Genomic DNA, 460,434 nt, shown 5'->3' on the forward strand with positions numbered 1-460,434 from the left:
GCAGGCGCGCACAAACTTCAACGACTATCAAACACACTGTTGAGTTCTCAAACATCAGACGCACACCTCAGCTCGGCGCACGGCCAAGCTGTCGGGACTGGTCCGACTCCCACCCGGAGAACTCCGCACCCCGCGCGAACGCGACGGTGCCGGGAACTCCGAGAGGGGATCTGCGCTGGGGGCCGAGAACCCGTCCTGACCGGACTTGCCCTCCGCCGCTCCCTGGCGACGAGGTGAAACACTAGGTGAGTACGCGGCCCCTTGCAAATCGACTCCTTGTGACGCGGGGCACAATCTCGTCGTCGCAGGTCAGAGGGCCTTTGGGGGCAGCACGACGGCGACGTCCCGCGTGTCGGCGACGTCGCTGCAGCCGGCCAGGCGGAACGCCTCGGTCGTCTCGTCGCGCAGGCGACGCAGGTACGACGCCACACCGGCCTCCCCCTGCTCGAGCGCCAGGATCGGCTGCCGACCGAGGAAGGCGGCGTCGGCCCCCAGCGCCACTGCGGCCAGCACGTCCAGCCCGCAGCGGACTCCCCCGTCGACGTAGACGGGCACGGCGCCCCCGACCTCCCGCGCGACGGCGGGAAGCGCGTGCGCAGTGCGCAACGCCCGGTCGAGCTGGCGACCACCATGGTTGGAGACCCAGACGGCGGAGACCCCCGCGTCAACAGCGCGGCGCGCGTCGTCATCGCGCAGCACCCCCTTGACCACGACAGGCAGCCCGGTCCGTGCCGCCAGCCAGCCGATGTCGTCGGGTCCGAGGTCCGTCGCCTTCTGGGAGCCGGGCAGGTCGTCGTAACCGGGGTCGAAGTTGACCCGGACCAGCGAAGGATCGACCGAGTCCCACACCGAAGGCCCCCGCTTGCTGCCCACGACCGGGGTGTCGACGGTGAGGACGACAGCCCCGGCCCCCGCGGCGACGGCGCGCTCGAGGAGCGGGATCGCAAGAGCACGGTCGGCAGGCAAGTACACCTGCAGCCACCACGCGACCCCGGTCGCGGAGATCCCGGCGAAAGGTGTCCCCGTGTTGCTGGACACCACCAGCAGCACGCCCTCAGCGGCGCAGGCGCGCGCCATGGCGAGGTCGCCCTCTGGATGCACGGCCCGCTGCAGGCTCGTCGGCGCGATCGCGAAGGGAGCGCGCACCGACGTACCCAGCAGGTCCGCCTCCAGATCGACCTTGGTGACGTCGCGGAGCACGTGGGGGGCGAAGCGGACGTCGGACCAGCCCGCCTCGACCGCCGAGGTGCCCTCCCCGGCGCCGTCGACCAGGTAGTCGCGCAGGACCTGGTCGAAGCCGGTCACGGTCTCAGCCCAGCTCGACGCCGGCCAGCTTGCGCTTGCCGCGCCGGAGCACCAGCCACGACCCCGCCACCAGGTCCGCGTCGCCCGGCACGAAGTCGGGGTCCTCGACACGCACGTTGTTCAGGTAGGCGCCACCCTCGGCGACCGTGCGGCGGGCCTCGCCCTTGCTCTTGGCCAGCCCGGCGGCCACGAAGAGGTCGACGATGCCGGTGCCCTTGTCGGCATGCACGGCCCCCGCCTCGCGGAGCGCTGCCGCGAGGGTCGCGGGACTGAGCTCGCCCAGGTCGCCCGAGCCGAAGAGCGCAGCCGACGCGGCCTTGATGCGCTCGGTCTCGGCCGCGCCGTGGACGTAGGTCGTCACCGCCTCCGCGAGAGCCTTCTGTCCTGCGCGCAGGAACGGCTTCTCCTCGGTCTGGCGCTCCAGGTCCTCGATCTCCTGCACCGACAAGAACGTGAAGACACGGAGCAGGTGCCCGACCTGGTCGTCCTCGACGTTGAGCCAGAACTGGTAGAAGGCGTACGGCGACAGCATCTCCGGGTCGAGCCAGAGAGCTCCGCCCTCCGTCTTGCCGTACTTGGTGCCGTCGGCCTTGGTGATCAGAGGCGTCGCGAAGGCGTGCGCCTTGCCACCGTCGGACCTGCGGATCAGCTCCACCCCACCAGTGAGGTTGCCCCACTGGTCGGAGCCGCCGAACTGCAGGGTCACCCCGTGCTCGCGGTAGAGGTTGAGGTAGTCCATCGACTGCAGGAGGACGTAGCTGAACTCGGTGTAGCTGATGCCGTCCTCGAGCCGGCTGCGCACGACGTCGCGGGCCAGCATCCGGTTCACCGGGAAGTGCTTGCCGATGTCACGGAGGAAGTCGAGGACCGACAGGTGCTCGGTCCAGTCGTAGTTGTTGACCAGGGTCGCGGCGTGCGGGCCCTCCAGGGACACGAACGGAGCGACCTGGCGGCGTACGCGCTCGGTCCAGTCCTTCACCGTCTCGACCGTGTTGAGCACCCGCTCCCCGGAGTCTCTCGGGTCACCGATCATCCCGGTGGCTCCGCCGACCAGGATGTACGGCGAGTGGCCGGCGTCCTGGAGACGGCGCGCGGTGGTCAGCTGGACCAGGTTGCCCATGTGCAGGCTCGGCGCGGTCGGGTCGAAACCGACGTAGAACCGGACGCCGCCCTCGCCGAGCGCCGCGCGCAGCGCGTCGCGGTCGGTGGAGTGCGCGACGAGGCCGCGCCACTCGAGGTCGTCGAGGACGTTCGTCCCACTGTCGTCGGTCACCCGGCCAAGTCTGCCCCACTCCCCCGCGGCGCCTCGACGCGATATCAGGTGCGCATGCTCAGGCGCGGACAACGCCGCAGGATCGAGAGTGGGGTCATGAGCTCTACGCCGCTCGTCCGCCCTGCCCGCAAGGCACGCGGGTCCCGCCTCGGCGAACTCGCGGACGCGACCCCCGACTCCCGCAACCGCGTCGTCGACTTCCTCCGGGCCGCCGCGATCCTGGTCGTGGTGCTGGGCCACTGGACGGTCGCGGCCGTCTACGTCGACGAAGGTGGCGACCTCCCCGTGCTGCACAGGGCGGACCTGCTCGAGCTGGCCACCTGGACGCACCCGCTCACCTGGGTCGTCCAGGTGATGCCGGTCTTCTTCCTCGTCGGCGGCTACTCCAACGCCCTCTCCTGGCGCTCGGCCGCCGCCCGCGGCACGACGTACGGTGGCTGGCTGCGCGGTCGGTTGCGCCGCCTCACCATCCCGGTGCTGCCGCTCATGGTCTTCTGGGCCGTCGTCGCCCCGGTCGCCCACGCCCTCGGCGCCAGCGGCGAGACGTTGCGTATCGCCAGCCGCGCGTCGCTGGTGCCGACCTGGTTCCTGGCGGCGTACGTCGTCGTCGTGTCCGTCGCACCACTCACGCTGCGTCTGTGGGAGCGGTGGGGCTGGGCCACCGTCGGCGCAGGTCTCGCGCTGGGCGGCCTGGTCGACTTCGTGAGCATCGGCAACGACCTCTTCCTGCTGGGCTTCGTCAACTACCTCGTGGTGTGGGCTGCCGTGCACCAGCTCGGCTACGCCTGGCTCGACGGCGATCTCGCCAGCACCGGACGCCGCCTCCTGCTCGCCCTGGTCGGACTGGTCGGGCTGCTGCTCCTGGTGCGCGTGGGTCCCTACGGGGTCTCGATGGTCGGCGTCGGCGGGCACGGCGTGAACAACGCGTACCCGACCCGGGTCACCCTCGGGTTCCTCGGGATCCTGCAAGCCGGCGCCGTGCTCGCGCTCGAGCCGGCGCTGGCCAGGCTGACCGCCCGGCGACGTGTGTGGATGGCGACGATCCTGGTCAACAGCCGGATCATGACGGTCTACCTCTGGCACCTGACCGCGCTGGGCATCGTGGTCGCGGTGTCCCTGGCCCTCGACGGCGCCGGCCTCCGCGAGGAGCCGCTGACCTCGACGTGGTGGCTCACCCGCCCGGTGTGGTTCGCGGTGCTGGGCTCGGTCACGGCCGTGTTCGTGCTCCTGCTCGGCCGCTTCGAGCGGGTGCCCGGTGACGACCGGCCGGCTCCCCCCGCCCTGCTCCCGCTGCTCTCCATGGCCGCGACCTGCGCGGCGCTCGGCCTGCTCGCGGACTGGGGCATCGCGGCGGACGACGGCACCGTGCGGTGGTACCTGCCGCTCGTGCCCGTGCTGGGCGCGATGGTCTTCGGCGTGCTGCGCCCACCCCTGCGCAGGTAGGGCCACCAGGACCACCCACCTAAGATGTCGAGACGTGATCGCCGGCCGCTACTCGCTCGACCGCGAGATAGGTCGAGGTGGGATGGGCGCGGTCTGGGTCGGTCGCGACGAGCTGCTCGGCCGCGAGGTCGCCCTGAAGAAGATCGGCATGTCACCGGGCGCCGACCTCCCCGACCTGGCGCGAGCCGAGCGCGAGGCCAAGCTGGCCGCGCGGGTGAACCACCCGCACGTGGTGGCGGTCTACGACCTGGTCGACGAGGCGGACGAGCAGTGGCTGGTGATGGAGCTCGTCGAGGGACTCAACCTCGCCGCGCTCGTCCGACGAGACGGCCCCATGCCACCCGACCGCGCCGCCGCCCTGCTGGGCCAGGCCGCCGAGGCGCTGGCCGAGGCGCACGCGGCGGGCATCATCCACCGCGACGTGAAGCCGTCCAACATCCTGGTGACCGAGACGGGCCAGGTGAAGCTCACCGACTTCGGCATCGCACGAGCGGAGGCGGACGCGTCGTTGACCCAGACCGGCCTGGTGACCGGCTCGCCGGCGTACCTCGCTCCCGAGGTGGCGTCCGGACAGACGGCCACGGACGCCGCCGACGTCTGGTCACTGGGGGCGACGCTCTATCACGCCTTGGAGGGCCAACCGCCCTACCACGTGGCCGACAACGTGATGGGCACGATGTTCCGCATCGTCAACGAGGACCCGCCGCGGCCCGGCCATCCCGGGTGGCTGGCGCCGCTGATGGTCGCGACGATGGCCAAGAACCCCGACGACCGCTGGACGATGCGCGACGTGCAGCGGTTCCTGCAGAGCGGCCCGCCGAAGAGCGAACCGACTCGGGTCGCCGCCGCGGCGCCGCTCCCCGGCGTCGAGCAGACGGCCGTCCTCACCTCTCCCCCGACGCCCCAGCCCGTCGCCGCACCGAGGCCGGCCGGGCCGGCGTACTCCCGGCGCCGACGCAGCCCGCTGCTGCCGGTCCTGGGCGTCGTCGCGCTCGTGGTGATCGCCGTCATCGTCACCGCGCTCGTCGTCGGTGGCCCGGACGGAGACGGTGGCCAGACGCCCCCTTCGGGAGCCGACGGCACGAGCCAGACGCCGGAGGAGACGCCCTCGCAGTCCGAGCCCACGGAGAGTCCCAGCGACGACGGCGTGCGTGCCCAGGCGATGACCGACTTCGTGCAGACTTATCTGCAGACCGTCGTCGACGACCCTGCAGCAGCGTGGGGCATGCTCACGCCGGACTTCCAGAAGGCCAGCGGCGGCTTCGGCAAGTACAAGAAGTTCTGGGACCCCGTCGACGGAGCGGACGTGACCGACATCGGGGCCGATCCGCAGTCCGGCACCGTGCAGTACAGCGTCAGCTACTCACGTGACGGAGGGGACGGCTTCGACGACGAGGTCGAGCTGCGGCTCCAGGACGACGGTGAGTCGTTCCTCATCGCCGGAGAGACACCGGGTTGATCCTGGAGCTGGTGGCCGGTGACCTGCTCGGCAAGCTGGGCCTGGTCTCCGCAGGTCTCGAGGTGGGGGGGCTCAGGCCGCGTCGGTGGTCGAGTCGGTGGTCGAGTCGATGGCAGCGCCAGGGGCGAAGGAGAGGTACGCCGAGCGGGCCGCGTCGGCGGCCGAGCGCGACTCCCCGATGGCGGTGACCGCGGCGAGGAACTCGTCGGCGGAGATGGCGTAGAGGTCGACCGGTTCGGCAGCGCGGACGGTCATCGTGCGCGTGGTCCCGCCCAGCAGCGCGATCTCGCCGAAGCCCTCGCCGTGACCCATCGTGCGGACCAGCTCGGCGTCGTCGAGCACCTCGACGGTGCCGCTCGCCACCACGTAGAAGCAGTCGCCGGCGTCGCCGGCCGCGAACACGTTGGCTCCCTCGGCCACCACCGCGTGGTCGACCGCGATGGCGAGCCGCTCGATGACCGGCACCGGGAGGGGGCGGAGCATCGGCACCTGCCGCAGCAGCTCGATCGCGTCGGTCCTGACGGCCACGCTCGCGTCGATCGACGTGAGGCGACGCCACCACAGCAGGCCGACGACCGGCGCCAGCGCGCCGAAGGCCACGAGTGCGGCGCGCGGGCCGAGGAGGGCGATCAGCACGGGCGCGCCCAGCGAACCCACAGCGACCGCGAGCGCGCCGAAGCTCTCGAGCAGGCCGAAGACCCGCGCCATCACGGAGTCCGGGACCATCCGGGCCAGCAAGGTGAACGCCGTCACGTCGACCAGCGCGTTGCCCACCCCGATGACGCAGGCGATGGAGAGCGCGACGACGTACTGCGGGACCAGGCCCATGACGGCCAAGGGCAGTCCCCACAGGGAGACACCCACCGCGAGCCACCTGGTCATCCGGCGGCTGCCGACCAGCTTGGAGCAGACGACACTGCCGACGATCGCGCCCACGCCGACGGCTCCTTGAAGCACGCCGACGGCTGCGTCGTTGCCGTTGAGCAGGTCGATGGCGAGCACCACCACGAAGACGCTGAACGCGCCGCGGATCACGCACTGCAAGGCCACGAAGCCGACCACGGTCGCGACGCCGTCGTACGCCTTGATCGCGTGCAGCCCCTCCCGGATCTCGCCGACGAGGTGCCGCTGCGGGTGCTCCTTCACCGCGAGCCGCTCGTAGCTCAGCCCCAGCAGGAGGACCGCTGACAACAGTCCGCACACGCCGGCGAAGACGAACACAGACGACACGTCCCCGACAGCCACGAGGACCGCGGCCACCAAGGGGCCGAGGACCACGCTCACGGAGTCCAGCGCTCCACGGACCACGTTGACCGACGTGAGCTCGTCCGGGGTGCGGCACAGCGACGGCATCAGCGCGGAGTGGCTGGCCCGGAACGGAGTGAACGCCACGGTCGAGACGATCGCGAGGACGTAGACGACAGCCGTCGACCATCCCCAGATGAGCGCCGGTCCGCAGGCCAGGGTCGCCAACCCCCGCACCAGGCTGGACGCCATCAGCACCCGCTCGCGGGGCAGCCGGTCGGCGTACACCGAGATGACCGGCGCCAGCACCGCCGACGGCAGCAACCGGAGCATGCCCACCAGGCCCGCGGCGAACGCGCCGCCGTCCGCGAAGGCGACGAGGGTCAGCGCCACGGTGAACGCCCACTCGGCGGTGTACGCCGCTCCGAAGGACAGCAACGCGCGGACGAGCGCTCCGTTGCGGAGCAGGCGCAGGTTCACCGATGCATCGTCACGCATCCGGACCGGTAGCGCGAGACCCTCGGCATCCGCTATCCGGGCGGACGGCTGGTCCCTGGCTCGACATCCCCGCCCTGACGCTGGTGAGGCGTAGGCTGAAAACCCTCCAAGGCCGACGGAGGGATCGTCATGGGCTGGGTGTTGCTGATCGTGGCCGTGTTGTTCGTCGCGTGGGCGGCTTACCGCTACCGGGGCCGCAACGACAGACGCGCCGGCCCCGACGCCACCGAGGGACGTCACGGCAACCGAGGCGCCTACTGGACCAGCGGCGGGGGCGGCTGACCGCTCGACGACGTTCGGTGGGCGGTTCGGGCAACCGCGCCCGCCGAATCGTCGGACCCTGCCGTCCCGGTCAGGCCGCGTCCACCTGGAGCTGCATGACGCAGTTGAACTGGCCCTTCGGCCGGACGTAGGTGAAGCCGACCCGTTCATACATGCGGCGGGTGCCGTTGTAGATGAAGGACGCCGAGACCTTCTTGAAGTCCTTCAGGGCCATGTCGTGCGGGTACCCCTCGACCAGTCCGCCCCCGGCTGCCGCTATCAGGTCGAGCGCGCCACGCAGGGCCGTCTCGGCGAGCCCCTGGCGACGATGGGTCTTCGCCACCTGGATGCAGGTCACCCGCCAGTCGGCGTCGCGCTCCTTCTCGGCGTCGTACTGCTTGCGATGGTGGATGTTGGGCAGCTCGGCCGGCGATCCGTACTCGGCCCAGGCCAGCGCCCGGCCGTCCTCCACGACCAGCGCAGCGTGCGCGACGCCCTCGCGCACCCAGTGCTCCTTGGCGTTGCGGTTGCCGTCCTTGGTCCCGTCGCGCAGCTCGCTCTCGGGGTGGAACCACACGCACCAGCAGCCGCCGAAGAGACCGCCCTGCCGCTCGACGAGGTCGGCGAACAGGGGCCAGGTCTCGGGTGTCAGCGCGACGATCGACCGGTCAGCCATGAGGACAAGGTACGTCGGACGCGCGCTGCACCCCGGACGCGCGCGGGCCCCCGGCCGGCGACCGGGGGCTCCGCTCCAGTGCTCCGTGCTGCGGCGCCTCAGGCCTCGATGGCGGTGCGCTCCGCTCCGGACGCGATTTCGATCTTGCGCGGCTTCGCCTTCTCCGCGACCGGGACGGTCAGACGCAGCACGCCGGCGTCGTACGACGCCTCGATGCGCTCGAGGTCGAGGTTGTCGCCGAGCACCAGCTGGCGGCTGAACATGCCCCGCGGGCGCTCGGAGGCCAACATCTCCCAGTCGCCGTTGCGGCCGACACGCTCAGCGCGGACGGTCAGCACGTTGCGCTCGACGTCGAGGTCGATGGACTCGGCGCTCACACCGGGCAGGTCGAACTCCAGGACGAAGGTGTCTCCCTCGCGCCAGGCATCGACCGGCATGACGGCCGGGCGGTTGGTCGTCCCCGTCGAGCCCAGCAGCTGCGCGGCCAGACGGTCGAAGTCGCGGAAGGGGTCAGCGGTTCGGAGCAACATCTCGGTTTCCTCCTTGCATGTCGTCTAGGGTGATGAACTGATGCAGGTAACCTGTATCGCTGGTTACATATTCTTTGTAACTCTTCCCGCAGAAAAATGCAAGGAGTGACATGGACAACCAGTCGCGCGGCGTCTACGCCATCTCGGTCGCCGCCGAGATGACCTCCCTGCAGATCCAGAACCTGCGCGTCTACGAGCGGCGCGGGCTGGTCGAGCCCGACCGCACACCGGGCGGGACCCGCCTCTACAGCAACGACGACGTGGCGCGGCTGCACCGGATTCGCGATCTGCTGGCTGATGGTCTCAACCTCGCCGGCATCGCCCGGGTGCTGAGGCTGGAGGAGGAGGTACGCCGGCTGCGGACCGAGCGGGACCGGTTGCGGCGGCGGCTCACCACCGCGTGAGAGGGAGCCAACGCTCGATGAGGCCGGCCAGCTCTCCGGGGTGGCTGTAGTTCAGCGCGTGCGCCGCCCTCTCGACGAGGGCCACGCGCCACTCACCACCCCCGTCCCCGGAGACCGACCGAACCGGGTGATGGAGCACCCCGACCACTTGCTCGAGGCTCTTCAGCGAGGTCGCAAGGTCATCTGGACCCAGGGAGCGCCTTGAGGTGCCGGCGATAGATGAGCCTGCTCCGCACGCCGTCGTTGTCCACCAGGACCCCGGCCTTGGGGTCGTTCAGTGCCGGGTCGAACACGTAGCCGCTCGGCGCCTCGAAGGTGAGCGTGTAGACGTAGTTCAGGTTCTTCTTCGCCTTCGACCCGAAGTTGCCACCCGCGAGCTTCCAGTCGGCGAAGAGGAAGCCCGACCACGGGCTGGTGGTCAGGATCGCCGTTCGCGGCTGCTCGACGACGTCGCCGACGACCGGGATCTCCGGGAAGCTGATGATCGGCTCGATCTCGGTGATCGTCTGCGTGGCTGGGACGTCCGGCCCGTTCACCCAGATGGGGTTGGTGATGGCACGTCGGTTGCCGGTGGCGGTGACAGCGGCGAGGGCGAACCACTGCTTGCCTTGGACCCCGTCCACCTTGAGGGTGAAGTCCTTGGACGTGGCCAGGTCGGCACCCGTGTAGGTGGTGCGGGAGATCAGGTTGTTGAGTCCGTTGAACCCGCCCGTCGAGGTCCCCGTCCCGGTGCTGCCGAAGACGTAGATGTCGGTGATGTTGTTCAGCGCCTTCACGTTGAAGTCGGCCGTGAAGGATCCGGTCTGGTCCGCCCTGTAGGTGTTGCCGAACACCTTGCCACTGGTCGGCGTGATGAGGGCTCCGTTGGAGACGAAGCTGTGACCGGCCGCCTGGCTCCTGCTGAACTCGAGCGAGAAGGCGTCGAAGTCCGCTGCACTCTTGGCCTTGCCATCGGCCACGTGGACGTACGACCGCTGGCCACCGCTGCCCGTTCCCTGGCCGGAGTCGTGGATGTCGGTGGACCCGTGGATGTAATGGGGCCTGTTCACCTCCACCCCGCGACGGGTTGCGCCGGACAGGAACGCGCTCCAGAAACCGAAGGCCTCGTTGATGGTCCTCACGCCGAAGCCTTGGATCTCGATGCCGTCGAAGTCCCCGCTCATGCCACCCGGCACCGTGCGGTCGTCGTCGGCGAGGAAGAGTCCGTAGGAGCTGTTCGGGTGATTGACGCCGATGGCAATGCCGTGCTCGTGGGCGTCGTCGAGGATGCCCTGGTGGTTGGTGTTCGTGTTGATGATGGGGTTGACCTGGTCGCAGTCGCGGAAGCGGTCGTAGGCGTAAGCGGTCAGCGGCATCATGTTGTGGTGGGCCCAGCTCGGCGTGATCTCCTCGTTGGGCATGTAGCCGATGGCCCCGAACTTGCGGGACAGGTTGTAGACGGGACAGTTGTCCAGGACGAACTGGTGGTCAGCCAGGGACAGCACCTCCAGTCCGGCGGTCATCTGCGCATTCGCTGACACCTCCGGCGGCGAGAACGCATCCATGCGCCCGCCGTGGTGGTGGTTGTCGACACCGAACCAGTCCGTGGGAGCACTCAGCGGCTTGTTGATGACGACGGTCTGGGTCGGATCGGTCGCCGTGTTGCCGGTGACGGTCCGCGAGAACGTCTGGGGGTTCGTGGTGTAGGAGTAGAAGCCGTAGCCCTCACCCCACGCAGTGGCCGAGTAGTTGCCCGGCGCGACCATCGCGGTGACCACGCCCTTCTTGGCCGTTCCGTCCGCGTTGCGGTCCGAGAAGTAGTAGTTCTCCCCGGTGTAGATCATCTGCGGGAGGGCACCCACGGAGATCCGTCCCCAGACGGGATCGCCGTTCTGGTCCTTGAAGGTGAACGTCACCGGCACCTTCTGGGCACCCGTCTGCAGGTCGAGACCTCCCGAGGGGACGGTCTCACTGGTGAAGTTGGCGCTGGGCGTCGAGGGAACAGTGCCCTTCTTCTCGACGCGCAGGGTGTAGGTCTGCGTCGTGCTCTCCTCGGGCAGGTCGATGCTGTAGTGCCCGTCAGCGTCGCCGACCACCGAGCCGTACAGCGCGCCCCCGCGATTGACGATGACGGTGGGATATGCCGCCGGAGCTCCGGAGGCATCGGTCACGGTCCCGGAGACGTTGAAGGTGTCCAGGCCCTTGTAGTCCGCCCAGAAGTCGTAGACCTTCTGCCAAGATGCGCGGTCGTCGATCATCAGGTAGGACTCGTAGAGCCGCGTCTCGCCCGCGACGTAGGGACGGTTCGCGGGCGAGAACATGAGCTCGCGATAGCCCCGTGCCCCGGTGAACCCGCTGAAGGGGTGCGACCTTCCGTCCGAGCCGAGGTTCTCTCCCGGAGAGATCATGGTCGTGGAGAACTGCTTCGTGGGCTGTCCATTCTCGTCCGTCACGAAGTTGAAGGTGTTGGCGGCGCTGAGAGCGCCCACCGTCTTCGTGTCGATGCCCACGCTGCCCTTGTTGGAGATCACCACCTCGTTGAGCGCCTCCGTGGAGAAGGCGTCCCCGTTGTTGTGGACGGTGTCGAACCAGTAGGCGTAGTCCTTGTCGGGCGCGATGCTGTAGTACGAGACCACGTCGAGGTCGCGCGGAGTGGAGACGCCGTTGAGGTTGTAGGGGACGGTGAACTTGCGAGTCGCCTGCACCGCCGGCATTCCGTTGACGTCGTCGATCGCCTTGGTCTCGAAGTTGTAGTTGACCAGGTCGAAGGAGACCATGCCGGCGTTGGACGGGGCCCAGGCATCCCAGGTGTTGAAGAGGAACTGAGCCGTCAGCACGGTGTCGTCGCCAAAGGTGGCGTTCCTCAGGTCAGGACTGCCCTCGGGCACCGTGACCCGACCGGCGTCCAGGATCGAGCCGCCGGGATAGCCCCAGGGGTCATCGGTCCCCGCAGCCAAGACGATGCCGACCCGGTCGTTCATGATGAGGATGTCGTAGGGGTGGACTCCGAAACCCTCCCCGAAGACGGGCGTCTTCCCGTCCGCCTTCTCCCCGAGGTAAGACTTCACGGTGCCGATGTAGAGGTCCTGTGTCGAGACGCTCCCGTTGGCGATGGCCTCGTCGATGGAGAACTTGATGGGGTTGTCGGGGTCGTCCTGGACGACCCTGTCGCCGGCGGCCGTCGGAAGAGCTGCCTGGAGGACAATCCCGTCCTTCGCCAGGGCTGGTGCGGTCGCGACCCCGAGGCTCAACAGCAGCGCCATGACGACGAGGACGCGTGAACGGGCATGGCTTGCAAACTTCAACGTCGGCTCACTTCCGGGAGGGTGCCACTGTCCGTGTCCCGGCTCGTCTCAGCCCGAAACCCGTCGTTGCGTATGGGGCAACAGAGGTGCGTCGCGCGCAACGTAATGCACAATGCTCGAACTTGCGCATGGTCGTCAAGAGGGAGCCGATGACTCGCCCACGTTCGATAAGTGAACACGCAGTAGTGGCAGGCGGACTCGAGCCCGCTCGCCGCGTGCTCGCCCCACCACCGTGCACGGTCTTGCGGTGCACCGAACCGAGATGCACCCCATCAGCCGAAGTAGGTGTCACCAGGCGAAGTCGTACGAGCGGGGAGTAGGGCGGGTGGGGCTCGAACCCACGACCCAAGGATTATGAGTCCTCTGCTCTGACCGACTGAGCTACCGCCCTGAGGGCGCCGAGCCTAGGGCACACCCGTGAGGACACGCGCGCCGCGCGCGGCGTGGATGGGTGCCGTCGAAGCGGGCGGTGGCATGCGATGGTGGGTCACCGGGTACATAGGTCCTGGATCAGCCGACCGGGAGGCCGAATGGACGTCAAGACTCCTTGTGCGGAGCACGTGTGGGTGCTGCGCGAGATGCTCTACGACGACTTCGGCGTGGGCCGGGACGAGGAGTGCGCCACCTGCGGTCAGACCCAGGTGCGTGCGGACGGCCGCTACGCCAGCTAGGGCCTGCTAGATCTTTCGCTGCATCTCGTGCATCCGCTCCACGACGCGGAAGCCGAAGCGCTCGTTGGTGCGGATCATCGCCGCGTTGCCCGGGGCGGTCCACGTGTGCAGGAGCTTGCGCTCAGGGTGGTCGCGGTGGAGCAGGGCGAGGTTCGCCTGCTTGAGACGTAGCCCCAGCCGGCTTCCCCGGTGGTCCGGCATCACCAGGGTGTCGTCCTGCTGGGCGTAGGTCTCGCCGTGCGGCAGGAACAGCTCGGAGTAGCCCACCATCGCGCCGCCCGCATCGTGGAGAGCGGCGGCGACGAGCCGCTGGTACGACCGCGCCGTCCGCGCCTCCGAGACCCGCACCCGCTCCTCGTCGAGCAGCACCGGCTCGAGCTCGAGGTCCCCGATCGGGACGTCGGTCTCCATCTGGTTGCGCATGGCGACGTACGCCGCCACGTGCTCGTCGGGGCAGCGCTCGGCCCACGTGACCACGGTGTAGGCGGCGTCCGGCGGGAGCTCCTCGACGTCGGCCGGGAGCGCCAGCACCAGGTGGTGCTCCAGGTGCGACGACGCGTAGCCGAGCGCGGTCGCGAAGGGCACGGCCGGGCCGTCCCCGTCCGGGCTCTCGCAGGCCTCGCCGATCACCGTGGTCCGTGACTGCGCGCGCAGCCGTCCGATCGCCGTCTCGTGGAGCAGGCGGCCGATCCCCTGCCGCCACCGGTCCGGACGCACGTTGACCTCGATCTCGCCGAGGTGGGTGTTGTCCTGGAGTGGCCACGAGACGTCCACCCCACCGATGAGCTCGTCCCCGTCCACGGCCGCCAGCAGCACCCGCCCGTAGTAGGGCGACGGGTCACGCATGGTCGCCGTCAGTGCGTCGTAGGTCCGCAGCACGGGATCCCGGCGCTCGGCCCGCTGGGCGACTTGCTCGTTGTCCCAGAACGCCCGCAGCAGGTGGTCGTCGTGAGGATCGACCTCGACGATGTGGAGCGTTGTCGTGGCCATGCGTCCAGCCAAGCCGAGCCGGACGCCCGCGCCAACCGCTTATCGGGCATGCTGCGCTCATGGCTGACGCACCCGAACCCCTCGAGGCCCTGCCCGAAGACTGGTCGCGCATGCTCTGCGTCGTCGCTCACCCCGACGACCTCGAGTTCGGCGCCGCCGCAGCGATCGCTCGCTGGTCCGGACAGGGCAAGGACATCGTCTACTGCATGGTGACCTCCGGCGAGGCCGGGATCGACGGCATGCACCCGGACGAGGCGAGAGCCGTGCGTGAAGCCGAGCAGGTCGAGTCGGCGCGGGTCGTGGGCGTGTCCATCGTGGAGTTCCTGGGCCTGCAGGACGGCGTCATCGAGTACGGCGTGCCGCTGCGGCGGGTCATCGCCGAGATGGTGCGCAAGCATCGCCCCGACATCGTCGTCACCGGCAACTTCCGCGACACGTGGGGCGGGCGCAACCTCAACCAGGCCGACCACATCGCGGTCGGGAAGGCCGTCCTCGATGCGGTGCGCGACGCCGGCAACCGCTGGATCTTCACCGACCAGCTCACCGACGGGCTGGAGCCCTGGGGCGGGGTCCGGGCGGTCTGGGCCGCCAACTCCCCCGACTCCACCCACGGCGTCGACACCACCGACACCTTCGATGCCGGCGTGGACTCGCTGGTGGCCCACGCGGCGTACATCGAGGGACTCGGCTGGGAGGACTGGGACCCGCGCGAGTTCCTGGAGGGCTTCGGCCGACAGACCGGTCAGCGCCTGGGCGTCGCCTTCGGCGCTGCCTTCGAGGTGTTCCCGATGGGCTGGGGCGAGTAGTCCAGGAGGTCGTTCCCCTCCCGTTGCTCGAACAGGTGTTCTAACCTGAGCCCATGGCGCGAGGCGGGTACGGCAGCGGGTCCGGGATTCCGCTTCGCGACCGCGTCCGCGCCGGTGGCTCGCCGGCCGCGCCGGTCGACCGCCCGTCGTACGAGCCGGAGGGGTTCTCGGTCGACTCCCCCGCCCGGCACTGCTGGGTGGCCGTGCCGGTGGATGGCAGCCGCCCCTCGCCCGGTCTGCTGCTGGAGTGGCGCAAGGTCGAGCGCGGCCGCTTCGAGGGACTGGTGGTGTACGCCGCGCAGCTGCGCCCGGGCCGCTGGAGCACGGTGACCGAGTGGGTGCCCGCCGAGCTGCTGACCCAGGCCGGACCGTGATGCCGACGGGGTGACCGGCGGGGTGACCGGCGGGGTGACCGAGGAGCCTCGCGGGCGATCTCCGGCGAAACCACACACGCACCAACAGCCTCATCTATGGTGGAAACACCCCCTAGTCAAGACGACACGCCGCCCCCCATCGGCAGGAATCCTCCATGTATCGACCCCTGCGCGCCTTCGTCGCGGCAGCCGCCGTGCTGACCGCGCTCACCCCGCTCACCTCCGCGGTCGCCACCCCCACCCGGGACGCCCCCACCCCGAACGCCCCCACCCCGAACGCCGCTGCCTCGACCGCCGCTGCCTCGACCGCTCAGGCGGCCGACGAGCTCAACCCGCTGGCCGGGCGCCCGTGGGGCGTCTACCAGGGGCGTCTCGACCAGGCCTGGCAGCCGTGGGCCAGCGCGACGGGCACCGACAAGGCGCTGCTCGGACGGATCGCCCTCACGCCGAAGGGCAAGTGGTTCGGGGGCTGGATCCCCAACGCCCAGATCGGCCGCAAGGTCCGCGACTACGTCAAGAGCGCGCAGGCCGGCAACCCCGAGGCGCTGGTCCAGATGACGGTGTTCCGGGTGAACCCGTGGGAAGAGCGAGCCTGCAGCCGTCTGCCCACGCGGGCCGAGAAGAGGTCCTACCGCGACTGGACCAACCGCTTCGCGGCCGCCATCGGCACCGCCCACACGGCGATCGTGCTGCAGCCCGACGGCCCCTTCGCGCTCTGCACGCCCGGAGGCTCGACGATCCCGTCCAAGCTGATCGCCTACTCCGCCCGGGTGCTCAGCGCCCTGCCCAACACCAGCGTCTACATCGACGTCGGCGCCGCCGACTGGCCGCACCCGACCAAGGGCGGCGTCGACGCGGTGCTCAAGTTCCTGCTGCCGGCCGGGATCCAGTACGCCCGGGGCATCGCGCTGAACAGCACGCACTACTCCTCCACCACCAACGAGGTGGCCCGCGGCGCTGCCGTCGTGCAGGCGCTCGAGACGCTCGGCATGCCCGGCAAGAAGGTCGTGATCAACACGTCCTCGAACGGCAAGCCGTTCGACTTCGGGACCTACGACGGCGTCGACGCCGAGAACGCCCGCGTCTGCAGCTCGCCGCTCGACCCCCGCATCTGCGTGACGCTCGGCATCCCGCCGACCACCGACGTGGCCAACCCCGCGTGGGGACTCTCCCCGGAGACCAACGCGCTCGCGACGGCGTACGTCGATGCGTACCTCTGGTTCGGCCGCCCGTGGCTCTACAAGCAGGCGGACCCGTTCGTGCGGACCCGGGCCCTGGGCCTCGTGACGTCGTGGCCGTACGCCGGCGTGCCGGTCAGCTACGCGGGCTGACCCAGCCGCCGAACAGCCGCTCGCCAACCACCACCTGGGAGCGCGAAACGGCCCGCCCGGCGACAGGTCGCCTGGCGGGCCGCTTCGATCGTTGGCTCCCCCGGTTGGACTCGAACCAACAACCCTCCGGTTAACAGCCGAATGCTCTGCCAGTTGAGCTACAGGGGACCGCTGCGTGCAGCCCGCACAGGCTAGCAAGCAGTCGACGCCTCCCTGAAATCAGGCAAGGCCAACCTCTTCGCGCGCCTGGGCCAGGGCGGCCCGAGCGGTCTCGCGGACCTCGGGGTCGTCGGGATCGACGCCGGCGTCGTACTCGTAGATCCAGGTGACCCGGCGGTCGCCGCCGGGGGCGCGGCGGGCGATGACACGCAGGCCGCGCCGGCCGTAGACGGGGATGTGCCGCTGGAGGACGACGGTCGCGGTGACCCGCTCGCGGACCAGCTCGAGGAGCCGCCCTGGATCGTCGAGCGTGAGCACGTGCTCCGGACGGGCCTCTCCCCACGAGCCGACCTCGCTCACGCGGAGCACCGACGTGTCGGCGTCCCAGTCGGCGGCCTCGACCTGCTCCCACGGCACCCGGACGGTCCCGGCGTCCGAGTGGACGTAGAACGCGTCGCGGGTGCCGGCGGCGACGCGGCCGTCGGTCGCGCCGGCCGAGGCGAGCACCTTCTCCCCCGCTGCCACGGGTACGCCGGGGCGCCGGCCTCCGCGGAGCGGGCTCACGGCGTCCTCACGGGGTGCCGACCACCTTGTTGCGCAGCGTCCGGCGGTGCTGCTCGAGAGCGACGAGCTCGCCGAACATGCGGTTGTAGTCGATCGGGTGCTCCACAGGGTTGGTGCGCTGCAGCCTGGACTTCACCTCGGCGATCCGGCGGTTGACCGTCAGCTCTTGGAGTCGGTAGACGTGCATGGCGACGTAGGCTTCGTCGGGCTGGCGGGCCGTCGGCAGCGGCTCGACGGTGAGCGCCGCGATGGCGCCGGAGACCGCAGGGTCGGGGGCGGCGTCGCGCAGCCGGGAGGACCAGTCCGCCGTCGCCGACGACGGCCCACCGGCCTTGGTGATCAGCTCCCACACGGCGCGGTACGTGGGGTGCAGGAAGTCGTTGGGACCGACCTCGGCCGCCGTGCGCCCCACCAACGCCGGCACCTGGATGACGAGCTTGAGGGTGTCGCGCTCGAGCGAGAACCGCGGGTCGCGCAGGTCGGGCAGCTGCTGCCGAGGCGGCGGCTGCGGGGGCGGAGCGTCGGCGGCGGGGCGACCGGTCTGCCTGTGCTGGTCGGGACGGGCCGCACGGTTCTGGGCGCGCTTGACCTCGGAGCGCGCCTCCTCGACGTCGACGCCGATCATGCCGGCCACCTCGCGGGAGAAGGCGTCGACCTTCGACCGGTCGCGGATGCTCGACACCAGGCGCGCCGCCTCCCGCAGGGCGTCCACGCGCCCGTCGGCGCGGTCGAGGTCGTACTTGCTGACGACGTTGCCGAGCACGAAGCGATAGAGCGGTACCCGGCGCGCGATCAGCTCGCGCACGGCCGCATCCCCCTGCTGCAGCCGCAGGTCGCACGGGTCGAGACCGGTGGGCTCGACCGCGACGTAGGTCTGCGACACGAAGTTCTGGTCGCCCTCGAAGGCCCGGATCGCTGCCTTCTGTCCCGCGGCGTCGCCGTCGAAGGTGAAGATCACCTCGCCGCGGAGCTGCTCGTGGTCGAGCAGGAACCGCCGCAGCACCCGCGCGTGCTCGTCACCGAAGGCGGTGCCGCAGGTGGCGACCGCGGTCGGCACGCCGGAGAGGTGGCACGCCATCACGTCGGTGTACCCCTCGACGACGACAGCCTGCATCGACTTCGCGATCTCGCGCCGGGCGAGGTCGAGGCCGTAGAGCACCTGGCTCTTCTTGTAGAGGGACGTCTCCGGGGTGTTGAGGTACTTCGCCTCGTTGCGGTCGTCGTCGTAGAGCCGGCGGGCTCCGAACCCGATGGTGTCGCCGTTGGCCTCGCGGATGGGCCAGAGCAGGCGCCCTCGGAACCGGTCGTACGCCGACCTCCCGACCGCGACCAGCCCGGCGGCGACGAGCTCCTCCTCGCGGAAGCCCTTCTGCTGCAGGTGACGCAGCAGCACCTCACCGCCGCGCGGGGCGAAGCCCACCCCGAACTGCGCGGCCGCGGCCTGGTCGAAGCCGCGCTCCCCGAGGAACTGCCGGCCCACCAACGCGTCAGGGGTCGCGAGCTGCTCGGCGTAGAACTCCTGGGCGAGCCTGTTGGCCTCGACCAGCCGCGCGCGGGCTGGGCCGCGCGGTCGCTCCGGGGCGCCGCTGCGACCGCCACCTCCACCGCCAGGGTCCTCCTCACGCCGCAGCTGCACGCCGTACTTGTCCGCGAGGCTCTCCACCGCCTCGCCGAAGGAGAGGCCGTCGTGCTTCATCAGGAAGGAGATGACGTCGCCGCCCTCCTGGCAGCCGAAGCAGTTGCCGGTGAGGATGTTGTCCTCGAGGGTGAACGCGTGGCCGTCTTCGACCTCGGCGCAGTAGACCTCCTCCACGCGGTCTGTCTCCTCGACGGACTGGACCATCCACCCTCGGCGAGCGAACGCCTTGGACGGGGCCAAGAAGCGCTCCCGATGGGTGTCGATCAGGAAGAAGTCCTCTCGCAGGTCCTCCGAGACGAAGTCGATCCGGTGCAGCTCCGAAGGCCCCCGGCCGGGAAGACCTTCTCTCACCTGCGTCGTGATCCCGTAGGTGCCGATTCCGAGCCGAGTGCACACGTCGCGGACGAACTCGAGGTCCCTGCGATCTGCGGAGCTGAGGATCACCGCGCCCTCCGCCGACACGCAGCCGTCGGCAGCGAAGAATCCAGCGAGCCAGCCGTAGAGATAGGACACCGACTCGTCCAGCGGTGGGAGCGACTTGAAGAAGCCCGGCAAGTGGTGCACCAAGAGGTTCGGCCCGAAGGCTGTCGTCTTGTTGTTGGGGAACCACTTGAGCATCGCCATGTCCTTGGGCGGACACAGCAGCGCCATGCTCCCCGTGCCGCTCCGGGTTCCGTCGCCGTAGGTGAAACCGTGCGCTATCCCGAAGGGCGAGGGAGTCGACTCGGCGATGCGGGTTCCAGGGAACGTCGACGTCAGTCGATGGCCACGCACGAGACCGGTAGTGACTACCTCGCGACGCTTGGTCTGGTCCGTGCCCGATCGAACGAACCAGCGGTGCCCGCTGGTGGCGTAGAGCTCCTTGACCTCACGGTTGCGAGAGACCGTGATCCTGAGCAGTGGCTGGACGCCGTACGCCTTGAACGGAGCGTCGATCCATCGCCCGTGCGCGCCCAGGACGCGGTGTGTCCCGCCTGCCAGGTCGCGGATCTCGCGGACGCCCTCCCAGGTCAGGACCCGGGTCTCCCCCGCCAGGCAGTGGAAGAAGCCGCGCGAGGGGGTGACGTGGAACGACGGGGACTTCTCGTCGTGGAAGGGGCACAGACCCTTGAGCGACCCCCCGCCGGCGTTGCGGAGGGCGACGTATTGGGACACCACGTCGTCGATCCGGGCCTTCTCGCGCACCTCTGCGATGTCGTCCTCGCGGATGCGTCCTGCCACGTCGCGGAGTCTACGGGCCGGAGCCGACCACGAGACCCGGTGTGCACAGGAGTGACCCACCGGGTACCGGGACCTGAGGGGTGGATCGACCACTCCCAGGGAGGGTGTCTCCCCCGACTAGATTGGGAAGGGTGGAAGCCATGAGCGACCAGCGCATCTCGGGCGCGGCCCACGCGTCGACGGAGTCGACGCTGGGCGGGCTCGTCCACGACCTCTCACAGCAGCTGCCGGAGCTGATCCGGTCCGAGCTCCGGCTCGCGCAGGCCGAGGTGGCCGAGAAGGGCAAGCGAGCGGGCCTGGGGATCGGCTTGTTCAGCGGCGCGGGACTCCTGGCGTTCTTCGGGTTCGGCACGCTCGTCGCCACCGCGGTGATCGCCTTGTCGAACGCGCTGCCCGCCTGGCTGAGCGGCGTCATCGTGGCCGTCGTGCTCTTCGCCGCCGCCGGGATCGTCGCGGTGCTCGGCAAGGGCCAGGTCCAACAGGCCACGCCGCCGAAGCCCGAACGCGCGATCGAGGGCCTCAAGGAAGACGTCGCGACCGTGAAGTCCTTCAAGGAGAGCCACCACTGATGAGCACCACCGAACAGCAACGGCTCGAGGCCGAGATCGAGGCCCAGCGCGCGCAGCTCGCCGACACCGTCGACGCGCTCGCCGCCAAGCTCGACGTGAAGGCCCAGGTGGCCGCCCACAAGAGCCAGCTCGTCACCTGGGGGGCCGCCGCGGCCGTCCTGGTAGTCGGCTGGGTCGTCTGGAAGCGGGTGCGGTCGTGACCACTGAGCCGACAGCCGGCATCGACCGCAAGGAGGGCCAGGTCCCCGAGCCGGACGACCCGCGCAAGCCGGAGAGCCCCACCGACCTCACCAAGAGATCGTGGCTCTACGTCCTGCGCAAGACCTTCCGTGAGTTCCTGGACGACCAGTGCACCGACCAGGCGGCGGCACTGACCTATTACTCCGTCCTCTCGATCTTCCCCGGCGCCATCGCCCTGGTGTCGCTGCTGGGGCTCGTCGGCGACGCTCAGGACGCCGTCAACACGGTCGTCGATGTCCTCCGCCCGGTCGTGAGCGCCGAGGTCCTCGGCAACGTGCAACCCGTGCTGGAGGACGTCGCTGCCAACCAGGGAGCCGGACTGCTCTTCGTGGTCGGCCTGCTCGGCGCGATCTGGACGGCGTCGGGCTACATAGGAGCGTTCGGGCGCGCGATGAACCGCGTCTACGAGATCGCCGAAGGGCGTCCGGTGTGGAAGCTGCGCCCGCAACAGCTGCTGATCACCTTGTCCGCCATCCTGCTGCTCGCCGTGGCCCTCGTGCTGCTGGCCGTCTCCGGCCCGCTCGCCGAGAGCATCGGGGACAAGCTCGGCCTGAGCGACACGATCGTCACGGTGTGGAGCTTCGCCAAGTGGCCGGTGCTGGCGCTCGTCGCCATGCTCGTCGTCGCTCTCCTCTACTACTCCACTCCCAACGTGAAGCAGCCGAAGTTCCGCTGGCTGTCGATGGGGGCGTTCGCCGCCCTGGTGACCGGGGGCCTGGCGTCGGCGGCGTTCACCTTCTACGCCAGCCAGTTCGGCAGCTACAACAAGACGTACGGCTCGCTGGCCGGCGTGGTCCTGGGCCTGCTGTTCCTGTGGATCATCAACCTCGCGCTGCTGTTCGGCGCCGAGCTGGACGCCGAGCTCGAGCGCGGGCGTCAGCTCCAGGCCGGCATCGCGGCCGAGGAGGAGCTCCAGCTCCCGGCGCGCGACACCCGGGGCATCGAGAAGGCCGAGAAGCGGCAGGCCAAGGACGCCGCCCGAGGACGCCGGATCCGCGAGGAGGCGTCGACCACCTGGCCGCCGCCTGCCGGGTCCGGGTCCGACCGCCCCGACGATCCCGACAGCCCGAACAGCGCCGACAGCGCCCGTGAAGCAGATGGGGACGACGACGTGCACGACAAGAGGGCCGCTATGACGGCCAAGGGACGACACAAGGAGAACTCATGAAGAAGCTGTTGCTGCTGGCGGTCGCCGGCGCCGGATACGTGCTCGGGGCCAAGGCCGGACGCCAACGCTACGAGCAGATCAAGTCGGGGTTCGTGAAGGTGAAGGACAACCCGACCGTCCAGCAGAAGGCCCACCAGGTCGCCGACGTCGCCAAGGAGCAGGCGCCTGTGGTCAAGGACAAGATCGTCGAGGCGGCCGGGGTGGCCGCCGCGAAGGTCAAGCCAGGCGGCGGGTCCGACGACCTCGCCGACCAGCTCAACCCGGACTCGACGGTCCACCAGGGCGACAAGGCCTACCCGCAGGGCGACCTGCCCTAGTAGGGCTGCCGGGGTTTCGCGACGGTCGTTGCACGACCTCCTCAACCGCCGGTGGTGCCGACCAGGTTGACCAGCGGTTCGCCGGCGGCGTACCGCTCCAGCTGCGCGCGCACCAGCTGGTGCGCGCGCGGCCAGAAGGCGGACGTCGAGCCGCCGGTGTGGTGCGAGACCAGCAAGTGGGGCGCGTCCCAGAGCGGGTGCTCGGGAGGCAGCGGCTCGGGGTCGGTGACGTCGAGGGCAGCGTGCACGCGACCTGCGTGCAGGGCGTCGATCAGCGCGCTGGTGTCGACGACCGACCCGCGGCCGACGTTGACCAGCAGCGAGCCTGGCTTCATCGCCGCCAGGAACCCCGCGTCGACGAGCTGTCTCGTCTCGGCCGTCGCGGGCACCACCAGGATCACCACGTCGGCGTCTGGCAACAGGCGCGCGAGCTCGTGCACGGCGTGCACCGGCGGCGAGCCGTCGCGGGCCCGGCGGGCCACCCGGACGACCTCGCACTCGAAGGGCAGCAACCTGGCCTCGATGGCCGCGCCGATGCTGCCGTAGCCCACGATCAGCACGCACTTGTCGGCGAGCGCCGGCCGCCACCCCCACGCCCACCGGTGCTCGGCCCGCGCCCGCTCGAACTCAGGGATCCCGCGCAGCGAAGCGAGGGTCAAGGTCACCGCCAGCTCAGCGGTGGACGCGTCGTGGATGCCGCGGCCGCTGCAGAGCAGCACCCCCTCGGGCAGGTGCGGCACGACGTGCTCGGTCCCCGCCGTGAGCATCTGGACCACGCGCAACGAGGGCAGCCGACCGAAGAGGCTCACGTCGACGTCGTGGAAGAGGTACGGCGGCACCCACAGCTCGACCTCGTCGAGCCCGTCAGGCAACGGCGCACCCGGGGCGGCGACGGCGTAGCGCAGCCCTGACGGCGGGTCGGCGAGGTCGGACGCGTCGAAGGGCAGCAGGACGATCGGCTCGCTCATCGTGGACCGCTCGCTTTCAACAGCTGGTGACGGGCTCGTGCGCTGGCGTCGGTCAACGACGCGACCTGGTCGATCACCACCCGGAGCCGGCCGGCGTCGTCCGCGGCATCCGCCCAGTCGTCGGCGAACGGCCGGTCCAGCGAGTCGGGTCCTCGCTCGAGGAGCATCGCCACCAGCTCGGCCAGCAGCTCGCGCTGCTCGACCATCAGGGTCACCCGGTCGTCGGTGCGCATGACGTAGTGGGCGGCGATCGCCTTGAGCACGGCGATCTCGAGCAGCGTGCGCTCAGGCGCGACCACCGACGCTGCGTAGCGGACGAACGGCCCGCTCCCCGTGGCGAAGGTCGCCTCCTGCACCTCCCAGCAGAACCGCCCGATCAGGTCGCTGGTGAGGTTCTTCAGCGCCGCCAGCGCGGCTCGGCTGCCGTCGTACGGCGTGTGCGGCCAGCTGGCGATCTCGCCCAAGCCGGCCAGCACCTCCTTGACCACAGCACTGTCGGCGCCCGGGACGTACCACTCGTGCAGCGTCTGCGCGAGCGCGTCGACGTCCAGCCGTGTCAGGTCGACCCCGCCCGCGACGATGCCGTCCTCGACGTCGTGCACGGAGTAGGCGATGTCGTCGGCGAGGTCCATCACCTGCGCCTCGAGGCAGGTGCCCGGCCCGGTCCGCCCGTCTCGGACCCACCGGAAGACCGGCTGGTCGTCGTCGTAGACGCCGAACTTGACCACCACCCGCGGCGAGCCGTCGGCATGCACGCCCGCGGGCACACCCGCGTCGGCGAGCGACCAGGGGTACTTGGTGCAGGCGTCGAGCGTGGCCCGGGTGAGGTTGAGCCCGACGGAGCGACCGTCGGAGTCGTGGGTCTTGGCCTCCAGCCGGGTGAGGATCCGCAGGGTCTGGGCGTTCCCCTCGAAGCCGCCGCAATCCGCGCTCAGCTCGGCGAGCACCCGCTCGCCGTTGTGGCCGAACGGTGGGTGACCGAGGTCGTGGGCCAGCGCGGCCGTCTCGACGATGTCGGGGTGACAGCCGAGCGCCCGCGCCAGGTCGCGGGCGACCTGGGCGACCTCGAGGGAGTGGGTCAACCGGTTGCGGACGAAGTCGTCGGTCTGCGGTCCGACGACCTGCGTCTTCGCGGCCAGCCGGCGCGTCGAGGCGGCGTGGACGACGCGGGCCCGGTCGCGCTCGAAGGCGCGACGGATGGGGGCCGGCACGCGCTTGGGCGGCTCGGCGACGAGGCGCTCGCGCGCTGCGTCGTCGTACCGCTCCTCCACGTCCACTCCGCGCTCCATCGCCGGCGAGCCTAGTGGGCGGCGGGGACGCCCCTCTGGGTGAGGCGATCTGAGCAGTTCTGGCAAAGACTTGACTCCAGAGCCCTCGGCAGCCGCCGTAGGGCTTCACTCGGGACACGTCGCGGGGTTACCGTCGCGGCTCTACGCCTTTGGAAGGGGAACCATGACTCTCAGCTCCACTCTCGTACGCCGTGCCGGCGTCGTGACGGTGGCGCTCGGCCTCGCGATGGGTGCGACGGCCGCGCCCACGCTGGCCAAGCCGGCCAAGGACAAGACCGTCGACTGCATCGACTACGGGTCCGTCGCGAAGGCGCCCAAGGGTGCCGTCCCCCGCGACGACCAGCACGTCGTCAAGCACGACCCGCTGAAGATCGAGGCAGCCAAGGCGGCGCGTGCGAGCAACGGCAAGGTGTCGGCCGCCGCTGTCATCCCGACGGAGCCCGACCCCGCCTTCGACGTCGAAGTGCCCGTGCGCTTCCACGAGATCATCAAGACCCAGGGCAACGGAGGCGGCGACCTCTCCGACGCCCGGCTCCAGGCGCAGGTCGACGCCCTGAACCTCGGCTACGGCGGCACCGGCTTCACGTTCGTCTACGACAAGGCCGGCAGCACAGAGACCGTGCAGCCCGAGTGGTTCAACCTGGTCAGCAACGGCGCCGAGGTCAGCTACTTCCGTGGCGGCGGCAAGGAGGTCGCCATGAAGAAGACGCTCTCCAGCCAGGACTCGAGCGTGCTGGACGTCTACACCGCCTCGCTCGGGCAGTCCCTGCTCGGCTGGGCGTGGTTCCCGTCCGACTTCACCGACGCGACCTCGTCGGAGTACGGACCGTTGCACCGCTACTTCGACGGCGTGGTGATCGACTTCCGCACCGTCCCGGCGGTGCAGGAGGACCCCTCCGCCGGCGACCAGCGCGTCTACCCCGAGGGCACCTACGAGCGGGGCGACACCCTCACGCACGAGGTCGGCCACTGGCTGGAGCTCTACCACACGTTCCAGGGCGGCTGCGCCGGTGTGGGCGGCGACAAGGGCGACATGATCGCGGACACGCCTGCCGAGGCGTCGCCCAACTTCCTGTGCCCCGAGCCCGGTGACGAGCCTCGCGACACCTGCCTGGACGACCCCGGCTTCGACCCCGTCAACAACTACATGGACTACTCGTTCGACTCCTGCCTGACGGAGTTCACCCCGGAGCAGGCCGCACGCATGCAGTTCGCCTGGGACACCTACCGAGGCTGATCCCCACTCAGCAAGACGACACGAGCCCGGCATCCCCGAGGGGGTGCCGGGCTCGTGCGTCTGATCCTGGGACGAGTCTCGGTGGGCTTCAGCGGTCCCGCCGAGAGGAGACGTCAGAAGGTGGAGACGTGGACGTGGTCGTAGTGGTTGGCCGTCGACGAGCCGCGGTCCGACATCGGCCGCCAGCCCTCGCCGCCCCGCTCCACCGACCAGATGTGCTGGGAGTAGATGACGTAGGAGACGCCGAGCTCGGCGTAGTGGGCTCGCACGAAGTTGGCGACGTCCCAGCCCATCGAACCGCTGACCATGATGTCGACGGCGCGGCCGAGCGGGTGGTCGCCGCCTCCGCCGCGCAGCGTGCCGTAGGTCGTGATCGACGGGAACGCGGCGCAGACGGCGTCGTGGACGGCCACGACGTTGCTCGAGACACCGCTGGAGACGGCCGAGCCGTTGGCGCACACGCCGCCGATGCCGGCGATCGGCTCCTCGTCGGAGAGGTAGCCCTCGGTCACCCAGCGCGACTTCTGCTCCCAGACGATCTCGACCCGGTCGAGCGCGCGGCGTCCGGTGACCAGGACCTTCTCGCCGGCCTTCACCTCGCCGACCTTGTCGGCCTTGGTGGAGGGGTCGCTCCACAGGTTGAGCGGCGCAGTGGTCCACAGCTTGGTGTCGGCCTTGGCGATGGCCTTGCGGGTGACGGCCTGAGCCTGGCGGCGGTCGAAGGCGCTCTGCTCGGCGAGGATGTACTCGGCGCCGCGCAGCACCGAGTCCTCCTCGACGGCGGCACGCGAGCCGGAGCGGGAGAGCGGCGCCCTGCGGTCGAGGTCCCTCAGCTCGAGGCTGGTCTGGCTCGACAAGGTGGCGGCGGTGAGGCTGCTCTCGGGTCGCACGAAGTCACCCGTTGCCGGGTCTGCGGCCATGACTCCGAGGGCGACGGCGGGAACCGTCACCAGGACGGCGAGGGGGCCGGCCACGTGGGCGGCCTTGGGCATTCTGCGGGCATTGGTGTCCCGCTTGTGGCGATGGTGAGCCACAGCGCTGATCCTTTGCTGCTTGAAGACAGGGGACGCGCCCGCTTCATAACGAAACGGACACGACGAGCGAGTCAAGCACAGTGGTTGAAGCTTGTCACAACGTCACGTCCATTTCCGGCGTGTTCCGGGTCACCCCTCTCACTATCCGGACGCCGCCGCACGGACTCACGCTCAGCCGCCCCCTCAGCCGCCCCCTCAGCCGCCCCCTCAGCCGCCCTTTCAGCCGCCCGTGGTCTCGTTGGCGTCCTCCCGGACGCGCCAGTCACTGCCGTCGGTGTCGTCGAGCCAGCCCTCGGGCAGCACCACCCTGCTGCGCGGCGAGCCCTGCCGACCGCGAGGAGTGCCCAGCTCGGCGACCGGGAACGGCTCGTCCGGGTCGAGCTCGGCGAGCAGCCCGTCGAGCGCGGCCAGCGAGTCGACCAGAGCCAGCGAGTGCCGCAGCGTGCCGCCGGCCCGGAAGCCCTTGAGGTACCACGACACGTGCTTGCGGAACTCCTTGCAGCCACGCTGCTCCCCCATGTGCTCGCACAGCAGCTCGGCGTGCCGCCGCATGACCGCCCGCACCTCACCGAGCGACGGCAGGGTCGCGACCCGCTCACCGGCGAACGCCGCAGCGAGGTCGCGGAAGAGCCAGGGGCGGCCCAGGCAGCCGCGCCCGACGACCACTCCGGCGGCGCCGGTCTGCTCGACCATCCGGATCGCGTCGCCCGCCTCCCAGATGTCGCCGTTGCCGAGGACGGGGATGTCGACGTGCGCGACCAGCTCGGCGATCGCGTCCCAGTCGGCCTGTCCCGAGTAGGACTGCGCCACCGTCCGGCCGTGCAGGGCGATCGCCGCGGTACCGGTCTCCTGGGCGATCCGGCCGGCGTCGAGGAAGGTGAGGTGGTCGTCGTCGAGCCCCTTGCGGGTCTTCATCGTCACGGGCACGTCGTAGGGCGTCGCGGCCGCCACCGCGGCGGTCAGGATCTCGCCGAGGAGCCCGCGCTTCCACGGCAACGCTCCCCCGCCGCCCTTGCGGGTGACCTTGGGCACCGGGCAGCCGAAGTTGAGGTCGATGTGGGCGACGCCGTAGTCGGCGCAGAGGATCTCGGCGGCTCGGCCGACGTACGCGGGGTCCGTGCCGTAGAGCTGCACCGACCGCACCGACTCGAGCTCGTCGAAGACCAGCATCGCCTTGGTGGTCTCGTCGCCCTCCACGAGTCCGCGGCTGGTGATCATCTCGCAGACGTAGAGGCCGGCACCCTGCTCGGCACAGAGGCGCCGGTACGCCGCGTTGGTGATGCCTGCCATCGGCGCCAGCACCACTGGGGTGTCCACGTGCACGGACCCGAGGGTCAGCCCCTGGGGCAGCGTGGCCGTCGACATGCCTCCATTGTCCGAGAGGCGGGCGTGGTCTCCAAAGTCCGGAGGCCTCGTGACAGGCGCTAGCGCGCCTTCCTCGACCACCGGACGACGTCCCCCGTCCAGGTGATGGGGTCGAAGTCCTGGGTCGGGCGGAAGCTCACCGCATCGAGGCCGCCATGGTCGGGGACGAGGTAGAGCAGGCAGAAGGACACCCGCTCGCCGGTCGGGAACGGCGAGGGCAGGGGCGTACTGGCGCACGGCCCGAAGGTGGCGCCGACCGGGGTGGCCTCGACCAGCCGGTCGCGGTCGTCGAGGACGTAGAGCGGGACGTCGGCGCCCGCGAGGTCGGTCTCGCCGAGGTTCTCGACCTTTCCGTGCACGTAGTAGAGCGACGACCGGCGTTGCGACCGGTCCAGGCCGAAGGCGGCCAGGGCCCTGATCGGGGCGCGCTCGAGACGGGTGACCCGCACGTCGAGGACGCCGACGACGTCGGCGCGCGGCTGCCACGAGACGCTGGCGTGGTCACCGACCGCCAGGTCGCTCCCCTGGGTGGTGAGCTCGACGCCTCCCGGTGCCGTGGCCGCCGGCTCGCTGGGGATCGAGGGCGTCGTGGCCGCCGATGTGGTCGCCCCCGGCGGGGGCGACGCGTCCGGCTCGTCCGCAGCGCTGCAGGCGGCCGTCAGCAGCGCGAGCGCCACTGCCCCCGAGAGCCGCCACATGGGATCAGGGCAGGCGCTCGACCAGGTAGGCGGTGACCCCGTCGAGGGGGACCCGCTCCTGGGCCATCGAGTCACGCTCCCGCACCGTGACCGCGTGGTCCTCGAGGGTGTCGAAGTCGACGGTCAGGCAGAACGGCGTACCGATCTCGTCCTGGCGGCGGTAGCGGCGGCCGATCGCACCGGCGTCGTCGAAGTCGACGTTCCACCGGCGGCGCAGCTCCGCAGCCAGGTCCTTCGCCTTGGGCGAGAGGTCGGCGTTGCGCGACAGCGGCAGCACCGCCGCCTTGACCGGCGCCAGCCGCGGGTCGAGCCGCAGCACCGTGCGCTTGTCGACGCCGCCCTTGGTGTTGGGCGCCTCGTCCTCGGTGTAGGCGTCGACGAGGAAGGTCATCAGGCTGCGCGAGAGCCCGGCCGCCGGCTCGATGACGTAGGGCAGGTAGCGCTCGTCGTTGGCCTGGTCGAAGTAGGTGAGGTCGTGGCCGGAGTGCTCCTGGTGCGTGCCGAGGTCGAAGTCGGTGCGGTTGGCGATGCCCTCGAGCTCGCCCCACTCCGAGCCGGCGAACCGGAAGCGGTACTCGATGTCGACGGTCCGCTTGGAGTAGTGGCTCAGCTTGTCCTTCGGGTGCTCGTAGTGGCGCAGGTTGTCAGCGTCTATGCCGAGGTCGACGTACCACCGCGTGCGCTCGTCGATCCAGTACTGGTGCCACTCCTCGTCCTCGCCCGGCTTGACGAAGAACTCCATCTCCATCTGCTCGAACTCACGGGTCCGGAAGATGAAGTTGCCCGGCGTGATCTCGTTGCGGAACGACTTGCCGGTCTGGGCGATGCCGAAGGGCGGCTTCATCCGCTGGCTGGTCACCACGTTGGCGAAGTTGAGGAAGATGCCCTGCGCGGTCTCGGGCCGCAGGTAGTGGAGCCCGGACTCGTCCTCGACCACGCCGAGGAAGGTCTTGAGCAGGCCGGAGAACAGGCGCGGCTCGGTCCAGGCGCCGCGGGTGCCGCAGTTGGGGCAGGCGAGCGTCGAGAGCTCGACGGAGTCGGGGTCGTCGATGCCCTTCTTCTCGGCGTACTCCTCCTGGAGGTGGTCGGCGCGGAACCGCTTGTGGCACGACTGGCACTCGGTGAGGGGGTCGGAGAACGTCGCGATGTGGCCCGACGCCTCCCACGTCTTGGTCGGCAGGATCACGCTCGAGTCGAGGCCGACGACGTCGTCGCGCATCTGCACCGTCGAGCGCCACCACTCGCGCTTGATGTTCTCCTTCAGCTCCACGCCGAGCGGGCCGTAGTCCCACGCGGAGCGGGTACCGCCGTAGATCTCGCCGCACGGGTACACGAAACCCCGGCGCTTGGCCAGGGCGACGACGTGGTCGACGGCGGACGGAGGCGGCTTGGCCACGAGTGGTGCTCCTGCTGTGTGGTGGTCTCGGGAACGTCCAGCCTATGGGGGCGTGGCTATCCGGTTTCCGTGGGGCCGAATCTTCTGGGGACCGCCTCGTTGAGACCGGCGCCCGGCTCGACGAGCTCGTAAGCGCTGGGCTCATCCAGGGCGCGGCTCAGGATCGGGACGGCGGTCAGCTTGGCGTCGTAGGTCGACAGGGCTCGTCGATACGCGCCCACGTGCTCCCATCGGGTGGCCAGCGTCCACAGCTCGGGGTCGTCGACGTTGCGGCCCACCACCCCGGCGACGTAGCCCTTCTGCGCAGCGAGCACCTCGTGGGCCCGCACCAGGTCCTCGCGGAAGACCGCGGCTTCCGGCTCGGGCACGCGGAACCTGTTGACCACCAGCACGCGAGCAGCCTAGGGCCCGTTCGAGAGTCGGCCTGTCGCCTTGGGGGGTCGAGCTCGTCGAGACCGACTTTGACAACCATTCTCAATTAGGGTGAGAATCGTTCTCATGATCAGGGTCGCGACCGCCGTTGCCGCCGCGCTGGCGCTGTCCGGATGCGGCGCGCTCGGCGTCGGCGACCCGGGTGGGCCCGGCTCCGGGGTCACGGTGGTCACCGCCTTCTATCCCCTGGAGTACGTCGTGGAGCGGGTCGGCGGCGACCTCGTCGACGTCGAGAACCTCACCGCGCCGGGCGGTGAGCCCCACGACCTGTCGCTGTCGGTGCGGCAGACCGCCGAGGTGGCCGGGGCGGACCTCGTCGTCTACCTCGCCGACTTCCAGACGGCCGTCGACGACGCGGTCGAGCAGACAGCCGAGGGCGAGGCCCTCGAAGCAGGGGCCGTCGTCGACCTGGAGCCCGCCGCCGAGGGCCACGATCACGCCGAGGAAGAGACCGGGGAAGAGTCCGGGGAAGACGAGAGCCACGACCACGGACCCCTTGACCCGCACTTCTGGCTGGATCCGCTGCGGATGGCAGAGCTCGGCGACGCGGTCGCCGCGAGCCTCGGCCGGGTCGACGGCGACCACGCCGACGCCTACTCCGCCAACGCCGCCGAGCTCCGGGCCGACCTCGAGAGCCTCGACACGGCGTACGCCGATGGTCTGTCCGCGTGCGACCGGACCACGACCGTGGTGTCGCACGACGCGTTCGGCTACCTCGCCAAGTACGGTCTCGACATGGAGCCGATCGCCGGGCTCTCCCCCGACGCCGAGCCGACTCCGAGCGACCTCGCGCACCTCCAGGAGGTGGTCGAGGAGGACGGCATCACCACCGTGTTCTCGGAGCGCCTGGCCAGCCCGAGGCTGACCGAGACGCTGGCGGACGACATGGGCATCGAGACGGCCGTGCTCGACCCGATCGAGGGGTTGACCGACGAGACCGCCGACGAGGACTACCTCTCCTTGATGGAGTCCAACCTGGCTGCGCTCGAGACGGCGAACGGGTGCGCGACGTGAGCCATCCGGTGGAGCTGGTGTCGGGGGCGGTCGCGATCGGCGGGCGGCCGGTCCTGCGCGGTGTCGACCTGACCGTCGCCGCGGGCGAGTTCGTGGCGCTGATGGGCGCCAACGGGTCGGGCAAGTCGACCCTCGTCAAGGCGCTCGTGGGACTGCGGCCCCTCGTGACCGGCGAGCTGCGCCTCTTCGGCACCCCACTGGACTCCTTCGCCTCGTGGGAGCGGGTCGGCTTCGTCCCGCAGCGGCAGGGCGCCACGTCCGGTGTGCCGGCGTCCGTCTGGGAGGTCGTGGCCTCCGGCCGGCTGTCGCGCCGGCGGCTCTTCCGCCTGCTGTCGAGCGCGGACCGCGCGGCGATCGACGACGCGCTCGCCGTCGTCGGGCTCACCCACCGGGCCCGCGACGGGATCTCCCAGCTCTCCGGCGGCCAGCAGCAACGAGCGCTCATCGCGCGTGCCCTCGCCGCGGAACCCGAGCTGTTCTTCCTCGACGAGCCCACCGCCGGGGTCGACCTGCCGCACCAGCAAGGCCTGGCCGACGCGTTGACCGAGCTCAAGGCCCGCGGCGCCACGATCGTGCTCGTCGCCCACGAGCTCGGGCCCCTGGCGCCCCTGGTCGAGCGCTCGGTGGTGATGCGCGACGGCCGCGTGGTGTACGACGGCGCCCCGCTCGGGGACGTCGCCGTGCACGACCCGCACCTGGGCGACGCGCTCGAGCGCGGGCACCACCACAGGTCGGGCGAGGTCCACGACCACGCGCCCCACATCGGCTCTCCCCTGGACCGCGGCTGATGGAGATCTTCGGACTGGCCTTCATGCAGCGGGCGCTCCTCGCCGCGGTGCTCTGTGGCCTGGCCGCTCCTGCGGTCGGCACCTACCTCGTCCAGCGCCGACTCGCCCTGATGGGCGACGGGATCGGCCACGTCGCCGTCACCGGCGTCGCGTTGGGCCTGCTGACCGGCGCCTCTCCCACGTGGACCGCCGTCGTGGTCGCGGTCCTCGGGGCGACCCTGATGGAGCTGATCCGCGAGCGCGGGCACACCAACGGTGATGTGGCGCTCGCGCTCCTCTTCTACGGGGGCCTCGCCGGCGGCATCCTGCTCACCGGTCTGGGCGGCCAGAGCACCTCGCGGCTGCAACAGTTCCTCTTCGGTTCGATCACCACGATCTCGGCCTCCGACGTCTGGGTCACCCTCGTCCTCGCCCTGGTGGTCGTCGCTGTGTGCGTGGGGCTCGCTCCGCAGCTGTTCGCCGTGGCACAGGACCAGGAGTTCGCCCAGGTCGCCGGGCTCCGGGTGCGCGGCTACAACCTGCTCGTCGCGGTCCTCGCCGCCGTCAGCGTGACCGTCGCGATGCGGACCGTGGGGCTGTTGCTGGTCTCCGCGCTGATGGTGGTGCCGGTGGCGACCGCCCAACAGCTGACGCGGTCCTTCCGCACCACGCTGGCAGCCGCGATGGTCATCGGCATGCTCGCCTCGGTCGGCGGCCTGTCCCTCTCCGCCCTCGCACCGGCCGGCACCACGGTCGCCCCCGGCCCGACGATCGTCCTGCTCGCGCTCGCCGGCTTCGTGGTCACCTGGCCGGTGGGCGCCTGGCTGCGCCACCGCCAGCGGCTGGTCGCGCCGTTCGAACCCGTCGTACCCACCGGGCACGAGACGACCGGGCCACACACCGACCACCAGCACGGGCCCGACTGCGGCCACGTGGCAGTCGAGCACGGCGACCACCTCGACTACGTGCACGGCGGCCACCGGCACGCGCCGCACGGAGAGCACTATGACGAGCACTGACCGCGGCCACGACGCCATTCCTGACCCGGCCCGGCCGCCCTTGCGGCCCACCAAGCAGCGGCTCGCCGTCCTCGACGTGCTGGAGTCCTTCGACGACTTCCGCTCCGCCCAGGAGATCCACGAGCTGCTCGGCGACCGCGGCGCCGGCGTCGGGCTCGCGACCGTCTACCGCACCCTCCAGCTGCTCGCCGACCACGGCGAGGTCGACACGATGCGCTCCGAGGACGGCGAGTCGATCTACCGCCGCTGCTCCGACACCCATCACCACCACCTCGTCTGCCGCTCCTGCGGAGCCACCGTCGAGGTCGAGGGCCCCGCCGTCGAGCGCTGGACCTCCGCCATCGCCGCCGAGCACGGCTTCTCCCAGATCTCCCACAACCTGGAGATCTTCGGCACCTGCCCCCGCTGCGCGTAGGCGCTGTCGGTTCATCAGGCGGAACCGCCTACGACGAGTTGGGGATCGCCCCGCCATAGCGGCGATCGCGGGAGGCGTAGGTCTCGATGGCGGACCAGAGGTCGCGACGGTCGACGTCGGGCCACAGCACGTCGGTGAAGACCATCTCGGCGTACGCCGCCTGCCAGAGCATGAAGTTGGAGAGCCGCTGCTCCCCCGACGTGCGCCACACCATGTCGGCGTCGGCGACCTCGGGGACGTAGAGGTGGCGCGCGAAGGTCTTCTCCGACACCTTGTCCGCGTCGAGCCGGCCAGCTGCGACCTCGCGGGCGATCGAGCGGGCGGCGTCCGCGAGCTCGGCCCGACCGCCGTAGTTGACGCACATCGTCAACGTGAGCACGTCGTTGCGCCGGGTGAGCTCCTCGGCGACCTTCAGCTCGTCGATGACCGACTTCCACAGCCGCGGCGCCCGGCCCGCCCAGCGCACCCGCACGCCCAGCTCGTTCATCTCGTCGCGGCGCCGCCGGATCACGTCACGGTTGAAGCCCATCAAGAACTTCACCTCGTCGGGGCTGCGGGTCCAGTTCTCGGTCGAGAAGGCGTACGCCGAGATCGCCTTCACGCCGATCTCGATGGCGCCCTCGACGACGTCGAAGAGCGCGGGCTCGCCGCGTTCGTGCCCGGCGGTGCGGGGCAGGCCGCGCTGCTTGGCCCAGCGACCGTTGCCGTCCATGACGATCGCGACGTGCTTGGGCACCAACGAGCGCGGGAGCTGGGGCGGCCGCGCTCCCGAGGGGTGCGGGGTCGGCTGGCGGACGGCGCGTCTCACGGTCAGCGCTCGACGTAGGCCAGTGAGCGCAGCCCGCGCTCGAGGTGCCAGGCGAGGTAGGCCGCCACGATGCCGCTGGCCTCCTTGAGGTGACGCGGCTCGGCGGCGTGGACGATCGGCCAGTCGCCGGTGAGCAGCGCGCCGAGCAGGACGATCGCGCCGGTGGACGGTGCGGCCGAGCCAGGCAGCCGGCAGTCCGCGCACATCACGCCGCCCGCGGAGGGGTTGAACCACTTGTGCGGACCCTCGTCACCGCAGCGCACGCAGTGGTCGAACGACGGCGCGTAGCCGGCCACCGCCAGCGAGCGCAGGAGGTAGGAGTCGAGCACCTGCGACGCGGCGTGCTCCCCCGCCGCCATCGCACGCAGCCCACCGACCAGCAGCAGGAACTGCTGGAGCATCGGCTGCTTGTCCTCCGACGCCAGCCGCTCGGCGGTCTCGAGCATCGCCGTCCCGGCGGTGTAGCGCTCGTAGTCGGCGCCGAGGCCAGAGCCGTACGGCGCCCGCGTGTCCGCCTGCGTGATCACGTCGAGCGTGCGGCCCTCCGCGATCTGCAGGTCGACGTGGGTGAACGGCTCCAGCCGCGATCCCCACCGCGACGACGTCTTGCGCACCCCGCGCGCGACCGCACGCACCCGCCCGTGCTCACGGGTCAGGAGCGTGATGATGCGGTCGGCCTCGCCCAGCTTCTGGGTGCGAAGCACGATCGCCTCGTCGTGGTACAGCGGCACCGCACCATTGTCCTCCCTAGGGGGAGGTACGCCGCTTCGCCGCGCCAGCCCGGCCCCCAGTACGCCCCGCAGGACGCCCGGCCCCACGTCCGGCCCCGCGTCCGGCCCCGCGTCCGGCCCCGCGTCCAGCGCCGTGCCACGCCCTGAGGCAGAAGTCGGCCGCCAGGGCGTTCAGCCGATCGGGTCGCAGCCGCCACTCGAGGATGTCCTTGGCCTTCACGAAGGTGGCGTTGGGCATCTCGGCGGCGAGCATCGCCGCGTCGGCCGCCGGGTGGATCGGGTCGGCCGGGTGACCGACGACCAGCGCGGGCGCCTGGATCGCGCGGCGCTGCCGCGAGGGTGGCGCGATGCGGCCGAAGAACAGCCCGTGCACCACGGCGCCCATCGAGGCCGGGCGCTGGTCGAGCGTGTCGAGCACGATGCCGACCCAGAAGGGCACGAGTCCGCGCGGGATCGGCCGGGTCGTCCAGCGGACGGCGTCGACGGTGAACGGCAGGAAGCGGGCGGCGAACATCAGCGGCGAGAAGGCGATGATCCCGGCCTCGACGGCGTTGTCGAGCACGGGCATCTCGACCAGCAGCCCGCGGACCCGGTCGGAGGCGATCACGGCCACCTCGAGCGACACGTTGGCGCCCAGCGACGTACCGCCCACCACAGCCTGGTCGGCGCCGAGGTGGTCGAGCAGCAGGACCACCTGCTCGGCGAAGGCGGTGACGGAGTAGATCAGGGGGTCGGCGGGCCGGTCGGAGCGACCGTGGCCGAGCAGGTCGAGCGTGACGACGTGCAGGCCCTCGCCGGCGAGCGCCCGGGCCAGGGGCTGCTGCATCCGGCGTGGCATCAGCTGCCCGTGGAGCAGCACGACCCATCGGTCGCCGCTGCCGTACTCGGTGTACTCCAAGCGGTCGCGGCCGGCGTCGCTCTCGACGAAGAACTGTCCGATGCGCTCGGAGACGAGGGTCGCCATGACGAGGAAATCTACTCGCAAGTAACGGTCGGCGCTGGCAGGCTGACCGGGTGACCGAGCGTTTCGACCGGGCCGAGCTCCTCCAGCGACTCGAGCGCTACTACGACACGGTGCCCCGCGCTGCCGCCGAGCCCGAGGACGTCGGACCCTTCACCAGCTTCCGCCCGGGCCCGGTCACGAAGTGGCAGTTCTACGCCCGGCCGCGCCTGGGGTACGACGGTGACTTCACCGCCGACGACGTCCGTCGGGTGCTCGCGCGCCGGGCCGAGCAGGGTCTCGCCCGCAACGTGGAGTGGGTCGAGGAGGTGACGCCCACGCTCTGGGCGGCCGTGGCCGAGGCCGTGGGCGACAAGGCGCATCGCTATCCCCTGCTCGTCCGCCGGGACCTCCCGCCGTCTGCCGAGCCCGAGCGGGTCTCCGTGATGACTCCCGACCACCCCGACCTGGCCGCCTCGGTGGGAGCCGTGCACGCCTCCTTCGGCGAGACGGACGACCTCGAGCCCGCCGAGCTCACCGGACAGCCTGACCTGATCGCCTCCGGCGAGCTCATCATGGTCGCCGCCTACGACGACGAGGGCGTCGTCGTCGGGGGCGGCTCCGCCTCGCCACGCGGTGAGGTCTGCGAGCTGATGGGCATCGGCGTGATCCCCCGGGCGAGGGGGCGGGGTCTCGGCACCGCCACCACGGAAGCGCTCACCAGGGCGACCCTCCGGTCGGGGGCGACCACGGTCTTCCTCTCGGCGGGGTCCGACGGCGCGGCCTCGATCTATCGCCGCGTCGGCTTCGAGGACGTCGGGACCGCCTGCATCCTCGAGCTCGATGACTGAGCGCCGCCACCGCGAGCTCCGCCGCGTCCACCAGGACGATTGGGAGCTGTGGCGCGACGTCCGGCTGCGCTCGCTCGCCGACGCCCCTGACGCGTTCGGGTCGACCTACGAGCGCGAGGCCGCCTTCACCGAGGACGAGTGGCGCGACCGGCTCAAGCACGGCCCGCGGGTGCTGGTGCTCGTAGAAGGCGAACCGGTGGCGCTCGGCGGCGGCGTTTCCCACGAGGGCGAGCTCTTCGTCTTCGGCATGTGGACAGACGAGGCGCACCGGCGCCGGGGCCACGCCGACGCCGTGCTCGACGTCGTCGTGGCCTGGGCCCGTGAGCGCGACCTACCGGTGGTGCTGCACGTCAACACCGCCAACCCGGGCGCCCGGGCGGCGTACGAGCGCTACGGATTCGTCGCGACCGGCCACCTCGAGGAGCTGCGCCCCGGCTCCGACCAGCGCATCGAGCTCATGCGACTCCCCGAGCCGTTCACCGACCCGGCGGCGCCTCCACGTTGACCGTCGGGATGCCGCCGCCCGCACGGGCGATGACGGCGACCGACGGCTCGTCGCCGGGGTTGCTCTCGCGATGGACGGTGCGCGCGGGCACGTGCACGAAGTCGCCGGGGTGCGCCTCGACGTACCCCTCCAGGCCGTCGCACTCGAGCCGGAGCACACCGGAGACGACGTAGAGGCTCGACTCGTTGACATCGTGGTGGTGCCAGCCGGAGACCGCTCCGGGAGCCGTGACGACGCGGCCCGCCCAGAGCAGCGGTTCCTCGAACGCCAGCGCCCGCGCCATCCCGGACGTCGGGTCGGCCTCGACGAGGTCCTCCGGCGGGATGACCCGGACGACGCGGATCGCGGTCACATCTCCCCCGCCATGCGGGCACGGCCGCCGGGGTCCCGTCGTGCACGACGAAAGACTTGAGCACCGCGGCCGGTGACGTGGGCGGCAGCGGTGCCGCCGAGCACGGTGCGGAGGTTGAGAGTGGCGTCCGAGAACGACATGTGGTGACTCAAGCACTCGGGGTGCTCTGCTGTCACCGGTCGAGGCTGAACGCCTTGTGAACCACCGGGGGTTTCGCTGGCAGTCTCAGAACTCGTCCTTCTTCTTCAACGGTCCTGGCCTCCCGTCGGGGTCGTGCACCACGAGGTACGCCGGCAGCGCGAGCGCCCGGGTCAAGGGGTTCATCTCCGGCGGGCTGAGTCGGCGCAACCGGCCCGGCGGACGCGGCCCGACCCGCCCGCCGGCGTACCACTCGTCGAGGCGGGCGGCGGTGCGCTCGAAGACGTCGTACATGTCGTGCGGGTCGAGGCAGTCGTCCATCTCACCGTTGTCGAGGGCGTCCTCGTCGCGGCCGAGGTGCTCGGCGGCGAGCGTCAGCCGCAAGCGACGGGCGTAGGCGTCCTCGGTGTCGACGACGGCGGCGGTCAGCTCGGAGTCATGGGTCCACGAACGACGGTTGAAGTTGTCGGAGCCGATCGTGGCCCAGGTGTCGTCGACCATGCAGACCTTGGCGTGGACGTAGATCGGCGTGCCTGCGTCGTTCTCGAGCCCGAAGACCGCGACCCGGTCCGCGGCGGCGCCCGTCAGCTCCAGCATCGCGCGGCGACGGCCGAGGTCCTCGGGGACGCCGCTGAGGCCGGGCAGGTCTGGGTAGATCGGCACGACGGCGAGGACCCGCAGGTCGGGGTTGGCCCTCAGCGAGCGGGTGAACACGTCGGCGACGTGGTGCCCCCACAGGTACTGGTCCTCGACGTACACCAGGCGCCGGGCCTGCTCCACCGCCTTGGTGTAGCCGCGGGCCACGCTCCGCTCACCTCCGCGAGCGAACGGGTAGTCGCGCCCGTAGCGCAGGTTGGGATAGGTGCGGAGCAGCTGGACGGCGTGGGTGCCGCCGTCGGGCGCGGGCGGGGGCGGCCACTGGTCGGGCAGCGGGTCGGGGTCCATGTCCATCCCGAGCCACTTGTCCTTGGCGAAGAGCACGGGGTTGCGAGTCAGCCGGGTCGGGTCCTCCCAGCGCTCCCGGAAGACGGTCTCGACATCATGGACGGCCGGGCCGCTGATCCGGGCCATGATGTCGTGCCACGGCGGGGTGTCGCCGTACACCTTGCTCATGTTGTCGACCGCCTGCTTGGCTCCCCCGTGCGCACGGGTGTCGCGACGGGAGTAGCAGAGGTCGATGCCGCCGACGTACGCCACGTCACGCTCGGGCTCGCCCTGGTAGCGGATCACGACGAACTTCTGATGGTGCGAGCCGCCCATCCGGATCCGCATGTCGACCAGCACCTCGGCTCCGCGCTTCTGCAACGCCTTGCTGAGGCGCCGGTTCTCGGCCGCGGTGACTGCGCGGTGGGAGCGCCAGACGAGGCCGCGGACGTCGACACCGCGTTCATCGGCCCTGCCGAGGACGTCGACGACCTTGCTGTCCTCGTCGTCGGTCAGCCGCTGGTCGGCGTCGCCCTGCCAGTCGGTGAAGAACACCAGGTCACCGGGACGGGTGGCCTCCAGGTGCTCGTGGAGATCCTGGAAGTACGTGGCCCCGTGGATCAACGGCACGACGAGGTTGCCCTCCGACCAGGCCTGGTCGCCGGGGTGCTGGTCGTCGAGCGTGGTCCGCGGGTTGCCGCGGTCGGACTTGGTGAGGAACCAGTCGGCGGGATCGGTCACCCGGTGTCAGGCCCCCTGCACAGCGGCGGCGACGAACGGCTCGCCGTCGCGGGGACCGACCGTCAGCGTCTCGCCCGGGCCGACGTCGGCACCGGCGACCCGGGCCACCGTGATGACGTAGGGACCCGCCTCGACGACGGTGGTCGCGCCCTCGTCGCGCGGGCACGGCGTACCGGTCTCCGCGACGGGGGCTCCGGCAGTCCCGCTGCCCTTGGCCGACGTCCGCGACGGGAACTCCTTCGTCTCGCCGTCGCTCGAGACCTCCAGCGACGCCTCGCTCCCACCGGTCAGCACCACGGCAGCAGTGACGCTCGCCCAGACCGGGTCGCCGCACCCGTCGTAGATCCAGCGCCGGCCCAGCACGGTGTGCTCCATCGTCGTGATCAGGTGCTCGTCGGCGCCCTCGAGCGGCGCGCCACGGTAGGTCAGTGGCGCCTGCACGATGTCGCCGCCGGCACGCACCAGGATCGTCTCGACGCCGACTTCTCCGTCGGGGTCGTCGAAGCGGAACGAGCCTGCTGTCTCGACCTCGGCTCCGGGATCACCGCCGGGCCACCACGGGCGCGTCGGCAACCACGCTGCGAGCAGCTCCTGCTTGCTGGGGGTGATGTCCGCGTCGGGGTGCACGATGGCCATGACGCCGACTCTAGGGTGCTCGACCCTAGGGTGTGGGTGTGAAGGCGACTCTGCTCCATGCCCCAGGTGACATCCGCGTCGAGGACGTTCCCGACCCGTCGATCGTGACGCCGAACGACGCGCTGGTGCGGGTCACGGCCGCGTGCGTCTGCGGCAGCGACCTGTGGCCCTATCGCGGCATCAACAAGGTCAGCGGCCCGCGCCGGATCGGGCACGAGTTCGTCGGCATCGTCGAGGAGGTCGGGTCCGACGTCAGCACGGTCCGGCCAGGTGACTTCGTGATCGCCCCGTTCCTCTACTCCGACGGCACCTGCGCCCACTGCCAGGCGGGCGTGCACACCTCGTGCGTCAACGGCGGCGGCTACGGGCACCCCGACGTTGACGGCGCCCTGGTGGACGCCGGCCAGGGCGAGCACGTCCGGCTGCCGTACGCCGACGGCACCCTCGTGTCCACGCCCGAGGTCCCCGACGAATCCCAGGTGCCAGCCCTGCTCACGCTGTCGGACGTGATGGGCACCGGCTGGCACGCCGCCCTCTCGGCGGGCGTCGAGGAGGGTCACACCGTCGTCGTGGTCGGCGACGGGGCCGTCGGACTCTGCGGCGTGCTGGCCGCATCGCGCATGGGCGCCGAGCGGGTCATCGCGATGTCGCGGCACGAGCCGCGCCAGGCGATCGCACGGCAGTTCGGGGCGACCGACGTGGTCGAGGTGCGCGGCGACGACGCCGTCGCCGCGGTCAAGGAGCTCACGGACGGGATCGGCGCCGACGCCGTGCTCGAGTGCGTCGGCACCGGCGAGTCGATGGCGACCGCCTTCGGCTGCGCCCGCCCGGGGGCGACGGTCGGCTTCGTCGGCGTCCCCCACGACGTGGACCTCCCGATGGGCACCATGTTCGGCGAGAACGTCGGGCTGCGCGGTGGGGTCGCTCCGGTCCGCGCCTACCTGCCGATGCTGCGCGACCTCGTGCTCGCGGGCGAGATCGACCCCGGTGTCGTCTTCGACCTGGAGCTGCCCCTCGCAGAAGCCGCCGAGGCGTACGCCGCCATGGACGAGCGTCGCGCGATCAAGTCCCTGCTGCGCCCCTGAGTCGAGGCTAAGCCAGGCCGAGCTCGTCGGCCCTGACGACGACCTGACGCCGGTTGCCGAGACCGAGCTTCATGAGCACCGCGGAGACGTGGTGGTCGGTGGTCTTCGGTGAGATGTACAGCCGCTCGGCGATCTCGGCGTTGGTGAAGCCGCGGGCGACGAGCCTGGCGACGTCGAGCTGCCGGTTGGTCAGCCCGCCGGGGTTGGCGCGGGTGCTGGCCCGCGGCTTGGCGGGCGCGGTGGCGATGCCGTCGCGGCGCAGCTCGGCCCGGCGGCGGTCGGCGGTGCCGACGGCGCCCAGCCGGTCCAACAGCTCGACGCCGCGGGAGCGGTGCGCCGGGTCCTCCGAGTCGCCCCACGCCATGGCCTCGGCGAAGGGGTCGCCCGTGCGGTGCCACCAGGCCGCGGCCTCGTCATGGCGGCCCGACAGGCTGAGCCGATAGGGCTCGGGCAGCCGCTCCGGGTCTGGCACGGGTGTCGGCAACCCCAGCCGGCGCAGCCACACCACGAGGTCACCGACCGCCCACGACAGGGCCGGGTCGCCGTCGTACGACGCCAGCACGTCGGGCGTCCCCTCCCCCACGTGCGGGTCGGGATCTCCGGTCGTCCAAGCGCTCTCGACACGGGCCGTGTGCACCGGGATCCGCATCATCGGCTCGCCGATCCGCGCAGCCAGGTCCGCCGCCTCGTCCAGGGCGAGCTCGGGACCGGCCTCGCCGCGCCGAAGTGGCACGAGAGCCGACACGAGGAGCGGCCACACCATCGCGAGCGGCATCCCGTCGTCGATGAGCACGGCCCCGGCGTCCTCGAGCGCGGCGCTCCAGTGACCTTGGGAGAAGTGCAACCGGGAGCGGACACCGGTCTGCCAGTGCCGGCAGATCGGGATGTCCTTCTCGACCGTGAAGGGCAGCGACTCCCCCAGGACGTTCTCCGCCGCCCGGAACCGGCGCTGCTCGACGTCGAGGCTGACGAGGTTGGAGTAGCCGGTGGACGCCAGCTCGTCGAGGTCGAGCGAGCGGGCCGCCTCGATCCAGTCGGCCAGCTGCGCTCGGGCGTCGCCGCTCCCCTTGGCGAGGTCGGACGCGGCGTGCAGGAAGCGGCTGCGCAGGGTGAGCTGGTCGTCGCCCATGCGGACGGCGACCCGGCTGGCGTCGTCGTTCCACTGGAGGGCCCGGTCGTACTCGCCGCGTCGGTAGGCGAGGTAGCCACGCGTGGCCTGCGCCGAGCCGAACACCAGGTCCTCCGGGGCCGCGGATCGCGCCAGGTCGGAGGCGTGGTCCGCGTGGGAGCGGGCCTGCTCGGCACGCGCGTTGTAGTACTCGAAGACGGCCACCATCTCGTGCGCGGCCGCGAGCCCGGCGGCGTCGTCGGCCGACTCCCAGAGCGTCATCGTCGACTCGACGTGGTCGATCGCCTCACGCAGCCGGCTGGTCATGTAGAGCTGGAAGGCGAGCTCCAGCGTCAGCTCCGCCCGCTCGCGGGGATCGTCCGTGACGAGGTGGTCCAGCGCGGTCTCGAGGAAGGCGGCGGCCTCGGTGTGCGCGGCGGCGCGCACGGCGTCGTCGGCGGCCGCACGGGCGTAGCGGAACGCGCGCTCGCGGTCGTGCGCCGCCACGGCGTGGTGGGTGAGCACCGCGGGCTCGTCCATCCCGACTCGCTCCATCGCTGCCAGGAGCCGGGCGTGGAGGTCGGCCGACCCTCCTGCAGGGACCGTCGTCTCGACCGCCTGACGGGCCAGCTCGTGTCGGAAGACCAGTCCCCCACGCGCCCGGTCGAGCAGGCCGGTCTCCTGGAGCCGGCGCAGGGTCGGGAGGTCGACTCCCAGCGCGGGAAGGACCCGGTCGACCAGTCGGTCCGGCGCGGCGGCCACGAGCTGGAGGACGTCGAGGTCGGCGTCGTCGAGGTCCGCCGCCCGGGCCAGCACTGCGTCACGGACTGACGCCGGCAGTGGCCGGTCCGGGTCCTTGACGACCTCGGCGACGAAGAAGGGGTTGCCACCCGTGACCTGGTGGACCTGGTCGGCAGCGAGGGCGGTGCCGGCGACCAGCTGCTCGACCGCGCCGATCGAGAGCGGGTCGAGCGCGAGGGTGGTGAAGCCGTCGTCCCTGGCCAGGTCGCCCAAGAGGGCACGGGCCGGGTGCCGGGGACCGATCTCGTGGTCGCGATAGCTGACCACCAGGGCCAAGGGCAGCGACCCGCTGCGATGGGTGAGGAACCGCAAGACCTCCACCGAGGCGGCATCGACCCAGTGCAGGTCCTCGACGACCAGCAGGGTCGGCGTCGCACGCAGGGCGTCGTACACCTTCTCGCAGACGGTGGTGAGCGCCTCGTCGCCCGCGAGGAGCTCGATGTCGAGCTCGCTGGCGGTGTCGAGGAAGGGACCCAACGGCCGCGGCGTGCGCAGCGGGTCGCAGCCGCCGCGGACCACGCGGAGCCCGACCGGGTCGGTGGCCGCGGCCCCGATGAGCGTGGACTTGCCGGCCCCCGGCTCACCCGAGACGGCGACACCGCCGCCCTCCCCCCGGGAGGCGGCGGCCAGGGCGGACCGGATCACGCCGAGCTCGTGGTCGCGTTCGAGCAGACGCACGAGCCCAGCGTAGATCGTCGGTCGGGTGGCCGTGAGGGTCACGCGACCTGCGACTCGGTGGCGGTGTGCGGGCCGAACTCGGCCACGACCACCTCGACGACGTCGGCCGGAAAGCCGCCGCGTCGCGCGTGCTCGACGATCGTCTCGGCGTCCTCGGCTTCGTGGACGCAGTAGATCTTGTCGCCGGCCACGTAGCTGTTGACCCAGACGTACGGAACGCCCAGCGAGGCCACGGCCGCGCAGGAGGTCCGGGCGATCTGGACCAGGTCCTCGTGGGTCAGGTCCTTCGCGCCCTCGATGTTCCGCTCGATGATGAAACGCTTCATTGCACTTGCCTTTCTGTGTGGACCAGCAGCCCTCGCTGCCGGTGACCACAACTCTCGGCCAGCGCGAGGGCGACGCCATCGGGAGCGGCTCCCTATGTTGCGAGGACGTCCGACGGGGCGTGGATCCCTAGGTGCCGACCCGCGCCGGCGGGCCAGCGCGCCCAGCAGGCCGTCGACCTCCGCAGGAGTGGCGCTGAACGGCGCGACCGGCGGTCCTTGGAGTCTCGTCTCGCCCCGAGCCTAAGGTGGGTTGCGGACGCTTCTCTTCCGGAGACATCGCACCATTCAGCGCGCAGGGGGTGGCCAGCATGACGACGCCGAGGGACGAGACCAGTCCCTTGTCACGGGCCCTCCTGACCCTGGAGCTGATCCAGAACGAGCCGGGCATCGGTGCCGACCGGATCGCCGAGCGGCTCGGCGTCTCCGACCGGGCGGCCCGCCGCTACGTCGCCCTGCTGCGCGAGGCCGAGGTGCCGATCGAGTCGTCGCGCGGCCCGTACGGCGGCTACCGCGTCGGTCGCGGGCTGCGGCTCCCACCGCTGATGTTCACCGCACCCGAGGCGCTCGGGCTGGTGATGGCGCTCGTCGAAGGCCCGCACGCCACGACCGACACCGACACCGCGATCGGCAGCGCCCTCGGCAAGATCATCCGCGTGCTGCCCGAGCGGGTGGGAGCCGCGGCCGACACCGTCCTCCGCGGCAGCGCCCGGGCGCGTCACCGGGTGGCGGTCCCCGACCCGGACACGACCGCCACCCTCATCCGCGCCGCCGAGCAGAACCAGCGCGTCCGGATCTGGTACTCGCGTCCCGCCAGCGGCGACGGCGGCGCCGGCTCCCCGACCCGCGACCGCGAGATGGAGCTCGATCCGTGGGCGGTCGTGGTCCGGCACGGTCTCTGGTACCTCCTCTGCTGGTCCCACACCGTCGACGCGCAGCGGGTGCTCCGCGTCGACCGCGTCCGCACCGTGCGCGTCACCTCGCAGACCTTCGACCTACCCGGTGACCTCGACCCCCTCGACGCCGTCGAGCAACACCTCTCCGAGGGCTGGAAGCACGCCGTCGACGTCACCTTCGACGCTCCGCTGGTCGAGGTCGCACCTTGGTTCCGCCGGTCCCGGGGCGAGCTGACCCCGCTGGGTGACGACCGCACCCGCCTCACCGCCACGACAGGCGACCCGGCCTGGTTCGCCGCGATGCTCGCCGAGACGGGCCTTTCCTTCCGCCTCCACGGCGGCCCGGAGCTGCGTGCCGCGGCTGCCGAGGCGGGGCGGCGCCTGCTGGACGCGGTCGAGCCCGCCTGACAGCCCTGATGCGTCGTGTGACAGGTGCCACATGAGCCTCCGGGAAAGAGTGCCATCTGTCGCGTCATGGACGCCGATCTCGTGTGTATAGTCATACGTACGGATTAATACTCAATGATCTTGCCTTAGCGTCGCGAGGGGGGCCTGGCGACGCCGATCTCGGGAAGGCGACCTCTTTCTCTCTCAGGGGGACCTTCGATGACCCACCAGATGCTCCACGCCGCCACCTCCGTGGGCGCCCGCCCCGGCAGGGCCAACGCGACCCGGCGCAGCGTCGTACGCGCCGCGGCGTGGGCCGCCCCGGCGGTGATCGTGGCCGCGACCGCGCCTCCCGCCGCAGCCTCGGTCGTCACCACCGAGTGCCAGCTCAGCCTGGCGCTCGGCGCCACGTACGTGGCGGCGAACGCGGACTCGTGGTCGCTCTACTTCAGTGGTGCGAGCGTCCTCAACATCGATGGTCCGGTGATTCCCGCAACCAAGCTGCAGCTGAGCATCTTCTTCTTGCCCAACGGCGGCGGCCCCGCGCCGTCGTTGACAACCAGGACCACGGCTTCCCAACCGACCTTCCTCCTCGCCAACCCCGGAGTCGTGCCTTTTCCGCGATACCAATGCAACCTGGCGGTGACAGCCGACCAGCCCGTGGGTCTGACAGACGGCGTCTGGCTGACGACACCCGCCACCGGTCGCCCACCGGGCCGTTTCGAACTCGTGCTGTCCGTCCTGGACGCGTCCGTGAGGTGGAAGTCGATCGGTTGGCGGGTCGCCACGCCCTGACCTGGATCGACACCGCCGCCACCGACTACGCCGCCACCGATATCGACATACCGGAGACAGCCGATGACAGAGCAGCACCTACAGGAGCCTGATGGCGTCGTGCCGATCCCCACGACCCGACGAGCTCTGGTTCGTGCCGGGGCCTGGAGCGCCCCGGCAGTCATGGTCGCCGCCACCGCACCCGCGGCGGCCGCCGCGTCGCCGCCACCCGCTTACCTGTCCGTGTCCGGCGCGATCGGCGCCCTCCAGGCGCGGCCGAACTTCCAGTGGACCTGGTCCTTCACCCTCGACTCGATCACCATCGCCAACAACGGCCCGGCAATCGATCCAGGTCGGCTGTACCTGCGGATCCGCTTCCAGGGCAACGAGATGAAGGCGCCGAACCTCCAGGTGAACGAGCTGCGTCACCCTGCCTCCGACTCCTGGGACGGCCTGACGCTCGCGACCAGCGGCGCCGGTCCACACGCCGAGCTCGTCTACTACAACGCGGCACAGATACCGGCCGACACGACGGTCACCTTCTCCTCACTGAGTCTCCAGACACCCGAGACCTCGTTCCCGCAGCCCGGCACGCTCATCGTCGCGGTCAGCTCGACGGGACGCACCGTGACGGCGCCGTTGACGCTCGAGGTGCCCACCGACCGCAGGGTCGACTTCCATCCAGGCACGTCCCGGCTGGGCACGGTGAACGGCCGGAGCGCCATCGGGTTCGAGGGAGCATCGATCTCCGTCGTCGGACCTGACCCGCTCGTCGGAGCAGACTTCCTCCGGTTGCGCATCCGGTTCATCCCCGACCAGTCGACCAGCTCGGAGCTCCTCGATCTCTATCCGGCCCGAGCTCAGGGCGGTGCCGTCCCGAACGGCGCGCTCACCTGGACACCCGAGTTCGGGTCGTTGCCGGACGCCATCCTCGAGTGGTCCGCGGAGCTGACCCGTCGCGACGGCACCACCGCGACGATCCCCCTCGCCGATGGGGACTGGGTGGGCGTCGGCCAGAGCGTCACGAACCTCCCCGGACAGTTCTGGGTGGAGGTCTGGGCCGACCAACGCAACGACTTCTGGTGGGATCGCTGGGTGCTGATCTCGCCCTAGACCTCGGAGGACCTAGGCGCGCGGACGCTTCTTCTGCGGGTCGTAGACCGGCAACCCGTCGACTGTTGCCGAGACGTTCTCGTCGCCGACAGCCACGTCCAGGGTGCTTCCCGGCGCCGCGTGGGCTGTCTCGACCACCGCCAGCCCGATCTTGCCGAACCTCGGGCTGTCGGTCGGGCTGGTGAGGACGCCGACCTCCTGGCCGTCCTTGGTGACGGCGGCGCCGTACTCCGGGAGCTCGTCGGCGTCGTAGCGCAGCGTGACGAAGCGATGGGGCGGGTGAGCGGCGACGTCGCGCAACGCGTCCTGGCCCGCGAACCCGAGCCCGAGGTCGGGCCGCACCATCTTGTCGAGATTGAAGTCGTACGGCGACCGCTCGTGCGGCTCGTAGTCGTAGCCGGTGACGATCAGCCCCGCTTCGATCCGGGCGATCTCGATGGCGTCGGTGCCGATCGGCGTCACGCCGGCGCCGACCACGGCGTTCCAGAGGGTCTCGGCATCGGCGGGGTCGGTCAGGAACAGCTCGTAGCCGAGCTCGCCGCCGTACCCGGTCCGCGACAGGTGGACCTCCACGCCCGCGACCTCGACCGGCCGCGGGATGAAGCGGAAGTAGCGCAGCGACCCGAGGTCCTCGTCGGTGAGCGTTTGGACGACCTCACGCGAGCGCGGCCCGGTGACGCCGAGGTGCGGCATCGACAGCGTGACCCACTCGAACTCGACGTCGAGCCCCTGCAGGGCCTCTGCGAAGCGCTCATCATGGTCCCGGCCGTTGGTCATCACCCAGCAGTGGTCGTCGAGCCCGGTGTTGAAGACCGTCCCGTCGTCCACCATCAGCCCGTCGGCGTCGAGGAAGGCGCCGTAGCGGACCTGCCCCACCTCGAGCCCGAGCGCGTCGTTGCTGAACAGCCGCTGGGCACCCTTCAGGGCGTCGGGTCCGCGGAAGTCCCACTTGTTGAGCGGGGAGACGTCCCACACCGCCACGTCGTCGCGGAGCGCGGCGTACTCCTTCGCAGGGTCGCCGAACCCCTCGAGCCACATCCAGCCGCTGTCCTCGAGGAACGAGCCGCCCTGCGCGGCGGTCACGCCGTAGAACGCGGACCTGATCGTCTTGCTCTCGTTCATGCGGGCCTCCCAGCCGACGGGTGCCGCATCCTCCCACGCGTTTGACTGAGTGTTCAAGTAGGAGAGTTCACGCGCGGTTGACCGCGCTGATGACCGCCTTGAGCGAGGCGGTCACGATGTTGGCGTCGAGCCCGATACCCCAGAGGACCTGGTCGCGGACCAGGCACTCGACGTACGCCGCAGCGATGGCGTCCCCGCCCGCGGAGAGCGCGTGCTCGTGGTAGTCGAGCACCCGCACGTCGAAGCCACCATCGGGGCGCTCGACCTCGTTGATGGCGTTGACGAACGCCGCGATCGGGCCGTTGCCGGTGCCCTCGAGGCTGGTGAGCTCGCCGTCGACGTACACCTGGGTCTGGAGCTGGTCCTTCTCGCCGGCGGTTGACGAGGTGTGCACCGAGTCCAGCCGCAGCGGGGTCTCGCGGGCGAGGTACTCGGCCGTGAAGACCTCCCAGATCCGCTCCGGACTGATCTCGCCGCCCTCGGCGTCGGTGTGCTCCTGGATGACGCGGGAGAACTCGATCTGCGCGCGGCGCGGGAGGTCGAGCTTGTGCTCGGCCTTGAGGACGTAGGCGACGCCGCCCTTGCCGGACTGGCTGTTCACCCGGATCACGGCCTCGTAGGAGCGGCCGACGTCCTTCGGGTCGATGGGCAGGTACGGCGCCTCCCAGGCCAGCTCCCCCACCGGTACGCCGGCCTGCTTGGCCTTCTCCTCGAGGTCCTCCAGCCCCTTCTTGATCGCGTCCTGGTGCGACCCGGAGAACGCCGTGTAGACGAGGTCGCCGGCGTAGGGGTGCCGCGGGTGGACCGGCAGCTGGGTGCACCACTCGACCGTGCGACGGATCTCGTCGATGTCGCTGAAGTCGATCTGCGGGTCGATGCCCTGGCTGAAGAGGTTCATGCCCAGCGTCACCAGGCAGACGTTGCCGGTGCGCTCGCCGTGGCCGAAGAGGCAACCTTCGACGCGGTCGGCCCCGGCCATCATCGCCAGCTCGGTGGCGGCGACGGCGGTGCCGCGGTCGTTGTGCGGGTGCAGGGAGATGGTCGTGAACTCTCGGCGGGTCAGCTGCCGGGAGAACCACTCGATCTGGTCGGCGTACACGTTTGGCGTGGCCATCTCGATGGTGGCCGGCAGGTTGAGGATGATCTCGCGGCCGTCGTCGGGCTGCCAGACGTCGGAGACCGCCTCGCAGACGTCGACGGAGAAGGGCAGCTCGGTGCCGGTGAAGATCTCGGGGCTGTACTCGTAGCCGATGACGGTCTTGTCGAGCCACGACTCGGCGTACTTCATCACCATCTCGGTGCCGCGCACCGCGATGTTGCGCACCTCGTCCTTGCCGGCGTGGAAGACCACGCGGCGGAAGAGCGGGGCGAGCGCGTTGTACATGTGGATGTTGGCGTGGTGGACGCCGACGAGCGACTGCACGGTGCGCTCGATCAGGTCCTCGCGCGCCTGGGTGAGCACGGAGATGGTGACGTCCTCCGGCACGCGGTCCTGCTCGACGAGCTGGCGCACGAAGTCGAAGTCGGTCTGGCTCGCGCTCGGGAACCCGACCTCGATCTCCTTGTAGCCCATCGACACGAGCAGCTCGAACATGCGCATCTTGCGGGCCGGGCTCATCGGGTCGATGAGCGCCTGGTTGCCGTCGCGCAGGTCGGTGGAGAGCCAACGCGGCGCCTGGGTGATCCGGTTGGCCGGCCAGGTGCGGTCGGGCAGGTCGATCGGCTCGAAGGCGCGATAGCGGTCGAACGGCATGGGGCTCGGCCGCTGGGTGTTGGCGAAGCCTGAGTTCTGCAGAGTCATGAGGTCGCTGTCCTTGATGAGGTGGTGGGCGCCGGCGCGCAACCCGCTCTCCGCAGCGAGGAGGTCCGGCGTTCAGGCCCCGCTGCGGCAGCGAAGGAGGAGAGTGCGACCGCTCATGAGGCTGTCAGCCTAGCCCCGTGCGCGTGGCCCCGGCCACGACGCGTCCAGCACGCGGTCGCCCGGGATGGCGAAGGTTCACCTGACGGACCCGGAAACTTCGTCGAAGGTCACCTCGTCAACGCGTGCGGACGCTGCTTAGAGTGCAGCGCACGTCCCCTTCTCGGGCCCACCTCGGGCACCACACCTTGACTCGGAGCAATCGCATGCGTCGACGCGCCACCGCCGTCCTGTCCTTCCTGGCGGTCGCCGCCAGTCCGCTCGCGGTGCTCGCCACCGCTCCCGCCGCCGAGGCCGCACCGACCGAGCTCTTCTTCTCGGAGTACATCGAGGGCAGCGGCGTCAACAAGGCGCTGGAGATCTACAACGGCACCGCCACGCCGGTGACGCTGAACGCCGCCACCCCCGCCGATGCCTACAGCGTGCAGATGTTCTTCAACGGCTCGGCCACGGCCGGGCTGACGATCAACCTCACCGGCACCGTCGCCGCGGGCGACGTCTTCGTGCTCGGCCAGACCGCAGCCACGCTGCCGGAGATCCTCGCAGCCGACCAGCTCAGCAGCGCCGGCTGGTACAACGGCGACGACGCCGTCGTGCTGCGCAAGGGCTCGACGGTGCTTGACGTGATCGGCCAGATCGGCAACGACCCCGGGACCGAGTGGGGCACCGGAGCCACGAGCACGCAGGACAACACCCTCCGCCGACTGTCGTCCATTCAGGCCGGCGACACGGACGGCTCCAACACGTTCGACCCGAGCGTCGAGTGGGAGGGCTTCGCGCTGGACACCGTCAGCGACCTCGGGATCCCGCCCGGTGGCGACGAGGAGCCGGCGACGCCGGTCATCAACGAGTTCAGCGCCTCGACGACGGGAACCGATGTCGAGTACGTCGAGGTCCACGACGCCCCGTCGACCGACCTGTCGGCGTACAAGGTCCTGGAGATCGAGGGTGACACCGGTGGGACCGCGACCGGCGTCGTCGACGAGGTGATCAGCCTCGGCGCGACCGACGCCGACGGCCTCTACCTCGCCAGTCTCCCGGCCAACGCCCTCGAGAACGGCACGCTCACGCTGCTCCTCGTCAAGGGCTTCACCGGCGCGCCGACCAACGACCTCGACACCGACGACGACGGCACCCTCGACTCGACGCCGTGGACCGCTCTCGTCGACGCGGTCGCCGTCAACGACGGCGGCGCGGGCGACCGCACCTACGGCACGCCGAGCCTCGGAGTGGCGTACGACGGTCTGGCGTTCGCCCCCGGCGGCGCCTCCCGGATCCCCGACGGCACCGACACCGACGCGGCCGCTGACTGGATGCGCAACGACTACGACCTCGCTGGCATCCCCGGCTTCACCGGCACCCCGACCGAGGGCGAGGCCCTCAACACACCGGGCGACCCGAACGCGGCCTACGAGCCTCCCGTCGTCGTCGACACCTGCGAGTCCGCCATCACCCCGATCCACGACGTCCAGGGCAACGGCGCGGCCAGCCCGCTCGACGGACAGTCGGTGCTGACCGAGGGCGTGGTGGTGGGCCGCTTCCAGAGCGGGACGCGCGACGCGATCTACATCCAGACACCGGTCGTCGACGCAGACCCGAACACCTCCGAGGGCGTCTACGTCTTCGCCGACGCAGCCGGGTTCGCGAACGGCCAGACGGTCCGCGTGCGCGGCACCGTCGACGAGTTCGACGGGCTCACCGAGATCACGGCGGTCTCGAACATCTTCCGCTGTGGCGAGGGCACCACGACCATCGAGCCCACGACGCTGTCGTTGCCGATCGACGCACCGGGCGACCTCGAGAAGTACGAAGGCATGCTGGTCACCTTCCCGCAGGACCTGGTGATCGCCGAGTACTTCAACTACGCGCAGTTCGGTGAGGTCTCGCTGACCGCGAACCGGCAGGACACCCCGACGGCGGTCGTCGAGCCCGGCCAGTCCGCCATCGACCTCGCGGCCGAGCAGGCCCTCGCCCGCGTGCTGCTCGACGACGGACGCAGCGCCTCCAACCCGAGCCCGCCGCGGCACCCGGACGGCGCGCAGTTCACCCTTCAGCACTCGTTCCGCGGTGGTGACCTCCTCAGTGGCGTCACCGGCGTCATGGACTACCAGTTCGACGAGTACCGCATCCAGCCGACCACAGGGGCGACGTACACCTCGGCGAACGAGCGCCCGTCGGTGCCCGACGTGGGCGGCAGCCTGACCGTGTCGTCGTTCAACGTCCTGAACTACTTCTCCACCCTCAACAGCCGCGGCGCCAACACCGAGGCGGAGCTGGTGCGGCAGGAGGACAAGATCGTGGCCGCCCTCGCGGAGATCGACGCAGACGTGTTCGGACTCCTCGAGATCGAGAACAACGAGGCCGCTCCCGAGCGGCTCGTCGGCGCGCTCAACGAGAAGGTCGGCGCGGGCACCTACGACTACATCAGCACGGGCACGATCGGCACCGACGTCATCAAGGTGGCGCTGATCTACAAGCCCGGCACAGTCACTCCCGTGGGCGCCCACAAGATCCTCGACGAGACGGTGGACGGGCGCTTCGACACCTCGCGCAACCGGCCCGCCGTGGCCCAGACGTTCCGAGAGAACGGCACCGACGAGGTGGTCACGGTGGCTGTCAACCACCTGAAGTCGAAGGGCTCGGCCTGCACTGGCGACCCGGACACCGGCGACGGCTCCGGCAACTGCGACGAGACCCGCACGCAGGCCGCCGCTGCGCTGGTCGACTGGATGGCCTCGGACCCGACGGGCTCGGGCTCTCCGAAGAACCTCATCATCGGCGACCTGAACTCCTACGACCACGAGGACCCGATCGACACGTTCGTGGCCGGCGGCTACACCGACCTGGTGAAGAAGTTCGGTGGCGAGTCGGCGTACTCCTACGTCTTCGACGGCAAGATCGGCTACCTCGACCACGGTCTGGCCAGCGCGCCGCTCGTCGACGAGGTCACCGGCACGAAGGCCTGGCACATCAACGCCGACGAGCCGTCGATCCTCGACTACGACATGACGTACAAGGCTCCGGCCGAGGACGCGCTCTACGCGCCCGACCCCTTCAGGTCCTCCGACCACGACCCGGTCATCATCGGCCTGGCGCTGGACTCGGTGGCGCCGGAGTTCGACATCACGTTGAGCAAGGACGTGCTGTTCCCGCCGAACCACAAGTACGTCACGGTGACCGCCGACGTCGAGGTGACCGACCCGAGCGGCGTCGCGTCATGGGATCTCGTCTCGGTGACCTCGAACGAGCCTGACGAAGCTCCCGGAAAGGCTGACGGCAACACCGTGAACGACATCGTGATCGTGAACGACACGACGTTCAAGCTCCGCGCGGAGCGCAACGAGCTGGGCTCTGGCCGCGTCTACACGATCACCTACGAGGCGACCGACAACGCGGGCAACACCGGTACGGCGACAGCGACCGTGCGGGTGCCGATCTCACGGTGACCTCTTGACAGCTGGGCTCCAGGTCGAGCGCGTCGATCCCGGCGCGCTCGACCTCGGCCTGGCCACCGAGCTGGCAGCCCTGATCTCGGCGGGGCGTGAGCAGGTGCCCACCGAGCGGCCCACCGGTGAGTCGTTCCTGCTCGACGTGACGCTGACCGACGAGCCTGCGAAGGCCTGGTGGCTCGCCCGCATCGGGGGCAGTGTGGTCGGGATGGTCGAGCTCAACGAGCCGGAGCACGAATACACCGACGCGGCCTTCCTCGGGGGCGTCGTGCACCCGGACCACCAGAGGTCCGGCATCGGCAACGCCTTGCTGGACCAGGTCGTGGCGGCGACGCAACGGCCGGTGCTGCGCACGGGAGCCTGGCGAGGGACGGCGGGAGCCAGGGCCCTGCCGGCGATGGGCTTCCGCCGGATCATGACGCACGGCATCAGGCGGCTCGACCTGACCGACGCCGCGGTCGCTGCCCCGGCCCTGCGAGATGAGGTGGTCGCTGCATCGGAGCACTTCGACCTGGAGAGGCGGGTCGGGCCCACACCCGACGCGGATCTCGCGGAGATGCAGGTCTTGCGGGAGGCGATCAACGACGCGCCCGACGCCCACGAGTGGGAGTCCTACCCGCCGGAGCGCATCGCGGCGTACGAGCAGTCCTTGGTGCGCCGCCGGCAGACCCAGCACACGATCGTGGCCCGCGACCGCGCGACGGGCGCACCTGCGGGCCTGACCATGGTCTGCGTCAAGGAGCTGATCCCGGGGTTCGCCGCGCAGGAGGACACGTCGGTGCTGCCGGCGTACCGCGGCCACGGGCTGGGCCTGCTGCTCAAGCTCGAGATGGCGGCGTGGCTGCGCGCGGAGCGGCCCGACGTGCGCGTGATCGACACCTGGAACGACACCACCAACGCGCCGATGCTGGCGGTCAACCAGCGGCTCGGTACCAGGATCGTCGCGGAGAACAGCGCGTACCGTCGCGCCCGCTGACGAAGGAGCTCGGTCCGAGAACTCCTGTGGAACAAGGGCCTCGACCCTGGGGCGTTGTCGGTGGTCGCTGCTTGGATTGGTGACATGACAGCAGCACGTGACGAGCAGCCGGGTCTCGATGACCTCGGCCCCAGCGCGCTGCTCGACGCGCTCGCCGTCGTGGACCGGCGCGCCCGCCAGGCCGAGGCCGACAAGCTCCAGATCGCCTACCAGTGGGCGATCATGCACCCCGCCACCGCCGAGACCGGCACCAGCACCTGGGGCGGCGACTCGTTCCTGCTCACCGATGAGTCGTTGGGCGGGGACGGGTGCCCCGGCGTCGAGGCTTTCGTCGCCGAGCCCCTTGCTGTGACGTTGGAGATCTCCCCGGCGTCGGCGCGGCAGCTGATTGCGGACGCGCTGGACCTGCGCCACCGGCTCCCGTTGTGCCACGGCATGGTCGAGTCGCTCAAGGTCCCCGCATGGAAGGCCCGCAGGGTCGCCACCGCGACGCATCACCTTTCCCGGGAGGCCGCGTTGGAGGTCGACCGCAGGCTCGCACCCAGGCTCAAGCACGCCGGCCCTCGTGTCATCGACAAGGCCATCGCGATGGTGATCGCGAAGCACCAGCCCGACCAGCAGGCCGAAGCCGAGCAGGCCGCGACCGCCGGGTGGGAGGTCACCCTGTTCACCCCCGAAGCGCCTGTGTTCGCCGGGTCCAGCGAGCTCCACATCACCGGGGACACGGTGGGGCTGACCCGGCTCTACAAGTACGCCTGCCGCCAGGCCAAGGAGGCGGGGAAGGCCGGCGACGACCGTCCCCTCGGCGCCCGCAAGGCCGACGCGCTCTGCGGACTCGTCGGTGGCCACCCACCGGTGGTTGAGGAGGAGCCGCTAGGCGACGTCACGAAACCCCCGCACCCGACCACCGCGATGACGCTCTACGTGCACGCCGACCTCACCGACCTCCTCGACGAACCCGTTGCGGTCGGCGAGGTCGAGCGCCTCGGGCCGATCACCACCACCAAGCTCCACGAGTGGATCGCGCACACGAGAGTGAAGATCCAGCCCGTGATCTGGATGGACACCGGCCAGACAGCCCGCCCCGAACCCTCGGTGGACCGGCACGACCCACCCGAACGCATCCGCGAACAAGTGATCCTCAGAGACAAGACCTGCGTGTTCCCCGGCTGCCAAGTCGACGCGAGACGTTGCGACGTCGACCACATCGAGGCGTACAACCCGAACGGCCCTCCAGGACAAACCGCACCTTCGAAACTCGCATGCCTCTGCCGACGACACCACCGTGCCAAGACCGCAGGCCTCTGGCGCTACTGGAGGCTGCCCGCACACCTCCCCGATCACTACGTCTGGACAGGACCCTGTGGCATCACCGCACGCGCCTGACGGCCCACCGTCAAGGGTGTAGACGTCAGGGTGCGCCTCACCTACCTTGAGCGGGCCGCTGGTCAGCGGCACTGACTCTCGGGGGTCCCCATGCGACGTACGACCATCCTCGCTTCGGTGCTGCTGACCGGCGCACTCGTCCTCAGCGCGTGCGGCGAGGACGAACCCGAGCCCGCCGCGTCCGACAGCTCGTCGGAGGAGACGGCCTCCGCGGAGGAGTCGACGGGCGAGGAGTCCGCCGACGAGGAGCTCTCCGACGAAGGGGACCGCGAGGACAAGGCCGCCAACGCTCTGACAGCCGACTTCGCCAGCGGGTCCGACGCCGACTTCCCCCTCACAGCAGAGCAGGCGTCTTGCTTCGGTGAGGACCTGGTCGACACGCTCGGCGTCGACGCGCTGGTCGAGGCCGGCGCCTTGACCGAGGACCTCGAGGTCCGTGACAGCGACGACACCGCGTTCCCGCCTGACCAGGCGGCGCAGGCGGCGGAGGTCATGGTCGGCTGCACCGGTGCCGAGCCGTTCGTCCAGGCCGTGTTCTCCGAGGCGAAGGACGCCCCTGCTTCTGCCCGCAGGTGTGTCGAGCGCGAGATGGACGAGGCGGCGCTGACCCAGGTCTTCACCCCCTACTTCGAGGGCGACCAGGACAAGGCCGAGAGCCTCCTGACCGCCGTGGTCGGCAAGTGCGCCCCCAAGTGACGTGGCGCACGCCCGCGGCCGGACAGTCCCTGTCGGACGCGTTCTACGACGAGATGGGCGACGACGAGGACTTCCCGATCACCGCCACCCAGGCCACGTGCATGGGCGTCGACATCGTCGAGAGGATCGGGGTCGACGACGGCCTAGAGGCAGGCACCTAGGCTGTGCGGCATGGTGCGCCCCGCTGCCGCGGTCTGGAGCGCGACGGCAGGTCTCGTCGCGCTCCTGCTCGTCGCGCTCCTGTCCTCGTGCGCTGCCGACGCCGAGCCCGACGGCGACAAACCAACGGAGACCATGCCGGAGCTCGGCGCGTGCCGGGTGCTCACCCCGGACGACGTCAGCCGGCCGAGCAACAGCACCGAGCCCGTCGACTGCGCCGAGGACCACACGGCTGAGACGATCGCGGTCGGGGCGCTGCCCGACGAGTTCGCTGAGGCGGAGTACGACGACCAGGAGGTCGGCGCGTTCGCCTACCGCACCTGCTCGAAGGCGTTCGCCGAGTTCGTCGGGGCTGACGAGAGCCTCATGATGCGCACCGTGCTCAACTGGGCGTGGTTCCGCCCGTCCGAGGCGGACTGGTCCGACGGAGCCCGGTGGTACCGCTGCGACGTCGTCGGCGGCGGCGAGCAGAGCGCGGCGTACGTCAACCTGCCGGAGAGCGCCGAGGGCATCCTCCTCGGCAAGCCGGACGATCGCTGGCTGGTGTGCGCCGACGGGGAGTCGGTCAGCGGAGCGCCCAAGGTGCCGTGCTCGGAGAAGCACAACTGGCGCGCGGTGACGACGATCAAGCTCGGGCAGCCGGGCGACGAGTACCCCGGCGACCGGGTCGTCGAGGTGCGCACCCGCGACTTCTGCTCCCGCTCCGTCGGTGCCTGGCTCAACTACCCGGTGACCTACGACTTCGGCTACACGTGGTTCCACGAGGCGGAGTGGCAGGCGGGGAACCGGCGGTCTGTGTGCTGGGCCGCCACGGAACAGTGACCGCGCGCAGACGGGTGGCCGGGTGGCTGCTCTTCCCGATGCTGCTGGCCTCCGCCTGCTCGCCGTCTGGGAGCAGCGACGGCCCCGCGGCGGCTCCGACCGCGTCCTCGAGCCCGCCGTCGTCCTCAGCCGCACCCACGTCGGACCCGTCCGCCCTGGAGCCGCCTCCGAAGCCGCCCGAGGTACGCGCCTGCTACCGGCTCGACTTCGACCAGGCGCTCGAGGCGGTGACCCACGTGCCGGCGAGCTCCTGCGAGCGGCCGCACACCGCGCGCACGTACGCCGTCGGCCGCATCGGCGGGCTGGTCGATGGTGCCGCCGGGGCCGTCGACTCGCGCCCGGTGCAGGACGCGGTCGCGACCGAGTGCCCACGCCGGCTGGCGGCCTTCCTCGGCGGCCCCGAACAGGCGATCAGGCTCAGCATGTTCCGGCCGGTGTGGTTCACGCCCAGCCTCGAGCAAGCCGACCGCGGCGCGGACTGGTACCGCTGCGACGTCATCGCGCTCGCGTCCGAAGGCTCCCTGGCCCGGCTCGAGGGTCGGCTGGAGGGCCTGCTCGGTCGCAACCCGGCCTGGAAGGCGACGTACGGACTGTGTGCGACCGCCGAGCCGGGGAACCCCCGCTTCGAACGGGTCGCCTGCGGCTCCCCGCACTCGTGGGTGGCGTTGAGCACGGTGCCGATCGAGCCCGGACAGGGCGGCCGCTACCCCGGCGTCGACGCGGTCCGCAACCTCGGCACCACCCCGTGCACCGACGCCGCCCGCCAGGTCGCCGAGGACACCCTGGACTTCCGGTGGGGCTACGAGTGGCCGACCCTGGAGCAGTGGCGGCAAGGCCGCCGGTACGGCGTCTGCTGGGCCCCGACCCCCTGAGCTCGGGAAACGACCAACCCGCTAAGCCCTCTTCCGCGAGGCGCTAGATGCGGGCCAGGCCTCAGAAGCCGAGCTTGCGCAGCTGCTTGGGGTCGCGCTGCCAGTCCTTGGCGATCTTGACGTGCAGGTCGAGGTAGACCGGCGTGCCGAGCAGGGCCTCGATCTGCGCCCGGGCGGTGGTGCCGACGGCGCGCAGACGGGCGCCCTTGTGGCCGATCACGATGCCCTTCTGCGAGGAGCGCTCGACGTAGAGGTTCGCGTGGATGTCGAGCAGCGGCTTGTCGGGCGGCCGGTCCTCGCGCAGGCCCATCTCCTCGACCACGACGGCGATGGAGTGCGGCAGCTCGTCGCGTACGCCGTCGAGCGCGGCCTCACGGATCAGCTCGGCGACCAGCGTCTCCTCCGGGGCGTCGGTGAGGTCGCCGTCGGGGTAGAGCGGCGGCCCTTCCGGCATCAGCCCCACGAGCAGGTCGGCCAGCAGGCCCACCTGGTCACCGGCGACAGCCGACACCGGCACGATCTCGGCCCACTCGGTGCCGGTCTCCTCCCCGAGCCGCTGGATGTCGAGCAGGTGCTCGCCGATCCGCTCCGGCGAGGCCAGGTCGGTCTTGGTGGCGACCGCGATCCGCGTCGTGCCCCGCACCTTCGCCAGCTCGGTCACCAGGAACCGGTCACCAGGCCCGATCTTCTCGTTCGACGGGAAGCACACGGCGACCACGTCGACCTCCGACCACGTGGCGTGCACGAGGTCGTTGAGGCGCTCCCCCAGCAACGTGCGCGGCCGGTGCAGTCCGGGGGTGTCGACCAGCACGAGCTGGCCGTCCTCGCGGTGCACGATCCCGCGCACGACGGTGCGCGTGGTCTGCGGCTTCTCGGAGGTGATCACGATCTTGGTGCCGACCAACGCGTTGGTCAGCGTCGACTTGCCGGCGTTGGGGCGGCCGACGAAGCAGGCGAAGCCGCTGCGGAACCCCTCGGGCCAGCCCCCTGAGAAGTCCGTCATCGGTTGCTCTCTCTCGCTGCGTCGTACTCGGACCAGATCTCTTCGTCGGACTTGCCGGCGGCCTTGCCGGCGCGCCAGATCGGCCCCGGGTCGACGGCGCGTGGCTGCCGCTTCGCGACACCGCGCCAGTAGCCCATCACGTCGTACGCCGAGTTGGGCAGGCCACGGTCGCGCTTGAGGTAGGCGCGGATCTGCCGCATCTGCGCGGACTCCCCCGCCATCCAGAAGTAGCCCGGCTCGGTCGGCCAGTCCAGGCCGGCGACCACCTCGGCCAGGGCGCTCGACTCCAGGGCGGGTGGGCGCAGCCAGGTGACGGGAGCGTCGGCCGGGAGGTAGTCGGAGAGCCCCGGCTCGTCGGGGACCTCGGCCCAGATCCGGAGGGTCGGACGGCTGTCCCCGACGGTCTCGACGATCCGCGCGATCGCCGGCATGGCGGTCATGTCGCCCACCAGCCACAGCCACTGCGCGTCCGGAGGCGGGTCGAACGACCCGGCGGGAGCAGTGAGGACCACGCGCTCCCCCACGCAGTCGCGCGAGGCCCACTCGGTGACCAGGCCGACCTCGTGCACGACCACGTCGAGGACCAGCTCCCCCGACCCGTCGGCGTCCCACGACCGGACCGTGTAGTAGCGGCTCTGGAACTGCCCCGGCACCACCAGGCCCACCCACTCGTCGGGCACCCCGGTCGAGCGGAAGCCCGCCAGGCCGTCGCCGCCGAGCACCAGCCGCACCAGGTGGTCGGAGAGCGGCTCGCGACGCAGGACGACGGCGTCGTGCTGCTGGGCCCGGGTGCTCACCCCAGCAACGCTAGCGCCGGAGGTCTCGTGACGGCCTTAGCGGGCTCCTCGCCACTGAGGCGGTCACCAGGTCGGGCGCAGTGGGAATCCGTCGTTGCCCTGGTCACCGGTCTTGGTGGCGAGCACCTGGTGCAGCTGGATCTCGTTGCGCTCGAAGGCGAGCCGAGAGCCGGCCATGTAGAGGCCCCAGACGCGCGCGGTGCCCTCACCGACCTCGGCGACGCACTCGTCCCAGTGGTCGACCAGGTTGCGGCACCAGCCGGCGAGGGTCAGGGCATAGTGCTTGCGGAGGTTCTCCTCGTGCATGACCTCGAGGTGGGCGTTCTGGATCTCGGTGATGATCCGGCCCGACCCGGTGAGCTCGCCGTCGGGGAAGACGTAGCGGTCGAGGAACTGACCGATCTCCTGGCGGTGGTTGTGCGGCCGCGTGATGCAGTGGTTGAGCAGCCGACCCTCGGGGCGCAACCGGTCGCGCAGGAAGGCGAAGTAGGCCGGGTAGTTGCGCACGCCGATGTGCTCGGTGAGGCCGATCGACGACACCGCGTCGAAGCCCGACTCCGCGACGTCGCGGTAGTCGAGGTGCCGCACCTCGGCGAGATCGCCGAGGCCCTCCTCGTCGATCCGCTGCTTGGCCCACTCGGCCTGCTGGAGCGACAGGGTGACGCCCAGTGCCTTCACGCCGTACTCCCGCGCGGCGTGGCGGACCATGCCGCCCCAGCCGCAACCGACGTCGAGCAGACGCTGGCCGGGCTGCAGGTCGAGCTTGCGCGCGACCAGGTCGTACTTGGCGAACTGCGCCTCCTCCAGCGTCGCCTCGGCGGTCGGGAACACCGCACAGGTGTAGGTCATCGAGGGCCCGAGGACGAGCTCGTAGAACCGGTTGGAGACGTCGTAGTGGTGGCTGATCATCTCGGCGTCGCGGCCCATCGAGTGACGGACGCCGTCGAGCATCCGGCGCCACTTGGCCGGCGCCTCCTGCTGGGGCGGTGGCGGCGGCTTCAGCTTGTCGAGACCGACGCTGCGCACGATGGCGAGGGCCTCGCTGGGGCTGGGCGCCTTGAACTTCAGGTGGTTCATCAGCAGCTTCAGCAGGTCGTGGGGATCACCGGGGTGCACGCCCTCGACGGCCAGGTCGCCGGTCACGTAGGCCCGCGCGAAGCCGAGGTCGCCCGGCGCGGTGAGGAGGTAAGCCAGGCCGCGCTCGGTGCGCAGGTCGATCCGGTACGGCGCGTCGGCCGGTCCGGCCGCGCTGCCGTCGTACGCCGTCAACCGCAGCGGCAGGCCGTCGCGGAGGAGGCTCGCCAGGGCATCAGCCACCGCCAGCTGCCCACCTCCGTGACCCGAGCGGGTCGCGTTCGTGCTCACTTGCGCTTCACCACCTTGTCGTAGAGCGATGTCAATCGGTCGTCGGGGTCGTAACGGCGCTTGACGGCCGCGAGGTTGTCGCCGTCATAGAGGTCGTCGAACGTCTCCCGGTCGTAGAACGCCTCGGAATAGAGGGACTTGTGCCCCCCGAGCTCGTGGACCTTGGCCTCGATCGCACGGTTCAGGGGCGCCTCGGACGCTTCGTCCCCGACGCGCACACCACCCCAGAAGCCCACGTTGATGTAGGTGCGGTGCGGCTCCAAGGGGTAGGTGGGCCAGTCGCGGAACGCCACCACGGGACACAGCCAGACCGGGCGCATGCCGATCTTGCGGTCGAACCACTCGAGGAACTCGGGCAGCTGCTCCACGGGGATCTCGACGTCCTGGATCACCCGCTCGCGCACGGGGTTGCCGAGGCGGCGGTCGATGCGGTCGGCCACGTCGTAGCGCCGGTCGAGCGCGATCAGCTTGTGGTAGAAGTCCGAGCGGCGATAGCGCTTCGGCCACAACCTCCGCACGGTGGGGTTGCCGAGCCCGAAGGCGCCCGAGCACCAGAACCAGTCGGTGTCCCAGCGCCACAGGTAGTCATAGGTCGTGAGCAGGTCGGTCTCCCGGGTCTGCAGCGACCGGTAGTAGATCAGGTCGCCGGTGTAGTCGGAGGCGACCTCCGAATGGTCGGGCGCGGTCGAGACCCAACGCGCGATCGTGAGGTAGTGCTCGCCCGGCTGGAAGCTCGCGCCGTCGAGGCCGTCGACGCGCCTGCCTTCGTGCTCACCGGTCTCGACGATCTCCGAGACCGTCTTGGCCAGCAGAGCGGGGTCGTCGAAGCGCAGGTGCCGCAGCGCCACGTGGCTGCCGACGCGCTCCAGCCTGATCCGCAGCCGCGTCGCGTAGCCCAGCGAGCCGAAGGAGTTGGGGAAGGTCGCGAAGAGCTGCGCGTGCTCGTTGTCCGGGGTCGCGGTGACGATCTCGCCGGAGCCGGTGAGCACGTCCATCTCGATGACGGACTCGTGCGGCAGCCCGCTGCGAAAGCTGGTCGACTCGATCCCGAGGCCCGTCACCGCTCCCCCGAGGGTGATCGAGCGCAGCTGGGGCACGACGTAGGGGATCAGCCCGTGCGGCAGCGTCGCGTCGACTAGGTCCTCGTAGGTGCACATGCCCTGCACGTCGGCGGTGCTGGCCACGCGGTCGATCGAGATGACCCCGTCGAGCGCGGCGACGTCGAGACCCGGCCCGGACGAGGCTGCGCGGGGCCGGAAGAGGTTGGAGGTGCGCTTGGCCAGTCGCACCGGGCTCCCGCTCGGGATGGCGGCGTACGACGCGCGCAACCGCTCGACGGCTCGCGCGTGCTGGGCACTCCCCCGCACCTGGAACACGGCGCCAAACTACTACTGGATCCCCTCCTCAGGGGTGTGAGGTGGCCTCAGGTGGTCTCGGTGCCGTCGAGGACACCGGTCGGAGCGCCGTGGTGGACGGGTACGCCGCCCCCCGCGAGGTCACGGAGCGCGTCGAGGTCTTCCGTGCGGACCGCCGGCGCGTCCCCGAGGACCACGCCGGCCTCCAGACCCCTCGCCCCGGACGCCACCGCCATCGCCACGCAGGCCTGGAGCGCAGAGACGGCCAGCGACGGCAGAGCGACCGTGGCGGCGGCGTACGTGCGACCGTCGAGGTCGCGTAGGGCGGCGCCCTCGGCCGCACCCGTCCGGGCCCGCGTCGCACGCGCGAGCGTCACCAGCTTAGCGTCCTCGGCGCTGAGCCCTTCTCGGAGCTGATCGCTCGACGCCCCGTCACTCATGGGCGTCAGCGTAGTGAGGCTGCGCGGGCGCAGCCGCCTCGTGCGCGACCCTGCTGACCAGGACGGTGCCGATCTTGTTGCGGCGGCCGGTGACGCCCTCGGCCTCGAACCGCAGACCGTGCGCCTCGACGTGCGAGCCAGGGATCGGGACCCTGCCGAGGTGCTTGGCGAGCAGGCCGCCGACGCTGTCGACGTCGTCGTCGACCACCTTGATCCCGAAGAGCTCGTCGAGGTCGTCGACGGGGTAGCGCGTGGAGACCCGGGTGACGCCCGAGGGCAGCACCTCGACCTCGACCTCGTCGGCGTCGTACTCGTCGGTGATCTCGCCGACGATCTCCTCGAGGATGTCCTCGATCGTGATGATGCCGGCGGTGCCGCCGTACTCGTCGACCACGACGGCGATGTGCTGGCGCATCGTCTGCAGCTCGGAGAGGAGTGAGTCGACCGGCTTGGAGTCGGGGACGAAGTGGGCGGGGCGCATCACCTCCTCGACGTGCTCGGTGAGCTCGGCGTCCGGGTCGTCGAAGTCACGGCGGACGACGTCCTTGAGGTAGACGAAGCCGAGGACGTCGTCGAGGTTGTCTCCGATGACCGGCAGCCGGGAGTAGCCGCTCTTCAGGAAGAGCGACCGGGTCTGGCGGAGGTTCTTGAAACGCTCGATGTAGATCACGTCGTTGCGCGGCACCATCACCTCGCGGGCGATGGTGTCACCGAGCTCGAAGACGGAGTGGATCATCTTGCGCTCGTTGTCCTCGATGAGGCTGGACGCCTCGGCGATGTCGACCATCTCGCGCAGCTCGGTCTCGGTGGAGAACGGGCCCTCGCGGAAGCCACGCCCCGGCGTGATCGCGTTGCCGATCGCGATGAGCAGCCGCGGCAGCGGACCCAGGATCGACGTGATGGCCGTGACGGGGCCGGCGGTGAGCAACGCGACCCGGTCGGAGTGCTGGCGGCCGAGGGTGCGCGGAGCGACCCCGATGGCCACGAAGGACACCACCAGCATCACCGCGATGGAGGTGAGCAGCGAGCGCCAGAAGGCACCGTCGTAGGCGTCCCGCAGGAGCTGGGTGACGATGACGATCGCGCCGATCTCGCAGGCGAGCCGGAGCAGGATCAGCGTGTTGAGGTAGCGCGGAGCGTCGGCGAGCAGGTGGACCAGCCGCTTGGCGCCGGCGCGGCCCTCGTCGGCCAGCTCCTCGGCCCGCGCGCGGGAGTACGACCCCAGCGCTGCGTCAGCGGCGGAGAAGACCCCGGCCAGCGCGACCAGGACCACGGCGGTGATGACCAGCCATATGTCCGCGCCGCTCACGACGCGGCCCTCCATTCGCTCAGCAGGTCGTCCTGCAGCCCGAACATCTCCTTGTGCTCCTCCGGTTCGGCGTGGTCGTAGCCGAGCAGGTGCAGGATGCCGTGCACCGTGAGGAGCTCGATCTCGGCGAGCGTGCCGTGTCCGGCGCTCTCACCCTGTCGCTCAGCGACCGCGGGGCAGAGCACCAGGTCACCGAGCACGCCCTCCTCGGGATCCTCGTTGACCAGGCCGGGACGCAGCTCGTCCATCGGGAAGGCGAGCACGTCCGTCGGCCCCTCCTTCTCCATCCACTGCTCGTTCAGCGCGGCGATGGTGGCCTCGTCGACGGCCTTGATGCAGAGCTCGGCCAGCGGGTGCACGCGCATCCGGTCCATCACGAACCGGCTGAGCGCGGCCAGGCCTTGCACGTCCAGCTCGTGGCCGGACTCGTTGAGCACCTCGATGGTCACGGCGTCACGAACGTTTCTCACGCGCCTCGGCGTTGAAGCCACCGCGCGCGTCGAAGTCGTCGTACGCCGCCACGATCTTGCCGACCAGGCGGTGCCGGACGACGTCGTGGCTGGTGAGCCTGTTGAACGACAGGTCCTCGATGCCCTCGAGGATGCCCTGGATCACCCGCAGCCCCGAGCGGGTGCCGCCCGGCAGGTCGACCTGCGTGACGTCGCCGGTGACCACGATCTTGGAGCCGAAGCCCAGCCGGGTCAGGAACATCTTCATCTGCTCCGGCGTGGTGTTCTGCGCCTCGTCGAGGATGATGAAGGAGTCGTTCAGGGTGCGGCCCCGCATGTAGGCCAGGGGTGCGACCTCGATGGTGCCGGCGGCCAGCAGCTTGGGGATCGTCTCGGGGTCGATCATGTCGTGCAGGGCGTCGTACAGCGGCCGGAGGTAGGGGTCGATCTTCTCCGACAGGGTGCCGGGCAGGTAGCCGAGCCGCTCGCCTGCCTCGACCGCCGGCCGGGTGAGGATGATCCGGTTGACCTGCTTGGCCTGGAGCGACTGCACGGCCTTGGCCATCGCCAGGTAGGTCTTGCCGGTGCCGGCGGGGCCGATGCCGAACGTGATCGTGTGCTTGTCGATGGAGTCGACGTAACGCTTCTGGTTGAGCGTCTTGGGACGGATCGTCCGGCCGCGGTTGCTCAGGATGTTGAGCGACAGCACGTCGGCGGGGCGCTCGGTGGTGTCCGCGCGCAGCATGCCGATGATCCGCTCGACGGTCTCGGTGGTGACGCCCTGGCCGGTGCGGATGATGGTGACCAGCTCGTCGATGAGCCGCTCGGCGAGGGCCACCTCGCCGGGCTCCCCGTGCAGGGTGACCCTGTTGCCGCGCACGTGGACGTCGGCGGCGAACGCCTTCTCGATCAGTCCGAGGTGCTCGTCACCCGGTCCCAGGACGCTGACCATGTTGACGCTGTTGGGCACGACCACGACGTGACGAGTGCGCGTGCTCCCGTGATGGACCCCGTGAGGGACCCCGTCGTTGCCCCCGTCGTTGCCCCCGTCGTTGCCTCCGTGATCCGGCGCGGGGGCCGGGGGGGTGCCCGTGGTGGATCCCGTGGTGGATTCGGTCATGTGAGCCCGCGAGGGCTGCCTTTCTACGGCGTGCTGGGACCGCTCCATGCTACGGGGAACCACCCACAGGTCCCACCTGATTGCCGGGTGGGCGCCGTACGCTGGTCCTATGGGGGACGAACGTCGTCTCGAGTCGTCCGGGGATCCTGGGCACAGCGAGGACGCGCCGGCACCGTGGGCGCCCGCGCCGATGCCGGACGACGCCGCACGGATGGGCCTGGACCGCAACGTCCCCGATGGTGCCTGGATCCACTTCGTCGCCTCCCTCGACGGGAGCCGGCTGTCCCACAAGCTCGTCGCGTGGGCCCTGCTGCTGCTCTTCGCCTGGGGGCTGCTGCACCAGCTCGGAGACGTGTTGCGGTTCGGATGACCGCTTTTCGGACGGAGTGGCCCCCGCGCGATTAGGGTCGACCACATGTTGCGCGCCCCGGCGTGCGCGGCGATCTCGGCTCTCGCCCTGCTCGGCGCGCTCGTCTCACCTACGCCGTCCTCAGCCGTCCCCGCGGCGTCGTCCCCGATCGCCGTGGCGCCGGCGCACACGCTGGCCGTCACCGGTCCCGGCGTGAGCCTCGCGCCGGCGTACGACCCCGCGATCGGCCGGTACGCCGTGCGCACCACCGGCGCGTTCACCGGGAGCCTGACCGTGAGCGCCGGGACGGACGACCCGTCCGGCCGCGTCCGGGTGGATGGCCGTCCGGTGAGCGGCGGGTCGACGACCCTGACCGGCGTCGAGCCGGGTGACGAGGTCTCGGTGATCTTCGACGACGCGGGCGGGCGCGCCGTGCACTCGCTGATCGTGCTGCCGGCCGCGTTCCCGGCGTTGAACGGCACCGGTCCGGCCAGCGGCGTCGCCGAGGGCTCGTTGATGCTGACGATGAACAGCTGGAACGCCGACCCTGACCGCTTTCACGCGCTGGTGGACGACTGGGGTGTGCCGCGGTGGTTCCGGCGGATGGCGATGTCGTCGCACGACTTCCGCGTCCAGCCCAGCGGCTCGATGACCTGGTCGGAGCCCGCGCCCACCCGAGAAGCCGCCAACGTCATCGTGGAGGTGGACGGCCGGTTCCGCGAGGTCGCCCGCCACAAGACGATCGGTCTGGTCAACACCGACTTCCACGACTCCCTTCTGAAGTCCGACGGCAGCATGCTGCTCACGGCCTACGAGTACGACGTCCCGCGGATCGTCACCGACTCGGTCTTCCAGGAGATCAATCCCGACGGCAGCGTCTTCCACACCTGGAGCACGGAGGACCACGTCGACCGGCACGCCGAGACCGTCGTCGACACCGACGATCCCTTCGCGCGCATGGACTACTCGCACCTCAACGCGGTGACCATCACCCCTGACGGCGACTACCTCGCGTCCTTCCGGCACCTCAGCTCCGTCTTCAAGATCGCGCGCACGGCCCACGACGGCTACGCGCAGGGAGAGATCATCTGGCGGCTCGGCGGCCGCCTGAGCGACTTCGAGTTCGTCGACGACCCGTACGACGGCCCGTGCGCCCAGCACACGGCGACGATGCTGCCGAACGGCAACGTGATGGTCTTCGACAACGGGTCCATGGGGTCCACACAGCACCCCGGCTTCTGCGTCGACAGCGCGGACCCCTCTGGTCCGACCCACGCCCGTCAGGTGAGCCGCTACGTCGAGTGGGAGCTCGACTGGGATCCCGAGCTGGGAGCCGGCACCGCGACGATGGTCCGGCAGTACACCGGGGAGGACCCCGGCGAGACGGACGGCGCCATCTTCGCCCCCTTCACCGGCTCGGCCTTCCCTCTCGACAACGGCAACACGCTCGTCGGGTGGGGCGCCACGGGCTGGGCGAAGCCGCCCGGGCCCGCGCCGAGCCCCATCGCCACCGAGCTCGACGGGGCGGGAGCCAAGGTCTGGGAGCTGACCACGCCGACGCGACAGGGCAGCTACCGCGTCTACCGCGAGCAGGTGCCGGACGCCTTCGAGCCGACCGTCGACCTCCAGGTGCCGGCCCCGGGAGCGACCTACGGGTACGGCGAGCAGGTGCGCGCCGACTACGGCTGCACCGACGTGGGGGGCTCGTCCCTCCAGTCCTGCGACGGGCCGACGACGTCGGGCGCCTTGCTGCCCACGACCACACCCGGCACGCACACCTTCGAGGTCGTCGCCCTCGACGGCGACGGCAACCGGACGACGCAGCAGCGCAGCTACACCGTGCTGAGCGCGCCAGCACCGCCCGCCCCGCCGGCCCCGGAGCCGCGCGCCGACCTCGCCATCAAGATCGGCAAGGACGACTGGGTCGGTGTCGGGCGCTATGCCCCGCCCTCGCAGGCTGCGCGAGCGCTCCTGGAGCTCCGCGGAGAGGTCCGAGGGCGACTGCGGCTGGAGAACACCGGCACCGCATCCCAGGAGTTCCGGATCCGGGCCCGCAAGGGCCGCTTCGTCCACTCGAGCTGGTACCTCCAGGGCAAGAGCCAGACCCCGATGATCCACCGAGGCCGCGTGCACGTGCGGCTCGAGCCCGGCGAGCGGGTCCGGCTCAGGTTCCTGATCGAGGCCACCCGGCGTACCGAGCCGGGTCAGCGCGTCCCGATCCGGATCGTCGCCAAACCCCGGGTCGGCACCGAGACGCTGGACCGGGTGCGGCTCAAGCTGCGCGTCCCCGGGGCCTGAGGGTCACTGCTGACCCCGTGGGAGGCTGTCGCGGCTGTGGTGCAGAATCGGCGGGTGGACATCGCCCTACGCCTGGACGGCAAGCACGTCCTCCTGACCGGGGTGACCGGCTTCGTGGGCGAGGCCCTGCTGCAGCTGGTGCTGGACGAGGTGCCGGGCCTGCGCCTCACGCTGCTGGTCAGGCCCAAGGGGACGACCAGCGCCGAGGCGCGCATCGCGGCCCTCCTCAAGAAGCCGATCTTCAGCGAGCTGGTCGAGAGGGCCGGCGGCGTCGAGGCGCTGATGGCGTCGCGGGTGACCGCGCTCGAGGGCGACCTGGCTGACGTCCCGCCCCTGCCCGACGACCTCGACGCCCTCGTGCACTGCGCCGGCGACGTGTCCTTCGACCCACCGGTGGACGAGGGCTTCCGCACCAACGTGGTCGGCACCCGTGACCTCCTCGGCCGGATGGCCGAGGCCGGAGGCGCCACCGCGACGGCCCACTACGTGCACATCTCGACGGCCTACGTCGCCGGACGGCGGCGCGGCGTCGTCGAGGAGGGCCCGGTCACCCACGGCGCCGACCTCGAGGCCGAGCTCGCGTGGGGGCTCGCGCAGCGCCAGTCCGTCGAGCACCGCTCGCGCACGGCCGCCGTGCTCGAGAAGGAGCGCCGCAAGGCCGAGAAGGCGCACAGCCGCGCCGGCCTGCTCACGGCCGCCCGGGCGACCGAGGAAGCCCGCAAGGAGTGGGTCAAGCGCGAGCTCGTCCGGCTCGGCACCGAGCGCGCCCGCTCGCTCGGGTGGACCGACTGCTACACCTTCACCAAGGCTCTCGGCGAGCGCGTCGTCGAGGAGCACGCGAAGCGGCGGCCGTGCTCGATCGTGCGGCCGAGCATCATCGAGTCCGCGCTGGTCCGGCCGCATCCCGGATGGATCGAGGGCTTCAAGATGGCCGAGCCGCTCATCCTGGCGTACGGCCGGGGCGAGCTGCCCGAGTTCCCGGCCGCCGCCGACACCATCGTCGACATCGTCCCGGTCGACCACGTGGTCGCCGCGATCGTCGCGGTGCTGGCGCACCCGCCCGAGATCGGCGCGCCGGCGTACTTCCACGTGTCGTCGGGCTACCGCAACCCGTTGACCTTCCGCAACCTCTACAACAACGTCCGCCAGTACTTCGACAAGCACCCCTTCATCGCCAGCGAGCGAGGCGCGGTCCGGCTGCCGGACTGGCGGTTCCCGGGTGCGCAGACCGTCGAGCGACTGCTCAGCACGAGCGAGCGCGCCCACAAGGTCGCCGACTACGTCATCGGCCACGCGCCCCGCGGCGACCGCACCCGCGACCTCGCGCGCAAGCTCGACCAGCAAGGTCGGCGGCTGGAGTTCCTGCGCCGCTACCTCGACCTCTACCGGGAGTACGCCCAGGCCGAGCTCCGCTACGACGACGGTCACACCCTCGCGCTGTTCCAGGCGCTCTCGGCCGAAGACCAGGTGCGGTTCGCCTTCGACACCGCCGTCGTCGACTGGGCGGTCTACCTCCAGGACATCCACTGCCCCGCCGTCACCGCGCCGATCCGCAAGCTCGACGAGCGCAGGCTCGCGAGCAAGCGACCCGACCGCAGCAAGCTGAAGGCCCTGGTCCCGACCACTGGAGAGGGCGCCTCGACCGAGCCCGGCCGGCGGAGCAACATCGCGGCGTACTTCGACATGGACGGGACGCTGCTGTCCTCCAACGTCATCGAGGGCTTCCTGTGGCTGCGGCTGCAAGAGCTGTCGGGCCTCGACCGGCTGGCCCAGCTGGGCCGGGTCGCGTCGAAGGTGCCGTCGATGGTGCAGGCCGAGCGGCGCGACCGCAGCGACTTCCTGCGCACCGTCTACCGCGAGTACGCCGGTGCGCGCCTCGACGAGCTCGAGGCGATCGTCGACGGGCACCTCACCACCCACGTGCTCACCCGCCTCTCGCCCGACGCCGTACGCCGCATCCGCGAGCACCGCAAGGCCGGCCACCGGACGGTGCTGATCACCGGTGCGGTGAGCCCGCTGACCCGGCCGCTCGCCCCGCTCTTCGACGACATCGAGGCGGCCGAGCTGGCCGTCGACGACCGTGGCCGCTGCACCGGCCACCTCGCCCGGTCGCCGCTGGTCGGCGAGTCCCGCGCGGCGTGGATCGAGGACCACGCCCGCGAGCACGGCATCGACCTCGCGGCGTCGTTCGCGTACGCCGACTCCCACTCCGACCTGCCGCTGCTCGCGACGGTCGGCAACCCGGTCGCCGTCCGCCCCGACGTGTCGCTGTTCCGGCACGCCCGGCGCTCGCACTGGACGATCGTCGACTGGGCCTCCCCCGACACCGCCGCACGCCCCCTGAACCCGGCCCTGGAGACACTCGCATGAGGGGGTTCTCGGCATGATGCTCGCGCTGGAGATGTTCCGGTCGCTGCCGCGGACCGTGGCGGGCCGGACCCTCGGCGGCCGGGTCCCGATGGTCGGTGCGATGGCGCAGCCGATCCGCATGGTCACCATCGACCCGCCGAAGGCCGACAGGCCAGGTTGGGCCCGGCTCAAGACCCGGCTGTCCGGCATCTGCGGCTCCGACCTCGGCGCGATCTCCGGCAAGACCAGCCTCTACTTCTCGGCCGTGGTGTCCTTCCCCTTCGTGCCCGGCCACGAGGTCGTCGCCGACCTCATGGACGACGCGGAGGCCGAGGGGCACGACACCCTCACCAAGGGCACCCGGGTCGTCCTCGACTCGATCCTCACCTGTGCGGCTCGCGGGGTCGACCCGTGCGACAACTGCGCGGCCGGCCGCACCAACGTCTGCAGCCACATCACCGTCGGTCACCTCGCGCCGGGGTTGCAGACCGGCTTCTGCTCCACGACCGGGGGCGGCTGGGGCCAGCAGCTGTCGGCGCACCGCTCACAGATGCACGTCGTGCCCGAGGGCTACTCCGACGAGCAGGCCGTGCTGATCGAGCCGATGGCGTGCGCCGTCCACACCGCTCTGCGCGCCGCGCCCACGCGGGGCGCGCGGGTGCTCGTGAGCGGCGCCGGCTCGGTCGGCCTGCTCACCACGCTGGCCCTTCGTGAGCTCACCGACGCCGGCGAGATCACCGTGGTCGCCAAGCACGGCCACCAGAAGGAGCTCGCCATCGAGCTCGGCGCGACCGAGGTCGTCACGCCCAAGGAGGTGCTGCGTCGCGTACGCCGCAGCACCGGCGCCTTCCAGCTCGAACCCGACTACTCGAGGGGCTACCTCCTCGGCGGCGTCGACCTCGCCTTCGACGCGGTCGGCAGCAAGGAGTCGCTGGAGACCGCGCTGCACGCGACGAGGGCCGGCGGCAAGGTCGTGCTCAGCGGCATGCCCTCAGCCGCGGACCTGTCTGCCGCCTGGTTCCGCGAGCTCGAGGTGGTCGGCACGTACGCCTCCACCCGGTCCGACTTCGAGAAGGCCATCGAGCTGGTCGGCCACGACGCCGTCGCCCGGATGGCCAAGGGCGTGGCGCCCTACCCCCTCCATCGTTGGCGCGAGGCACTCGACCACGCGCAGTCGGCCGGACGGCTCGGCACCGTCAAGGTCGCGTTCGACCCCAGGAAGCGAGGCTGACCTCCATGTCACGACCAGGATTCGTGCTCGAGGTGGACGACCGGACCCCTCCTCTGCTCGTCCACGAAGGACTGGGCTTCCGGATGGAGGACTTCCCGCTCGGCACGCGGGTGGTCTACCCGCCCGAGTCCCTGCCCACAGTGCCCGACGTCGACGAGGCGATCCGGGAGGCGCTGCTCAACCCCACCGACTCCGACCCCTTGCCCGCGCTGCTCAAGGCCGGCATGAAGCTCACGATCGCCTTCGACGACGTGTCGCTGACGCTGCCGACGATGCGCGCGCCCGACGTGCGCCAGCGGATCATCGAGCAGGTCCTCACGATGGCCGCGGCGGCAGGCGTCGACGACGTCGAGCTGATCTCGGCGAACGCCTTCCACAGGCGGCTGACCACCACCGAGCTCGAGCACATCGTCGGCGAGCGGGTCTTCCGGTCCTTCTACGGCCAGGGCCTGCTCACCAACCACGACGCCGAGGACCACGACAACCTCGCGTTCATGGGCAAGACCGAGAAGGACGAGCACGTCGTGATGAACAAACGGGCGGCCGAGTCCGACCTGCTCGTCTACGTCAACATCACGCTGGTCCCGATGGAGGGCGGCCACAAGTCCGTCGGCGTCGGGCTGTCGGCCTACAACTCGCTGCGCCACCACCACAACAACGACACGATGGTGCACTCGACGTCGTTCATGGACCCGCCCAACTCCGAGCTGCACGCCTCGGCCTGGCGGATGGGCCGGCTGATCGGCGAGCACGTCAAGGTCTTTCAGATCGAGACCAGCGTCGACAACAACGTCTTCCCCAAGCCCTACGACTTCTTCATGAAGCGCGAGTGGGAGTGGTCGGTGCGCGACCAGGCGTCGATGCTCGCCGTACGCCGCGGTCTGTCCGTCGCCCCGCAGCGGCTGCGCCACAAGATCTTCCACGACCTGCGTGCGCCCTACGGCATCACCGGCGTCAACGCCGGCGCCGTCGAGCCCGTGCACGAGAAGACGATCGCGAAGGTCTACGAGCAGCAGGCCGTCGAGGTGCAGGGCCAGTCCGACGTGCTCGTCATGGGCGTCCCCTACCTCGGCCCCTACAACGTCAACTCGTCGATGAACCCCGTGCTCGCCACCTGCATGGGACTGGGCTACTACTTCAACTCCTACCGCGGCGCTCCCGTCGTCCGCCGTGGCGGAGCGGTGATCCTCTACCACCCGCTCGACGAGGGTTTCAACCAGCTGCACCACCCGTCGTACGTCGACTTCTACGAAGAGGTCCTCGCCGAGACGACCGACCCGGCGGTGATCGGGCAGAAGTACGAGCAGCAGTTCGCCGACGACCCGTGGTACATCCACCTCTACCGCACCTCGAACGCCTACCACGGCGTGCACCCGTTCTACATGTGGTACTGGGCGGCCCACGCCATGGACCACGTCGACGACGTGATCTGGGTCGGTGGCAACCGCCGCGCCGCCGCACGGATGGGCTTCCGGGCCGCGTCCACCCTGCTCGACGCGCTCGAGATGGCGTCCGACACGGTCGGTCCGTCGCCGTCGATCACCTACCTGCACAACCCTCCGCACCTGATCGCGGACGTCACGCCGTGAGCGGCCGTGGCAACCGGTCTCCCCTGATCCGCGGTGGCGTCGCCGACGTCAAGCAGGCCGCGCGCGGCTTCCGCTGGGGGCGGCGCTCGCAGGTGCCCCGGTCGGCCGAGCCGTTCGTGCCCGAGGCGACCTCCACGGTGTTCCGCTCGGACTGGTCGCGGCGCAAGCCCGCCATCGTGGCCCGCGAGGCGGTGCAGAAGGCCGGCCTCGAGCCCCTCTTCCGCTCGCAGGTGCGCACCTCGGTGCGCGGGCTCGACGTGTTCGACGGCTTGAAGGGCCCGGTGATCTTCGCGGCCAACCACGCCTCCCACCTCGACACGCCGCTCGTGCTGCTCTCGCTGCCGGACGCGTGGCGACGCAGGACTGCGGTCGCCGCCGCGGCCGACTACTTCTTCGACACGTGGTGGCGGGCCGTCGGTTCCTCGGTGCTCTTCAACACCTTCCCGATCGACCGGCGCGGCGGCGCGATGGCGCAGACGCCCGGCGAGGTGCTCGACGAGGGTTGGTCGCTGCTGATCTTCCCTGAGGGCACCCGCTCCCCCGACGGCTGGATGCACAACTTCCGGATGGGCGCGGCGATGCTCGCGCACACCCATGGCGTCCCTGTCGTGCCGATCGCGCACCAGGGCACGTTCGCGGCGATGCCGCGCGGCCGCAACTGGCCTGCGCCGGGCCGTCGGCTCCTGACGATCCGCTTCGGCGCCCCGATCAGCCCGCGCCGCGACGAGACGGTCCGCGAGTTCGCCGCCCGCGTCAAGGACGCGATCGCCGCCCTCCTCGACGAGGAGACCTCCACCTGGTGGGAGTCACAGCGCCGCGTGGCATCGGGCTCGACCCCCGACCCCGAGGGCCCTCAGGTGGCCCAGTGGCGCCGCCTCTGGGACCAGACCGAGCCCCTCGCCGACGAGCCTGAGGACCGCGTCTTCGCCTGGTCTCGGCGCAAGTAGGTCTCGACCTCTTCCCGCCCCGACAACTCCCGCGCAATTGCGTAGTTGTTGCCGCCGCAAGTGCCCCCACCCGACAATTTCCGCGCAATTGCGTAGTTGTTGCCGCCCCGGGGGCGCCGGACCGACCACAACCGCGCAATTGCGCACTTACGGTCGCGTGATGGTCAGGATCCCCAGGCACATCTCGTCGGTGGTGCCCTCGCCCCAGACGACGTAGCGGTCCTCACGCTGGGTCTCGAAGGCCGGGTCGGCGTCGCGCAGCCACTGGGCGTGGCGGCAGGTGACCTTCACGGTGTCGAACGGCTGCAGGTGGATCGGGTCGACGGGCCGGGCGCCCTGGTCGTCGAAGTTCCAGGGCTTGATGTCGAGGATCGTGCGCGCGGACGGCGTACCGGGGTTGACCTCGATCTTGATCGCGCGGCCGAGCAGGTGCATGTGTCCGGCGACGGCGCGGATGGTCGTCGGCTCGTTCATGGTGCGCACGCAGGACGAGACGGGACCGGACTTCTTCCGCTCGCCGCAGAGGAAGTAGAGGAGGTCGTTGGTCGAGCCTGGGCCCTGCCCGAAGCGCGCCTTGACGTCGGCGACCGCCGCCGCACGGTCGCACAGCTCGCCGTCCGCGTGCTCGGGCCGGCACGGCAGCTCGACCGGCGCAGGGATCAGGAAGGTCTGCAGCTCGGTGAGGTCCGCCGAGCGTGGCACCAGGCGCAGCTGCATGCCGGAGATGTCCGGCTCGGTGCCGGCGAGCAGGTTGTAGTGCACCTGCATGACGATGCGGGTGCCCTTGGTGAGGCGGGTGCCGAAGCCGGCCGTCGCCACGGCCTCCTCGCCTCCAGGCGCCCAGGCACCGAGCCACTGCGCGTTGTCGAGCTGCTCGCCGGGCGCGCGACCGAAACCCATGTTGCCGAAGCAGGTCCAGCCCAGCCCGGGGTCGGCGGCGTCGGACTGCTCGGCGGCTGCCCCTGCCTCCGGCGGCAGCTTGAACATGATCACGTGGTGCACGACCGCAGGGTTGCCGGGCAGCACGTTGGTGCCGGTGAGGTAGGCGTCCTTGCCCAGCTGCGGATCGAGGATGAAGCACCGGTAGTCGTCGGTGCCGACGCCGTTGGGCGCCGAGGGGGTGTACGCCTCGGGCATGGCCAGGGTGACCCGACGCTCGCCCGCGCGCAGCGGCTTCGGCTTCACCGAGGGCGACGGCGTGGCCGGCAGCTCGTGTCCCTCGTGCTCGGCGTCGGTGGCCTTGTCGCTCGGCGCCTGCGTGTCGGACGTCGACGAGGCACCGGGAGCGCTCGCGGACCGCTCGTCCTGGTCGCCCGGACCGCACGCGGTCAGCACGAGGAGGCCCGAGACCACCAGCGCGAGCAGGCGGGGAATCGAGGCGGCCGTCATCCCGGCGGCCAGGTCATCGGGCGACCGCCGAGCAGGTGCAGGTGGGTGTGGAAGACGCTCTGGCCGGACCCGGCGCCGGTGTTGAGCACGAGCCGGTAGTCGCCTCCGAGTCCCTCGGCGTCGGCGACCTGAGCGGCGACCGAGACGAGCCGGCCGACCAACGCGGGGTCGGCAGCCGCCGTGGCAGCGGCGTTCTCGGCGTGGTCGACGGGAACGACCAGGACATGCGTGGGTGCGGCGGGGTTCAGGTCGCGGAAGGCCACGGCGTCGTCACTGCGCTGCACGACCTCGCCGGGGATCTCGCCCGCCACGATCTTGCAGAAGATGCAGTCCGGATCGGCCGCCATTTCTCGATGGTAGTCGCGCCCCGAGCGCGCAGAGCTGAGATGCGCGTATCAACTTGCGACCTCGGTGGACCTGCCCGCGAAAGTCCGCGCCACCGGCGTGTAAACCCCCGGGGCAGGTGTGGCGTGGAACTACCGTGTTGACCCATGCTTCCCCAGCCGCGCAGGCCCCTGCCCGGATGCGTGCTGTGCGGCCGGTGCGCACGCGGCGTGTGCGGCCGGTGATGGCCACGGAGCAGCCCGGCCGCGTGAGCGCCGAGGTCGCGCTGGAGGAGCTGTACGCCGCCCACTGGCGCTCCCTCGTGCGGTTGTCGGTGCTGCTGGTGCGCGACCAGGGCACGGCCGAGGAGGTCGTGCAGGACGCGTACGTCGCGCTGTACCGACGTTGGGACCGGCTGCGCGACCACGGCCAAGCCCTGGCCTACCTCCGGCAGAGCGTCGTGAACGGCTCGCGGTCGGTGCTGCGTCGGCGCGGCACCGCCCAGCGCTGGCTGGCCCGCGAGGCCGGGTCCGTGCCCCGTCTCGAGGTCGCCACGGACCCCGCCGACGCGAACGCACGACGCTCGGCCGTGCTCGACGCGATGGCCGGGCTCCCGGAGCGGCAGCGCGAGGTGCTGGCGCTGCGCTACTACCTCGATCTCTCCGAGGCGGAGATCGCCGAGGCCCTCGGCATCGCCGCGGGCACCGTGAAGAGCCATGCGTCGCGCGGCGCCGAGGCCCTGCGCGCGGCGCTGGGCCCCCAGCTGGAGGAGCTCTCGTGACCGACGACCCCACCGCCGACGCCCGGCTGAGGCGACTCCTCAACGACGCCGTGTCCGACGTCGAGCCCCGGGACGCCTTGCAGGAGATCCGGGCCGACATCCGCGATACCTCCGGAACCCAGCGTTCTTCCCACCTCATCCCCCTCACGAAGGAGACCACGATGGCCAGCGCACGTCAGTCGAACGGCTCGTGGACCTATGCCCTCTCCGGCGCCCTCCTTGCGGCCGCCGTGATCGCCGCGGTGTTCCTGCTGGTGGGCAACCCGCTGAGCGACCCCGACGACACGGACACCCCCGTGGCCGGCGACACCGGGAACGGGCGGGACAAGCCCGACAAGCCGGGCAAGAACGACCCGTCACCGGCTCCCACCCAGGACCCCAGCACCGAAGCCGGCTCGGAAGAGGTCGGCGCGGTCTACTACGTCGGCATCACGCCGGGGGGCCCGAAGCTCTACCGCGAGTTCCAGTCGGCCAATGGCGCCGACGACCTGGCCCGGGCATTGACCCTGCTCCAGCGCAACCCCCTCGACCCCGACTACATGCCGACCTGGCCCGAGGGCAGCCTGGCCGACGCGTCGTACGACGGCGACGTGATCCGCGTGTCGATCACCGACCCGGAGTACCGCTCGATCCCGCAGGGGCTGGACCAACCGATCGCCCAGGCCGCGGTGGAGTCGGTGATCTACACCCTCCAGGGCGCCGTGCAGGACCGTGCCCCGGTGCAGTTCATGCTCGACGGCAACCCCGTCGACCAGGTCTTCGGCGTGCCGACGTCCGAGCCGCTGGCCAACGGCGGCGTGCTCGAGACCCTCAACCACGTGAGCATCACCGAGCCCGTGCAGGCCTCGACCCACAGCGGCGAGCTGACGATCTCCGGGGTCGGCAACTCGTTCGAGGCCAACCTCACGTGGAAGCTGGTCTCGTCGGACGGCGAGACCGTCCGCGACGGCTTCGCGACGGCCGAGGGCTGGATGGAGGAGAAGCTCTTCCCCTGGGAGGCCACCGTGGACCTGTCCGGGCTGGAGCCGGGCTCCTACACGCTCCTCGTCCAGACCGACGACCCGTCCGGCGGTGCCGAGGGCAACGGTCCCGACGTCGACACCAAGGACTTCAGGGTCGAGTGAGCGCCCGGCTGGCTACCCTCGGCCCGTGCGACTGAGCAAGCGGGCGCTGAACCGGACGCTTCTCGAGCGTCAGCACCTGCTGCGGCGCACGAACCTGGCGGTCCCGGCGATGGTGAAGCACCTGGTCGGCCTGCAGGCCCAGGCGCCCATGCCGCCGTACCTCTCCCTCGCCGCGCGGCTCGAGAGCTTCGACCCGCTCGACGTCACCCGGGGCCTCGAGGAGCGGACGCTGGTGCGCTACCTCTCGATGCGCAGCACCGTGCACCTGCTTGTCGCCGACGACGCGCTGTCGATGCGCTCCTTCACCGCGCCGGTGCACGCCAAGGAGCGCAAGATCAGCCAGAACACCGCACCGGCGCTGCATCTGGACCCCGCCGAGGTCGAGGCGGCGGTCCGAGAGGTGCTCGCCGGCGGGTCGCTCCCGCTGGCCAGGCTCGGGGAACGGCTCACCGAGCGCTGGCCGGAGCTCCCGCCCAACGCCCTCAACGCGCTCGCGAGGCTGGACGCCCCGGTCGTGCAGGTGCCTCCTCGTGGCGCGTGGAAGCAGTCCGGCGGGGTCGCCTACGCCTGCGTCGACGACTGGCTCGGAAGACCGCAGACGGCGATGGACGTCGAGGACCTCGCCCGCCGCTACCTCTGCGCCTACGGACCGGCCAGTGCCGCCGACATGGTCGCCTGGAGCTCGATCACGGGACTGGCGCCGATGCTCAAGGCGATGCCGGACCTGGAGGTCGTCGAGGACGAGGACGGGAAGAAGCTCTACGACGTCCCCGACGCGCCGTACGCCGACGAGGACGCGCCCGCGCCGGTGCGCCTGCTCGGCCTCTACGACAACGTGTGGCTCTCGCACGCCGGCCGCGACCGGGTCACGGCGCCGGACAAGCGGAAGCTCTGGATGGGCGCCAACGGCGGAAACGACGCGACGATCTTCGTCGACGGGATGATGGAGGGCCTGTGGCGCGTCGTCGAAGGCCGCCCGCAGGTGGTCACGACGTTCCGGACCCTGACCAAGGCGGAGCAGTCGGACCTCGACGACGAGCTCGACCGCGTCGCAGCCCTCCTGGCGGTGACCTAGGCCGGAGCTGCGCCGCCACGAAACCCTGTCCAGCTCACCGCCAGCGGGGGGTGCGCGAGAGCAGGGCGGAGACGGCGGCGACCCCGGCCGTCGACGTCCGCAGCACCTCGGCGCCGAGCCGGACGTCGTGCGCGCCGGCAGCGGTGAGCGCGCCGACCTCGTCGTCGGTGAGCCCGCCCTCCGGGCCGACCACGACGAGCAGCGACCCGGCCGTAGGAACGTCGAGCGCGGCCAGGGGTGCCGCGGCTCCCTCGTGCAGGACGACCGCCAGGTCGGCGGCCGCGACGAGACCGGCCACGTCGATCGTCGTGGCGAGGTCGGTCACCTCCGGGAACCAGGTGCGCCTGGCCTGCTTGGCGGCCTCGCGGGCCGTCGCCCGCCACTTCACGACCGACTTCGCCGCGCGCTCGCCCTTCCACACGGCGACGCAGCGCGCAGCCGCCCACGGCACGACCCGCGCGACCCCGACCTCGGTGAGCACCTCGACGGCCAGCTCGCCCCGCTCGCCCTTGGGCAGCGCCTGGACCACCGTGACGGCAGGCACCGGCTCAGGCTCGACGCGCAGCTCGCCCAGCTCGACGGAGAAGGTCCGCTTGCCGGTCTCGGTGACGGTCCCGACCGCGGCCCGCCCGCGCCCGTCGGTGAGCACGAGCGGCTCACCCACACGCAGCCGGCGTACGACGACCGCGTGGTGCGCCTCCGCGCCGGTCACCTCGACGACGCCGCCGGCCACGAGACCGTCCAGCGACGGCACCAGGTGGACCGGCAGGCTCACGAGACGGCTCAGTGCTGGTTGAACGCGTCGCGGAACCGGCTGAAGACCGACTTCTGCGAGGGACGCATGGACCCGTCGTGCGACTCCTCGCCCCGGATCTCGGCCAGCTCGCGCAAGAGCTCCGCCTGGCGGGCGTCGAGGCGCGTCGGCGTGTCGACGAGGACCGTGACCACCAGGTCGCCGCGGCCACCGCGCAGCCCGGGGACGCCGCGACCGCGCAGGACCTTCTCGCTGCCCGACTGGGTGCCGGCCTTCACCTCGAGCTCGAACGTGGTCTCCAGCCCCGATCCGGCCCCTTGGTCGAGGTCGGCCTCGAGCGTGGGCAGGGTGAGGGTCGTGCCGAGCGCGGCGGCGGTCATCGGCAGGCTGACCGAGCAGTGCAGGTCGCTGCCGTGCCTGGTGAACACGTCGTGCTGCGCCACGTGGATCTCGACGTAGATGTCACCGGCGGGGCCGCCGCCCGGGCCGACCTCCCCCTCGCCGCTGAGCTGCACGCGGGTGCCGTTGTCGACACCGGCGGGAATCTTGACGTTGAGGTTGCGGCGCGAGCGCACCCGGCCGTCGCCCGAGCACTCACGACACGGCTCGGGGATGATCGCGCCGAACCCGCGGCACGCGGCGCAGGGCCGCAGCGTGCGGATCTCGCCCAGGAACGACCGTTGGACGTGGGCGACCTCGCCGGCGCCGCGGCAGGTCTCGCAGGGGACGGGATGCGTCCCGGGCGCGGTGCCCTCGCCACGACAGGTCGTGCAGACCACCGCGGTGTCGACCTTGAGCTCCCTGGTGACCCCGAAGGCCGCCTCGGCGAGGGTCACCTCGATGCGGACCAGCGCGTCCTGACCTCGACGGACGCGAGGACGGGGCCCTCGGCCCGCGCCCGTGCCGCCCGCGGCCGCGCCGCCGAAGAAGGCGTCCATGATGTCGGTGAAGGAGAAGCCGGCGCCCTGACCCCCGAAGCCCCCCATGAAGGCGTCGCCGCCACGATCGAACGCTGCACGCTTCTGCGGGTCGGACAGCACTTCGTACGCCGCTGTGACGTCCTTGAAGCGCTCCTGCGTCGCAGGGTCGGGGTTCACGTCGGGGTGGAGCTGCCGGGCCAGCTTGCGGTAGGCCTTCTTGATGGCGTCGGCGTCGGCGTCACGCGGCACGCCGAGCAGCTCGTACGGGTCCTGGCTCACCTGTGTCCTTCGGTGTCTGTGTCCTTGGTGGTCAAACTGGTGTCTTCGGTGATCGAGCTCGTCGAGCTCCGCTCACGCCTCGTCGAGGATCCGCGAGACGTAGCGCGCGACGGCACGCACCGCCGCCATCGTCCCGGGGTAGTCCATGCGGGTCGGGCCCACGATGCCCAGCGTCGCCAGCGCATGCTCGCTCGGCCCGTAGCCGGTCGCCACCACGCTGGTGGAGGCGAGCTCCTGGTAGGGCCCCTCGTGGCCGATGCGGACCGTCACGGTGCCGCCGCCCGTCGCTTCCCCGAGCAGCTTGAGCAGCACGACGTGCTCCTCGAGCGCCTCGAGGAGGGGGCGTACGGCGGTGTCGAAGCTGTCGCCGTACCTGGCCAGGTTGGCCGTGCCGCCCACGACGACCCGCTCCTCGGAGCGGTGGTCGCTCATCGCCTCCACGAGCGCAATCACCACGGCGGCCGTCGTCGCCGACGCGGGCCCGTCCGGGCCGGGGTCGAGGGCGTGCAGCGCGTTGGCCGCGTCGGGCAACCGCGCACCGACGGCGGCGTGCAGGAGACCCGAGCGCAGCCGGGCCAGGTCCTCGTCCCCGACGGGGGTCTCGACCTCCACCAGGCGCTGCTCGACGCGACCGGTGCTGAGGATCAGCACCACCAGCAGCCGGGTCGGCGTGAGCGCCACCAGCTCCACGTGGCGCACCGTGGACGCCGACAGCGTGGGGTACTGCATCACCGCCACCTGACGGGTCAGCTGCGAGAGCAGCCGCACCGAGCGCTGCACCACGTCGTCGAGGTCGACGGCGCCGTCGAGCAGCGTCGCGATCGCGCGCTTCTCCGCGACCGACATGGGCTTGACGGTGGTCAGTCGGTCGACGAAGAGGCGGTAGCCCTTGTCGGTCGGCACCCGCCCCGCCGAGGTGTGCGGCTGGGTGATGAAGCCCTCTTCCTCGAGGGCGGCCATGTCGTTGCGGACGGTGGCCGGCGAGACTCCGAGCCCGTGCCGCTCCACGAGCGCCTTGGAGCCCACCGGCTCCTCGGTCGCGACGTAGTCCTCGACGATCGCGCGCAGGACGGCGAGCTTGCGGTCCTCGACCACGCGCCCACCCCCTCTCACGTCTCTGGTCAGACGTCTCTGGCACTCCGGACTGACGAGTGCCAGCGTACTAGGACGCGGAGGCGAGCCACCCCTTCGTGAGGCGGGCCACGTCGGCGGGTCGCTCGAGCGCCGGCAGGTGCGCGACGTCGTCCCAGTGCTCGTGACGCGCCCCGCGGACGCCCGCCAGCACCGCGGCGGCGGCCTCCCCCACCGCGGTGAGGTCGTGCCCGCCGGTCAGCACGAGAGTCGGTACGTCGAGCTCGTGCAGCCGGTCGAGCGGCTCCGGGTCCGGCTCGGCCTCCTCGATCTCGTCCCAGTCCCCCGTCAGCTCGAAGGCGCGCTTCTGCATCGCGTGCACGAGCGCGCGCACGTCAGCGGGGACAGCGTCGGCCGAACGGCCGGGTCCGACGAGCCAGTGGTCGACGTTGGCCTGAGCAGCGGCATCGAGGTCTCCGGCCTCCAGAGCGTCGTTCTCGGCGACGGCGAAGGCCCGCAGGTCGTCGGTCATCCGCGGGATGAGCGACCCTCCGGGGGCCTGGAGGAGCAGGGACGCCACCATGCCAGGGTGCTCGAGCGCCACCTCGACGGCGACGCCCGCCCCCATCGAGGCACCCACGAGGTGCGCACGCGCGATGCCGAGGGCGTCCAGCGTGGTCAGCAGATCGGCCGTGATCGACCAGCCGTCCGAGGGCCGTGTCGTGGACTCGCCGAAGCCGCGCAGGTCGACGCGGACGACGTCGTGCTCGTCGGCGAGGAGGGGCACCAACCCGTCCCACATGCGCCGATCGGCCACCCCTGCGTGGATCAGGACGACGGGTACGCCGGTCGTGGGGCCGGAGCGGTCGTGGGCGAGGAGCTCGTCGGTGGTCATCGCCTCGACCCAACCGCGACCGTCCTGGCGCTGCAAGCCAATATGGAGCGCATGCCCGACTTCCTGGAGGTGGGCGACCGTGTGTGGGTCGCCCGCTACGACTGGTTCGACGTCAACGTCACGCTGATCGGGTCCGACCGCGGGCTGGTCGTCGTCGACACCCACGGCTCGACCCGGATGGGGCACGAGGTCGTCGGCGACGTCCGTCGCCTCGGCCAGGGCGACGTGACGGTCGTCGTCAACACGCACTGGCACTTCGACCACACCTTCGGCAACGCGGCGTTCCGGGCGGCGTACGGCGCCATCCCGATCCACGCCCACGAGCACGCCGCCACCGAGCTGGCCGAAGGAGCGGAGAGCCGCAAACAGCGCTACCGCGACAGCGACGACCCGCACCGCGACGAGGTGATGGAGTCCGAGATCGTGCTGCCCGACCACACGTTCTCGTCCGTCCGGGTGCTCGACCTCGGTGACAGGCAGGTCGAGCTGTTGCACCCTGGCCGCGGCCACACCTCGGGCGACATCGTGGTGCGGGTCCCCGACGCCGACGTGGTGCTGGGCGGCGACCTGGTCGAGGAGTCGGCGCCGCCGTCCTTCGGGCTGGACTCGTGGCCGATGGACTGGCCGCTGAGCCTCGACACCGTGCTCGGGGTCATCACCTCGGGCACGGTGGTGGTGCCCGGTCACGGGGCGCCGGTGGATCGCGACTTCGTCGAGGCCCAGCGCAACGACATCGGCATCCTCGCGGAGACCATCCGCGACCTCGCCGGCCGCGGCGTGCCGCTCGACCAGGCGCTGGCCGCCGCCGACTGGCCCTTCCCCGAGGCCCACCTGGAGGCAGCGGTGCAGCGCGGCTACGAGCAGCTCCCGCGCAGCCAGAAGCGCCTGCCTCTGATCTGAGCCGCGAGTGGGTACGCCAACACCATGACCACCACGCCGCAGGAACCGCTTCCGCAGCCCGACGTCGTGCCCTCGGGCGACCCGCCGCCGATCGAGACCCCGGACCCTCACGAGGACCCGCAGACCCAGCCGGCCCCGCCGGCGGGTGACGACCCGCGCCCATGAGTGAGCAGACGGGCGAGCAGGACAGCCCCGAGTCGCAGACGCCGGGGATCGACGACCAGGACCTGCCCGAGGACCTGCAACCGGGCGAGGACAACCCGCTCGCCGAGCCGCTGGAGCCGGGAGAGGCACCCGAGGTCGACCTGAACGAGAAGAGCCCGTCCTACGAGCGACAGCTCGAGGACGAGGGCGACCAGCAAGACGACGGCGCGTCGGACGACGCCTGATCCGTTCGCCCGCCTAGCGTGGGCCGGTGACTCCTTCCCCGGACCGTTACGGCACCGACGTCCTGGCGACCGACTGGCGCGCCCCCAAGAACGGCCGTGCCGTCGAGGCCGCGGCGACGCTGGGCGACGTCGTGGAGGAGGTCGAGACCGACTTCTGCGGTGAGATCGTCGCCGTCGACCGCGACCTCTACACGCTGACCTTGGAGGACCGCCGCTCCCGGCGGCGTACGTTCCCGCTCGGTCCGGGATTCCTGCTGGAGGGGCGGCCGGTGATCCTGGTGCCGCCGGTCACCCGCCCGGCGCCCGCGAAGCCGACCCGGACGGCCTCGGGGTCCGTCGCCGTGCACGGAGCCAAGGCGCGGGTGGCGCGCGCCAGCCGCATCTTCGTCGAGGGGCGACACGACGCCGAGCTGGTCGAGAAGGTGTGGGGCGACGACCTGCGCATCGAGGGGGTCGTGGTGGAGTACCTCGGCGGCGTCGACGACCTCGCCGAGCACCTGCGCGACCACCGCCCAGGACCGGACCGCAAGGTGGGGGTGCTGGTCGACCACCTGGTGCCGGGCTCGAAGGAGAGCCGGATCGCCGCCTCCATCGCGCGCTCCGAGGTCGGCAAGCACGTGCTGATCGTCGGGCACCCCTTCATCGACATCTGGCAGGCGGTCAAGCCGTCGCGCCTCGGGATCGCCGCCTGGCCCGACGTCCCCCGCTCCATGGACTGGAAGCACGGCACCTGCCAGCTGCTCGGCTGGCCGCACCGCGACCAGGCCGACATCGCGCGCGCGTGGAAGCACGTCCTCGGCGGCGTCCGCGGCTTCCAGGACCTCGACCCGACGCTGCTGGGCCGCGTCGAGGAGCTCATCGACTTCGTGACCGCCTGACGTCAGGCGGGCGCGCTGGCGAGCTCGCGCAGCCAGCGGGTCGCCCCCAGCTCCTCGAGCAATCGCTACGGCGCGTCGCGGCGAGGAACCGCCTTCGAGGTGGCTGGAGCTGCGGCCGAAATGAGGAGTGGCCGCCCGACGTGGCCGGGCGGCCGGTGTTCCCCCGTGGTTCCCCATGCTCGTTTGCTATCCGTGTCTCCACGGACTTCCGTCAGGAGCTCCCCCGTGGGCCCCTGATGGAAGCGGACCGCTGACGAGGTCGATCAGTGCTTGATCACGTACCCCTCGACGTCGTCCCCGCCGTCGACCTGGAAGCGGATGTGCGCCTCGGTGTCCTCGTCGGGGCCGTCGAGCTTGGCGCGCAGGTGGCCCTCGGTGTCGTCGTCGGGACCGTCGACCTTGGCGCGCAGGTGGCCCTCGGTGTCGTCGTCGGGGCCGTCGAGCTTGGCGCGCAGGTGGCCCTCGGTGTCGTCGTCGGGGCCGTCGACCTTGGCGCGCAGGTGGCCCTCGGTGTCGTCGTCGGGACCTTCGACCTTGGCACGCAGGTGGCCCTCGGTGTCGTCGTCGGGACCGTCGACCTTGGCGCGCAGGTGGCCCTCGGTGTCGTCGTCGGGGCCGTCGAGCTTGGCGCGCAGGTGGCCCTCGGCGTCGTCGTCCTCGGTGACGCGGGGCGGGCGGAGGTGACCCTCGGCGTCGTCGTCCTCGGTGATGCGCGGCGGGCGGACGTGGGCCTCGGTGTCTTCGAAGTCGTCAGGAGAAGGCTGGAAGCGGTCTGCGTTGGTTCCGTTCTTGTTCATCGATCTGCTCCTTCGATGTGGGGACCTCGTCGGTCCGATGAGTGGATCCTGCTCCTGCCTGGGGATCCGTACTGTTCGGCCGCCGACACAACGGCGGTCGAGCTCATGACGCGTCCACGCCCGGCCGGGCTCATGCCGGCTGCTCCGCGTTCACGCTGACGGCCTGGAGGACCGCCTTGACCTGGAAGGGCGTGAGCCCCGGGTGCTTGCCGAGCAGCGCGGCGACCATCCCCGCGACGTGCGGCGCGGCGAAGCTGTTGCCGGTGGCGACCATCGAGCTGCCGTTGCTCCACGCGACGTCGACGTCGATCCCGCGCGCCCCGAACTCCACGGGCGGCCGGGGGTTGTAGGCCAGGGACCAGGGGTCGTCACCCGGCATCGCCGCGACGGACACCACGGAGGAGTACTGCGACGGGTACGTCGGCCCCGGTTGGTTGTTGGCGGCCGACACCAGCAGCGTGCCGCCGAAGTACGCCTGGTCGGCGACGTCGTGCAGGGTGGCGAACAACGCCTCGCTCTTGCTCGACAGCGACAGGTTGGCCACCTGGAGTCCCTGACGGACCGCCCACTCGACCCCGCCGGCGAAGAGCAGCCCGCGACCCTTCAGGTTGCTGCCGAGCACGCGGATGCTGTGCAGCTCCACGTCCGGGGCCAGCGACCGGATGATCGCCGCGCACGCTGTGCCGTGACCGACGAGGTCCTCGTGGGGCACCTCGACCGCGCGGTAGCCGTCGGGCTCGTCCGGCGCGGCCTCGATGGCCACCGAGCGCCTGACCTCGCCGACCCTCGGGTGTCCGGCCTCGACGCCGCTGTCGACGACCGCGACGGCCACGCCCCTCCCGGTCGAGCCGCCGAAGGCCCACTCACGGGCGTCCGGCAGCGGCAACGCGCGCACGCGAGCGAGCGCATCGTCGACGAAGGCGGCCGACCAGGCGGGGAGGCTCACCCGAGGTCGCCCTCCCGATAGCCCAAGGTCAGCTCGAGGACGCGGCGACCGAGCTCCTCCAGACGCGGCTCGTCGGCCCGGGGACCGCTCGCCACCAGGAGAGCGACCTGGCTGGCCAGGGTGCCGAGCACCGCCAGCACCCAGTCCGAGGCCTGGTCGATGCGCGGGTCGAGCACCGAGAGGACTCCGAGGGTCTCACCCTCGTGGTCGAACATCGGCGCGGCCAGGATCGTCGTCGGCAGATAGCTGGTCGCCTCCGCCACGTCCCGGGCGAAGCGCGCGTCCGTGCCGACGTCGCGCACCGCGATCGGCTGGCCCGAGATCACCGCCCAGCCCGCGATGCCGCGGGAGACCGGCATCTCGACGCCGATGATGCCCTCGGCCCCGGCTCCGTCGGACGCCGCGAAGCGCAGCGTCTCCCCGTCGGCGTCGACCAGGGCGCACGAGCACGCCGCCGCGTCGAAGAGGGTGCGCACGGCCGCGACCGAGCTCGTCAGGTCAGGTCTGACATGAATTGTGCCTGTCATCGTCGCTCCTCTGCTGACACACTGCGCCCATGGAGTGGCCGTTGCTTGCCTCGCTCGCCGAGGACGACCGGCGGGCCGTGCTCGCCGCCACCCGACTGCGCCGTTTCGCTCGCAGCGAGGTCGTCGTCCACGAGGGCGACCCCGCCGACAGTTTGCACCTGGTGGAGTCCGGCCGCCTGGCGGTGCGGGTCTCGACCTCTGGCGGCGAGCGCGCGACCCTGAACATCCTCGGTCCCGGCGACTACTTCGGCGAGCTGTCCCTGCTGGACGGGAGACCGCCGGTGCGCTCGGCCAGCATCGTGGCGCTGGAGGCCGCGCAGACCCGGAGCCTGCCCGCGTCGACGTTCCGGGAGCTGCGTGACCGCAGCCGCGGAGCCCAGCAGCTGCTGCTCGCGTTGCTGGCCCGACGCGTGGAGGAGCTGTCGGCCCGCGTGGTCGAGGTGATGTACGAGGGGCTCGACCGCCGTGTCCACCGTCGGCTCCACGAGCTCGCCGAGCTGTACGCCGACGGCGCGCCCGGCCCCGTCGTCGTACCCCTGACCCAGGAGCTGCTCGCCGAGCTCGTCGGCGGCACCCGACCCAGCGTCAACCAGGTGCTGCAGCGCCTGGTCGCCCAGGGCGTGGTCGATCTCGGCCGGGGCAGGATCACCGTCGTGGACCGCGCGACGCTGGCGCGCAAGGCCGGCTGAGTCCAGAGCACGTGTCATGGCCGGGCTCACACCCCCAGCCTGCGCGACACGATGTCCTCGGCTGCGGCGCGGGCAGCACCCACGCCGGTGATGGCATCGAGGAAGTCCTGGCGGCTCAGCGCGAGGAGCCTGGTCTCGGTGACCGCGGTGACGGTCGCGGTGCGGGGCACGTCGCGCAGCAGCCCGATCTCCCCGAAGTAGTCGCCGGCGCTCTCTCGGCGCAGCACCTCGGCACCGCGGGTCACCTCCACCTCGCCGGACTCGATGACGTAGAACCGGTCCGCGGTGTCGCCCTCGCGCACGACGATCTGGCTGGGCGCCGCCGTCACGGGCACGAGCCGGTGGGCCAGCTCCTCGAGCACCGACGGCGCGACCGGCTCCATCATCGGCACGCCCCGGAGCAGCGGGAGCCCCTCCGGCTCACCGAGGCGGTGGTCGAGGCCACGGAGCCGGGGCAGGCAGGAGAGCGTGTAGAGGCCGACCAGCGTCCCCGCCGCGGCGAGAGCGCCGCGCAGGCCGATCAGGTCCAGGGCCAGGGGTGCGAGCAGCGCACCGATCGCGACCGACGCGACGGCGGTGCTCTCCGCGGCGGCGTACACCCGGGAGATCACGCGCTCGGGGGCGAGCCGTTGCGGGATGGTCTCGAAACCGAGGTTGACCCAGGGGTCGCTGGTGCCGATGACCGCGAGCGCGAGCAGCGCGACGACGGGGGTCGGGGCGATCGCCATCGCCAGCAGCGGAAGCGCCCATCCGAGCACACCGACGGCCATGTCCTGCGCGAGGCGGCCCTTCGCCACGCGGCCCAGCACCAGGATCCCGCCCAGCACCGTGCCGACGCCCAGGATGGCGTTGAAGTAGCCGACGCCCTCGGGCCCGGTGCCGAGCTCGCGCGCGGCGATGACGACGAGGTAGACCGACAGGAAGCCCCACAGCAGCGACTGCGCCGCGACCAGCAGCGTGATCGTGCGCAGGTCGCCGTCACGTGCGACCAGCGAGAAGCCCGCCGTGATCTCGCGCAGCACCCCTTCCTCGTCCTCGTCGTCGCCGCCGGTCGAGGCGGACTCGGGACGCGGCGGCACCTTGATCAGGGCGACCAGCACGAACGACCACAGGAAGGTCGCCGCGTTGAGCCAGATGACGGGCCCGACGTCGGTCGCCGCGATCAGCAGGCCGCCGATCGCGGGGCCGGCGAAGCTCATGACGTTCTCGACGTTGGCGGTAACGGCGTTCGAGGCGGTCAGCTGGCCCGGCGACTCGACCAGCCGCGGGACCAACCCGGCCTGAGCGGACCGGAAGGCCGCGCCGACCACGGCCGTGACCACCGCCAGCGCGTAGACCGGCAGGGCCGGGCCGTCGAGCATGACGAGCACTGCAGTGACGGACACGATCGCGGCACGCGCGAGGTCGACGACCATCATGTAGGTGCGCCGGGACATCCGGTCGGCGATGGTCGCGCCCAGCGGACCGGCGACGGCGGAGGCGGTCATCCGGACGGCCGTGAAGACGCCGACCGCGGTCGCGCCGCCCTCCTGGAACGCCCAGACGGTGATGGCGACGGCGTAGGCCCAGTCGCCGGCCGCGGAGCCGGCGAAGGCCAGCTGCATCCGGCGGAGGTCCTTGTTGCGCAAGACGGCGCGCAGCGACTCCTTGGCGCTGTCGGGCGCCGTCGTGGACCCTGTCGCGCCGCTCACGCCGCTCCCATCCCCATCCCCCGATCGTGAGGTCACTTTAGGGACGGCAGCCGGATTCCGGACGTCTCGAGGACGACAGATCCCGTCGTGGTCTAGATGGGTCCAGCGGCCTGGCCGTGTCAGGGCAGCAGGCGGCGGACGACTGCGTCGGCGAGCAGCCGTCCACGCAACGTCAACCGGACACTGTCGCCGTCGCTCGAGACCAGGCCCTCGGCGGAGAGACCGGGCACGGCCGCACGCCCCTGGTCGTCGAGCACGTCGAGAGCGACACCCTCGGCCAGTCGGCTCTCCAGCAGCACCCGCTCGACGCGGCGGGTCTCCTCGTCGAGCACCTCCCGGGCCTGCCCGGGACTCTCGCCGGCGGCCAGGCGGGCGGCGTACGCCGCGGGGTGACGGACGTTCCACCACCTGACCCCGCCGACATGGCTGTGCGCGCCCGGTCCGATCCCCCACCAGTCGGCGCCGGTCCAGTAGAGCTCGTTGTGACGGCACCGGCTGGACGGCCGTCGCGTCCAGTTGGAGAGCTCGTACCACTCCAACCCGGCGGTGGTGAGCCGCTCGTCGGCGAGGAGGTACTTGTCGGCCATGTCGTCGTCGTCGGGAGCGGCGACCTCGCCCCGCTTGACCGCCCTGGCCAGCGCGGTGCCGTCCTCGACGATGAGCGCGTACGCCGACACGTGGTCGGGCTCGCTCGCCAGGGCGGCGTCGAGACTGGTGGCCCAGTCGTCGAGCGACTCCCCCGGCGTCCCGTAGATGAGGTCGAGGCTGATCTCGTCGAAGCCGGCCGCCCGCGCCCAGGCGACCGCTTGGGGCACCCGCTCGGGGTCGTGCGTGCGGTCGAGCGTGCGCAGCACGTGCGGGACCGCCGACTGCATGCCGAAGGAGACGCGGGTGAAGCCGCCGGCCCGGAGCCGTCGCAGCGAATCTGCGGTGACGCTGTCGGGATTGGCCTCGGTGGTCACCTCCACGTCGCCGGCCAGCCCGAGCTCGTCCTCGATCGTGAGCAGCAGGGTGACCAGGTCGTCGGCGGGCAGCAGCGTCGGCGTCCCACCGCCGACGAAGACGGTCTGCACCGGTCCTGCGTCGCCGCCCAGCACGCGTGCGGCCAGCCGGATCTCCTGGGCCGCCACCTCGGCGTACGTCGCCTGGCTCACCGGCGCGCTCGGCCCCCCGAGCTCGAGGGCGGTGTAGGTGTTGAAGTCGCAGTAGCCGCAGCGCACCGAGCAGAACGGCACGTGGAGGTAGACCCCGAACGGCCGCTCCCCGAGCTCGGCCAGCGCACTCTCAGGCAGGGACCCGTCCGTGGGGACGGGGTCGCCTGGCGGCGCGGTCGAAGGCACCGGTCGATCCTGTCAGGCAATCGGTCTCGTGACGTCGGCAGAGCCTCCGGACGTCGTGGGACGGGCCAGAGACCGGCGCTCAGGCGTAGAACGCGTCGATCTTGTCCTTGTAGTTGTCCTCGACGACGTTGCGCTTGACCTTCATCGACGGGGTCAGCTCGCCGGACTCGACGGTGAGGTCGTGGTCGAGCAGCTCCCACTTCTTGATGGTCTCCCAGCGGTTGAGCACCGCGTTGAGCTGGTCGACGTACCCCTGCACCATCGCCTGGCACCTGTCGGAGGCGACGATCGCGGCGTAGTCGCCGGACACGTCGTTCTCCTGCGCCCAGCCGGCGATCGCGTCGGGGTCCAGCGTGACCAGCGCGACGACGAAGTTGCGCTCGTTGCCGAAGACGATGAACTGGCTCGCGTAGGGGCACAGCGCCTTGAACTTCGACTCGATCGCCGGCGGGGCGATGTACTTGCCGCCGGAGGTCTTGAAGAGCTCCTTGATGCGACCCGTGATCGAGAGGTAGCCGTCGGCGTCGAGCGAGCCCTTGTCGCCGGTGCGGAGCCAACCGTCGTCGGTCAGCGTCTTGGCCGTCTCCTCGGGCAGGTTGTGGTAGCCGTCCATGACGCCCGGACCCTTGATCATGATCTCGTCGCCCTCGCCGAGCTTGACCTCGGAGCCCACGAAGACCGGGCCGACGGTGCCGAAGCGGTAGTCGCTGGGCAGGTTGACGAACGACCCGGCCGAGGTCTCGGTCAGTCCGTAGCCCTCGAGGATGACGATGCCGGCGGCGTGGAACCACTCCGCGATGTCGCGGTTGAGCGCCGCGGCACCCGAGATGAAGAACCGGACCCGGCCACCGAAGCGGTCACGGATCTTGTGGAAGACCAGCTTGTCGAAGACCTTGTGCTGCACAGCGAGCAGGGTCGGGACCGGCTTGCCCTCGCGCTTGAGCTTGTCGACGGCGAGCCCGACCTGGAAGGCCTTGTTGAAGATCTTCTCCTTGGCCCCGCCCTCGGCGGCCTGCATGGTGACGATCCGCCCGTGCGCCTTCTCGAAGATGCGAGGAGCCGCGCCCATGAAGGTCGGCTTCACGATGCCGAGGTTCTCCACGATCTTGTCGACCCGGCCGTCGATCGCCGCGGCGAAGCCGCACGCCATCTGCGTCGACATCAGCACCTTGCCGAACGAGTGAGCCATCGGCAGCCAGCGGAACTCGAGGTCGGTCTCGTCGAGGATGTTCTGCGCGCGGATCGCCTCGCCCTCGTAGACCCACGAGCTGTGCCGCAGCCGCACACCCTTCGGGCGGCCGGTGGTGCCTGAGGTGTAGATCAGGGTGGCGAGCTGGTCGCCCTTGATCGCCTGGGCCGTCTCCTCGATGACGCCCGGGTTGGCGGCCAGGTGAGCCTCGCCGAGGGCCTCGAGCTCCTTCACGCCGATGATCCAGTCACCGTCCGGCGTGCCGTCGAAGGTGACGACCTTCTTCAGGTGCGGCAGCTCGCCCTTGCGGGTCTTGAGCTTGGCGAGCTGCTCGTCGTCCTCGGCGAAGACCACCTGGCACTCGGAGTCGGCGAGGATGTACGCCGTGTCGTCCTCGTTGGTGCTCGGGTAGACCGTCGTCGTGGCCGCGCCCGCGCACATGATGCCCAGGTCGGCCAGGATCCACTCGTAGCGGGTGCCGGACGCGATGCCCACACGCTGCTCGGGCTGCACGCCCAGGGCCAGCAGGCCGGCTGCCATCTTGGCGACCTCGTCGCCGGCTGCCTTCCAGGTGACGGACTCCCAGGACTCGCCGACGGGGTAGCGGAACGCCTCGCGCTGTGGCGTCTTGCGCACCCGGTCGAGGAACTGGACGGCGACGTTCGGCGGCAAGCTCTGCATCCAACTGGTGTCGGTGTTCTTGGCCATAGGTCCCCTGCGCTCCTCGTCACCGCGAAATCGGTTGCTGAGTAACCTAGATCACCCGGTTACGGGAGGGTAGCCAAACCCCCTGCGGATGAGAGTTCTCTCATGTCCGAGCGCGTGGGTTCCGCGACGAAGGAGCGGAAACCCACGATCAGCGAGGAGGCGAGAGCGGGGAGGTTGAGGAGGGCTCGGCTCGACCGGAGCGACGGGCGAGCGACCCGTCTCGAAACCCGGCACCCCTCACGACGGGTCGACCGCCTTCATGATCGTGATGCAGCGGGTGATCCAGTCACTCTCGTCGCCGGTCAGCGGACGGTCCTGCCGTGCGGCCTCCTCGATCGAGGAGTACGCCCCCAGCACCAGCCGGAGCACCACCCATGCTCGGGCGCGGTCCTCGTCGAGCCCCGCCGCGTCGACGACGGTGAGGAAGCGTTCGTGGACGTCGGCACGGATCCGTCCCCTCGCGACGACCTCGTCCCAACGGCTCCACAGCAGCGCTGCGGGCTCCCAGTGCGGGTCACCGGACATCGGCTGCGGGTCGATGGCCAGCCAGGAGTCGCTCTCGCCAGGGTGCGACCGGAGCAGGTGGTGGTCGTGGAGGTCGCCGTGGACGAGCCGCCCGGTGCTGGCGGGGCCCGTCGCGGGGCCCGTCGCGAGGTCGCGAGCGTGCGACAGGGCCTGCTCGACAAGGCGGCGCGGGATCGGTGCGTCGCGAGGCAGTGCCGCCAGGGCGTCGGTCGAGCGGCCGACGTACGCCGTGATCGTGCGCAGCTGCGGCAGCGCCGGCACGTGCAGGCGCGCGTACGCCGCCGCCGCGACCTCGGCCGCCTCCAGGTAACCGAGGGAGGTCAGGTCGGTCGTGCTCGCGCGCTCGAGGAGCAGCGCACGGCGGTGCGGGTCGGCCCTGAGCAGCCGGACGGCGCCATCGCCGCCCCAACGCTGCAGCGCCAGGTGCTCGTGCTCGTTCTCCGGGCTCGGCGAGGAGATCTTGAGGACGGCCGCAGCACCGTCGCGGGTGCGGACCGGCACCACCACCGATGCGCGGCGATCGAGCACGTCGCCATCGAGGACCAGCGTCCACTCCTCGACGACGTCGTCGAGGAGGCGTGGTCGCCGCACGCGCTACTTCTTGCCGGTCTTCTCGGCGGGCCCCGACGTGGAGAGCGCGGCGATGAAGGCCTCCTGGGGCACCTCGACCCGGCCGACCATCTTCATCCGCTTCTTGCCCTCCTTCTGCTTCTCGAGCAGCTTGCGCTTGCGGGTGATGTCACCGCCGTAGCACTTGGCGAGCACGTCCTTGCGCATCGCGCGGATGTTCTCGCGCGCGATCACCCGGGCACCGATGGCCGCCTGGATCGGCACCTCGAACTGCTGGCGCGGGATCAGCTCCTTCAGCTTGCCCGCCAGCATCACGCCGTAGGAGTACGCCGCGTCGCGGTGCACGATCGCGGAGAACGCGTCGACCGGCTCGCCCTGCAGCAGGATGTCGACCTTGACGAGGTCGGCGGCCTGGTCGCCCTCCCGCTCGTAGTCGAGCGACGCGTAGCCCTTGGTGCGCGACTTCAGCTGGTCGAAGAAGTCGAAGACGATCTCGCCCATCGGCAGCGTGTAGCGCATCTCGACCCGGTCGGCCGAGAGGTAGTCCATGCCGAGGAGGTTGCCGCGCTTGGACTGGCAGAGCTCCATGATCGTGCCGATGTAGTCGCTGGGGCTCAGGATCGTGGCCCGCACGACGGGCTCGCGGACCTCCGCGATCTTGCCGCCGTCGGGGTACTCGCTGGGATTGGTCACCTCGACGACCTTGCCGTCCTCCATGTGCACGTCGTAGACGACGTTGGGGGCGGTCGAGATGAGGTCGAGGTTGAACTCCCGCTCCAGCCGCTCGCGCACGATCTCCATGTGCAGCAGGCCGAGGAACCCGCACCGGAAGCCGAAGCCCAGCGCTCCGGACGTCTCGGGCTCGTAGGCCAGCGCCGCGTCGTTGAGCTGCAGCCGCTCGAGCGCGTCGCGCAGGGTCGGGTAGTCGTCGCCGTCGATCGGGTAGAGCCCGGAGTAGACCATCGGGTTGGGGTGCTTGTAGCCACCGAGCGCCTCGGTCGCGCCGTGGTGCTGGCTGGTGACGGTGTCACCGACCCGGGACTGGCGGACGTCCTTCACGCCGGTGATGAGGTAGCCCACCTCGCCGACGCCGATGCGAGTGGCCTTCACCGGCTCGGGGCTGATGACGCCGACCTCGAGCATCTCGTGCACCGCGTTGGTCGACATCATCTTGATCCGGTCGCGGTGGGTGAGGTGCCCGTCGATGACGCGCACGTAGGTCACCACGCCGCGGTAGGTGTCGTAGACCGAGTCGAAGATCAGCGCCCGCGGCGGCTTGTCGGCCTCACCCACCGGCGGCGGGGTCTGGTTGACGATCTCGTTGAGCAACGCCTCGACCCCGAGGCCGGTCTTGGCCGACGTGCGGAGCACCTCGGAGGGGTCGCAGCCGATGATGCCGGCGAGCTCGGCGGCGTACTTCTCGGGGTTCGCCGACGGCAGGTCGATCTTGTTGAGCACCGGGATGACGTGCAGGTCGGCGGCCAGCGCGAGGTAGAGGTTGGCCAGCGTCTGCGCCTCGATCCCCTGCGCGGCGTCCACGAGCAGGACCGCCGCCTCGCAGGCCTCGAGCGAGCGGGACACCTCGTAGGTGAAGTCGACGTGGCCCGGCGTGTCGATCATGTTGAGGATGTAGGTGCCCGGCTCGGCGCCCTGCTTGTTGCCCACCGGCACGGTCCACGGCATCCGGACGGCCTGGCTCTTGATCGTGATGCCGCGCTCGCGCTCGATGTCCATCCGGTCGAGGTACTGCGCCCGGGCGGCCCGCTCGTCGACGACACCGGTGAGCTGCAGCATCCGGTCGGCCAGCGTCGACTTGCCGTGGTCGATGTGCGCGATGATGCAGAAGTTGCGGATCACCGCGGGATCGGTGTGGCCGGGCTGTGGCACGGCCGGACTGGACTGGCTGGGCACGGGGCGCTTTCGTCGACGAGATGGGGAGGCGGGAGTGCCCGACTCATTCTTCCACGCACGACCCGGGCGGCCCGAAACGTCGCGTCGCCGCGAGAGCACCGACGCCGACCCGCGGCACGCGAGACACCGACCTCCCGGGCCGCGGCGGCGATGCTCCAGCCACGCTCACGCAGCTCCGCGAAGCGCTGGCGTTTGGCCGACTGCGGACGCCGCCCCGGCCCTTCTTCACACGACGAGACGACAACACGACTCCCAGATACCAGAGGGAGTGTTGCGACGAGCGCTAGAAACCGCCTTGCCGTCTGGGGGTCAGCTTTCACGTGCCGTCGACATACTTGACTAGTCATCATCCACAGGACGGAGCCGACGAGATTGCGTGCTGCTCAGGTGTGCGTCTACACATGAACGTAGACGGCCCCACCGAGTGCTGGAACACGACGGCGGGGCCTTGATCCGACACCTTGCAACGAAGGGATCGAACCCATGCGCGACCGTACAGGCGACCTCAGATCCGCACCCCTGCGGGAGGCAGCCCGCTCCCTCTATCCCAGGGAGAACTGATGGCTCCGCACGGCGGTTGGGACTACTGCCCGTGGCAGCATCTCGGAGACCTGGACGGCGTCGAACTCGAATACCACAGAGACGGTGACATTGGCGTCACGGACTTGAGCGCCGGACCATCAGCCTCCGACGAGGGATGACGGGTGCACTGCGCAGAGTGACACTGGCGCATGAACTCATCCACCTGGAGCGAGGTCCGGTGAGTGAAGGGGCCGCGGCACGGGTCGAGGAGGTGCTGGTCGAAACATCTACTGCGCTTCGACTCATCCCCGCGGCGCTGCTCGCCGACCTGCCCGAACTAGTCTCCCGGCACGGGATCGATGCCGCCGCAGCCTTCTTGGCCATAGACCATCAACTGCTCCAAGTTGCCTTGCATGCCGTTCGGTCAACCTAGCAACGAGTCCTGGCGGCAGCGGAGCCACCGACTTCCCGAGCTTGCAACAGCCTCACCTCGGGCGGCTGGGCTCCAGGACCACTGATCACGATCGAATGCGCAACCGAACTGGCGCCTCGTCGTGATGTCAGGATGATTTACCAAATCTGCAAGGGTTCCTGTTCAGTTGCAGTCCGTCCATGCGGGCGTCGGGCCGCCTCGAACATTCCGCCCCGCCGATGAGCCAACGAAGCGGGCGACCGCTGTGCAAGGTCTGCGGTGGCTACAGCCTCGTTGTATCAGTAATACGCAAGCAGCTGAATGTAATCGACCCACATCTCAGAACGCGTGCCGCCACACGAAGAGCAGACAGCGTACTTGTTCGAGATAGTGACGAAATGGTCAGTGTTTGCTTGGACTCGCAGAAGCTTGTTGGAGGGCTTGGTCGTCTGGTACCTCTGAGCATACGAGTAGTCGTAGGCAGACATGATGAGGTTGTTGGTGCTGGCTACAGTCCACTCAGCCTGATATCTGTGGTAGCTATCCCATGGCTTGTTGCCAAGGGCGAAGAATCCGGGGATTTTGAAGTCTTCCCAGTCATTGTTGGCGCTCGTGACGTCCGGCTGGCAAGGATACGGCACGTTGGGAGCACTCTTTTCGCATTGATGCGTGGCAACCTGCGCCTTCTTTCCAGCCAGATCGTTAGGACCCCAACTCTCCACGACATCAATCTCGCCCCAGTTGGTGCTGCCGTGGTGACGCATGAAGACGCCAGCGAGGTTGCCGCTCGTGCTCGGCATCATGACGCCAGCCTGGAGTGCAAGGCGCGTGCCACTCGGGTAGTTGACCGGTGCGCTTCGGAAGATATTGGTTCCGACTGGAACATTGATGGCGCCCCACCCGGAATAGTTTGCGTTTCCCCAGCCGGCGGCACTGATTTGCCACCCCGCCGGTGCCGCCCCTGCGGGACCGTCGAAGTCTTCGGACCACACGAGGTGCTTGCAATAGCGTGAACGGCGTATTGATGAGTGATCGCTCTGACGAGGCGCTCCACTGCACTTGAGCGACGTCTCGCTGACCCTCCAAACGCCAACGGCAGCAGGCGATCAGATACTGCCGTAGAGGAAGTGCCAATGCGCCGACCCCTGCACGCGTGCCCGTAGCCTGAGTGGGCGCGATGGCTTCAAGCCCCCGCCGGGAACCGAAACCCGAAACCCGCACCCAAGTGGGGCTTGGGAGTGCACCGCCCGCACGTCGGGGCGGTCCTCACGCAAACAGGTGAACGGCTGCTCGTCACCCGCCGAATCAATGACCGAGAACTCGAGCTGTCTGGCCTCGGATCTGCCGACGAAGGCCCAGCCACGGGCGCGCCATAGATCGCCGACGTTGCGCACGTCATCGATATGCCACTCCAATCGAGTGTTCCAACCCGGATAGGCCTTGTCCAGGCGTGGCTCGCTTATTCCCTGAAGAGGGCCAGCAAGCGTTTCCATGATCATCGGCTCATTAAGCGCGCGCTCAATCAGCAGTTCTCTCCTCTGTAGGGCAGATTGCTGGCTCTCGGCAATGAGCTTCCCGGGATTCACGGCTTCGTTGAACTGCAGTTGATGCGTCCCATACCTAGCGAGCGCGTCTGGCGGCACGTCGAATGTCACGACGGGGCCAGCGGACGGCGTGTAACCGCGGCGGTTGACTTTGAACACCGTCTCGTGACCGTTTTGGCGGAGACCCTGCGCAAGAGACGCCAAGTATTCGGCCTCCGAGCGATGCATCGCGTGGAGGATGAACGCTTCAGGCAGACGATCGCGGTGGCTCTGGAAGTATTCAGCTGCGATAATGCTTCCCCATTGCTGACTTACGTCATCCTCCAGCGGGAAGGTCTCGTCGACGAGGAGTCGCCTACCGGCCTTAGTTCTGGCCGTGTGGGACCGGATCTGCCGGATGCGATCATCCATTCGGATGATCGACTTAACATGCGGGTCCGCTTGCAGGGGCGTAGATTCGCGCACTGGCGGTTGCCACGGCGATCGCCCAGCTTGAGGTAAATCCACAAACCATGGAAACGAGACGACATTGACGTCCTCAGCACTGGGTACGAATGCTGCAATGCTCGAGGTAAAGTCTCTTGGAACCCAGTATTCGTCCAAGTCCATGAACGCGACGTGCGTGTATCCCTGCGCGTTCGCTCGGCGCGCCATGCGCCAGTATGCTCTGTATTGGAAGTTCCTCCTTTGCGCGAGCGAATCAGCGAGGAGGTCGTCGACCACCTTGAAGTTTACGCTTGGGTAGGCGCGCCGTATTCTTCGCATCAACGGGACCGATCTATCGGTCGTGCCGTTAATGAATACTTCAATGCCATCGAACCCAAAGTAGAGGTGGTGCCCTACCCACTCTAAGAGGTATGCGCCCTCATCTTTCGCGATAGCGCAGAGCTTAATTCGCAGAACCACACAGCGAGGTTACATGCTGCTGACACCCAAGTTGGCGGCCATCCGGTTGCCCCTCGGAGTCAGGTCGTATGCCTACAGCAGCACGATCTTGATAGAAGTCGGTCAGACGACGAGCTAGCGTCGCCACGAGTCTGATCGTTGGCGATCACGGCGAGCGGTGGGGTGATCGAGACCTCCGAGCCGTGTGCGTGGCAGACCTGGACGATCGGGTCAGCCTGATCCACCGAGAACTAGTCCGCACCGGCCTGGCGAGTTGCGGCTAACGCGGGTACGTTCGTTGAGGACGAACTCGACCGCTCCGCCTCATGTCCCTGGACTGGAACGGACCTTCTGAAGTGCTGACAGGTCCTCGTGCGCTGTATCTCTTCACCGTTCCTTCCGCGATCCCGAGCTCGTCCGCGGGCTCCTTCACCAAAGGCCGAGCCGATGGCGCAGGATGACCACCTTGCGTGGCGTCGTGGGCGGCCCTGCAGCCAAGTTGGCGCGAGAGACCGAGGTTTCGACAGGCGAGTACCAAGGGGCAAGCACGAGGAGCAAGCGGCTCGGCCTCGGAGTGGCGTCTCGACGGCACCGGAGATATCGAATCAGCAAGCCGCGGGCTGGGAGTCAGATCCGCTCCCCAGAGTTCGCTGGGCGGACGGGACAGTGTTGCGTCTCCCACACTTCGCCGGGCCAAACACGAGGCGAGAGCGGCACGCCATAGAGCGCTTCGCTACAGAATCGAGGAGCCGGGTATGGCGGACGCACCGTAGCGCTTTGGGCGTTCCCAGTATTGAGCAGCCTCGAAGCAGAGCGCTTGTCGCCTGAACTCGACAAACCAATTCCTACCGCCGTCCAATCAACGACTCTGCTCGACAACGCTGGCGGTGCCTGGGGCGCCGCGCGGTTCAACGAATGAACTTCGCAAGCTCGAATCGAACGGCGGAAAGGTCTGGCGTCAACTTGCCGTGCACTTCCTGCCAGCTCACGAAACGCCCGCCTGCGGAGATGTCGTACAACCCGACCATGTTCCCCAATTCGTATACAGACGGCGAATCAGCGGTGAATGCAATATTCGCCCACGGCGGACGCGCCACCACTAATTTCGGCCCACACGACGAGTTCGTCGCCGACTCGCGGATACCCGAACGATTGTCCTTTGAGTCCGTCGATTGTCCACTCGTTCGTCTGGGTCTTGATGACGATTGCGTTCGCCGCCGGTCGGGCTCGAACGTCCAACTCCGGATCGTGTCGTTGGCGGCAAACCCAGCCAACCTAACTCCCGCGCGGGTCTCCGCGTGATCGATGATTTCAGGCTGAGCCGACGCGTGTCCGCGGAAGAGAATGTTCGTCGAGGCCTTGTCTCCCTTGACGTCAGTCTTTAGGGCTGCACCGTAGACCCCACTTGCCCGTGATCTGCGGGAAGGTCGCGTTGGCGGGAAGGCCGCGTTGGCAAGGAAGACCTCCGGCTCACAAGTAGCGATGTGAACCGCCCCGGGATGTCCGGAGACTTCATTAGTTGGAGGATGAGGTCATGGCACGTCCCTCGAAGTACCCGCGTGAGATGAGGGAGCGCGCGGTCCGGATGGTGTCCAAGGACGACTACCCCAGTGAGTTCGAGGCGATCCGCACGATCTCGGCGAAGTTGGGGATCGGGTCGAGCGAGACGCTGCGTAAGTGGGTCCGCCGGGCTGAGGTCGACGGCGGGACGCGTCCGGGGAAGACCACCAGCGAGCTGGCTGAGATCCGTGAGCTCAAGAAGGAGGTCGCTGAGCTGCGTCGGGCCAACGAGATATTGAAGGCGGCCTCGGCTTTCTTCGCGGCGGAGCTCGACCGCCTACCCAGGTACTAGTCGCGTTCATCGACGACCACAAGCAGGTCTTCGGGGTCGAGCCGATCTGCCGCGTGCTCACCGAGCACGGGATCCAGATCGCCCCGTCGACCTGCTACGAGGCAAGGTCGCGACAACCCTCGACGCTCAACATTGCCCAGAATGGCAAGCACACGGCGGACGCTGAAAGTGGCCGCCCCGCCTCGGTCATGGGCCCGAAGCGGGGCGGCATCAGTTGGCAGGTCTGCGAAGCGCTTCACGCCCCCCGACGTCGAGCTTCGAACAGATCCCCCCTACCTGAGAGCGAGTCTGCAGGAAGGCGGTGCTCAGCGCGGCAAAGTAGTCGGGCCGCCGTCGGCAGCGCAGCCGCGCTGCTGGTGTGGGCCTTCGCGGGCTGGGAGGCGGTCACCTCCCTCTCGGGGGACTACCGCGACCCCGGCCGCGACATCCCTCGTGCCACCGCCGTGGCCGTCGCGGTGATCGCGGTGCTCTACCTCGGCATCGCCTTCACCACCGTGACGGCACTGGCCGACCCGGGCCCGGCCCCGCTCTCGGACCTGCTGGCACTCGGCTTCGGCGAGTGGGCCAGACCCGTCACCACGGTCATCGCCGTGCTGCTGTCCGTGGGGGCGATGAACGCCTACTTCGCCGGCTCCGCGAGGCTCGGCGCGGCGCTGGCGCGCGACGGCTCCCTGCCGGGCTGGCTGGCCGAGGGATCCGCCCCCGGCGCGGTCCCCAGGCGTTCCCTCCTGGTGGTCACCGGTGGCGCGCTGACCACGCTGACGGTGATCGGGATCAGCGGCGCCCGTCTGGAGAGCACGCTCCTGGTGGTGACCGGTGCGTTCACGCTGGTCTACGTCGTGGGCACGGCCGCCGCGCTCCGGTTGCTGCCCCGCCGCTCGGCCGCCTGGCGTTGCGCGGCGGTCTCTTTTGTCGCCACCCTCGGGCTGCTGGTGCTGACCGGTCGCCATCTCCTGGTCTCGCTGGCCATCGCCGCGGGCGCGCTCGTGTGGACCCGGCTGGCGCAACGCCGGGATGCCTCGGGATCGCTGCTGCCCGTCACCGCGACCGAGCCCGATCCCGCTGGTGCCGGTGCTGATCCTGGTCCAGAACCTGTCCCAGCGCGCCGGAAGCCCGGCCGAACCGACTCCCTAAGCGTCGCCCGGTCCCCGCGCTCGGAGAGGTCGACGCTCAGGTCCATGGGCCCAGCCTGCCGCAGAGGGCGGACACCGTGGAGTGCGGACGAAACGGCTGCGGACGCAGAAGACCCGCCCGGTGGGACCGGGCGGGTCGTCAGTGCTGAGCGTGGATCAGAGAGCGGCGGAGCGCTTGGCGATCGACGACTTGCGGTTGGCCGCCTGGTTCTTGTGGATGACGCCCTTGGACGCGGCCTTGTCGAGCTTGCGGGCGGCGGTGCGGCCGGCCTCGATGGCCACGTCCTTGTCACCGGCCTCGGCGGCCTCGCGGAACTTGCGCACGGCGGTCTTGAGCTCGGACTTGACCGCCTTGTTGCGCTCGTGCCGCTTCTCGTTCTGCTTGTTGCGCTTGATCTGGGACTTGATGTTCGCCACGGATGGAACCCCTGTGTAGACGGACGGGTGAGAAAGACTGTTGCCAAAGACTGATGTGTCGTGATCGATCGGCTGCCGACAGCCCAGGTGAGTGGGCGGGCGCCGGGCACGCGAGGGACAACGCTACCAGCGGGTCACGGAGCGGCCCAAATCCTCTGGTGGGACCACGAGCCCCCCGCCGCACGCTTGTTCGGGTGGCTCTGCCAGCTGAGCGTGGCGCCGTTGGGGAGACCTGCCGATGAGGCGCAAGCAGCTGCTCACCCTGAAGAGGTACGCCGAGCGTGGCTGAGGCCGATCGGGAGCGTCAGGCCGACCAGCCGCGGCGCTCGCTGAGCCAGTCCCAGCACACCTCGGCGTACCAGCCCTGGTGCGCGCGAAGGTGCGGCGACGTGGGCGGCACGGGCTGGCCTGCCTGGCGCAGGAAGTAGCCCGTCACGAGCGCCAGCGCGACGTCGATGGACTCGGCGGGCACGTCGCGGGTCAGCGGGAGCTCAGCGAGGAGGGCGTCGACGTCGTGCCCGTCGCCGCGCGGGGCGACCAGGAAGAACACGGTGTCCAGCCAGGCCGCGCCGGTGACCGGCCAGTTCCAGTCGCAGAGCCAGGTCCGGCCGTCGTCCCCGAGCAGGATGTTGTCGTCGCGGACGTCGGTGTGCACCAGCGTGTCGCCGGCGGTCACCTCGGCGAACCGGACGGCCAACGCCTGCGCCTCGTCGATGTGCTGCAGGTCGGGCCGCTCGGCGCGAAGCTTGTCCCACATGCCTGCGAAGGCGGCGTACTCGTCCGCGAACGTGTCCAGCGCGAGGCCCTCTGGCGGCGGCGTGAGCGCCGCAGCGGTCTGCGCCAAGGTGGCCAGGACCCGGTCGAGATCGGCTCGCGACCACGGGCGGCGCGGCAGGCGGGCGTCGACGTGCTCGATGCCGAGCACCACCCAGTCGTCGTCGAGGGACCACAGGAGCCGCGGGGCTGGGACGGCGTCGGAAAGCCCACCCAGCTTGCGGGCCTCCTCGCGGTAGGAGTCGGCGAAGACGGGCTGGGCGACTGCCGAGGCGGCCTTGACGAAGTGGCGGGTGCCGTCGACGCAGGTGAGCACCGAAGCGAAGCCGGGCGTGAAGCCGCCGCCCTGGGACTCGGCGTCGACCACGGGTGACCCGCACCTGCGCTCGACGAGGGAGCGCACGTTCGGCGGCAGGAACGGCCAGGTCAGCCGCTGGGCGGTGCGGCCGAGCGGGACCGGGTTGGGACGCGGCTCGCGCACGCTCAGATGTCCTTCACGATCGCGGCCCGGCGCTCGGCGTACTCCGCTTCGCTGAGCACGCCCGCGTCGCGCAGCGCCGTCAGCTCGCGCAGCTTGTCGGCGGCCTCCTGGGTGCGCTCCTGACGCGTGAGGAGCGGCTCGGGCTCCTCGTCGGCCTCACGGCTGGTCCGCAGCCGCGCGAGACCCACGACGACGAGGACCAGGACGGCCACGACCGCCATCGCGAGGAGCGGAGTGCCGAAGCCACCCGGGTCGGGGAGCACCGGATCGAGCTCGGTGCCGTCACCAGTGCCCCAGCTCATGCGCCCCACAGCACCATCAGCATCCCCGCCGAGACCAGCTGGGTGGTGCGCCCGCCGCCCGTGGCATCGGCGACGTAGGCGCCGGCGAACCCGGCGGCCGGAGGCGCACCGACCGGGACGGCGAAGAAGAACGACCACCCGACCACGGTGGCGGCGCGAGCACCGAAGGCGCGGCGCGCATAGGTCGACACCCCACCGCCGTCGGGGTGCCGGGCTCCCAAGGCCGCGAACGTCGCCGCCAAGGGCACCGACAGCACCACCAGCACGGCCCACGACACCAGCGACGCGGGGCCGGCCACCTCCGCGGCCAAGCCAGGGAGGGAAAGGACGCCGGTGCCCAGCACCGCGCCCAGCATGAGGGCCACCCCCTGGGTGACCGTGAGTCCGCCTCGTTCCACGGCTCCAGCCTAGAAACTCATTGGAACGGCCAGTTGGCCAATTGCCGCCTGATCGAACTGACCAATCCAGGCTCAGCGCGTGTCACGCAGGCCAGCAATCGTGAGAACTAGGCGCTCCAGCGTGTAGGAGGCGTCGCTGGCCGCGCCCTTGATGTCGGCGTCGGCCTTGGCGACCGCGACGACGGCGTCGGCGATGGCGTCGTCGCTCCACCCCCGGGACTGGTCGCGCAGGGTGCGCAGCTTCCACGGAGGGACCCCGACCTCGCGCGCCAGGTCGTACTCCTTCATCCCGCGAGGGGCCGCCTTGTAGCGCGCCACTCCGCGGGCGCTGCCGGCGAAGGCCGAGGTCACCAGGACCGGGGCAGTGCCGCCGTCGAGGGCCCAGCGCAGCTCCTCCAGCGCTGCCGCCCGCCGCCCGAAGAAGGCGGCGTCGGCGACCGCGAACGACTTCGCCTCGGCCCGGCCTCCGAAGTAGCGCTTGATCTTGTCGGTCGTCAGCGCCTCACCCCGGAAGTCGCTCGAGAGCTGGTGCGCCGCGGCCGCGAGGGACCGCAGGTCCTGGCCCACCGCCTGCACGAGGAACCCGGCGGCCTCGTCCTCGATCGAACCCCCGTGCGCACGCACCTCCTGGGCGACGAACCTCGGGAACTCCGACGCCTTCAGCTCGGTGGACTTGACCTCGGTCACCGTGGCCAGCTTGCGCAGCTTGGCCAGCGTGCCCGAGCCCTTCTGGCCACCGCCGTGCACCAGCACCAGGGCGACGTCCTCGGCGGGCTCCTCGCAGTAGCCCAGCAGGCCCTCGACCGACTCGTCGGGAAATCCCTCGAACGCGCGCACGACCACGCACCGCGTGCTCGAGAAGAGCGAGGGCGCTGCCAGCTCGCCGAGCGTCGCCAGGGTCAGCTCGGCCGCGGCGGTCTCGGAGAGCTCGGCCTCCACATCGTGGGCACGCACGGCTGTGCGCACGGCCGCGACGGTGCGCTCGTTGAAGAACTCTTCCTTGCCGGTCACCAGGGTGACCCGGCCGAGCACGTCGGACGCCTGCGGACCTCTCACCGTGCGCAGCCTGCCACAAGGCATCGACACTCGAGCTGCCCGCCGGGCCCGCTCACCGGCCAGCTCACCGGCTGGTCAGCGGCTGGTCAGCGGCTGGTCAGGGTCGCGAGTCGTCCGTGGTCGAGGACGACCGCGAGATCGCCGTCCTGGTCGGTGCGCAGCACCGGTGTCCGGATCCGCTCGAAGGGCATCAACGCCTCGGGCGCAGGGTGCCCGTAGTCGTTGTCCGCCCCGACCGACACCAGCACCACGCTCGGCCGGAGGCCGGTCAGGAAGCCCATCTCCTGGGCGGCGCTGCCGTGGTGCGGCAGCTTCAGGACGTCGACCTGCAGCCCGGCGAGCACGCGAGCGAGCCCGCGTTGCGCCGCCGGCTCCACGTCGCCGGTGAGCAGCAGGGCGAGGCCGCCCACGCGGACCAGCAGCACCAGGCTCGCGTTGTTGGCCGGGCTGCCTTCGCCGCTTGGCGGCGCCCGATCGGGCGGCCAGACCACCTGGAAGCGCGCCGCCCCCACGTCGAAGGTCTCGGCGTACGCCGGCACCCGCACGGGCACCTGCGCCGCTGTCAGCGCCTCGACGGCCTCTGCGGTGCCGGACGGTGGCTCGGCGAGGGGGGAGACGAGCGCGGTTCCGACCTCACGTCCCTCGAGAACGCCGGCGAGCCCGTCGACGTGATCGGCGTGGAAGTGCGTGAGCACGAGGACCGGCACCCGGTCGACCTCGAGCCGGTGCAGGCAGGTCGTCACCGCCGCTGGATCCGGGCCAGCATCGACGACGACCGCCTCGCCCGCGCCGGTGTTGACCACGAGCGCATCGCCCTGTCCGACATCGCAGGCCGCGACGATCCACCCCGGCGGTGGCCACCCGGGACGCACAGGTCCGACCAGCACCGAGACGACGAGCACGGCTGAGAGGAGCAACGCGCCGGTCGGTCGTCCCAGCAGCCGGGGCATCACGAGGGCCAGGAGCACGCACCCGGTGCTCAGCAGCGCCAGCGACCAGACCGACGTGGCCCAGTCGACGGCAGCGCCCGGCAGTCGCGCGCCCACGGTGGCGACCACGACGATCCAGCCGACGCACCACGAGGCCAGCGTGCCGAGCACCGCGCCGGCCGGAGCCCAGACGAGACCGGTCACGCCGGCCGCCAGGCCGAGCACGGTCGCCGGTCCGACCACCGGCGCGACGAGGAGGTTGGCCGCGACCGCGACCAGGCTGACCTGTCCCGAGATCGCCGCGACCAGCGGGGTGCAGGCGAGTTGCGCCGCGAGCGGGACCGCCACCGCCTCGGCCACCCACGTCGGCACCCGCTTCGGCAGCCACCCGGCGATGGCGTCGCGCCATGGCGGCGCGAGCAGCAGGATGCCAGCGGTCGCCAGGGCGGAGAGCGCGAACCCGACGCTGGTGGCCAGCCACGGGTCCAGCACCAGCAGGCCGGTCACCGCCACGGCGAGGGCCCGGGCCCCGCGCCGGGCACCGCCGGATCCCAGGCCGACCAGCGCGACCACGCCCATCGCCGCGGCCCGCACCACGCTCGGCTCAGCGCGGGCGAGGACCAGGAAGCCCGCGATCCCGACCAGGGCCACGAGGGGTCGGCCCCGGCCGCGCACGCCGACCCAGCGCGACAGCAGCAGCAAGAAGCCCACCAGCAGCGTCAGGTTGGTGCCGGAGACGGCAGTCAGGTGGGTGAGCCCCGTGGTCTGGACGTCGGCCACCAACCCGGGATCCATGCCGTGGTCGTCGCCCACGACCAGGGCGGGGACCAGCGCGCGTTGGTCGGCGGGCCGGTGCGCCACGGCCTGTCGCAGCGACGCCCGCACCCGCTCGGCGGCGCGCCACCAGAGGTCGGGCGGGACTTGTGCGGACGGAGCCGGCGGCGGCCCTCGTACCGCCAGCAGGCCTGTCACGGCCGGATCGGGCGACGGGGCGAGACGACCCGCGACGCTGAGCCCGGAGCCGAGCCGGACCTCGCGCCAGTCGAGGCCGGCGGTGACCAGGACCGGCGCGCGCACGTCCACCACGCGACCACGACCGGTCGCCCACTCGACTCGGCCGCGGAAGACGACGTAGTCCTCGAAGCGGCCCTCCCTGACGCGCGGGTCCGAGGTGACGACCAGCTGGACGGTCACGGCGGCTCCTCCGGCGGCGAGGGTCGCGACCGGGTCGTGCGCCACGACAGCTGCACGCACGGCAGCAGAGACGGCGACAGCCACGAGGATCGTCACCAGCGCGAGCGCTGCCGGCGCCTGGCTGGCCCGGCGCCCTGCGCGTGCTCGGCCGGCCCAGGCAGCCGTCGCGAGGATCAGCCCAGACCCCCCGAGCACCCCCAGCGGCCCTCGGAGACCGGGGAGGTCGAGCCCCAGGAGACCGCCGGCCCAGGCGGCGGCAGCCACGACGAACATGCGCAGGTCAGCGCCCGTCGGCCGGTCGTCCGCCACGAGGCCAGGCGCCTCCACCGGGTGGCCGGTCAGAGCGTCACCAGTGCGGCCAGCCGGGCAAGCGTGGCCTCCCCGATCCCCTCGACCTCCAAGAGCTCGTCGACGGAGGTGAAGGCGCCGTGCTCGTCTCGCCAGGCGAGGATCGCCTGCGCCGTCACCGGCCCGACATCAGGCAGCGTCTCGAGCAGGGCCTGGTCGGCGGTGTTGAGGGCAACCAGGGCACCAGAGGGCGCCGGGCCTGGAGACCCAGGGCCAGACAGCGCACTGGCCGCCACTCCTCCGGCCGGTTGGACTCCGACCAGGATCTGCTCGCCGTCCACCAGCGGCCGAGCCAGGTTGAGGGCGGTCAGGTCGACTCCTGGCCGGGCTCCTCCGGCGGCTTCCAGCGCGTCCACGACCCGGCTGCCGGTCGCCAGGACGGCGATCCCGGGGCTCCGCACCTTGCCTGCCACGTCCACCACGACCTGGGCGGTGGACTGCTGAGCAGACGAGCCGGACGGAGCGGGGGGCTGGGACGGGAGGACGGCGGTGGCGGGCACGAGAGCGCTCAGCAGTGGTGAGGGGGCCTCGATGCCGCTCTGGGGCGGAGCGGCCACCTCGTGCGGACGGGAGCGGAACAACCACCACGCCGTGACCACGAGCGCCAGGACCGCCAGGACCGCGACGACGGCGACCTGGCCCGCTCCCAGCGCCACCCGGCTGCGCAGCGCGTCGAGAGGTGGCACCAGCCCCGGCGCGGGGACCCGCCGGCGGGCGTGCCGCCCGGGGACGGGCACCGGCGGCGCAACCTTGCCCCGTCCAGGTCCGGGTCGAGAACCGGGTCCGAACCTAGGTTCGGGCCCGGCTCCGAGCCCGGGTCCGGCCCCCGGCAGGGGCCGGACCCGGGTGGGCGGCGCGGGATCGCGCCACGCCTGCGCAGCGAGCCGATCGGGCCGGACCCGGGTGTGGGTCGCCGGGGCGGCCCACGGGTTCTCGGGCACCCCCTCCGCCCCGGCTCCCTCACCATCTTCCGGCCCCTCTTCCGGCCCCTCGTCCGGCCCCTCGTCCGGCCCCTCGTCCGGCCCCTCTTCCGGCCAGGACGCCACCAGCGGCCCCTCCCCCACAGCCGCCAGCTCGGCGCTCAGCTGCGCCAGGCGACGGGAGACCGCCGCCTGGTGCTCGGAGGACCGGTTGCTGCGCATGACGGGGACGCTAGGTCGCTGTGGGGACCGGTACGCGCCATCGCGGCAACGCCTGTGGACGAACGGGCGGCATCGCTGCCTGTGGACGTCAAGTGGGCCGGCCGGCTGGCCGGGTTCCGGCGCTCAGTCCGGCAGCGGTGACACGCAGACCGCGAGCATCCCCGGTCCCACGTGGGCGCCCAGCACCGCACCGAGCTCGCCGCACCAGAGCTCACGGCCGTCGAGGTTGCCGGCCAGCCGGATCCGCAGCCGGTCAGCCAGCTGTCCGGCTCGCTCGGCGTCGGCGAGATGGGAGACCGAGACGTCGACCTGCCGCTCCCCCGCTCGCTCGACGGCGAGGTCCTCCAACCGGGCGAGCGCGCGACCCGACGTCCGCACCTTCTCCAGCGTCGACACCCGGCCGTCGGCGATCGTGAGCAGCGGCTTGACCGCGAGGGCCCCGCCGAAGAGCGCCGCCGCGGCCCCGATGCGCCCGCCCCGCCGGAGGTACTCCAGCGTGTCGACGTAGAACAAGGAGGACGACTCCGCGGCGCGCTCGAGCGCAGCGCGGGCAGCCTCGCCGGCGGTGCCCCCGGCAGCGACGACCTGCGCCGCGGTCACGGCTGCGAAGCCGGTCGCGACACCGACCTGCCTGCTGTCGACCGCCGTCACGGGCACGGTCGCGTCGCGTGCGGCCAGCTGGGCCGACTCGAAGGTGCCGCTCATGTCTCCGGAGAGGTGGAGGGAGATGATCTCCTCGGCGCCCTCGGTGGCCAGCCGGTCGTAGGTCTCCGCGAACACCGCCGGAGCAGGGCGGGACGTGCTCACCGGCAGGAACTCGCGCAGCGCCGCCGCCACGCGCGCGGGGCTGGCCTCCGGGGTGCCCTCTTCGTGCACGGCCGCGCCGATGACCACCTGGAGAGGGACGACGACGATCCCGTGCTCGGCCACCACCTCGGGCGGCAGCGACGCGGTCGAATCGGTCACGACCCGGATTCGAGACCCAGCTCGCGACTCCATCTGGGGCATGCCGAGACCCTAAGGCACGTTTCTACAGCCCCACAGCCGTCACAGCCGTCACTGCCCACACAGCCCTCACAGCCCTCACAGCCCTCACAGCTTGGACGGACGATGGAACCGCCGCGGCTTGCCGATCCGCGCCCGGTCGAGCTCCCAGAGGCGGTCCAGCGCCTGGTAGTGCACCTGCTCCGCGCCGGCGCTCACCTGCTCCAGCACGGTCTGGAGCTGGTCCGGCGGCGTGTGGATCTCGACGATCTCGCGGACCACGACGGTCTGCTCACGCAGCAGGTAGTGCATCGACCGCGCCTTGTCGAGCACCTGGCCGACCAGCTCGAGGACCTTGCGGTCGTGCTCGTCGGGCTCGACGGCCCCGAGGTCCTCGAGCTCGCCGAGCGCCCACGCGGCTCCGCTCGCCTCCAGGACGAGCAGCTCGACCGTGTGCGCCAGCATGCGGCCGTCGCGGCGGAACCGCAGGAACGGGTTCTCCCGGGCCCTTCGTCGCTTCGCCTCGATCATCACGGGCTCGGGCTGGCTGAGCTTGAAGCGCTTCCTCGTCTCCCGGTCGTCGGCGATCTCCCGGTCCGTGCGCTCCTGCACGCGGTCGGACATCCGCGCGTGCAGCGCGGTCAGCTGCGGGTCCACGAGATCGGCGGCGAGGCGCTCGACCATGATCGCTGCGAGCCGCAGCCGCTCCCAGTCGCCCGGACGGGTCTCGATGCGGGCGCGCCGGCCCGACGCCCAGTCGAGCGGCTCCGCGCGGCTGCGCAGGCCGATCGACGCGGCGATCGACATCGACTGGTCGCGCGCGATCTCCAGAGGTCCGTCCGCCGACCGGCGCAGCTGGGCGACGTAGGCCTCTGCCTCCGGCGTGCCGATCTCGCGCAGCAGCGCGGGAGGCCGACCGAGGTCGGCCCGCAGTGCCTCCGACGAGACCCGGTCCATGGGCTGGAGGATCGGCCGCACCAGCCGGTAGGTCTCGTCGGCGACGTTGGCCAGCCTCTCGCGGAGGGTGGTGTGCAGGTCGAGCGTGGCCAGCGCGGTCGTGGTGACCCACTCACGGTCGGTGCGCTTGACCTGGCGGGCGTTCCAGAGGCTGACCGCGAGGGTGCCCACCACGATCGCCGACTGCGCGCCCACGAGCGCGCTGACGATGTTGGCGACCACCGTCCAGCCCGGCCCCTCCTGGCGGTCCGCCAGGACCAGCAGCGGGAGGAACATCACCCAGACAGAGAGGCTGAGCCAGAAGAGCGGAAGGCGCACGTAGAGACGGCCCGTGTCGGTGCCGCGTCGTGCCATGAGTCGCTCACTCCCGAGACCCGGGGGGTCCTCGGGTGCGACCGATCAGGGGGGTGAGGCTGTGGTCGCACGCGGTGTTGGGTCTTGCGCCAAGGGTACGGCGCAGCGCCCGTCGCCGTATCCAGCTTCGACCAATTTCGCGGGGCCTCACTTGGGGCAGCGGCAGGTCGCTCAGACGACCACGTTGACCAGCTTCGGCGCCCGCACGATGACGGTGCGCGGCTCGCGCCCGTCCAGCGCACGTACGACGGCCGGGTCGGCCAGCGCCGCGGCCCGCAGGTCCTCCTCGGACACCCCAGGCGACACCTCCAGACGCCCGCGGACCTTGCCCTGCACCTGGATCACCGCGGTGACCGTCTCCTCGACCAGCAGCGCCGCGTCGACGACCGGCCAGCCGGCTCGGGCGACCGACGGCTGGTGGCCCAGCCGCTCCCACATCTCCTCTGCGGTGTAGGGCGCGACCAGCGACAACAGGACGGCGACCGCCTCGGCAGCCTCGCGCACGGCGGGGTCGCTCGGTCCCGCCCCCGCGTCGATCGTCTTGCGGGTGGCGTTCACCAGCTCCATGGTCCGGGCCACCATCACGTTGAAGCGGTGCCGCTCGACCAGCTGGCCGGCCTCGTGCACGGTCTTGTGGGTGACCCTGCGCAGTGCGACGTCACCCGTCGAGGGGTCCGCACCCGGCTCGGAGGTGACGTCACCGGCCAGCCGCCAGGCCCGCTGCAGGAAACGCAGCGAGCCGCTCGGCGACATGTCGGCCCAGTCGATGTCGTCCTCGGGAGGACCCGCGAACACCAAGGTCAGCCGCACCGCGTCCACGCCGTAGGCCGATAGTTGCTCCCCCAGACTGACGCCGTTGCCCAGCGACTTGCTCATCTTCTTGCCCTGGTTGATGACGAAGCCCTGGTTCAGCTGCGCCGAGAACGGCTCGCGGAAGTCCACCATCCCCATGTCGTTCAGCACCATGGTGAAGAAGCGGGCGTACAGCAGGTGCAGCACCGCGTGCTCCACGCCGCCGATGTAGATGTCGCACGGACCCCAGGCGTTGGCCTTGGCCGGGTCGAACGGCTGGTGCGTGTCGTGCGGCGAGCAGTAGCGCAGGAAGTACCACGACGAGTCGACGAACGTGTCCATCGTGTCGGTGTCCCGCTCGGCGGGGCCGCCACACCGGGGGCAGGCAACCTCGACCCAGTCCCGGGCTGCGGCCAGCGGCGAGACGCCCTTGGGCTTCAGGTCGGCGCCGCGCAGCTCGGGCAGCACGACCGGCAGCTGGTCGTCCGGCACCGGCACCTCGCCGCACGTGGAGCAGTGCACGATCGGGATCGGCGCCCCCCAGTAGCGCTGTCGGCTCAGCAGCCAGTCGCGCAGCCGGAAGTTGACAGTGCCGCGACCCAGGGCCTTCTTGTCCAGCCAGTCGATGATGGTGCGCTTGGCCTCGGCGACCCCCATCCCGTCCAGGCTGATCTCGGCGTTCGAGGAGTTGGTGGCCGGGCCGTCACCCGTGAACGCCTCGCCGTCGAAGTCGGCGGGTGGCTGCACGGTGCGCACGATCGGCAGACCGAACTTCTCGGCGAAGTCCCAGTCGCGCTGGTCCTGGCCGGGCACGGCCATGATCGCGCCGGTGCCGTAGTCGGCCAGCACGTAGTCGGCGGCGTACACCGGGATCTGCTGGCCGGTGACCGGGTTCAGGGCCTTGCGGCCCAGGTCGACTCCCGTCTTCGGTCGGTCGGTCGCCAGACGGTCGATGTCGGAGGCCTTGCGGACCTCTTCGCGGTACGCCTCGAAAGCCGGCCGCTGCTCGTCGCTGACCAGTTCGTCGGCCAAGGGGGCGTCGGCGGCGACCACCATGAACGTCGCGCCGAACAGCGTGTCGGGACGCGTCGTGTAGACCTGGATCCCCTGGTCTGGTGACGCCTCGCTGCTCGACTCCTCGACCAGGGGGAACGTCACGTGCGCACCCTCCGATCGGCCGATCCAGTTGCGCTGCGCGTTGACCACCCGGTCGCCCCAGGTGGGGGCCAGGTCGTCCAGGTTGTCCAGCAGCTCCTGGGCGTACTCGGTGATCTTGAAGTACCACTGCGTCAGGTCGCGCTTGGTGACCTCGGCGCCGCAGCGCTCGCAGTGGCCGTCCACGACCTGCTCGTTGGCCAGCACGGTCTGGTCGTTGGGGCACCAGTTGACCGGGCTCTGCTTGCGGTAGGCCAGGCCCCGCTCGTAGAAGCGCAGGAACAGCCACTGGGTCCAGCGGTAGTACTCCGGGTCGGACGTGTTCAGCGTCCGGCTCCAGTCGAAGCTCGCGGCCAGCCGCTTGCAGGAGTCGATCGAGCGCCCGATGTTGCGGTAGGTGTACGTCGACGGGTGCTCGTCGTTGCGGATCGCGGCGTTCTCAGCGGGCAGCCCGAAGGAGTCGAAGCCCATCGGGTTCAGCACCTCGTAGCCGCGCTGCCACCAGTACCGCGCGACCACGTCGTGCAGCGAGAAGACCTCGGCGTGACCCATGTGCAGGTCGCCCGAGGGGTAGGGGAACATCGTCAGCGCGTAGCGCTTCTCGCGGGGGCTCTCGTCGTCGGCCCGGAACGGCTGCAGGTCCTCCCAGACCGGCAGCCACTTCGACTCGACCTCGTGGACGTCGTACCCCTCGCGGGCGTCGATCTCACTCATGGTGCGTCTCTCTCACGTCGTCGGGATCAGATCCAGCGCACAAAAAAACCCCTCGGGTGCGAGGGGCGGCCGCGTCGGGTGTGCTCACCGACGCGGCTAGCTAAGAAGCAGGATCGACCTCATGGAGCCATGGTAACGGCAAGCCACCGCGCGAGGGGAACCGAGTTCCTCTCGAGTTCCTCTCGCGCGGCAGCGAGGGACGTGGCGTCAGCGCACGAAGCGCGGGGTCATCGGCGGGTTCCACCACTCACCGTTGTTGGCCTTGATGGCGCCGAGCAGGTGCAGCACGAACGCCACGACGAGCGCGAGGCCGAAGGTCACGAAGCCGACCAGCACGAACATCAGCGGGATCGAGATCAGCAGGATGATGCCCGTGACGATCTGGATGTTCAGCGAGTTGGCGGCGTGCGCCCTCACGAACGGGCCCTTGTCCTTGTAGATCAGGAAGATCACGAGCGAGCCCACGAAGCCGAGGGTGCCGGCGCTGAGCACCATGGCCACCAGGGGGACGACGTGGCTGATCATGCCCCAGGTGCGCTCCTGGCCCGGGGAGATGGGTTGGGGCTGCGGCGCGTAGCCGTAGGACGGATCGGTCATGCTGCTTTCTCCTTTGGTGCGGTGGTCCTGTGCCGGAGGTCGGGCTCAGTCGAGACCACTCACCCCATTCAACGGCAAGCGGAGCCGCCGGTGTTCCGGGTTCGGGGACGGCTCAGGGGCGTGTCGGGGCCGAGTAGGGTCCGGCCATGACCGAGCCCAGTCCCGGCGCCAGTCCCGGCGCCAGTCCCGGCATCCTCGACCTGTTCCGGCTCGAGGGCCGCGTCGCGATCGTGACCGGCGCCTCCAGCGGTCTCGGCGTCGCGTTCGCGGAGGCGCTCGCCCAGGCCGGCGCCGACGTGGTGCTCGGGGCGCGTCGCGCGGACCGGCTCGACGAGACCGCGGAGCTGGTACGCGCGGCCGGGCGCCAGGCGCTCGCAGTCCAGACCGACGTCGCCGACCCGGCCCAGTGCCAGGCGCTCGTGGACGCCGCGATGGCGGCGTTCGGGCGCGTCGACGTCCTCGTCAACAACGCCGGCGTCGGAACGGCCGTTCCGGCGACGCACGAGACGCCCGAGCAGTTCCGGCAGGTCATCGACGTCAACCTCAACGGCTGCTACTGGATGGCTCAGGCATGCGGTCGCGTGATGCAGCCGGGGTCCAGCATCGTCAACGTCTCCTCGGTCCTGGGCATCACGACCGCCGGGCTGCCGCAAGCGGCGTACGCCGCCTCGAAGGCCGGCCTGAACGGGCTCACCCGCGACCTGGCCCAGCAGTGGACCGGCCGCAAGGGCATCAGGGTCAACTCTGTCGCCCCCGGTTTCTTCGTCTCCGAGATGACCGACCAGTACCCGCCGGGCTACCTCGAGTCCCAGCAGGCGCGCATCCCGGCCGCCCGCAAGGGAGAGCTCTCCGAGCTCGCCGCCACCGTCGTCTTCCTGGCCTCCCCTGCTGCCGGCTACGTCACCGGGCAGGTGCTCCCGGTCGACGGCGGGATGACCATCACCTGACGCGAGCAGCGTCCTCGGCGACGGGTCGGTGGCGTAGCAGCCACCAGAGCCCGGCGATCGGCAGGACCAGCGGCACGAAGCCGTAGCCGACCCCGTAGGCCGACCACACCGTCTGGTCGGGGAAGAGCTCGCCGTCGACGACCGTGAGGGTTCCGACCACCAGCACCCCGACGAGCTCGATCACCACCGCCGTCAGGGCGATGCGGTGCGCCCGGACCGAGGTCCGGCGGAGCGCGAGGGTCGCGACGAGGTAGACGAGCGCCGCGACCAGCGACAGCGTGTAGGCGAGCGGCGCCTCGTCGCCCTTCGTCGCCAGCTGGACCGCCGACCGGGACCCTGCGGCGATCGCGAACACGGCGTACACCGCGACCAGCACCTGACGGCCGGTCGTCGTCTGGCCAGGTGTCGTGGGCTCGCTCGTCATCGGGTCGCGGCCATCCGCCACACGACGACGGCGACGGCTGCCACGGCGATGACCAGGACCCAGAGCGACGACGGCTCGGGCTCGGTGCCGTCCTCCCCCTTGGGCCTCATGATCACCAGCGGGATGAGGGCGACGGCCGCGACGCAGTAGCCCACGTGGACCACGGGCTCCTCGGGGCTGCCACCGGCGGCCCACGCCAAGAGGTCCGCGCCGACCAGCACGAACATCAGGCCCTGCGCCAGCTCGACGCCGATGCGCACACCTCTCTCCAAGCCGGGGGCGACCGTCGCCGCGAGGCCGCACGACATGGCCAGCACGGCCAGGACGGCAGCGGCGATCCAGAGCACGACGTCCACGGCCGCGAGGGTATCCAGACCACCGTTGCCACCGACCATCGGCAGGGCCACGATGGAGTCGGCCCGGAGGGACCCACATGGCCGACCAGACAACCGCACGCTCCTCGACAGCTGGTGACTCGGGAGGAGTGGACCGCGCTCTGGCGGGGACCCGCGACCTTGCCGTCGCGACAGAGGAGATCCTCGCGGCGCTTGGGCGAGCCGGTGCCAACTCAGGCGAGATCCTCGACATCGTCATCGAGCGGGCCGTGCGCCTGTGCCGGGCGCACGCGGGTCAGCTCCACCTCAACGAGGGCGACGTCTATCGCCTGTCACGGGGCTCGAGCCTGGTGCCCGACGCGTTCCGCCGCTACTCGCTGGACCACCCCATCGCTCGCGACCGCCGCTCCCTGATGGGCCGCGTCGTGGCCGACCGCACGACCCAGCAGATCGGCGACGTCCTCGCGGACCCGGAGTACGGGCGCCAGGACCTGCAGAGGCTGTCCGGCTTCCGCACCCTGATGTGCGCTCCGATGATCCTGCACGACGAGGTGGTCGGGGCACTCTCCGTCTGGCGCCTGGAGGTCGAACCGTTCGACGACCAGCACGTGGAGCTGCTGAGCGCGTTCGCCGCGCAGGCGGCGATCGTCCTGCGCCAGGTGGATCTCACGACCGAGCTGGAGAGCAAGGTCGACCAGCTCGAGACCCTGCGCATGGTCGGGCAGGCCGTCACCGAGACGTTGGACCCGGACGAGGTACTCAGCCGGATCCTCCGTGGCGCGGTCGAGATCGCCGACGCCGATGGTGGCTTCGTGGCCGCGTACGACGACGCGGACGGCTCGATGGAGGTGCGAGTCCTGACCGGCGATCAGGACGACCTGCTGGCCCGGCTCGAGGCCGCCATCGACGACCCCGAGACCCCCAACGTCTTCGGCAGGTTCGGCACGGCCGCGATCCAAGGCGAGCTGCTGGCGATCCCCGACCTCGCACAGGAGACAACCGACCCCGTGGTCGATGTCCTGCTTGCTGACGGCTGGCGATCGCTGGTGGGCATCCCCCTCCAGCGCGAAGGGGCCCTGCTCGGTCACCTCGTCGTCGAGCGGTCGACGCCGGGGGGCTTCGCCGCCGACACGCACGACGCGCTGCTCACCCTGGCCGCCCAGTCGACCGCCGCGCTCGTGAATGCGCGGCTCTTCCGTGAGCTGCAGACCAAGTCCGCCGAGCTCGAGGTCGCGAGCCGGCACAAGTCGGAGTTCCTGGCGAGCATGTCCCATGAGCTGCGGACCCCGCTCAACGCGGTGATCGGCTTCTCCGAGGTGCTCCTCGACCGACTCTTCGGCGAGCTCAACGAGCGGCAGGACGAGTACGTGCGCGACATCCACAACTCCGGTCGACATCTTCTGGAGCTGCTCAACGAGATCCTCGACCTGTCCAAGGTGGAGGCTGGGCAGATGACGCTGGAGCCCACGGTCTTCAGGGTCACCGATGCTCTCGAGTACGCCGCGTCGCTGGTGCGCGAGCGGGCCGCCCGGCACGGGATCCGACTCAGCGTCGAGACAGCACCGGACGTGGGCACCGTCAGCGCCGACGAGCTCCGGTTCAAGCAGGTGGTGCTCAACCTCGCGTCCAACGCGGTGAAGTTCACGCCCGACGGCGGCGCCGTCGACATCCGAGCGGAGGTCCTTGCCGGGGAACTGCTGGTCACCGTCACGGACACAGGCGTGGGAATCCCGCCCGAGGACCGCGAACGCATCTTCGAGTCCTTCCAACAAGGAGGACGCGGCGTCGCCAGGGAGGAAGGCACCGGGCTCGGACTCACCCTGTCCCGGCGGATCGTCGACCTGTTCGGGGGTCGGCTCTGGCTCGAGTCCCAAGTGGATGTCGGGAGCACGTTCGGGTTCTCCATCCCGATGGGGACGCCCAGTGACGCGGGCGACGGGAAGGGGCAACACCCGTTGCTGCTGCTGGTGGACGACGACCGTGCCTCGCTCGACCTCGTGACGGCCTACCTCGAGGGCGCCCCTGTCCGTCTGGTGCGCGCCCACGACGGCGAGGCCGCGCTCCGTTGCCTCGCAACCGATCGCCCGGCCGGCGTCGTCCTCGACATCCGTCTGCCGAAGATCGACGGCTGGGAGGTGCTCAGCCACCTGCGCGCAGATCCGAGCACCGCGCACGTGCCCGTCGTCATCGTGTCGGTCGTCGACGAACGCACTCGCGGCCTCGAGGAGGGCGCGAACGAGTACCTCACCAAGCCGGTGAGCCGTGACGAGCTCGTCGGCGCTCTCGTGCGCGCAGGCCTGCCCATGACCCCGCTGACCGGGGCAGGGGTGGAGGGGGCGCCATGACCGGGGAACGCATCCTGGTGGTGGAGGACAACCCGCTGAACCTCAAGCTCGTGAGGGACGTGCTCGACGCCGCTGGGTACGACGTCGTCTCGGCCACCTCGGGTGAGGAGGGGCTGCGAGTGGCCGCGGAGCGCACACCGGACCTGGTGCTGATGGACCTGCAGCTTCCCGGCATCGACGGCACCGAGACCTTGCACCGGTTGCGTCGGGACGGGATGGCACCCGACGTCCCGGTGGTCGCGGTCACCGCCTTCGCCATGGCTGAGGACCACGCCAGGGCCGAGCGTGCCGGCTTCGACGCCTACGTCGAGAAGCCGATCAGCGTGCGGTCACTGGTGCACCAGGTGCGTCAGCTCCTCGACGGACGTGTGTCGTGAACGACAGACCCGTGACGATCCTGGCCGTGGACGACGAGCCGGCCAACCTGCGCCTGCTCGACGCTGTGCTCACACCGCGCGGGTACCAGCTCGTGACGGCGTCCGACGGGCGCGATGCGCTCGACCTCCTCGTCGACCTCGACGTCGATCTGGTGCTGCTCGACCTGAAGATGCCGGGGCTGAACGGCCACGAGGTCTGCCGACGGATCCGCTCGGACGACCGGACGGCGTTCCTGCCGGTCGTGATGATCACCGCGAGTGGACCTGAGGAGAAGCTCACTGCCGTCGAGTCCGGAGCCGACGACTTCGTCACCAAGCCGTTCGACCGCGCCGAGCTGCTGGCCCGGGTCGCCTCGTTGGCGCGGCTCAAGCGCTACCACGACACGATCGAGAGGCAGGCCGCCGAGCTGGCCCGGTGGAACACCGAGCTGGAGAAGCGCGTCGCGGCAGGTGTCGACGAGCTCGAACGGACCAACCGGCTGCGGCACTTCCTCGGTGCTCAGCTCGCGGACGTGGTCGTCGCGGACGACGCCCTCCTCGACAGCCACCGGCGCGAGATCGTGGTGGTCTTCTTCGACTTCCATGGCTTCACGTCCTTCGCGGAGACCAGCGAGCCCGAAGAGGTGATGGGCGTGCTGCGGGAGTACCACCAGGTCGTCGGCGAGCACGTCGTGGCCCTGGGAGGCACCCTCGAGCGGTTCACCGGCGACGGCGTCATGGTCTTCTTCAACGACCCCGTGCCGTGCGACGACCCCGCTCGCAGGGCCGTCCAGCTCGCGCTCGACGTCGACCGCGACGTGTCGCGACTGGCGAACGGCTGGCGACGAATGGGGCACGCACTGACGCACCGCGCAGGCATCTCGATGGGATACGCGACCCTGGGTCGCATCGGTTTCCCGGGTCGGTTCGACTACGCCGCGATCGGCAGCGTGACCAACTTGGCCGCGCGGCTCTGCACGGACGCAGGCGACTGGGAGATCCGCGTCAGCGACCGGGTGTTGGCCGCCCTCGGCGACGCTGTCGAGGCGGAGCTCGTCGGCGACGTCCAGCCTCGTGGCTTCGCCCGCACGGTGCGGGTCCACACGATCCGCTCGCTGGACGACGAGGTGACGACATGACGACGTACACGGTCGGCAGGGGAACCGGGGCGCGGACGTTGTCCGAGCTCCAGGACGACGAGCGCTACGCCGCTTTCGACACTCTGCAGGAGCGGCTGCCGCACGTGTGGGAGGGGATCCAGCGCGACCTCGACGACGAGAGCGTGGTCGTCGTCCCGTCCATCACCACCGCGAGCAGTGGCACGCTCACCCAGGCGATGGAGGAGCGGTCGCTCTTCCTCTTGCTGCTGCTGCGCCAGCCGCACCTGCGGATGATCTACGTGACATCGAGCCCCGTGAGCGAGGCGGTCGTCGAGTACTACCTGAGCTTGTTGCCCGGTGTCATCCCTCGGCACGCCCGCGCGCGCCTCACGATGATCGCCCTCAACGACGCGACCCCCGGGTCGTTGAGTGCCAAGCTGCTGGCGAGACCTCGGATCCTTCGCGACATCCGCCGGATGATCCCCAACCGAGCCGCGTGCCACTTGATCCCCTACAACGCCACACCCCTCGAGCGCGACGTCGCCCTGACCTTGGGGATCCCGATGTACGCCGCCGACCCCCGGCTGCTGCCCCTCGGGACCAAGACGGGCTGCCGCCGGATCTTCGAGGACGTGGGGATCCTGTATCCCCTCGGTGTCGAGGGTCTGCACACGGTCGACGACCTCGTGGAGGCGCTGGCTGGGATGCGCCGCAGCCGTCCACGCCTGTCACAGGCGATCGTGAAGCTCAACGACGGCGTCTCCGGTCGCGGCAACGCCGTGGTCGACCTCGGCGAGCTTCCGGAGCCGGGCTCCGCCGACGAGCGCGGCCGCCTGAGAGACCGCGTCCTGGGGCTGGCCCTTGAGGATCCCACCGTCGGGGTCGACGCATACTTCGCGGACTTCGCTGCAGGCGGAGGCATCGTCGAGGAGCGCATCACGGGCAAGCGGATGACCAGTCCCAGCGTGCAGATGCGCGTGCTGCCCGACGGGCAGGTCGAGCTGTTGTCGACCCATGACCAGCTGCTCGGCGGGCCGAGCGGCCAGGCCTACCTCGGCTGCATCTTCCCGGCTGCGTCGGAGTACGCCACCCTCATCGCCCAGCCCGCCCTGGAGGTCGGCCGGCACCTCGCCGAGCAGGGCGTCCGGGGCCGCTTCGCCGTCGACTTCGTCGCGGTCCAGGACGACGCCGGCGACTGGACGGCGTACGCCATCGAGCTGAACCTCCGCAAAGGCGGCACCACACACCCGTTCCTGACCCTGCAGTTCCTGACCGACGGCTCCTACGACGCCGCGACCGGTCTGTTCCGCACCCCCGACGGCCGGGCCAAGCACCTCGTCGCCACCGACCACCTCGAGGACGAGCGTCTCACCGCTCTCACCGTCGACGACGTCTTCGATGTCGTCGCCAGGCGCCGGCTGCACTTCGACGCGGCCCGGCAGACCGGCACGGTGCTGCACATGATCAGCTGCGTCACCGAGTGCGGCCGACTCGGCCTGACCGCTGTCGGCGACTCCGCGGACCACGCATGGGAGCTCTACGAGTCCGCCGGACGGGTGATCCTCGAGGAGGCGGAGTCGGCGCGCACCGAGGCCAGACTGTTCCAGTGACGGCGACCCACAACCCGGTCTGGTACGTCGCCTACGCGTCCAACCTGAGCCTCGACAGGCTCACCTGCTATCTCGCAGGCGGACGCCCACCAGGTTCACGACGCGTCTACGCCGGCGGCCGTGACCGAACTCCTCCAACTGGGTCGGTGCGGGTCGACCTCCCTGGGACGTTGGTCTTCGCCGGAAGGTCTCGGGTCTGGGGCGGGGCCATGGCGTTCCACGACCTCGGCGGCGCAGGTGAGGTCGTCGCCCGCGCCTACCGGCTGACATTCGGTCAGGTCAGCGACCTGGTCGCGCAGGAGTCACGGCACCCCGTCGGCCATGACCTCGTGCAGGTCGATCCGCAGGGCGGCTGGCAGACGCCGTCACAGGTCTACGAGACCCTGGTCCCCGTCGGGGACCTGGACGGTCTGCCCATGCTCACGCTCACCACTCGTCGCACGTTGGAGGAGTCGGCCCCGTCGGCGGCCTACCTGCGCACGATCCTGCGGGGCTTGCACGAGGTCACCGGGTGGTCGTCTGAGCGTCGCGCGGCATATCTGACGTCGGCGCGGGGGGTGTCCCCGACTTGGACTCCCGAGGCGCTCGTGCAGCTCTGCGACGAGGTCACCGGCGCCTGATCCGCAGCACCGCCGAGTCCACGCTCGGCGGGGGCGAGAAGGCCGACCGCGGCACGGCTCTGCCCACGTCGAGTCGATAGCGCCGGAGGTGCCTGGCTCCTGGCGGCGACGCGGCGAGCCTCCGCGCGGTCGCGCGCTGGAGCACGTGCTCCTCAACACCTGCACCCGGCCCGGGTGGAGCTCGACCGCGACGACCCGGGCGCCGGCGTCGAGGAGCGGGCCCGTGAGCGCGCCGGTCCCGGCGCCGAGGTCGACGACGAGGTCGCCGGGGCGCAGCGGTGAGTCGGCGACGAGGGTGCGTGCCCAGTCAGGCCGGAGTGGGTGCCAGCCCCACTGGCGACGTGTCCCCCTCGGGGGTCCGAAGGGCCCGGGCACGGCGCACCATCACGAAGCTCATCGGCATGGGACGACGGTAGGGACCGGGCCGGTCACGGTGCGACGGGTTTACGCCGTCGCACTGCTCGCTACGACGTGAGCCGGTAGGTCGAGACGTGCGAACGCGAGTCGCCGGTGAACTCGGCACCGGTCCAGTCGGCGTACCTGCTCTCGAGCTCGAACCCCGCCAGCCGCCCCATGAGGTCGAGCTCAGCGGGCCAGATGTAGCGGTGCGGGCTCAATCCGATGGTCGTCCGGCCGGGACCGTCGAAACGCACGTGGTGGGAGACCGCGCGCTGGTGCAGGACGTCGTAGGTGTCGACGCCCAGGTAGCCCTCCTCGACCGACCACACCATCGCGTCCGAGCCGGGCGGCAGCCTGCGCAGCTCGGGGACCCACAGCTCCACGACGAAGCGTCCACCCGGGACCAGATGACGAGCGGCGTTGCGGAAGCACTCGACCTGCTCGTCCTGGGTCTGCAGGTTGGAGATGGTGTTGTAGACGACGTAGACCAGCCTGAAGTCTCCGGCTGCCCGGACCGTGGCCATGTCGCCCATGACCACGGGGATCTCGTCCTCGCCGACCTTGGTGCGCAGCACGTCTACCATCGCGGCTGACAGCTCGATCCCGACGACAGGGACGCCGCGTTCGGCCAGCGGGACCGCCACCCGGCCGGTGCCGATCGCCAGCTCGAGTGCGCGGCCGTCTCCCGCCAGGTGCGCGAGCCGGTCCACCGTGGGTCCGAGGACCTCGGGCGCGAACATCCCGGCGCCCGGGGTGTCGTAGCGCCCGGCCACCTCGGCATCCCAGATGTGCTCCTGCCGAAGATCCTCCGCGCGCATCCCCCGACCCTGCCAACCGACATCGTTCCCAGTCCACCGAGTTGCGTGCCCGCCTCGCCGAGCTGCGCGCGGCGTCGTAGTCGAGCAGCCGGAGCGGCGAGCGGCTGGCCGAGACCGCTCGCGCGGTTGACTGCTCGCAGCAGGTGCTGGCAATCAAACCGCGCAGAGCCGCCGGCATGCGGAAGCCTCTCGTCCGCAACCCGTCCTAGCGTTCTGATCATGAGCGATCCGATTCCTGACGACCCGTCGACCCCGTGGGAGCCGCCCCTGGCGGGCCCGGAGGCGCCCCAGCTCTTCGGCGCGCTGGAGCGTCTGCGGGCGACGTTCCGGTGGAAGGCCGACGACCTCGACTCCGCCGGTCTGCAGACGACCATCGGTGCGTCCAGCCTGACGCTCGGCGGCCTTCTCAAGCACCTGGCAGCCAACGAGGACTACATCTCGACGGTCAAGCTGACCGGCGACCCCGTCGGCGACCCGTGGGCGGCCACCGCCTGGGACGGCGACGACGACTGGGAGTTCAGCTCCGCCGGCGAGGACGCCCCCGAGGAGCTGTACGCCCTCTACGACGGCGCCGTGGCGCGCAGCCGGGCGCGGATCGCAGCAGCGCTGGCCGACGGTGGTCTCGACAGGCCCGTGCACGCCCACCTGGAGGACGGCACCCATGCCAGCCTGAGGCGGTTGGTGTGCGACCAGATCGAGGAGTACGGCCGCCACACCGGCCACGCCGACCTGCTGCGCGAGGCCGTCGACGGTCGGGTCGGCGAGGACCCACCCCCGGGTTGGCTGCCCGCGACCGGCTCGTTCACGTTCGCCTGAGGCGGAGGCCTACCTCATCTAGGGCTGGACACCCTCCGGCACCGGCATCGGACGCACGCCGCCGAGCCGGCGGCGGAACCGCACAGACACGGCGAACGCGTCCAGGACCTGCCAGAGAGCCTTGTGCGCCTGCCACGGAAGCGGCTCGTCGCCGAACCGCCAGCTCGGCCCGAAGCCGATCCACACCGGCACCCACTCGGCCGCGAGGTCCCACTCGCCTCGGTGGGACTCGATCATCCGGCGGCGCAGCTGGAACTCCATGCGCGGGCCGTCGACGCAGATCGGGGCCGTGCGGACCGGCCACAACCGAAGGTCGCGCACCATCAGCGCCAGCTCGAGGTCGCCGAGCACGCCGGGATCCACCAGGACGGTGGCGACGTTCTCGTGCGGCTCCCGCTTCACTCGCAGCACGCTAACCCCGCGCACCGACGCTCGTCAGCCCCCGACCGGCTGCTGTGGACAACTACTGTCGTTCCATGACCGGCGTCGGTGACCGCGTGCGCAGCATCTGCCTGGCCTTGCCGGGCGCAGCGGAGAAGACCAGCCACGGCTCGCCGGCCTTCTTCGCCGGCAAGCAGTTCGTGATGCTGCGGCACCAGGGCCACCACGACCACGACTTCCCGCACCTGTGGTGCGCGGCGCCGGCGGGGGCCCAGGAGGAGCTGATCGCCTCGGACCCCGAGCGGTACTTCCGGCCGCCGTACGACGGCCACCGGGGCTGGATCGGCGTCCGGCTGGACGGCCTCCAGGAGGACGACTGGACCGAGCTCACCGAGACGATCGAGGAGGCTTACCGCGCGATCGCACCGGCAAAGCTCCTAGCGGAGCTCGACGCGCGGGGCTGATCTGCCTCAGCCGCGTTGGCGTGCCAGGGTGACCGCCAGAACGTGCTTGCACGGACCCCGACCGCCCTGGTGCTGGGCAAACCACGGGCAGGTGCATCGGTCGCCGTCGGGGGTGTGGCGGACCACGTGCTCCGCCTGGCCGCTGCGGACGTACGCCGTGTCGCCGTCGAGCCGGACCGCATCGGTCTCGAGCAGGGCGTTGGCGTCACGCAGCCGCGGGTGCATCGCGGCCAGCCGCTCGGCGTCGTAGGGCAGCTCGCGATGGAAGTAGGCACCCTCGGCGACGTCGTAGCCCACGCACCCGGCGGCCCCGAGCCGGTCGAGCGCCCGCAGGACACGGCCCTCCGTCAGGTCCGCCTCCGCTGCCAACCGGGCCACATCGATGCGAGGTTCGAACGCCAACAGCGCTGAGACCAGGTCGGCGTCGTCCGCCGACTCGGCGTCGGCGAGACCTGCCAGGACCCCACCCTCGCCCGAGAAGCCGCGGCTCGACTCGGGGCTGAGCGTCAGCACCAAGCGGGCGTCATCCAGCGTCAGCTCCCACACGGCTGCCGCCCCCCTGGGGTCATACGGCGCGGCGTACACCTTCAGCGACCGCGCGAAGCGCAGCAACGGGTCGAGCGGCTTCAACCGCTCGAAGCCCGAGAGCGAGACCCCGTCGGGGGTGGCCCTGGACGTGAGCCTGAGCCCTCGACCTGCGGCGACCACCCAGACCGGCTTCCGGCTGCTGGACGAGGCGAGTCCGCGCACGAACCGCCTGGCTTCGGCCGCCGACACCTCCAGCGTCGGGGTGACCCGCCCCGAGACCTGCTGGACCTCGGCGAACCCCTTCAGCCAGCGTCCCGGCAGCGGAACCTTGCGCTCGACGACCTGCCTGTCGAGCGTGCTCACGACCACGTCCTCGCCGACCTGGAGGTGTAGCGGCTCCTGACCGCCGATCCGGGACAGGGCCTCGCGCATCGGGGTGTTGAAGTCGACGTTGGTGGTTCCCGAGTCGCGCACGGTCCCGTCCAGACTGCCGGGAAGCGCGTCGTACCGGAGGTAGACGCCGCAGCAGGCCGAGAACCCCTCGAAGCGCAACCGGTCCCGGTTGCTGGTGACGACCGGGTCCGCCGCGCGCAGGATGGCCGCGAGCATGCCGGGCGGGGTGTAGAAGCGGGTCCGTGCGACCTTCGCGACCGCCAGCATCGCGCCCGCGGCCTGCTCGGGATGTCCGAGGAATCCCTCGAAGAAGACGGGGTGCGTGGTGGAGCCGGTGGCCACGCGACCGCCGCTCGTGGAGAGCGTCAGGTCGGCTCGGCCGTCCGCGAGCTCCAACGTCGACGGACGCAGATAGCGGTAGGACTGCTCCTCGAGCGTGGCCGTCATCCGCGCAACCTACTGCTCGTCCAGGAGCCGCCGCGCCGTGCGAGCGGCCGCCGAGCTGCCGCGCAGGCGGCCGAGCCAGTCCACGAGCTTGGGGTCGGCGACGGGCGTCGACAGGTGGATCGTCTGGTCGCGCAGGACGTCCAGGAGCTTGTTGAGCCCGCGCTGGTCGGATGGGAGCTGCGGCAGCAGGGCGGTCAGCAGACTGACGACAGCAGCCGCACCGCCCGGGGCGTGGGCAACGGACGCCAGCGACTCCGCCCAGCGCCCCGCCTGCCAGGCCGGGGCGTACTTCGCCAGCGCGGCCGCGACGGCCGTCGACTCCAGCCGTCCCGTCGGCACCAGGTCGACGAACGCGTCGACGGCGTGCAGCCGGTGGTGACGATGCGTGGCGGAGAGCCCGGCAGCGAGCGTGAGCGCGGCCAGGCCGCCGAGGCGTCCCGGGCTCTGGGCCAGAGCGTCGAGCACCCGCGGCACGTCGTGGTTGAGCTCCCAGTCCCACGCGTCCAGGACGCCGCTGCAAGTCAGCGCCAGGGCGTGCTCGGCGTCGTGCGGCCAGATGGCGGCGAGCGTCGGGACCCAGTCCGCGAGAGCGCTGTACGCCGAGAGCTGGCCCTTCAGCTCGGTCGGCTGGTCGTCCAGCCCTCCCCCGGAGCCAGCGGCGACGTGCCCCGGGGAGACGATCGTGAAGCGGATCGTCCAGTAGTGGAAGGGTTTGCCGTTGTCGACTGCCTCGGTGCGGACGGGCTCGCCGGCCACCTGCGGCAGCTCGTCGGCGGCGTACGGCGCCCGCGACCGGCGGGCGGCCACCCACCACGCCTCGGGTCCTTCCCGCCGCTCCGTTGGCTGCCCGCCGAGCGCGAAGCGCACGGCAGGCGGGAGCACCGCTGCGCCGCGAGCGGCGTGCTCGCGACCGTCAGGATGGAGGCGAAGCAGGGCGGCGACCAGGTCGTGGTGACGAGGTGCGTGCCGTCCTTCGAGCCGGCGGACCAGTGCGTCGGGACTCACCCATCCGCCGGGGAGGTCGGGCGTGGCCAGCAGCGGTCCCGGGTGCTCGCGCAGCTCGCCGAGGCGTCGTACGACGAAGCGCTGGGCGGCCAGGAGGACGCGCGCAGGCTCGGCGGGCTGACCGAGGAGGTCCAGCACCAGCCGGGCCACCTGCCCCGGCAACCAGCTGTCGCGCATGTCCGTCCTGGGACCGCGCGCGACGACGGCGAGCGCCCGCTTGCGCAACGGCGCCAGCGCCCGCTCCGACCCTGGCTCGACCAGCGCCGCCAGCACGGCTTCGAGACCGGCCACGTCGGAGGCGTCCTCGAGCAGTGCTGCCGTCCTCTCGGCGAGGTCGTCCGTCGTCACCGGTTCCGGCGCCGGCATCAGCCGTTGGGCCACCGGCGTCTCGTCGCTCGCGGTGGCGTCTGAGGCCAGGCCCAGCTCGACCCGCACGCTGGGGGCCAGCTCGTCGGCAGCTTCAGCCAGACCGTCCGCGGCTCCTGCGGCTTCGAGCAACGCCACGGCCACCCGCTGCACGTCCGCGTGCGGATGACCGAGCGCGGTCCGCGCGACGTCGGCGGCGGCCCCGGCGCTCGTGCGGACATGGACCCGGGCGAGGCGCAGCGCGTCCAGCGCAGTGCCCTTGGCCTTGACCAGGGTCGCCGGCGGGAGGGCGGCCAGGGTCTCCTCGACCTCGAGCCGCTCGGCCTTCTGCAGCGGCAGGAGCTGCTTCAGGGCGAAGCCGACCGTCGCCGGCACCGAAGCGGCCAGCAGTCGCCGCAGCTCCGGTTGGAGCGACTCGAGCTCGTCGAGGCTCGGCTCGAACGCGAGGAAGGTCGCGGAGAACCACTGAGCCCGGTACGCCGCGAAGTCCCGAGCCAGCGTCCGCAAGCACTCGCGCAGGACACGGGCACGGTCGAGGGTGCCGTCGGCAGACAGCTCCACGAAGGTCGTGCGCCACTCGTCGCCGCCGAAGCGATCGACGTTCGCGAGACTGACTTCTCCCCCGCCCTCGACCTCGAAGAGCCGCCACAAGGTGGACTCGACGAGCTCGAGGTCGGCACGCAGCTTGTCAGGCTTGCGCTCACCGAAGCCGCTGACCATGGCCAGCACGTAGTTGTCGTCGTGCTCGAGCTCGATGGCGCCGAGCCGCTCCAGCAGCCGCGCCCGCACGAAGGCCTCCCCCGACCAGTAGCTTGCGGCCGCACTCCTCAGGTCGCGGACGACCAGACCCTGGAGCCAGGGCGGCTTTGCCTGCTCGGTCGCCTTCCCGCGCTTCGCAGCAGCGTGCAGAGCAGCGTCGACCGCGGCCCGGAGCGCCTGGTCGCGCTGCCACGCGAACTCGTGCTTCGCCTCTACCGCCTCCCGGGCGAGCGTCGCGAGAAAGCCGTACATCTCACTCGCCGACCGCTCGGCGACGGCGTCGTACGTCGGCAGCTGGCGCATCGGCCCATCATTGGCCGAAATCAGCCCACTGGGGCGGAAATGGAGCGAGCCGCACCGACGCGGCGCGGCTCGATCTGAGTGCAGATCCTCGAGTGGAGCTGAGGGGACTCGAACCCCTGACCCTCTGCATGCCATGCAGATGCGCTACCAGCTGCGCCACAGCCCCAGGCTTCCCGACAGCTGCCGGGCAACTCGCGGAATACTAGCCAACGCCCTCGTGCGTGGCGAAATCGGTGGTCCGGTTGTAGGCCATCAGGCGCAGCCGCCCCTCCTCACCGCTGTCGTCGAGGACGACCCAGCCGCAGTTGTCGAGCCCGCGGACGCCGGCGGCGAGGTCGAGGGGCCAGCCGAGAAGCTCCAGGAGGGCCACCTTGAGGGCAGCCCCGTGCGAGACGACGACGGCGCACTCCCCCGCTTGGAGGGCGTCATAGGCATCCCGGACGGCGGCGCAGACGCGGGCGACGACCGCGGCCGTGGACTCCGTCCCGGGGATGGCGTCGTACAGACCCAGCCGGATCGGCGTCGCGTGCTCGGGGTGTGCGGCGACGTACTCCGCCAGGGTCTGGCCGGTGCGCGGGCCGAGGTCGTACTCACGCAACCGCGCGTCCACGACCGCCTCCAGGCCGGTGGCGCGTCCGACGTACGCCGCGGTCTCGCGCGCCCGGGCCAGGTCGGAGGTCCACAGCGCCGCCGGGTCCAGGCGAGCCAGCTCCGGCGCCACGGCCGCCGCCTGCGCGCGGCCGACGTCGTCCAGCGGCACGTCTGCCTGCCCCTGGGCGCGCATCTCGTGGTTCCAGGCCGTGCGCCCGTGCCGCAGCAGCACCAGCCGCCGGGGCGGAATCGCGCGATCAGCCACCGGGGCGGGTGACGTCCGCCGGCAGCGGGAGCGCCGGGCAGTCGCGCCACAGGCGCTCGAGCGCGTAGAACGCCCGCTCCTCCTCGTGCTGCACGTGCACGACGATCTCGCCGTAGTCGAGCAGCACCCAGCGACCCTCACGCTGGCCCTCGCGGCGGATCGGCTTCGCGCCGACCTCGCGGAGCTTGTCCTCGATCTCGTCGACGATCGCCTTGACCTGGCGGTCGTTGGACGCCGACGCCAGCAGGAACGCGTCGGTGATCGCGAGCTGGTCGCTGACGTCGAAGGCCAGGATGTTGGTGGCCAGCTTGTCGGAGGCCGCCCGGGCGGCCACCTCGACGAGGGTGACGGCGTGGTCGTCGGCGGTCATTCGCTCGCTTCCGTGCGGGTGGGGTTCTGTTCGGGGTCGTGACGGGGATAGAGGTCGTGCTTCGCGATGTACTGCACCACACCGTCGGGGACGAGGTACCACACGGGTTCACCTCGGCGCTTGCGTGCACGGCAGTCGGTCGAGGAGATCGCCAGTGCCGGGATCTCCACCATCGTCACCCGGTCGCTCGGGATCGCCTCCAGCGTCGCCCGGTCCATCTCGTACCCAGGGCGCGTGCAACCCACGAACCTCGCCAGCGCGAAGAGCTCGTCGGGGTTGCGCCACGTGAAGATCTCGGCCAGCGCATCGGCACCCGTGATGAAGTACAGCTCGGCGTCGGGGTGGAGGGTCTTGAGGTCACGCAGCGTGTCAGCGGTGTACGTCGGCCCCTCCCGGTCGATGTCGACGCGCGAGACGGTGAAGCGAGGGTTGGCAGCGGTGGCGATCACCGTCATCAGGTAGCGGTGCTCGGCCTCGGTGACGTCACGGTCGGCCTTCTGCCAGGGCGCGCCGGTCGGCGCGAAGATGACCTCGTCGAGGTCGAACCACGCCTGCACCTCCGACGCGGCGACGAGGTGCCCGTGGTGGATCGGGTCGAAGGTGCCGCCCATGACGCCGATACGTCGCGAGCCGGACCTGGGTTGCGCCACCTGGGGCTCAGCTGTGGTCGCGACCGCCTCCGAAGGCGACCAGGACCAGCAACAGGGACAGCAGCAGGCCGAGCGCGATCGCGCCCACGGCGTAGGGGTGGATCGCGGGCTCGGAGGCTTCTTCCGCGGCCCGCAGCACAACGGCGCTCAACGACATGGCCGGAACCCTACCGTCTGAGGCTCCCGACATCGGACCTGCACCATCGGACACGTACGTCGCGAGCTCATCGAACGTGGCCGTCGCCGGTCACGACGTACTTCGTCGTGGTCATCTCGGGCAGGCCCATCGGTCCGCGGGCGTGCAGCTTCTGGGTGCTGATGCCGATCTCGGCGCCGAACCCGAACTCGGCCCCGTCGGTGAAGCGCGTGGACGCGTTGACGAGGACGGCGGCCGAGTCGACCTCGGCGACGAACCGCCGCGCCGCAGCGAGGTCCTCGGTGACGATGGCGTCGGAGTGCTGCGAGGACCAGCGCCGGACGTGCGCGAGCGCGGCGTCGAGGTCGGGCACCACACGAGCGGAGATGTCGAGCGAGAGGTACTCCTCGGCCCAGTCGTCGTCGGTCGCGAGTACGACGCCGGGCCGGGCACCGAACGTCTCGTCACCGTGCACCGTGACGCCCTCCGCGTGGAGCGCGTCGACGACCCGGGGCACGAAGACGTCCGCCACATCTGCGTGCACGAGCAGCGACTCCGCGGCGTTGCAGACCGAGGTGCGGTGGGTCTTGGCGTTGACGACGATGGCGAGCGCCTTGTCGAGGTCGGCCCCGCGGTCGACGTACACGTGGCAGTTGCCGACACCGGTCTCGATGACCGGGACGGACGACTCCTCCACGACGCTGCGGATCAGCCCCGCGCCGCCGCGCGGGATCAGCACGTCGACGAGGCCGCGGGCCCGCATCAGGGCCTTCACGGACTCGTGGGAGTCTCCCGGCACCAGCTGCACCACGTCGGGGTGGAGGCCGCTCGTCCCGACCGCGGTGCGCAGCACGTCGACGATGGCAGCGTTGCTCGACCTGGCGCTCGAGCTGCCACGCAAGAGCACCGCGTTGCCGGACTTCAAGCAGATGCCCGCTGCGTCGGCGGTGACGTTGGGGCGCGCTTCGTAGACCATCGCGACCACGCCGAAGGGCACCCGCACCTGCCGCAGCTCGAGGCCGTTGGCGAGGGTGCTTCCGCGGACGACATCGCCCACCGGGTCGGGCAGCCCGGCCACGTCGCGCAGCCCCGCGGTCATGCCGTCGAGGCGGTCGTCGGTGAGCCGCAGACGGTCGACGATGTTGGCGGGCGTGCCACCGTCCTCGGCGCGCGCCACGTCCTCGGCGTTGGCCGTCAGGACCGCGTCGCGACCACGATCCAGCGCGTCGGCCATGGCCAGCAGCGCCTCGTCCTTCTGGGCGCGGGTCGCCACCGCCAGCGACAGGGACGCCGTGCGGGCGCGCTCGGCGGCGTCACGGACGTCGGACTCGACGGTCATGAGGTCAGTATTCCTCGGTGGTCGAGCAGCGAGCGAAGCGAACGACCAGATCCACCGGTGGTCGAGCAGCGAGCGAAGCCAGCGACCAGATCCACCGGTGGTCGAGCAGCGAGCGAAGCCAGCGACCAGATCCACCGGTGGTCGAGCAGCGAGCGAAGCCAGCGACCAGATCCACCGGTGGTCGAGCAGCGAGCGAAGCGAGCGACCAGATCCACCGGTGGTCGAGCAGCGAGCGAAGCGAGCGATCAGTCGAGACCACCACTGGAGGTGTCCCCACTGTCGGCGGTCGTCTCACCGGGTCTCGACACGCCGCGAACGCGACCTCGTTCCTCGGTCGCTGCGGCTGCTCGACCTGGCCGCGTGAACGCCGACTCCTCGTTCCTCGGAGTCGGCTGCGCGTCTCACTTGCGCTGGGTGACCTGCTCGGTGAGGGCGGGGAGCACCGTGTGGAGGTCACCGACGACGCCGAAGTCGACGAGCTCGAAGATCGGCGCCTCCTCGTCCTTGTTGACCGCGACGATGGTCTTGGAGGTCTGCATGCCGGCCCGGTGCTGGATCGCACCGGAGATGCCGTTGGCCATGTAGAGCTGCGGCGAGACGGTCTTGCCGGTCTGGCCGATCTGGTAGGAGTGCGGCCGCCAACCGGCGTCCACCGCAGCCCGCGAGGCGCCCACGGCCGCGCCGAGGGAGTCCGCGAGGGCCTCGATGACCGCGAAGCTCTCCTCCGAGCCGACCCCCCGCCCCCCGGAGACCACGATCGCGGCCTCGGTGAGCTCGGGACGACCGGTGGCCTGACGCGGCTGCGAGGCGACGATCTGGGCGGTCTTGGCGCCCTCGGACACGGTCGCGCCGAACTCCTCCACGACGCCGGCGCCCGGGGCCTCCTGCGGAGCCGCGGAGTTGGGCTTCACCGTGATGATCGGCGTGCCCTTGGTGACCTTCGCCTGCACGGTGTAGTTGCCCGCGAACACCGACTGCGTGGTGGTCGCGTCGTCGGCGACGTCGACGGCATCGGTGATCAGCCCGGACTCGAGCTTGATCGCGAGCCGGGCCGCGACCTCCTTGCCCTCGGCCCCCGAGGTGATCAGGATCGCCGCGGGTGAGACCTGCTGCGCCAGCTGCTGCAGCGCCTCGGCCTTCGGCGCGACCAGGTAGCCCTTGATCGAGGCGTCGTCGACGACGTAGACCTTCTCCGCGCCGTAGGCCTTCACCTTCTCCGCGACCTCGGCGCCCTGCGCCGCGGCGCCGATGAACACCGCGGACGGCTCGCCGAGCCGCTTGGCGATCGTGAGCAGCTCGTACGTCGGCTTCTTGACCGCACCGTCGACGTGGTCGACCAGAACCAGGACCTCAGACATGACTGCGTCTCTCTCTCGGCTGCTCAGATGAACTTCTTGGCGGCGAGGAACTCGGCCAGCGCGGTGGCGCCCGACCCGTTCTCGTCCTTCACGATCTCCCCCGCCGACCGCGGCGGACGGGCGGTGGTGTCCACGACCTCGGTCCACGCCGCACCCAGTCCCACCTCACCGGCCTCGACACCGAGGTCTGCCAACGTCAGGGTCTCCAGGGGCTTCTTCTTCGCCGCCATGATCCCCTTGAACGACGGGTAGCGCGCCTCGCCGGACTGGTCGGTCACCGACAGCACCAACGGCAGCGTCGCGCCGATCACCTCGGTCGCGGTGTCCCCGTCACGCTTGATCCGCACCTGGTCGCCCTGCGTCTCCACCACCGACGCCAAGGTGACCTGCGGCCACCCCAGCCGCTCGGCCAGCATCGCGGGCACCACACCCATCGACCCGTCGGTCGACGCCAGACCACACACCACGATGTCGACCGCCCGATCGGCGTTCAGCTTCTCCACCGCCTTGGCCAGCACCAGCGACGTCGCGACCGCGTCGGAACCCGCGATCGCCTCGTCGGAGACGTGGACACCCTGGTCGACGCCCATCTGCAGCGCCTTGCGCACCGCGTCGACCGCCTTCTCCGGGCCCACGGTCAGCGCCGTGACGGTGTGCTCCTCGCCCTCGCGCTTCTCGGTCAGCTGCAACGCCTGCTCCACCGCGTACTCGTCGAGCTCGGACAACAACCCGTCCACGCCCACCCGGTCGACCGTGCCGTCGGACTCGAAGTGCCGGTCCGCGGTGGCGTCGGGGACGTGCTTGACCAGGACGAGGATGTTCATGAACTGCCTCTCGAACGAAGACTGGCGTGTGACTGCGTCGCTCTCGGAGGTTACCCACGAGCAACCCCACCGCGGAACCGAGGTCCGCGGTGGGGTTCCCCACACTGTGGACCGGGTCTCACCCGGACGCTCAGGTGTTCGAGGTCCTGTCAGCCGACGGTGAAGGCGTCGACGTCACGCGAGCCCTTCCAGCTCTCGCGGCCGACGTACTTCACCTTGACCTTGTAGTTGCCCTTCGCGTGGATGCGCTGGAGCGTGACCTGCTTGTGGCCGCCGCGCAGCGCGACGATCTTGGTCTGCCAGACCTTGCCGTTGCGGACGAGCTTGACCTTGATCTTGCCCTTGGCGGTGGTGCCGTGCTCGCTGACGACCGCCACGTCGGCCGTGGCCTTGGCACCCTTCGCGATGTCAGGGGCGTCGACCGTGGTCGTCGTCTTGTCGCGCACCACCTTGATGGTGTCGACGGCGGCGTTCTGGCCCGGGTTGAGCACGCACGGGATGGTCTGCGGCGATCCGGCGATGGGGGTCCCGTTCGCCTCGGTCAGGTTCAGCACCGTCGTGAAGTTGCCGACGGCGATGTCGTAGACGTTCCCGACCTTCGTGCCTGCGAAGGGCCCCGCGGGGCCGGACGCCTCCAGCACCAGCGGCCCGTTGGGCGGGATGTTCGTCGAGGGCACCGTCAGCGTGAGCGGGCGGGCGGTGTCGTCCACCGTGGCTGCGACGTCGGCCTTCCCGTCGGCCTTCTTGGCGCCGGCGAGGCGTACCTGGTCGGCGACGTCCGCCGGGATGGTGAGGATGCCGCTGGCGGCCGGCGTGATGGTCTCGCCGTAGGCGATCCTCCTCGGTGCGTCGGTGTCGGCGACGACGGTGACGGTCTTGGGCTGCCCCAGGATCGTGCAGGTGTAGTTGAGGGTGCCGGTGACGGCCTCGGCGGGAGAGGTGGCCACGACCAGGCCGGCCGTGAGGCCGGCGGTCAGCGTGGCGGCGCCGGTCGCGGCCACGAGTCGCGTGCGGGTTCTGGATGTCATGTTGTGCCGTCCTCCAGTGTGTTCGCGTACGGATACGTGAACTACGACGTCACCACTGAGACGTGAGTTCGCGCAAGTCGTCGTCAGCGGACCTTGACCTTGTCCGAGCCGTGGCTGCCCCGCATCTTGCTGCTGCCGAGGTACTTGGCGGTCACCGACCAGCCGCGCTCGTCCAACCTCCGCGTGCGCACCTTGGCCTTGCCCTTCTCCAGCTCGACGACCCGGTCGGAGACCAGCTCGCCGCGGTGGAAGACCTTGACCCGCACCTCCCCCTTGGGATTGCGCCCGTGCGTGGACACGACGGTGATCTTCGCCTTGCCGCGCGACCCCTTGGTCGTGTCCTTGCCCCGCACCGTCGTGGTCGTGGTGTCCTTCACGGTCGTGATCTTCTGCACCCGCGCACGCTCGCGGTCGGTCAGCGTGCAGGCGATCGTCACGTTCGGCACGGGCGAGGCAGGACTGCCGTCGGCGCGGTAGAGCGCCAGCGTGCCGGAGAGCTCGGCACCGATCCGCACCCGCCACTTCTGGTCGATGCGCTTGCCCTCGAAGGTGCCGACGGGGACGGCCGAGGTCAGGACCAACGACGACCCGGCGGGGGGCAGAGCCGTCCGCGCGATCGGGAGGGTCCAGGCGGCCATCGCCTTGTTGACGCCGCCCGGCAGGGCGAGCTGGCCGTCGACCGACGCGGCGCGCAGGTCGTCGCGGAACGTGGTGGTCACGTCCTCAGGCACGGTGATGGTCGCGGTCGCCGTCGCGGCGACGGTCTCGCCGAAGGCGAGTCGGGTCGGCGCGTCGGTGCTGACCTGGACGAGGAACGTCCGCGTCTGACCCAGCACCTGGCAGGTGTAGGGCAGCGGCGCGGTGGCGGCGGACGCCTGGATGCCCTCCCCCACGTGCGCTCCCGGTTGCGCCGACGACGCAGCCGCCGGCAGGAGCGCGGCCACCATCGCCGCGCCTAGGTACGTCGCCACTCTCACTTGCAGGACCTCCTCGTCCGAGGAGTCGAGCCTCGCGCCCGACACCCGTCGGACGCGTCAGGACGCGCCGAGGTTCGCGACTCTGTGGATGTGGGCGGCTACGCGCGCGCCTACTTGCGGACGACGCCGCCGACGATCTTGCCGATGACCAGCCAGACGACAGCCGCCAGACCCCAGTTGACCACGGCGTTCTTGGTGCCGGCGTTCTTGCCCTCGAAACTGAAGACGCCGTTGCGCCGGTCGAAGACGCCGAAGTCGATCTGGGTGGCAGCGTCCTTCACCCAGCCGACGAGCGCGTTGGCGTCGTTGCCGCCCAGGGCCACCAGCAGGGCACCGGCGACGAGCACGAGCGCGCACAGCCCGGTCACGATCGTCACGGCCCTCGCCAGAAGCTCGCGCGCCCGCGTCACCTGTTGGGTGACCCGCAGCCTCTCCCTCAACGGCGTCCGCGGCGCCTTCGCACCTTCGGAGCCGTCCTTCGTGGTCTCGTCCGCCACAGCAGTCATCGTCTCAACCTCCCGCGCGTCCAACGACGCAGGCGCGCTGAGGGTACGGGGGTCTCGTGACGCTGGTTGCACGACCTCCTCGACCACCGGTCGTGCTACCTCCCTGAGAAGGTGGCCTTGCCCGGTCCGTTCTCGAGGAACGACTCGATGCCGGTCGTGCGGTCCTCGGTGTCGAAGAGCGCGGCGAACGCCTTCGCCTCGAGATCGAGGCCACGGTCCAGGTCGCCGTCGAGGCCGTCGTCGATGGTCTGCTTGGCGAGCCGAAGGGCCACCGTGGCCGCGCCGGCGAACTGCGCGGCCCACGCCAGCGCCTCGTCGTACACGCCTCCCCCGCTCACGACCCGGTCGACCATCCCGAGCGCCAGCGCCTCGTCGGCCTTGACGAAGCGGCCGGTGAAGATCAGGTCCTTGGCCCGGCTGGGGCCGATCAGCCGGCTGAGCCGCTGGGTGCCGCCCATGCCGGGGATCAGGCCGAGCAGTGACTCCGGCTGGCCGAGGGTGGCGTCGTCAGCGGCGAACCGTACGTCGGCGGTGAGGGCGAGCTCGCAGCCGCCGCCGAGCGCGTAGCCGGTCACCGCGGCGACCACTGGCTTGGGGATCCGGGCGACCTTGCGCATCTCCGCCTGGAGCCCGGCGGACGCCGCGACCATGTCGGCGTGAGACATGCCGGCCATCTCCTTGACGTCCGCGCCGGCGGCGAAGGTCCGCTCGCCGCCGTAGAGCACGACCGCCTTCACGTCGTCGCGCCCGGAGGCCTCGGTCGCCGCGGCGCCGATCTCCTGCTGCACCTGGATGGACAGCGCGTTCATCTTGGGGCGGTCGACCCGGATGGTCCCGACGCCGTCGGCCACCTCGAGCCGCACGAACTCACCAGTCACACGGCTCACCCTAACGACCACCTCCGAGAGGGTGGCCCTAGGGCGTCGTGCTCGAGAGGCCTCCGCCAGAATGGCGCGCGTGAGCCTGAACCGATCCCGGACCTGGAGCTGGTCGCACCGTGAGGAGCGGACGTCGGTCTGGCCGGGGAGGCACCAGTTCCTGGGGGCGCGCTGGAGCGAGGAGGCCACCAACTTCGCGGTGTGGTCGCCCGAGGCGACGGCGCTGTGGGTCTGCCTCTTCGACGAGGACGGCGTGGAGACACAGCACCAGCTCACCGAGCACACCCTCGGCGTCTGGCACGGCGCCATCCCCGGTCTCCCGGTCGGGCAGCTCTACGGGCTGCGGGCGGAAGGTCCCTGGGACCCGGTGCACGGCCGGCGCTTCAACCGTCACAAGCTGCTGCTCGACCCCTACGCCCGCGCCGTCACCGGCACCGTCACCCAGGGTCCGGAGGTGCTCGCCCACGACGCCGCCCGGCCGCACGCGGCCAGCACGCTCGACTCGGCGCCGGCGATGCCCCGCTGCGTGGTCACCCACGACGAGTTCGACTGGGACGGCGACACCCAGCTGCGCACCCGATGGCGCGACACCGTCATCTACGAGCTGCACGTCAAGGGCTTCACCAAGCTGCACAACGAGATCCCCGAGGACCTGCGCGGCACGTACGCCGGACTGGGGAGCCACACCGTCACCCGCTACCTGCAGGACCTCGGGGTCACCGCCGTCGAGCTGCTGCCCGTGCAGCACTACATCACCGAGCCCGGCGTGGCCGACCTCGGCCTGGTCAACTACTGGGGCTACAACACGATCGCCTTCCTGGCCCCCGAGGCGTCGTACGCGGCGGGCGGCGAGCGCGGCCAGCAGATCACCGAGTTCAAGCAGATGGTGAAGAACTTCCACGCCGCCGGCATCGAGGTGATCCTCGACGTGGTCTACAACCACACTGCCGAGGGCGGGCCGGACGGACCGACGTACTCGTTCCGCGGGCTCGACGACATCGGCATGTACAAGCGGGCCAGCAGCGTCGGCGACGCCTATTGGGACGTCACCGGCTGCGGCAACACGGTCGACACCACCAACCTCGGCGCGCTCCGCCTGATCATGGACTCGCTGCGCTACTGGGTGACCGAGATGCACGTCGACGGGTTCCGCTTCGACCTGACCTCGGCGCTCGCCCGCACCGGCCACGAGGTCGACATGCACAGCGCGTTCCTCACCACGATCAACCAGGACCCGGTGCTGCGGCACGTGAAGCTCATCGCGGAGCCGTGGGACGCGTCGATGGACGGCTACCAGGTCGGGTCGTTCCCGCCACCGTGGGTGGAGTGGAACGACCGTTACCGCGACAACCTGCGCGACTTCTGGCGTGGCCAAGGGTCGGTGCGCGAGATCGCCTCACGGCTGGCCGGCTCAGGGGACCTCTACGCCGACGACGGCCGGTCGCCCTACACGTCGGTCAACTTCGTGACCGCCCACGACGGCTTCACCCTGCGCGACCTCGTCTCCTACGACAGCAAGCACAACGAGGCGAACGGCGAGGACAACCGCGACGGCTCCAACGACAACCGGTCGTGGAACCACGGCGTCGAGGGCGAGACCGACGACCCCGAGATCAAAGCCCTGCGCCAGCGGCAGGCGGCCAACCTGATGGCGACGCTGTGCCTCTCCTCAGGCTCACCCATGCTGACCGCCGGCGACGAGCGCGGGCGCACGCAGAGGGGCAACAACAACGCCTACTGTCAGGACAACGAGATCTCGTGGGTGGACTGGCGTCCCGACGACGCGTGGCTCGACCTCTACGACCTGACCAAGACCGCACTGCGGCTGCGCCGCGAGCACCCAGCCCTGCGCCAGCGTCACCACTTCGTGGGCGCCCCCACCATCGAGGGCGGACCCAAGGACCTCGCGTGGATCCACCCCGAGGGACGCGAGATGACCGAGCAGGACTGGTACGACACCGACCTGCGCGTGCTGGGCATGTTCGTGTCGGGCGACCCGCTGCGCTCCCCCGGACCTCATGGCGAGCAGCAGTGGGACGCGTCGTTCCTCATCTGGTTCAACAACGGCCCGGACGACGCGGCCATCAGGCTGCCCGAGAACCAATGGGTCAACCACGGCGAGGTCGTGCTGTCCACCGACACCGGCAACCCCACCGGCTCCCCCGTCGGCGCCGGCGATGAGCTCACCCTGCAGGGACGATCGGTCCTGGTGCTGCGCCAGAGTCGTTGACTTGGCCCTGAAGGCCCCTTGACTTGGCCCTCCGGGCCCCTGGCATGACGCCCAAGGCCCTCTCGAGGGGCCCTGAGAGCCAAGTCAAGGGGCCTTCAGGGCCAAGTCAACGGCTAGGCGGGGAGGGCGACCAGGCCGAGCTCGGCGTCGGACACCAGGCGCTCGTTGTGGGGCACCACCCGGACGGTGTAGCCGAACGCCCCCGAGCGGTCGAGGGCGACGGTGCCGTCGAAGCGGTAACGGCCCCCCTCGTAGGTCTCGGCCAGCGTCAGCGTGTCCACGACGGTGTCCTTCAGCTGGTCGTCGCTGTCGAGCGAGCCGTGCACCAGCTGGACGGCGACGTCGTCGGTATCCAGGTCCCCGAGCGAGACGAACGCACGGACGTGGAGCTCCGCCCCGATCTCGGGGGTCTCGCTGACCCCGTCGCTCTCGACGTGCTCGACCCGGACCGCGTCCCAGGCGCCCATGACCCGCTGCTTCCACTCGGACAGCGCCTTCGCGCCGGCGTAGTCGCTGTTGAGCGCCCGGGCGTTCTGGGCGGCGGGCGCGTAGAGCTGGCGCACGTAGTCGCGGACCTGACGGGTCGCGAGCACCTTGGGGCCGAGCGACTTCAGGGTGTGCCGGACCATCTCGAGCCAGGCCTCGGGAACGCCGTCGGAGTCCACGTCGTAGAAGCGCGGCGCGACCTCGTTCTCGATGAGGTCGTAGAGGGCGCGCGCCTCGATGTCGTCGCGCTTGTCCTGGTCGTCGACGCCGTCGGCGGACGGGATCGCCCAGCCGTTGCCGCCGTCGTACCACTCGTCCCACCAGCCGTCGAGGATCGACAGGTTGAGGCCGCCGTTGAGCGCGGCCTTCATGCCGGAGGTGCCACAGGCCTCGTAGGGGCGCAGCGGGTTGTTGAGCCACACGTCACAGCCGGGGTAGAGCGGCTGCGCCATGGCGATGTCGTAGTTGGGCAGGAAGACGATGCGGTGACGGACCTCCGGGTCGTCGGCGAAGCGCACCATCTCCTGGATGAGCTTCTTGCCGCCGTCGTCGGCCGGGTGCGCCTTGCCCGCGATGACCAGCTGGACCGGGCGCTCGGGATGCAGCAGGAGCGCCTTCAGGCGGGCGGGGTCACGCAGCATCAGGGTGAGCCGCTTGTACGACGGCACCCGGCGGGCGAAGCCGATGGTCAGCACGTCGGCGTCGAGCGCCGAGTCGATCCAGGACAGCTCGGCCGAGGCGGCGCCACGGTGCTTCCAGGACTTCCGGACCCGCTTGCGGGCGTCGTCGACCAGTCGCTGGCGCAGCACCCGCTTGAGGGCCCACAGCTCGGAGCCGGGGATCTGGTCGACCAGCGGCCACAGCGCGTCGGTGTCGTCACCGTCGACGTCGGCACCCTGCTTGGCGGCCAGCCCGAAGATCTCGCGGGCCACCCAGGTGGGGCCATGCACGCCGTTGGTGACCGAGCCGATCGGCACCTCGGCCTCGTCGAAGGCCGGCCAGAGACCGTTGAACATCCCGCGGCTGACGTGACCGTGCAGCTCCGAGACGCCGTTGGCGCGCTGGGCGAGCCGGAAGCCCATGACCGCCATGTTGAAGACCCCGGCGTCGCCGCCCTCGTAGTCCTCCGCCCCGAGGGCGAGGATCCGGTCGAGCGGGACGCCCGGGACCACGCCGGCGGAGCCGAAGTACTGCTCGACCAGGTCGCGGGCGAAGCGGTCGATGCCGGCCGGCACCGGGGTGTGGGTGGTGAAGACCGTGCCGGCCCGCGAGACCTCCAGAGCGGTGTCGAAGTCCAGTCCGGGACCGCCCTCGGCGACCGTGAGCTCACGGATCCGCTCCAGGCCGAGGAAGCCCGCGTGGCCCTCGTTGGTGTGGAAGACCTCGGGCTCGGGGGCACCGCAGATGCGGCTGTAGACGCGCAGCGCGCGCACGCCGCCCACGCCGAGCAGGATCTCCTGGCGCAGCCGGTGCTCGCTCGTGCCGCCGTACAGACGGTCGGTCACCTCGCGGTAGTGGCCGGGGTTCTCCTCGAGGTCGGTGTCCATGAGCAGCAGCGGGACGCGGCCCACGTGAGCGATCCACAGGGTGGCGACGAGGTCAGGCCCTCCGGGCAGCTGGACGGTGACCTTGGCGCGCGAGCCGTCCTCCTCACGCAGCGGCGTGAGGGGCAGCTCGTCGGGGTCGAGGACCGGGTAGGTCTCCTGCTGCCAGCCGTCGGCCGACAGCGCCTGCTTGAAGTAGCCGTGCTTGTAGAGGAGGCCGACGCCGATGACCGGGATGCCGAGGTCACTGGAGGACTTGAGGTGGTCACCGGCCAGGATGCCGAGACCACCGGAGTACTGCGGCAGCACGGCCGTGATGCCGAACTCCGGGCTGAAGTAGGCGATGCTCCGCGGCGCGTCGGCGCCGCCCTTGCGCTGGTACCAGCGGTCCTCGGTGAGGTAGGCGTCCAGGTCGGCCTGGGCCTGCCCCAGCCTGGCGAGGTACGTCGCGTCGCCGGCCAGCTCCCTCAGGCGGGCCTGGCCCAGGCTGCCGAGCAGCTTGACCGGGTCCTTGCCGACGGACTCCCACAGGGCGGGGTCCGCGGTCTCGAAGACGTCCTGCGTCTCGGGGTGCCACGACCAGCGCAGGTTGCCAGCCAGGGTGCCGAGTGAGGCCAGCGCCTCGGGGAGGACAGGACGGACGGTGAATCGACGGATCGCGCGCACGAGAGGGGACGCTACTCCCCCGGGTTGGATCGATCCAAGACTTCGTCGAACCAGACTTGCCGATGCATTGGTACCGGGGCGCTCAACCCCTCAGGATGAGCTCCTGCGAACCCCGCCACCACGCCAGCCCGACGACGACCACGAGGCACACCAAGGCGAACCTCCACGCGAGGCCGACCGTAGGGCTGCGACCGAGCGGCCTCGGGCACGCTTCCCGACCAACCAGCAGACCCCGCCCGGATCCACCGTCCCACTCCACCCCTGAGGACACGGCTTGCATCGTGTCGGCGGGTCCGAAAGTGTGGTGGGCATGGTCGGACGCATCCCCGTCATGAACGTCACGCCCGTCATCGATCCCTCCACCAACCTTCTCGGGCAGCCCACCACCCTCGCAGCCAAGGGCACCGTCGGCGAGCCCTTTCCCGTCACCGCCAACGTGTTCCGCGAGGGTCACGACAAGCTCGGGGCCGAGGTCGTCCTGATCGACCCCAAGGGCAAGCGGCACCCACCAGTCGCGATGCTGAAGGACGCCCACGTGCCCGACAAGTACTCCGCGTGGGTCACCCCTGACGCGCCAGGCCTGTGGCACTTCGAGATCCAGTCGTGGTCCGACACGGTCGGCACCTGGCAGCACGCGGCCGGTCTGAAGATCCCGGCAGGGGTCGACGTCGACCTCATGTTCACCGAGGGGCGGCTGGTCCTCGAGCGAGTCCTGAAGGGCCTCCCGCGCGGCCACAAGAAGGGCCCGGACGCCGACGTCCTCAAGGCCGCGATCGCCACCACCAAGGACCAGAAGCGCCCCGTCGGGGCCAAGCTCGCCGCGCTTCAGGCGCCCGAGCTGGCGGCGGTGCTGACGAAGTACCCGCTGCGCGACCTGATGTCGACCGTGGGGCCCTACCCCGTCTACGCCGACCGCCAGCGTGCGCTCTACGGCAGCTGGTACGAGTTCTTCCCACGCTCGGAGGGCGCGACGCTCGACGAGGCGACGGGCAAGGTCACCAGCGGCTCCTTCCGGACCGCGATGAAGCGCCTGGACGCGGTGGCGGAGATGGGCTTCGACATCATCTACATGCCGCCGATCCACCCGATCGGCGAGGTCAACCGCAAGGGGCCCAACAACACGCTCACCCCCGGCCCCGACGACCCCGGCTCGCCCTGGGCCATCGGCTCGAAGCACGGCGGGCACGACGCCATCCATCCCGACCTCGGCACCTTCGACGACTTCGACGCGTTCGTGGCCCGCGCGGGCGAGCTCGGCCTCGAGGTCGCGCTCGACCTCGCGCTCCAGGCCGCCCCGGACCACCCGTGGGCGACCGAGCACCCGGAGTTCTTCACCACGCGGGCCGACGGCACGATCGCCTACGCGGAGAACCCGCCGAAGAAGTACCAGGACATCTACCCCATCAACTTCGACAACGACTACCCCGCCTTCTACGCCGAGGTCCTCCGCGTGGTGAGGCTCTGGATGAGCCACGGCGTCCGGGTGTTCCGCGTCGACAACCCGCACACCAAGACCCTCGGGTTCTGGGAGGAGCTCCTGCGGGAGATCCGCCGGACCGACCCGGACGTGATCTTCCTCTCCGAGGCGTTCACGCGGCCGTCGATGATGCACGGGCTGGGCGCCATCGGCTACCACCAGTCCTACACGTACTTCACCTGGCGCACGCACAAGTGGGAGATCGAGCAGTACCTCAACGAGGTCTCCCACGTGTCGAGCCACCTGATGCGGCCCAACTTCTTCGTCAACACCCCCGACATCCTGCACGCGTTCCTGCAGTACGGCGGCCCGCCTGCCTTCAAGATCCGGGCGGTGCTGGCCGCGATGGGCTCGCCGAGCTGGGGCGTGTACGCCGGCTACGAGCTCTTCGAGCACGTGGCGGTCAAGCCCGGCAGCGAGGAGTACCTCGACACGGAGAAGTTCCAGATCCGGGTCCGCGACTGGGACGCCGCCACGGCCAGCGGTCGCACGCTGGCGCCGTACCTCACCGAGCTGAACCGGATCCGTCGGGAGCACCCGGCCCTCCAGCTGCTGCGCAACGTGACCATCCACCAGAGCGACGACGACCACGTGCTGGTCTTCTCCAAGACCGCGCACGACCCGGCCTTCGGAGACCCGGGCGACACCGTGCTGGTGGTGCTCAACCTCGATCCGCACGGCACCCGCGAGACCACCATCCACCTCGACATGCCGGCCCTGGGCCTGGCGTGGGATGCGTCCTTCGTCGCGGAGGACGAGATCACCGGCCAGAAGTTCACCTGGTGGGAGCACGACTACGTGCGGCTCGACCCCCACCACGAGCCCGCCCACATCCTGACGGTGAGGAGGGCCGGATGACTGCCTCGACAGACCCGACCCCCGGTGACGACCACGAGGCGATCACGACCGGCCCCGAGGACGAGGCCTTCACCGACGACCAGACGGCCCAGCCGGAGTGGTTCAAGACCGCCGTCTTCTACGAGGTGCTGGTGCGGTCGTTCCGCGACGCGGACGGCAACGGCACGGGCGACTTCAAGGGACTGATCGAGAAGCTCGACTACCTCAAGTGGCTCGGCGTCGACTGCCTGTGGGTGCCGCCGTTCTTCACCTCGCCGCTGCGCGACGGCGGCTACGACGTCGCCGACTACAACAACATCCTCCCCGAGATCGGCACCACCGAGGACTTCCACGAGTTCCTCGACGAGGCGCACAAGCGCGACATCAGGGTGATCATCGACTTCGTCATGAACCACACGAGCGACGCTCACCCGTGGTTCCAGGCCAGCCGTTCGGACCCGGACGGACCCTACGGCGACTTCTACGTCTGGTCGGACACCGACGAGCTCTACGAAGAGGCCCGGGTGATCTTCGTCGACACCGAGCCCTCCAACTGGACCTGGGACCCGGTGCGCCAGCAGTACTTCTGGCACCGCTTCTTCTCCCACCAGCCCGACCTCAACTTCGACAACCCGAAGGTCATGGAGGCGATGAAGGACGCCATGGCCTTCTGGCTCGACATGGGCCTGGACGGGTTCCGGCTCGACGCCGTGCCCTACCTCTTCGAGCGGCCGGGCACCAACGGCGAGAACCTCCCCGAGACCCACGCAGCGCTTCGTGAAGTGCGCAAGTTCGTCGACACCAACTACCCCGGGCGGGTGCTGCTGGCCGAGGCCAACCAGTGGCCGGCCGACGTCATCGAGTACTTCGGGGACTACGACAAGGGTGGCGACGAGTGCCACATGTGCTTCCACTTCCCCGTGATGCCGCGCATCTTCATGGCGGTGCGCCGGGAGTCGCGGTTCCCGATCTCGGAGATCCTCGAGCAGACGCCGGCGATCCCCGACGGCACCCAGTGGGGCATCTTCCTGCGCAACCACGACGAGCTGACCCTCGAGATGGTCACCGACGAGGACCGCGACTACATGTGGGCGGAGTACGCCAAGGACCCGCGCATGAAGGCCAACATCGGCATCCGCCGCCGACTCGCGCCGCTGCTCGACAACGACATCAACCAGATCGAGCTCTTCAACGCGCTGCTGCTCAGCCTGCCCGGGTCGCCGGTCCTCTATTACGGCGACGAGATCGGGATGGGCGACAACATCTGGCTCGGTGACCGCGACGGCGTGCGCACTCCGATGCAGTGGACGCCCGACCGCAACGCCGGGTTCTCCGCCGCCACGCCCGGCAAGCTGCACCTGCCGCTGGTCCAGGACCCGGTCTACGGCTACCAGAGCGTCAACGTCGAGTCCCAGCTCGAGAACTCCTCGTCACTGCTCCACTGGACGCGCCGAATGATCCACGCCCGCCGGCAGCACCCCGCCTTCGGGCTCGGCGCCTTCACCGACCTGGGCGGCTCCAACCCCGCGATCTTGTCCTACGCCCGAGAGCACACCAGCAAGAACGAGGACGGCGAGGAAGAGACCGACGTCATCGTCTGCGTCAACAACCTCTCGCGGTTCCCGCAGCCGGTCGAGCTGGACCTGCGCCCCTGGGAGGGCCACACGCCCATCGAGCTACTCGGCGGCGTGCCCTTCCCCCCGATCGGCGAGCTCCCGTATCTGCTGACCCTCGGCGGGTACGGCTTCTACTGGTTCCGCCTGTCGGCCCCGAGCGAGGAGGCTCCCCCTCAGTGACTGACAACCCCGCAGCCCAGACGCTCCACGACCAGCTCGCGACCTTCGTCGGCGAGGCCCGTTGGTTCGGAGGCAAGGGACGAGAGTTCGAGGTCACCGACGTGCGCCGACTGGGCGTCCTCGGGGCGTCCGACGGCGGACCCGTCGTGCTCCTGAGCCTCGTGGAGCTCGGCTTCTCCGGGGGCGACCGGGAGCTCTACCAGCTGCCGCTCGCGCTTTACTCCGAGCGGCAGGAACGGCTCGGCCACGCGCTGGTCGCCGTGGACGACGTCGAGGGCTTCGGGCCGTCGTACGTCTACGACGCCGTGCACGACCGGGAGGCGATGGACCACCTGCTGCGTGCCTTCGCCGAGGCCACCCCCCATGACGCCGGGGGTGTCGAGACAGGCGCTGGCGCGCCTTCCTCGACCACCGGCAGATCGGACGGTCTGACCTTCCACCGGCTGCCCGGCCACGACCTGGACACGACCGCACACTCGACGCTCTTCTCCGGGGAGCAGTCGAACTCGACGGTGATGTTCGGTGAGGACTCGTTGCTCAAGGTCTTCCGCAAGGTGACGCCCGGCGTGAACCCCGACATCGGCGTGCACGAGGTCCTCACCCGCGCCGGATCCGACAAGGTGGCCGCGCTCTACGGCTGGCTGGAGGCGCGCGAGAAGTCCGGTGACGGCGAGCCGTTGCAGCTGGCCATGCTGCAGCAGTTCCTGCGCACGGCCAGCGACGGGTGGGACCTCGCGCTGACCAGCGTGCGCAACCTCTTCGCCGAGGCCGACCTGCACGCCGACGAGGTGGGCGGCGACTTCGCCGCGGAGGCGGCCCGGCTGGGTGAGGCCCTCTCGGAGGTTCACGCCCTGCTCGCGGAGCACTTCCCCACGGCCGATCGCTCCACCGACGAGATGGGTGCGCTCGGCGCCACGATGGCGCAGCGTCTCGATGCCGCGGTCGCGATCGTGCCCGAGCTGGCGGCGTACGCTCCCGCGCTGCGTGGGGTCTTCACGGCCGTGGGCCGCCTGGACGGGGTCACCGTCCAGCAGATCCACGGTGACCTGCACCTCGGCCAGACGCTGCGCACGGTCAAGGGCTGGAAGATCGTCGACTTCGAGGGCGAGCCGGCCAAGCCGCTGGCCGAGCGGGTCCGCCCTGACTCACCTTGGCGCGACGTGGCCGGCATGCTGCGTTCCTTCGACTACGCGCCGCGGGTCTCGGCCCACCAGTGGGGCGACACCGACGGGGGCGCGGCGCAGCGGGAGTACCGCGCCGCCGAGTGGTCGGCACGCAACTGCACCGCGTTCCTCGAGGCGTACGCCGGCCGCGCGTTGACCGGTGCCGAGCAGGTGCTCCTCGACGCGTACGTTGTGGACAAGGCCGTCTACGAGGTCGTCTACGAGGCGCGCAACCGCCCCAAGTGGGTTCCGATCCCGATGTCAGCCATTCAGCGTCTCGTCGAGAGGAGCCCAGAATGAGCAAGCAGACGACACCCGAGGTCCTTCCCGTCGACACCCATGAGCTCGACCTGATCGTCGAGGGGCGGCACGGCGGCTCGCACAGCATCCTCGGCGCGCACCCCTACGACGGTGGTGTGACGGTGCGGACGCTCAAGCCTCTGGCCTCCTCCGTCGCCGTCGTCGTCGGCGACGACCACTACCCGCTCACGCACGAGCACGCGGGCATCTGGGTCGGCGCCCTGCCTCGCCAAGGGGTGGGCACAGCGGAAGGCGACGTGCCCGACTACCGGCTGGCGGTCGCCTACGAAGGTGATCCGCACGTGGTCGACGACCCCTACCGCTTCCTGCCGTCCCTCGGCGAGACCGACCTGCACCTGGTCAACGAGGGCCGCCACGAGAACCTCTGGCAGGTCCTCGGCGCGCGCGTGCACCACTACGACTCCGTGCTGGGCGGCACCGTCAGCGGGACTGCGTTCGCCGTGTGGGCGCCCGCCGCGAAGGGCATCCGGGTGAAGGCCGACTTCAACAACTGGGACGGGCGCGAGCACCCGATGCGCCAGCTCGGCTCCTCGGGCGTCTGGGAGCTGTTCGTGCCTGGCGTCGGCTCGGGCACGCACTACAAGTACGCCGTTCTCGGGGCCGACGACCGTTGGACCGAGCGGGCCGACCCGATGGCCAACTACGCCGAGGTGCCGCCGCTGACCGCGTCGGTCGTCTACGAGTCGTCGTACCAGTGGGGCGACGACGAGTGGATGGCCGCGCGCGCCGGGAGGCAGGCGCACGCGGAGCCGATGTCGGTCTACGAGGTGCACCTCGGCTCGTGGCGCAAGCCCTACGGCGGCACGCTCAACTACGGCCAGCTCGCCGACGAGCTCACCGGCTACGTCAAGGACCTCGGCTTCACCCACGTCGAGCTGATGCCGGTGATGCAGCACCCGTTCGGTGGCTCGTGGGGCTACCACGTGACGTCGTACTTCGCTCCCGACTCGCGGTTCGGGGACCCGGACGGCTTCCGCTACCTCGTCGACCGGCTGCATCAAGCGGGCATCGGCGTGATCCTCGACTGGGTGCCGGGCCACTTCGCCACGGACGAGTGGGCGCTGGCCCGGTTCGACGGCACGCCGCTGTACGAGGACCCCAATCCGCAGCGCGGCTGGCACAAGGGCTGGGGCTCCCACATCTTCAACTTCGGCCGCCACGAGGTGCGCAACTTCCTCTACGCCAACGCCCTGTACTGGCTGGAGGAGTTCCACGCCGACGGTCTGCGCGTCGACGCGGTCGCGTCGATGCTCTACCTCGACTACGACCGCTCCGACGGGGAGTGGACACCCAACAAGTTCGGCGGCAACGAGAACCTCGAGGCGGTGCAGTTCCTCCAGGAGATGAACGCCACCGTCTACAAGCGCGTCCCAGGGGCGGTGACCATCGCCGAGGAGTCGACTTCCTTCCCGGGAGTCACCCGCCCCACGTCCGACAACGGCCTCGGTTTCGGTCTGAAGTGGAACATGGGGTGGATGAACGACACCTTGCGCTACATGGCCAAGGACCCGATCTACCGTTCGCACCACCACGGGGAGATGACCTTCTCCCTCGTCTACGCGTTCTCCGAGAACTTCGTGCTGCCCATCAGCCACGACGAGGTCGTGCACGGCAAGGGCTCGCTGCTGCGCAAGATGCCGGGCGACCGCTGGCAGCAGCTGGCCGGCCTGCGCGCCTTCCTCGCCTACATGTGGGCGCACCCGGGCAAGCAGCTGCTCTTCATGGGCGCGGAGTTCGGGCAGGAGTCCGAGTGGGCCGAGGCCCGCGAGCTCGACTGGTGGTTGATGGAGCACCCGGAGCACCGAGGCGTCCACCAGCTCGTCAAGGACCTCAACCGGGTCTACGGCGAGTCCTCCGCGCTCTGGGCCGCCGACGTGCGCCCTGAGGGCTTCGCGTGGATCGACGCCGACGACGCGGCCCGCAACACGTTCTCCTTCATCCGCCGTGCCCCGGGGACGGGCTCGGGGACCGAACCTGCCGAGCTCGTGTGCGTGGCCAACTTCTCCGCGACGCCGCACCACGACTACCGGCTCGGGCTCCCGGCAGCCGGCACGTGGGAGGAGGTCGTCAACACCGACGCCGAGCTCTACACCGGCTCCGGCGTGGGCAACCTCGGCGCAGTCGAGGCCGTCTCCGACCCTCATCACGGGCAACCCGCCAGCGCCACCATCGTGGTCCCCCCGTTGGCGACGATCTACCTGCGCAAGAGCTGAGCGGCACCCAACCATCACCCGAGGCGCCACTCCACCGGGATGTGAGCGGCACCCAGCCACCTCACGGGAAGCCTGTCGGCCGGCGCAGGCCGTGGATGTCCTGGACGGCTGGTCACCGGGTCCCCGGCTAGGCTTGCCCGGGTGAGCGATCCCGGGCAGGACACCCCACCGCCCCCGCAGCCCACGCTCACCGACGGGGTGGTGACGCTCCGCCCGTGGACCGACGCCGACATCGACGAGGCCGTCGCGGGCCACGACGAGGAGATCCGCTACTGGTTCGGCTTTCCGGTGGTGACGCCGTCGTACGACGTCCACAAGCAGGCGGTCGACAACTGGCACACGTGGTACGCCGAGGGCCGCCGGAGGGTCAACTTCCTCGTCGAGGCCGATGGCGCGGTCGTCGGCAACGTCGAGGTCCAGGACCGCGGCGACAAGCGCGGCAGCCTCTCCTGGGCGCTGTACGCCGGACGCCGCGGTCGCGGCTACGCCACCCGAGCGGTGCGCCTGCTCGTCGACTACGCGTTCGAGGAACTCGGCTACGAACGCGTCGAGGCCGAGGTGGACCCACGCAACGTGAAGTCGCTGCGCGTCGCCCAGCGCGCAGGACTGCGTCGCGAGGGGGTTCGCCGAGTCACCCCCGGCATGGCCGACGTGCACGACGGCACCGGTGTGGTCGTCCTGGGCAGGCTGGCGAGCGATCCACCGATCACGGAGCCTGAGGGCTTCCGCTCGATCCTCAACTCCGCACTCCCCCGCAAGCGCGGGATCAGCCAGGTCCTGGTGCGCGACACCGCCGGCCGGGTGCTGATGTGCCAGCTCACCTACAAGCGCGACTGGGACCTCCCGGGCGGCGTCGTCGAGGTCGGCGAGTCACCGCAGCTGGCCGGCGTTCGCGAGATCGAGGAGGAGCTCGCGCTCACCATCGACCCGGGCCGCCTGCTCCTGACCGACTGGCTGCCCCCGTGGGGCGGCTGGGACGACGCCATCTGCCTGGTCTTCGACGGCGGCGTCCACGACCCCTCGATCCTCGCCACGATGGTGACCGAGCCGCGCGAGATCCGCACCGCCGAGTTCTGCACCCCTGACCAGGTCGCCGAGCGCGCAGCCGACTACACCGCTCGGCGGGTGGCCGCGGCCCTGCACGCCGCCGAGACGGGGACGACGGCCTACACCGAGTCCGGCATCTCCGGTGGTTGAGGAGGTCGCGCGGCGACCGTCTCGAACCCCCGTCAGCCCGAGGTGACCGCGAGCACCCCCGCCGGGCTGAACACCTCGACGACCGGCCCGTCCACCACGACCTGAACGCCACCCGTCCGACGCGTCTGCGCCTCGAAGGCCGGGTGCGGCCGGGCGACCAGGAGGTCGCCCTCCCGCGAGAGCAGGTGCGGAAGGCTGTGCGCGCCGGCCCAACCGTCGCCTGCGACGTCGCGGATCCAGTGCACCAGCCCCACGCGGCCATCGGCGTCCACGAAGGGCGACGCGGCGTAGTAGGCGCCGTACGACAAGCGGCGCCACGGGCCCGGCACCAGCTGGTCGCCGTCCTCGTCGACCCAGGCGTACGACGCGTGCGAACCCCGGCCGAGCTCGCCGTCGGCCACTACCAGCACCGACCGGCCGCCCACGCGCAGCAGCATCGGGCACTCCCAGACCGACCCGCTCTCCCCGGACCCGTCCAGCCGGCCGGCGTACTCCCACGTCAGCAGGTCCGGCGAGGTGAACATCCACACCGCAGGCCGGCCGTCAGAGAGCCCTCCGCCGAGCAGCATCCGCCAGCCCTCGCCGTTGGCGGAGCGGTAGACGAACGGGTCCCGGAACGCCACCGCCGGCTCGCCGTCGGGCAGCCGCACGACCACGTCCCGCTTCTCCCACGCCCGCCAGTCGGGATCGAGCGCGACCGCGCGGCGTACCCGTCCGATCTCCGGGTCGTCGGCGTCGACCGCGGTGTAGAAGATCGTCGGCGTATCGGCGTCGAGGACCAGGCTCCCCGACCAGACCCCGTCCTCGTCACCGTCCGGCGACAGTGCCACCGGCTCGGCCGTCCACGCCACGAGATCCGGACTCGTCGCGTGGCCCCAGTGACAGCCGACGTCCCACGTCGTGCGGCCGGGCACGTATTGGAAGAACAGGTGGTAACGGCCTTCGTGCTCGTGCCGGTGGAAGGTGAGCCCGAGCGGGTCGTTCACCCACCCGGACGCCACGGTGTGGTGCAGGGCAGGTCTCGACACGAGACCAGTATCGGTCGCAGGCGAACAATGCTTGGATCGGGCCATGGGGACCTACGTGTTCGACTTCGCAGAGGGTGACCGGGACCAGAAGGACCTGCTCGGCGGCAAGGGCGCCAACCTTGCCGAGATGACCAACCTCGGGCTGCCCGTGCCTCCCGGCTTCACCATCTCAACCGAAGCGTGTCGCGCCTACCTCAAGGAGGGCGACAACCCGGCCGGCCTCGCCGAGGAGGTCAGCGCACACCTGGCCAGCCTCGAGGAGAAGATGGGCCGGCGCCTCGGCGACCCGGCGGATCCCTTGCTGGTCAGCGTCCGCAGCGGCGCCAAGTTCTCCATGCCGGGGATGATGGAGACGGTCCTCAACATCGGTCTCAACGACGAGTCGATCCAGGGCCTCGCGCAGCAGAGCGACGACGAGCGCTTCGCCCTGGACTCCTACCGTCGCCTGTTGTCGATGTTCGGCGGCACGGTGCTCGGCATCCACGGCGAGCACTTCTCCGAAGCCCTCGACGACCTCAAGGAGCAGAAGGGCACCGTCGAGGACCTCGACCTCGACGTCGAGGACCTGCGCGGCCTCGTCGAGACCTTCAAGGGCATCATCCGCGAGCACGCCGGCCGGGAGTTCCCCCAGGACCCGCGTGAGCAGATGGACCTCGCGGTCAAGGCCGTCTTCGACTCGTGGAACACCGACCGCGCCGTGCTCTACCGCCGCCAGGAGCGCATCCCCGAGGACCTCGGCACGGCCGTCAACATCCAGGCGATGGTCTTCGGCAACCGCGGCATGACGTCGGGCTCGGGCGTCTGCTTCACCCGCGACCCCGCGAGCGGCAACCAGGGTGAGTACGGCGACTACCTCCAGAACGCCCAGGGTGAGGACGTCGTCGCGGGCATCCGCAACACCGTGTCATTGGCCGACATGGAGAAGATCGACAAGAAGTCGCACGACGAGCTGCTGGCGATCATGACCAAGCTCGAGGCGCATTACCACGACATGTGCGACATCGAGTTCACCGTCGAGCAGGGCAAGCTCTGGATGCTCCAGACCCGGGTCGGCAAGCGCACCCCCGAGGCGGCGTTCCGCATCGCCGTGCACATGGCCGACGAGGGCCTGATCGACATGGACGAGGCGCTGCGCCGGGTCACCGGTGAGCAGCTGGCCAACCTGATGTTCCCCCGGTTCGACACGCACGCCGAGCGCACGCTCCTGGCCAAGGGCATGAACGCGTCCCCGGGCGCCGCTGTCGGCAAGGCCGTCTTCGACTGGGCGACCGCGGTGGAGTGGGCCGAGAACGGCGAGGACGTCATCCTGGTCCGCAAGGAGACCACCCCCGAGGACCTCCACGGGATGATGGTCGCCCGCGGCGTCCTCACCAGCCGCGGCGGCAAGACGTCGCACGCCGCGGTCGTCGCCCGCGGCATGGGCCGCACGTGCGTGTGCGGCGCGGAGGCGCTCGACGTGGACACCCGCGAGGGCGAGTTCACGGTCCGTGGCGGCAAGACCATCCGCGAGGGCGACGTGATCTCCATCGACGGGTCGACCGGCGAGGTCTTCGACGGCGCCGTCCCTGTCGTCGACTCGTTCGTGGTCCGCTACTTCGAGGGCGAGACCTTGGACGAGCCGATCGTCGAGGCGGTGTCCCGGCTGATGGCGCACGCCGACGCCGCCCGTCGGCTCAAGGTGCGCACCAACGCCGACACCGCCGAGGACGCCGGCCGGGCCCGCAAGTTCGGTGCCCAGGGCATCGGCCTGTGCCGCACGGAGCACATGTTCCTCGGCGACCGGCGCGGCTTGGTGGAGAACCTCATCGTCGCCGAGAGCGAGGAGGAGCAGGAGAAGGCGCTCGACGAGCTGCTGCCGCTCCAGCGCGCCGACTTCGGCGAGATCTTCGAGGCGATGGACGGCCTGCCGGTCACGATCCGGATGATCGACCCGCCCCTGCACGAGTTCCTCCCCGACATCACCGAGCTGTCGGTGGCGATGGCGGTCGCCGACGTACGCGGCCACCGCAAGAAGCGGCAGCGCAAGCTGCTCGCCGCCGTGCAGCGTCTGCACGAGTCCAACCCGATGCTGGGCCTGCGCGGCGTCCGCCTCGGCATCGTGATCCCCGGGCTCTTCGTCATGCAGGCCCGCGCGATCCTGGAGGCCGCCGCGGCGCGGATCAGGGCCGGCGGCCGCGCCGAGCCCGAGATCATGATCCCGCTGGTCGCGTCGGTGCGTGAGCTGGACCTGGTCAGGGACAAGATCATGAAGGTCGCCCGCGAGGTGCAGGACGCCGAAGGCGTCGAGGTGCCGTTCCTGGTCGGCACGATGATCGAGCTCCCCCGGGCCGCGCTCACCGCCGACCAGATCGCCGGCTCCGCGCAGTTCTTCTCGTTCGGGACCAACGACCTGACCCAGATGACGTGGGGCTTCTCGCGCGACGACGTGGAGGCGTCGTTCTTCTCGAACTACCTCGAGCAGGGCGTGTTCCCGGTCTCGCCGTTCGAGTCGCTCGACGTCGAGGGGGTCGGCGCGCTGGTGAGGAAGGCCGTCGAGCTCGGTCGAGGCGCCCGCCCCGATCTCAAGCTCGGCGTCTGCGGCGAGCATGGCGGCGACCCGCGCTCGGTGCACTTCTTCGACGAGGTGGGGCTCGACTACGTCTCGTGCTCGCCCTTCCGCGTCCCCGTCGCCCGCCTGGAGGCAGGCCGGTCGGCGATCGACGCGCGCGACTAGCTCGTTGGTCGAGCAGCGAGCGCAGCGAGCGGACGGTCGAGACCACCCTCCGCGCCCCAGCCGATCAAGCCGCCTCGCAGATGCAGACCTGAGTCTGAGAGTCCCCGCCGAAGGGTCGACCGGACCAGTCCCCGTAGCGCGCGACGAGCCGCAGTCCCCCGAGCGAGAGGAGGAGGGGCAGCTCCTGCGGGAAGATGCTTCTCATCTCGAGCGGCGCCACCACGAAGTCGGGCTCGTCGTCCGTCGACAAGTACCACGTCGCGCGCGTGACCTGCGCGGGCGCGTCGTACGTCTCCGCGACATCGACGCTCACACGGCCGCGGTCCGGGTCCACGAAGCTCAACGAGTCCCGGGTGCGCCGTAGGCCGTCGGCCCCCGCGAGGACGCGCACGCTCGGGTTGAAGACGTCGAGGACCAGCCGAGCCCCAGGCGCCAGGTGTCGACGGACCGCGCGCAGGCAGCTCAGCAGGTCGTCGGCGTGGTGCAGGTGCAGGAGCGAGTTGGCCGCGATGAACACGAAGTCGAAGGTGCGGTCCAGGTCGAGCTCGCGCATGTCGCCCTGCGTCCACTCCACGGCCACGCCGCGCTCGTCCGCCTTGCGCCGAGCCTCGGTGAGCATGTCCGACGAGAGGTCCAGACCGACGCACGCAAGCCCGTCCGACGCGATGGGGATCAGCTTCTGCCCCGTTCCGCACCCCAGCTCCAGCACGCGCCCGCCTTGCCGGCCGGCCTCGCCCCGATAGAACTCGATGGCGGCGTCGACACCGGGGAACATCAGGTCGTACAGCCTCGCGTGCGAGTAGAGCTCCTGGCTCATCGGACGGACTAGAACAGCGCCGAAGCCAGCTTCTGGCGGCCCTTGAGCACCCGCGGGTCGGCGTTGCCGACGGCGGCGAACAGCGCGAGCAGGTGCTCACGCGCCCTGTCGCGCTCCTTGTCGGTGGTGCGACGTACCAGCTCGACGAGCCGGTCGAACGCGTCGTCGACGTGGCCGCCCAGCAGGTCCAGGTCGGCGACCAAGGTCTGGGCGTCGACGTCGTCGGGGTTCGCGGCGGCGGCCTCCCGGGCGGCGTTCAGGTCGACGCCGGCCGTGCGCTGCAGCACCTTGGCCATCGCGAGGCCCGCGGCCGCTTCGGTGTCGGCAGGGTTGGCGTCGACGAGCTTCTGGTACGCCGCCACGGCACCGTCGATGTCGCCGGCCTCCAGCGCGGCCTGGGCGGGCCGGTAGCGCGGGTCGAGCGCGGGCTCGCCATCCTCGTCGGCGGCGGGCCCGGCCGCGACGCGCGGCTGGTGCCGGCCCGCGACGCCCTGCGCGGTCAGCTGCTGGCCCATCTGGTTGAACAGCGCCCGCAGCTCGTCGATCTGGATGAGCCCCTGCAGCGGCTGCGAGGCCGGCCGGCCGTCGAGCAGCACGAGGATCAGCGGCACGGTCGGGATCTGCATCATCTGCGCGATCTGCGGCGCCTGGTCGATGTCGACCAGCGCGGCGAGGAAGCGGCCGTCGTACTCCCCCGCGACCGTCGCCACGTCGTTGGCCATCGCGACGCTCTCGGGCACCCGGGACGTGGAGTAGAAGACCAGCATGACCGGCGCGGTCATCGACGCCTGGACGACGTCGTTGATGTTCTGCTCGTTGACCTGGACGCTGTACGCCGAGCCGCCCGGCGCTGCTCCCCCGCCCCCGGCGGGCGCCGCGGGGGCACCGCCGGCGGGACGGTTGAGGCCGGAGAGGTCGATCGCGCCAGGACGGCTGAACGGCTGCTGCGTCATGCCGTTCATCCTAGGGAGCGACCACAGCCCGGCGGTCGAGGAGGTCGCGCAGCGACCGAGTCACGAGACCTCTGCGGCTCAGAATCGAGCCGGCTCCCTGTACACGCCCCACTCGTCGCGCAGCGCGTCGCAGATCTCGCCGAGCGTGGCCTCGACGCGGACGGCCTCCAGCATCGACTCGATCATGTTGCCGTCGGTGCGCCCGACCTCCACCATCCTCTGGATCGCCGCGGAGACGGCTGCGTCGTCGCGGGCGCTCTTGCGCTCCGCCAGGTGGCGCACCTGGTCGACCTCGACCTCGTGGGAGACCCGGAGGATCTCCAGCTCGTGGGTCACCGACTCCTCGTGGCAGTTCACGCCGACGATCCTCTTGTCCTTCTTCTCCAGGGCGACCTGGTACTGGAAGGCCGCCTCGGCGATCTCGGACATGAACCAGCCCTCCTCGATGCCGCGCAGCAGGCCCTTGGTGACGGGGGTCTCGCCGTCGCGGGTCGCCGCGGCCAGCCCCTCCACGTCGGCGGAGGTCAGCGTGCTGCCGCCCATCGAGAGGATCTTGTCGAAGATGGCGTTCGCCTCGGCCTCGAGCTTGTCGGTGAGCGCCTCGACGTACCAGCTGCCACCCAGGGGGTCCGCGACGTTGACGACGCCGGTCTCCTCCATGATCACCTGCTGGGTGCGCAGGGCGATCTCGGCGGCCTGCTCGCTCGGCAGGGCCAGCGTCTCGTCGAGGGCGTTGGTGTGCAGGGAGTTGGTGCCGCCGAGCACCGCGGCAAGCGCCTCGATGCCGGTGCGGACGACGTTGTTGTAGGGCTGCTGCGCGGTGAGCGAGACGCCCGCGGTCTGGGTGTGGAACCGCAGCCACTGCGCCTTCTCGGACTTCGCGCCGTAGACGTCGCGCAGCCACCGGGCCCAGATGCGGCGGGCGGCACGGAACTTGGCGATCTCCTCGAAGAAGTCGACGTGGGCGTCGAAGAAGAACGACAGCCCGGGCGCGAAGACGTCGACGTCGAGGCCGCGGCTGAGACCCAGCTCGACGTACCCGAAGCCGTCGGCCAGGGTGTAGGCCAGCTCCTGCGCAGCCGTCGAGCCGGCCTCGCGGATGTGGTAACCGGAGACCGAGAGCGGCTTGTACGCCGGGATCTTCTCCGCGCAGTACTCCATCAGGTCGCCGATCAGGCGCAGGTGCGGCTCGGGTCCGAAGAGCCACTCCTTCTGGGCGATGTACTCCTTGAAGATGTCGGTCTGCAAGGTGCCGTTGAGAGACCCCGTGTCGACGCCGGCCCGCTCCGCGGCGACGATCATCATGCAGAAGACCGGGACGGCGGGACCGCTGATCGTCATCGAGGTCGTCACCTGACCGAGGTCGATGCCGTCGAAGAGGCGCTCCATGTCGGCGGCCGAGTCGATGGCGACCCCGCAGTGGCCGACCTCGCCGAGGCTCATCGGGTCGTCGGAGTCACGCCCCATGAGGGTCGGCATGTCGAAGGCCACCGACAGCCCGCCACCGCCGCGCCCGAGGATCATCCGGTAGCGCTCGTTGGTCTGCTCGGCGTTGCCGAAGCCCGCGAACTGCCGGATCGTCCACGTCCGCCCGCGGTAGCCCGTGGGGTAGAGGCCGCGGGTGAAGGGGAACTGGCCGGGCCACTCCGACTCGTCGGTGCCGTACGCCGGCGCGACCTCCATCCCGCTCAGTGTCGTGAAGTCGGTGTCTCGGACGCCGCCCTTGTCGAGCGCGGCGTCGTACCGCTCCTGCCAACGGGAACGAGCGGTCTCGGACGTGCGCGGGTCCGTCATGGCGAAATACTAGGACGTCCTACTAATTTGTCCAAACCATCAGCGTCGTACCCATCGACAGACCTGACCGTCGCGCACGTCGACCGACGTCGGCGGCCGCGGGGTCGGGTGCTCGCGGAGGTGGGCCAGCACCTGGTTGCGCCCCCGCAGGTGCACGCCGGTCGGATCGTCGGCGAAGTGCACGTAGGGATGCAGGAGCTGACGCACCTCGCCCCACTCCTGTTGCTCGACCAGCGCCCACGTGCGCGCCGCAGGCGCTGGGAGCTCCGGGAGCTCGTGGAGCATCTTGGGCGTGCACATCCGCCACGCATCGACGACCAGCTCGCGCATCTCCCCGTCGGACAGCCGCGGCAGGTGTGCGCAGACCCACTGGTAGCGCAGGTCGGCCGCGCCGGGCAGGAAGAACGTCTCGGGGTCCGAGGCGATCAACCCGTCACGCTCGGCCTTGGGGAAGCCGAACCCCATCTCCAGCTCGTCCTTGCTGAACGCGACGTAGACGATCTGACCCACGCGGAGCTTCCACCGGCCGCGGACCTGGACCTCATAGCTGCGCGGCAGGTCCTGCGCCACACGGCGCACGGCGTCCGCGGTGGTCATGCCGGGGTCCTGGGGGTCATGCCGGGGTCACGGGGGTCATGCCGGGGTCACGGCGGGGTCACGGTCCGTAGTCGCCCGCGGCCCGGCGCACCGGCCGCAACAGCTCCGACAGCGCCCTGAGCTCGTCGTCGGCCAGGTCGCCGAGCGCGAAGTCGGCGCCGACCAGCCGCTCGGTGGCCTCCTCGACCAACGCCCGCCCGGCCTCGGTGATCTCGGCGAGCACGATGCGGCCGTCGACGGCGTCGCGGTGCCGGGTCACCAGCCCCGCCGCTTCGAGCCGCTGCACGATGGAGGTGACCGACGTCGGATGCACCTGCAGCCGCTCCCCCATCTTGCCGAGCGGCAACGCCCCCCTCGACGAGAACACCAGCAGGACCAGCGCCTCGTAGCGCGCGAAGGAGAGTCCCAACGGCTTGAGCAGCGCGTCGAGATTGGCCAGCACGAGCTGCTGCACGCGCATCAGCGACGTGACCGCGTGCATCGCCGGGACGGCCGCCCAGCGCTGCTCCCACTGCCGGGCCGCCTCGTCGATCGGGTCGAAGGGCAGGCTCATCGCGAACGAGCCTAGGGGTCGGTGGTCGCGCAGCGAGGTCTCGACTCGGCTCGACCCCCCGAATGAGCGGAAGGTCGAGACCATCCGCACCCGGTCAGTCGGCGTACGCGTCCAGAAGCTCGTCTGCGGCGGTGTAGGGATCGGTCTCGCCTGCGGCGACGGCAGCGGCGAGGTCGTCGAGCTCGGAGCGCCCGTGCACGTCGCCCCACCGCTCGCGCAGCGCGGTGACCGCGATGGCCTCGACCTCGTCGCGGGCCCGGCGCGTCCGACGCGCCGCCAGCTCGCCGGACGACTCGAGCCAGTCGTGGTGCCGCGCGATCTCGGCGGCGAGCTCGTCGATGCCCTCGCTCTTGGCGGCCACGGTCTTCACGATCGGAGGTTTCCAGGAACCCTCGGCCAGGTCCGAGAGCGCCAGCATCGAGCGCAGGTCCTTGCGGACCTGGTCGGCGCCGTCGCGGTCGGCCTTGTTGACGACGTAGAGGTCGCCGATCTCGAGGATGCCCGCTTTGGCGGCCTGGATCCCGTCGCCCATGCCCGGTGCCATGAGGACCAGCGTGGTGTCGGCGAGCCCAGCGATCTCGACCTCGCTCTGACCCACGCCCACGGTCTCCACCAGGACCACGTCACAGCCGGCGGCGTCGAGCACGCGCAGTGCCTGCGGAGTCGTCCATGCCAGGCCGCCGAGGTGACCGCGCGACGCCATCGAGCGGATGTAGACGTCACGGTCGAGGGCGTGGTCCTGCATCCGCACCCGGTCACCGAGCAGCGCACCGCCGGAGAACGGCGAGGAGGGGTCGACGGCGAGCACGCCGACGCGCTTGCCCTCGCGACGCAGCTCGGTCACCAGAGCGCTGGTGCAGGTCGACTTGCCGACGCCCGGTGAGCCCGTGATGCCGATGACGTGCGCGTGACCTGTGTGCGGCGCCAGCGCCGCCATCACCTCGCGCAGGAGCGGTGAGGCGTCCTCGACCAGGGAGATGAGCCGCGCGACAGCCCGCGGGTCGCCGGCGCGGGCGCGCTCGACCAGGTCGGGGACGGATCCCTGGCTGCGACGACTCACGCTGCTGCTCAAGCGGGGGGCACGCGCACGATCAGGGCATCGCCCTGACCGCCGCCGCCGCACAGCGCGGCCGCACCGACGCCGCCGCCGCGACGCTGGAGCTCGAGGGCGAGGTGCAGCACGATCCGCGCACCGGACATGCCGACCGGGTGACCCAGCGCGATCGCCCCGCCGTTGACGTTGACCTTGTCGGGGTCGAGACCGAGATCGCGGGTGGAGGCGATGCCGACGGCCGCGAACGCCTCGTTGAACTCGACGAGGTCGAGGTCGGTGGGGGCGATGCCGTCCTTCGCACAGGCCTTCGCGGTCGCTCGTGCGGGCTGGAGCTGCAGCGTGGAGTCCGGACCGGCGACCTGCGCGTGCGCACCGATCTCCGCGAGCCAGGCCAGCCCGAGCGACTCGGCCTTCTCCTTGCTCATCACGACCACGGCGCAGGCACCGTCGGAGATCTGGGACGCCGAGCCGGCCGTGATCGTGCCGTCCTTGGCGAAGGCCGGTCGCAGCTTGCCGAGCGACTCGGCGGTCGTGTCGCCGCGCACACCCTCGTCCTGCGAGACGACCACGGGCTCGCCCCGGCGCTGCGGGATCTCGACCGGAACGACCTCGTCGTCGAAGACGCCGTTCTTCCAGGCAGCGGCGGCCCGCTGGTGCGACGCGGCCGCGAACTCGTCCTGCTCCTCGCGAGTCAGCCCGTCGGACGCCTTGTTGCAGTCCTCGGTGAGCATGCCCATGGCCTGCGAGGTGACCTGGTCCCAGAGGGCGTCGTAGGCCATCGAGTCCACGAGGGCGGTGTCGCCGTACTTGAAGCCCTCACGCGACTTGGGGAGCAGGTGCGGCGCCTGGGTCATCGACTCCATGCCGCCCGCCACCACGATCTCGACCTCGCCCGCGCGGATCAGCTGGTCGGCCATCGCGATCGCGTTGACGCCGGAGAGGCACACCTTGTTGATGGTGATCGAGGGGACGGTCATCGGCACGCCACCCGCGACGGCGGCGGTTCGCGCGGGGTTCTGGCCGGCACCGGCCTGGATGACCTGGCCCATGATCACGTAGTCGACCTGGTCGCCGCTGACACCGGCCTTGTCGAGCGCGCCCTTGATGGCGACGCCGCCGAGCGCCGCCGCGCTCTGGTCCTTCAGGCCGCCGAGCAGCCGACCGATGGGGGTGCGGGCACCCGCGACGATCACCGACACAGAGTTGGGCGTGGTCATGTGCTGTGCCTCCAGAAGAGTCAGGAATCCTGCTTCGGACAGTACCCGTCCCAGCGCATCGGGCGGCAGGCCGAGAGACCTCCGCGCGGTGAGGAACAGGTCACAGGAACCCGGGCGAGCGGCCGAGAACCGATGAGTAACCGGTCACACCTGTGGCCACACGAGGACCTGGCACGCCACCATGACGCGCATGCAGCCCCACCCCGACGACGAGCCCGACGACCGGCCCGACGACCGGCCCGACGACCGGCCCGACGACCGGCCCGACGACCGGCCGGAAGACTCGGCGAGCATCCTGCCGGCCCACCTGCTGATCGGCATCGACCACGTCGGCATCGCCGTGCCCGACCTCGACGAGGCGCTCGCCTTCTACCGCGACACCTACGGCATGACCGTGCTCCACGAGGAGACCAACACCGAGCAGGGCGTGCGCGAGGCGATGGTCGGCTTCGACGCGACGCCCGGCGGCCCCTGCCTCCAGCTGCTCGCACCGCTCGACGAGAGCTCGACGATCGCGAAGTTCCTCGATCGCAGCGGTCCCGGTCTCCAGCAGCTCGCCTTCCGGGTCCACGACGTCGAGGAGGCGTCCGCGACGCTCCGGGACCGCGGCCTGCGCCTGCTCTACGACGAGCCACGTCGCGGCACGGCCGGCTCCCGCATCAACTTCGTCCACCCCAAGGACGCGGGGGGCGTGCTCGTCGAGCTCGTCGAGCCCGCGATCACCGGTGGTTGAGCAGGTCGCGCAGCGACCGTCACGAAACCGATCCACTCCACCTGTTGAGGAGACACCGTGCAGCACATCCTCGAGGCCATCCAGGCCGAGACCACCTCGGCCGAGGACTACGCCGCACTCCCCCTGCCCGAGTCCTACCGCGCCGTGACGGTGCACAAGGACGAGGTCGACATGTTCGAGGGCCAGGAGAGCAAGGAAAAGGACCCACGCAAGTCGCTGCACGTCGAGGAGGTGCCGCTGCCCGAGCTCGGCCCCGGCGAGGCGTTGGTGGCGGTGATGGCCAGCGCGATCAACTACAACACCGTCTGGACCTCGATCTTCGAGCCGGTGTCCACCTTCGGCTTCCTCGAGCGCTACGGCCGGCTCTCCGAGCTCACCAAGCGCCACGACCTGCCCTACCACGTCGTCGGCTCCGACCTGTCCGGCGTCGTCCTCGCGACCGGTGCCGGCGTCACCAAGTGGCGTCCAGGAGACCGCGTCGTCGCCCACTGTCTGTCCGTCGAGCTGGAGTCGCCTGACGGGCACAACGACACGATGCTCGACAACGAGCAGCGCATCTGGGGCTTCGAGACCAACTTCGGCGGGCTCGCCGAGGTGGCCCTGGTCAAGGCCAACCAGCTGATGCCCAAGGCCGAGCACCTCACCTGGGAGGAGGCCGCCTCCCCCGGCCTGGTGAACTGCACGGCGTACCGCCAGCTCGTCTCCAAGAACGGCGGCGACATGAAGCAGGGCGACAACGTGCTGGTCTGGGGCGCGTCCGGAGGCCTGGGCGGCTTCGCCACGCAGTACGCCCTCAACGGCGGCGCGATCCCGGTCTGCGTGGTGTCGAACGACGAGAAGGCGGCGATCTGCCGGTCGATGGGCGCCGAGCTCATCATCAACAGGTCCGAGGAGGACTACCACTTCTGGAACGACGAGGGCACCGAGCAGGATCCTCGCGAGTGGAAGCGCTTCGGCGCCAAGATCCGCGAGCTCACCGGCGGCGAGGACATCGACATCGTCTTCGAGCACCCCGGCCGGGAGACCTTCGGGGCCTCGGTCTACGTCACCCGCAAGGGCGGCACGATCACCACCTGCGCGTCGACGACGGGCTTCATGCACGAGTACGACAACCGCTACCTCTGGATGAACCTCAAGCGGATCATCTCCAGCCACTTCGCCAACTACCGCGAGTCGTGGGAGGCGAACCGGCTCATCGCGAAGGGCCGGATCCACCCGACGCTCTCCCGGACCTACCGCCTCGACGAGACCGGCCAGGCCGCGCTCGACGTCCACAAGAACCTCCACCAGGGGAAGGTCGGCGTGCTGTGCCTGTCCCCCGAGGAGGGCCTGGGCGTGCGCGACCACGAGCTGCGCGCTCAGCACCTCGACGCCATCAACCGCTTCCGCGGGGTGTGACGGGCCCCTGCAGGGCCATGCCAGACTGAGGACCCACACGGCGAACGGGACCCGCCCCCAGGGGTCTCGAGGTGGAGGGTGCAACTCATGGCGCGTGACGACCGCGACGACACTGGTCTGTCGATCTTCGACGAGACGGCCGAGGTTCCTGCTCAGGACTCCCGACCCGTCGAGCGGGAGGACCGCACCCGGGTCCTGCCACCGGTCCCTGCGCAGTCTCCGCGGCCCGCCGCGCCACAGGGCGCTCCCGCCCGCCCGCCCGCAGGCGGAGCGCCGGCGTTCCCGGCCGTCCGTCGCGGTGGTTACGACCGGGAGGCCGTCGACGCACACTTCCGCAGCGCCGACCAGGCCGTGGCTGCCGCGCGACAGGACGCCGAGCGCGCGCACCGGCGGATGGGTGAGCTGGAGGCCGAGCTGGCCACCCTGCGCGAGCAGCTGGCCGAGCACGAGGAGCCGTCGTACGCCGGTCTGGGCGGCCGGGCCACCACGATGCTGCGGCTCGCCGAGGAAGAGGCCAACGAGGTCCGCGACGACGCCGCGCGGGAGGCGGCCGAGATCAGGTCGCAGGCGACCAAGGACGCCGACGCGATCCGCGCCGACGCGGCCCGCGAGGCCGATGACATGCGCGTGGTCCAGCTCAAGGAGCTCGACGAGATGCGGGCCCGGGCGAAGGCCGACGCCGACCAGGAGCGCAGCCTCGCTGAGGGTGAGGCCGGCGACATCCTCGCCTCGGCCAAGCGCGAGGCCGACCAGCTGCGGCTGGCGGCCCAGCAGGAGGCCAACGAGCTGCGGGTGACGGCCAAGCGGGACGCCGAGCAGGCGCGGGCCGCCGCAGACCGCGAGGTCCAGGAAGCGCGGCGCACGCTGGCGGTGGAGAAGGAGCGGCTGGCCAAGGAGGCCACCGACCACCACGCCACCGCGACCGCCGAGACCCAGCGCCTGGTGACCGAGGCCGAGCAGCGGGCGAGCGCGGCCGAGGAACGGGCCCGCGAGGCGACCAGCCACGCGAGCAGCCAGCGTCAACAGGCCAAGACCGAGGCGGAGGCGCTGCTGCAGCGGGCCCGCCGCGAGGCCGAGCAGATCGTCAGCTCGGCGCAGAAGCAGGCCGACTCGATCACCGCGACCGGCACCGCCCAGGCAGACCGGGAGCTCGCGGCCGTCAAGGCCGAGATCAGCCGCGTCTCCCGGCGCCGCGACACGATCGTGGCCCAGCTCGCGTCGCTGCGCGACGTCGTGGAGGGCTTCACCGAGGACGAGCCCGCGGACGTCAAGGACGAGTCCTGATCGGCCGCAAGGCGGCGAAGGTTGCCGATGAGGCAGCCGAGACCGCCCGAGAGGCCGCCTTCCGCGCCGAGGAGGCGGCGGAGCGGGCTGAGGACGCAGCCCCCGCCGACGCCCGGCCGGAGGAGGACCGCCCCGACCTCGACGAGATGGTCGACGCCGGCGCTGACGACTCAGACGAGTCCGAGGACCTGGGCGAGCCCGGGCGCCCCCTGTCGCGCCACTCGCCGTTCTACATCGGCTTCTTCGGCGCTGCGGGCGCGCTGCTGGCGATCTTCCTCGGCCAGCAGGTCCAGCGGATCTCCAGCGTCCTGATCCTGATCGTCGTCGCCCTGTTCCTGGCCGCGGGGCTCAACCCGGTCGTGGAGGCGATCGTCCGGCGCGGCCTGCGCCGCTCCTACGCCGTGCTCATGGTGATCGTGTGGGTGCTGATCGGCCTCACCCTCTTCGTGATGGCGATCGGCCCTGTCATCAGCGACCAGGTCGCCGGCATCTCTGACAACGCGCCCCAGTGGCTGGACCAGCTGCAGGGCAACCACTACGTCCAAGAGCTCGACGACAAGTACGACGTCATCGACCGCGTGCGCGACTACGTCTCGCAGGGCAACTGGGCCTCCGGTCTCTTCGGCGGCGTGCTCGGCTTCGGCCTGCGGGTGCTGTCGGCCTTCGCCAACGCGTTCGTCATCATCGTGCTGACGCTCTACTTCCTCGCCGGCCTGGAGACGACCAAGAACGCGCTCTACCGGCTGGCTCCCGCGTCGCGGCGCGACCGGGTCAGCAAGCTCGGCGACCGGGTGATCGAGTCGGTCGGCGGCTATGTCTCGGGCGCCTTCATCGTCGCCGTCTGCGCGGGCGTGTCGTCGCTGATCTTCCTGTTCATCGTCGGCCTGGGCGAGTACGCCGTCGCGCTGGCCTTCGTGGTCGCGCTGCTCGACGTCATCCCCATGATCGGCGCCACGATCGGCGCCGTGCTCGTGAGCGCCATCGCCTTCGCGGAGGACCCGAAGATCGGCCTGGCCTGCGTGATCTTCTACGTGATCTACCAGCAGGTCGAGAACTACCTGATCTACCCCCGCGTGATGTCCCGCTCGGTCGACATCCCCGGGGCGGTCACGGTCATCGCGGCCCTCGTCGGCGCCGCCCTCCTAGGTGTCGTCGGCGCGCTCCTGGCCATCCCCACCGCCGCCGCGATCCTGATGCTCACCCGCGAGATCGTCATCAAGAAGCAGGACGCCAGATAGCGGTCCTCGGTGGTCGGAGGTCGCGCAGCGACCGTCACGAGACCACCGGCGGCCCGAGGCCGACCCTCAGACCGGCAACGGGTCGACTGTCCGGATCGAGCGCTCGCCGAGCTTGACCGCGACGACCCCCGTCAGGATCAGCACGCCCCCCAGCACCTGCACCGGGCGCGGCACCTCGCCGAGCAGCACGATCGCCCACAGGACACCGGCGACGACCTCGCTGAGCGCGACGAAGGACGCCAGTCGCGAGCCGAGGTGGCGCGCGGCGGCGATGCCGAGGGTGTAGGGCAGGGCGGCGGTGACCAGCCCGAGGGTGACCAGCACGACCCAGGGCGAGACCGACGTGCCGGCGTACGTCACCTGCTCCGACGCGGTGGCCATCGGCAGCAGCCCGGTCAGGCCCAGGGTCGCGAGCGCGACGGTCGCGACCACGAAGCCCCCCGCGGCCAGGGTGAGCGGCGGCAGCCCGTTGGTGGTGTCGCCGGAGACCACGAAGTGGGTGGTGCACCCGACCATCGCGGCCAGGGCCCACAGCACGCCGGCTGTGCTGAGGTCGGCGCCTGAGAGCAGGTCGAGGACCAGGACCAGTCCGAGCACGGCGATCGCAGCCCCGAGGAAGGTGACCCGCCCGGGGCGCTGGCCGTGCCGCAGCCACATCCAGGCCACCACCGTCGCGGGAGCGGTGAACTCGATCAGCAGCGCCGGAGCCACCTCCATGTGCCGCACCGCGGAGAAGTAGCAGAACTGCGCGACGGTCACCGCGACCAGGCCGTAGAGCAGCAGCGTCCCGGCGTTGGCGCGCAGCAGCGACCAGCGACCGCGCAGCGCCGACAACCCGAAGGGCAGGACGGCCAGGCCGGCGATGGCGATGCGGAACATGGAGACGGTGCCGGCGCTCCACCCGCTCTCCAGGAGCGGGCGGGCCAGGGCTCCCGAGAGACCGAACGACACGGCGGACCCGAGCGCCAGGGCCAGCCCCGCGCGCGGGTGCGACATCGGCACGGTCTGGTCGATGTCATGAGTCAACGCCGTCATGGCACATGACGCTAGATGGTCGTGAGGTAACCTGTCAACATGCGTTTCGCCCATGACACCGAGGTGAACCTCCAGGCGGCCGTGCAGCTGGTCAACACCGCCGAGGATCCGGAGACCCTGGAGACCGTCGCCGACCTCGACGCGCTCCTCGCGCAGTACGAGTACACCGGTCGTCGCGACCGTGACCTCGACGAGCTGCGCTCGATCCACGAGCTGCGCCCGGTGCTGCGCGAGCTCTTCCTCGCCGAGCGTGACCACGCCGTCGAGATCGTCAACGAGATGCTCGCCAAGGCGCAGGCACTCCCCCAGCTCGCCCGCCACGACAACTGGGACTGGCACCTCCACGCCGTCGACCAGTCGGCCCCCCTGGCCACACGGATCACCGTCGAGACCGCGATGGCCATGATCGACGTGATCCGTGCCGACGAGATGTCGCGCCTCGGCATCTGCGCCGACGAGGGCTGCGAGGGCATCGTGCTCGACCTGTCCCGCAACCGCTCACGACGCTTCTGCTCGACCACCTGCGGCAACCGCAACGCCGTCGCGGCCTACCGGGCCCGCCAGGCCTCTCCGTAGGCCGCCCTCCACGGAGCCCCACAGCACGGAGCCACAGCACGGAGCCACAGCACGGAGCTCAGGATCGACGGGCGGCCAGGAACCTCCGCAGCACCTCGATGAAGACCGCAGGCTGCTCCGAGTGCACCCAGTGGCCGGCGCCCTTGACGCTCACCCGCCGGACCTTCGGGAAGTGCCGCTCCATGGTCTCGGCGTGCTCGTCGCGGACGTACGCCGACTCCGAACCGGCGATCCACAGCACTGGCCCGTCGTACGGCGGCAGGTCGGCCGCGGCCTCCTCGGGCCAGCCGCGCAGGAGGTCGAGGTTGTCGCCCAGCACGTCGAGGTTCATCTGCCAGCGCCATCCGACAGCCTGGCCATCTCCCTCACGCCGCAGGTTCTGCAGCAGGAACGAACGGACGGTCGGGTCGGGGACCGCCTCGGCCAGCCCCGCGTCGGCGTCGTCGCGACCCTGGAGGCTCTCGAGGTCGAGCGCCCGCATCGCGGCGACGTACCTCTCGAACTCGCTGGCCGAGGCGTACGTCGTCGGCGCCACGTCGACCACGCACAGCCGCTCGACCAGCTCCGGGTGGGCCAGCGTCGCGAGCATCGCGACCTTGCCCCCCATCGAGTGGCCGACCAGGGCCACGGGGTCGCCGTCCTCGAGCAACGGCACGAGCTCCTCGGCCATCGCCGGGTAGTCGAACCGGTCGGTCCACGGAGACCGGCCGTGGTCGGGCAGGTCGACGAGGGTCACCCGGTGGTCGTCGGCGAAGGCCTTCGCCACCTGGGTCCAGTTGCGCCCCTGCCCGAACAGCCCGTGGCAGAAGACCAACCGGGGCCCGCGCTCGCCGAGCGTCCTGGTGAACAAGGGTCCTGGTGGCACCAGAGAAGGCTACGCGGCGGGGGGAGGGAGCAGGGCCGAGGGAGAATGTGCGGATGCCGGAGTCAGCGCAGGAGTGGTACGACCGGGTCAGTGCACGCATCGCCGAGGACGGGTACGGGCCGCCCGAGTGGCGGTCGGCGCCTTCGTTCCCGCTCGACGAGTCGGGCGCCGTCCGCGCCCTGGAGCGTCCCGGCGAGGAGCCGCTCCGCGGGGGTCTGACGGTCGAGGACTGCCCGATCTGCGAGCGCAGTCAGGCCGACGACGCGCACGAGTACATCTACTGGCGCGACGACCTCTTCATGCTCGGGGTCCCCTTCCAGCCGTTCGCGCTGCCGCTCGTCACCTACCTGATGCCGCGCCGGCACGCCGACCTCGCTGCCCTGACGGCACAGGAGGCACGCCGTCAGGGCGAGCTCCTGGTAGCCCTCGAACGCGCGGCGGTCGACGTGCTGAACGTTCCGCGCGTCCAGGTCGCGAGGAACGGCGAGGGGCTGGAGCACCTGCACTGGGGGGTCTTCGCCCGCCCGACCGGCGCCGGCCAGCTGCGCGGCAGCTTCCTGGTCCAGTGGAGCTCCGTGCTGCCGTCCGGTGACCCCGTCGCCCAGCGCGCCGACCTGGACCTCGTCGCCGCCCGCCTGATGGAGCTGACCGGCGGCCTCGCGCTGTCCGGTGGTTGAGGAGGGCAGCTGAGCGAGGTCACGAAGCCCGGTGAGGTGCGTAGGGCCGTCCCCACGGTCACCTGTCGTCTCATCGGGTTTCGACGCGCACGGTCAGCCTGGCCGTCTCAGAACATGTCCCCGATGCCGTCGAACATCCCGCCGAGGCCGTCACCGATGCCTTCGGCCATCGCTCCGATGCCCTCGCCGAGCCCGTCGAAGGCCCCGAACATCAGGCCCATGAACATCCAGTCCATCGGCCCGAAGGCGCCGAAGTAGCCCATCGCGTAGGGGCGGTACGCCGGGCCGCCCTGCCAGTAGGGCACCCGCCGGGAGCCCACCATCACCTGGCGCACGTCGGGCTCGGCACCGACCCGGACCCGCTCGGCGTCCAGCGCGCACGCCGGGACGGCTCGGGGCGCGCCGCCAGGAGGCGCGTAGGTCACGTCGGTGACCGACAGACCGTGTCGCGGGTCGAAGAAGCACGGGGGTCGCCGGGTCGGCAGCGGCCGGCCTTCCACCCGCGCCGACACGCAGGCCATCGCGTAGCGCGCGTCCTCGAGGATCCCGGTGATGTGCCGGATGTCGTCGGGGGCGGTGATCCGGTCGCCGGCCGTCTTCGCGGCGTCGTACGCGTCGAGCGCCCGCTGGTAGTCCGCCCGCGCGCCCGCGTCGAGCTCCCGCCCGGCAAGCTCGAGGTCGAAGTCCTGCAGCTCCACCCCGAGGGCGGTGATGTCCTCGAAGGCGAGCTGCTTCACCGGGTCGAGCTCGGCGGCCTTGCGTTCGGCAGCGCGCCGCTGGTGAGCACGAAGGACGGCCACGACCACGAGGGCGCCGAGGACGAGAAGCCCCAGGAACACCAGAATCCTCATGACGGCATCCTCATGCGGGCAGCGTACGGCCGTCCGCCAAGGCCGCTCACGCCAGAGACGGCCTCGGCGGACGGACCTCCGGGGTGGCGTAGGAACCCCGGAGCTCGCGTGCTCGACGGCACGCGGAGTCCGCGTCGACGGAGCAGACGGAGTGGCCGCGGGCTCCCCTGAGACCCGCGGCCACGTCTCGCACTGTGCGCCGTCCTCGTCGCCCGGCCCGTCCCCCGATCGGTCCGGCGCTGCGAGGACGAGCACTACCTTGGCCCGGACGCCGCTGTCCGGGCATCGGTAGTCCTACGTAATCCCACTCGGGCTCACCGGACACCCGCGATAGGTTGTGCCCGTGCTGACCCCGTGCCTGGGGCGCGAGCGCGTCCACCTCCAGCTCGACGATGCGCTGTCGAGCGCGCGCTGGGTCAGCGTGGTCGGCCCGCCCGGGAGCGGCAAGACGCTCCTGGTGCGGCATCTCGCCGCCCGTCGGGAGCCGTCGACCTGGGTGAACGCGCAGGGGTTGCGCACCTCGGAGTCGATCCTGGCTGCCTGCCTCGACGGCATGCACGTCGAGGCGGCTCCCGGCGACAGCACCCGCGGCGCGCTCAGCCGGGCGCTCGACGGCACCGACACGCTGCTGGTGGTCGACGGCGTCGACGTCGACGCCGACGGGCTCGGTCCCGCGCTCCAGGAGCTCGTCGAGACCACCAGCGGAGCCCGGATCGCGCTCACCGCGCGCACCATGGCGGGCCAGCCGGGCGAGCGGGTGGTGCGGGTCGGCCCACTGCCGGTCCCCGGCGCGCACGAGCCGCTCGCCGGACCGGCGGTCGACCTGTTCCTGGCGCGCATCGAGGCAGCCGGGGGGTACCCCGTCGACCTGGCCGAGCACGGCCCCGACGTACGCCGCCTGCTGACCGCGACCGGCGGGCTCCCCCTGCTCATCGAGCAGCTGGCCGTGCAGATCGCACTGGTCGGGCTGACCAACGTGGCGCCGACGGCGTCGCTCACCGAGGCCGTGCACGCGTCCTTCGAGCTGCTCGACGAGGAGCAGCGGCGCTGCTTCCGGCGGTTGGCTCAGATGACGGTGCCGGTGAGCATCGACGTCCTGGCCGACATCGTCGGTGTGTCCCGTGACCACGCGGCGGGACTGGCGGCCGGCCTGGCCCGTCGCAGCCTCATCGAGGTGCGCCCCGACGGGCGCCTCGACATGCTGACGCCGATCCGCCGGCACGGCGCGATCCTCGCCGGTTCCACCGATGATGCCGCGCAGGCAGCCCAGGGCCTGATCCGCTGGGCGGACCGGGTGGCGCCGGTCGACCTCAACTCCGGCGCCGCCGACGCGCCGTGGCTCGCCGACCTGAAGGTCATGCGAGCGGCGATCACCGCCGCGGTGGCGGACCCGGCGACCCGCGACCTGGGCTACGGCCTCGCCAACCGCGTCTTCTCCTCGCTCTACACCGCGATGCGGGCGCGCGAGGCGGTCGAGATCCTCGAGGAGGTCATCGTCAGCGGCGACGGCCCGGCGGCGATCGGCGCCCAGGTCGCGCGGCGAGCCGGCATCGCCGCCTCCGAGGTGCGCGGCACCTACGAGGGCCTGTGGCTCCTCGAACGCTCCGACCAGCACGCGGAGGCGGCGCCGGACCCGGCGCTCGAGCTCTCCCGCAACGCCGCCATCCGTGCGGAGATGCATCTCGACGCGGGCGTCCTGACCGACGCCGAGACCGAGGCGCGACGGGCGATCGCGCTCGACCCGACCGGCCAGGTCGAGGCCGCGGCGATGCGCACCATCGTCGACGTGCAGGTCTCGCGCGGCGAGTTCCCCGAGGCGACCGAGAGCGCGCAGCGCATCCACTCGCTCACGTCGGCCAACGTCGAGCGCTTCGTGACGCTGTCCGTCCGCACGCTGATGGCGCGGATCGCGCTCGAGCAGGGCCGTTCGGTCGAGGCCGCCTCTGCTGCGCGTGGCGCCCTGCGCGAGGCCGAGAAGCTCGCCGAGGACAGGATGGCGCTCCTCGCGGAGGTCGTGCTCCGCCAGATCGAGCCCGAGACCCCTGCCAACACCGTCGACCGGGAGAGCCTCCCCTGGGCGGTGCGGCTGCCCGTGCTCGCCCAGGACGCCCGCGACCACTTCCTGGCCGGCGACTTCGCCCGGGCGGCCGGACTCGCCGCCGACGTCGTCGTGCTGGCCGACAGCTGCCGGCTCGGGCGCGACGCGGTCGACGGACGACTCACCCTGGCGCACGCCCTGCTGGCCCAGGACGAGCCCGAGCAGGCGGCGACGACGTTCCTCTACGCCCTTGAGCAGGCCGCGGCGATGCCGATGCCGCTGCGCGTCGCTGACGCGTTCGACGGGCTGGCCCTGGCCGCCGATCGACGGGGCGGCAGCCGCCAGGCACGCCAGCTGGCCGCTGTCGCCCGGGCCCTGCGAGCACCGCGGCTCGCCGTCCCCTGGGGGTACGCCGCGCTCAAGCGAATCGATCCGGCGCGCACCGTCCCCGACGGCTGGATCGAGGACGGTCAGGCCACCTCGGCCGCCATCGAAGCAGCCGCCGCCGTCTTCGCCGACCACCACGAGGAGACCGTCTCCGCGCTGGACTCGCTCACCAAGGCCGAACGCCAGGTCGCCGAGCGGGTCGCCGACGGCAAGACCAGCCGGCAGATCGCCGGCGAGCTCTTCTTGTCACCGAGGACCGTCGACGCGCACCTGTCGCACATCTATCGCAAGCTCGACATCAGCTCGCGGGCCAAGCTGGCGGTCATGGTGGCTGACCTCCGCAGCTGAGACCGAGGGTCGGCTCACCGGTGTCTCGATACGCCCTGGCGCGACCTCGCGAGCTCGGTCGCGGGGCTACTCGACCTCGTCGAGCGACGCCGGCCGTTCGTTCCTCACGGCCGACTGCTCGACGAATAGTCCCGGAAGCCGCGCTGGGTCTTGCGACCCAGGTAGCCCGCCGTGACGAGGTGCTCCAACAGCGGCGCGGGCGCGAACCCCGGCTCGCGGAACTCGAGGTAGAGCTCCCGCTGGATCGCCAGGCTCACGTCGTTGCCGACCACGTCGAGCAGCTCGAAGGGTCCCATCGGGAGGGCACAGCCCTGCTTCATGGCGGTGTCGATGTCGTCGGCCGTGGCGTAGTGGGCCTGGAGCATCTTCACCGCGTCGTTGAGGTAGGGGAACAGCAGCGCGTTGACGATGAACCCCGCCCGGTCGCCACACGAGACAGGCACCTTGCCGAGAGAGGCGCACAGGGCGCGGGCGGTCTCGGCCACGTCGTCGGACGTGGCGACGGTCGAGACGATCTCCACCAGCTTCATCACCGGCGCGGGGTTGAAGAAGTGCATCCCCACCACGTCCTGCGGGCGCTTGGTCGCGGTGGCCAGCGAGATGACGGGCAACGAGGAGGTGGTGGTCGCCAGGATGGCGCCCTCCTTGCAGATCTCGTCGAGGTTCTCGAAGAGCGTGGTCTTGACGTTGAGGTCCTCGGCGATCGCCTCGACCACGAGGTCCACCCCGGCGAGGTCGTCGAGCGACGTGCTGCCGGTGAGGTGGCCGAGGATCTCCGCCTTGCTGTCCTCGGGGAGCTTGCCCCTCTGGATCGCCTTGTCGAGCGAACGCTCGACGGTCGCGCTCACGGTGGCGACCTTGTCGGCGGTCCGGCCGACGAAGAGGACGTCGTACCCGGCCTTGGCGAAGACCTCGACGATCCCGCTGGCCATGGTGCCGGTGCCGACGACCCCGACGGTGCGGATGTCGTGGCGCAGCTGCGGCTGGTCGGACTCCTTCGGGGTCCGGAAGTCGGGGACGACCTGGTGGCTGTCGGGCTCGGCGTAGGTGTAGAAGCCGTGGCCGGACTTGCGGCCGAGCTGGCCCGCGATGACCATCTGCTTCAGGATCGGCGCGGGCGCGTGCAGCCGGTCGCGGCCCTCCTTGTACATCGTGTCGAGGATCTCGTACGCCGTGTCGAGGCCGATCAGGTCGAGCAGCGCGAGCGGTCCCATCGGGTAGCCGCAGCCGAAGCGCATCGCCGCGTCGATGTCCTCGCGGGTGGCGTACTTGTTCTCGAACATCGACACCGCGTGGTTGAGGTAGCCGAAGAGCAGGGTGTTGGCGATGAACCCGGCCTTGTCGCCGCAGATGACGGGGTTCTTGCCCACCCGGCCCATGAGGGCCTCGACGTCGGCGAGCACGCTCGGCTCGGTGACGACCGTCCGGACGATCTCGACGAGGTTCTGCACCGGGGCGGGGTTGAAGAAGTGCACGCCGATGACGCGCCCCGGGCTCCGGTTGGCGGTGCCGATCTCGGTGACCGAGAGGGACGAGGTGTTGGTCGCCAGGATCGCGTCGGGCCGGACGACGTCGTCGAGCCGGCGGAAGATGTCCTTCTTGATGGCCAGGGACTCGATGACCGCCTCGACGACCAGGTCTGCGTGGGCGAGCGCCTTGAGGTCGGTGGCGAAGGTGATCCGGTCCAGGATCTCGTGCTGCTCTGCCTCGGTGATCTTGCCGCGGGCGACGGCTCGCCCGGTGGAGTGCTCGAGGTGCTCGCGGCCCCGTTGGACCGCTGCGTCGTTCTGCTCGACGCCGACCACGGCGAACCCGTTGCGGGCGAAGACCTCGGCGATGCCGGCGCCCATGGTCCCGAGGCCGATCACCCCGATGGTCTCGAAGGTGCGCCCCCCAGATGTCGCCGCTGACGCGTCTGCCTGGCCGTTGTCGCTGGTCATGGCGGGCATCATGTCACGGGGTCGGACGCCTCCCGACCGCTCGTGAGGTACCTCACGAGCGGACGCCGTCGGTGTCAGGACGTCGCGGCGAGAGGGGGTGCAGGCCCCCCGAGGGACCGGCTCATGACCACGCGGGGACCGTGCCGGTCCAGACCCATCGCCTGCTCGTGGGCGCGCAGCGCCTGGTGGCGGGGAGAGAGGTCCTCGACCACGGCGAACCCGCGGGCGGCGTAGAAGGGCGCGTTCCACGGGACGTCGGCGAAGGTGGTCAGCGAGATCTCGGTGAACCCCGCTTCCCGGGCGGCGAGGCAGGCGGCCTCGAGCAGGGCGGTGCCGATGCCCTGCCCCATCGAGCTGGGGTGCACGGCGATCTGCTCGAGGTGCGCCTCGCCGTCGAGGAAGAGCACGTGGGCGAAGCCGACGACCGGGTCTCCGGCCACCAGCAGGATGCCGGGCTCCGCGGCGCGCTCGGCGCCGTCGGAAGGCGGATCCCAGTCGACGTCGCCGAAGACGGACGTGAAGAGCTGGTCGGCGGCGTCCTCGATGTCGGCGAGCAGGGGCAGGTCGGCCGGCTCAGCCGGACGGACGGCGTGGGCTTGGGTTGATGGCGATCCCCCGGTCTGCATGGGCACGAGCCTGCCCGTGCCCACGGACAACAGCAACCCACTTCGACACCTTCGGTGGTCGAGCAGCGAGCTTGCGAGCGGTCAGTCGAGAGCCGAGCGGTCAGTCGAGACCCAGCAACCTCTGCATCGCGCCCAGCTCCTCGCCCCAGGCGTCCCGCGGCTGGCGTGCGCCGCACGAGCGCAGCAGCCGTGAGAAGTCCGAGGCCGCTCGGTCGATGCGTCGGCTGAGTGCTCCCTCGGAGTCGACGCTGCCGAAGTCCTCGGTGGCGGCGTACACCGCCGTCGGCGAGACGACCGCCTCCAGGTAGGAGAACATCGGCCGCAGCGCGTGCTCGAGCACGAGCGAGTGCCGCTCGGTGCCACCGGTCGCGGCGATGAGCACCGGCATGCCGCTCAGCGTCTCCTCGGGCAGCACGTCGAAGAACGACTTGAAGAGTCCGCTGTAGGACGCGTTGAACGACGGCGTCACCGCGACGAGCCCATCGGCGCCGCGCAGGAGCCCGATGACCCCGTCGAGCGCGTCACCGGCGAAGCCGGTGAGCATCGCGTCCATGATCGCGTGCCCCAGCGGGCGCAGCTCGATCGTCTCGACCGTGGTGTCCACGCCCTCCCGCCTCAGGTCGGCGACCACGGCTGTGGACAAGCGGTCGGCCAGCAGGCGGGTCGACGACGGCTCGCGCAGGCCTCCGCTGACCACCACCAGGCTCGTCACGACAGCGCCTCGGCCGGCTCGGTCGCCCGGCTGGTCCGGCTGGTCCCGCTGGCCCGGCCCGCCTGGGCCGCGACGAGCGAGGCGTGGGTCGGCGCGTCCGGGACGTCGGCGGGGCGGCCCTCGGCGAAGCCCGCGCGCAGGTCGGGCAGGATCTCGCCGAGCAGGTCGAGCTGCTCCAGCACCGTCTTGAGCGGCAGGCCGGCGTGGTCGACCAGGAACAGCTGGCGCTGGTAGTCGCCGACGTACTCACGGAAGCCGAGCGTGCGCTCCAGCACCTCCTGCGGGGAGCCGACGGTCAGTGGCGTCTGCGCGCTGAAGTCCTCCAGGGACGGGCCGTGACCGTAGACGGGGGCCACGTCGAAGTAGGGGCGGAAGTCGCGCACCGCGTCCTGGCTGTTGCGGCGCATGAAGATCTGCCCGCCCAGCCCGACGATCGCCTGGTGGGCGGCGCCGTGGCCGTAGTGCTCGAAGCGCTGGCGGTAGAAGGCGATCATCCGCTCGGTGTGGGAGGCCGGCCAGAAGATGTGGTTCGCGAAGAACCCGTCACCGTGGTACGCCGCGAGCTCGGCGATCTCGGGCGTGCGGATCGATCCGTGCCACACGAACGGCGCTACGCCGTCCAGCGGGCGCGGCGCGAGGGTGAAGCCCTGGAGCGGCGTGCGGAACTGGCCCTCCCAGTCGACGACCTCCTCGCGCCAGAGCCGGCGGAGCAGGTCGTACTTCTCGACGGTGAGCGGGATGGCCTGACGGATGTCCTCGCCGAACCACGGGTAGACCGGGCCGGTGTTGCCGCGCCCGAGCATCAGGTCGACGCGTCCGTCACTGAGGTGCTGGAGGACCGAGAAGTCCTCGGCGATCTTGACCGGGTCGTTGGTCGTGATCAGCGTCGTGGAGGTGGAGAGGATGAGCCGCTCGGTGCGGGCGGCGATGTAACCGAGCAGGGTCGTCGGCGACGACGGCACGAACGGCGGGTTGTGGTGCTCGCCGGTCGCGAAGACGTCGAGGCCGATCTCCTCGGCCTTCTCGGCGATCGCGACGGTGTTCTTGATCCGCTCGTGCTCGGTCGGTGCCCGGCCGGTCGTCGGGTCGGGGGTGACGTCGCCGACGGTGAAGATGCCGAACTGCATCGCGCTCATGCCTCCAAGGTAGTGGTCCTGCCACTATGAACAAGATAGTGCTCGGGGTATTCCCAGGTGCTCAGGCGCTCTCGGCTACTCTGAACTACATAGTGACCGAGACGACCACTCCCACCATCGGCCGCCGCGCGGCCGGCTCAGGCGACCTCGCCGTCTGCGAGCCGTTCGAGGCGGCGATGCTGCTGCTCGGCCGCCGCTGGGCCGGCGGCGTCGTACGCGCACTGCTCGGCGGAGCCGAGCGGTACGGCGAGGTGCGCGACGAGCTGCCCGGCGTCACCGATGCCGTGCTGACGGCACGGCTCCGCGAGCTGTGCGCGTGGGGCCTCGCACGGCGTACCGAGGACAAGGGCACCGTCCGCTACGAGCTCACCGCGGCAGGGCGCGATCTCGCACCGGTCCTCGACGCCGTGGAGGACTACGGCCGCCGGCACCACGCGCTCCTGCGGCGGCTCCGCCCCTAGTCCGTCGTCGCCGGGCGGCCGGCGGACCACGGGTGTGGGCCCCTACGTGCGCAGCGCGATCCGGCGGCTCGCCGCCTCGGGAGGCTCGACGGTCACCTCGCTCAGCCGCGCCAGCACGTCGGCGGGGAACGGCGTGGAGGCACCTGCGCTCACGTGGACGCCGAGGACCTCCTCGGTCGCACGCAGCCGACCATCGGCCCACAGCTCGTGCCAGAACCACGCCAGCTTGCCGGCGTACCCGATCACCGACGACCGCACCTCGAGCTCGAGGCCGGAGCGGATCTCCGCGAGGTACCGCACGTGCGCCTCGACGGTGTAGAAGGACGAGTCGTGCGCGGCCTGGTAGTCGGGGCCCATCCCGAGCGCGTCCATCACGGCGTCGGTCGCGTGCCCCATCACCAGGACGTAGTAGGGCTCCGAGACGTGCCCGTTGTAGTCGATCCAGGCCTCCTGGACGGGCTCGCGCCAGACCGTCAGGCTCACGCCCGGCCCAGCGCTCGCAGCACCGCGATGACCCCGCGGTCGCGCTCGGCGACGAGGTCGTCGATGGTGCGGCCCTCGGCCTCCCGCTCGCAGCCCTCGACCACCGCGTCGCGCAGCCCGGTGGTCAGCTCCGGTGCGGTCAGCCTCGTCCAGGGCGCGAGGAGGGACGGGCCGAAGTGGTCGAGCATGTGTGCCATCCCGCCCTGCCCGCCGGCCAGGTGGAAGGTCATCATCGGCCCGTGGATCGGCCAGCGCAGACCGGGGCCGTCGGTGATCGACAAGTCGATCTGCTCGACGGTGGCCTCCCCCGACGCCACCATGTGCAGGGCCTCGCGCCACAGCGCCTCCTGCAGCCGGTTCGCGATGAAGCCGGGCACCTCGTGCTCCATGGTGATCACCGACTTCCCGGCCAGCCGGAAGAAGTCCGACGCCCAGGCCACCACGTCGTCGTCGGTCAGCTTGCCGCCCACCACCTCCACCAACGGGATGAGGTACGGCGGGTTGAAGGGGTGGCCCACCACCGTGCGGCCGGGTGTCGCGCACTCGGTCTGCATGTCGGTCATCGGGTAGCCCGACGTCGAGGACGAGACCACCACCCCGGCCGGGGTCGCGGCATCGATGTCGGCGAGCAGCCGGCGCTTCAGGTCGAGGTCCTCCGGTGCGCTCTCCTGGACGAAGTCGGCCCGCGCGCAGGCCCTCGCCAGGTCGGGCTCGAAGGTGAGCCGGGAGCGGTCGGCCCCCTCGGCGAGCCCGAGCTCGGTGAGCGCGGGCCACGCCGCGTCGACCAGGTGCCGCAGCCGTTCCTCCGCGCCCGCCGCCGGGTCCCAGGCCACGACGTCGTACCCGCGGGCCAGGAAGTAGGCCACCCAGCCACCGCCGATGACGCCGGTGCCGGCGCACACGACGGTGCGGACCGCGGAGGGGTCAGGGCGCATCAGCGTGCCTTCAGCTTGAGGATCTCACGGGCCTCGTCAGGTGTGGCGACCTTGGCACCCATGCCCTCGACGATCGTGCGCGCCTGCTCGACCAGCTGCGCGTTGGTCGCCTTGACTCCCTTGCGGAGGTAGAGGTTGTCCTCGAGCCCCACCCGCACGTGCCCCCCGAGCAGGATCGACTGAGCGACCCACGGCATCTGCATCGGACCGAGCGCGAACGACGCCCACACCGCCCCCTCGGGCAGCTGGGCCACCATGGACTGCAGCGTCAACGGGTCCGCCGGGGCGCCGTACGGGATCCCCATGCAGAGCTGGAACATCGCCGGCGAGTCGATGAGCCCCTCGGCCACGAGCTCCTTGGCGAACCACAGGTGACCGGTGTCGAAGATCTCCATCTCGACCCGGACACCGAGCTCCTGGATCCTCTTCGCCCCCTCGCGCAGCATGTCCGGGGTGCTCACGTAGACCAGGCTGCCCTCCCCGAAGTTGAGGCTGCCGCAGTCGAGGGTGCAGATGTCGGGCAGCAGCTCCTCGACGTGCGCGAGCCGCTCGACGCCGCTGACCAGGTCCGTGCCCTCCACGAAGGACGTCGGGTGCTGCGGGTCGAGCACGAGATCGCCGCCCATCCCCGCCGTCGTGTTCACGATGACGTCCACGTCGGAGGCGCGGATGATCTCCACGGCCTCGCGGTAGTACGCCACCTCGCGCGAACCCTTGCCCGTCTCGGGATCACGCACGTGCACGTGCACGATCGCCGCACCAGCACGAGCGGCCGCGATACCGGCCTCGGCGATCTGCTCAGGTGTCACCGGCACGTGCTCCGACCTGCCGACGGTGTCGCCGGCCCCGGTCAGAGCGCAGGTGATGATGACGTTGCGGTTCACGGGCGGTGCCTCTCTTCGTGTGGTGGATCGAGCGCGTCGAGCAGGGTGTGCAGACCGAGATAGCTCAGGTCACGGAAGTGCCGGTCGGCCCAGGCGTCGTCGTACGGCCACAGCGACGTCTTGACCACGACGGCGCCGGTCTCGCGGTCGACCGCGGTGAACTGGCCGCGGCTGCCGTCGGCGACGACCCGGCGGCCGGCGGTGTCGAGCGGCCACCAGTGGTAGCCGAAGCCGGCGTGGGCCGTGAGCGAGCTGGGCAGCCGACCCGGCGCCAGGAAGGGGTGGGCCGGCCGCGCGGCCGCGTCGGCCCACTCGGACCTCTCGGCCGCCAGCATGCCGAGCCGCGCCCAGTCACGGGCCGTCGCGGTCACGGCACCGCCGGCCAGAGCCACGCCGGCGCCGTCGACGCCGACGTACGCGTCGGAGGTGCAACCCAGCTCCGCCCACAAGGTGGTCAGCTCGTCCGCGAAGGCACGTCCTGTCGCGCGCTCGCGCACCCAGTCGAGCACCTGCGAGTCGGCGGTGCAGTAGGCGTAGTGCGTGCCGGGGGCCGTGCCCGCACCGACCAGGGACAGCAGTCCACGAGAGTCGCCACCGTCGAGGAAGGAGCCGAGCAGCCGGGAGGCCAGGCTCTCGGGATCGCGGTGGTCCTCCACCCAGTCGACGCCGGAGGTCATGGTGAGAAGGTCGCGGACCCGGACGCCGGCGTACCCCGACCCGGCCAGCTCGGGGACGTGGGCCGTGACCTCGTCGTCGACGTCCAGGGCGCCGGAGCGCACCGCACGACCGACGAGGTGCGCGAGCGCGGACTTGCTCATCGACGCACCGAGGAACGTCGTGCTCGCGTCGAGCCCGTCGGCGTACCACTCGTGCACGACGGTCCCGTCCTGGACGAGCACCAGGGCGAGCGTGTGGGTCTCCGCCCGCCAGGCCTCGAGGTCCCACGTGGTGCCGGCGCCCGCGACCTGCACGTCGACGGAGCGGAGGCTCGTCGGGAGCTCCGCGGCGGCGCGCGCGGGCACGACCGACCGCTCCCACGCGGGGTCGGCCTGTGGGTCGGTGAAGACCAGGCCCGAGAGTCGGGACTCTGGCGCTCGCGTCGGCATCGAGCCCCGGTCAGTCGATCCGGGGACTGTTGGCGAGCAGGTTGCGGGTGTACTCCTGCTTCGGGTGGTCCATGACCTCGACCACCGGCCCCGCCTCCACCACCCGGCCGGCCTGGAGGATCTCCACGCGAGCCGCGATCGAGCGCACCAGCGCGAGGTTGTGGGTCACGAACACCATGCTGATGCCGCGCGAGAGCCGCAGCCCCTCGAGCAGCTCGACGATCGAGCCCTGCACCGACACGTCGAGCGCCGAGGTGATCTCGTCGCAGATCATCACGTCGGGCTCGGCCGCGAGCGCGCGAGCGATGGCGACGCGCTGGCGTTCGCCTCCCGAGAGCCGGCTCGCCTGGTAGCGCAGCATCCGCGGGCCGAGGGCGACCTGGTCGAGCAGGTCGACCGCACGGTCGGTGGCCTCCTTGCCCGAGGCGATGCCGAAGAGCTCCATCGGCCGCTTGACGATCTGCTCGATCGTCAGCCGTGGGTTCAACGACAGGTAGGGGTTCTGGAAGATGTACTGCAGGCGCTTGCGGTTGAGCGCGCTGCGCTGGCGAGCCCCCTTCGCGAGCTCGTCGCCCTCGAAGTTGATGACGCCGGTCCAGTCCTTGTGCAGGCCGCCGATCGACCGCGAGATCGTGGTCTTGCCGGAGCCCGACTCGCCGACGAGCGCGACGACCTCCGCCTTGGCGAGGTCGAAGCTGACGTCGTGGACGACGTGCTTGCGGCCATAGAACACGTTGAGGCCCTCCACCGAGAGGATGACCTCGCGCTTCTTGTCCGGGTCCGCGTCGGGGACCGCGCCGCGGGAGATGTCCCACGTGCCGATCTGCTCCGCGCGGATGCAGCGGACGTCGTGCTCGGGCGCGATCGTGCGCAGCTCGGGCACGCCGGAGCGGCACTCGTCGATGGCGAAGGAGCAGCGGTCGTTGAAACGGCAGCCGGAGGGGCGCGCACCAGGAGCGGGCGTGCGCCCGGGGATCCCGGTCAGCGCCCGCGCCTGGCTCAGGTGCGGGATCGAGTCGAGCAGCGCCCGCGTGTAGGGGTGCGACGGGTTGCGGAACAACGCGTCGCGAGGCCCCAGCTCGACGATCTGGCCGGCGTACATCACCGCGACCCGGTCGGCGATGTTGGCGACCACCGCGAGGTCGTGGGTGACGTAGAGGGCGCTGACCCCATGGGACTTGCACAGCGCCGCCATCGTCTTGAGGACCATCGCCTGCGTCGTGACGTCGAGGCCGGTCGTGGGCTCGTCGAGCACCAGCACCTTCGGCTTGGGCAGGAACGCCATGGCCAGTGCCACGCGCTGCACCTGGCCACCCGAGAGCTGGTGGGCGTAGCGGGAGAGGAACTCGTCGTCGCTCGGGAGCCCGACCTCTTCGAGCCCGTCACGAGCCCCCTGGAGCCGCGACTCCTTGGTGCCGATACCGCGCAGCTCGAGCAGCTCCACGATCTGGCGGCCGATGCGGATGCTGGGGTTGAGCGCCGAGGCCGGGTCCTGCGGGACGTAGGCGATCTCCTCGCCGCGCACCTGGCGCATCTCGCGCCAGTGCATCGTCAGCACGTCGCGCTCCTCGAGGAGCACCTTGCCCGACGAGATGAACGCACCGGCGCGCGAGTAGCCGAGCAGGGACGTCCCGACCGTGGTCTTGCCGGAGCCGGACTCACCGACCAGGCCGACCACCTCACCCGGCTTGAGCACCAGGTCGATGTCGTCCACGACGTCGACCGGCTTGCCGGTGAGCATCACGCCGAGGTCCTGGACGACGAGACCCGCGCCCTGCTTCTCCTCGCTCACGAGGCTCCCGCTGGTGGCCGTCATCAGTTCTCTCCTCGCTGGGCGACCTGCGCGATGCCGTCGGCCATCAGGTTCGTCCCGATGCAGAAGATCGCGATGATCAGCACCGGCGCCACCACCGCCCACGGCTGGGTCGCCAGCCCCAGGCGGTTCTCCTGGATCATCTGGCCCCAGTTGGCCGCTCCCGGGTCGGCGGAGAACCCCAGGAAGCCGAGCGAGCCGACCAGGCCGATCGAGAAGGTGAGCCGCAGCCCGCCCTCGGCCAGGAGCGGCGCGTTCATGTTGGGCAGCACCTCGGCCAGGATCACCCGGGTGCGCTTCTCACCGAGGGCCTCGGCCGCGATGACGAAGTCGCGCGACACGATGCCGAGCGCGACGCCGCGCGCGAGACGCGCCACACGCGGAGCGTGCGAGATGCCGACCAACAAGATGAGGATCCAGGCCGTCGGCTGCTCGATCGCGGTGAGCACGAGCAGCGCGAGCAGGATCTGCGGGAACGACAGGATGACGTCGTTGAAGCGCATCAGCACCTCGTCCCACCAGCCGCCGCCGTACGCCGCCACGACCCCGATCGCGATGCCGAGCGCCATGCCGAGCAACGTGCCGAAGACCGCGATGATCAGGATCGACCGGCCGCCGTACATGACCCGGCTGAGCACGTCGGAGCCGAGGTAGTCGGTGCCGAGCAGCCCGTCCTTGCTGAAGGGCGGGCCGGCCACCTCGTTCTCCCCGAACGGCGCCAGGTAGGGCGCGATGATCACGAACGCCACGAGCAGCAACGTGATCGCAGCGCCGACGACGAAGCGCTTCTGCTTCATCGCCTTCTGGAAGGTCGACGGCTCGGCCGGTGCGATGGCCGGCGGCTCCGCGGCCGGCGGAGGAGTGACTGCTTCAGCGGTCATGACGAGATCGCCGTCCTCGCTCGGGGGGTCAACAGGATGGACAGGAGGTCTGCGATCAGGTTCACCACCACGTAGACACCCGCGATGATCATGCTGAGCGCCTGGACGGTCGCGACGTCGTGGTTGCGCACGGCGTCCACGAGCTGCCGGCCGATGCCGGGGTAGGAGAACAGCGTCTCGACGACCACGACACCACCGGCCAGGAAGGCCAGCTGGAGGGCGATCACCTGGATGCCGGGCACGATCGCGTTGAGCAGCGCGTGCTTGCGCATCACGACCTTCTCGGGGATGCCCTTGAGGCGGGCCAGCTCGACGTAGTCGCTGTCGATGACCTCCAGCAGGGAGGCACGCACGATGCGGGAGACGTACGGCGCCACCCACAGCACGAGGGTCAGGGTCGGCAGCACCATGCTCTTGGGCTCGTCCCAGGGAGCGCCGCCCATCGGGACGAGCGTGACCGCCGGGAAGATGGTGAGCACCGTCGTCGCGAAGAGCGCGATCAGCAGCACGCCGATCACGAACTCGGGCAGTCCGGCCATGGCCAGCAGGATCGTCTGGATCACGGTGTCCGGACGCCTGCGACGGTACGACACCGAGATCATCGCGATGCCGAACGCCAGCGGGATCATCACGGCCGCCGAGAGGAACACCAGCACGGCGGAGTTGACCACGCTGCCCGAGATCAGGTCGCTGACCGGACCGCCGCTGGCCAGCGACGTGCCGAGGTCGCCCGTGAGCAGGCCGCCCAGCCAGTCGAAGTACCGCGACACCAGCGACTGGTCGGTGCCCAGCAGGGCCTCCAGCTCGGCCACGCGACCGGGGTTGGAGTTGTAGTCGCGGCCCAGGATCGCCCGGACGGGGTCGCCGAGGGCGGCCGTCGCCAGGAACGTCAGGACCGAGACCAGCCACAGGGTCAGGACGGCCAGGCCGAGGCGTCTGGCGAGCCAGACCACCCACGCCATGGCGCCGTGCTGGCGCCCTGGCGGGGCGACCTCGTCGAGCGGATCTTGGAGAGCGGTCGCGATGTCGGTCATCGTGCGGTTCCCTCCCGTAGGGCCCGAAGCCCTACTGGACCGAGACGTGCTGGAACTTGTAGGACCCGAGCGGGAGGTACTTGCTCGGCTCCAGGCCCTGGACGTTCGGGCCGTAGCCGTCGACCTGCTGACGGAAGCCCCAGATGATGAGACCGCCCTCGTTGTACTCGATCTCCTGCGCCTGCAGGAGCAGGTCCCTGCGCTTGGCCTCGTCGAGCTCCTTGGCAGCGGCGTTCACCAGGTCGCGGTGCTCGGCGTTGTCCCAGTGGGTCTCGTTGTACGTGCCGCCCTGGTCGGGCGGGAACGTGCCGACGACCGCCTGCGGGATGTAGTTGCGGGTGTTCCAGAAGTCCTGGGCGAACGGGTAGGACAGGTAGTCGTCGTCGTAGAACGGCGTCTTCTTCGTGACCTTGACCGTGACACCGGCCTCCTTCGCCTGCTCGGCGAAGAGGTTGGCGGCGGCTGGGGCGACCGACCCGATGTCGTCACCGGTGAAGAGCTCGACCTCGAGGCCCTCGGCACCGGCCTCGGCCAGCAGCGACTTCGCCTGCTCGATGTCCTGCTCGCGCTGCGGGAGGTCGCTGGCGTAGTTGACGTCGAGCGGCGCGTACATGTCGTTGCCGAGCGAGCCGTAGCCACTCAGCGTCTGGTCGATCATCTGCTGCCGGTCGACGATCAGGCGCATGGCCTGACGGACCCGGACGTCGTCGAAGGGTGCCACGTCGACGCGCATCGTGAACGGCACCCAGGCGCCCGTGTCGGAGACCAGCACGCCGCCGCCGGCGCCCTTGATGGTGTCGACGAGGTTGTACGGCAGGTTGTCGACCGTCTGGATCTGTCCGGCCTGCAGGGCGTTGACCTTGGAGCTGTCGTCGGCGAAGTCCTGGATGACCAGCTCGTCGACGAACGCCGGGTCGCCCCAGTAGTCGGCGTACTTCTTGAAGGTGCTGGTCTTGCCCGGCTCGAAGGAGTCGAACATGAACGCGCCGGTGCCAACCGGGTTCTTGATGTCGAAGTCGGTGGGGATGATCCCGAGGGTGTACTCGGCCAGCAGCGTGTCGAGGATCGCGTAGGGCGTGTTGAGGGCCAGCTCGAGGGTGGTCTCGTCGATGACCTTGGTCGACTCGAAGTCGATGATCTGCGAGAGCTGACCGCCCGCCGACAGCGGCGCCTTCGGGTCGGCGACCCGCTTGATGCTGAACCACGCGTCCTCGGCCGTCACGGTCTTGCCGTTGTGGAAGGTGACACCGGAGCGGATCTTGATCGTCCACTTGGTCGCGTCGCTGGAGCCCTCGATCGACTCGGCCACGGCCGGCTCGAGCTCGTAGTTGTTGTTCCAGAAGAACAGCGGCTCGTAGAGGTTGCTCACCCGTGCGATGTCGGGGTTGGTGACCGGCGCGTGCGGGTCGATCGTGTCCTTGCTGCCGCCGCCGGTGGCGCCGTGGATCAGCTGGCCGCCCGATCCCTGCTGGCCGCCGCCGCCACCACCACCGCCTCCCCCTCCGCCGTCGTCGCCGCCGCAGGCCGCCAGCAGGCTGCTGCCCAGCGTGGCGCCGGCTGCGACGCCGGAGAACTTGAGGAGCTGCCGCCGAGAGAGCTCACGAGAGACGAGGATGCGTGGGCGCTGGTTCACTTAGTGACTCCTCTGTTGCACAATCCGAACGAGGCTCTGGTGTGAAGGAACCTAGAGCGGGTACGTTCCGAGGTCAATGACCACGACCGAACGGCTAGACAATTGTTACGGCAGGAGTCGGGGCACGGATCGCGGCTGCAGTCCGTGGAGCGAGCGGCCAAGCTGCTGCGCGCGGTCGCCGCTGCCACCGGCCCCGCCGGCTCCGCCACCGCGCTCGCCGAGACGGTCGGGCTGAACCGCACCACCACCTGGCGGATCCTCACCACGCTCGAGCACGAGCACCTGGTGCGGCTGGACCGGGAGACCGGCTGGTACTCCCTCGGCTTCGGGTTGCTCGACCTGGCCGGGCAGGCCGCGGGCACGTCCCTGGCGCAGGCGTCGAGGCGGGTGCTGCAGCAAGTGGCCGCACAGACCGGAGAGACCGCGTCGCTGGCGGTGATGCGCGACGGGGCATTGACGTACGTCGCCGAGGCGGGCGCAGGATCGGTCGTGTCGGCCGGCTGGCACGGCCGGTCGGTCGCCCTGCACGCGACGTCCACCGGCAAGGCCTACCTCGCCTTCTGCTCCGACGACGAGGTGCGCAAGCTCTTGACCGTCACGTCGCGCGGTCGCCTGCCCCGCTACACCGACACGACCATCACGACCTTGGCCGAGCTCACCGGGGCGCTGTCCACCACGCGTACCCAGGGGTACGGCACCTGCCGCGGTGAGTTCGAGTCGTCGGCGTGGGGGGTCTCGGCTCCTGTGCTCAACGGCTCGGGCGTACCCCTTGCCGTCGTGAGCATCTGGGGACCGAGCGAGCGCATCACCGACGAGCGGTTCGTAGCGCTCGGCGAGGTGGCCGTGGACGCGGCGGGCGAGATCGGCAGGTAGGTCGGGCACGTCGGGGCAGGTAGGTTCTCTCCTCGTGCGACTGGTCGTGGCGAGGTGTCAGATCGACTACGCGGGACGCCTGACGGCGCACCTGCCGATGGCCACCCGGGTGCTGATGATCAAGGCCGACGGCTCGGTCCTCGTGCACTCCGACGGCGGCTCCTACAAGCCGCTCAACTGGATGTCGCCCCCGTGCAAACTGCGCGAGGGCGTCTCCGACGAGGGTGTCGTCGAGTGGACGGTCACCTCGCCCAAGACCGACGACACGCTGCGCATCGTGCTCGAGGAGGTCCTCCACGACACCTTTCACGACCTCGGCGTGGACCCCGGCCTGCAGAAGGACGGCGTCGAGAAGCACCTCCAGGAGCTGCTCGCCGACCATCCCGCCACCCTCGCCGACGGCCTCACCCTCGTCCGCCGCGAGTACCCCACCGCCATCGGTCCCGTCGACCTCCTCTGCCGCGACGCGGACGGCCTCTCGGTCGCCGTCGAGGTCAAGCGCCGCGGCGACATCGACGGCGTCGAGCAGCTCACCCGCTACCTCGAGCTCCTCAACCGCGATCCCCTGCTGTCCTCGAAGGGGCAGGTCCGCGGCATCTTCGCCGCCCAGGAGATCAAGCCGCAGGCCCGAGTCCTCGCGACCGACCGGGGCATCGCCTGCGCCGTCGTCGACTACGACGCCCTGCGGGGTCTGGACGACCCGAGCCATCGCTTGTTCTGACCCCCATCGGCAGCCGGGTCCTCGTCGCGTGCTAGCGCAACCTCCTTCGACCACCGAGGCGGCCGCGCGACCTCCTCTACCATCGGCAGGGCAGGATGTCCGGGTGCGGATCTACCACGTCGCGACGGCGAGTGACTGGACGGCGGCGCTGGAGTCGGGCGCCTACTCGACGAGCACGCGCGGCGTGACCCTCGAGCAAGAGGGGTTCATCCACGCGGCGCGCGACGACCAGGTCGAGGGAGTGCGCAGCCGCTACTACGCCGACGCCGAGGAGCCGCTCGTCCTCCTCTCGATCGATACCGACCTGCTCGACGTGCCGTGGCGGGAGGACCCGGTGGGCGACGACACCTACCCGCACCTCTACGGCGCCCTGAACCCGGTCGCGGTCGTGGAGGTGACCCCGCTCTGAGCTCGGCAATCGACGGGGTCCTCGACTGGGTCGTGTCGCTGATGCGCACCATCGGCGCGCCGGGCGTGGGGGTGGCGACAGCGCTCGAGACCGTCTTCCCACCGGTGCCATCGGAGGTCGTGCTGCCGCTGGCGGGCTACACGGCGAGCCAGGGACACTACGGGCTGGTCGCGGCCATCGTGTGCGCGACGGTCGGCTCGGTCGTCGGTGCGCTGCTGCTCTACTACCTCGGCGTCGCCTGGGGCAAGGAACGCCTCTGCGCCACCGCGGAGCGGATCCCGCTCCTGCACGCACGCGACGTGGAGCGCGCCATCGGCTGGTTCGGCAGCCACGGCCGGCGGGCGATCTTCCTGGGCCGGCTCGTCCCGGGGGTCCGCAGCTTCATCTCGATCCCCGCCGGCATCGACCGGATGCCGCTGCCGCAGTTCACGGGCTACACCGCCGCCGGCAGCCTGGTCTGGAACACCGCGCTGATCGGCGCCGGCTACGGGCTCGGCGAGCAGTGGCACCGCGTCGAGAAGTACGTCGGTGATGTGGCCAGCGTGGTCTACGTCCTGCTCGGCCTGGCTGTCGCGTGGTTCGTGGTTCGCCGCCTGAGGCAGCGCCCGGGCCGGCGGGCGGCCGAGAACTAGACGCCGGCGATGCGGGGCGCGGTCGGGTCGGCGTTCTCGCTGCCCTGCTCGCGGGCGACGTACTCCTCGATGTCCTCGATGTCGTCGCGGTTGCGGGTGACCACGGCGAGCAGGTCGCTCATCGTGGCGACTTCCTCGACCTGCTCCTTGATGAACCACTGCATGAACTGCTCGGAGGCGAAGTCGCCCTCCTCGCGCGCGGTGCGCAGCAGCGCGTTGATCTGCTCGGTGACCCGCTTCTCCTGCGCCAGGGCCAGCGAGACCGGCGCGACGACGTCGTCGAAAGCCGGCACGGGCGCCTCGACTCCGGGGATCAGCACGTCGGCGTCGGTGTCGAGGAGGTACTGGACCATCATCAGCGCGTGGTCGCGCTCCTCGAGCGCCTGGCCGTAGAAGAAGGCGGCCATCTGCGGCATCGTCAGCGCGTCGTAGTAGACCGCGCACGAGAGGTACTGGTTGTGAGCGGCGAGCTCGTGGCCGATCTGGGTGTTGAGCTGCTCGGCGAAACGGGCGGCGACCACGGCTGCTCCTGGGACCTCAGGCAGCCAGCGGCTGCTTCTTCTTCAGCTTCTTGACCTTCACGAGCTTGCGCTTCTTGACCGTATACCCGAGAGGCAGGGTGCCCTCCTTGAGCATCCGGATCGGACAGCGGCTGCAGCGGTCCTTCGACACGCAGCACTTCGCCTTCGGCTTCGCCACCTTCTTCGCAGCCTTCGCCTTGCCGTGTCCCTTGCCCACGCCCGAAGGCTATCAGTGTCGTTAAGGGTTGCCTAACCTAAGCCACGTGGGAGACGCGCCGGCCGTCCGCGTCGATCTCCACCAGCACCACGTCGCTCCCCCGGTCCACGTGCGGGCCGAGGTCGCAGACCACGAGGACCGTCTCCCCGCGATGCAGGTCGGCCAGCGCGTCCAGGTCGACGGCGGTGTCCGAGGTGATCGTCCGGGCCACGTTCTCGTGAGCCACCAGTGTGGCCAGCTCGGCGGCCGCGAAGCCGCTGCGCGCGAGCAGGATCCGTGCCGGGCACTGCAGGTCGCTCACATGGTCCAGGCTAATCGGCTTGAGCTGATTTGCGTGCCCCGCAAAGGTGGACGCATGGACTCCCCTCGGTACGTCGTCGACCACGCGCCCGACGACGCGGTCTTCTCCCACACCGACGACACCGTGTGGTTCCACGAGCCGTCGAGCGAGGCGGTCGCCGACAAGATCGCCTCGCTCGCGTGGGGCCGGTTCGCCGCACTGGAGCAGGGAGCCCGCGCGGTCGGGCCCGAGGACGCGAGCACGGCGACGTACGCCGGGGTGTACGGCGTCCGGGCGATGACCCTCTCGGTGCCCGGCGTCGATGCGGAGGTACGCCGCCTGGCGACCGCCGGCCTCACATGGGTCGGCGTGCATCCCGACCACCGAAGGCGCGGCGTGCTGAAGTCGATGATGCGCCACCACCTCGAGCAGGTGCGCGCCATGCCCGGCGTGCACCTCTCAGCGCTGCACGCGAGCGAACCCAGCATCTACGGACGTTTCGGCTACGGCCTGGCCTGCCTCGAGCTGTCCGTCGCGCTTGGACGCGGCACCACGCTGACCGCACCCCACCTCGACGCGGAGGCAGCGCTGCTGCGCACCGAGCTGGCGACCGCGGCCGACCCCGGCATGCCCGCGCGGGCACAACAAGTCTGGGAGCGTGCGGCGGCACGTGAGGTCGGCATCATCACCGGCGACGACGACTTCTACGTCCGCATCTCGACCGAGCCCCCGGAGGAGCTGCGCGGCAAGGAGCAGATGCGCCTGCTCTTCGCCCGGCGCGAGGGCCCCGACGGTGCAGACGTCGCCCTCGCGGCCTTCCGGCGCGAGCACAAGTGGGAGAAGTCGCGGCCAGGTGGGGAGCTCACGGTCTTCGCCGTCGTCGGCGAGCCGGCCGCGCGGCTGGTGCTGCTGCGCCGGCTGCTCGACTTCGACCTGATCGGCACGGTCAAGGTGTGGGGGCTCGGGGTCGACGACCCGCTGCAGCACTGGGTCGCCGGCCCGCGCGGGCTCGCCGACACCGCGCTCTTCGACAGCACCTGGGTGCGCCTGGTCGACCTGCCCGAGGCCCTGATGGCGCGCGGCTACGCGGCGCCCTGCGACCTGGTGCTCGACGTCCTGGACGACACCGCACCCTGGAACGCCGGCCGCTGGCGGCTGCGGGTGGGCGAGGCCGGCGAGGCCGACGTCACCCGCACCGACGACGAGGCCGATCTACGGCTTCCGGTCCAGGCCCTGGGCGCGGCGTACCTCGGCGGGGTCTCCCCCGCGCTCCTCGCCCTCTCGGGGGTCATCGAGGAGCTCCGCCCCGCTGCTGCGACCCGGCTGTGGCGAAGCCTGCGCAGCGACACCCGCCCCACGGCCTCGATCGGCTTCTGATGGCGACGCCGGCAGCCGTCGAGTCGGTCTGGGACTACCCGCGCCCGCCGCGACTCGAGTCGACCGAGGAGCTGGTCGAGATCGTGCTCGGCGGTGTCGTCGTCGCGACCACGAAGGCGGCGTACCGGGTGCTCGAGACCAGTCACCCACCGACCTACTACGTGCCAGCGGACGCGTTCGCGGAGGGAGTGCTCCGGCCGGCGGAGGGGTCGAGCTTCTGCGAGTGGAAGGGCCGAGCGGCGTACCTCGACCTGGTCACGCCCGATCGGACCGCAGCGCGGGCCGGTTGGACCTATCCGAGTCCGAGCTCGGCGTTCGCGGCGCTCATCGACCACGTCGCGGTCTACCCGGGACGTGTCGACGAGTGCCGGGTGGACGGCGAGGTGGTCCGCCCCCAGGCCGGCGGTTTCTACGGCGGCTGGATCACCAGCGGGGTGACCGGCCCGTTCAAGGGCGAGCCGGGCACCTCGGGCTGGTGAGGATGTCGATCAGGCTCGATGGTCAATGGGGTTGACCAATTGGGGAGAAGGAGCGATAGTCAACCCAACTGACCATCTCGCCCATCTCGACCGTCTCGCCCATCTCGACCAGCTCCGGAGGCTCTGATGCCCGTCCTCACCGCGCCACCCGCACCCACCCACTCCGTGCCCGGGACCGAGTTCACCTCGCTGGCCACGCCGAGCCGCGGCAGCACCGACACCTCGGTGTGGCGCGTGGAGATCGCCCCCGGCACCGAGCCGACACCCCACTCGCTGACCCGCGAGGAGGTGTTCGTCGTCCTGGCCGGATCCGCATCCGTGCGCCTCGACGGCGAGCCCGGCACAGCCGCGGCAGGCGACGTCATCGTCGTGCCGCCGGGCGTGCGCTTCGAGCTGTCGAACGCCGGCCGGGAGCCGCTCAGCCTGCTCTGCTGCATGCCGGCAGGCGGCCAGGCCCGGCTGGACGACGGGACGCTCCTGTCGCCGCCCTGGGCCAGATGAGCCACGAGCCGCCGCTCACCCGCCTCTTCGCGATCGGCTACCGCACCAACGTCGAGGACCTGCACGAGGAGCTGGCCCGGCGCGGGTGGGACGACGTGCGCCCGGCGTACGGCTTCGCCCTGCTGGCCGTGCGCGAGTCCCCGGCCACCGTGACCGACCTGGCGCGGTGGCTGGGCATGACCAAGCAGGCCGCGTCAGTCCTGGTCGACCAGATGGCGACGGCGGACCTGGTCCGACGCACCCAGGACCCGGGCGACCGCCGCGCTTGGCAGGTGTCGCTGACCAGGCGCGGCCGGCGGCTGCTCACCACCGTCGAGGAGATCTACGCCGCGCAGGAACGCCGGTGGGCGGACCTCATCGGCGCCGAGCGACTGGCCCGGCTCCGCTCGGACCTGGTCACCTTGCTGGTCGACGAGTCCGGGGAGCTGCCCCCGCTGCGCCCGACCTGGTGAGGGGCCTCCTGCCGGCTCAGTAGCCCTGCTTCAACAGCTGCGTCTCGATCTCGGTGCCGTCGAAGCCCACGGACCGGTAGATCCGGATCGCGAGGTACTCGGGGTCGGCGACCATGACCAGCGTCCGCAGCCCCCGCTCCTCGAGGCCGTACGTCGCCACCCGGTGCACCAGCGTCCCGGCCAGGCCACGTCCGCGGAAGTCCGGGTGCGTCTCGACGCTCTGGTACCGGCCGAGCGCCCCCGAGTCGGAAGTCTCCACCTCGACCAGCCCCATCACGCTGGCCAGGTCGTCGCCGACGAACGCGCCCCACCAGGTGCCGTGGCCCGCGGCGCACAGCGCACGGTCGTGCTCCGCCTTGCGTGTCAGGAAGACACGATGCTTCACCGGGTCGTACTCGGTGTCGACGGCCATGCCGAGCTCGATGCGCTGCGCCCAGTCGTGGTCGGTCTCGAGCTGCCGGTACGTCGCGTCGCGGTTGGGCCGCGGCGGCGGGTGCACCGACGACGCCGTCATCACGGTCGCGATCTCGAGCGTCAGCCCGGCCGCGACGAGCGGCCCCAGCGCCGAGGTCTGGTCCTCGACGCCGTCGACGCCGATCGCCTTGTGCTCCGACCCCGGGAAGTCGGCGTCGAACCTGGCGAGCACGTCCGCGACCTCAGCCTGCGTGGGCGGGGACTCGAGCAGGTGGAAGTTGCCCCAGTAGTACGTCGGGTTCGCCGGCGTCCGCACCACGATGTGGTCGCCTCGGTCCTCGACCTCGCTCCCTGCCAGCCTCGCGATCGCGAGGTCGGTCTGCCAGGCCAGCGAGCGCACGTCCATGCGCGGAGGCTACGGGTGCTCCGTCGAACCCGTCACCGGGTTTCGTGGCGCCCGAGAACGTCCGGTGCTAGGAGAGCCCGTGGGCCTCGCGGATCACGTCGACGATGCCGTCCATGATCTCGGTCAGCCCGAAGTCCTTGGGGGTGTAGACGGCCGCCACGCCGAGCTCGCGCAGCAGGCCCGCGTCACGCTCGGGGATGATCCCGCCGACGACGACCGCCACGTCGTCGAGACCGGCATGGCGCAGGCCGTCGAGGACCGCCGGCACCAGCTCCATGTGCGAGCCGGACAGGATCGACAGGCCGACGCAGTGCACGTCCTCGGCGACAGCGGCCGCCACGATCTGCTCCGGAGTGAGCCGGATGCCTTGGTAGACCACCTCGAAGCCGGCGTCGCGCGCCCGCACCGCGACCTGCTCGGCGCCGTTGGAGTGGCCGTCCAGGCCGGGCTTGCCGACCAGCAGACGCAGTCGGGTCCCGAGCTCCTCGCCCGTCGCCCGCACCCGCTCGCGCACGGCAGACAGCCCGGCGCCCGCGTCGCCCACCCCGACGGCCCCGGAGACGCCCGTCGGCGCGCGGAACTCGCCGAAGACCGCCCGCAGCGCGGCGGCCCACTCCCCCGTCGTCGCCCCGGCTCGCGCCGCCGCGAGCGTGGCGGGCATCAGGTTGGCTTCAGTCTTCGCGTCGGCGGAGAGCCGGGCCAGCGCCTGGTCGACGGCATCCTGGTCGCGAGTGGCCTTCCACGCCTCGACGCCGGCCACGGCGGACCGCTCGGCCTCGGGGTCGGGGGCCTGGATCGCGGCGTCGAGGTCGGCCGTCAGGGGCGAGGGGGCGGTCGTCTCGAAGATGTTGACGCCGACGACCTTCTCGGCCCCCGACTCGATGCGAGCCCGTCGCGCCGCGTGCGCCGACACCAGCTGCTGCTTCATGTAGCCCGACTCGACCGCTGCGACAGCGCCACCCATCGCCTGCACCCGGTCCATCTCGGCCCTGGCGGCCTCGACCAGCTCGGCCACCTTGGCCTCGATCACGTGCGAGCCGTCGAAGATGTCGTCGTACTCCAGGAGATCGGACTCGTAGGCCAGCACCTGCTGCAGCCGCAGCGACCACTGCTGGTCCCAAGGCCGAGGCAGCCCCAGCGCCTCGTTCCACGCGGGCAGCTGCACGGCGCGGGCCCTGGCCTTCTTCGACAAGGTGACACCGAGCATCTCCAGCACGATGCGCTGCACGTTGTTCTCGGGCTGCGCCTCGGTCAGGCCGAGCGAGTTGACCTGCACGCCGTAGCGGAACCGGCGCATCTTCTCGTCGGTCACGCCGTAGCGCTCGCGAGTGAGCTCGTCCCACAGCTCCACGAACGCCCGCATCTTGCAGGTCTCCTCGATGAAGCGGACGCCGGCGTTGACGAAGAACGAGATGCGACCCACCACTGCCGGGAAGTCCTCGTCGGACACCTGGCCGGACGCCTTCACCTGGTCGAGCACGGCGATCGCGGTGCACAGCGCATAGGCCAGCTCCTGGGTCGGCGTGGCCCCGGCCTCCTGGAGGTGATAGCTGCAGATGTTGACCGGGTTCCAGGTCGGCACCTCGCGGACCGTGTAGGCGATCACGTCGGCGATCAGGCGCAAGGAGTGCTCGGGCGGGAAGACGTAGGTGCCCCGCGAGAGGTACTCCTTGATGATGTCGTTCTGCGTCGTGCCGGCGAGCTGGTGCGCGACCGCGGACCGCTCCTCGGTCGTGGCGTCAGGTCTGAGGCCCGCCTGCTCCTCCGCGACGACCTGGTACAGCGCGAGCAGCCACATGGCGGTGGCGTTGATCGTCATCGACGTGTTCATCTCGGTGAGCGGGATGCCGTCGAAGAGCGCGCGCATCTCGCCGAGATGGGGCACGGGTACGCCGACCTTGCCGACCTCGCCGCGGCTCAGCGGGTCGTCGGGGTCGTAGCCGGTCTGGGTGGGCAGGTCGAAGGCGACGGAGAGGCCGGTCTGGCCCTTCGCGAGGTTGCCGCGGTAGAGCGCGTTGGACGCGACGGCGGTCGAGTGGCCGGCGTAGGTGCGCATCACCCAGGGGCGATCCTTGGCTGCCATGCCAGGAGAGTAGGTCGGCGGTTACTCCCCAGTCACCGACCTGTGGGACATCCGACACGACCGGTGGTCGAGCGCAGAGACCGGTGGTCGAGCGCAGAGACCGGTGATCGAGGGCAGAGACCGGTGGTCGAGCGCAGAGACCGGTGGTCGAGCGCAGTCGAGACTCACATGGAGTCGCTGATCACGCTGACCACGTTCCCCGCCGGGTCGGCGAACCAGGCGATGGTCGGGCCGAAGTCGCGGGCGACGCCCTTCTCGTCCTGGCCGGTGCCTTCGTAGCGCAGGAACCGCACGCCCCGGGCCGTCAGCTCGTCGACGACGGAGTCGACGTCCGCGGTCTGGAAGTTCAGCACGGTGTACGTCGCCGGGGCATGGTCGCGGCCCTTGTCGTAGACGAAGATCGTCTGGCTCGCGGTGACGAGCCCGAACCCGAAGTCGGACTCGTCGGTCAGGGTCAGGCCGAGCACGCCGGTGTAGAACGCCTTGGCCCGCTCCAGGTCGTCGACGCTGAAGCCGCTGAAGCTCTCGAGTCCTGCTAGTCCGCTCATGTGGGCACAGACCGGCCGAGGTGGCCGGAATCATCGCCCAAGGTTGAACGCTCAGGCAGTCGCGGCGCTGCGCTCGACGTCGACAGCGTGGGCGAGTCGCGAGATGTGCAGCAGCCGACGTACGGCGGGACCGCAGCCGCGCAGGGTCAGGTGGTGGCCGGTGCGGATCGCTCTGCGGGTCGCCACGGCGAGCACGCGGAGGGCGGTGACGTCGACGCTCGTGACGTCGGTCAGGTCGACGACGACATCGGCGTCGCGACCCTCGAGGTGCTCGTACAGGGCGTTGCGGACCTCCCACGTGCTACGCACGTCGAAGTCTCCGTTGAGGACGAGCGTGTCCCCGTCGGTGTAGATCTCCACCCGTCTGCCCCGTCCTGTCCTCCGAAGCCCAGAGAAGCCCCGGAGAGACACCGAAATCCTGTCCCCCCTGTCACCACTATGACGCGCGTCACGGCCGTTCGGTTGCCTCCGGGACGGAACGAGTTTCGGCGTGTCGCGAGTGACGGGTGTGACAGGAGGTGCCGGCTCCACGCTCAACAGCTTCCGAACCCTGCCAAGGTAATCCTGACGCGATGGTCTGGACAAGTGAGTCGACGCCCTAGCCTGGGCGCATGGTCAACCTCACCCGCATCTACACGCGCACCGGAGACGGCGGCCGCACCCGCCTCGGCGACATGAGCGAGACCACCAAGACCGACCCGCGCCTCGTGGCCTACGCCGACGTCGACGAGGCCAACGCGCACCTCGGGCTGGCGGTCGCCGAGGGTGATCTCGACACCGACGTCGTCGCAGTGCTGACCCGCGTCCAGAACGACCTCTTCGACGTCGGAGCGGACTTCTGCACGCCCGTCGTGCCCGACCCGGACTTCCCGCCGCTGCGAGTCGAGCAGGACTACATCGACCGGCTCGAGGGCTGGTGCGACCACTACAACGCCGACCTGCCGAAGCTGCGCTCGTTCATCCTCAGCGGCGGTACCCGCGGGGCCGCGCACCTCCACGTCGCGCGCACCGTCGTACGGCGGGCCGAACGCTCGGCGTGGGCGTCCTGGGATGTGCACGAGTCGTCGATGAACGTCCTGGCGATCACCTACCTCAACCGGCTCTCCGACCTGGTCTTCATCCTCGCCCGTCACGCCAACCGCGAGCGGGGCGACGTCCTGTGGGTTCCGGGTGGCGAGCGCGGCAAGGACGGCCCATCCGCTAGCGGCTGAGCGCCGAAGAATCATTGTGCATTCAAGTGGACCACTAGAGTTCTGCGCATGACCGCGACCGCGGCCGAGCGACGGCTGATCGAGCACGTCGACCGCATCGAGGCCGAGCAGCCCCCGATCCCGCTGGACACCGTCGACTTCACGGTGCTCCGGCCCGACGTCCTGCGTGAGCGTTTCGGCGCGACCCTCGACTATCTCGCCCGCGTCGAGCTCGAGGTCGACCGCAACGTGCTCGAGCTCAACGCGATGCTGCCCGACCCGCCCGAGATCGACGTGCGCTTCTATCGCGAGGTCTGGCACGCCCAGGAGATCCAGCACGGCTTGATCCTCGACAAGCTGCAGACGATCGTCGGGCGGCCCCCGACCTCGCCCGACACCGAGTCCGTCTCGGCCAAGATGCGCATCCTTGGCGCGATCTCGCACTTCTCGCCGATCCAGGACATCACCCGGATGCTCTACTACCTGACCGGCATGTCGACGGAGCGCTCCGCGGTCCTGGCCTACAACAAGCTCCACGCCGGCATGGCCGACATCGGCGAGAAGGCCATCGCGGACACGGTCGTCGCGCCCATCCGCCGTCAGGAACCGCCGCACTACGCCTTCTACAAGCTTTCTGCCGTCGGGCTGGCCTCGCGCCTCTCGCCGTGGCAGGCCTGGCTGGTCCGCCGCCTGCGGATGCTCTCGTGGGGCCCGGTCGGCGCCAACAACACCGAGCAGAAGGCAGACTTCGGGGGCGTGCTGACGACCTTGGGCATGCGCGACAACCTCGCCGACTTCGGCGAGGAGATCAGCCGGGTCGAGCGCGACCTGCTCTTCGAGAAGAAGCGCGGCCTCGCCGTCCCCTCCTACGTCACCGACGCGCTGCGCGAGGCGATCGTGCTGCACGACGCGCGATCCAACCGTCTCCACGGCAGCTGACTGCGCGCCGGGCTGGCCGGCCCCGGTCTCACGAGGGCCAGTCAGCACCGTCGAATGCTCGAGCTAGCGGCCCGGCTCGCGCGCCGCCGGAACGACGAGGGCGGAGGGCACCAGCAGGACCGCCACGACGAGCAGCGCCTCGAGGGTGCCGACCCGGTCGGCGACGAAGCCGAGCAGCGGCGGACCGCCGAGGAAGGCGCCGTAGCCGATCGTGGAGACCACGCTGACCCGCGCGGCCGCGCGGATCGGGTCGTCAGCGGCCGCACTCATGCCGACCGGGAACCCGAGCGAGGCCCCGACCCCCCAGAGCGCGATCCCGGCGACCGCGCCGACCGCGCCGCCGTACACGATGAGGACGACGCCACCTGCCGCGGCCGCCATCGTCGACCAGAGCACTGCCAGCCTGCCGAAGCGATCCAGGAGCTGGGTGCCCAGGAGCCGGCCGAGCGTCATCGCGGTGACGAAGAGGGCGAACCCGGTCACGCCCACCCAGTGTGCGACGTCGTAGCCGTCCACGAGGGCGAGCGCGAGCCAGTCGTTCGCGGTGCCCTCGGTCAGCGCGAGCGCGAAGACCATCAGGCCGATGAGCAGGGTGCGCGGCTCACGCCAGGCCGTCCACGCCGACGAGTGGCCACCCTCGGGCTCGGGCTCCACCGGGAGGAAGGACCGGGCCCTGGTCCAGACGACGCCGAAGGCGAGGACGGCGACGCCTCCGAGGTGCGCGAGCATCGGCAGGCCCAGCCAGATCACCAGCGCCCCGACGCCGGCCCCCAGCACCGTGCCGAGGCTGAAGCCCGCGTGGAACCGAGGCATGATCGTGCGCCCCAGACCACGCTCGACGGCGGCTCCCTCGACGTTCATGGCGACGTCCCAGACGCCCGTGCCGACGCCGTAGGCGAAGAGCCCCAGCGCTGTGAGAGGTACGATGCCCTCGCTGGCCCCCATCGCCGCCGTCACCAACCCGAGCACCGCCGACGAAAGGCCGAATCGCGTCACGGCGATGGTGCCGAACCGGTTGATCAGGGCACCTGTCGTCGGCATCGCGAGCACCGACCCCGCCGCGATCGCGAGCAGCAGCAGGCCGAGCCGGCCGTTGGTCAGCCCAAGGTCGTCACGCACCTCGGGGATCCGCGAGACCCACGTCGCGAAGCAGAGCCCGTTGAGGGCGAAGACCACCGCGACCGCGTTGCGGGCGACGAGGACCTGAGACGAGGTGGTGCCCGCGCCCGTCGTAGGCCCCGTCACAAGATCATCTGGGTGCCAGGCGGGGCGGCCTCGAGCCACGCTTGGAAGCCGGTGAGCGACGACGGGCTCATCGCGAGCTCGACCTCCCCTTCGGGCGAGGTGCAGGTGACCACGACGTGGTCACCGAAGAGCGACATCCGCTCGACTCCTTCGGGTTCGCGCTGGTTGGCGTAGGACAGCTCGACGCGCGGCCACGACCGCTTGGGCCGCGGCCACAAGGAGAAGATCCGGAACCACTCGAGCTGGTCGCCGGAGTAGCGACCGATCCCGAGCAGCCAGCCGCGCCCGCTGCCTGCGGATCGGACGCGATAGCTGAGCTCGAAGGTCCCGCCGTTGCGCGAGAGGAGCCGGCGGCGGACGACCAGCGCGATGCCGTACAGCAGCACCAGGACCAGGACAGCGGCGACCGCGTCCAGGATCCACTGCCACAGCGGCATCCGGCCACCTCCCAGTGATTCGGGTCATCCCACACGCGACGAAGGTGGGCACACCCTAGAGGGCGGGGTGGTTGAAGACCGAATCGTCGGGCCCAGGGTTCGGACAGTGGTCGGAACGGGACCGAACGACCGGCTACCGCGCCATCTCCGCAGCGCGGATCCGGGCCTCGGCCAGCCGCACTGCCTCCTGCGCCTCCTCGGAGTCCTCGCCCGCGGCCTTGGCCCGCTCGAGGTCCTGCCGCGCCTTCTCCAGGTCGATGTCGTGGGACGCCTCGGCGTACTCGGCGAGGACCGACACCCGGTTGTTGGCGACGGACAGGAACCCTGCGCTGACCGCCGCGACCCACGTCTCGCCCTCGGCCGTCTGCACGTCGACGACGCCGTCGATGAGCAGTGAGAGGAGCGGGGCGTGGTGGGGCAGGATGCCGACGTCTCCCTCGGTGGTGCGGGCGATGACCATCGTGGCCTCGCCCGACCAGACGAGGCGGTCGGCAGCGACCACCTCGACCTGGAGGGTCTTCGCGGGCTCAGCCATGTCAGAGGTTCTTCTGGATGTCAGCCCACCGGGCCTCGACGTCGTCGAGGCCGCCGCACATGAAGAACGCCTGCTCCGCCACGTGGTCGTACTCGCCGTCGGCGATCTTGTTGAAGGCCTCGATGGTGTCGGCGATCGGCACGGTCGAGCCCTCGATGCCGGTGAACTGCTTGGCGACGTAGGTGTTCTGCGACAGGAACCGCTGGATGCGACGGGCCCGGTGGACGATGATCTTGTCCTCCTCCGAGAGCTCGTCGACACCGAGGATCGCGATGATGTCCTGGAGCTCCTTGTTGCGCTGGAGGATCTGCTTGGTCCGCACCGCGCAGTCGTAGTGCTCCTTGCCGATGTATTGAGCGTCAAGGATCCGCGAGGTCGACGTCAGCGGGTCCACCGCGGGGTAGATGCCGAGCGAGGCGATGTCACGCGAGAGCTCGGTGGTCGCGTCGAGGTGGGCGAACGTCGTGGCCGGCGCCGGGTCGGTGTAGTCGTCGGCGGGCACGTAGATCGCCTGCATCGAGGTGATCGAGTGACCGCGCGTCGAGGTGATCCGCTCCTGGAGCTGGCCCATCTCGTCGGCGAGGTTGGGCTGGTAGCCCACCGCGGACGGCATCCGGCCGAGCAGGGTCGAGACCTCCGACCCGGCCTGGGTGAACCGGAAGATGTTGTCGATGAAGAGCAGCACGTCCTGCTGCTGCACGTCGCGGAAGTACTCCGCCATCGTCAGCGCGGACAGCGCGACCCGCAGGCGGGTGCCCGGCGGCTCGTCCATCTGGCCGAAGACGAGGGCGGTCTGGCCGATGACGCCGGCCTCCTCCATCTCGACGATGAGGTCGTTGCCCTCGCGGGTGCGCTCGCCGACACCGGCGAACACCGACACACCACCGTGGTCCTTGGCGACGCGCGCGATCATCTCCTGGATCAGCACGGTCTTGCCCACACCGGCGCCGCCGAACAGGCCGATCTTGCCGCCCTGGACGTACGGCGTCAGCAGGTCGATGACCTTGATGCCGGTCTCGAACATCTGGGTCTTCGACTCGAGCTGGTCGAAGGCCGGCGCCTTGCGGTGGATGCCCCAGCGCTCCTGGATGTCGAGGGTCTCGCCCTCCGCCAGGTTGAGGCAGTCGCCGGTGGTGTTGAACACCCTGCCGAGGGTCACGTTGCCGACGGGCACGGTGATGGACGCACCGGTGTCGACCACCTGGGCGCCGCGGACCAGGCCGTCGGTCGGCTTCATCGAGATCGCGCGGACCATGCCGTCACCGATGTGCTGGGACACCTCGAGGGTGATCTCGTGGGTCTCGCCGGTGAGCTCGAACTTCACCTTGAGCGCGTTGTAGATCTCCGGCATCGCGTCGATGGGGAACTCGATGTCGACGACCGGGCCGATGACCCGGGCGATGCGCCCGGTGGACCCGCCTCGGGTCTCCTTGGTCTCTTCAACGGTGGCAGTCATGTCTCACTCACTCCCTGCGGTGGCGTCGGCGAGCGCGTTGACGCCACCGACGATCTCGCTGATCTCTTGGGTGATCCCGGCCTGGCGGGCCTGGTTCGCGATGCGCTTGTACTTCTTGATGAGCTCCTCGGCGTTGTCCGTCGCGGACTTCATCGCCTTCTGCCGGGCGGCCAGCTCGGAGGCAGCGGCCTGCAGCAGGGCGAAGAAGATCCGGCTCTGGACGTAGCGCGGGAGCAGGGAGTCCAGCACGTCGGACGGCGACGGCTCGAACTCGTAGAGTGGCAGCAGGTCCTCCTCGGCGGGCTTCTCCTCGCCCTCGACGACCTCGAGCGGCAGCAGCCGCACGGCCGTCGGCTCCTGCAGGAGCATCGAGCGGAACCGCGTGTAGACCACGTGGACCTCGTCGACCGGGTCGGGCGCGTCCTCGACCGGCTCCTCCTCGCTGTTGCGGAAGGCCGAGATGAGGGTGTCGCCGATGTCGCGGGCGACGTCGTACGTCGGCTGGTCGGAGAATCCCGTCCACGCCTGCTTCACCTTGCGCTGGCGGAAGCGGAAGTACGCCTCGCCCTTGCGGCCGGTGAGGTAGATGTCGACGTCCTTGCCCTCGGAACGCAGCTTCTCGACGAGACGCTCCGCCTCCTTGAGCACGTTGGAGGAGTAGGCACCGGCCAGGCCGCGGTCGCTGGTGACGACGAGCAGCGCGGCCCGCTTCGGGTCCTCGGGCTCGGTGGTCAGCGGGTGGTCGACGTTGGAGAAGGTGGCCACCGCCGACACCGCGCGGGTCAGCTCACGGGCGTACGGCGCAGCCGCCTGGGCCCGTTGCTGGGCCTTGACGATCCGGGACGCGGCGATCAGCTCCATGGCGCGGGTGATCTTCTTGGTCGACTCGACCGACTTGATCCGCGCGCGGTACTCACGCAGTGACACGGCCATGCTGCTCACCTCCTCCCATCAGGACTCGATCGACGGACACGCTCGTCAGCCTCGCTTCTGCTTGACGATCTGCTCCTGCTCGAGCTCGTCGTCAGGGAGCGCCTCGTGCTCCTCCTTGCCGGCCTTGATGGCCTGGCCCGACGAGGTCTCGAACTGGTCGAGGAACTTGTCGTACGCCGCGGCCAGCTCGGTCTCGGTCGACTCCTCGAACTTCTGCGACTCCCGGATGCCGGCGAGCAGGCCGTCGTGGCCGCGGCGCAGGTAGTCGAGGAACTCGCTCTCGAACCGCAGGATGTCCTCGGTCGGGACCCGGTCGAGGCGACCCGACGTGCCGGTCCACAGCGAGACGGTCATCTCCTCGACGGGGTACGGCGAGTACTGCGGCTGCTTGAGCAGCGCCATCAGGCGCTGGCCGCGGTCGAGCTGCTGGCGCGAGGCGGCGTCGAGGTCGGAGGCGAACATCGCGAACGCCTCCATCGCGCGGAACTGCGCGAGGTCGACCTTGAGCGAACCGGTGACGGCCCTCATCGCCTTGGTCATCGCCGCGCTACCCACGCGCGACACCGAGACGCCCACGTCGATCGCCGGGCGCTGGTTGGCCGCGAAGAGGTCGGACTGCAAGAAGATCTGGCCGTCGGTGATGGAGATGACGTTGGTCGGGATGAACGCCGACACGTCGTTGGCCTTGGTCTCCACGATCGGCAGGCCGGTCATCGAGCCATGACCCAGGTCGTCGGACAGCTTCGCGCAGCGCTCCAGCAAGCGGGAGTGCAGGTAGAAGACGTCGCCGGGGTAGGCCTCGCGGCCCGGCGGGCGGCGCAGCAGGAGCGACACGGCGCGGTAGGCCTCGGCCTGCTTGGTCAGGTCGTCGAAGACGATCAGCACGTGCTTGCCGTCGTACATCCAGTGCTGGCCGATGGCCGATCCGGTGTAGGGCGCGAGGTACTTGAAGCCGGCCGAGTCGGACGCGGGCGAGGCGACGATGGTGGTGTATTCGAGCGCGCCGGCCTCCTCGAGGGCGCCGCGCACCGCGGCGATGGTCGAGCCCTTCTGGCCGATGGCGACGTAGATGCAGCGCACCTGCTTGTCGGGGTCGCCGGACTCCCAGTTCTGCCGCTGGTTGATGATCGTGTCGATCGCGACCGTGGTCTTGCCGGTCGACCGGTCACCGATGATCAGCTGACGCTGGCCGCGGCCGATCGGCGTGAGCGCGTCGATGGCCTTGATGCCGGTGGCCAGCGGCTCGTGCACCGACTTGCGGTCCATCACGCCGGCGGCCTGCAGCTCGAGCGCCCGGCGCTCGGTGGTCTCGATGGCGCCGAGACCGTCGATGGGGTTGCCGAGCGGGTTGACCACGCGGCCGAGGTAGGCGTCGCCGACGGGCACCGAGAGGATCTCGCCGGTGCGACGCACCGCCTGCCCCTCCTCGATCTTCTCGAAGTCACCGAGCACCACGACACCGATCTCGCGGGTGTCGAGGTTGAGGGCGAGGCCGAGCGTGCCGTCCTCGAACTCGAGCAGCTCGTTGGCCATGCATGAGGGCAGGCCGCTGACGCGGGCGATGCCGTCGGCGGTCTCCGCGACCGTGCCGACCTCCTCGCGGCTCGCGGTCTCCGGCTTGTAGTCGGCCACGAAGCGCTGGAGCGCGTCCCGGATCTCGTCCGGACGGATGGACAGCTCCGTCATAATCTGTTCCTAACTCTCGTCTGCTCGTGAAGTTCGTAGGGCGGGTGGGCGGGCTTGCAAGGGAGATCAGCCCGCGAGGGCCCGGCGGGCCTCGGCCAGCCTGTTGAGGACCGAGCCGTCGATCACGTCGTCGCCGATCTCGACCCGGAGGCCGCCGATCAGCTCCGGATCGACCTGCACGTTGAGGTGGATCTGCCGGCCGTACTGCCGCGACAGGGCCGCACCGAGCCTGGTGCGGTCGTCCTCGGACAGCGGCCGCGCGGACAGCACAGTGGCCACCCGCTGCTGCTGCACCCGAGCGGCTACCCGCTGGTACGTCGCCAGGGCGACCGGCACGGTCCGATAGGTCCCGGCCAGCGCCTGCTTGACCAAGGTGACCGTCGCCGCCAGCGCCTTGCCGGACAGCAGGCCGTCGACCAGCGCGACCTTGTCGTCGACCGAACGCGCTGGGTCGGACAGCGCGTCGCGCAGCTCGGGGTTGGCCGAGACCACCTGCGCGACGGCGAAGAGCTCGTCGACCACGCGGCCGACGTTGTCGCCGGCGGAGCGGGCGACGGCGATCTCGCTGAGCGCCTCGAGCGCGTCGGCGAGGTCACGCCCCGCCGTCCACCGGCGGCCGACCGCCGTGCCGATCAGGACCATCGAGATCGCGTCGACCTTGCCGTCGAAGAGCTGACGGACCAGCTCCTGCTTCGCGGGCCCCTCGATCGAGGCGTCGGTCAGCACGCGGCGCAGGCTCGGCGTGGAGCGCAGCACCTGCGAGACCGCGAAGAGGTCGTCACCGACCTCCGCCGCCTTGCGGGTGCCGACCTCGCCGATGGACTGGTCGAGCTGGGTCTCCAGCGTCGCCAGGGCCTCGGCCGACGGTCCGCGCATGGTCATCGGCCGGTCCCGTCACCGTTCGCGGGACCCGATGATGCGGTGTCGAGGGTCTCGAGGTCGGCCAGGAAGCGCTCGACGACGCGGTTGGACCTCTCGTCGTCGTCCAGGCTCTCGCCCACGATGCGACCCGCCAGAGAGGCGGCGAGGGTGCCCACCTCGGCCCGCAGCGAGGTGACCGCCTGCTGGCGCTCGGCCTCGATCTGCGTCTTGCCGTTCTCGACGATGCGCGACGCCTCGGTCTGCGCCTGCTCGCGCATCTCTGCGACGATCGCGGCACCCTGCTCGCGTGCCTCCTCGCGGATGCGAGCAGCCTCGTGCCGCGCCTCGGAGAGGCGCTGCTCGAGCTCGGCCAGCTTGGCGTCGGCCTCGGCCTGCTTGGTCTCGGCCGCGGCCAGCCCACCCTCGATCGCTTGCGTGCGCTCGGCGTACGCCTTCTCGAAGTTGGGGACCACGAACCGCCGGACGACGAGGAACACGATCGCGAAGACGATCAGGGCGAGGATGACCTCGGACCAGATCGGCAGGATCGGGTTGTGTGTCTCCTCCTCCGCGGCGGCGAGGACGATCCACGAAGAAGCGGGGTAGTCCATGAGTGGTTCTCCCTAGCTGGGATCAGATCGGCAGGACGAAGGCGAGCGCGACGGAGATGATGAACAGCGCCTCGGCGAGAACGAAGCCGAGGATCGCGATCGACTGGAGCCGGCCCTGAGCCTCGGGCTGGCGGGCCACACCGCTGATGAAGGCGGCGAAGATCAGGCCGATGCCGATGCCAGGGCCGACGGCAGCAAGGCCGAGACCGACCATGTTGATGGAGCCTTCCACGGCTTTTCCTTTCGTTGTCGGCACCTCTGGTGGGTGCCGGTTGTGATGCATTTCTTGGGTGCTGCTGGAGTGGATCGGGTGGTGCAGGTGAGCCGGTGGGTCAGTGCTCCTCGGCGATCGCCTCGCCGATGTACATCGCGGACAGGAGCGTGAACACGTAGGCCTGGAGGAACATCACCAGCATCTCGAGGAAGCTGACCGCGATGCCCAGGCCGAAGGAGAGGACCCCGACGGCGCCGTAGAGGACGTTGCCGCTCGCGAGGAGCGCAGCGCCGCCGGTGGCGAACAGGATGAGCAGCAGGTGCCCGGCGAACATGTTGCCGAAGAGACGCAGCGTCAGCGTCACCGGCCGGACCAGGATGTTGGAGAAGAACTCGAGAGGGACCAGCAGGATCAGGATCGGGCCCTTGACGCCGGTCGGCACCGTCGCGTGCTTGAAGTAGCCGAGGACGCCGTGCGCCCACATGCCGGCGCCGATGAAGACGAGCCAGGAAATGACCGAGAGCGGGAAGACGAAGCCGATCCGCGAGAAGCTGGGGAACTGGAAGAACGGGAAGATCCCGTAATAGTTGTTCACCAGGATGAACATGAAGAGCGAGAACAAGTACGGCACGAACTTCATGTAGTGCTCGCTGCCGATGTTGTCGCGAGCGAGGTCGTTGCGGACGAAGCCGTAGACCAGCTCGCCGGCGAACTGCAGCCGGCCGGGGACGATCGCCGCCTTGCGCGAGGCGAGGTAGGTGAAGCCGACCACGATCACCGACGAGAGGACCAACAGCACCCACGGCTTGGTGACGCCGACGTCACCGAAGTGGAAGATCGGCGGCAGCTCGAAGCTGCCGGGGCCCGGGGCGTGGAAGCCACTGCCCTCTGCGCGGATGCCCACCATCGAGCTCACCGTGTCTCCTGCCTCACGTCTGCCTTTGGTGCGTCTGTCGTGTCGAAGCGCTTGAACGTCATGTAGATGCCGAGGCCCGCACCCCCGAGGATGCCGAGCACCACGAGGAAGCTCGTGCCGAGCCAGCGGTCCAGTCCGTAGCCGACCGCCCCGTAGAACAGCACGCCGGCGACGATGTAGCCGAAGGCCTGCCAGGGGTCACCATGCGGGCGGTGGTCGGCGGGCCGAGCACCGCCGGAGCCGGGCGGGGGAAGCGGTCGAGCCATGGCGCTCCGGACACTAGCAGTGGACGAGTTCATCACTCACCCCCGCCCTTGCCGGGCTGGACAGGCGGTTGGGCGGGCGGTTGGGCGGGCAGATCGTAGATCGGGATGCGCGCCCGGGTGGCGGTGACCAGGTGACCGACGAGCCAGGTGACGGCGGCGGTGATCACGGCGGCGCCGAGCCACCCGCGCGAGGTGGCGTCCGCACCGAGGGACGACCGCGAGAGGGCCAGGAAGACCGCGACCATGACGACGAGCTGGAGCGTGTAGGTCATCAGCGCGACCAGGAGCGACAACGACGGCACCAGGCCCGCGACGAGGTTGACCATCGCCGTCCCGGTGAAGATGACGACGGAGGTGACCAGACCGCCCACGAGGGCGGCGACGGCCGCGTCACCGTCGGCGAGCAGGGCGGCCAGACCGGCGACCGCCAGCACCGCGAGGTCCACCGCGACCATCGTCACGACGAGTGGACGCATCCCGCTGAGGCGGGGTTCCTGCTTCGTCGTGGTCGTCATGGCGGCGGCCCGATCTGTGGAGGTCGATGCGTGCGAAGGAGGTGTTCCGCAGCCCTCAGGACTGCTCGTGAAAACTATCACAAGCACCGTCTTCCTCGTCAAACCGAGGGTCAGAGGCCCGGAATCCCCAGGCTCAGAGTCCCGGCAGCGGCTCCTCCTGCTGCTGCTCCACGGTCCCCTCGGGGTCGTCACGGGCAACCAGGGACGGCTTGTGCACGCGGGGCAGCAGGAAGGTGAGGAACGCCGCGATCACGCACATGGCGCCGAATCCGATCCACACCGTGCGACCCGAGAAGAGGCTGAGCAGCACGATGCTCCACGCGATCAGTCCGGCCCAGAGCCACATCACCAGCACCGCGCGCCGGTGGGAGTGCCCGAACTCCAGCATCCGGTGGTGGAGGTGCTGCTTGTCAGGAGCGAAGGGCGAGCGGCCCTCGCGGGTGCGCCGGAAGATGGCCAGGCCCATGTCGGCAAGCGGGATCATCAGGATGGAGAGCGGCAGCAGGATCGGCAGCAGCACCAGGTTTCCGTTGACCCCGGTCAGCTCGTCGGCGTTCAGCTGCCCGGTCAGCGCGATGGTGGAGGCAGCCAGCACCAGACCCAGCAGCATCGAGCCGGAGTCGCCCATGAAGAGGCGCGCCGGGTGGAAGTTGTGGACCAGGAAGCCGGCGCAGACCCCGGCGAGCGCGGCACCGAGCAACGCACCGGAGGTCGCGAGGCTCAAGTCGTTGCGCGAGGTCAGCACGTAGCAGAACGCGAACCACGCCAGGGCCCCCATGCCGACCACGCCGGCGGCCAGGCCGTCGAGCCCGTCGACGAAGTTCACGGCGTTCACGGTGGAGACCACGACGAGCACGGTCAGGAGTCCGCCCTGCGTCAGGTCGAGCGACAGCGTGCCGCCGCTCGGCTGCGGGAAGAAGGTGTACTGCACGCCCTGCCAGACCAGGATGCCGGCAGCCAGGCACTGGCCGCCGAACTTGGTGAGGGCGTCGAGGTCGAAGATGTCGTCGAGCACGCCCACTGCGCAGATGACCGCACCTGCGAGGATCACCGCGCGGGCCTGGACGAACACGTAGGGGTCCTCAGAGAGGAACGGCAGCTCCCGGGCCACGAGGTACGCCGCCACCAGCCCGCCCATCATGGCGATCCCGCCGAGGTAGGGGATGGGCTCGTCGTGCACGTCGCGGTCGCGCACCTGCGCGACCGCCCGGGTCCGCAGCGCGAACTCGCGGGCGATCACCGTCAGCAGATAGGTCGCCGCGGCCGCGACGAGGAAGACGAGGAGGTACTCGCGCATGAGCCGAGAGGTCAGCCTTCGTCGACGATGACGGTCCCGGTCGGCTCGAGCACCTCGTTGAGCTGCTCGAGGCTCAGCGCGCCGATGCGCAGCACCCGGCCCTGCGTACCGGTGACGTCGATGATCGTCGAGGGTGCACTGTCGGCGCCTTGCGGCGACGGGCCGGCGTCGATGATGACCTCGACGGACTCCCCCAGCATCGCCTCCGCCTGCGCGGCGTCCGTGGCCGCCGGTTGGCCGGTGAGGTTGGCCGAGGACACCGCGAGCGGTCCGGTGCGCTCGAGGAGGTCGAGGGCCACCGGGTGGTCAGGCATGCGGATGGCGACCGTGCCACGGGTGTCCCCGAGGTCCCACTGCAGCGACGGCTGCTGCTTGCCGACGATCGTGAGCGGTCCCGGCCAGAAGTGCTCCATCAGGGTGCGCGCGTAGCCAGGAAGGGCCAGCGCCAGGGCGTCCGCCGTCGCCGCCTGGCTGATCAGCACGGGAGGCGGCATCTCGCGTCCGCGGCCCTTGGCGTCCAGCAGGCCGGCGACCGCGTCGGGCTCGAACGCGTCGGCACCGATGCCGTACACCGTGTCAGTGGGCAGCACCACGAGCTGGCCACGGCGTACGGCGAGCGACGCGGCCTCGAGAGCCGCCTCCCGCTCGTCGTCGGTGGTGGTGGGTAGGCGGCGCGAACTCATAGTGCGCTCATAGTGCCAGCCGGGCCGTGGTGAAGCGCGCGCGACCGGCCAGGTCGCGGTGGTCGCGCACGTCGCGCCACCGTCCGCTGGCGGAGAGCACCGCGGGCGCCGACTCGCCCTGGACGTCTGCGTGCTCGAAGCCGAGCACTCCCCCGGGCTTGAGCAGCGCGGCGGCCCGCACCTCCAGAGCGCGGATCGCGTCGAGACCGTCCTGCCCGGAGAAGAGCGCCAGGTGGGGGTCGTGGTCACGCGCCTCCACGGCGACGGACTCCCAGGCCTCGAGCGGGACGTACGGCGGGTTGCAGACCACGACGTCGACCTGGCCGAGCAGGTCGTCGAAGGCCGTCGCGAGGTCGCCGTGACGGAGGTCGACGCCCGCACCGTCGAGGTTGCGCCGCGCCCAGACGAGAGCGGGCTCGTCCAGCTCCACGGCGTGCACGCGCGCGAGCGGCACCTCGTCGGCGACCGCCCGGGCGATCGCGCCCGACCCGGTGCACAGGTCGACCACGACAGCCCCCTCGCCGATGCGTGCGGCCTCCTCGATCGCCCAGCCTGCGAGCAGCTCGGTCTCGGGCCGCGGGACGAAGACGCCAGGTCCGACCTGCAGCTCGACGTGCCGGAACGCGGCGGTGCCGGTCAGGTGCTGGAGCGGCTCGCGCGCCGCCCGTCGTCGCACCAGGGCGTCGTACGCCGTCGCCTGCTCGTCGCTCAGCTCGTCGATCAGCGCGAGACGACCTCTGGTGGTGCCGAGCACGTGCGCGAGCAGCTCGTCCGCGTCGTGCTCGGGTGACGCGACCCCTGCTGCCTCGAGCCGTGCGACAGCAGCGCTGCGGATCGCGCGCCGCGCCAGCGAGCGACCCACCGTCACTCCAGGGAGTCCAGGGACGCGGCCATGTCGGCATCGACCGCGGACTCGAGCACGGGCTGCAGGTCGCCGTCGAGCACCTGGTCGAGGTTGTAGGCCTTGTAGCCGGTGCGGTGGTCGGAGATGCGGTTCTCGGGGTAGTTGTAGGTGCGGATCCGCTCGGAGCGGTCGACGGTGCGCACCTGGCTCCGGCGCTGGGCGCTCGCCTCGGCGTCGGCCGCGTCCTGGGCGGCGGTCAGCAGGCGGGCGCGCAGGATGCGCAACGCCTGCTCCTTGTTCTGGAGCTGCGACTTCTCGTTCTGGCAGCTGACGACGATGCCGGTCGGCAGGTGGGTGATCCGCACGGCGGAGTCGGTGGTGTTCACGCTCTGCCCGCCAGGCCCCGAGGACCGGAAGACGTCGATGCGCAGGTCGTTGTCGTCGACCGTCACGTCGACCGCCTCGGCCTCGGGCATCACGAGCACCCCGGCAGCCGAGGTGTGCACCCGGCCCTGGGACTCGGTGATCGGCACCCGCTGCACGCGGTGCACGCCGCCCTCGAACTTGAGCAGCGCGTAGGGCGACTCCCCCGGCGCGGGCGTCCCCTTCGACTTCACGGCCATGGTCACGGACTTGTAGCCGCCGAGGTCGGACTCGTTGGCGTCGAGGATCTCGGTCTTCCAACCGCGCCGCTCGGCGTACCGGCTGTACATCCTCAGGAGGTCACCTGCGAAGAGGGCCGACTCCTCGCCGCCCTCACCGGACTTGACCTCGAGCAGCGCGTCCTTCGCGTCGTTGGGGTCGCGCGGCACCAGCAGCCGCTGCAGCCGCTCGGCCACCTCGGCGCGGCGGGCAGCGAGCTCGTCGGCCTCCGCCGCGAAGGCGGCGTCGTCGGCACCGAGCTCACGAGCCGCCTCGATGTCGTCGCCCAGCTGCAACCAGTCGCGGTACGCCGAGACGACCGACGTCAGCTCGGCGTACCGCTGGTTGAGCCTCTTGGCGAGCCGCTGGTCCGCGTGCGTCTCGGGCGCGCCCAGCTGCGTCTCGAGCCGAGCATGCTCCTCGACGAGCGCGTCAACAGATTCGAACACGCTCGCCTCCCTTCCTCAGTTCCATCGATCGTGGAGCGAGGCGGGCGCTACTTCTTCTCGGCGGCAGCCTTCTTGGCGTAGCGGGCCTCGAAGCGGGCCACACGGCCACCGGTGTCGAGGATCTTCTGCTTGCCCGTGTAGAACGGGTGGCACTGCGAGCACACGTCCGAGTGGATGACGCCCGAGGCGACGGTGCTCCGCGTGGTGAACTGGGCGCCGCAGGTGCAGGTCACCTGGGTCGACACGTAGTCCGGGTGGATGTCCTTCTTCATGCGATGTCCTCTCTCATGGCCGCCGGGTCGCCTCCCCGCTGGGAGACGTGAACCGGAGCCGACAGGCAATCTTGCCACTGGTGAGAACACCGGGGCGAATCCCGGTGTTCCCGGGAGACCCGGTGGTCGAGCAGCGAGCCAAGACGGTGGTCGAGCAGTGAGCCAAGACGGTGGTCGAGCAGCGAGCTTGCGAGCGATCAGTCGAGACCCGATCAGGCGAGACCCGATCAGTGGAGACCTCAGAGCCTCGTCAGCAGCTCGATGTTGGTCTGGGTCTTCGCCAGCCGGTCGAGCAGCAGCTCGAGCGCGGCCTGAGGCTGTTCGGCGGCCAGCTTGCGACGCAGCTTGGAGAGGAGCGCGAGCTCCTCCTCGCTCAGCATCCGGTCCTCGTTGCGGGTGCCGGACCGGACCGCGTCGATGGCCGGGTGGAGCCGCTTGTCGGCGAGCTCGCCCCGCAGGCGGATCTCCATGTTGGCGGTGTCCTGGAGCTCGTCGAAGATCGCCTCGTCGATGGACGACCCGCTGTCGACCCGGACGGTCGCGAGGATGGTGAGCGAGCCGCCGTCCTCGACGTTGCGCGCGGCGCCGAAGAGCTTCTTCGGCGGGTAGAGCGCGGCCGCGTCCACGCCGCCGGGGAGGACCCGTCCCGACACGGGAACGGAGGAGTTGTACGCCCGTCCCAGGCGGGTCAGGCCGTCGATCAGCACGACGACGTCGTGACCAAGCTCGCTCAGCCGCTTGGCCCGCTCGATGGCCAGCTCGGCGACGGTGGTGTGGTCGCTGGCCGGGCGGTCGAACGTGGAGGAGATGACCTCGCCCTTGACCGACCGCTCGAAGTCGGTGACTTCCTCCGGACGCTCGTCGATCAGCACGACCATCAGGTGGCACTCGGGGTTGTTGGCGGTGACGGAGCTCGCGATCGACTGGAGCATCGCGGTCTTGCCGGCCTTGGACGGCGAGACGATCAGGCCGCGCTGTCCCTTGCCGATCGGAGCGACCAGGTCGATGATCCGGCCGACGAGGTTGTCCGGACCCGTCTCGAGGCGCAGCCGCTCGTGCGGGTGGAGCGGGGTGAGGGCCTCGAAGTCGGTCCTGTTCTTCGTCGTCTCCGGGTCGGCGCCGTTGACCGCGTCCACGCGGACCATCGGGTTGAACTTCTCCTTGCGCTCGCCCTCGCGCGGCTGACGCACCATGCCGACGATCGCGTCGCCGCGGCGCAGACCGAACCTGCGGACCAGCGACAGCGAGAGGTAGACGTCGTCGACTCCTGGGAGGTAGCCGCTCGTGCGCACGAACGCGTAGTTGTCGAGGACGTCGAGGATGCCGGCCGCCGGGACCAGGACGTCGTCCTCGAGGATCTGGGTGTCGGGCTCACTGCGCTGCCGGGTGTTTCCGCTCCCACCGGCCGGCGCGACGCGGTCGCGCTCTCCGCGCCCGCGGCGGCGCCGGTTGCGGCGACTGCCGCCGGCCTGGTCGTCGTCACCCATGCGCTGGTCGTGCTGGTCCTGCCTGGCCTGGTCCTGCCTGGCCTGGTCCTGCCTGGCCTGGTCCTGCCTGGCCTGGTCCTGCCTGGTCTGGTCCTGCCTGCCCTGGTCTTGCCTGCCCTGGTCCTGCTTGCCCTGGTTCGACGATCGCTGACCGTCGGCCTTCGACTCCTGCTTGGCGTTCTTCTTGTCGACCTGCCGGCCGTCGCGGTCCTCGGGACGCCGCTCCGAGACGTCGTCCCTGACAGGACGCTCGTCCCGATTCGGACGCTCGTCGCGGACTGGGCGGTCGTCCCTCGCAGGACGCTCGTCCTTCGCGGGACGCTCGTCCTTCGCCGGACGCTCGTCCTTCGCAGGACGGTCGCCCCCGCGATCGGCCGTCTGTCCGCCGGACTTGCTGGAGGGCTGCCCCGCAGCCTTGATCGCCGCGACCAGCTGCGGCTTCTTCATCGCCGTGGCTCCGGGGATGCCGATGCCGGCCGCCATCGCCTTGAGATCGGCGACGAGCATCCCGTTGAGGCCACCGGCGCGCTTCTTGGCGCCGGAGGTTGCCCCATCGGGGGTCGAGTCGGGGGTGTCGGTCACGTGAGGTCCTTCCCACGTTCAGCGCCGTTCGGGCCGATCCGCCCACGGCGTCCAGTGAAATCTGCAGCACCCCCGCACCGGCATGAGCACGACGCGACGCAGGCACGTCGGGCGCGACATCGAAGTGGTGGTGACACCGGTGGGCGGCGTTTCCCTCGAACGGGGAGGAGGGCCGCACCGAGCGGTGCGCGAACCACGGTAGCACCAGGTCTGACCCGGCGCGGCATCACCGGTCCCGACAGTGATCCGTCGTCGATCGCCTCACTGGTCCCCTCACTCGTCGAGGACCAGCGCGCCCTGTCGCTCGACCTGGAGGTGCCGCGCCACCCAGCCGGCCGGGGTCCGGTCCAGGAGGGCGCCAACCGAGCCCGACACCGAGCCCGACGCCGAGCCGGACACAGAGCCGGACACAGAGCCGGACACAGAGCTGGACACAGAGCCGGACACAGAGCCGGACACGGGGCCGGACACGGGGCGGCCCGACGCCGAGTCCGCGCCGTCGCAGAAGGCGAGCACCGTCGGCCCGGCACCGGAGATGATCGCGGGCACGCCGTCGGACCTCAGCGCGGCGACGAGCGCCGCTGAGTCCGGCATCGCCGGGGCGCGGTAGTCCTGGTGCAACAGGTCCCGGGTGGCGAGGAAGAGGTGCTCGGGCCGACCGGCGAGGGCGGCGACCAAGAGGGCGGCACGCCCCGCGTTGGCGGCGGCGTCGCGGTGCGGGACGTGGGCCGGGAGCAGACCTCGGGCGGCGCTCGTGGGCACGGCCACCGGCGGCACGAACACGACGACGCTGACCCGCGGGTCGACGTCCGCAGGCACCGCGAACCACTCGTCGCCCTCCTGACCGCTGATCACCAGCCCGCCGTAGAAGGCGGGGGCGACGTTGTCGGGGTGCCCCTCGAGCTCGGCGGCCAGCGCGAAGACGCGGTCGTCGTCGACGAGGAGGGTCCCCCCGGCGACCAGCGCCCGCGCCAGCACGATGCCACCGACGATGGCGGCCGACGACGAGCCGAGGCCGCGGCCGTGCGGGATGGCGTTGCGGCAGCTCACCCTGAGCCCGTCCGGCCGACCGCCCATCAGGTCGAACGCGGCGTACATCGACCGCACCACGAGATGGCTCTCGTCCAGGGGGACCGAGTCGGCGCCCTCGCCGATGACGCGGACCTCGACGCCGTTCCCGACCTCTCGCGCGAGGACCTCGCGCTCGGCAGCCCCCCGCTGCACGACTTCGGCGCTCACCTCGTCGCGCAGGGCCAGCGCGAGCCCCAGCGAGTCGAACCCCGGCCCGAGGTTGGCCGAGGTGGCGGGCACTGTGACCCGCACCCGCCTCTCGACGAACGACACCGCGATGCCTAGCGGAGCCCGGCCGCGGCGGCGGCCTGGTCCACGTCGGGGTCGACGACCTGGTCGACGAGCTCCCCGGCGCCCGAGAGCGCGGTCGCCGTGTCCTTCAGCCCGTGCCCGGTGACCGTGATGACGACGGTCGCACCGGCGTACGCCGCCGGGTCGGCCGCCACGTCGGCGAGCAGCCCCGCCACCCCCGCGGCAGAGGCTGGCTCGACGAACACGCCGTCCCGCCTGGCCAGCTGGGACTGCGCGTCGAGGATCTGCGCGTCGGACAGCGCGGCGAAACCACCGCCGGACTCGTCGGCCGCGGCCTCGGCGAGCTTCCACGACGCGGGGTTGCCGACCCGGATGGCGGTCGCGACCGTCTCGGGGTCGGGGAAGGGCTCGCGGGTGACCAAGGGGGCCGCACCCTCGGCCTGGAAGCCGCGCATCCGTGGCCTCTTGGTCGCCCGGCCGAGGTCGAAGTACTGCTGGTAGCCCATCCAGTAGGCCGAGATGTTGCCGGCGTTGCCGACCGGGAGGAGGTGCACGTCAGGAGCGTCGCCGAGCGCGTCCACGACCTCGAAGGACGCGGTCTTCTGACCTTGCAGCCGCACCGGGTTGACGGAGTTGACCAGCGAGACGGGGTAGTCCCACGCCAGCTGGCGAGCGAGCTGCAAGCAGTGGTCGAAGTTGCCGCGCACCATGATGATCCTTGCGCCGTGGACGACGGCCTGGGCCATCTTTCCGGCGGCGATCTTGCCCTCGGGGATCAGCACGATCGGTGTGAGGCCGGCGCGCGCGGCATAGGCCGCCATGGACGCCGACGTGTTGCCCGTCGACGCACAGACCACCGCCTGAGCGCCCTCGTGCCTGGCGACGCTGATCGCCGCCGTCATGCCACGGTCCTTGAACGAGCCGGTCGGGTTGTCGCCCTCGACCTTGAGGTGCACCTGGCCACTCGTGACCCCGGACAGCCACGCCGACGGGACCAGCGGCGTCCCGCCCTCCCGGAGCGTCACGGGCTCGAGGTCGTCCGGGATCAGGTCGAGCAGGTCGCGGTACTCGGCAATCACTCCCCGCCACGGAACGGTCGACATCTGGTTGGTGGACATCGGGCTGGTCGACTTCGGGCTGGTCGACTTCGGGTCGGTCACTCGTCGTCCCCGCCCTCGACGCGCATCACGGAGGTGACCTCGCGCACGATCTCCATGCCGCGCAGCTGCTCGACGGTCGCCGAGAGCTGCGCGTCGGTGGCGCTGTGCGAGACGACGACCAGCTGGGCGTCGTCCCCGCGACCCTCCTGCCGGACCGTCTGGATCGAGACGTCGTGGTCGGCGAAGGCGTTGGCGACCGCGGCGAGCACGCCCGCGCGGTCGTCGACGTCGATGGCCACGTGGTACTTCGTCCGGGTCTGGCCCATCGGCAGCACCTCGCGGGCGGCGTACGCCGACTCCCCCGCGCCCGTGGTGCCGGACAGGAGGTGTCGGGCGACGGTGACCAGGTCGCCGAGCACCGCACTCGCAGTGGGGGCGCCGCCGGCACCGCGGCCGTAGAACATCAGCTGGTCGGCCGCGTCGCACTCGACGAAGACGGCGTTGAACGGGCCGCGCACGCTGGCGAGCGGGTGGCTCCTCGGGATCATCGCGGGATGCACGCGCACGCTCACCGCATCCTTGTCGTGCGAGCCGGTGGAGACCAGCTCGGCGATGCCGAGCAGCTTGACCACCGACCCGATCTCGGCCGCCGACCGGACGTCGGAGGAGGTGACCTCGGTGATGCCCTCCCGGTGCACGTCGGCCGCGGTGACGCGGGTGTGGAAGGCGATGCTCGCCAGGATCGCGATCTTGGCCGCGGCGTCGAAGCCCTCGACGTCGGCGGTGGGGTCCGCTTCGGCGTACCCCAGCTCCTGGGCCTCCTCGAGCGTCTCGGCGAACCCGCTGCCAAGGGTGTCCATCTTGTCGAGGATGAAGTTGGTCGTGCCGTTGACGATGCCCATCACGCGGGTGACACGGTCGCCGGCCAGCGACTCGCGCAGTGGGCGCAGGATCGGGATGGCAGCGGCGACCGCCGCCTCGAAGTAGAAGTCACGGCCGGCCTTCTCGGCAGCCTCGAAGAGGGTCGCGCCGTCCTCGGCGATCAGCGCCTTGTTGGCGCTGACGACGGACTTGCCGCTCTCGAGCGCGGTCAGGATCAACGACCGGGCGGGCTCGATGCCGCCGATCGTCTCGATCACCAGGTCGACGTCGGGGCGCGACACCAGCTCCAGCGCGTCGGTCGTCAGCAACCCGTCGGGCACCTCGACCTCCCGGGGCGCGTCGAGTCGGCGCACGGCCACGCCCGCCAGCTCGATGGGCACACCGATACGTGCCGCGAGGTCGACGGCGCTCTCGTCGAGCAGTCGCACGACCTGCGAGCCGACCGACCCGCAGCCGAGGACGGCGACGCGCAACGGCCCCCGGTTGCTGCGAAGTTCCGTCATGGGTTCACTCCCAGGTCGGTGGCCAACAGGTCGGCCTCAGTCTCCCTGCGCAGCAGCACCGTCGCGACCCCGTCCCGCACCGCGATCACGGGCGGCCGCAGCGCGTGGTTGTAGTTGGAGGCCATCGAGCGGCAGTAGGCGCCGGTGCCGGGCACCGCCACCAGGTCCCCGGCGCGGACGTCGGACGCGAGGAACTCGTCCTTCACCAGGATGTCGCCGGCCTCGCAGTGCTTGCCGACGACGCGGGTCAGCATCGGCGGCGCGTCGCTGTGCCGCGACGCCAGGGTGCAGGAGTAGTCGGCGTCGTAGAGGGCGGTGCGGATGTTGTCGCTCATGCCGCCGTCGACGGAGACGTAGGTGCGCCGGGCGCCACCGTCCAGTGCCACCTCCTTGACCGTGCCGACCGTGTAGAGGGTGCACATGGACGGGCCGACGATCGCGCGGCCGGGCTCGATCGAGAGCCTCGGCTGGTCGATGCCGAGCGCCCGACACTCGTGCTCGACGATCTTGGTGAGCTCGGTCGCGAGCTGCGCAGGGTCGGACGGGTCGTCCTGCGTGGTGTAGGCAATGCCGAAGCCGCCGCCGAGGTCGAGCTCGGGCAGGGTGATGCCGAGCTCCTCGCTCACCTCGTGGTGCAGCGCGAGCACGCGCCGCGCCGCCACCTCGAAGCCGGAGGAGTCGAAGATCTGGCTGCCGATGTGCGAGTGCAGGCCGAGGAGGGTCAGTCCGGGGGCGGCGACGACCCGGCGTACCGCCTCGGCGGCGTCACCGGAGGTGATCGAGAAGCCGAACTTCTGGTCCTCGTGGGCGGTGGCGATGTATTCGTGCGTGTGCGCCTCGACGCCGGCGGTCACCCGCACCATCACGCGCACCTGGGTGATCGAGGAGGGGGCGCCGGCGCCCGTCACGAGATCCCGGGCGATCTGCGTCAGCCGCTCGATCTCCTCGAAGGAGTCGACGATGATGCGGCCGACGCCCTCGTGCACGGCCCGGCGCAGCTCGGGGTAGCCCTTGTTGTTGCCGTGGTAGCCGATCCGCGCGGGGTCGAAGCCGGCCGTCAGCGCCACCGTGAGCTCGCCCGGTGAGCAGACGTCGAGGTTGAGGCCTTCCTCGGCGATCCAACGCGCCACGGTCGTGCAGAGGAACGCCTTGCCGGCGTAGAACACGTCGTAGTCGGAGAAGGCCTCGCGGAACGCCCGCGCGCGGGAGCGGAAGTCGGCCTCGTCGAGGACGTACGCCGGTGTCATGTGCTCGGCTGCCAGGTCGGGCAGCCGCACGCCTCCGACGACGAGATCGCCGGCGTCCTTGTGGGCGGTCTGCGACCAGAGCGACGGCACGAGTGCGTTGGGGTCGTGGGGCTCGCGCAGCCACGACGGACCCTTGAGGGCGCCGTCTGCGTGCGCCCAGCCGGCTTCGTGGGAGGGCACGGCGCTACATGCGCTCGGGGGCGGTGACCCCGAGCAGGGCCAGGCCGTTGGCCAGCACGACCCGGGTGGCGTCGACCAGCAGCAGCCGGGCCCGGTGGAGGTCGGTCGGCTCCTCGTCGCCCATGGGCAGCACACGGCAGGAGTCGTAGAACTTGTGGTACGCCGACGCCGTGTCCTCGAGGTAGCGCGCGATCCGGTGCGGCTCGCGCAGCTGCGCGGCGTTGGCCACCACGCGGGGGTAGTCGGCGAGCGCCCGGAGCAGGTCGCCCTCCCGCTCGTGCGTCAGCATGCCGGCCGCTGCCGGCTCGGCCTGCAGACCGAGCTCCGCGCCGTTGCGCAGGATCGACGAGATCCGGGCGTGGGCGTACTGCACGTAGAAGACGGGGTTGTCGCTGGTGGCCTTGGCCCACAGGTCGATGTCGATGTCGAGGTTGACGTCCATCGAGTTGCGGACCAGGGCGTAGCGGGCGGCGTCGACACCGATCGACTCGACCAGGTCGTCCAGCGTGATGATGTTGCCCATCCGCTTGCCCATCCGGACCACGGAGCCGTGGCTCAGCAGGTTGACCATCTGGCCGATGATGATCTCGAGGTTCTTGCCGGGCACGTCGCCGAAGGCGGCGCACATCGCCATCATCCGGCCGACGTAGCCGTGGTGATCGGCGCCGAGCAGGATCACACAGCGGTCGAAGCCGCGCTCGCGCTTGTTCAGGTAGTAGGCCAGGTCGCCCGACAGGTACGCCGGCTGGCCGCTGGACCGGACGATCACCCTGTCCTTGTCGTCGCCGAACTTCTCGGTGGCCAGCCAGAGCGCCCCGTCGGACTCGTAGGTGTTGCCCAGCTCGGTGAGCCGCTTGATCGCCTTCTCGACGGCCCCGCTCTTGTGCAGGTCGTTCTCGTGGAACCAGACGTCGAACTCGACGCGGAAGTCGGCGAGGGTCTGCTTGATCTCGTCGAAGAGCAACGCGACGCCGTGCTCGCGGAACGCCTCCTGGGCGGCCTCGTCGTCCAGGTCGCGGACCTCCGGGTGCTCGGCGAGCACCTGCTCGGCCAGGTCGGTGACGTAGCTGCCGGGATAGCCGTCCTCGGGGACCTCCCGCCCCCGCCCCCGCGCCAGCAGGGACCGGGCCAACCGGTCGATCTGCGCACCGTGGTCGTTGAAGTAGTACTCCCGGGCGACCTCGCTGCCGGTCGCCTCGATCAGCCGGGCGACGGCGTCGCCCACGGCGGCCCAGCGGGCGCTGGCCAGCGTCACGGGTCCGGTCGGGTTCGCCGAGACGAACTCGACGTTGACCTTCTCACCGGCTCCGGTGGTCGTGGTGCCGTACGCCGCTCCGGCGGCCACGATGTCGGCGGCCACCTGCCCTTGGGCGCCGCTCTCGACGGTGATGTTGAGGAAGCCGGGTCCGGCGATGTCGACCTTCGCGATGCCCGCGGTCGCCTCGAGCCGCTTGGCCACCAGCTCGGCCAGCGCGCGAGGACCGGTCCCGGCCTGCTTGGCGAGCTGGAGCGCGACGTTGGTCGCGTAGTCGCCGTGCTCCCGCTGCCGAGGACGCTCGACCACCACCGTGTCCGGCACGCCGCCCGCCCCGTTCTCTGTGGGAGACAGGGTGACGGCACCGTCGTCCACCAGGTCGTTCAACGCCGCCACGATCGCCGCGGACAGCTGCTCAGGAGTCACCGCTCAAGCCTATCGGCGTGTCGTCCCACGCCTCTCATCGGTTTCACTCCACGGAGAACGGGCGGGTATGGTCGTCCAGACCCGGGCCCCCGTAGCTCAGGGGATAGAGCACCGCCCTCCGGAGGCGGGAGCGTAGGTTCGAATCCTACCGGGGGTACTCACTTCGCAGCCGCCCAGCGAGCGTCCCGCCCGGAGGCGGCCAGCAGCATCGACCAGGGGTCGTCGCCGGCCGCCTTCGCCCGCGGTCCGATGATGCCCGCCGACCGATACATCTCCTCCCGCCCGGCGAACCACGCCGCCACGGTCGCGGTGAGATCGGCGTCGAACTCGGTGCTGCTGCCGGTCGCGGCGGCCAGGTCCCAGGCGTGCACGACGTGGTCGGCGGTCAGCTGGGCGACGTACTCGTCCGCCTGCTCGTCGCCGTACGACAGGTGCACCACGCCGTGCGAGGGCAGCGTCTCGGCCACCGCGGCGACGGCCTCGCGGGCGGCCTCCAACGCCGTCTCCCGTGGTTGGTCCCCGAGCAGGTCGCCGTCGAAGCGGTCCCCCACCTCCGCGATCGTGGCCCCCCTCATCAGCGGTCCCGTCCAGAGGTCCTCACCGACCACGTGGTTGACCAGCGCCCGCACGTCCCACTCGGTGCAGGGCGTCGGCGCCGCCCACTGCTCCGGGCCGACCTGCAGCACTCGCGCCGTCCACGCCTCGACCGCTGCCTCGTATGCCGCTCGCGCCTCCATGACACCACGGTGGCACTCGGGGGGCGCCGACGCCATGGCCGGTCTAGCCTTGATCCAGGGAAGGACCCGGCCACGAGGAGGGCCCATGTCGACCGGATACCACGACGGCAGCCGCACTCTGCAGGACCGGCACGACATCCGGGCCCTGGCCGACCGGATCGACGAGCTGCTCGTCAGCGACACGATCAACGAGGGCGACAAGGCATTCATCGAGGCGCGGGACATGTTCTTCCTCGCCACCGCCGATGCCGAGGGCCGTCCGAGCTGCTCCTACAAGGGCGGCGATCCGGGGTTCGTGCGCGTGCTCGACGAGACGACGCTCGCCTTCCCGAGCTACGACGGCAACGGGATGTACCGCTCCGCCGGCAACGTCCTGGTCAACCCGCACGTCGGCATGCTCTTCGTCGACCTCGAGCGCGGCCACCGGATGCGGTTCGAGGGCATCGCCAGCATCGACCTCGACGACCCGCTGCGGGAGGAGTACCTCGAGGCGCAGTTCGTGGTCCGGGTCAAGGCCCGCGCGGTCTACCCGAACTGCCCGCGTTACCTCCACCGCTACGAGTTGAAGCAGCGCTCGCGCTTCGTCCCCGCCGCCGGCTGCGCCACCCCGGTCCCCGAGTGGAAGCGCTCCGACTGGGCGTACGACGCCCTCCCCGCGGCCGACCCGGCGCGTGATCCTGGCGAGCGCGAGGTCCTCGGGCGCTGAGGCGCCCGTTCTAGGGACGGGAGTCCTTGACGTCGGTTGCCGTGCCCGCTCGAGGCGAGGACGGGGACGGGGACGGCATGGGCAGGTCAGGCGGATCGGTGAGCACGGGCTCGGCGACGCGCCTGGTGTATGTCATCGGTTTGGTGAAGTGGGTCGCGCTGGGCCTGATCGCGCTCGCTGTGTCCGTGTCGATCGGTGCCAGCACTCGGCTGGCGGGGTCGCTGGACGAGCCTGCGATCGGCACATTCGGTGCATTCGGGCTCTTGATCGGCGCCGTCGTAGGCCTCTTGGTCTACATCGTCTTCAGCTGGCTCCAGCAGACCCTGATGATGCTTCGGGATCGCCAAGAACACGGGCATGAAGGACTACGACGTCCTCAGCCGTCTCTGACCGTCGCGGGTCGCCGGCTGACCTTCTGGCGGAAGCAGGCAGCTCACGTGCGCCGGTGCAGGGTGATGGTGCCGTTGGGGTGGTAGGTGGTCTGGTATCGGGGGTCGTGGATCTTGTGGTGGTGCCAGGCGCAGGCGAAGTAGTGGTCTTGGTGGTTGGTCTTTCCGCCGTTTGCCCATGGGTCTCGGTGGTGGCTCTCGCACCAGGCGGCGGGGACGGTGCAGCCGTCGATCTGGCACTCGGTCGTGGTGAGGAGGCGGGCTTTGCGTTGGGCGGGCGTGTGGAGTCTGGCGGTGCGGCCGAGGTCGAGGACCTCGGACTGGGTGCCGAGCACGGCGGGGATCAGCCCGGCATTGCAGGCGAGGCGGCGGGCGTGGCCGGCGGTGATGGTCTCCCCGGTGGACAGCTGGGCGGTGCCGAGCCCGGTGGTGAGCTCTCGGTGGGTCATGGTCACGAACACCGACACGGGCATGCCGCCGTGCTGGCCGAGGTCTTGGGGGTCGAGGTTGGCGATGAGGTCTCGGAACGCCTCGCCGCGGACTTGGTCGGCGGTGAGGCGTTGCCCGGTGGCTGGGTCGGTCCATCCGCCGGCTTGGTCGCGGCGTCGGGGTGAGGACTTGGCGTCGATGACGGTCTTGAGGATCGCGCCCTCGACGGGGGGAGGACCCCGGAGTACTCCAGGGACCCGTCGGGTCTGGTCTTGTAGGTCAACCGCGTCCTGGTTTCGGCTCTGCGTTCGGCCGCTTCCAACGCCTTCAGCTCCTGGGCGTCGGCGACCTCGGGTGCGACGTAGGCGAGGATCCGGTCACCCAGCTTGACCAGGTCACGCGGCCCGAAGGAGTCAGCGAACTCGAGCAGTCGTTCCTCGGCGAGACGGCGGACCTCGGGGCCGATCTGGGGTGGGAGCTGGTCGAGCGCCCGGACGATCACTCGGGCCTGGTCGAGGTGCACCCGCCCCGAGGTCACGCCGCCGCCGATGCGTGTCCACCGTGCGTCGAGGGCTTCGGCGAGACTCTGTTGGGCGTGGGCGGCGCGTTTGTCGCACCTGGTCTGACGGGCGACCCAGTCCGCGACACGTTTGTCGGCGTGCTCGGCGGCCACGTCCTCGGAGGCTGCGACGACGCGGAGGCGTACGCCTTCGGCTTGTGAGACGAGCGGGGTGAGCCGGCGCAGCAGATCTGACTTCTGCTCAGTGGACAGGTAGGCCGGGTCGACATCGACGACTTCCGCGAGCGCCTTCTCCAAGACGTCGGCGAACTCCACCAACGGGTGGCGCGGAGTGGGCGTCGAGTAGCTCATCACCGACTACGGTAGAGGTGACCACCGACAACCGAGAGTCACAGGAACCCCTTGTTCACAGGGCCTTCGAGGTCTTGTTGTGTGACGCTCACCTCACAGATGGCTGCACGGGCCGGCGCGTAGTCACCGCTCGGTGGTCGAGGACGTCGCTAGCAACCAACGCCGCTTGCGGCGTGGGGTGTCTGTCGACCGAAGTGTCCATGGGGGTTCAGGTCCGGGTCGGCCGGTGTGACTTGATAGGAACGTGTGGCGCTCTGCTCGACTGAGGCGTGTCCACCCGCCAACCCGCCCGGATGATGTCCCCTCGATCACGGTCCCGGCCACCGCGGCCGGGCAGCTCAAACTGACCCGCTGCGCCGCGACCAGGTACCCGCGGCTGCGTTGGGCCGTCGAGGACGACCGGCACGTGTCCGGGCGGCTGTTACGCGCCTTGATCGCTGCCACCCGCACTTCTGCCCACGGGACGGGCTTTCGTCACCCACGTCGACCAGGTCGTGGACGTGCTTGCCAGCGTCGGAGGCGAATGAGGTTCGGGGTCGTTCTCCCTTCGTCTGCTGCGCCTAGAGTCCTGGCATGACACGCCCCTGCAAGATCGGCGTCCAGCTACCCGAGGTCGAGCGGTTCGTGCCGTGGCCGGAGTACCTCGACCTGGCCCGGCTGGCGGAGGACGTCGGGCTCGACTCGGTCTGGGTGGGCGACCACCTGATCTACGACCTGCCCGACGGCAGCACGCGCGGGCCCTACGAGGCGTGGACGACGCTGGCGGCGATCGCCGCCGTCACGAGCCGGGTCGAGATCGGACCGCTGGTCGCCGCCACCAGCTTCCACGCGCCGGCCATGCTGGCCAAGCAAGCAGCGACGGTCGACGCGATCTCCGGCGGCCGGCTGATCGTGGGGCTGGGTGCCGGCTGGAACCAGCGCGAGTACGCGGCGTACGGCTTCCCCTACGACCGCCGCGTCTCCCGCTTCGAGGAGGCGCTGGCGATCATCGTGCCGCTGCTGCGCGAGGGCCGCACGACGTTCCACGGACGGTTCTACGACGTCGACGACTGCGTGCTCGACCCGCTGCCGGTGCGGCCGGGCGGTCCGCCGATCATGCTCGGCTCCAACTCACCCCGGATGCTGGGCATCGGGCTGCCCGTCGTCGACTCCTGGAACGTCTGGTGGAGCATCTATGGCAACTCGGCCGAGCGCTTCGCCGAGGTCAAGGCGGGCGTCGACGACGTCATGCCGGTCGATCGGGTGGTCGAGGCCACGGCGGCGGTGATGGTCACGCTGAACGACGGATCCGGACGGCTCATGGGCGACAAGTACGACGGCAAGGTGCGCACCGTGACCCCCGCCGACCTGGTCGGGCACGTACGCGCCCTGGCCGCTGCCGGCGCCACCCATCTCCAGCTGGTCCTCGACCCGATCACGGCGGACTCGATCCGGACCGTCGGTCAGGTGCTGTCCGAGCTCGACGGCTGACTCGCAGCAGCGCGAGAGACTCGACGACCGTGACGCGTCGGACCGCGCCCAGTCGACCGTCTCCGGGTCGATCACGACGACGGAAGGCTCGCGACGACCTCCGCCGCCGTGTCGGTGAGCGAGGCCCACGCGGCGACCAGCCCCCGCTCGGTGACGGCGCGGGTGCGGGCGGCGACGGTGAGGTTGCGCGAGACCAGGCCGTCGGACGCGGCTGCGGTCGCGCGCCAGCCGTCGTTCCCGGGCTTGCGGCACGAGGTCGCAACCAGGAAGCGGTCGCCGGTGTCGGGCAGCGCGACGGGTCGGCGCGGTCCGTCGCAGGTCAGGAAGCCCGCCTCCCGCTCGGCCCCGACCCGCGCCGCGCGTGGCGAGTCCCACACGTCCATGCCTGCGCCCCACGAGCCGACCTGGCCGTTGTCGAGCTCCACATAGACGTCCCACGAGTCCGACGACAGGTGGCCGTCGGCCGCGAGCTGCCCGCGCAGCAGTGGCTTGTCGTAGTCGAACTTCCCGCCGTCGAACTCACCGTCCTCGGGCGACCCCACCGCCTCCAGCGCCACTCGTGCCGAGTCGGCGGTCAACCCCTCCGACGGGGACGCGGTCGACGCGGACGACGTCGAGGAAGACGTCGGCTCAGAGGGTGTCGAGGCAGAACGTGTCGGGGCCGGCTCCGCGTCGGGCTCCTCAGACGAGCAGCCGGCGACCAGCACGGTGACGGTGACCGCGACGAGCAGCGAACCGATCCTCACGCCTACCGACTCTAGGCCGCGGGTACGGAGCGTCGTGACCTCCACGCCCCAAGAACCAGTCAACGCAGCCGAGGAGGACCCGGACGGCGAGTCCGTCGCCGGGTTGCTCCGGACCGAGGACGACCTGCCCGACCAGCAGGACGACGAGGTGGAGGTCGGGCTGGGTCCCGACGCCTAGCGACCCCGGCCGACGAACCGGCTGACGAACCGGCTGACGAACTGGCCAACGAACCGACTGACGGCCCCCCGCTATCGACCCAGGTCGTCGAGCACCTCGACACCGGGGAGCTCGGCCAGCAGCTCGCCTGGGATCAGCAGCTTGGAGTGCCGTACGCCGGAGCCGATGATCGCGGCCTCGATCGCGACGCAGCGCGCGTCGACCAGCACCCGCCACGCGGCGGGGAGGCCGACCGGGTTGATGCCGCCGTACTCCATCTGCGACTCCGCGGTCGCGCGATCCATCGACAAGAACGTCGCCTTGCGGACGTCGAGCGTCTTGCGGACCAGGTTGTTGACGTCGGCCCGGGTGTCGGCCCGGACGACGCACGCGGCGACCCGTTCCTCGCCCGACCGCGCGCCCACCACGACGACGCAGTTGGCGCTCGACTCGAGGGGGACGTCGTAGGCCTCGGTCATCGCCGCGGTGTCGGCGAGCTCGGGGTCGATGCGGACGACGGCGACCCGGTCGGCCGGCGCCCACGACGACAGCGCGGCGTGGACGGTCGGGCCGAGCAGGTCAGGGTGGTCGAGCGCGGGCAGGGACTCGAGGTTGCCCATGCGTGGGAGCGTCACGGCGACCATTGTCCGGCACGGGTCGGGCATGCTGTGCGGGTGCCCGAGCCCGCCGGCAGGCCCCGACCCCGCGTGATCGCGCACCGCGGCGCGAGCGGCGAACGGCCCGAGCACACGCGCAGCGCCTACGCGCTCGCAGCAGAGCAAGGAGCCGACGGGCTCGAGGTCGACGTGGTCTCGACCAAGGACGGCGTGCTGGTCTGTCGGCACGAGCACCAGATCGGCGCGACGACGGACGTCGCCGACCATCCCGGGCTCGCAGACCGCCGCACCACGCGGACGGTCCCCGGGCGCGCGGAGGCGACCGGTTGGTTCGTCGAGGACCTGACCTACGCCGAGCTCCGCACGCTGCGGGCCCGTGAACGGATGCCGAGGACCCGCCCGTCCAGCGCGGCGTACGACGGCCGCGACCCGATCCCCACGCTCGCCGACGTGATCGACATCGTGTCCGACGTGCGGCGCAGCCGACCGTTCAGCCTGTGGGTCGAGCTCAAGCACCCGGCGTACCTCGCGTCGCTCGGCCTCGGGCTCGTCGACCCGCTGCTGGCCGCCCTGGAGTCCGCCGGGCTGGACGGCCCGGGGTCGGACGTCGTGCTGGAGAGCTTCGAGCCGACCGCGCTGGAGACTCTCTCGCAGCGCACCGCACTGCCCCTGATGCAGCTGCTCGAGCTCGCCGACAAGCGTCCCGCGGACCTGGTCGCCCTCGGCGACGAGCGCACCTACGGCGACCTCGCCTCGCACGCGGCGCTCGACGAGATGGCTCCGAGGATCGCGATGCTGGGAGTGCACACGACGCATGTCTTCCCGATCGACCCCGAGGGGGCGACGGGCGCTCTCTCCTCGCTGGTCGACGACAGCCACGCGCGCGGGATCGAGGTCGCGGCGTTCACGCTGCGGCGGGAGAACCGCTTCCTCCCCCGCGACCTCCGGATCGGCGAGGACCCGGCCGCGGGGGGCGACCTGAACCGGCAGGTGCGCGCGTTCGTCGAGGCGGGCGCGGACGCGCTGATCACCGACCATCCGGGCGAGGTCCGCGCCATGGTCGCCACACCGGCTGTGTCGGCGCGCTGACTGACGACCACCCCGAGTCGGCGCATGCTCACGGTGCCGCCTGCGCCGTGACCATGAAGGGGAATCCCGCGTGCACATCGACAACAGCTGGCTCGGGATGTTCAAGGAACAAGAAGAGCTCGCCGCCCAGCAGGTGCTGGACGAGCCGGAGCCCAGCGAGCCTGGGTCGCCCGACGGAGAGCCCGGTGACCCGCAGCGTCCCCGGCTGCGCCTGGTGCCCCCGCCAGAGCTGTCGGACGGAACGCCCGACGAGTCCTAGACGTCGGCCTCGACCTGCGCCAGCCAGTCCTTCTTGACCTCGCGCCACGACTCGTCGGTGAAGGTGCGCCGCCAGTACGGCGAGACCGAGAGCCGCTCGCGCGGCATCCCCAGCCCCCCGAGGAGGTGGCGGCGAACGGCGCGTGTCTCCACGGCGTCGCCGTGCACGAACGCGTGGAGGCCCGTCGGGTCGAGCCGCGCCGCTGCCACGGCCGCTTCGAGCGCCGCGGCGGCCGGCTCGTCGAGCGACGCGCGGTGCAGCCACGTCACAGTGAGGTCGGCGGGCGAGTCCAGAGGGACCTCCCCGTCGGGCCCCTCCACCAGCGCGACGACCACCGCCCTGGAGCCGGCGGGCACCGCCTCCAAGGACGCCGCGATGGCGGGCAGGGCGCTCTCGTCGCCCACCAAGAGATGGGTGCGTGCCTCGGCGTCGGGCCGGTAGGCGCCACTCGGTCCCGAGAACTGCAGCAGGTCACCGGGGCGGGCGTCCCGCGCCCACCGGCCGGCCGTGCCGGTGTCGCCGTGGACGACGAAGTCGATCCACAGCTCTCGTCGGCTCTCGTCCCAACGGCGGACGGTGAAGCGGCGCGGCACCGGCCAGAGATCCCGGTCCAGCGCCCGGGCCGCCGAGAGGTCGAAGGGCACGGCGTACGGCGCCCCCCGCGGCAAGAAGAGCAGGTTGACGTAGGCGTCGGTCCAAGGCGCCGGCTCGAAGTCGTCGAGACCGGCTCCGCCGAGGACGACGCGCACCAGTCCGGGATCGCTCGAGGAGAGCCGCTCGGTGCGGAGGACGGTGCCGTAGGTCGCGCTCACGCTCTCCAAGTTAGGGACCCTAACAAGCTTCCTGGCATCCGGGGTCTCGTGACGTCGGCAGAGCCTCCTCCCCGACCGCCGGAGGGGTGCGCGACTCAGCAACGCGAGATGGTCGCGTCCTGGCGGGCGTCGTCGCCGTAGCGGCGGGCGGTCGCCACGCTGGGGAAGACCACGCTCGCCGCCCCGACCGCACCGATGCGCCCCGACACGACGCAGCTGGTGATCTTGCCCGGCTCGACCTGGGCGACCGCCTGCGCCAGCTCGAACAGCTCGCCTGGCGAGGCGTTCGTGGAGGTGTGCTCCAGCACCGACATCACGCCACGCTCCATGAAGCCGGGCTCGGCGGCCCGGGCCCGGATCTTCGCGTGGATGCCGCGCAGGGTGCGCTGCTGGTTGGCGGACCGGTCGAAGTCACCCGCAGGCAGGGTCTTGCGCACCCTGCTGAAGGCCATGGCGCCGTACCCGTCGAGGTGGATGCGGCCCGCCGTGAAGCCGCCGGGCTTGAGGTTGTAGTCGCTGAAGTAGCGAGGGTTGCGCACCTCGATGCCGCCGATCGAGTCGACCATGTCCTCGAAGAACGGGAACCGCGTGACCATCACGTAGTCCGGCTGGATGCCCACGAGGTTGCCCACGGTGCGCCCGAGCAGCTGCGGACCGCCGAAGAACAGGGCAGCGTTGACGCGCTCGTTGCCGTAGCCGGGGATGGCGACCCACGAGTCGCGCGGGATCCCGATCGCGGTCGCCGCGTGCGTGCGCGTGTTGATGCCGACCAGCTGAAGGGCGTCGCCGCGCGTGCGGTTCATGTCCTGCCCCGGCCGGGCGTCCGAGCCGACGGCCAGGATCCAGATCATCTCGCGGTTGGCGTCGAGGCCCGCGCCGTGACGGATCCGAACCAGCGACACCTCGGTCGGCTTCACCGCCGAGTCCGGGACCACGAACGTGGTCAGGCCCAGCACCAGGGCCAGCACCGCCACCCGGCACCAGCCCGCGACCCGGCGTCGGGTCAGCCGGGCCATCACACGCGCGCCTTCGCCACGTCGTACCCGAAGACCTTCCACTTGCCGTTCTTCTTGGTCAGGAACACCCGTCCGGTCACGCTCACCTTGCGCTCGAGGTCGCCCGCGGTGCGGAAGGCCAGCTTGAGCCGCGCGGTCGCGGCGCGCGCCGTCCGGTGGACCGCGAGCACGTCGACGGTGATCTCGCGCTTCTTGACCACGAGCCCGGCGATCCGGTCGGCGATGTCGGCGTTGGACATCAGGTCCTTGTCGGTCTTGGCCGTGCGGGCGGCACCGTCGGTGAACCCTGGCCAGGTCGTCTCGTCGAACGAGCCGGCGCCACGGGGATAGTCGCCGTCGACGTACGCCGCGGCGAGCCACTTGTCGACCACTCGGGCCACGCGCTTCACGACGTCCTTGCGCTCACCCTTGCCGATCCGGCCCGTGACCGAGCCCTTGCGCGCGACCGTGCGCACCGCGACTGCCGCGTCGTCCGTGCCGGTCGTCGAGCCCGTGGTGGCAGAGGGCGAGGACGTCGACGCGGGGGCGTTCTCCTCACGACCGTCGCTGGTGCACCCGGACACGAGTGCGGCGACGAGCGCGCCCACGGCGAGGAGGGGGGTGACTCGCATGCCATCCACCATGCAACACCCGACACGGCCGGCTCGGCATTGGATGCGCGCGTCACGGCGTGGCTCGAGGCTCGAACCACGGTGAGCCAGACGCGAACATCGCCCCCGGAGCTGATCTCGACCACCGGTGAAGGATGGCCACCGACGTACTAGCCTTGACCTGGTCAGTCGTCGAGACAACCACCACCCACGCGCGCATCCCGGAAGAGGCGAATCCACCCGTGGCGCAGTCCGCCAGTGAGACCCACAGCGAAGGCACGAACCCCTCCACCGACCTGGGAGCCAACGAGTGGCTCGTGGAGGAGATGAAGGAGCAGTACGACGCCGACCCCGGCAGCGTGGGTCCGGAGTGGAAGAAGTACTTCGAGAGCAACGGCTCCCCCGCTGCTTCGTCGGGCAACGGGACACCATCGGCCGCCCAAAGTTCCACCGAGAGATCCGCCGACAAGCCTGCGGAGAAGCCGGCTGACAAGCCGGCCGCGGTCTCCCAGCCGCAGGCGACCAAGCAGGACGCCCCGAAGCAGGCCGCTCCCCAGCAGGCCGCCCCGAAGCAGGACGCCCCGAAGCAGGACGCCCCGAAGCAGGACGGGGATTCGGCGCCCGCGCCGAAGGCGACACCACGCCCGGAGGCGGCCGCCGTCGAGCCCGCCCGTGGCACGACCAAGCCGGTCGCCAAGGACGTGCCCGCCGCTGCGCCGACCACTGCGCGCGACCAACCGAGCTACACCGTCCTGCGGGGTGCGTCCGCCCGCACCGCGCAGAACATGGACGCCTCGCTGACCGTGCCCACGGCGACGTCGGTGCGCTCGGTGCCGGTGAAGCTCCTGTGGGACAACCGCACCGTCATCAACAACCACCTCGCCCGCGCGCGCGGCGGCAAGGTGTCGTTCACCCACGTCATTGGCTACGCGCTGGTCAAGGCGCTGCGCGCGATGCCCGAGATGAACGTCGGCTTCGACATCATCGAGGGCAAGCCCACCCTGATCCAGCCGGCGCACATCAACCTCGGCCTGGCCATCGACATGGCCAAGCCCGACGGCACGCGGCAGCTGCTCGTCCCGTCCATCAAGGGCGCCGAGGCGATGGACTTCGCGGCGTTCTGGACGGCGTACGAGGGCATCGTGGTCAAGGCGCGCAACGCAAAGCTGACCATCGAGGACTTCCAGGGCACCACGATCTCGCTGACCAACCCCGGCACGATCGGCACCAACCACTCGGTGCCGCGGCTGATGAAGGGTCAGGGCGCGATCATCGGGGTGGGCGCGATGGAGTACCCGCCGGAGTGGCAGGGCGCCTCGGAGGAGGTCATCTCCCGCAACGCGATCAGCAAGGTCATGACGCTGACCTCGACCTACGACCACCGGGTCATCCAGGGCGCCCAGTCCGGTGAGTTCCTGCGCCGCGTGCACGCGCTCCTCCTGGGCGAGGAGGGCTTCTACGACGAGATCTTCCGCGCGCTGCGCATCCCCTACGAGCCGATCCGCTGGGCGTCCGACATCTCGCACAGCCACGACGACGAGATCAGCAAGCAGGCGCGCGTCCAGGAGCTCATCCACGCCTACCGCGTCCGCGGCCACCTGATGGCCGACACCGACCCGCTGGAGTACCGCCAGCGCAGCCACCCCGACCTCGAGGTGGAGTCGCACGGGCTGACCCTGTGGGACCTCGACCGCGAGTTCGCCACGGGCTCCTTCGGCGGCGAGCGGCGCTTCATGAAGATGCGCTCGATCCTGGGCATCCTGCGCGACTCCTACTGCCGCACCGTCGGCATCGAGTACATGCACATCATGGATCCCGAGCAGCGCCGCTGGATCCAGGAGCGCGTCGAGCGGCCGCACCAGAAGCCGCCGCGCGAGGAGCAGCTGCGGATCCTGCTCAAGCTCAACCAGGCCGAGGCCTTCGAGACCTTCCTGCAGACGAAGTTCGTGGGTCAGAAGCGGTTCTCGCTCGAGGGCGCCGAGACGACCATTCCCCTGGTCGACGAGATCTGCGAGGCCGCCGCCGAGGCGGAGCTCGACGAGGTCACCATCGGCATGGCCCACCGCGGCCGGCTCAACATGCTGGCCAACATCGTCGGCAAGAAGTACAGCCAGATCTTCCGCGAGTTCGAGGGCAACATCGACCCCCGGACGGTGCAGGGCTCGGGCGACGTGAAGTACCACCTGGGCGCCGAGGGCGAGTTCCTGTCCGGGCTCGGCGACACCATCAAGGTGTCGGTCGCGGCGAACCCCTCCCACCTCGAGGCCGTCGACCCCGTGCTCGAGGGCATCGCCCGCGCCAAGCAGGACATGCTCGACCGGGGAGCCGACTACCCCGTGCTGCCGCTGCTGGTGCACGGCGACGCGGCCTTCGCCGGACAGGGCGTGGTCGCCGAGACGCTCAACCTCTCGCAGCTGCGCGGCTACCGCACCGGCGGCACCATCCACGTCGTCGTCAACAACCAGGTGGGCTTCACCACCTCCCCCGGTGCGTCACGTTCGTCGCTCTACTGCACCGACGTCGCGCGCATGGTCCAGGCGCCGATCTTCCACGTCAACGGCGACGACCCCGAGGCGTGCATCCGGGTGGCGCGACTGGCCTTCGAGTACCGGCAGACTTTCAACAAGGACGTCGTCATCGACCTCGTCTGCTACCGCCGGCGCGGTCACAACGAGGGCGACGACCCGTCGTACACGCAGCCGCTGATGTACGACCTCATCGAGCAGAAGCGCTCGGTCCGCAAGCTCTACACCGAGTCCCTCATCGGTCGTGGCGACATCACCCTCGACGAGGCCGAGCAGGTGCTGAAGGACTACCAGCAGCAGCTCGAGCGGGTCTTCACCGAGGTGCGCGAGGCCGACTCGCAGCCGTCGGAGTGGACGACCGTGCCCGACTACCCCGAGAAGCAGGCGGGACCGACGCGGACCGCGGTGACTCCCGAGGTGCTCAAGCGGATCTCCGACGCCTACATCACCCCGCCGGACGGATTCACCGTGCACCCGAAGGTGATGCCCCAGCTGCAGCGTCGCGCGGCGGCCATCACCGACGGCCCGATCGACTGGGGCACCGGCGAGATCCTGGCGTTCGGCTCGCTGCTCATGGACGGCCGCCCGGTGCGCCTCGCGGGTCAGGACTCGCGGCGCGGCACCTTCGTGCAGCGCTTCGCCACGATCATCGACCGCACCAACGCCGACGAGTGGACGCCGTTGTCGACGCTGACCGAGGACCAGGCGAAGTTCCACGTCTACGACTCGCTGCTCTCGGAGTACGCCGCGCTCGGCTTCGAGTACGGCTACTCCGTGGCCCGGCCCGACGCGCTGGTGCTCTGGGAGGCGCAGTTCGGCGACTTCGTCAACGGCGCGCAGACCGTCATCGACGAGTTCATCACCTCGAGCGAGACCAAGTGGGGCCAGCAGTCCGGCGTGGTGATGCTGCTGCCCCACGGGTATGAGGGCCAGGGTCCCGACCACTCCTCCGCGCGCATCGAGCGGTTCATGATGATGTGTGCCGACGAGGCGTTCGTGGTGGCGCAGCCGTCCACGCCTGCCTCGCACTTCCACCTCCTGCGCAGGCACTCCCTGGGCGAGGAGCACAAGCCGCTCATCGTCTTCACGCCGAAGTCGATGCTCAAGCGCAAGGAAGCCGCCTCCATGCCGGAGGACTTCACCACCGGCGAGTTCCAGCCGCTCATCCCGGACACCCAGGCCGACACCGACGCCGTGGACACGCTCCTGCTGTGCTCGGGCCGGATCACGTGGGACCTCGTGGTCGAGCGCGCCAAGCGCGAGGACGGGGCGCGCTTCGCGATCGCTCGTGTCGAGCAGCTCTATCCCGAGCCGGTCGCCGAGCTGAAGGCCGAGCTCGCGAAGTACCCCAACCTCAAGCACGTCCGGTGGATCCAGGACGAGCCCCAGAACAACGGACCGTGGCCCCATTACACGCTGTATGTCTGGCCGCAGCTGGGCCGCCGGGTGGAGGGCGTCACCCGGCCCATGTCCTCGTCGCCGTCGGTCGGCACGCTCAAGCGGCACACGGAGGAGCAGCGGGACCTGCTGGCGCGGGCCTTCGCGGCGCTCCCCCGCGACGCCTCCGACGACTACTGAGGCGCCGAGGTGTACTTCACCGACCGTGGCATCGAGGAGCTCCAGCGCCGGCGGGGCGACGACGAGGTGACCCTCGCCTGGGTCGCCGACCGGCTCCAGGAGTTCACCGACACCCATCCCGAGTTCGAGACAGCGGTCGAGCGGCTGGCCACCTGGCTGGCCAGGCTCGACGACCCGGACGACGAGTAGCAGCGGACCGTGGCGTTCCCGTCCCCGCCCTGGAAGATCCACGGCCAGGCGTGGTTCTCGTTGTTCTACGCGACCCGACCCGGTGACGCCTTGGGTGTGTACGCCGCGGCGTGCCTCTCCCACGAGAGCGGCAGCACCCTTCCGCACCAGGCGCTGCTGGTGGGCCGTCTCGTCCGCGAGGACGGTGGCAGCGCTGTGCAGGTCGTGGACGGGTGGGCCGACAACGCTGCCGCTGTCGAGGGCTACCGCGCGGCTTTCGGCTTCCCGGTCGGTTCGGGCTCGCTCGAAGCAGAGGTCGGTGGACTCGGTCCGGTGGGCCGCGCTGAGTGGCACGCGCCTGCCGTCGCCGGGGCACATTTCGCCGACACGGCGGGCGTCGCGCTCCGTATGCCGCTCCGGCTGACGACACGCCAACCCGCCGTGGGGGAGCCGACCATGGGTGCGTCCCTCTCCGGGTCGGCGCGCTCGGTGCCCTGCCTGGGCGTCTGGAGCATCCCTGAGGACGGACCGCTCGGCTGGTTGGCGCACAAGCAGCCCTTCGCGTCGTTCCGCGCTCGGGACGCGCGACTCGTCCTCGGCTGAAGCTTTTGCTTTGGTGTGAGTATCCATGCGGTCTCCTGACCCCGGCCGCCGGGAGACCCTTGGCGACATGAACCGCCTACGCCGCTGGTTTCCCGCACTCGTCGTCGCCTGCGAGATCGCCACCATCCTCAACGGGCTGGTCGTCGGCTGGGTCAGTGTGTGGTTCCAGCTCTTCGGGGACACCGCGGACCGCGACGACTACCTGGTGTCCACCGGCGGGTACGCCGCCGGGGCCGTCGCCGGCCTCCTCGGCCTGCTGGCATTGCGCCGCCTGGAGGTGACGTCATGGGTGTTCTGGCTCTGCGCGGTCGGAGCCGGCTGCCTCGTGCCGCTGGCCCTGTCGTCGTTGTCGTCCGCCGGCAGCGCGGACGACCGCGGCGCCGGGATCGACACCTGGGTGGACGGCGCGGGAGGGGTGCTGGCCCTCCCCTGGACGTGGGTCGTCGTGGTGCTCGGCTTGCTGGCCCTGGTCGGCCGGGGTCCGCGCCGGGCGACGTCACCGTGATGAGCTTCTCTCAGGATCTGCACGACCAAAGGGAACCGATCGTGGGGCTGCGCTCTCTTCTAGTGTGACCGAGCGCCGAATCGAGGAGACCAGATGCGGGCACCGTCTTGGGAGCCGGAGTACGCCGAGTTCTTCGTCGCCCGCCAACGCGCGCTGATGCGCACGGCGTACGCCATCTTGGGGAGCTGGGCGGCCGCCGAGGACGCGCAGACCACCATGACGCAGATGTACGTCCACTGGCCGCGGGTGCAACCGCACGCGCGGGTCGCCTACGCCCGACGCACGCTGGTGAACACCTGTCTGTCCATCGGCCGGCGTGAAGCCCGGGAGCAACCGCGCTCCGAGCTGCCGGACCGCTCGCCGAGCGAGGCCCCCGACACCGACCTGCGGCTCGACCTGGACGCCGCTCTGCGCCACCTGAGCACCCGCGACCGTGCGGTGCTCGCCCTCCGCTTTCTCGAGGACCTTCCGGTCGCGGAGGTCGCCGACCTGCTGCGGCTGCCTGCCGGGACCGTCAAGAGCCAGACAGCACGGGCGCTCGCGCGACTGGAGAGCCTCCTCGGCTCCCCTACACCAACCGAACGGAGCACATGATGACGACCGAACAGCTTCTGCGCACCCACTTCGACGAGACGACGCGCGAGGTCCGCGGTGGCCCGACCCTCCAGGCCAGCCTCAACGCGGGGAGGCGTGGTCGTCGCCGGACCCTGGTCGCGGGTGCCGCGGGGTCAGCCCTCGCGGTGGCCGTCGTCGCCACGACAGGGGTGCTCGTGTCTGGTGGGTCGCCGCCGTCGGCGGACGCGCCGGCAACGGACCCGGCAGGCGCCCCGGCAGCCGCGCCGGCCGTCGAGGACATCGTGGCCGACGCCGACCTCGACGAGCTGCTGCAGACGGTGGTGGTGGATCATCTTGGCGACACACCGCGACTGAAGCTGGTGGACGTCTTTCCCAGCGACTGGGACCACAACGGCCCGATGCCCGACGCGGACCACGCGGACGCGACCGACTGGCAGGCCGCCTACACCGTCGGCGACACCGACATGCTGCTCTTCGTCGGGTACCCCATGCCGGGCGAACCAGCTCTGGACAACTGCTCCGATGCGCCGGACGGCTCTGCCTGCTCTCCGGTCGCAGGAGGTCTGGTCGTGGAGAACGGCTCCCTCGTCGCGGACGGCGGCCCGGTGCGCTTCACCACGACGTACGTCGGTGCGCGCCCGGGCGTCGTGGTCAACCTGATCGAGACCGTCCCCGGTGTCGACGTGGAGACCGCCTCGTCTCAGCGTGTCCTCACCCGTGACGGAGTCCTCGCCACTGTGACAGACCCACGGCTGACGTTCCCCTTGCCCAAGAGCCGTCGGTGAGCCGCCGGCTCAGGTCGGACGCGGCACCACCGGACGCACGCTGACCTCGGGGATCGTCGCGTCGCGCGGCAGGTCGAGCACCGTCATCACGGTGTCGGCCACCGTCTCGGGCGAGATCCACTTCGACTCGTCGTAGACGCGTCCCTCCTGCTCGTGCACCTTCTCCTGCATGGGCGTCGCCGTCCGGCTCAGGAAGACGCTGGTGACCCGCACGCCGTTCTCGATCTCCTCGGCGCGCACGGCGTCGGCCAGCGCCCGCAGGCCGTACTTGGTGGCGGCGTACGCCCCCCACGTCGGGCTGGAGTAGAGCCCGGCCGAGGAGTTGGCGAAGACGATGGTGCCGCGGGCGGCGCGCAGCGCCGGCAGGCAGTGCCGGGTCAGCACGGCGGGAGCCACGAGGTTGACGTCGAGCTGTTCGCGCCAGTCCGCCAGGGACGCCTCGCCGACGGCGCCCAGCTCCAGGGCTCCCGCGATCTGCATCAGCGAGTCGAGCTCGTCGGGCAGGTCGGCGGCGGTCAGGGCGGCGTCGAGTCCTTCCACGTCGGCGAGGTCGGCGACGACGAGGTCGCTGCCCGGGTACGCCGCCCCGAGCTCCTCCGCGCGGGCGTCCGACCGCGCGACCAGCACGAGGTGGTCGCCGCGCTCGTGCAACCGGCGGGCGATGGCCGCGCCGACACCTGAGCCGGCGCCGGTGACGAGGTGGCTGGTCACGGCCCTGGCCATCAGCGGGTCAGCACGATCTTGCCGAAGACGTCGCCGGACGCCATGGCGGCGAGCGCCTCGGGCGCCTGGTCCATCGGCAGCGTGCGGTCGAGCACCGGCCGCACGCCCGTGGCGTCGAGCATCGTGATCAGCGAGGCGAGCTCCTGCCGGGTGCCCATCGTCGAGCCGACCACCTTGAGCTGCAGGAAGAAGATGCGGGTCAGCCCGGCGTCCTCGAGCTTGGGACCCGAGGTCGTGCCGCTCGTGACCAGGGTGCCGCCCGGTCGCAGCGACCGGATCGAGTGCAGCCACGTCGCCTGCCCGACCGTCTCCATGACGGCGTCGACGGTCGTCGGCAGTCGCTGGCCCGTCTCGAAGACCTCGTGCGCGCCGAGCTCGAGCGCCTTGGTGCGCTTGGCCTCGTCGCGGCTGGTCGCCAGCACCCTGAGGCCGGCGGCACGCGCCAGCGAGATGAGCGCGGTCGCGACGCCGCCGCCGGCCCCCTGCACCAGGACGGTGTCGCCGGGCTTGCAGCCGCCCTGCACGAAGAGCATCCGGTACGCCGTCAGCCACGCGGTCGGCAGGCACGCGGCCTCCTCGAACGACAGCGACGCCGGCTTGGGCACCAGGTTGGCCCTCGGGACGGCGACCCGGTCGGCGAACGTGCCCTGGTAGCGCTCCGAGAGCAGCGAGCGCCCGGGGTCGAGGGTCTCGTCGCCGGTCCAGCCCGGCTGGCTGATCACCGCGTGGACGACGACCTCGTTGCCGTCCTCGTCGATCCCGGCGGCGTCACAGCCGAGGATCATCGGGAGCTGGTCCTGCTTGAGGCCGACCCCCTTGAGCGACCACAGGTCGTGGTGGTTGAGCGCCGACGCCTTGACGGTGACGGTCGTCCAGCCGTCGGGCACGTCCGGATCGGGGCGTTCGCCCACCACCAGCCCGTCCAGCGGGGACTCGGTCGAGAAGGACTCGGCGTAGACAGCGAACATAGGGGGACGCTATCGGCGCGCGACTGCGTCGCGGCGGGCGGCCTCGGCGACGGCGGAGGACACCGCAGGGCCCACGCGCGGGTCGAACGGCGACGGCACGATGAGGTCCTCGGACAGATCGGCGCCGACCAGGTCCGCCAGCGCCGAGGCCGCCGCGAGCTTCATGCCCTCGGTGATCGCGCTCGCGTGGACGTCGAAGGCCCCCCGGAAGATGCCGGGGAACGCCAGCACGTTGTTGATCTGGTTGGGGAAGTCGGAGCGGCCGGTGGCGACGACCCGTGCGTGCCGGCGAGCGACGTCGGGGTGCACCTCGGGGTTGGGGTTGGCCAGGCCGAAGATCACGGCCTCGTCGGCCATGGTCGCGACCACCTCTTCCGGGACCGTCCCGCCGGAGACGCCGATGTAGACGTCAGCCCCCGCCATCACGTCCGCGAGCGAACCGTGGCGGTCGAAGGTGTCGGCGGTGAGCCGCGCAAGCCCGGCCTTGACCGGGGTGAGGTCGTGGCGGCGGGAGCTCAGGACCCCTTGGCGGTCGGTCACCGCGAGGTCGCGGACCCCGGCGCCGAGCAGGATCTTCGCGACGGCGACGCCGGCCGCGCCCGCACCCGCGATCACGACCCGGGTGGTGGCCATCTCGCGTCCGGTCAGCCGCAGCGCGTTGGTCAGTGCGGCCAGGGCGACGACGGCGGTGCCGTGCTGGTCGTCGTGGAAGACCGGGATGTCGAGCATCCCCTTGAGCCGCTCCTCGATCTCGAAGCAGCGCGGCGCGGAGATGTCCTCGAGGTTGATGCCGCCGAAGCTGGGCGCGAGGCGCGCGACGGTCTCGATGATCTCCTCGGTGTCCGTCGTGGCCAGGCAGATCGGCACTGCGTCGACTCCGCCGAACTGCTTGAAGAGCACTGCCTTGCCCTCCATCACCGGCATCGCGGCGGCCGGTCCGATGTCGCCGAGCCCGAGGACCGCCGTGCCGTCGGTGACGACGGCCACGGTGTTGGGGACCCACGTGTAGTAGCGGGTCATCTCCGGGTCCGCGGCGATCGCCTCGCACACCCGCGCCACTCCCGGCGTGTAGGCCAGCGAGAGCTCGTCACGGCCGGCCAGCTCGACGGTCGAGAGGATCTCCATCTTTCCGCCGACATGGAGGTCGAACACCGGGTCACCAGCGAAGGGGTGGCCCTGGGACGAGTTCACGACTCGTGAGTCTTCCACAGGCGTCCCCGGTGTCCCCTCAGACGAGACGAGGCATTGGCCACAGCCGGGCGCGTACGACGGCCAGCACCTCGGACTCGCGCACGGGTCCCCGGTGCCGGGAGTCCACTCCGCGGTCGGGGTTGTCCGAGAGCAGCCACCACGCGGGCGAGCCGTCGCGCGCCGTACGCCGCTCGACCGCGCGCTTGACCGCCACCGTCCCGTCGGGGAAGCGCGCGACCACCAGCCGCCCGGGGCTGACCCGGCCCCCGTGGACGACGAGGAGCCGGTCGCCCGACCGCAGCCCCGGCAGCATCGAGTCGCCGGTGACGACCGCCAGGCCCAGCCGCCGGCCCCTCCCTCTGGCCCCACCGGCGTCCGGGCCCACTCCCGGGGGTGTGGTCGCCTCTCGCACGGACGCTAGTGTCGCAAGGGAACACCCCAATCCACTCCGAGAGGACCACGATGCTGCGTCTCTTCGCTCCGACCATCGACGTGTCGGCCCACTGCGACCTCCCCTGCGGCGTCTACGACCCGGCCCAGGCTCGTATCGAGGCCGAGTCGGTCAAGGCGATCATCGCCAAGGTCGCCGACAACGACGACCCTGACTTCCGCACCCGCGCCGTCCTGATCAAGGAGCAGCGCTCCGAGCTGGTCAAGCACCACCTGTGGGTGCTGTGGACCGACTACTTCAAGCCCCCGCACTTCGAGAAGTACCCCCAGCTGCACACCCTGTTCAACGAAGCCACCAAGCTGGCTGGCGCCTCGGGCACCAAGGGCGAGCTCGATGCCGCCAAGGCCGACGAGCTGCTCAGCAAGATCGACGAGATCGCCGAGATCTTCTGGGAGACCAAGAAGGCCTGAGCTCAGCGAGCCGCACCGTCTGTGACGTGGCCCCGCACCGAGCGGGTCGGGGCTGCGTCACCCACGGACACGCTGAGAGAGCGAGGCCTCGGCGGCGTCGAGGTCACGAAGCCACCGTGTCGCCCCTAGGCGCTGGTACTCCGTGCGCGCTTCTGCGAACAACGGGTTCGCCTCGTCGTCTCGGCCGCGGGCCGCGAGCCAGGCGCCGAGCGACTCCTGGCAACGCGCCACGGTGGGTGGCGACTTCCAGGCGCGAGCCGCCTCGATGGCCTGCCGCAGCTGGCGCTCGACCACCGGGTCGGCAGCACCCGCAGCCGCGTCCCTGAGCGCCCGCATGCGGCCGTGCACCGCCCGCACCCCAGCCGGCCTGACGTGGGTGCGCGTCGACTCGACCAGGAGGAGCAGCTCGTCAAGCGTGGCGAGGTCGTCCAGGGACCACACGAGGTCGGTCGCCCCCTGCCAGATGAGGAGGAAGTCGTCGGTGAGGGCCAGCGCCTCGTGGGCTGCGCGAGCCCCTCGAAGCGCCAATCGAGAAGCCTCCGCCGGATCCTGCTCCCACGTGGCGTACGCGGTCTCGAGGTCGCTCATCGCCTTGACCACGGCGTCCTCGACCTCCCACTCACCCGGCGAGACATCTCCGCCAGACCTGTCGCGCGCCCAGTCGATGCGGCGCTCGATCATCGCGGGATAGACGCCGAAGCCGATGAGTCGGACGAGGTCGTCGTGTCGGAGAACGGCCAAAGCCTCGTCCCAGTCTCCCCGGCCGAGCAGCGCGACACCCAGGTTGGCGAGGGCGTTGGCGTGCACCGGGACGTTGCCCGAGGTCCGTCCGACATCGGCGCCCTCCCGCGCCAGCATGGTGGCTTTGTCGAGGTCCTCAGCGGTCCAGGCCACCGCTGCGTTGAGCAGGTTGATGCATTGCTCGCGCAGGAAGTGCCCTTCCTTCGCGATCTTGGTGGCCGCATCGAAGATGATCAGGGCAAGCGTCCGCTGGCCGACGGTCATGTAGTACACCGCACGGTTGCCCAGGCTGCGCAGGATGGCCAGGGGGTCGCCGGTGAGCTCGGCGAGACGTCCTTCCTCCTCGGTCAGCCGACCCCACTCGTCGGTGTCGCCCCTGCGCAGCGCCACCGAGAGGTACAGCCGGACGAAGAGCAACCGCAACGACGGGTCGGTCTCGCCCAGCTGCTCCAGCATGGCCAGGCCCTCGGCCGCCACTTCCTCGGCTCGATTGAGGACGCCTCTGTCAGCGAGCGCCGTCGCCCGCGTAGCGGAGGATCGGACCGCCTCGAGCGGTTGTCCCATCTCCTCGTAGTTCGCCGCGGATGCCTCCGCCGTGTCCGCGGCTCCGACGAAGTCACCGGTGCGGAGGAGGGCCTCGGCCAACGACCGCTGCAGCCGGGCCGCGACGAGACGGTCGTCGACCCGCGCGACAGCGGTCCTCAGGTGTGCTGCCGCCTCACGAGGTGACCCGAGCGCCGTGGCGCGCTCCGCAGCCCGCTCCAGGTGGCCCACGGCTCGTGCCGCCCAGGTGGTGGCGTCGTCGGTGTCGGGCAGGGCGTCCGCAGCATCCAGGTAGTGCTGGGCGATCACGGCGGCGACCTCGTCGGCCTGCTCCGCGTCACCCTCCAGGAGCTCCGCGACCTGAAGGTGCATCGACCGGCGGTCGCGCCGCGACAGCATCCCGTAGGCGACCTGCCGCACAGCGCCCTGGACGAACCTGAGCTGCCCGTGCTCCGCGCTGAAACGGTTCGCCTCCTGACCGATGAGCTGGAGCCGGGTCAGCTCGGCGACAGCGGCGTCCAGGTCGACGTCGTCGTCACGCAGGAGGGCCAGGTGCTCGCGCGGGAAGCTCGTGCCGAGCACGCTCCCGACGTCCAGGACGCGCCGCACACCCGGGGGCAGCGCGTCCAGACGCGCGGCGATGAGCGCCTGCAGCGAGGGGGGTGCGCCGATCTGGTCGAGGTCGAGCGAGGGATCGACCAGGACGTACTGGCCACCTCGAGGTACGACGAGGTCACGGTCGATGAGCGAGCGCACGGTCTCGACCGCGTAGAGGGGAATGCCCTCGGCGCGGGCGACGAGCCCGGCCCGTACGTCGTCGGGCAGGCCGGCGACGAGCCCGTCGAGCAGCCGTCCGCTGCTCTGGTCGGTGAGCGCCTCGAGGTGCAGCACCGTCACCCGGCGGTTGGTCGCCAGCCCGGGGTGCTCGTCGAGCAGGGTCGGTCGCGCGAGCAGCATGACGAAGCAGCCGAACGAGGCTGCGCTCAGCAGGTGCTCGAGGAACGCGATCAGACCGTCGTCGGCGTGCTGGGCGTCCTCGACCACCAGTGCGACCGGGACGCCCTCGCCGACCCGCTCGAGAAAGGTCGTCCACGCGGCGTAGAGATCCTCGCGCGGAAATCCGCCGAGCGCGCCGACGCCCAGCAGGGCGCCCACCCGTGGACCGAGCCAGGCTCTCTCGTCGGGGTGGGGCACGTAGCGATCGAGGCCGAGCCCGAGCAGCCGGGCGAGGTCGTCCTCCTCAGCGGCGTCGTCCTCGGGGTCGTCGGGCTGAGCCAGCAGCCGCAGCCGGCCGCGGATGGCCTCGGCCAGGGCGTAGTAGGCGACGCCCTCGCCGTAGGACAGGCACCGACCCGAGTGCCACTTGACCGAGGTGTTGACGCCGTCGGTGTACTTCTCGAACTCCCAGCCGAGCCGCGTCTTGCCCACGCCGGCCTCGCCGGCGACCACGAGCATCGACGGGCGACCGGTCTCCTCGGCGGCGTGGAACAGCTCTTTGACCAACCGCAGCTCGCGGTCCCTGCCGACCAGGGGCGCCTCGAGACCGTCGGCCCGCTGGGCGCCGCCGACGTTGGCGACCACGGCCCGCACCGCCCACAGGGGCACCGGGTCGGCCTTGCCCTTCATGGCGTGGCTGCCCACGTCGACGTAGGAGATCGCCGAGGTCGTGAGCAGCCGGGTCGTCTCGTCCACCCAGACCTGCCCAGGCGTCGCCGCCGTCTGCACCCGGGCAGCGGTGTTGACCGCGTCGCCCGCCACCATCCCCTGCTGCGTGGCCCCCACGGTGACCGCCACCTCGCCGGTCACGATGCCGACCCGCATGGCCAGGTCTGGTACGCCGAGATCGGCACCCATCGCTCCGACAGCCGTCACCAGCTCGAGCCCGGCGCGCACCGCCCGCTCGGCGTCGTCCTCATGGGCGGTGGGCACGCCCCAGACCGCCATCACCGCGTCGCCGATGAACTTCTCCACCGTGCCGCCGTAGCGCCCGACGATCCGGCTGCACTCCTCGAAGTACGACGACAGCAGCTCGCGCACGTCCTCCTGGTCGCGGTTCTCCGACAGGCTCGTGAAGCCGACCAGGTCGCCGAAGAGCACGCTGGTGACCCGGCGCGACGCCACCGGGCCGGGCGAGCGCTCCGGGGCCTCGGTCGGCTCCGTACCGCGTCGGGAGCCGCACTCGGGGCAGAACCTCGCCGACGCCGTCAGGGACGCCCCGCAGGTGCCACAGAGCTCCCCCAGGCGCGCTCCGCACTCCTGGCAGAAGCGGGCACCTTCGGCGTGGCCGGTGGCGCCACAGCTCGCGCAGTCGGTCAACCAGCACCTCTCAGCGGTCGGACGGGCACGAGGCGCCCCGAGCGCTGCCGTCGTCGAGGACTGGCTGAAGGTTAACCGTGCGCCGACCGGTGGGGAAACGAAACGACGACGCGCGCCGCCCCCGAGGGGACGGCGCGCGTCGTCGTGTCTGTGAGGAGCCGGTCAGCTCTTGTCGCGCTTGGCGCCGTAACGGCTGCGGCCCTGGCGACGGTTCTTGACGCCCTGGGCGTCGAGCGCGCCGCGCACCACGCGGTAGCGCACACCGGGCAGGTCGGCCACGCCGCCGCCCTGGACGAGCACGATGCTGTGCTCCTGGAGGTTGTGCCCCACGCCGGGGATGTAGGCCGTGACCTCGACACCGGAGGAGAGGCGGACACGGGCGACCTTGCGCAGCGCGGAGTTCGGCTTGCGAGGGGTCGTCGTGTAGACGCGCGTGCACACGCCGCGGCGCTGCGGCGATCCCTTGAGGGCGGGGGTCTTGACCTTCGCCTTCTTGGACTGCCGGCCGTTGCGAACAAGCTGCTGAATGGTGGGCACTAACCATCTCCCGTGCTGTGGATTGAGAAGTCTCAGGGTATCCGGGCGCCTCGGGGCACACCAAATCGGCCACCAGAGCGCTGGAGCGGAGATGCGCCCCCACCCGGCAGGCCTGCACAGCCTACGCCGGTGTCCGCGATTAGGGTGCTGGCAACCCCCTGCCATGGGAGCGGGGCACCGGCAGAAGGACACGTGGATGAGCGAGGAGTCCCCCCAGGACGCGAGCGGTAGGCCCGACGTGGGCCGTGCCGACGTGGAGCTGCGGCTGCCGGCCGACAGCGCCTACGTCTCCGTCCTGCGCACCACGACGGCGGGCCTGGCTGCGCGCCTCGACTTCACCATCGACGACATCGAGGACCTGCGGATCGCCGTCGGCGAGGCCAGCGCGCTCGTGCTGCCCGAGGCCGACGAGGGGTCCGACCTGGTCTGTCGGTTCTTCATGTCACCCGGCCGGCTCACCGTGTCGGTGACCGTCGCGGCCACCACGCCGCACACGGTCGACTACGACAGCTTCGGCTGGCAGGTGCTCACCACGCTGGCGAGCGAGGCCGCCCTCGAGCCGGGCGAGGGCGAGCTGACGGTGCGCGTGGCGATGGTGTCCGACCTCGCCGACGACTCACCGACGCGGGCGGGTGCCCACCGCTGACATGACGGCCGGGACCATGGGGGACGGGGGCGCCGGGTCGGTGCCCCAGGAAGTCGAGCACCGGGGTCTGGAGGCGACCCGACAGCGCAGTGCCGAGCTGTTCGCCGACCTCGACGCCGCGCACACCGACGCTGCCCGCCGGGTGGCCCGGGATGCGCTCGTGCACCTGCACCTGCCGTTGGTGGAGCACTGCGCCCGCCGGTTCCGCAACCGCGGCGAGCCCTTCGAGGACCTGGTGCAGGTCGGCACGATCGGCCTGCTCAAGTCCGTCGACCGCTTCGACTCCGAGCGTGGCGTGGAGTTCTCGACCTACGCCACCCCCACGATCATCGGCGAGATCAAGCGCTACTTCCGCGACAAGGGCTGGGCGATCCGGGTGCCACGTCGACTCCAGGAGCTGCGCATGCAGATCGCCTCCGCGACCGGCGAGCTCACCCAGGACCTCGGCCGCTCCCCCACTCCCCGCGAGCTGGCCGAGACCATCGGCTGCAGCGTCGAGGAGATCGTCGAGGGTCTGGAGTCGAGCAACGCCTACTCCACGCTCTCCCTCGACGCCTCGGACGACTCCGACGAGGGCGGCGCGCCGATGCTCGCCGCGCTCGGCACCGACGACGTCAACCTGGAGCACGTCGACATCCGCGAGTCCATCAAGCCCTTGCTGGACCAGCTCGACGCCCGGGAGAAGCGGATCCTGCTGCTGCGCTACTTCAAGAACATGACCCAGTCCCAGATCGCCGCCGAGATCGGCGTCTCCCAGATGCACGTGTCGCGCCTGCTGACCCGCACGCTGGAGCACCTCCGGGTCTCGCTGCAGGACTAGCCGGGCGACGAGCGCGGTGCCCAAACAGCGGTGCCCACACACTCGTCAGGTCTCGTCGCCCACGATCGCCCGGGTGCTGGCGGGGTGGAGCACGCCCACGACCACGACCAGTGCGGCGACGGCCAGCGCTGCCGCGATCAGGGTCGTCTCGCCGCCGCGGAAGCTCCACGCGACCCCGAGCTGGATCAGCTGGGCGAGGATCACGGGACCGCGCGACCAGGAATGCAGCCGCCAGAGTCCCCAGGCGCAGCTGACCAGCCCCACGCCGTACGCCAGGAAGAAGATCGCAGTGGTGGCGCCCATCGTCACCCGGCCCGTCGAGATGGCGGCGGCCTCGAGGACGCCGTACCCCGCGAGCAGCAGTCCTTCCACAGCCACGATCGAGGCCGAGACCACGAGAGGTGCCGGGGGTGCGGACATGGGCCGAGACTAGGCCGGGACCGGACCGGAACGAGGCCCGGGCCGGGGCCGAGACGGGCACGTGACGAGGACGCGACCAGGGCGTGACTAGGACGGGGAGGTTCGGGGTACAAGCCCGCGGGTGAGCTGTGACCACGGTTACCCGAAGTCAAGGGGCTGAAGGGCTTGTGTCGGGGGCTGCTTCTTGACACGCTTGCAGACGCGCTCGTGAAGCCGTTCACACGGGCGTCAGCAGGCGTGCCTGCACGCAGTCGACGAAAGTGAGTTCCCCAAGCCATGGATTGGCGCCACCGTTCCGCGTGCCTCGACGAGGACCCGGAACTGTTCTTCCCGATCGGCAACACCGGTCCGGCCATCCTCCAGATCGAGGAGGCCAAACAGGTGTGCCGACGCTGCGACGTGCGCGAGCAGTGTCTGCAGTGGGCTCTCGAGGCGGGACAGGACCACGGCGTGTGGGGTGGTCTCAGCGAGGACGAGCGCCGCGCGCTCAAGCGCCGCAACGCCCGCAACCGGGTCCGCACCTCCGCCTGACGCCACCGGTGTCCGCCGTCGACGACGACCTCCGACGTCTGGTCGCTGTGGCGCTGGGCGCTCGTCGCGGGGCCCTCGTCGCACGGGACCCCCACCGCCTCGCCTCGTTGCTCCACCCCGACTTCGTCTACACCAACGCGTCCGGGCGCCTCCTCGACGTCGGGGGCTACCTCGATCTCACCGTCCGCGGACCGTTGCGCTGGCACGATCAGGTCGTCGAGCCCGTCACCCTCACGAGGGCGGGCGGTGTCCTGGTGCTGACCGGGCACGTCGTCGACCGGGTCCAGCTCGACGGCGAGCACCACGAGTGGCGGTTCGCCACGACGCAGGTGTACCTCGAGGAGGCCGGCGCCCTCCTCTACCTCGCCGGCCACACCGGCCCCGCCGGCGACTGAGCTGGCTCTCGGACCGCTCACTCCCGGGGCAGAGGGACGTCCACGGTCGCGCGCGTGCCTCGGCCAGCCGGTCCAGGGCCAAGAATGAACTCGCCGCCCAGCTCTGACTCCACCAGGGTCCGCACGATCGAGAGCCCCAGGTTGGTGGACTGGTCGAGGTCGAACCCCTCGGGCAGGCCGACCCCGTCGTCGTCGATCGTCAGGTGCAGACGACCGAGCGCCCGGCGGGCGGTGACGGTGAGCTCCGCCTGCCGGCCGGCGGGATAACCGTGCTCCACCGCGTTCTGCAGCACCTCGGTGAGCACCATCGCGAGGGCGTTGGCCACCTCGGAGGCCAGCCGTCCGAAGCTGCCCACGCGGCGCACTCGGGCGCGGACCCCCACCGCGCTCACCTCGGTGACCATCGCGGCCAACCGGTCGGCGGCCTCGTCGAAGTCGACATGCCCCTCCCCCGACTGGCTGAGGCTCTCGTGGACGATGGCGATCGACCCGACGCGGCGTACCGCCTCCTCCAGCGCCAGGCGTGCGGCCGGCTCGTCGATCCGGCGGGCCTGCAGCCGGAGCAGCGCGGCCACGGTCTGCAGGTTGTTCTTCACCCGGTGGTGGATCTCGCGGATGGTCGCGTCCTTGGTCACCAGCTCCCGGTCGCGGCGCCGCAGGTCGGACACGTCGCGCACCAGCACCACGGCACCCACGTGCTCCCCGTCGTGGCGCAGCGGGATGGACCGCACGATCAGCGAGACCTGGGCGGCGCCGACCTCGGTGTCGCGGTTGTCCCGCCCGCCCAGCACCGCACTGAGGGTCTCCTCGTCGGGACGCCTCAGCGGCGGCACCAGCCCACGGGTCACCTCCGCGAGCGAACGCCCGTCGAGGTCCCCGCTCAGCCCGAGACGTCGGTAGACCGAGAGCGCGTTGGGGCTCGCGTAGGCCACGTGCCCGTCGGCATCGAGCCGCAGGAACCCGTCACCGACACGAGGCGAGTCCGCGTGGTCGCTGCGCTGGCCGAGCGACGGGAAGGTGCCCTCGGAGATCATCCGGGTCAGGTCGGCCGCGGTCTGGAGGTAGGACAGCTCCAAGCGGCTGGGGGTGCGGATGCCCATGAGGTTGGTGTTGCGCGCCACCACGGCGATGACCCGGTCGCGGCGGCGTACGGGGATCGACTCGACGCGGACCGGCACGTCGTCGCGCCACTCCGGGTCGCCCTCGCGCAGCAGCCTGCCCGAGGAGTACGCCGCGTCCAGCAGCGGCCGTCGACCGGCGGGCACGAACGTGCCGACGACGTCGTCGACGTACGCCGTGGGGCCGGTCGTCGGGCGCATCTGCCCACCCGCCCAGAAGCCGCGGCCCTCCTTGTCCGGCAGCCAGAGCACCAGGTCGGCGAAGGACAGGTCGGCGATGATCTGCCAGTCGGCCTGGAGCATCTGCAGCCAGGTGACGTCCTCGTCGGCGAGGTCGGTGTGCACCCGCACGAGCTCGGTCAGGGACGGCACACGTCGAAGCGTAGGCCGCTGGGTGCTCTCGGCCCTCGGGAGACCGCTCCCGGGCGTTTGGCAGGATGAGCCCATGGTCTCGGCGTACTGGCAACAGGTCCAGGACGAAGACCTGCGCGTCCCCACCGACCGGCGCCTCGACGACCTCACGGCCGAGCTGACCACGATGCTGGGCTCGACCGACCCCGATCTGCGTGACGAGATCGCCTATCCCGTGCTCGCCACCTGGATCGAGCGCGGCGTGTACGACGACCTGCTGGCCGGGCTCGGGGACGGGATGGCCGCCGGTCTCCTGATCGGGCTGGGCGAGCACGACACCGACACCGTGTTCCGGCGCAGCTTCTCCGCCCTGGTCCTCGCCGAGAGCATCGAACGGGACAACAAGGCGGCCCTGGTGCCGCCCCTGAAGGTGCTCGAGTGGGGTGACCGGATCACCGCGTGGTTCGTCCGCGAGCGGGACGTCAGGGGCTTCGTGCCCGGCAAGGGCTGGGCCCACGCGGTGGCCCACGGCGCCGACGCGATCGGCTGCCTGGCGCGCTCCCCGCACTTCTGGATGCACGAGCTCACCGTGCTGCTCGACGTGATCGCCGACCGGCTGCTGCTGCCGTCGAGCACGGTCTACACGGCCGGCGAGCCCGACCGCCTCGCCGCCGCCACGATGGCGGTGCTGCGTCGCAACCTGGTGCCGTTCGGGGTCGTCGAGCCGTGGGTCGCGCGGCTCTCCGCGACGGCGGCCAGCGACGACCTGCCCTCGACCTCGGCCGACCCCTTCCTGCGGCGCGGCAACCCGGAGGCGTTCCTGCGCGCGCTGCACCTGCAGCTGCTGCTGTCTCCCGAGCCGCCGGAGATCCGGTCCGACCTGTTGCTCGTGCTGGGCGACGCGCTGCGCGCCGCGAACCCGGCGTACCTGGGCCGCGCTCAATCCTGAACTCGTCGGTAACCTCCAGTCATGACGCAGGACGACAGTGGGCAGTCAGGGGGCCAGGTGAACGGCCAGCCGGAGGATGCGGTCAAGGGCCACGCCGGCGAGATCGCCGTCGCGGTGGCCAGGGCCCACGGTGTGGAGACGATCTTCACGCTCTCGGGCGCTCACGTCTTCCCCATGTACGACGGCGCGGTGAAGGCGGAGCCGCCGATGCGGCTGCTCGACGTGCGGCACGAGCAGACCGCCGCGTTCGCGGCGGAGGCGACCGGCAAGCTGACGCGCGTCCCCGGGCTGGCGGTGCTGACCGCGGGGCCCGGCGTCACCAACGGTGTGAGCGCGATCGCGCAGGCCCAGTTCGCCGGGTCCCCGATGGTCGTGGTCGGCGGGCGGGCCCCGCAGAACCGGTGGGGCAGCGGCTCGCTCCAGGAGCTCGACCAGCCGCCGATCATCGCGCCGATCAGCAAGCTCGCCCGCACCGTCCCGACCGCCGACGACGTCGCGGCCGGATTCCACGAGGCCTTCTCGGCCGCTCGATCGGCGCATCGCGGGCCGGCCTTCGTCGACGTGCCGATGGACGAGTTCTTCAACCAGGGCAGCGGGTCGCTCGCCCTCCCCACCAGCGCCGACCGGACGCCGGACCCCGACGCGCTCGACCGGGTCGCCGCGCTGCTCGGCTCGGCACAGCGCCCCGTCGTCATCCTCGGCACGGACGTGTGGGCCGACGGCGCCGAGGAGGCGGCCCTGCGGCTGGTCGAGACGCTCGGCCTGCCGGCGATCACCAACGGCATGGGCCGCGGGCTGGTGCCGGGCGGCCACCCGCTGCTGGTGACCAAGGCACGCGGTGCAGCCCTCAACGGTGCTGACCTGGTCGTCGTGGCCGGGACGCCGCTGGACTTCCGGCTGGGCTACGGCGTCTTCGGCAGGCCCAAGGAAGAGGCCGGGGCGTCATCGACTCCTGTGGTGCACCTCGCGGACTCGGCCGAGCAGGTCTCGACGCACGCCGAGCTCGCCGGGTCGGCGTACGGCGACTTGAGCGCCGTGCTCGACGGCGTGCTGGCGGCGGTCGACCGACTGGACCGGCGTCCCGACTGGGCCGCGTGGACCACGGACCTGCAGGCCGGTGTCGCCGCGGCGGTCGAGCGGGACGCCGCGCTGCTCACCGCCGAGGCCGACCCGATCCACCCGGCGCGCATCTACGGCGAGCTGGTCCCCCGGCTCGCCGACGACGCCGTGGTGATCGGCGACGGAGGCGACTTCGTGTCGTTCGCCGGCAAGTTCGTCGAGCCCAAGCGGCCCGGCGGCTGGCTCGATCCAGGCCCCTACGGCTGTCTCGGCGCCGGGCTCGGTGCCGCCATCGCCGCCCGGCTCGCCCGCCCGTCCGCCCAGGTGACGCTGCTGCTGGGCGACGGGGCCGCGGGCTTCTCGCTGATGGACGTCGACACCCTCGTGCGCCACCAGCTCCCGGTGGTGATGGTGATGGGCAACAACTCCGCCTGGGGCTTGGAGAAGGGCCCGATGCAGATGCTCTACGGCTACGACGTGATCGCCGACCTCTCCCCCACGACGTCGTACGACGGCGTCGTGCGCGCCCTCGGAGGGGGCGGCGAGACCGTCACCGACCCGAGGGAGATCGGCCCGGCACTGGACCGGGCGTACGCCTCGGGCGTGCCGTACCTCGTCAACGTGGTGACCGACGTGTCCGCGACCTACCCGCGCAACACCTTCGGGATCTGAGCACCGCCGGTGGAGATCCGCCTCGCCCGGCCGGCGGAGCACGCTGCCGTCGGCGAGCTGACGCTGGCGGCGTACGCGCCCTTCACCGAGGGTCCCCACGATCCTTACGTCGCGACGCTGCGCGACACGACCGCACGCGCCCAGGAGGCCGACGTCTGGGTGGCGGTCGAGGACGGGCAGCTGCTCGGGACGGTCACCGACCCGCCGCCGGGGTCGCGGTTCCGCGAGATCGGCGGCGACGACGAGGGCGAGTTCCGGATGCTGGCGGTGGCGCCCGAGGCGCAGGGGCGTGGCGTCGGGGCGGCCCTGGTGGGCTTCCTCCTCGATCGCTATCGCCAGCGCGGCCTGCGCGGTGTGGCCCTCTCGACGCTCGCGGAGATGACGACCGCGCACCGCATCTACGAGCGCCTCGGGTTCACCCGCGCGCCGGAGCACGACTGGTCGCCGCTGCCCGGCGTCCGGCTCATCGCCTTCCACCTCGACCTGGAGCACACGTGAGCAACCCCGATGTCGAAGCCGGGCTCACGGCGGTCCTGCGCTTCACGGTCACCGACGACGACACGGCGCTCGCCGTGGGGTCCGGCAGCCTGCCGGTCCTGGGTACGCCGCGTCTGCTGGCCTGGCTGGAGGCCGCGACCTGCGCCGCGATCGAGCCGGCCCTGCCCGAAGGCGGCACGAGTGTCGGCACCCGCGTCGAGCTCGAGCACAAGGTGGCCTCGGCAGTCGGACGCGAGGTCGAGGTCAGCGCTGCGGCGTCGTACGTCGACGGGCGCCTGCACCGCTTCACCGTCGCCGCCCGGCACGTCGTGGACGACCGGCCTGCCGAGGTGATCGCCACCGGCGAGATCACCCGCGTGGTCGTCGACGCGGCGCGCTTCCTCGCGCGCCTGCGCTGACGCTCGTCGCCGGGGGCAGGTTCCCCGCTCACGCGGGGAAACCGGCAGGTCTGGCCCCGAAATGGGTCGAGCCCCGAGCGGCTGCCGCGGTGGGCAGGCTCGGGGCTCGGACGAACGTCAGCTGTTGGGACGCTTGCCGTGGTTGGCCGCCTTCTTCTTGCGGCCACGGCGCTTGCTTCCGGTCTTCGCCATGGTGGTGACCTCCTCACGGCAGGGTCGGTGACGGTCAAGAGTCAGGGCGGATCGTCTCAGACGCCGGGGCCGTTGGCCGAATCGAAGGTGGCCCGGTCGGTGACCTTGCTGACCGACACCTCGGTGATCGACACCTCGTTGATCGACACCTCGGTCACGGACTGCCGGATGGAGTAGAGCACCTTCGCCTTGAGCTCTTCGGGGGCGCGCTCCGAACAGGACCTGGCGACCAGCGACTTGATGGCCTTCTGGACGTCGTAGGCGTCGTGACAGGGTCCGCAGCCGTCGAGGTGCAGGCGCACCTCCACGACGTCCTCCTCGGCGAGCTCGTTGTCCAGGTAGTAGACGATCTGCTCGAGGAAGGCGGTGCACTCGGTGTGGCTCACGAGCCTGCTCCTTCCGGGACGCGGACCAGGTCGTGGGCCCGCACGTGGTCCGAGAGCAGCTCGCGCAGCTGGCGTCGGCCGCGGTGGAGGCGCGACATCACGGTGCCGATCGGCGTGCCCATGATCTCGGCGATCTCCTTGTAGGGGAATCCCTCGACGTCGGCGAGGTAGACCGCCAGCCGGAACTCCTCCGGCAGCCGCTGCAGCGCGTCCTTGACCTGCGAGTCGGGCAGGTGCTCGAGCGCCTCCATCTCTGCGGACTTCAGGCCGCTGGAGGTGTGCGACTCCGCGCGCGCGAGCTGCCAGTCCTCGACGTCCTCGGACATCGACTGCTGCGGCTGGCGCTGCTTCTTGCGGTAGGTGTTGATGAACGTGTTGGTCAGGATGCGGTAGAGCCACGCCTTGAGGTTGGTGCCCGGCCGGAACTGGTGGAAGGAGCCGTAGGCCTTCGCGAAGGTCTCCTGAACGAGGTCCTCGGCGTCGGAGGGGTTGCGCGTCATCCGCATCGCCGCGGAGTAGAGCTGGTCGAGGAAGGGCAGCGCGTCGCGCTCGAAGCGCAGGGTGCGCTCGGCCTCCGTCTCGGTCTCGAGGTCGACCGGGGCGACCTGCTCGTCCAGGTCGTCCAGCTCGGCGAGGATCGCGTCGGTGGCGGGAGTCGTTGCGTCTGTCATCGTCACCCAGCGTAGTCCGCCGCCGGTGGTGCCCGTTGCCGGAGCACCTGGGTAGGTCATCAAGGCCAGCACGAGGGGGGAACGCCGCCGTCCGTTCAGGGATTCCCGGCCAGGCCCCAGATCCAGCCCGCCACCGCAGAGACGAGCAGCGCGTGTGCCTCGGCGAGCGTCAACGGGGCGGTCTTCGGCACCTTGAGCCCGTGGTCGGCCCAGGGCACCACGACGTGGCGTACGCCGGGCAGCGGCGGGAACTCCTCCGGTCGGCCCATCGCGTCGCGCTCGCCCTGCACGACGAGCGTGGGCACGCCGACCCCGCTCAGCTCGTCGAGCCGGGACCTCTCGGGCCGGCCGGGCGGGTGCAGGGGGAAGGAGATGGTCACGCATCCGACAGCATGGAGGTCTCGCGCGCATCGCGCGGCCGAGCGCGCGCCGGCGGACCTGCCGCCGACGACGAGCGGCCCCTGAGCACCGAGGGCGGCCGCTGCGGCGCGCAGTCCGACGTCGAGGGTCGGCGGCGCGGTGGCGATCTTGCGGCCGGCGACCCGCCAGGGCTGGTCGAAGCCGGCGACGGTGATGCCGTGTGAGGGCAGCCCGGTCAGCGGCGCCATGAGCGCGGCCAGGTCGTGGGACTCGATGCCGTTGCCGGCCCCGTGGCTCAGCAGCAGGGTCGCCCGCGCCTCGGCCGCCGGCACGACCACGAGCCGGCCGTCGCCGTACGCCGTCGGGACGCGCACCGGCTCAAGCATGCCCTCAGGTCCCTCAGGCATCGACACCTTCGGGCAGCTCCTCGAGCGGCAGCGGGTCGAGCAGCTCCGGGCCGTTGTTGCGCACGTTGTTGACCAACGTGGCGACGGGATAGGCGTCGAGCCGCCCCGGAGCAGCCGGCGTCAGCAGGGCCAGGCGGTCCTCGACCGGCACCGACCTGTCGGGGTCGGGGTCGAGCCAGTCGGCCCACCGCTCGCGATCGACCATCAGCGGCATCCGGTCGTGGATGTGGCCGACCGCGTCCTCGGCCTGGGTGGTCAGCACCGTGCACGTCCACCGGAACCTGTCGGGGTCGTCGTCGTCGCGGGTCGGGTCGCGCCAGATCTCGTAGAGCCCCGCCATGGCGAGGATGCCGCCGTCCTTGGGCTTGATGAAGAAGGGCTGCTTGAGCGGCTTGCCGGCCTTGGTCTTCTGGGACGTGGGATACCACTCGAAGTAGCCGTCGGCCGGCAGCAGGCAGCGCCGGCTCGAGAAGGCGCGCCGGAAGGCGGGCTTCTCGGCGACCGTCTCCATCCGCGCGTTGATCATCCGGTTGCCGATCGAGGGGTCCTTGGCCCAGGACGGCACCAGCCCCCACCGGAGCGTGCAGAGCTGCCGCTCGGGCTCGGGCGCTGCGGATGACTCGTCGTCCGGCTTGGGCACCCGCTCCAGGACGGCGTAGACCTCCTTGGTCGGCGCGACGTTGTAGTCCGCCTCCAACGGCCCCCTCGGCAGGTTGATCCTGGTCTCGGAGATCTCGAACTCCTCGACGAGGTCTTCCGGGCGTCGGCTGGAGGCGTAGCGGCCGCACATGCGCCCAGCCTACGGTTCGCCGCCGACAGGCCCCGGGGTCGAGCAGCCTGGGCAACAGGAACCCCGTCTCCCATCGGGGGACGGGGTTCCCGGCAACCGCCGGGGAGCGGAGACAGGGTGGTGGGCCGGCAGGTAGGTCAGCCCTACGGTCGCGCGAGCTCGTCGAGGAGCTGGGCGGCGCCGAGGTCGGTGGGCGGCAGGCCTTCGATCCACACGCGGGCGAGGTGGCCGTGCAGGTCGAGGGTGTCGACCATGCGCCGCAGCAGAGCCGCCCGCTGGCCGAGCCGCTCGTCGCGACGGGCCAGGACGACGATCCGGTTGGCGCCGACACCGGCGACGGTCTCGGCGCCGGCGAAGACGGTGCGCGCGGCCTCGCCCAGCCGGGAGAGACGCAGCGAACGGGTCATCGGGTCGGTGGCCTCCTCGGCGACGCCGAAGAGGTCGGTCGGCAGGTCGGCCACGACGAGGGCGTAGCGGTGCCGGACGCGGCCGAACTCCGGCCCCTGACCCCGGTAGAGGTCGGCGAGGCGGCTGCGCAGGTGGGCCAGGCTGGCCAGCCCGGTCATCGGGTCGGCGCAGGAGATCTGGTGCAGGTAGCCGAGCGTCGACTCGCTCCACGCCTGCGAGAGCGCCAGCACGTCGTCGTACGACGGGTCGTAGCCGCGCACGCGCTGGTAGGTGAAGCGCAGCGCCTCGAGTCCCTCGTGGAGGGAGACGCCGTCCCTGGCCAGCTCGCGTCCCACGACCGAGCAGGCTTCGATGGAGCACGATCCCGAAGCAAGGGCCTCCCCTACCGCCTCGAACCGCGCCGGTAGCCCCATGCCCACCGGTGACCCTGTCATGTACGGGGACATGCTCGGGTCCTTCGCGTTCGAGGGCAGATCCGCCCTTGCTCCGGGATCGTCTGTGAGGGCTCTCCTCGTTGTGAAGATCCCCACGTGCTCCAACCCCCTTGGCCTTGAGACAGCCTCTGCGGGCTGCTTCTGCCGATGAAACGCAGGACGCGGCATCCCATGACGCGAATCCGGAGAATTGATTTCCGGCCTCTCGACCCAGCAGACGGCGGGGTTGATCTGCCGCATTTCGCCTCGCGTGTCCTTGTTGCACGCCTACGATTGGCGTCATCACCGTCCCCCCGGAGCGTCATCACTGACATGAGCTCGACCCTGCCACGCGTCGAAGGCCCCGCCGACGCCGAGTTGATCTCGGCCGTCCGCGGCGGGGACGTCGCTGCCTACGGCGATCTCTTCGAGCGTCACGTCGACGCCGCGCGGCGCCTGGCGAGGCAGCTCGTCTCGCCGTCCGACGCCGACGACCTGGTCTCCAACGCCTTCGCCAAGGTGCTGTCGGTCCTTCAGCGCGGCGGCGGCCCGGACGTCGCGTTCCGCGCCTACCTGCTCACCGCCGTACGCCGCCTCCACATCGACCAGATCCGTGCCGGCGCCCGTGTCCAGACCACCGACGACATCGCCGCCTTCGACCCCGGTGAGCCCTTCCGGGACACGGCTGTGGAGGGCTTCGAGAACGCGGCCGCCGCGCAGGCCTTCGCCTCGCTGCCCGAGCGCTGGCAGCTCGTGCTCTGGCACACCGAGGTGGAGGGCCACAAGCCCGCCGACATCGCACCGATGCTCGGGATGACCCCGAACTCCGTGGCCGCGCTCGCCTACCGCGCCCGCGAGGGGCTGCGCCAGGCCTTCCTCACGATGCACGCCGGTGAGCTCGACGAGGACGGCTGCCGCTTCACCCACCAGAACCTCGGCGCGTTCGTGCGCGGCGGCGCCTCGCGCCGCGACTCCAACCGCGTGCAGGAGCACCTCGGCGAGTGTCGCAAGTGCATGGCGGTCTACCTCGAGCTCACCGAGGTCAACTCCAACCTGGCCGGCGTGCTGGGCCCGATCGTGCTCGGCGGCGCCGCCGCGGCGTACATCGCAGCCGGCGACGTCGCGGCCAAGGCGGGCGGTGCGATCTTCGCGCTCGGCCGGATCCGCGACTTCGTCAGCGCTCAGGCCACGGGAGCGGCGATCGCCGGCGTCGCTGCCACCGCTGTGCTCGGTGGCTCTGCCGCCTTCATGCTGCTGCGTCCCGACACCACCACGCTCCTGAACGCCGGCGACGACCGGCCCGGCATCTCGGCGCCCTCGGATGCCGGGGTCAACGCCGACTCCAACGACCTGGGGGACGACCTGGGGGACGACCTCTCGGGCGAGGACGGCCTCTCGAGCCAGGACGGCGGGGACGACGGCCCCGGTGGCACCGACGGCGGTACGCCGGGCGACCCGGGCACCGCCGGGACGGACCCGGGCTCTCCGGTCCCGACCGACTCGCCCAGCGCCGACCCGACCGACGGGCCCACCGACTCGCCGACCGACGGGCCTACCGACTCACCGACGGACGCACCCACGGACGGGCCTACGGACGAGCCCACTGATGGGCCGACCGACGGGCCGACCGACGGGCCGACCGACGGGCCGACCGACGGGCCGACCGACGGGCCGACCCCGACCACCGGTCCCACGGACCCGACCAGCGGCCCGACCGACCCCACCACCGGTCCCACCGACCCAGGGCCGACCGACCCGACCACCGGTCCCACCGACCCGACCACCGGTCCCACGGACCCTGGGCCGACGGACCCGACGACCGGGCCCACCGACCCCGGTCCGACCGACCCCACCACCGGCCCGACCGACCCCACCACCGGCCCGACCGACCCGACCACCGGCCCGACCGACCCGACCACCGGCCCGACCGAGCCTCCGGGACGTGACGCGATCATCTCCGCCACCGCGTCGCAGGTCGGCGACACCTGGACCGTCGACGTCGACGTGCGGCAGCTCGACCCCCAGCGGACCACCCTCCTGCAGGTCGACGCGACCGGGCTCACCGGCTTGTCGACCAGCACCAGCGGGTGCACGCTGACGGCGAGCGGCGGCAGCTGCTCGTTCACGACCGGTGCCTCGCAGAACCTCACGCTCCGGGCGACCACGGCAGGCGGGCCGGCGTCCATCACGTTCACCGTGCGGCCCGACTGGGTCGACCCCGACCTCACGAACAACGTGGTCACCCTGGACCTCTCCAGCGCGCCGGCCACGTCGACCGGCACGTCGACCAGCACGTCGACCGGCACGTCGACCGGCACGTCGACCAGCATGTCGACCGTCGACCGCCTGGAGGCGGTCGCGCTGACCAGGGCGACCGTCGTCTCCGCGCGTGAGCGTGCTCGGCTCGAGCGCGCCCATCACGACAAGAGCGACCACAAGCGCGACACCAAGGCCGACCAGCGGACCCACCGGAAGTCCCGCCACGACGCCGACCGCAAGGGTGCTCGCGGGTGGCAGGCGTTCCTGCGTCCCGAGAGGCGCTTCGGCTGAGTTCCTGAGAGGGTGACCGGGTGACCGCCGCCCGCGCTCCCATGGACGCGCCCGTGACAGACCCCTGGCCGGCGCCGCGCGCCCTCGGACCGGTCACCGCGGAGGTCTCCCTGCCAGGCAGCAAGTCGCTGACCAACCGGGCTCTGGTGCTGGCCGCGCTGGCCGACGGTCCCTCCGTCGTACGCCGGGCCCTGCGCTCCCGCGACACCTTGCTGATGGCCGCGGCGCTGCGGTCCCTGGGCGTGCAGGTCGACTCCGACGGCGACGACTGGGCGGTCCGTCCCGGGCCGCTGACGGGTCCCGCCGACCTCGACTGCGGCCTCGCGGGGACCGTCCTGCGCTTCCTCGCGCCGGTGGCCGGCCTGACCGACGGGTCCGTGCGCCTCGACGGCGATCCCCACCTGCGGGTGCGCCCGATCGGCGAGCTCGTCGTGGCGCTGCGCCAGCTCGGGGTGGCGATCGAGGGCGACGGCCTGCCCCTCACGGTGCACGGCACCGGAGCGGCTCGCGGAGGACGCGTGGTGATCGACGCGTCGGCGTCGTCGCAGTTCGTCTCGGGGCTGCTGCTGGCTGCCGCCCGTTTCGACGAGGGCGTCGACGTCCGTCACGACGGCAAGCCGGTGCCCTCGCTGCCCCACGTCGAGATGACCGTCGCGATGCTGCGTGAGCGTGGCGTGCAGGTCGACGACACCGACGCCGACCGCTGGGTCGTCGCGCCCGGTCCGATCTGCGCGCTCGACTGCGACATCGAGCCCGACCTGTCCAACGCAGCGCCGTTCCTGGCCCTGGCCGCGGTGTCAGGGGGGTCGATCACCGTGCGCGACTGGCCCGAGCGGACGACGCAGGCGGGAGACCTGCTGCGCGAGATCCTGGCGGCGATGGGCTGCCAGGTCGAGCGCGACGCCAGGGGGTTGACGGTGCACGGCGGCGGAACGCTGCGCGGAGTCGACCTCGACCTCCACGACGCCGGAGAGCTGGCCCCTGCGGTGGCGGCGCTGTGCGCGTTGGCCGACTCCCCGTCGCACCTGCGCGGCATCGCGCACATCCGCGGGCACGAGACCGACCGGCTCAGCGCACTGGCCACCGAGCTCGAGGGGCTGGGCGCCGACGTCACCGAGCGTGAGGACGGGCTGTCGTTCCGGCCGGCGCCGCTCCACGGGGGGATCTTCCGAACCTACGCCGACCACCGGATGGCTCACGCCGGTGTCATCGTCGGCGCCGCCGTCGACGGGATCCTGGTCGAGGACGTCGCGACGACGTCCAAGACGTTCACGGGCTTCGCTCCCTTCTGGGCCGGTCTCGTCGAGGCCACCCGCGACCCTGCGCAGGACTGAGGTGGGCACGAGATGAGCGGCCGCTACTCCGATCACGACCACGAGCACTACGAGCGGCCGCGACGCCGGACCCGCCCGCGCACCAAGGAGCGGCCGACGTACGCCGACGCGGAGGACGCCGTGGTGATGACGGTCGACCGCGGCCGTTTCACCCTCGCCCTCGACGGCCGCACCGCGATGGCGATGAAGTCGCGGCCGCTCGGACGCAAGGGCGTCGTCGTCGGTGACCGCGTCCGCGTGGTCGGGGACACCAGCGGCGCCGATGGCGCCCTGGCCCGCATCGTCGAGGTGGCACCGCGCGAGACGGTGCTGCGCCGCACCGCCGACGACGACGACCGGGTCGAGCGCATCATCGTCGCGAACGCCAGCCAGCTGGTGGTCGTCACCGCGCTCGCCGACCCCGAGCCCAGGCCGCGGCTGATCGATCGGGCCCTCGTGGCGGCGTACGACGCTCGCATGCAGCCGGTCCTGTGCCTGACGAAGGCCGACCTTGCCGACCCGGAGACGCTGCTGGGCACCTACCGCTCGTTGGGCGTGCCCTGGGTGGTGACCCAGCGCGGCAGCGACCTCACCGAGCTGCACGAGCGGCTGGCCGGGAGGATCAGCGTGCTGATCGGCCACAGCGGGGTCGGGAAGTCCACGCTCGTGAACGCGCTGGTGCCGGACGCCAACCGGCTGATCGGGTCGGTGAACGCGGTCACCGGCCGGGGCCGGCACACCTCGACCTCGGCCCTGATGCTGCCGCTGCCGGGCGACAAGGGCGGCTTCATCATCGACACCCCCGGCATCCGGTCGTTCGGGCTCGCCCACGTGCAGCCCGAGCACCTGATCGAGGCGTTCCCCGACCTCGACGAGATGACCGAGGACTGCCCCCGCGGCTGCACGCACGGCGGCGACGAGCCGGAGTGCGGCCTCGACGAGGCCGTCGCGCGCGGCGACGCCGATCCCGACCGGGTGGAGTCCTTCCGCCGCCTGCTGGCGGCCCGCTACGACGCGTCGTCGCTCTGAAGGCTGCGGCTAACGCTCCTTTCGTGCAGCTCCTGCCCCGATATATCGGGGCAGGAGAGTGAGGAACCACGCGTTACCCGAAAGGCCGAGACGCTACAGCTCCCAGACCGCGCGGGAGCCGGAGTCGCCGGCCAGGAAGACGGCGACGGCGACGGCGACCGCACCCACGACCAGCAGGCCCATCAGGAGGATCTCGACGAGCCCTCCGGACGACGGGCGCTCGCCCTTGCCCGACTTCAGGCCGCTCGGACCGCCGAGGCGCCAGGCGCCGAGACCGACCACCACGGCGAAGCCGAGGAGGAAGGTGCGCAGGAGCTCGCCGCGCTCCTCGTGCGTCTTCACGAGCGCCTCGAGCTCGGGTCGGCTCTCCAGGAGCGCGTCGCCGGCGAGCACGGCAACCACGGCGGCGAGGGTCGCGACCAGGGTCGTGGCGACCATCGGCCAGCGCAGCGCCCAGCGCCAGCGCGGCATGACGGCGTAGGCGATCGCCGAGATTGCCGCCAGCGGCGCGAAGACGACGACGGCGTGGACGACGAGGGGGTGGAGAGGCAGCCCGTTGAACTCCATGCCTGAAAGGTACGGGCTCCGGCTGAGAAGGGATTGTGACGAATAGGTTGTACCCATGGCATCCGGCTCGCGCGACTTCACCGACGACCTCCGCCTCGCGCACGTGCTGGCCGACGACGCCGACTCGTTGACCAGCGACCGGTTCAAGGCCCTCGACCTGCACGTGATGAGCAAGCCCGACCTCACCCCGGTGACGGAGGCCGACCTGGCCGTCGAGGAGAGCCTGCGCCGCACCCTGTCGCGGGTGCGCTCCCGCGACGCCGTGCTGGGCGAGGAGCACGGCGCGTCCGGGCACTCGCAACGACGGTGGGTCATCGACCCGATCGACGGCACCAAGAACTTCGTCCGCGGCGTCCCCGTCTGGGCCACCCTCATCGCGCTGGTCGTCGACGAGGAGGTCGTCCTGGGGGTCGTCTCCGCCCCCCAGCTCAACCGGCGCTGGTGGGCGTCCCTGGGCAACGGCGCCTGGACCGGCCGTTCCCTGCTCAAGGCGACCCAGTGCCAGGTCTCCGACGTACGCCGCCTCGAGGACGCCTCGCTGTCCTACTCCAGCCTGCACGGTTGGGAGGAGCGTGGCCGTCTCGAGGACTTCCTCTCCCTCACCCGTCGGGTGTGGCGCTCCCGGGCGTACAGCGACTTCTGGTCCTACATGCTGGTCGCCGAGGGTGCGGTCGACATCGCCGCCGAACCCGAGCTCAAGCTCTACGACATGGCCGCACTGGACGTGATCGTCAGTGAGGCGGGCGGCCGGTTCAGCGCGCTGGACGGGACCAACGGGCCCTTCGGGGGCAACGCCCTCGCGACGAACGGCCACCTGCACGACGCCGCGCTGGCGTTCCTCGGTACGCCGTCGGGCGGCGACGACCTGGACGACCCGGACGCCCAGCGCCGGGGCCCGGGCTCGGTGAGCGAGCTGCGCCGGCGCGAGCCGCCGCTCGTCTGACAGTCGGCGCCGGTCCGTCCCGAGGTGGACGGGTCTGGTCACCGTGTCGTCGTTCTCGCTACGGTGGGACGCCCCAGCGGACAGGAGCCGTGATGCGGATCAACGACGTTCTCAAGGGCAAGCAGAGTGCCGACGGTGACGCGGTCGTCACCATCACCCCGGACGCCAGCGTGCGCGAGCTGCTGGCCCTCCTCGCCCGGCACAACGTCGGCGCGCTGATCGTCAGCGTGGACGGCTCCTCGGTCGACGGCATCGTCAGCGAGCGCGACGTGGTCCGCAAGCTGCACACCGGCGACGCGATCCTCGACGGTCCGGTCAGCGCGATCATGACAACGCAGGTGCTCTCGTGCGAGCCGGACGCCACCGTCGACAGCCTGATGGTGCTGATGACCGAGCACCGCATCCGTCACGTCCCCGTCGTGACCGCCGGTCGGCTCACCGGCATCATCAGCATCGGTGACGTGGTGAAGAGCCGGATGGCCGAGCTGGAGTTCGAGCGCGACCAGCTCGACAGCTACGTGCACCAGTCCTGACCGGCCCGCTCGGACGGGCTGACAGACTGGGGAGATGGACAAGCCCGAGATTGACTTCCCCGACTTCGACGCGCCCAACGACCTGGTGATCACCGACCTGGTCGAGGGCGACGGCGCCGAGGCGACAGCCGGTTCCACCGTGCACGTGCACTACGTCGGGGTCGCGCACTCGACCGGCGAGGAGTTCGACGCGTCGTACAACCGCGGTGCGCCGCTGGCGTTCCGGCTCGGCGTCGGGCAGGTCATCTCCGGGTGGGACCAGGGCGTCCAGGGCATGAAGGTCGGCGGCCGCCGCCAGCTGGTCATCCCGCCGCACCTCGGCTACGGCGACCGCGGGGCAGGCGGCGCCATCAAGCCCGGCGAGACCCTGATCTTCGTCTGCGACCTGATCGACGTGCAGTAGGAGCGGACCCCTCCAGTCACATCCGCACCCCTCGTCACACGTGCAACTATAGTCGTAAGAAAATCCGCCGGCCGGGGGTAAAAGTCTGCGGAAGTTGCACGCACCAGGGGGCTTCTCGGTAACGTCGTGGGCGAACCGAGACATTCGTACACCGACCCCCCCTAGGTGACTGATGACCCCCCACTCGCGTGACCAGTTCTTGGCGTCCGCTGACACCAGCGCTCCCAAGACGGCACCGCCTCGCACTCCTTCCCGGAGCCTCCGTCTGCGCACGACGGGAGTAGCCCTGCTGGGGCTCGCGACCGCGCTGTCCCTCTCTGCGATGGCGGTCTCCGCCGACGCGGCGAAGCCCAAGAAGGACCGGACGCCGTCGTACGTGAAGAAGGCCGGTCCGGGCAACGACAAGCTCAAGGGCACCGGCAAGAGCGAGGTCATCGACGCCAAGGCGGGCAACGACATCGTCTCGGCCTACAACGGCAACGACACCGTCAAGGGCCAGATCGGCAACGACACGATCTACGGCGGCCTCGGCGACGACCTGCTGCTGCTGCACGCGGGCGACGACCTCGGTGCCGGCGGACCCGGCAACGACAAGATCCTCGGCGCCGACGGCAACGACCAGGTGTTCGGCGAGGACGGCAACGACACCCTCGTCGGGATGCTCGGTGACGACCTGCTCGACGGTGGCACCGGTGACGACTCGCTCCAGGGCATGGACGGCAACGACCGCGTCATCGGCGGCGACGGCACCGACCACGTCCAGGGCGGCACCGGCGACGACTGGGTCGAGGCCGGCGACGGCGACGACGAGCTCGACGGCGGCGACGGCAACGACGTGCTGATCGACGGTCCGGGCAACGACCAGTTCACCGGGGACGCCGGAGCGGACACCATCTACATCGGTGCCGGCGAGGACGAGATCTACGGCGAGGAGGACGACGACGTGATCTACGTCCTCAACGACGGCCAGCCCGACCACATCTACTGCCAGGGCGGCAACGACACCGTCGTCTTCGTCGGCACTACCGACCCGCTCGACGTGATCCACACCGTCGCCACCGGCGGCTGCGAGACCGTCGTCTACGACGCCCCGGTCCCCGCCTACTGGCCGTACTGACCCGACCGGCCGGCTGTCTCCACAGGCTGGTCCGCAGCTTGACCCGCCGGGGCGTCAGCCCACGTGGGCGCCCCGCCGACCATCGGGACCGTTCACGACCACGATGTCCCCAGTGACGAGCTGGCGACCCCGGCGGGTCTCGATCTGTCCGTTGACCTCGACGTCGCCCTCGGCCACCAACGCCTTCGCGTCGGAGCCCTGGTCGACCAGGTCGGCGAGCTTGAGGAACTGGCCCAGCCGGATCGTGCCCTCCCGGGTGGGCACGATCACCGGCTGGGCCGGCTCCTCGTCGTCCGTCCCGGGAACCTCGCTCGTCATGGCAGCAGCACCGTGAACGTGTGGATGAGCACCCCGACCAGCCCGCCGACGATCGTGCCGTTGATCCGGATGAACTGCAGGTCGCGCCCGACGTGCAGCTCGATGCGGCGCGAGGCCTCCTTGCCGTCCCAGCGCTCGATGGTGTGCGTGATGACGGTGGTGACCTCGGCGCCGTAGCGCTCGACCGCGAAGACCGCCAGGTCCGCCGCCGTCAGGTCGAGCCGCTCGCGGAGCTCCGGGTCCTCGCGCAGGCGGGTGCCGAACGTGTCGACCTCGGACTGCAGCCGCAGGCGTACGGCGCCGGCTGGGTCACGCAGCGATCCCAGGAGGGCCCGCCGGAACGACGTCCACAGCGACACCGCCGAGGTGAGCACCGCCGGGTGCTCCAGAAGGCGGTCCTTGAGGCGCTCGGTGCGCTCGCGGGTGTCGGGGTCGACGAGCAGGTCGCGCGCGAGCTGGGCGAGCATCGAGTCGAGCGCGCCTCGCGCGTGGTGCTGGGGGTCGGCTCGGATGTCGGCCACCCAGCGCACCACCTCGAGGTGGATCCGCTTGGTCACCGCCTCGTTGACCTTGTCGGGTGCCCACCAGGGCGCGCGTTCGGACAGCATCCCGGTGAAGGCCTCGCGGTTGACGCGCAACCAGTCGTAGAGCTCGTCGAGGGCCAGGTCGACCAGGCCGTGGTGCAGGTCGTCGGCCACCATCTCGGCCAGCAGTCCGCCGAGCAGCGGCGAGATCGGCTCCTCGCGGAACCTCGGCACCAGCGCGGTGCGGACCAGGTCCTCGACGTGGTCGTCGCGCACCTTGTCCAGGCCGAGGGTGGCGACCTCCGCGACCTCGTCGACCAGCCGTCGTACGTTGGCCGGGTCTGCGAGCCACTCCCCCACCCGCAGCGAGATCCGCGCGGCCGCGGTGCGCTCGCGGATCACACCCTCCTGCAGGAAGTTCTCGCCGAAGAACTCCTCGAGGCCCTTGCCCAGCTCGTCCTTGCGCTTGGGCACCAGTGCGGTGTGCGGGATCGGCAGTCCGAGCGGGTGCTTGAAGAGCGCGGTGACCGCGAACCAGTCGGCGATCGCGCCGACCATCGAGGCCTCGGCTCCCGCGTTGACGAAGCCCAGAAAGCCGTCCTGTCCCCTGGTCGCGACGTACACGATCGCGGCGAGGACCAGGAGCCCCACGGCGACCGTGCGCATCCGCCGCAGCCCCCGCCGGCGTGCCTCGTCGGCTGCGGGGTCGGGGGTGATCATCGACAGGCTGGGGCCGGGCGATTCGGACGTGGTCGCGGTCATCGCGACCGATTGTTCCTCACGACCGAAGTGTCGACCGACCCCGCGGTGCTGCATCGCCGTCGGCGGGGCCGGCCACGTCGGCCGGCGAAGTCACGGCGCGGTCGCCGCGCAGCAGGGTCGGGGTCAGGCCGGGTACGACGCTCGCCGTGACCGGTGCGCCCACCGGGTGCCGCACCGCGTGGGGCTGCCAGGAGCGCAGCGTCCGCCCAGAGGTGAGGCGCACCGTGTGGAGCACGAACGCACCGTGGTACTCGACGTCGGTGACGACCCCCGCGCCGGCGGTGGCGTGGTCGGCGCCGGCAGTGAGCGCCACCTCGTGCGGCCTCAGCACCACCTCCACGTCCGCGTCGGTCCCGCCCCATCCGGGCAGCGTCGACACGATGCCGATCTCGCAGGTGAGCAGCGCCCCTCCTCGCTCTGGGTGGACGTGGGCCGGCAGGAAGTCCGCGTCGCCCATGAACGACGCCACGAACCTCGACGCGGGTCGCTCGAAGACCTCCTGCGGCGTCCCGGTCTGCTCCACCCGGCCCGCCCGCATGACGACCACCCGGTCACCCACCGAGAGCGCCTCGGTCTGGTCGTGGGTGACCAGCACCGCGGTCGTGCCGGTCTCGCGCAGCACCCCCACGAGCTCGGCGCGCACCTGGGCGCGCAGCGTCTCGTCGAGGGAGGAGAAGGGCTCGTCGAGGAGCACGACCGTCGGCTCGGGGGCCAGCGCCCTGGCCAGGGCGACCCGCTGCTGCTCGCCGCCGCTCAGCTCGTGGGGGTAGCGGCCTGCGAGGTCGCCGAGCCGGACCAGGCCCAGCACCTCGCGCACGCGCGCGTCGCGGCGCCCGCGCTCGAGTCGGTCGAGGCCGAAGGCGACGTTGCGGGCGACGGTGAGGTGCGGGAAGAGCGCGTGGTCCTGGAAGACCAGCCCGACCCGCCGGCGCTCCGGCGGCACGAACCCGGCAGGGCCGGCGACCTCGTGACCGGCGAGGACGATCGCGCCCGTGTCGGGTCGCTCCAGGCCCGCGATCAGCCGCAGCACCGTCGACTTGCCGCAGCCGGAGGGGCCGATCACGGTGACCAGCTCTCCGTCCAGGACGTCGAGGTCGACGGCGTCGACGGCCGGGACGGCGCCGTAGGTCTTGGTGACGCCCAGCAGCCGGACGGCCGGACGCCCGAGGGGCGTCACGGCGGAGCTCGTGCTCGGCCGGTCAGCTCCCACGACGGGCCCCCTCGTCGACCGCCCGCACCTGCCGGAAGAGCAGCACCACCGGGACCAGCGCGAGCAGCACGATCAGCAGGGCGGGCAGCGCCGCCAGGCTCCAGAAGTTCTCCGCGGCGAGCTGGTAGACCCACACCGACACCGTGGTGAACCCGAACGGGCGCAGCAACAGCACCACCGGCAGCTCCTTGACCGCGTCGACCGCGACCAGCACCAGCGCCACCGCGATCCCGGGCCGGACGAGCGGGAGGTGCACCCGCGTCAGGACGCGCCGCGGCGGCGCGCCGAGCGCGAGCGCCGACTGCGTCATCGAGGGCGAGACCTTGGCGAACGACGCGTCGACCGCTTGGTAGGCCGGACCGAGGAAGCGCACGGCATAGGCATACAGGATGCCCGCCACGGAGCCGGTGACCAGCAGGCCGGTGCCGCCGGGCACGCCCAGCGCCTCGACGAGGTCGTCGACGGCCGCGAAGAAGAGCAGGGTGCCGATGCCGACGACGGCGCCCGGCACGGCGTACCCGAACGTCGTCAGCCCGGCGAAGCCGCGGACGACCCGGCCACCGCCCAGCTTGACCGCGTGGCCGATGAGCACCGCCAGCGAGCAGCAGACGACGGCGGCAAGGGAGGCCACGACGACGGAGTTGACGAGGTACTCGCCGAAGCGGGCGTCGATCGACGCGGTGCCGTCGCTGGCGAACCGCTGCACGCCCCACCCGGCCAGCCGGCCGACCGGCACGAAGAAGCCCGCTGCCAGGGTGAGGAGGCACGCCGCCAGCGCCAGCCCACCTCGCCAGCCGGCGAGCGTCACCGCGTCGCTGGGGGCACCTCGGCCGGGCTGGGTGAAGCGGGCCCGGCCGCGCATCATCCGCTCCCCCGCCAGCACGGCGAGCGCGAAGAGCAGGACCAGCGAAGCGAGCTGGACCGCGGACCCGAAGTCGTAGGTGCCCCGCCACACCGAGTAGACCCCGACGGACACGGTGCGCACCCCGAAGTACTGCACGGTCGCGAAGTCCGTGAGCACCTCCATCATCACCAGCGCGAGCCCGGCTGCCAGCGAGGGCCGCGCCAACGGGAGGAGGACCCGGAAGAACGTGCGGGCGCGACCGGCGCCGAGCGTGCGGGCGGCGTCGCGGGTCCGGGGGCCCTGCTCGACGAACGCCGCGCGCGCCAGCAGGTAGACGTAGGGATAGAGCGTCAGCGACATGACCACCACGCAGCCCGGCAGCGAGCGCACGGACAGCCCGGCTCCGTCACCGAGCACGGCGCGCACGGCCCCCTGCACGGGTCCCGCCTCGTCGAAGGTCGAGAGGAAGACGAAGCCCAGGATGTACGCCGGCATCGCCAACGGCAGCACCAGGAGCCAGACCATGGTGTCGCGGCCCACGAAGCGGTACGCCGTCACCAGCCAGGCCAGACCCGCACCGACGACCAGCGTCCCCACTCCGACGCCGAGCATCAGCAGCAGCGTGGTGACGACCATCCGGTCCAGGTCGCGGGGCCACGCGGGCGCGGAGCCCCGGGTCACGTCGACGAGGACGGCCAGGACCGGCGCCGCCACGAGCAGGGCGACGACCACGACCGCGACGGACCAGGGCGTGCGACCGCGCCCGGGGACGCGGCGTACCGCGCGCGACGGCGTGGTCGTGGCCAGCTCTGTCATCGCGACTCCGGCGGTCTAGGCGCTCAGCCGTCGTACCCGAGGTCGGCGAGCAGGGCGACGGCAGCGGCGTTGTTCTCGCCGTAGGCCTGGGCGTCGAGCGTCATCGGCGTGAACTCGCCGAAGGACGCCACCAGCTCGTCGGGTTCGACCGACGGGTTGACGGGGTACTCGTGGTTTCCGCCGATGAAGTCGTGCTGGCCGTCGGTGGCCAGCCACTCGATCAGCTCCTGCGCGTCGGCCTTGTTGTCGCTCGTCGCCACGACCCCGGCGCCGGAGATGTTCACGTGGGTGCCCTCGCCCTCCTGTGACGCCCAGAACAGCTTCACGTTCAGATCCGGCTTCTCGTCGAGCTCGCGGGCGACGTAGTAGTGGTTGACGATCGCCACGTCGCAGGTGCCGGCGTCGACCGCCTCGATCAGCAGGATGTCGTTGCTCATGATCTGCACGTCGTTGTCGAGCCAGCCCTGCACGATGTCGCGCGCGCCCTCCTCGCCGTGCAGCGCGATGAGCGAGGCCACGAGGGACTGGGTGTAGGCCTCCTGGGAGTCGCGCATGCAGAGGCGGCCGCTCCACTTGGGGTCGGCCAGCCCGCCATACGTGTCCTCCGCGTCGAACTCGGCCGGGTCGACCGCATTGGGGTTGTAGAGCACCGTCCGCGCGCGCACCGCCAGGCCGAACCAGCGGTTCTCGGGGTCGCGGTACTCCGCTGGCACGGCGTCGTCGAGCGCCGGGCTGTCGATCGCCTCGAGGACTCCCTGGTCGGCGGCGTTCCAGAGGTTGCCCGCGTCGACGGTCATGTAGACGTCGGCCGGGCTGTCGTCGCCCTCAGCCTTGATCCGCTCGAGGAGAGCGGCGTCCTCGTCGAAGATGAACTCCACGCTCTTGCCGGTCTGCTCCTCGAACTCCTTGAAGGCGTCCTCGACGTCGTAGTGACGCGCGGAGTAGACCTGGATGTCGGCGGGCGGGTCGAACACGCTGCAGCCGCTCGCGGCGACCGCAGCGCAGAGCGAGAGGGCGGTGCCGAGCAGGGTGGTGCGCCGCATGATGAGGTCTCCTCAGATCGAGCAAGGTGAGGCTAGCCTAACCTGGCCTCGTCTGCGCCCGACCGCGGGTGGGTGGAACAATCCCGCGCATGCCTCGCACCGTCTTGACGTTCGGCACCTTCGACGTCTTCCACGTCGGCCACCTCAGGGTGATCGAGCGGGCGGCCGCGCTGGGCGACCGCCTGGTGGTGGGGGTCTCCGCCGACGCGCTCAACCTGCGCAAGAAGGGTCGTGAGCCGGTCTTCTCGCAATCGGAGCGGATGGAGATCGTCGGGGCGCTCAAGGTGGTCGACGAGGTGTTCGTCGAGGAGAGCCTCGAGCTCAAGCGCCACTACCTCCAGGAGCACGCTGCCGACGTCCTGGTGATGGGAGACGACTGGAAGGGCCGCTTCGACGAGTTCGGCGACATCTGCGAGGTCGTCTACCTCTCCCGCACTCCGGCGATCTCGACCACCGCCTTGATCGAGAAGATCAGCAACACCTGAGCAACCCTGAGCATCCACCGCTGACGCTGCCCTTGGCACCGCCCCGGCCCTATCCTCTGCAGGTGACCCGTCGTGCCCGCGCCACTGCCGCGCTCGTCGTGATGTGCGTGGCCGGACTCATGTCGGCCGTGCCGGCCAGTGGCGTGCCGGACCGGCCGGCACCCGGGCCTGGCACGACCCCTGCCGTGCTGGCCGACGCCCGCCTCGCGCTCCGCGGCGGCGACGCGACGCTGGCCCTGACGAAGCTCCGCCTCGCCTACCCGACCCTTTCCAACGCTGCGCGGGAGCAGGCCGACCGGCTGCTCGCGCGACCGACCGATGGCGCCGCGGACCCGAACCAGTTCGGGTGGTCGGTCCCGGAGGCGCCGCCGGTGTGCTCGGCGACGTTCTGCGTCCACTACGTCCCGACCGGCGAGGACGCGCCACCCCCGGCCGACGCGGACGCCGACGGCGTCCCGGACCAGGTGACCACGACGCTGGCCACCATGGAGTCGGTGCTCGACCACCACACGCGGGTCCTGGGTTACCGCCCGCCGGTGCCCGACGGCACCCTCGGCGGCGGCCCGCAGTTCGACGTCTACCTCTCCCAGCTCGGTGCCCGCGGCCTCTACGGCTTCTGTGCGGCCGAGAACCGCGCCCCCGGACAGCGCTTCGTCTACTCCGGCTACTGCGTCCTCGACAACGACTTCGTCGAGTTCCCGCTCGGTCCGCTGCCGAGCCTCCAGGTGACGGCCGCCCACGAGTTCTTCCACGCCATCCAGTTCGCGTACGACGCCGGCGAGGACGGCTGGTTCATGGAGTCGACCGCCACCTGGGTCGAGGAGCGGTACGGCGACGACATCGACGACAACCGGCAGTACCTCCGCCACGGGCAGCTGGGCAAGCCGAAGGTCCCGCTCGACCTCTACGACATCGGCGGTGAGGGCCAGTACGGCAACTGGCTCTTCTTCGAGCGGCTCAGTCAGCGCTACGGCGTCGACGCGGTCCGGCGGATCTGGGAGCAGGCCGACGCCACCCGGGGGGCGCCGGACCGGTTCTCCACCGCGGCGGTGGCGCGCGTCCTCGGCCGCGAGGGCACGTCGCTGTCCGAGTTCTACGCCGACTTCGCCGCGGGCAACCAAGCACCAGCCGCGTTCTACGAAGAGGGCGCGTCCTACCGCCGTTCGCCGGTCATCCGCACGGTCAAGCTCCGCAAGGGCAGCGCGGACCTGCGCGAGCGACGCCGACTCGACCACCTCACCAGCGCGGCGTACCGCTTCGAGACCAGCAGCTCGCTGCACGGGAAGTGGCGCCTGCGGATCAAGGTCACCGGCCCGCCCGCGGCCGCGGGGACGGCGGCGGACGTGCTGCTGGCCCGCAAGGACGGCACGGCCTCCCTCGTGCGGCTGCGCATCAGGGCCAACGGGACCGGAGCGCGCAGCGTGGTGGTCGACAGCAGGCTCGACTCCGCGACGCTGGTGCTGGCCAACGCGTCGACCCGCTTCAAGCCCTGCTGGAGGCAGACGGGGTACTCCTGCCAGGGCACGCCTCGCGACGACGGTGCGACGTTCGAGTTCACCGCGTCGCTGCGGCGGTGAACCAACCGTCGCCTAGGGTCGTCTGAAGGTGAGCGGCGGTTCCTTCGAGCCCGCCCACCCGCCCAGCCCGCCCACCCGCCCAGCCCGCCCGCCCAGCCCGCCCCCGCACCCCCGCCCCGACGCCAGAAGGATCTCCATGCTGCGCCGTACGCCTGCCCTGCTCGCCTCGACGCTGGCTGCGGCGATGGTCCTCGCCGGCGCGACGACGGTGGTCGCAGCGCCCGCAGGCGCGACGGACCCGCGTCCGTCCGGAGTGTCGGAGTCGCAGCGCGTCGCCGTGCGCGCGCTGGACGTGGCCGAGCGGGTCATGGACGGCCGGGCGTCGCCGCGCGACCCCTCCGCGACGTTGGCGCTGCGCGACCTCTGGAGCTCGCTCGAGTCGCTGCCCCCGGCGGAGCGCGCCGACGCCGAGGCGATGCTGGCCCGGCCGACCGACGGGCCGGGCGACCCCGTCGGCTTCGGCTACACCGTGCCCTCGGTGAAGAGGTGCGCCAAGGACGTGTGCGTCCACTGGGTCAGGTCGACCGCCGATGCAGCGAGCAAGAGGTGGGTGCGTAAGACCCTCAAGGAGATGCAGCGGGTCTACAAGGCGACCACGAAGGACTACGGCTACCGCAAGCCGCTCAAGGACGGCAACCGGGGCGGCAACGACAAGTTCGACGTCTACCTCAAGGACGTCGGCCCGTTCGGCCTCTACGGCTACTGCGCCACCGAGAAGCGGGTGCAGCGGTTCCTGGCCACCGGCTACTGCGTGCTTGACGACGACTACTCCCGCACCCAGTTCCCGCGGGCCCCGAAGAAGAGCCTCAAGGTGACGGCGGCGCACGAGTTCTTCCACGCCGTGCAGTACGCCTACGACGCCGAGGACGACCGCTGGCTGATGGAGGCCACCGCCACCTGGATGGAGGAGCGGCTCGCCGACGGCGCCAACGACAACCGGCAGTACCTCCCCTACGGCCAGCTCGCCGACCCGAGCCAGCCGCTCGACGTCAGCGGCGGCGGCACGCTCAACCAGTACGGCAACTGGGCGTTCTTCGAGTTCCTCAGCAAGAAGTACGGCAACGCCGTGGTCCGCCAGATCTGGTCGCGGATGGCCGCCGACCGGAAGTCGCCCGACGACTTCTCCATCGAAGGCGTGGCCAAGGTGCTGCGCACGCACGGCGGTCTCCCCAAGGTCTTCGCCGAGTACGCCGCCGGCAACACCGTGCCCGGGCGCACCTACCCCGAGGGCGGCCGCTGGCCGAGCGCCGCCATCGGGGCCCAGCTGACCCTGAGCAAGACCACCCGCTCGATCGCCCCGTACCCCGTCGCGCTGAACCACCTGACCTCGCACAACGTCGTGCTGCGACCCGATGCGTCGCTGTCGAGGAAGTCGTGGCAGCTGAAGCTCAAGATCGCCGGGCCGAAGCGCCGCACCGCGCCCGCGGCGTACCTGCTGATCGACAAGCGCAAGGGCAAGGACGAGAAGCGCTACGTCAAGCTGGACCGCAAGGGTCGGGCGACGGTCAAGGTCGCCTTCAGCTCCAAGCGGGTCAAGAAGGTCACCGTGACGATGGTCAACGCGTCGGCGCGCTACAACTGCTTCAAGCAGGCCACCTGGTCCTGCCAGGGCGACCCGCGCGACGACGCGCAGACCTTCGTGCTGGACGCCGCCGTGCGCAAGTAGGGTCCGGGCATGACGGGCGAGACGGCGGCGGGACCCGACCGGCCAGCGGCGGGACCCGACGAGCCGACGGTGGGACCCGGCGAGCCGGCGACCGACCGGCGCCGCCGCGGGCGACCTGGCTACGACCAGAAGACGGTGCTGGACCGCGCCATCACCCTCTTCAACCGCCAGGGCTACGACGGCACCAGCATGGGCGACCTCGCGCGTGAGCTCGGCTTCTCGAAGTCCGCGATCTACCACCACGTGCCCAGCAAGCACCACCTGCTGCAAGAAGCCCTCGACGAGGCGCTCGACGAGCTCACCACCATCGTCGCGGCGGCGACCGCGCGTGACGACGGCCGGCCGGCGTACGAGCGGCTGCGTGAGGTGGTCGAGCGCAGCGTGCACGTGCTGGTGGCCCACCAGCCCGCGGTGACGCTGCTGCTGCGGGTGCGCGGCAACAGCGAGCCCGAGCTCACCGCCCTGCGCCGTCGACGCGACCTCGACGCCCAGCTGGCCACGCTCGTCCGGGCGGCCATGGACGAGGGGGCCCTGCGCACCGACCTGTCGCCCGAGCTCGTCAGCCGGCTGCTCTTCGGCATGGTCAACTCGCTGATCGAGTGGTACCGCCCCGACGGCGAGTTCGACGCCGACTCCCTCAGCGCTGCCATCGCCACCCTGGCCTTCCGCGGCCTCGACGCCTGACCGCGCGAGTCGCAGCGCGGGATGACCTCACGCCGGGTCGGCGTCAGTCGCGCGAGAGCCGCTCCTGCGCCATCGTCTTGGCGTGCGCCGCGAACTCCGGGCTCGACTCCGCGAGGTCGTTGAAGTCCCAGACGGTCATGGTCAGCAGCCGCATCGGGGTGATCGCGACGACGTTCGCGGTGCGCTTGCCGCGCTCGAGGACGCCGATCTCGCCGAACGTGGCGCCGGGGCCGAGGGTGTCCACGTGCTTGTCGTCGACGGTGACCGCCGCCAGGCCGTCGCGCACGACGAAGAAGTGGTAGGCGAAGTCGCCCTGACGCGCCAGGGGCGTGCCGAGGACGACGTTGACCTCGTTGAGGCGGGTGGCGGCCTTCTCGCGGACCTCCCCGTTCACGTTGGCGAAGAGGGGGATCGTCAGCAGGTCGTCAGCGTCCACGAGGTAGAGGTTGGTGCCTCGCCGGGGTCACGTCAACGAGCCGGCTTCGGTCGCGGTCTCAGGCTCCGTCACCGTCTCGGTCACCGTCTCGGTCTCTGGGGTCGCACCGGCGGTGGCCTCCCCGGTCACGATCGAGGGGCGGGCGTCGTCGGCACGCCCCAGCCCGGCGTACGCGCGGGCGATCCGGCTGACGAACTGGTAGACGCCGTCCTCCTCCGGCGCCAGCGGTCCGGGGATCGCGTGCGGGCTCTCCAGTCCCCGCTGGACGGACTCGCAGGCGGCCCAGTCCTGGCGGTTGGTGAGGTCCCAGAAGTCGACGGCGTACGACGGGTCGAAGCCCTCGCGCTCGGCGACGGCCTTCGGGAACGCCCACGAGCACTCGACGAACGTGCGCCCCGCGGAGATCGGCCGCAGCGTGTGCGTCATGACGTAGTCGGGGTGCAGGCTGATGAGCAGGTTGGGGAACGCGACGAGGTACATCACCGTCCGCTGCTCCATGTCGTTGAGTCCCTCGATGAACTGGCCGCTGCTCTCGCCCGAGAACGACATGCTCTCCGCGTGGTCCATGAGCGCCATCCAGCCGCCCATCCACTCGCCGTCGGGCGCGAGGTTCTCACCGCTCTGCGGCGGGCTGACCTGGCACAGCTCGGGGTGGATCGAGGAGCAGTGGTAGCACTCCTGGTAGTTCTCGACGATGGTCTTCCAGTTCGTCGCCAGCTCGTAGGAGTGCGTGTCGACGGTGACCAGGTCCTCGGGACGGTAGTTGGCGACGATGCCCTCGAGCCCCGCGGCGTGCTCCTCGAACGAGCCTGCCTCGCCGCTCGGGTCGACGAAGAGCCAGCCGTGCCAGTTGACGGCGTTGAGCTCGACCAGCCCGAACTCACTGGTGTCGAAGCCCTCGACCTTGCGGAAGTCGCCGGGGGCGACCCGCAGCGACCCGTCGAGCTTGTAGGTCCACGCGTGGTACGGGCACACGATGTGCTTGTTCTTCACCGTGGCACCGCACGCGACCAGCTCGTGGCCGCGGTGCCGGCAGACGTTGGCGAACACCCTCAGCTGGTCGTCGTCCCCGCGCACGACCAGGGCGCTGCCCGCACCGGTCTCGACGGCATGCTGGGTGCCGGCCTCGGCGAACTTCTCGGCCCGGCCCAGGCAAACCCAGCCGGCGAAGATGTTGGCCTGCTCCCAGGCGAACACCGCCTCGTCGACGTAAGCCAGGCGCGGCAGCATCCGCGACTGCCCGAACGGCGCATGGGCCGCAGCGACCCCGTCCGCAGGGAGAGGGGCCAGGGTTCCGCGGAGTTGATTGAACATGCAGTCAATCCTAGTGGTGAGTGAGTGTGGGGGTCCAGCACCTGGACGATAGTTCGTGTCGGGTGATCAGGTCTCGCCGGCGAAGGAACCGATCGACTCCTGGTCGCCCGCGCGCTTGGCGAGGTAGCGGTAGAGCAGGAAGCCGAGCGCGACGGCCAGCATCGCGGCCACCAGGGTCAAGGTGACCAGCGCGTTGAGAGCAGGGGTCGGGGCCGCGCGCGCGGAGTTGTAGACCTTCACCGACATCGGCTCGGTGGCGGCGTCCCCGGAGAGGTAGCGCACCAGGACGAAGTCGTCGATCACGTCGGCGAAGACGAGGACGGCGCTGGCCACGATCGCCGGCACCAGCATCGGCAGGATCACCCGGCGCTGCGCCTGCAGAGGCGTCGCGCCGAGGTCCATGGCCGCCTCCTCCATGGCTTGACCGATGGTCGCCAGCCGGGCTCTCACAAGGATGGCCGGATAGGACAGCTGGAAGGTGACCAGGCCGATGACCTGCGCGGTGGTGCCGAGGGTGAACGGCAGCACCAAGGTGGTCACGACCATGAGCAGGGCGACCGCGAGCAGCGTCTCGGGGAGCACGAACGACAACAGCAGCATGGAGTTCGCGCTGCTGGGGATCCGGCCGCGCCAGCGGTCCAGGCCGATCGCGAGCATCACGCCGAGCGGCACCGTGATCAGGGTCGTGACCACGCCGAGCTTGAGGGTCTGCATCAGCGCGGTCTGCAGGGTGTCGTCGTGCCACACCGAGCGGATCGGGTCGCCGTAGTACCACCGCATCGAGAAGCCCTGCCACGTCGTGCGCGAGCGTCCGTCGTTGAACGAGAACAGCACCGCCACCAGCACGGGCAGCAGCGACCAGAGCAGGTACCCGACGGTCACCGCGACCAGGACGCGGGGCTTGCGCCACGGGTCGCGCCACCAGCCGACGGGGCCCCTGAGTTGCCTGAGCTGCCGGAGCTGCCGGGGCTGCCGGGGCGCCTTCCCCGTCGAGCGCGGAGCGGTGGAGGTGCTCATACGACGGCTCCGTCCGCGCGCTGCACCGAGCGCACGTAGTAGACCATCGGCAGCAGCGACACGATCAGCACCAGCAGCACGAACGCGCCGGCCTGCCCGGTCTGCCCCGGGGTCAGCACGGTCTCGTTGATCAGGTTGCCCACCATCGAGGTCTGCGGCGAGCCGGACAGCAGGTCGCTGGTGAAGTAGTCGCCGAGCATCGGCAGGCAGGTGAGCAGGATGCTGGCGATCACGACCGGTCGCGACATCGGCCAGGTCACCCGCCAGAACGCCGACCAGCGGCCGGCACCGAGGTCGCGCGCACCTTCGATGAGCTCGCTCGGGAGCCGGTCGAGACCGGCGTACAGCGGGATGATCATGTAGGGCACGTAGCCGTAGACGAGGCCGAGGATCACCACGCCGGAGTGGCCCGACAGCCAGACGGTGTCGCCGGGGAAGAGCCCTCCGACCGAGACGATCCGGTTGACCAGTCCGTCGTTGGCCAGCAGGTTGACCCAGGCCAGCATCCGCATCATGTAGCTGATCCAGAACGGCGCGATCAGGAGCGCCAGGAGCAACCCGCGCCAGCGGCCGGCGAGGCGAGCGACGTAGTACGCGATGGGGAACGCGATCACGAGGCAGAGCACGCTCGCGGTCAGCACGTAGACCGCGGTCCGCAGCAGTGCCGGGCCGAAGATGCCGTCCTCCCCCACGATGTGGGTGAGGACGTAGATGGGCTGCTCGGAGGACCACCGGACGGGGTTCCAGACCGGGATGACAGTACGGAAGATCGGGTCGACGCCGCCGAAGACGACCGCGAGGACGACGTACAGCGGCGCCACGAAGAACAGCAGCAGCCACACGATGCCGGGCAGTGCGAGGAGCGGACCGAGGGACTTGCCGACGATGCCCCGGCGCTGTGGAGCAGCCGGCCCCCCGGGAGCCTGCGGCTCCTTGGTCGCCGGGACGGGCGCGGCCGTCACGCCCCTGCCTTGAACTGCTGCCAGATGCGGTGCCAGGCCTGGTCGTTGTCGACGTCGAGCTCGAGCAGCCGGTAGCCGGTGTCGAACCACGACTCCTGCACCGCCGCCGTCGCGAGGTTCTCGGGGAGGTAGCCGTCGGCCACGAGTCGATCGGTGTCGAGCACCTTCTGCGGCGGCTGGTAGCCGATGTAGCCGAAGTTCTTGAGGGAGTTCTTCTCGTCGAGCATGTGGTCGAGGAAGAGGTGGGCCAGGACCGGGTTGTTGCCGCCCTTGAGGACGAGCATGAGGTCGTTGTCCACCAGACCCTTGCCGTCCTCGGGGAACCAGTACTGGAGCACGTCGACCGACGTGTCGTTGGGCAGGTAGTACTGCGCGTTGACGACGTCGCCCGACCACATCTGGCACAGGCCGATCTGCCCGGCGGGCAGGTCGTTGTACATCGAGATGTTGACCTTGGGCTTCACGGTCGACGCGAGCTCGGTGAGGTTGTCCTGGATCACCGAGAGGTCGTCCGCGGAGCTGGTGTTGACGTCGGTGATGCCGGCGCGCAGACCGACCTGCGCCATGCAGGTGTGCCAGTCGTCGATGACCGCCACCTTCCCGGCGTAGGAAGGGGTCCAGAGGATGTCGTAGGGGTTGTCCATCCCCGCGATGTCGTCGGTGACCTGGTCGGTCCGCCAGCCGATGCCGGTGGTGTAGATGCTGTAGGGCACCGAGTAGCGCGCCTCGCCGTCGTACCACGGGCTCTGGAAGACGTCCCAGACGTTGTCGAGGTTGCCGAGATAGCTGTGGTTGAGCGGCCGCGCGATCTGGGCCGTCACCATCCGGGCGATCTGGTCGTAGCTCGGGAAGCAGATGTCGTAGGGCACCGCGCCGGTGCGGATCTTGGTGAGCATCTCGTCGGTGTCGTTGAACGTCGAGACCTTCACCTCGACGCCGTACTTCTCCTCGAACGACTTGATCACCTGCGGCCCGAGGTAGTCGGCGTAGTTGTAGATCAGCAGCGGGCCGGCCTCGGGCGACATGCCGTCGTCGATGGGCGGGTTGTCGTCGGAGATGGGCCAGGTCACCGGGTTGTCCGGCGAGGCCATCTCGAGCGGAGCGTCCGAGCCGCCACCGCCGGGGTTGCTGCTCGTGGGCGCCTCTGCACACGCGGCGAGCAGGGCGTTGACGGCGGGGACCGAGAGGCCCAGCAACGCCGCGTTGCGGATCAGTGTCCGCCTGTTCACTGACCTCGGTGCGCTCAACCTGGGCCTCCCCACAATCGCTGCCTGAACTGTGCTGATCCGGTTGGTGGTGCTTTCGGGTGTTGTCGGGCATGATCACCGTCACATAAACTGAACACTCAGTCAATCGTTTCGCACGGCGAACCAACGAGTAGAACCGAAGGGAACTCCCGTGACCTCCTCCGTGGCGCTCGACCCGTCGCACCAGCATTCTGGCAGTGATGTCGAGGCCCTCATCGAGTCCGAGTCCGACATCTTCGTCAAGCGTCAGCCCCGCAGCACGCAGCTGATCGCCGACGCCAGGTCCGTCCTCGCGGGCGGCGCCACCTCCAACTGGCAGATCGCCCTCCCCCAGGCCGTGTGGATGAGCCACGGCGACGGGTCGCACGTGTGGGACGTCGACGGCAACGAGTACGTCGACATGCACGGTGGGTACGGCGCCGCGATCGCCGGTCACAACCACCCGGCGATCGTCGAGGCGGTCTCCGACCGAGTCCGCCGCGGCACGCACTTCGCCCAGCCGACCGAGGACGCGATCTGGGTGGCCCAGGAGCTGGCCCGCCGCTTCGGGCTGCCGCAGTGGCGCTTCGCCAACAGCGGCACCGAGGCCACCATGGACGCGATCCACCTGATGCGCTCGATCACCGGGCGCGACCTGGTGCTCAAGGTGGAGGGCTGCTACCACGGTCACCACGACTCGGTGCAGGTCTCCGTGCTGCCCGAGGAGGACGAGGTCGGCCCGGCCGACGCACCGAACAACGTCCCCGGCAACAGCGGCATCCCGCAGGCGATCATGGACCTCGTGGTCGTCGTGCCCTTCAACGACCTCGGCGCCGTGGAGCGCGCGCTGGTATCCCACGAGGGCCGGATCGCCGGCATGATCCTCGAGCCGATCATGATGAACGCCGGCATCATCCCGCCCGACGAGGGCTACCTGGCGGGCCTCAAGGAGCTGCTGCACGCCCACGACGCCTACCTCACCTTCGACGAGGTGAAGACCGGCTTCACGACCGGCCCCGCCGGCGCCACGGGCCGGTACGGTGTCACGCCCGACCTGGTCTGCCTGGCCAAGGCGCTCGGCGGCGGGATCCCGGTGGCGGCGATCGGCGGCACCGAGGAGCTCATGAGCCTGATCGCCGACGGCCGCTACGAGCAGGTCGGCACCTTCAACGGCAACCCCCTCGCGATGGCCGCGGCTCGCGCCAACCTCACCTCCGTCCTCGACGAGGCCGGGTACGCCCACCTGGACGCGCTGGCGGCACGGGCCAAGGCCGGCTTCGAGCAGCACATCACCGCCCAAGGGCTGCCCTGGCGCGTGGTCAGCGTGGGCGCCAAGGGGTGCGTGTGCTTCACCGGCGCCCCGGTGCGCAACTTCCGTGACTTCCTCACCATCGACGACCAGTGGGGGCAGCTGCACTGGCTCTTGCAGCACAATGGCGGGGTGTTCCTCCCACCGTGGGGCAAGGTCGAGCAGTGGCTGCTGTCGGTGCAGCACACCGAGGCCGACGTCGACCGCCTGATCGCCAACTTCGGCAAGCTGGCCGCCGTCGCCGCAGCTCAGCTCGGGACCAACGGGGCCGCCTGATGGTGACTGCGCCGGGGGGCACCCTCAGCCTGGTGTCGCTGACCAAGTCCTTCGGCGACGTGGTGGCGGTCGACGGCATCGACCTGGAGCTCCCCGCGGGCGAGTTCTGCTCGCTCCTCGGCGCGTCGGGCTGCGGCAAGACCACGACCCTGCGGATGATCGCGGGCTTCGAGCGGCCGACCTCCGGTCAGATCCTCCTCGACGGCCGCGACATGGCCCCTGACCCGCCGCACGTGCGCCCGGTCAACACGGTCTTCCAGAGCTACGCGCTGTTCCCGCTGATGACCGTCTTCGACAACGTGGCCTTCGGGCTGCGCTACCAGAAGGCCGACAAGGACCAGATCCGCCGCCGCGTGGGCGAGGCCCTCGAGCTGGCGCGCATCACCGAGCTGGCCAAGCGCCGACCCGCCCAGCTCTCGGGAGGTCAGCAGCAGCGGGTCGCGCTGGCTCGCGCCCTCGTCCTGAACCCTCGGGTGCTGCTGCTCGACGAGCCGCTCGGGGCGCTCGACGCCCAGCTGCGCAAGCACCTCCAGCTGCAGCTGCGACAGCTCCAGCGCGAGCTCGGCATCACCTTCGTGTACGTCACCCACGACCAGGAGGAAGCGCTCACCATGAGCGACCGGATCGCGGTGATCGCGGGCGGCAAGGTCGAGCAGGTGGGCCCGCCGGAGGAGATCTACGCGCGCCCCGCGACGGCGTACGTCGCCGGCTTCCTCGGCTCGGCCAACATCTTCGAAGCCGACGTGTCCGACGTGTCGGGCTCGACGGCGACCTGCACCTCGCTCGGCTCGACGATCATGGCCGAGGCCGGTGACGACTGTCCCCGCGGTGAGGCGGCCATCGTGATCCGCCCCGAACGGATCGCCATCGACGCCGAGACCGCCAACTCCCCCGGCGGTCACAACCGCGTCACCGGCACGGTGCGCGACGTGGTCTACCTCGGCGCGTCGACGCAGGTGCGCGTCGAGGTGGGCGAGCGCGGCCGCGAGCAGATCCTGCTCGTGCAGATCGCCAACCAGGCCGGTCCCCGCTCCTTCACCGCCAGCCGGGGCGAGCGGGTCGCCTGCTGGTTCTCCCCCGCGGCCGTGCAGGTGCTGCGCCGCAGCGAGGCGGGCGTGCCCGAGACCGAGGACGAGGTCGAGCTCGCGCTCTAGCCTGTTGACTTGGCCCTTCTGGCCCCTCGACTTGGCCTCCGGGCCCCTCACCACGAGAGATCCTGTGGAGTCGACTGGCCACAGCGGGGGCCCGGAGGGCCAAGTCGGGGGGCCACGCGGGCCAAGTCAACGAGTTTCAGCTCGCGCGGCGCTCGCCGGGCGAGAGCCCGAGGCGCTGCTCGGCGAACTCCATCGCCATGTCGTAGGCCAGCTCGGAGGTGATCTCGGAGTCGCCGAGCGCGACTTGCGTGGAGAGGCCGTCCAGGACGATCGTGAAGGTGAGGGCGAACCTGTGGGGGTCCACGTCGTCGGCCACGTCGCCGGACGCCTGGGCGTCGCCGATCAGGCGCTCGACGAGCGCACGCCAGCGGCCGTCGAGCTCTTCGCGGGCCTCGCGCACCTCCGGGTGGCGCAGCGCGGTGGCCCACAGGTCGAGCCACAGGCCCCACGAGCCGCTGACCTCGCCGGGCAGCGACGGGACGCACGACCAGCCGACGAGCATGGAGAGGCGCTTGCGGAAGTCCGGTTCCTCCGCGAGCAGCGCGGAGGCTGTCTCGTAGTAGGCCTCCTCGGAGAAGCGCAACGCGTCGACGAGAAGGCGGTCGCGGGTGCCGAAGTAGTAGATGACCAGCCCCGAGCTGGTGCCGGCGCGCTTGGCGACGTCCGCGATGCGGGTCTCGCCGAAGCCGCGCTCGGAGATGAGCTCGGCGGCGGCCCGGAGCATGGCGCGACGGCGGGCCTCGTTGCCCTCGGTCGCGGGCGCAGCTTCGGCCATGCGCGGTCTCCCTCACGTGAGTCTGGCCAGGATCCTGGCGAGCGAGAAATCTAGTCCGTGAGGCCGGTGCGCCTCTTGCGAGGAGATTACCACCTCGTTAGATTGAACAGTCAGTCAAACGATCGCCAGCACCGTCCCGCCAACGCGACACCGTGTGAAGGGTTCCTCGATGACCAACTCCTACGACGCCATCGTGATCGGTGGCGGCCACAACGGCCTGGTGTCCGCGGCGTACCTCGCCCGCGCCGGCCTGCGCACCGTCGTCCTCGAGAGCCGTACGGCGCTCGGCGGCGCGGCCGCGACCGAGCAGCCGTGGCCCGAGGCGCCGCACCTGTCGGTGACCCGGCTGTCCTACGTCATGAGCCTGATGCCGAGCACGATCATCCAGGACCTGAGCCTCGAGCGGCACGGCTACAAGGTGCACCCGATGGGTCCCTACTACCAGGCCTTTCCCGAGGGCGGTTCGCTGACGATCTACGAGGAGGACCCGGCGCGGACCCACGACGAGATCGCGCGCTGGTCGAAGAAGGACGCCGAGGCGTGGGGCCGCTGGAACGACTGGCTCCAAGGCATCGCCAACGTCATGGGACCGCTGCTCACGCGGGTCCCGCCCACCATCGGCTCCCACTCCCCCAGCGACCTCGCCGACCTGGCCAAGCTGGTCTGGAAGAACCGCGGCGTCGACACCAGGATGGTCGCCGACATCACCCGGCTGATGAGCATGAGCATCGCCGACCTGCTCGACGACTGGTTCGAGTCCCCGCAGGTCAAGGGAGCCCTCGCGGTCAACGGCGTGATCGGCACCTGGGCCGGCCCCTTCGCGCCCGGCACGGCGTACGTCATGGCGCACCACTCGATCGGCGACGTCGGTGACGGCGCCGGGCTGGGCAGCTGGGGCTACCCCGAGGGCGGCATGGGCGCCGTCGCGGCGGCCATCGCCCGGTCGGCCCGGGAGCTCGGCGTCGAGATCCGCACGGAGGCCCGCGTCGACAGCGTGTCGACGCGCAACGGCCGGGCCACCGGCGTCGTGCTGGTCGGGGGCGAGGAGCTCGCGGCCCCGGTCGTGGTGACCACCCTGCACCCCAAGACCGCCTTCCTCGACCACCTGCCGCGCACCGAGCTGCCCGCGGACTTCGTCTCCGACATCGAGCGGTGGAACACCCGCTCCGGCGTCGTGAAGATCAACCTCGCGCTGGCCGAGCTGCCCAACTTCACCGCCAACCCGAGCAAGGGCCAGGCCGAGCACCACACCGGCTCGGTCGAGATGTCGCCCACGATGGAGTTCATCGAGCGCGCGTTCCAGGACGCTCGCGAGGGCAGGGCAGCGCTCGCCCCGTTCAGCGACGGCGTCATCCCGACCACCCTGGACAAGACGATGAACCCCGACGGGACGCACATCTTCTCCATGTTCACCCAGTACGTCCCGCACGAGTGGGCGGAGGAGCCGCACACCGAGGAGCTCGAGGCCTACACCGACCGGCTCATCGACCTCTACGACGAGGTGGCGCCGGGCTTCAAGGGCTCGGTGCTGCACCGCGACATCGTGGGGCCGCACGAGATGCAGCAGGAGTACGGCCTGATCGGGGGCAACATCTTCCACGGCGAGCTCACACCCGAGCAGCTCTTCCACATGCGACCGGCTCCGGGGTACGCCGACTACCGCACCCCCATCGACGGGCTCTACAACGGCAGCTCGGCGACCCACGGCGGCGGCGGCGTGTGCGGCATCCCCGGCTGGCAGGCGGCCCGCGCGGCGCTCTCGGATCGGCGCGGTCGATGGGACAGACTGCGTTCCGTGGGACGAAGGTCTTGAACGAATCCTCAGGCGCAGCGACGAGGAGCGCCGCCGTCACGGCGATGCTCGAGGCACGGAGCGTGGCCCTGGTCGGCGCCAGCAGCCGGCCCGGCAGCCTCGGGCTGCGGATGGTCCGCGAGGTGCTCCGATCGCCGGGCGTCCCGAAGACGTGGCTGGTCAACCCCGGGTACGCCGAGGTCGCCGGCCGACCGTGCCTGCCCACCTTGGCCGACGTCGACGAGACGCCCGACCTGGTGCTGCTGGGGGTCGGCGACCAGCGGCTCGTCGAGCAGCTCACCGTGGCCGCGGAGGTGGGCGCGCGGGGAGCGGTCGTGTTCGGGAGCGCGCACGCCGCCGGCGTACGCGAGGAGATGACGCGGATCGCCGGTGCCGCCGGCATGGCCCTGGTCGGCGCCGGTTGCATGGGGTTCTGGAACGTCCGTCACGGCCTGCGGGCGATGGGCTACACCGAGCGCGACGACCTGCCGGTCGGGCCGGTCTCGGTGGTCACCCACTCCGGTTCGGTCTTCTCGACCCTCCTGCGCACCCGGCTGCGGCTGGGCTTCGACCTCGTCGTGTCGTCCGGCCAGGAGCTGGTGACCAACACCGCCGACTACGTCGAGCACATGGTCGCCCGCACCGACACCCGCGTCCTCGGGCTCGTGGTCGAGACGGTCCGCGACGGTGACCGGCTGCGCGCCGGGCTGCGCGCGGCGCGCGAGGCGGGCATCGAGGTGGTGCTCCTTCCGGTGGGCGGCTCCCCGCTCGGCTCGTCGCTCGTCGCCGCCCACTCCGGCGCGGTCGCCGGTGACCAGGCGGCCTGGGAGGCGCTGGCCGACGAGCTGGCCGCACACCTGGTCGGCGACCTGGCCGAGCTGGGCGACACGCTCGCTGTGCTGTCGTCGTCTCGCCGACCTGCCCCCTCGGCTGAGGGGGGTCCCTCGATGGGCAGGGGCATCGCGACCGTGCACGACTCGGGCGCCGAGCGCAGCCTCGTCGCCGATCTGGCCCACTCGCTCGACGTACCGTTCGCGGCCCTCTCCGAGACCACGCTCGCCGCGCTCGGCGAGCGCCTCGACGACGGGCTGGTGCCCGGCAACCCGCTCGACGTCTGGGGTGGCGGTGCCGACACCCGGGGGCTCTTCGGCGACTGCCTCACCACGATCGCCGCCGACCCTTCCGTCAGCGTCACCGCGCTCGCCATCGACCTCGTCCACGAGTACGACGGCGACATCGCCTACCCCGAGGCCGTCGAGGACGCCTTCGCCGCGACGGCGTCGCTGGGGTCGCCGGGGTCGCCGGGGTCGCTGGGGTCGCTGGGGTCGCCGGGGTCGCTGGGTTCGCCGGGGTCGGTCGGCGCGCCCCTGGTCGTGCTGGCCGGGCTGCCCAGCGCCATCGATCCGGTGGCCGCCGAGCGGCTCCGGTCGATCGGCGTACCCGTCCTCGAGGGCTTCCGCTCCGGGCTGCTCGCGCTGCGGCACCTCATCGACGCCGCCGAGCGACCCGGGGTGGACCGCGTCGACCGAGGGATCGACGCCACGCGTCGGCAGCGCTGGCTCCCACGGCTCCAGGCCGGCCCCCTCTCGCCCGTCGACCTGCGCTCGCTGCTCGCGGACTACGGCGTGCCGACGCCCCGGATCCGGGCTGCCGCGTCGTCCGCCGAGACCCTGGCCGCCGCGGACGAGATCGGCTGGCCGGTCGTGCTCAAGACCGACGCACCCGGGGTCGAGCACCGCTCCGACGTCGGCGGCGTCGTGGTCGGGCTCGAGGACGGGCTGTCGGTCGCGGCGGCGTACGCCGGTCTCGCGAACCGGCTCGGCCCCCTCGTCACCGTGCACGAGCAGGTCGAGCCCGGCGTGGAGATCTCGGTCGGACTGGTGCGCGACGACGCGCTCGGCCAGATGGTCGTCGTCGCCGCTGGTGGGGTGCTCGTCGAGCTGGTGGCCGACCGCGTGGTCGGGCTCGCGCCGCTCGCCCCCGAAGGCGCCCGCCGACTGGTCGACCGGCTCCGGGTCCGACGGCTCCTGGACGGGTGGCGCGGCGCTCCCCCGTCGAACGTCGACGCCCTCGTCGACGTGGTCGTCGCCGTGTCGCGTCTGGCCCACGAGCTCGGCGACGTCGTGGCCGCGCTCGACCTCAACCCCGTCGTCGTCACGCCCCGAACGGCCGTGGCCGTCGACGCCCTGCTCGTGCCCCGGCAACCGGACGAGCCCCCAGCTCAACAGGAGGAAGCATGGACGGCCTGAGCGAGGCGGACCACGACATCCGGCGACGGGCGCGCGCGTTCGTCGACGCGCTGATGCCCTATGAGGTGGAGACCGAGCTGGCGGGCGGCGTGCTCGACCCCGAGCTGGTCGCCAAGCACCACCACGCGGCGCTGGAGAGCGGCCTCTACGCGACCAACATGCCGACGTCGCTGGGGGGGCCGGGCTTCACGTCGCTCCAGCAGGTGCTGGTCCAGGAGCAGGTCGGCCGGGTCACCAACGGCCTCGCATGGTGTCTGCACACACCGCCCCAGTGGTGGGTCGAGGTCGCGACCGACGAGCAGCGCGAGCGCTGGCTGCTGCCGGCGGTGCGCGGCGAGCGGCACGAGTGCTACGCGATCACCGAGGAGCACGCCGGCAGCGACGTCGGCGCGCTGGAAGCGACCGCACGACGCGACGGTGATGCCTACGTCGTCAACGGCGTGAAGTGGCACGTCACGTCCTACAACGTGGCCGACTACTGCTTCGTCCAGGCCGTGCTGACCGACGGTCCGAACGCCGGCGAGCACGCGCTCCTGGTCGTCGACCTCCCCTCGCCCGGCATCGAGGTGGTGCGCACTCCGGCGTACACCCACCACATCGCCGACGAGCACCCGATCGTGTCCTTCACCGACGTGCGCATCCCCGCCTCCCAGCTGATCGGCGGGGAGGGCGAGGGCATGACGTTCACGCAGGACTGGTTCCGCTTCGAACGCGTCATGGTGGCGGCGCGCTGCGTCGGGGCGTCAGCGCGCCTGGTCGAGGAGATGACCGCCTTCGCCGGCTCGAGGCTCGTGGGCGGCAAGCCGCTCGGAGAGCACCAGCTCGTCACGGCGATGCTGGCGGACTCCGCGACCGAGCTCTTCGCCGCCCGCGCCGCGTTGTACGAAGTCGCACGCGCGATCGACGCCGGCGAGGACCGCAAGGTGCTGCACGCACGCGCGTCGATGATCAAGCTGCTGTGCTCGGAGACCGCGGGCCGGATCGCCGACCGCGCCGTGCAGGTCTTCGGCGGCCGCGGCTACATGCGCGAGAACGTCGCGGAGCGGATGTTCCGTGAGCTCCGCGTGGAGCGCATCTGGGAGGGCGCCTCGGAGCTCCAGCGTCTCGTCGTCGGCCAGCAGCTCCTCAAGCGCGGCCCGGCGGCAGTCCTGGGAGACGGCTGACCCCCAGCCGAGTCCCCGTGACCGGAAGCCCCGAGTCGGCTAGGCGTCGAAGTCGACGGTGAGCGTGTCCGAGACCGCGTAGGACTGGCAGGTGAGCACGAAACCCGCCTCGACCTCGGCGTCCTCGAGCGCGTAGTTGCGGCGCATGTCGACCTCGCCGTCGGTGACCTTCGCCCGGCAGGTGCCGCACACGCCGCCCTTGCAGGCGAACGGCAGGTCGGAGCGGGTCGCCTGGGCGGCATCGAGGATCGGGACCGTGCGCGGGATCGGCGCGACGGCCGAGACTCCGTCGAGGATCACGGTGGCCTCGCTGGTCTCCCCCTCGATCGCCGGGTCCGCGCGGTGCAGCTCGGGCGGCGGCTCGTCGACGTAGAACAGCTCGAAGTGGATCCGGTCGCTGGGCACGCCGGCCTCACCCAGCACCGAGCGCGCGTCGTTGATCATCGCGAAGGGTCCGCACAACCACACGTGGTCGAGCGTCTCGGCAGGGGCGAGCAGGTCGACCAGCCGCCGGATCCGGTCGGCGTCGAGACGGCCGGAGAACAGCTCGACGTCGCGCGGCTCACGGGAGAGCACGTGCACGAGCTGGACCCGCGGACCGTAGCGGTTCTTCAGGTCGCCGAGCTCCTCGGAGAACATCACCGACGCGGTCGTGCGGTTGCCGTAGAGCAGGGTCACTCTCGCATCGGGATGGCGCAGCAGCGTGCCCGCCACCGCGAGCATCGGCGTGATGCCCGAGCCGGCCGCGATCAAGAGGTGCCGTCCGCCCATGGTCTCGTCGGCCTGGAAGGTACCGGTCGGGGTACCGACCTCGATCCGGTCGCCCACGCGCACGTCCTCGACGAACCACCGCGAGAAGGTCCCGTCCGGGATCGCCCGGACGCCGATGCGCGGACGCTCGCCCGCGGGCGCGCAGATGGAGTAGGAGCGGCGCTGCTCACCCCCCTCCAGGAAGCGGCGGATCGTCAGCGACTGCCCTGCCTTGAAGGCGTACGCCGCCGCGAGCTCGTCGGGCACCTCGAAGGTCACGGCGACCGCGTCGTCCGTCAGCCGCTCCACGTCGGCGACCACCAGCTCGTGGAAGACAGGTGCGGAACGAGCCGGTGCCACCGGCGCGGCTCGCCCTGAAGAGCCGAGGGACGAAGCGCCTCGCAAAGTGGTCGTCACCGTCAGATCTCCTTCACGTGCTCGAACGGCTCGAGGCAGGACGTGCAACGGTAGAGCGCCTTGCACGAGGTCGCGCCGAACTCCGAGGTCAGCTCCACCTCCGACGAGCCGCAGCGCGGGCAGTCGATGACCCGACGGGTCGGGAGCAGGTTGAGCACGAGCGGACCCGAAGGGGCCGGCCCGGGGGGTGAGATGCCGTGCTCGAGGAGCGTGCGTCGCCCCTCGTCACTGATCCAGTCGCTCGACCAGGCCGGGTGGAGCTCGACGCGCACGCGGACGTCGGCGTACCCCTCGTCAGTCAGCCGCCGCACCAGGTCGTCGCGCATCGTCGCCATCGCCGGGCAGCCGGAGTACGTCGGCGTGATCGCGACCTCGACGACCCCGTCGGTCTCCGTCACCGAGCGCAGCACACCCAGGTCGGCCAGCGTGAGCATCGGCAGCTCCGGGTCGGTGACCGTGGCCGCGATCTCGCTCGCCCTCTCGGTGATCGAGCGTGTCGACATCACCATCGACCCTCCGGGTGGGCACGGGCGACGACCTGCATCTCGGCCAGCAGGAGGCTCAGCGCCTCGGTGTGCCCGAGCCCGGCGGCCGGCCCGACCTCGGGCCGGTCGACACCGGCGACGGCCAGCACCTGATCGAGCACGGCGTCGGCGGCGGGGCCGGCGTCGTAGGCCTCGGCCAGCTCGGGGTAGAACGGCCACACGGCGGTCATCCCGGCGACCAGGCGACGTCGGGACTCCTCGGTCCCCTGCGCCAGCGTCACGAACCAGCGCCCGGCGTAGTCGCGGTGGTAGGCCAGCTCCTTGGCGCCCTTGCGGGCGATGGCCGACAGCACCTGGTCGGCGTGCGAGGACAGCCGCTCGAAGGCCGCGAGGCGGGCGATCGCGAACAGCAGGACACGGGCGATCGTCTGCGCGAAGTCGCCGTTGTCGATCTCGACGAGTCGGTGGTTGCGGAAGGCGTGCGCCTCGCGGAAGAACGCCAGGGCGTCCTCGTCCGGCACCGGCGACCCCTCGGGCAGGGCCGGGACGACCGACGGGTCGGCCGCGGCCGCCCGCGCCAGCAGCAGCCGCGCCTGGCCGAGCAGGTCGAGCGCGATGTTGGCCAGCGCGATGTCCTCCTCGAGGTCCGGAGCGTTGCTGCACCACTGCGAGACCCGCTGCGACAGGACCAGCGCGTCGTCGCCGAGCATCAGGCAGTACGCCGCCAGGTCGGCCGCGTCGACGCCGTCGGGGATCGTCGTGTCGACGCCGGCGAGCGGGTCCTCGAAGTCGGTGCCGAAGGCCCACTGGGACGTGTCGTTGCCGAGCATGCCTTCGTAGACGCTGCCGTGCACGTCATTGGGGTCAGGTGTGGGACTCATGGGTCCTCCGGTTGTCGAGCTCAGCCGAGACACTCCGGGTGTCGGGCTCCATCACATGTGGGGAACGTTGTCGGGGATCTCGTAGAAGGTCGGATGCCGGTAGACCTTGTCGCCGCTGGGGTCGAAGAGCGGGTCCTTCTCGTCGGGGCTCGAGGCCGTGATCGCGTCCGCGCGCACGACCCAGATCGAGACGCCCTCGTTGCGTCGGGTGTAGACGTCGCGGGCGTGCCGCACGGCCATCGCGTCGTCGGCCGCGTGCAGCGACCCGACGTGCACGTGGTTCAGGCCGCGCTTGCCGCGCACGAACACCTCGTAGAGCGGCCACTCCACCTCGGCGCTCATGCGGACGCCTTCGCGGCGAAGGCCGTCGCGGCCTCGCGGACCCAGGCCCCGTCCTCGTGGGCACGGCGTCGGTGCACGAGGCGCTGCGCGTTGCACGGACCGTTGCCCTTGACCACCTGCATAAACTCGTCCCAGTCGGGCTGGCCGAAGTCGTGGTGGCCGCGCTCGTCGTTCCAGCGCAGGTCAGGATCGGGCAGGGTCACGCCCAGCGCCTCGGCCTGCGGCACGGTCATGTCGACGAACCGCTGGCGCAGGTCGTCGTTGGTGTTGCGCTTGATGCCCCAGGCCATCGACTGGGCAGTGTTGGGCGACTCCTCGTCGGGGGGGCCGAACATCATCAGCGCTGGCCACCAGAAGCGATCGACCGACTCCTGCACCATCGCACGCTGCTCGTCGGTGCCGCGCATCATCGTCATCAGCAGCTCGTAGCCCTGCCGCTGGTGGAAGGACTCCTCCTTGCAGATCCGGATCATCGCGCGACCGTAGGGGCCGAAGGAGGTCCGGCACAGCGGCACCTGGTTGCAGATGGCGGCGCCGTCGACGAGCCAGCCGATGGTGCCGACGTCGGCGTAGGACAGCGTCGGGTAGTTGAAGATCGAGGAGTACTTCTGCTTGCCCGCGATGAGCAGCCGGGTCAGCTCGTCGCGGGAGACGCCGAGCGTCTCGCACGCGGAGTAGAGGTAGAGACCGTGGCCGGCCTCGTCCTGGACCTTGGCCAGCAGGATCGCCTTGCGGCGCAGCGACGGAGCCCGGGTGATCCAGTTGCCCTCGGGCTGCATGCCGATGATCTCCGAGTGCGCGTGCTGGGCGATCTGACGCACCAAGGTCTTGCGGTAGCCCTCGGGCATCCAGTCGCGTGGCTCGACCCGGTCTCCCGCCGCGACGATCGCGTCGAAGTCAGCCTCGAGGATCGACTCTTTCACGGCTTCACTCGTCATCGACTCTTCCCTTCCCTGGTGCACTCGTCCATCTGACTCCCATGGACGACGCCGAGTCTGCCGCCTCCACGAATTACTGACCGATCGGTCTGAAAAAAGTGTCGCACGGGGAACCAGGTCGTCGCAACGACATCCGGCAGATCCGCACCGACGGTTCTCGACAGGACCACCGACGCGCTGGTCTACCCCGCCGACCACAGCTCTGGCGCGCCGGAGGACCAGCCTCCATGCTGAGCGGACACCCACGAGGAGGACTGGATGCTGTTCCACATCGAGCAGACGCACGACCCCGCAGACTGTCCCTACGGCAGCGGCGGCTCCCGCAAGCTGCACGACGCATCGGCGCCCGGCGTCGACATCCTGGGCGTGTACGGCGCCTACACCGAGCACACGATCTTCCTGGTCGTCGAGGCCACCGACATCGATGCGCTGCACGCACTGCTCGCGCCGGGCATGCACACCTGCACGACCCGGATCACGCCGGTCAGCGAGCGGATCATGCCGCCGCCGGCCTCCTGATCCCTCCGCTCGACAGACGGGGCTCAGACACAAGTCGGCCCCGGACCGGGTCCGGGGCCGACTGTCGGGGGGAATCTCTCTTTCGGGGGGATTTCTTGTTACCGGGGGTGCTACTTGTTACCGGGGGGATTTCTTCGGGGGGATCGAGGTGGCCGCGAGAGCCGTCAGCTGCCCGAGGTGGCGTCGCGGGTCTGCGACGGGGCCATCTGGTTGGTGCCGTCAGTTGGCTGAGCTGGTCGAGTCGGCCTCGACGACCGTCTGATACTCGGGCTGGTTCTCGGCATTGAACGCGTAGATGCCGACGAAGCCGCGCGACGGATCGTGTGCGTCGTTGAGCGGGCCGATGCCGGACGGACCGGTGTAGTGGATCTCCTCGCCCTGCTCGAGCAGCGCGACACATTCGGCGAAGGTCGTGCACTGGGTGCCGTCGGTCGCTCCCGAGACGGCGAGGAGGTTCTTCTGGACCGTCTGCGATCGGGTGTCGCCGCCCTTGATCGCCGCGAGCGCCGACAACATGACCGCGTCGTAGGCCTCGGCGGAGTAGGAGTAGCCGGTCAGCTCCTCGCCCTCGATGGCTTGGTACCACCCGTTGGCGCGGTCCTTGTAGGACTGCGCAGGATCCGCGCCCGGCAGCGTGCCCACGGCACCCTCGAGCGCACCCTTCTCGACGTCCGCGCTGTAGTCGTTCAGGTTGCCGTCGACGAAGTAGGTCTTGGACATGTCCCAGCCCTGGGCCTCGAGCTCGGGCAGGATCGACTTGGTCTCGTCGAAGGCGATGATGGCGATGACGTCAGGTTTCGACGCCAGGGCCGCGGTCACGTCGGAGGAGAAGATCGTCTGCCCGGCGGGCCACTCGTCGCCTTCACCCTTGCACCCATAGGTGCAGGTGCCGCCAGACGCTTCGAAGTTCTGCTGAACCGTGTCGCGCAGGCCGGTGCCGTAGGTGTCGCTGAAGACCAGGAAGGCGAGCTTGGAGTAGCCGTCCTGGGCGATCGTCTCGCCGAGCACCTTGCCCTGGACGGTGTCGTCGGGCGCGGTGCGGAAGTAGAACGGCGAGACTCCGGACATGGCCGAGGCGGTGTTGGCCGCCGAGACCTGGGTGATCCTCTCGTCGGTGAAGGTGTCCACGACGTTGAGCGAGACGCTGGAGGACGCCGCGCCGATCACGACCGAGGGATTCGTGCGCACGAGCGCGCCCGCGGCGGCCGTCGACGTGGACATGTCGGTGGAGTCTCCGGAGTCCTGGATGTCGTAGCAGGCGTCCACGCCAGCGACGCCGCCGGCGGCGTTGATCTCGTTGACCGCGACGCCGATACCCGCGATCTCCGGGGGCGCGAGGAAGGCCAGGTTGCCCGACAACGGCAGGATGCCGCCGATGCGGAAGGCGTTGTCGGCCGACTGCTTGTCCGTGCACTCTGCAGCGGCGAACGTCTCGTCGGCCGGAGTCGTGGACCCGTCGCCGGTCGCCTCGGTCGGCGAGGCGGTGTCCTGACCCGTAGCGGGTGCGGGGTCGTCCTCGGAGCCGCAGGCAGCCAGGGTCAGCGTCAGCGCGGCAGCGCCCGCCATCAGCTTGACCAAGGAGGTCTTGGTGGATCGATTCACGTGGTGAACCCTTCTGGTGATGTGTGGTCGCGCCGCCCGCTCGTGCCGACCTATTGAGGCCCTCAGACGGGGGCTTGCGGGCGGCGGCCGTGGTGCATTGTCTTGCAGACCGTTCGGTCAGTAAAGACCGTACCTCACAGATTGAGGCGAACGTCTCACTTTCTTCCATTTTGCTTTTCCCTGAGCCAACGTTTGCGGTGAGCCGGCGCTCCCCTCGGGAAGGAGCGCGACCAGCGCGCGGAGTCCCGGGGGGAAGCTCCGCAGCGATGGGCGCCCGCTCCGAGGACCACATTCGTCGTCATCGGGGCGGGCGCCCTGCGGGCCCGAGAAGGCCGCAGACATCCGTCCAGACGCCGTCGTCTCGACCGTTGTCGAGTTGGACGATCGGTCCGCTCGGGCGGCCCCATCGAAGACCTTCTCTGCAATTCGGTCCCGCCCATGACGCACAGATGGTCCATCCTGCAGCATGTCGACATGCCAACTGCCGAAGACCTCTTCCTTCCTGCGAAGGAACCCGTCCAGCTGATCGACGGCAGCGGATCGGCGGTCGACGCCGAGGGCTTCACCCGCCCCGCGGACGACCGGCTGCTGGCGGCGTACGCCGGTCTGGTCGCCGCCCGGCGCCTCAACGACCAGGCCAACGCGCTGGTCCGGCAGGGTCGGCTCGCGGTCTACCCGTCCTCGCACGGGCAGGAGGCATGCCAGGTGGCCGCCGCCCAGGCGCTCGAGCCCGACGACTGGATGTTCCCGACCTACCGCGACACCGCGGCGGCCGTTGCCCGCGGCGTCGACCCGGCCGAGGTCCTGGTGCTCCTCAAGGGCGACTGGCACTCCGGCTACGACCCCCGCATGAAGAAGGTGGCTCCGCAGGCGACACCGCTGGCCACGCAGCTCCTGCACGCCGTCGGGGTCGCGCACGCCGCCCGGCTCAAGGACGAGCCGTCCGTCGTGCTCGCCATGTGCGGGGACGGCGCGACCAGCGAGGGCGACTTCCACGAGGCGCTCAACTTCGCCGCCGTGTTCCAGGCCCCGGTGGTCTTCTTCGTGCAGAACAACGAGTACGCGATCTCGGTGCCGCTCGCGAGGCAGTCGGTCGCGCCCTCCCTCGCCCACAAGGGCATCGGCTACGGCGTGCCCGGCCAGCGCGTCGACGGCAACGACGTGGCCGCCCTGCTCGCCGTGCTCGGCCGGGCCGTCGAGGTCGCCCGAGCTGGGGGCGGCCCGCAGCTGGTCGAGGCACACACCTACCGCATGCAGGCCCACACCAACGCCGACGACGCCGGTCGCTACCGCCACGACGACGAGGTCGCCGCCTGGCTCGACCGCGATCCGCTGGACCGCGTCGAGACGTTCCTGCGCGCGAGCGGCGCCCTGACAGACGAGCTCGCGACGGCGTACGCCGAAGCCGCCGAGTCGATGGCGGCCCAGGTGCGTGCCGCTCTCAACCAGGACGTGGTGCCCGACCCCGGCGACCTCTTCGAGCACGTGTATGCCGCGCGCACCACCCAGCTCGCCGAGCAGGCCGCACTCCTCTCCGACGAGCTGGCCCGACAGGAGGAGGTCCGATGACGCTGGACAAGCTCACCATGGCGCAGGCCCTCAACCAGGCCCTGCGCGACGCCATGACCGAGGACTCGAGCGTGCTCGTCTTCGGGGAGGACGTGGGTCCCCTCGGCGGCGTCTTCCGGATCACCGACGGCCTGACCGCCGAGTTCGGCACCGATCGCTGCTTCGACACCCCGCTCGCCGAGTCCGGCATCGTCGGGATGGCGGTGGGGCTCGCCATGAACGGCATGCGCCCGGTGGTCGAGATGCAGTTCGACGCCTTCGCCTACCCCGCCTTCGAGCAGATCGTCAGCCACGTCGCCAAGTACCGCAACCGCACCAGGGGCCGGGTGTCGCTGCCGTTGGTGATCCGGGTGCCCTACGCCGGTGGCATCGGCGGGGTCGAGCACCACTGCGACTCCTCCGAGTCCTACTACGCACACACCCCCGGTCTCCACGTGCTGGCCCCGGCGACGGTCGCCGACGCCTACGGCCTGCTGCGCGAGGCGATCGCCTCCCCTGATCCCGTGGTGTTCCTCGAGCCCAAGAAGCTCTACTGGACCAAGGAAGAGGTCGACCTGGCCGAGCGCGTGCCCGGCATCGGGTCGGCGGCAGTGGTGCGCGAGGGCACCGACGCGACCCTCGTCGCCTACGGACCGGCTGTGCCGCCTGCTCTCGAGGCCGCCGAGATCGCCGCCACAGAGGGGCGCAGCCTCCAGGTCGTCGACGTCCGCTCCATCGTGCCTTTCGACGACACCACGGTCTGTGCCGCGGTTCGCTCGACCGGCCGGGCCGTCGTCGTCGCCGAGGCCGCCGGCTTCGCGAGCGTGTCCTCCGAGATCGCGGCGCGCGTGTCCGAGCGCTGCTTCCACGACCTGGCGGCCCCGGTGCGCCGGGTCACGGGATTCGACATCCCCTATCCCCCGCCCAAGCTCGAGCACTTCCACCTCCCCAGCGCCGACCGGATCCTCGACGCCGTCGACGACCTCCAGTGGGGGCTCTCGTGAGCGCGGCGACGACGGCCGCACGGGCGCAGGTCTTCGCGCTCCCCGACCTGGGCGAGGGACTCACCGAGGCCGAGATCGTGCGCTGGGTCGTCACGGTCGGCGACGAGGTCGCCATCGACCAGACGATCCTCGAGGTCGAGACCGCCAAGTCCGTGGTGGAGGTGCCCTCGCCGTACGCCGGCAAGGTCCACGCGCTGCACGGACAGGCCGGCGAGACCCTGGCCGTCGGCGCCGCGCTGATCACCATCGCCGGTGCGGCAGACGCCCAGGCGGAGACTTACCGCGAGGAGGAGCGGGCCGGGTCGGGCAACGTGCTCATCGGCTACGGCACCTCGGGCGGGGGAGCGGCGGGCCGGCGTCGGCGGCGCCGGGCGACCGCCGCCGCGCCGGCACCAGTCGCGGCCCCGGCGGCATTCGGGTCCCCCCCGGCAGTCGCGCCCCCGCCGGCGGGCCGCCCCCGCGTCGCGTCACCGGTCGTACGCCGGCTGGCCCGCGACGGCGGGGTCGACCTCGCCGCCCTGACCCCGAGCGGCCCCGACGGGGTGATCTCCCGCGAGGACGTCGTCCGGGCGCTCGCGGCCGAGCAGCCGCCCGCAATCCCGACCGCAACCCCGGCAGCAACCCCGACAACAACCCCGGCAACCGGCCCGGCAACCGGCCCGGCACCAGTGCCCGCAGCGCCGTCGTTCGGACCGGTCGACGGCGAACGCCGGTGGACGCTCGACGCCTTCCGGAAGAGGTCCGCGGAGAACCTCGCCCGCAGCCGCGCCGAGATCCCCGAGGCCACCGCGTGGGTCGATGTCGACGTGACCCCGCTGTGGAACCTCCGCGAGGCTGCCCGCACGCCGGCTGACCCCGGGCCGGGGATCCTGGCCTACCTCGCACGCTTCACCGTCGCGGGTCTGCGCCGCTACCCCGTGCTCAACGCCAGCTTCGACCCCGCGCGTGACGAGGTGGTCGAGCACGGGCACGTCGCGCTCGGGCTCGCTGTGCAAGGTGAACGCGGTCTGGTCGTCGCGGCCGTCGCCGACGCCCACCGGATGACCACCTCCGACCTCGACGTCGCCATCCGTGACGTGACGGTCCGCGCCCGGGACGGCCGGGTGACCCCGCAGGAGCTGACGTCGGCCACGTTCACGCTCAACAACTACGGCAGCCTCCGCGTCGACGGCAGCGCCGCGATCATCCCACCCACGCAGGTCGGCATCCTCGGCTTCGGGCGGATGCTGGATCGGGCGTGGGTGGTCGACGGAGAGCTGGCCGTGCGCAAGATCGCGACGATGTCGTTCGTCTTCGACCACCGGGTGTGCGACGGCGACACGGCCGCCGGCTTCATGCGCGTGGTCGCTGACGCGATCGAGGATCCCGCGGCCGCCCTGAGACACCTCTAGGGCGCCACGGGAGGGCTCAGAGCGAGCCGGCGGGCACGGGGTTGAAGAAGTGCGGGCCCCGGAACCGGCTCGGGTCCGGCAGACCCTGCCCGGGGAGAGTGGTCCCGGTGGCTGTCACGGGCGTTCGACGAGGAGCGCCACACCCTGGCCGACGCCGACGCACATGGTGGCCAGGCCGCGGATGCCGTCGAGGCGCTCGAGCCTGCCGAGCAAGGTGACGACCAGGCGCGCGCCGGAGGCTCCGAGCGGATGGCCCAGGGCGATCGCCCCGCCGTCCGCGTTGACGATCTCGGGCGGGAGGTCGAGCTCGCGCTGACAGGCAAGCGCCTGGGACGCGAACGCCTCGTTGAGCTCGACCGCACACAGGTCCCCCAGGTCCCAGCGGGCCCGTGCCAACACCTTGCGCGTCGCGGGGACGGGGCCGATGCCCATGACCTCGGGGGCGACGCCGACGGACGCGGCCGCCACCAAGCGCCCCCGCGGCGTCAGCCCGAGGCGGAGCACGAACCGCTCGCTGGCCACGACGATCGCGGCAGCGCCGTCGTTGAGCGGGCTGGAGTTCCCGGCCGTGACCACGCCGCCCGGCCCGGTCACCGGTCGGAGCCGGGCCAGTGCCTCTAGGCTCGTGTCGGCACGAGGTCCCTCGTCGCGGGAGAGGCATCGGCCGTCGGGGAGCGGAACGCCCACGATCTCGGCATCGAACCGGCCCTCGTCGATCGCGGCGACTGCTCGCTGGTGGGAGCGCAGGGCGAACTCGTCGAGCTCCTCGCGGCCCAGGCCCCAGGTGCCGGCGACCCGCTCGGCCGTCTCCGGCATCGAGAGCGTGGTGTCGGCGTCGAAGCGGGGATTGGTGAACCGCCAGCCGATCGACGTGTCGTGCGAGGCGCCCGGCTTGGCGAAGGCCTTGGCCGGCTTCTCGAGCACCCACGGCGCCCGGGTCATGGACTCGACACCACCGGCGACGACCACGTCGGCGTCTCCGGACGCGATCATCTGCCGCGCGGTCGCGATGGCGGTCAGGCCGGACGCGCACAGCCGGTTCACGGTCACCCCCGGCACCGTCTCCGGGAAGCCGGCGAGCAGCCAGGCCAGCCTGGCGACGTTGCGGTTGTCCTCGCCCGCTTGGTTCGCGGCCCCCAGGATCACCTCGTCGACGAGCTCGGGGTCGACGCCGGCCCGACGTACCGCCTCCCCGACCGTCAGGGCCGCGAGGTCGTCGGGCCGGACGTGGGCCAGGCTGCCGGCGTGCCTCCCGATAGGGGTACGGACGCCGTCGATGACGAACGCATGCTGCACAGCTGCTCCTCCAGGAGGCCGTGGACGCCGCTCAGGACGCCCGGGTGCGGGTGGTGGTCCACTCGGTCGCGATCTCGACCAGGCGGTCGTTGGCCTCGGGCTCGCCGATCGAGGCGCGAACCCCGTCGCCGGCGAAGGGCCGGACCACGATGCCGGCGCGCTCACAGGCCACCGCGAAGTCGGACGCGTCGTCCCCGAAGCCCAGCCACACGAAGTTGCCTTGCGCGTCGGGGACGTCGAGCCCGGCCCGCCGGAGCCCGTCGAGGACCCGGACGCGCTCGGCGACGAGCGTCTCGACCCGCTCGGCCAGCGCAGGTTGCGCCGACAGCGAGGCCACCGCGGCCGCCTGCGCGATCGCCGTCACCCCGAACGGCAGCGACACCGCGCGCAGTGCTGCGGTGATGGGCGCCGGTCCCACTGCGTAGCCGACCCGGAGGCCGGCCAGGCCGTAGGCCTTCGAGAAGGTCCGGGTCACCACGACGTTCTCGTGGCGGCGGTACGTCGTCACCCCGTCGACCGGGTCGGCCATCCGCACGAACTCGGCGTAGGCCTCGTCGAGCACCACGAGGACGCGCGAGGGCACCACCGCAAGGAACGCGTCGAGCTCGGCCTGGGTCACGGCCGGGCCGGTGGGGTTGTTGGGCGTGCAGACCAGGATCACCCGGGTGCGGGGGGTGATCGCCGTCAGCATCGCGTCGAGGTCGTGCCTGCCGTCGACCGTGAGCGGCACGCGCACCGACGTGGCGGCCGCCACGCTCGCGGCGATGGGGTAGGCCTCGAAGGACCGCCACGCGTGGATCACCTCGTCCCCGGGCTCGCAGAAGGCCTGCAGGAGCTGGTAGATCAGCGCGACGCTTCCCGTGGCCACCGCCAGGTGCTCGGTCGGGACCTCCAGCCTGGCCGCCAGGGCGTCGTGCAGGACGGAGCTCCCCAGGTCGGGGTAGCGGTTCATGCCGGCGGCCGCCTCGGCGGACGCGGCGAGCACGCCCGGGAGCGGGGGGTAGGGGTTCTCGTTGGAGGACAGCTTGTAGCTGCGCAGCCCCTCGCGCGGCGTCGGCGGCCGGCCGGGGACGTAGGGCGGGATCGACTGGATCGAGCAGCGCGGCTGCGGGGCGGTCGTCAGGCGATCGCGGCGCCGCAGGAGGTGATCGACGAGCGACGGCTCCCCGACCCGGGTCGGAGGCACGCGATGTTCTGTCATGGTCAAATCGTCCGCTGACGGTCAACTGTCGTCCACAAGACGCAGAATCTCGAGACTCTGTTGGAGCAAGTGGGTCTAAACTGCACCAACAGTCCACGATGACTCGGCGTCCGTCACCTCTGGAGAGACAGATGACAGCACCCCTCGACGAGATCGACCTGCGCATGCTCGACGCGCTCAGCCAGGACGCCCGGGTCTCGATGCGCGCCCTGGCCGAGCGGCTCCACATCTCGCGAGCCAGCGCCTACGCCCGCCTCGACCGGCTCAAGGACAACGGCGTGGTGCGTGGCTTCCGGGTCGATGTCGATCCCGTGAAGTGCGGCCTCGGCACGACGGCGTACGTCACGCTCAACCTCAACCAGGCCGACTGGCGCGACATGCGCAACCGGCTGCTGGCGCTCGAGGGCGTCGCCCACTTCAGCTTCGTCGGCGGGGAGTTCGACGTCGTGCTGCTCGTCCGCGCGCGCGACAACGCGGGGCTGCGCCGGATCATCCTCGACGACATCCAGACCATGCCGGGCGTGCAGAGCACCCGCACCCTGCTGGTGTTCGAGGAGCACACCCCGGTGCCGAGGTTGACCGATCGCATTTCCTGACCGAACGGTCTGTAATACCCTGGTCGCCCGGCGTCCGGTGCCCGAGCGCTGCGATGCTCGACCCGAGGACGTCACGAGAAGGAGTCCCGCATGCCCTTGCTGCAGAGCTATGCCGCCGGCCGTTGGTTCACCGCCGCCGAAGGTCCGGACGGCGGTACGCCGCTGCTGGACGCGACCACGGGCGAGGAGGTCGCCCGGATCAGCGCCAAGGGGCTCGACCTCGGGGAGATGACGGCCTACGCGCGCGCCGTCGGCGGGCCCGCGCTGCGCGAGCTGACCTTCCACCAGCGGGCGATGATCCTCAAGGAGCTCGGCAAGCACCTGACCTCGCTGAAGGACGAGTTCCACGCGCTCTCGCTGCGCACCGGCGCCACCGCGCGTGACGGGATGGTCGACATCGAGGGCGGCATCGGCACCGTCTTCGGCATCGCCAGCAAGGGCACCCGCGAGCTGCCCGACGACACCGTCCTCGTCGACGGCGGGCTGGAGCGGCTCGGCCGTGAGGGCAGCTTCCTCGGCCAGCACGTGTGGACCTCGCGTCCCGGGGTCGCGGTGCAGATCAACGCGTTCAACTTCCCCGTGTGGGGCATGCTCGAGAAGCTCGCCCCGGCCTTCATCGCCGGCGTCCCGAGCATCGTCAAGCCGGCCAGCCAGACGGCGTACCTCACCGAGCTGGTCGTGCGCCGCATCATCGAGTCGGGACTCCTGCCCGAGGGCACGCTCCAGCTGCTCAGCGGCTCGGCGGGCGGTCTGCTCGACGAGCTGACCGTGCAGGACTCGGTGGCGTTCACCGGCTCCGCCCACACCGCCGGTCTCCTGCGCACCCACACCAACGTGCTCCACGGCGGCGTCACCCTGACCGTCGAGGCCGACTCGCTCAACTGCTCCGTCCTCGGCCCCGACGTGACCGCCGACGACCCCGAGCTCGACCTCTTCGTCAAGGGCGTCGTCGCCGAGATGACGGTCAAGGCCGGGCAGAAGTGCACCGCGATCCGGCGCGCGATCGTGCCGGCGTCGATGGCCGACACCGTGGTCGACGCGATCGCCGCGCGCCTCGCGACGATGCGCGTCGGCAACCCCGCGCACGCCGACACCCGCATCGGCCCGCTCGCGTCGCTCGAGCAGCGCGAGGAGGTCCGCAAGGCCATCCAGTCGCTGCGCTCGTCGGCCGAGATCGTCTACGGCGACCCCGATCGGGTCGACGTGCTCGACGGCGACGACCAGCGCGGGGCGTTCCTCTCCCCCGTGCTGCTGCGCGCCGCCAAGGGCGCCGTCGAGCCGCACGACGTCGAGCCGTTCGGACCGGTCAGCACCGTGCTGACCTACGACACCGTCGACGAGGCGGTCACGCTCGCCGCCCGCGGCAAAGGCAGCCTCGTCGCCTCCGTCGTCACCCACGACGCCGCCGTGGCGCGGTCGATCGTGCTGGGGCTCGCGCCCTGGCACGGACGGATCCTGGTGCTCGACCGCGACGACGCCAAGGAGTCCACCGGGCACGGGTCGCCGTTGCCGATGCTCGTGCACGGCGGCCCCGGACGCGCCGGCGGCGGCGAGGAGCTCGGCGGCGTGCGCGGCATCACCCACCACATGCAGCGCACCGCGATCCAGGCCTCGCCCGACATGCTCACCGCCATCACCGGCCGCTGGACGACCGGCTCGCAGCGCCGCGTCGAGGAGGTGCACCCCTTCCGCAAGAGCCTCACCGACCTGCGCATCGGCGACACGATCTCTTCGGCCTCCCGCCGGGTGACCCTCGCCGACATCGACCACTTCGCGGAGTTCACCGGCGACACGTTCTACGCCCACACCGACCCCGAGGCCGCCGCTGCCAACCAGCTCTTCGGCGGCATCGTCGCGCACGGCTACCTCGTGGTGTCGTTGGCCGCCGGGCTCTTCGTCGACCCCGACCCGGGCCCGGTGCTGGCCAACTTCGGCGTGGACAGCCTGCGGTTCCTCACGCCGGTGAAGGTCGACGACGAGATCGCCGTCCAGCTCACGGTCAAGCAGATCACCCCGCGGTCCAACGCCGACTACGGCGAGGTCCGGTGGGACGCCACCGTCACCAACGCCGAGGGCGAGCCGGTCGCGACCTACGACGTGCTGACCCTGGTCGCCAAGACCTGGCCGCTCTCCCCGGCAGAAGGGGCAGACTGACCGGGTGACCGACCGCCGAGCCTTCGTCTCGGCGGCCGCCACAGCAGTCCTGTCGACCGGTCTGCTGGCACTGGCGATCGGGCTCGACTGGCTCGGGCCCGACGTCGGGCGCGGGTCGCAGTTCTGCGAGGCGGCGCGCGACGGCTCGGTGCTGCAGCCGGCCAACGCGTCGAGCAACGTCGGCTTCGTCGTGGCCGGGCTGGTGATCGGCTGGGAGGCTCAGCGGCGCCGGTTGCGGATCGACGGACTGACGGCGGCGTACGCCTGTGTCGTGGTGCTGCTCGGTCCCGGCAGCGCGGCCATGCACGCGACCCAGTCGGCGCTGGGCGGCTGGCTCGACACGACGTCGATGTATCTCGTCGCGTCCTTCGCGGCGGCGTACGCCCTGACCCGCTGGTGGCGTCGCGGCGCGCTCTTCTTCTGGCAGGTCTTCCTGCTGCTGGTCGCGGCCTGCGAGGTGGTGGGCACCGCTGACGCGGTGGTGCCGGTGTTCCAGACGTGGGGCAACGTGATCTTCGGCGCCCTGCTCGTCCTGGCGATCGTGGTCGAGGTGCTGCTCTGGCGGCGGGGCGCCGCGCATCCCGAGCTCGGCCGCACCCGCCTGGCGTACGGCGCCGCCGCCGCCGCCTCGATCGGCCTCGCCTTCGCGATCTGGAACGCCTCCCAGCACGGCCTCTGCGACCCGCACTCCCTCCTGCAGGGCCACGCCGCCTGGCACCTCCTCTGCGCCCTCGCGGCGTACTTCCTCTTCAGGCTCTGGGCCAGCGAATCGGCTGCCAGGGTTGCGGGTAACGCCTAGCGAGCACTGCTCCTGCCCCCATATATCGGGGCAGGAGCGACAGGAAGGGGGCGTTACCCGCAGTCAGCGGCGCCCCTCAAACGCCGAGGGCGAGGAAGGCAGCGGCAGTGGCGGCCCGGGTGGGGTCGTCGGCGGCGGAGGTACGCGCGGCGAGCAGCGCGCCCGCGAGGTCGGCGCCCGAGTCCAGCGCCGCGTGGACGTCGACCATCACGTCGACGGTGGCCTCGTCGTTGACCACCGCCACGCTGGCCACGACGCCGACGGTGCCGATCGCGAGCAACGACGACACCAGCCCCAGCAGCTCGCCGGCGCCGACCGGCGCGAGCACCCCCGAGTCGCACGCCGACAGCACGACCCGGTGCGGGGCACGCTCGAGGCGCTCGAAGTCGTGGACGGCCAACGGCCCGTCGGCGAGGTCGAGCGACGAGAACAGCGGCGAGTCGGCGCGGAAGTGACCGTGGGCGGCGAGATGGGCGAGGCCCGCACCGTCGAGCGCGGCCATCGACGACTCGACCGTCGCCGCACCGTCCCGGAGCACGACGGCGTCCGGATGACCCGGGGCGACCACCTCGATCTCGGCACCACCGGTGGTCAGTCCCGGCCCGGACACGAAGACCCGTGCGTCCGAGGCGGCGGGCCGGTCGAGCGCGCGCAACCAGAGAGCGGCGGACGGCACGATCGAGTGGGGTACGCCGGCCAGCGACGGCAACAGCCCCCAGGGCACCCCGTGCAGCGGCGGGGTCGGCGAGACGACCACCGGGCCGGTCAGTCGCCCGGCGGCACGGCCGAGCAGGGCTCGCTCCAACCGCTCCCCTACCTGGGCGAGCCTGGCCGGACGCCCCCGCGCGGCCTGGCGCAGCGCGAACGCCGCCGCCGTCGCCGCCTGCTCGGCCGCCTCGACCGACCCGACCTTCACCCGCCGGACAGCACCTCGGGACACCACCACCGCGTGCAGGGTCCCCGCGACCTCGATCAGCTCGACGAACGATCCTCCGCCCGCGGCCGACACCAGCGCGGGCACGTCGAGCGGCGCCGACACGGGGTCTCCCGCGCCGGCCGACTGGTGCAGCCGGGAGCGCAAGGACGCCTCCAGCCGCCGGCGTTCGACCTCCAGCGCGCTGACGTCGTCTCCCTCCTCCCGCGCCTCGCGCAACCGCCGCGCGTTGTCGCGGAGCAGCGCGACGGGTCCCGCCACCTGGGCGGACCCCAGGCGGACCGGAGGTTGCGACAACGAGGTCGCCCGCCACCGCTCGCTCCACGCCAGCAGTCGACGGGGCGGGCCGGTGACGGTCGTCCGCAGGGCGAGCGCGGCCAGGTCCTCGCCGTGCCGGCTCGCCAGGGCCCGCAGCTCCGAGCTGCCGAGCGTCGCGCGGTGCCGGTCGAGCTCGTCCAGACCGCTGCGGCAGGCGCGCAGCACGCCGCGACCGTCCCCCTGCGCCTCACGCAGCCAGCCCTCGGCGAGCCAGCCGGTCGCCCGGGTGAGCGGCAGGTGGTGCGACCGGAAGGTCGCGGCGTGGACCAGCGGACCGGTCTCGCGATCCGGAGCCAGACGCGCCGCCAGCAGCCAGGCCTGGGCCGCCTCCTCCGCCCGCTCGCTCTCCAGCCGGCCGGCGACGGCCAGCGACGCGGCCGCGGCCTCCGGGCCGGACGTCCCGGACTCCAGGCGCGCGCGGATCTCCACGTACTCGGCTCGGAGGCCGAACCACTCCCGCGCCTGCTCGTCGAAGAGCCGTCTCGCGGTCGTCGCCTCGTCGAGCGCGGAGTCGGGGTGCCCCGCACTCAGCAGGGCCAGGGCGCGCATCAGCCGCAGGTCCGCCTCCTGGGTCGGTGCGAGCCCACCCCGGGCCTGACGTTCGGCGCACACGGCGGCCGCCTCGGCGGGGAGCCCGGCGGCGAGGAACACGAGCGCGCGGTCCTGGGCGAGCTCGTAGGCGTCCAGGCCGAGGCGCGCGTAGTCCCGGTCCGCCTCGTCGTAGAGGCTCAGCGCTGCCGGCAGGTCGCCTCGCTGGTAGGCGATGCCCGCTCGGTTGTGGAGGGCAGCAGCCGCGTCGGCGAGCATGCCCTCGTCGAGGAAGATCAGCTGGGCGGCAAGGACGGCCGCCTCGGCCGCCTTGGTGTCGCCCAGCGACTGCCGGATCCAGGAGATGTTGTTGAGGGTGCGGGCCTCCCAGGCACGGTCCCCACCGGCGCGCGCACCCACCAGGGCCGCCTCGAAGTCAGCCAGCGCCGCCGCCGCCTGCCCGAGGAGGCCCCAGTGCACGAACCCACGCCGCATCAGCACGCGCGCCCGGACCGTCGGCGTCCGCGCCTCGTCCAACGCCGCGTCGAACTGCCCCATCGAGTCGGCGGACCGGCCGGCATAGGCGAGGGTGACACCGAGGGTGGCGCGTACGTCGGCCGACCGGTCCCCGTCGCCGCTGGCTCCGGCATGCCGCAGGGCCGTCTCGAGCTCGACGAGCGCGGCACCGGTGTCGCCGCGCTCGCGGCGTACGAGGCCACGCGCCTGGTGCGCGACCGCGCGGTGCCAGTCGTCCCCACCCGCGGCGAGCGCGGCGTCGGCGCGCTGCTCGGCCGAGGGCGGATCCGAGAGTGCCATCAGCAGGAGACCCTCGGCCCAGGCAAGGCCATCGGCGTCTGGCATGGACCACTCCTCCGCAGGCTTTCTTCGCGCCAGGCCCCCCGGTTAACGTCGCGCTCGAACGGGAGGTCTCCCATTCTGTCGAGTGACCGGAGGCAAGTGCGTGAGCGACTTCAAGATCGGCGACGACCAGCGGCGGCGCGCCACCGACCAGCTCGAGAAGCTGCGCGAGGCCAACGAGGGCCGACTGGCCTGGGACACCGAGGCGCCGGCCGACTTCACGTACTTGTACGACCCCGACCACGTGCTCGTCCTCGCTGACGACCGGGCCGACCTGGAGGGCGCCCTGCGCCGGCTCGACCGTGCGTTCGAGCGGGTCCCGCTGGACCCGGACGACGACGGGCAGGACGGGGAGGACGAGACGCTGTTCCGCTACCTGCTGCCCGACCGGCGCGAGGGCGAGTCGATCGGCGACGTCATCGACGAGCTCGAGGCCGATGCCGGGCTGGCAAGAGGCCGCATCACCCCCGACCACTGGATCCACATCGCGCCGACCGGGAAGGGCACGGCGTGCCCGGCCACGGAGCCCGAGGAGACGGGTCTCTGCGAACCGTGGCCGCCGGTGTACGACGACAGCCGCGGCAAGGGCGTCCAGGTGGTGGTGGTCGACACCGGTTGGCACCCGCCGGCCGCCACCAACCCGGCCACCCCGTGGCTCGAGGGAGTCGACGGTGACGACGAGAACAACGCGTCCCCGCTGCGCGAGTACGCCGGCCACGGCACCCACATCGCGGGCGTCGTCCGGTGCCTCGCACCGGCCACGAGCGTCTTCGTCGAGGGCTTCGCCGTCAACGGCATCGGAGGTGGCGGCATCCTCGAGTCCCAGATGGTCCGCCAGCTGCGTGAGGCGATGGCGCACAAGCCGCAGGTGATCAGCATGTCCGCCGGCCTCCGGACCCGCCACGACCTGCCGTCGCTGGTCTTCCAGCGCTTCCACGACCACCACCTCAAGGACGCCGACTGCGTGCTGGTCGCCGCGGCCGGCAACGACACCTCACCCGCGCCGTTCTGGCCCGCGGCGTTCGACTGGGCCGTCGGCGTCGGCGCGCTCGACCGCGACCTGCGGGTCTCGGACTTCTCCAACTACGGCGTCTCCGCCGACGTCTACACCGTCGGCCGCAACATCGTGAACGCCTTCCCCGACGGGGAGTACGTCTGCTTCGAGACGCCGCACAAGGGTGACGTGCGCGAGTTCAAGACCGGCCTGGCGCGCTGGAGCGGCACGTCGTTCTCGACACCGATCGTGGCCGGTCTCATCGCCGCCGAGATCTCGGCGAGCGGCGCCGACGCCAGGACCGCGAGGGACACCGTGCTGGCGCGCGCCGTCTACCGCTCCGACCCGACAGTCGGCCCCATCAAGGTGCTCGACTGGAACGACTTCTGAGCGGTCACAGCACGATCCACTCGGTGACCAGCCTGGTCCCGGCGGTCCGCACGGCGAAGCGCACCAGCCCGTGGTCCTCGCCGGCCAGCGTGAAGAAGCCGGTCTCGTCGGTGGTCGCCGAGCGGGTGCGCCCGTCGACGTGCTCGAAGGTCACCTCACCCGTCGCGTCCATCCCCGGCGAGGCGGCGTCCCCGTCGAGCTGACCCTGGATGCGGCGATCTGCCAGCTCCACCTCCAGGGTCAGCCCGCCGCCGGAGAAGGCCAGCGTCCTGGCCTCCGCATCGCCACGGACGGCAGCAACCCCGTCCGCGGCGGAGTCGTGCACGAGGGCCAGCAGCTCCTCGTCCACGGTGCGCCAGGTGAACGCCGCCTGCGCCGCGACCCGCCACTCGGGCGGCACCTCTCGGGGGGCGGCCAGCGCCTTGCCGAGGATGGCTTCGGTCTCGAGGTCACGCTCGAGGTCGGGCTCGAAGCTGGGCTCGACGTTGGGCTCGAAGCTGGGCTCGACGTTGGGGTCGTCATGGGACACGGCGGTCGCCTCCGTCCTGGTCGGGGCCGGCCGTGGCCTCGTGCCACGCCCGGAACGCACGGGTCTTGCGGAGCTGGGCCAGGGCCCGGGCCCTCGTGGGGCCGATGCTCCCGATCGGCATCCCGAGGATGCTGCTGATCTCGTCGTACGGCGTCGGCGGCTCGCTCACCAGCAGCTCGAGCAACCGGCGCCGGTCGGCGGGCAGCTCGGCCAGTGCGTCGCGCATGGCCTGGTCGCGCTCCTGGTCGACCAGCAGGTCGTCGAAGTCGACGTCGTCGACGCCCTCGAGCAGGTGCGCACCGGGCTCGACGCTGACGACGCGGCCCGACGTCGTCGCGGCGCGCAGCGCCTCGCGGCGCGCCGTCGTGGCGAGCCAGCCGGGCAGCGCCTCGGGCTGCCGCAGCGAGCCGAGGTGCTCGACGAGGCGCAACCAGACGGTCTGGTTCACGTCAGCGGCGTCCGCCGCCGAGAGCCGCACCCTTGAGACGACGGAGTGCACGAGCGGGAGGAACCGGTCGACCAGCTGGTCCCAGGCCTCGGTGTCACCCTCGCGCGCGGCCGCGACGAGCCCGGCCACGGACGGGCCCGCGACGGGCTGGTCCATCGGCGGCCTCCGGGTCGGGAGCACGGCCACCAGCGCGCGGGTCGAGTTGGGCTCCACGACCAGACAGAGCACCGTCACGAGCCGGTGATACATCGGAGTCGGGAGGAGGTTGCTTCTGGGGTGGCGGCTCCCACCGTGTCAGCCGGACCCGGGCGCTCACAACCCCGTCCGGATCACAGACCTCGCCCTGAAGGCGGTCACCGCGACCCGAGCAGCCGCAGCAGCAGCGCGGGGTCGGTCGGCCAGGCCTCGAGCAGCGTCTCGCGCGGGATGCTGCGCGCGGCGTACCTCAGCAGGAGGACGACGGCCACCACGTCGTCGAGCGGCCCGATGACGGGCAGGAACTCCGGCAGCAGGTCGATGGGCGAGACCACCCACACGATCGCGACCAGGAGCGCGACCTTGGCCCGCCGCGGCACGTCGGGGTCCCGGCGCAGGAGGCGGGCGGTGGTCACGCAGGCCGGCAGGAACTCCGCGACCTGGCGGAGCAGTCCTGGCGGCAGGCGGTGCGCGAGGAGCACCATCGCCAGGCAGGAGACGGCCCACAGGCCGATCGCGATGCCCGCGACGACCAGCAGCCGGCTCATGACCGCCACGCTACGGCGTGCGCGCGAGGCCAGGCTTCGCCTGGATCTCCCTAGGAGACCCGTGGGCGCCTGCGCCGAAGCACCACGATCGTGAGGTCGTCCTCAAGCGGCTCGTCCGCGGGCAGCAGTGCCGCTGCGTCCACCAGCGCCTGCGCGTGGGTGACCGGTCCGAACGGGCTCGACCCGTTCCCCAACGCCTCGGTCTCGACGGGGAAGCGGTCGAGCACGCCGTCGCTCACCACCACGAGCGCGTCGCCCGGGCTCAGGCGCGCGGTGTGCGACTGCCAGGTGTCGCCGGGTACGACGCCGAGGGGCAGGTCCGTGGAGGCCAGCCGGTCCACCGACCCGTCGGTCCGGACGATCACGGCAAGGCCGTGCCCCCCGTCGACCCAGCGGAGGTCGCCGCTGACGGGATCGAGCCGGACCGCGAACAGCGTCACGAAGCTGGCCGCGTCCTCCAGGTCCTCCTCCACGCTCGCGGCAGCACGGGTGATCGCGCGGTCGAGACCTCGCACTCGCGAAGCGCCGCGGATGAGGGACCGCAGACCCGCCGCGAGCACCGCCGCAGCGAGTCCCTTGCCCATGACGTCGGCCGTCACGACTTGCACGGTGCCGTCGTCCAGCTCCTGCCAGTCGAAGAAGTCGCCCCCCACACGCCGAGCCGGGACGGACCGGCCGGTCAGGTGGTACCCCGGGATGTCCAGCTGGTGCCTCGGCAGCAGCCGCCGCTGCACCTCCCGCGCCCGGGCGTCGTCCTCGTCGGCCGCGATGTCCCTCTCCACCCAGTCGGCGAGGATCCGCAGCATGCGCACCTGCTCGTCGTCCAGCCGCCGCGGCTCGAAGTCGAGGATGCAGAGCGTGCCGATGGGTTCGCCGTTCGGTGCGGCGATCGGCTCGCCCGCGTAGAAGCGCACGCGGGCCGGCCCGGCGACGTACGGGTTGTCCACGAAGCGCGGGTCGAGACTCAGGTCCGGCACCTCGACCCTCTCGCCCGCGAGGACGGTGTGCGTGCAGAAGCTGTCACCACGTGGCATCTCGGTGCCCGGGAAGCCGACGTTGGCGAGCGCGACCGTGCGGTCCTGGTCGACCATGTTCACGGCCACGAGCGGCACGCCGAAGATCTTCTTCGCCAACCGGACGACGTGGTCGAGCCGTTCCTCGACCGGTCGGGCCAGCACGGCCGTGTCGTCCAGCGCCTCGAGGCGCGCGTGCTCGAGATGTGCCCGAGAGATCGTCATGGTTCCTCCGGGGGGAGAGGTGTGCTGCCAGCGTACGCTCCCCAGTCGGGCTGGCCCGACCTCGATCGTCGGGCTGGCAGGATCGTGCTCGACCCCGGACGATCCCTAGCGTCGTCCTCATGACGGAGACCCTGCACATGTCGCCCACCCGCCAGGCCGCAACGAGGTCCGAGCAGGTGGCACCGAACGCCCTGATGCGGGTGCTGCTCGACTCGGGCTACGCGCTGTCGGCGTTCCCGATCTCGCTGTCGGCGTTCGTCCTCGCGGTGGTGCTCTTCTCGACCGGCGTCGGGCTGTCGATCCTCGTGGGCGGCGTCCTGCTGCTCACCTTGTGCGTCATGGTCGCCCGCGGCTTCGCCCGGCTCGAGCGTCACCGGGTCCGCACGATGCTCGGTCGCGAGGCCGCCACCCCCCGCTACCAGTGCGCACGGTCGGACGACGGCTTCGTACGCCGGATGCTGACCCCGCTCCGCGACCCGCAGTCGTGGCTCGACGTGGTCTGGTCGATCGCCGGTTTCGCCACGGGGTTGGTGGCGTTCGTGCTGGCAGTGGTCTGGTGGGCAGGGGCGCTGGGCGGCACGACCTACTGGTTCTGGCAGACGTTCATCCCCGACAACCCCGACGACACCGGTCTCGCCGAGCTGATCGGCCTCGGCGACGGCCGGGTCGCCGAGAGCCTGCTCAACCTCACCGTCGGGCTGGCCCTCGCCGTGACCCTGCCGTGGGTGGTGCGCTTCGCCGCGGTGCTCCACTCGAGCCTCGCCGTCGCGTTGCTCAGCAGCCGGGCCGAGCTCCAGGAAGAGGTGTCCCGCGCCGAGGGCGGCCGTGAGGCCGCCCGACGCGCCGAAGCCTCGTCGATGCGCCGGCTGGAGCGGGACATCCACGACGGCCCGCAACAGCGATTGGTTCGGCTGACCATGGACCTCGGCCGGGCGCAGAAGCAGCTGGCCGTTGACCCGCAGCGGGCGTCGGAGACCATCGACGGTGCGCTGGCGCAGGCCCGCGAGACGGTGGCCGAGCTGCGCGCTCTCTCCCGGGGCATCGCGCCTCCGCTGCTCGTCGACCGCGGCCTGTCCGCCGCGCTCGCCGAGATGCTCAACCACAGCGTCGTGCCGGTGACCGCGCACGTCGAGGTGGGCGAGGCGCTGCCGCCGCACGTCGAGACGGCTGTCTACTTCGTCGTGGCCGAGGCCGTCACCAACATCGCCAAGCACTCCGGCGCCCGTTCGGCTCACGTGTCCGTGGTCGACACCGGCGACGGGGTCTCGATCCGCGTCGAGGACGACGGCCTGGGCGGCGCACACCCCGCCAAGGGCAGCGGGCTGGCCGGCCTCCAGCAGCGCGTCACCGCGGTCGACGGCCTCCTCGAGGTGGTGTCCCCGGTCGGCGGGCCGACGGTGGTCAGCGCGTTCGTCCCCGTCCCGGGGGCCCGGGGTCACGGATGAGGTCGGCATGAAGGTCGTGGTCGCGGACGACTCCCTGCTCCTGCGCGAGGGACTCCAGCTGCTGCTCGCCGAGGCCGGCCACGACGTGGTCGCTGCGGTGGGCGACGGGCCGGACTTCGTGAAGGCGATGCTCGAGCATCGGCCCGGGCTCGGGGTCGTCGACGTGCGGATGCCGCCGAGCCACACCGACGAGGGGCTGCGGGCGGCCGTCGACGTACGCCGATCGTGGCCGCAGGCGCGGCTGATGGTGCTCTCGCAGTACGTCGAGGTGTCGTACGCCGACGAGCTGCTCGCCACCGGCGACGGCGGCGTGGGCTACCTGCTCAAGGACCGGGTCTCCGACCTCGACACCTTCCTGGGGGCTGTCGACGCGGTCGCGGCCGGTGGGACCGCCCTCGACCCGCTCGTGGTGCGGCAGCTGATGGGCCGCAACCGCGACCCGATCGCCGACCTGACCGAGCGGGAGCGCGAGGTGCTCTCGCTGATGGCCACGGGGCTCTCCAACGCCGCCATCGCGGAGTCGATGTCGGTCACCCAGGCCGGCGTCGAGAAGCACACGCAACGGATCTTCGCCAAGCTCGGGCTCTCCCCCGACGACGACACCGCGCACCGGCGGGTCGCCGCCGTGCTGCGCTTCTTGAAGACTTCTTGAAGGCTTCTTGAGGTCTTCTGGAAGCCCCGTGGAAGCGTGCGGATGACCCACGTGGACAGTCCCACCTGACCCACAAGGGCTATTTCCTCTAGTTTCACTGCACCCATCGGGGTGAGATCGCCATCCTGGCAAGGTGGACCTGCTACCCCCCGATCACGCGAGCAAGATGCTGCCTGCGCAGCATCGCAGCCGCCGACGAACCTCCGTGAGTCGTCGCGGGCTGCTGCTGGGCGGCCTGACGGGGGTCGGTGCCGCGGCAGCGCTGGCGGCGCGGCGGCGCGACCTGCCGTTCCTGCAGGACGCCCCAGTGGCCTTCGACCCTGTGCCCACCGGCTGCGGAGCGCCCGACGTCTCCGCCTCCGAGCGCCGGCTGGTCATCAGCAACTGGCCGTCGTACATCGACCCGCCGCGGAAGAAGACCTCGACGCTGCAGGAGTTCGAGCAGCGCACGGACATCACCGTCGACTACTCCGACGACGTCAACGACAACATCGAGTTCTACGACGCCGTGCACGAGCGGCTGCAGTCGTGCCGGGCCATCGACCGCGACCTGATGATGCTCACAGACTGGATGGCCGCGAAGATGACCTGGCAGGGCTGGATCCAGCCGCTGGACGCGACGCGGGTGCCCAACCTGCACGCCAACCTCATCAAGCCCCTCAAGGGCGTCGCCTGGGACCCCGACCTCGCCTTCCACGCACCCTGGCAGTCGGGCCTGACCGGCATCGCCTACAACGCCTCGAAGGTCGGCGAGGTGCGCAGCTTCACCGAGCTCCTGACCCGCCCGGACCTCAAGGGCCGCGTCACCCTGCTCACCGAGATGCGCGACACGATGGGCTTCATGCTGCGCCTCGAGGGGGCCGACCCGGAGGACTTCTCCTCCGGTGACTGGGCCAACGCCTTCGATCGCCTGGAGAAGACGGTGCTCTCGGGGCAGCTGCGCGGCTTCACCGGCAACGACTACGTCAAGGGCCTGAAGAACGGCGACATCGTCGCCTGCGAGGCATGGTCGGGCGACGTCATCCAGGCGCAGTTCGACAACCCCGACATCAAGTTCGTCGTCCCCGAGGAGGGTCTCGCCCTCTGGAGCGACAACATGCTGGTGCCCAACGGGGCCACCCACAAGGCGAACGCCGAGGACTGGGTCAACTACTTCTACGACCCCGAGGTCGCCGCCCGGCTGGCCGCGTGGGTGAACTACATCTGTCCGGTGAAGGGCGCGCGCGAGGAGATGGAGAAGATCGACCCGTCGCTGGTCGACAACCCGCTGATCTTCCCCGACGACGACATGCTGGCCGACGTGTTCGGCTTCATGCAGCTCGACAGCCAGCAGGAGATCGCCTACGAGGGCGCTTGGGTGGAGCTCGTCAACGCCTGACCCGACGGGTCAGTCGTCCTCGACCACGCGCACGGCGATCGGGAAGTGGTCGGAGAACCCGTCCTGGTCGATCGGCTTCCCCATCCCGCCGAACGGCACCGGGCGGGGGTAGTCGCCGCCTGACGAGGTGCCGGGGAACCGCAGGATCGACGCCGTCTCGGACAGCACGCGGATCGGCGCGGGGTCCGCGGCCATGTTCTTGTTCACCAGGAACTGGTCGAGGACGTTGGGCTGGTTGTCGAAGTAGAACGTGCCGTCCGGCTGGCCGCCGGGGGCGTCGCGCCCTCCGGCGTACCGCCAGGCGAGGTTCCACAGCAGCGGGGTCTGCGCGTTGAGCACCCGCGCGCGCTGCCGGACGCTCAACGCGTGGATGACCAGGGACGAGTCGAACGGCTCGTCGTTGAAGTCGCCCATCGCGAGCACCGGCGTCCCCGGGCCGTGCACCTCGAGGGCACGCTGGTGGAAGTAGCCCAGGGTCTCCCCCGCGATCTGCCGGTAGCCCTGCGACTCGAACTGTCCGCCGCTGCGCGAGGGCCAGTGGTTGCCGAAGACGCTCCACGTGCGGCCGGCGGGCAACGTCTTGAAGTTGACCTGCACGATCTCGCGGGTGGCGTTGCGGCGCATCACGACGTGGAAGAAGGTCTCGTCGGGCGGCACCTCGAGGCGGGAGGTGTCGTAGATGAACGCGACGTCGATCCCGCGTGCGTCGTCGGTCTCGGCGTGCGCGACGCCGTACGCACGGCCGGGGAGCAGGGTCTGCACGGCGGCGACGAGGAGGTCGACGACGAACCTGTTCTCCACCTCGCACACACCGAGGAGGTCGGGCCCGTTGCCGGAGTTCATCTGCGCGATCACCGAGGCGAGCTGGGAGACCTTGCGGTCGCGCAGGGCCGGCGTCCAGCCGGCGATGTCGTTCTTGATGGTCCGCCAGACCTTCTCGGTACGCCGCGTGGGCGGCGCGTCCTCCTCGTCGAAGAGGTTCTCCAGGTTCCACCAGGCCACGTAGTGCTCGGTCGGCACGCCGACCACCTCCCTCATCGCTGGTCGAGCCCGGTCGAGACCAAGAGCACTGACCAGGCCTCCGTGATACCACTCCCGGGGCCGTTTAGGCTCGCGCCGTGGACGAGAGCGGCTGGCACCGGGCGGAGTTCCCCGAGTCGCCGCGCGGGTCGGTCGCCTGCAAGCAGGTACCCACGGCCACCCTCACGACGGTGACCCGTGGACCGCTCGGCGCGGTGCGCCGACCGACCGGCTTCTTCACCGGGGCGGTCTACGACGCCGACGGGCGGCTGGTCCGCCGGTCGCAGCGCCTGGGTGGGCTCGGCGGCGCGCAGCGGGTCGCCGCGGACGCCAACCGGCTCGGGCCCCTCACCGTGGAGCCGGAGCGGTTGGCCGGTCACTGGATGTACGGCGGCCACTGGTTCCGGCACTTCGGGCACTTCTTCACCGAGACGATCACGACCCTGTGGCCGGAGCCGCCGGCCGACTGCGACGGGCTGGTCTTCCACGCCTACTACCGCGAGACGCCGCCTCCTGATTCCTGGCAGCCCGACCTCCTCGAGCTCGCGGGCTACGGCGGGCTGCCGATCCGGCTCGTCCAGCACACGCCGATGGTCGTCGAGCAGCTCACCGTCCCCAGCCGGCCGGTGGTGCTCAACGGCTGGGCCCACCCCGAGGCGGCGCTGGTCTGGGACCGTGTCGTCACCGCCGCCGGGGGCCCTGCCACCGGCACTGAGCGGCTCTTCCTCTCGCGCAGCAAGTTCGAGGCCGAGGGTGGCAACCCGATCCGCGAGGCCCGCACCTCGGCCGAGTGGAACGCCGGCTTGGACGCGGCCTTCACCGAGCGGGGCTTCGAGGTGGTCCATCCCCAGGACCTGTCGGTCCGCGACCAGGTGCGGCTGGTCGCCGGCGCGGGGATGCTCGCGGGGAGCGCCGGCACCGCTCTGCACCTCGCCGCGTTCGGGCCCGGCGGCCGTCGGGTGCTGGAGGTGGGCGACGCCCGCCTGCCCGAGTCGATGAACCCGATGCAGCGGGTGATCAACGCCGCGCGCGACCACGAGCAGGCGTTCGTGCCCTACGGCGACATCGACGACCTGCGCCGGCGGCTCGACCTGCTCCTCCAGCGCGCCCAGCGGTGAGCCGTGCGCCGTCTCCGCGAAGAAGACCCTGTGTGACTCACCGCCCGGTGTCGGCGCCGAGCCGGGACAGCGCGTCGAGAGCCCGGGCGCCGAGCGGACCGCCCAGGTCCGCCACCGCGTCGAGGTGCGGGCGCGCGTCGACCGGCCGGCCCGACGCGAGCAATGCGTACGCGAGGTGGAGCCGCACCCGGCCTGCCGGGTCGGCGGCGAGCCCCTCCTCCAGCAGGCCGACTGCGGCCTCGAGCTCACCTGCGGCCAGGTGCAGCACCGCCCGGTCGACCAGCAGGTCGGCGTCCCGGGAGGACGCCAGCGCCCGGTCGAGCTCCGCAGCGGCCTCGGCCGGGCGGTCGAGCGCCACCAGCACCACAGCCAGCTGCCGCCGGGTCGCCACGTCGTCGGGATCGAGCTCGAGGGCCGAGCGGGTGCAGCGCGCGGCGGAGCCCAGGTCCCGCAGGGAGAGCAGGACCGCGCCGAGCTGGCGCCACGACGAGACGTCCCGCTCGTCGACGCGCACCGCCTCGGTCAGCAGCGCGGCGGCGGAGTCGAGGTCGCCGCGCGCCGCCAGGCACGAGGCCAGGGACCTGAGCACGTCGACCCGGGCGGGCAGCCGCTCGTAGGCCTGCCGGTACGCCGCCTCGGCCGCAGCGAGGTCGCCCGCCAGCAGGTGCGCCTGCCCGAGCGCGACCCAGGCCGGCGAGGCGGGATCGAGGGTCACCGCGCGCTGGAGGAGCGGCAGCGCGAGGGCCGGCGCGGCCAGCGCCAGGTGCGCGTTCGCCTTGTTGAGCAGCGCTGTCGGCGACAGGTCGGTGACGGGCCCGATCGCGTCGTACGCCGCCAACGCACCGGCCGCGTCCCCGCGCTGCACCCGCAGCAGACCGAGGTTGTTCAGCACCGACGGATCTCCGGGGGTCTCACCCAGCAGCGCGTCGTACTCGGCCTCGGCGGCGACCAGGTCACCGTCGAGGTGCAGCCAGGCGGCCCGGCGCAACCGCCGGACGCGGGGCGACTCCTCGTCGCCAGCGCCGACGGCGGCGAGGTCGGGGAGCCGGTGGCGCGCCGCGATGGCGTGCGGACCGGCCGCGGCGGGACGGGTCTCGGGCATGGTTCCTCCTTGGTCGGTCAGCTCAGGTGACGCGGTCGACCAGGCCCGACAGCAGGGCCTTCGGGTCGATGCTCGGCACCTCGAAGGTGACGTCGGACAGCGAGGGCTCGAACGGCTTGCCCTCCTCGTAGTGGACCGGCAGGGAGAGGCCGAGGCGCAGGCCGGAGCCGTACTCGAACGCGGCGAGCTGCCACTTCTTCTCCCACAGGTTGATCGTCTTGAGCCACAGGTCGAGGTCGACCCGCGCGAAGCCGGTGACGTCGAACTTGAAGACCGGCTCGGCGTACGCCGACGCGACCGCGTCCAGGACCAGGCCCTTGGTGGGCGTCCAGTCGATGTCGACGCCGGCGCCGACGGCCGCCTCGATGCCGAGCGTGCCGCCGATCTCCAGGCCCAGCCGGGCCTCGACCACGGGGATGCCGGCGCCGAGCGCGGCGGAGATGGCGAGCCGGATGCCGGCGCCGGCGGGCAGGTGCAGGCCGGCGTGGCCCTTGACCGTCGTCTGCTCCTCGTGGTCTGGGTTCCAGGTGATGCCGAGGCTGAGGTCCTTGAGCTCGGCGGGGCCGAAGTAGGCCATCAACGAGGCGCCGCCGGCGATGGTCGCGAAGATGCCGATGTTGGCGCCGGCCACCGAGATCCCGATGATCGGGATGTCGATCCCGACCTTGAAGAGCTCCTTGTCGAGGCTCTTGCGCGGGAAGATCTCCAGCGCCGACGGCAGCCCGATCTCCCCGCTGACCTCGATCTCGCCGCTGGGCAGGAGTCGCAGGCCCGCGGTCGCCTTCAGCCAGGGGGCGAGGGTCAGCGCTACCTGGCCGCCGCCGTACGCCGCCAGGTCGGCGCCGGGCTCCCCCGCCGGCTTGCCCGCCGGGTCGAGGGGCCGGTTGGTCAGCCCGATCGTGAACTGGCCCGCGGCAATGCCGCGCGCGTAGGCGACGGTCGTCTCGACCTGGATCGCGCCGTTGTCGTAGGTGCCGGTGACCTGGCTGGCGACGCCGGGGATGCTCGGCGTCGCCTGGAGCTTGCCGAAGACCTTCCAGCCGCCCTCGGGGTCGCGCACCAGCTGCGCCTCGATGCTGCCGCTGGAGATGCCCGGGACCTTGGAGCCGAGGTTGAGCGTGCCGCCGAGCTCGACGGTGCCGTCCTCCTTGTAGGCGAAGGCGAGCGTGCCGGACTCGACGCCCGGGATCGTGGTGGCGAAGGTGCCGTTGGCCTTGATGCCGTCCTTGCCCCAGTCGACGGTGACCTGCGCCGACTTCAGGCCCTTGATCTTGCCTTCCTTGATCCCGAGGACGCCCTTGCCGCCGAGCTCGGCGTCCTTGTACCAGACCTCCACCCGGGCTGGCTCGAAGAGATCGGAGAGGAAGTCGAACTCGCCGCCCAGGGCGAACGACACCTCCGAGGTGTCGGCCCCGGCGGCGGCGTACACCCGTCCGTGGCCGAGACCCTCGATCTCGAAGGCGGCGGCACCGAGGATCTGGAAGCCCTTGAGCCCGAACCTCAGCTCGAGGCTGCACTCCCCCACCTTGATCGGGCCGGGGAAGGTGAAGTCGTCGGAGCTGAAGACCTTCGAGAGATACACGTCGTCGCCGTCGATGACGACGTCGATCTCGGCCTTGTCGATCAGCGGGATCGTCGGCAGCAAGCGACCGCGAGCGACCATGCCCTTCTCGGCGGTGAGGTCGGTGTCGTCGAGCTCGATGGGACTCATGCCCTCGAAGGAGATCTTGGTGCGGGCCTCGTTGATGAACCGCTCCTTGTCCAGGAACCCCGCCCACTCGAGCTTCTGCTGCCGCTTGATGTCGATGTCCTGCTTGACCGGGTGGAGTCCTGTCCCGCCCTTCTTGTCCTCCCTGAACAGCTCGCCGACGACCTTGCCGCCGTTGTCGGGGTCGAACTGCACCTCGGTCACCCGGTAGTTGTTGTGCGCCTTCGAGGCGGTCCTGGAGTTCAGGTAGAACCACCAGTTGTCGTTGGGCGCAGGGCGTACGCCGCCCGGCGCCTTGGCGCCCCACTCGACCTCGGCCCGTGCCCCGCCACGAGGTCCGAGGAAGAGCGCGATCCGTTCGGCCGTGCCACCGGCCTTCTTCATCTCGGCGCCGGTCATCGCGCGCAGCACCTTGAGCGGTCCGCCCTTCTTGGCGGTCTCGATGTCCCAGCTGCTGTCCTCGCGCCCGTTGAGCTTGATGGGTTCCCCGTCGAAGGACTTGACCGAGAACGTCCAGGACGCTGCGCGCGCGGCCTCCTTGTCGGCGGGGACGTTGGCGACTCCCTCCTTGGTGGCTTTGGCGAAGACCTTCTCGAACTTGTCGGAGAGCTGCTTCTCGATCTGAGAGCCGGAGCTCATGTTGGCCTGCTCCTCGAGCAGCCAGAGGTTCTTGGGATCCTCATCGCTGCCACCGAGCTGGTACTCCACGATGTGGTCGATCTGGAAGCGCGTCGGCTCGCCCTTGGCGTCCCACAGCGGCTTCACGGCGAGCTCGGGCAGGGTCTCCGCCGTGACGATGATCGGGTTCTGGGGTGACTTGTCGTTGACGAGGTAGAACTGCCCGGCGTCGTCCTTGGTGCTCACCACGTCGGGGTTGCCGAGCAGCGCCGTCACGGCATCGGTCAGCTCGGTGGCCCCCTTCACCTCGTCGTTCCAGTTCTTCTTCTGCTTGGTCTTCCCGCGCGGTCGGCCGACAGGGACGTCGGAGACCTTCTGCGCCTCTGTCTTCGGCTTCTTGCTGGTGGGCAGCCCGATCACGGCCAGGGTCACCTTCTTGGCGCCGGAGTCGATCTCCGAGCCGTCATCCAGGGTCTTCTGGGTCAGCGTCGGGGTCCCTCCTGCGGGAGGCGCTGCGGCGGGTGCGCCACCCGTCGGCGGCGGTGTCGCGGGCTGGCGCTGGGCCACCGATCCCGACCCGCCCGACTGCTGGACCACGTGCGCCGCCTCGTGCGCGAGCAGGCCCACGTCGTCGGCCGACTGACCCGTGCCGAGCGAGATGTCCTGGCCCTGCGTGAACGCCTTCGCGCCCATCCGGTCGGCGGTCTCGCGGGCGGCGGCGTCGTCGTGGACGCGCACGCCGCCCAGGTCCGCCCCCAGCCCGGACTCGAGCGCGCCGCGGGTGGCGGGCGCCAGCGGACTGCCGGCCCCGGGACTGGGCACGTCCACCGTGCGCGGCGGGTGACCGCCACCGGACTTCGTCTGCACGGGCTCCTCGGCCTGCTCCTCGTCGAAGAGCCGCTGCACGACCCCGCCGCCCTGCTCGATCTCCTCCGGCGAGATCGACGTGGCGGTCTCCTGACGTTGCAGCGCGTGCTGGTCGACGGCGGAGACCGGAGGCGCGGCCTTGCCCTGCACGATCTGCTCCGCGGCCCTGTCGGCCTCCTGCTCGAAGGAGTCCCCGGCCTTGCCGACGGTGGCCTCCTTGAGCTGGAGCCGCGGCGGCACCGGTCCGACGCCGCGGCGCGACCCTCCCGACCGGTGCCCGCCGTCGTACGACGTCGAGCCGGACGACTCCGCGGAAGTCCTGTGCCGAGCCCGGCCGCTGGAGGTCACGCCCGCCCCCGATGCACCCGTCGCGGCGCGCCGGCGGCGGCGAGTCCGACGTAGCCGTCGACCGACGGCGGCTGCGGCCGCCCGGGCGAGCCCGGCGCCCGCTGGGCCCGCATGGCGCCGGCCTTGCGGTGCTCGGCGGCCACGGCCGCCCGGACGGCGTCCGCGTCGAGCGGGCGTCGCTCGCGGGCGCTGACCAGGCGGGCATACAAGGCGGCGTTGCGGATCTGCCCACCCGTGAGTCGGTAGCGGTCGGCGAGCGCGTCCAGCTCGTCGGCCGAGACGTCGTGCCCATCAGGCAGGTGCAGCGCCCAGATCCGGCGCCGGGCGGCGGCCCGGGGCTTGCCGAAGACGATCGTCGCGTCCATCCGCCGGCTGAACGCCGAGTCGATGCGATCCGGTGCGTTGGTGGTGATCACGATGATCCCGGCGTAGGTCTCGAGCCGCTGCAGCAGGAAGTTGGTCTCGAGGTTCGCGTAGCGGTCGTTGGCCGAGCGCACGTCGGTGCGCGACCCGAGGAAGGTGTCGCCCTCGTCGAGCAGGAGCACCGCGTCCAGCTGCTCGGCGTCCGACAGCAGCCGGTCCAGGATCTTCTCGGTGACGCCGACGTACTTGTCGAAGACGGCAGCCAGGTCGACCTGGTAGAGGTTGCGCTGCAGGACCGCGGCCAAGGTGCGCGCCGCCAGCGTCTTGCCGCAGCCGCTGGGCCCGGTGAGCAGGGCGCGGACGCCGGCGCCGCCGACGCCCCGGTCGCCCACGGCGAGCTCCTCGCGCAGCAGGCAGCGGTGCTCGAGCATCTCGAGGTCCGCGCGCACGGTGGGGCTGGTCACGACGTCGTCCCAGGTGAGCTCCTGGTTGTCGATGCGCGTGGCCTTGGTCTCCAGCACGTGGTCACACAGCCGGCGGCTGGCGGCGCGGACGTCTTCCACCTCGGGGACCCGTCGCCCGTCGACCTGCGCGACCACCGTGGCGTCGCGAGCGAGCCGCCGGACGTAGCCGTCGGGCACCACGAACGCGCCCGCCAGCGTCTCCACCCGCCGCTTGCCGGCGCGGGGCAGCAGGGTGCTCCACAGACGCCGCCGCTCGGCGAGGTCGGAGCGCCCGATGGTCACCGTGGCCCGGCGCGCGTCCTCGGCACCGACCCCGCCCGCGGTGCCGGTGAGCACGACGAGCGGTCCGTCGTACCAGGCCGGGCGGGGCACGTCGGCGAGCTCGCCGGGAGCCGGCTCTAACCTGACCGCGGGGACCGCGTCCAGACCCGCCGCGAGGGCGAGGGCCGGTCCCTCGAGCAGCTGGGCACGAGTCGCCCACAGCAGCGGCCGGTCCGACAGCGCGGCCAGGGCGGCTGCGCCGTCCGCGCCCGGGACCTGACGGGCGACCAGCGTGTCGAGCCGCCCCTGCGTCAACAGGTCGACGTGGCGGCGCAGGTGCTCGCTCCGCTCGTCGCCCCAGTGGGCCACCGCGCTGGGACCTGGAGGGGACGCCCGCTTCACCAGTGCCCTCCACGCCTCGTCATCGCGGACGGCGGACCACAGGTCGGCGGCGACCTTCCTGGCCTGACCCGTGCCGGCGACCGGCTCGACGAGGTGCTCGCGGGTGAGCCGCTCGAGCAGCCGCGCGACCTCCGCCTCGCCCGGCCGCTCGAGAGCCGCGACCACGACGGCGACGGGCACGCCGGCGACGTCGGTCGTGCCCTGGAGCTCGCGCACGACCTGGAGCCAGCGGTCGTCCTCGTCGAGCAGCGCGACCATCGCCAGCGCGAGCCGGTCCCGCACCGCGCCCAGCGCAGGGACCCGGGTCAGCGGGAGGCCGGGTGCCTTGGTCTCCACCGCGGCCACCTGCCGCTCCCACCAGCCGACGCAGTCGGCCCAGGAGAGGCCGTCCGGGACGTGGCGGGCCAGCTCGCCGGCGTACGACGCCACGAACGGCTGCCGGTCGACCAGCCCGGCCACCCCGTCGGGCAGGGTGCGGTCGGCGAGCTCGAGGAGCGCGCTCACCGCCCCGAGCGCCAGCGCCGTGGTGTGGCCCGCGGTCGTCGCGGGGAAGACGGCCTTCACGGAGCGGCCGGCTCGACGAAGTGGAACCTGACCACCCGGCCCAGGGAGGGGATCCAGCCCGGGTCGGCGTCGAGCGCGCGGCGGCGTACCGCGAGGTCGACCGCGTCGAGCGCGACGAACACCTCGACGTGGGTGCGGTCGACGACGAGCCGTCCTGGCACCGCGACCAGCTCGGCCAGCGTCGGCTCTCCGGGCTCGAGCGCGAGGTCGTCCAGCACGGGTGACATCGCCGTCGCGCACCGGACGAGGACTTCGGGCGCGGGCGGTTCTCCCGGCGACCGGCCCGCCAACGCCTGGAGCGCCGGCCAGACGGTGTCGTCGTCGTGCTGCTCGCCCTCGACGACGGCGCGAGCCAGGCCGTCCACGACGTCCCAGGGCGCGGCGTCGACGAGACCGGAGGCGCGCAGGTCGAGGCGGGTGTAGACGTTGACGAGGTAGAACACCCCGGCCAGCCCGGTGGCGACGCCCTCGACGGCGACGCCTGGGTCCGGCCCAGCTGGGTCGTCGACCGGCGCGACCTCCCGGCGGTCCGGTTGCGGGCCGGACCGGACGCCCTCGGCTCGATGGTCCTCGCGGAGGCGGCCGCGCTCGGCTGTCGGCGGGCGGGCGCTCAGCACGTCGGCGCGCGGCTCGGGGTCGTCCGGACCTCCGGCCGACTTGTCGTCGCGGACGTCCTGGTGCGACCCGGGCGCGGGTGACGAGGGCATCGCGGCGAGGGACCGCCTCTCGGTTCGTCCGAGCAGCAGCTCGACGAGCGACACCAACGACGGGACGAACCCGGCCCCCGTCACCACTCGGGCCGCGGGAATCGTGCTGCCGCGCCGCCCCACGTCGTACGCCGCCGGCGGCCCGGCACTCGCGACCCCGGTCGGCGCCACCGACTCGTCCAGGGAAGGCATGGAAGCCGGAGCAGGCGGACCGACCGGCCGCACCCACAGGTCGTGCTGCACCGCCAGGGCGTCGAGCAGGACCAGCCGGCCGCCCGGCGACAGGTCACCGAGCACGGCGTCGGCGCAGCTCCACTCGTCGAGGGCCACCACGACGCCCGCGAGCGGCACGACGGGATCGGCCACGACAGCGTCGACCACCGGCGGCGGCAGCATGCTCGCGAGCTGCGACCAGATCCAGTCGCCCAGCCGGTGCGCCCGGATCGCCACCAGGTAGCACGCCAGCAGCTCGGCCTCGTCGGCGAACAGCACCGCGTCCGCTCCCGCGTCGACCGCGCCGGCCACCGGGCGGGCCGCTAGTCGCGAGGCATCGGCGACCTCGGCCGCCACCGCCGAGGGCACCGACGCAGGCGCCGCCACGACCGCAACCCGTCGCACCACCAGGACGGCGGACGGCGGCAGCCCCTGCGGCATCAGGGCGTCGAGCACCGGTGCCGGCTCGTCCTCCTGCCACTCCAGGAGCACGAGCCGGTCCACGCGGTCGGCGGCCCAGATCGAGGGCCGGATCGAGGGCCAGATCGAGGGGATCATGGGAGCGCGTAGAGGAAGGCAGCCTTGGCGGTGACGGTCGAGTCGCTCAGCAGCGAGACCTCGAGCCCGAAGGTGAACTGCGGCAGCCGCGCCGCCCCCGACTCCAGCTCGCGGATGATCACGCCGCTGGGTTGCTTGTCCACGACGATCGACTCGCCCTCCTCCTCGCCCGCGATGGAACGCGTGACGTCACCCTCCTCGTGGTCGGCGCGCCGCTCGTCGAAGACGTGCACGCCGCCGATCGTCAGGCGGTACTCGACGGTCAGGATGTTCGGCCCCACCTGCAGGTCGCGCGTCGTGGCGCCGTCCTCGTCCACCATCCGCGCGCTCACGGCGTACGGGACCGAGGACCTCTTCCGGGCTCGCGGCTCCAGCAGGAAGCGCTCGTTGACGTTGGTCGTGACGCGATAGGTGACCAGCAGCCGGTAGCCGCTCTCGGTGGGCCAGAGCTCGTCGGTCTGCATCGCCACGGTGACGAAGGGCTCCTCGTCCACCACCGGCTCGACGGCGGCCAACCGGTCCATCAGCAGGTCGAGGTCGATGCGCTCGCGGTAGGGGTGGTGGGCCGACACGAAGACGGCGTACGGCTCGCTCCTGACCAACGAGTCCTGCACGGCGACCACCGTCAGCGGCAGGCCGCGGGTGGTGACCAGGTCGATCGGCGGCTGCTCGGCGCCAGCGCGGAGGATCCCCTCGACGCGCGCGCTGCGCACGGGCCGCTCGGCCTTGTTCCACGCGCTGGCGGAGACGCCGGTGAAGAACGGCATCGGCGTGCCGCCCAGGAAGTCGGTGATCGTCCCCGGCGAGCCGATGCAGGCCGCCGGCAGGATGCCTGCCGCCGGCAGGTAGCGGAAGTGCGTGGCCAGCCGCGGCCCGCCCGATGGCCCGGTGCTCGAGAGCAGCTCGGCGAGCTGCGCCTGGAACTGCAGGTACGCCGCCGTGCCGGCCGCGGCGCGCAAGGGGGACGTGAACGACGCCAACCCACCGGCGTCACCGGTCGCCGCCCGGCACGGCCGCCGGACCGCCCACTCGTCCAGCTCGGCCACGGAGCCGCCCTGGAGATAGAACACCGCCAGCGGCACCTCGCACTTCTGGAGCGCCAGCAGCTGGTGCGCGAGCTCGAGGTCGGGGTCGACGTCACCCGCGGTCGCCACGTCGGAGAAGGCGGTCCAGGGCCCGGAGCCGAGGAAGAGGTGGCTCACCACGTTGCGCGAGCGCGGCGACGCGCTGCCCAGCCCGGGGGTCTGCGTGTCGGCGAGGACACCGGCCAGGAACGCCGGGTCGAACGGCACCCGGCGGAAGCGGACGCCCTCGGCGAGGAACCCCGGCCCGCAGGACGCGCCGGTGAGGTAGGGGTCCGCGGGCGCACTGCCGGTCTCGATGCTGTCGGGCCGCACCGTCAGGAGGAATGCGTTCGACGTCGACGACGCCGGGCTGGAGCCGCCGCAGTCGCTGAAGGCGGTGCCGGCCGGTCCGGCGCTGGTCCCGATCGCGCCGGTCCCGGCGACCCGCACCTCCAGGTCGGTCGGCAGATCGAGCACCTCTCCGTGCCGGTTGACGGCGACCCCGGCCGTGACCGTGACCGAGCTCCCCGACGCGCGCGAGACCCGCAGGCCGTCGGCGATTCCGGGTCCGAGGGCGCGGCCGACCAGGGTCCGGTGCCGACGGTCCGCCGCCATCACCATCCGCAGGTCCTCGGCGCTGAGGATCCGGCCGTTGAAGAAGTTCGGGACCGCGATGCCGCCGGCGGTCTCGATCTGGTCGAGTGCGGTGGCCATCACACGTCCTGCAGCAGCTCGGGGACGGCCCGCAGCGAGAGGCCACCGTTGTCGCGGTCGTCGAAGACCGAGATCTCGACGTGCAGGGCGGAGTGGTTCAGGTCGTCGCGGCCGAGTCCCGCGATGACCAGCTCGCGGAACTGGTCGTTGGTCCGGTCCCGGGGCCGGCCGACGAAGACGACGATGCTCTCCTCGGTCAGCCGCACGACCTGGGTGCGGATCAGTGCGCCGTCGGCCTCGGGCGTGAGCTTCACGACGAACTGCCTGCCCTCCAGGTGCCGGAACGCGGCGAGCGCCTCGACGTACCCCGGGAAGTGCAGCGACAGCAACGCCCCGATCGGCTGCCGTTCGATCATCGCGACCTTGAGCGCGCCGTACATCGTCCGCTGCCTGAGGTCCTCCAGGAAGCCGTCCTCGTTGAAGTCGAGCTCCACGACGCCGCCCGCGACGATGGCGTACGCCGCCGGGCGCGACTTCACGTGCGGCTCGCGCTCGGGCGCCGGGCCCGTGGTTCCCACGATGTCGACCTGGGGGCGCCAGACCGCGCCGTCGTACTTCAGCACCAGGCCCGTGTCGGCCGGGCTGGAGCCGAAGCTGGCCGGGATCTGCACGTCCGCCAGGAGGTTGAGGTCGAGGCGCCGCTCCTCCCACCGCGGGTTGGGCGGCGGCGCGTCCGTGCCCACGTTGGTGCCGACATCGGCGTCGGCAACCGTCCCGACGATCACGTTCCCGGCGCGGGCGCTGGGCGCGTTGACGTCGGTGAGGTCGTCGAGCGGGAAGGGCACCGGCGTCGGATCCGGTTGGACGACGACGGTCCCGCCGCCCTCGACCCGCAGCAGCCACTCCTGGATGAACTGCGTCGACAGCACGAGCGGCCGGTCGGCGAAGGACAGCGAGTCCTCGTCGAGGTCGTCTCCGAAGGCCAGGGCGCCGCCGTCGTCGACGAGCGGCACCTCGATCCGGCCGAGCACGACGCAGTCAGGGTCGAGCGGGTCGAGCCAGCGGTTGGCGAAGCCGTCGGGGTCGCCGCGCGAGGTCACGAACTCCGACAGCGCCGCCCGCTTGTCCTCGAGCGTCGCGTCCTCCTCCAGCAGCGCGGCCATCACGGCGGCCTCGGGGAACTCCGCGAGGTCGCCGCGGACGGGCGGCTCCTCGAGGGTCAGCTCGAGCCGGAACGAGTCCTTCACCCGAGACGGCTGCACCGACGCGTCCAGGGTGCGGCAGGGGCCGCTCGGCACCGGGATCGGGTCGGCCGCGCACTCGTCGTAGCAGAGCAGCACCCAGACGGTGACCGTCTCCGGACGCGGCGGCAGGTCGTCGACGCGACTGGTCAGCCACGGCAACAGGTCGGCGCACTGGGTGACGTCGATGCCGATCCAGCGCCCGGTCCCGTCGATCGCCGCGCCCGGGTGCACCTCGAGGTGGCCGTCGTCCGCGAGCACCAGCTCCAGCCCCGACACGACGCCCCAGCCGTGCAGGGCCCGCTGGTGGCGGTCGTCGCGGGCCATCAGGTAGCGCTGGTCCTGGCGCAGTTCGTCGTCGCCGACGATCATGCCCAGCGAGTAGCGCACCCGCTTGGTGGGGTCGAGGTCGGACAGCTCGTGCGACGGTGCGAAGACGGTCATGGTCGGTCCCTTCGGTCGTGCAGCTGGTACGTCATGGGGTGCCTCCGCACCCGCACGGTTCGGCGGTGGACCAGGCGCCGGCATAGCCGGCATGGCTCGCCGCGCCGGAGCGGCCACCGGAGGCCGTGCCTCCGCAGCCGTCGTCGTGACCGGCAGGGCCGGCCAGCCCGGCCTGCGCCAGCCGGCTGCGGTTGAGGATCAGGGCCGATCGACGGGCTCCCGCTCCGAGCAGGGTGTCCACGCCCAGGCGTGCCTCGCCGAGCTGGAAGGCGGCCCAGTAGGGACGCACGTCGACGCTGGTGTGCGCGGGCTTCTCGAGCTCGACGACGCGGCGGGCCACGTCGAGCATCCGCAGCTGCTCGCGCTCGGGCGCCTCGGGATCGACGGGCAGCAGCACCAAGAACCGGTGCGCGGCCTCGGCGATCGGCACCACCAGCGTGACCATCGCGGCCCAGTCCTCCAGGGCGGGGCCGAAGAGCGCGAGCCGCTCGGGCGGCTGCACGTCGTCGAAGGTGTCGGGCACGGCGGCGAGCTGGTGGGCTTGGGCCAGCCGGGCCGGCCGCTCGTAGCGCTGCAGCAGGAAGCGCCGCCACAGAGCGGCGTGCTGCGTCGCGTCGAACGCCGGGGACCGCATGCCCAGCTGCCCGGCGAGGAAGCGCGTCCAGTCCGCCCGCTCCCCCGCGTCCGTCGGCGTGGTCGGGGACACCGAGACGTTGCTGGCCCCCCGCAGCCACGCGGGCACGCTGGCGGGTGCGGTGCTGGACCAGTCGGCGCCGTACCTCGCTGTCAGGTCGTCGCGGAACCGCTGGTGCAGCTCGTTGGCGCCGAGCGACGGCGTCCATCGTGCGACCGTGACCGTGTCGTCGACGCCGACGGCACCGAGGTCCTGGGGGTTGCCGGGCAGTCCCGGCTGGACGGACGTGCCCCGACTCAGGAAGCGCTCGGCGATGCGGACCGTGAACGCCGGGGCCGGGCTGCCGTCGAAGGCCGCCTCCGGGCACTCGTCGAGCACCAGCCGCAGCATCGTCACCAGCCCGCCGGGAGTGCCGCGAGTGGCGAAGATCCGGTCGGCGTGCTCGAGGAAGAGGCGGCGTCGGCGTACGTCGAGGTCCGCGTCCAGCACTGAGCCGAACCAAGAGGCGAGCCAGTCGAGGTACGCCGCCGGGGCGGACGTCGCTCCGAAGAGCAGGTCGACGTCGGCGATCCGGGTCTCGAGGTCGGTGAGCAGCCCCTCGGGGTTGGCGAGGTAGCGCTCGAGGAACCGGGTGGGGGCGTCCTCGTCGGCGTACAGCTGCGGCAGGTAGCGGTGCAGGTAGGAGAACCGCGGGAAGACCAGCCGCAGCGCGCTGATCTCCGGAGTCGAGCCGCCCGCGCTCTCGAGCGTGAGCCGCAGCTGGCAGTAGCGACCGTCGCTGCGCTGGACCAGCGTCTCCCACGTGCCGAGGTCCGTGGCGCCGGCCGGGGCGGTCGCGACGTCGAGGGACAGCTCGGTGCCGCCGCGGCGGCGGTAGGGCGCCGGCTCGAGCCGCCACGGCATCCCCGCGAGCGCGGCCAGGTCGTCGGCGGCCCGCGTCTCGACGCGCACCGACGTGCTGGACGGGAGCCGGCCGTCGAGGAGGACCCGGTGCCAGCGGCAGCCCTGCTCGTGCCCGTCGAAGGCGGCGGAGACGAAGCTGCCGAAGCCGCGGTACTCGGAGCGGCCGCGCGCGAGCAGCTGGTGCCAGCGCCGCCGGGTGTCGAACCACACGGACTCGCCGTCGCCGACCAGGCCACGTCCGTGGTGGCGGCGCATCGGATAGTGCTCGGCCAGCGGCGCGAAGTCGTCGTCGACGTCGAAAGTGAACACCTCGTCGCCTCCCGCGTCGCTGACGAAGAGGACCGGCCTGCCCTCGGGCGTGCGCACGACCACGATGTCGTGGCCGCGGACCGCGGGGTCGTTGTCCGGATCGGTGAGCCTGTCCTCGAGCGCCGTGGACAGGTCCAGGGTGCCGACCAGCGTCTCCCCGGCGAAGCGCAGCACCCGGCCTTCCTCGACGTCGAGCACCACGTAGGAGTCCGCGTCGACCGCGGCGATCGCGGTGGCGTTCTCCACCGGCAGCACCCAGGCCCGTGGGCGGGCGGCGGTGAGCGGCTCAGCGTCCTCGGCGGCGGGCGAACCCCCCGTGTCGCACACGGAGAAGACGGACGGCGACGCGGGCACCTCGTCCAGCAGTGCCGGGTCCGCGCGGCGATCGAGGGGCCAGACGCGGGTGGGTTCGTCGCGCCCGGGCTCGGCGTCGAGGACGAGCAGCCCGCCATCGGGTCGCCGGCAACCCTCGACCGGCCTGAAGTCCGGCACCAGGCCCGACCAGTCGCGGGTCACCGGCTCGCCTCCGCCGACCAGGTCCAGCAGCATCAGCCCTGCGGGCGAGGACGCCGTCCCCAGCAGCCCGACGACCAGCCAACGGTCGTCGGTCGCGACGACGGCCCCGAGCCGGGCCGGCTCGTCCTGCGGAGGCACGCAGTCGTGGAAGACGTCCACCGGTTCCCCGGCGTCGGGCGGCCAGAACCGCTCCGCGTCGGAGCCGTCCCGGGTCCGCCACAGGCTCGTGCGGTCGTCGCCCACGTGCCACACGACACCGTCGACATCACGGTCGGCGCCGCGGCGATCCTCGGGCGTCAGCCGGGGCGGGCTCTCGACGCGGTCGAACGGCACGGTCCGCCGCAGGCGCAGCCCGCAGGAGCGGGTCCACTCCAGGTCCGGCTGCGGATCGCCGCTGACCGCGGGCAGCGTGCCGAGCGCGCCCTCGCGGGTGAACCAGTCCTCCTCGGTGAGGAGCACGTGGAACCCGGAGCCGTTGACGTCGGCCGGCATCAGCACTCCTCCGGGATCGCCGGGACGGGCAGCAGCTGCGTCGCGGGAGGTGCGACGTCCGCGCCGGTCGGCGGGTCGCCGGGCTGCACCGCCAGGGACACCAGCCGCGGCAGCTCCAGGCCGGTCATGGGCAGCGCGCCGACCAGCGCGGTGCCGTCGGGCAGCGACAGGCGTACGCCGTTGACCCGCGCCACCCCGTCCACGCGCGCGACGACCGTGAGGATCTCCAGCGGGTCGACCGCCTTGCTCAGCGGCCAGGCATCGACACCGTCGCCAGGGATCCGGTCGATGGGCGAGAGCAGCGTGCGCACCGCCGTCTGCACGCGCTCGCGCACGTCGGGGACGTCGCGCCCGGGCCCCGGGTCGAACCCGATGGCGAGCGCGATGTCGACGTACACCGGGCCGACGACGTGCAGCTCGGTGGTCACCAGCCGCCGCGCGTCGAGGTGCTCGCACACGGAGTCGAGGAACATCTGGTCGGGCCGTGGCGCGTCGGGCTGGGCGGGGTCGAAGCGCGGGACCACCATCACCGTCACCACGCCGGGTGACTCGACCCCGACGAGCTGGGGGTGGAAGAGCGGCAGCACCTCGACCCGTGCGAGGTCCACGCCGGGGGTGCGCCGGGCGATCTCGACGAAGTCCTGACGGGTGACGAGCCGGTCGCGGTGGTGCACGACCTCGCTCATCCGCGCCTCGGCGTCCTCGATGGTCTCGGCGTCCTGCCCGCCCCACGTCGGCACCGGGTTGGCCACCTGGACGCCGGCCGGCAGCCCGAGCACGGTCTTCACCCCGCCCGCGGGCAGCACGCCGGCGGCGCCCTCCGAGCCGGCGTAGTCCGCCCGGATCCGGGCTCCCCTTGGCGGCCGGGCTCCACGCAGCCCGTCACCGAAACGGACGGTGCCGTCGGGCTCGCACGTGAAGACGTACGGCGACCCCGGCGTCGCGACGCCGTCCCGGTCGGGCGTCGTCCCGGCGCCGACAGCGGTCTCGGGCGGGCTGGTGCGCAGGTCCGCGACCCGGCTCCACTCGACCCCGTCCACCCGCACGCGCACCGTGTCGGCCAGCACCGAGCGCTGTCCGAGCCGCGCGACCTGGTCCGACTCGCCGGTGCCGTCGGGCAGCGGCTCGTCGGCGACGCGGGACACCTGCTCGACGTGGGTGGTGTTCACCCCGACCCACGAGAACGTCGCGCCGAGCGCCCCACCCGGACCGGCGCTCGGCCGGGCCCGGGTGAGGCGGAGCCAGGAGACCAGGCGGGCGCGCTCGGCCGGCTCCAGCGGTGGCGGGAAGTCGCCGAAGCCCTCCTCGGTCGCCTCGAGGTCGGGCCAGAGGACCAGGTCGTCCGGCGCGGGCAGCTGCACGTCGATGACGCCGGGCTCGACGAGCACGTCGCCGCGCTCGGTGGTGTCGAGGGGGCGGTACGCCGGGACGCGCGGCTCGGGGTCGGCGGGCAGCGCGCCGGGAACGGGCGCGGAGACGACCAGCCGGGGCTCGGGCTGCGACCGGAGCACGGACGCGGGTGGCAGCACCCGCGTGGCGTCGACGACGTCCGGCACGATCCCGAGCGACAGCACCTTGCCGCCGATCAGGTCGCGGACGGCGTCGACCAGGGCCGGCTTCGGTGCGAGCAGCGCGACCCACAGCGAGCGGTCGACCGTCTCCGCGATGCCCACGGGGCGGTAGCGCGAGGCGCCCGCCGGCACCTCGAGACGGTGGGTGTCGTAGAGCTGGACGTCGTCGGCCTCTGGGTCGAGGTCCTCGTACATCGAGAGGTACGCCGCCCGGCTGGCCGTGTCGAGCTCGGTGGCCGACGGCAGCTTGGCGCACACCAGCGCGCTGACCGGCAGCACGTCGATGGTGCGGGCGGTGCGGAAGGGCAGGTTGCCCGCGCGGACCTCGGTGTCGGCCGGCACCAGGTGCGTGGTCAGCGGACCCTTGGTGGCGTCGAAGGCGACCAGCCCCTCGGCCGGCACGGCTGCGCGCCGGCGCAGGCCGAGCAGGTGGAGGAAGGCCCGGCGGTTGCGCTCGGGCACGAGGTTCGACCGGTAGAGCAGGCTGTCGGTCATGAACGCGAACAGCTGCAGCAACGTGATGCCGGGGTCGGCGTCGTTGTAGTTGCTCCAGTCCGGGTTGTGGACCGGGATCCGGGCCTTCGCCTCCGCGACGAGGGTGTCGTAGTCGAGGTCGTCGATCGACGGCAGCTCGATGGTCATCAGGCCTGGCCTCCTCTCGCGCCGGCGCCGACGGCGACCGAGACGTTGAGCTCGGCGGCCGTCCCGGTGGCCACCAGCCGGTAGTGCAGGTCGATCCGCGCGGCCGCCGGGTCCTCGCGGGCGGCCGTCACCGAGATCGCGTCGACGGCGACCCGCGGCTCCCACCGGGTCACCGCGCGGCGTACCGCGTCCTCGATCTGCCGGTGCGTGGCCGGGATGTTCGGCTCGAAGAGGAAGCGCCGCAGGCCCGCGCCGAACGCCGGCAGCATCAGGCGCTCACCCGGCTCGGTGGCCAGGATCACCCGCAGCGCCGTCGCGATGTTCTCCGGACCGGCGCTCAGCGCGACCCGGCTGGTGGGCGCGAGCGCGACGGGGAAAGCGACGCCACGCCCGTAGGTGGCGGCCTGCTGGTCGAGGCCGACCTGGCCGATCGCCGTCGTGTCCATCAGTCACCTCCCGGCTTCGGGAGGCAGATCTTGAAGAGCGGCATCCAGAAGAACACGATGTTGAGGATCGAGACGACGACCATGAGCAGGATCAGCGCGCAGATCGTGATGATCGGCAGCGACAGCGTGCAGAGCATCCCGAGGTCGAAGCTCTGCTTGCCCCCGATGTCGTCGAGCTTCTTGACCTGCGCGATCTGCGCGCGCAGCTGTTTGGAGACGAGCACGCTCACGTTGCGCGGGAAGGAGCGCAGCCCTCCCTGGGAGGTGTCGATCGGTAGCGAGATCTGGATCGGCCGTCCGGGTGCGTCGGGATCGAAGAACGACGCGAGCCGGAACGCCTTCGTCGGCGGGCTCACCCACTCCGGGCGCGGCAGCCGGCAGTCGGCGCGCTGGTAGACGCACCGGGCGACGTAGAGCAGGCCCTTCACCGGGTCCGGCTCCGCGAGCACGGGACCGGCGGGCACGGGCGGGGCGGGGACCGTGTCGCGGTAGTTCTCGAGCCCGATGAGCAGCCCGACGAGGTTGAGCGTGCGCACCCGACCGAGGTGCCCGGCGAGCGTCGGCGAGGGCGCCCCACGAGCCAGGAGCGTCGCGCGCTCGGCCGCGACGAGCTTGACGACCTCCGCCCACGTCGTGAAGGCCGGCTGCGACCCGGCAGCGGAACCGCCCAGGTGCGTGTCGACGACGGTCGCGACCGAGCCGCCGGCCACGCCGGTGATGAAGTCGACCAGGTCGAGCAGCGCCCACTGGAGCATCTCGATCACGTCGTTGTCCGCGGGCGGGGTCGAGCCGCCGAAGCCGGCGATCTGGCGCACCGCCTCGATCACCGTGCCGTCGAGCAGCGCGCGCCGCGGGTTGGCGACCGGGTCGGTCGCCGAGGCCTCGGCGCGCGCCGCCTTGCTGCGGGCCTCGTACTTCTCCCGCGCGCCTACCGGGACCAGCCCGGTGTGCAGTCGCGACTTCCGCCCGTCAGCGGTGTGCACGGTCGGCGTCAGCGGGAGCAGCTCCTCGCCGGGGGCCAGGGCGAGCCGCGTGGTCACCGGCTGCCAGGAGCCGGCGTTGCCGCTCGGCACCCAGGCGAGCTCGGTGTACGTCGCCGGGTTGGCCGGATCGACGGCAGACGTGCCGGTCTTCTCGACGCGCCGGATGACGAAGCCGACCGACTCCTTCGCCGTCAGCCCGCGGTCGGGGAAGCCGTAGCGACGGCAGCACAGGTGCGCGGCGACGAGGTAGAAGCGCCCGTGCGCCGGCTGGAAGAGCTTGAGATCACCAGTGGCCGGGACGGTCGGCGCCGCCGGGATGGCGAACATGGGCGGCTGCGACGTCGACCAGTGCTCCCGCGCCGCCAGGTGCGACGTGAGCGTCGAGGGCCGTGCGGCCAGGGCCGTCTCGAGCTCGACCATGAAGTCGTCGGTCTTGAAGCCCAACAGGGCAGGCACGTCGGCCGCGCCGGAGCCGGTCTGGGAGCGAGGGCGCCGCCAGACGACCCGCTCTGCGTGCAGGTCGTCGCCGCGGCGGCCGGCCGGGCGCCTGGTGGTCATGGCTGGCGTCATCGTGCTCATCGCGGCCTCACCAGATGTTCCCGGCGCCCGGGGTGTAGGACGTGCCCACGACCGAGTTGGCGATGACGGTGTCGGCCTTCACGACACCGCTGAACGTCGACATCCCCGCATCCACCTTCACCGAGCCGGCCGTGACCTCGACGTTGGACGCCTTGACGGTGACTTTGGCGCTGGCCTGGATCTCGATGCCCGAGCTGGTCATCTCGATCTTGTTGCCGCTGCTGTCCTGCACCCGCACGGTCGTGCCGCCGTCGTCGAGCTCGATGCTGTGCCCGCCGGGGGTGTCGATCGTGAGCATCACCGCGCCGTCGGTGTCGTCCATGACGATGCGGATGCCCGCGCGGGAGTGGATGGAGCGCAAGTTGTTCTGGCCGCTGCCGTCCATCGTCTCGGGCGGCGCGTCGGACCCGTTCCACAGCGACCCGACGACGAAGGGCCGCCTCGGGTCGCCGGCCTCGAAGACGACGGCGACCTCGTCGTCGACCTCGGGCACGAACCACACGCCCCGCGAGGCGCCGGCCATCGGCACCACCAGCCGGCACCACAGCTCGATCGGTGTGCCGTCCGTGTCGGCCGCCCACGGCAGCTTGACCTTCACCCGCCCCTGGCCGTCAGCGTCGACCACGTCGGACACCACGCCGACGTGCACGCCGAACCAGCGCGAGTCGCCGTGCAGGCCGAGCCGACTGGCGGGCCGACTCTCGGGGCGGGTATCGGTGATCGTCATGTCGCCGTCAGCTCCCCCCGCTCGACCTTGGCCAGGGTGCGGTAGCCGCCGACGAGGTCGAAGAGGTGGCGGGCCTCGACCACGTAGTAGACGCCCGAGAACGGTGCTCCCACGCCGGACAGGTCGACCGTGCCGCCCACGGCGATCCGCGCGTCGCCGACCGCCAGGATCTCCCCGGTCACGAACCGGCGCGCCCTCTCGAGCATCTGGCTCTTCGCGAGGGCCCGCGCCTCGTCAGGACCCAGGGGGACCTGGTGGGCGATCGTCTCCACACGTCTGCCGAACGCCCGCTCGAGCACGTCCGGGCCCACCTTGTCGCCGCTGGCCTCTGCCTTGACGACGTCGCCGGTCGCCCGCTCGTCGAGCCGCTCCTTGGTCGAGGGGTCCCAGCCGTGCACCTGCACCTCGGTGCGCTGGGCCGCCAGGTCGGCGAAGAGGCTGGCCTCGAGCAGGTTCTGCTGGTTGCCGAGCACCACGCGCTCGCCGCGGCGGGTGGTCCTGGCCGCGACGTGGAGCGTGTCGTCGCGCACCCAGACCTCGGCGCCGGCCCGCCGCGCGCGGGTTCGCAGGAAGGCCAGGTCGCTCTGGTCGACCTGGGCGATCACGCGGTACGTCGGCCCGGGAAGGTCGATCTCGGCCCGCAGCCGGTGGTCCGAGGCGATCTGCTCGAACGCCGCCGCGTCGGTCATGTCCTCGAAGGAGCGGGTGCGGCGCGTCATCCGCAGGTCCTGCAGCCGGTCCTCGGCGAGCATCGTCAGAGTGGCGCCGTTGCGCCCGCTGAACTCCGCCCGCAGACCGGTGACGTTCCCACTGAACACGAGGGCCGTCCCCTCACCGGCGCCCGTGGAGATCCGCACGTCGACGCCGAAGTCGAGCACGTCCCCGTCGAAGAACAGGTAGTCCGGGTCGCCGTTCCCGGCCCCGACGTTGCGGAACCTCGCCTCGCAGGTCGCCAGGCCCTCGAGCGTCTCGGTGACCACGAGGTCCTCGAGCGAGGCGCCGAGCAGTCCACTCGGCTCGCCCTTCACCTCGATGGTCGGGGTGGCGGCTGTCAGCACCGGAGTCGCCGTCATCAGTCCGCCTCCTTGCGCGCGACCCGCTCGCGCTCGCGGGCCACGATCCGAGCGACGTCGAGCGCGGTCATCGGCGGCGGCGGCGTACCCACGTCCGGGCCGGGGGGTGCCGGCGGCGCGGCGGCCACGACCTCGAGCTCACCGATCACGACGGGCATCTCACGACCTCCCACCGAGCAGGCCGGACACGTTCACGCCCACGCGCGGCGGGGTCAGCAGCGCCCCGACCTGCGGGAGCCGCGGGTTCTCGATGCCGTTGGCGGCGGCGATCGCCTTCCAGTCCGCGTTGGACCCCCCGGCCTTGCCGGCCAGCTGCTGCACCGAGTCGCCCTGGCCCACCGGCGTGCGCGGCGTCTGGCCGACGCCGGCGCCGCCCCCACCGGCGCCGGACTCCTCGATGCGGAACCGGATCTCCTGGGACGCGAAGCTCAGCGAGATCCGCGACCGCAGCGGGCGGCCGTCGTGGCTGAAGAGCTCGAGCGTCTCGTTGAGGGTGGTCAGCACGCCGTCGAAGGTGAACGCGCCCCACTCGAACCGCACGCCCGGGACCTTGAACTTCGCCTCGCCGCCCGACTTCGACGGGGTGATGAAGTAGTAGACGCCCTCGGTCATCGAGCGCAGCTCCACGCCCTCCGCGGTGACGGTCGCGTCGAACCACAGCTCCAGGTCGAGCTTGGTGGAGCTGGAGCCGATGAACTGCATCGAGGCCGAGCCGGCGGCGTCGGTCTTGGCGACGGTGTTGGCCGAGGTCAGCTTGAGCGTCTCGGGGTTGAACTGCACCTTGGCGGTCTTGCCGCCCGAGCGCGGCGTGGCGGCACCGTCGTCGGCGAACTCCACCTCGACGAGCTGGGCCTGGGCGAGCTCGGTCTGGTCAGGCACCGCCCACCCCCTGGGGCTTGCGCAGCCGGATCGTCTCGTAGGCGACCTGCAGCTCCTCGACGGCCAGCTGCCCGGTCGCCGCGTCCATCGCCGGCACCTTGAGCTTGACGGGCAGGCAGCGGTCGAGCACGTACGTCGCCTGCTCGGTGACGCGGTCGGGCGCCATCGACACGACCAGGCAGGTGGCGCGCAGCCGCCGCTCCTCGTCGACGTTGACCCGCTCGAACCAGTCCCAGAGGTCGAAGGAGTCGGTCATCCCCCGCTTGAGGCTGAGGGTGCCGTTGTTCACGATGCCGCCGAGGTGCACGACCCTGCCGTTGTCGCCGCCCACCCTGATCGACTTGTTGGTGACCGACACCTCGAGCCCGTCGCACGCGGAGAACCCCCCCTCGCAGAGCGGGCTGCTCTCGCCGTCGAGCGTGATGAGCACCTTGAAGTTGAAGGCGGTGAAGACCGTCATCACGCGGCTCCCGTCAGCGCGGTCACGTCGGCCAGCCGGAAGCCGTCGTCGCCGGCCTGCACCAAGCGCACGACGATGAACTCCAGCGGGTGCGACGGCGCGAGCTGCAGCTCCACGACGACCCGGCCCGCGTCCGAGACGCGCGGCGGGTTGAGGCCCTCGTCGCAGAGCACGCGGTAGGCCTGCGCCGGCGTCGTCCCCGCGAACGCGCCCAGACGGAACATCAGGCCCAGCGCCGACTCGAACCTCGTCTGCAGCAACCGCCGCAGGTCTGGACCGTTGGGCTCGAAGACGAGCTCACGGCCCTCGCGCAGCGCCAGCCGCTGCACCAGGATGAGCAGCCGGCGGACCGTCACCGGGCGCACCAGCCCGTCGTCGGACAAGGTGTCGACGCCGGTGAGGACGACGCCGCGCTTGGTGAGCACGGGTGCATTGATCTGGGCCGCGCGCAGGCGCAGCGGGTCGGCGTCCGACCGCTCGGTCACGACGCCGAGCACGCCCGTCAGCGGTTGCCCCGCGGCCGCGATCCATGGACCGCGCTCGAGGGAGCCGCGGGCCAGCCGGCCGGCGACGGCGCCGTCGAGGGGCAGCGGCCGCGGTCCGGACGGCGTCGTCGTGAGCACCCAGGGGTGGTGGGCGTGCAACCGGTCCATCAGGTCTGCGGTGCCGGCGACCGTGTCCCCCTCGGCGATGCGACCGAGGTGCAGCTCGACGGCCTCCCCGCCGTACCACCGGGGAAAGGACAGCAGCACCGTCAGGTCCCGCCGGGCAGCAGCCAGCACCGAGAGCGCGCGGTGCACGGTCACCGCAGCGTCGGAGACGCCGCGGTCCGGGTCGAAGGGACCGGGGGCGGCCACCACCCACCGGCCGACGGGCAGAGCGGCGAGGGCGACGGTGACCGACCAGGTGCCGAGCGGCGACGTCGAGCGGACGCGCGCGTAGGTGACGCCGGTCGCCGGGCGGCTGAGCGTCGCGTGCGCGATGGTCGTGGGCGCCGACGAGACGTCGCGGGCGAAGAGCGGGTGCGGGCTGGTCTGCAGCTCGTAGGGCGCTCCGGCACCGGCGGTCCAGCTGAGCGTCGCTCCCGCGAGGGTGGGCGTCGGCGCGACGAGCAGCTCCGCCTCGCAAGCTTCGAAGGGTCCGCGTTCCTCGGCGACCTGCACGGTGTTGGACCACGGCGAGGTGACGCCGCGCCGCAGCGCACGGATGCGGAAGAACGCCGCCCCGCAGTCGCCACGGACGACGGGCGTGTGCCAGAGGTCGCCGCCGAGCGTCGTGGCCGCCACGCCGCCCGTGAAGTCCGGCACCGGGCTGCGCTCCAGCACGAATTCGTCGGCGGGCGCGTCGGGGTCGAGGTCGGCGAACGGGTCGACCCAGTCGAGGTGGTCGGCCGCCACCGCGTGCGCCAGGTCCGGGCCGAGCACGACCGGCGACGCCTCGGGCGAGGAGAGCAGCCACTCGCCCTGGCCGGCGTCGGGCGCCGCCACGACGGCGACCTCCTCGAGCGGCAGCAGCGCGTGGACGCCGCGCAACGGCTCACCCTCGACGAAGAACCGCCGGCGGGCCTCCACGACCAGGCTCTCCGCGCCGAGCTCGGCCAGGTCGGGGTCGACGAAGGCCGAGGGGTCGCGGCTGGCGACCCCGTTGCGGGCGTGCACGTCTCCCGGGCCCGGGACCGCAGGTCCCGGGGCGCTGACGCCGTACGCCGTCCCGAGCCCGAGCGGCAGGTAGCGCCCGCCTGGCGTGCCGGTCCCAGCGAGGCCGAAGCGCGGGTGCGCGGCGAGGCCGTCGAGCGGGCCGTCCGTGCCGGCTGCGCCAGGTGCGCCGACCGGGCTGCCGGTCGCGAGGATGCGGTACGCGCGGCCGAAGTGCTCCTCGTCGGAGGGCAGCCGGCCGAACCACCGCTGGTGGTCGCTGTCCAGGGCCAGCCCCTCGACGGTGGCCGTCAGCGCGTCGCCCTGGCGGGTGGCCAACCCGAGCTCGACGACCGCCGCGCGGTCGAGGTCGACCGCGCCTGCGCGCGCCGCTGTCGTGGGGATCATCCGCCAGGCGGGCCAGCCGCCCACGACGGAGCTGGTGCCGACTCCCGGCTCGCCGACGGCCGCCGACCCGATGGTGACGACCATCGGGCTGGCGACGACGTCGGACACGACGACCGCGTCGCCGGTCGTCGGTGCGCGGTCGGGGGTGAGCCGGACCACCAGCCGGACCGTCCCGTCCGCGTCGGCGGCGTACGACTCGACGACGATCGCCTCGTCGCGCCCCGGACCGACGACACGGCCGGGGAAGGGGCCGGTCGCCGTCGCGTCCCGCACCGGGTCGAGCCAGGTCTCGTCGGCAGCCCGCCAGCCCAGGAGCCGGCGGCCGGCGGCATCCGCCAGGACGGTCCGCACCGGCACCCAGAGCGTGCGTCCCGTCTCGAGGACGACCTCGAGCAGCTCGCCTGGCTCGACGCTCGCGGACCCGGGCACGGCCAGCCCGCCGTCGACCCAGCCGCCCACGGCGAGCGAGCCGGGCAGGGCCGCGAGCGGCCGCCGGCGTACGCACGCCACGACGGCGTGGTCGTCGCAGAAGGCGCCCGGCGACCTCGCCTGCAGCGTGGCCGGACGCAGCCTGGTGGGGTCCTCGGGCGGGCCCGCCTCGACGAGGCCCGGCACGACGAAGCCCGTCGTGCTCGCACCGATCCCGACGCGGACCACCCAGCACGAGTGCCCGCCGTTGTCGAAGAACGCCTGCACCGTCGGGCCGAGGAGACCGGTGACGCGGTCGTCGCCATCGGTTCCGTCGGCGAGCACGACGTCGCCGCCGAAGATCTCGCGGAACCGCACCACGTCCTGCACCAGGACGGGCGTGTCGAGCGGGCCGGCCTCGGCGTACCCGACGAAGCCGGTGACGTCGAGCCGCGGCAGCACGCCGGACCGGACGGCCGGGGCGGTCTCGAACCGCACCCCCGGCAACGCCCGTGGTCCCGCCCCTGCCACCTGCTCGAGGGCCATCGGCTGCAGGGTCACGCCTGCTCGATCCTCTCGCAGGACAGGACCAGCTCCTCGACGGCGACGTCGCCGCCGACGCCCGAGAGGGTCGGGCCGGTGTACTTCAACGGGCGAGCATTGGAGAGCTTCCACGCCTGCGCCTGCGTGGTCCGGTCCTCTCCCATCAGCGTCACCGTGACGGTCTTGAGCTGGTCGGCCTCGCCCTCCTGCACCGCCTTGATCCACTCGAAGAGCGCGAGGTTGCCGATGACGCCGCGCTTGAGCGTCACGTCGGGGACCTTGGTCAGGCCCATGATCTTGATCGGGTTGTTGAAGGCGTAGTTGCCGTTGCGGTACTCCGCCGCGGCGATCTCCACCCCGAGCCCGCTCACCTCCTGGAAGCCGCCCGCGTCCTGCTGGGCGTCGTTGACGTCGGTGATGTCGACGAGGAAGTTGAAGTTGCGGTAGGGGCGCTCGCGCTCACTGACCATGTCGGTTGCTCCTGCTCTCTAGTGCGGTGTCGGGCCGGCTCAGTGGGCGGCTCAGGGGCCGGCTCAGTGGCCAGGTCAGGGGGTCAGCTCTGGACGTCGAGCGTCTTCTGGCCGATGCGGAAGATCACGAACTCGGCCGGGCGCAGGGGCGCCACCCCGATGAGACAGACGAGACGACCGTTGTCGAGGTCGTTCTGCGTCATGGTCGAGCGGTCGCAGCGCACGAAGAACGACTCCTCCGGGGTCGACCCGAGGAGGTGCCCGCTCGCGAACTCGTTCATCAGGAAGTCCTCGACGGTGCGGCGCACGTTGTCCCACAGCAGCTCACCGTTGGGCTCGAAGACCGCCCACTGCGTGCCCCTGTCGATGCTCGCCTCGAGGAAGGCGAAGTAGCGCCGCAGGTTGACGTACTTCCACTCCGGGTCCGACGTCATCGTGCGCGCACCCCAGACCCGGCGACCGCGCTGGTCGAGGTGCCGCAGACAGTTGACCGCGAGCGGGTTGAGCAGCTCCTGCTGGGCGGTGTTGACGTGCGTCTCGAAGCCCAGCGACAGTGCGATCGTCTCGTTGGCGGGCGCCTTGTGGACGCCGCGCTCGCGGTCGTTGCGGGCGTAGATGCCGGCGACGAACCCGCTGGGTGGGAGGCTCACCGGACCGCGGGTGACGGCGTCGTACGCCGTGATCCAGGGGTAGTAGAGCGCCGCGTGCTTGGAGTCGAACTCGCCCCGGAAGTCGCGCACCTCCCCCGGCAGCTGCTGGGGCGGCGAGTCGATCACCGCGATGCGGTAGCGCATGTTCTCGCAGTGCCGGATCACCCGGCCGACACGGTCGATGACCGAGAGCCGGTCGGCAGCGAAGTCCTGCGTCGAGCCGGGGGCGCAGACGATCGAGACGTCCGGGAGGTCGCTGAGCGCGAAGAGGCCGGACTTCCGGAGCCCGTCGTCACCGGTGTAGCCGTCGCCGTCGGGCCAGTCGCCGTCGGACCCCCCGACGAGGCGGGCCCGGATCGGCCGGCTGGCGCCCTGGCTGCTGAGCGAGCTGCTGGTCCGTGCCACCGTCACCTCGGCCGTCCCGGGCGCGGCCTCGAGCCTCGACTCGTCGGCGGTCAGCGGGCCCGGTGTCACCGGGGCTTCGAGCTCGACCTCGAACTCGCCGTTCACCGCCACCGGCGGCGCGGCGAGGCCGAACGCCGTCTCGAGCCCGGCGGCGATCGCCGCCTCGTCGGTGGAGTCGATGTCGGCCGTGGTGTCCGCGGGGCCGGTGAAGGTGAAGTCGCCGCCGGCTGCCTCGACGGTCACGAAGGTCACCGGCGCGGCGGCGGCGACGGTCACCGTCGACGGCGACGCACTCAGCGGCACCCCGTGGCCGCCGGGGATCGTGATCGCGAAGGTGAGCGGTCCGGCGGTCGAGCGCTCGACGCGCGCCCGCGTGCCGTCGGGGAGGATCTCCTCCAGCGCGTCGTCGACGGCGTCGGCCGAGGCGTTCGACCGGAGCAGCTGGGTGGTCTGGCCGCCGATCGTGATGCGGAAGTCCGCGCCGTTCGGCAGGACGTCCCAGACGGTGGCCTCCTCGATGTGGACGCGCCCGCGGCCCGCCAGGTCGGCCGGGTCGGCGGTGACGACGTCGTTGTTGGGCAGCGCGATCGTCCAGGGACCACCCGCCGGCCCCGTCACGACCGCACCGGGGATGGCCAGCGCGGCGCCGACCTGGGCGCCGGTCGCGTTGAACGCGACGTCGACGGCGGCGCCGCCCCCGACGCTGATCGCGACGGTCCCGCCGACGGCCTCGTCGAGGGTGACGACGTACGCCGCTCCGGTGATGCCTGCGGCCTCCCCGGACTCCAGCACCAGGAGCCGGGCCAGCGCGGCACCGTCCGCGATGTTCTCCGTCGCGACGACCAGCGGCACGAAGAGCTCGGTCGAGCGGCTGGCGTCGGGCGGAGCAGCGAAGACCTGCTGGATCGAGTTGCGGCCCTCGCCGTGCAGGCCGAGCCCGCCGTAGAAGACCGGGTCCATGAACTCGCCCAGCGGCCCCGCCTCGACGTCGACGATGAGCACGCGCACGTCGACGGTGTCGGCGGTCAGCTGCGAGACCAGACCGAAGGTGCGGTTGCCGTCGGCGTCGACGTTGTTGGCGGCCGAGCTGCGCAGGTCGAAGGTCCACTCCTGGGCTGCGTCGTCGAAGACCCGTCGCAGCTGGGCGAACTGGCCGGTGCGCACGACACCGGAGTCGCTGACGGCCGCCAGCAGGACGACCTGGTGCTCGAGCGTGGGTCCGCCGCGCAGCGAGGGCTGGGCGCCGCCGCGGTCGAGGATGTTGGGACCCAGGCGAAGACCGAGCTGCACCTGGAAGTTGCCGGCGCGACCCGGGTGGCGGGCGCGGAGCACGAGCCTCTGGTCGGCGGCGGACGCCGTCGCCGGGATCGTGGTCTGCCCGAAGCCCTCGTCGTCGTCGTCGGCGCTGTGCCGGACGCGGGCGACGTAGCAGCGGCGGCCGCCGTTCTCGAAGAACGCCCGCACGCCGTGTGCCATGTAGTTGTCGACGGCGCCGCCGTTGAGCCGGTCGACACCGGCGTAGATGCGCTCGAAGTCCCCGAAGCTGGTCAGCATCTCGGGGACGCCGTCGATGGGGCCGAAGCGGGTGGGGCCCACGAAGGCCGCCGTGCTGGTGCCGACGCCTTCGATGGTCTTCTGCCGGAAGGAGGTCTCCTCGACGAAGACTCCGGGGGCGAGGTACTCGGGCATGCTGCTCCTCAGATCAGGCTGGTCGCACCAGCAGGTCGGACCGGCCAGGGCTGCGGATCACCAGCACCTGCCCGTACTCGATGTCCACGGCTCGCGAGTCCGTGAACGTGTTGCCGACGTGGTTGGCCGTCGCCACGTCCTGGTCGGCGATGTCGGCGAACGCGGGGACACCGCTGAAGGCGCTCGGCGGCAGCGCCTCGTACCGCACCTCGAGCTCGGCCTCCCAGCTCTGGCTGGTCGGGTCGAGCGGGCCGTCCCCGTCGCTGGGTGCGGCGAACGCCGGTGCGGGGGCCAGCACCAGGGCCCGGCCGTGCGCGTCAGCCTGTCCCCACCAGATGTCGTCGTCGGTCTCGACGCGGACCATGGCGTGCGCCGCGGCCGCGAACTCGCCGTCCACGCCCACGATCGGACGGGTCTCGTCGCGCAGGTCGACGCGGACGCCCACGAACCCCGGAGGCACGAAGCGGGTCGACGCGGAGAAGACGAAGAAGCCCGGCAGTCCGGGCGGCTGCACACCGGCCACCGGGGCGGCGACGGTCAGCCCCATGGGCACAAACCGACCACGCGTGTCGACGACCGAGACGTCGTACGCCGTCTCGTCGTCGAAGTCCGCCATCGGCCCCTGCTCGGCCGCCCTCGTGGTCGGCAGCGACAGGAAGCCGTGCACGCCGCTGCTCGACGGACGGGCCGTGGTGACCTGGCCGCCGGCGGAAGGGCGTGCGCGCACGACGAGGCCGTCGCGGACGGGCTGGTCGAGGGCGAAGTCCCAGAAGCGCAGGCCGAGCGGGGCGCTGGTGACGACCTCCTCGACGACGTCGACCTGGGCGCGGTCGGTCAGGACCGGGTCGGGGCGCACGGTCGTCACGAGCCCACCGCCTCCAGGTGCCCGAACCTTGCCAGCCGCTCCTGCACGGCCGCGGCCTCGGTGACGCTGAGCGTCGACTCGAGCAGCAGGTTGGGGAGCACGTAGGGCAGCAGGACCACGTCGAACTTGGCCGCCCCCAGGACCTCCCAGAGGTGCAGGAGCTCTTCGTGGCTGACGTCGTCGACCGTCAGCTCGACGGTCTCGTCGTTGCGGAAGACGGGCTCGTCGCCGGCCTCGCGGTTGAGCAGCCCGGGCGGCAGCACGGGGTGGTCCTCGAGCTTGCGCATGATCCAGCCGGTGAGCGCGAGCTTGGTGCCGGCGTCGGCGGCGCTGACGACGACGAGGAGGTGCACGTCGACGGGCAGCTTGGGCAGGTCCCGCCGTCCTCCCGGGTCGACGCGGCCGCTCGGGTGGCGGCGTACGCCGTCGACCTCGATGCGGTAGACGAAGATCCCCGCTCCGCTCGGCAGCCCGTCCGCGAAGTCGCTGCCGTCGATGACCACGAACTCCAGCTCGTCGCCCGAGAAGTCGTCGGGCACGAAGGTGTCGTCCAGCAGCGACGCGATCGCCGAGCTGGCTGCCTCGATCGCGCGGTACGTCGCCATCAGGCGTCTCCCCCGTCGGCGCCGGTCGGCCTGAGCCCGGCCTCGGTGAACAGCCGGTCGAGGACCTCGTGGATCTCGTCGACTGACCGGGGCGCGGGCTTCACCGACTCGTAGGCGTGGTGGCGTTCCACCTCGACCTTCGCCCGGAGCTCCGGCGAGAGCCCGTCCAGCTCTCGTTCCTCGAGCCACGCTTGGACCCGCACCTTCACCTCACGCCTAGTCACGGCACCGTCGCGGCACCGCACGCAGCGATCGCCTCGGCCTCACGGGAGAAGGTCTACGCAGCCCCGGTCCCCGCCCGATCACCCCCGATCACGGCCCGATCACCACCGGTGGTCGAAGAGGTCGTCGTGCAACGACCGTCGATCGGTGGTCGAGCAGCGAGCGAAGCGAGCGGAAAGTCGAGACCACCCACCGGTGGTCCAAGAGGTCGTCGGGCAACGACCGTCGATCGGTGGTCGAGCAGCGAGCGAAGCGAGCGGAAAGTCGAGACCACCCACCGATGGTCCAAGAGGTCGTCGGGCAACGACCGTCGATCGGTGGTCGAGCAGCGAGCGAAGCGAGCGGAAAGTCGAGACCACCCACCGATGGTCCAAGAGGTCGTCGGGCAACGACCGTCGATCGGTGGCCGAGCAGCGAGCGAGCGAGCGAGCGGAAAGTCGAGACCACCCACCGGTGGTCGAAAAGGAGGTCGTGCAACGACCGTCGATCGGTGGTCGAGCAGCGAGCGAAGCGAGCGGAAAGTCGAGACCACCCACCGGTGATCGAAATGGAGGTCGTGCAACGACCGTCGATCGGTGGTCGAGCAGCAGCCTCAACCGCGAGGCAGCGACGTGAGAGCGCGCTCGATCTGCTCGATGGCGCTCCGGCACGACGCCAGCGCACCCCGCAGCTCCTGCAACGCCACGACCGGGTCCACGACCTCCGGCGCCAGCGGGGCCACCCGCTCCCGCACCGCCGCAGCGAGCAGGCTGGTCTCGACCAGGGGCTCGACCCCGAGGTCCTCCCACAGCACGTGCGCGCACACGTCGTACTGGTGCAGCGCGTCGGCCCGTCGCCCGGCGTCGGCGTACAGCCGCATCAGCCGCCGGTGCACGTCCTCCCGCAGGGGGTCGCGCCGTACCAACAGCTCGGCCCACCCGATCGCGGTTGCCGGGTCCTGGGTCTGCTCGACGAGGCGCTCGAGCAACGACACGACCCGCGACGCCAGCTCCTCCCGGGCCCGCACCACCCACTCGTCGTAGCACCCGACGAGGAGGTCGTGCGCGTCGATCCGCGCCGAGCGCGCCACCGCGTCGTCGCTCGGGTACCCGCCCCGCAGTCCCGCTGCCGCCTCGACCACGTCGATGGAGATCCGCTCGCGGTCCAACGCGATGGTGCCGCCGCGCGAGACCTGCAGCACCTCGTCGCGGCCGGCGTCGAACAGGCTGCGCGCACGCCAGACCGCGGTGTTGAGCCGCTTGCTCCCCACTTGCGCCGGCTGCCCGGGCCACAGCGCCTCGACCACCAGCTCGCGGTGGTGGTGGGTCGCGGGTTCGAGGCTCAGGTAGCCCAGAAGCGGTTGCAGGCTGGCCGGCACCGCCACGGTGCTGGCGTCGGCGCGCTGGACGGTCGGTCGTCCGAAGAGTCGAAGCCGCAGTGCGGCCATCCGCGCTCACCTCCCCTGAGCACAGCGGATCTGCTGTCGCCCCAACCAACGGGGCCCGAGGAGGGTCCGAGCTGGGGGGTCTTCAGCACGCTAGTACTGGCTCCGGAGCCGCTCTACCCGGCCTAGACCATCCTGCTCGTGCCCAGGAGGAGATCCACTCGTCGTTCAGCACTCCCCCCAGAGCCCGCGATCGAGCTTCTTCGCGACCTTCTGGGCGCGGCGATAGCTCGCGGTCCGCTGGAAGGGGGTGTGGTCGTAGACATAGACCTTCGCGTGACCACGCACGACGAGCTTGCGGTTGACGTCGAGCCGGCCCTTGGCGACGTACCGGAGCAGGCGGCCATAGCGGTCCTTGAGGTCCTGGCTCGGGTCGGAGCGCAGCCGCACCTTGGTGCCGGACGGCAGCATTCGCTCGGCGGCGTACGACGCCTCGGGGCCGTGGCACTGGGTGCCGCCGTAGACCTCGGGGGTGTCGATGCCGAGCAGCCGCACGTAGACGCGCGGCCCGGAGCGCAGCCGCACCTTGAGGGTGTCGCCGTCCACGACGCGGATCACCTTCGCCCGCTCCCGCTTCACCTCCGGGATGGGCGGCGAGAAGGGTACCGGCGCCGGGCCGCCACCGCCGCTCGACGAGCAGGGGCACGGGTTGCTCTCGCAGGCGATGCCGTCACCGTCCGCATCGAGCCGGTGCGGGTCCGCCGACGGGTTGTTGTCGAGGAAGAACGTCTGCGCCGCTGCCTGCGTCGGGAAGTCGGCACAGTCCTTGTCGGCGGACCCGGCCCGCCCCATGGCCGCCTCTGGCGCCGCCAGCACTCCGAACCCCAGGAGGACGGCGGTGAGCATCGCCACGACGCGACGGGCCACGGCAGGTCAGGCCTTCTCGCAGGCGATGCGGTCGTTGTCGCGGTCGAGGTCGGGGTTGTGCTTCTCCGCCAGCCAGTAGATGTCGTTGTTGCGCTTGAAGGTCGTCACCTTGGTACCGCTGGTCTTGTCGACGGCCTTCCGGGTGCCGACGCCGTGCGGGTACTTCTCGTTGAACTTCGTGCAGTTGTCGTGGATCCCGGTCTCGTGCGCAGCGGAGGCGGCGGTGGCGGCAGTCACGATGAGAGTGGCGGTGGTCAGGGCGGTGGCGAGTGCGCGGCGGTGCATGGGATGGGTCTCCCGGGTGGCGTAGGCAGGCAATGAACGGGCAATGTGCAGGGAATCCTAGACACGCCCAACGGCCCGTTGTCTCGCGAAACAGCCACCTGCGAAGCCGGAAATGGCCGATCGGCCATTTCCCGGGGCGACGTCTTCACCAGCACGCGAGCGTGTTGTTAACGTCGCCCGGTCCTACCTACGCCAACCCTGGACGCGCAGGCCAGCGGGCAGGACGTGGGCCGCCCCGGGAGCTGCATCCGGGGCGGCCCACCGCTCGTCAGAGGGCCTTCCGGCGCTGCTCGACCAGACCGACCAGGTTGCCCTCGGAGTCCTTGACGAAGGCCTGCCACTCGTCGGTCCCGGCAGGGCCGAGCGTGTCGTCGTCGTGGCTGAAGATGACGTGCGGCTCGGAGACGACCTCGTTGCCGTCCGCGCGCAGCCGCTCGATGGTGGCGTCGATGTCGGTGACCTCCAGGTAGAGGTACGCCGCCGTCGCGCCCCGGTCCAGCAACAGCCGCGTGCCGCCCAGGTCGAAGAAGACCAGGCCCGGCGGGTCGTACGTCGCCAGCGGCTCCGCACCGAGCAGCGCGGCGTACCACGCGCTCGCCCGCGCGAGGTCCTCCGCCCGCTGCGCTACCTGCACAAATCGCATGTCCTGCTCCTCAGGTGGCCGACTCCGGCAACCGAAGGCTAGTCCGCCGCCACCGTGAACCCCGACCACGACGGTCTCTCCGGCAGGCACTGACGCGCCGACGCGGGGTGAGGCATGGGGCCTCACCCCGCGTCGGGGTGATGGGCCGGCCGGCGCCGAGCCGCCAGCCAGCCCACCTGCCATCTCCCCCTGACTACTTCATCGGGCTACTTCATCGGGCTACTTCTTCCCGGTGCTGCCCTGGATCACGTTGGTCACCGTGTCGGAGTTGTTGTCCGGGACCGGATCGGGGGTGGAGCTGGTGACGCTCGCCGTGTTCTGGATCGCGCCGACGGAGCCCTTGATCTGGACCTGGATCTCGTAGGTGACCGCCGTCCCGCTCGGGAGCCTTGACGTCCTGCACGTGACCTTGTGGTTGCTGGCCTGGTAGGTGCAGCTCGGCGTCAGGAACTGGACGATCATCTTCTTCGACGTGAGCGGCAAGGAGTCGGACACCACCACGTCAAGGGCGTCGGACGGACCGCCCGCTCCCGAGGTGGGGGTGTCGTCAGGTGCCATGCCGGCCTTGTTGTAGACGGTGATGCGGTAGATCAGCGCGCCCGAGGGGTTGCCTGCGGGCTTGACGCCGGTCTTCTCGATCCACAGCTCCGCCTCGGTGCGCACGAGGGTGTCCGTGCTGACCTCGGCGCCGTCCGGGTCGGTCGGCGAGGTCGCCTTGGCGACGTTCGTCAGCACCGTGCCCGACGCCACGTTGGAGTTGACCTTGACCGTGATGAAGATCTTCACGTTCGTCCCCGGATCGAGGTCTCCGACGTCGCAGCTGACCACTCCTGGTCCACTGACCGCGCAGGCCGTGGAGCCCGTGCCGCCGACCGCGCTGACCAGGGTCGTCCCTGGCGGCAGCGTGTCGACGACGACGACGTCCAGAGCCGTCGAGGGTCCGCCGTTGCTGACCTGGAGGGCGTAGAAGAGCTGCTCGCCGGCGGCCACCGGGTCAGGGCTGTCCGTCTTGGTGATCGCCAGCCCGGCCGTGGCGCTGATGGCCGTCGTGAAGGTCACCCGGTTGTTGCTGGTGTCCGGGTCGAGCACGGCGCTCTCCACCTCGGCGGCGTTCTCCAGCTGCCCGGTGGCGTTGGGCTTGACCTTGACGGTGATGTCCAGCTTGCGCACCGGATCACTCGGCTTGACCGTCCCCACGTTCCAGGTGATGACGTTGCCGACCACCGTGACGCTCCCGACGTCCGGAGTCGACGACACGTACGTCACTCCCGACGGGAGGTTGTCGGTGACCTTGACCCCGGTGGCTGTCGACGGTCCCGCGTTGTCGACCCCGATCGTGTAGTTGAGCTGGGTGCCGGCCGTGGCGTTCAGGTCGCCCGTCTTGGTGATGGACAGGTCTGCCGACGCGACGACCTGGACACCGTCGGCGGCCTGGTTGTTGCTCGTGTCGGGGTCTGTCGTGGCACTGGTCACCGTGACGACGTCGTTGATGTCCTGCGCCTCGGTCGCCGACAGCTTCACCGTGATCGTGACCGACTGCCCGGCATTCAGGGTGCCGAGGTTGCAGGCGACGGTGCCTTTCTCGACCTGCGGATTCGGCGTGACGGTGCACGTGTTGGGCGTGACGGTGCCGAAGGTGAAGGTCCCGTTGCTCACGTGCTCGTCGACGACCCGGACGTTCTCGGCCGCCGCCGGACCCTGGTTGGTCACGATGATGGTGCAGGTGCCGACCTCGCCCGCAGCCATGGGAACGTCGGGCTTGCACTCCTTGAACACCTTGAGGTCGGCCCTGGCTGCGGTGTCGACGACACAGTCGGCGAACGTCAGCTTGCTCATCCGGGTGCCCCAGACGCCGCTGTCGCCCTCTCCGGCGTCGACGCCGATGTCACCGGTCCCGCCGACGGCGACGTACTCCTGGAAGGTCCAGAACGAGCACGGGTCGACCGGGTCGAGCACGGTGGCGCTGTAGTCGCCCCACCGGTTCCGGTTGCGCGACTGCTGGTGGTAGTAGCCGTCACCGGTGGCGAGGATCGCCGGCGGCTGGAGCGTGGTCACCCCGGCGACCGTCTCGCCGACGGAGACGCAGACGCTCGCGGCGAGCGTCGGACCCGAGCACGTGTAGCCGATGACCACGTCACCGTGCGGGTTGACCGAGATCGACGGCTCGTGGAAGTCACGGGTGGTGTCGTCGATCAGCCCGGTCTGGATCACGGTGTTGGTGGTCTCGTTGATCTCGTACCACCGCAGCGCGGCGTTGGCGCCGCTGCCCATCACCGAGTGCACGGCCCACAGGCTGTTGCCGAGCTCGACGACGTTGCCGTTGAAGCGCGGCGCGACGTTCTCGATGTCGTCGGACGTCGCCCCGGTCGAACCGTCGGACGGCTGGCGCGCGAGGTTGGGCGGTGCGGCGTGGCCCGGGTCCCCGGTGATCGCCACGTCCGTGCCCAGCGTCGCGTTGTTGCCTCCTGCGCCCAGGATGCTGGTACGCCGGAGGGCGGTGCCCGTCGAGCCGAGCAGCGCGGCCCGCCCGTCGGACAGCCCGAAGTCGACGGCCGGTTGCCAGCTGCCCGACACGGCAGGCAGTCCGGCAGGGGTGGCCTCGAACCTCGTGAAGCGGGTCGCCGACGGCGGCTCCTGCATCAGGTCGGCCTTGGGGATCGAGTAGCACGACTCACCGGCGCCGGCGCCACCCGCGGTGAAGTCCTGGGTGCAGGAGTAGACGCCGTCCGCGTCGAGGCCAAGGGTCTCGTAGTCGTGGAAGTCCTCTGTGCCGTTGACGTCGGCGTCCAGCTGCAAGCCGTCCCAGTCACCCGTGGGGTCGCTGGTGTCGCTGCGCGCGAGGTAGAGGTTGCTCGACTGCTCGTTGACGCCGTCGCCGCCTGCGGGGACGTTGTCGACGTCGTCGTCGATGACAGCCGCGAACCACCGCTGGGTGGCGGTGTCGTAGATGATCCTGGGGTCGAAGACCCGGCCCGCCGTGAAGGCGCCGACTCCTGAGATCCCCGACCAGAAGTTGTTCAGGCTCGTGTTGGAGATCGATGCTCCGGTGGTCTTGTTGAAGATCTCGACGTTGCCGTTGATCATCTCGACGACGTGGTTCGGACCTACTGCCGCCATCGTGTCCGGCGGGATGGAGCCGCTGCCGTTGGCGCCGTTGAGCCTGCTGATCTCGACGTTCAGTCCCAACGTGGCGATGCCGCCCACGTCCAGTGCCGCCGAGGCAGCGGGCAGGTTGCCCATCGGTCCCACGGCCCACAGACCCGAGCCCACCACGGCTAGCGTGATGCCCTGCGTCGCGACTCTTGCTCTGCTCTTGCTTCGTGCGTTCACCCTGTTGCCCTTCCTCCCGTTGATCACACACAACGCTCGAGTGCGCCGTCCGCACCCTGCGTGACTAGGAAGGGGCCACGGCTGACCCCACCGTCGAGCTCGACGACGACCTCGAGCTGGTCCTGCGAGCGAATGCCGGTGTAGGTCGCCTCGACCTTCGACTCCGGCTCCTCGCTGGCCGTGCCGGGTCCCCCGGCATCCAGCGCGTACCACCCGCGCACCTCGAAACGCCCGTCACCGTCGAGGCGCACGGGTCCGGCGGTCTCGCCCGTCGCGCACTCGAACATGGCGACGAGGCCCTCGCTCGTGAAGGTGAAGATGGCCTCGTCCCCGCCCCAGGTGCCTGCCAGCACGGAGCCGTCGGCGGGCTCCGTGGTCTGGGTGGTGGACGTCGAGCCGGTCGCGTCGGAGGTCGACGGGTTCGGTGAGGGCACCCCCGCGTCGCCCTCACCGTCGGAGCACGCGACCGCGAGCATGGCGACCAGGACCACGACGGCACGTCGTCCCCGGAGGGCGCGGGCAGGCACAGTCATGGGACACCTCAGAGCAGGCATGTGCGGCACGTCGCGCCTGAGGGAAGGAGCTGCTCCGACGCCCTCAGCGGGCGGGACTCACGCACACACCCTGATAGAAAGACGAAAGGAGGGGGTGTTCCACGAGGTCTACTCCCGGCTTTCTGGTGGTGGCAATTCTGACTAGACCAGCCTCGGCCCGATCCGCGTCGGTTGTCCTGATAGCGGAGCTCGCGCCCGCGAAGCGGTCCGCGAGCGGCCGACCGCCGTCGGGCACCAGTCCACGATCACCTCGGCTCCAGTCCGGCGCGCCGTCGTACGCCGAAAGCGTGGGATGCGGTGACAAAGGTCCCTGGTGGCCGGCCTGGGCACAGGCGTAGAACTGTCCTTACGAACCCCCCGCCAGGGGTTCGGGACGACTCGGAGGAGACGGTCCACACGGAGGGGAAAGCCCTTCGCGGCGGCAGGGTGACGAGGCCGCTGGGACCAGGCAGAAAGAGTCGCCGATCGGGAGAGTCACCTGTGCCGATCATGGAAGGGCCCTTGCGACTCATACTCACAAGGGCCCTTCGTCTGTTCGGGCACAGCTGATGGCGCGCACGTCCGCCTGCTTCGGGCACCACGGCCCTGTCAACTGCCTCCGCTCGCGCGTAGACAGGCAAGTAGGCCCGTCCACGCAAAGGAACGCCCATGACCCTCACTCCTCCGACTCTGGCTGATCTTCTGGACCTGCGCGGTCGCACGGCGATCGTCACCGGCGCTCGCCATGTACGTCGACGTCGGCGACGCGGACGGCGTGCACAGGTTGGTCGCGGAAACCGTGGGGTGGCGCGGCCAGGTCGACATCCTCGTCAACAACGCGGGGATCTTCCCGAGCTAGCCGGTGCTGGCGATGTCGCCGGACGACTTCGATCGCGTGATCCACACCAACCTGCGCGGGGTCGTCCTCTGCTCGCGCGAGGCTGCACTGCGGATGTGCGACCAGGACTCCGGCGGCCGGATCATCAACGTCACCTCGGTCGACGCGCTGCACCCCTCCGCGGTCGGGTTGGCCCACTACGACGCCTCCAAGCACGGGCGTCTGGGGGTTCACGAAGAACCTCACCCTCGAGCTGGCACCGCACAGAATCTGGGTGAACGCCATCGCCCCCGGCGCCATTGCCACGCCCGGCGTGGCAGCGATGCAGGCAAGCGGCGACGCTTGCGGCGTCGACCCTCAGGCGATCCTCGAGGCGTTCCTCGCCAAGGTGCCTATGGGCCGGATGGCGCTCCCGACGACATCGCGCGGGCAGCCCTGTTCTTGGCGAGCGACCTCGCGTCGTACATCACCGGCGCCCAGATCGTCGTCGACGGCGGGGTCCTGCTCTCCTGAGGCTCGACGAGACTGCCACTGCTTCGGTGGTCGAGCAGCGAGCGATCTGTCGAGCCCACCCCTCTGTTGGGGTGGCGCGACGCCCACCAAACGTCCGTAGCGTCGAAGCATGGGCCTCGTCAGCACCACCGTGCGCTCCGCGCACCTCGTCTCCAACGCCGCCTGGTTCGGCGGCTCCCTGATGGGCGCGGTGGGACTCAACCCGGCGTCCCGCGAGGGCGACGACCTGCGCGAACGCGCCGAGATCTCCGGCGCGGGCTGGGAGAAGTGGGGTCCGGTGCAGGGAGCAGCCGTGGGCGTGCACCTGCTCAGCGGCCTGGCGATCCTGGCCGACAACCGTCGCCGCACCCTCGCGCACCCGCCCACCACGGTCGCGGTCCTCCTGAAGACCGGCCTGACCATGGCCGCGGTGGCGGCCAGCGCCGCGGCGTACCGCTCCGGTCAGCAGCTCGGCGAGGCCGCTGGCGAGGACGGCCGGTCGCAGGACCCTCAGCGCGCTCAAGAGCTGAGCCAGCGCATGAGCTGGCTGCAGTGGGCCACGCCCGCGGCGACGGGCGGACTCCTCGTGCTCGACGCCTACTTGGGTGAGCAGCAGCGCGGTCTCGCCGGACTGCTCGACCGACGCCGTTGATCGACGCGTCCCTGCTCGGGAAGCACGACCGAGTGGTCGTCGTCGCTGTCGACGACGGCGCGCTCGAAGCGGCCGCCGACGACAGCGGGCTCGAGGTCGTGCACATGACCGCCGCCAACGACCTCGACGAGACCGTGGCGCTCCTGGTCAGCCTGATCGGCGACGGTCGCTCGACGCTGCTGGCCGCGCCGTCGCCGGACGACGACCAGCCCGACCGCGAGCTCGCTGGTTCCGCCGCGTCCACGGCCGCGGTCCGCACGGGTGCGACTCTCGTGGAGCTCAGCCCGGTCGGCACGTGGCGGCGGCGGGAGCCCGCCGACACCGCCTTGGACGACCTGCACCAGTCCGAGGCGGATCCGTGGGGGGTGGACACCCGCTGGTACGAGCGCCGCAAGCGCGCCCTCACGCTCGCGATGCTGCCCCGCCCGCGCTTCGTCCGGGCGCTGGAGGTGGGCTGCTCGGTGGGGGCGCTGACCGCCGACCTCGCGGACCGCTGCGACGAGGTGGTGGGCGTCGACGGGAGCGCATCCGCCGTCGAGGCCGCGCAGGCCCGGCTCGCGGACGCCGCACACGTCGACGTACGCCGCGCGTTGGTGCCTGGCGACTGGCCCGCCGGCGAGTTCGACCTCGTGGTGGTCTCGGAGATGGCGTACTTCCTCAGTCCCGCCGCCCTCGAAGGCCTCGCCGCGCGCATCCGCGACTGCCTGACCGCCGACGGCGTCGTCGTCGCCTGTCACTGGCGGCACGACATCGAGGGGTGGGTGCTCGACGGCGCGGATGCCCACGCCCGGCTCCTCGCTGAGCTGGGGCTTCCGGAGCAGTCCCGCTACGAGGACCGTGACATCACGCTGTCGTTGCTGGGCCGTGACGACGCGCTCCCGGACCCCACCGCCTGATAGCGCACGCGCCACCGGGTACTGGCCTCATATGAGCGACAACAGCGACCTGCGCGACGAGCTGGAGGCCAACGAGGCTGTGCAAGCGGTCGTCGACCGGGTGCTCTCCTATCAGGCCGGCGCACCCGCCGACACCGTGCGAGCCGAGCTCGTCAAGGGCCTGGACGACATCGACGAGGACATGCCGGACGGCTGGCTCGACCAGACCGCCGACCGGATCAGCAACGCAGACCCCGCCCAACCTGACTGACTGACTGGAGGAACCATGCCTGCGAAGAGGGACCACGGCGCCAGCATCGGCGACGACGAGGTCTACGAGAAGGTGCGCGCCACCGGCGCCAGCAAGCAGAAGGCGGCCCGCATCGCCAACGCGGCCGCCAACACCTCGCGTCAGCAGGTGAGCAAGAAGGGCGGCGAGTCCGGCTCGTACGACGACTGGACCGTCGCCCAGCTCCGCAAGCGCGCCTCCGAGCTGGACATCAGTGGCCGTTCGTCGATGAAGCGAGCCCAGCTCATCCGCGCTCTCCGCAACTCCTGACCCCGGTCGGGCCACCGGTGGTCGAGCCGTCGGCGGTCGAGCAGCGAGCGAAGCGAGCGATCAGTCGAGACCTCACACCTTGAAGCGCGCCACAAGCTCCGAGATCAGACCGTCGACCCGAGCGTCGATGGTTCGACGTGCCAGATCGGCATCATGCCAAGCCACGATCTCCCGAGCACCCTGTTCGAAGCGCGTGGTGGTGAACCCTTCGCGGCTGAGGCTGCGGATCTTGGTGTTGTCGAAGACCATGGAGTGGGCCTTGTCCCCGAGCAGGCTGGCACCCCAAGCGGGGTCCACAGCCGCGATGGCGTCAGAAGGCACATGCACGATCTGTGCCTCGGCTCCCGCCGCTGCGGCGAGGGCATGAGCGATCTGGTCCCAGGTGAGGACGTCGTCAGAGGTGATGTGGAAGGCCTCGCCCAGGGTCCGGGGGTGCCCGAGCAGGGGGACGAAGTCGCGGGCGAAGTCACGGTGGTGGGTCAGCGTCCACAAAGCAGTGCCGTCCCCATGGACGACGATCGGCTCTCCTCGGCGCATCCGGTCGACGGCCGTCCACCCGCCGTCGAGCGGCACCGACGTCTGGTCGTAGGTGTGCGACGGACGTACGACTGTGATCGGGTACCCCTCGTCTCGGTAGAGGGAGGTCAACAGGTCCTCGCACGCGATCTTGTTGCGCGAGTACTCCCAGTACGGGTTGCGCAGCGGCGTCGACTCGGTGATCGGTAAGCGCGCGGGAGGAGTCTGGTACGCCGAGGCCGAGCTGATGAAGACGTACTGCCCCACCCGGCCGCGGAAGAGGTCGGTCCTGGCCCGCACCTGTTCGGGAGTGAAGGCCAGCCAGTCGACCACGGCGTCGAACTGCTGATCCCCGACCGCGTTTGCGATCGACCGCGGGTCATCCACGTCAGCGGTGATCCGACGGGCCTCGGGTGGCAGGACGCGGCTGGTGCTGTGGCCCCGGTTCAACACCCAGAGATCGAGACCTTGCTCGACTGCGCGCCACGAGCAGGCGGAGCTGATGCGTCCGGTTCCGCCGAGGAAAAGCACGCTCAGGGTCGTCACCCGTTGAATCTAGTCGGGTCGAGCCGGACAGGCGCGACCGGCGCTCGAGAGGGATCAGACGGTCGCTCAGGGCAGGTCGATGAGCACGCACTCCGCCGGGTCCGGGCGGCAGCGCACCAGCCCCGACTCGCCGTTCTCGGTGACGACGCGCGCGACCAGCCGGTCGTCCGACTCCCACCAGAACCCGAGCACGATGAAGCCCCAGCCATCAGGTGGGGTGAGGACACCCGCTCCCGAGCCGTCGAGGCGTTGGACCTGAAGCTCCGTGGCGGCCGAGGCCTCGCCGCCGACGGTTCCGGGGGGCACGTACGCCAGCCACTCGGCACCTGCCTCCAGGACGTCGTGCGTCGGCAGGTCCGCCACCCGGGTGAGGGTGCCGTCGGGCGAGAGTCGCGCGAGGTAGGGCGCGCCCTGGGTCCCGTCGGTCTCGTCGAGCTCGCCCTCGTTGACGATCAGCCCGGCGTCGGTGCTGCCGATGACGACCTGCCCCGGCGCGGTCTCCTGCAGGTCGTCGGTCTGCCCGTCGACCAGCGGCCGCCACCACCACAGCATGCTCGAGCCACGCGCCACCACCAGGCCGTCGTCGGTGACCGCCTCGACGCGCACCGGCGGATCCGAGGTGATGTCGGACAGGTCGACGCCACCGAAGCCCTCGCCGCCCTCCTCGGTGTCGGCGCCGACCAGCATCAGGCCGTTCCCCTCGTCCACGATCCGCGCGAGGTAACCCCCGCTAGGTGAGATCACCGGCGGCTGCTGCATGACGCCCTCGAGCCGCTGCGGCTCGGCGTCGTACCCCCACCACCACGTCTCGTCCGCGCGCCTGCCGATCCAGTGGGTGCCGCGACCATCGGCGTTGTACCACTCCCCCGGCACCTGCTCGCCGCCGACGAAGAGGTCGAGTCCGACGAGCACGGGATCGACAGGCATCGCCGTCGAGATCGGACCGCCTGCGGCCGGATCGGTCGCCTCGGTCGGTGGGGTCGAGTCGGTCGGCGTCGGGGCTGTGGGCGTGGGGCTGGTGGGCGTAGGGCCGGGCGACGGCGCGGGCTCGACGCGATCGGGGTCGCCCGACGTCAGGAACGTGACCACGAGGATCAGTACGACGACCGCCGCAGCGGCAGCCGCCATTGCCGGCACGGCGAGCCTCCGGGAGCGGCGTTCGGCCACCGGGAATGTCGGCCGCTCGGGGATGACCAGGTTGCTCGCGACGTCGTCCAGCTCGCGGATCAGGGTCTGCTCGAGGTCGTCGTACATCATTCGTCCCTCCCGTCCCCGAGAGAAGTTCGTAGGTTCGCCAGCGCGCGGTGAGCGGTGGACTTCACGGTGCCGGCCGAGCAGCCGAGGGTGTCGGCGATCTCGGCCTCGCTGAGGTGCTCGTAGTAGCGCAGCACGATCACCGCGCGCTGTCGCGGCGGCAGGTCACGCACGTGCGGCCACAAGGTCATCCGGTCCTCGGGGCCGTCGGCCGGCGGCGTGACCGGCTCCGGTGCCTGGTCGCCGGCCAGCACCTCGAGCCGCCGCGCCATCGGCCGCTTCGTGGACAGGAACGTGTTGACCAGGATGCGACGCACGTAGGTCTGCGGCGCCTCCGCGCCGGCCACCTTGGACCACGCGCCGTGCACCTTGATCAGCGTCTGCTGGGCCAGGTCCTCGGCGTCGGCGTGGTTGCCGCTCAGCAGGTAGGCATGACGATAGAGCGACGGCCACGCCGACGCGGCGTACTCGTCGAACGTCGACGCCTGCACCCCTGCCCTAGAAGCCATCGGCACCATCCTCACCCCCTCGTACCTAGACACACTCCGCGAGGGGGCGAAAGGTTGCTCCGAGAAGGGGAGGTCGCCATGACGGACGCTCCGCACGCCGTGCAGGTCGCCAACGCTGAGGAAGTGCTTCAGCTCGCGGGTCGCGAGCTCGGACCGACGTCGTGGTTCGAGGTCACCCAGCACGACGTCGACGCCTTCGGCTCCGCGGTCCTGGACTGGCACTGGGCGCACAACGACCCCGAGCGCGCAGCCGGCGGACCGTTCGGAGGACCGATCGCTCACGCCCACATGACCCTGGCCCTGGCTCCGCACTTCCGGGCGGAGCTGATCACGTTCACGTCCGGCGAGTGCATGTTCTACGGGTACGACCGCGTGCGCTTCCCTGCACCGGTCCTGGTGGGCGCGCGACTGCGCGTGCACGCGACCGTGCTGCAGGTCGAGGAGGTGCCGGGTGGTGAGCAGCTGACCATCGACCTCCGCTTCGAGATCGAGGGGTAGGAGCGCCCGGCGTGCGTGGCCCGAGGGATCTGGCGGCACTACGACCTCGACCTGTCGGGTCAACCGGCCTAGCGCTGAGGTCCGCCCCTCAGATCCGCTAACGACGGGCCGGCCTCGCCCGGTTGTACGCACGTGCGGACAACCCGCCGGGTCACGTGTGCGCGACCTACTCGCGGTGCCAGGTCGTCGATCGACGCGCCGCGGCCCAGATGCGGTTCAGCTTGTCCTGATCAAGCACCGGTCCGAGTCGCAGGAGCCAATCCGCTAGCTGGTTGCGATAGAGCACTGTCACGCCGGGCTTCGGCGGCCGCTTTACAGTGAAGGACTTGGCGTTGACGGCAACCACGAGCCCATGGACGGTCACAGGCTCACCGACGACAGCCGACAGAAGCCGACCTGCACGCTCGGCCTCGAAGCGCGCGTTGCGGATGTACTTCGTCTTCGAACCTCTGACCATCAGAGTCTCGCCGCCGACCCAGATGTCCGCGCCCGGGTGGTGCTTGGCGTTCACGGTGAAGACGCCACCCGGACCGAGCACGAGATGGTCGATGTCAGAGCCATTCGCACCAACCGGGATGGAGTGGATGGAGGTCCATGCCGGGTTCTTCGAAGAGACCTTGGCGAGCTGTCCAGCCACCAGTTGTTCACCGTCGGCACCAATGCGCCAGGCCCGTTCGTCTGTGTGCACGCCGAGAAGGCGAGCAAGCGTCGTGCGTACCGGTGCCTCCGCTCGCTTGTTGAGCGCAACCTCGCGGATCGCTTCGCCGGGACGGTTGAGGGACAGGTCAACCCAGGGCCTGTCTGTCAGCAGGCCTTCGGGAGTGTCCGGCACATCCTGCTCGGTTGGCGCCGAAGCCGATGAGCTCGGATCCGCGCGGCCGAGGCTCATGCCGCGCTCGGCCAGCCACGCGTCCGCAAGGGCAGCCACGATCTCTCGGTCCGACTCGGCGTCCGGGTGATCCATCCCGGACTTCAAGTCGCGGAAGCCGACCTTCTCCCCAGTGGCAGCGGTGATGTAGAGGCGGTCGTGACCGAAGCGAGTCCACCGAGCGCATTCGAAGGTAGGGTCCGCCGCCGGGTTGGAAGCACTCACCGACGAATCATGCGAAACCGATGGGGTGATTGTCAGGAAAACCATGCAAGTGAACGGATGGTCCGGCAACGAGCGGCGGTCGCTTTACTGCTGCTTGCAGGGGGCGAGGCAGCTGGGATCTCACTGAGACGTGCAACTCTTCCCCAATCGTTCGGTCCCCTGTGGCCTCCATGGGGGTGCTGGGCACGCTGACCTCGTGGCGCAACAGGCTGGTCACTCTTCCAGAGGTGGCCGATCGGTCGATTCTGTAAGGCATGTCTTTACTCAGTCGTGCCGGCCTTGTTACGTTCCACAGACCTTGCCTACGCCAACAATTCGGGGTGCCCCGTGCTCTTTCGACGTCTTCTCGCTATCGCCCTGCTCTGTGTCATGACTGTCGCTGGAGGGGCGGTCCTCGCCTTGTCCTCGTCGACAGCGCAGGCAAAGGACATGGATTGCGGTGACTTTCCTAGTCAGCGTGCTGCGCAGATCTACTTCCTGAACCATGGAGGTCCGGCCTCCGACCCCGACAACCTTGACTCGGACGGCGACGGAATCGCCTGCGAGAGCAACCCCTGCCCCTGCTTCACCGGCAGCAATCCTCCGCAGCCGTCGCCGTCTCCGTCGCCGAACCCGCAGCCGGCGCCGGCGCAGAAGGTCATCGTCACCAAGGTGATCGACGGGGACCGTGTCCGCGTCAAGTACGTGCCCGGCGGCTCGAAGGCAACGGTCAGCTTGTTAGGCACTCGAGCGCCGAAGCTCAACAAGTGCGGCGGCATCGAGTCGAAGCGCGCACTGAAGAAGGTGACGCCTGTCGGCACCCGAGTCCAGCTCATCCCCGACAAGAAGCAACGCAACAAGAACGGTAAGGGCGACCTGCTTCGGTACGTCCACAAGGGGAAGAAGGACGTCAACCGCCAGCAGCTGGTCAAGGGCTGGAGCGAGCTGTATGTCGCCAAGGGCAAGCTCACGCGCCAGCGCAGCTATGCCAGGGCTGAGAAGGTCGCCCGCCAGGGAAGTCGGGGCAACTGGTTCACCTGCTGAGGAGAGCGACGGGCCCGAGCCAGGTCCACATTCGCATCGGCCCCGTCAGCCATTCTTGACGCAAGCTGCAGACGTCGAGCCTTGTCGTTGCTAGCGTCCAAGCTCCTATCTACGCCACTCACAGGAGCTCTCACGTGCTCGCCAACCGTATTCGCCTGTCTTCCGGCAAGCCCGCTTTGCCGGCCATCCAGGCCTTGAATTGTGCGACCCGGTTCCTCGCCCACTCGAACAACTCACGTGGATGTGGCAGTCATGGGACTTGCTGAGCTCACGGACCCTGCAGCGGTAACACGTGCCCTGGCTGAGCATGACCGTCTTGGCCGTGACGGCTTCTTGATGCGCTACGGCTTTGGAAAGGCGCGAACATACTTCGTCCTGCAGGCAGGAAAGACCTACGAGTCCAAGGCCATTGTTGCCGCTGCGCACGGGATCCAGCACGGACGCGCGCTCAGCGCCGATGAGTTCAGCGGCGGCGAGGCGACTGTTGTGTCCAAATTGGCTGAGCTCGGTTTCGAGGTCCTGCACGCTGGACGTGACTGGATGTACGCCCCCGGCGACATCGCACTGAGAGCCGACATTCACGCGACATATGGAGGCTCTACGTACGGCGGCATCGAGCCTTCGCGAACCTCGCCGAACGTGTTCATCTACACAGATCCAAAGCAGGGCGCTCAGAATGGGTACGACTACGACGAATGGGACCACGATGACCCCAACGTCTTTTATTACACGGGGGAGGGTCGCCTGGGCAACCAGACGATGCGCGCGGGGAACGCGGCAATTCTCGATCATGAAGCTGCTGGACGAGCGATCCGGCTGTTCAAGGCTGTGGATGAACCTGCGCGGCCGGGCGGCAAGCGGCAGAGGTATGTGGGCGAGTTCCGCCTCGACGCCGCCGCGCCCTACCGGATGCGGCCGGCGCCCGATGCTGCCGGTAACCTTCGGCAGGTCATCGTGTTTCGGTTAGTCAGCAGGGAAGCGCGCAAGAGGCCAGCGCCTCTTGCTCAGGCGACAAAAGGGGCTCAGGTCCTGCGTGCCGACTCAAAAACGAAAGTCGGGACGATCCAGCCTGGAGACGAGGCGCCCGACCCGGGAGCCGAGGTGCATGCCGCGAGTTTCGCAGGCGACGCCGAGGTAAACCAGGTTCCAAGCGAGCAGAACCTGGTGTCTGAGTACGAGCTCGCTCCGACCGTCGGACGGGTCGCGCAACGTCATGAGGCTGCCCTTGTCACGCAATTTGAGGCATGGCTTCGGATTCAAGGAGGCGAGCCACATCGCCTTCGAATCAGGATTCCCGGAGAGCGCCACGAGCTCATCACCGACACGTACGACCCTACGGCCCACGTGCTATACGAAGCCAAGGCCAAAAGCGACCGCGCGACCGTTCGGTTGGCTGTAGGCCAGCTGCTCGACTACCTGCGCTTCGTTCCAAAGGCATCTGGGAGCGTGCTGCTGCCTGAGGAACCCTCCGGCGACGTCAAACTCTTGATCCAATCTGTTGGTTTTGGATTGGTGTATCGCAACCTTGGTTCCTGGGTTGTGGAAGCAGCGGTTCGCACTGACACCCGCTGATTGGGAATACTGCTCGCTCCCCCGCCAAGCTGTGCGTGACGCTCGCTCCGCCGAACCGCCGTCGGGTTGCCGACACTCAACGTCGGTGACACACCAAGACGAGCAGCCTCTTCAATGCAGTGGACTTCGTCCTTGCAGACGATATTTTCAGAGGTTCCTGGAAGCAAGAAGTGACTTTCTGCACACTCATGTTCAGGAGTTAACCGGGCCAATTTCAGGCGTTGAGGCGCCGGCCGACGACCTATACGATTCGGACGCTGACACCACCGACTAGCAACAACGAATTGCGCCTGCTGCCGAGTGCAGCTAGCGGACGCCGTACTCGATGCCAGAGGCCCCTCACCACCCAAATCATCCAGAACTGCCGCGTTCGCGCCGCTGCCAGCGGCCACAACAATCCCTGATCAGGGCAGATAGACGAACCCGCACTCCGCCGGATCGGGACGACACCGCACGAGACCCTCGTCGCCACCGTCTCGGGTGACCACCTTGGCGATGAGCCGGTCGCCGGACTCCCAGCGGAAGCCGGGGGCGACGAACAGCCAGCCGTCAGGCGGGGACAGCACGCCGGGCGCGGAGCCGTCCAGACGCTGCACCTGAAGCTCCGAGGCCCCCGATGCCTCTCCGCCCACCGTGCCCGGAGGCACGTACGCCAGCCACTCCTTGCTCGCCTCGAGAACGTCGTGGGTCGGCACGTCGGCGACCCGGGTGAGCACGCCATCCGCTGAGATCTCCGCGAGGTACGGCGAGCCCTGGGTGCCGTCGGGGAGGTCCTCGGGGTTGCCTTCGGTGACGATCAGGCCCGCGTCGGTGCTGCCGATGACGACCTGCCCAGGCGCGGTCTCCGCGAGGTCGATGGTCCTGTGGTCGTCGAGCGGTCGCCAGAGGACCTGGCCGCTCGGCCCACCCGCGACGACCAGGCCCTCGTCCGTCACCGCGATCGCGCGCGGCAGCGGGGACAGCTCGTAGCCCGGCAGGTCCACCCCACCGAAGCCCTCACCTGCTTCCTCGGTGTCGTTGCCGGTCAGCATCGCGAACCCTCCCTCGCTCAGGACCCGCGCGAGATACCCGCCGTTCGGCGAGATGACGGGCGGCTGCTCCATGTCGCCCTCGAGCGCCTGCGGCTGCACGTCGTACCCCCACCACCAGCTGCCGTCCTGACGTTGGGCGATCCAATGGGTGCCGCGACCCTGGGCGAGCCACCAGCGGCCCGGCACCTGCTCGCCACCGACATAGAGGTCCAGGCCGACATCCACCGGGTCGAGAGGCATGGCCCGCGAGAGCGAGCCCTCGTCCGTGGCATCGGTGGAGGCCGTGGGGGCGGTCGGGCTCGGCGCCGGCGCAGGGTCCCTGCGGTCGGGACTCCCCCCGGTCAGCACGGTGAGGACCGTGGCCAGCACGACGACCACCACGGCCGCCGCCGCGAGGAAGGGCGCGGCCGTACGCCAGCGGGACGGGCCGGACATCGCTGGGAGGGCCGGCATCTCGGGAACGACCAGGTTGCTCGCGACGTCGTCCAGCTCGCGGATCAGGGTCCGCTCGAGGTCGTCGTACATCATTCGTTCCTCCCATCACCGAGAGCAGTTCGTAGGTTCTGGAGCGCGCGGTGCGCCGTGGACTTCACGGTGCCGCGCGAGCAGCCGAGGGCGTCGGCGATCTCGGCCTCGCTGAGCTGCTCGTAGTAGCGCAGGACGATCACCGCGCGCTGTCGCGGCGGCAGCTCACGCACCTGCGGCCAGAGCGTCATCCGGTCCTCGGGACCGGCGGTCGGTGGGGCGGCCGCCTCCGGCGCGTTGTCCCCCGCAAGCACCTCGAGCCGGCGGCCCATCGGGCGCTTCGTGGACAGGAAGGTGTTGATGAGGATGCGGCGTACGTATGTCTGCGGCGCCTCGACACGGGCCACCTTCGACCACGCGCCATGGGCCTTGATCAGCGTCTGCTGGGCCAGGTCCTCGGCGTCGGCGTGGTTGCCGCTCAGCAGGTAGGCGTGGCGGTAGAGCGACGGCCACGCCGCCGCGGCGTACTCCTCGAACGTTCCCGTCTGCGCGCGAGTGATCGCCGGCATCGGCACCACCTCCTCGCAGGTTCAGACTCCGCTGATGGGCAGCGGGTTGCGTCGACCCTGCCGATTGTTTGCCCAGCAGCGCTCGACGTGCCGACTCACGCGCGGTCCGTAGCCTTGGGACATGCAGATCCAACGCTCCGTCGAGACACCTGCCGCCCCGGCCGCGGTGTTCGCCTACCTCAGCGACTTCACCACCACCAACGAGTGGGACCCGGGCACGGTGCGCACGACCCTCCTCAGCGGGGACGGAGGCGCCGGCACGAAGTACCGCAACGTGTCGAAGTTCGCGGGCCGCGAGACCGAGCTGACCTACGAGGTGATCGAGCACCGCCCGGACAGTCGCTACGTGATCCAGGGCGAGAACAAGACCGTCGTCGCGCGCGACACCATCGACATCGAGCCGGCCGGCACGGGCAGCCGGGTCACCTACACCGCCGACTTCGAGTTCCGCGGTGTAGCCAAATATGCCGCTCCCCTCCTCGCGCCGGCCTTCAAGAAGCTCGGCGACGAGGCCGAGGAGGGACTGCGAGACGCGCTGGCGAAGCTCTGAGCCGCGCCGAGCCGACCTGGCGTACGTCGAACGTGTGAGGCCGAGTCGCGGTCGCAGCCCCACCCGGTTGACTGAACCTTCGCCTCGCCCCAAAGCCTCTTTACGGGTGGAAGATCAAGGGCACTCGGGACCTGCCGGAGAGGGGGCGGGCGGTGGGACGGCCACGCGGCACCTCGGCGTTCACCGAGCTCGTCGAGCACCGGGGCCACGCCCTGCTGCGCACGGCGTACCTGCTCGTCGGTGACCACCAGCTCGCGGAGGACCTGCTGCAGGAAGCCCTGGTCAAGACGCTGATCGCCTTGCCGCGGATTCGCGACATCTCCAGGATCGAGGGCTACGTGCGCCAGACGATGGTCAGGACCGTGATCGGCTGGCGACGGCGCCGCTCCTTCCACGAACGGCCCTCCGACGCACTGCCCGAGGCCCCGATCGACGACGGAGCGGACGTCGTGGCGACCCACCAGCTGCTGGTCGCCCACCTGCGCGGTCTCCCGCCCCGACAGCGCACCGCGATCGTGCTGCGCTACTACGAGGATCTCAGCGTCGCCCAGACGGCCGAGCTGATGGACTGCTCGGTCGGCGCGGTGAAGAGCCACGTGTCGACCGGCCTCGCCCGGCTCCGCGAGCGCATGGGCCCGTCCCTCGACCTGGTCCCGACCGGAGAGGAGGAGCTGACGTCATGAACGACTCGCTGCGAGAGCTCCTCCGTCAGAGCGCCGACACTGTCGTGCGCCCCCAGCTCGAATTCGACCAGCTGGTTGCCCTCGCAGACCGCCGGATCGTGCGCCGGCGCCTGGCCGCGGTCACGGTCAGCGCAGTCGCCGTCGCCGCCATCGTCGTGGGCGGAACCGCCCTCGGCCCCGACGACGCGACGCCGTCACCTGCGCCTGCTGTCCCGAACGAGACTCCCACGGTCGAACCCACTCCGACCACGCCGGACCAGAGCCCTGCGGCCAGCGTGCCGCGCGTCCCCCCCGAGGACGTCCGGGGCTGGCCGACCACGAGCAAGAACCGCGCCGGGGCCTATTCGTGGGACGGACGCACCTGCGCCTACAGCCAGAGCTGCATCCCAGGCTTCATGCACAACGGCTACGGGTCCGGCGACGTCAAGATCACGATCGAGCCTGGCGAAGGTCGAGTCCCTGAGGACTGGACGCCGGCGACCGTCGCCGGACGTCCGGGCGCCCATCGCCAGGTGAACGCGTTCCAAGAGGTGTGGTGGGTCGAGATCCACGGGAGGGCACTCGAGATCCAGCTGACCACGAGGCCCGGCACCAAGCAGCGCGAGATCGACGAGGGCCGCGCGATCATCGCCTCGATGTACACCGAGAAGCGGCCCACCGAGCTCGGCTGGCGGCTCGTCTTCATCCTGACCACCGACGACTGGGACTCCGGGTAGCCCACGACGACGATGGCCCGGGCCTCAGGTGTCGAAGGTGAAGCGCAGCGTCGCGCGCGGGCGCCCCGGCTTCGACGACCCCGCGTTCGTACGAGATCTTGACCTCGCTCCCCCGTCGTCGCCCTGTCGTCGTCCTGTCGGCGACGGCTGTGCGGTGCGATACATGGCCTAGCCGGTGGCTCCGAACTGCTCCACGCGGATCGCCGCCGGGTCGGCGCCGCAGTCGATGAGAAGTGGTACGGCGTACTCGGCGAACCTCGCCGAGCCGCAGACGTAGAAGACCTCGGCCGAGTCCAGCAGCGGGAGGACCTCCTCCCGCGACGGCGCCCCTGCCGGACGTTGGCCGTCGTCGTGGCGGGTGAACGCGATCGTGGCGCCGGCCTGCCGCAGCTCATCGACGTAGGGCAGCATCCCGGGGGTTCGCCCGACCGCCAACACCGCGAGCCGATCCGCCCGGCCCAGGCGGCGGGCGGTGCGGATCATGGCGACCGCCGGCACGACGCCGGTCCCACCGACCAGGCAGAACGCCGGAGTGCGGGTGTCCCAGACGAACCACCGCCCGATCGGGCCCCGGAGCTCCAGGACGTCGCCGACCTCGGCCACGTCGGACAGGAACTCCGAAACCTCCCCGCCGGGAAGGCGCTCGACGAGGAACTCCACCAGCGGGTCGTCGTCGTCCGAAGCGACGGAGTAGGACCGCTGGGCGGTGTAGTCGTCAGGCGCTCGGAGCCTGATCAGGTAGTGCTGTCCCGGTGCGTGCCGTTGCCGGTCCTCGACCAGCATCCGCAGCCGCACCGTCTCCGGTGTGGGCAGATCCTTGGTGATGATCCGGCCGGTCGTCCACGTGGTCTCGATCGGGACGACGTCGTCGATCGGGCTCAACGGCAGCGCCTCCGGATCCGGGCTGTTCACGGGTCGCCCTGGTAGCGCTGCTCGAGCCAAGGGTCTCCGCGGTCGTGGTAGCCGTTGCGCTCCCAGAACCCGGGCTGGTCCTCGGCGAGGAGCTCGAGGCGGGAGATCCACTTGGCGGACTTCCAGAAGTAGAGGTGGGGTACCAGAAGTCGCACCGGGCCACCGTGCTGCCGGGCGAGCGGCTGCCCGCCGTACTCCCAGACCACCCAGGCCCTGCCGCCGGTCATGTCGGACAAGGCGAGGTTGGTGGTGTAGCCGGTGCTGGAGTGTGCCAGCACGAAGCGGGCGTCGGCCTGCGGGCTCGCCGCCTCCAGCAGGTCGTCGACGCTGACCCCGGTGAACGTGACGCCGAACTTCGACCACGTGGTCACACAGTGGATGTCACCGGTGTACGACGAGCGCGGCAGCCGCTGGATCGCCTCCCAGCTCCACGTCGCGGGCCGGTCGACCAGCCCGTCGACGGAGATGGACCACTTGTCGAGGTGGATCTGCGGGGTGGCCTCAGCGGTGAGGACGGGCCAGCTGCCGCCTGTGTCGTACTGGCCGGGCGGCAGCCGGCCGGCAGCGCTCTCGGGGCGCTTGCGGAAGAACCCACGGGTGACGGGCATCGGATCTCCTAGTGTGCCGGGACCAGGGTCGCCAGCCGACCTTTCCCCGTCCAGGGACACCCTAGATCCAGGGATCCCAGCATCGGTCCACGGTCGCTGAGCACCAGGCGCTGCGCGATGCCGGCGTTCCCTTTGCCGCCGCCAGCTCGCTGATGCAGCTCCGTTCGTCATGGGCCGACCCGTTGCTGTCGGTCGCCACGGGTGGGCTCGTCCTGCTCGGCTACAGGGCCCGACCGTCCGACCCGCGACCCGTCGTCCTGGCAGCTCCTCCACTCAGGAGCCCGCGCCCCGAACTCGCACGTCAGCCGGGCGGATCACCTCGGTGCCGGTGGTCCAGCCCGGCCGCACCTCGTCCGTGAGGGTGCCCGGCGTGACCCCTGGCTCGTCGGTCACGTCCACCACGCGGTGCAGAGAGGGGTTCAGCGCCTCACCAGGCCGGGCGCTCACCCGCGTCACGCCGAGACGCCCCAGGTCTGCCTCGATCATCGCGGCCTGGCTTGGGTCGGTGGTCCGATCCCAGGCCCGCACCAGCTCGTCGATCGCGCCGTGGTCGAGCACCGGGGCGACCGTCGTCGAGGGCGGGGTCGACGGCGCGGTGGGGGGCGGAGTGGAGGGCGGCGGCTGTAAGGAAGGCTGTGGCGAGGGCGACTGGGGGCGCGACGGGGCCGCCGACCCTTCGTGTCGGCGGGCGCGTGCTGACAGGGCGGCCAGCACCGCGACCAGCACGACCACCAGCACCAGCCCGCCCAGGGCCAGCACCCAGGCGAGATTGAGGCCGCCGGCGTCCTGCGTCGTCGGGCCGTCCTGGTCGACGGGAGGCGACGGGCAGCTCGTCGAGGCGGTCGGTGCGGGCTTCGAGGTGGGTGACCGCGTCGACGGCACCGAGGGCTTTGCTGTCGGACCGCTGCTGCCGTCGGACGAGGAGGTTTCCACCAGCGAGCCGCCCGGCGAGGTGGAGGACGCCGTCGACTCCGCGCAGTCGGTGGGAGCGACCTTGCCCATGGATGACTCTCCTGGTCGGCGGTGCTGCGGGACGTGACGGAGGTTGGAGACTCCGAGCGCCTCCGATGTTCCCGAGCGGTCAGCTCGTGCGGGCGGCGTGGACCTCCGCCAGGGCCGCGTCCACACGTTGGAGCGCGGCAGTGACGGCCGCCTTGCGCGCCTCGACCTGGGCTACCAACGTCTTGCGCTCCTGGGCGGAGGAGACCCTGGCGACGTTGGCGCGGTTCACGGCGCCGGTTGCCGCGGCGTGCTGCGCCCTCAGGTGCTCGTTCACCTTCCAGAGGATCTCGGGACGTATCTCCCCCACCGCTTCCTCGATGTCATGGAGGATCTCGTCGCGGAGCCGGTTGAGGGTCTTGTGCAGGGTCTTGTTGCGCTCGGACGCGTCCACTGCGCCACCGCGACGAAACACGCCCATCACCGAGTAGACCAGCGCGCCTGGGCCGGCGACGAACGACATGGCGGCCGCCGCCGCGACGTGCACGGCGTCCGCGGTGTCGATCCTCTTGCGCGACCGCTGGCCGAAGTCGGGGGCCGGACCCGCCCGCCCCACCGCGTCCTCCCCGAGGTCGAGGACGGACAGCAGCGAGTCGGCGTCGGCGCGGTCGTCGAGTGCCTCGTTCGCGATGCCCGCCAGACCCGTGTGCAGCTGCTCGCGCACCCGCAGCCGCAGCTCGTGGATCTGGTCGCTGAAGCGCGCGGTGAGCGCCTCCAGGGCGGCGGCCCGACCCTTGACCGGCAGCCGGTTGAGCGCCTCCTCGGTCTCCTCCTGGATCTGCCAGAGCGAGTCACGCAGCTCTTGGCGGCATCGTCGAACGAGCCGCGAGACGTCGCGGTCGAGCCGCGCCGGCCACTGCGTCCTGCGCTCGTGGAGGACGCGCACCCGCTCCTCCAGCTCCTGCTGGTCGGTGGCGCTGACCGTGCCCTCGCTGGCGTTGCGCAACAGGTCGAGACCGCGGCCGGCCTCGTCGAGCTGGGAGCGACAGCTCCGCAGGACGTTGGCCGCGCGCAGCACCTCCGCCCGGGGGGCCAGCTCGGCGATCCGCTGCTGAAGCGCGGGCACGCCCGAGGAGCTGCGCACCTGGTCGCGCAAGGGTCCGTCGGGCAGTGCCGCGGCGTCCTCGTAGTCCTTGGCCGAGACGCTCGACAGCGGCACCGCGCCGAGGCGGGCCGACCTCTCAGCCAACCGACGGCGGACCGAGTCGACGATGTCCGCCGCGGTGCCTGGGTACTTGTCGGCCATCGTCACCGCCACGGCCACGACCTCGACGTCTCGCGCGAAGACCTCGAGCTGCACCAGCTCCGGGGTCGCGATGGGGGATCCGGCGTCGACGGTGAGGATCACCATGCCCCCCGCGGCGACCAGCCGCTGGGTGAGCAGCGTGCGTGACTCGTCGCTGGCGTTGAGCCCAGGGGTGTCGACGACGACGACGTCGCCGAGACGGGGAGCCTCGACGTGGGCCTCGAACGCGACCCTCAGCTCGGGTCCCCCTTCCCGAGCGCGGGCGTGCATCTGGTCGACGGTGATCCGCTCGACACCATCTGCCCCGGTGGTGACGACGTAGGCCTCCTCGACGGGTTCGGCCACGACCACGACGTAGCCCGTCCCCGTCGACGCCCCGACCGGGCTCAGGCCGGGCTGGTCGACCAGCGCGTTGACCAGCGTGCTCTTGCCCCGGCCGCCCTCGCCGACGACCACGACACGGGGTGTGCTGACCGGCTCGTCGACGCGGGCACGCAGCTGCGCGACAACCGGTGCCGACTCGGGCAGTCCGTGCGTCTCGAGGACGCCCAGCGCGTCCTCGATCGCTTCGTCCAGCCCGATCCGCAGCGCCGCATCGGTGCTCGTCGCGCTCACCCCACCTCCTGCGCCATCAGGACCATGCTGGCCGAGAGCGTCCGCGCCGCCAACGCCTCGGCCCCCAGCCGGGCCAACGATCCGGCTGCCGTGTAGCGACTGGCGCGCGCCAGGATCGTGGCACGATCGGCGCTGCCGTCCAGCGACCTCAGCCAGGCGAGGCGGTCCTCGACCGCCGGCCGGGCCAGCAGCTGCTCGAGATCTGCCCGCCACCGATGGCTGGGCGCGCTGCCGAGCAGCTCGAGATAGGCGGTCAGCTCGCGGACGACCTGGAAACCTGCGCCACCCAGGTGCCGCTCGAGGACGTCCGAGGCCCTCGGGCGGGCGGGGCCTGAGAGCCCCCGGACCAGGCCTGTCAGCGCCTCGACGGCGTCCCGCAGACGGCTGGCGTGCACGACCGGCCGCACGGCCTCGTCCAGGTGCTGCTGCAGCGCGCCGAAGCCCGAGCGTTCCTCTGCCCAGGCGGTGAGCTCACGCACCGTGGTCGCGGCCGAGCGGCCGTGAGCAAGACCGTACGGCGCGAGCGTCGCCTCCAGGTCGAGCAGCGCCTCGGGCTCGACCCCCGCGAGCGGCACCACGTTGGCGAAGCGCAGCTCGGCCTCCGGGCGCGTCGCCAACGAGCGGAGCAGGCCGGTGCGGCTCTCAGTGATCGCGCCGGTGCGCGCGCTCTCACCGAGCAGCGTGCTCACCGCGAGCACCCGCGCGAAGCTGACGGCGTACGCCGCCTCGAGCTCGCGCGCACGAGCGCGGGCCGCGTCGATCGGGTCCTCAGCACCGAAGGCCCCGGCGCCGAAGGCGTCCGCGTGCGAGAGCAGCCCGACGGCGCGCCGCGCCGACGCGCGGGTGCCTCCGGTCGCCTTGGCGAACTCGGTGGCGAGCCCCTCGTCGTCAGCACGCACGTCACCGCGGAAGAGGTAGAGCAAGCAGTCGAAGCCCGCGAGCGCAGCCACCACGGCCGAGTCCGTCTCCTCGCTCGCGCCCTGGAGGCCGGGGGTGTCGACCAGGACGAGGTCGTCGAGCGCTGCCGACGGCAACGTGACGTCGATGCGCTCGGGCCGGTCGATGCCCGCGAGCCTGTCGTCGCGTTCGCGCGGATCGTGAGGCAGCGGGTGCTCGCGACCGTCGGCGTCGACGCAGGTCCAGGCCTCGGGCGCGCCCCGGCGATAGACGGTCACCAGCCGGGTGCACTCCTGCGCGGCCGTGGGAGCCACCCGCCGGCCCACGATCGCGTTGACGAGCGTCGACTTCCCCGCGGACACCCGGCCCACCAGGCCGACCCGGAGCGGCTCCGTGTGGTCGCGCTGCACGCGACCGAGCGCCGCCGCGGCGGCCTGGTCGGCCCCCAGCGTCGGCTCGAGCTCGGCGATCAGGTCGTCCAGCGCGGAGCGGGACGCGTCAGGAGATGAAATGGTTGTCCCACCACCGATCGAGCTGGTCCAAGGTGACGTTCTCCGAGTAGATGTAGTAGGAGACGTCCTCGTCGATCTCCGACCACAGCAGGATGGCTGACCCGTCGTCGTAGGTGTAGCCGATGTAGGCGCCTTCGCCTTCGGAGTAGGTGCTCGCATAGCTCGTGCCGCCCTGGCTGTAGCCAGGCAGGGTGTTCGGCTTGAGCCCCAGCTCGACCGCAAAGGCGTTGGCCTTGCCCTTGCCGTAGCCCACCAGCACCTCCGCTGACGGGTCGAGCGAGCCCACACCAGCGGGGGTGCACCCCACCACGAAGTCGTCGAAGCCGGATTCATAGCAGTCCGCCTCGTCAGCCAGCCCCGAGGCGACCACGACGTCGACCAGGTCGCAGCTGGTCGCGGACAGCTGGCACCCGGCCGGCTCGTCGGTGGGCTCGTCGGTGGGCTCGTCACTGGGCCCATCTGTGGGCTCGTCGGACGGCTCACTCGTGGGTACGTCGGTCTCGCTGGTCGTGGTGTCGTCCCCGGACGAGCCGTCCCCGCTGCTCGCGATAGCCGCGATGACCACCAGCGCGAGGATGGAGGCGGCAGCGATGCCCACCCACTTCAGCCAGGGTCGTCGCGGCGGTGGGGGCGGCGGAGGGGGCGGGGGTGGCAGGCGAACACCCCCCGTGTCCGGACGCCCGGCATCTTCACCATCCTCGGCGCCACCGCCGGCACCGCCACGCCCAGGGGTCGCGACCGGCTCGAGGTCGCTGTCGACGTCACCGGGCACCTTCAACGCGCCGAGGGCGGTGACCTGCTTGGGGTCGTCCATCCGGGCGACCTTGCCCTCGGTGAGCGCCTGCATCTCCCGCTGGACGAGCGGGATCAGGCTGCTGCCGCCGGTGAGGTACACACGGGTCAGTGCGGCGGCGCCGCCGTGGGCGTCGAGCAGCGCGCGCGTGGCGGCCACGGCACGCCAGACGTCGTCGGCGATCAAGTTCTCGAACTCCTGCTGGGTCACCCCCAGCTCGACGAAGTCCTCACCGACCTGCACGCCCAGCTGGGTGCTGGCTCGCGCCGAGAGGTCGTGCTTGGCGCGCTGCACCGCCTCCCTCAGCATCAGCCGCCACCGCAGCTGCGCGGGGTCCTCGAGCCGGCTCACCAGGTCGTCGCGGCCACTGGCCGTGAGCTGGCGGAGCACCCAGAGCTCGAGGTAGACGTCGAAGTCGTCGCCACCGAGCGGGTCGACGCCCGTGGCGTCGATCACCGCGATCTTCGGCCCGTTCGCGCCCACCTCCTCGACGCGCAGCAGCGCCGCGTCGAAGGTGCCGCCGCCGAAGTCCACGACGGCGATGAGGCTGCCCGGTGCCCAGTGAGCCTGATCGGCGTAGTGGTAGGCCGCGGCGATCGGCTCCGAGACCATCCGCACCGGGCCGCGATAGCCCGCCGAGGCCAGCGCGGCGCGCAGCTGGTCCCGGCGGGGTCGAGCCCACGACTGGGGGTGGGTCATGACGATCTGCCAGGGCACCACGTCCTCGGACCGGGCCACCGTGGTGCTCAGCACCTGACGCAGCACGTGCCCGACGAGCTCGTGGGACGGCACGAGCTCGCTGCCCAGCGCGACCATCGGCTCGGCGAGCCGCCGCTTGGGCGTCCGCTCGAAGGCCTCGGGCCGCATGCGCGCCTGGTTGTCCGCCTGCTCGCCGACGGCCCAATGCCCCTGAGCGCTCAGGAAGACGGACGAGGGCATCGCGTCGGACTTGGCTTCGAGCCTGACCGTCGCCGGCCCACGACCCTGGAGACCGACGGCCGCCGAGGTGTTGGACGTGCCGAAGTCGATCGCCAGTACGTAGCTCGTCTCCATCGTTCCCCCTGATGCGTTGAGTCGCCGACGCGCCGGCTACGAGACGTTCGGGCGACTGCCGATGACGCGGCTGGCGACGAGGACGACGGGGATGACGACCCACGGGTGCTGCACCAGCCACTCGACGCCCTTCTCCGTGCGCGACTGGTCCGCCTCGTCGGTCAGCGACGGCACCACGCCGGCCTCGCTCACAGGCTGGGTCTCGAGGGAAGCCTCCTCGAAGGACACAGGCTCGGTCCCATCGGTGGTCGCCATGCTCCCGGCCGGCTCGTCGCACACGACGGCAGCGAAGTTGGAGTCCTCCCACGCGTCCTCGAACAGCTCGACGGGGTACTCCTTCTGGTTGCCCTCCGGGTCGCCGGGGTCGCTGACGATGACCACACCACGCTCGAGATCCACGCCGGTGACGACGATGGCGTGGTCGGCGGCGTTGTCCTCGGCGTCTTCGCCGTACCAGATCTCGCCGCTGTCCACGCCGGCCAGCACCCGGCGACCCTCGTCCAGCCAGGTCACGAGGCTCTCCATGCCGCCGCCCTCGACCATGGTGGCAGGGACACCCGCGGCGTCGAGCATCTTCTCGGCGCCGTCGATGCCGACACCGGGTACGCCGTCGGGCCCGACGACGAAGACGTGCAGCTCGTTGGCCTGCTCGACGAACGCCTGTTCGTCCTCGTAGTGGACGCCGGTGTACTCCGACACGATCTGGGCCACGCTGGCCGGCACGCAGAAGCCGTTGACGGCCTGCTCGAACCAGTGCTCCGCGTCCCCTGTCGGGTCGCCGACGAGCTGGCCGTCCTGCACCCACTGGGACCCGTCGTCGGCGACCGGCTCCTCGACCGAGGGCTCGGGAGAGACCTGCTCCGGTGACTGTGTGACCGACGAGTCCTCGAACCACATGTCGAGCGCGTTCGCCACCTCGGGTGCGGAAGCATCGAGGTCGGCGCGAGTCATGGACACCTCGTCCTCGAAGACGCCGTCGTTGTCGAGGTCCCGCATCAGGAGGTAGTCCTCGCCCTGGCGCACCACGATGATCTCGTAGTCGCCGTCACCGTCGATGTCGACGCCGAGCGAGTCGGCGAGCTGGTCGCCGTTGTCGTCGCTGATGGCGATGTAGGAACCGTCGACCAGCTGCTCGACCGCGAGGTCGGGGATGCTGTCGGCATCGCCGCTCCAGTCGGTGACGGTCACCTGGCCGCCTTCGGTGATCGGGTCGCCGGCGATCGGCGCATCGGTCAGGTCGCTGGGGTCCTCGTCGAAGCCGGACTCGGAGCTGTCGAAGTCGCTCATGGTGCTGCCCTCCTGGGTGTCGGTGCTGGTAAGAGAGGTGGTCCGGTGTGAATGTTCCGGACCCGGGAGCCTGGAGACGTGTCGATACTGCGGGTGAGGGGGCTAGCCGCGCGGCACGGGCTGGCGTGGGCACAATCCGCGCCGGGCGACGGCGGCCTCCCAGAGCCCGGGGCGACAACAGCTGGGCGCCCCGCATCCAGGGACCGAGTAGCCGACGAGCCGGACCCAGCGGCGAACCCCGCTGTCGGCCAGACCGCCCAGGCGGTCGATCGCGACGAGATACGCCGCCGCATGCGTCTCCGCGAGCGCGACGACCTCCGGGAGCGGCTGGACAGGCGGGTCCGCACCGAAGACGTCGCGGGGTGCGAGCTCGAAGGTGAAGCCCCACCAGCTCTGGCGATCCGGAGCATCGGTGTCCTCGGGAAGGTGGATGCCGAGCTGGCCCATGACCATCCACGCGTCGGCGGGGGGCAGCTCCCAGACCCGCTCCACCAGCCGCGTGCGCCACTCCTGCGTGTCGCCGTCTCCCTCTACGTGCGAGGCGATCAGGTGCTCGGCCGTGATCGCCGCGAACCGTTCCTGATGGTTTTGGAGCTTGTCGGCCCACCCGTACTCGTCCGTCAGCAGGACCCGCCGCGCCACGGCGAGGTCCAGCACGCTCGTCGCATCGAGGACGTCGGCGATCGCCAGGTCATTGACCCACTGCAGCACGTCGTCCAGGAGGTCCAGGGCTGCTTCGCGGTCCTGCTCGCCCACGACGGCCGCGGCGAAGCCAGCGCTGAGCTCCGGGTGCTCGTCGAGGAGCCCGCCGAGCTCGATCGCCTGTACGACGTACTCCCAGTACTCGATCTCCCCCGCATCTGCTTGCCGCTTCAGCCTGGCCAGCTCGCGCACCTTCTCGACCATGGCATCCATCTGAGCGCCATCCATCTGGCCCGGTCACCCGTCGATCGAGGCGTTGACGAGGACCCAGCGGAGCACGTGCTCATGGCGGGAGAAGGCGGTCGCCGGGGTGGTGGCGGTGCCGGTGTAGCCCCGCGACTCCTCCACCGCGTAGCACTGGAGCTGGGTGACCGGCACCCCGTCCGGGGGCCGCCAGCTGAACTGCCGGAGGTAGCCGAGATGGTGCCCGAACACCACCGTCGGCTCGAAGAACTCCTGGTGGAAGCCGGGAAACTCCGCGGCGAGGAGCTCGCCCTGGATGTCGGCGTACCGATCGACCGAGATGCCGGGGCCGAGGGGCTCGCCGGAGATGATCACGTTGGCCTCGCCGTGCGGGGCGATGACGGTGACCGACTCCTTGAAGAACCAGTCCGCCGGGCGCGGGGCCTCGATGCGTCTGAGCTGCTGGGAATCCATGACCCCTCCTTCCTCACCGGATGTACGCCGGTTGGAGATGTCGGGCGACACCAGATGTTCCCGCAGTGTGCGGTCTTCCCCGGCGCTAGGGTCTGGCGGCATGGCACGGGTCTCGACGATCGACGGCAACCGGGTGCTACCGCCAGGCTTCGACCACCCGCATGCTTCCGAGGAAGCCCGGTCGATCGCGGAAGCGGGTCTGATCCTTCGGGTGCAGGTGGGCTCCGGGGTGCACGGCACGTCGATCAGCGGGCAGGACGACCGCGACGAGATGGGCATCTGCCTGGAGCCTGCGAGGTTCGTCACCGGTTTGGCGCGGGTCCCCGCAGGCACTGGCAGCACGCGTCGCGAGATCGAGTTCGAGCAGTACCAGCGCCACACCGTCTGGGACCGCCCCGGCGGGTTGGCCAACCGGTCGGGCGCCGGCGATCTCGATGTCGTCGTCTACTCCGCCCGCAAGTGGTGCCGCCTGGCGCTCGAGGGCAACCCCACCGTGCTCCTGGCGTTGTTCGTGCCGGACGACGAGGTCGTGTTCCGCAACGAGGTGGGCGCGGAGCTGGCGTCCAGCTCGGAGCGCTTCGTCTCCAAGCTGGCCGCCGAAAGGTTCCTGGGATATCTGCGTTCGCAGAAGGCGGCGATGACCGGCGAGGTCGGCGCGCACACCAACAGGCCCGAGCTGGTGGCCGTCCACGGGTACGACACCAAGTTCGCCATGCATGCCATGCGTCTGGGGATCCAGGGCGTGGAGCTGCTGATCACGGGACGGATCACTCTCCCTGTCCCCGAGCCCGACCTGGGCTTCCTACGCGCGATCCGGAGAGGGGAGCTGGCCCTGGACGAGGTCGTCGCGGCGATCGGGCGTGCTGAGCAGCGCCTCCTGGATCTGCACGACGACACGACTCTGCCCGATCAGCCCGACCGCGCCTGGGTCGACGCCTGGCTGCACCGGGTTCATCTGGCTTACTGGGCGGCCGCGCCGTCCTGACGCTGGGCCCAGCGGGCCGGGCTCGTGCTCACCCGGTTCACGGTGCGAACCCGAAGGCGAATGGCTCACCAGGAGGGCACCAGCGCAGTATCCGGGGCGGACGTCCCGAGTACTCCAGGTACGGATGCGCTCTGGTCACGGTCAACACACCGCTCTCAGCGGCCGACCACTGGTCGGTGTACGACGAGGGGGCAGCGGCCAGGCGGCTGCGGAGGGTCTCCACCTCGACGTCCGAAGCCGGCACGAGGACGTGCCAGACGTCCCGGGGCACGCGTCGCCAGATCCGGAGGAAGATCCGACCGCAAGCGCAGGGTGCTTGGTACACGCCCAAGTCGTCGTCTTCGAAGAGCGGCTCCCAGTGGGCCTTGGGCCACGACAGGTGATCGAGGCGTCGACCAGATGGCAGTCACCCAGACTCGAACGAACGATGTCTCGAATGTCCGGCTCTTCCACCTTCGCTCCTCGTGCTGGGTTTCCACGGTCGCACTGGTTCGGTCGCTCGAGACCAGGCTCTGGTCGTGAGCGGACGTGGAGCGAACGGCGGGACTCGAACCCGCTCCTCCTGCTTGGGGGGCAGGCGCCCGACCGGTCGGGCCGCATCCGCGAGGTCCCTTGCGGGACCACCCGTTGATCGGGATCGAACGGATGGCCGGCCTCGAACCGGCTCCCCCTGCTCGGCAAGCAGGTGCGCGTCCTCATGCGCCTCATCCGCGTGCACACAGATTCGCCGCTGTGCCGGCCTGATGCTGTCCTCTGTTCTCTTCTGCTTGTCTGCTTCTTCGAGTCGACGACGTGCTGCTTTGTTCCGGGCTCTGTTGCCGTGGCTTCCACATCGAGGGCCGTGAGAGCGCTGGCTAGGAACGCCCCGGCAACGGTCCGAGGACGCTGATCCGCTCGAGCAGGAGGTCGGGCTGGATGTAGGCGGCCTCGGCGCCGGCCCACGACTCCATCACGAAGGTGAACCCGGTGTCCTCGCCGACCAGACCGACGACGAGGTTGACGATCGCACGTCCTCGCCCCGACGGCTGGTAGTCGAACCTCAGGAGCCGCGCGACGTCCAGGCCGTCGACGTGCACCTCGCGGTTGCCGAGGGATCGCGCACCGCGCGCTGGGTTGGAGGTCTGGAAGACCCAGTCCTCCCAGGCGTCGAGCTTGGCGATGCCTGCCAGGCCGGCGTACACGGGCGGGACGAGCTTCAGCGTGACCATCGCCACCACCTCCTCCGTGGACACCTGGACCTCCTCCCCCGCGTTCCAGCCGGGACCGATCCGCCATCGAGGCAGCCGGCGCCCCTCGGGGCCCGGCGTGAGCTCGAGGGTGGATGCCGACTCGAGCGCCACGTCGAGGGCGTCGGCGCGCAGCGGCGGTCCGCCGGCGATCACCACGGCGCCGTGGCCATCGCCGAGGTCGGTGGCCAACGAGAATCCCCAGCGCTCGGGACCGTCCTGTCCGAAGTGGTCCAGGACCGCCGGTCGGCCCTGGAGACTGCGCCACTCGGGCTCCCGGACCGCCCGCCAGTCGCCCGCGCCGAAGGCCCGCCTGTGCAGCACCCGCATCCTGCTGAGGACCGGCTCGCCCGCGCCCGCGGACGGCAAGGAGTCGGTGTCGATGTAGATCGCCGTCATCCGCAACAGGTGCTGGTCGGCGATGATGCTGGTCCCGTCGTCGCGCAGCTTGAACAGGTGCCCCGCCGTCGCGTGGAGGTGGTGCGAGACGGCCCAGCCGTCGGGCGGCAGGACGAGCAGCCTGGCCGCCCAGGTCTCGACGTGGGCGCGCCGTTGCTCGTCCGGGGTGTCGACAACCGGATCACGCCAAGCGCCGAGCGGCGGGAGCGGATGCGGGTCCCAGTGTCTGTGAGGTGGGTCCGGCAGCCGGGTCGGTGCCTGGCCGGGGACCGACGGGGCGGGGAAGCCGGCCGCCTCCGGCGGGTCGGCAGGGCCCGACGCCGGCGACTGCCCTGAGGGCTGCGGGGCCAAGGCCGCCACAGCCAGCGGGTTCTGGTCGAGGTAGGCGATCGTCTGCTCGATCTCGACCCTGCGGTCCGGCAGCTCGTGGTTGAGCAACATGCGCAGGTTGTCACGGAACCTGGCCTCCACGATGACCATGCCGTTCACCACGACGAGCTGGGCGACGACCTCCATGACTCCCGTGTCCGGGATCGGTCGGTACTCCTCCATCACCTGCCCCTTTCCCCCGCAAGCTGGACCGGACAAGGCGGGCAGGCCCGCCGTCGCCGGATCAGCTGTCGCGGATGAAGTCGCTGGTCGCGCGAGTCTCGATGTTGAGGATCTCGACGATCGCGTCGCGTGTCTCCTCGTCGGCCTGGGGCAGCATGTCGATCAGCTCCTGGCGCGGGTTCGACCCAGGCTGGGCTGCTTCCTCCCCGGGCAGCGGGGCCGGCGCTTCCGCCGGATCGACAGGGACGGGATCGACAGGGACGGGGTCGACAGGGACGGGATCGGTGGCGGCGGGCAGCGGAGACGGGCTGGTCACTGCCCCCGGCGACACCGCCGGCTCTGCCGCCGGTGATCCGCCCGGTGCGCCGAAGACCTGGTCGACGAGCCCGTCACCGTCGGTGTCGACCGCCGAGGTCTCGAAGGAGCCGTCGCGGTCCTGGTCGAGGGCGTAGGTCTCCAAGACGCCGTCGCCGTCGAAGTCGTAGGCCTTGCCGTCGACGAGGCCGTCACCGTCGGTGTCGGCGAACGCAGTGTCGTAGCGTCCGTCACCCCCCGTGTCGGCCATGCCGGTGTCGACCAGACCGTCGCCGTTGGTGTCGAACCAGTCCATGCCTTCGGTCATCTGAGCCCTCCTGACTCGGGTCGCCTGAGTCGGCGTGTCCCACTCAGATGGTGCGAATCAGGCAAAGGTTCCCCAATCCGTCGATTCGCTCCCCGCCGGTCCGCACCAGGCTTCACGGCGGACCGGAACATTCGGCCGCCCGTCGGCCTCCAATCCGGCGTGGCCGATCATCGCGACCCCTACTTGGCGGTGGTACCGCGCCGGTCGCCCTCCGGTGGCACGGGTGAGGTGACCTACCGCCTCGACTGGCGAGCGCGCGCGCAGGCGTCGGTGAGGGTCGGTGTGGCGAGCGCGCAGGAGGCGATCGATCCGTGGGCCGGTCTCGACGAGCCGCTGACGCGGGCGCCGTCGGACGTGCACGTCGGCGAGGAGCGCACCTGGTCCGCAAGCCGGAGGTCGCAGGGCCTGGCACTCGAGGTCACCGCGTCCGCGTCGGCAGCGGATGCCGAGGCGCACGCCGCGGTCGACGCGTTGCTGCTCAGCATCGAAACGGGCTTGCCGGCCACCGGCTTCCGGTTCGTCAACCAGGGCAGCGGATGGGCCGAGGCGGCCGTGCGGTTCGGGTCGCGAGTCTTCTCCGAGTCGGCGTCGTACCTCTCGGACGCGCTCGGCGACCCGGTGCGTGCCGCGCTGGCCCTGCTGCTGGGCTCGGACCTCGAGGAGTTCTCCTGGTACGACGAGCCCGGGTCCGTCACGGTCGAGCTGAGCCGACGGGAAACCACCGGCGACCTCATGGATGTCCGTTGCGCGGTCGACCCGAACGGCGCGCGAGCAGCGGGTCGACAACTCGTCGGCCTCAGCAGCCGTTCGTCGCTCGCCTGGGCCGTCGCGCACGGTGCGCGGCAGCAGCTGGCCCTGCACGGGGCCGAGGGGTTCGAGCGCCTCTGGCTGCGGCACCGCTTCCCTGTCGACGAGCTCGACGAGCTCGAGAGGGTGCTGCCCGACGCGAGCCTCGAACCCTGGATCCTCCCTGCGGGCTGGCAGGTCAGTCACGCGCTCGACGCCACCGCGAGCGAGGTGTCGTCAGCGTTCGCCCCGATCTCCCTGGCGGTCGGGCCACGGCCCCACGACCCGCTGCACGACCCGCTGCCGTGGACGCTGACCCTCGACGGCACGGCGGTCGCGGTGACAGACATCGACGGTCTCGTCGAGGCGATGCTCCTGGTTGCCGAGGATCTGCTCGCTGGGGTCGAGGTCGATCGGGCCGTGTGGGCCTTGACCGCCGACCCGCACGACGACCCGAAGCAGGCGAACGCGGTCCTGCGCATGCGCGGCGGATCATCCGGCGGCCTCCGCATCGACCTCGTGCACGGCGGCTCCGGGGATGTGCTCCTGGACGTCCGCACCCCGGCCCTCGGGTTCGCCGTCGAAGTCGAGCGGATGCTGCACGAGCTCGTCGACGCCCGACCGGAGGACCCTTGGGGAGGCACCGGCACCAGACCCTTCCCGTACGACGGCTGGGCGCGGCTGCACGCTGCCCTGGGCGCTGCCGGCCGGCGGCCGCGCCGCGTCACGCACCCCGCCCCGAGCCTCCTCCAGGGAACGGCGCGGTTCCTCGGCTTCGACGACGAGGTGGTGCCGCCGATCCTGCGTCGCGCCGTCTGCCTGGCCACGTCCACCGAGGGCGTCGAGCACGACGAGGCCATGCTGCGCCTGGGCCGGCTGCTGCTGGCCCCCGGCGATGGGGGGCGTGCCCGGCGCGCCTTCGAGGTGGCACTCACGTCGGCGGACGAGGCCACGCGGTGCGCGGCGGTCCTGGCCGTGTCGCCGATGCTCGACGACCGGAGCCGGGTCGAGATGTTGTTGACCGGATTGCTGGACTCGAGCGACCGCACGAGCGCGCGTGAAGCCGCGCGGCGCCTGGTGCTGAGTCGCCTCGGCGACGATGCGCTCGCCGCCGGCGACCCCGCGGTCGTGGTCCTCGCCGCAGAGGACCCGGCCACGCTGGCGCGACTGCTGGTCGAGGCCAACGAGGAACGGCACGGCGAAGGCTCGGACCCGGAGCTGCTGCAGGCCGCCCACCTGGCCGTCGGCGCCGACGTACCCCATCTCGGCCTGGCGCTGCGAGCAGCAGCCTGCCTGGCACGGCTGCGCGCCACCGGTGACCCCGAGGCCCTGGTCCGGGCGCAGTCGCTGCGGGTCGGGCTGCTCCGGCTGCGGCGCGGCGACCGGGCAGCCTCGCGCGACGCTCTCGCCGGACTCGCGGCCTCGGGGGCGGACCAGGAGAGCCTCATCGCCCAAGCGCTGTTGTCCCTCTCCCCTGACGCTGTCACCAGCTGGTGAGCGAGGACCGACGTGCAGCTGTCCCGAGTCCTGCCCTACGACCAGCCCCACGAGGACGAGGTGCTGGCCGCGGCCGCGTGGACGGCGACCAGCCTCGACCGCCTGGTCATCGCCGAGACCGATGCCCTCGACTTCGCGCGTGCGGGGCGGGCGGCGTACGTCGAGTTCTCACAGGTCCAGCTCCAGCACCGCGGCGTCTGCGACCGGGCGGCCGCTGCCGTCGCTGAGCTCCAGGGACACCCCGAGGCCTGGCCCGCGGTCGCAGAGCACGCCGGGATGTGGGTCGACAACGTGGGCGCCCTGCTGTCGCACGTCCTGGTCCCGGCGGCCGGCGACACGTCGTACCCCCCGCCTGACGAGCTCCCGCCACCCGAGTGGCAGCGACTGCAGGAAGCCCACAGGTTGCTGGCAGCGGACGCGCCGAGCCTGGTGCGATGGGTCTCGGCTCTCGCCGAGACCATCGTGCTTGTCGTCGCACGTGGCACGGGCTGGCTGCGCCTCGACCTCGCGGACGCCCTTACCGCGTCCTGCCCGTCCGACGCCTCGGTGTGGCAGCCCTCCACGCCCGGGCACGTGGTCGACCGACCGCTGCAGTTCCGGCTGCTGCCCGTGCTCCACAGTCGGTATCCCATGGTCACGCCGATGTGGCCCGCCCCGCGCACGCCGGGCAGCGTGCACTACGTGCTGGAGGACGACGGCCTGGGATGGCAGCGCTGCGGCAGCGACACCACCGGGCTGCTCCCGGTCACCTCGCAGGTGCGTCACTCGATCCGGCGGCTCGCCGGCCTTGCCGCCGGGATCTACGACGCCCAGGATCCACTGCTCCTCCGCGACGACCTCGACAACGACGAGCTCACCGAGTACGACGACGCGTGCGCGGCCGCGCTCGAGCTGCTGAGCGCCGAGCTCGGGCCTGCCTACCTGGTGCTTCGCGACGCGCACCCTGTGTCCCCAGCGCAACGTTCGGAGAGTGTGGAGTGACGGCTGACAACTTGGGTGCCTGGGTCGCCGGACAGGGGTGGCAGCAGCTCGCCACGGGGGGCCGTGTCTTCGTCGGTGAGTGGTCCGACTCACTGGTCTGCATCTGCTTGACCAACGGGGCCAGGGTCACCGTCGACACCGACCCGGACGAGGGTGCGTACTGGTTCCAGCTGCATCCGCCGGCCTCGGCGTCGGAGAACCAGGGAGCGTTCCCCTACTTGGAGCTCGCCCTCGTGGTCGCCGACGGCGACCTCGAGATCATGGACGTGCCCAGCACACGGCTGCAGCGGATGAAGCCCGACATTCTCATGCCCCAAGCAGACGAGGCGTCGTTCACCTGCACCGTCTCCCCCGAGCGGATCGAGCCCCTGATCGAGGTGTTGGCGCGGCTCCCCGTTCGCACGTCACCCGGGTGGCAGGTGCCCGCGTCCGGCGTCGCGGTCTGGCGTGGACTGATGGACGGCGACCGGGCCGTGCTCGAGCACCTTCCCGCCGACGACTCCCAGTGGCTGCGCGGGGCGTTGCCTGTGGTCGGCTCGCGGGGGTTGGACTGGAGTGGGCCGAGCGGATGACGGCCCGATCGGTTCGCTGGACCAGGATCTTGCAGCGCACGGGCCCGCTGCCCGGGACCGGTCCCCAGACCCACAGCGGCTGGTGGCGCAGCAGGTCGCCCGCGTCGAGGCGGAGGAGCTCCTGCGTCCCGCTGTGGCTCCGGCCACGCTCCACACCGAGCGCGCGCACCAGCGTGTGCGCGGCGCGTTCCAGACGCACGTCGTCTGGCGGGCCGAGCTCGATGGCCAGGTCGTAGCCCGCCCCTTGCACCTGGCGCGGCCCTTGCACCTCGCGCGGGGTGTCCGGGGCGCCCCGGTCGACGGCGAAGTCGTCGGGCATGGCCCTACCCGCGCCCGCTGCGACTGCCCACGCGGACCGCGTACGCCGGACCGAGCAGCGGTTGCCACTGGCCGACCAGGTCGGCGACGCGGTCCCAGATCTCGATGCGCTCGGCGGTGTGCTCGGCGGGGAAGTACCCCTCGTCGGTCAGCTCGGCGTAGCGGGCGGACAAGGCGGCGTACGCGTTGGTGGTCGATCGAGGCAGCGGGAGCTCCTCGGGACCGACGTAGCTGTCCCACCGCACTCGGTCCGGGTCGGATGCGGACCACATGCACAGCGTCGGCGCGTAGTAGTCCGAGGTGATCGCGAACCACAGCGGGCGTGCCGCGAGCGGCGGGGCGCGCCAGGCGTCCTCTCCACTCGGGCTGACGGCGCTCAGGACGGGACTCAGCCCGATGTAGTCGACAGACTCGGCCGCCACCAGCGCCGCCGCCAGCAACCACAGCGGGTCGCGCGTCCCGCCCGCCTCGTCCAGCGCTGCGTCGAGCTGGTCGAGCAGGCGCGCGGGTGACGGATCCGGGAACTCCCGACGGCATCCGCGAGCCCATGCAGCGAGCCGGTCCGCGGCCTCCGGGCGCCCCGCGACCTGACGCCAAGCCGCGTCGACGACCGCTCGGTCCTTCACGGCCAGCTCGAGCGCCGAGTCATGCGCCGGGCCGGGCGCGGACCCCTCGGCGTACGCAGCATCCGCGGCGACCACGTCAGCCGCGTCGACCACCAGCCGGTCGACGGCGGCGACGATGTCGCGGTCGTCCTGGGCCGGGTCGCTCATCCCTCGTCGCCGGCCAGCTCCTGGGCCAGCGCGGCGCGCGCCCGGTTCAGACGGCTCTTGACCGTCTGGACGCCGACGCCCTGGTGCGCCGCGATCTGCTCGTAGGACAGATCGCCGTACTCGCGCAGCACCAGCGCCTCGCGGAACTGCACGCCCAGGGTCGCAAGCGCGGCGTTGACCCGGTCGGTGTCGATGACGTGACGGGTGAAGTCGCCGCCGCTGTCCGCGTGGAGCTCCTCGACGATGTCGGTCGGGATGTCCTTGCGGCGGCGTACGACGGCGAGGGCGGCGTTGGCGGCGATGCGGTAGGCCCAGGTCCCGAACCTCGCCTCGCTGCGGAACGACCCCAGGTGCAGCCAGGTCGCCGTGAGCGCGTCCTGGAGCGCGTCCTCGGCGTCGGCGCGATTGCCGGTGACCCGCAGGCAGATCGACCAGAGCCGGGCCCGGTGCTGCTCGGCGAGCGTGGCGAAGGCGCGCTCGTCGCCGTGCTTGGCCAGTTCCACCAGCTCGGCCTCTGTCGCCTCGATCGTCACGGCCCCCCCGAGCCTCAGCGCGCGCCCCGTACCCCTACGGTGCGCTGATTCAAGCACGAAGTGTCCGGTTTTGGACCTACTTGGCCGTGATCGTTCGCTGATCACGCACGGGGACGGTCTCGGCCAGTCGGATCAGGCCCACCCTCCGGCATCGTCCGGGTCGTCGGGGACGCCCGGCTCCGCGGGATCTGCGCCGGAGAAGTGGGTCGTGTCGAGGCTGGGATCGTCGGTGCCGGCCCAGCCGTGAGCACCCTCGTCAAGGTCTGACAGGTCAGCGTCGGAGTCGCTGGCGTCGCCCGCCTCCGCATCGGACGCGGCGCTCTCGCCGGCGGAGTCGTGCGCGGCCCACAGATGCGCCTCGTCCGGCGTCGGCGGGGGCGGCACCAGGTCAGCCAGGTCCGTCGCGTCATCGGCGGTCGCCTCGACGGCGTGCGAGATCGCCGCCGCCCACACGTCGTCGGGAGGCTGGACGAGTCGTCCCCAGGAGTCGCTCACCAGGACCTCACCCGTCACACCACCACTTCATCCGTACGCACCACGCCGCCGCCTTGAGTGGCGTCTGCGAGGTGCGTGTCGGGGTCGAATCTATCGCGGCATCCTGACGCAGCAGCCGCAGCCCCGAGCAACCCGGCGACACCCCTTCCGTCGTGCTCGCCGGCATCCGCGCACGTTGGCTCCGTCCGGCCGACGTCTGTCATGTCCCCTCCTGAGTCCTTGACGGTCGTTGGAGCACCCGCCCACGCGGATTGTTCCGGGCCCTGTGCGATCGCAGGCCGACGCGTCACTCGTAGAACGGCGAATCCGGTGAGGCATCCTCATAGTCCGGCGCGCCGTCGTTGTCGGAGTCGACGCTGCCCCAGCCGGGTTCGCCCGGCGCGGGCTCGGTGATGAAGGGGTTCTCCGGGGACTCGTACACGCCCGGGTCCACCGACACGGAGGTGACGCCCGCAGCCTGAGGCTCCAGGTCGTCGAGCTGACCGTTCTGGTTCTCGTCGGTGCCCCTGAAGTCGACAACGCCGTCCTGGTTCCAGTCGGTGATGACGTACTCGAAGTCACCGTCGTTGTCCTGGTCGATGACCACCCGCTCGTACAGGCCGTTGTGGTCGGCATCGGTGGCGATCAGCTCGGAGTCACCCGACCGGTCGGTGTCGATGTGGACCTCCTCGTACAGCCCGTCCTGGTCGCGGTCGAGGCCCACGACCTCCTGGTAGCCGTCGCCGTCGGAGTCCAGAGTGGCGCCGTCGGCGATCCCGTCACCGGAGAGGTCGAAGGGGGTCTCGGACATGGCTTCCTCCTGTTGCTGTCGCCGCCGGTCGCGACGGTCGATGCCAGTGGGAGGGGGCGACCCGTGCTTTTGTTCCGGCAGCTCGAGGGTGGCGCGACCACTTCGACGGCAGCGCCCCGGAACATGCGGCGCCGACCGCACCTCGAACGCACGTGGACGAGCCGCGAGCACTCGACGAGGAGCTCGACCCGACCCACTGGACCTTCGACGTCCTCACCGCACTGCACGACCACCTCAAGCTCGGTCCCGGCTACCCGACGTCGCGCACCCGCGTCGTGCTGTCCCGCCAAGCCTTTCCGGACTGGCGGGCGGCTGCCGAGACCGCCGGGTGCATGGCGGTGGCCGTCCACGGCGGCATGCCGGTCGAGATCCTCCCGCGCTACTAGTGGTGCGACCCGCCCATCCCCGAGGAGACCAGGAGTCATCAGGAACATCCGGGCCCGCCGACTCCTCGAACCCGACGTGACACCACAGGATGACGCGCCCCACGCCGCTGGCGACGACGCCCTCATCGCGAGCCTGCGCTCCGCGGTGGACGCCCGGCCCGCCGATGTCGCGCTGCTCGTGCACCTCGCGGAGCTGTTGGTGGCCGCGGGCCGCGGGGCCGAGGCGATCCCGCACCTGGCGACCGCCCTCACCCACGACCCAGGGTCGCGTGCGGCGCGCAGCCTGATGGCGCGGGCGCTCGCTCCGCAGGAACCCACTGCGCCGAACGACGAGTCGGTCGACTGGGCGGCCCTGACGGAGGACCTGGCCGACGTGGTGCCCCCGATGTTCGTCGACGGCTCCTTGGATGGCGCGGACGGGCCGTACTCCCCCGACGTGGAGCAGGTCGGGGTCCGACTCAGCGACGTCGGCGGTCTGCGCGAGGTGAAAGCACGGCTCGAGGCGAGCTTCCTCGCACCGATGCGCAACCCGGACCTGCGCGAGCTCTACAAGAAGTCGCTGCGCGGCGGGCTGATGCTCTACGGGCCGCCGGGGTGCGGCAAGACCTTCGTCGCCAAGGCTGTCGCCGGCGAGCTGGGGGCCGCCTTCCTGCACGTCTCGCTCGCCGACGTTCTCGACATGTACATCGGTCAGAGCGAGCGCAACGTGCAACAGCTGTTCCGCACCGCTCGCGAGGCGGCACCCTGCGTCCTGTTCCTCGACGAGCTGGACGCCATCGGGCAGAAGCGCTCGCAGATGCGCTACTCCGGCACCCGCTCCGCGGTGAACCAGCTGCTCACCGAGCTCGACGGTGTGGGCAGCGACAACGAGGGTGTGTACCTCCTGGCGGCGACCAACCATCCGTGGGACGTCGACTCGGCGCTGCGTCGCCCCGGTCGGATCGACCGGACGCTGCTCGTCCTCCCCCCCGACCACGAGGCCCGGGTCGCGATCCTGCGCACCCACCTGCGTGACCGCCCTGTCGAGCGGATCGACCTGGCGGCACTGGCCAAGCGCACGGACGGCTACAGCGGTGCGGACCTCAAGCACCTGTGCGAGTCCGCGGCCGAGATCGCACTGCTGGACTCGGCCCGCACCGGGCAGGTCCGCCTCGTCACGATGCGCGACTTCGAGTCGGCGCTGAAGGACGTCCGCCCCTCCATCGGCCCGTGGCTCGAGACGGCGCGCAACGTGGCGATCTACGGCAACGCGACCGGGGAGTACGACGAGCTGGCGAGATACCTGCGCAAGCGCGGCCGAAGCTGACCTCGGACGACCACCGTGAACCCCGACCTCGATCGAGCGGAGATCCTGCTGGACCTGCATCGCCCCGCCGACGCAGAACGGCTCGCCAGGGACTGCCTGGCCGGTCAACCCGACTCGGCCGAGGCGTTGAACCTGCTGGGGCGCGCCCTCAACGACCAGGGGCGGCACCGCGAGGCCGAGGGGGCGATCCGGGCGGCGCTGGCACTCGAGCCTGACGAGGGCGACCACGTGCTGCAGCTCGCCTCCACGCTGTCCCAGCTCGGCCAGCAGGTGGCGGCCGTGACGCTCGCGCAGCGCTTGCTCACCCTGCGGCCACACGAGTGGTCGAGCCACTACATCCACGCCCAGGCCCTGCTGAGCGGTCGGCGCCCGCGCCGGCGCTCGGCGTACGACGCAGCCCAGCGAGCTCGCGACCTGGCGCCCTGGAACCCGGAGACGCACAACCTGCTCGGCGTGTGCGCAGCCGACCTCGGTCGGCAGGACGAGGCCGAGGCCTGCTATCACGAGGCGCTGCGCCTGGACCCCGAGTACGTCTTCGCGATGAACAACCTGGCCGCCCTCGACCTCGACCGGGGACGGTTCGGCCGGGCCGGCGCCGGGCTGACCGCGGCGGCCCAGCGTGCGCCCCAGGACGACGTCGTCCGTCTCAACCTCGACATCGTCGTCGTCACGTGGGCCCAGCGACTGTCCTTGGCGGACCTCGCGTTGGGAGTGCTCGCAGCCGCGCTGCTCGCCATCGGGGCGCCATGGGTGGTTCGCGCAGCCGTCGGGACCGCCTACCTGGCCGGCCTCCTGGGCCTCCTCGCGACGTTCAGACGACAGCTCCCGCGAGGACTCAGCCTCGGCCCGAGGCTGCTCGGGCGGCTGCCCTGGTCGGCCAGGAGAGTCGTCGTCCTGGCCAGCCTGTGCACGCTGGCCCTGGTCATCCTCTTCTTCGCGCCTGTCGGGGTGGCGGCCGCCACGGGGGTGGCCACGCTCACCTTGCTGCAGCTCGTCGGGGCGCTCGTGCTGGCCGGCTGGCTGCTGTCCCTGCCGTACCTCCTCGCCCGGCAGGGCCGGGCGTCGTGGCAATGGCACCGGACGCACGGTCGGTGGGCAGCGCGCCGGCGGCGCGGGAAGACGGTGCGATTTCGCTGAGCGCCGACAGCGGACGTCACTGCCGAGCCGCTGGAGCCGCTGGCCGGGTGTGCTCGGCTAGGACGCTCCCTGCACCTCGGGGATGGTCTGGCCGCCGTCCACGACGAGGCTCTGTCCCGTGATGAACCCGCTGTCCGGCCCGGCGAGGAACTCGACAGTGGCCGCGATGTCGGCCGGCTGTCCGAGACGAGCCGCCGGGATGATCGCCGTGACCGCCTCCATCACGCCCGGCTCTGCGTAGAGCTCGGCCAACGAGTCGGTCATGATGGTGCCCGGCGCTACGGCGTTGACCGTGACCATGGGGGCCAGCTCGATCGCAGCCGCCCGCATCAGACCCTCCAGACCGCCCTTCGAGGCGCAGTAGTGGGCGAGGCCGCGGATTCCGGTCCGCGGCCCCGTGATCGAGCTGATGAAGACGATCCGGCCTGCCCCGCTCGCCTCGAGGTGGTGAGCCGCGTGCTTGACCAGGAGGAAGGCGCTGGTGAGGTTGGTGTCCACGACCTCGTGCCAGTCGTCGAGATCCATGGTGGCGAGCGACTGCTCCGGGTAGATGCCGGCAGCGTGGCACAGCACGGTCAGCCCGCCCAACGTCTTGACCGACTGCTCCACGAGCTCGGCCACGGCTGCGGGTTCGCGCAGGTCCGCCCTGTGGAAGACGGCTTGTTGACCGTCCGCACGCAGCTCCGCCTCGAGGGCTAGCCCCGCGTCCTCGTCCCGGCCACTGAAGACGACGTCGTAGCCGCCGGCCGCGAGCCGCTCCACGACAGCACGACCCAGCCCTCGGGTCCCCCCGGTGATCAGCGCCGTTCTCGTCTGCGCCATGGCCTACTCCCTAACTGTGACTGAGGTGCACGTCCGACTGGTCAGAGCGCTCGAGTCCGGCGGTGCCGGGGAGATGTCGGTCGAGCTACCTGCTCACGGTCGGCTCGTCGATATCGGTGGTCAGCCCGGCGTGGGTGAAGATCGTGCTGCCGATCGCGGCGTACTTGGCCGGGTTGGACTTGCGCCAGTACAGCGCCACCAGCACAGGGACGACGAACGATGCCAGCACGAGATACGGAAGGGCACGACCGAACCAGGTCTCGGCAGCTGCGCCGGCCGCCGAGGAGAGGTTGGACAGGAGCAGGTAGTTGACGTAGATCATGCCCAGACCGCCGATGACCGGGGACAAGATCGTGCGAAACACGTTCGCCGTCTCGGGGTGCTGCTTCTTCACGTGGAAGTACCAGATGCACGCCACTGCTGTCAGGGACTGCACCGCCAGCAGGGCGACCGTCGCGAAGACGGCCAGCAGGACGTAGAGCTCGAGGTAGGGGTCGACGTCGGCGACGTAGGCACCCAGGACCACCACGACGGTGAAGACGGTCTGGAAGGTCGAGGCCACCGCCGGCGACTGGTGCCTCGGGTGCGCCTTGCCGAGGCTTCGCGGAAGCAGGCCGTCCCGGCCGAAGGCGAACAGGTAGCGCGTCGCTGAGTTGTGGATGGCCAAGGCGCATGCGAACGAGCCGCCGATGACGAACCACTCGAAGCCCTTGACTCCCCACTCGCCGACGTAGTCCCGCATCGGGGTGTAGAGCAGCTCGAACGGCTCAGCGCTCTGGGCGATGACGATCGACTGCTCGGCACCGTTCCCCGCGACCGCCATCCAGGAGATGAAGGTGTAGAAGACTCCGATGCCGATGACCGCGACGAGCGTGGCCCGAGGGACGATCTTCTTGGGGTCCTTCGACTCCTCTCCGTAGATCGCGGTCGCCTCGAACCCCACCCAGGACCAGAAGGCGAACAGCAGGCCAAGACCTGCCACTCCCTCACTGAGGCCGTCCGTCTGGAATGCCTTGGCCGGGTTGAGCGAGCCGGGCATCAGCCCGTCAGGGCCGCCGCCCTTGAAGAGCACCGCAAACGCCATCAGCGAGAGCAGCAGGACCTCGATGACGAGCACGACGCCGAGCACCTTGGTGGCCAGGCTGATGTCCCGGTAGGACAGGATGCCGATGACCGCCATGCCGATGACGCCGTAGACGATCCACGGGATGTCGATGTCGAACTGGGAGAGCATGGTGCTCTGGCAGAACACCGAGAACAGGCCGATCAAGGCAGCCTCGATCAGCATGTACGCCAGCATGCTCATCACGCCCGCGCCGAGTCCCACCGGACGGCTGATGCCGCGGGAGACGAAGGTGTAGAACGCGCCTGCCGCGGTGATGTGCTTCGCCATGGCGACGAAGCCGACGCTGAAGATCGTCAGGATGACGCACGCGACGATGAAGCCGGCCGGCGCACCCAGTCCGTTGCCGTACCCGACGGCCACCGGGACGTTTCCGGTCATGGCCGTGATCGGGGCCGAGAAGGCCACCACCATGAACACCACGCCGATCAAGCCCACGGCGTTCGGCTTGAGCACACCGTGCCCGGCCGATTCGCTCTCGGAAGAACCGATCTCGGTTTCAGTAGCCACTGCAGCTCCTAGCTAGTCCCGGGTGGCGCCGTCCGGGATGCCGGAGCGCTTATAGGTCTGAGGCCTAGACTCTAAACCTATAATATTCAAGGGGTCAACGGCTGTTTGCCACGCCTCACAGAGGCTCCAGGTAGCGGGCGATCTCCCAATCGGTGACCGCCAGCCGCTGGGCTTCCAGCTCTGCCCTCTTGGTCGCGACGTAATGACCGACGAAGTCGCTGCCGAACCAATCGACAGCGACCTCGCTCGCTGCGAGCAGGTCGAGTGCCTCACCGAGCGTCGACGGCAGACGCGCCGACCGGTTCTCCGCGGCGTACACGTCGGCATCCGTCAGCGCCGGCGGTTCGAGCTCGTTCTCGATCCCGTGGATGCCGCCCGCGATCACGGCTGCCGTGGCGAGGTAGGGATTGACGTCCCCACCGCCTTGCCGATGCTCGAGGCGCGTTCCGTGAGGACCTTCCAAGATGGCCCGGAGACCGGCCGACCGATTGTCGATCCCCCACGTGGCGGTGGTCGCCGCCCAGGAGTAAGGAACGAACCTGCGGTAGGAGTTGGGGTTCGGTGCCATCAGGGCGGTGAACTCGGCCATCGTGGCGAGGGAGCCGGCTGCGAACCGACGCATCGTGCTGCTCATCGTGTCGCTGCTGCCGGCGTCGTGGAACACCGGGTCGCCGGTGGCGGTGTCTTGCAGGCTGATGTGGACATGGGCGCTGTTGCCGGCCCAATCACTGTGCGGCTTGGCCATGAAGGTGGCCAGCAGCTGGTTGCGGGCCGCGAGCTCCTTGACACCGGTCTTGAAGAGGAGCGCATGGTCAGCGGCGGAAAGGCTGTCGGAGTAGCGGAGGTTGATCTCGAACTGTCCCGGCCCGGTCTCGGTGTTGCACGCTTCGATCGGGATGTCGAAGGCCGCCATCTGTGCACGGATCTGCGCCGCGATCCACTCATGCTGCGCGCCGAGGACGATCCCGTACGTGCTCGGCTGATCGCCCAGCGGCACGAGATCGACCGACCTCTTCTCGTGACGCACGCCGGTGGGCTCCTTGAGGAGGTAGAACTCCAGCTCCACCGCACTCATGGGTTCGTAGCCGAGGGCACGCGCTCTGTCGATCACCCGCTTGAGGACGTGGCGCGGGTCGATCGGGATCGGACCGTTCTCGTGAGGATGGTGCCAGTCGGCCAGCAACAGCGCAGTGTCGTCGTGCCAGGGAACCAGCCGCAGGGTCTCCCGGTCGGGCAGCGCGAAGATGTCCGGATACCCGTTCGTCTCGGTCGGGAAGTACCCAAGGTGTCCGGACGGCCTCGAGACCAACGCCGACTCGTCCAGGTGCATGACCCAGAAGACGTCGCACAACGCCATCCCGTGTTCCAGGATGCGCGCGAGCTGCCCGATCGGGACTCGCTTGCCGCGCATGACCCCGAAGGTGTCGGCCCCGCCGATGACCACGGTGGTCACGCCGAGCGACGTCAAGGCGGCCGGCAGGTCACTGGCGTGGCGCAGCGCGTTCAGGTCATCCATCTGAGTGGTCCTCCGCATCGGTCGGTGTGCCGAGGACGAAGCCTCGGTACGAGTTGTCGACTACCGTTTCGCACTCTGTGCGGTACCTACCGCATCCCCCGACGTAGGGCATGAAGACTCGTGGCTTCCCGGGGATGTTGGCCCCGAGGTACCACGAACGAGCCTGCAGATAGAGCGTCCCCTCCGCGAGCTCGCGGGTGTGGACGACCCATCCGTCCTGAGCCTCCTCGCTCGCCTCGATGCGGTCGAGGTCGTGCTCGCGCAGGTAGGCGAGGCAGTCGGCGACGAAGTCCACGTGCTGCTCGATGGAGATCACCATGTTGCTGAGCACGCCGGGACTCTGGGGCCCGGTGATCATGAACAGGTTCGGGAACCCGGCGGTCTGGAGACCGAGATAGGTGCGTGGGCCGTCAGCCCACGCTGTCTCCAGGGTCAGCCCGTCAGTGCCGCGGATGTCGATGTCCGCTAGCGCTCCGGTCATCGCGTCGAAGCCGATGGCGAAGACGATCACGTCGACCTCGACGAGCCTGCCTGACTCCAGGCGGATCCCTGATGCCTCGATGTGGCTGATCGGGTCGTCCCGGACGTCGACCAGGTCGACGTTCGCCCGGTTGTACATCTCGAAGTAGCCCGTGTCGGTCGCTGTCCGCTTGGTGCCGATGTGGTGGCGGGGACTGAGACGGTCGGCCACGTCGGGATCGGTGACGATCTCCCGGATCTTGTCCCTCGCGAACTCCTGCGCCCACAGGTTCGACTGCTCCTCGGTGAAGAAGTCGGTGTAGCCGCCGGACAACGCGCTGATGCCGCCTCGCTGCCACCCCTCTTCGTACCTTGCTCGACGCTCGTCCTCGGTGACCTCGTGAGCACTGCGCGTCGGCGGAGGGAGCGGCGTGCCCGCGTCGGACAGCTGGCAGACCCTCCGGCGCTCGCCGAACGTGGCCCTGACCTCGGCGAGCTCACCCGCGAGGAGCGGGCGGTTGTGCGCCGGCATGGAGTAGTTGGGCGTGCGTTGGAGGACCGTGAGGTGCCGGGCGAGCGGGGCCACCTGCGTGATGACCTGGATGCCCGACGAGCCGGTTCCGATGACCGCGACCGTCTTGTCGGTCCAGTCCACCGCGTGGTGGGGCCACATCCCGGTGTGGAACCACTCGCCCGCGAAGTCGTCGAGGCCATCGAAGGAAGGCGGCTTGACGGCAGACAGGTTTCCGGTCGCCATCACGACATGGGTGCACGACAGGTGGGACCCGTCATCGAGGCGCAGCGTCCATGACCGCTCCGCCTCGCCCCAGTCCGCTCGGACCAGAGTGCGCTCGAAGACGATGTCGTCGCGCAGGTCGAACCGATCCGCCACGTGTTGGAGATAGGCGAGGATCTCCGGTTGTGCCGCGTACCGCTCGGTCCAGTCCCACTCCTGGACCAGCTCCGGAGAGAACGAGTAGCAGTAGTCGACCGACTCGATGTCGCAGCGCGCTCCTGGATAGCGGTTCCAGTACCAGGTGCCACCCACCTCGCTTCCACGCTCGATGACCACGGCATCGAGTCCCTGCTGCCGAGCGCGATACAGCATGTAGAGGCCGGCGAACCCTGCTCCCACGATGACCAGGTCGAACCGGCGGCCGCCCGGGCCCCCCGTCGTTTCCACGCTGCCGACCACGTCAGCGCCTCGCCAACGAGAAGGCGCTGTCGAACGCCGCCCTGACTTCCTCGAACGTCCACGTCGCCGGCGACATGGTGATGAAGTAGTCGTCGAGCGCGGCCCGCGCCAGCCGATCGGAGTCGTCGGGCGTCAGCTCCAGGTCCGAGAGGACAGGGAAGTCCAGGTCTTGCAGGAGGCGGCGCACCGCGTCGACACAGCGTGACCCGTCGGCGACTTCGCCTGGCGGGGCACCCAGGGCATCGGCGACGCGCTCGAGGAGCTCGGGCACCTGGTGACGCTCACGCTCGAGCGTCTCGGCGAGGACGAGTCCCACGGTGAGCCCGTGCGGTGCGCCGGTGAGGCCGCCGATCGCCTGGCCCAGCGAGTGCTCGGCGGTGCAGTCGGAGATGTTCATCGCCAGGCCCGCCATGGTGGCCGCGCACATCATCTCGCTCCGCGCGTCGACGTCAAGCGGGTTGCGGTAGGCGACGGTCAGGGACCTGCCGATCAATCGGACCGCCTCGAACGCGATCGCGTCCCCGATCGGCGTGGACACCCGCGCGATCACCGCGGCGATCGCCTGGGCGAGTGCGTCGATGCCGGTGTGGGCCGTCATCGCGGGCGGCATCGTGTGCGTCAGGCGCGGATCCACGAAGGCCCAGGTGGCGCGAAGGTTCGGGTGCGCGATTCCAGCCTTGACGCCTCGGGCCGGGTCAGTGAACACCGCTCCCCCCGACACCTCTGAGCCGGTCCCCGCCGTGGTCGGGACAGCGATCATGGGGATGTCGGGCTCGGGGAAGACCCTCTCGCCGCCGAGGAACGTCGTGAGGTCGACGCCTTGCTGGACGCAGGAGCGCGCGGCCTTGGCCGTGTCCATCACCGACCCACCCCCGATGGCGATGACCACCTCGGCCGCCGAGCCGGCCAGCGCGGTGCAGGCGGCATCGGCCGAGGCGATGGTCGGCTCTCCGGGTGGCTTCTCATGGATCGTGAGACTGGCCGTGACGGCGAGCTCCTCGAGCAGGGCCGCAACTGCCGGATTGTGTGCGGCCAGCCCTTCGTCGACGATGACGAACACGTGGGACCAACCCTGGCCAGACACCAAGGCCGGAAGGCTGGCCGCCACTCCGTCGCCGAACCGCACGCGGACCGGGAGGTGGTTGTCGAAGTCCTTGATCATGAGTACTCCTTCGTGCGCGTACTGCGCGGCGGGGGGTCTGGGGCTGGTTCACACGTCGGCCAGGAAGACGTTCTTCTCTTCGGTGAACGCCTGAGGTGCGTCAGGGCCGAGCTCCCTGCCGAGGCCGGACTGCTTGAACCCGCCGAACGGAGTCCAGTAGCGCACCGAGGTGTGCGTGTTCACGCTGAGGGCGCCCGCGTCGATGCGCCGGACGACGCGCAGGGCCCGACCCAGGTCTGAGGTGTAGACCGACCCCGCCAGGCCGTACTCGGTGTCGTTCGCAAGCGCGACCGCTTCGTCCTCGTCGTCGAAGGGCATGACGCCGACCAGCGGCCCGAAGACTTCCTCGCGCCAGATCCGATCGGCTGGATCGGTGACGTGTGCGACCGTCGGCGGCAACCAGAACCCCTCCCCGTCAGGCGCCGTCCCCTGGGCGACGACATCTGCCTGCGAGATGTAGCCCTGGACCATGTCCCGTTGCTTGGCCGAGATCAGCGGGCCCATCTCGCTGGTGGGGTCAGCGGGGTGCAGGACCCGGAGCCGCTGCACGGCGGTCACGAGCTTGCCGACGAACTCGTCGAACACGGACCGCTCGACCAGGATCCGGGATCGGGCACAGCAGTCCTGGCCGGCGTTGTCGAAGACGGCGTACGGCGCCGAGGCAGCAGCCCGCTCGAGGTCGGCGTCCGCGAAGATGATGTTGGCGGACTTGCCGCCGAGCTCCAAGGTCACGCGCTTCACCTGCTCCGCGCAGCCCGCCATGATCCGCTTGCCGACGGCCGTGGAACCCGTGAAGGCAACCTTGCGCACGAGGGGATGCGTGACGAAGCGTTCGCCCACGACCGGTCCACTGCCGGGCACCACGGAGAAGACACCCTCGGGGATCCCGGCCGTCCTCCCCAGCTCCTCGAGACGCATCGCTGTGAGCGGCGTCAGCTCCGCCGGCTTGAGGACCACGGTGTTCCCCGCAGCCAGTGCGGGCGCGAAGCTCCAGGCCGCCAGCGGCATGGGGAAGTTCCACGGGACGATGACGCCGACGACGCCGACAGGCTCGTGGAAGGTCACGTTCACCCCTCCCGGTACCGGGATCTGACGCCCCATGAGCCTCTCCGGGGTGGCGGAGTAGTAGTTCAGGACATCGCGGACGTTCCCCGCCTCCCACCGCGCGTTCCCCACGGTGTGCCCCGCGTTCTCGACCTCGAGTGCGGCCAGCTCTTCGAGGTGGTCGTCGACCACGGCGGCGAACCGCCGTAGCAGCGAAGCCCGCTCGCCGGGAGTCACCGCTCGCCAGGCCGGTAGTGCCTCCTGCGCCCGCTCGATGACGCGGTCGGTGTCCTCGAGGGAGGTCAGCTCGACCTCTCGGATCGTCTGGCCGGTCGCGGGGTCCACGACAGTGAAGTTGGTGGGATGCATGACAGGTTCCTCTCAGTTCAGCTCGTGGCCACCGGAGACATTGATGGCCTGCCCCGTGACGAAGGCAGCGGCCGGAGTGGCCAGGAAGGCGACGACGGCGGCCACGTCCTCGGGTCGGCACGCCCGGCCGGCTGGGATCTCGGCGACGAAGCGGTCGCGCCACATGGCGGCGTCGCCCTCGCCCGAGGCGACTGCGATCTCAGCGGCGAGCTGGTCCATCATGTCGGTCTCGCAGATGACGGGGCACACGCAGTTGGCGGTGACCGGCTCGGTCGCCAGCTCGAGCGCCAGCGATTGTGTGAACCCGATGAGTCCGAACTTCGATGCCGCGTAGTGCGCGATCCAGGGCTCGCCGGTCTTGCCGGCGTCGGATGCGATGTGGATGATCCTGCCCGCCGTCGACCGGCGCACGAGGGGCAGCACCGCACGGGTGAGCAGGAACGCACCCGTCAGGTTCACGTCGAGCACACGTTGCCACTGACGACTCGGCATGGTCGCGACGGGTGCCACGTCGATGACGCCGGCGCAGTTCACCACGACGTCCAGTCGCCCGTGCTCCTGCTCCACGTGGGCGACGACGGCCGCGATCGAAGACTCGTCCGTGACGTCGCAGGACACCGTGCCCGAGGACTGGTGGAGGTCGGCGCGAAGCACCGTGAGGCCGTTGCGCTCGAGCTCGTCGGCGATCGCGCGTCCGATCCCGCCGGTGGCCCCGACGACGAGGGCGACGCTTGCCTGTGGGGTGGTCACCTCACTTCACCTGCGCCGTCCAACCGCCGTCGACGACCAGGTCCGTCCCGGTGATGAACGACGCTGCCTCGGAGAGCAGGAAGCAGATGGCCTCGGCCACCTCCTCGGGTGATCCGATGCGGCGCAGCGGGGTGCGGGCCTCCATGTCAGCCCTCCTGGCCGGGGACGCCTCGTACAGCGGAGCCACCATGGGCGTCAGGATCGATCCCGGGCACACCGTGTTTGACCTGACTCCGTCGGGCCCGAGCTGGATCGCCAGGGAACGGGACAGCGAGATCACGGCAGCCTTCGACACCTGATAGGCGTCCAGCGGTGAGTCCATGCCTCGCAACCCCGCCACGCTGGCGACGTGCACGATGCTGCGACCTCGTCCCGCTCGCAGGGCCGGCAGCAACGCGACCGTCAGACGACGAGTGACGTCGAAGTTGATGCTCATCGTCCGTGCCCACACCTCCTCGGGCAGGTCGAGCGCCGAGCCGTCGCGGTCGAACCACGCGACACCGGCAGCGTTGACAAGATGGTCGAGCCGGTCCCCGACCAGCGCGACCAGTCCCGACAGCTCATCCGCGTCGGTGAGGTCGACGCGGTGGTAGTGGACACCGTCCAGCCCGGCCAGCGACTCCGGGACGGGCTTGAGGTCGGCGGCTGTCACCTGTACGCCGCGCGCTTGCAGGGCGTGCGTCACCGCCAGGCCGATCCCGCCACCGGCGCCGGTGACCAGCGCGGTGCCGTTCACGCCATGGCCGCTGCGACATGAGCGCCGGCGAACTCCATGGCGCGGGCGGCCTCCGGGAACACCTCGTCGAGCCCGAAGAAGCCGTGCACCAGGGTCCCCGCGTCGAAGACATCCACCAGGACACCCGCGCGACGCAACGCCTCGACGTACTGGAGACCCTGCGGGCGCAGGGGATCGCACTCAGCGACGATGACGGCGGCGGGGGGAAGTCCCGCGAGGTCCGCGAGCAACGGGGAGACGAGGGGATTGGTGCGCTCCTCTGCACTGGTCAGGTAGTTGTCCTGGTGCCACTGCATCTCGTCGCGGTAGAGGATGTGCCCCTCGTAGGTCATGTCGAACCCGGAGGCGAGGTCACAGGACGTCACGGGATAGACCAGCAGCTGCAGACGCGGCGTCGGACCGCCCTCGTCCCGGAGGACCTGGGTGGCGACGGTGGCCAGGTTGCCACCGGCGGAGTCGCCGGCGACGGCCACCCTGTCCGGGACAGCTGCGTCTCCGAGCCCCCCGGACGCGACCCACCTCACGGCGTCGACTGCGTCGTGGACGGCGGTCGGGAACCGATGCTCGGGTCCGCGTCGGTAGCCGACGCTCAGCACGGCGCATCCGGAGGCCAGTGCGAGACGTCGCGTGGTGACGTCGTGGGAGTCGACGCTCCCCAGCAACCAGCCACCTCCGTGGAAGTAGACGACCACTGGGAGAGGACCCTCCGAGGTCGTGGGCAGGTAGAGGCGCGCGGGCACCTCAGCGTCGTCACGAGTGGGGATCTGCATGTCGCGCGTCTCGGCGATCTCGGGCTTGGACAGGGCACCGAGGTCGCCTTCGAAGTTCACGCGGGCCTCGTCCACGGGCAACAGGTGCGCGTTGGGGCGGCCGGAGGCCGCAGAGTCGGCGAGCATCTGAATCGCCACAGGGTGCAGGGGCATGGGGGTCTCCTCGATCTGGAACGGACTCGGCGATCAAACTCGTTCGTAGTAGCGGCGGAGCTCCCAGTCGGTGACCGTGCCGGAGTCGAAGGAGACGACCTCTGCACGGGCGGACCCGAGCAGGTGGGCGAAGACCTCGGCCCCGAAGGCCTCGGCAGCGAGCTCGCTCTCGGCGAAGCCATCCACCGCGCGGTGCATCGACGTCCACATGGTCGGCACGTCCGGGATCTCCCAGGCGTTCCCCACGTCGACGCGTGGAGTGTCGAGGCCCTGCTCGATCCCGGCCAGTCCCGCTGCGATGGTGGCGGCGTAGGCGTAGTAGGGGTTGACGTCGGCGCCGGGGATACGGTTCTCGACGCGGTACGACGCCCCCTCCCCGACCAGCCGGAAGGCGAAGGAGCGGTTGTCGTGGCCCACCGCGACGGCGGTTCCCGCGAACTGGTTGGCCTGGTAGCGCTTGTAGGAGTTCACGGTGGGGGCGAACATGAGCCCGAGGTCCAGGGCGTGCTCGAGCTGGCCGGCGACGAAGCTGCCGAAGACCGACGACATGCCGCTCTTCTCTGGATCCCAGCACAACGGGTCCCCCGAGCTGGCCGACCACAGGCTGACATGCAGGTGGCAGCTCGATCCGACCTCGTCGATCCCTACCTTGGCCATGAACGTGGGGGTCAGTCCGGCCCGGTTGGCCAAGTCCTTGACGCCGTACTTGAACAGCACGTGCCTGTCGGCCATCTCGAGGGTGTCCTCGTAGTACAGCGTGATCTCCTGCTGACCCAGGCCCCACTCGGGCTTGCTGGACTCGGTGTCCACACCGAAGGCGTCCATGCCGTTGCGGATCTGTCGGATGAACCAGTCGTCGCGGCTCGACTGGCTCATGCCGTAGTCACACCGGTAGTCCGACAGCATGTCCAGGTCCTGGTAGCCCCGGCGGAACGCTTCGCCGGGAGTGGTCTTGGCAAGGAAGAACTCCAGCTCGGAGGCGAACTTGAAGCGCAGGTCGTGTCGTGCTGCACGGTCCAGCTGTCGCTTGAGGATGGAGCGGGGGGCGACCTCGAGGAGGTCGTCGCTGTCGCTCTGGTAGGCGTCGCACAGCACCAAGGCGGTCGTCGGGTCCCAGGGCACCCGCCGCAGGGTGTCCAGGTCGGGAACCATGCGGAAGTCGACGTAGCCGTTCGACGCGTTGGAGACGGGTAGCTCCAGAGGTTCCATCTCGAGGTCCACAGCGAAGACGAACGAGCTGGCCTTGACGCCCTCGGAGCCTAGGCCGAGGTCGCGGAAAGCACGTCCCGTCAGCCGCTTGCCGACGAGGCGGCCGTGCGGGTCCGGCACGGCGCAGAGCACGTTGTCGACGTCACCCCTGTCCAGCAGCTGCTGGAGCTCCTCCACGGTGATCCGGCCCGTGGGGGTGTCGTCGTGGTTCGCGTTCACAAGTTCTCCAAATATCTGTCGCGTTCCCAGTCGGTGACGGTGTTGCGCCACCAGGCGTCGTAGGCATCGAGCTCCCCGCGGCGGGTGGCCGCGAAGCTGGCGACGAACCGGTCCCCCAGAAGGTCACTCGTCAGGTCAGAGGCCTCGAACCGGTCGACCGCTGCATGGAGATCGGCCGGCAGAGGATCGCCGCCGACCTCGGCTCCCGGCTGCAGGCCAGGGCCGGGATCGGCACCGTTGCGAAGGCCGTGCAGCCCGCCGGCGAGGATCCCGGCGGCGACGAGATAAGGACTGGCGTCCGCCCCCGGGCGGCGGTGCTCGACGCGCGCGCTCGACGACCCCATGTTGGTGATCACCCGGCAGGCCGCGTTGCGGTTGTCGAAGCCCCAGCTGGCGCGTGCAGCAACGAACATGTCCGGACTGATGCGCTTGTAAGAGTTGATGAAGGGGTTGAACAGCACCGAGAAGTCCCCCATCGTGCTCAACAGCCCGCCCAAGTAGGCAGACCCAGTGGGCGAGAGCCGGCCGTCCTCCGCACCGAACACGTTCGCCCCGGCGCGAGCCAGGCTCGAGTGCACATGTCCTCCCGAGCCTGAATGACCCGCGTGCACCTTGGCCATGAAGGTCGCGTGCAGACCGCGCTCCTCACAGAGCTCGCGCATGTAGGCACGAGCGCGTGCTGCGCCATCGGCGGCCGCCAACGCCGGCGCGGGCGACATCGCGAACTCGAGGAAGCCTGGACCAAGCTCGGAATGGAACGCCTCGATCGGCGCTCCGACCGACTCCATGCGGCCCATGAACTCCTCTGCGAGGGAGTCGACGGCAGCCAGACGCGCGTGGCTGTAGGCACCGATGGTGCGTCCCACCGGTCGGTGGGGTTGCTCTCCCGGCTCGGCGTGGTGGAGGTAGAACTCGTACTCGAACCCGAAGGTGGGGACGAGGTCGAGCGCCGCGTACTCCCCCACGAGCCTTTGACAGAGACTGCGCGGCGACTCCTGGATGGGCTCGCCCGCGCCGTCGACGAGGTCGGCGATCACGGCTTCGGACCGTGGCCGCCAGAACAGCTCCCGCCTGGTGCTCTCGTCGGGAACCGCCGTGGCGTCGGGGTAGCCGTTGGCAGCGTTGCTCAAAGGCGTGTCGACGACCTCGTCGACCACCGAGAGACCGAAGAGGATCGTGCACATCGACGCCCGTCCGCCCGGACCGAGCTTGTCCGCCCGGGTGCTCTTGACACGCAGACCCAGGTCGTAGTCCGGCAGCTCGAGGAACACCCGCGGAACCGAGTGTCGGCTCATGAGCCCTCAGCTCCCGAGGCTCCCCTGCGGGTCCGGCCGACACGCTCGTAGACCCAGTCCGGGATGTCGGCCGGATCGTCGTAGATCCACCACGTGCACGTTGCTGCCTCACGATCCGCAGGCCACACGGGTGGCTCGATCACCCGCGTCGGATGGCCGATCCGATCGATGGGAGCGACCTCGTTGAGAAGGCAGCAGTGCACGCAGTACGCACAGATGCCCTCGGTGTTCCAGGCCCAGTCGTGGCGCTCGGTGGTGACGGCGAATCCGTACGGAGGACCAGGACGGGGCGACCCCTCGGTGGTGCTGTCCTGCATGGCCCGTCCCCCCGACCCGCACGGCCGGAATCGGAACCCGGTCCGCCCGGGCTCGTCGACCAGCTCGACGTCGCCGTGGCGCCGGTCGCCGGTGAGGTGTGCGTGGAAGCCGTCGAGGATGGCGTACCCGAGCTGCTGGCGCGACTCGCTCCAGGGTTGGCCCCCGATGCGCGATGCGTGCTCGTCGTACCAGTCAGACATGAGGTGGTCCCACATCTCGCCGAGCCGGTGCTCCCCCACGAGGCGCACGCCGATGTCGAGCAGACCGTAGAGACGGTCCACCGCCCGGTCGTGGACGTCCTGCCACCCGGCCCGCAGCGCCTCGACCTGGTCTGCGGTGACGGTCGTGGTTCCGCGCAGGTCTTGCGCCAGTCGACGCGTCTGGCTGGTGTAGTCCTGCCAGCCGGACTCGAACGCGTCCTCGTCAGCGCCCACCAGCTCATCGAGCGCCCGGACCCGGGCAGCCAGGTCGTCGTGCTCCACCTCGCCGGTGCGGACGAGCCAGGACTGGAGCTCGGCCGGCCACCGGCCGTAGATGTCGTGCAGCTCCTCCGCTTCCTGCACTGCCACCTCGAGAAGCTGGGCGACCGCCTCCGTGTCGCCGGCCGCGAGCCGACCCTGGGCGAGCGAGAACGTGCCTTCCGAGAGCTCGTCCCAGTCCCCCACGCGTCCGGTCCTGTTCAGGAACGGCACATGAGCGACGACGCCCGCCGTCTCCCGGGCTCCCCTGGTCACGTCGTCACGTCGTGCAGAAGCCACCGTCAACCACCCAACTCGCCCCGGTGACGTACGACGCCTGATCACTGAGCAGGAAGGCGATGACCTGCGCGATCTCGTCGGGCAGGGCATAGCGACCCGCCGGGATGCGGTCCCGAAGCACGTCGGGGAGGGCGTCAGCGGGACGGTGAACCGCGTCGCTGTCACCGACACCGTGGTTCTGCAGGGCCATGGGAGTGGCGACCGCACCCGGTGCCACGGCGTTGACCCGGATCCCGTCCGCGGCCAACGAGCGGGCCAGGCTGCGGGTCATGGCTTCGAGCGCGGCCTTGGACGCCGCATAGGGCAGCGTCGGCTCGGGGTCGACGAGAGCGAACACCCGGTGCGCCTCCAGTGAGGTGACGTTGACGACCGCAGCGGACCCGGACCGTCGCAACCAGGGACTCACCGCGCGGGTGACGTTGAAGGCTCCGAGGAGGTTCACGTCCAGCACCTCGTGCCACTGTCGGGCGTCCACGCTGTCGAACCTCCCGGGTCGATGGATCCCGGCGCAGTTCACGACGTAGTCGATACCACCATCCTCCGCCTCGGCGCTGAGCAGGCCCGCGATCTGCTGCTCGTCGACGACGTTCCCGGTCATGCCGATGACGCCCGCCCTCGCAGGCACGGGCGCGGTGTCGACGGCGAGCACGCGCAGCCCGGCGTCCGCCAGGACCCGTGTCGTGGCGGCACCGATCCCGGACCCAGCCCCGGTCACGACGGCAGTGCTCCCGGCGAAGTTGAGTGCGATCGTGCGGGTCATGCCTCGTGCTCTTCTGGGGCCGAGAGCGCAGCCATGGCCTTCTCGAAGCACTCGCGAGGGGCTCGGATCACGCCGGCACCGATCTGCCCGCCATCGGAGCCAGCCAGTCCCACGTCCATCACCGGCATGATTCCGGTTTCGAGCACTTTGCGCACATCGATCCCGGTGGGGGTGCCGCGAAAGTCGAACACCGGGATCCGGTAGTCCGGGTTCTCGCCGAGAGTGATCGAGTACATGTCCAAGTTGCGTTGGAGCATCACGTCGGCAGAGCCGCCCTGGTAGCCCTGCAGCGGCAGGGCACACGCCTGGGCGAACCCGCCGAGCCCGATCGTCTCGGTGATCGGGCTCTCACCACCCATCCAGGTGATCTGGTCCTCGGTGTAGCCCGGGAACAGCTTGCCCTGGTGCACGGGCGGTGGACCGTCGAACCAGGTGTCCCCCGCTCCGGACACGCGGATCGAGAACCCCCGGCAGCTGAACGCCATGGCGGTGACGAGGGTGGAGTGGGAGACGTGACTGGCCGCGTCCGCGGTCACCTTGGCCGCCGCCATGGAGAGGCGCAGGAAGAAGTAGTCGTTCTCCGCGATGTGCACCGTGGTCTCAGCGACGCCGTCGATGCCCTCTCTGGTCATGTCCAAGAGCGCAGCGAGGATCTCACGCGTGAACAGGAGCGACGCCGCGGCGTTGCGACTGTGCAGCTCGTCGCCCATGCGCAGGGCCTTCGCCATCAGATCCTTGAGGGGGACGCCGCCACTGCGACGGATGGCCTCGCCGACGACCGGGGCCAGGACGTTGTTGACGTGCAGGAGCCGTTCGCGCACGTCCTCGTCGTAGCACCCGTAGTTGAGTCGCCTCGGCTCCTTCCCCTCGTAGAAGTTGCAGAAGCCACGCCGACCCGTGGTGCGGTCCTCGACGACGAACACCGGCATCGAGGCCGTGTAGATGCCGGCCAGCGATCCGACGGCACCGTGGTCATGACAGGAGCCGACCCTGATGCTGCCGTCGTCGAAGCCCGCGATCGCCGAGTCGCGATCATCGGCCAGCCCCTCGAAGAGCGCGCCGCCGATCAGGGCCTCGCGCTGCCCTCCGGTGTACTCCCGCCAGCCCATGGGCGACCCTGAGGTCAGGACCATGTCGTCGGCGAACCCTGGAAGGAGGTCACCGGCGCGGCCGACGTCGACGACGACGGGGTCCGCGGCGAACATCTGGGCGAGGGCAGTGGCGTTCGCCTCCTCGACGAGGTCCTGCACGTCCGTCGTCGTCATGGAGTTGCCAGCCCTCCGTCCACCAGCAGCGTCTGAGCCGTGACGAACGAGGACTTGGACGAGAGCAGGAACTCGACGACCGATGCGACTTCCTCCGGCTCACCGATTCGCTTGAGGATCGAACGCTCCGCGCACTGCTCTTCCCCTCCGGACACGGCTGCCATCGACGGGCTCATCGGCGCGCGGATGACGCCAGGAGCGACGTTGTTCACCCGGATTCCACGCGCTCCCAGCTCGACCGCCAGGTACCTGGTGTACGCCCGCAGCCCGGCCTTGGTGGCGCCGTAGACGGAGGCGCCGACGAAGCTCCCGATCTCTCCCGTGAGGCTTCCGATGTTGACGATCGCGCCGCCGTCGACCAGGTGCGGGGCATACACGTCGGTCACGCGCGCCGTCCCGGCGACGTTCACCTCGAACATCAGTCGCATGTGGTCCTCGTGGACTGCTCCGAGGAAGGTGTCGCGCAGCACCCCGGCGCAGTTGACCAGGCCCCCCAGCAGGAGACCCTCCGGCAGCACGTCGGCCACCGATGCCTCGACCGCCTGCCTGTCACTGACGTCCAGGAGGACGGACCGAATGTCGATGTTGTCCGGGTGGTCCCAGTCGATCGAGTCGATGGCAGGAGCGAGGTCGCCCGCCACGGGCGTCCAACCGGCGTCTCGCAACGACCGACAGATGGCCATGCCGATCACTCCGGCTCCTCCTGTGACCAGCACTGCGACTGACAAGGGGTCCTCCCAGCGATGTTGTCGGGCTCCGGCGGCAAGTCTGACCCGGCCGATTTAAAAGGTCAAGGGCCTAGACCCTAGGCCTTTTAGGCCGCCCAGCGCACGTTTCGTCCGGCCGAACCGGAGCTCGTGCGTGCTAACTTTTCGCGAAGGACATGCAGGCAGGGGACGAGTGTGACCACATCGGGCAGGACGGACGACCGCGGCGCCTTGTTGAAGCCGATTCGGCCGGTCGCGGCACATGAGCTCGTCCTGGAGCAGATCAAGTCCGCCGTCATGCTCGGGCGGTACCAGCCCGGCGAGAGCCTTCCTCCCGAGCGCGAGCTGGCGAAGTTCCTCAACGTCAGCCGCACCACGGTTCGCGAGGCGGTCGCCGTCCTGGTCGCCGAGGAGCTGCTCGAGGTCAAACGCGGACGCGGTGGCGGCCTCTTCGTCAGACCGGCCGCAACGCCGTCCATCAGCCGCCAGAACCTGAGCGAGCAGCGGGCGGTCCTGCGAGCGGTCTTCGACTTCCGCATCGCGGTGGAGTCCAGCTGCGCGGAGCTCGCCGCCCTGCGCAGAACCACCGCTGACATCCGCAGACTGCGCCGACTGCACCACGAGATGACCGAGCTGACGGCCAGCAACGCCCTGGAACCGACGGCGGCCGGCACCGCGAGGTTCCTCGCCCTCGACTCCGACTTCCACACCGCGATCGCAACGGCAGCACGCAGCCCCCAGCTGGAGGAGGCGATGGCGCAGGGTCGGCTCAACATGTTCCGACCCGTGGGCCAGATCTTCACTCGCCTCGAGGACAACGCCGACCACCTGCACAAGGACGTGATCGACGCCATCGAGGCGAAGGACGGCGAGCTGGCGCGCGTTCTGATGCGCCGGCACATCGAGGGCACCCGCGCCACGGTCGAGGCCTGGCTCAGGCCCTGACGTCACCGCCCACATCGGGCACTCACCGCCGTGCACGACGCGCGCGAGCCCCTTCGCGCGTCAGGCCGCCGCGGCGCGCTGTCGGCCATCGGGTCCGCGAGGTGACCACGCGGCCCCGGGTCTCCACGCCGTGCCTGAGCGGGCCTCCTTGACTTCCGACCGTAAGGATCAGATATTGTGCCTTTAGAGTTGATGCGGCGGGAGCCGCTTCCTGACGGAGAGAGAAGCAAGGGTGCGAGTCGCGATCATCGGGGCGGGTTTCAGCGGCATCGCTGCGGGCGTCGCTCTTCGCCGAGCAGGCATTGAAGACTTCGTGATCTTCGAGTCCGCTCCTGGGATCGGCGGGACCTGGTGGTACAACCGCTACCCCGGGGCCGAGGTCGACCTCGAGTCGCACATCTACTCCTACAGCTTCGCCCGCGCAGACTGGTCGGGCACTCATGTTGGGTGGCAAGAGCTTCAGGCGTACTTGGAGCAGGTCGTCGTGACCCAGGGACTGAGCCAGCACATCAGGTTCTCGACCACGGTGGCGTCCGCCCAGTGGCGGGACGGCGAGGGATACACCGTCACCACCACAGACGGGCAGTCGGAGAGCTTCACGGCCGTGATCAGCGCCGTCGGGTTCCTGAACATCCCACTGATTCCCCCCTTCGCCCGCGACGCCTCAGAGTTCGCTGGGGTGGTCTGCCACACGTCCCGTTGGCCCGAGGGCCTCGACATGTCGGGGAAGGATGTCGCGGTCGTCGGCACCGGATCGTCAGCCGTCCAGATCGTCGCCGAAGCGACGGACGTGGCCGGCACCGTCAAGATCTTCCAGCTGGAGCCCAACTGGATCCTGCCCAAGAACAGTCGACGGTTCGGAAGCCTCGAACGCCGATTGAACCGGCTGACCCCCGTCTACCGCTGGCGCCGGCTCCGGCTCTACGTCGGCTACGACCGCAGGCAGTTCCGGTCGAGTCACGCGCGAGCAGATGGCCACTCCAACAAGCAGCGCGCCGAGCTCGCCCGACGGTTCCTCAGCAAGTCCCTGGCGGACCGCCCCGACCTTCTCGAGCTGGCTACACCGGACTTCGCGTTCGAGGCAAGACGCACGGTCATGAGCGACACGTACTACGAGTGCCTGAAGCGGCCGCACGTGACGCTGGTCCCGCACGGGGTCAAGGGTTTGACGGGCACTGGTGTCCTTGACGCGAACGGCGACGAGCACCGCTTCGACATCGTCGTCCTCGCCACCGGTTTCGACGCCGCCAACTACCTGGCCAACTACTCGGTGACCGGCGTGGACGACCAGGATCTGCACCGCACCTGGGCCGGGGAGCCGGACGCGTTCCTGGGCATGATGGTCCCTGGGTTCCCGAACTTCTTCATGATGTACGGCCCCAACACCAACGCGTCCCCGTTGGTCCACTTCTACGAGAGCCAGGCGGCCTTCATCGCCGGTGTCCTTGCCGACCTGCCTGGGGTCGGGACCCCTGCCGTGGAGGTGAAGCGGTGGGCATACGACGCCTACAACGAGTGGTTGCAGTCTCGCCTCTCCAAGACCGTGTGGGCCACCACCACGAGCTACTTCACGGCCGGAACGGGCAAGATCGTCTCGCAATGGCCTGACAACTCGACCATCTACCGCCTCCTCACCCGTCTTGCTCGTCGGGTAGCGCTCACGCGGCGATGAGGCACGCAACGCCGCCGTTCATCGGCATCACCTACGCCAGCAACGAGTTCGACCAGTTCGCCGACTGGCGGCTGATGTTCCGCAGCGTCATCGAGGCCGGGGGTGTCCCTCTCGCCATCGACTGCGGAGGCGGCGTCGAGGCAGACGAAGTCCGAGCCCTGGTGGTCCGGCTCGACGGGCTGCTCATCTCCGGCGGCGGAGACGTCGATCCCGCGCTGCACGGCGGGGATAGGACGGACCCGACGCTGTACGGCGTCAACGCCCGGCGGGATGCGGCCGAGATCGCCGCCTTCGAAGCAGCCCGCAGCCGAGGACTCCCGATCATGGCCGTCTGCAGGGGCATGCATCTCGTCAACGCCCACATGGGCGGCACGCTGTGGACCGATCTGCGACGCGACCGGCCCTCGGAGGTCGACCATCGCCGTCCCAACTCCGAGGTGACGCTGACCGCTCACGAGGTCGTGCCGGTGCCCGGCACCCTGCTGTCCGCGTGGATGGCGACCGACGTCCCCGTCCCGGTCAACAGCCATCACCACCAAGGAGTTCGCGACCTCGCGCCGTCGTTCTCGGCCAGCGCCCATGCTGTGGACGGCCTCGTCGAGGCGATGGAGCTGCCTGCCCAGCGGATCCTGGCGATCCAGTGGCACCCAGAGGTCCTGTGGCAGACGGAGCGCCACGCCCAGCAACTGCTGGACTCCTTCGTGTCCGCCGCTGCTGGCGCTGACGGCGGGCTCGCCCCTCGTGATCGGCTCTCGACCGAGGGCCGCCTCCAGCCCCCTGTGCCGCTGTAGGCCGCGCGGATCGGCACGTGCGGCTCCGCCCAGCAGCGGTGTCTCGTCTGATCTCGCGCATCGGGCGGTCGAGGTGATGGGGCCCCCCCTCGTTCGGTTGATGGACGCATCGATCACGCCGCGTCCTTGCGGCACTCCACCCCCGCGGCCTGGGCCGCCAGGTCCTCGACCCGTGACCCCTCACGACGTACGAGCCGTTGCCCCGCCGCAGGTTCCGCGGGGAGGGTTAGCCAAGCAGGGCCACCGGCCTCGCCCCTGTCATCGAAGTGGATGGAACGGTTGTAGCGGCCCGGGCACGGCACCGGACGTGATCTGCTCGGCGAGGAGCTTCCCAGTTACGGGACCGAGAGCCATCCCCCACATGCCGTGCCCTCCCGCGACGAAGACACGGGGCGAGGTGGTTGCTCCGATGAGTGGCAGACCGTCGGTGGTGCAAGGCCTGGAACCGACCCATTCGTCGTGTCGCTGCTCCAGGTCGACACCCGGTAACAGGCCGCGCACCGAGTCGACAATGGCTCGGACCCGCCGCGGATCGAGTGGTTCGCCGGGGTCACGGAACTCCATCATTCCTGCGATTCGAAGCCGCTCGGCTGTTTGCTCGGAATGGCTTGAGGCTGGCACACCGCTGGGGTCCGCAGGCTCGTGGAGCGGGGTGCAGGCGACGCGCTGCTGTGGGAAGTAGACGGGGGCCTGAGGGATCTCCTCGCCGAGGACGGTGAAGGAGTAGCCTCGACCGGCTTGGACCAGTCGTCTGACGCCATGGTCTCGAGCGAGCCGGGTGAGCGCGGCACCGGTGGCCAGGACCACGGCGTCGTGACGGTGTCGAGCGCCAATGCTGTCGACGAGATGGACTGCGCTTGCTTCGGTGTCGATGCCGACGATGCGGGTCCACTCGTTGAGCTTGCCGCCGCGCGCGATCACCGAGTGTGCGAGCGTGCGGACGAAGTGGGGCGGGTGTACGTAGCGCTGACCGTGGAGGAGGACGGCGGCGTCGACCTCTTTGCTGAGTGCGGGCTGGGCCCCTCGGACCTGGGGTCCGGTGAGGTAGTCGAAGTAGACCGATTGTCCCGCTTGCTGGATCTGGCGCAGATGGTCGATGAACGCTCCGGCTTCCTTCGTCGTGCGGAAGCCGGCCAGGAAGGGGCGCGCACGTCGGGTTCGTGGCGTCGCTCCGGCATCGGCGAGGTCGTCGAAGGCGCGGAGGGCCAGCCTGTTGAGGGGCGCGTAGGCAGTCATGCCGGCTTGCCATCGTCGCTCGGTGCAGTGGGCGGCGAAGCCTCCGAGGAACCGCCAGAGGTAAGGATCGAAGCGGGGAGGCACGAAGACCGGGGAGCTTGGTCGGAGCGCGGTCTTGAAACCGTAACGGAGCACATCGGGCTCCGGGAGCGGCGTGGTGAGCGCCGGCGTCAGCCATCCAGCGTTGCCCCAGGATGCTCCGCTGACGGCGTGATCGGCATCGTAGACCGCGACCTCGACGCCTCGCTCCTGCAGGAACCAGGCGACGCTGAGCCCGACGATCCCGGCCCCGACCACAGCGACCTCAGTCGGGGGCCGACCAGCCGCGCCGACTGGTCGTGCTTGCTTCTGGCGGTACCGCCGGTGTGTCGCAGGGGCTGGCATGGACAGCGCCGGGCGTCGGTGACTTCTCACTGGAGGTGTCATGTGCTTGGTGCCTACTTCATTGGGTCGGTGGTGGCGCGCGGCTGCTGCACTGGCCGAGCGTTCGGACGGTCGGATGGAGCGGTCGGACAGACGGCCGGATCGGGGGGCCTGATCACTTCCGGGCGCAGCTGATGCAGGTGGCCGACCACGGCCTGACCTCGAGCCGTTCGACAGGAATCGACTGGGCGCAGCCCGTGCACGACCCGAACGTTCCCTCGACGAGTCGTTTCCGCGCAGCGGCGATCTCCCTCAGGACCTGGTTGAGAGCCTCTCGCTGCGCGCGAGTCACCTCATCGGTCTGTGCCCTGGGCAGTCCGTCGAGCTGCTGCTGCCGTGTCTCGGCCGCCTGTTGGAGCTCGCGGTCGAACCGGGCGGCCGTCAACGTCGGAGATGTTGGGTCGTCGATGAACGATGATCGGAGCGCTGACATGGTCATGGGTTTCCTCCAGGTTTCTCAGGGGTGTTCGCGGGTGGGACCGGCGGTGGTCCGTCATGCGTTTCAGATGTCGAGGGCGCAGTGGATACAGGCGGACGACCACGGCTTCACGGTCAGCAAGGTCAGAGAGATCGGCGCGGAACAGACCATGCAGGTGCCGTAGCTGCCGTCTCTCAGCCGTGCTCTCGCACCGATCGCCTGGGCCAGCGTGCGTTCCAGGTGGAGCCGGTACGACGCGGAGCGACGGCCGAGGTCGCGCAGCTCCGGCAGTGCTCGTAGCCGGAGGACGAGGGCTCTGATCGTCGTGCCCAAAGCGTCCGGCGCGTCGATTGGGAGTGCGACGGTCTCGTCGAAGCGGGAACCCGTCCTGTCTGGTCTCGCCGGGAACAGATCGACCCGCTCCCATCCAGCGACTCTGGTGTCGCCCGGCGCGTCCCCGTCGTCCAAGCCGTCGTCCAAGCCGTCGTCCAAGCCGCCGTCCAAGCCGCCGTTCACGCCGCCCACGCCGTGCCCGTCATGCTCCGGGTCTGCGTTCGAGGGTTCTTCGGCAACGCGCCCGGTGCGTGGTGCCCGGCTGACTTGAGCGGTTTCATCGCGAGACACCGAGCGCTTCCGACTCGTGCGCACGGGTGGGGGCGCACCTGCGCCCTGCTCGTGCGGGTGGTCCCGCTTGTCGCGTGCTGTCTCCTCGATCGGTCGAGCGTCGCGTGCGAACCAGACATCGGCGAAGAGTCCGACCCAGCTGGACATCGTTGTCCTTTCCCCGGTCCGCCAGTGACCTGGTGTGGCGGAGCGGTTTGCGTACGAGGTGGCATGCAGCAGTCCCACCTGTCGGGTGGGCCTTCCTGCTGACGGGTAGGCCGATCAGTCCGCGGTGACCTGGGAGTCACGAGTCGACCTCGGCCGACGTACGTCGGTAGCGGTGAGCAAGTGCGGACCTCGCTCCACGCGCTGGTCAAGGCACGGGACTGCCGGTGCGGACACTGGGACTGGATATGCGCAATGGCGGTGTGGCCGATGCCATCACCGCAGCGTCAAGTCCTGTCTCGAAAGGGTCAGGCCGGCGGTGCGCGGTCGACGCTGCGACGCAAGATGTCGAGACCACGGATCCCGCGCGCGACCTCGCTGAGCTCGACGGCCAGCAACGCGGCACCCGACAGCACATGGGACGGTCCGACCGCCACCCCTCGCGCGTCAACCGGTGCCATGGCCGGGACCATAGCATCGGTGTTCTCGGGATGCCGGTCGCGCGATACAGGCTGCCCCGGCAGCAGCTGGACGACTCTGAGCACACGCACTCCGGACACCTATCCTTGGTCTCGGGTCAGCTGATCCCAGTCCAACACTGGCGCATCCCTGTGCTCGCCGGTCAGGTACGGCAAAGGGTTGTCAGCGGCTTCAGGGCCGGCCGTCAGCCAGACCGTGAAGCCGGCCCTGTTGCGCCGCTCCAGCTCATCGAGGTAGACCTGCCGTTCGGCGACGCCTGAGATCAGCTCGAGCGCTGACGTCCGTCGCTGCGACGCCCGGTAGCTGGCCCGCCAGCGTTTGCAGAGCTGCTCATCGGTCAGATCCGACACGCTCGCCGACCTGGAGAGGGCGAACGCAGGATTGGTACAGGCAAGCGCATGCGCGACTGCCTCCAGCTGGGCCGCCGACGGTGTGGGGACCGAGCGAACCATCTTGTTGGCGAAGGTCACGGCGGGTGGCGAACCGATCAGGACGGCCGTCGCGATCAGGAGTACGCCGGCACCGAGCGTCGCGCCGTAGCCGATCAAGGCCGCAAAGCAAGATCCCGGTACGGCGGCACCGATCAGCAACAGACGAGCGCGCCCTCGGGTGGTCTGCCCCCAAAAGGTGTCACCCAGACAGAGAGTGACGATGGTGCCCACGACCCCGAGCAAGATGAACACGACAACCACAGCCTCGGGAGACGTGGCGAGAGCCGCCACGACGCCGATCATCCCCACCAACGCACAGGTGCGGTACCACCAGGTCCGGTAGACCTTCATCACCGTCGCCTCGCTTTCACACAGACCAACCGGGGCACCTCCAGCCTGCGGGCTCGGCCCCGGTCCAGGCGATGGACCACCCCCCGCTCGTGCTGCTTGACCACCTTGACGCTCATTGCTGCCCCGAGCGCTTGGTCCCTCAGCATGGTCACGTCCTCTCGGTTGTTCCCACTCTCCCTTCGCACGGCGCCGCGCATCAGCGTCACGGTCGGCGAAGTCGATGCCGTCGAGACTGCAGGAGTCCGGCAAGGTCGGTGTGCCGCCACTGGCTCTGGCTCGGGCGTCATGCCGGAGTGTCGGCCGCCGACCCGCCACGCCGCGTTCATCGTTGCCGACGATGGGCAACGGGACCGGTCGAAGGATCGCCGACCGCACGCCTTCCGCTCGGCCCTCCTGGAACGGATTGTGGTGGTCGGCACCCCTGACCTGGGTGACCTGGCACATCGGATGGAGCGTGCGACATGACGGACAAGGCCGAGTACGACGCCGACCACATCGTTCGGGGAGACCACACCGCGATCGTCGTCGGTGTGGACGGGTCGCCGCACGGCCAGGAAGCGCTGGAGTGGGCTGCCGCAGAAGCCTCCACCGGTCAACGGCCGTTGCACATCGTGCATGGCTTCACCTGGCCGATGATGGGAGTGCCTTTCGAGCTGGCCTCTTTGGCACTTCCGGACGCCCGCCTGCAGGCAGCCGCCGAGGCTGTGCTGTTGGACGCCGAGACGCGTGCCCGGGACCTCGCGCCGGATGTCAAGGTCACCACAGAGCTGGTCATGGGCTCGACAGAGCGCGCTCTGCTCCAGCAGGCTCACGACGCCGAGATGATCGTGGTCGGCAGTCAGACGATGCACGCTTTCACCGAGTTGTTTACCGGATCGGGGCCAGCCACGTTGGCAGCCCACGCGTCCTGTCCGGTGATCATCGTCCACAGAAGGACCGACCAACGGTCGCCGGCGTCCCGAGTCGTGGTCGGCACGGACGGTTCAGACGCCTCGGAACCCGCGGTCGACTTCGCGTTCGAGGCAGCGGCCCGCCACGGCGCCTCCCTCACCGCAGTCCATGCCTGGTCTCCGCCGACCTCGGTCTTCCCCGAAGCGGTCGTCGCGCAGCACGAGCGGGAGCGCCTGCTAGGGGTGCTCGAGGCGAAGGCGCGACGGTTCCCCCAGATCGAGGTCGAGGTCAAGCTCGTCGACGACGATCCCGGCGGAGCCTTGACCGAGGAGTCCGCTGACGCCGAGCTGATCGTGGTCGGATCACGTGGCCGCGGTGGTCTGCAGGGGTTGCTGTTGGGCTCGGTGAGCCAGACGGTGCTCCACGACGCCGAGTGTCCCGTCGCGGTGGTCGGGCCGCACGCCGGTTCCACCGACCTGTCCACGGACGACGATAAGTGATGACGTCGACCCCTGGCAGTGGGCTGTTGCCCGGCCAGCTCCTGGACCTGGACCCCGATGAGACCGTCGAATGGCTGGAGTCGTTGGACCAGGTCATCGACCACGCAGGGCTGAACCGGGCCCGCTACCTGCTCCTGAGCGTCCTGCAACGTGCACGCGACCGCCAGGTGGGGGTCTCGGGGCTGCGCAGCACCGACTACGTCAACACCATCGCCCCCGACGCGGAGCCGCAGTTCCCAGGTGATGAGCAGCTCGAGCGTCGGATCCGGGCCTACGTCCGCTGGAACGCGGCGGTGATGGTGCACCGGGCGCAACGGCCTGAGGTCGCGGTCGGAGGGCACATCTCCACCTACGCCTCGGCCGCGGCGCTGTACGAGGTGGGGTTCAACCACTTCTTCCACGGCCACGACAGTCCGGGCGGCGCGGACCAGATCTACGTGCAAGGACACGCCTCCCCCGGCATCTATGCGCGAGCGTTTCTGGAGGGCCGGTTGACCAGCGACCAGCTGGACGGCTTCCGCCAGGAGCTCTCCCACGCCGGACCCGGCGGCGGACTGTCGTCGTACCCGCATCCCCGGCTCATGCCGGGCTTCTGGGAGTTCCCCACGGTCTCGATGGGACTGGGACCGCTGAACGCGATCTACCAGGCGCGGTTCAACCGCTACCTGCGCGACCGCGGGATCAAGGACACCAGCACGCAACGCGTCTGGGCATTCCTCGGAGACGGGGAGCTGGACGAACCGGAGTCCCTGGGCGCGATCGGCGTCGCGGCCCGCGAAAATCTGGACAACCTCATCTTCGTCGTCAACTGCAACCTGCAACGGTTGGACGGCCCGGTCCGCGGCAACGGGAAGATCATCCAGGAGATGGAGTCGTACTTCCGCGGCGCCGGATGGAACGTCATCAAGGTCATCTGGGGTCGGGAATGGGACCCGCTACTGGCCGCCGATGTCGACGGTGCGTTGGTGAACCTGATGAACACCACCCCGGACGGGGACTTCCAGACCTACAAGGCCGAGTCCGGTGCCTTCGTGCGTGAGCACTTCTTCGGTCGCGACCCCCGCACCGCAGCCATGGTCGAGCACCTCTCCGATGACCAGGTCTGGGGTCTCAAGCGCGGGGGCCACGACTACCGCAAGCTCTATGCCGCCTACCGAATGGCCACCGAGCACACCGGTCAACCCACCGTGATCCTGGCCAAGACCGTCAAAGGCTGGACGCTCGGGTCGCATTTCGAGGGTCGCAACTCCACTCACCAGATGAAGAAGCTGACCCTGGATGATCTGAAGGGTTTCCGCGACCGGCTCCACCTCGAGATCCGCGACGCAGATCTGGACGAGACGCTGCCGCCCTACCACCGTCCTGCGGCCGGGTCTCAGGAGCTGGAGTACCTGCACGCACGTCGTCACGCTCTGGGCGGCTACCTACCCTCGCGCTCGGTGTCGGCCAAGCCTCTGAGACTGCCCGGCGTCGACGCCTATGCCTCGGCCCGCCGGGGATCCGGCCGGCAAGAAGTGGCCACCACGATGGTGTTCGTCCGGCTCCTCAAGGACCTGATGAAGGACCCGGACGTCGGGCACCGGTTCGTACCGATCATCCCCGACGAGGCGCGCACCTTCGGACTGGACGCCCTCTTCCCCTCCAAGAAGATCTACTCCCCCCACGGTCAGCATTACCTCTCGGTCGACCGGGACCTGCTGTTGAGCTACCAGGAGGACACCCGAGGTGTCCTCCTGCACGAAGGCATCACCGAGGCCGGCTCGGTCGCCTCGTGGACGGCCGCCGGAAGCTCGTATGCCACCCACAGCGAACCCATGATCCCGGTCTACATGTTCTACTCGATGTTCGGCTTCCAACGAACCGGCGACGGGCTGTGGGCGGCCGCGGACCAGATGACCCGCGGTTTCCTGCTCGGAGCCACCGCAGGCCGCACCACCCTCAACGGCGAAGGTCTCCAGCACCAGGACGGACACTCGCAGCTGCTCGCCTCGACCAACCCCGCCTGCCTGCCCTACGACCCCGCCTACGCGTTCGAGCTCGGTCACATCGTCGCCGACGGACTGCGGCGCATGTACGGCCGACCCCGCGACGGGGAAGACCCCGATATCTTCTACTACCTCACCCTCTACAACGAACCGATCGTGCAGCCGGCCGAACCCGACAACGTCGATGTGAAGGGCATTCTCACCGGCATGCACCACTACTCCCCCGCCGCCGACGGGGACGGACCGCGAGCGCAGATCCTGGCCTCCGGCATCGCCATGCCCTGGGCCCTGGAGGCACAACACCTCCTCCAGCACGACTGGGGTGTGTACGCCGACGTGTGGTCGGTGACCTCCTGGACACGACTGCGCCGCGAAGCACTCGACGCGGACCACTGGAACCTGCTGCACCCCGATCAACCACCCCGCGTCGCCTACGTGACCCGCCGGCTGCAGAACCAGCCCGGACCGGTCGTGGCAGTCTCGGACTGGATGCGCGCCGTACCCGACCAGATCGCACCATTCATATCCGGGACCTGGTCGTCCCTGGGAACCGACGGGTTCGGACTCTCCGACACCCGCGCGACACTGCGGCGCCACTTCCACGTCGACGCACACTCGATCACCGCCCGCGTGCTCCAACAACTGGCCGCCACCGAGAAGCTGGACGGCTCGACGCTCCGCACGGCGATGGAGACCTACCAGATCCAAAGGCTGCGGACCGGCGCAACGCCCCCGACTGCCCTGATCGGAGAAAAGCCATGACCACCACACTGCATCGAACAGGCGAACCATCGCCGCCCGCACCCTTCTGCGGCACTGACGCCGACCTACGAGCCCTGCGCTCGGACCTCGAGCAGCAGCGATCCTTCAGGATCGACCAGCTCCGGCAGCTCACCCGCCTCCTTCAGGACCCAGGAACCGACGACGACGCACACATCTCGGTCGCGCTCACCCTGAGATCAGCGGCGACATCGGTTCTGGCAGACGTCGAGGCAGCTCTGCGCCGAATCGACGACCGTTCGTTCGGGGCTTGCCCTGCCTGCGGTACGCCTATTCCTCTGTCGCGGCTGCAGGCCCTGCCGATGACCCGATGGTGCAGACCCTGCCAGCAGGCCAACGAATCGACTGCCGACGTCCCCGACACGGCAACGCATCCCGGATCCGTACAGGTGGCGCTCGACATCGTTGAGGTGTGGGGCCAGGGATCCTTCCCGGCCAGCGACCCACCCGCCAACTGGTAGCCCGACTCGACGCGGTGGACCGATGGCACGACCCTGACCTTCTGATCACGGCAACCTTCGTTGCCGACGCCGGGCAGTCGGGGTGGCACAAGTCAGCCGAACACTCACCTACCTCGACCCACTCATGGAGCCAAGACTGGAAGGACCCCTGAAGGAGGAAGTCATGCTGATCCCAGTGCGTCACCGAAGGTGGACGTCAGTCAGTCCAGGTCCAAGATCATGACCGTCGTCCAATACGTGGTGTGGTTCATCGGCATGGCCATCGCGACCGCTGCCATCCTGACGGTCGGCACACTCTCCGCGGCCGACATCCTCCGATGGCAGCGTCCCCGACGCTTGCGCCGACGCCGGCTCCGTCATGCTCCACCCGCAAGCCCAGCTACGGCGGACTCGTCCAGCACGCCGACCGAACATCCCACGACCCCCATGGGCGTGCACTCGAGGTCGACGTCCGAAGACAGCCAAGGAAGCAGCGCGGCCTGACCGCGGCGACGGGTCCGGTCGAAGCAGCGTCGACGGCTGGCTGCGTCAGGGTTTGGTGTCCGGTTCGGGGAGAGGGTGCTCTGGCCAATCAAGCAGCTTCGCGCCGAGAACGGCGGCGTGCAGCGTGAACCGGTGTGCCGGGTCGGCCGGGTCGAACCCGGTGAGGGACTTGATCCGGTCCAGACGGTAGGTGACGGCTCGCACTGAGAGGTGGAGGCGGGCCGCGGCTGCTGTGGCGACGCACCCACACTCGAAGTACGAGATCAGCGTCTCGAGCAGTGGGCCGGCTCCCCCGCGCGCTTGCCGGAGCGGGTTGAGGACCGAGTCAACGAGGTCTACTAGTGCCGTTTGATCCCGCGCCAGCACCCGGTAGATCAGCAGGTCGCGCGTCTCGACGATCGGCGTGTCCAGGCTCATCCGGGTCGCCATGGTCAACCCCTCGCGCGCCTCCTCGTAGGAGCGCGCGATCCCGTAGGCACCCGGGTGCGCCCGACCGACAGCGACCCGCCACGGTGAGCCCCGACGGAGCCGGTTGAGCTCAGCGTGAACCGTCTTCCCGAGGTTGCCGCTTGTTGTCAGACCCATCGTGGTCGGAGCTCCGGTCGCCTCTGCGAGGGCAACAACGACCACCAGATTCTCCTTGGTCGCCACCAAGACGTCCCGGTCACCGAACCGATCTAGCACGACCCGCTCAAGGGCGCTGGTGGCCGCCGAGATGGAAGGGAGCCGTCGGCTGGGTTGGGCCAGGGCGACCTGATGGGCGCGAGTCAGATCCAGCCCGAAGGGTTCAGCCCTCTCGACGAGCTCGCTCAGGTGGGCGTCGCCGCGGAGAAGGTCATCCACGAGCTCGCGCCGTAGCGTCTCCTCCCTCCGAACGAGTTCGCGACCCGCCTCGGCATGACCGTCCGCGAAGGCCGCCACCGCCTCGTCCACCACCTGCAGCACCGCTTCGGCCGCCGCCCGCACTGCTTTGCTGTCACGTTGTCGAATCACCGCGGGCAGCTCGGCCCACACCCCGCGCGCAGCAGACAGGTAGAGGTCGACACCGCGCCCCACGGGCACTCCGCGCTCTGCGGCACGACGGCCTTGCTGACGGACCGCATCGATCTCCGCCCGTCTGGGAGACCCCCCGGTGATGGCGGCGTCGGCAAGCAGTGGCAGGTAGCCGGCCAGGAACTCCGTCGAGACTCCGCCGGCATCTTCACTGGCCGTCTCCGCAACTCGATCCAGCCAGGCCTCGTCGGGGATTGGGTCCAGGGCATCTCTTGGCGTGGGGTTGTGTTCCGCTCCGACCTTGTTCACGCACACATCCGTTCCGTGGACCGCTGTGCCTTCATTGATACACCCGGCGGGTCCACTTCACTGGTCGGCGGCGCGCAGCATGTCCGCGAGGATGGCGGCCTGACTGAGCTCGAGGCGTCTGGTGGCGGTGAGAAGAGTCAGTCGGTCGTGGGCAGCCATCAGTTGCAGGTGGCGCAGGGCGGAGGCTCGCTCTGGTTCGTCGAGCTCACGACGGTAGCGCGATCCGAACTCCTCGAACTTCGCGGGGTCGTGTCCGTACCACTTGCGAAGCGCATCGGAGGGAGCAACGTCTGTGCACCACTCGTCGAGCTCGGCTCGCGTCTTGCTCACTCCCCGCGGCCATCGCCTATCCACGAGCACGCGGATGCCGTCGTCGTCCGCGGAATCGTCGTAGATCCTTCTTAAGCGAACGTCAGGTGCTGGTGTCACTGCTCGTCTCCTGGAGATGGACCGGTCGGGTCTCCTCGTTCTGAGGATGGGACCCCGGACTCGGACAGGATGGCTGGCCTTCCGCGCGGATCCAGCGTTCGTCGTCGGTCGACATGCCACATCCAACATGCCGGGTATCAGCAACGAGGGGCGGGGACACTCACACCCGCGCTGACTTCGGGCGACGAGGTCGGAATGCGGAGCCACCTGAAACGGCTTCGCGGCTCATCAGCTTTGCCGGTAATCGGCAAGAGACTCCGCGACATGTCGGCCGGTTGCCGGTGCTGACGACGTCGGAACGTCGGCGCGATGGTGGCCTTCACCCGTTGATGACTCGTCGTAGGGAGATGGAAACCCATGAGGACCTATCGGATCCTGTGGCTCGCTGCCTGTCTCCCGTTGGGCGCGATTGGCAGCCGTGGCGTTCCGGTCGTCCCTGACGGCGGTAGGAGTCGTGGCCATCGTCTGCGGAATGGACGCGGGGAACACAGCTCATCGCTGCCCCAGACCCATTGCGGCTTCTAACGGACACAGGTCTTGACGAAACACACCTGGCTATTCTAACGTCTACTATATTCTCTTTTAGAAGGGTCGAGCGCATGACCGTCAGTCGATTCCTCTCCGCACCAACCACCACCCAGGGCCAGGCGACCTCGCCGCCAACCCCACTGGGCGCCCGTCAAGCCTTCCTGCTGCTGCGCACCGTGTTCACGATCGCGCCCATCGCCTTCGGGCTCGACAAGTTCTTCGGCCTCCTCACCGACTGGGAGCAGTACCTGGCTCCCTGGATCAACGACCTCACGCCCGGATCGGCCCACCAGGCGATGCTGGCCGTCGGCGTGATCGAGATCCTGGCCGGCCTCCTGGTGGCGGTCCGGCCCCACATCGGCGCCTACGTCGTCGCGGCCTGGCTGCTGGGCATCATCGTCAACCTGCTCAGCATCGGTGACTTCTACGACATCGCCCTGCGCGACTTCGGCCTCCTGGTCGGCGCCCTCGCCCTGGCCCGACTCGCCGCGCCGGCCCGGCTCGCAGCCGGCAGCTCAGCTCCGATGTCCGGCGACGCCCAGGACAGGGGCGCCCGGTGACACAACACCGCGCCGTGGAGGGTCCCTCCCGCGGCAACCCAGCAGTCAACTCGAGCGGTAACCCGGCCACGGTGTTGGCGTGGCGTGCGCCGGTGACCGCCACCCAGGCCGCTCCCGTCGACCTGGTCGCCGCGGAGCGGGCGGCCGCCGACCTGCTGCGTGCTCTCGGCCAGCCGATCGAGTCCGACGGGATGAGCGAGACACCGCGCCGGATGGCGCAGGCCTACGCAGAGATGCTCACCTGCGATGGCTTCGACTTCACCACCTTCGCCAACGCCGAGGGCTACGACGAGCTGGTTGTGGTGCAGGACATCCCGGTCCGTTCGGTCTGTGAGCATCACATGCTGCCCTTCGTCGGGGTGGCCCACCTGGGCTACCTACCCGCGGACCGGATTCTGGGGTTGTCGAAGTTCGCGCGCCTGGTGGCCTTCTACGCCCATCGAGCCCAAACCCAGGAGCGGCTGACCCAGCAGGTCGCCGATCACCTGGACCGTGAGCTGGCACCGCGCGGTGTGGGCGTGGTGATCGAGGCCGAGCACACGTGTATGAGCTTGCGTGGGGTCCGCGCCGCCGGGACCCGCACGGTCACATCGGCTCTGCTGGGCACCCTGCGCACCGATCCCGCCTCACGCGCCGAGTTCCTGTCGGTGACGCGCGGCTCCGGACGGGGGCGCTGACCATGAGCAACAACATCAGTGTCGAAACCGTTGTCGTCGTCGGCGCCGGTCTGGCTGCGGGCAAGGCGGTGCAGGAGCTGCGAGAGTGCGGTTTCGACGGACGTCTCGTCTTGTACGGCGCGGAGCCGCACCTGCCGTATGAACGCCCACCGCTGTCCAAGGGGTACCTGATGGGCGACGACGGCCTCGAAGCCGGCCTCGTCCTCCCCTCGGAGTGGTACGACGCGCACGACGTCGTCCTTCGTCTGGGCACTCGGGTCACCGGCATCGACCCGGTCACCCGAACGGTGACCGCCGGCGCCGACCGGCAGGTCTACGACAGGTTGCTGCTGACCACTGGTGCACGACCTCGCCAGCTGGCGATGGCCGACGACAGCGGCGCACCGGTGGCGTACCTGCGGACCGTGGAGGACTCTGATCACATCAGGTCGAGGCTTCGAGCCGGCCGGCGAGTGGTGATCGTCGGCGGCGGATGGATCGGACTGGAGGTGGCCGCGGCCGCCCGCCGGGCGGGCGCCGAGGTCACCATCTTGGAGGCTGCGGACCTGCCCCTGGTCCGCGTCCTGGGACCGGAGGTCGCCCGCACGTTCGCCACCTTGCACCAAGCCCACGGCGTCGACCTGCGCGTCAACACGCAGATCACCGCGATCACCTGCAACGGTGGCCGGGCGCTCGTGACCCTGGCCGACGGGTCGTCGATCGAGGCCGACCTGCTCGTGGTCGGGGTCGGAGTCGCGCCGGACAGCGCGCTCGCCGAGGCCGCCGGCCTGCGCACCGACAACGGCATCGTGGTCGACGAACAGCTGCGCACCTCCGCGCCCGAGATCTTCGCGGCCGGCGACGTGGCCAACGCCTACCACCCACGGCTCGGCCGCCACCTGCGCGTCGAGCACTGGGACAACGCCATCGGCCAGGGAGTGGTCGCCGCCCAGAACATGCTCGGCAAGGAAGTGTCGTACGACCGGCTCCCGTACTTCTTCTCCGACCAGTACGACCTCGGGATGGAGTACCTCGGCAACGTCGGACCCGACGGCTACGACCAGGTCATCTTGCGCGGCGCGCCCGAACAAGGGACGTTCACCGCGTTCTGGTTGCGTGACGGCCAGGTCCTGGCCGGCATGCACGCCAACGACTGGGACGCCATGGACCCGATCCGACTCATTGTCGGCCGACGACACGTGGCCGGTCTTGCGGACCAGTCGGTGGACCTGACGCAGGTCGCAGCGGACCTCGATTGAGAACCGCAGGCAACGTCCAGACGATCACCCGACACCAGCACGATCAACACCGACACCGGGAGCCCTCATGGCGAGCTTGAACCGCCTCTACGAAGAACACGGTCAGAGCCCCTGGCTGGACAACCTCGCCAGGCCCCACTTGAAAGATGGCACGATCTCGGACCTCATCATCCGCGGTGTACGGGGAATCACCGCCAACCCGACGATAGTGGCCAAAGCGATCGAGTCGTCGGACGCCTACGACGACCAGCTCCACCACGAGCTCGCTGCCGGGCACACCCCGGAGGACGCCTACTGGGACCTCGCCATCGCCGACGTCGTCGACGCCTCGGAGCGGCTGCGGCCGATCTACGAGGCCAGCGAGGGGGCCGACGGGTTCGTCTCGATCGAGGTGGCGCCCTACCTGGCTCACGACACTCAGGCGACCGTGCAGGCAGCCCGAGAACTACACCAACGCATCGACAGGCCGAATCTGCTGGTCAAGATTCCGGCCACCGCCGCCGGCGTGCCCGCCATTGAAGCCATGGTCGCTGAAGGCCGCAGCATCAACGTGACCCTGGTCTTCTCCCTGGCCCGCTACCGGCAGGTCCTCGAGGCCTACCTGTCGGGTTTGGAGTCTCTTGCCCGGCGCGACGGAGATCTCTCCACGGTCCACGGCGTGGCCTCCTTCTTCGTGAGCCGGGTCGACACCGAGGTCGACCGGCGTCTGGAGGAGATCGGCACCCCCGAGGCCATCGCGTTGCGAGGCCAAGCCGCAATCGCACAGGCCAAGCTCGCCTACCAGCTCTTCCGCCATACCCACAGCGGTGAGCGGTGGGAACGGCTCGCCGACCGAGGGGCTCGGGTACAGCGCCCCCTGTGGGCGTCCACGTCGACCAAGAACCCCCGATACCCCGACACCCTCTACGTCGACAACCTGATCGGGCCTGACACCGTCAACACCCTGCAGGAGGGCACCCTGCAAGCCTTCGAGGACCACGGCACCCTCACCCGCATGATCGACGTCGGGCTGGAGCCCGCAGAGCTTGCGATGTGGACCCTCGCCCAGAACGGCGTCGACCTCGACGATGTCGGACGCACCCTCGAACGTGAAGGAATCGCCGCCTTCGAGGCATCGTTCACCCACGTCCTGGCCACTTTGGAGGCCAAGTCGCAGAATCCCGTTCGAGCCTCGTCGTACGAACCGTCGCCCGGCTGAGGGGAACGGCGTCGGACTTGGGCCGGATGGGCGGTGCTCGGGCTGCTGGCCACAGCGCTCCTCACCGTGCTCATCCCCACCTAGTGGGGGTCCATAACCTCGAGACGGGCTCGGTCAGCTCGACCGGCGCTGCCCTGCCAGCGCCGTGGGCACCACGACCCATCAGAGACCACCTTCGCCTATCTCTAACGGGGTACCCTGTGCACGTTAGAAGCCAGGAGTCCCAAGGATCGACCTCAGGATCGTGAGTCATGGATGACCTTCACTCCGATGTGACGAGCATCGGCGCGCTCGCCGAGCCCACGCGACTGGCGCTCTACCGCTACGTCGCCGGCGCGCCGGGACCGATCAGCCGCGAACAGGCCGCCGCTGCGGTGGACCTGCCGTTGCATACGGTGAAGTTCCACCTCGACCGGCTCGTCGATGAAGGCCTTCTCGAGGTCGAGCACCGCCGACTCACCGGCCGCACCGGACCGGGCGCTGGACGCCCCTCGAAGCTTTACCGACGCGCGTCCCGCGAGGTGGCTGTATCCCTGCCCGAGCGACGCTACGACCTCGCCGCCGAGGTCCTCGCCGCAGCCGTGGACCAGTCAGCGCGCGATGGCAGCCCCATCGTCAGCACGCTTGCGCGAGTGGCGCACGAAACCGGCTCACAAATCACCAACGCGCAGACTTCCCGGCCTCGGGGGGGCCGGAGGGCCGAGACCGCGCGCCTGGTCGAGACTCTCGCGGCACACGGGTACGAACCGCGCCTGGTGGACGACGACGTCTGTCTGACCAACTGCCCGTTCGACCGGCTCGCCGCCGGACACACCGAGCTGGTCTGCGGCATGAACCTCGCCCTGGTCGACGGTGTGCTCGACGGTCTGGACGTCACGTCGATGACAGCCCGCCTGGAGCCGCAACCCGGCTTCTGTTGCGTCAAAGTTGCCACCACCCTGCGCTAGGCACCGTGGAGGACCACCGTCCTAAGGCCGCCCGCCCCGTGCGCCGTCGTCGGGTGGTGCGTCTGTACGAACGTGCGATCCACTGCGGTACAGGCCGACGATGTCGACGTCCTCCTAAATCGCGGTCTGATGGCTTACGTCGAGGGCCAGCGCTGGGTAGATCCCGACCGTGTCACGAGGATCTTCAGCATCGAGACCTACATCGTCATGACGTCCAGGCGCGCAAGTCGCCCCGAGTCTTTGGAGTTCCACGAGTCTTGGGGGTTCCGCGTCAGGCGTTGACGAGGCCGAACTGAACCAGGCGCGCGTAGAACGCCTCTCCCGAACCAGCCCGTTGGAGGCTCCGGCCGACGCTCCAGCCGCGGACAGCGCAGCCTGCAGCTGAGACGGGTCCAGCGGGGCATCGGGGCGTGGCCGGGTCGCATCGCGACCGACTGGCTTTCGGCAGGAACGTTGCTATGGTCGTTTGCATGGAGGCGATCAAGGTGCTCGCGTCGGCGGTGACGTCCGACCGTTCCCACCTGCCCTCCCACGTGCAGGCCGGTGCTGCGTTGCTCGCCTCGAAGTTGAGCGAAGAAGCCCGCGGCATCAGGGGTCTCGACGTGCTGCGACGCAGCGTCGACCGCGCCCCGCCTGCCCAGTCCTGAGCTGAACCTCGCTGGGTGCGCCGCGTCGCGGCGTACCCGTTCCTCCACGCACCCCCATCACCGGCTGCGTGACGTTCTCAAGGACTGATCATGACCGCCTCTACCGTTCCTCCGGTCGCGAGCCCCCGCGACCACGCAAACGGCCACGACGCACTCGACTACCGCGACGCGGCCGCCGATCTCGTCCGCGAGCCCCGGCGGCCTGAGCCCGCCGAGCCAGACACACTGCCCGCCGATGAGCCCCCCGAGTTAGGCCCGTACCTGCCACCCGCAGCCGGTCCCACCGCGCGGCTGATGGCCCTGCCCCAGCCTCAAGGGGCGTTTCCCACGACACCGGCAGGCGTGGATCAACACCTGGCTCGGTTCGAGGCAGCCCGCCAGGCACAGCTCGACGCGCTCCCGCAGACCCCGCTCGACAAAGTCGCGGCCGCGCACCGGGGCACCGTGGAACGGATTCTCGAGCAGGTTCGGGCCGCCCGCCGCCGAGTCATCGACGGCGTCTACGGCATCTGCGTCGGCTGCGGAACAGGGATCCCTCCCGAGCGGCTCGAGTTGCGGCCCTGGCTGATCACCTGCACCGGGTGCGCGTCACGTGACCGTCTCTGAGGAGTCCCGCCGTCTCTGTTCGAGGCATGTCTCAGCGCGTCTCCGTCAATGGGATCCGGGATGGTCGGCTGTCGCCGCTGGGTCGCGCCAGAGCACGACACCCACCTCACCGTCTACGACCGCGGCACGTCGCCGTTGGCTCCCCCACGAAGCCAAACCTGCCGCGCCGGATGCATGTCGCCGAGGCGGCACGCGTTTGCCAGAATGACCCCGCCTCGTGCCGGCGGCCAGTTCGTGGTCGACGTTCGAGCTCCTATTGGCGTTCTCGGGCCAGGCAGGACCGCGAAGCCTGACTCTTTAGTCGTTGATGGCAAGTCAGGTCAACGCCCGAGGTGTGCTTCGAGCCGCCATACGGTGGCGTCAACATCGGCGAGCTTGTCGAGCCCGAACAGTCCGATCCGGAAGGTCGAGAAGTCGTCGCCCTCATCGCACATCAGCGGCACGCCAGCGGCAACCTGGAGGCCAGCCTGCTTGAACCTCGCGCCGCTGCGGACCTCCGGGTCGTCTGTGTAGGAGACCACGACGCTGGGCGCCGCGAATCCTTCCGCCGCAACGGACGGGAACCCACGCGCCGCGAGCACTGCGCGGACCTGCGTGCCGAGGGAGGTCTGAGCTTGGCGCAGTTCATTGAGCCCAGCGGCGTGGGTCTCGAGCATGATCGCGGCGTCGTGCGCGAGCGTGTCGGTGGGCAAGGTCGCGTGGTAGGGCGTCTGTCCCTGCGCGTAGGCCTCGGTGATCGTCAGCCATTTCTGGAGGTCGACCGCGAAGCTGGTTGACGTCGTGAACGTGCGGTAGCGAGTTCGCGCACGCACGCGGCCTCCGGCAACCTTGACGTACGTGATGTCGCCGAAGGTGCCAATGGGCGTGCGCGGCCTACCCATGACGCGTCACCGCCCGTCGGGCGTTCGACCAGGCTCGGTCTCGCGATTGGTTCGGAGCCACTCGTGGACGTCGGTGACGAAGTACCGGATCTGCCGTCCAATGCGAACCGCGCACGGTCCTTTCCCGGACAGACGCCAGTCGTACAGCGTCCGCAAGGGCACGTGGAGGTACTCGGAGAGTTCCTCGATGCTCATCAGCGGCTCCAGGCCGCTCAAGGTGGGTGTCGTGCTGTCCATGCCGAGCAGGTGCGCTGGCCGAACCGCTCGACTCCGCACTGGACAGGGCGACTCGGCACCCGACTTCGGCTACGGGCCGGGAGACGCATCGTGGACAGGGTTTGTGGACACTTGATCAAGTTCGTAAATGCTTTCAGGCTCGGAATCCGTAGATTCCGAGCCTGAAATTCGTAGCGGGGGCAGGATTTGAACCTGCGACCTCTGGGACGATCAGGTCCGATTTCCGCTACTTCTGAATGTCTTCGGTCAGCTCCGGTTGACTCGATCTACACGGAGATCGGCCGGTTGCCGACGTCGCCACTGTACCGGTTGCCTCCGCTCTCCTCGACCTCCTTCGCCCTGTCCCTGATGGGTTTTCGATGGGCAAAGCGATGGGGCGGTTCAAATCGTGAGACCGGCGCTGAGGAAGTTCGAGTGCTTGTTGTTGCCGGTCGTCTTCGGTTGTCTCGCGCTGTCTTCCGACAGTTCGAAGTCACCGACGTCGGCGGGAAATAGGCGGTTGACACCGCCGTCGCCGAGGCGCACCGTCGATGCATGACCTCCCACGCTGCCGGCACCAAGAGTGCGCTCGTCGCGCAGTTGGTCGGAGCCGTCAACGGCGGGGCGCACGGTCCCGAGGACTCCTCGGGACCGGAGGAAGCGGCTTTGTTGATTCAACGGAGCCGGACGCGAGGGTAGGCCGGCCGCCTGGCTTCGGCGACTCGCCGGGACCGACCAGCCGGTGCCGGGGATTCCCCGGAACCGGTGCATGGACCGGACGATGCATGCGTCAGGGAGACGGCGGGCGCGGTGGTGGTGACTCACCACCACCGCGCCGGACGCGGGGCCGAGTGACTGGCCAGGCGACAATCGCGGGACCGTGAGTCCGGGGGTGCACACCGCGAAGCCGTTCGATCACAGCAGACTGCCCTGCTCGCGGACGAGGAGGCCGTTGGCAACGGCACGGTCCAAGACCTCCGGCACGCCCCCGTCATCGTCATTGACGAACACGCGAACCTCGTTCTCCGCCCGGCTGACGGCCAGGTAGAAGAGCGAGAGAAGACGAGCGCGTTCGTTGGGACTGCGCCCCGTCTCCATGTCAGGCACGCCGACGACGAGGACGGTTTCGAACTGAAGCCCCGCAAGATACTCGGCAAGGCCCACGACCAAGCCCTTCTTCCTGTATCCCAGGCCGTCTAGATCTGAGCGTCCCGCGATCACGGACACGTGGAACTTCGGTGATCCATCGAGCCTTGATGCGAGGTCACTGAACCGCTCCCACTGGCGCGTATCCACGACCGCGATCGCCATAGGCCCAGCCTGATACCGGTCGTGAACGGCATTGACGATGTCGTTCTCACCGCCGGTCCGCGAGCCGGACACGACGAGGCGCGGCACCGGTCCCTCGGTCTTAGCCGACTCCACGGAACTGAAGTCGATGTTCCACTCACTACCAAGATCGAACGTCGGAAACTCGTGATGAACGTGCTTCACAAGCCCGAGGATCTGTGGCGTGTACCGATGCACCTTGGTGAGCTCGAACTGAGCGACGTCTCCCAAATCGTCTGCTTCGGCGCCTGACGACGAGCGTGTTTCGTCGGCAGCAAGGCCGATGAACGCCTCAGATGGCGACTGCCGCGGGTCCAGGGCCATGAAGATTCGCGGATAGACCGAGACGTCTCTCGACAGGTAGTGGAGAACCTGTCGCTCAAGCGGGTTGAAGAGATGGAACTCGTCCACGAATATCAGGTCGTAGCCCTCGCTCCGTCGCCCACGGTTCCAAGAATGCTTCTGGAGATCGTTGAGCAGGTCCGCCAACACTTGGTCGCTCGTCCATAGACCGCGGGAATCAAGACGCTCCATGTAGCGCCGATACAGTTCGAACACGACGCGGAGGTCTTCGCGCGTCGCTAGCGGGAGCATCCAAGACGCCCGCTGGAGCCCGAAGTACCTGCTCTCCGCGCCGGCTCCAGGGAAGATCGCCGCCGCACCAATGACGGATCCGAACTCAACGAGCAGGTCCCAAGCGAGCGCGACCCGCTCATCAGCTTCCTCCGAATCGAAGCGCTCCTGGATCGCCTGTGAGACTGATGCGCGATAGGTGACCCAGTCCCCATCGATGAACTCCGTCAGAAGATCCCAGATCTCCTCAAGCTGAGCGACCTTCCCGCTGAAGCTGTCGTTGCCGATCAGCTTGTAATCGCCTTCGTTCGCGATCCCCGGGGACAACGCCGCTGCGATCTCCAAGAGTGGAAATACCTCAATCTCGTCGAGAGGCCCCAAGCCAAGAGCGTCCTTCGAATCTGAGATCTCGGTTGCCAGCGACCAACTGTGCGTCACCATCAGGATCCGGAGATCGACACCTGCGGCGCGAGCACGGCTCGCTTCGTTCACTGCCTTGAGTGTCAACGCCAGCGTCTTGCCGGATCCGGCAGGTCCCCGTAGGCGGATGGACTTGTCCGTCGGAGCGTTGACGAAGGCTCGCTGATCCTCGCTGATCACCTTCATCCACTCGTCGAAAGACCAGCCGCGGGTAGCCGCACGCTCCAGTTCAGGTAGCGCAATCTCCACATCGGACGGCTCTGGCCGAGCCAACTTCGTAAAGTGTTCCCGCGCCCGGGCAATCGCCTCCAACCACTCGGATTCGACGAGGGGGCTGGGCGGCTTCATCGCTTCGAACTCCTCAAGGCTTTCCTTGTTGTTCGATGTGGTGCCGCTCCAGACGATGACATCTGCCCTGGCGCCAGGCAGGACTTCCGCGATCCACCGACTCGCTGCCCCGTCTGTGCCTGGAACGGCAAAAAACGCGATCAGGTTGTCGTGCTTGAACTGATGCCACGCTCTCGGAAGCGACAGCGGTCCGGGAGCCTGCGCACGCTCGCTAAAGGAGGCAAGCCGGCTCAGCACCTCGCGCCGAACGCGCGAGAGATGATCAGGCACGAAGGGATCGTCACCGAAGCCCCCACGGACGATCACGGTCCGCTGGTCGACCTCACCGTCCCCACCGGTCAACAAGAAGTCGGCGCTCGGCCCATCCCACAGGAACAGCACGGTAGACGCGCCGACGGCATCTGGCGCGATGCCAGTCGCCAATTCCTTGAGGGCTGCGACTGTCGTTATAAGGGGCTTCATTCGAGACCGTCTCCTAGGAGTTCAGCGTGAAGGTTGCGCATCTCCTCGTAGGAGTCGGGCAGACCAATCGACATGTACACCAGCGCGAACCGTTGGGCGATCACGTGCGTGAAGTTCTCGCGCAGCCGTGAGATACGCCGGTACTGAACCTCGGATCGGGACGGGCCGAGGGTGACTTGCGGTTCCCAGATCTGTTCGAGGTGGCGGAGGTATGCGAAGTATCCGTGGTCGTGTCCGTCCGCAATGGCAGAGAGGAATAATGCGTCTCCGGCGGGTTGCTTAAACGCACTCTGGAACCGGCTAACAATTTGGGCGAGAAGGTTCTTCTCTGTCTGCGGATTCGGGAGAAGTCGTTGTGCACTGATCAGCCCAGCCGTCGCAACTTGAAGGTCCGGCGCCGATCCTCCCAAGATGCGAACGCCATTCAGCAGGCCTCCGATCAGGTCGTGCTTCTCTGCCGGGACATTGAGCGCAAGCAGGATCTGTTCGGTGTCCTGTTCGCGGGGCCATTCTCTGAGTCTCGCGTCCGAGATTGCAGGGGCTCCGAGTGCCTCGAGAGCTTGGGCGAGCACCCTCAGCAACTTGGCCGTCGCCTGCTCTTGAAGCTTTGGCACCTGAAGCTCAAGGAGGTACTCGTCCTTGGTTAACAGCGGGACACACGTCACACGACCCTGATGCTTGTCGTGCGCAAGGTCGCAATCCGCTGTAATGACGAGCAAATGCCGGTCCCACGGTGATGCGTCGGCCGCTACGCGCTCGAGGACGTCGCCTTGACGGAGCGGCTCGGACAGAGCCACCGGTCGGTACTCGGCGAACGACGCCTGGCCCATCATGGCGACTCTTCGTACGTTGACCGGAACACCGCGTCGGACAGCCACCGTTTGAAGCCCTCGTTGTCACTGAACTGCTTGAACAGTTCGGTGTCGTCAGACACGAGTGCGAGCATGACCCGGGCAAGAGCACGGTCGTGCTCTACCCGCGCGTTCGCGGGATCGTTGTTTGCCATTGCGTTCCGGTACGACTCGTCCGCTGCGACCTTCCGGGGGATCTCCTCGGTGATCAGTCGCTGGACCCGGTCGGCGTCGGTCCACTTGATGTTGCCGAACTGGTCGTTGAAGGTCTGGAGGATGCTCGAGAGCCGCTCAAGCTCGGGGTCTGTTACGTGGCCGCCGCCCGCAGCCGGCACCGGAGCCAGCTCGCCCTCGTCGTCGGCGAGCGCGATCTTCATCGACTCTCGCTTCTCGACTCGGTAGGACTCCATGTCGATCGTCTCGAGGATGCCTGCCGACAGGTCGTCCTCACGTGGCGCCGGCAGCTTCGGGATCAGGTGGTCAAGGAAGATCGACAGCTTCTCCCACTGCGGGCTGCCGAACGGCAGCACGGTGGAGAGGAAGTTGTAGGTGCGCGTGAACGCCTTGGCCAAACCCTTGAAGGCGACCTGGTCGTCTTCCTCGGACATCTCGATGTACTCGGCTACACAGGAATCGAGCAGCGGGTCGAGCTGCTCGCGATCAACACCAGCGAGGTAGAGTTCGGCGAACCTCTCGACAGTCTCGGGGGTGTAGATGCCGTAGCCATTGAGCTCGTTGACCAGGTCGTGGAGCTTGTTCGGGTCCGTCTCCTGGCTGAGCACCGTGGTCCGGTAGTACGGCGCGAACGCTCGCTCGATGTCCTCGGCGGTGTTGGCGAAGTCGAGCACGAATGCGTCGTGCTTCGCCGGGTGCGCGCGATTGAGTCGTGAGAGCGTCTGCACCGCTTTGACGCTCGACAGGGTCTTGTCGACGTACATGGTGTGCAGGAGCGGCTCGTCGTAGCCGGTCTGGAACTTGTCGGCGCAGACCAGGATTCGGTACGGATCCTCGCGGATCTGGTCGGCGATCTCCTTGCTCGGGAAGCCGTTGAGGCTGGCCTCGGTGACCTCGAAGCCCTTGTACTCGTGCTCGCCCGAGAACGCGACGATCGCCTTGTAGGGGCTCTTGCGCTCCGCGAGGTAAGCGCTGATGGCGTGGAAGTACTCGATGCAGCGCGGGATCGTGCTGGTCACAACCATCGCTCGGGCCTGGCCGCCGATCTTGTGCTTGGCAATGACCTGGCTGTGAAAGTGGTCGACCATGATCTCGGCCTTGAGCCGGATGGCGTGCTCGTTGCCCTCGACGAAGGCGCGAAGCTTCTTCGAGGCGCGCCTGGTGTCGAACTCGGGGTCGTCCTCGATGGTCTTCATCAGCTTGTAGTAGCTGGGGACCGGAGTGAAATTCTCCAGGACGTCGACGATGAACCGCTCCTGGGTGGCCTGCTTCATCGTGTAACTGTGGAAGGGTCGGTAACCGGTGCCGGCCTCGTACGGGAACGGCTCGCCGAACATCTGGAGCGTCTTGTTCTTCGGAGTGGCCGTGAATGCGAAGTAGCTCGCGTTCGGCAGCATCTTCTTGGACTCGATGATCCGGTTGATCGTGTCCTCGACTGTCTCGTCATCCTCTGCCGCACCGCCGGTAGCGAGCGCCATCGAGACCGCCGCCGCGGCCTTTCCACCCTGGCTGGAGTGGGCCTCGTCGATGACGATCGCGAACGTGCGGTCGCGGTGGTCCTTGCCGATGTCGTCGAGGATGTATGGGAACTTCTGGACAGTAGTGATGATGATCTTGCGTCCGGCCTCGATCGCCTTGCGGAGGTCTCCGGAACGGTCGGCGTGGACGACCGTGGAGCCGACCTGCATGAAGGACTTGATGGTCTCCTTCAGCTGGCTGTCGAGGATGACCCGGTCGGTGACGACGATGACCGATCCGAACGCATTGCCACCGCCGTGCTTGGCCTCGGTGAGCTGATGGGCCAGCCAAGCGATGGAGTTTGACTTGCCACTCCCTGCCGAGTGCTGGATCAGGTAGCGCCGGCCTGCACCCGCCGCTTCGACGTCCGCGAGCAGCTTCCGTACAACGTCGAGCTGGTGGTAGCGCGGGAAGATCTGACTCGAGGTCTTCCTGCCGGTGCGCGGGTTCTTCGTGGTGACGATCTGGGCGTAGTTCTCGACGATGTTCGCCAAACTGGCCGGGGAGAGGATCTGCCGCCAGAGGTAGTCGGTCTTGAGGCCGTCCGGATTGGGCGGATTACCGGCGCCGTCGTTCCAGCCCTTGTCGAATGGCAGGAACCACGACTGCTTGCCCTTGAGGTGGGTGCAGAACCGTGCCTGCTGGTCGTCGAGCGCGAAGTGAGCGACACAGCGACCGAACTGGAACAGCAGTTCCCTCGGATCGCGATCGCGCTTGTATTGCTCGACGGCGTCATCGAAGGTCTGCTTGGTGATGTTGTTCTTCAGCTCGAAGGTGAAGACCGGGAGCCCATTGATGAACGCCACAAGGTCCAGCGACAGACCAGCGGCGGTCACGCTGTAGTGAACCTGGCGGGTGATCGTGAAGCGGTTGGCCGCGAAGAGCTGGGCCGCATTGGAGTTGCCCGGGGTCGGTGTCGGGAAGAAGAAGTCGACGTGGTGCTGCCGGTGGTCAACACCCTTGCGAAGCACGTGGACCACGCCGTTGCGGGTGATCTCGCCCTGGAGTCGTGAGAGAAACTCGTGCCGCGTCGGAGTGGCCGCCTTGAGCGACAACGCGTCGACCAAATCGGGCTGTGTCGCCTCGATGAACGCAGCAAGTTGTGGCAGATCGATCGCATACGCCGGCTCGAAGTCGGTTACGGCGCGCTCCTCCCAGCCGTTCTCAACCATCTGCCGGACGACCAGAGTCTCCAGGCTCTCCTCGTTCAGCCGCATGGGTCAGACCTCGCCCATCTCCATCACGTCCTCCACCGACAGGTCCTCGCAATCGACCAACTGCTCCACCGCCGTCGCTTCGGCGTCCGGCAGATACTTCGCGATCTGACGCACATCCACTTGGCCCGTCACTACGTCGGCGACCAGCCTCTTACGGAACTCGCGCAACAGCTGCAACTCGCGCTCTGCACGGTCTTCGGCAGCCCGGATGGGTTTCGTCAAGGCCTCTAGGGTGGCGACCACGTGGTTCTGTGCCTCGAGGCTGGGTAAGCACACCCGCAGCCCCTTGATGTGCCCTTGGGACAGCTTGGGCATGGTGTCGCTCGATCCGCGCGCTGCAGCCTCGATCTGCACGCGCACGCGGCGCGTTCTGAGCAGAATGCTCGCGAAGTCCGTGGTGAGAAGGTCGCTCCGAGGCACGAGGCGATAGATGAGATCCGACATGAAGGATCTCGGACGGACCCCAGCCACGACCGCCACGTCACCGACACGCTCACGCGTGTTGGACCTAGTCATCAGCAGATCTCCGTCGTGCAGTTCCAAAGCTGGCGGTACGACAAACTCGGTGCTGACTGGCTTGAGTGCGGTCGGCACAAACACGCCACGGTTTACCGCAGATAGAGACAGGACGGCCCATTGGCTGTCAGCCAAGTCGCCCTCGACGGCCGAGGGACTGGTGCCTTGCTCAATGCGACGAAGAGCCCGACCAAGGAGCGGCTCAGGAGCGCCTGACGCGACATCGCTGATCAGTGTCTCCGCCTGAGACCGAACCTGCTCCTGGAGCAAAGCGATGAGGCGGCGCTTCGCAGCGATGGCCTTGTCGATTCGGGCGTTGGCATGAGCGAGGTACTTGACGATGACTGCCTGCTCGTCGGCGGGCGGGATGAGAAGCGGTGCGTCCAACCATCGGGCGTCGGTCATCTGGAGCCGAGACTTCCACACCCCCTGTGACCGAACCTGCAGCTCCCACTGGAAAGGCTCAGAGCGGACGAGGTGGTCGAGGTATGCGGGATCCAGCGTCTGCTCGCGCTGCCGGTACACCCCGTACGCCGTGCTCACGATGCCGTGATCCCTTGCCACGCCGAGGCCGCGGCTCCACGCCCACAGGCTGTTGATCACTAGATCGTCCGGCCAGCAGAGCTTGTGGCCCACGTAGGTCTCGGCCTTGAACATGCTGACGGAAGCAGACGACCGGGGGACAACGCCACGACTCGACGAAACCGTCAAGAGCTCCTCCTCGCCGGAAGCCGACCGCACGTCGATCGCCGACATCACGGTCTTCGCGCGTGCGATCCGCCAGTGCTCCGGAATGTGGTGAAGCCACGGAAGGGCAGCTGGCCTTGTTCGCTCGTACGCCTCGATCCTGAATATCACTCAGAGGCCTCGGCAACGGCGAGGAGATCGTCCGGATTCCAGACCTGCTTTGCAATAGCCCGATAGAGGTCCCCGCGCTCGATGACATTCGCCGCCCGGAACTCGTCGTACGGCTTGAACGGGAGACCGCTCGACTTGGTGAAGGCGAGGAAGCCCGGGTTCTTCTCGTAGCTCAGTGAGTTGAGGCTGGCCGCAAGCAGGTTCTGGCTGAAGTAGTGCGGGAGCTTCCTGTCGTACGGGTCGTCGTTGTAGCTGGCGTTGAACTGCTTGGGCAGCAGGAGCAGGTCGCCGATCTGGTTCCGGTGACGGGCAAAGTCGGCCTCGTGGCTGAACTCGTCAGAGTGCCGCTCGGAGTGGTCGGCCCAGATGTGCTCGACCTCGTACTTCACTCCGGTGCCGTTGGTGAGCTCGATGTAGTTCGACGCCTGGCCCGAGGCGACGGTGATGTAGTCGGTGATTCGGGCCAGGATCTTGTGGAGCTGACCGCGGTTCTGCTGGTGGACGTAGAGATCGTCGTTGCTGTCGAACGTCTCAGTCACGCTGCTCAGCTGCTTGTGCAGGGACTTGGCGAGCTCTGGGACGTCGAGCCCGCGGATGTCGCGCATGACGTTGAACATGGCGTACTGCATGGTCGAGTAGTCGGTGGCGCGGAAGTTCCAGATCCGCCAAGCCAGCAGGATGTCGGCGAAGCGACCGACAAGTTCGAACTTGTGCTCGATCGTCGCTTGGTCGTCGGTGATGCGGAGGGGCGCCAGGAGCAGCTGGTCCTGGAGCGTGAACCGGTGATCGGCGTTGTAGCGGATGAACCGCAACGGGCTGGCAGGGTCGAAGGCGCCTTGCGCGGCGTCAATGATCCGCGCGTACTGGCGGCTGTAGAAGCCCAGGTCGACCATCACGAAGTCGTAGTAGGCCTGCCGGCTGGTCAGGCCGACACGCTCGTGGTCGCCGCGCAGCCAACGGTGGAACTCGGTGCCGATCCGGTCCCAGTCTTCGGGGCGGGCGTCCTTCTTGCGCTCGCGGATCTTGGTGGCGTACTGGCTCCGCAGCCATGTCTTGAGGAAGTCGGAACTCGCCTCGTCTGCCATGTCCTCGAGCTCGCGCAGCCGCTTGCGCCACAGCTCGTTCGCCTTGGTGCGCGGGGCGCCGTCATCGATATTTGCGAGCAGGTAGCCCTTGAGCATGTCGGCCGGGGTGAGCTTGAGCCCACGGTCGTTCATGGTCTCGAAGATGGCGTAGGCGTCGTCGTCGGCGTACGCGGTGATCTGGACGAGCTGGACGCGATCCTTGAGCCAGTCGGTGAAGAACGGCAGTGCCGCCTCGCGGAGTTCGTCGGGGAAGAGTCCGTCGAGTTCCTCGTAGCGGGCGACGAGCGTGTGGACCGACTCGGGGTCGTCGGGCTTGGGGTCGTAGCTGCCCTCCTCGAAGAGGGCGCTCATGCAGTCGTTGCGATCCGCGACGTCGAGGTTGAAGGACTTCTCGCCGAACTTCTCGGAGAAGATCAGCGGGTCGACGTCGACCTTGTCGGGTCGGTCCTGCTGCAGTCGGCGCAAGAACGTCAGCAACAACGTCAGGCTGGTCAGGCGCTGCTGGCCATCGACGACGAACGGCTCGCTGCCCTTCTGGGAGATGATGATGGACCCGAGGTAGTAGCCCGGGTACTTCGCGACGTCCTTGCGCGCGTGGTCCGGCTCGTAGATATCGAGGAACTTCGTCGTGAGGTCGGCGACGAGCTCGGCCATCTGCTTCGACTCCCACTTGTATTCACGCTGGTAGTAGTCGATGGAGTACTTCTGGTTTGCCAAGACCCCGGCCACGGTCTTAGCCACGCCGTCGATGCTGCGCTCTACGTCGCTCACTGGGATCCCCCTGCGATCTCGGAGATGCGGTCCTCGGTCTCAGCCTCGAGTGCCCGGATGTCGGCTTGGATCTCGGCAAGAGTCCGCATCGGCGCAGGCTTGTAGAAGTGGCGGGTGAAGGAGATCTCGTAGCCGATCTTGGTCTTCGACTCGTTGATCCAGGCGTCCGGCGCATAGGGCAGCACCTCACGGCGGAAGAAAGCCTCGATGCCGTTGCCATACGCGCCCGCGGGCTCGTTGAGCGGCACTTGCTCGGTGTCGTTCTCGCCGACCTCGTACTGGACAACACGGGTCTTGCCGTCAACCACCGCCTCGAACAGCCCATGCAGAGGGTCGGGCTTCGCCGCGAGTGGGAGGACCTTCCTGATGATGGCGGGGGCGTTCTCATCGCGCTTGCCCTCCTCCTTCATCTTCTTGATCTCGGCTGCCTTGTAGACCCGGCCTGGGTCGGCGCCGACGATCCGGAGCGGTCTCTCAACGACAATCTTTGAATACCCGAAATCGCGGTTGTCGAAGACCTTCGAGTGATCAGGGTCATCGGCCTCGTCGAAAGCGATGAAGGTCGCAAGGACACGGTCGATGTCCGCGGTGCTGAGCTCCACGGCCTTCTCGCCCATGTTCTTGCGCAGCGGGGTGAACCACTCAGAGGCATCGATCAGTTGCACCTTGCCCTTGCGGCGCTCCTCCTTGCGGTTCGTCAGCACCCAGACGTAGGTGGCGATGCCGGTGTTGTAGAACATCTTGAGGGGCAGCGCGACGATGGCCTCGAGCCAGTCGTTTTCGATGACCCATCGGCGGATGTTGCTCTCGCCTTGCCCGGCGTCACCGGTGAAGAGTGACGAACCGTTGTGAACCTCGGCGATGCGGCTTCCGAGGGGGGTCTTGTGCTTCATCTTGGAGATGAGGTTGGCCATGAACATCATCTGGCCATCGCTACTACGAGTGACGAGTGAGTACTCCGAGTCGCCATCATGCTCGACGATGAAGCGCGGATCGCGGATGTTCTTGGCGCCACCCATGCGCTCCTGGTCCGTCTTCCAACTCTTGCCATACGGAGGGTTGGAGAGCATGAAGTCGAACTCGTGGCTTGCGAAGGCATCGTTCGAGAGCGTTGACCACTCTGGACCGCCCACGATGTTGTCGGCAGCCTCGCCCTCGCCCTTGAGGATCAGATCGGCCTTCGCGATCGCGTAGGTCTCGGAACTGATCTCCTGGCCGAACAGGTGGGTCTTGACCTTCTTGCCCTGCTTGCGGGTGATGCGTTGAAGGGTGTCCTCGGCGACCGTCAGCATGCCACCCGTGCCCATTGCGCCGTCGTAAAGCAGGTAGCTACCGGACGGCACCCGGTCGGCGACGGGTTCGAACATCAGACGGGTCATCAGCTCGACCGCGTCGCGCGGCGTCCAGTGCTGACCGGCCTCTTCGTTGTTGTCCTCGTTGAACTTGCGGACGAGCTCCTCAAAGACGGTGCCCATCGCATGGTTGTCGAGTCCCGCGGGCGACAGGTCGAGGTCCGGGTCGAGGAACTTCTCGATCAGGGCACCCAACGCGTCAGCTTTGGTCAGCTTGGGGATCTGGTTGCGCAGCTCGAAGTTGTCGATGATCTCCTGCACGTTCGGCGAAAAGCCGTCGAGATATGCCTCGAAGTCGAGCCTTAGCCGTGCTGCGCTGCTGATCGAGCGCAGGTCGCGCAACGTAAAGCCGGAGGTGTTGTAGAAGTCCTGGCCGGCGGCCTGGCGCAGCGCGGCGTCCTTATTGACGATCCCGGCCGCGGTGAGCGCCTTGTTGGTCTCGACCACGTTGTCGCGGGTCGGCTCCAGCACACTGTCGAGCCGGCGGAGAACGGTGAACGGAAGGATGACGTCGCGGTACTTGCCGCGTACGTAGAGGTCGCGCAGGACGTCGTCGGCGATGGCCCAGATGAGGGCGACGATTCGACCGTGACTGGCGCTGTTCAAGGGTTCTCCTGATTCGCTGCAAGGGTCTGGCGCTGGTCGCAGGCGACCACAGGAAACCCTAGTGCGAGGGTGCGGCAGAAGTAGGGGAACAGCGGATGCGCTGCCTGTCCGGTCAGCGGCTAAAGGCCGATCCCCTGCCGCCCACCGACTTCGAGCCGCGCCGCACGCCTTCCTTCTGCCGACTGTGCCGTCCTCTGGGCAAACTCGGCGCGGGCGCGATCCAGCCTCTGCGCGTCGGGCCCGACGTCGGCACCCAGCGGCGACATCGACGAGATCCGGTACCGGTCGCGGTAGGCAGCGATCGTCGAGACCTCGCGATCCCACCGCTCGCGCTCTCGTCGATCGTTCGGCGGATCGCCGAGGCGCCGTACCCATGGCTCGTGCGCGGCGAGCGCCTCCTCCGCCAGGCTCCGCGCGCGCTGCTCGATGAGGTCCCGGCGCTCATCGAGAGCCCGGCGCATGTCGTCGGCCATCGGGCCGAGCGCTTCGGGAATCAGGCCGGCGATCAGCCGCGGGCGCGGGGGTCGCCGACTGGCGGACGAACGGGTCATCAGGGCGACGCGGTGGCGCAACACCGCAGCGACGTCGGCGGCGTCCTCGAGACCGTGCCGGGCTACCGCGACCGACAGCAGGAACTCGACGGCGTGGCCGCTGGCCTCCACTCGACGAAGCTCTGCGGCGAGAGGGCCGAAGCCGTCGGATCGGATCGTCTCCGCGGCCTGCTCCGTGGTCAGTCCGGAGGTGCGGATCAGCTTGGCCCAGCGATCGTGCTGCGCTGCAGCCGCGATCGTTTCGTACTCAGCCGCCAGTTGCGCGATCGAGCCCCATGCCTCCTGCTCGCTGATAATCGTCTGGTGCGCCGATACCTCGGCTCCGAGGTTCGCCAGCACCTTGAGCAGGACTTCGCGGGCGGTTGGCACTTCCAGACCATGGCCGTGGCCCTCGTCGGCGTGGTCGAGCTCGACGTACGCGATATTCGACTCCCTCCCACGCGTCAGGCCGACGTAGAAGTTCTCTCGGGTGGTGGTCTCCCCCACCACCACGTGAGCGGAGTCGACCGTCAGACCCTGCGCACGGTGAGCGGTAACGGCGTAACCGAGGTCGACGTGCTCGGCGACGTACGAGGCGGGAAGCATCACCGCTCCGACGAAGCGGCGATCAGCGCGGCGAACGACGAGCGAGCCGTCGGGACGTGCGTCCCTGACGATCCATCGGTCGCCGTTGCGGACCCATCCGCTCCTCAGGGTGCGGAGGCGACGGTCGTTGCGGCGCGTGATCACGATGTCGCCCGCCGATACCCCGGCTCCGGAAACAAGCGTCACTTCAGGGCCGGCATCGGTCTCGCCTCGGACCAGGCGGTCGGCGCGGGCGCGGAGGTTGAGGTCCGTCACCGTCTCGGCACTATCGGCGATGAGGACGCTCGAACGGCCGGCGGCGATGTCCGCTGCCCAGGCGCAATACGCCGCCTCGTGGGCCTGTCCCCCGTGGCCTTCGACCACGCGGTCGTTCGCGACGTAGGTGTCGATGGCTCGCGGCTGTCCGTGACGCAGGTCGAGGGATGCCGCCTTCTCCCACTCGTGGAGGAAGCGGTGGATGTCGAGGAGCTGCGCTGTGTCATCGCGCGCGGCGGCGAGCATGCCGAACGCGCCACCGGCTTCGACGGCGCTCAGTTGCGCCCAGTCACCGACGAGCAGGACCTTGGCGCCCACATCTGCGGCGTACGCCGTGAGACGGTCGAGGGTGACCGTTCCCGCGAGCGAGGCCTCGTCGATGATCACGAGTTGGTCCTTGGTGAAGGCCGTGTGGCCGCGGCCGTGATCGAAGAGCCACTTGGCGGTGTTCTCGCACTGGATGCCGAGGTCGTCAGCGAGAACCTGAGCCGCGGCCGCGCTCGGGGCGAGCCCGACGACACTGCCGCGTCCGTGTTGCTGCGTCCAGGCCTCCTTGAGCGCCCGCATGGCGGTGGTCTTTCCGGCGCCGGCAGGTCCGATCAGGAGGTCGAGTTGGCGGGCGCTCGTCGCGACGGTGGCGATGGCGTTCGCTTGGTCCGGGCTGAGGAGCTGGCCTTTGACGGGGCGGGCTGCGATGCGGTCGACGAATCCGACGTCCACCGTGGGAGCGGTCCTCGTGTCGGCCAAGGCGAGCAGCCGGTCCTCGGCAGCCACCAGCTGCTCGGAGGAGAAGACGATGGAGTGCCTCGGTCGGAACACACTGGTGCCGTCCCGCCGGGTGAAGACGGGCGGGACCGTCGCGAGCTCGGGCGGCGTCAGCCGCAGCGACCGGGCCTCTGCGGCCTCGACGATCGTCCCGGTGATCGCCGCGCGGTCGGTCGTCGACGCGAAGCGCCAGGACATGGCCTGCCGGGCGGCTTCGGCGTAAAGGTTGGCGCGGCGCCATGTGGATCGCTTCTCCTCGACTTCTGCGAGGACGGAAGAGGCCAGTGCATCCACGACATCGAGCGGTACGTCGTCCGCGCGCAATGTGCGGGGCGCTGCGCAGCTGGCGATGTGGTTGGCCCAATCTGTGGCGTCCTGCTCCAGATGGGTCGACGCCGTGCGCCGCCACACGTCGGTGAGCTCCGCCAGAGATCGTGACTGCTTCGGCGGCCGCGTCGCGAGGCTGGCCTGGTTGCGGATCCTGTGCACGACGGCGCGACTCGGTCGGTGGCCATGCTTCGCGACGTACTGCTGGATGAGGTCGTCGGCCGCGGCGTCGATCGCGGCCGCTCGGCTTGAGAACAGCTTCGAGAGCGACTGTGGAACACCCGCGATGACCCACTCGCGGTTGCGGTCTCGGCCGCGGGATCGCGGCTCCCAGTCGACTCCGAGTGCGCGGGTGAGGTGGTCGGCGAAGACGGCTTGGTGCAGCTCGGACACGGTCACCGCCCAGGCGTACATCGCCTGGCTGTCGAGAGAACGCCACTTGCGGTCGATCGACGTCAACGTCTTGTTGCTGATGACGACGTGGGTGTGCAGGTGGGGGTCGCCGGCGCGGGAGTCCCAGTGGTCGTAGGCGGTCGCGATGAACCCCCTCGTCTCGACCTGGGCAACGGCGCCATCGGGCGTCCCGGCGCCCATGCGGGTGGCAGCGAGCTCACGCTCCATGAAGTCGAAGACGTCGCGGATCGCGTCGTGATGGGCGTTGGCGATGATCGCCTGGGTGCCGGCGTCGGCGACGCCCCACAGGACGCTGGCCGACTTCGGGATCGAGAACGAGAAGTCGAAGCCGGCCACGGCCTTCTGCTTCGTGGTCCCGTAGACCGGGTGGGCCCGGCCGAGTTGCTCGCCGGTGACCGGATGGCGGCCGTGGCCGATCAGCAGCTCCAGGTGTGCCTGGGTGACCTCGCTGCCCTCCTTGAGGCCGAGGTCAGCGACCCCGGAGCCCATCCATCGCCCCGGCGGCGTGCCGGTCTCCGCGTAGTAGCGCGTGAGCGGCGTCGAGAGATCGCGCTCCCCATCGCCGACGACAACCGTCTTGAGCAGGTACTTGTAGCCGTGGCCGGCGGACATCTTGCGCAGCGACACCACCATCGTGCACACCTCCTTGCAGGAGGTAGGTGCGCAGGCAGCTCCGCTGACGACCTCGGCGAAAGCACGCGGCGGCAAGTGCCCATCTATATCGTTCCCGTGGGGAGTGAGCCCGCTGGGCGAAGGAGGAACACGTGACGGAATCAGCTGACCTCGGTCCCAGTCGCTACTTTCAGCCACGCGCAGACGCCGAGGCAGCGGGCGCAGAAGATCTTGATGCTGTAGGGACCAACGCCATCCGGGCACTGCTGCTCGGGCTCATGCTCTCGGATGCTCAAGAGGCTCTCTTTGGGCTCGACGGACAGCTCGAGGTCGTCGGTCTTGAGCGTGATGTGCCTGCCGTCGCTGGATGGGACGATCGACTTGAGACGGCAGCTCGGGCAGACTCCCTGCTTCGCGATCTCGACATTCCATCGAGTCTTGGCCCGAGGCGCGAGCGTCCGTCTAGTGACTACTCCAGCGAGCGCACCGATCTATGGGTGCGTGCCCGAGAATCCCCCGCGGACCCGGCCACGTCCATCGCCTGGCTTCGAACGGTCATGTACTCGGCACCGGATCGAGTGGACGGAGTTTCGGCTGCGGCCGCGCTCTCTCACTGGCGGCGACCCAAGGGCGCCGCCGAAGTCCCCGGTTTCCTGACAGACGCCCGCGCGGTGCTGAACCGCGCTGCGGGCGGCAACGACACCGCTGCACAGGAGGTTGCACTGGCAGCCCGTCGGACCGGAATCGCTCGCCCAGGCTCAGCTGCGGAGGAAGACTCAGAAGCGACCCGTTGGAAGGCCAACCCCGCTCGATGTTCACTCACCATCCACGGCACATGGGCATGGCGCGGTGATTGGTGGTACCCCGGCGGCGACTTCCACTCGTTCGTGGCGTCGACCTTCCGCCCGAATCTCTACGCTGGCGGCGCTCCCTTCTCGTGGAGCGGCGGATACTTCAGAAAGTCTCGGAAGAAGGCAGCGCAGCGGCTCGCGCGGTGGTCCGCTGACATCGCCGGTGGGCAGTTGGATACGGCCTTTGCGCACTCCTATGGCGGAGGAATCGCGTTGATGTCCACGACGAGTGGCGCATCGTACAATCGACTCGTCCTGCTCAGTGTGCCCGTTCACAACGACTACGACGTCGAGTGGCGGAGCATCGGGAAGGCTCAATCCGTCCGACTCAGCTTCGACTTGGTTCTCGCTGCGGCCCGAGCACGGCAGCGCTTCGGCGCCAACGTCGATGAACTCATTCTGCCCCTGTACCCGTGGAGCCACGGCGCGACCCACGACCCGGCGCTGTGGGCCAAGGAGTCGATCCAACAGAAGCTCGGCCTATAAGAGACCCTCTCGTTCACGCCCATCCCGGAGCACGCACCTCGATCTGCCAGAGGCGTACAGCGAAGTGGTTGAAGAACCAGGGCGGACAGGGACGGCGGGTGACGAGCGGAGGTTTGATGGAGGAGGACGGTGCGGAGGTGACGAGGGCGCAGGTCGGGCGGCGTGACGAGGGGTCACAGAGGCAGAAGCTCGAGCGTGAAGAATGAGCGGGTGACCTCGCTGGCCGACGCCGTACTCCCCCTGATCCGCACTCGCTCGGACCTCTACCGCTACAGCGCGGCCAACGCGCACGGCCAGGACATGCACGAGGCGATCGACATCCTCGAAGCGGCGATCCCGACGACAGACCCCGCCGAGATCTACACGGTCACGCACAAGGCCCTCGCCTCGTCGCTGAAGGTGATCGCGCGTGCGGATGACTCCGCCGGGATCATCGGTGACGCCTGCCGCCGGCTGCTCGAGCTCCACCCGCGCGCAGCGGCTTCAGCCAGGATGCCGGTCGGCAAGCTGATCGACTGGATGATGAAGTTCCAGTTCGACGACGACGATGTCGACTACTTCGAGCTCGACCCGGTGGCGTACGCGCCAGCACTTGGCGAGGTCGGCATGGCGGCCTACCGGACGCGGTTGGCGGAGGTCGAGGCGAAGCTCGGGCCTCGTCCAGCCGAGCGGTGGAACTCCGGTCACTCCCACGAGTGGTTCACGCTGGATTGGAATGCCCAGCGACTCGCGGTGCTGGATCACGACATCGACGCGATCATCCGGACCCATGCCAAGGACCGGAAGGTCGCCGCTTGGCTGGAGGACACCGCCGAGGCGTTCGAGGGGATCGGCGAGATCAACCTCGCCATCGACTGGGCGAAGCAGGCCACCGACTTCGACCGCGGTCACCAGTCACTCAAGGCCGCGGACTACTGGTGCGGGCTTCTCGAGAAGCATCGGCCGGCCGAGGTCCTGGACGCTCGGCTCTTCGTCTTCCGCAAGTGGCCCTCCTCGAGCTCAGCGGCGCGTCTGCACAAGGCGGCCGGGAAGTCCTGGCCTGACTCCCGCGACGAGGTGGTCGCCACGCTCGCTGCGAGCCCGAGCGACGCGGTGCTGTTCGCGCTGTTGACACTGAAGGAGCCAGAGTTCGCGTGGAACCTTGCGCACTCTCTCGACCTCGACAGTGACCACACATGGGCCGAGCTCGCGAAGGGCTACGAGAAGGTCGACCCGATCGCTGTCCTGCCGATCCATCAGCGGCTCGTCGAGAACGAGCTGGTCGACGCCGGTGCGCAACATTACCGGCTGGCAGCGCGGCGGCTGGCGAAGATGCGCAAGCTCAGCGCCGGCACTGACCAGGCCGCCGCTGTCAACGAACTGATTGCCGACTTGCGCGAGACCCATCGCCGCCGGCCGCGGCTGCAGCAGGAATTCGACCGCGCCGGCCTGCCGTAGCGTCTCGCCGCGATGCCGGTGACTACGCATAACCGGGAGTTGTCTTCTGGTTATGGGGAGTGCCGGCCGGATCGACACATCACGATCGGGCGATCAGCGCGATCCAGTCGTTCAACTCGGCCACGGCGGCGTCGAGGGCAAGGTCGATCCCGCCCGAGCTCGCAGCTCGCGCGAAGTCCTCAGCCCAGTGGCCGTGTGCGACGACGTTCGGCGGCCACACCCGTGGGACCAGGCCCAGAGCCACGGCATCGTTCGCACGGGCCTCGAACACCGCGACGCCGGCGTCGCGGATCTCAGACAGTGTCGGGCTACCCGTCGCCGCCACCAGCTCGCGAAGCAGCAGGAGGTCGACGACGTCGCGAGGCCGGTCGTTGATGGCTCCCGGAGGGTCATGCGGATCGGAGACGGCGTGAAGCTTCTGGGCGATCTGGAACCTCATCGCGATCCCGACGAGAGCGTCAGGGTTCGGCAGGCCGAAGCCGCTCAACGGTGGCGACTCAATGGTCTCCTGGTGGTCGCTGATGCCCGCCTCGTCGGGCGAGACCTCGAACTGGATGCGTCGCCAGGTCACACCCCGCAGCTCCAGGATGATGTCGAACCGGCGTGGCTTGATCACCCGAGTGGGGACGTTCACCACCTCCACGTCGGCCCGGCGCAGGGTCAGCGGCCCCCACGGCTCTGCGAGTGCCTCGTCGAGAGCGAGGATGAAGTCGTCGAGGTCGCCGCGGATGAGACCGTCGACGTCCTTCGTCGCACGAGCCGTCGCGTTCAACCGGTGTTGCAGCAGGGTGCCGCCCTTGAGCAGGAACAGGTGCCGGCCATCGGAGTCGATCGCTCGCTGCACCGCGGCAATCGCCACTGAGGAGGCGATGAGCCAGCCGAGTCTGCCGCCCTTGGCGTCGTCGCCGAGCCTGCCCTCGGCCTGGGCGATCCAGGTGTTGAGCACCTTCGTCGAGACCGGCTCCTTGACCTTCGGCTTCAGCGTGCGGAGCAGCGCGGCGAGCCGCGAAGCGAGGTGCTCATCGCTCATGGCGGGCCTCCAGCGCTTCCGCGAACTCGTCGCGCTCGGTCGCCTTGAGGTAGCCCTGCGCGTGACCACGCTCGATCGCCTGACGAAGCAGGTAAGTCGGCGTGCCGTAGTCGATGCACTGCACGATCGCGGTCGCTGCGGTGACAGTCGGAATCTCCTGCCACCAGCCGATCTGCTGCGCCGCAAGATCCTCGTAGTGCACCACGTAGTCGTCTCCGCCGGCCCGGCGGAATCGGCGATGCTTGCCGACGGTGATGTGGATGCGGTTGGGGTTCACATCGCTGATGCCGTACACGTCCAGTGCCGTCTCGTGCGACAACGCGGCCTCGGGCACCCTTGTCCACAGGACCGCGAGCATCAGGTTGTCGTGCTCGCCGACCGGATACTGCGGGAACCGGTAGACGCCGTGGGCCGCCCGCTCGAGTGTGCCTCGGTGGACGAGCATCTGGAGCGCGTGCTTGTCGATCCCGATCTCGGTCGCCTGCTGAGCGGTCACGAATCCGTGCTGCGTGGTCGCGATGCCCCACAACTCGTCACGTGCCAATGCCCTGCCGGTCATGGCAGAAGTGTAACGGAACCGTGACACTATTGCCACGCCCGTCATCCGGGTGCACTCCCCTCGTCATCGCGTACGGGCTCGAAGTTCAGCTCCCCCGAGCACGCCGTGCAGAGCGTCTTGTACCAACCGGCCTTGCCTCGCCGCGACAGTCGGCCGGGCTGGCCGCATCGCTCGCAGATTTCGTAGGACTTGGCCTCGGCCTCACGGATCAGGCCGTAGAACTGCTCCGAGGTCTCCTCATCGACGTCGCCAGGTGAGGCGTAGTAGCGCAGGCCGCCGAACTCCTCCTTGACCTGGCTGACCGTGTAGTCCGGCGACAGCGCCTTGAGCTTGTCCTCGAGCTCGGTGATCAGCGGGCCCCAGCCGTCGTCACACTCGAACCAGTCGCGCGACTCATCGCTCGGGGTCGCCCGGTCTTGTTCCGTCTTGTCGTTCATCGCTGCTCCTTCCGATCAGGTCGACCCGCCCTCGACGCTACGGACGAGGACCGACAGAGGGCCAACCGATTAGTCCTCGTCCGCTCGGGCGAACGCCTGATCGAGGAGCTCGGCGGTCAGCGGGTTCACGTGCTCGTTGCGGCGGATGTAGTGCTCGACAGTTACCTTCGGGTCGGTGTGACCGAGCAGCTCGGAGGCAAGGTTGAGGCTCGCCTGCTCGTTCACCACGGTGGCGACAGTCCGGCGGAACATGTGCGGCGTGACGCCCTCGATCCCGGCGTCGCCGAGGACCTTGCGGAGCTGACGGCGCACGTTCGCGGTCGTCAGCGGCGTGCCCTCGCGGCTGCAGAACACCAGGGCCTCGAGCGAGTGGTTCCGCATGATCGCCATCCGCCGCCGCAAGGCCTCGGCTGTGAAGCTCGGCAGCGCGATGACCCGGTTCGACCGGTCGGTCTTGGGCTGCTCCTGGCGAAAGGTCCCCTTGCCACGCTCGGAAATCACCGTGCCGCAGATCCGCAGCGTCGCCGGTGTCGTCGTCAGGTCCAGGTCGCGGCGGCGGATGGCCAGCACCTCGCCGATCCGGGCGGAGGTGCCAAGCATGACCTCCACGACCTGGCCGAGCTGACCGTCGGGATTCGGACCGGAGGTGCCTCGTGTGGACTCCCAGGCCTTGATCACGGCGCGGATGGCATTGACCTCGGCTGCGGTCAGGGCGGTGGGCGTGCGCTTCGGCTTGTGGAGGCGGGAGACGTTGTCGATCGGATTGCGCGGCAGCACCTCGTGCCTGACCGCGAGCGCGAACGACTGCCGCAGCACTGTCCGAGCACGCTTGGCCGAGGAGTACGAGCTGTTGCCGAGCTGCTTGAGCAAGGCATCACAGCGGGCGACCCCGATCTCGCGCAGGGTGAAGCCCTGGAACGCCGGCAGGACCAGCCTGCGCATGTCGCGCTCGTAGTTGAACCGGGTCGCCGGCGCGATCCTGTTCTCCAGGTCCAGGTCGGCCAGCCAGTACTCGACGAGCGCCGGGAACAGGCTGTCCGGCGTCAGCGTGGTGTCGACGGGTTGGAAGGCGTTGCGCTGCGCGAGCTTCTTCTTCAGCGCCACCTCGGCAGCCGGCCTCGAGTTGGCCGTCGCCTGCACGAGCCGCGTCTGGCCGTCCCAGTTCGCGGAAGCGCGTGCGTGTCTCGACCTTGCCCTTGGCACGTTGGATGAAGGCGATCTCGCCGTACCCGCCGATGGGGATGCGCGGCCTACTCATCGCTGCCAGCCTCGTGCTGTCGCTCCAGCCACTCCTCGACGTCGCTGAGCGAGAACCGCAGGTGCTTGCCGAGCTTGTAGGCCCGCGGCGCCCGGCCGGACAGCCGCCAGTCGTAGATGGTCTGCACGGGGACACCGAGGTACTCGGCGAGCTCCTCGACCCCGATCAGGGGCTCCAGCCCCAGTTTCGCCGTACTCATGCCGAGTAGGTGCGCGACCGCCGCCGAGCGAGCCCGAGGCGACCGGAACCAACGACGCTGCGGCCCGGCCGGGCGACGCTGCGCACCTGTCAATGTGATGGGTAATCGATGGGATCGCATCTCGCCCCCAAGCGAAAGTCCAGGTCAACCATGGGCTGACCTGGACTTTCTTCGTAGCGGGGGCAGGATTTGAACCTGCGACCTCTGGGTTATGAGCCCAGCGAGCTACCGAGCTGCTCCACCCCGCGTCGGTGAACCCAACGTTACTTGAGGCGTTCAAGGGCAGCCAAATCGGGGTGGTCTCGACTGATCGCTCGCAAGCTCGCTGCTCGACCACCGGTTGGGCGGGGGTCTCGTGACCGTCGCTGCTCGACCACCGGTTGGGCGGGGGTCTCGTGACCGTCGCTGCTCGACCACCGGTTGGTCGGGCGTCTCGTGACCGTCGCTGCTCGACCACCGGTTGGGCGGGGGTCTCGTGACCGTCGCTGCTCGACCACCGGTGGGGCGGGGGTCTCCTGACCGTCGCTGCTCGAACCCCGGTTGGGCGGGGTCTCGTGACGGTCGCTGCGCGACCTCCTCGACCACCGGTTGTCGCTGCGCGACCTGCTCGACCACCGTGGAGCTGTGGTCAGCTGCCGGAGGGGCTTTCGGTCGGCGAGGGGGACGCGGTGGCTTCGGGCTCTTGGGTTCCCCCGCCTGCGCCTCCCCCGCCCTGCTCGGACTGCTCGAGCAGCCTGAGCGCGCGGTCGACGTGGCGGCGAGCTTCTTCGAGCTTCTCGGCCCAGAGGGCGGTGTCGCCGTCGCGCTGGGCGGCGTCTGCTTCGGCGTACGCCGCCGCCGCCTGGTCGAGGGCGCGCTGGACCTCGGCCGGGAGCTCGCCGGTGACCTGCGGGTCCCCTGGGTCGGTCGGTTCGCCGTCGCCGGGGTCGGTCGGCGTCGTCGGTGGGGTGTCGCCGGACGCGCCGAGGACGTCCTCGACCGCGTCGTCAAGGGTGCGGCCGATGCCGACGCGGTCGCCGTACGAGACGAGCACGAACTGCAGGGTCCGCGGCGACGTCTGGTCACGAGAGGCATAGAGCGGCTGGACGTACAACAACCCGTCGGCGACCGGGAGCGTGAGCAGGTTGCCGTACGCCGTGCGCACGTCGCCCTGCGTGAAGCTCAGGACCGCGTCGCGCACGTCCTCGTCGGACGAGATGGCGTTGGCCGCCAGACGTGGACCGTCGTTGTCCTCCGTCGACATCTGCAGGATCTGCAGCTTGCCGTAGTTCTCGGCGTCGGTCGCATCGGAGTTCACCGAGATGTAGCCGGCCAGCGACTGCTTGCCGTTGGGCACGAACACCGAGGTCAGCGAGTAGACCTGGTCGGCCGGATCGGTGGCCGTCACGGTCTCCTCGGTGCCGTCCTCGTTCTCCTGGACCGAGGTGGGCGCGACGAAGATGCGGTATGGCGGCTGCTTGCGGCTGGTCAGGTTGGGGTCGGCCGGGACCTCCCACCGCGAGTTGTCCTCGTAGAAGTCCTTCTCGTCGGTCACGTGGTAGCGCGCCAGCTGGTAGCGCTGCACCTTGAAGAGGTCCTCGGGGTAGCGCAGGTGGCTCATCAGCGCGGTCGGGATCTCCTCGCGGTCGAGCACCACGCCCGGGAACGCCGCGCGCCACGCCTTCAGCAGCGGGTCCGCCTCGTCCCACGCGTAGATCCGCACGGTGCCGTCATAGGCGTCGACGGTCGCCTTCACCGCGTTGCGCATGTAGTTGATCTCGTCGGTCGGCAGCGTCTGGAAGCCCGTGTTGGTCGCCAGCGAGTCCTCGGTCATCGCGTCGAAGGACGCCTTCTGCGACTGGGGGTAGCGGTCTGTGGTCGTGTAGCCGTCGAGGATCCACAGCACCCGCCCGTCGACGACCGCGGGGTAGGGGTCGCTGTCCACGGTCAGCCACGGGGCGACCTTCTTGACCATGTCGCCGGGGTTGCGGTCGTAGAGGATCTTGCTGTTCGCGTTGACCCGCTCGGACAGCACGAGGTTGGGCTCGCCGAACTTGATGGCGTAGAGCAGCTTGCGGAAGAGCGAGCCCACCGCGACGCCGCCCTCGCCGTCGTACGTCGTCGTCGACTCCTCCCCCTCCGCGATCGTGCCGGGAGGCAGGTCGAGCTCGACGTCGCGGCCGCCGGGGGCCTTGCCGACGATGGAGTACGACGGCGACTGCTCGCCGTAGTAGACCTTCGTCTGGTAGCCGGTTGGCGTCAGGTTCGTCAGCGTCCGCTCCGACGGCTCGCGGCCCTCGGCCCACTGCACGTCGCCGCGCGAGTCCTGGGTGAGGTCGTTGGCCGGGCGCTGGTTGCCGAACGCCGCGATCATCCCGTTGCCGTGGGTGTAGACGGTGTGCAGGTTGGCCCAGTTGCGGCTGCCCTCGTCGATGCCCTGCTGGTTGAGCTCGCGCACGCCGAGCACCAGCGCGCGTTGCTTGCCGTCGATCTCGTAGCGGTCGACGTCGAGCACGTCGGCCACGGAGTAGTAGGCACGCACCTGCTGCTCCTGCTCGAACGCCTGCCCGACCAGCTGCGGGTCGATCAGCGGCGTGGTCGACAGCTGGGTGTCCATCTGGGTCTGCAGGCGGGTCCTGATCGCCTCCGCCTCGGACGGGCTGTCGTCGTCGCTCGGGAGCGCTGCCTGGCGCGTGTAGTCGAGCGTCTCGACGCCCGCTATGTCGTAGGCCTCTCTGGTGGCGTCGATGTTGGCCTTGATGTACGGCGCCTCCTTGTCCGGCTCGCTCGGGTTGACCGTGAACTGCTGCACGATGCCCGGCCAGATCATCCCGATCAGGATCGAGGAGACCACCAGCATCGCCAGGCCCATGCCGGACAGCAGCCAGGTGCGGCGCCAGACGTTGAGGAAGAACAGCAGCGCGCAGATGATCGCGATGCCGGTGAGGATGTTGCGGGCCGGCAGCACGGCGTTCTCGTCGGCGTAGTTCATGCCGGTGATCAGCGAGCCGGACTCGTCGAGCAGGTCATAGCGGTCGAGCCAGTAGTCCGCGCCCTTGGCGAGCACGAAGAACCCCAGCAGCACGGAGAACTGCGCCATCGCCGACGGCGACAGCCGGTCCTGAGGCACCTGCAGCCGGATGCCGCCGAAGAGGTAGTGCACCGCCGCTGACGCCAGCAGCGCGACCACGCAGACCGCCATCACGAAGTCGATGACGTAGTGCAGCCAGGGCAGGTCGAAGACGAAGAAGCCCACGTCCATGCCGAAGTAGGCGTCCTTGACCCCGAAGTCGGTGCCGTTGCGCCACAGCAGGAAGCTGCGCCACTGGGACGATGCCGAGGCGCCGGCGAAGACGCCGATCAGGATGCTGGTGCCGGCCATCAGCCAGGTGCGCACGGGCAGCACGACGTCGCGGTAGCGGTCCAGCCCGGTCTGCTCCGGTGTCGACGGCCGGAAGAGCGGACGGGTGCGGTACGCGACCATCATGTTGGCCCCGACGGCGAGCGCCATCACGGCGGCGAAGACGAGGAAGAGCCCGATCCGGGTCCACAACAACGTGCTGAAGACGGACTGGTAGCCCAGCGAGGTGAACCACAGGCGCTCGGTCCAGAACGTCGCGAACGCCGTCAGCCCGATGAAGCCGGCCAGCAGCACGACCGCGGTGATGACCAGCGCGCGCGACCGGCTGCTGCGCTGTGCGCGCGGCTGCTCGTCGCGCGGGTCGTCGTCGAACAGGTCGCTCATCCGGAGTTCTCCTCCTCAGGCCCGGCGGCAGGGTCCGCC

425 protein-coding genes, 7 tRNA genes, 6 pseudogenes and 1 other annotated feature (1 of these 439 only partly in view) are annotated in these 460,434 nt (G+C 70.4%); of the genes and pseudogenes, 164 read left to right on the top strand and 274 right to left on the bottom strand.

Annotated elements, in window-relative coordinates; all coding sequences use genetic code 11:
- Positions 1–309: 309 nt before the first annotated feature.
- Together ABD295_RS09105 and tyrS are read right to left on the bottom strand one after the other, a co-directional pair.
- Positions 310–1,305 (bottom strand): alpha-hydroxy acid oxidase, encoded by a 996-nt coding sequence (locus tag ABD295_RS09105; RefSeq protein WP_344303385.1) that lies wholly within the window; start codon positions 1,303–1,305, stop codon positions 310–312.
- Positions 1,306–1,309: 4 nt separating this feature from the next.
- A complete protein-coding gene (gene tyrS, locus ABD295_RS09110) occupies positions 1,310–2,578 on the bottom strand; it encodes a tyrosine--tRNA ligase (RefSeq protein WP_344303386.1) in 1,269 nt (422 codons plus the stop codon).
- A gap of 96 nt (positions 2,579–2,674) precedes the next feature.
- On the opposite strand from tyrS, the gene ABD295_RS09115 reads away from it, so the two are divergent.
- Entirely contained in the window at positions 2,675–4,021 is a 1,347-nt protein-coding gene (locus ABD295_RS09115; RefSeq protein ID WP_344303387.1) for an acyltransferase family protein, read from the top strand.
- A gap of 34 nt (positions 4,022–4,055) precedes the next feature.
- Complete coding sequence (locus ABD295_RS09120; RefSeq protein WP_344303388.1) at positions 4,056–5,480, top strand: serine/threonine-protein kinase; 1,425 nt, start codon at positions 4,056–4,058, stop codon at positions 5,478–5,480.
- Positions 5,481–5,552: 72 nt separating this feature from the next.
- On the opposite strand, the gene ABD295_RS09125 is transcribed toward ABD295_RS09120, so the two are convergent.
- The gene (locus ABD295_RS09125) at positions 5,553–7,205 is read right to left on the bottom strand and encodes an MFS transporter (RefSeq protein ID WP_344303389.1); all 1,653 of its coding nucleotides are present in this window, start codon (positions 7,203–7,205) and stop codon (positions 5,553–5,555) included.
- Between the two features lie 147 nt (positions 7,206–7,352).
- On the opposite strand from ABD295_RS09125, the gene ABD295_RS09130 reads away from it, so the two are divergent.
- Positions 7,353–7,505 (top strand): hypothetical protein, encoded by a 153-nt coding sequence (locus ABD295_RS09130; protein WP_344303390.1) that lies wholly within the window; start codon positions 7,353–7,355, stop codon positions 7,503–7,505.
- Positions 7,506–7,575: 70 nt separating this feature from the next.
- Here ABD295_RS09130 and ABD295_RS09135 read toward each other — a convergent pair whose 3' ends face one another.
- Entirely contained in the window at positions 7,576–8,160 is a 585-nt protein-coding gene (locus ABD295_RS09135) for a GNAT family N-acetyltransferase (protein WP_344303391.1), read from the bottom strand.
- Between the two features lie 98 nt (positions 8,161–8,258).
- Positions 8,259–8,690 carry an Hsp20/alpha crystallin family protein gene (locus ABD295_RS09140; protein ID WP_344303392.1) on the bottom strand — a complete coding sequence of 144 codons (432 nt, stop codon included), beginning with the start codon at positions 8,688–8,690 and terminating at the stop codon, positions 8,259–8,261.
- Positions 8,691–8,800: 110 nt separating this feature from the next.
- On the opposite strand from ABD295_RS09140, the gene ABD295_RS09145 reads away from it, so the two are divergent.
- Positions 8,801–9,094 (top strand): MerR family transcriptional regulator, encoded by a 294-nt coding sequence (locus ABD295_RS09145; RefSeq protein WP_344303393.1) that lies wholly within the window; start codon positions 8,801–8,803, stop codon positions 9,092–9,094.
- Between the two features lie 179 nt (positions 9,095–9,273).
- Here the strand turns inward: ABD295_RS09145 and ABD295_RS09150 are convergent, their stop codons facing one another.
- Together ABD295_RS09150 and ABD295_RS09155 are read right to left on the bottom strand one after the other, a co-directional pair.
- Positions 9,274–12,336: a CehA/McbA family metallohydrolase gene (locus tag ABD295_RS09150; RefSeq protein ID WP_344303394.1), complete on the bottom strand. Its 3,063-nt coding sequence runs from the start codon at positions 12,334–12,336 to the stop codon at positions 9,274–9,276.
- A 359-nt stretch (positions 12,337–12,695) separates the two neighbouring features.
- Positions 12,696–12,769, bottom strand: a tRNA-Ile gene (locus tag ABD295_RS09155).
- A gap of 139 nt (positions 12,770–12,908) precedes the next feature.
- Between ABD295_RS09155 and ABD295_RS09160 the strand changes: the two genes are divergently transcribed.
- A complete protein-coding gene (locus ABD295_RS09160; RefSeq protein WP_344303395.1) occupies positions 12,909–13,049 on the top strand; it encodes a hypothetical protein in 141 nt (46 codons plus the stop codon).
- Positions 13,050–13,055: 6 nt separating this feature from the next.
- Here the strand turns inward: ABD295_RS09160 and ABD295_RS09165 are convergent, their stop codons facing one another.
- Positions 13,056–14,039: a GNAT family N-acetyltransferase gene (locus tag ABD295_RS09165; RefSeq protein WP_344303396.1), complete on the bottom strand. Its 984-nt coding sequence runs from the start codon at positions 14,037–14,039 to the stop codon at positions 13,056–13,058.
- Between the two features lie 59 nt (positions 14,040–14,098).
- On the opposite strand from ABD295_RS09165, the gene ABD295_RS09170 reads away from it, so the two are divergent.
- The 3 genes from ABD295_RS09170 (at position 14,099) to ABD295_RS09180 (ending at position 16,550) form a co-directional block, all read left to right on the top strand.
- Positions 14,099–14,845 carry a PIG-L deacetylase family protein gene (locus ABD295_RS09170; protein ID WP_344303397.1) on the top strand — a complete coding sequence of 249 codons (747 nt, stop codon included), beginning with the start codon at positions 14,099–14,101 and terminating at the stop codon, positions 14,843–14,845.
- Between the two features lie 53 nt (positions 14,846–14,898).
- Positions 14,899–15,219, top strand: a complete 321-nt coding sequence (locus tag ABD295_RS09175) for a hypothetical protein (protein WP_344303398.1) — start codon at positions 14,899–14,901, stop codon at positions 15,217–15,219.
- Positions 15,220–15,374: 155 nt separating this feature from the next.
- Complete coding sequence (locus tag ABD295_RS09180; protein WP_344303399.1) at positions 15,375–16,550, top strand: glycoside hydrolase family 6 protein; 1,176 nt, start codon at positions 15,375–15,377, stop codon at positions 16,548–16,550.
- 92 nt (positions 16,551–16,642) lie between these two features.
- On the opposite strand, the gene ABD295_RS09185 is transcribed toward ABD295_RS09180, so the two are convergent.
- From ABD295_RS09185 to ABD295_RS21165, 4 genes and pseudogenes are all read right to left on the bottom strand, one after another.
- A tRNA-Asn gene (locus tag ABD295_RS09185) sits at positions 16,643–16,718 on the bottom strand.
- 51 nt (positions 16,719–16,769) lie between these two features.
- Positions 16,770–17,273, bottom strand: coding sequence for a hypothetical protein (locus tag ABD295_RS09190; RefSeq protein ID WP_344303400.1), 504 nt, complete (start codon positions 17,271–17,273; stop codon positions 16,770–16,772).
- 7 nt (positions 17,274–17,280) lie between these two features.
- Positions 17,281–19,563 carry a DNA primase gene (dnaG, locus tag ABD295_RS09195; RefSeq protein ID WP_425574060.1) on the bottom strand — a complete coding sequence of 761 codons (2,283 nt, stop codon included), beginning with the start codon at positions 19,561–19,563 and terminating at the stop codon, positions 17,281–17,283.
- Between the two features lie 384 nt (positions 19,564–19,947).
- Positions 19,948–20,133 (bottom strand): annotated as a pseudogene (locus ABD295_RS21165) (CHC2 zinc finger domain-containing protein); the annotation flags it as partial.
- 140 nt (positions 20,134–20,273) lie between these two features.
- Between ABD295_RS21165 and ABD295_RS09200 the strand changes: the two are divergent.
- The 4 genes from ABD295_RS09200 to ABD295_RS09215 are packed head-to-tail and all read left to right on the top strand — an operon-like array spanning position 20,274 to position 22,427.
- Positions 20,274–20,702, top strand: coding sequence for a phage holin family protein (locus tag ABD295_RS09200; RefSeq protein ID WP_344303403.1), 429 nt, complete (start codon positions 20,274–20,276; stop codon positions 20,700–20,702).
- Positions 20,702–20,902: a DUF3618 domain-containing protein gene (locus tag ABD295_RS09205; RefSeq protein WP_344303404.1), complete on the top strand. Its 201-nt coding sequence runs from the start codon at positions 20,702–20,704 to the stop codon at positions 20,900–20,902. The genes ABD295_RS09200 and ABD295_RS09205 overlap by 1 nt, the downstream gene beginning before the upstream one ends.
- Positions 20,899–22,110 carry a YihY/virulence factor BrkB family protein gene (locus tag ABD295_RS09210; RefSeq protein WP_344303405.1) on the top strand — a complete coding sequence of 404 codons (1,212 nt, stop codon included), beginning with the start codon at positions 20,899–20,901 and terminating at the stop codon, positions 22,108–22,110. The genes ABD295_RS09205 and ABD295_RS09210 overlap by 4 nt, the downstream gene beginning before the upstream one ends.
- Positions 22,107–22,427, top strand: coding sequence for a hypothetical protein (locus ABD295_RS09215; protein WP_344303406.1), 321 nt, complete (start codon positions 22,107–22,109; stop codon positions 22,425–22,427). Before ABD295_RS09210 ends, ABD295_RS09215 begins: the two co-directional genes overlap by 4 nt.
- Positions 22,428–22,468: 41 nt before the next feature.
- Here ABD295_RS09215 and ABD295_RS09220 read toward each other — a convergent pair whose 3' ends face one another.
- Entirely contained in the window at positions 22,469–23,395 is a 927-nt protein-coding gene (locus ABD295_RS09220) for a 2-hydroxyacid dehydrogenase (RefSeq protein ID WP_344303407.1), read from the bottom strand.
- Positions 23,392–24,684: a deoxyguanosinetriphosphate triphosphohydrolase gene (locus tag ABD295_RS09225; protein WP_344303408.1), complete on the bottom strand. Its 1,293-nt coding sequence runs from the start codon at positions 24,682–24,684 to the stop codon at positions 23,392–23,394. The genes ABD295_RS09220 and ABD295_RS09225 overlap by 4 nt, the downstream gene beginning before the upstream one ends.
- Before the next feature lie 163 nt (positions 24,685–24,847).
- Between ABD295_RS09225 and ABD295_RS09230 the strand changes: the two genes are divergently transcribed.
- On the top strand, positions 24,848–25,921 hold the full coding sequence (locus ABD295_RS09230) for a zinc metalloprotease (protein WP_344303409.1): 1,074 nt from the start codon (positions 24,848–24,850) through the stop codon (positions 25,919–25,921).
- Positions 25,922–26,034: 113 nt separating this feature from the next.
- Here ABD295_RS09230 and ABD295_RS09235 read toward each other — a convergent pair whose 3' ends face one another.
- The 5 genes from ABD295_RS09235 to ABD295_RS09255 form a co-directional block, all read right to left on the bottom strand.
- Positions 26,035–26,955, bottom strand: a complete 921-nt coding sequence (locus tag ABD295_RS09235) for a VldE C-terminal domain-containing protein (protein WP_344303410.1) — start codon at positions 26,953–26,955, stop codon at positions 26,035–26,037.
- A gap of 219 nt (positions 26,956–27,174) precedes the next feature.
- Positions 27,175–28,320, bottom strand: coding sequence for a tRNA dihydrouridine synthase DusB (gene dusB, locus ABD295_RS09240; RefSeq protein WP_344303411.1), 1,146 nt, complete (start codon positions 28,318–28,320; stop codon positions 27,175–27,177).
- Between the two features lie 59 nt (positions 28,321–28,379).
- The gene (locus tag ABD295_RS09245; RefSeq protein WP_344303412.1) at positions 28,380–29,018 is read right to left on the bottom strand and encodes a hypothetical protein; all 639 of its coding nucleotides are present in this window, start codon (positions 29,016–29,018) and stop codon (positions 28,380–28,382) included.
- A 4-nt stretch (positions 29,019–29,022) separates the two neighbouring features.
- The gene (locus ABD295_RS09250) at positions 29,023–30,414 is read right to left on the bottom strand and encodes a glycine--tRNA ligase (RefSeq protein ID WP_344303413.1); all 1,392 of its coding nucleotides are present in this window, start codon (positions 30,412–30,414) and stop codon (positions 29,023–29,025) included.
- A 56-nt stretch (positions 30,415–30,470) separates the two neighbouring features.
- Complete coding sequence (locus ABD295_RS09255; RefSeq protein ID WP_344303414.1) at positions 30,471–30,806, bottom strand: antibiotic biosynthesis monooxygenase family protein; 336 nt, start codon at positions 30,804–30,806, stop codon at positions 30,471–30,473.
- 106 nt (positions 30,807–30,912) lie between these two features.
- On the opposite strand from ABD295_RS09255, the gene ABD295_RS09260 reads away from it, so the two are divergent.
- The 4 genes from ABD295_RS09260 to ABD295_RS09275 are packed head-to-tail and all read left to right on the top strand — an operon-like array spanning position 30,913 to position 34,061.
- Positions 30,913–31,860: a metal ABC transporter substrate-binding protein gene (locus ABD295_RS09260; RefSeq protein WP_344303415.1), complete on the top strand. Its 948-nt coding sequence runs from the start codon at positions 30,913–30,915 to the stop codon at positions 31,858–31,860.
- Positions 31,857–32,648: a metal ABC transporter ATP-binding protein gene (locus ABD295_RS09265; RefSeq protein ID WP_344303416.1), complete on the top strand. Its 792-nt coding sequence runs from the start codon at positions 31,857–31,859 to the stop codon at positions 32,646–32,648. Before ABD295_RS09260 ends, ABD295_RS09265 begins: the two co-directional genes overlap by 4 nt.
- The gene (locus ABD295_RS09270) at positions 32,648–33,646 is read left to right on the top strand and encodes a metal ABC transporter permease (protein WP_344303417.1); all 999 of its coding nucleotides are present in this window, start codon (positions 32,648–32,650) and stop codon (positions 33,644–33,646) included. Before ABD295_RS09265 ends, ABD295_RS09270 begins: the two co-directional genes overlap by 1 nt.
- The gene (locus tag ABD295_RS09275; protein ID WP_344303418.1) at positions 33,633–34,061 is read left to right on the top strand and encodes a Fur family transcriptional regulator; all 429 of its coding nucleotides are present in this window, start codon (positions 33,633–33,635) and stop codon (positions 34,059–34,061) included. The genes ABD295_RS09270 and ABD295_RS09275 overlap by 14 nt, the downstream gene beginning before the upstream one ends.
- 28 nt (positions 34,062–34,089) lie before the next feature.
- Here the strand turns inward: ABD295_RS09275 and ABD295_RS09280 are convergent, their stop codons facing one another.
- From ABD295_RS09280 to ABD295_RS09290, 3 genes are read right to left on the bottom strand one after another with little or no spacing between them, the layout of a single operon-like run.
- Entirely contained in the window at positions 34,090–34,875 is a 786-nt protein-coding gene (locus ABD295_RS09280; RefSeq protein ID WP_425574061.1) for an isoprenyl transferase, read from the bottom strand.
- A complete protein-coding gene (recO, locus tag ABD295_RS09285) occupies positions 34,872–35,600 on the bottom strand; it encodes a DNA repair protein RecO (RefSeq protein WP_344303420.1) in 729 nt (242 codons plus the stop codon). Before recO ends, ABD295_RS09280 begins: the two co-directional genes overlap by 4 nt.
- Positions 35,601–35,616: 16 nt before the next feature.
- Positions 35,617–36,564 (bottom strand): alpha/beta fold hydrolase, encoded by a 948-nt coding sequence (locus ABD295_RS09290; protein WP_344303421.1) that lies wholly within the window; start codon positions 36,562–36,564, stop codon positions 35,617–35,619.
- A 50-nt stretch (positions 36,565–36,614) separates the two neighbouring features.
- Between ABD295_RS09290 and ABD295_RS09295 the strand changes: the two genes are divergently transcribed.
- On the top strand, positions 36,615–37,391 hold the full coding sequence (locus ABD295_RS09295) for a GNAT family N-acetyltransferase (RefSeq protein ID WP_344303422.1): 777 nt from the start codon (positions 36,615–36,617) through the stop codon (positions 37,389–37,391).
- Positions 37,384–37,896 (top strand): GNAT family N-acetyltransferase, encoded by a 513-nt coding sequence (locus ABD295_RS09300; RefSeq protein WP_344303423.1) that lies wholly within the window; start codon positions 37,384–37,386, stop codon positions 37,894–37,896. The genes ABD295_RS09295 and ABD295_RS09300 overlap by 8 nt, the downstream gene beginning before the upstream one ends.
- Here ABD295_RS09300 and ABD295_RS09305 read toward each other — a convergent pair.
- From ABD295_RS09305 to ABD295_RS09315, 3 genes are all read right to left on the bottom strand, one after another.
- Positions 37,868–38,248 carry a cupin domain-containing protein gene (locus ABD295_RS09305; protein ID WP_344303424.1) on the bottom strand — a complete coding sequence of 127 codons (381 nt, stop codon included), beginning with the start codon at positions 38,246–38,248 and terminating at the stop codon, positions 37,868–37,870. The two genes, ABD295_RS09300 and ABD295_RS09305, sit on opposite strands and share 29 nt — an antisense overlap.
- Before the next feature lie 225 nt (positions 38,249–38,473).
- A complete protein-coding gene (locus ABD295_RS09310; RefSeq protein ID WP_344303425.1) occupies positions 38,474–40,051 on the bottom strand; it encodes a phospholipase D family protein in 1,578 nt (525 codons plus the stop codon).
- Positions 40,052–40,057: 6 nt separating this feature from the next.
- Positions 40,058–40,687 (bottom strand): CG0192-related protein, encoded by a 630-nt coding sequence (locus ABD295_RS09315; RefSeq protein WP_344303426.1) that lies wholly within the window; start codon positions 40,685–40,687, stop codon positions 40,058–40,060.
- 38 nt (positions 40,688–40,725) lie between these two features.
- On the opposite strand from ABD295_RS09315, the gene ABD295_RS09320 reads away from it, so the two are divergent.
- Positions 40,726–41,772: a zinc-dependent alcohol dehydrogenase family protein gene (locus ABD295_RS09320; protein ID WP_344303427.1), complete on the top strand. Its 1,047-nt coding sequence runs from the start codon at positions 40,726–40,728 to the stop codon at positions 41,770–41,772.
- Between the two features lie 7 nt (positions 41,773–41,779).
- Here the strand turns inward: ABD295_RS09320 and ABD295_RS09325 are convergent, their stop codons facing one another.
- Together ABD295_RS09325 and ABD295_RS09330 are read right to left on the bottom strand one after the other, a co-directional pair.
- Complete coding sequence (locus ABD295_RS09325; RefSeq protein ID WP_344303428.1) at positions 41,780–44,359, bottom strand: helix-turn-helix transcriptional regulator; 2,580 nt, start codon at positions 44,357–44,359, stop codon at positions 41,780–41,782.
- Between the two features lie 38 nt (positions 44,360–44,397).
- Entirely contained in the window at positions 44,398–44,685 is a 288-nt protein-coding gene (locus ABD295_RS09330; protein ID WP_344303429.1) for a DUF4242 domain-containing protein, read from the bottom strand.
- Positions 44,686–44,993: 308 nt separating this feature from the next.
- On the opposite strand from ABD295_RS09330, the gene ABD295_RS09335 reads away from it, so the two are divergent.
- From ABD295_RS09335 to ABD295_RS09345, 3 genes are all read left to right on the top strand, one after another.
- On the top strand, positions 44,994–45,986 hold the full coding sequence (locus ABD295_RS09335) for a helix-turn-helix transcriptional regulator (RefSeq protein ID WP_344303430.1): 993 nt from the start codon (positions 44,994–44,996) through the stop codon (positions 45,984–45,986).
- A gap of 198 nt (positions 45,987–46,184) precedes the next feature.
- Positions 46,185–46,760: a hypothetical protein gene (locus tag ABD295_RS09340; RefSeq protein WP_344303431.1), complete on the top strand. Its 576-nt coding sequence runs from the start codon at positions 46,185–46,187 to the stop codon at positions 46,758–46,760.
- 99 nt (positions 46,761–46,859) lie between these two features.
- Complete coding sequence (locus ABD295_RS09345) at positions 46,860–47,852, top strand: hypothetical protein (RefSeq protein WP_344303432.1); 993 nt, start codon at positions 46,860–46,862, stop codon at positions 47,850–47,852.
- A 12-nt stretch (positions 47,853–47,864) separates the two neighbouring features.
- Here ABD295_RS09345 and ABD295_RS09350 read toward each other — a convergent pair whose 3' ends face one another.
- Positions 47,865–48,974, bottom strand: a complete 1,110-nt coding sequence (locus ABD295_RS09350; protein WP_344303433.1) for an aminomethyl transferase family protein — start codon at positions 48,972–48,974, stop codon at positions 47,865–47,867.
- A 67-nt stretch (positions 48,975–49,041) separates the two neighbouring features.
- The gene (leuA, locus tag ABD295_RS09355) at positions 49,042–50,775 is read right to left on the bottom strand and encodes a 2-isopropylmalate synthase (protein WP_344303434.1); all 1,734 of its coding nucleotides are present in this window, start codon (positions 50,773–50,775) and stop codon (positions 49,042–49,044) included.
- 323 nt (positions 50,776–51,098) lie between these two features.
- On the opposite strand from leuA, the gene ABD295_RS09360 reads away from it, so the two are divergent.
- The 7 genes from ABD295_RS09360 (at position 51,099) to ABD295_RS09390 (ending at position 59,252) form a co-directional block, all read left to right on the top strand.
- Complete coding sequence (locus tag ABD295_RS09360; protein ID WP_344303435.1) at positions 51,099–54,338, top strand: ExeM/NucH family extracellular endonuclease; 3,240 nt, start codon at positions 51,099–51,101, stop codon at positions 54,336–54,338.
- Positions 54,339–54,342: 4 nt separating this feature from the next.
- Positions 54,343–55,317, top strand: coding sequence for a GNAT family N-acetyltransferase (locus ABD295_RS09365; RefSeq protein WP_344303436.1), 975 nt, complete (start codon positions 54,343–54,345; stop codon positions 55,315–55,317).
- Positions 55,318–55,401: 84 nt separating this feature from the next.
- A complete protein-coding gene (locus ABD295_RS09370; RefSeq protein WP_344303437.1) occupies positions 55,402–56,703 on the top strand; it encodes an HNH endonuclease signature motif containing protein in 1,302 nt (433 codons plus the stop codon).
- Positions 56,704–56,793: 90 nt separating this feature from the next.
- Positions 56,794–57,399 (top strand): hypothetical protein, encoded by a 606-nt coding sequence (locus ABD295_RS09375; RefSeq protein WP_344303438.1) that lies wholly within the window; start codon positions 56,794–56,796, stop codon positions 57,397–57,399.
- Entirely contained in the window at positions 57,396–57,560 is a 165-nt protein-coding gene (locus tag ABD295_RS09380) for a hypothetical protein (protein WP_344303439.1), read from the top strand. The genes ABD295_RS09375 and ABD295_RS09380 overlap by 4 nt, the downstream gene beginning before the upstream one ends.
- Before the next feature lie 10 nt (positions 57,561–57,570).
- A complete protein-coding gene (locus tag ABD295_RS09385) occupies positions 57,571–58,380 on the top strand; it encodes a septum formation family protein (protein ID WP_344303440.1) in 810 nt (269 codons plus the stop codon).
- Positions 58,377–59,252 (top strand): septum formation family protein, encoded by an 876-nt coding sequence (locus tag ABD295_RS09390; RefSeq protein ID WP_344303441.1) that lies wholly within the window; start codon positions 58,377–58,379, stop codon positions 59,250–59,252. The genes ABD295_RS09385 and ABD295_RS09390 overlap by 4 nt, the downstream gene beginning before the upstream one ends.
- 61 nt (positions 59,253–59,313) lie before the next feature.
- On the opposite strand, the gene era is transcribed toward ABD295_RS09390, so the two are convergent.
- The 8 genes from era to ABD295_RS09430 form a co-directional block, all read right to left on the bottom strand.
- Complete coding sequence (gene era, locus ABD295_RS09395; protein WP_344303442.1) at positions 59,314–60,255, bottom strand: GTPase Era; 942 nt, start codon at positions 60,253–60,255, stop codon at positions 59,314–59,316.
- The gene (locus ABD295_RS09400; protein WP_344303443.1) at positions 60,252–61,052 is read right to left on the bottom strand and encodes a siderophore-interacting protein; all 801 of its coding nucleotides are present in this window, start codon (positions 61,050–61,052) and stop codon (positions 60,252–60,254) included. Before ABD295_RS09400 ends, era begins: the two co-directional genes overlap by 4 nt.
- A 63-nt stretch (positions 61,053–61,115) precedes the next feature.
- Positions 61,116–62,369 carry a class I SAM-dependent methyltransferase gene (locus ABD295_RS09405; protein WP_344303444.1) on the bottom strand — a complete coding sequence of 418 codons (1,254 nt, stop codon included), beginning with the start codon at positions 62,367–62,369 and terminating at the stop codon, positions 61,116–61,118.
- Between the two features lie 44 nt (positions 62,370–62,413).
- The gene (locus ABD295_RS09410) at positions 62,414–63,793 is read right to left on the bottom strand and encodes an FAD-binding oxidoreductase (RefSeq protein ID WP_344303445.1); all 1,380 of its coding nucleotides are present in this window, start codon (positions 63,791–63,793) and stop codon (positions 62,414–62,416) included.
- A 47-nt stretch (positions 63,794–63,840) separates the two neighbouring features.
- On the bottom strand, positions 63,841–64,212 hold the full coding sequence (locus ABD295_RS09415) for a cytidine deaminase (RefSeq protein WP_344303446.1): 372 nt from the start codon (positions 64,210–64,212) through the stop codon (positions 63,841–63,843).
- A complete protein-coding gene (locus tag ABD295_RS09420) occupies positions 64,205–65,521 on the bottom strand; it encodes a hemolysin family protein (RefSeq protein ID WP_344303447.1) in 1,317 nt (438 codons plus the stop codon). The genes ABD295_RS09415 and ABD295_RS09420 overlap by 8 nt, the downstream gene beginning before the upstream one ends.
- Positions 65,518–65,970, bottom strand: coding sequence for an rRNA maturation RNase YbeY (ybeY, locus tag ABD295_RS09425; RefSeq protein ID WP_344303448.1), 453 nt, complete (start codon positions 65,968–65,970; stop codon positions 65,518–65,520). The genes ABD295_RS09420 and ybeY overlap by 4 nt, the downstream gene beginning before the upstream one ends.
- Before the next feature lie 4 nt (positions 65,971–65,974).
- Positions 65,975–66,922, bottom strand: coding sequence for a PhoH family protein (locus ABD295_RS09430; RefSeq protein ID WP_344304039.1), 948 nt, complete (start codon positions 66,920–66,922; stop codon positions 65,975–65,977).
- 277 nt (positions 66,923–67,199) lie between these two features.
- On the opposite strand from ABD295_RS09430, the gene ABD295_RS09435 reads away from it, so the two are divergent.
- Genes ABD295_RS09435 through ABD295_RS09460 form a run of 6 tightly spaced genes read left to right on the top strand, consistent with a single transcriptional unit; the run spans position 67,200 to position 75,853 of the window.
- Complete coding sequence (locus tag ABD295_RS09435; protein WP_344303449.1) at positions 67,200–67,460, top strand: hypothetical protein; 261 nt, start codon at positions 67,200–67,202, stop codon at positions 67,458–67,460.
- A gap of 45 nt (positions 67,461–67,505) precedes the next feature.
- Positions 67,506–69,737: an aryl-sulfate sulfotransferase gene (locus ABD295_RS09440; RefSeq protein ID WP_344303450.1), complete on the top strand. Its 2,232-nt coding sequence runs from the start codon at positions 67,506–67,508 to the stop codon at positions 69,735–69,737.
- A gap of 54 nt (positions 69,738–69,791) precedes the next feature.
- On the top strand, positions 69,792–72,107 hold the full coding sequence (locus tag ABD295_RS09445; RefSeq protein WP_344303451.1) for an HAD-IB family hydrolase: 2,316 nt from the start codon (positions 69,792–69,794) through the stop codon (positions 72,105–72,107).
- A 13-nt stretch (positions 72,108–72,120) separates the two neighbouring features.
- Positions 72,121–73,317: a zinc-dependent alcohol dehydrogenase gene (locus ABD295_RS09450; protein ID WP_344303452.1), complete on the top strand. Its 1,197-nt coding sequence runs from the start codon at positions 72,121–72,123 to the stop codon at positions 73,315–73,317.
- A 5-nt stretch (positions 73,318–73,322) separates the two neighbouring features.
- A complete protein-coding gene (gene larAH, locus ABD295_RS09455; protein ID WP_344303453.1) occupies positions 73,323–74,906 on the top strand; it encodes an NPN-dependent hydroxyacid isomerase, LarAH14/15/16 family in 1,584 nt (527 codons plus the stop codon).
- Positions 74,903–75,853, top strand: a complete 951-nt coding sequence (locus ABD295_RS09460; RefSeq protein ID WP_344303454.1) for a lysophospholipid acyltransferase family protein — start codon at positions 74,903–74,905, stop codon at positions 75,851–75,853. Before larAH ends, ABD295_RS09460 begins: the two co-directional genes overlap by 4 nt.
- A 147-nt stretch (positions 75,854–76,000) precedes the next feature.
- Here the strand turns inward: ABD295_RS09460 and ABD295_RS09465 are convergent, their stop codons facing one another.
- Together ABD295_RS09465 and ABD295_RS09470 are read right to left on the bottom strand one after the other, a co-directional pair.
- The gene (locus ABD295_RS09465) at positions 76,001–77,242 is read right to left on the bottom strand and encodes a hypothetical protein (protein ID WP_344303455.1); all 1,242 of its coding nucleotides are present in this window, start codon (positions 77,240–77,242) and stop codon (positions 76,001–76,003) included.
- Entirely contained in the window at positions 77,239–77,589 is a 351-nt protein-coding gene (locus ABD295_RS09470) for an HIT domain-containing protein (RefSeq protein WP_344303456.1), read from the bottom strand. The genes ABD295_RS09465 and ABD295_RS09470 overlap by 4 nt, the downstream gene beginning before the upstream one ends.
- A gap of 194 nt (positions 77,590–77,783) precedes the next feature.
- On the opposite strand from ABD295_RS09470, the gene ABD295_RS09475 reads away from it, so the two are divergent.
- The 3 genes from ABD295_RS09475 to ABD295_RS09485 are packed head-to-tail and all read left to right on the top strand — an operon-like array spanning position 77,784 to position 80,546.
- A complete protein-coding gene (locus ABD295_RS09475; RefSeq protein WP_344303457.1) occupies positions 77,784–78,347 on the top strand; it encodes a SigE family RNA polymerase sigma factor in 564 nt (187 codons plus the stop codon).
- The gene (locus ABD295_RS09480; RefSeq protein ID WP_344303458.1) at positions 78,344–79,471 is read left to right on the top strand and encodes a Gmad2 immunoglobulin-like domain-containing protein; all 1,128 of its coding nucleotides are present in this window, start codon (positions 78,344–78,346) and stop codon (positions 79,469–79,471) included. Before ABD295_RS09475 ends, ABD295_RS09480 begins: the two co-directional genes overlap by 4 nt.
- 25 nt (positions 79,472–79,496) lie before the next feature.
- On the top strand, positions 79,497–80,546 hold the full coding sequence (locus ABD295_RS09485; RefSeq protein WP_344303459.1) for a winged helix DNA-binding domain-containing protein: 1,050 nt from the start codon (positions 79,497–79,499) through the stop codon (positions 80,544–80,546).
- Positions 80,547–80,580: 34 nt separating this feature from the next.
- Here the strand turns inward: ABD295_RS09485 and ABD295_RS09490 are convergent, their stop codons facing one another.
- From ABD295_RS09490 to ABD295_RS09505, 4 genes are all read right to left on the bottom strand, one after another.
- A complete protein-coding gene (locus ABD295_RS09490; RefSeq protein ID WP_344303460.1) occupies positions 80,581–81,321 on the bottom strand; it encodes a 16S rRNA (uracil(1498)-N(3))-methyltransferase in 741 nt (246 codons plus the stop codon).
- 8 nt (positions 81,322–81,329) lie between these two features.
- Positions 81,330–82,499 carry a molecular chaperone DnaJ gene (gene dnaJ / locus ABD295_RS09495; protein WP_344303461.1) on the bottom strand — a complete coding sequence of 390 codons (1,170 nt, stop codon included), beginning with the start codon at positions 82,497–82,499 and terminating at the stop codon, positions 81,330–81,332.
- 72 nt (positions 82,500–82,571) lie between these two features.
- Positions 82,572–83,594 carry a heat-inducible transcriptional repressor HrcA gene (hrcA, locus tag ABD295_RS09500; RefSeq protein ID WP_344303463.1) on the bottom strand — a complete coding sequence of 341 codons (1,023 nt, stop codon included), beginning with the start codon at positions 83,592–83,594 and terminating at the stop codon, positions 82,572–82,574.
- Positions 83,595–83,661: 67 nt separating this feature from the next.
- Entirely contained in the window at positions 83,662–84,465 is an 804-nt protein-coding gene (locus ABD295_RS09505; RefSeq protein WP_344303464.1) for an alpha/beta fold hydrolase, read from the bottom strand.
- Positions 84,466–84,516: 51 nt separating this feature from the next.
- Here ABD295_RS09505 and ABD295_RS09510 point away from each other — a divergent pair, with 51 nt between their 5' ends.
- Genes ABD295_RS09510 through ABD295_RS09525 form a run of 4 tightly spaced genes read left to right on the top strand, consistent with a single transcriptional unit; the run spans position 84,517 to position 86,632 of the window.
- Positions 84,517–85,365, top strand: coding sequence for an MBL fold metallo-hydrolase (locus tag ABD295_RS09510; RefSeq protein ID WP_344303465.1), 849 nt, complete (start codon positions 84,517–84,519; stop codon positions 85,363–85,365).
- Positions 85,366–85,389: 24 nt separating this feature from the next.
- On the top strand, positions 85,390–85,530 hold the full coding sequence (locus ABD295_RS09515) for a hypothetical protein (RefSeq protein ID WP_344303466.1): 141 nt from the start codon (positions 85,390–85,392) through the stop codon (positions 85,528–85,530).
- On the top strand, positions 85,527–85,754 hold the full coding sequence (locus tag ABD295_RS09520; RefSeq protein WP_344303467.1) for a hypothetical protein: 228 nt from the start codon (positions 85,527–85,529) through the stop codon (positions 85,752–85,754). The genes ABD295_RS09515 and ABD295_RS09520 overlap by 4 nt, the downstream gene beginning before the upstream one ends.
- 26 nt (positions 85,755–85,780) lie before the next feature.
- Positions 85,781–86,632 (top strand): DUF3097 domain-containing protein, encoded by an 852-nt coding sequence (locus ABD295_RS09525; RefSeq protein ID WP_344303468.1) that lies wholly within the window; start codon positions 85,781–85,783, stop codon positions 86,630–86,632.
- 263 nt (positions 86,633–86,895) lie between these two features.
- Here the strand turns inward: ABD295_RS09525 and ABD295_RS09530 are convergent, their stop codons facing one another.
- The 3 genes from ABD295_RS09530 to ABD295_RS09540 form a co-directional block, all read right to left on the bottom strand.
- Positions 86,896–87,429, bottom strand: a complete 534-nt coding sequence (locus ABD295_RS09530) for a hypothetical protein (protein ID WP_344303469.1) — start codon at positions 87,427–87,429, stop codon at positions 86,896–86,898.
- 130 nt (positions 87,430–87,559) lie between these two features.
- On the bottom strand, positions 87,560–88,375 hold the full coding sequence (locus ABD295_RS09535; RefSeq protein WP_344303470.1) for a S8 family serine peptidase: 816 nt from the start codon (positions 88,373–88,375) through the stop codon (positions 87,560–87,562).
- Positions 88,372–88,902: a GAF domain-containing protein gene (locus ABD295_RS09540; protein WP_344303471.1), complete on the bottom strand. Its 531-nt coding sequence runs from the start codon at positions 88,900–88,902 to the stop codon at positions 88,372–88,374. Before ABD295_RS09540 ends, ABD295_RS09535 begins: the two co-directional genes overlap by 4 nt.
- Before the next feature lie 29 nt (positions 88,903–88,931).
- Between ABD295_RS09540 and ABD295_RS09545 the strand changes: the two genes are divergently transcribed.
- Entirely contained in the window at positions 88,932–89,591 is a 660-nt protein-coding gene (locus ABD295_RS09545; RefSeq protein WP_344303472.1) for a Crp/Fnr family transcriptional regulator, read from the top strand.
- Between the two features lie 26 nt (positions 89,592–89,617).
- On the opposite strand, the gene ABD295_RS09550 is transcribed toward ABD295_RS09545, so the two are convergent.
- The 7 genes from ABD295_RS09550 to ABD295_RS09580 all read right to left on the bottom strand — a co-directional run bounded on the left by ABD295_RS09550 (position 89,618) and on the right by ABD295_RS09580 (position 100,909).
- Positions 89,618–91,282 (bottom strand): MFS transporter, encoded by a 1,665-nt coding sequence (locus tag ABD295_RS09550; protein ID WP_344303473.1) that lies wholly within the window; start codon positions 91,280–91,282, stop codon positions 89,618–89,620.
- Between the two features lie 119 nt (positions 91,283–91,401).
- Positions 91,402–92,622, bottom strand: a complete 1,221-nt coding sequence (gene hemW, locus ABD295_RS09555; RefSeq protein WP_344303474.1) for a radical SAM family heme chaperone HemW — start codon at positions 92,620–92,622, stop codon at positions 91,402–91,404.
- A 79-nt stretch (positions 92,623–92,701) separates the two neighbouring features.
- On the bottom strand, positions 92,702–94,519 hold the full coding sequence (locus tag ABD295_RS09560) for an AMP-dependent synthetase/ligase (RefSeq protein WP_344303475.1): 1,818 nt from the start codon (positions 94,517–94,519) through the stop codon (positions 92,702–92,704).
- Positions 94,520–94,756: 237 nt separating this feature from the next.
- Entirely contained in the window at positions 94,757–95,635 is an 879-nt protein-coding gene (locus ABD295_RS09565; protein ID WP_344303476.1) for an aminoglycoside phosphotransferase family protein, read from the bottom strand.
- A 3-nt stretch (positions 95,636–95,638) separates the two neighbouring features.
- The gene (gene lepA / locus ABD295_RS09570; protein ID WP_344303477.1) at positions 95,639–97,501 is read right to left on the bottom strand and encodes a translation elongation factor 4; all 1,863 of its coding nucleotides are present in this window, start codon (positions 97,499–97,501) and stop codon (positions 95,639–95,641) included.
- Between the two features lie 1,257 nt (positions 97,502–98,758).
- A complete protein-coding gene (locus ABD295_RS09575) occupies positions 98,759–99,451 on the bottom strand; it encodes a hypothetical protein (RefSeq protein ID WP_344303478.1) in 693 nt (230 codons plus the stop codon).
- Between the two features lie 114 nt (positions 99,452–99,565).
- Positions 99,566–100,909, bottom strand: a complete 1,344-nt coding sequence (locus ABD295_RS09580; protein WP_344303479.1) for a glycosyltransferase family 2 protein — start codon at positions 100,907–100,909, stop codon at positions 99,566–99,568.
- A gap of 1,513 nt (positions 100,910–102,422) precedes the next feature.
- Between ABD295_RS09580 and ABD295_RS09585 the strand changes: the two are divergent.
- A pseudogene (locus ABD295_RS09585) lies at positions 102,423–102,856 on the top strand (transposase); the annotation flags it as partial.
- Positions 102,698–102,826 (top strand) — a sequence feature (AL1L pseudoknot). (Overlaps the previous pseudogene by 129 nt.)
- 72 nt (positions 102,857–102,928) lie before the next feature.
- Positions 102,929–103,663, top strand: a pseudogene (locus ABD295_RS09590) (APC family permease); the annotation flags it as partial.
- 366 nt (positions 103,664–104,029) lie between these two features.
- Here ABD295_RS09590 and rpsT read toward each other — a convergent pair.
- From rpsT to ABD295_RS09645, 11 genes are all read right to left on the bottom strand, one after another.
- Positions 104,030–104,290, bottom strand: a complete 261-nt coding sequence (rpsT, locus tag ABD295_RS09595) for a 30S ribosomal protein S20 (RefSeq protein WP_344304040.1) — start codon at positions 104,288–104,290, stop codon at positions 104,030–104,032.
- 304 nt (positions 104,291–104,594) lie between these two features.
- Positions 104,595–105,545 (bottom strand): phosphotransferase, encoded by a 951-nt coding sequence (locus tag ABD295_RS09600; protein ID WP_344303480.1) that lies wholly within the window; start codon positions 105,543–105,545, stop codon positions 104,595–104,597.
- 2 nt (positions 105,546–105,547) lie between these two features.
- On the bottom strand, positions 105,548–105,847 hold the full coding sequence (locus ABD295_RS09605; protein WP_344303481.1) for an SHOCT domain-containing protein: 300 nt from the start codon (positions 105,845–105,847) through the stop codon (positions 105,548–105,550).
- Positions 105,844–106,245 carry an amino acid permease gene (locus ABD295_RS09610; RefSeq protein ID WP_344303482.1) on the bottom strand — a complete coding sequence of 134 codons (402 nt, stop codon included), beginning with the start codon at positions 106,243–106,245 and terminating at the stop codon, positions 105,844–105,846. Before ABD295_RS09610 ends, ABD295_RS09605 begins: the two co-directional genes overlap by 4 nt.
- Positions 106,246–106,317: 72 nt before the next feature.
- The gene (gene holA, locus ABD295_RS09615; protein ID WP_344303483.1) at positions 106,318–107,301 is read right to left on the bottom strand and encodes a DNA polymerase III subunit delta; all 984 of its coding nucleotides are present in this window, start codon (positions 107,299–107,301) and stop codon (positions 106,318–106,320) included.
- A gap of 86 nt (positions 107,302–107,387) precedes the next feature.
- A complete protein-coding gene (locus tag ABD295_RS09620) occupies positions 107,388–109,733 on the bottom strand; it encodes a ComEC/Rec2 family competence protein (RefSeq protein ID WP_344303484.1) in 2,346 nt (781 codons plus the stop codon).
- A gap of 29 nt (positions 109,734–109,762) precedes the next feature.
- Complete coding sequence (locus tag ABD295_RS09625) at positions 109,763–110,914, bottom strand: helix-hairpin-helix domain-containing protein (RefSeq protein ID WP_344303485.1); 1,152 nt, start codon at positions 110,912–110,914, stop codon at positions 109,763–109,765.
- A 123-nt stretch (positions 110,915–111,037) separates the two neighbouring features.
- Positions 111,038–111,880 carry a DegV family protein gene (locus ABD295_RS09630; RefSeq protein ID WP_344303487.1) on the bottom strand — a complete coding sequence of 281 codons (843 nt, stop codon included), beginning with the start codon at positions 111,878–111,880 and terminating at the stop codon, positions 111,038–111,040.
- 126 nt (positions 111,881–112,006) lie between these two features.
- Positions 112,007–113,209: a hypothetical protein gene (locus tag ABD295_RS09635; RefSeq protein WP_344303488.1), complete on the bottom strand. Its 1,203-nt coding sequence runs from the start codon at positions 113,207–113,209 to the stop codon at positions 112,007–112,009.
- 171 nt (positions 113,210–113,380) lie between these two features.
- Positions 113,381–115,870 carry a leucine--tRNA ligase gene (gene leuS / locus ABD295_RS09640; protein WP_344303489.1) on the bottom strand — a complete coding sequence of 830 codons (2,490 nt, stop codon included), beginning with the start codon at positions 115,868–115,870 and terminating at the stop codon, positions 113,381–113,383.
- Between the two features lie 207 nt (positions 115,871–116,077).
- Positions 116,078–116,467, bottom strand: a complete 390-nt coding sequence (locus ABD295_RS09645; RefSeq protein WP_344303490.1) for a DUF4870 domain-containing protein — start codon at positions 116,465–116,467, stop codon at positions 116,078–116,080.
- 146 nt (positions 116,468–116,613) lie between these two features.
- Here ABD295_RS09645 and ABD295_RS09650 point away from each other — a divergent pair, with 146 nt between their 5' ends.
- A complete protein-coding gene (locus ABD295_RS09650; RefSeq protein WP_344303491.1) occupies positions 116,614–117,414 on the top strand; it encodes an SDR family NAD(P)-dependent oxidoreductase in 801 nt (266 codons plus the stop codon).
- Here the strand turns inward: ABD295_RS09650 and ABD295_RS09655 are convergent.
- Complete coding sequence (locus ABD295_RS09655) at positions 117,407–117,838, bottom strand: hypothetical protein (protein WP_344303492.1); 432 nt, start codon at positions 117,836–117,838, stop codon at positions 117,407–117,409. The two genes, ABD295_RS09650 and ABD295_RS09655, sit on opposite strands and share 8 nt — an antisense overlap.
- Positions 117,835–118,194, bottom strand: a complete 360-nt coding sequence (locus ABD295_RS09660; RefSeq protein WP_344303493.1) for a hypothetical protein — start codon at positions 118,192–118,194, stop codon at positions 117,835–117,837. Before ABD295_RS09660 ends, ABD295_RS09655 begins: the two co-directional genes overlap by 4 nt.
- A 77-nt stretch (positions 118,195–118,271) precedes the next feature.
- Between ABD295_RS09660 and ABD295_RS09665 the strand changes: the two genes are divergently transcribed.
- The 5 genes from ABD295_RS09665 to ABD295_RS09685 are packed head-to-tail and all read left to right on the top strand — an operon-like array spanning position 118,272 to position 124,204.
- Positions 118,272–120,518 carry a hybrid sensor histidine kinase/response regulator gene (locus tag ABD295_RS09665; protein WP_344303494.1) on the top strand — a complete coding sequence of 749 codons (2,247 nt, stop codon included), beginning with the start codon at positions 118,272–118,274 and terminating at the stop codon, positions 120,516–120,518.
- Positions 120,515–120,895 carry a response regulator gene (locus ABD295_RS09670; protein WP_344303495.1) on the top strand — a complete coding sequence of 127 codons (381 nt, stop codon included), beginning with the start codon at positions 120,515–120,517 and terminating at the stop codon, positions 120,893–120,895. Before ABD295_RS09665 ends, ABD295_RS09670 begins: the two co-directional genes overlap by 4 nt.
- An 11-nt stretch (positions 120,896–120,906) precedes the next feature.
- Entirely contained in the window at positions 120,907–122,013 is a 1,107-nt protein-coding gene (locus ABD295_RS09675; RefSeq protein WP_344303496.1) for a response regulator, read from the top strand.
- The gene (locus ABD295_RS09680; RefSeq protein WP_344303497.1) at positions 122,010–123,584 is read left to right on the top strand and encodes a peptide ligase PGM1-related protein; all 1,575 of its coding nucleotides are present in this window, start codon (positions 122,010–122,012) and stop codon (positions 123,582–123,584) included. Before ABD295_RS09675 ends, ABD295_RS09680 begins: the two co-directional genes overlap by 4 nt.
- Positions 123,581–124,204 carry a prolipoprotein diacylglyceryl transferase gene (locus ABD295_RS09685; protein ID WP_344303498.1) on the top strand — a complete coding sequence of 208 codons (624 nt, stop codon included), beginning with the start codon at positions 123,581–123,583 and terminating at the stop codon, positions 124,202–124,204. The genes ABD295_RS09680 and ABD295_RS09685 overlap by 4 nt, the downstream gene beginning before the upstream one ends.
- Here the strand turns inward: ABD295_RS09685 and ABD295_RS21170 are convergent.
- Positions 124,191–124,579, bottom strand: a pseudogene (locus ABD295_RS21170) (hypothetical protein). The gene ABD295_RS09685 and the pseudogene ABD295_RS21170 overlap by 14 nt on opposite strands.
- A gap of 89 nt (positions 124,580–124,668) precedes the next feature.
- Positions 124,669–125,421 carry a class I SAM-dependent DNA methyltransferase gene (locus ABD295_RS09690; protein WP_344303499.1) on the bottom strand — a complete coding sequence of 251 codons (753 nt, stop codon included), beginning with the start codon at positions 125,419–125,421 and terminating at the stop codon, positions 124,669–124,671.
- A 219-nt stretch (positions 125,422–125,640) separates the two neighbouring features.
- Between ABD295_RS09690 and ABD295_RS09695 the strand changes: the two genes are divergently transcribed.
- Entirely contained in the window at positions 125,641–126,237 is a 597-nt protein-coding gene (locus ABD295_RS09695) for a mycothiol transferase (RefSeq protein WP_344303500.1), read from the top strand.
- A gap of 18 nt (positions 126,238–126,255) precedes the next feature.
- Here the strand turns inward: ABD295_RS09695 and ABD295_RS09700 are convergent, their stop codons facing one another.
- Complete coding sequence (locus tag ABD295_RS09700; RefSeq protein WP_344303501.1) at positions 126,256–126,639, bottom strand: hypothetical protein; 384 nt, start codon at positions 126,637–126,639, stop codon at positions 126,256–126,258.
- 74 nt (positions 126,640–126,713) lie between these two features.
- On the opposite strand from ABD295_RS09700, the gene ABD295_RS09705 reads away from it, so the two are divergent.
- Complete coding sequence (locus ABD295_RS09705) at positions 126,714–127,082, top strand: MmcQ/YjbR family DNA-binding protein (protein WP_344303502.1); 369 nt, start codon at positions 126,714–126,716, stop codon at positions 127,080–127,082.
- A gap of 6 nt (positions 127,083–127,088) precedes the next feature.
- Here the strand turns inward: ABD295_RS09705 and ABD295_RS09710 are convergent, their stop codons facing one another.
- The 14 genes from ABD295_RS09710 to ABD295_RS09775 all read right to left on the bottom strand — a co-directional run bounded on the left by ABD295_RS09710 (position 127,089) and on the right by ABD295_RS09775 (position 139,805).
- The gene (locus ABD295_RS09710) at positions 127,089–128,450 is read right to left on the bottom strand and encodes an SWIM zinc finger family protein (protein ID WP_344303503.1); all 1,362 of its coding nucleotides are present in this window, start codon (positions 128,448–128,450) and stop codon (positions 127,089–127,091) included.
- Positions 128,451–128,459: 9 nt separating this feature from the next.
- The gene (locus ABD295_RS09715; protein ID WP_344303504.1) at positions 128,460–130,883 is read right to left on the bottom strand and encodes a DUF6493 family protein; all 2,424 of its coding nucleotides are present in this window, start codon (positions 130,881–130,883) and stop codon (positions 128,460–128,462) included.
- 93 nt (positions 130,884–130,976) lie between these two features.
- Positions 130,977–131,049: transfer RNA gene (locus ABD295_RS09720), tRNA-Ala, on the bottom strand.
- A 36-nt stretch (positions 131,050–131,085) separates the two neighbouring features.
- Positions 131,086–131,739, bottom strand: coding sequence for a histidine phosphatase family protein (locus ABD295_RS09725; protein ID WP_344303505.1), 654 nt, complete (start codon positions 131,737–131,739; stop codon positions 131,086–131,088).
- On the bottom strand, positions 131,732–132,109 hold the full coding sequence (gene rsfS, locus ABD295_RS09730; RefSeq protein ID WP_344303506.1) for a ribosome silencing factor: 378 nt from the start codon (positions 132,107–132,109) through the stop codon (positions 131,732–131,734). Before rsfS ends, ABD295_RS09725 begins: the two co-directional genes overlap by 8 nt.
- On the bottom strand, positions 132,106–132,720 hold the full coding sequence (gene nadD, locus ABD295_RS09735) for a nicotinate-nucleotide adenylyltransferase (RefSeq protein WP_425574062.1): 615 nt from the start codon (positions 132,718–132,720) through the stop codon (positions 132,106–132,108). Before nadD ends, rsfS begins: the two co-directional genes overlap by 4 nt.
- Before the next feature lie 46 nt (positions 132,721–132,766).
- Positions 132,767–132,916 (bottom strand): hypothetical protein, encoded by a 150-nt coding sequence (locus tag ABD295_RS09740; protein ID WP_344303508.1) that lies wholly within the window; start codon positions 132,914–132,916, stop codon positions 132,767–132,769.
- A 67-nt stretch (positions 132,917–132,983) separates the two neighbouring features.
- Positions 132,984–134,234: a glutamate-5-semialdehyde dehydrogenase gene (locus tag ABD295_RS09745; protein WP_344303509.1), complete on the bottom strand. Its 1,251-nt coding sequence runs from the start codon at positions 134,232–134,234 to the stop codon at positions 132,984–132,986.
- 401 nt (positions 134,235–134,635) lie between these two features.
- On the bottom strand, positions 134,636–135,592 hold the full coding sequence (locus ABD295_RS09750) for an electron transfer flavoprotein subunit alpha/FixB family protein (protein ID WP_344303510.1): 957 nt from the start codon (positions 135,590–135,592) through the stop codon (positions 134,636–134,638).
- Between the two features lie 23 nt (positions 135,593–135,615).
- The gene (locus tag ABD295_RS09755) at positions 135,616–136,416 is read right to left on the bottom strand and encodes an electron transfer flavoprotein subunit beta/FixA family protein (RefSeq protein WP_344303511.1); all 801 of its coding nucleotides are present in this window, start codon (positions 136,414–136,416) and stop codon (positions 135,616–135,618) included.
- Between the two features lie 149 nt (positions 136,417–136,565).
- The gene (locus tag ABD295_RS09760) at positions 136,566–137,444 is read right to left on the bottom strand and encodes a DUF6801 domain-containing protein (RefSeq protein ID WP_344303513.1); all 879 of its coding nucleotides are present in this window, start codon (positions 137,442–137,444) and stop codon (positions 136,566–136,568) included.
- Positions 137,445–137,527: 83 nt separating this feature from the next.
- Complete coding sequence (locus tag ABD295_RS09765; protein WP_344303514.1) at positions 137,528–138,421, bottom strand: DUF6801 domain-containing protein; 894 nt, start codon at positions 138,419–138,421, stop codon at positions 137,528–137,530.
- 110 nt (positions 138,422–138,531) lie between these two features.
- The gene (locus ABD295_RS09770; protein ID WP_344303515.1) at positions 138,532–138,927 is read right to left on the bottom strand and encodes a hypothetical protein; all 396 of its coding nucleotides are present in this window, start codon (positions 138,925–138,927) and stop codon (positions 138,532–138,534) included.
- Between the two features lie 95 nt (positions 138,928–139,022).
- Positions 139,023–139,805 (bottom strand): enoyl-CoA hydratase/isomerase family protein, encoded by a 783-nt coding sequence (locus tag ABD295_RS09775; protein WP_344303516.1) that lies wholly within the window; start codon positions 139,803–139,805, stop codon positions 139,023–139,025.
- A 79-nt stretch (positions 139,806–139,884) separates the two neighbouring features.
- Here ABD295_RS09775 and glgX point away from each other — a divergent pair, with 79 nt between their 5' ends.
- Positions 139,885–142,035 (top strand): glycogen debranching protein GlgX, encoded by a 2,151-nt coding sequence (glgX, locus tag ABD295_RS09780; RefSeq protein WP_344303517.1) that lies wholly within the window; start codon positions 139,885–139,887, stop codon positions 142,033–142,035.
- A 113-nt stretch (positions 142,036–142,148) separates the two neighbouring features.
- On the opposite strand, the gene glgP is transcribed toward glgX, so the two are convergent.
- A complete protein-coding gene (glgP, locus tag ABD295_RS09785; protein WP_344303518.1) occupies positions 142,149–144,731 on the bottom strand; it encodes an alpha-glucan family phosphorylase in 2,583 nt (860 codons plus the stop codon).
- Positions 144,732–145,041: 310 nt separating this feature from the next.
- On the opposite strand from glgP, the gene ABD295_RS09790 reads away from it, so the two are divergent.
- The 5 genes from ABD295_RS09790 (at position 145,042) to ABD295_RS09810 (ending at position 153,735) form a co-directional block, all read left to right on the top strand.
- On the top strand, positions 145,042–147,066 hold the full coding sequence (locus ABD295_RS09790) for an alpha-1,4-glucan--maltose-1-phosphate maltosyltransferase (protein WP_344303519.1): 2,025 nt from the start codon (positions 145,042–145,044) through the stop codon (positions 147,064–147,066).
- Positions 147,063–148,841 carry a maltose alpha-D-glucosyltransferase gene (treS, locus tag ABD295_RS09795; protein WP_344303520.1) on the top strand — a complete coding sequence of 593 codons (1,779 nt, stop codon included), beginning with the start codon at positions 147,063–147,065 and terminating at the stop codon, positions 148,839–148,841. The genes ABD295_RS09790 and treS overlap by 4 nt, the downstream gene beginning before the upstream one ends.
- A complete protein-coding gene (locus tag ABD295_RS09800) occupies positions 148,838–150,304 on the top strand; it encodes a maltokinase N-terminal cap-like domain-containing protein (RefSeq protein WP_344303521.1) in 1,467 nt (488 codons plus the stop codon). The genes treS and ABD295_RS09800 overlap by 4 nt, the downstream gene beginning before the upstream one ends.
- Positions 150,301–152,538, top strand: coding sequence for a 1,4-alpha-glucan branching protein GlgB (gene glgB / locus ABD295_RS09805; RefSeq protein ID WP_344303522.1), 2,238 nt, complete (start codon positions 150,301–150,303; stop codon positions 152,536–152,538). Before ABD295_RS09800 ends, glgB begins: the two co-directional genes overlap by 4 nt.
- Before the next feature lie 141 nt (positions 152,539–152,679).
- Positions 152,680–153,735, top strand: coding sequence for an NUDIX hydrolase (locus ABD295_RS09810; protein WP_344303523.1), 1,056 nt, complete (start codon positions 152,680–152,682; stop codon positions 153,733–153,735).
- Positions 153,736–153,767: 32 nt separating this feature from the next.
- On the opposite strand, the gene ABD295_RS09815 is transcribed toward ABD295_RS09810, so the two are convergent.
- Positions 153,768–154,763, bottom strand: a complete 996-nt coding sequence (locus ABD295_RS09815; protein WP_344303524.1) for a glycoside hydrolase family 32 protein — start codon at positions 154,761–154,763, stop codon at positions 153,768–153,770.
- 31 nt (positions 154,764–154,794) lie between these two features.
- Here ABD295_RS09815 and ppdK point away from each other — a divergent pair, with 31 nt between their 5' ends.
- The gene (gene ppdK, locus ABD295_RS09820) at positions 154,795–157,476 is read left to right on the top strand and encodes a pyruvate, phosphate dikinase (protein WP_344303525.1); all 2,682 of its coding nucleotides are present in this window, start codon (positions 154,795–154,797) and stop codon (positions 157,474–157,476) included.
- A gap of 64 nt (positions 157,477–157,540) precedes the next feature.
- On the opposite strand, the gene ABD295_RS09825 is transcribed toward ppdK, so the two are convergent.
- The 7 genes from ABD295_RS09825 to ABD295_RS09855 all read right to left on the bottom strand — a co-directional run bounded on the left by ABD295_RS09825 (position 157,541) and on the right by ABD295_RS09855 (position 164,461).
- Positions 157,541–158,293 (bottom strand): class I SAM-dependent methyltransferase, encoded by a 753-nt coding sequence (locus tag ABD295_RS09825; RefSeq protein ID WP_344303527.1) that lies wholly within the window; start codon positions 158,291–158,293, stop codon positions 157,541–157,543.
- A gap of 8 nt (positions 158,294–158,301) precedes the next feature.
- Positions 158,302–159,246: a co-chaperone YbbN gene (locus ABD295_RS09830; RefSeq protein ID WP_344303528.1), complete on the bottom strand. Its 945-nt coding sequence runs from the start codon at positions 159,244–159,246 to the stop codon at positions 158,302–158,304.
- 78 nt (positions 159,247–159,324) lie between these two features.
- Positions 159,325–161,040, bottom strand: a complete 1,716-nt coding sequence (gene icmA / locus ABD295_RS09835) for a coenzyme B12-dependent isobutyryl-CoA mutase large subunit (RefSeq protein ID WP_344303529.1) — start codon at positions 161,038–161,040, stop codon at positions 159,325–159,327.
- 39 nt (positions 161,041–161,079) lie between these two features.
- Positions 161,080–161,637 (bottom strand): MmcQ/YjbR family DNA-binding protein, encoded by a 558-nt coding sequence (locus tag ABD295_RS09840; RefSeq protein WP_344303530.1) that lies wholly within the window; start codon positions 161,635–161,637, stop codon positions 161,080–161,082.
- 58 nt (positions 161,638–161,695) lie between these two features.
- Entirely contained in the window at positions 161,696–162,190 is a 495-nt protein-coding gene (locus ABD295_RS09845; protein ID WP_344303531.1) for a MarR family winged helix-turn-helix transcriptional regulator, read from the bottom strand.
- A gap of 94 nt (positions 162,191–162,284) precedes the next feature.
- Positions 162,285–163,250, bottom strand: coding sequence for a methylmalonyl Co-A mutase-associated GTPase MeaB (gene meaB / locus ABD295_RS09850; protein WP_344303532.1), 966 nt, complete (start codon positions 163,248–163,250; stop codon positions 162,285–162,287).
- Positions 163,251–163,258: 8 nt separating this feature from the next.
- Positions 163,259–164,461 (bottom strand): acetyl-CoA C-acetyltransferase, encoded by a 1,203-nt coding sequence (locus ABD295_RS09855; protein ID WP_344303533.1) that lies wholly within the window; start codon positions 164,459–164,461, stop codon positions 163,259–163,261.
- Between the two features lie 190 nt (positions 164,462–164,651).
- On the opposite strand from ABD295_RS09855, the gene mce reads away from it, so the two are divergent.
- From mce to ABD295_RS09875, 4 genes are all read left to right on the top strand, one after another.
- Complete coding sequence (gene mce, locus ABD295_RS09860; protein ID WP_344303534.1) at positions 164,652–165,194, top strand: methylmalonyl-CoA epimerase; 543 nt, start codon at positions 164,652–164,654, stop codon at positions 165,192–165,194.
- Positions 165,195–165,251: 57 nt separating this feature from the next.
- On the top strand, positions 165,252–166,592 hold the full coding sequence (ccrA, locus tag ABD295_RS09865; RefSeq protein WP_344303535.1) for a crotonyl-CoA carboxylase/reductase: 1,341 nt from the start codon (positions 165,252–165,254) through the stop codon (positions 166,590–166,592).
- Between the two features lie 87 nt (positions 166,593–166,679).
- Positions 166,680–167,876, top strand: coding sequence for a coiled-coil domain-containing protein (locus tag ABD295_RS09870; protein WP_344303536.1), 1,197 nt, complete (start codon positions 166,680–166,682; stop codon positions 167,874–167,876).
- 146 nt (positions 167,877–168,022) lie between these two features.
- The gene (locus tag ABD295_RS09875) at positions 168,023–169,114 is read left to right on the top strand and encodes an AI-2E family transporter (protein WP_344303537.1); all 1,092 of its coding nucleotides are present in this window, start codon (positions 168,023–168,025) and stop codon (positions 169,112–169,114) included.
- 66 nt (positions 169,115–169,180) lie between these two features.
- Here the strand turns inward: ABD295_RS09875 and ABD295_RS09880 are convergent, their stop codons facing one another.
- Complete coding sequence (locus ABD295_RS09880) at positions 169,181–170,149, bottom strand: EamA family transporter (protein WP_344303538.1); 969 nt, start codon at positions 170,147–170,149, stop codon at positions 169,181–169,183.
- Positions 170,150–170,188: 39 nt separating this feature from the next.
- Here ABD295_RS09880 and ABD295_RS09885 point away from each other — a divergent pair, with 39 nt between their 5' ends.
- Positions 170,189–170,725: a CGNR zinc finger domain-containing protein gene (locus ABD295_RS09885; protein WP_344303539.1), complete on the top strand. Its 537-nt coding sequence runs from the start codon at positions 170,189–170,191 to the stop codon at positions 170,723–170,725.
- 58 nt (positions 170,726–170,783) lie between these two features.
- On the opposite strand, the gene ABD295_RS09890 is transcribed toward ABD295_RS09885, so the two are convergent.
- Positions 170,784–171,590, bottom strand: coding sequence for an alpha/beta fold hydrolase (locus ABD295_RS09890; RefSeq protein WP_344303540.1), 807 nt, complete (start codon positions 171,588–171,590; stop codon positions 170,784–170,786).
- Positions 171,591–171,643: 53 nt separating this feature from the next.
- Here ABD295_RS09890 and ABD295_RS09895 point away from each other — a divergent pair, with 53 nt between their 5' ends.
- The gene (locus ABD295_RS09895; RefSeq protein ID WP_344303543.1) at positions 171,644–172,267 is read left to right on the top strand and encodes a hypothetical protein; all 624 of its coding nucleotides are present in this window, start codon (positions 171,644–171,646) and stop codon (positions 172,265–172,267) included.
- Between the two features lie 107 nt (positions 172,268–172,374).
- Here ABD295_RS09895 and ABD295_RS09900 read toward each other — a convergent pair whose 3' ends face one another.
- On the bottom strand, positions 172,375–173,118 hold the full coding sequence (locus tag ABD295_RS09900) for a hypothetical protein (RefSeq protein WP_344303544.1): 744 nt from the start codon (positions 173,116–173,118) through the stop codon (positions 172,375–172,377).
- 343 nt (positions 173,119–173,461) lie between these two features.
- Between ABD295_RS09900 and ABD295_RS09905 the strand changes: the two genes are divergently transcribed.
- Positions 173,462–175,891 (top strand): LuxR C-terminal-related transcriptional regulator, encoded by a 2,430-nt coding sequence (locus tag ABD295_RS09905; protein ID WP_344303545.1) that lies wholly within the window; start codon positions 173,462–173,464, stop codon positions 175,889–175,891.
- Positions 175,892–175,995: 104 nt separating this feature from the next.
- On the opposite strand, the gene ABD295_RS09910 is transcribed toward ABD295_RS09905, so the two are convergent.
- From ABD295_RS09910 to ABD295_RS09925, 4 genes are all read right to left on the bottom strand, one after another.
- Positions 175,996–177,831, bottom strand: coding sequence for a 3-hydroxyacyl-CoA dehydrogenase family protein (locus tag ABD295_RS09910; RefSeq protein WP_344303546.1), 1,836 nt, complete (start codon positions 177,829–177,831; stop codon positions 175,996–175,998).
- A gap of 74 nt (positions 177,832–177,905) precedes the next feature.
- Positions 177,906–178,457 carry a GNAT family N-acetyltransferase gene (locus ABD295_RS09915; RefSeq protein WP_344303547.1) on the bottom strand — a complete coding sequence of 184 codons (552 nt, stop codon included), beginning with the start codon at positions 178,455–178,457 and terminating at the stop codon, positions 177,906–177,908.
- Between the two features lie 100 nt (positions 178,458–178,557).
- On the bottom strand, positions 178,558–179,169 hold the full coding sequence (locus tag ABD295_RS09920) for an FMN reductase (protein ID WP_344303548.1): 612 nt from the start codon (positions 179,167–179,169) through the stop codon (positions 178,558–178,560).
- Complete coding sequence (locus ABD295_RS09925) at positions 179,166–180,296, bottom strand: LLM class flavin-dependent oxidoreductase (protein ID WP_344304041.1); 1,131 nt, start codon at positions 180,294–180,296, stop codon at positions 179,166–179,168. Before ABD295_RS09925 ends, ABD295_RS09920 begins: the two co-directional genes overlap by 4 nt.
- Positions 180,297–180,397: 101 nt before the next feature.
- Here ABD295_RS09925 and ABD295_RS09930 point away from each other — a divergent pair, with 101 nt between their 5' ends.
- On the top strand, positions 180,398–180,766 hold the full coding sequence (locus tag ABD295_RS09930) for a winged helix-turn-helix transcriptional regulator (RefSeq protein WP_344303549.1): 369 nt from the start codon (positions 180,398–180,400) through the stop codon (positions 180,764–180,766).
- Positions 180,767–180,808: 42 nt separating this feature from the next.
- On the opposite strand, the gene ABD295_RS09935 is transcribed toward ABD295_RS09930, so the two are convergent.
- Genes ABD295_RS09935 through ABD295_RS09970 form a run of 8 tightly spaced genes read right to left on the bottom strand, consistent with a single transcriptional unit; the run spans position 180,809 to position 189,535 of the window.
- The gene (locus ABD295_RS09935; protein WP_344303550.1) at positions 180,809–181,249 is read right to left on the bottom strand and encodes a thioesterase family protein; all 441 of its coding nucleotides are present in this window, start codon (positions 181,247–181,249) and stop codon (positions 180,809–180,811) included.
- Positions 181,246–182,184, bottom strand: coding sequence for a 3-hydroxyacyl-CoA dehydrogenase NAD-binding domain-containing protein (locus tag ABD295_RS09940; RefSeq protein ID WP_344303551.1), 939 nt, complete (start codon positions 182,182–182,184; stop codon positions 181,246–181,248). Before ABD295_RS09940 ends, ABD295_RS09935 begins: the two co-directional genes overlap by 4 nt.
- Positions 182,184–183,068 (bottom strand): beta-keto acid cleavage family enzyme, encoded by an 885-nt coding sequence (locus ABD295_RS09945; RefSeq protein WP_344303552.1) that lies wholly within the window; start codon positions 183,066–183,068, stop codon positions 182,184–182,186. Before ABD295_RS09945 ends, ABD295_RS09940 begins: the two co-directional genes overlap by 1 nt.
- Entirely contained in the window at positions 183,065–184,174 is a 1,110-nt protein-coding gene (locus ABD295_RS09950) for a serine hydrolase domain-containing protein (RefSeq protein WP_344303553.1), read from the bottom strand. Before ABD295_RS09950 ends, ABD295_RS09945 begins: the two co-directional genes overlap by 4 nt.
- Positions 184,175–184,184: 10 nt before the next feature.
- Positions 184,185–185,990 carry an ABC transporter ATP-binding protein gene (locus ABD295_RS09955; RefSeq protein ID WP_344303554.1) on the bottom strand — a complete coding sequence of 602 codons (1,806 nt, stop codon included), beginning with the start codon at positions 185,988–185,990 and terminating at the stop codon, positions 184,185–184,187.
- On the bottom strand, positions 185,990–186,868 hold the full coding sequence (locus ABD295_RS09960) for an ABC transporter permease (protein WP_344303555.1): 879 nt from the start codon (positions 186,866–186,868) through the stop codon (positions 185,990–185,992). The genes ABD295_RS09955 and ABD295_RS09960 overlap by 1 nt, the downstream gene beginning before the upstream one ends.
- Positions 186,865–187,902, bottom strand: coding sequence for an ABC transporter permease (locus tag ABD295_RS09965; RefSeq protein ID WP_344303556.1), 1,038 nt, complete (start codon positions 187,900–187,902; stop codon positions 186,865–186,867). The genes ABD295_RS09960 and ABD295_RS09965 overlap by 4 nt, the downstream gene beginning before the upstream one ends.
- 31 nt (positions 187,903–187,933) lie before the next feature.
- Entirely contained in the window at positions 187,934–189,535 is a 1,602-nt protein-coding gene (locus ABD295_RS09970; protein ID WP_344303557.1) for an ABC transporter substrate-binding protein, read from the bottom strand.
- A 144-nt stretch (positions 189,536–189,679) separates the two neighbouring features.
- Between ABD295_RS09970 and ABD295_RS09975 the strand changes: the two genes are divergently transcribed.
- The 4 genes from ABD295_RS09975 (at position 189,680) to ABD295_RS09990 (ending at position 192,170) form a co-directional block, all read left to right on the top strand.
- Positions 189,680–190,408, top strand: a complete 729-nt coding sequence (locus ABD295_RS09975) for an IclR family transcriptional regulator (protein ID WP_344303558.1) — start codon at positions 189,680–189,682, stop codon at positions 190,406–190,408.
- 34 nt (positions 190,409–190,442) lie between these two features.
- On the top strand, positions 190,443–191,129 hold the full coding sequence (gene nucS / locus ABD295_RS09980; RefSeq protein ID WP_344303559.1) for an endonuclease NucS: 687 nt from the start codon (positions 190,443–190,445) through the stop codon (positions 191,127–191,129).
- A 103-nt stretch (positions 191,130–191,232) separates the two neighbouring features.
- Positions 191,233–191,538 (top strand): DUF952 domain-containing protein, encoded by a 306-nt coding sequence (locus tag ABD295_RS09985; RefSeq protein WP_344303560.1) that lies wholly within the window; start codon positions 191,233–191,235, stop codon positions 191,536–191,538.
- Between the two features lie 41 nt (positions 191,539–191,579).
- Positions 191,580–192,170, top strand: a complete 591-nt coding sequence (locus ABD295_RS09990) for a DedA family protein (RefSeq protein WP_344304042.1) — start codon at positions 191,580–191,582, stop codon at positions 192,168–192,170.
- Here the strand turns inward: ABD295_RS09990 and ABD295_RS09995 are convergent.
- From ABD295_RS09995 to ABD295_RS10005, 3 genes are read right to left on the bottom strand one after another with little or no spacing between them, the layout of a single operon-like run.
- Positions 192,167–192,691 (bottom strand): ferritin, encoded by a 525-nt coding sequence (locus ABD295_RS09995; RefSeq protein WP_344303561.1) that lies wholly within the window; start codon positions 192,689–192,691, stop codon positions 192,167–192,169. The two genes, ABD295_RS09990 and ABD295_RS09995, sit on opposite strands and share 4 nt — an antisense overlap.
- 16 nt (positions 192,692–192,707) lie before the next feature.
- Positions 192,708–192,908 carry a hypothetical protein gene (locus ABD295_RS10000; protein ID WP_344303562.1) on the bottom strand — a complete coding sequence of 67 codons (201 nt, stop codon included), beginning with the start codon at positions 192,906–192,908 and terminating at the stop codon, positions 192,708–192,710.
- Positions 192,909–192,945: 37 nt separating this feature from the next.
- The gene (locus ABD295_RS10005; protein WP_344303563.1) at positions 192,946–193,209 is read right to left on the bottom strand and encodes a hypothetical protein; all 264 of its coding nucleotides are present in this window, start codon (positions 193,207–193,209) and stop codon (positions 192,946–192,948) included.
- 54 nt (positions 193,210–193,263) lie between these two features.
- On the opposite strand from ABD295_RS10005, the gene ABD295_RS10010 reads away from it, so the two are divergent.
- From ABD295_RS10010 to ABD295_RS10025, 4 genes are all read left to right on the top strand, one after another.
- Positions 193,264–194,565, top strand: coding sequence for a GNAT family N-acetyltransferase (locus tag ABD295_RS10010; RefSeq protein WP_344303564.1), 1,302 nt, complete (start codon positions 193,264–193,266; stop codon positions 194,563–194,565).
- Positions 194,565–195,044 carry a DUF427 domain-containing protein gene (locus ABD295_RS10015; protein WP_344303565.1) on the top strand — a complete coding sequence of 160 codons (480 nt, stop codon included), beginning with the start codon at positions 194,565–194,567 and terminating at the stop codon, positions 195,042–195,044. Before ABD295_RS10010 ends, ABD295_RS10015 begins: the two co-directional genes overlap by 1 nt.
- A gap of 126 nt (positions 195,045–195,170) precedes the next feature.
- Positions 195,171–195,545, top strand: coding sequence for a cupin domain-containing protein (locus ABD295_RS10020; protein WP_344303566.1), 375 nt, complete (start codon positions 195,171–195,173; stop codon positions 195,543–195,545).
- Entirely contained in the window at positions 195,542–195,997 is a 456-nt protein-coding gene (locus ABD295_RS10025; protein WP_344303567.1) for a MarR family winged helix-turn-helix transcriptional regulator, read from the top strand. Before ABD295_RS10020 ends, ABD295_RS10025 begins: the two co-directional genes overlap by 4 nt.
- Positions 195,998–196,013: 16 nt before the next feature.
- On the opposite strand, the gene ABD295_RS10030 is transcribed toward ABD295_RS10025, so the two are convergent.
- The 4 genes from ABD295_RS10030 to ABD295_RS10045 all read right to left on the bottom strand — a co-directional run bounded on the left by ABD295_RS10030 (position 196,014) and on the right by ABD295_RS10045 (position 199,808).
- On the bottom strand, positions 196,014–196,817 hold the full coding sequence (locus tag ABD295_RS10030; protein WP_344303568.1) for a GNAT family N-acetyltransferase: 804 nt from the start codon (positions 196,815–196,817) through the stop codon (positions 196,014–196,016).
- Between the two features lie 67 nt (positions 196,818–196,884).
- The gene (locus ABD295_RS10035; RefSeq protein ID WP_344303569.1) at positions 196,885–198,900 is read right to left on the bottom strand and encodes a protein meaA; all 2,016 of its coding nucleotides are present in this window, start codon (positions 198,898–198,900) and stop codon (positions 196,885–196,887) included.
- 164 nt (positions 198,901–199,064) lie between these two features.
- A complete protein-coding gene (locus ABD295_RS10040) occupies positions 199,065–199,448 on the bottom strand; it encodes a VOC family protein (protein WP_344303570.1) in 384 nt (127 codons plus the stop codon).
- A gap of 51 nt (positions 199,449–199,499) precedes the next feature.
- On the bottom strand, positions 199,500–199,808 hold the full coding sequence (locus ABD295_RS10045; RefSeq protein ID WP_344303571.1) for an STAS domain-containing protein: 309 nt from the start codon (positions 199,806–199,808) through the stop codon (positions 199,500–199,502).
- A 251-nt stretch (positions 199,809–200,059) separates the two neighbouring features.
- Here ABD295_RS10045 and ABD295_RS10050 point away from each other — a divergent pair, with 251 nt between their 5' ends.
- A complete protein-coding gene (locus ABD295_RS10050) occupies positions 200,060–200,659 on the top strand; it encodes a cob(I)yrinic acid a,c-diamide adenosyltransferase (RefSeq protein ID WP_344303572.1) in 600 nt (199 codons plus the stop codon).
- Positions 200,660–200,707: 48 nt separating this feature from the next.
- Positions 200,708–201,577 (top strand): GTP-binding protein LepA, encoded by an 870-nt coding sequence (locus tag ABD295_RS10055; RefSeq protein ID WP_344303573.1) that lies wholly within the window; start codon positions 200,708–200,710, stop codon positions 201,575–201,577.
- A gap of 63 nt (positions 201,578–201,640) precedes the next feature.
- Here the strand turns inward: ABD295_RS10055 and ABD295_RS10060 are convergent, their stop codons facing one another.
- The 23 genes from ABD295_RS10060 to argS form a co-directional block, all read right to left on the bottom strand.
- Positions 201,641–202,822, bottom strand: a complete 1,182-nt coding sequence (locus ABD295_RS10060; RefSeq protein WP_344303574.1) for an MFS transporter — start codon at positions 202,820–202,822, stop codon at positions 201,641–201,643.
- The gene (locus tag ABD295_RS10065) at positions 202,819–203,259 is read right to left on the bottom strand and encodes a DUF2550 domain-containing protein (protein WP_344303575.1); all 441 of its coding nucleotides are present in this window, start codon (positions 203,257–203,259) and stop codon (positions 202,819–202,821) included. The genes ABD295_RS10060 and ABD295_RS10065 overlap by 4 nt, the downstream gene beginning before the upstream one ends.
- Positions 203,260–203,392: 133 nt before the next feature.
- Positions 203,393–203,794, bottom strand: a complete 402-nt coding sequence (locus tag ABD295_RS10070) for a F0F1 ATP synthase subunit epsilon (protein WP_344303576.1) — start codon at positions 203,792–203,794, stop codon at positions 203,393–203,395.
- A gap of 1 nt (position 203,795) precedes the next feature.
- Positions 203,796–205,250: a F0F1 ATP synthase subunit beta gene (atpD, locus tag ABD295_RS10075; protein ID WP_344303577.1), complete on the bottom strand. Its 1,455-nt coding sequence runs from the start codon at positions 205,248–205,250 to the stop codon at positions 203,796–203,798.
- Positions 205,251–205,253: 3 nt separating this feature from the next.
- Positions 205,254–206,183 (bottom strand): F0F1 ATP synthase subunit gamma, encoded by a 930-nt coding sequence (locus ABD295_RS10080; protein ID WP_344303578.1) that lies wholly within the window; start codon positions 206,181–206,183, stop codon positions 205,254–205,256.
- 45 nt (positions 206,184–206,228) lie between these two features.
- Positions 206,229–207,869, bottom strand: a complete 1,641-nt coding sequence (atpA, locus tag ABD295_RS10085) for a F0F1 ATP synthase subunit alpha (protein ID WP_344303579.1) — start codon at positions 207,867–207,869, stop codon at positions 206,229–206,231.
- A gap of 66 nt (positions 207,870–207,935) precedes the next feature.
- Positions 207,936–208,751, bottom strand: coding sequence for a F0F1 ATP synthase subunit delta (locus tag ABD295_RS10090; RefSeq protein ID WP_344303580.1), 816 nt, complete (start codon positions 208,749–208,751; stop codon positions 207,936–207,938).
- On the bottom strand, positions 208,748–209,341 hold the full coding sequence (locus ABD295_RS10095) for a F0F1 ATP synthase subunit B (protein WP_344303581.1): 594 nt from the start codon (positions 209,339–209,341) through the stop codon (positions 208,748–208,750). Before ABD295_RS10095 ends, ABD295_RS10090 begins: the two co-directional genes overlap by 4 nt.
- A 22-nt stretch (positions 209,342–209,363) precedes the next feature.
- Positions 209,364–209,573, bottom strand: a complete 210-nt coding sequence (gene atpE, locus ABD295_RS10100; protein WP_344303582.1) for an ATP synthase F0 subunit C — start codon at positions 209,571–209,573, stop codon at positions 209,364–209,366.
- Positions 209,574–209,673: 100 nt separating this feature from the next.
- Positions 209,674–210,462 carry a F0F1 ATP synthase subunit A gene (gene atpB, locus ABD295_RS10105; RefSeq protein ID WP_344304043.1) on the bottom strand — a complete coding sequence of 263 codons (789 nt, stop codon included), beginning with the start codon at positions 210,460–210,462 and terminating at the stop codon, positions 209,674–209,676.
- Between the two features lie 5 nt (positions 210,463–210,467).
- Positions 210,468–210,737, bottom strand: a complete 270-nt coding sequence (locus ABD295_RS10110; RefSeq protein ID WP_344303583.1) for a hypothetical protein — start codon at positions 210,735–210,737, stop codon at positions 210,468–210,470.
- Between the two features lie 32 nt (positions 210,738–210,769).
- Positions 210,770–211,252 (bottom strand): hypothetical protein, encoded by a 483-nt coding sequence (locus ABD295_RS10115; RefSeq protein WP_344303584.1) that lies wholly within the window; start codon positions 211,250–211,252, stop codon positions 210,770–210,772.
- A gap of 133 nt (positions 211,253–211,385) precedes the next feature.
- Positions 211,386–212,549 (bottom strand): glycosyltransferase family 4 protein, encoded by a 1,164-nt coding sequence (locus ABD295_RS10120; protein ID WP_344303585.1) that lies wholly within the window; start codon positions 212,547–212,549, stop codon positions 211,386–211,388.
- 11 nt (positions 212,550–212,560) lie between these two features.
- On the bottom strand, positions 212,561–213,232 hold the full coding sequence (locus ABD295_RS10125; protein ID WP_344303586.1) for an L-threonylcarbamoyladenylate synthase: 672 nt from the start codon (positions 213,230–213,232) through the stop codon (positions 212,561–212,563).
- Between the two features lie 7 nt (positions 213,233–213,239).
- A complete protein-coding gene (gene prmC / locus ABD295_RS10130; protein ID WP_344304044.1) occupies positions 213,240–214,094 on the bottom strand; it encodes a peptide chain release factor N(5)-glutamine methyltransferase in 855 nt (284 codons plus the stop codon).
- 2 nt (positions 214,095–214,096) lie between these two features.
- Positions 214,097–215,167 (bottom strand): peptide chain release factor 1, encoded by a 1,071-nt coding sequence (prfA, locus tag ABD295_RS10135; protein WP_344303587.1) that lies wholly within the window; start codon positions 215,165–215,167, stop codon positions 214,097–214,099.
- Between the two features lie 47 nt (positions 215,168–215,214).
- A complete protein-coding gene (gene rpmE, locus ABD295_RS10140) occupies positions 215,215–215,439 on the bottom strand; it encodes a 50S ribosomal protein L31 (protein WP_344303588.1) in 225 nt (74 codons plus the stop codon).
- A gap of 239 nt (positions 215,440–215,678) precedes the next feature.
- Entirely contained in the window at positions 215,679–217,508 is a 1,830-nt protein-coding gene (gene rho / locus ABD295_RS10145) for a transcription termination factor Rho (RefSeq protein WP_344303589.1), read from the bottom strand.
- Positions 217,509–217,781: 273 nt separating this feature from the next.
- On the bottom strand, positions 217,782–218,852 hold the full coding sequence (thrB, locus tag ABD295_RS10150) for a homoserine kinase (protein ID WP_344303590.1): 1,071 nt from the start codon (positions 218,850–218,852) through the stop codon (positions 217,782–217,784).
- A gap of 8 nt (positions 218,853–218,860) precedes the next feature.
- Positions 218,861–219,949: a threonine synthase gene (gene thrC, locus ABD295_RS10155; protein WP_344303591.1), complete on the bottom strand. Its 1,089-nt coding sequence runs from the start codon at positions 219,947–219,949 to the stop codon at positions 218,861–218,863.
- A 38-nt stretch (positions 219,950–219,987) separates the two neighbouring features.
- Entirely contained in the window at positions 219,988–221,316 is a 1,329-nt protein-coding gene (locus tag ABD295_RS10160; protein ID WP_344303592.1) for a homoserine dehydrogenase, read from the bottom strand.
- The gene (gene lysA / locus ABD295_RS10165) at positions 221,313–222,743 is read right to left on the bottom strand and encodes a diaminopimelate decarboxylase (protein WP_344303593.1); all 1,431 of its coding nucleotides are present in this window, start codon (positions 222,741–222,743) and stop codon (positions 221,313–221,315) included. The genes ABD295_RS10160 and lysA overlap by 4 nt, the downstream gene beginning before the upstream one ends.
- Before the next feature lie 4 nt (positions 222,744–222,747).
- Positions 222,748–224,424, bottom strand: coding sequence for an arginine--tRNA ligase (gene argS, locus ABD295_RS10170; RefSeq protein ID WP_344303594.1), 1,677 nt, complete (start codon positions 224,422–224,424; stop codon positions 222,748–222,750).
- 85 nt (positions 224,425–224,509) lie between these two features.
- Between argS and ABD295_RS10175 the strand changes: the two genes are divergently transcribed.
- Positions 224,510–224,581 (top strand) — tRNA-Arg (locus ABD295_RS10175).
- Position 224,582: 1 nt separating this feature from the next.
- Here the strand turns inward: ABD295_RS10175 and ABD295_RS10180 are convergent.
- A complete protein-coding gene (locus tag ABD295_RS10180) occupies positions 224,583–225,161 on the bottom strand; it encodes a TIGR03086 family metal-binding protein (protein WP_344303595.1) in 579 nt (192 codons plus the stop codon).
- 85 nt (positions 225,162–225,246) lie between these two features.
- Between ABD295_RS10180 and ABD295_RS10185 the strand changes: the two genes are divergently transcribed.
- Positions 225,247–225,867 carry a pyridoxamine 5'-phosphate oxidase family protein gene (locus tag ABD295_RS10185; protein ID WP_344303596.1) on the top strand — a complete coding sequence of 207 codons (621 nt, stop codon included), beginning with the start codon at positions 225,247–225,249 and terminating at the stop codon, positions 225,865–225,867.
- Between the two features lie 98 nt (positions 225,868–225,965).
- Positions 225,966–226,343, top strand: coding sequence for a hypothetical protein (locus ABD295_RS10190; RefSeq protein WP_344303597.1), 378 nt, complete (start codon positions 225,966–225,968; stop codon positions 226,341–226,343).
- On the opposite strand, the pseudogene ABD295_RS21175 reads toward ABD295_RS10190, so the two are convergent.
- Positions 226,301–227,556, bottom strand: a pseudogene (locus tag ABD295_RS21175) (HNH endonuclease signature motif containing protein). The gene ABD295_RS10190 and the pseudogene ABD295_RS21175 sit on opposite strands and share 43 nt — an antisense overlap.
- Positions 227,557–228,129: 573 nt before the next feature.
- On the opposite strand from ABD295_RS21175, the gene ABD295_RS10205 reads away from it, so the two are divergent.
- A complete protein-coding gene (locus tag ABD295_RS10205; RefSeq protein ID WP_344303598.1) occupies positions 228,130–229,026 on the top strand; it encodes an LLM class flavin-dependent oxidoreductase in 897 nt (298 codons plus the stop codon).
- A 71-nt stretch (positions 229,027–229,097) separates the two neighbouring features.
- On the opposite strand, the gene ABD295_RS10210 is transcribed toward ABD295_RS10205, so the two are convergent.
- Positions 229,098–229,772: a hypothetical protein gene (locus ABD295_RS10210; RefSeq protein WP_344303599.1), complete on the bottom strand. Its 675-nt coding sequence runs from the start codon at positions 229,770–229,772 to the stop codon at positions 229,098–229,100.
- Between the two features lie 34 nt (positions 229,773–229,806).
- Between ABD295_RS10210 and ABD295_RS10215 the strand changes: the two genes are divergently transcribed.
- Complete coding sequence (locus ABD295_RS10215) at positions 229,807–229,950, top strand: hypothetical protein (RefSeq protein ID WP_344303600.1); 144 nt, start codon at positions 229,807–229,809, stop codon at positions 229,948–229,950.
- Between the two features lie 71 nt (positions 229,951–230,021).
- Here the strand turns inward: ABD295_RS10215 and ABD295_RS10220 are convergent, their stop codons facing one another.
- Positions 230,022–230,573 carry a YbaK/EbsC family protein gene (locus ABD295_RS10220; protein ID WP_344304046.1) on the bottom strand — a complete coding sequence of 184 codons (552 nt, stop codon included), beginning with the start codon at positions 230,571–230,573 and terminating at the stop codon, positions 230,022–230,024.
- 30 nt (positions 230,574–230,603) lie between these two features.
- Here ABD295_RS10220 and ABD295_RS10225 point away from each other — a divergent pair, with 30 nt between their 5' ends.
- Together ABD295_RS10225 and ABD295_RS10230 are read left to right on the top strand one after the other, a co-directional pair.
- The gene (locus tag ABD295_RS10225) at positions 230,604–231,635 is read left to right on the top strand and encodes a glycerophosphodiester phosphodiesterase family protein (RefSeq protein WP_344303601.1); all 1,032 of its coding nucleotides are present in this window, start codon (positions 230,604–230,606) and stop codon (positions 231,633–231,635) included.
- A gap of 70 nt (positions 231,636–231,705) precedes the next feature.
- Positions 231,706–231,894 carry a hypothetical protein gene (locus tag ABD295_RS10230; protein WP_344303602.1) on the top strand — a complete coding sequence of 63 codons (189 nt, stop codon included), beginning with the start codon at positions 231,706–231,708 and terminating at the stop codon, positions 231,892–231,894.
- Here the strand turns inward: ABD295_RS10230 and ABD295_RS10235 are convergent.
- The 3 genes from ABD295_RS10235 to ABD295_RS10245 form a co-directional block, all read right to left on the bottom strand.
- Positions 231,891–232,706 (bottom strand): siderophore-interacting protein, encoded by an 816-nt coding sequence (locus ABD295_RS10235; protein WP_344303603.1) that lies wholly within the window; start codon positions 232,704–232,706, stop codon positions 231,891–231,893. The genes ABD295_RS10230 and ABD295_RS10235 overlap by 4 nt on opposite strands.
- A 95-nt stretch (positions 232,707–232,801) precedes the next feature.
- Positions 232,802–233,722 (bottom strand): LCP family protein, encoded by a 921-nt coding sequence (locus tag ABD295_RS10240; protein WP_344303604.1) that lies wholly within the window; start codon positions 233,720–233,722, stop codon positions 232,802–232,804.
- Positions 233,722–234,333: a hypothetical protein gene (locus ABD295_RS10245; protein WP_344303605.1), complete on the bottom strand. Its 612-nt coding sequence runs from the start codon at positions 234,331–234,333 to the stop codon at positions 233,722–233,724. The genes ABD295_RS10240 and ABD295_RS10245 overlap by 1 nt, the downstream gene beginning before the upstream one ends.
- A 221-nt stretch (positions 234,334–234,554) precedes the next feature.
- On the opposite strand from ABD295_RS10245, the gene ABD295_RS10250 reads away from it, so the two are divergent.
- The 6 genes from ABD295_RS10250 (at position 234,555) to ABD295_RS10275 (ending at position 241,052) form a co-directional block, all read left to right on the top strand.
- Positions 234,555–238,415 (top strand): multifunctional oxoglutarate decarboxylase/oxoglutarate dehydrogenase thiamine pyrophosphate-binding subunit/dihydrolipoyllysine-residue succinyltransferase subunit, encoded by a 3,861-nt coding sequence (locus tag ABD295_RS10250; RefSeq protein ID WP_344303606.1) that lies wholly within the window; start codon positions 234,555–234,557, stop codon positions 238,413–238,415.
- Positions 238,416–238,424: 9 nt separating this feature from the next.
- A complete protein-coding gene (locus ABD295_RS10255) occupies positions 238,425–238,604 on the top strand; it encodes a DUF6104 family protein (protein WP_344303608.1) in 180 nt (59 codons plus the stop codon).
- A gap of 9 nt (positions 238,605–238,613) precedes the next feature.
- Positions 238,614–239,186, top strand: coding sequence for a hypothetical protein (locus ABD295_RS10260; protein WP_344303609.1), 573 nt, complete (start codon positions 238,614–238,616; stop codon positions 239,184–239,186).
- Positions 239,187–239,253: 67 nt separating this feature from the next.
- A complete protein-coding gene (locus ABD295_RS10265) occupies positions 239,254–239,691 on the top strand; it encodes a hypothetical protein (RefSeq protein WP_344303610.1) in 438 nt (145 codons plus the stop codon).
- 93 nt (positions 239,692–239,784) lie between these two features.
- Complete coding sequence (locus ABD295_RS10270) at positions 239,785–240,285, top strand: sigma-70 family RNA polymerase sigma factor (RefSeq protein WP_344303611.1); 501 nt, start codon at positions 239,785–239,787, stop codon at positions 240,283–240,285.
- Positions 240,285–241,052: a hypothetical protein gene (locus ABD295_RS10275; protein ID WP_344303612.1), complete on the top strand. Its 768-nt coding sequence runs from the start codon at positions 240,285–240,287 to the stop codon at positions 241,050–241,052. The genes ABD295_RS10270 and ABD295_RS10275 overlap by 1 nt, the downstream gene beginning before the upstream one ends.
- Before the next feature lie 9 nt (positions 241,053–241,061).
- Here the strand turns inward: ABD295_RS10275 and ABD295_RS10280 are convergent, their stop codons facing one another.
- The 4 genes from ABD295_RS10280 to ABD295_RS10295 all read right to left on the bottom strand — a co-directional run bounded on the left by ABD295_RS10280 (position 241,062) and on the right by ABD295_RS10295 (position 244,346).
- Positions 241,062–241,763, bottom strand: coding sequence for an SDR family oxidoreductase (locus ABD295_RS10280; RefSeq protein ID WP_344303613.1), 702 nt, complete (start codon positions 241,761–241,763; stop codon positions 241,062–241,064).
- An 11-nt stretch (positions 241,764–241,774) separates the two neighbouring features.
- Positions 241,775–242,743: a zinc-binding dehydrogenase gene (locus ABD295_RS10285; protein ID WP_344303614.1), complete on the bottom strand. Its 969-nt coding sequence runs from the start codon at positions 242,741–242,743 to the stop codon at positions 241,775–241,777.
- A 9-nt stretch (positions 242,744–242,752) separates the two neighbouring features.
- Positions 242,753–243,868, bottom strand: coding sequence for an NAD(P)-dependent malic enzyme (locus ABD295_RS10290; protein WP_344304047.1), 1,116 nt, complete (start codon positions 243,866–243,868; stop codon positions 242,753–242,755).
- A gap of 103 nt (positions 243,869–243,971) precedes the next feature.
- Positions 243,972–244,346: a S24/S26 family peptidase gene (locus ABD295_RS10295; protein ID WP_344303615.1), complete on the bottom strand. Its 375-nt coding sequence runs from the start codon at positions 244,344–244,346 to the stop codon at positions 243,972–243,974.
- 50 nt (positions 244,347–244,396) lie between these two features.
- Between ABD295_RS10295 and sodN the strand changes: the two genes are divergently transcribed.
- A complete protein-coding gene (sodN, locus tag ABD295_RS10300) occupies positions 244,397–244,795 on the top strand; it encodes a superoxide dismutase, Ni (RefSeq protein ID WP_344303616.1) in 399 nt (132 codons plus the stop codon).
- 57 nt (positions 244,796–244,852) lie between these two features.
- Here sodN and ABD295_RS10305 read toward each other — a convergent pair whose 3' ends face one another.
- Positions 244,853–248,395, bottom strand: a complete 3,543-nt coding sequence (locus ABD295_RS10305) for an adenylate/guanylate cyclase domain-containing protein (RefSeq protein ID WP_344303617.1) — start codon at positions 248,393–248,395, stop codon at positions 244,853–244,855.
- Positions 248,396–248,557: 162 nt separating this feature from the next.
- Entirely contained in the window at positions 248,558–248,932 is a 375-nt protein-coding gene (rpsL, locus tag ABD295_RS10310) for a 30S ribosomal protein S12 (protein WP_344303618.1), read from the bottom strand.
- 196 nt (positions 248,933–249,128) lie between these two features.
- Between rpsL and ABD295_RS10315 the strand changes: the two genes are divergently transcribed.
- Both ABD295_RS10315 and ABD295_RS10320 read left to right on the top strand, forming a co-directional pair.
- Positions 249,129–249,578 (top strand): ATP-binding protein, encoded by a 450-nt coding sequence (locus ABD295_RS10315; protein WP_344303619.1) that lies wholly within the window; start codon positions 249,129–249,131, stop codon positions 249,576–249,578.
- On the top strand, positions 249,565–250,398 hold the full coding sequence (locus ABD295_RS10320; RefSeq protein WP_344303620.1) for an RNA polymerase sigma factor SigF: 834 nt from the start codon (positions 249,565–249,567) through the stop codon (positions 250,396–250,398). Before ABD295_RS10315 ends, ABD295_RS10320 begins: the two co-directional genes overlap by 14 nt.
- A gap of 45 nt (positions 250,399–250,443) precedes the next feature.
- On the opposite strand, the gene ABD295_RS10325 is transcribed toward ABD295_RS10320, so the two are convergent.
- On the bottom strand, positions 250,444–250,818 hold the full coding sequence (locus tag ABD295_RS10325; RefSeq protein WP_344303621.1) for a hypothetical protein: 375 nt from the start codon (positions 250,816–250,818) through the stop codon (positions 250,444–250,446).
- A 276-nt stretch (positions 250,819–251,094) separates the two neighbouring features.
- Here ABD295_RS10325 and ABD295_RS10330 point away from each other — a divergent pair, with 276 nt between their 5' ends.
- Together ABD295_RS10330 and ABD295_RS10335 are read left to right on the top strand one after the other, a co-directional pair.
- Positions 251,095–251,349, top strand: coding sequence for a WhiB family transcriptional regulator (locus tag ABD295_RS10330; protein ID WP_344303622.1), 255 nt, complete (start codon positions 251,095–251,097; stop codon positions 251,347–251,349).
- A gap of 8 nt (positions 251,350–251,357) precedes the next feature.
- Positions 251,358–251,744, top strand: coding sequence for a nuclear transport factor 2 family protein (locus tag ABD295_RS10335; protein WP_344303623.1), 387 nt, complete (start codon positions 251,358–251,360; stop codon positions 251,742–251,744).
- Between the two features lie 17 nt (positions 251,745–251,761).
- Here ABD295_RS10335 and ABD295_RS10340 read toward each other — a convergent pair whose 3' ends face one another.
- On the bottom strand, positions 251,762–253,234 hold the full coding sequence (locus ABD295_RS10340) for a histidine kinase N-terminal domain-containing protein (protein WP_344303624.1): 1,473 nt from the start codon (positions 253,232–253,234) through the stop codon (positions 251,762–251,764).
- A gap of 73 nt (positions 253,235–253,307) precedes the next feature.
- Here ABD295_RS10340 and ABD295_RS10345 point away from each other — a divergent pair, with 73 nt between their 5' ends.
- From ABD295_RS10345 to ABD295_RS10360, 4 genes are read left to right on the top strand one after another with little or no spacing between them, the layout of a single operon-like run.
- Positions 253,308–254,162 (top strand): DUF2785 domain-containing protein, encoded by an 855-nt coding sequence (locus ABD295_RS10345; protein WP_344303625.1) that lies wholly within the window; start codon positions 253,308–253,310, stop codon positions 254,160–254,162.
- Between the two features lie 21 nt (positions 254,163–254,183).
- On the top strand, positions 254,184–255,893 hold the full coding sequence (locus ABD295_RS10350; protein ID WP_344303626.1) for an acetolactate synthase: 1,710 nt from the start codon (positions 254,184–254,186) through the stop codon (positions 255,891–255,893).
- A 9-nt stretch (positions 255,894–255,902) separates the two neighbouring features.
- Positions 255,903–256,391: a GNAT family N-acetyltransferase gene (locus tag ABD295_RS10355; RefSeq protein WP_344303627.1), complete on the top strand. Its 489-nt coding sequence runs from the start codon at positions 255,903–255,905 to the stop codon at positions 256,389–256,391.
- On the top strand, positions 256,388–256,789 hold the full coding sequence (locus tag ABD295_RS10360) for a thioesterase family protein (RefSeq protein WP_344303628.1): 402 nt from the start codon (positions 256,388–256,390) through the stop codon (positions 256,787–256,789). The genes ABD295_RS10355 and ABD295_RS10360 overlap by 4 nt, the downstream gene beginning before the upstream one ends.
- A 117-nt stretch (positions 256,790–256,906) precedes the next feature.
- Here ABD295_RS10360 and ABD295_RS21180 read toward each other — a convergent pair whose 3' ends face one another.
- The 6 genes from ABD295_RS21180 to ABD295_RS10385 form a co-directional block, all read right to left on the bottom strand.
- The gene (locus ABD295_RS21180) at positions 256,907–256,981 is read right to left on the bottom strand and encodes a 50S ribosomal protein bL37 (RefSeq protein WP_425574063.1); all 75 of its coding nucleotides are present in this window, start codon (positions 256,979–256,981) and stop codon (positions 256,907–256,909) included.
- Positions 256,982–257,037: 56 nt separating this feature from the next.
- Positions 257,038–257,367 carry a mycothiol system anti-sigma-R factor gene (rsrA, locus tag ABD295_RS10365; RefSeq protein WP_344303629.1) on the bottom strand — a complete coding sequence of 110 codons (330 nt, stop codon included), beginning with the start codon at positions 257,365–257,367 and terminating at the stop codon, positions 257,038–257,040.
- The gene (locus tag ABD295_RS10370) at positions 257,364–258,038 is read right to left on the bottom strand and encodes a sigma-70 family RNA polymerase sigma factor (protein WP_344303630.1); all 675 of its coding nucleotides are present in this window, start codon (positions 258,036–258,038) and stop codon (positions 257,364–257,366) included. The genes rsrA and ABD295_RS10370 overlap by 4 nt, the downstream gene beginning before the upstream one ends.
- 95 nt (positions 258,039–258,133) lie before the next feature.
- Complete coding sequence (locus ABD295_RS10375; RefSeq protein ID WP_344303631.1) at positions 258,134–258,805, bottom strand: alpha/beta hydrolase family protein; 672 nt, start codon at positions 258,803–258,805, stop codon at positions 258,134–258,136.
- On the bottom strand, positions 258,798–259,595 hold the full coding sequence (locus ABD295_RS10380) for an SOS response-associated peptidase (protein ID WP_344303632.1): 798 nt from the start codon (positions 259,593–259,595) through the stop codon (positions 258,798–258,800). The genes ABD295_RS10375 and ABD295_RS10380 overlap by 8 nt, the downstream gene beginning before the upstream one ends.
- 143 nt (positions 259,596–259,738) lie before the next feature.
- Positions 259,739–260,338 carry a hypothetical protein gene (locus ABD295_RS10385; protein WP_344303633.1) on the bottom strand — a complete coding sequence of 200 codons (600 nt, stop codon included), beginning with the start codon at positions 260,336–260,338 and terminating at the stop codon, positions 259,739–259,741.
- Between the two features lie 411 nt (positions 260,339–260,749).
- Here ABD295_RS10385 and ABD295_RS10390 point away from each other — a divergent pair, with 411 nt between their 5' ends.
- From ABD295_RS10390 to rsgA, 3 genes are read left to right on the top strand one after another with little or no spacing between them, the layout of a single operon-like run.
- Positions 260,750–262,966 (top strand): sigma-70 family RNA polymerase sigma factor, encoded by a 2,217-nt coding sequence (locus tag ABD295_RS10390; RefSeq protein WP_344303634.1) that lies wholly within the window; start codon positions 260,750–260,752, stop codon positions 262,964–262,966.
- Between the two features lie 41 nt (positions 262,967–263,007).
- Positions 263,008–264,300 carry a 3-phosphoshikimate 1-carboxyvinyltransferase gene (gene aroA, locus ABD295_RS10395; RefSeq protein WP_344304048.1) on the top strand — a complete coding sequence of 431 codons (1,293 nt, stop codon included), beginning with the start codon at positions 263,008–263,010 and terminating at the stop codon, positions 264,298–264,300.
- Between the two features lie 12 nt (positions 264,301–264,312).
- Positions 264,313–265,308 (top strand): ribosome small subunit-dependent GTPase A, encoded by a 996-nt coding sequence (rsgA, locus tag ABD295_RS10400; protein WP_344303635.1) that lies wholly within the window; start codon positions 264,313–264,315, stop codon positions 265,306–265,308.
- A gap of 93 nt (positions 265,309–265,401) precedes the next feature.
- Here rsgA and ABD295_RS10405 read toward each other — a convergent pair whose 3' ends face one another.
- On the bottom strand, positions 265,402–265,875 hold the full coding sequence (locus ABD295_RS10405; protein ID WP_344303636.1) for a DUF2231 domain-containing protein: 474 nt from the start codon (positions 265,873–265,875) through the stop codon (positions 265,402–265,404).
- Positions 265,876–265,930: 55 nt separating this feature from the next.
- Here ABD295_RS10405 and ABD295_RS10410 point away from each other — a divergent pair, with 55 nt between their 5' ends.
- The 4 genes from ABD295_RS10410 (at position 265,931) to ABD295_RS10425 (ending at position 268,871) form a co-directional block, all read left to right on the top strand.
- Positions 265,931–266,818 carry an inositol monophosphatase family protein gene (locus ABD295_RS10410; protein ID WP_344303637.1) on the top strand — a complete coding sequence of 296 codons (888 nt, stop codon included), beginning with the start codon at positions 265,931–265,933 and terminating at the stop codon, positions 266,816–266,818.
- Between the two features lie 92 nt (positions 266,819–266,910).
- Complete coding sequence (locus ABD295_RS10415; protein WP_344303638.1) at positions 266,911–267,351, top strand: CBS domain-containing protein; 441 nt, start codon at positions 266,911–266,913, stop codon at positions 267,349–267,351.
- 34 nt (positions 267,352–267,385) lie between these two features.
- Positions 267,386–267,754 (top strand): FKBP-type peptidyl-prolyl cis-trans isomerase, encoded by a 369-nt coding sequence (locus ABD295_RS10420; protein ID WP_344303639.1) that lies wholly within the window; start codon positions 267,386–267,388, stop codon positions 267,752–267,754.
- A gap of 322 nt (positions 267,755–268,076) precedes the next feature.
- Positions 268,077–268,871 carry a calcium-binding protein gene (locus ABD295_RS10425; RefSeq protein WP_344303640.1) on the top strand — a complete coding sequence of 265 codons (795 nt, stop codon included), beginning with the start codon at positions 268,077–268,079 and terminating at the stop codon, positions 268,869–268,871.
- 54 nt (positions 268,872–268,925) lie between these two features.
- Here ABD295_RS10425 and ABD295_RS10430 read toward each other — a convergent pair whose 3' ends face one another.
- Genes ABD295_RS10430 through ABD295_RS10450 form a run of 5 tightly spaced genes read right to left on the bottom strand, consistent with a single transcriptional unit; the run spans position 268,926 to position 274,388 of the window.
- Positions 268,926–269,189, bottom strand: a complete 264-nt coding sequence (locus ABD295_RS10430) for an RNA-binding S4 domain-containing protein (protein WP_344303641.1) — start codon at positions 269,187–269,189, stop codon at positions 268,926–268,928.
- On the bottom strand, positions 269,186–270,475 hold the full coding sequence (locus ABD295_RS10435) for a DUF445 domain-containing protein (RefSeq protein WP_344303642.1): 1,290 nt from the start codon (positions 270,473–270,475) through the stop codon (positions 269,186–269,188). The genes ABD295_RS10430 and ABD295_RS10435 overlap by 4 nt, the downstream gene beginning before the upstream one ends.
- A 16-nt stretch (positions 270,476–270,491) precedes the next feature.
- A complete protein-coding gene (locus ABD295_RS10440; protein WP_344303643.1) occupies positions 270,492–271,652 on the bottom strand; it encodes an ABC transporter ATP-binding protein in 1,161 nt (386 codons plus the stop codon).
- Between the two features lie 22 nt (positions 271,653–271,674).
- Positions 271,675–273,345 (bottom strand): ABC transporter permease, encoded by a 1,671-nt coding sequence (locus ABD295_RS10445; RefSeq protein WP_344303644.1) that lies wholly within the window; start codon positions 273,343–273,345, stop codon positions 271,675–271,677.
- Between the two features lie 23 nt (positions 273,346–273,368).
- Positions 273,369–274,388, bottom strand: a complete 1,020-nt coding sequence (locus ABD295_RS10450; RefSeq protein ID WP_344303645.1) for an extracellular solute-binding protein — start codon at positions 274,386–274,388, stop codon at positions 273,369–273,371.
- 89 nt (positions 274,389–274,477) lie between these two features.
- Here ABD295_RS10450 and ABD295_RS10455 point away from each other — a divergent pair, with 89 nt between their 5' ends.
- The 4 genes from ABD295_RS10455 to ABD295_RS10470 all read left to right on the top strand — a co-directional run bounded on the left by ABD295_RS10455 (position 274,478) and on the right by ABD295_RS10470 (position 278,800).
- Positions 274,478–274,873, top strand: coding sequence for an FAD synthase family protein (locus ABD295_RS10455; protein WP_344303646.1), 396 nt, complete (start codon positions 274,478–274,480; stop codon positions 274,871–274,873).
- A 62-nt stretch (positions 274,874–274,935) separates the two neighbouring features.
- Complete coding sequence (locus ABD295_RS10460; protein ID WP_344303647.1) at positions 274,936–276,450, top strand: MXAN_6640 family putative metalloprotease; 1,515 nt, start codon at positions 274,936–274,938, stop codon at positions 276,448–276,450.
- Between the two features lie 28 nt (positions 276,451–276,478).
- A complete protein-coding gene (locus ABD295_RS10465; RefSeq protein WP_344303648.1) occupies positions 276,479–278,116 on the top strand; it encodes an MXAN_6640 family putative metalloprotease in 1,638 nt (545 codons plus the stop codon).
- A 9-nt stretch (positions 278,117–278,125) separates the two neighbouring features.
- Positions 278,126–278,800 carry a TetR/AcrR family transcriptional regulator gene (locus ABD295_RS10470; RefSeq protein WP_344303649.1) on the top strand — a complete coding sequence of 225 codons (675 nt, stop codon included), beginning with the start codon at positions 278,126–278,128 and terminating at the stop codon, positions 278,798–278,800.
- A 43-nt stretch (positions 278,801–278,843) separates the two neighbouring features.
- Here ABD295_RS10470 and ABD295_RS10475 read toward each other — a convergent pair whose 3' ends face one another.
- The 5 genes from ABD295_RS10475 to ABD295_RS10495 all read right to left on the bottom strand — a co-directional run bounded on the left by ABD295_RS10475 (position 278,844) and on the right by ABD295_RS10495 (position 283,758).
- On the bottom strand, positions 278,844–279,236 hold the full coding sequence (locus ABD295_RS10475; RefSeq protein WP_344303650.1) for a cyclic nucleotide-binding domain-containing protein: 393 nt from the start codon (positions 279,234–279,236) through the stop codon (positions 278,844–278,846).
- Positions 279,237–279,263: 27 nt separating this feature from the next.
- Complete coding sequence (locus ABD295_RS10480) at positions 279,264–280,550, bottom strand: aromatic ring-hydroxylating oxygenase subunit alpha (RefSeq protein ID WP_344303651.1); 1,287 nt, start codon at positions 280,548–280,550, stop codon at positions 279,264–279,266.
- Between the two features lie 66 nt (positions 280,551–280,616).
- Positions 280,617–281,567: an ABC transporter permease gene (locus ABD295_RS10485; RefSeq protein ID WP_344303652.1), complete on the bottom strand. Its 951-nt coding sequence runs from the start codon at positions 281,565–281,567 to the stop codon at positions 280,617–280,619.
- A complete protein-coding gene (locus tag ABD295_RS10490) occupies positions 281,564–282,529 on the bottom strand; it encodes an ABC transporter permease (RefSeq protein WP_344303653.1) in 966 nt (321 codons plus the stop codon). The genes ABD295_RS10485 and ABD295_RS10490 overlap by 4 nt, the downstream gene beginning before the upstream one ends.
- Complete coding sequence (locus ABD295_RS10495) at positions 282,526–283,758, bottom strand: polyamine ABC transporter substrate-binding protein (RefSeq protein WP_344303654.1); 1,233 nt, start codon at positions 283,756–283,758, stop codon at positions 282,526–282,528. Before ABD295_RS10495 ends, ABD295_RS10490 begins: the two co-directional genes overlap by 4 nt.
- 169 nt (positions 283,759–283,927) lie before the next feature.
- Between ABD295_RS10495 and ABD295_RS10500 the strand changes: the two genes are divergently transcribed.
- On the top strand, positions 283,928–285,340 hold the full coding sequence (locus ABD295_RS10500) for an aspartate aminotransferase family protein (protein ID WP_344303655.1): 1,413 nt from the start codon (positions 283,928–283,930) through the stop codon (positions 285,338–285,340).
- Positions 285,340–286,494: an ABC transporter ATP-binding protein gene (locus tag ABD295_RS10505; RefSeq protein ID WP_344303656.1), complete on the top strand. Its 1,155-nt coding sequence runs from the start codon at positions 285,340–285,342 to the stop codon at positions 286,492–286,494. Before ABD295_RS10500 ends, ABD295_RS10505 begins: the two co-directional genes overlap by 1 nt.
- Positions 286,495–286,630: 136 nt before the next feature.
- Here the strand turns inward: ABD295_RS10505 and ABD295_RS10510 are convergent, their stop codons facing one another.
- Positions 286,631–287,269 carry a TetR/AcrR family transcriptional regulator gene (locus ABD295_RS10510; RefSeq protein WP_344303657.1) on the bottom strand — a complete coding sequence of 213 codons (639 nt, stop codon included), beginning with the start codon at positions 287,267–287,269 and terminating at the stop codon, positions 286,631–286,633.
- A 169-nt stretch (positions 287,270–287,438) separates the two neighbouring features.
- Between ABD295_RS10510 and ABD295_RS10515 the strand changes: the two genes are divergently transcribed.
- From ABD295_RS10515 to ABD295_RS10525, 3 genes are read left to right on the top strand one after another with little or no spacing between them, the layout of a single operon-like run.
- A complete protein-coding gene (locus ABD295_RS10515; RefSeq protein ID WP_344303659.1) occupies positions 287,439–289,082 on the top strand; it encodes a phytoene desaturase family protein in 1,644 nt (547 codons plus the stop codon).
- Positions 289,079–291,310 carry an acetate--CoA ligase family protein gene (locus ABD295_RS10520; protein WP_344303660.1) on the top strand — a complete coding sequence of 744 codons (2,232 nt, stop codon included), beginning with the start codon at positions 289,079–289,081 and terminating at the stop codon, positions 291,308–291,310. The genes ABD295_RS10515 and ABD295_RS10520 overlap by 4 nt, the downstream gene beginning before the upstream one ends.
- A complete protein-coding gene (locus tag ABD295_RS10525) occupies positions 291,298–292,473 on the top strand; it encodes an acyl-CoA dehydrogenase family protein (RefSeq protein WP_344303661.1) in 1,176 nt (391 codons plus the stop codon). The genes ABD295_RS10520 and ABD295_RS10525 overlap by 13 nt, the downstream gene beginning before the upstream one ends.
- A 39-nt stretch (positions 292,474–292,512) precedes the next feature.
- Here the strand turns inward: ABD295_RS10525 and paaE are convergent, their stop codons facing one another.
- Genes paaE through paaA form a run of 5 tightly spaced genes read right to left on the bottom strand, consistent with a single transcriptional unit; the run spans position 292,513 to position 296,286 of the window.
- Complete coding sequence (gene paaE, locus ABD295_RS10530) at positions 292,513–293,583, bottom strand: 1,2-phenylacetyl-CoA epoxidase subunit PaaE (RefSeq protein WP_344303662.1); 1,071 nt, start codon at positions 293,581–293,583, stop codon at positions 292,513–292,515.
- Between the two features lie 59 nt (positions 293,584–293,642).
- Positions 293,643–294,143, bottom strand: a complete 501-nt coding sequence (gene paaD, locus ABD295_RS10535) for a 1,2-phenylacetyl-CoA epoxidase subunit PaaD (protein WP_344303663.1) — start codon at positions 294,141–294,143, stop codon at positions 293,643–293,645.
- The gene (gene paaC / locus ABD295_RS10540) at positions 294,143–295,006 is read right to left on the bottom strand and encodes a 1,2-phenylacetyl-CoA epoxidase subunit PaaC (RefSeq protein WP_344303664.1); all 864 of its coding nucleotides are present in this window, start codon (positions 295,004–295,006) and stop codon (positions 294,143–294,145) included. Before paaC ends, paaD begins: the two co-directional genes overlap by 1 nt.
- A gap of 51 nt (positions 295,007–295,057) precedes the next feature.
- Entirely contained in the window at positions 295,058–295,348 is a 291-nt protein-coding gene (gene paaB / locus ABD295_RS10545; protein WP_344303666.1) for a 1,2-phenylacetyl-CoA epoxidase subunit PaaB, read from the bottom strand.
- Positions 295,345–296,286 carry a 1,2-phenylacetyl-CoA epoxidase subunit PaaA gene (gene paaA / locus ABD295_RS10550; protein WP_344303667.1) on the bottom strand — a complete coding sequence of 314 codons (942 nt, stop codon included), beginning with the start codon at positions 296,284–296,286 and terminating at the stop codon, positions 295,345–295,347. Before paaA ends, paaB begins: the two co-directional genes overlap by 4 nt.
- A 258-nt stretch (positions 296,287–296,544) precedes the next feature.
- On the opposite strand from paaA, the gene ABD295_RS10555 reads away from it, so the two are divergent.
- Positions 296,545–296,805, top strand: coding sequence for a DUF3303 family protein (locus ABD295_RS10555; protein WP_344303668.1), 261 nt, complete (start codon positions 296,545–296,547; stop codon positions 296,803–296,805).
- A 219-nt stretch (positions 296,806–297,024) separates the two neighbouring features.
- Here the strand turns inward: ABD295_RS10555 and ABD295_RS10560 are convergent, their stop codons facing one another.
- Positions 297,025–298,407: an ABC transporter substrate-binding protein gene (locus ABD295_RS10560; RefSeq protein ID WP_344303669.1), complete on the bottom strand. Its 1,383-nt coding sequence runs from the start codon at positions 298,405–298,407 to the stop codon at positions 297,025–297,027.
- 474 nt (positions 298,408–298,881) lie between these two features.
- Between ABD295_RS10560 and pdhA the strand changes: the two genes are divergently transcribed.
- From pdhA to ABD295_RS10575, 3 genes are read left to right on the top strand one after another with little or no spacing between them, the layout of a single operon-like run.
- Positions 298,882–299,976 (top strand): pyruvate dehydrogenase (acetyl-transferring) E1 component subunit alpha, encoded by a 1,095-nt coding sequence (gene pdhA, locus ABD295_RS10565; protein WP_344303670.1) that lies wholly within the window; start codon positions 298,882–298,884, stop codon positions 299,974–299,976.
- Positions 299,973–300,959, top strand: coding sequence for an alpha-ketoacid dehydrogenase subunit beta (locus tag ABD295_RS10570; protein WP_344303671.1), 987 nt, complete (start codon positions 299,973–299,975; stop codon positions 300,957–300,959). Before pdhA ends, ABD295_RS10570 begins: the two co-directional genes overlap by 4 nt.
- On the top strand, positions 300,956–302,350 hold the full coding sequence (locus ABD295_RS10575; RefSeq protein WP_344303672.1) for a dihydrolipoamide acetyltransferase family protein: 1,395 nt from the start codon (positions 300,956–300,958) through the stop codon (positions 302,348–302,350). Before ABD295_RS10570 ends, ABD295_RS10575 begins: the two co-directional genes overlap by 4 nt.
- A 114-nt stretch (positions 302,351–302,464) precedes the next feature.
- Here the strand turns inward: ABD295_RS10575 and ABD295_RS10580 are convergent, their stop codons facing one another.
- Together ABD295_RS10580 and hisC are read right to left on the bottom strand one after the other, a co-directional pair.
- Positions 302,465–303,646, bottom strand: a complete 1,182-nt coding sequence (locus tag ABD295_RS10580; RefSeq protein ID WP_344303673.1) for a thiolase family protein — start codon at positions 303,644–303,646, stop codon at positions 302,465–302,467.
- A 31-nt stretch (positions 303,647–303,677) separates the two neighbouring features.
- Positions 303,678–304,847 carry a histidinol-phosphate transaminase gene (gene hisC / locus ABD295_RS10585; RefSeq protein WP_344303674.1) on the bottom strand — a complete coding sequence of 390 codons (1,170 nt, stop codon included), beginning with the start codon at positions 304,845–304,847 and terminating at the stop codon, positions 303,678–303,680.
- A 131-nt stretch (positions 304,848–304,978) separates the two neighbouring features.
- Here hisC and ABD295_RS10590 point away from each other — a divergent pair, with 131 nt between their 5' ends.
- The 3 genes from ABD295_RS10590 (at position 304,979) to ABD295_RS10600 (ending at position 308,396) form a co-directional block, all read left to right on the top strand.
- Positions 304,979–305,443, top strand: a complete 465-nt coding sequence (locus ABD295_RS10590; RefSeq protein ID WP_344303675.1) for an Lrp/AsnC family transcriptional regulator — start codon at positions 304,979–304,981, stop codon at positions 305,441–305,443.
- 90 nt (positions 305,444–305,533) lie between these two features.
- Positions 305,534–307,597, top strand: a complete 2,064-nt coding sequence (paaZ, locus tag ABD295_RS10595) for a phenylacetic acid degradation bifunctional protein PaaZ (protein ID WP_344303677.1) — start codon at positions 305,534–305,536, stop codon at positions 307,595–307,597.
- A gap of 4 nt (positions 307,598–307,601) precedes the next feature.
- Positions 307,602–308,396 (top strand): ceramidase domain-containing protein, encoded by a 795-nt coding sequence (locus tag ABD295_RS10600; RefSeq protein WP_344303678.1) that lies wholly within the window; start codon positions 307,602–307,604, stop codon positions 308,394–308,396.
- A gap of 76 nt (positions 308,397–308,472) precedes the next feature.
- On the opposite strand, the gene ABD295_RS10605 is transcribed toward ABD295_RS10600, so the two are convergent.
- The gene (locus ABD295_RS10605; protein ID WP_344303679.1) at positions 308,473–311,037 is read right to left on the bottom strand and encodes a CHAT domain-containing protein; all 2,565 of its coding nucleotides are present in this window, start codon (positions 311,035–311,037) and stop codon (positions 308,473–308,475) included.
- Between the two features lie 100 nt (positions 311,038–311,137).
- Here ABD295_RS10605 and ABD295_RS10610 point away from each other — a divergent pair, with 100 nt between their 5' ends.
- A complete protein-coding gene (locus ABD295_RS10610; RefSeq protein WP_344303680.1) occupies positions 311,138–312,418 on the top strand; it encodes a S8 family peptidase in 1,281 nt (426 codons plus the stop codon).
- A gap of 4 nt (positions 312,419–312,422) precedes the next feature.
- Here ABD295_RS10610 and ABD295_RS10615 read toward each other — a convergent pair whose 3' ends face one another.
- The 4 genes from ABD295_RS10615 to ABD295_RS10630 all read right to left on the bottom strand — a co-directional run bounded on the left by ABD295_RS10615 (position 312,423) and on the right by ABD295_RS10630 (position 315,376).
- A complete protein-coding gene (locus tag ABD295_RS10615) occupies positions 312,423–312,947 on the bottom strand; it encodes a hypothetical protein (RefSeq protein ID WP_344303681.1) in 525 nt (174 codons plus the stop codon).
- Positions 312,937–313,629, bottom strand: coding sequence for an RNA polymerase sigma factor (locus ABD295_RS10620; RefSeq protein ID WP_344303682.1), 693 nt, complete (start codon positions 313,627–313,629; stop codon positions 312,937–312,939). The genes ABD295_RS10615 and ABD295_RS10620 overlap by 11 nt, the downstream gene beginning before the upstream one ends.
- Positions 313,630–313,748: 119 nt before the next feature.
- The gene (locus ABD295_RS10625) at positions 313,749–314,138 is read right to left on the bottom strand and encodes a YkvA family protein (RefSeq protein ID WP_344303683.1); all 390 of its coding nucleotides are present in this window, start codon (positions 314,136–314,138) and stop codon (positions 313,749–313,751) included.
- 50 nt (positions 314,139–314,188) lie between these two features.
- Positions 314,189–315,376 carry a PP2C family protein-serine/threonine phosphatase gene (locus ABD295_RS10630; protein ID WP_344303684.1) on the bottom strand — a complete coding sequence of 396 codons (1,188 nt, stop codon included), beginning with the start codon at positions 315,374–315,376 and terminating at the stop codon, positions 314,189–314,191.
- A gap of 119 nt (positions 315,377–315,495) precedes the next feature.
- Between ABD295_RS10630 and ABD295_RS10635 the strand changes: the two genes are divergently transcribed.
- The 3 genes from ABD295_RS10635 to ABD295_RS10645 all read left to right on the top strand — a co-directional run bounded on the left by ABD295_RS10635 (position 315,496) and on the right by ABD295_RS10645 (position 318,851).
- Complete coding sequence (locus ABD295_RS10635; RefSeq protein WP_344303685.1) at positions 315,496–316,821, top strand: sensor histidine kinase; 1,326 nt, start codon at positions 315,496–315,498, stop codon at positions 316,819–316,821.
- A 7-nt stretch (positions 316,822–316,828) separates the two neighbouring features.
- The gene (locus ABD295_RS10640; protein WP_344303686.1) at positions 316,829–317,473 is read left to right on the top strand and encodes a LuxR C-terminal-related transcriptional regulator; all 645 of its coding nucleotides are present in this window, start codon (positions 316,829–316,831) and stop codon (positions 317,471–317,473) included.
- Between the two features lie 205 nt (positions 317,474–317,678).
- Entirely contained in the window at positions 317,679–318,851 is a 1,173-nt protein-coding gene (locus ABD295_RS10645) for a polyamine ABC transporter substrate-binding protein (RefSeq protein WP_344303687.1), read from the top strand.
- Between the two features lie 9 nt (positions 318,852–318,860).
- On the opposite strand, the gene ABD295_RS10650 is transcribed toward ABD295_RS10645, so the two are convergent.
- Positions 318,861–319,871: an endonuclease/exonuclease/phosphatase family protein gene (locus tag ABD295_RS10650; RefSeq protein ID WP_344303688.1), complete on the bottom strand. Its 1,011-nt coding sequence runs from the start codon at positions 319,869–319,871 to the stop codon at positions 318,861–318,863.
- Between the two features lie 98 nt (positions 319,872–319,969).
- Between ABD295_RS10650 and ABD295_RS10655 the strand changes: the two genes are divergently transcribed.
- Positions 319,970–320,989 (top strand): glycosyltransferase family 61 protein, encoded by a 1,020-nt coding sequence (locus ABD295_RS10655; RefSeq protein WP_344303690.1) that lies wholly within the window; start codon positions 319,970–319,972, stop codon positions 320,987–320,989.
- Between the two features lie 37 nt (positions 320,990–321,026).
- On the opposite strand, the gene ABD295_RS10660 is transcribed toward ABD295_RS10655, so the two are convergent.
- The 27 genes from ABD295_RS10660 to ABD295_RS10790 all read right to left on the bottom strand — a co-directional run bounded on the left by ABD295_RS10660 (position 321,027) and on the right by ABD295_RS10790 (position 357,761).
- Positions 321,027–322,091 carry a tetratricopeptide repeat protein gene (locus tag ABD295_RS10660; protein WP_344303691.1) on the bottom strand — a complete coding sequence of 355 codons (1,065 nt, stop codon included), beginning with the start codon at positions 322,089–322,091 and terminating at the stop codon, positions 321,027–321,029.
- Between the two features lie 22 nt (positions 322,092–322,113).
- A complete protein-coding gene (locus tag ABD295_RS10665; RefSeq protein WP_344303692.1) occupies positions 322,114–325,632 on the bottom strand; it encodes an eCIS core domain-containing protein in 3,519 nt (1,172 codons plus the stop codon).
- On the bottom strand, positions 325,629–327,686 hold the full coding sequence (locus tag ABD295_RS10670; protein WP_344303693.1) for an ATP-binding protein: 2,058 nt from the start codon (positions 327,684–327,686) through the stop codon (positions 325,629–325,631). Before ABD295_RS10670 ends, ABD295_RS10665 begins: the two co-directional genes overlap by 4 nt.
- The gene (locus ABD295_RS10675; RefSeq protein ID WP_344303694.1) at positions 327,683–329,164 is read right to left on the bottom strand and encodes a hypothetical protein; all 1,482 of its coding nucleotides are present in this window, start codon (positions 329,162–329,164) and stop codon (positions 327,683–327,685) included. Before ABD295_RS10675 ends, ABD295_RS10670 begins: the two co-directional genes overlap by 4 nt.
- Complete coding sequence (locus tag ABD295_RS10680; protein ID WP_344303695.1) at positions 329,161–330,942, bottom strand: hypothetical protein; 1,782 nt, start codon at positions 330,940–330,942, stop codon at positions 329,161–329,163. The genes ABD295_RS10675 and ABD295_RS10680 overlap by 4 nt, the downstream gene beginning before the upstream one ends.
- Positions 330,942–332,567 carry a hypothetical protein gene (locus ABD295_RS10685; RefSeq protein ID WP_344303696.1) on the bottom strand — a complete coding sequence of 542 codons (1,626 nt, stop codon included), beginning with the start codon at positions 332,565–332,567 and terminating at the stop codon, positions 330,942–330,944. The genes ABD295_RS10680 and ABD295_RS10685 overlap by 1 nt, the downstream gene beginning before the upstream one ends.
- Before the next feature lie 31 nt (positions 332,568–332,598).
- Positions 332,599–335,421: a hypothetical protein gene (locus tag ABD295_RS10690; protein ID WP_344303697.1), complete on the bottom strand. Its 2,823-nt coding sequence runs from the start codon at positions 335,419–335,421 to the stop codon at positions 332,599–332,601.
- Positions 335,421–337,634, bottom strand: coding sequence for a baseplate J/gp47 family protein (locus ABD295_RS10695; RefSeq protein WP_344303698.1), 2,214 nt, complete (start codon positions 337,632–337,634; stop codon positions 335,421–335,423). Before ABD295_RS10695 ends, ABD295_RS10690 begins: the two co-directional genes overlap by 1 nt.
- Positions 337,634–338,080: a GPW/gp25 family protein gene (locus tag ABD295_RS10700; protein ID WP_344303699.1), complete on the bottom strand. Its 447-nt coding sequence runs from the start codon at positions 338,078–338,080 to the stop codon at positions 337,634–337,636. The genes ABD295_RS10695 and ABD295_RS10700 overlap by 1 nt, the downstream gene beginning before the upstream one ends.
- Positions 338,080–339,621, bottom strand: a complete 1,542-nt coding sequence (locus tag ABD295_RS10705; protein ID WP_344303700.1) for a hypothetical protein — start codon at positions 339,619–339,621, stop codon at positions 338,080–338,082. Before ABD295_RS10705 ends, ABD295_RS10700 begins: the two co-directional genes overlap by 1 nt.
- A gap of 28 nt (positions 339,622–339,649) precedes the next feature.
- Complete coding sequence (locus ABD295_RS10710) at positions 339,650–340,369, bottom strand: phage baseplate assembly protein V (protein ID WP_344303701.1); 720 nt, start codon at positions 340,367–340,369, stop codon at positions 339,650–339,652.
- A complete protein-coding gene (locus ABD295_RS10715) occupies positions 340,366–341,442 on the bottom strand; it encodes a phage late control D family protein (RefSeq protein ID WP_344303702.1) in 1,077 nt (358 codons plus the stop codon). The genes ABD295_RS10710 and ABD295_RS10715 overlap by 4 nt, the downstream gene beginning before the upstream one ends.
- Positions 341,442–341,600, bottom strand: a complete 159-nt coding sequence (locus tag ABD295_RS10720; protein ID WP_344303704.1) for a hypothetical protein — start codon at positions 341,598–341,600, stop codon at positions 341,442–341,444. Before ABD295_RS10720 ends, ABD295_RS10715 begins: the two co-directional genes overlap by 1 nt.
- A 1-nt stretch (position 341,601) precedes the next feature.
- The gene (locus ABD295_RS10725) at positions 341,602–342,321 is read right to left on the bottom strand and encodes a CIS tube protein (RefSeq protein WP_344303705.1); all 720 of its coding nucleotides are present in this window, start codon (positions 342,319–342,321) and stop codon (positions 341,602–341,604) included.
- On the bottom strand, positions 342,314–342,781 hold the full coding sequence (locus ABD295_RS10730; RefSeq protein WP_344303706.1) for a phage tail protein: 468 nt from the start codon (positions 342,779–342,781) through the stop codon (positions 342,314–342,316). The genes ABD295_RS10725 and ABD295_RS10730 overlap by 8 nt, the downstream gene beginning before the upstream one ends.
- Positions 342,781–345,792 carry a hypothetical protein gene (locus tag ABD295_RS10735; RefSeq protein WP_344303707.1) on the bottom strand — a complete coding sequence of 1,004 codons (3,012 nt, stop codon included), beginning with the start codon at positions 345,790–345,792 and terminating at the stop codon, positions 342,781–342,783. Before ABD295_RS10735 ends, ABD295_RS10730 begins: the two co-directional genes overlap by 1 nt.
- Positions 345,789–346,244 carry a phage tail protein gene (locus ABD295_RS10740; RefSeq protein WP_344303708.1) on the bottom strand — a complete coding sequence of 152 codons (456 nt, stop codon included), beginning with the start codon at positions 346,242–346,244 and terminating at the stop codon, positions 345,789–345,791. The genes ABD295_RS10735 and ABD295_RS10740 overlap by 4 nt, the downstream gene beginning before the upstream one ends.
- Before the next feature lie 83 nt (positions 346,245–346,327).
- Entirely contained in the window at positions 346,328–348,988 is a 2,661-nt protein-coding gene (locus ABD295_RS10745; RefSeq protein WP_344303709.1) for a phage tail sheath subtilisin-like domain-containing protein, read from the bottom strand.
- Between the two features lie 13 nt (positions 348,989–349,001).
- Positions 349,002–349,853 carry a hypothetical protein gene (locus ABD295_RS10750; protein WP_344303710.1) on the bottom strand — a complete coding sequence of 284 codons (852 nt, stop codon included), beginning with the start codon at positions 349,851–349,853 and terminating at the stop codon, positions 349,002–349,004.
- Entirely contained in the window at positions 349,850–350,458 is a 609-nt protein-coding gene (locus ABD295_RS10755) for a Pvc16 family protein (protein ID WP_344303712.1), read from the bottom strand. The genes ABD295_RS10750 and ABD295_RS10755 overlap by 4 nt, the downstream gene beginning before the upstream one ends.
- On the bottom strand, positions 350,458–350,667 hold the full coding sequence (locus ABD295_RS10760; protein ID WP_344303713.1) for a hypothetical protein: 210 nt from the start codon (positions 350,665–350,667) through the stop codon (positions 350,458–350,460). The genes ABD295_RS10755 and ABD295_RS10760 overlap by 1 nt, the downstream gene beginning before the upstream one ends.
- A gap of 605 nt (positions 350,668–351,272) precedes the next feature.
- Positions 351,273–352,106 (bottom strand): AfsR/SARP family transcriptional regulator, encoded by an 834-nt coding sequence (locus ABD295_RS10765; protein WP_344303714.1) that lies wholly within the window; start codon positions 352,104–352,106, stop codon positions 351,273–351,275.
- Positions 352,107–352,271: 165 nt separating this feature from the next.
- Positions 352,272–352,970: a thermonuclease family protein gene (locus ABD295_RS10770; RefSeq protein WP_344303715.1), complete on the bottom strand. Its 699-nt coding sequence runs from the start codon at positions 352,968–352,970 to the stop codon at positions 352,272–352,274.
- Positions 352,971–352,976: 6 nt separating this feature from the next.
- Complete coding sequence (locus ABD295_RS10775) at positions 352,977–353,255, bottom strand: hypothetical protein (protein WP_344303716.1); 279 nt, start codon at positions 353,253–353,255, stop codon at positions 352,977–352,979.
- Between the two features lie 268 nt (positions 353,256–353,523).
- Positions 353,524–353,898: a VOC family protein gene (locus tag ABD295_RS10780; RefSeq protein WP_344303717.1), complete on the bottom strand. Its 375-nt coding sequence runs from the start codon at positions 353,896–353,898 to the stop codon at positions 353,524–353,526.
- A gap of 219 nt (positions 353,899–354,117) precedes the next feature.
- Complete coding sequence (locus ABD295_RS10785; protein ID WP_344303718.1) at positions 354,118–357,168, bottom strand: DUF11 domain-containing protein; 3,051 nt, start codon at positions 357,166–357,168, stop codon at positions 354,118–354,120.
- Between the two features lie 83 nt (positions 357,169–357,251).
- The gene (locus ABD295_RS10790) at positions 357,252–357,761 is read right to left on the bottom strand and encodes a hypothetical protein (protein ID WP_344303720.1); all 510 of its coding nucleotides are present in this window, start codon (positions 357,759–357,761) and stop codon (positions 357,252–357,254) included.
- Positions 357,762–358,458: 697 nt separating this feature from the next.
- Between ABD295_RS10790 and ABD295_RS10795 the strand changes: the two are divergent.
- The 6 genes and pseudogenes from ABD295_RS10795 to ABD295_RS10820 all read left to right on the top strand — a co-directional run.
- A pseudogene (locus ABD295_RS10795) lies at positions 358,459–358,815 on the top strand (SDR family NAD(P)-dependent oxidoreductase); the annotation flags it as partial.
- 126 nt (positions 358,816–358,941) lie between these two features.
- Complete coding sequence (locus ABD295_RS10800; RefSeq protein ID WP_344304049.1) at positions 358,942–359,112, top strand: SDR family oxidoreductase; 171 nt, start codon at positions 358,942–358,944, stop codon at positions 359,110–359,112.
- A 109-nt stretch (positions 359,113–359,221) separates the two neighbouring features.
- Complete coding sequence (locus ABD295_RS10805; protein WP_344303721.1) at positions 359,222–359,743, top strand: hypothetical protein; 522 nt, start codon at positions 359,222–359,224, stop codon at positions 359,741–359,743.
- Complete coding sequence (locus tag ABD295_RS10810) at positions 359,740–360,639, top strand: SAM-dependent methyltransferase (RefSeq protein WP_344303722.1); 900 nt, start codon at positions 359,740–359,742, stop codon at positions 360,637–360,639. Before ABD295_RS10805 ends, ABD295_RS10810 begins: the two co-directional genes overlap by 4 nt.
- Positions 360,640–360,670: 31 nt before the next feature.
- Positions 360,671–360,889, top strand: coding sequence for a hypothetical protein (locus ABD295_RS10815; protein ID WP_344303723.1), 219 nt, complete (start codon positions 360,671–360,673; stop codon positions 360,887–360,889).
- 15 nt (positions 360,890–360,904) lie between these two features.
- Positions 360,905–361,177 carry a DUF7218 family protein gene (locus tag ABD295_RS10820; protein WP_344303724.1) on the top strand — a complete coding sequence of 91 codons (273 nt, stop codon included), beginning with the start codon at positions 360,905–360,907 and terminating at the stop codon, positions 361,175–361,177.
- A gap of 72 nt (positions 361,178–361,249) precedes the next feature.
- On the opposite strand, the gene ABD295_RS10825 is transcribed toward ABD295_RS10820, so the two are convergent.
- The 3 genes from ABD295_RS10825 to ABD295_RS10835 form a co-directional block, all read right to left on the bottom strand.
- A complete protein-coding gene (locus ABD295_RS10825) occupies positions 361,250–362,239 on the bottom strand; it encodes an NAD-dependent epimerase/dehydratase family protein (RefSeq protein ID WP_344303725.1) in 990 nt (329 codons plus the stop codon).
- Positions 362,240–362,305: 66 nt separating this feature from the next.
- Positions 362,306–363,493, bottom strand: coding sequence for a hypothetical protein (locus ABD295_RS10830; protein ID WP_344303726.1), 1,188 nt, complete (start codon positions 363,491–363,493; stop codon positions 362,306–362,308).
- Positions 363,493–364,002 carry a SigE family RNA polymerase sigma factor gene (locus ABD295_RS10835; RefSeq protein ID WP_344303728.1) on the bottom strand — a complete coding sequence of 170 codons (510 nt, stop codon included), beginning with the start codon at positions 364,000–364,002 and terminating at the stop codon, positions 363,493–363,495. Before ABD295_RS10835 ends, ABD295_RS10830 begins: the two co-directional genes overlap by 1 nt.
- 78 nt (positions 364,003–364,080) lie before the next feature.
- Here ABD295_RS10835 and ABD295_RS10840 point away from each other — a divergent pair, with 78 nt between their 5' ends.
- Positions 364,081–364,500: a MaoC family dehydratase gene (locus tag ABD295_RS10840; RefSeq protein WP_344303729.1), complete on the top strand. Its 420-nt coding sequence runs from the start codon at positions 364,081–364,083 to the stop codon at positions 364,498–364,500.
- Between the two features lie 166 nt (positions 364,501–364,666).
- On the opposite strand, the gene ABD295_RS10845 is transcribed toward ABD295_RS10840, so the two are convergent.
- Positions 364,667–365,638, bottom strand: a complete 972-nt coding sequence (locus ABD295_RS10845) for a nuclease-related domain-containing protein (RefSeq protein ID WP_344303730.1) — start codon at positions 365,636–365,638, stop codon at positions 364,667–364,669.
- Between the two features lie 324 nt (positions 365,639–365,962).
- On the opposite strand from ABD295_RS10845, the gene ABD295_RS10850 reads away from it, so the two are divergent.
- Together ABD295_RS10850 and ABD295_RS10855 are read left to right on the top strand one after the other, a co-directional pair.
- Positions 365,963–366,616, top strand: a complete 654-nt coding sequence (locus ABD295_RS10850; protein ID WP_344303731.1) for an excalibur calcium-binding domain-containing protein — start codon at positions 365,963–365,965, stop codon at positions 366,614–366,616.
- A 237-nt stretch (positions 366,617–366,853) separates the two neighbouring features.
- On the top strand, positions 366,854–368,188 hold the full coding sequence (locus tag ABD295_RS10855) for a ScoMcrA-related endonuclease (protein ID WP_344303732.1): 1,335 nt from the start codon (positions 366,854–366,856) through the stop codon (positions 368,186–368,188).
- Positions 368,189–368,592: 404 nt separating this feature from the next.
- Here the strand turns inward: ABD295_RS10855 and ABD295_RS10860 are convergent, their stop codons facing one another.
- Together ABD295_RS10860 and ABD295_RS10865 are read right to left on the bottom strand one after the other, a co-directional pair.
- On the bottom strand, positions 368,593–369,744 hold the full coding sequence (locus ABD295_RS10860) for a hypothetical protein (protein WP_344303733.1): 1,152 nt from the start codon (positions 369,742–369,744) through the stop codon (positions 368,593–368,595).
- Positions 369,744–370,253 carry a SigE family RNA polymerase sigma factor gene (locus tag ABD295_RS10865; protein ID WP_344303734.1) on the bottom strand — a complete coding sequence of 170 codons (510 nt, stop codon included), beginning with the start codon at positions 370,251–370,253 and terminating at the stop codon, positions 369,744–369,746. The genes ABD295_RS10860 and ABD295_RS10865 overlap by 1 nt, the downstream gene beginning before the upstream one ends.
- A gap of 121 nt (positions 370,254–370,374) precedes the next feature.
- On the opposite strand from ABD295_RS10865, the gene ABD295_RS10870 reads away from it, so the two are divergent.
- From ABD295_RS10870 to ABD295_RS10880, 3 genes are all read left to right on the top strand, one after another.
- On the top strand, positions 370,375–370,803 hold the full coding sequence (locus tag ABD295_RS10870; protein WP_344303735.1) for an SRPBCC family protein: 429 nt from the start codon (positions 370,375–370,377) through the stop codon (positions 370,801–370,803).
- A gap of 152 nt (positions 370,804–370,955) precedes the next feature.
- The gene (locus ABD295_RS10875; RefSeq protein WP_344303736.1) at positions 370,956–371,486 is read left to right on the top strand and encodes a SigE family RNA polymerase sigma factor; all 531 of its coding nucleotides are present in this window, start codon (positions 370,956–370,958) and stop codon (positions 371,484–371,486) included.
- The gene (locus ABD295_RS10880; protein ID WP_344303737.1) at positions 371,483–372,202 is read left to right on the top strand and encodes a hypothetical protein; all 720 of its coding nucleotides are present in this window, start codon (positions 371,483–371,485) and stop codon (positions 372,200–372,202) included. Before ABD295_RS10875 ends, ABD295_RS10880 begins: the two co-directional genes overlap by 4 nt.
- Before the next feature lie 168 nt (positions 372,203–372,370).
- Here ABD295_RS10880 and ABD295_RS10885 read toward each other — a convergent pair whose 3' ends face one another.
- The 9 genes from ABD295_RS10885 to ABD295_RS10925 all read right to left on the bottom strand — a co-directional run bounded on the left by ABD295_RS10885 (position 372,371) and on the right by ABD295_RS10925 (position 382,483).
- Positions 372,371–373,114, bottom strand: a complete 744-nt coding sequence (locus ABD295_RS10885; protein WP_344303738.1) for an FAD-binding oxidoreductase — start codon at positions 373,112–373,114, stop codon at positions 372,371–372,373.
- Entirely contained in the window at positions 373,111–373,722 is a 612-nt protein-coding gene (locus ABD295_RS10890) for a sulfite oxidase-like oxidoreductase (RefSeq protein ID WP_344303739.1), read from the bottom strand. The genes ABD295_RS10885 and ABD295_RS10890 overlap by 4 nt, the downstream gene beginning before the upstream one ends.
- 273 nt (positions 373,723–373,995) lie before the next feature.
- Entirely contained in the window at positions 373,996–374,724 is a 729-nt protein-coding gene (locus ABD295_RS10895; RefSeq protein ID WP_344303740.1) for a nucleotide exchange factor GrpE, read from the bottom strand.
- Between the two features lie 79 nt (positions 374,725–374,803).
- Positions 374,804–376,582 carry a dynamin family protein gene (locus ABD295_RS10900; protein WP_344303741.1) on the bottom strand — a complete coding sequence of 593 codons (1,779 nt, stop codon included), beginning with the start codon at positions 376,580–376,582 and terminating at the stop codon, positions 374,804–374,806.
- Entirely contained in the window at positions 376,579–377,889 is a 1,311-nt protein-coding gene (locus ABD295_RS10905) for a dynamin family protein (RefSeq protein ID WP_344303742.1), read from the bottom strand. The genes ABD295_RS10900 and ABD295_RS10905 overlap by 4 nt, the downstream gene beginning before the upstream one ends.
- Before the next feature lie 88 nt (positions 377,890–377,977).
- Entirely contained in the window at positions 377,978–379,837 is a 1,860-nt protein-coding gene (locus tag ABD295_RS10910) for an Hsp70 family protein (RefSeq protein ID WP_344303743.1), read from the bottom strand.
- Between the two features lie 36 nt (positions 379,838–379,873).
- Entirely contained in the window at positions 379,874–381,124 is a 1,251-nt protein-coding gene (locus ABD295_RS10915) for a cysteine peptidase family C39 domain-containing protein (protein WP_344303744.1), read from the bottom strand.
- 102 nt (positions 381,125–381,226) lie between these two features.
- The gene (locus tag ABD295_RS10920) at positions 381,227–382,039 is read right to left on the bottom strand and encodes a hypothetical protein (protein ID WP_344303745.1); all 813 of its coding nucleotides are present in this window, start codon (positions 382,037–382,039) and stop codon (positions 381,227–381,229) included.
- A gap of 24 nt (positions 382,040–382,063) precedes the next feature.
- Positions 382,064–382,483, bottom strand: coding sequence for a DcrB-related protein (locus ABD295_RS10925; RefSeq protein ID WP_344303746.1), 420 nt, complete (start codon positions 382,481–382,483; stop codon positions 382,064–382,066).
- A gap of 100 nt (positions 382,484–382,583) precedes the next feature.
- Here ABD295_RS10925 and ABD295_RS10930 point away from each other — a divergent pair, with 100 nt between their 5' ends.
- On the top strand, positions 382,584–383,468 hold the full coding sequence (locus tag ABD295_RS10930) for a nucleotidyltransferase domain-containing protein (protein WP_344303747.1): 885 nt from the start codon (positions 382,584–382,586) through the stop codon (positions 383,466–383,468).
- Between the two features lie 529 nt (positions 383,469–383,997).
- On the opposite strand, the gene ABD295_RS10935 is transcribed toward ABD295_RS10930, so the two are convergent.
- From ABD295_RS10935 to ABD295_RS10950, 4 genes are all read right to left on the bottom strand, one after another.
- Positions 383,998–384,072: transfer RNA gene (locus ABD295_RS10935), tRNA-Gly, on the bottom strand.
- Between the two features lie 36 nt (positions 384,073–384,108).
- A tRNA-Gly gene (locus tag ABD295_RS10940) sits at positions 384,109–384,180 on the bottom strand.
- A gap of 142 nt (positions 384,181–384,322) precedes the next feature.
- Positions 384,323–385,645: a hypothetical protein gene (locus ABD295_RS10945; RefSeq protein WP_344303748.1), complete on the bottom strand. Its 1,323-nt coding sequence runs from the start codon at positions 385,643–385,645 to the stop codon at positions 384,323–384,325.
- A 61-nt stretch (positions 385,646–385,706) separates the two neighbouring features.
- Entirely contained in the window at positions 385,707–386,267 is a 561-nt protein-coding gene (locus tag ABD295_RS10950; RefSeq protein WP_344303750.1) for a hypothetical protein, read from the bottom strand.
- A 282-nt stretch (positions 386,268–386,549) separates the two neighbouring features.
- On the opposite strand from ABD295_RS10950, the gene ABD295_RS10955 reads away from it, so the two are divergent.
- The 3 genes from ABD295_RS10955 to ABD295_RS10965 are packed head-to-tail and all read left to right on the top strand — an operon-like array spanning position 386,550 to position 390,103.
- Positions 386,550–388,550: a hypothetical protein gene (locus ABD295_RS10955; RefSeq protein WP_344303751.1), complete on the top strand. Its 2,001-nt coding sequence runs from the start codon at positions 386,550–386,552 to the stop codon at positions 388,548–388,550.
- Positions 388,551–388,562: 12 nt separating this feature from the next.
- On the top strand, positions 388,563–389,531 hold the full coding sequence (locus ABD295_RS10960; RefSeq protein ID WP_344303752.1) for a hypothetical protein: 969 nt from the start codon (positions 388,563–388,565) through the stop codon (positions 389,529–389,531).
- A complete protein-coding gene (locus tag ABD295_RS10965; protein WP_344303753.1) occupies positions 389,528–390,103 on the top strand; it encodes a hypothetical protein in 576 nt (191 codons plus the stop codon). Before ABD295_RS10960 ends, ABD295_RS10965 begins: the two co-directional genes overlap by 4 nt.
- A 323-nt stretch (positions 390,104–390,426) precedes the next feature.
- Here ABD295_RS10965 and ABD295_RS10970 read toward each other — a convergent pair whose 3' ends face one another.
- From ABD295_RS10970 to ABD295_RS10985, 4 genes are all read right to left on the bottom strand, one after another.
- Entirely contained in the window at positions 390,427–391,194 is a 768-nt protein-coding gene (locus ABD295_RS10970) for a hypothetical protein (protein WP_344303754.1), read from the bottom strand.
- On the bottom strand, positions 391,191–391,727 hold the full coding sequence (locus ABD295_RS10975; RefSeq protein WP_344303755.1) for an RNA polymerase sigma factor: 537 nt from the start codon (positions 391,725–391,727) through the stop codon (positions 391,191–391,193). Before ABD295_RS10975 ends, ABD295_RS10970 begins: the two co-directional genes overlap by 4 nt.
- A 132-nt stretch (positions 391,728–391,859) precedes the next feature.
- Complete coding sequence (locus tag ABD295_RS10980) at positions 391,860–392,240, bottom strand: hypothetical protein (protein WP_344303756.1); 381 nt, start codon at positions 392,238–392,240, stop codon at positions 391,860–391,862.
- A gap of 268 nt (positions 392,241–392,508) precedes the next feature.
- Entirely contained in the window at positions 392,509–393,012 is a 504-nt protein-coding gene (locus tag ABD295_RS10985) for a hypothetical protein (RefSeq protein ID WP_344303757.1), read from the bottom strand.
- Between the two features lie 152 nt (positions 393,013–393,164).
- Here ABD295_RS10985 and ABD295_RS10990 point away from each other — a divergent pair, with 152 nt between their 5' ends.
- The 3 genes from ABD295_RS10990 (at position 393,165) to ABD295_RS11000 (ending at position 395,841) form a co-directional block, all read left to right on the top strand.
- Entirely contained in the window at positions 393,165–393,398 is a 234-nt protein-coding gene (locus tag ABD295_RS10990; protein WP_344303758.1) for a hypothetical protein, read from the top strand.
- A gap of 76 nt (positions 393,399–393,474) precedes the next feature.
- Positions 393,475–394,704: an AAA family ATPase gene (locus ABD295_RS10995; protein ID WP_344303759.1), complete on the top strand. Its 1,230-nt coding sequence runs from the start codon at positions 393,475–393,477 to the stop codon at positions 394,702–394,704.
- Positions 394,705–394,719: 15 nt separating this feature from the next.
- On the top strand, positions 394,720–395,841 hold the full coding sequence (locus ABD295_RS11000; protein WP_344303760.1) for a tetratricopeptide repeat protein: 1,122 nt from the start codon (positions 394,720–394,722) through the stop codon (positions 395,839–395,841).
- A 57-nt stretch (positions 395,842–395,898) separates the two neighbouring features.
- Here the strand turns inward: ABD295_RS11000 and ABD295_RS11005 are convergent, their stop codons facing one another.
- The 15 genes from ABD295_RS11005 to ABD295_RS11075 form a co-directional block, all read right to left on the bottom strand.
- Entirely contained in the window at positions 395,899–396,663 is a 765-nt protein-coding gene (locus ABD295_RS11005; protein WP_344303761.1) for an SDR family NAD(P)-dependent oxidoreductase, read from the bottom strand.
- Between the two features lie 85 nt (positions 396,664–396,748).
- Entirely contained in the window at positions 396,749–398,296 is a 1,548-nt protein-coding gene (locus tag ABD295_RS11010) for an APC family permease (protein WP_344303763.1), read from the bottom strand.
- Between the two features lie 115 nt (positions 398,297–398,411).
- The gene (locus ABD295_RS11015; protein WP_344303764.1) at positions 398,412–399,812 is read right to left on the bottom strand and encodes a glutamine synthetase family protein; all 1,401 of its coding nucleotides are present in this window, start codon (positions 399,810–399,812) and stop codon (positions 398,412–398,414) included.
- Positions 399,805–401,454, bottom strand: a complete 1,650-nt coding sequence (locus tag ABD295_RS11020; RefSeq protein ID WP_344303765.1) for a flavin-containing monooxygenase — start codon at positions 401,452–401,454, stop codon at positions 399,805–399,807. Before ABD295_RS11020 ends, ABD295_RS11015 begins: the two co-directional genes overlap by 8 nt.
- Before the next feature lie 13 nt (positions 401,455–401,467).
- Positions 401,468–402,628, bottom strand: a complete 1,161-nt coding sequence (locus tag ABD295_RS11025; protein WP_344303766.1) for an iron-containing alcohol dehydrogenase family protein — start codon at positions 402,626–402,628, stop codon at positions 401,468–401,470.
- Positions 402,629–402,676: 48 nt separating this feature from the next.
- Positions 402,677–404,041, bottom strand: coding sequence for an aldehyde dehydrogenase family protein (locus ABD295_RS11030; RefSeq protein WP_344303768.1), 1,365 nt, complete (start codon positions 404,039–404,041; stop codon positions 402,677–402,679).
- A gap of 12 nt (positions 404,042–404,053) precedes the next feature.
- Complete coding sequence (locus ABD295_RS11035) at positions 404,054–404,791, bottom strand: SDR family NAD(P)-dependent oxidoreductase (protein ID WP_344303769.1); 738 nt, start codon at positions 404,789–404,791, stop codon at positions 404,054–404,056.
- A 1-nt stretch (position 404,792) separates the two neighbouring features.
- Positions 404,793–405,527: an SDR family NAD(P)-dependent oxidoreductase gene (locus ABD295_RS11040; RefSeq protein ID WP_344303770.1), complete on the bottom strand. Its 735-nt coding sequence runs from the start codon at positions 405,525–405,527 to the stop codon at positions 404,793–404,795.
- Positions 405,524–406,450: an alpha/beta hydrolase gene (locus ABD295_RS11045; RefSeq protein ID WP_344303771.1), complete on the bottom strand. Its 927-nt coding sequence runs from the start codon at positions 406,448–406,450 to the stop codon at positions 405,524–405,526. Before ABD295_RS11045 ends, ABD295_RS11040 begins: the two co-directional genes overlap by 4 nt.
- Positions 406,451–406,483: 33 nt before the next feature.
- The gene (locus tag ABD295_RS11050; RefSeq protein WP_344303772.1) at positions 406,484–407,878 is read right to left on the bottom strand and encodes a glutamine synthetase family protein; all 1,395 of its coding nucleotides are present in this window, start codon (positions 407,876–407,878) and stop codon (positions 406,484–406,486) included.
- On the bottom strand, positions 407,875–409,173 hold the full coding sequence (locus ABD295_RS11055; RefSeq protein WP_344303773.1) for a glutamine synthetase family protein: 1,299 nt from the start codon (positions 409,171–409,173) through the stop codon (positions 407,875–407,877). The genes ABD295_RS11050 and ABD295_RS11055 overlap by 4 nt, the downstream gene beginning before the upstream one ends.
- Positions 409,170–410,225 (bottom strand): hypothetical protein, encoded by a 1,056-nt coding sequence (locus ABD295_RS11060; protein WP_344303774.1) that lies wholly within the window; start codon positions 410,223–410,225, stop codon positions 409,170–409,172. The genes ABD295_RS11055 and ABD295_RS11060 overlap by 4 nt, the downstream gene beginning before the upstream one ends.
- Positions 410,226–410,229: 4 nt before the next feature.
- Positions 410,230–411,009, bottom strand: coding sequence for an SDR family NAD(P)-dependent oxidoreductase (locus tag ABD295_RS11065; RefSeq protein WP_344303775.1), 780 nt, complete (start codon positions 411,007–411,009; stop codon positions 410,230–410,232).
- Positions 411,006–412,274 carry a YlbE family protein gene (locus ABD295_RS11070; RefSeq protein ID WP_344303777.1) on the bottom strand — a complete coding sequence of 423 codons (1,269 nt, stop codon included), beginning with the start codon at positions 412,272–412,274 and terminating at the stop codon, positions 411,006–411,008. The genes ABD295_RS11065 and ABD295_RS11070 overlap by 4 nt, the downstream gene beginning before the upstream one ends.
- Positions 412,271–412,990, bottom strand: a complete 720-nt coding sequence (locus tag ABD295_RS11075; protein WP_344304050.1) for an SDR family NAD(P)-dependent oxidoreductase — start codon at positions 412,988–412,990, stop codon at positions 412,271–412,273. The genes ABD295_RS11070 and ABD295_RS11075 overlap by 4 nt, the downstream gene beginning before the upstream one ends.
- A gap of 222 nt (positions 412,991–413,212) precedes the next feature.
- Between ABD295_RS11075 and ABD295_RS11080 the strand changes: the two genes are divergently transcribed.
- The 3 genes from ABD295_RS11080 (at position 413,213) to ABD295_RS11090 (ending at position 416,389) form a co-directional block, all read left to right on the top strand.
- On the top strand, positions 413,213–413,926 hold the full coding sequence (locus ABD295_RS11080; RefSeq protein ID WP_344303778.1) for a FadR/GntR family transcriptional regulator: 714 nt from the start codon (positions 413,213–413,215) through the stop codon (positions 413,924–413,926).
- 232 nt (positions 413,927–414,158) lie between these two features.
- Positions 414,159–415,598 carry a flavin-containing monooxygenase gene (locus ABD295_RS11085; protein WP_344303779.1) on the top strand — a complete coding sequence of 480 codons (1,440 nt, stop codon included), beginning with the start codon at positions 414,159–414,161 and terminating at the stop codon, positions 415,596–415,598.
- Positions 415,595–416,389, top strand: coding sequence for a gamma-glutamyl-gamma-aminobutyrate hydrolase family protein (locus tag ABD295_RS11090; RefSeq protein ID WP_344303780.1), 795 nt, complete (start codon positions 415,595–415,597; stop codon positions 416,387–416,389). Before ABD295_RS11085 ends, ABD295_RS11090 begins: the two co-directional genes overlap by 4 nt.
- A 258-nt stretch (positions 416,390–416,647) precedes the next feature.
- Here the strand turns inward: ABD295_RS11090 and ABD295_RS11095 are convergent, their stop codons facing one another.
- From ABD295_RS11095 to ABD295_RS11110, 5 genes are all read right to left on the bottom strand, one after another.
- A complete protein-coding gene (locus tag ABD295_RS11095) occupies positions 416,648–417,922 on the bottom strand; it encodes an NAD(P)/FAD-dependent oxidoreductase (protein ID WP_344303781.1) in 1,275 nt (424 codons plus the stop codon).
- A gap of 241 nt (positions 417,923–418,163) precedes the next feature.
- Positions 418,164–418,487: a TraR/DksA family transcriptional regulator gene (locus tag ABD295_RS21185; RefSeq protein ID WP_425574040.1), complete on the bottom strand. Its 324-nt coding sequence runs from the start codon at positions 418,485–418,487 to the stop codon at positions 418,164–418,166.
- Positions 418,488–418,550: 63 nt separating this feature from the next.
- A complete protein-coding gene (locus tag ABD295_RS11100) occupies positions 418,551–418,991 on the bottom strand; it encodes a hypothetical protein (protein WP_344303782.1) in 441 nt (146 codons plus the stop codon).
- A gap of 551 nt (positions 418,992–419,542) precedes the next feature.
- Entirely contained in the window at positions 419,543–419,695 is a 153-nt protein-coding gene (locus ABD295_RS11105) for a hypothetical protein (RefSeq protein ID WP_344303783.1), read from the bottom strand.
- 99 nt (positions 419,696–419,794) lie between these two features.
- Positions 419,795–420,496 (bottom strand): hypothetical protein, encoded by a 702-nt coding sequence (locus ABD295_RS11110; RefSeq protein ID WP_344303784.1) that lies wholly within the window; start codon positions 420,494–420,496, stop codon positions 419,795–419,797.
- A 461-nt stretch (positions 420,497–420,957) separates the two neighbouring features.
- Here ABD295_RS11110 and ABD295_RS11115 point away from each other — a divergent pair, with 461 nt between their 5' ends.
- From ABD295_RS11115 to ABD295_RS11125, 3 genes are read left to right on the top strand one after another with little or no spacing between them, the layout of a single operon-like run.
- Positions 420,958–421,887, top strand: a complete 930-nt coding sequence (locus ABD295_RS11115) for a universal stress protein (RefSeq protein WP_344303785.1) — start codon at positions 420,958–420,960, stop codon at positions 421,885–421,887.
- A complete protein-coding gene (aceE, locus tag ABD295_RS11120; protein WP_344303786.1) occupies positions 421,887–424,634 on the top strand; it encodes a pyruvate dehydrogenase (acetyl-transferring), homodimeric type in 2,748 nt (915 codons plus the stop codon). The genes ABD295_RS11115 and aceE overlap by 1 nt, the downstream gene beginning before the upstream one ends.
- Entirely contained in the window at positions 424,631–425,113 is a 483-nt protein-coding gene (locus ABD295_RS11125) for a TraR/DksA family transcriptional regulator (protein WP_344303787.1), read from the top strand. The genes aceE and ABD295_RS11125 overlap by 4 nt, the downstream gene beginning before the upstream one ends.
- A 528-nt stretch (positions 425,114–425,641) precedes the next feature.
- Here the strand turns inward: ABD295_RS11125 and ABD295_RS11130 are convergent.
- Positions 425,642–426,898 carry a PucR family transcriptional regulator gene (locus tag ABD295_RS11130; RefSeq protein ID WP_344303788.1) on the bottom strand — a complete coding sequence of 419 codons (1,257 nt, stop codon included), beginning with the start codon at positions 426,896–426,898 and terminating at the stop codon, positions 425,642–425,644.
- A gap of 57 nt (positions 426,899–426,955) precedes the next feature.
- Positions 426,956–427,294, bottom strand: coding sequence for a DUF488 domain-containing protein (locus ABD295_RS11135; RefSeq protein WP_486348086.1), 339 nt, complete (start codon positions 427,292–427,294; stop codon positions 426,956–426,958).
- A 632-nt stretch (positions 427,295–427,926) separates the two neighbouring features.
- Here ABD295_RS11135 and ABD295_RS11140 point away from each other — a divergent pair.
- The 7 genes from ABD295_RS11140 (at position 427,927) to ABD295_RS11170 (ending at position 433,728) form a co-directional block, all read left to right on the top strand.
- Positions 427,927–428,415, top strand: a complete 489-nt coding sequence (locus ABD295_RS11140; protein WP_344303790.1) for a hypothetical protein — start codon at positions 427,927–427,929, stop codon at positions 428,413–428,415.
- 92 nt (positions 428,416–428,507) lie between these two features.
- The gene (gene folE, locus ABD295_RS11145; protein ID WP_344303791.1) at positions 428,508–429,092 is read left to right on the top strand and encodes a GTP cyclohydrolase I FolE; all 585 of its coding nucleotides are present in this window, start codon (positions 428,508–428,510) and stop codon (positions 429,090–429,092) included.
- Positions 429,093–429,094: 2 nt separating this feature from the next.
- Positions 429,095–430,330: an NAD(P)/FAD-dependent oxidoreductase gene (locus tag ABD295_RS11150; RefSeq protein ID WP_344303792.1), complete on the top strand. Its 1,236-nt coding sequence runs from the start codon at positions 429,095–429,097 to the stop codon at positions 430,328–430,330.
- Between the two features lie 67 nt (positions 430,331–430,397).
- A complete protein-coding gene (gene tal, locus ABD295_RS11155; protein WP_344303793.1) occupies positions 430,398–431,528 on the top strand; it encodes a transaldolase in 1,131 nt (376 codons plus the stop codon).
- A 251-nt stretch (positions 431,529–431,779) separates the two neighbouring features.
- Positions 431,780–432,475 carry a helix-turn-helix transcriptional regulator gene (locus ABD295_RS11160; RefSeq protein ID WP_344303794.1) on the top strand — a complete coding sequence of 232 codons (696 nt, stop codon included), beginning with the start codon at positions 431,780–431,782 and terminating at the stop codon, positions 432,473–432,475.
- A gap of 470 nt (positions 432,476–432,945) precedes the next feature.
- On the top strand, positions 432,946–433,122 hold the full coding sequence (locus ABD295_RS11165; protein ID WP_344303795.1) for a hypothetical protein: 177 nt from the start codon (positions 432,946–432,948) through the stop codon (positions 433,120–433,122).
- 90 nt (positions 433,123–433,212) lie between these two features.
- Positions 433,213–433,728 carry a TraR/DksA C4-type zinc finger protein gene (locus ABD295_RS11170; RefSeq protein ID WP_344303796.1) on the top strand — a complete coding sequence of 172 codons (516 nt, stop codon included), beginning with the start codon at positions 433,213–433,215 and terminating at the stop codon, positions 433,726–433,728.
- A gap of 320 nt (positions 433,729–434,048) precedes the next feature.
- On the opposite strand, the gene ABD295_RS11175 is transcribed toward ABD295_RS11170, so the two are convergent.
- From ABD295_RS11175 to ABD295_RS11205, 7 genes are all read right to left on the bottom strand, one after another.
- The gene (locus ABD295_RS11175; protein ID WP_344303797.1) at positions 434,049–434,609 is read right to left on the bottom strand and encodes a hypothetical protein; all 561 of its coding nucleotides are present in this window, start codon (positions 434,607–434,609) and stop codon (positions 434,049–434,051) included.
- A gap of 6 nt (positions 434,610–434,615) precedes the next feature.
- On the bottom strand, positions 434,616–434,846 hold the full coding sequence (locus ABD295_RS11180) for a helix-turn-helix domain-containing protein (protein WP_344303798.1): 231 nt from the start codon (positions 434,844–434,846) through the stop codon (positions 434,616–434,618).
- 381 nt (positions 434,847–435,227) lie between these two features.
- Positions 435,228–435,455 carry a hypothetical protein gene (locus ABD295_RS11185; RefSeq protein WP_344303799.1) on the bottom strand — a complete coding sequence of 76 codons (228 nt, stop codon included), beginning with the start codon at positions 435,453–435,455 and terminating at the stop codon, positions 435,228–435,230.
- Positions 435,456–435,740: 285 nt separating this feature from the next.
- On the bottom strand, positions 435,741–437,957 hold the full coding sequence (locus ABD295_RS11190) for a DEAD/DEAH box helicase (protein ID WP_344303800.1): 2,217 nt from the start codon (positions 437,955–437,957) through the stop codon (positions 435,741–435,743).
- On the bottom strand, positions 437,954–438,790 hold the full coding sequence (locus ABD295_RS11195) for a hypothetical protein (RefSeq protein WP_344303801.1): 837 nt from the start codon (positions 438,788–438,790) through the stop codon (positions 437,954–437,956). Before ABD295_RS11195 ends, ABD295_RS11190 begins: the two co-directional genes overlap by 4 nt.
- Complete coding sequence (locus ABD295_RS11200; RefSeq protein ID WP_344303802.1) at positions 438,787–441,717, bottom strand: type I restriction endonuclease subunit R; 2,931 nt, start codon at positions 441,715–441,717, stop codon at positions 438,787–438,789. Before ABD295_RS11200 ends, ABD295_RS11195 begins: the two co-directional genes overlap by 4 nt.
- 3 nt (positions 441,718–441,720) lie before the next feature.
- Positions 441,721–442,890, bottom strand: coding sequence for a restriction endonuclease subunit S domain-containing protein (locus ABD295_RS11205; protein WP_344303803.1), 1,170 nt, complete (start codon positions 442,888–442,890; stop codon positions 441,721–441,723).
- On the opposite strand from ABD295_RS11205, the gene ABD295_RS11210 reads away from it, so the two are divergent.
- Positions 442,883–443,035 (top strand): hypothetical protein, encoded by a 153-nt coding sequence (locus ABD295_RS11210; protein ID WP_344303804.1) that lies wholly within the window; start codon positions 442,883–442,885, stop codon positions 443,033–443,035. The genes ABD295_RS11205 and ABD295_RS11210 overlap by 8 nt on opposite strands.
- Before the next feature lie 52 nt (positions 443,036–443,087).
- Here ABD295_RS11210 and ABD295_RS11215 read toward each other — a convergent pair whose 3' ends face one another.
- From ABD295_RS11215 to mobF, 3 genes are all read right to left on the bottom strand, one after another.
- The gene (locus ABD295_RS11215) at positions 443,088–444,917 is read right to left on the bottom strand and encodes a DUF262 domain-containing protein (protein WP_344303805.1); all 1,830 of its coding nucleotides are present in this window, start codon (positions 444,915–444,917) and stop codon (positions 443,088–443,090) included.
- Between the two features lie 26 nt (positions 444,918–444,943).
- Positions 444,944–446,905, bottom strand: coding sequence for a type I restriction-modification system subunit M (locus ABD295_RS11220; protein ID WP_344303806.1), 1,962 nt, complete (start codon positions 446,903–446,905; stop codon positions 444,944–444,946).
- 119 nt (positions 446,906–447,024) lie between these two features.
- Positions 447,025–450,435, bottom strand: coding sequence for a MobF family relaxase (mobF, locus tag ABD295_RS11225; protein WP_344303807.1), 3,411 nt, complete (start codon positions 450,433–450,435; stop codon positions 447,025–447,027).
- A gap of 131 nt (positions 450,436–450,566) precedes the next feature.
- Here mobF and ABD295_RS11230 point away from each other — a divergent pair, with 131 nt between their 5' ends.
- Both ABD295_RS11230 and ABD295_RS11235 read left to right on the top strand, forming a co-directional pair.
- On the top strand, positions 450,567–451,751 hold the full coding sequence (locus ABD295_RS11230; RefSeq protein ID WP_344303808.1) for a hypothetical protein: 1,185 nt from the start codon (positions 450,567–450,569) through the stop codon (positions 451,749–451,751).
- A gap of 195 nt (positions 451,752–451,946) precedes the next feature.
- The gene (locus ABD295_RS11235) at positions 451,947–453,188 is read left to right on the top strand and encodes a DUF6880 family protein (RefSeq protein ID WP_344303809.1); all 1,242 of its coding nucleotides are present in this window, start codon (positions 451,947–451,949) and stop codon (positions 453,186–453,188) included.
- A gap of 79 nt (positions 453,189–453,267) precedes the next feature.
- Here ABD295_RS11235 and ABD295_RS11240 read toward each other — a convergent pair whose 3' ends face one another.
- From ABD295_RS11240 to ABD295_RS11275, 8 genes are all read right to left on the bottom strand, one after another.
- Positions 453,268–454,218, bottom strand: coding sequence for a nucleotidyl transferase AbiEii/AbiGii toxin family protein (locus tag ABD295_RS11240; protein WP_344303810.1), 951 nt, complete (start codon positions 454,216–454,218; stop codon positions 453,268–453,270).
- Complete coding sequence (locus tag ABD295_RS11245; protein WP_344303811.1) at positions 454,208–454,777, bottom strand: type IV toxin-antitoxin system AbiEi family antitoxin domain-containing protein; 570 nt, start codon at positions 454,775–454,777, stop codon at positions 454,208–454,210. Before ABD295_RS11245 ends, ABD295_RS11240 begins: the two co-directional genes overlap by 11 nt.
- A gap of 41 nt (positions 454,778–454,818) precedes the next feature.
- Positions 454,819–455,214, bottom strand: coding sequence for a hypothetical protein (locus tag ABD295_RS11250; protein ID WP_344303812.1), 396 nt, complete (start codon positions 455,212–455,214; stop codon positions 454,819–454,821).
- Positions 455,215–455,283: 69 nt separating this feature from the next.
- Positions 455,284–456,354 (bottom strand): tyrosine-type recombinase/integrase, encoded by a 1,071-nt coding sequence (locus ABD295_RS11255; protein ID WP_344303813.1) that lies wholly within the window; start codon positions 456,352–456,354, stop codon positions 455,284–455,286.
- A gap of 110 nt (positions 456,355–456,464) precedes the next feature.
- A complete protein-coding gene (locus ABD295_RS11260; RefSeq protein ID WP_344303814.1) occupies positions 456,465–456,671 on the bottom strand; it encodes a helix-turn-helix transcriptional regulator in 207 nt (68 codons plus the stop codon).
- A gap of 174 nt (positions 456,672–456,845) precedes the next feature.
- Positions 456,846–456,919 (bottom strand) — tRNA-Met (locus ABD295_RS11265).
- Between the two features lie 380 nt (positions 456,920–457,299).
- Positions 457,300–460,395, bottom strand: a complete 3,096-nt coding sequence (locus ABD295_RS11270; RefSeq protein WP_344303815.1) for a UPF0182 family membrane protein — start codon at positions 460,393–460,395, stop codon at positions 457,300–457,302.
- On the bottom strand, positions 460,392–460,434 hold the final stretch of the coding sequence (locus tag ABD295_RS11275) for a PPA1309 family protein (protein WP_344303816.1). 593 nt of this gene lie beyond the right edge of the window; the window shows 43 of its 636 coding nt (coding positions 594–636); its start codon lies off the right edge, out of view; it ends in the stop codon at positions 460,392–460,394. The genes ABD295_RS11270 and ABD295_RS11275 overlap by 4 nt, the downstream gene beginning before the upstream one ends.

Origin of the sequence: Nocardioides bigeumensis (assembly GCF_039531755.1) — a bacterium.
GTDB lineage: Bacteria > Actinomycetota > Actinomycetes > Propionibacteriales > Nocardioidaceae > Nocardioides > Nocardioides bigeumensis.

Coding starts and splice junctions, on each gene's coding strand:
- ABD295_RS09115 (WP_344303387.1), top strand. CDS start 2,675: ATGAGCTCTACGCCGCTCGTCCGCCCTGCCCGCAAGGCACGCGGGTCC.
- ABD295_RS09130 (WP_344303390.1), top strand. CDS start 7,353: ATGGGCTGGGTGTTGCTGATCGTGGCCGTGTTGTTCGTCGCGTGGGCG.
- ABD295_RS09135 (WP_344303391.1), bottom strand. CDS start 8,160: ATGGCTGACCGGTCGATCGTCGCGCTGACACCCGAGACCTGGCCCCTG.
- ABD295_RS09140 (WP_344303392.1), bottom strand. CDS start 8,690: ATGTTGCTCCGAACCGCTGACCCCTTCCGCGACTTCGACCGTCTGGCC.
- ABD295_RS09145 (WP_344303393.1), top strand. CDS start 8,801: ATGGACAACCAGTCGCGCGGCGTCTACGCCATCTCGGTCGCCGCCGAG.
- ABD295_RS09150 (WP_344303394.1), bottom strand. CDS start 12,336: ATGGCGCTGCTGTTGAGCCTCGGGGTCGCGACCGCACCAGCCCTGGCG.
- ABD295_RS09160 (WP_344303395.1), top strand. CDS start 12,909: ATGGACGTCAAGACTCCTTGTGCGGAGCACGTGTGGGTGCTGCGCGAG.
- ABD295_RS09165 (WP_344303396.1), bottom strand. CDS start 14,039: ATGGCCACGACAACGCTCCACATCGTCGAGGTCGATCCTCACGACGAC.
- ABD295_RS09170 (WP_344303397.1), top strand. CDS start 14,099: ATGGCTGACGCACCCGAACCCCTCGAGGCCCTGCCCGAAGACTGGTCG.
- ABD295_RS09175 (WP_344303398.1), top strand. CDS start 14,899: ATGGCGCGAGGCGGGTACGGCAGCGGGTCCGGGATTCCGCTTCGCGAC.
- ABD295_RS09180 (WP_344303399.1), top strand. CDS start 15,375: ATGTATCGACCCCTGCGCGCCTTCGTCGCGGCAGCCGCCGTGCTGACC.
- dnaG (WP_425574060.1), bottom strand. CDS start 19,563: ATGGCGCTGCTGTGTCCGCCCAAGGACATGGCGATGCTCAAGTGGTTC.
- ABD295_RS09200 (WP_344303403.1), top strand. CDS start 20,274: ATGAGCGACCAGCGCATCTCGGGCGCGGCCCACGCGTCGACGGAGTCG.
- ABD295_RS09205 (WP_344303404.1), top strand. CDS start 20,702: ATGAGCACCACCGAACAGCAACGGCTCGAGGCCGAGATCGAGGCCCAG.
- ABD295_RS09215 (WP_344303406.1), top strand. CDS start 22,107: ATGAAGAAGCTGTTGCTGCTGGCGGTCGCCGGCGCCGGATACGTGCTC.
- ABD295_RS09220 (WP_344303407.1), bottom strand. CDS start 23,395: ATGAGCGAGCCGATCGTCCTGCTGCCCTTCGACGCGTCCGACCTCGCC.
- ABD295_RS09225 (WP_344303408.1), bottom strand. CDS start 24,684: ATGGAGCGCGGAGTGGACGTGGAGGAGCGGTACGACGACGCAGCGCGC.
- ABD295_RS09230 (WP_344303409.1), top strand. CDS start 24,848: ATGACTCTCAGCTCCACTCTCGTACGCCGTGCCGGCGTCGTGACGGTG.
- dusB (WP_344303411.1), bottom strand. CDS start 28,320: ATGTCGACGGCCACGCTGCCCCAGGGGCTGACCCTCGGGTCCGTGCAC.
- ABD295_RS09245 (WP_344303412.1), bottom strand. CDS start 29,018: ATGTGGCGGCTCTCGGGGGCAGTGGCGCTCGCGCTGCTGACGGCCGCC.
- ABD295_RS09260 (WP_344303415.1), top strand. CDS start 30,913: ATGATCAGGGTCGCGACCGCCGTTGCCGCCGCGCTGGCGCTGTCCGGA.
- ABD295_RS09270 (WP_344303417.1), top strand. CDS start 32,648: ATGGAGATCTTCGGACTGGCCTTCATGCAGCGGGCGCTCCTCGCCGCG.
- ABD295_RS09275 (WP_344303418.1), top strand. CDS start 33,633: ATGACGAGCACTGACCGCGGCCACGACGCCATTCCTGACCCGGCCCGG.
- ABD295_RS09290 (WP_344303421.1), bottom strand. CDS start 36,564: ATGGCGACCCTCGTCTCCGAGCGCATCGGACAGTTCTTCGTCGAGAGC.
- ABD295_RS09300 (WP_344303423.1), top strand. CDS start 37,384: ATGACTGAGCGCCGCCACCGCGAGCTCCGCCGCGTCCACCAGGACGAT.
- ABD295_RS09315 (WP_344303426.1), bottom strand. CDS start 40,687: ATGGCCATCGTGCACCCCGACGCGGACATCACCCCCAGCAAGCAGGAG.
- ABD295_RS09330 (WP_344303429.1), bottom strand. CDS start 44,685: ATGAAGCGTTTCATCATCGAGCGGAACATCGAGGGCGCGAAGGACCTG.
- ABD295_RS09335 (WP_344303430.1), top strand. CDS start 44,994: ATGACGACGCCGAGGGACGAGACCAGTCCCTTGTCACGGGCCCTCCTG.
- ABD295_RS09340 (WP_344303431.1), top strand. CDS start 46,185: ATGACCCACCAGATGCTCCACGCCGCCACCTCCGTGGGCGCCCGCCCC.
- ABD295_RS09350 (WP_344303433.1), bottom strand. CDS start 48,974: ATGAACGAGAGCAAGACGATCAGGTCCGCGTTCTACGGCGTGACCGCC.
- leuA (WP_344303434.1), bottom strand. CDS start 50,775: ATGACTCTGCAGAACTCAGGCTTCGCCAACACCCAGCGGCCGAGCCCC.
- ABD295_RS09360 (WP_344303435.1), top strand. CDS start 51,099: ATGCGTCGACGCGCCACCGCCGTCCTGTCCTTCCTGGCGGTCGCCGCC.
- ABD295_RS09370 (WP_344303437.1), top strand. CDS start 55,402: ATGACAGCAGCACGTGACGAGCAGCCGGGTCTCGATGACCTCGGCCCC.
- ABD295_RS09375 (WP_344303438.1), top strand. CDS start 56,794: ATGCGACGTACGACCATCCTCGCTTCGGTGCTGCTGACCGGCGCACTC.
- ABD295_RS09385 (WP_344303440.1), top strand. CDS start 57,571: ATGGTGCGCCCCGCTGCCGCGGTCTGGAGCGCGACGGCAGGTCTCGTC.
- era (WP_344303442.1), bottom strand. CDS start 60,255: ATGACGGACTTCTCAGGGGGCTGGCCCGAGGGGTTCCGCAGCGGCTTC.
- ABD295_RS09415 (WP_344303446.1), bottom strand. CDS start 64,212: ATGAGTGACGGGGCGTCGAGCGATCAGCTCCGAGAAGGGCTCAGCGCC.
- ABD295_RS09430 (WP_344304039.1), bottom strand. CDS start 66,922: ATGGTCAGCGTCCTGGGACCGGGTGACGAGCACCTCGGACTGATCGAG.
- ABD295_RS09435 (WP_344303449.1), top strand. CDS start 67,200: ATGGGGGACGAACGTCGTCTCGAGTCGTCCGGGGATCCTGGGCACAGC.
- ABD295_RS09440 (WP_344303450.1), top strand. CDS start 67,506: ATGTTGCGCGCCCCGGCGTGCGCGGCGATCTCGGCTCTCGCCCTGCTC.
- ABD295_RS09450 (WP_344303452.1), top strand. CDS start 72,121: ATGATGCTCGCGCTGGAGATGTTCCGGTCGCTGCCGCGGACCGTGGCG.
- larAH (WP_344303453.1), top strand. CDS start 73,323: ATGTCACGACCAGGATTCGTGCTCGAGGTGGACGACCGGACCCCTCCT.
- ABD295_RS09465 (WP_344303455.1), bottom strand. CDS start 77,242: ATGACGGCCGCCTCGATTCCCCGCCTGCTCGCGCTGGTGGTCTCGGGC.
- ABD295_RS09470 (WP_344303456.1), bottom strand. CDS start 77,589: ATGGCGGCCGATCCGGACTGCATCTTCTGCAAGATCGTGGCGGGCGAG.
- ABD295_RS09505 (WP_344303464.1), bottom strand. CDS start 84,465: ATGACCACCGACGAGCTCCTCGCCCACGACCGCTCCGGCCCCACGACC.
- ABD295_RS09510 (WP_344303465.1), top strand. CDS start 84,517: ATGCCCGACTTCCTGGAGGTGGGCGACCGTGTGTGGGTCGCCCGCTAC.
- ABD295_RS09515 (WP_344303466.1), top strand. CDS start 85,390: ATGACCACCACGCCGCAGGAACCGCTTCCGCAGCCCGACGTCGTGCCC.
- ABD295_RS09520 (WP_344303467.1), top strand. CDS start 85,527: ATGAGTGAGCAGACGGGCGAGCAGGACAGCCCCGAGTCGCAGACGCCG.
- ABD295_RS09530 (WP_344303469.1), bottom strand. CDS start 87,429: ATGAACAAGAACGGAACCAACGCAGACCGCTTCCAGCCTTCTCCTGAC.
- ABD295_RS09540 (WP_344303471.1), bottom strand. CDS start 88,902: ATGACAGGCACAATTCATGTCAGACCTGACCTGACGAGCTCGGTCGCG.
- ABD295_RS09545 (WP_344303472.1), top strand. CDS start 88,932: ATGGAGTGGCCGTTGCTTGCCTCGCTCGCCGAGGACGACCGGCGGGCC.
- ABD295_RS09560 (WP_344303475.1), bottom strand. CDS start 94,519: ATGGCCAAGAACACCGACACCAGTTGGATGCAGAGCTTGCCGCCGAAC.
- ABD295_RS09605 (WP_344303481.1), bottom strand. CDS start 105,847: ATGAGCTGGGGCACTGGTGACGGCACCGAGCTCGATCCGGTGCTCCCC.
- ABD295_RS09625 (WP_344303485.1), bottom strand. CDS start 110,914: ATGCGCAGCAACCGGTCCTCCGAGCACCAGGCGGCGGTCTCCCGTCGC.
- ABD295_RS09635 (WP_344303488.1), bottom strand. CDS start 113,209: ATGGCACGACGCGGCACCGACACGGGCCGTCTCTACGTGCGCCTTCCG.
- leuS (WP_344303489.1), bottom strand. CDS start 115,870: ATGAGTGAGATCGACGCCCGCGAGGGGTACGACGTCCACGAGGTCGAG.
- ABD295_RS09645 (WP_344303490.1), bottom strand. CDS start 116,467: ATGACCGATCCGTCCTACGGCTACGCGCCGCAGCCCCAACCCATCTCC.
- ABD295_RS09650 (WP_344303491.1), top strand. CDS start 116,614: ATGACCGAGCCCAGTCCCGGCGCCAGTCCCGGCGCCAGTCCCGGCATC.
- ABD295_RS09655 (WP_344303492.1), bottom strand. CDS start 117,838: ATGACGAGCGAGCCCACGACACCTGGCCAGACGACGACCGGCCGTCAG.
- ABD295_RS09665 (WP_344303494.1), top strand. CDS start 118,272: ATGGCCGACCAGACAACCGCACGCTCCTCGACAGCTGGTGACTCGGGA.
- ABD295_RS09670 (WP_344303495.1), top strand. CDS start 120,515: ATGACCGGGGAACGCATCCTGGTGGTGGAGGACAACCCGCTGAACCTC.
- ABD295_RS09680 (WP_344303497.1), top strand. CDS start 122,010: ATGACGACGTACACGGTCGGCAGGGGAACCGGGGCGCGGACGTTGTCC.
- ABD295_RS09690 (WP_344303499.1), bottom strand. CDS start 125,421: ATGCGCGCGGAGGATCTTCGGCAGGAGCACATCTGGGATGCCGAGGTG.
- ABD295_RS09695 (WP_344303500.1), top strand. CDS start 125,641: ATGAGCGATCCGATTCCTGACGACCCGTCGACCCCGTGGGAGCCGCCC.
- ABD295_RS09705 (WP_344303502.1), top strand. CDS start 126,714: ATGACCGGCGTCGGTGACCGCGTGCGCAGCATCTGCCTGGCCTTGCCG.
- ABD295_RS09710 (WP_344303503.1), bottom strand. CDS start 128,450: ATGACGGCCACGCTCGAGGAGCAGTCCTACCGCTATCTGCGTCCGTCG.
- ABD295_RS09715 (WP_344303504.1), bottom strand. CDS start 130,883: ATGCGCCAGCTGCCGACGTACGACGCCGTCGCCGAGCGGTCGGCGAGT.
- rsfS (WP_344303506.1), bottom strand. CDS start 132,109: ATGACCGCCGACGACCACGCCGTCACCCTCGTCGAGGTGGCCGCCCGG.
- nadD (WP_425574062.1), bottom strand. CDS start 132,720: ATGGGCGGCACCTTCGACCCGATCCACCACGGGCACCTCGTCGCCGCG.
- ABD295_RS09740 (WP_344303508.1), bottom strand. CDS start 132,916: ATGTCGTTGAGCGCCGTTGTGCTGCGGGCCGCGGAAGAAGCCTCCGAG.
- ABD295_RS09745 (WP_344303509.1), bottom strand. CDS start 134,234: ATGACCGTCGAGTCCGACGTCCGTGACGCCGCCGAGCGCGCCCGCACG.
- ABD295_RS09750 (WP_344303510.1), bottom strand. CDS start 135,592: ATGTCTGAGGTCCTGGTTCTGGTCGACCACGTCGACGGTGCGGTCAAG.
- ABD295_RS09755 (WP_344303511.1), bottom strand. CDS start 136,416: ATGAACATCCTCGTCCTGGTCAAGCACGTCCCCGACGCCACCGCGGAC.
- ABD295_RS09760 (WP_344303513.1), bottom strand. CDS start 137,444: ATGACATCCAGAACCCGCACGCGACTCGTGGCCGCGACCGGCGCCGCC.
- ABD295_RS09770 (WP_344303515.1), bottom strand. CDS start 138,927: ATGACTGCTGTGGCGGACGAGACCACGAAGGACGGCTCCGAAGGTGCG.
- ABD295_RS09790 (WP_344303519.1), top strand. CDS start 145,042: ATGGTCGGACGCATCCCCGTCATGAACGTCACGCCCGTCATCGATCCC.
- treS (WP_344303520.1), top strand. CDS start 147,063: ATGACTGCCTCGACAGACCCGACCCCCGGTGACGACCACGAGGCGATC.
- glgB (WP_344303522.1), top strand. CDS start 150,301: ATGAGCAAGCAGACGACACCCGAGGTCCTTCCCGTCGACACCCATGAG.
- ABD295_RS09825 (WP_344303527.1), bottom strand. CDS start 158,293: ATGAGCCAGGAGCTCTACTCGCACGCGAGGCTGTACGACCTGATGTTC.
- ABD295_RS09830 (WP_344303528.1), bottom strand. CDS start 159,246: ATGACGCAGCAGCCGTTCAGCCGTCCTGGCGCGATCGACCTCTCCGGC.
- icmA (WP_344303529.1), bottom strand. CDS start 161,040: ATGACGGACCCGCGCACGTCCGAGACCGCTCGTTCCCGTTGGCAGGAG.
- ABD295_RS09840 (WP_344303530.1), bottom strand. CDS start 161,637: ATGACCACCGCGGACGCCGTGCGCCGTGTGGCGCAGGACCTGCCGCGC.
- ABD295_RS09845 (WP_344303531.1), bottom strand. CDS start 162,190: ATGAGCCTGCCCTTCGACCCGATCGACGAGGCGGCCCGGCAGTGGGAG.
- ABD295_RS09855 (WP_344303533.1), bottom strand. CDS start 164,461: ATGACCACGCCCAACTCTGTGTCGGTGATCGTCGCGGGTGCCCGCACC.
- mce (WP_344303534.1), top strand. CDS start 164,652: ATGCAGCCCCACCCCGACGACGAGCCCGACGACCGGCCCGACGACCGG.
- ABD295_RS09870 (WP_344303536.1), top strand. CDS start 166,680: ATGGCGCGTGACGACCGCGACGACACTGGTCTGTCGATCTTCGACGAG.
- ABD295_RS09875 (WP_344303537.1), top strand. CDS start 168,023: ATGGTCGACGCCGGCGCTGACGACTCAGACGAGTCCGAGGACCTGGGC.
- ABD295_RS09880 (WP_344303538.1), bottom strand. CDS start 170,149: ATGACGGCGTTGACTCATGACATCGACCAGACCGTGCCGATGTCGCAC.
- ABD295_RS09885 (WP_344303539.1), top strand. CDS start 170,189: ATGCGTTTCGCCCATGACACCGAGGTGAACCTCCAGGCGGCCGTGCAG.
- ABD295_RS09895 (WP_344303543.1), top strand. CDS start 171,644: ATGCCGGAGTCAGCGCAGGAGTGGTACGACCGGGTCAGTGCACGCATC.
- ABD295_RS09900 (WP_344303544.1), bottom strand. CDS start 173,118: ATGAGGATTCTGGTGTTCCTGGGGCTTCTCGTCCTCGGCGCCCTCGTG.
- ABD295_RS09910 (WP_344303546.1), bottom strand. CDS start 177,831: ATGACCAGCGACAACGGCCAGGCAGACGCGTCAGCGGCGACATCTGGG.
- ABD295_RS09915 (WP_344303547.1), bottom strand. CDS start 178,457: ATGCAGACCGGGGGATCGCCATCAACCCAAGCCCACGCCGTCCGTCCG.
- ABD295_RS09925 (WP_344304041.1), bottom strand. CDS start 180,296: ATGCAGTTCGGCATCTTCACCGTCGGCGACGTCACCCCCGACCCGACG.
- ABD295_RS09940 (WP_344303551.1), bottom strand. CDS start 182,184: ATGCGCCCTGACCCCTCCGCGGTCCGCACCGTCGTGTGCGCCGGCACC.
- ABD295_RS09950 (WP_344303553.1), bottom strand. CDS start 184,174: ATGCCGACGCGAGCGCCAGAGTCCCGACTCTCGGGCCTGGTCTTCACC.
- ABD295_RS09955 (WP_344303554.1), bottom strand. CDS start 185,990: ATGACGGCCACCAGCGGGAGCCTCGTGAGCGAGGAGAAGCAGGGCGCG.
- ABD295_RS09960 (WP_344303555.1), bottom strand. CDS start 186,868: ATGACCGCTGAAGCAGTCACTCCTCCGCCGGCCGCGGAGCCGCCGGCC.
- ABD295_RS09965 (WP_344303556.1), bottom strand. CDS start 187,902: ATGACCGACATCGCGACCGCTCTCCAAGATCCGCTCGACGAGGTCGCC.
- ABD295_RS09990 (WP_344304042.1), top strand. CDS start 191,580: ATGCGCACCATCGGCGCGCCGGGCGTGGGGGTGGCGACAGCGCTCGAG.
- ABD295_RS10010 (WP_344303564.1), top strand. CDS start 193,264: ATGGACTCCCCTCGGTACGTCGTCGACCACGCGCCCGACGACGCGGTC.
- ABD295_RS10015 (WP_344303565.1), top strand. CDS start 194,565: ATGGCGACGCCGGCAGCCGTCGAGTCGGTCTGGGACTACCCGCGCCCG.
- ABD295_RS10020 (WP_344303566.1), top strand. CDS start 195,171: ATGCCCGTCCTCACCGCGCCACCCGCACCCACCCACTCCGTGCCCGGG.
- ABD295_RS10025 (WP_344303567.1), top strand. CDS start 195,542: ATGAGCCACGAGCCGCCGCTCACCCGCCTCTTCGCGATCGGCTACCGC.
- ABD295_RS10030 (WP_344303568.1), bottom strand. CDS start 196,817: ATGGACGTGCGCTCGCTGGCCTGGCAGACCGACCTCGCGATCGCGAGG.
- ABD295_RS10035 (WP_344303569.1), bottom strand. CDS start 198,900: ATGGCAGCCAAGGATCGCCCCTGGGTGATGCGCACCTACGCCGGCCAC.
- ABD295_RS10040 (WP_344303570.1), bottom strand. CDS start 199,448: ATGAGCGGACTAGCAGGACTCGAGAGCTTCAGCGGCTTCAGCGTCGAC.
- ABD295_RS10050 (WP_344303572.1), top strand. CDS start 200,060: ATGGTCAACCTCACCCGCATCTACACGCGCACCGGAGACGGCGGCCGC.
- ABD295_RS10055 (WP_344303573.1), top strand. CDS start 200,708: ATGACCGCGACCGCGGCCGAGCGACGGCTGATCGAGCACGTCGACCGC.
- ABD295_RS10065 (WP_344303575.1), bottom strand. CDS start 203,259: ATGCCGCTGTGGCAGTGGATCCTGGACGCGGTCGCCGCTGTCCTGGTC.
- ABD295_RS10070 (WP_344303576.1), bottom strand. CDS start 203,794: ATGGCTGAGCCCGCGAAGACCCTCCAGGTCGAGGTGGTCGCTGCCGAC.
- atpD (WP_344303577.1), bottom strand. CDS start 205,250: ATGACTGCCACCGTTGAAGAGACCAAGGAGACCCGAGGCGGGTCCACC.
- ABD295_RS10080 (WP_344303578.1), bottom strand. CDS start 206,183: ATGGCCGTGTCACTGCGTGAGTACCGCGCGCGGATCAAGTCGGTCGAG.
- atpA (WP_344303579.1), bottom strand. CDS start 207,869: ATGACGGAGCTGTCCATCCGTCCGGACGAGATCCGGGACGCGCTCCAG.
- ABD295_RS10090 (WP_344303580.1), bottom strand. CDS start 208,751: ATGACCATGCGCGGACCGTCGGCCGAGGCCCTGGCGACGCTGGAGACC.
- ABD295_RS10095 (WP_344303581.1), bottom strand. CDS start 209,341: ATGGACTACCCCGCTTCTTCGTGGATCGTCCTCGCCGCCGCGGAGGAG.
- atpB (WP_344304043.1), bottom strand. CDS start 210,462: ATGGTGGGCATCCGCGCAGAGGGCAGTGGCTTCCACGCCCCGGGCCCC.
- ABD295_RS10110 (WP_344303583.1), bottom strand. CDS start 210,737: ATGGCTCGACCGCTTCCCCCGCCCGGCTCCGGCGGTGCTCGGCCCGCC.
- ABD295_RS10115 (WP_344303584.1), bottom strand. CDS start 211,252: ATGACGACCACGACGAAGCAGGAACCCCGCCTCAGCGGGATGCGTCCA.
- ABD295_RS10120 (WP_344303585.1), bottom strand. CDS start 212,549: ATGCGCGAGTACCTCCTCGTCTTCCTCGTCGCGGCCGCGGCGACCTAT.
- ABD295_RS10125 (WP_344303586.1), bottom strand. CDS start 213,232: ATGAGTTCGCGCCGCCTACCCACCACCACCGACGACGAGCGGGAGGCG.
- rpmE (WP_344303588.1), bottom strand. CDS start 215,439: ATGAAGAAGGACATCCACCCGGACTACGTGTCGACCCAGGTGACCTGC.
- thrC (WP_344303591.1), bottom strand. CDS start 219,949: ATGTCCACCAACCAGATGTCGACCGTTCCGTGGCGGGGAGTGATTGCC.
- ABD295_RS10160 (WP_344303592.1), bottom strand. CDS start 221,316: ATGACGGAACTTCGCAGCAACCGGGGGCCGTTGCGCGTCGCCGTCCTC.
- ABD295_RS10180 (WP_344303595.1), bottom strand. CDS start 225,161: ATGGAGGCGCGAGCGGCATACGAGGCAGCGGTCGAGGCGTGGACGGCG.
- ABD295_RS10185 (WP_344303596.1), top strand. CDS start 225,247: ATGTCGACCGGATACCACGACGGCAGCCGCACTCTGCAGGACCGGCAC.
- ABD295_RS10205 (WP_344303598.1), top strand. CDS start 228,130: ATGACACGCCCCTGCAAGATCGGCGTCCAGCTACCCGAGGTCGAGCGG.
- ABD295_RS10220 (WP_344304046.1), bottom strand. CDS start 230,573: ATGGTCGCCGTGACGCTCCCACGCATGGGCAACCTCGAGTCCCTGCCC.
- ABD295_RS10240 (WP_344303604.1), bottom strand. CDS start 233,722: ATGGCCCGGCTGACCCGACGCCGGGTCGCGGGCTGGTGCCGGGTGGCG.
- ABD295_RS10245 (WP_344303605.1), bottom strand. CDS start 234,333: ATGCGAGTCACCCCCCTCCTCGCCGTGGGCGCGCTCGTCGCCGCACTC.
- ABD295_RS10265 (WP_344303610.1), top strand. CDS start 239,254: ATGAACCGCCTACGCCGCTGGTTTCCCGCACTCGTCGTCGCCTGCGAG.
- ABD295_RS10270 (WP_344303611.1), top strand. CDS start 239,785: ATGCGGGCACCGTCTTGGGAGCCGGAGTACGCCGAGTTCTTCGTCGCC.
- ABD295_RS10275 (WP_344303612.1), top strand. CDS start 240,285: ATGACGACCGAACAGCTTCTGCGCACCCACTTCGACGAGACGACGCGC.
- ABD295_RS10285 (WP_344303614.1), bottom strand. CDS start 242,743: ATGTTCGCTGTCTACGCCGAGTCCTTCTCGACCGAGTCCCCGCTGGAC.
- ABD295_RS10290 (WP_344304047.1), bottom strand. CDS start 243,868: ATGGAGATCCTCTCGACCGTCGAGCTGGCCGGCCGTGACGAGCTCTCG.
- sodN (WP_344303616.1), top strand. CDS start 244,397: ATGCTGCGTCTCTTCGCTCCGACCATCGACGTGTCGGCCCACTGCGAC.
- ABD295_RS10315 (WP_344303619.1), top strand. CDS start 249,129: ATGAGCGAGGAGTCCCCCCAGGACGCGAGCGGTAGGCCCGACGTGGGC.
- ABD295_RS10325 (WP_344303621.1), bottom strand. CDS start 250,818: ATGTCCGCACCCCCGGCACCTCTCGTGGTCTCGGCCTCGATCGTGGCT.
- ABD295_RS10330 (WP_344303622.1), top strand. CDS start 251,095: ATGGATTGGCGCCACCGTTCCGCGTGCCTCGACGAGGACCCGGAACTG.
- ABD295_RS10345 (WP_344303625.1), top strand. CDS start 253,308: ATGGTCTCGGCGTACTGGCAACAGGTCCAGGACGAAGACCTGCGCGTC.
- ABD295_RS10350 (WP_344303626.1), top strand. CDS start 254,184: ATGACGCAGGACGACAGTGGGCAGTCAGGGGGCCAGGTGAACGGCCAG.
- ABD295_RS10370 (WP_344303630.1), bottom strand. CDS start 258,038: ATGACAGACGCAACGACTCCCGCCACCGACGCGATCCTCGCCGAGCTG.
- ABD295_RS10375 (WP_344303631.1), bottom strand. CDS start 258,805: ATGCCTGAGGGACCTGAGGGCATGCTTGAGCCGGTGCGCGTCCCGACG.
- ABD295_RS10380 (WP_344303632.1), bottom strand. CDS start 259,595: ATGTGCGGCCGCTACGCCTCCAGCCGACGCCCGGAAGACCTCGTCGAG.
- ABD295_RS10390 (WP_344303634.1), top strand. CDS start 260,750: ATGAGCTCGACCCTGCCACGCGTCGAAGGCCCCGCCGACGCCGAGTTG.
- aroA (WP_344304048.1), top strand. CDS start 263,008: ATGGACGCGCCCGTGACAGACCCCTGGCCGGCGCCGCGCGCCCTCGGA.
- rsgA (WP_344303635.1), top strand. CDS start 264,313: ATGAGCGGCCGCTACTCCGATCACGACCACGAGCACTACGAGCGGCCG.
- ABD295_RS10405 (WP_344303636.1), bottom strand. CDS start 265,875: ATGGAGTTCAACGGGCTGCCTCTCCACCCCCTCGTCGTCCACGCCGTC.
- ABD295_RS10410 (WP_344303637.1), top strand. CDS start 265,931: ATGGCATCCGGCTCGCGCGACTTCACCGACGACCTCCGCCTCGCGCAC.
- ABD295_RS10415 (WP_344303638.1), top strand. CDS start 266,911: ATGCGGATCAACGACGTTCTCAAGGGCAAGCAGAGTGCCGACGGTGAC.
- ABD295_RS10420 (WP_344303639.1), top strand. CDS start 267,386: ATGGACAAGCCCGAGATTGACTTCCCCGACTTCGACGCGCCCAACGAC.
- ABD295_RS10425 (WP_344303640.1), top strand. CDS start 268,077: ATGGCGGTCTCCGCCGACGCGGCGAAGCCCAAGAAGGACCGGACGCCG.
- ABD295_RS10430 (WP_344303641.1), bottom strand. CDS start 269,189: ATGACGAGCGAGGTTCCCGGGACGGACGACGAGGAGCCGGCCCAGCCG.
- ABD295_RS10435 (WP_344303642.1), bottom strand. CDS start 270,475: ATGACCGCGACCACGTCCGAATCGCCCGGCCCCAGCCTGTCGATGATC.
- ABD295_RS10445 (WP_344303644.1), bottom strand. CDS start 273,345: ATGACAGAGCTGGCCACGACCACGCCGTCGCGCGCGGTACGCCGCGTC.
- ABD295_RS10450 (WP_344303645.1), bottom strand. CDS start 274,388: ATGCGGCGCACCACCCTGCTCGGCACCGCCCTCTCGCTCTGCGCTGCG.
- ABD295_RS10455 (WP_344303646.1), top strand. CDS start 274,478: ATGCCTCGCACCGTCTTGACGTTCGGCACCTTCGACGTCTTCCACGTC.
- ABD295_RS10470 (WP_344303649.1), top strand. CDS start 278,126: ATGACGGGCGAGACGGCGGCGGGACCCGACCGGCCAGCGGCGGGACCC.
- ABD295_RS10480 (WP_344303651.1), bottom strand. CDS start 280,550: ATGTTCAATCAACTCCGCGGAACCCTGGCCCCTCTCCCTGCGGACGGG.
- ABD295_RS10485 (WP_344303652.1), bottom strand. CDS start 281,567: ATGAGCACCTCCACCGCTCCGCGCTCGACGGGGAAGGCGCCCCGGCAG.
- ABD295_RS10505 (WP_344303656.1), top strand. CDS start 285,340: ATGGTGACTGCGCCGGGGGGCACCCTCAGCCTGGTGTCGCTGACCAAG.
- ABD295_RS10510 (WP_344303657.1), bottom strand. CDS start 287,269: ATGGCCGAAGCTGCGCCCGCGACCGAGGGCAACGAGGCCCGCCGTCGC.
- ABD295_RS10515 (WP_344303659.1), top strand. CDS start 287,439: ATGACCAACTCCTACGACGCCATCGTGATCGGTGGCGGCCACAACGGC.
- ABD295_RS10525 (WP_344303661.1), top strand. CDS start 291,298: ATGGACGGCCTGAGCGAGGCGGACCACGACATCCGGCGACGGGCGCGC.
- paaD (WP_344303663.1), bottom strand. CDS start 294,143: ATGTCGACACGCTCGATCACCGAGAGGGCGAGCGAGATCGCGGCCACG.
- paaC (WP_344303664.1), bottom strand. CDS start 295,006: ATGAGTCCCACACCTGACCCCAATGACGTGCACGGCAGCGTCTACGAA.
- paaB (WP_344303666.1), bottom strand. CDS start 295,348: ATGAGCGCCGAGGTGGAGTGGCCGCTCTACGAGGTGTTCGTGCGCGGC.
- paaA (WP_344303667.1), bottom strand. CDS start 296,286: ATGACGAGTGAAGCCGTGAAAGAGTCGATCCTCGAGGCTGACTTCGAC.
- ABD295_RS10555 (WP_344303668.1), top strand. CDS start 296,545: ATGCTGTTCCACATCGAGCAGACGCACGACCCCGCAGACTGTCCCTAC.
- pdhA (WP_344303670.1), top strand. CDS start 298,882: ATGCCAACTGCCGAAGACCTCTTCCTTCCTGCGAAGGAACCCGTCCAG.
- ABD295_RS10570 (WP_344303671.1), top strand. CDS start 299,973: ATGACGCTGGACAAGCTCACCATGGCGCAGGCCCTCAACCAGGCCCTG.
- hisC (WP_344303674.1), bottom strand. CDS start 304,847: ATGACAGAACATCGCGTGCCTCCGACCCGGGTCGGGGAGCCGTCGCTC.
- ABD295_RS10590 (WP_344303675.1), top strand. CDS start 304,979: ATGACAGCACCCCTCGACGAGATCGACCTGCGCATGCTCGACGCGCTC.
- paaZ (WP_344303677.1), top strand. CDS start 305,534: ATGCCCTTGCTGCAGAGCTATGCCGCCGGCCGTTGGTTCACCGCCGCC.
- ABD295_RS10605 (WP_344303679.1), bottom strand. CDS start 311,037: ATGCCAGACGCCGATGGCCTTGCCTGGGCCGAGGGTCTCCTGCTGATG.
- ABD295_RS10625 (WP_344303683.1), bottom strand. CDS start 314,138: ATGAGCCGGCTGCTGGTCGTCGCGGGCATCGCGATCGGCCTGTGGGCC.
- ABD295_RS10630 (WP_344303684.1), bottom strand. CDS start 315,376: ATGACGATCTCTCGGGCACATCTCGAGCACGCGCGCCTCGAGGCGCTG.
- ABD295_RS10635 (WP_344303685.1), top strand. CDS start 315,496: ATGACGGAGACCCTGCACATGTCGCCCACCCGCCAGGCCGCAACGAGG.
- ABD295_RS10640 (WP_344303686.1), top strand. CDS start 316,829: ATGAAGGTCGTGGTCGCGGACGACTCCCTGCTCCTGCGCGAGGGACTC.
- ABD295_RS10660 (WP_344303691.1), bottom strand. CDS start 322,091: ATGCCCGAGACCCGTCCCGCCGCGGCCGGTCCGCACGCCATCGCGGCG.
- ABD295_RS10675 (WP_344303694.1), bottom strand. CDS start 329,164: ATGATCCCCTCGATCTGGCCCTCGATCCGGCCCTCGATCTGGGCCGCC.
- ABD295_RS10680 (WP_344303695.1), bottom strand. CDS start 330,942: ATGGCCACCGCACTCGACCAGATCGAGACCGCCGGCGGCATCGCGGTC.
- ABD295_RS10685 (WP_344303696.1), bottom strand. CDS start 332,567: ATGACCGTCTTCGCACCGTCGCACGAGCTGTCCGACCTCGACCCCACC.
- ABD295_RS10690 (WP_344303697.1), bottom strand. CDS start 335,421: ATGCCGGCCGACGTCAACGGCTCCGGGTTCCACGTGCTCCTCACCGAG.
- ABD295_RS10695 (WP_344303698.1), bottom strand. CDS start 337,634: ATGACCATCGAGCTGCCGTCGATCGACGACCTCGACTACGACACCCTC.
- ABD295_RS10700 (WP_344303699.1), bottom strand. CDS start 338,080: ATGGACACGACGGCGATCGGCCAGGTCGGCCTCGACCAGCAGGCCGCC.
- ABD295_RS10705 (WP_344303700.1), bottom strand. CDS start 339,621: ATGACCACCAGGCGCCCGGCCGGCCGCCGCGGCGACGACCTGCACGCA.
- ABD295_RS10710 (WP_344303701.1), bottom strand. CDS start 340,369: ATGACGATCACCGATACCCGCCCCGAGAGTCGGCCCGCCAGTCGGCTC.
- ABD295_RS10715 (WP_344303702.1), bottom strand. CDS start 341,442: ATGACGGCGACTCCGGTGCTGACAGCCGCCACCCCGACCATCGAGGTG.
- ABD295_RS10720 (WP_344303704.1), bottom strand. CDS start 341,600: ATGCCCGTCGTGATCGGTGAGCTCGAGGTCGTGGCCGCCGCGCCGCCG.
- ABD295_RS10730 (WP_344303706.1), bottom strand. CDS start 342,781: ATGACGGTCTTCACCGCCTTCAACTTCAAGGTGCTCATCACGCTCGAC.
- ABD295_RS10740 (WP_344303708.1), bottom strand. CDS start 346,244: ATGGTCAGTGAGCGCGAGCGCCCCTACCGCAACTTCAACTTCCTCGTC.
- ABD295_RS10745 (WP_344303709.1), bottom strand. CDS start 348,988: ATGCCCGAGTACCTCGCCCCCGGAGTCTTCGTCGAGGAGACCTCCTTC.
- ABD295_RS10755 (WP_344303712.1), bottom strand. CDS start 350,458: ATGGCGACGTACCGCGCGATCGAGGCAGCCAGCTCGGCGATCGCGTCG.
- ABD295_RS10765 (WP_344303714.1), bottom strand. CDS start 352,106: ATGGCCGCACTGCGGCTTCGACTCTTCGGACGACCGACCGTCCAGCGC.
- ABD295_RS10775 (WP_344303716.1), bottom strand. CDS start 353,255: ATGCACCGCCGCGCACTCGCCACCGCCCTGACCACCGCCACTCTCATC.
- ABD295_RS10780 (WP_344303717.1), bottom strand. CDS start 353,898: ATGCGATTTGTGCAGGTAGCGCAGCGGGCGGAGGACCTCGCGCGGGCG.
- ABD295_RS10790 (WP_344303720.1), bottom strand. CDS start 357,761: ATGACTGTGCCTGCCCGCGCCCTCCGGGGACGACGTGCCGTCGTGGTC.
- ABD295_RS10805 (WP_344303721.1), top strand. CDS start 359,222: ATGGGCCTCGTCAGCACCACCGTGCGCTCCGCGCACCTCGTCTCCAAC.
- ABD295_RS10815 (WP_344303723.1), top strand. CDS start 360,671: ATGAGCGACAACAGCGACCTGCGCGACGAGCTGGAGGCCAACGAGGCT.
- ABD295_RS10820 (WP_344303724.1), top strand. CDS start 360,905: ATGCCTGCGAAGAGGGACCACGGCGCCAGCATCGGCGACGACGAGGTC.
- ABD295_RS10830 (WP_344303726.1), bottom strand. CDS start 363,493: ATGTACGACGACCTCGAGCAGACCCTGATCCGCGAGCTGGACGACGTC.
- ABD295_RS10835 (WP_344303728.1), bottom strand. CDS start 364,002: ATGGCTTCTAGGGCAGGGGTGCAGGCGTCGACGTTCGACGAGTACGCC.
- ABD295_RS10840 (WP_344303729.1), top strand. CDS start 364,081: ATGACGGACGCTCCGCACGCCGTGCAGGTCGCCAACGCTGAGGAAGTG.
- ABD295_RS10845 (WP_344303730.1), bottom strand. CDS start 365,638: ATGGTTTTCCTGACAATCACCCCATCGGTTTCGCATGATTCGTCGGTG.
- ABD295_RS10850 (WP_344303731.1), top strand. CDS start 365,963: ATGACTGTCGCTGGAGGGGCGGTCCTCGCCTTGTCCTCGTCGACAGCG.
- ABD295_RS10860 (WP_344303733.1), bottom strand. CDS start 369,744: ATGTACGACGACCTCGAGCGGACCCTGATCCGCGAGCTGGACGACGTC.
- ABD295_RS10865 (WP_344303734.1), bottom strand. CDS start 370,253: ATGCCGGCGATCACTCGCGCGCAGACGGGAACGTTCGAGGAGTACGCC.
- ABD295_RS10870 (WP_344303735.1), top strand. CDS start 370,375: ATGCAGATCCAACGCTCCGTCGAGACACCTGCCGCCCCGGCCGCGGTG.
- ABD295_RS10880 (WP_344303737.1), top strand. CDS start 371,483: ATGAACGACTCGCTGCGAGAGCTCCTCCGTCAGAGCGCCGACACTGTC.
- ABD295_RS10890 (WP_344303739.1), bottom strand. CDS start 373,722: ATGCCCGTCACCCGTGGGTTCTTCCGCAAGCGCCCCGAGAGCGCTGCC.
- ABD295_RS10895 (WP_344303740.1), bottom strand. CDS start 374,724: ATGGGCAAGGTCGCTCCCACCGACTGCGCGGAGTCGACGGCGTCCTCC.
- ABD295_RS10910 (WP_344303743.1), bottom strand. CDS start 379,837: ATGGAGACGAGCTACGTACTGGCGATCGACTTCGGCACGTCCAACACC.
- ABD295_RS10915 (WP_344303744.1), bottom strand. CDS start 381,124: ATGAGCGACTTCGACAGCTCCGAGTCCGGCTTCGACGAGGACCCCAGC.
- ABD295_RS10920 (WP_344303745.1), bottom strand. CDS start 382,039: ATGGATGCCATGGTCGAGAAGGTGCGCGAGCTGGCCAGGCTGAAGCGG.
- ABD295_RS10925 (WP_344303746.1), bottom strand. CDS start 382,483: ATGGATTCCCAGCAGCTCAGACGCATCGAGGCCCCGCGCCCGGCGGAC.
- ABD295_RS10930 (WP_344303747.1), top strand. CDS start 382,584: ATGGCACGGGTCTCGACGATCGACGGCAACCGGGTGCTACCGCCAGGC.
- ABD295_RS10945 (WP_344303748.1), bottom strand. CDS start 385,645: ATGGAGGAGTACCGACCGATCCCGGACACGGGAGTCATGGAGGTCGTC.
- ABD295_RS10950 (WP_344303750.1), bottom strand. CDS start 386,267: ATGACCGAAGGCATGGACTGGTTCGACACCAACGGCGACGGTCTGGTC.
- ABD295_RS10970 (WP_344303754.1), bottom strand. CDS start 391,194: ATGAGCGACCCGGCCCAGGACGACCGCGACATCGTCGCCGCCGTCGAC.
- ABD295_RS10985 (WP_344303757.1), bottom strand. CDS start 393,012: ATGTCCGAGACCCCCTTCGACCTCTCCGGTGACGGGATCGCCGACGGC.
- ABD295_RS11005 (WP_344303761.1), bottom strand. CDS start 396,663: ATGGCGCAGACGAGAACGGCGCTGATCACCGGGGGGACCCGAGGGCTG.
- ABD295_RS11015 (WP_344303764.1), bottom strand. CDS start 399,812: ATGGATGACCTGAACGCGCTGCGCCACGCCAGTGACCTGCCGGCCGCC.
- ABD295_RS11025 (WP_344303766.1), bottom strand. CDS start 402,628: ATGATCAAGGACTTCGACAACCACCTCCCGGTCCGCGTGCGGTTCGGC.
- ABD295_RS11030 (WP_344303768.1), bottom strand. CDS start 404,041: ATGCATCCCACCAACTTCACTGTCGTGGACCCCGCGACCGGCCAGACG.
- ABD295_RS11045 (WP_344303771.1), bottom strand. CDS start 406,450: ATGCCCCTGCACCCTGTGGCGATTCAGATGCTCGCCGACTCTGCGGCC.
- ABD295_RS11055 (WP_344303773.1), bottom strand. CDS start 409,173: ATGAGCCGACACTCGGTTCCGCGGGTGTTCCTCGAGCTGCCGGACTAC.
- ABD295_RS11065 (WP_344303775.1), bottom strand. CDS start 411,009: ATGACCCGCACGATCGCACTCAACTTCGCCGGGAGCACTGCCGTCGTG.
- ABD295_RS11070 (WP_344303777.1), bottom strand. CDS start 412,274: ATGACGACGACGGACGTGCAGGACCTCGTCGAGGAGGCGAACGCCACT.
- ABD295_RS11090 (WP_344303780.1), top strand. CDS start 415,595: ATGAGGCACGCAACGCCGCCGTTCATCGGCATCACCTACGCCAGCAAC.
- ABD295_RS21185 (WP_425574040.1), bottom strand. CDS start 418,487: ATGACCATGTCAGCGCTCCGATCATCGTTCATCGACGACCCAACATCT.
- ABD295_RS11105 (WP_344303783.1), bottom strand. CDS start 419,695: ATGGCACCGGTTGACGCGCGAGGGGTGGCGGTCGGACCGTCCCATGTG.
- ABD295_RS11110 (WP_344303784.1), bottom strand. CDS start 420,496: ATGAAGGTCTACCGGACCTGGTGGTACCGCACCTGTGCGTTGGTGGGG.
- ABD295_RS11115 (WP_344303785.1), top strand. CDS start 420,958: ATGACGGACAAGGCCGAGTACGACGCCGACCACATCGTTCGGGGAGAC.
- aceE (WP_344303786.1), top strand. CDS start 421,887: ATGACGTCGACCCCTGGCAGTGGGCTGTTGCCCGGCCAGCTCCTGGAC.
- ABD295_RS11125 (WP_344303787.1), top strand. CDS start 424,631: ATGACCACCACACTGCATCGAACAGGCGAACCATCGCCGCCCGCACCC.
- ABD295_RS11140 (WP_344303790.1), top strand. CDS start 427,927: ATGACCGTCAGTCGATTCCTCTCCGCACCAACCACCACCCAGGGCCAG.
- ABD295_RS11150 (WP_344303792.1), top strand. CDS start 429,095: ATGAGCAACAACATCAGTGTCGAAACCGTTGTCGTCGTCGGCGCCGGT.
- tal (WP_344303793.1), top strand. CDS start 430,398: ATGGCGAGCTTGAACCGCCTCTACGAAGAACACGGTCAGAGCCCCTGG.
- ABD295_RS11160 (WP_344303794.1), top strand. CDS start 431,780: ATGGATGACCTTCACTCCGATGTGACGAGCATCGGCGCGCTCGCCGAG.
- ABD295_RS11165 (WP_344303795.1), top strand. CDS start 432,946: ATGGAGGCGATCAAGGTGCTCGCGTCGGCGGTGACGTCCGACCGTTCC.
- ABD295_RS11170 (WP_344303796.1), top strand. CDS start 433,213: ATGACCGCCTCTACCGTTCCTCCGGTCGCGAGCCCCCGCGACCACGCA.
- ABD295_RS11175 (WP_344303797.1), bottom strand. CDS start 434,609: ATGGGTAGGCCGCGCACGCCCATTGGCACCTTCGGCGACATCACGTAC.
- ABD295_RS11180 (WP_344303798.1), bottom strand. CDS start 434,846: ATGGACAGCACGACACCCACCTTGAGCGGCCTGGAGCCGCTGATGAGC.
- ABD295_RS11190 (WP_344303800.1), bottom strand. CDS start 437,957: ATGAAGCCCCTTATAACGACAGTCGCAGCCCTCAAGGAATTGGCGACT.
- ABD295_RS11195 (WP_344303801.1), bottom strand. CDS start 438,790: ATGATGGGCCAGGCGTCGTTCGCCGAGTACCGACCGGTGGCTCTGTCC.
- ABD295_RS11200 (WP_344303802.1), bottom strand. CDS start 441,717: ATGCGGCTGAACGAGGAGAGCCTGGAGACTCTGGTCGTCCGGCAGATG.
- ABD295_RS11205 (WP_344303803.1), bottom strand. CDS start 442,890: ATGTTCAAGGCCGAGACCTACGTGGGCCACAAGCTCTGCTGGCCGGAC.
- mobF (WP_344303807.1), bottom strand. CDS start 450,435: ATGGTGGTGTCGCTGCGCAAGATGTCCGCCGGCCACGGCTACAAGTAC.
- ABD295_RS11240 (WP_344303810.1), bottom strand. CDS start 454,218: ATGAGCGATGAGCACCTCGCTTCGCGGCTCGCCGCGCTGCTCCGCACG.
- ABD295_RS11245 (WP_344303811.1), bottom strand. CDS start 454,777: ATGACCGGCAGGGCATTGGCACGTGACGAGTTGTGGGGCATCGCGACC.
- ABD295_RS11250 (WP_344303812.1), bottom strand. CDS start 455,214: ATGAACGACAAGACGGAACAAGACCGGGCGACCCCGAGCGATGAGTCG.
- ABD295_RS11260 (WP_344303814.1), bottom strand. CDS start 456,671: ATGAGTACGGCGAAACTGGGGCTGGAGCCCCTGATCGGGGTCGAGGAG.
- ABD295_RS11270 (WP_344303815.1), bottom strand. CDS start 460,395: ATGAGCGACCTGTTCGACGACGACCCGCGCGACGAGCAGCCGCGCGCA.